The sequence below is a fragment of the Gloeobacter kilaueensis JS1 genome (assembly GCF_000484535.1).
In the GTDB taxonomy this organism is placed as follows: Bacteria; Cyanobacteriota; Cyanobacteriia; order Gloeobacterales; family Gloeobacteraceae; genus Gloeobacter; species Gloeobacter kilaueensis.
On sequence record NC_022600.1, the window covers coordinates 3,736,624 to 4,190,389 of the forward strand.

A 453,766-nucleotide genomic window follows, 5' to 3' on the forward strand; every position below is an offset into this window, starting at 1 on the left:
TCCTGGTAAATCGGCTGCACCGCCGCGATCTCATCCCAGATCTGGCCGTAGGCTTTGGCCCGGACCGGGTCGGCTGCCACCTGATCGCGCAGCTTCTTTTCGTCGGCCACCTTCGAGGCAAAGAAGCGCCTGTCGAGCAGAGCCTGTTGCTGACCGTTCAAGCCTTTGTAGCTGTTCTCGATACCGAAGAGGGTTTCCTGGGCGATCCGGCGGTGCTCGGGGCTTTCTTCGCTGAACTGGCTGAGCACGCCGCGCAGTTCCGCCAGGCGCAAGAGGCGGCTGGGTTGGGCCACGTCGCGCAAAAATTCGAGCTGGGAGACGGTGAGCAGCCGCCGGGTCGAGCCGGGGTTGCCGGAGACGAAGACCAGTTCCTCCGCCTTCGCTCCGCCGGCATTCCAGACAAAATAATCGCTCGTGCGGACGGGGCGATTGTTCTCGTAGATCCGAAAAAACGACACATCCAGGTCGTAGCGCGGAAAAGTAAAGTTATCCGGGTCGCCGCCAAAAAAAGCAATCTTGAATTCCGGGGCGAACACCAGGCGCACGTCCTGGTAGCGCCGGTAGCGATAAAGGTTGAACTGGCCGCCCCGGTAGAGCGAAACCACGTCGCAGCGCACTTTCTCGTCCGCTCCACACGCCTTTTCGATGCGGGCGATCTCGGCTTTTTGAGCGTCGTTGAAGGCACCACCGCTCAATCCCGCCGTGGCTTTCTTGACCCGGTCGGTGACATCCTCGATGCCGGTGAGCTGGACGATCTCGAGGGCCGGACACTTGATCTCGTCTGGTTCCTTGCGCGCCAGATAGCCCGCCGCGCTGTAGTCGCGTTTGGCTGTGGAGAGCTGCTGGATGCACTCGGAGGCGCAGTGGTGGTTGGTCATCACCAGGCCGTTCGGTGAGACGAGCGAGCCGGAGCAGCCCACCGACAGGCGCACCGAGGCGAGCCGGACGCGATCGAGCCAGGCTTGATCCGGGGTAAATCCGTACTTGCTGCCCACCTGCTGGGCCGGAAAATTGTTAAAAGTCCACATCCCCTCATCAGCAGCGGCAGCGAGAGGAAAGAGCGCGGCTGCAAGGGCAGCACCGAGGGCCAGTCGCCTGATCAAAGTCCCGTTCTCCAGCATTGCTTTCTCACCATAATCTGAGCATTCCACCGCCAGCCAGCCGGAGCCTGGCACTGTCCGTCCGCAGGCCCTTGCTGGTAAACTCGCGTTCTGATGCCAGCACGATTTGCAAGTAACCTCGTAGCTCGGTTGTTGGTAGGCTGTGTGATAACGATTCTTGTTTTGACTGCAGGTGCCTATGTCCCGCTGCATGTTGCCCCGCCGTGAATTTCTCTGGCTCCTGGCTGCCTCCGGGGCGGTGCTGGCTCCGGAGCGGTTGCGGGCAGCTGAGATTGCCCAGCCCCTGGTAGCCGATCGCCAGAAAGTGAAGGAGCTGTGCGAAGCGGCCCTCAAGGCCGCCCGCACCGCTGGAGCAGATTTTGCCGATATTCGGCTGATGCGCAACCGGCAGCAGATCCTCTTTGCCCGCAACGATCGGCTCGCCCAACTGGTCGATACCGAGTCCTACGGCTTTGGTATCCGCTGTCTGTACCGGGGGGCATGGGGGTTTGCGTCGTCGAGCATCGTCACTCCGGCTTCGGCCATCGCCACGGCAAAGCGCGCCGTCGAGATCGCCAAAGCGAGTGCCCTCGCCGTGCGCCAACCGGTCAAGCTCGCCCCCGAACCGCCACACCGGGGCGAGTACGTCAGCCCACGCACCACCAATAGCTTCGATATTCCCATTGCTCAAAAAACCGACCTGCTGCTTACGAGCACCGAGCGGATGCGCAAGGTGCAGGAGGTAAAAGTAGCGACGGGCTTTCTCTACTTTCTGGGGATGGACAAGTACTTTGCTTCGAGCGACGGCTCGTTTATCCACATCGACAGCCTGATCTCCAACGGCAGTATCAACGCCCAGGCCGCCGGCAACGGCGACCAGCAATCGCGCGGCTACGAAATTTCGGCCCTGCAGGCCGGTTGGGAGCACATCTTAAAAGGGGATCTCGTCGGTAACGCCGATCGGGTGGCAAACGAAGCGCGGCTCAAGCTCACCGCCGCCGAGGCTCCCACCGGTAAGCGGGATCTGATTCTCGACGGCGAGCACCTGCACCTCACCATCCACGAGAGCATCGGCCACGCCACCGAACTGGACCGGGCGCTGGGCTACGAGGCGGACTATGCCGGTACCACCTTTGCCACGCCGGACAAGCTGGGCAAGCTCAAGTACGGCTCGCGCCACGTCAACGTCGTCGCCGACAACACCCTGCCGGGCGGGCTCGCCTCTATGGGTTACGACGACGAAGGGGTGGCAGCCCAGAAGTGGGACATTATTCGTGAAGGCGTGCTCATGGGCTACTCCTCTAACCGCGAGGTGGCTCCCCAGATCGGTGAGAGCCGGTCCCACGGCTCCTGCCGCTGCGATTCCTGGGAGCACATCCCGATCGTGCGCATCGCCAACGTCGGCATGGACCCGAACGCCGGGAGCGGCTCGCCGGAGGATCTGATCGCCGACACCCGCGACGGCATCTTGATCGAGGGCACCGGCACCTGGTCTATTGACCAGACCCGGCTCAACTTTCAATTTGGCGGCGACCTGTTCTACCGCATCCGCAACGGCAAAAAAGCGGAGATGCTCAAGGATGTCGTCTACCGGGGGATCACCCCCGAATTTTGGGGAGCCTGCGACGGCGTGTGCGGCAAGGAGCACTGGCGGCCCTGGGGGGTACTCACCTGCGGCAAGGGCCAGCCCGGCCAGGCAGGCCGGATGACCCACGGAGCGGCCCCCGCCCGCTTCCGGCAGATCGATGTTGGCTCCGGCAACCAGGCACAGGAGAAGTGATGGCAACTCTCAGTGAATCCCAGGCCCGCAAGGTAGTGGCGAGCGTTCTCAAGTACACCACCGCCAAAGACGTGCTTGTCAGCCTCGACGCCCATACCAGTGCAGTGACGCGCTTTGCCAACAACGCGATCACCCAGAACACCCTCGACGAGGGCAACTTGCTGGAGGTGCGGGTCGCCTTCGACGAGCGGCACGCCACCTCGACGATCAGTTCCTTCGACGAAGAGGCGATCAAAGCCGCCGTTGGGCGGGCGGAGGCTCTGGCGCGGGTAGCGCCGCCGGACCCCGAACATCTGCCGCCCCTGCCGCCTCAGCAGTATCTTGCCGTCGAAGCCTACGATCCGGCTACGGCGAAACTGGACGCGGCGGGCCGGGCCAGACAGGTGCTCACGATCACACAGGCCGCCACCAAAAAAAATTACCGGGCGGCGGGTACTGTCGAGACCGGTGAGACGATCGCGGTGGTCGCCAATTCGGCTGGCCTGTTCGGCTACCACCGGCGCACCGATGTCCAGGTAGGCTGCACCGTGCAGGGGGCCGATTCTTCGGGCTGGGCGCGGGATACCGCCTCGCAAATTGCCCTCATCGATCCGGCGAGCCTGGTGGGCGATGCGATAAGCCAGGTGCAGAAGGGGGCCAGCCCGGTAGCCATGGGTCCGGGCAAGTACACGGTGATCCTCGCTCCCGCCGCCGTCGGCACCCTGCTTACCCACCTGCTCTTTCAGCTCGACGCCCGCGAGACCCTGGACGGGGTGACGTTTCTCTCGGGCAAAATGGGTCAGAAACTGGTGGGCGACAACATCACGCTCTACTCCGACCCGACCAACTCGCGCCTGCCTACCCGGCCTTTTGCCTCCGATGGGCTCGCCCAGCCTAAACTGAACTGGATCGACAAAGGGGCCTTTACCGGCCTGCGCTGGGACCGCTTCACCGCCCAGAAGAACAACCGCTCCCCGGTGCCTTTTCCGGATGGCTTGTTGATGCAGGGCAGCGATAAAGCGATTGCAGATCTGATCGCTTCTGTCGATCGCGGCATCTTCGTCACCCACGTCTGGTACGTGCGCGATGTCAAAGCCGACGAAACGATCGTTACCGGTCTCACCCGCGACGGTACGTTTTTAATCGAAGACGGCAAAATCGCACGGGGCGTCAAAACCCTGCGCTTCAACGAGAGCATCCTTGAGATGTTAAGTAAGACCCTCGATTTGAGCCGTCCCCAAGCCTGTGCCGACACCGAACTGAACCCGAGTCTGCTACCGGCAATCAAGGTGGCAGACTTTAACTTCGTCAGCGGCAGCCCGAACTGAAGGTCAGAATGGTTTTTATTGAAAACCTGGATGGGCGTAACTGGATTCGAACCAGTGACTTCGACCGTGTGAAGATCGCACTCTAGCCGCTGAGTTATACGCCCGCGAAGCTTTATGTTAGGCCACGGGCAGCTGTGGCGTCAATCGAGCAAGGTGCGGATCATCCGGTTGGCCTGCTGGGCGTAGCTGCCGCCGAACAGGTTGTAGTGGTTGAGGACGTGGTAGAGGTTGTAGAGAATTTTGCGCCGCTCGTAGCCCGGCTCCAGGGGCCAGGCCCGCCGGTAGCCCTGATAAAAAGCGTCCCCAAAGCCGCCAAATAATTCGCTCATCGCCAGGTCGGTCTCCCGATCGCCGTAATACGTCGCCGGATCGAAGAGGACCGGTTCGCCTGCCGTCGTAAAATCGGCGTTCCCGGACCACAGATCGCCGTGCAACAGCGACGGCACCGGGGTGTGCTCTCCCAGAATCTCCGGCAGCCGCTCGATAAGTAAGCGGGCAGGCCGCTCCTCGATTGCACCGCCCTGCGCGAGGGCAAGCTGGTGGCCCAGGCGATGGCGACCAAAAAATACCGCCCACTCCGCTGTCCACCCATTGGGCTGGGGAGTGGAGCCGATCGTGTTGTCGCGCTCGAAGCCAAAGCCGTGGGGGCTCGTTATCCGGTGCAGTTGGGCCAGTTGCTCGCCCATCTGCTCCCAACGGCCCCGCCCCCCCAGAGGCAGCCATTCGAGCACCAAAAAAGCGAAGCGATCGACTGTGCCGGTGCAGATTGGCGCAGGGACACGAATAGTAGCGGTGCGCTCAAGAACACCCAGCGCCTCCGCCTCCGCCTCGAACATCGCCAGGCTCCCGAGGGCGTTGAGCTTGACGAAGTAGCGCTGGCCCTGTCCTGAGAGGGTGCAGGTTTGATTGATACTGCCGCCCCCCACCGCCGTGCGGCTTTCGACACAAAAAGCCTCGCCGGTGGCAGCGGCAATCCAGCTAGCGATGGTCGTCCACATGGCCGGCACCGATCGCATCGAGCAGGCCCGAGCACGCGTCGTTCAACAGATCGAGGACGCGCTCGAAACCGGCCTCCCCGCCGTAGTAAGGGTCGGGCACCTCGCGGACAGTGTGGGAGCGGCAGTAATCGCACAATAGCCGGACTTTGGAGCGATGGCGGCCAGTCGGATCGAGGTCGAGAACGTCCTCGTAGTTGGCCCGGTCCATGACGAGAATTCGATCGAAGCGCTCGAAGTCGCCGGGGGTGAACTGGCGGGCGATGCTGGTGAGGGCGATGCCCCGGCGCTGGGCAGCGGCGCGCATCCGCCGGTCCGCCGGCTCACCGGCGTGGTAGCCGATTGTGCCTGCCGAATCGCAGACGATCCGGCCTGTCAGGCCCGCTTCGTCGATGAGTCGGTTCATGATCCCCTCGGCGGCGGGAGAGCGGCAGATATTTCCCATGCAAACGAAGAGAATGTTTTCGCTCACGGGTCGTTCCCGGACGGTGGAGCTATCCTACCCTAGCTGCCCAAAAGCAGCAGGACGAGAAAGGTCGAGCTGTTCCAGAGGGCGTGGAGGAGAATGCACGGGGCGAGGGAACGGGTGTGGTGGTAGAGGGTACCCAGTACCACCCCCAGGGCAAATAGCGGAAAAAATTCGACGGCGCTGAAGTGGGCGATGCCAAAAAGGGCCGCTGAGGCAACGATCGCCGCCGGGGCTCCGAGGCGGCTGGCGAGGGAAGGGAATACGAAGCCGCGAAAGAACGTCTCCTCAAAAAGGGGTGCTGCGACCGCGATGCTGACCAGCAGCAGGAGCTGTACCAGCCAGCTGGCCGAACCTTCGATGCCGCTTAAAAGTGAATTGCCACCGCCACCTTCACCAAAAAGTCGCTGGGCGAGCAGGGAGGTGACGAACACCAGCGGCACCGCCGCAAGCCAGCCGCCGACTCCCCAGCGCCACCAGCCGGGCACGAGGCTGTAGTTAAATAACTTGCGGCTGTTGGGGTACGGCTGCCAGACCAGTAGCGCCAGCAGCGCCAAACCCGAACCGGCGATGAGCCCGTAGGCAAAGAGGGTAAAGAGCGCCTGGGCAAGCGGGCCCGCCTGCTCCAGCCGCTCGCCGCCGATGAAGCTTGCTGCCAGTAGTCCAGAGCTAAAGAAGGCAGCGAACCAGTAGATCACCACCTCCCAGAGTGTGCCCGGCCCCCAGGGCACCTGCCAGTCGGGCGGATCGGCCTGACGGGTGCGCCAGAAGACCCAGAGAGCCAGCACGATCAGACCTGCCAGTAGTCCGACCAGTGGCACGACGTTGAGCAGGCCGAGCTTGATGAGGGTGCCACGCGCCTCGGTCCGCGAGCGCACCTCCAGTTCGCGCAGGGCGTCGGTGCGCTGCTGGAGCTTATACAGGCGGGAGAGGGCAGCGCTGCGGTACCAGCCTTCGAGGCGGCCCGCCAGCACGCTCTGGGCATCGGCAGCGAGAATCGGCGGCATCTGCCAGAGCTGAGAGAGCACCTCGGCGGTGAGCCTTAAAGGCGAACGAGCAGCGATCCGGCTCCAGGTGGCTCGCGCTTCGGCAGGTTTGTTCTGGGCCGCCTGCAGCAAACCGAGTTTGAGCAGCCGGTCGGGTTGGGTCGCCGGATCGAGGCGGGCCTGCTCGTAGGCCTGCACAGATTCTTGCAGGAGCTGCTTGCTGTCGATCCCTTCCAGCGTCTGCTTTAAGTCTGGATCGGCTTTGAGGGTAAGCAGCTGCAACTGTAGATCGGTGCTGTCGAGGGCCAGTTGGGCGCGCGGCTGGGGTTCTTTGATCGTCTGGATAAAGCGGGTGACGCCCAGGAGCAGAACCAGGGCCGTCGTAGCAATCAGCAGCGCTCGGCGAAACACATCGCTTGTCAAAATCGGCTCCCTCCAGCATCGGCGAGGTTGGGCCGTCCGGCAACTTTCTATGGGACTGATACGATCGAGGCGCAACGCACGCCGGAGCGGTGATGGCCCTGCGGGCTATTCTGTTTGACTTCAACGGGGTACTGGTCGCCGACGAGCCCCTGCACCGGCAGCTTCTCCAGCAGGTGCTCAAGGCCACCTTTGGACTGGAGGTGGACCGGGCGGACTACCAGCAGCTCTGCCTGGGCCGCAGCGATTTTGAGGCGCTGCGCGCCGTGCTGCAGGCGCGGGGCCGGGCCGTGTCTCCCCAGGCGATCGAAGCGCTCGTGCGCCAGAAAGAAGCACTCTATCGGCAGAGCGCCGATCCCAAAAAGCTGCTGATTGCCGGTGTCGCGGATCTGCTCGATCGAGCGAGCGCCTCGGGTCTGCGGCTGGCCATCGTCTCGGGGGCGGGGCGGGCTGAGATCGAGTGGATTTTGAATCTGACCGGGCTGGCGGGCCGCTTCGCTGCGGTTGTTGCGGCTGAAGACACTGGCCGGGGCAAGCCCGACCCCGGAGGGTACCACCTCGCCCTGGAGCGCCTCGCCGTCCGGGCAGAAGAAGCCCTCGCCGTCGAGGACAGCTTTTTGGGGATCGAGGCGGCGCGGCGGGCGGGTTTGAGAGTGATTGCCCTCACCACCAGCGTGCCGATGCACCTGCTGCAGCGCCGCGCCGATTGGGTTCTAGACCGCTACGACGATCTGGATCTCGCCCGGATCGAATCCTGCCACCGGCCCCAGAGAGCCGGGTAATTCGCCTACAATAGAGTGTTTGCATTCGGAAAGATCATGTACACAATCGAGCTGATTCTGCGCGGCAATCCGGTCGCCCTCGCCGTGCAGCGCAAGGACCAGATCGCCGCTGGCCAGCTTTATACCCAGGTGCGCGATGCGATCGGTGCGACCACCCCCAGGGTGATCGAGCTGACCTGCGACAAGTTGACCGACAAAAAAGTGGCGGTGATGAGTTCCGACATCGTCGCCGTCCAGCTCAACGCTGCCAAATCCGGCGGCGGTGCCCCGATCGGGGTGAGGGGCACGGGCTTTTTTGCTTCCTCCGACGAAGACGAGTAGCGCCTGTCCCGGCGGGGCCGCAAGGGCCTCTGCCGGGCTATTTTCAAATTGTTAATTTGTTCCGACGATTTTGCCTTGGCCACTCTTGCTGCCGCCTAGTCTAAAAAGAACCCGGCAGCGTTGCACCGATTTCTCGAACGCCAATATTTGGACCTGTGCTATGACATCACAGCTTACCGGAGGATTGCTCGCCAATCCGCTGCGCGAGGGGCTACGGCTGGAGCGCACACCGAGGCCGAGCATTCTCACCATCTTTGGGGCGTCCGGCGATCTGACCGTCAGAAAGCTGATCCCGGCACTCTACGACCTCGCCCGCGATCGGCGTCTGCCCCCTGAATTTACGGTCGTCGCCTTTGCCCGCCGCCCCTACTCCCACGAGCAGTTTCGGGAAATGATGAAAGAAGGGGTAGCAAAGTATTCCCGCAGCAAGCTGGGCAACCTCTGGGAAAGTTTTTCCCAGGGCATCTATTACTTTCAAGGCGACCTTGAAAGCCTCGAAAGCTACAGGGAGCTGGCCGAATTTTTAAGCAAGCTCGATAGTGAGCGGGGCACCCTCGGCAACCGCGCCTTTTATCTGGCTACCGCCCCAAGTTACTTTAAGCCAATCATCGAAAATCTCGGTACCGCCGGTCTTTCAGGCGATCCGCGCAATACCCGGATCGTAATCGAAAAGCCCTTTGGCCGCGACCTGGACTCGGCCCATTCCCTCAACAAAGTCGTCCAGAAGGTCTTTCAAGAAAAGCAGGTCTACCGCATCGACCACTACCTGGGCAAGGAGACGGTTCAAAACATTCTTGTCTTTCGCTTTGCCAACTCGATCTTCGAGCCGCTCTGGAACAACCGCTACATCGACCACGTACAGATCACGGTGGCTGAGACGGTAGGGGTCGAAAATCGCGCCCCCTACTACGACGAGGCGGGCGGGGCGATGCGCGATATGATTCAGAACCACCTGATGCAGCTTCTGGCCCTCACGGCGATGGAGCCGCCGGCGGCCTTTGAAGCCGACACCGTGCGCGACGAAAAAGTCAAGGTGCTGCGCGCCACCCAGCTTGGCCGCAACGACCGGGGCCTGCTCGCGGTGAGAGCCCAGTATCGCAACGGCTGGATTGCCGGGGAACCGGTGAGCGCCTACCGCGACGAGCCACGGGTGACACCGGGGATACAGACCGCCAGCTACATCGCCGCCCGCTTCATGATCAACAACTGGCGCTGGCATGGAGTGCCCTTTTATCTGCGCACCGGCAAGCGGCTTGCCAAGCGCGTCTCCGAGATCGCCCTGCAGTTTCGCGACGTGCCCCACCAGCTCTTTCCTGAGCGCAGCGCCGGCCAGGTCAGCCCAAATCTGCTCGTCCTGCGCATCCAGCCCGACGAGGGCATCTCGCTGCGCTTTGAAGCCAAGCGACCGGTGGCCGACATCGCGATGCGCTCGGTGAACATGGACTTTCACTATGGCAGCACCTTTGAAGTCGCCTCGCCCGAGGCTTACGAGCGACTGTTGCTCGATTGCTTATTGGGCGATCAGACCCTCTTTACCCGCGCCGACGAAGTCGAGGCCGCCTGGCGGATCGTCACTCCCCTCATCGAGCAGTGGGAAAACCAGGCAAGCGACGACCTGCAGTACTACGACGCCGGTTCCTGGGGACCGAGTGCGGCGAGCAAGTTGATGGACACTGGCCGCCGCTGGCGGCGACTCTAGCGCTTTTACTGTGATTCTAGGAACTGTTATGACCGACAATGCCTCCGTTGTAGCGATCGCCGAACCGGCCAGGGTGCAAATCAGCCAGATCGACAAGCAGCTCAAGGGCATCTGGAGTTCTCAGGCCGGGGCGACGCGGGCCTCGACTTTTAATTTGCTCGTCTTCGAGCCGGAGCAGGCCGACCCCAACAGCATCGCCGAGGCGATTGGCACGATCGCCGTCCAGCATCCCTGCCGCGCCATTGCCCTGGTCGGTGCCTCCGAGGCGGCGCAGAATGGTCTTGAAGCTTACATCGCCGCCTACTGTCCGGTGAGCGAAGGCGGCAACCGCGAATCGATCTGCTGCGAGTACATCACCCTGCGCGCCAGCGGCCAGGCTCTGCGCGAGTTGCACACGACCGTCGCTTCACTGTTGCTTCCTGAACTGGAGACGTTTCTCTGGTGGCGGGGTCCCCTCAGCCCCCACATGGAGCTGTTCACCAGCCTGCAGTCGGTGGTCGATCGCACGGTGATCGACTCGCTGCTCTTTGAAGATCCGCTGCAGGGATTAAAAAACTTCGCGACCTTTGCCCTTGCCCAGGAGCGCAACCGCTCCTTCGGCGATCTCAACTGGTCGCGGATCATTCCCTGGCGCGAGGAGACGGCCCTGGCCTTCGACGCTGAGGAGCGCCGCAGTTGCCTGGGAGTCCTCGATCGGATAATCATCGAGTACGGCCAGGGTGCAGAGGAACCGCTCAATCCAGCCCAGGCGTACCTGTTTTTAGGCTGGCTTGCCGGTCGCCTGGGCTGGCAGCCCCTCTCGATTCACACCAGAGAACTCCTCCAGCAAATCATCTTGCGCGACGAGACCGGACGGCCCATCCAGGCCACTATCCGCGCCGTTCCCGGTGCGGCGGCTCTGGCCGGTCAGCTCACCTCCGTCGGCCTGCGCTCCGAAGAAGTTGGGGCGGCCTGCTCGACGGTGCTCTGCGGCACCGACACCTCCAGTTGCCTGCGGATGCAGATGAATATCGGCGAGGCCAACATCTCGCGCGTCTCCGATGTCGAGATGCTGAGCACCGAGCAGCTTTTGAGCGCGGCGCTGCGCACCCCCGACCGCGATCCGATCTACGAGCAGTCGCTGGCCTTTCTCCACGCCCTGCTGCAGTTGAAGTAACGATGCCCGACGTTCGTATCTTCCCAGACCTCGAGGGCGCTTCGCAGGAGGCGGCCCGGCTGTTTGCCGCTGCTGCCTCCGAGGCGATCGCCGATCATTATCGCTTCAGCGTCGCCCTCTCCGGCGGTCCGACGCCCCGGCGGCTCTATCAACTGCTTGCCGCCGAACCCTACCGCTCACAGTTGCCCTGGGGTCAGATTCACTTTTTTTGGGGCGACGAGCGCTACGTTCCGGCCAATCACGCCGAGAGCAACTACCGGATGGCAAAAGAAGCTCTCCTCGATCACATCTCGATCCCGGTTGACAATATTCATCCGATGCCGACCGATGCCCCCGAGATCGAGCAGGCGGCCCGCGTTCATTCAGCCGAGTTGCAGATATTCTTCGACGGTGACATTTGTTTTGATCTGGCATTGATGGGCATCGGCGATGACGGCCATACTGCCTCACTGTTTGCGGACGATCCTGCCCTCACTGTGCGCGACAAGCCCGTAGCGGTCGCTCGGCCCACCTCACAACCGACCGACCGCCTCACCCTCACCTATCCCATCTTCAATCGGACCCGGCGAGTGCTCTTTTTGGTGAGTGGTCAGGAAAAAGCGCTGGTAGTGGCCAGGGTGCTCGCAGGGGATGCCGCCTATCCGTGTACGGGCATTCAGCCAACCGGCGAACTGATCTGGCTACTGGATCAGGCGGCTGCCGCCAGTCTGGGCGAAGTCAAGTAGCAGACAGATTTACTCTGGTTACAGCGCGTCGGGGTCGATGCCCAGCGCTCTTAGCCGTTCTGCCATCGCCTGGGCACGCCGTCGTTCTTCTGCTATTATCCGCTCCGCCTGCTCAGCGCGCAGCCGCTCTTCTTGAGCGATTCGCTCCGCCTGCTCAGCGCGCTGTCGTTCCAGTTCGGTTTTTTCGGCCTCACAGGGAATCCAGCGCCCCTCGATGTCGTACCAGCGCAGCCACTGGCGGGTAAAACCCTCGAACGTTCCCTGCCACAAGCTCAAACCGATGCCCAGTTCTTCCAGCCAGAGCCGATCCTCGGACTGAAGCTGGTAACGCCCCGCTTGCAGCCGGTAAATCTGCAGGCTGTTGCCCGTGCGGTCGAACAGGACGTAGTTGGGTATCCGCAGAATGCTTTCGTACACTTCCCACTTAGAAGGCGGCTGTCTATCCCGCAGCGTCAGTCCCTGGTCTTCTTCGATCGTGTTGGGCGACAGCAGTTCGACGACGACGATCGGCACCTGTTGCTCCTGCCAGATCACATAGCTGAGGCGGCCCCTATCGACGATGCGCGGGACATCGACGACGGCGAACCAGTCCGGACGCTTGTAGTACCGGGGTCTTTGGGGATCGTAGTAGAGGTTGAGGTCCGTCGCCGTAAATATTCTGTCGGGAGGAAACGCCAGTGGCCTGAAAGTCTGGCTCAATAGTTGCGGCTGAAAATCGTGAAACTCGTCGGGCAAGCCGGGTTCCTCCGGGTGCTTCCCACTCGGCAGATCGTACATCGTGGGCAAAGCGGGATTGGCCACAGGAAGCGGTGCCGGAGGCATAAAGGCGCTCATCGCTGCTGCCTATCGGATCGTCTACCAGTGTATCTCTGGTCGTTTGCCGCCCTATCTATTGCCCAGAGCCTCGGCGACCACCCGCTCAATCCGCTCCGCTTTTAGATCCGCTATGCCGTTCATCCCGAGCCACAGCCAGTACTCGTGATTGCCGGCAGGACCGGTAAGCGGCGAAGGGATGAGACCCCGCACGCCCCAACCCTGCACCTGAGCGGCCTGCCAGACTGTCGCGATCACCTGTTTATGCACACCCGGATCGCGGACGACGCCGTTTTTGCCCACATGGGCGCGACCGGCCTCGAACTGCGGTTTGACCAATAGCAGCGCCTCGCGGGGCGGGACGAGCAACTGCCAGAGGGCTCCGACTACCAGCGTGAGTGAGATAAACGAGACATCCGCTGTCGCAAAATCCGCCCAGTTCTCACCCGGTCCATACAGTTCAGCGGGCGTCAGGTAGCGGAGGTTGGTGCGTTCTTTTAAGACAACTCGCGCATCGGTGCGCAACTTCCAGGCCACCTGGCCGTAGCCCACGTCGATGCCGTAGACCCGCGCTGCACCGTGCTGCAATAGACAGTCGGTAAAGCCGCCGGTCGAGATGCCGCCATCCAGACAGATACGGCCATTGACATCCATTTGCAGCCGCTCGAACGCCCCCTGCAACTTCTCGCCGCCCCGCGAGACAAAAGGCGGCGCAGCGCTCACCGTCAGCGGCGCGTCTAGAGAACAGAGCCATCCAGGTTTATCGATGCGCTCGCTGCCCACAAGCACCGCTCCCGTCCGGATCAGCGCCTGGGCCTGGGTACGGCTTGCCGCCAGGCCCCGCTCGACCAGCAACTGATCGAGGCGCAGAGCGCGCGCTGCCACTAATCCCCCTCCAGCGGCAACCCGGCGCGCACCTCGCCCTGGGCAAATTGCTGGCCGAACTGCAGCAGGTAAACTTCGTCCTCGGCCTGCAGTTCGACTTTTAGATCCGAGCGCGGGTAGCTGACACAGAGCAGGGCGTAGCCAAGAGCTTTCAGTTGGGCAGACAATCCCATCGCCTCGGGCTGCTCCAGATCGCCCGAAAGAACCCTGACAGCACAGCTGGTGCAGGCACCGTTGCGGCAGGAGAAGGGCAGATTCACGCCCTGGGCCTCCGCCTGCTGCAGCACGTATTCTCGTGCTCCGGCTCGGATGTGATACGTTTCACCGGCAACAGGATCGTAGATCTCAACCGAGTAGCGGGCAGGCATAGGTACAGGCAATTCAGCAGCTAAATAGAAAAAAACCGCACAAAGCACCCACGGCGATGGGATATTCTGGTCTGATGTGACAGCTTTATTCTGTCACGGTTCATTTTGAAGCTTCGATTTTTGTCGCCGTTTTAGGAGCACTAAATGACAGCAGTAACGACCCCTGTCCAGAATCGCTACGAAGTCCGCAGTCTGGAACTGGCAGCCGAGGGAAGACAGCGCATCGAATGGGCGGCGCGTGAGATGCCGGTCATCCGCCAGTTGCGGCAGCGTTTCTCCCAGGAGCGTCCCCTCGCTGGCATTCGCATCTCCGCCTGCTGCCACGTCACAACCGAGACGGCTAACCTGGCCATCACCCTCAAGGCAGCCGGTGCCGACGCTCTGCTTATCGCAAGCAATCCCCTTTCGACCCAGGACGACGTCGCTGCCTCACTGGTGGTCGATCACGGCATTCCGGTCTTTGCCCTCAAGGGCGAAGATACGGCGACCTACCTGCGTCACGTGCGCATCGCCCTCGAACACCGGCCCCAGATCATCATCGACGACGGCTCCGATGTCGTGGCAACCCTGATCAAAGATCGCCCCGACCTGCTGTCCGAGGTGATCGGCACCACCGAGGAGACGACCACCGGCATCGTCCGCCTCAAGGCGATGCTCGCCGCCGGTGTGCTCACCTTCCCGGCGATGGCGGTCAACGACGCCGAGACCAAGCACTTTTTTGACAACCGCTACGGCACGGGCCAATCGACTTTAGATGGCATCATCCGCGCCACCAACATCCTGCTTGCGGGCAAGACCGTCGTCGTGGCCGGTTACGGCTGGTGCGGCAAGGGGGTGGCCCTGCGCGCCCGTGGCCTCGGAGCCAACGTCGTCGTCACCGAAATCAACCCCGTGCGCGCCATCGAGGCGGCGATGGACGGCTTTCGAGTGCTGCCGATGGCCGACGCCGCCCGCCAGGGGGATCTGTTCATCACCGTCACCGGCAACAAGCACGTCATCCGCCGCGAGCACTTCGAGGCGATGAAGGACGGAGCGATCGTCTGCAACTCCGGCCACTTCGACATCGAGATCGATCTGGTCGGTCTTGGCGAACTGTCGAGCGGCAAGCGCACTGTCCGCCCCTTCACCGAAGAGTACACCCTCAAGGCAGGAGGCAAGAGCGTGATTGTGCTCGGCGAAGGCCGCCTGGTCAACCTGGCCGCCGCCGAGGGCCATCCGGCCTCGGTGATGGACATGAGCTTTGCCAACCAGGCGCTCGCCGTCGAGTACCTGGTCAAAAACCAGGGCAAACTTACCCCCGGCATCTACAACATCCCCGACGAACTCGATCAGCAGATTGCCGCCCTCAAGCTTGCCGCGATGGGCATCGCCATCGACGTGCTCACCCCCGAGCAACTGCGCTACCAGGCATCCTGGGACGAGGGCACCGAGTAGAGCCGACCATCTTGCAAGTGCTACCATCGGGTAGCACTTGGGCATGTAGCTCAGCGGATAGAGCGTTCGCCTCCGGAGCGAAAGGTCGTGGGTTCGATCCCCGCCATGCCCGCTATCTTTTTCGGTCCATCCAGCTTCTGAGTTTTTCGCTGGTGGTCCGCCGGACAGGATCGGGGTTCTCTGGGTTATAGACAGACGCTTCAGGTAGCCGCCTCGACTTTTTGCGAGTAGAAGGAAGCCTCCTCCTGACCGGCGGCGCACTGGCGGGCAAAGGTGATCAGGTGATGGCCCACCAGGGCAATGTGAATCAGTTCCTCGATGCGTCCGGACTGGAGGGCAGGCAGCGCCATCTTCCAGAAGGTCTCGCGGTAGTCGCCAAGGATGCCAATCTTGAGCAGGATATTGCTAAGAATAGTAATGCCTTTAAGAATATTGTCCCAGCTGGTGCGCTGGGGGCTGTTGGGCAGGGCAATCCGGTTGGGGTAGGTGTGTTCGCAGTTGTAGGCGAAGCGCTCGTAGAGGTATTCGGGGGAGTAGACGGTGGTGATGCAGCGCCGCCACATCGCCATCACCTCGTCGTAGGGCATCTTAAAATCGACGTTCGACTCGCGTCCATCGAGATCGACGATGCGGCCTTCTTGTGCGAGGCGGTTCCAGAGGGGCGTGCGGGGCAGGGCGTGCAGCAGGTTGATCGTGAGCATCGGCAACTGCGAGAGGCGAATAAATTCGAGCAGCCGCTCGGCAGTCTGGGGGGTGTCGGTGTCGAAGCCAAGGATGATGCCCGAGACCACTTCCATGCCGTAGCTGTTGAGGACGCGGATCGCCTCAAGAATCGGCATACTCAGGTTGTGGGTCTTGGAGATCGATTTGAGCGCCTCCGGTTCGGGAGTCTCGATGCCGCAAAAGACGGTGCAGAAGTAAGCCTCGCGCATCATCTCAAGCAGTTTCGGGCTCTGGGCGATGTTGAGGGTGGCCTCGCAGGCGAACTGGATCGGGTAGCCGTTGCGCTTTTGCCAGTCGATGAGGTGGGGCAGCAGTTCAGCGACGGCCCGGCGGTTGCCGATAAAGTTGTCATCGACGAAGTAGACCGCGCCGGGGTTGCCGGAGCGCAGCATCGTGTCGAGTTCGGCCAGTACCTGCTCAGGAGTCTTGAGGCGCGGGTTGCGACCGTAGAGGGCCGGAATGTCGCAGAACTCGCAGGCGTAGGGACAGCCGCTCGAAAATTGCACGGTGCCCATCATGTAGTGGTTGAGGTCGATCTGCTCGTAGGCAGGAATCGGAAAGCGCTCCAGGGGCAGCCGCTCCTTTGTTTCAAGACGGATCTGAGCAGCGGGCCGCTCGCTGTGCAGGTCGATATATTCGATGAGCTGGTCAGTCGCGTCGCCCAGTTCGCCGATGTGAATCAGATCAAAGTCGGGGTAGTACTCCGGGCAACCGGAGACGGAGGGGCCGCCCACGGCGGTGATCTTGCCCCAGCGGTGGGCCAGGTCGCCAATCTGGTTAATCTGGCGGCGCTGAATGTGCATACCGCTTGCAATCACCGCGTCTGCCCACTGGTAGTCGCTCATCCGGGCCGGACGGATATTTTCGTCGATAAAGCGCACCTCCCAACTGGCAGGCATGTAGGCGGCGACGAGCAAAATGCCCTGGGGCGGCATGAAGGCGCGCACCCCCATCAGGGGAAAGGCGTGCTCGAAGGTGCCAAAAGAAGGGCTGTAGGCCGGAAAGACACAGAGGATCCGTTTTTTGTTGCGGGGTAGATAGGCGGTCCGGCGGCTTGGGGCGGCAATGGCAGCGTGGCTCATGGCGATCTATCCTGATGGGTTGGGGTGCCGCAGGCCACCTGGGGCCACTGGCAATCATCAGGGAAGGTAGCGCAAAAGTGCTGCCTTGCCAAGCCTGGAAGGGCTGAAAGTGCTCGCTAAGCCTCGTCGAGGGCAGCCACTCCCGGCAGGATCTTGCCTTCGAGAAACTCCAGCGACGCACCGCCGCCGGTGCTGACGTGGCTCAGCTGATCGACGATGCCCGCCTTCTCGGCTGCCGAGGCGCTGTCGCCGCCGCCTACGATCGACAGGTTGTCAGATTCGGCCAGCGCCTGGGCGACAGCGAAGGTGCCGTGGCTGAAGCCCGGCAACTCGAAGACGCCCATCGGTCCGTTCCAGATCACGGTACGTGCTTTTTTGACTTCGGCGACGTAGAGTGCTTCGGTCTTGGGACCGATGTCGAGGGCCATCTGGCCTTCGGGGATGTTGGCGTCGGGGGTGACGTTGGGGGTGTCACTGTCGGCGAACTTGTCGTTGGTGCGGTGATCTACCGGCAACAGGAAAGTTACCCCCCGCTCCTTCGCTTCGGCGAGCAGGTCGAGGGCGAGCTTGAGCAGGTCGATCGTCGTGCCGTCTTTTTTGGTGGTGCTCGTCTCGCAGCGGGAGGCACCGGTGGCGATACCCTGGGCCTTGAGGAAGGTGTAGGCCATTGCCCCGCCGATTACGATCGAATCGACCTTGGTGAGCATGTTCTGGATGAGCTGGATCTTGTCGCTCACCTTGGCACCGCCCATGATCGCAAGCACCGGACGTTCGGGGCTTTCGAGGGCTTTACCCAGATATTCGAGTTCTTTTTGCAGCAGCAGTCCTGCCACGGCGGGCCGCAGATAACGCGCCACCCCTTCGGTGGAGGCGTGGGCCCGGTGGGCGGTGCCGAAGGCGTCGTTGACGTAGAGATCGGCGAGGCTCGCCAGCTTCTGGGCAAATTCGGGATTGTTCTTTTCTTCTTCTGGATAGAAGCGGACGTTTTCGAGAAGCAGCACATCGCCGTCCTGGAGCTTTTTGACTGCCTCTTCGACTTCGGGACCGATCACGTCGTCCACCTTGGCAACCGGTTTAGAGAGCAGCTCCCCCAGCCGCTTTGCCACCGGAGACAGGCGCAACTGGTCGTCGAAGCCCTTGGGCCGCCCCAGGTGACTGACCAGAATCACCCGCGCCCCGCCATCGATCAGCTGCCGGATCGTGGGCAGAGCCGCCCGGATGCGCGTGTCGTCCGTGATCTGAGCGCTTTCATCGAGGGGAACATTAAAATCGACGCGCACCAGCGCCCGCTTGCCCCTTAGCTCTGCCGCTCCCAGGGCGTCAACTGTTTTTTTAGCCACCGTCAGTCCTCCCAACATCCTCCGCGATTATTGTCCGGCACAGGCTACCCCGCCGTCAAAGACCCGGTTTCAGTTTTGGGAAGTGATCGTCTCAGCAGTAAAAAAACAGCTGAAGATCCAGTTGTTCAGCAGCATCTGGGGCTTTTGCTCGAATAATAGTGGCCGGTAGGCGAGGGCCGTCGCCTGCACGTCCAGGCTGCGGGCGATCAACTGCCGGCGCACGGTATCGCTCAGTGGATGGCAACCCTGCCGGTCCTGAACAAAGCTGCAGCGCTCGATAACCACTTCGACCTCGCCGCGCCCAAGGGCCAGTACCTGGCGGCCCCGGCGGCGAAAGCAGATTAAAAAAGGATCGATCAGCGCCTCACCGGCCACGCGGTACTGCTGCAGCCAGTCGTGGGCGGGCAGATGGTTGCGGATGGCCGCTTCGCTGAAGGCGTCGCTCAAGCTGTCAGGTTGGGGACCAGGGTGGCAGAGCACGCCGAGCCTGAGGGCGTGCTGCAGTGGGTCGATCTCGCCCTGGAACCAGCCGACATGACGGGTGGAGGGGGGCAGCGAATCTATCTGACTTAAATCGAAGAGGGTGCCATCGGTAAACAGCTCACGGATGACCAGCCCACTGCCCGGATGGACGCGGCGCAACGCCTCGCTGTGCCAGGGCTGACCGAGCGCTCGCCCAATCGCAGCGATTAACCCCTCGGTGTCCCAACGGTGGGGGTCATAGCTCAAGTAGAGGTTGCCGTTCGCCGGCGAAGTCAAAACCGTATATAGCCCAGGTAATTTGCGCAGCGCCTGTTCCAGGCGGCCTGCCCAGGCCGGATCGGCCTCCAGACCCCGCAACGCCAGTTGCAGACGTCCTGGTATGCGGTGGCTCATCGGCTGGATCGCAATGGACAGACTCATGAATGCCTGCAGCTTCCAGACTCGTAAGAGCCTGGGTGGGATCGAAGTGTCTTTTCAGTATCGACGCGGGGATCGCCCTTTACGTCTCGATTTGGGATTTTTTTAATGATTGCTTGCTGCTCGCACGATAGCGCCGCACCTGATCAAAAATTTTCCGAACCTGAATAAACCAAACATCAAGAAATATTCAAATTTGCGCCGCATCTACTCACGAATTGTTGCAAAGCGCAACGGAAGATGGGTCTTTGTGCGGTCGGGCCATCGCAAAAAAGGATATAGCGCTTGTGCAGACTAAAAAACCCGCCCATCCGGAGGCCGTGGGCGAGTCTACAGGGGACCAGCGTCAAAAAGGGGATCAGCTAGCGCTGTTAGCGTGTTTGGCTACGTACTGAACGGCGTCGCCGACGGTCGTAATCTTTTCGGCCTCTTCGTCCGGGATCTCGGTGCCGAACGCCTGTTCGAGGGCCATCACCAGTTCTACTTGATCGAGGGAGTCCGCTCCAAGGTCGTTGGCAAAGCTCGATTCGGGGGTAATTTCTGATTCTTCGACCGAAAGTTGTTCGACGACGATCTTCTTGACGCGCTGATAGATTTCTTCTTCGTTCATCGTTGCCTCCAGAGATGGGCTGTAGGGACCGACTGTGTCTGAGTCCGATCGCTGATAGTACACTGCTTCGCGATTGGCTGCCAGTCCCCGACGTGCGATCCGGCTGATGGACAAGCGATACGGGATGCTGGACAGGCCCGGTGCTACAATTGCCGTACCTCGGGTCCAATCTTGTGCGCAACCGATGATTGCTGGGTTTTTACTGATCCTGGCCGTGCTCGTCGTGGGTGGGGCAATCGCCTACGGGGGCGATCACGTGGCGACCAAAATCGGCAGGAAAAAACTGAGCCTGTTCAATCTCCGGCCCAAAGATACAGCCAAGCTGGTAGCGGTCTTCACCGGGGTGATGGCGGCGGCGGCCTCGATGGCACTGGTCACCCTTTTCTCGGAGCGGGTGCGGGTCGTCCTCTTCGAGTACGACACGATCCAGGCCAGGCTCAACAGCGCTTCTAAACAAAAGGAAGCCGCCGAAAAAGAACTGCAGGCGGCCCAGGTCCAGCGCGCCGAAGTGCACGAGAAATTGCAGGCGGCTCTGACCGAGCGCCGGCAGACAGAGACCAGGCTGACGCGCCTGCGGGGGCTATTGAGTCAGGTGCTCGTCCAGCAGGCGCAAAACGAGCGCAAGCTGGCCGAAAGCCAGAGGTTGCTCACAAGCCTCGAAGGCCAGAAGCAGGTGCTGCGCCGCGACGCGCTGGCGCTCTTGCAGGAGACCCAGGCGCTCAGGCAGGAGCGCCGGGTGCTCGAAGCGAGGTTGACGCGCTACCGCAGCGACATTGCCCAGCTGGACCGCCAGAAAAGACAGCTGCAGATCGCCAATATCAGGCTCAACAACATCGCCAACGACCTCGAAACCAAGAATATCTCCCTGCGCTCGGGAGACGTGGTCTATCGCATCGGCGAGATCGTGGGCAAAGCCAAGATTCCCGGCTCCAGGGGTATGGCCGAAACCCAGCAGATCTTCAACGCCTTTTTAAGCCAGCTCGAACAAAAAGCGATCAGCGACGGGGCGCGCCCGGTGGCCGGCACGCGCTGCCGCTACGCCGTCTGCATCACCGAAAAGGAAGCGCGGGCGCTGGTGCAAAAACTCACCGCACCGGGCGAGCACGTTCTGCAGCTGCGGGCCGTCGATAGTTCCTTAAAAGATGAACCGGTCTGGGTCGCAGGCGACGTGCGCCCCAACAAGGTGCTGTTCCAGGAGGGGCAGATCGTCGCCACCAGCGAGATCGACGGCAGCGTTCTAGGCGAGGACGACAAGCTTAGAGCTTCACTCACCCAGCTATTTAGCGACGCCCGCAGCCAGGCGCTCAAACTGGGCATCTCCCTCAGCCCCGGCAGCGACAAGGGGGTGGGCGAGTTCTCCCGCGTCGATCTCGAACAGATGATCAGCGAACTGAAAAAACAGCCGAGCCTCGGCTCGATCACGCTGCAGGCGGTGGCCAAAAAAGACGTAGACACCTACGGCCCGCTCAAGCTGACGCTGATTGCCGTGCAAAATGGCCGGATCATCAGCAAGGCTGGTTAGCGATGATCCTGGGCATCGATCCGGGCCGCTCGAAGTGCGGGCTGGCCGTCGTCGGCCTCGACCGCAAACTCTATTACCGCTCGGTCGTGTCAGGGGACGAGTTGCTGGCCCAGGTGGGACGGCTGTTGGGCGAGCTTCCCATCTCGACGCTCGTCATTGGCGATCAGACCACTTCTACGTACTGGCAGGAGCAGATCAAAAGGGCGTTTCCAGAGGTCCGGCTGGTTGCCGTCGCCGAGCGCTACTCCAGCGAGGAGGCAAGAAAGCGTTACTGGGATCTGCACCCGCCCAAGGGGCTGTTGCGCCTGGTGCCCCGCGATTTTCGCCTGCCTCCGGAAGCCTACGACGATGTAGTGGCGATGATCCTCATCGAGCGCTATCTGGCGGGATTGTTGGACGCGGATCGGCGCTAAATGGCGGAATGGAACGTAAAATTAACTTAACAATGCGAGTGATGAGCACCCCAAATGACTGTCACCTACCCGCGCAAGCTCCGCGACCAGTTCGGTGCCCGCGAGATTCTCGAATTTGTCGTGCGCGATCCTGAAATTCACTACCTCACGCTCAATCGCTATCGTTATTCCGAGCAGCGCGCCTGCAAGGACCTGACCATTTTGATCGAGCGGCTCGATGGCAAGAACCGGGAACTGATCCGCGATCTGTCGCGCCACATCCACGACGAGGCGCGCCACGCCCAGTGGCTGACGGACCTGCTCTACGAACTGGGGGCAGAGTTGAACACGCCCCCTGGCCCGTCTTATATCGATGAATTTGAGCGGTTGCTCGACGACAACGGCGGCAGGCCCGGCCACGAACTGGACCTCGAAGAATTTTTAATCGATACTCTGGCGGCGATCAACGTCACCGAGAAGCGGGGCTGCCTGTACTTTTCTGCCCACATCCACGCCCTCAAGCAGGTACCCGAGACACGCGAAAACACGCTGGTCCACGAGTGCATCGAGCGCATTCTGCCGGAGGAAGCGGCCCACGTGCGCTGGGGCAACCGCTGGCTTGCCCAGATGGCCCGCACCTCGGCCAAAAACGCTGCCCGCGTCGAGGAGGCGAAGCGCCGCTACGCGGCGATCGAGCACGCCGCCTTCGAGGTGAGCATGGATGTCACCCTCGGGGCAGAGTGGCGGCGCACCCAGCGGCTGTTTGAGATCGCGGAGACCCTGCCGGTGTGGGAGCGGCCCGGCTACCTGATGGAGCACCTGCCCCGGATTGTGCCCGAGACGCAGCTCGCCCGCCTCACCTTTGCCCAGATGGCCTTCCAGCGCGACCCGGTACGCTTTGTTCAGCGCTTCTTGCCGGCCCTCCTGGGCTTCGAGCGCACAGATGAAATCCAGCGCAAGGCTTCTTAAGCCCGGCTGTAGGCAATCTGGGGAATCTTTGCCGGATCGAATGCCTCGATATTCTCCTCGCCGAGTTGCTGGAGGATTTCGAGGCATTCGGCACTCTGCTCTAGGAGCGATTCGACATCGACGCCTAGGTACTCCGGAACGAAGTATTCGAGCCGCTCGATGCCTGTAGAAAGCAAGATCACGCAGCCGCGCCAGTTGCGGTTGCCGAGGTGGTAGAAGGCGACGGCAAGCTGGAGGATGCCCTGATAAAACTGACGCAAGGGATTGATCGCCTCGTGCCAGATCGCTTCGAGCGTGTCGTGGCAGGCGTAGAACTGGCGAGCGTTGAATTCTTCAAGGCCGCGCCAGAACGTTTCGGGAATGCCCGGAGGATCAGCCAGCGGCGTTGACCTGAACGCGGACGGTGGCAAAGACATCCTGATAGACGCGCACCCGCACCGGGTAGACGCCCGTGCGCTTGATCGCTTCGTCGATCTGGATCTCGCGGCGGTCGATGGCCACACCGGTCTTGGACTGGATCACCTCGGCCACGTCCTGGTTGGTGACGGTGCCAAAAAGCTGGTTGCCGTCCTCGCCCACCTGGACGAAGACCTCGTAAAAACCGACGCCCTCAAGCAGTTTTTTGGTCTCGAGCGCCTCGGCCCTGAGTTTTGCCTGGATCTCGCGCTGCTTGGCCTGCCGTTGTTCGGCTTCTTTAATAAGACCCGGCGTCGCCCGCACGGCGAAACCCTGGGGAATCAGGTAGTTGCGCGCATAACCGGCTGCCACCTCGACGAGGGTGCCCGCTTTGCCCAGCGTGTCTACGTCTTTTTTGAGAACGATCTTGGTGCCCATCTTGCGCTCCTGCGCCCATAGGTTGTCGCACGATCGGCCATTATAAAGCAAACGGCAACGACATGTCTGCAGGAAGACCCAACAGGTGCGGGCCAGTGCCGAAAATAACGATCAATCAGGTGCTTCACTTCCATGCAGATTCTGGTTCTCAATGCCGGCTCCAGCAGCCAGAAGTGCGCTCTGTTCGATCTGACGGAGCCGCTGCCTGAAGCGGCTTCTGCTCCCCTCTGGCGGGCAGCCATCGACTGGACGAATCCGGACGGTGCCCAACTGAGCGTCAAAGGCGGCGACGGCGAGTCTACGAGTACTCCACTGCAAGTCGGCTCTCACCTCGAAGCGCTCGAGCACCTCCTCGCCCAACTCTGGCAGGGAGAGCACCGGATCATCGATTCACCGGAGGCAATTGCAGCGGTGGGTCACAGGGTAGTCCACGGTGGCCCGCACTACCGCGAGGCGACGGTAATCGATGGGCAGGTCAAGCGCACGATCGAGGCGATGGCGGCCTTTGCACCGGTCCACAATCCCGCCGCCCTCGAAGGCATTCGGGCAGTCGAGCAGTTGTTGGGCCCAGTGCCTCAGGTGGCCCTCTTCGATACAGCCTTTCACCGGGATCTGCCCGATCGTGCCGCCGTCTATCCCGGCCCCTACGAATGGCTCGACGCGGACATCCGCCGCTACGGCTTTCACGGCATCAGCTACGCCTACTGCACCGAGCGGGCTGCGCGCTTTCTGGAGCGCGAACTTTCGAGCTTGCGCCTCATCGTCTGCCATCTGGGCAACGGCTGCTCGGCGGCAGCGATTGCCCGTGGCAAGAGCGTCGATACGACGATGGGCTTCACGCCTCTAGAAGGGCTGATGATGGGCAGCCGCTCCGGCTCCGTCGATCCGAGCATTCTTATTTATCTCCTTCGCCAGATGACCCAACAGGGCCAGCCTCCCGAAAAAATTGCCGATTACCTCGACGACACCCTCAACAAAGCGTCGGGCTTGAAGGGCATATCCGGCCTCACCAGTGACATGCGCCAGATCACTGCTGCTCTAAATACAGGCAACGCCCGCGCCGGGCTCGCCTTCGACATCTACATCCACCGGCTCGTGAGCGCCATCGCGGCGCTGCGCACGAGCCTGGACGGCCTCGACGCGCTGGTGTTCACCGCCGGAGTGGGCGAGAACAGCGCCGAGGTCCGCGCCCACACCTGCGAGCGGCTCGCCTTTTTGGGTCTGCAACTGGACGGGGCAAAAAACCAGGCTCCCGGCGGCAGCGAGCGCGATATTGCTACGCCCGATTCAGCCGTGCGCATTCTCGTCATCCCGACCCAGGAAGACTGGGCCATCGCCCGCGAGTGCTATCGACTCCTCAGCGCGTCAGCCGCCGACAAAAGACAAAGATAAATAAGGCCACCGTGAAACTGCCCAGAAGGGCCTCGATCGCCGCAAAAAAGCGGGCGGTCCCCACCGGGTGAATGTCGCCGTAACCGGTGGTCGTGAAGGTGATCGTACTGAAATAGAAGGCGCGGGCCAGATCGAAGCGCACCGGAGCGCTGTTATCCACCAGAGTCAGGCCGCTGTAGATCAGGGCAAAGAAACCGATGAGCAGGATAGCAAACACCACCGTCCGCTCCGGTCGCTCGCCATAGCCGCAGGTGAGCCAGAGGGTGGTGAGCTTCCAGTACTCCGCTCCTTTGACCCGGCGGCGGCGCATCTCCATCTCCCGCTCGTAAAAGTGACCGGAGTGGTCGTGCTCGCCCTCGAGCTTGTAAATTTCTTTGAGCTGGCGGTAAACGTACTCGGCTTTGGTCCACTCGCTGCTCGCCTCGTAGCAGAGCTGCTCACCCAGGACTTCCGGCGGCGGTGGCAGAACAGTCTTCATGATCGCCTGGTACAGGCGTACCCCGCGCATACTGCGCACTTGGCGCAGATCGACCTCCGCAAACACTGCGTCCTCGCAGTCGGCGCGATCGAGCAGGGCTCCCTCCAGACTCGACTGGTGAAAAAAAGCGCGTTGCAGATTGGCCTCGCGCAGATCGCTGCGGCTCAGGCGCTGGCGCTGGAACGTGATGCCCCGCAGGTCCGCCGCGCGCAGGTACAGATCTTCGAGCAGCCAGACTTCCTGACGCCCGAGGCTCTCGAAGCACCTCCGCAGCTGGTCGTTGGCCTTGCCATCCCTGTTGAGGCGCAAGTAGCAACTGCCTGAACCGTCGAATCGATGCAGCGGACAATCTGCACAAACGTACTGCTCCAAAGCAGCTCCTCATTGAATATCCAGTCCGGCTTCAGTATAGAAGGCTCTCCAGCCTACCCGCCTCCATAGCAACCGACAGCGTGTCTGGAAAACAAACCCAGGACCGGACAAAAAATGTAACATATACAACGCTATTCCAAAGTCTGTCGTCTGGTATACGATTTTTGGAATAAGGCCATGAAGATCTGAAATATCCCCTGACGGCACTCCGGCTAACGATCAATTGTTGCGACACCCAGAAAGAGCAGAGCCATGCCTGATTCCTCGCGTCTCGCCCGCGTCACCATTACACTCTCCATGGCCATTCCCGAGGGCCAGACTCCGGCTGGAGCAGCGGAGTATATCCGCCATCTTTTTCCCCTGGTGCCCGACCACAACATTCTGGTCGTCGGCAGTTGGGAAGGCAGCCCTCTGCTGGAGCGCCTGTACCACCAGGCGGCTCCGTGGGAGGGTGGAACCAGCGATATACAATCGAGTAGATAAAGACAATTGGCCCCAATCAGCCCGAGCGCGGCAAAGCGGCGTACTCCGTCTCGTTGCATAAAAAGCGCTCGGCACTATCTGGGCGGACGCGCCAGAGCCGTACCCGCACCCCGGCCCGGCCCGGTTGGGGATGGCCCCTTTCGAGGCGCGGCGGCAGTTGGCTGCTCACCAGTTCGCGAACCAGCTGGTAGTGGACTGTTGGCGAACTGTCGCTCTCGGCCACCAGGCGGCAGAGGAGCCGGTCCGCCTCAATCCGGCATTCGATCGTGACTGGATAGTTGAAGGGATTGTGCAGGCGCAGGTCCGCCAGGTTAAAGGCGACCGCCGCATCCATCCCGGCTGGGATGTAGGAGGGGGCGACCTCGTGGGGATGGCGCTCGATCACCTCCAGACCAGCGAGTAGCGCCGCGCAGTAGAGGGTGGTCGAGACCTGGCAGACGCCGCCTCCCCAGGAAGGCACGAGGATACCGCCGTAGCTTACCGGGGCGCGCAGCACGCCCTCGTTGCGGGTCCAGGGGCCGAGGCGATGGTTATAAGAAAACGAGCCGTTTTGAGCGATCACTGCTCCATCGAGGCGGCGGGCTGCCCAGCGGGCATTGTGGCGCTGGGCTGGGGAGCGACCGGCGAGGGAAGTCGAAAATTCGGCCCGCACCTTTTTTGCCGGTGCAGCAGACCACCAGGAAGCTACTGCTGTGCCACCGGCAGCCACCGCCACCGGCGCAGCCAGAAGGGCCAGGGCGCGCCTGCGGCTGACTACCACGGCCACCACCAGGCTTTGCCCTCGGGAGTGACTTTGACGCGCATCTCGCGCCCGGTGAGCTGCCAGTCGGCGTACATGCTCCAGAGGCGGGCGGGCAGGACGTGGTATTCGCCCGGTACCTCGGCGCGCAGCAGGTAGTCAAATTCGAGGGTCTTGCCGTAGATCTGGCGGTAGTAGCCGATTGTCCGGTCGTCGCGCACCTCGGTGGTGTAGTCGGAACTGCTCTGGTCGCTATTGTCCTCGTCCTCGGCGCTGGGCAGGTTGCCCTCGGTGGTCCGAAAACCGCCGGGCAGCGGGTCTTCGACGATGAGGTGGCTGATGTCGCTTTCGCTACGCGCATCCCAGCCGCTCACCCGGACGTGGACGCGGATCAGGCTGCCGGTGGTGACGCTGGCTCCATCCGCCAGCGGCGTCTCCTCGAAGGCGGGGTTGCCGTCCCTGTCGGTACCGCTGCGCAGAAGGGCGTAGGTGCGTTCGAGCTTGAGCGGACCTGCCGCCTGGGGCAGGGCATCCTCCGCCAGTTGCACCGCCTGCTCGAAGCGCACGCTCGCGTAGAGAAACGACCCCTGGTCCACGCCCTCGACCGCGATCCGGAGCTGATTGTCCCCGACTTTTAGCTGCCCGACCGGCAACGAGATCGGTACCTCCGGAAACCAGGTCGAAAGGCTGTCAAAGCGGACCTCGGCGGCCTGCTTGCCACCCAGCAGGACGTGGAGGGTGGCGGGGACGTCCAGGGGCCGCTCGTAGCGCCCGGCGTAAGCCACCAGCGCTTCGAGGGCGGCGGCTGAATCTTTCGTCGATTCCCAGCCCCAGCCACCCCGGCGGTGGGCGATGAGCCAGTTGACAATCGATTGCAGGTCGCCCTCGCCCAGAACAGGCGTCTCGCCGTGGTGCAGCACCGCGTTCAAGACCCAGGCGGTCGTCTCCGCTTCGTTGAGCCAGTTGTGGCCGTACCAGTCGTCTTTTTTGGGCGGCTGATTCGCCACCAGCGGCAGCCAGTAGAGGCCCGCTGCGTCGCGTTGGGCGAGAGTCAGCGTTTGCTCCAGGATCCCGCCAGCGGCGGCGGATTCACCCCAGCGATCGAGGGCCAGGACCAGCACCGCCTGACCGTAGGGGGTCAGTTGGGGGGCGAAGCCCGCGAGGTCCGCTACCCGGTTCGGCAACTTACCGCCCGATTCAGCCAGGGCAAACAGAGCAAAAGCGTAGGTGTCGCGGGCGAAGCGCTCTTTTTTCTTGGCGAAGCCTTCTTTCCAGACAGTGCGTACCTGAGCGTCCAGCGACTCGCGCCCGAGGTTAAAGACCTCTTCGTTGACGGCGACGCCCGCCTGCCGGGCGGCTGTGAGGCCGTGCATGACGTAGGCGCTCATAAAGAGATCGTCGCTGTCGTTCTCCCACCAGCCCCAGCCGCCCTCGCTGTGCTGGAAGCGGTAGAGGCGCGTCAGGCCCGAGCGGACCACGCCTGGGGTGCGCTTTTCCAGCTCGGGAACATGAATATTCTTCTGGGCGAGCACCTGCTGGACCAGTAAACCCGGCAAAAATCGGCTCATCGTCTGCTCGGTGCAGCCGTAAGGGTAAGCGACCAGATAATCGAGCGTGCCCAAAAGTTGCGAGAAGATCGACGGCGCAAGGCGGACCACGAGGCGGCTTGCGTCGGGCCGAAAGCCCGCAGGCACCTGAAAGCCGTAGACTGTCTCGCCGCTTGCAAGGGTGACATTTTTGGTGAGCGTCGTCCGCTGCACATGCGGGAGGACGGTTACTGTCCGCTCCTCGCCGTCCTGCCTGCCGTCGGCGCTCTTTGCTGCGACGCTGAGAGGAATGCGACCGCTGCGCTTCGCCTGCCAGTTCCATTCGACCGTCTGGGACTGACCGGCGGGGATCTGGAGCGCCCTGCTGTCGCCCAGAAATTGGACGCTGCCGGTGCGGGCGGCTTCGCCGTTGTTGCTCACCACAGCGCTCACCGTCACCTCATCGCCCTCGGTGAGTACAGCAGGGACCGACAGGCGCACGGCGAAACTTTTAGCACTGGTAAAGCGCGTCACCGCCGAGCCGACATCGAGGTCGCCCGTCGTGCCCATTGCCGTCACCCGCCACTCGGTCAGGTTGTCCGGCAGCCGAAAGCGCACAGTGGCCACACCGTTGCGGTCTGTGACCAGTTGCGGTAGCCAGAAGGCGGTGTCCGGGAAGTTGCGGCGCACCGTCTCACCGCTTCCTTTGTCGCCCTGCAGGGCGATCCAGGGAAAGGAATAGCTGGTATCGACCTGATTGGGGCGGCGGGCGTAGAAGGTATCGAAGAGGGCCGTCGGGTTGTCGGGGCGAATTGCATAAAGCGACTCGTCCACCACCGCAAGCGATAGCTCGCTCTGGATGGGTTTGCCGTCCGCTGTCCGCGAGCGCACCCGAAGTTGCACCTCGCCCCGTGGCTCGTAGCGCTGCTGGTCCGCCTGAATGTCGATCTTGAGCTGCCGCGCCTCGGTGCCGATGCGCAGAGGGACGCTCTGTTGCACCAGGCTCTTGTTGCTCACCAGGGCCGCCGCGATGTAGGCGGTGGGCACGTAACCTGGACGGACCGGTACCAGGGCACTGCCTGCGCCATTTTTAAGCCGCACCAGTTGTACCTGCTGAATCGCATCGCCCTCGACGGTAAGCAGGACCGTCGCCTCCTGGGCCCGGCTGCGCAGGGCGACGCGGGCCGTCTCGCCCACCTGGTAGGCGCGCTTATCGGTCAATACCTGCAAAGGCGGTGCGTTCGGAGCCTGCGGTCCACTTCCAGCCAGTGCCGAAATCCAGATGCTCTGGCGCTCGACGATCGTATTGCCCTGGCCGTCGCGGGTCTGCAGTTCCACTACCCAGTCCCCGGCCTTGGAAGGCGTAAATTGCCAACCGCCTTTCCCGTCAGCGCCGGTGGTTCCCTGACCGCTTGCCCCCTGCCAGTCGATAGTGAGCCGGTCGCCCCGCCAGTCGCTCGTACCGGTGCGCCAGGTATAGGATGCTCCAGCCGGTTGGCCCGTCGTCCGGTCGCGCAGGTTCACCCGCACCCGCACCGGCTGGTTGGGCTGGGCGAAGGCAGGTTCGGTCTCAAGGTCCACCCGATAGTTGCCCTGGACGACGAGAAAGTTGGCCTCGCCCTCGGCGTACTCGTTCCCGGCGGCCTGGAGGGTGACCGAGACAGCGTAGCGGTAGTTGTTCGCGGCGGCGAGCGACCAGGGATCGCTTTTGGCGGGCAGATCCTGGGCCTGAAAGGCGATGAGCGCGTGACCACTCCCATCGGTGCGGGTGGTGCCGTCCATCACGTATTCGCCGTACTCGCCGGAGCTGCCCTCCGCTTCAGCTCCCTCGTCCAGTGCCTCGCCCGACTCGTAGAGGGGCAAACGGTAGACCCGGTAGCGCACCGTCGATTCACCCACCGGCATCCCGAAGTAGTAGCGCGCCTGCAACTGCAGCCGCACCTGCTCGCTCGGAGTAAAGAACTTCTGCTCGGGGGTGAGGCTTATTTGAAAGGTCGGCTTGCGGTAGGCAGCCACCTCGAAGCTGCCCTCGATGTCGCCTGCCGATGTCTGGGCGGTGACGGTGTAGGTGCCGGTCTTCGCTTCTGCATCGAGGGTGAGGTCGCTCTTGAAGGTGTCAAACGTGCTCAGCCGCGTCTGGCGGCGCACCAGCAGGTTGTTGTCCGGGTCGCGCACGAGAACAGTGATCGCTTCACCCGCTGCCAGCCGCCGGTAGCCCTCTGGCCCGTGCAGGCGCAGCACGCCTTTGAGAAAAACTTTGTTGCCGGGCCGGTAGATGGGCCGCTCGGAGTAGAGGTAGCCCGTCAGACCTGTCGTCTCAGCGCTGCCTACGTACTGGCCCACCCAGGCCAGGGGCTGGCGCGTAGCCGCCGACTGAGCGACCACCCAGACCCGCTCCACCCCTTCCAGTGACCTGCCAAGGCGCAGGCGGGCAAGACCATCTGCCCCCGTACGGGCTGTGGCGAGCCGCTCAGAGTAGGTCCGTCCCCCGAGCCGCCGGTCGCCCCAGGCTTCGATGAGGAGATTCGGCTGCACGGAGCCATTTTTGAGGTGACTGGTCCAGGCGAGCCATTCGCGGCTACCGGTACTTTTGAGCACCAGGCCGGTTTCGGTGATCACCACCAGCGCCACCTGCTCGACCGCCGCTGCCCGCAGCCGCACCAGGTAGGTGCCGGGGGTGTGGATGTCGAAGGGAATGTACTGCAAAAAGACGCCCTCCACATCCCGCCCGGCAACGGGGACCATTTTGCTCTGGACGGGCAGCAGCACACGCTTAAAAGCCGAAAGCTGGCCTGTGAGTTCATTTTGGCCGCGCCACCAGCCCAGCCGGATGCTGTCGAGCAGGCCAAACAGGTCGCTCGTCGGCACGCTCGCCGCCTCATCCAATTGCAAGCGAAGCACGTCCATGCGCAGAGCATCGCTCTGGACGAAGCCGCGCAGGCCGATTTTGACCGGTTCGCTGGGCAAAAACACCGGTTGCGGGTGGATCAGTTCTAAAAAAGGCGGCGTCGGCGGCAGGGCGAGGGTGAGGGACTTTTGTTCGCCCTCCGCCAGTAAAAACGTTTTTTTCTCCAGCCGGTGGGCGCGGCTGTCGGCGGTGGCCCGGTAGGTACCCGCAGGCATCGAGGCCAGCTCGAAGCTGCCGTCCTTGCCGGTGGTATAAGTCCAGGTACGATCTCCCTGATAAAAGTAGATGCGGGCATTGGGCAGCGCTGCTCCCGTCTCGGTGGCGACCACCTTCACCGAAAGCCGACCGTGGGGCGTCTCCCCCTCGATCAGCACGGCGAGGGCGAACCCGAGCCAGCCCAACAACACCAGCGCGACGAGAGCTTCGCGCCAGCCGGGCCGGGTGGGTTGCTGCGGCAGATTGGCCTGGATCATACCTCGAATGCCTCGCAGTGGGGGTAAGGGGGATTTATTTGACAGGAATCTCAGGCGCGGAAGCCTGCGGGCGGGAGAAAAGCCACTCGACCCCCAGGCTGAGCACGGCCACAGTACCGATGACAACCAGCACCCAGAGGCGCTGGGCGCGGGGCGCGTCCGAGAGCGGATCGACCAGGGTGACGAGCGGCAAGATAGCGGCGACGCCGGCAAAGACCAGCGGCAGCGCGTTCTGCCAGGGTTTTCTGGCCAGACCCAACTCGTCGCCCCCGATGGCGTAGAGAACCAGCAGGGCGGCGAGCGCCCCTCCCAGCCATCCCGCCGCCGAACGCACTCCCCAGATCGCTGCAAGCGCCACGGGTGCTGCCGCCGCCCAGAACCCGGCCAGCAGCGTCGGTACCAGCGCCAGTTTGCTTGTGCGGGCCAGGTTGACCAGAAGGGCAATCGCTGCCAGCAGGCCAATGAAGGTGTAGTGGGTATAAAGATCGGCGCGCGGCGTGCGCAGCGGATAGGTCTCGACGAAGAGCCGAAAGAGTGCCACCAGTGTCAGCAGCGCCGTACCGCCTGCAAAAGCTTCGAGGCGGGCGATGAGCGCGCCGGGCTGAACGGATTCGTAGACGGCGACAGCGACGGTGTAATAGCTCAACACCAGAGCGGCGATGGCCGTGCCGTAGCCGTAATCGGCGCTGAAGACCAGAGCGAAGGCACCAATCCAGGCAAAGAGCGCGAGGCTTGAGCGGGGCGCGTCCGCTGCAATAAAGCCCACCAGCGTCGTGGCGACGAGCACCGCGAGCACCGGCTGCCAGAGAATCTGGTGGCTCACAGCCCAACTGACTGCAACCGCCAACCCGAAACAGAACCAGACCGCCAGGTGTACGCCGAGCCAGCCGCTGCGCTCCAGTCCCTTCCGGCCCAACAGGGGTACCAGGGCCGCCAGATAGCCCGCCAGGGCAAACCAGAGTGGCCCGAGGTGCCACGCACTGCCTGCCCCTTTTGGAGCAGCGCCCTCGAAGACCAGTCCAAGGGCGGCTGCGAAAGCAAATTGTGCCATCACCAGAGGCGGCATCAAAGGCCAGCTACGGCCCAGGCAGCACCAGAAGAGGGCAGCGGCGACGAGCACCCCAAAAAGAATCGGCAGCGGTCCCTGGGGTACGAGCAACAGTGCCAGAGCCGGAACGGCAGCAGGAAGAAGAGGAACCAGCCAGCCCAGCCGCTCGTTCGTCCCAAGCCAGAAGGCTACCAGCCAGGCACCGGTGCTCAGGCAGATTCCAAGGCCAAGTTGACCGCCGGCGGTAAAAGGCGGGCTGGGGGTGGCAGGCAGGGTAGTGAGGAAGGCGCAGCCGGCGATGAGCACGACCGCGAGCGCCTGCCGACGGGCCACAGCGAGGGCAGCGAAGGAACCGGCGGCCAGGGAAATAGCTGCCAGCGCCCATTCGATCGCACCCATAAGATACACTCCTCCCTTCGAGGCGTGGGACAGCTACCAGCCTGGGCGTCCGCTATGCTATCCCACACGCACCAGTGCGACCCACTCTAGGCACCGCCGCACAGCAGTTAACCTTCTGGTCTCCGGATGGCAGCGGCCTGTGAGCCGGTGTGTAATATTTTTCCAACACGGCGATTACCTCGATAGTTTGTAGCCATTTTTCGGAGGAGACCGGCTGCGAGCGGCGCAAACGTTCCGCCGACGCTTCCAATCGCCGGTAGAGCGTCCGCTGCAGGCCGATCTGCTCCTGCAGTTTCACCAGATGCAATTCGATAGGGGGTGAAGGCCATTCTTGAATCTGGACAGGCGACCACCTCACAATTTTCGTAAAATCGGTGGAGGCGGATCGCGAGGTAAACCGATGTCCACAACTGTTCCGGCTGCGGTTCAAGAGCGCGTCCAGGCGCTGCACGCGCTGTTGCACCGCTGGGGCCACGCCTACTACGTTCTGGACGATCCGCTGGTAGAAGATGCCATTTACGACCAGCACTACCAGGAACTAAAAGACCTCGAAGCGCGCTATCCGGAACTGATAAGCCCCGACTCGCCCACGCAGCGGGTGGGCGACCGCCCGGCTTCAGGCTTTGTTACCGTCACCCATCGCGTGCCGATGTTTTCGCTTGAGAACGCCTTCGGCTACGACGATCTCAAAAAGTGGGGCGAGCGATTGTTGCGCGACATCGGGCACGATCTGGAGTTTGTCTGCGAGCTGAAGATCGACGGCTCCGCCACCGCCCTCAGCTATACAGGCGGTGCGCTCGAGCGGGGAGCGACGCGCGGCGACGGCATCGAGGGCGAGGAGATTACCCAGAATCTGCGCACGATCCGCGCCATCCCGCTGCGGCTTGCGGGCGAGAACGTTCCCGAACAACTGGAGGTGCGCGGCGAGGCGTTTTTGCCCCGCGACGAATTTATGCGCATCAACAAGGAGCGCCAGGCGGCGGGTGAAAAGCTCTTTGCCAACCCGCGCAACGCCTGCGCCGGAACGCTGCGCCAGCTCGATTCGCGCATCGTCGCCGGACGCCGCCTCGGCTTTTTTGCCTATACCCTGCACAATGGCCATGCCCAGAGCCAGTGGGAAGCGCTCAGCGAACTGGAGTCCTACGGCTTTCAGGTCAACCCGAATCGGGCGCTGTGCCGCAACCTCGAAGAAGTCTTTGCCTTCTGCAGCCACTGGGAAAAAGAACGCCTCGCCCTGCCCTACGACACCGACGGCGTGGTGGTCAAGGTCAATTCCTTCGCCGCCCAGCGCGAAGTGGGTTTTACGAGCAAATTTCCGCGCTGGGCGATTGCCTTCAAGTACCCCGCCGAAGAAAAAAGCACCGTCGTCGAGGCGATCAATGTCCAGGTGGGCCGCACCGGAGCGCTCACACCGGTGGCGGAGTTGCAGCCGGTGCTGGTAGCCGGCACAACCGTGAGCCGGGCCACCCTCCACAACCAGGACCGCATCCAGGCGCTCGACGTGCGGGCGGGCGACACGGTCGTCATTCGCAAGGCAGGCGAGATCATCCCCGAGGTGGTCCGGGTGATCGGTGAACTGCGACCGGCGACGGCGGTGCCCTACGTCTTCCCCACCCACTGTCCGGAGTGCGGTACGGCGGTGGTTCGCCTCGCCGGAGAAGCCGTCACCCGCTGCCCGAACGAGCAGTGCCCGGCCACGATCCGGGGCCGCCTCGCTCACTGGTGCAACGCCCTTGAGATCGACGGTATCGGCGAAAAGCTCATCTCCCAGCTGGTGAGCAAGGGCAGGGTGGGCTCGATCGCGGACCTGTACACCCTCAGCGTCGAAGAACTGAGCCAGTTCGAGCGCATGGGCACCCGCTCCGCCACCAAGATTGTCGAGCAGCTGGAGGGCTCCCGCAGCCGCCCCTGGAGCCGGGTCCTCTTTGGCCTCGGTATTCGCCATGTCGGAGCGAGCATCTCGGTGGAGTTGGCCCGCGCTTTCCTGAGTGCCGATGCCCTGGCTGCGGCCAGAGTCGAGGATATCGACGCGCTCTACGGCTTTGGTCTGGAGCAGGCCCAGGCGATCACGAGCTGGTTTGCCGTCGAGGCCAATCGCCAGTTGATCGAACAGCTCAAAAGCCACGGCTTGCAGTTGGCCGGAAATGGCGAGAACGAGCGCGGCACCGCCCTGGCCGGACTTACCTTCGTGATCACAGGCACGCTACCGACGCTCTCGCGCGAACAATGCACCGCCTTGATCGAGAACAACGGCGGCAAAGTCACGTCTTCTGTAAGCAGCCGCACCAGCTATCTGGTCGCAGGCGACAATGCCGGTTCCAAACTCGCCAGAGCCGAACAACTGAAGGTGCCGATCTTGACGGAGGAAGAATTGCAAGCACTTATCCAGGCCAAAAAGTTGCTGTGAGAAACCTTGTAGCATCGGAAATTTTGGTACAGTACCGCCCTGGCCTTACCATGGGCGCAGACTGGGAACCTGCAGATGAATAAAGGAGCCAACGGAAAACTCGACCTCGCTCCCGCCGCAACCGCTGGAGCGGTCCCGCTCCTCGATCCGGCCCGCGCTCCGGCCATCTCTGCCCTTGAGGGGCTGAGCGACGAGCAGCTCATCGAGGGTATCCACCGGCAACCGGCGGAGGCGAGCTATCTGGTCGCCTTTTACTGCCGCTATCAGAAGCTGGTGGGCGAGTTGCTGCAAAACGAGTCGAACCCGGCAGCCCTGGCACAGCGCTGCTGGTTTGCGGCCTTCGACGTCCTGATCCGCCAGAAGCGCAGCGAGCGGCTACCGGCAGCGGCCTGGCTGGGGCGGCTGATCGCTCAGACAATCATCCATCGAGGCAGTGACAGTGATCTGACAGGCAGCTGTCTGCCTGCTCCTCTGGCCTGGTATGTGATGCAGTCGCTCGATGCGATGATCCCGATGGCGCGGATTGCCCTGGTGCTTCTGGAGGCCGAAAGCTATAGCGAGGAGCAACTAACGCGCTTCTATTACGAGCGCGGGCTCGACTTGAGTGCCGAGGCGATCCGCGAACTGTGCCGCGACGCCCAGAAGCAGTTGATAACTGGTATTCCAGCGACCGCCCTGGTGCTTTTTTTTGGCAGCGCCGAAGAGGCTGCTGCACCGCTTGCGGCCTTGCCCCAACTCGGGCTCAGCCGCATTCAAGAAACCCGCCGCTTCGAGCGCTGGCAGACCCTGCAAACCGCCTACCGCCAGGAGCTGGCTGAGACAAAACCTGCAGTTCTGCCCGAGGAACAACTTTATAAATCCCCCGTAGCACCAGAGGCAGCACCGGTTCCCCGCCAGAGACTGCAGCCCCTGCTGGGCCTTGTCCTGGTTGCCCTTGGCTTTGCCGGCCTGGGCGCACTGCTTTATCAAGTCTGGTGGCAGGCCACCAATCATCCCCAATCGCCTCCAGTCGAAACTTCGGTAGCAAGCGAGCCGATGCTGGAAACCGATCCTGTCCTGGCCCCAGCGGCTCCCATCCCGCCAAAAACAGCTCCTGCCGAATCCACCATCTCCCAAGGTTCCGCAGCTCCAGTCGCGCAGGGGCGCAGCTCCACTTCCCTCCCGTTTGTGGCAGGGGATCGCCCCAATCCTTACAGTCATTACATCTACGTCGTCGTCGCCGATCCTGGCCGCCAGAATTTAGCAAAGCTGCAGCGGCTGCAGCGCGATGCCTTCTATCGGGTGATCGCCGGAGAGAACTATGTCCAGTTCGGTGCCTATGGCACGATCCAGCAGGCCCAGTACGCCCTCAGCCAGCTTAAAAATGCCGGTTTTAACGGTGAGTTGGCGCGCTCTTGAAAGGCAACAGCCTGGCTTCAGCTATCAGTGCTGAGCTAAGCAGACGAAGCTAAATAAGCAGCAGGTTTTGGGGTGGAGTTTTGAGTACTTCTAAAACCGTCCCCCACCCCTCCACACCCCCCCCTGCCCCCCGCTCTCCTCCCCTGCCCCCGCTGGGCAGGGAAGAAGAGGGGGGGTTCACTGTAACTTGGCTGCAGGGGGGATAAGCGAGGACAATCACGGAGTCTGGCAGGAGCAGCGGCAGGCGGGATGGGTGAGGTCAGTTGCAGGCTCATCTTATTTTTCTTCTGCTGTCCTCCAATGTTCGCAGCTGAGCCTGGATGAGCTGCACGCCTTTTCTGGTGAGTTAGAAGTTGAAGACCGTGCGCAGGGTGTAGACAGCGAGTCCATTGCTGTTGACAGAATTGACCGGCTGAAGAATCCACTGCACGTCCGGTGTAATCGTGAGGCGATCGCTGAGGCGAATACGATAGAAGATCTCGATTTCGCCTTCTCGGCCCGTGGGTACCAGACTGGTTGTCACCCCAGGGGCGGTCAGCCCCACTACTGAGCCGGAATTGACCCGCAGGGCAGCACCGTAGGCAAAGCCAAAAGCGTTGCCGATGCCGAAAAGATCCGGCAGCGTGAAGCCAACCCGGTAGATGTCGGAATTGATGTTTGAAAAGCTGACGGGGCTTCCAGCAAGAGTATGAACGTTGGTGGTGCCATAGCCGTAGCGACCGAACAGCGCGAACTGCGGAACGATTGCCCACTCGACGTTGGCGGCGAAGACATCGGTGTAGCTGTTGCTGATGATGCCGGGCAGGGCTGTACCCAAAGCCGCTCCCTGCTCGCCGAAGCGGGAGTAGATAAAGCGCACCGAAGCCTTGCCAAAGTCGAATTCCAGCTGGGTTGCGACCGTATTCGAGCCACCGAACAGGCCACCGGAGCCGAAGGCTGAGGCCGCTCCTCCACTCGCGGCCAGATACAGCGCCCGCCAGTTGATCGTGGGGGTAATGTCCCAGTCGAAGCCACCGCCGGAGCCGAAGGGGACGAAGTTCACCAGGGGACTGACGATGAAGCGACCGCTGGAGAAGTCCGACTCATCGTTGTTGGCAAAGCTGTTGTTGTCGATAAACTCGAACATCTCAATGCGCGGTCCGCCGAAAAGGCGGAAATTGGGGGCCAAGCGTTTGATGTAGCGCACCTTGTCGAAGGTGACACTTGCGGTGCCATCGGTTCTTACTACCGCTGTCGAGCCGTCGAACGATCCACCGGCACTACCGCCGTAGAACAACGTCCCGAAACCGGAGGCGATGCCGGGGTACACCGCATCGATGGCCTGGCCTGTGACACCGCGCAACCGGATGAGCAACTCGTCGTCGCCTGTGATCGTGGCCCGCAGATTTAAGGTTGTGCGAGCAACAAAAGAGACATTCGCGGCTGTCCCGGAAATGGCCCGCGCCCCCAGCGCGTCGCCGTAGGCGCTCCCTACGCCCAGGGCGGCTCCAGAAAAGATCGTACTGCCGTTGGATCCGCCGCCGCCCGTCACTGCCATGACCACCGAGCCATCCAGCTTTGCAGTGGTGGAGAAAAGTTTTGATTCGATGTCTCTGGTTTTTGCTTCCAGCGCATCGACCCGGCCCCGCAGAGCCGTCAATTCGTTGCGGAATTCTTCCTGCAGTTGCTTCAAGTTGGCAAGGTCTTCTTTGCTCACCTTGTCCGCAGTCGCCGCTGCGATCAGTTCGTTGACCTTCTCAAGACAGGCGTTGAGACCGGCGGCAAACTCGTAGCGCGACAGAGGCCGACTCCCCAGATAGGTCTTGTTGGGATAGCCTTCCAGACAACCGTAGCGCTCAACCACACTCTTGAGCGCCTGAAACGCCCAGGAATTGGGATCGACGTCGGACAGTTCTGAAACAGAATTCACCTGCGCGTGAGAACCCTGCATATAAGCGTCCACAATCTCGATATCCGATTGCGGCGCTGCAAAGACGGGACACACCAGCCCAACGACCAGACCAAGTGCCCATGCCAGTTCACTCCGATGCACACCCATAGCTCACTCCCTGTACTGCTTTGGCTCAAAAATTGGCAGCAAACAGTTCCGGCAGACGGTATCAGGAGGCTTCGGCAACAACTGCCACATCGCCTTTTCAATACTTGTCTACCGCTGAGGTCAGGCTCTCTCAGTGCCTGCCTACCGCTAGCCCCGATTATATGGAAGAAAAGACATAATGAAAAATTGATTCAGACGGTTAAAATCATAGATTTAAGACTATGTTTTGGTGGACCTGTTTTCGCGTCTGACACCGATGTGCAGACAGCATCACCCCCTCGTCCAACTACTTTTACAGAGGCAAGTAGACGAATCGCACGAGAACCTGTCATGCCGTCAAAACAGCGCAGCGACTAAGATAGAAGGGTGGTCATCGTGAGGGGTGAGATGTTTCTCACAACAGGAGGTACCGCTGATGGCCGCTGCAGAGAAAATTTTTGCCGGTGTGCTGAGCGTCGCACTGTTCGGACTGACAGGCGGCAACGTCCTGGCGCAAAGTGAAATTGCCAGCGCCACTGTGCCTGCCGACAACGGAGCCTACAGTCAGCTTCTGGCCTCCGGCACCGCCTATGTGATTCGAGACAAAGATTACAATCCCCAGCAGCCGCAGTCCGGCTTCTTTACTACCTGGATCTACAATGCCCGCGCGGCAGCCCCGCTGCAGGTGCGCGCCAACTTCTGCGTTCCTGAAAAATCGATCGCCGATGCGCCCCCGGCCCAACTTGAAAATATCGATCTCCTCGACAGCGGCAAGTTGCTTGTGCGGATAGATAAAAGCCTCGCAGCGACACCGGCGAATGTCCGGGTCGTTCAACCTGGCTACTACACGGGCGGCAGCCGAATTGGCCCTGTTTACGACGGCTTTGCCTATTGGGGAGGCCGCCCCTACTGGCGCTCGCCCTACTGGGGAGGCTACGCCTACGACTACACGCCGCCTCTTTATCACCCGCCGGTGAGCTGTGCTACCGGCAGCGCTGCCTTCGATCTGCAGTCAGAAATACCGGCGCTCACGAAGCTGCCTGAGAAGACCCTCGCCGTGCGCCTGCAATTTAGCGACGGTGAGACGAGCAACTGGCATCTGGGAGCTGACACCGTGCGCGAGTTGAAGCGGCTTATCGCCATTCGCACCCAGCTTCCGAGAGCCGGGGCAACTGGTCTTTAGGTCATCTGCAGGCATTGCAACGCCAGGGTACGGTCGGCAGTAGAGCAAAACTTCCGGTCCGATGGAGAGGGGCTACAGGGATTGCGGGCGCTACGATATTCCAGGCCAACGTCTGGAGCCTTCACTTTGCCCCGAGTTCTTGTCTTTGCTCTTGTTTTTATCGGGTTCGCCCTGCCTGCCCTTGCCCAGCCCCAAGACGATCTGGAGCGGTTGCGCCGGGCTGCCCTCACCAGCGACTACGCCTACCGCCAGGTGGCTCACCTGTGCAACAACATCGGCCTACGCCTGAGCGGGTCGGCCCAGGCCGCTGGAGCGGTCCAGTACGTGGCGGAGCAACTGCGGCAACTGGGCCTTGAGGTGCGACTGGAGAAAGTGAGCGTGCCCCACTGGGTCCGGGGCGTCGAGGCGGGAACACTGACGCGCTACGCGGGCCAGGTGCCGGGGACGAGCCAGAAACTGGCTCTCACCGCCCTGGGCGGCAGCGTCGCCACCCCGGCTGCCGGTCTGGAGGCAGAGGTCGTGGTCGTCCAGAGCTTCGACGCGCTTGTGGCCCTGGGACGGGAGAAAGTTGCAGGCAAGATCGTGCTTTTTAACCGCCCCTTCGATCGCCAGATGGCGGCCCAGGGTCAGGCCGGTGAAGCTTACGGCCAGGCAGTGATCTACCGGGGTGGCGGGGCGAGTGCAGCGGCCAGATTGGGAGCGGTGGCCGCCCTGGTGCGCTCGGCGGGCGGGGCCAATTATCGCCTGCCCCATACCGGCGCTCTGCGCTACGCGAGCGACGCGCCTCAGATTCCTGCCGCCGCCGTCGCCGGTGAGGACGCCGATCTGATCGCCGCCCTCGCGGCCCAGGGACCGGTGCGGCTGCGCCTCACCCTCACCCCCCAGAGTCTGCCGGATATAGAAAGCTACAACGTCGTCGCCGACCTCAAAGGCAGCGTTCACCCCGAGCAGGTGGTGATCGTCTCGGGCCACCTCGACTCGTGGGATCTGGGCACCGGGGCAATCGACGACGCGGCAGGAGTAGCGATGGCGATGCAGACCGCTCAGCTGCTTAAACAGTTGCAGCTGGTGCCAGAGCGCACGATCCGCGTCATCGCCTGGATGAACGAGGAGAACGGCCTGCGGGGCGGTCGGGCTTACTTTGAGGCCCATAAAGGCGAACTTGCCAACCACGTCGCCGCCATCGAGAGCGATTTTGGGGCGGGCCATCCGCTCGGCATCTACGCAAAGGCGAATGCAAAGGCGCTCGAACGGCTCGCCCCCGCCGCCGCCGTCCTCGATCGCCAGGGGGCCGGTCTGATTCAACCTGCCCAGGAAGTCGGCGCGGATATCGGGCCGCTCACGAGTGCCGGTGTGCCGGGTTTTGGCCTGTTGCAGGACGGGCGGACCTACTTTGACTACCACCACACAGCTGCCGACACCCTCGATAAGATCGTGCCCGCAGAACTGGCGGAGAACGCAGCGGTGATGGCAGTACTGGCCTACAGCATTGCCAACTTAAGCGAAGCGCTGCCGCGCTGAGAGTTACGGGTTAAAGGGCGAATAGTCGAGCAATTGCCAGTCAAACAGACCGGGCAGATCCGAGGCGAGCCAGCCCTCGACGCCGAAGCGCCAGTAGCGCCGGGTACCGCCGGTGGTGTCGGTCGCTGCGTCTTGATCCCAGAGGATCTCGCTTTTGCCGATAAGCTGCAGGGTGCGATGGTGCTGGAAGTCCGGAAAAAGAAGACCGGCTTCGGGGTGGACAACGAAGTTGCCCAGCGTGTTGAACATGCTGTTGCCGGGATAGTCGGGAATCCGCAACGTCCGCTCGTCGATCACCTCGACGAAGCCGGGATTGCCGCCTCTGTGGGAAGTATCGACGCCGCGCTCCGGGTGGGCGCTGGCGACAAAGAACGTGTCGGCGGAGCGGATGAACGCCCGCAGATCCTCCGGCAGCTCGCTTCCGCTGCGCACCCCACCCGGCTCTGGGCTGGAAGCTTCGCCGAGCGCCACCCGCCGCCTCTGGATGTACTTGGGGCAGTTGGGATAGGACTCTTCGACTTGAATCTGCAACCGGGCAGGCTCGATCCGCTCGATGCGGCCATTGATCCGCAAGCGCCTGCGGGTGGGTAACTCGATCAGTAAAAGTCCTACCTGGGACTGGTGGGCGATATTCTCCCAGAGCGGATCGGCCTGGTTGCCTGCCGCTGCTTCGAGGTCGATCTCGACGTGGGTTGGGTCTATCGCCCGCACGAAGCCGGGTGGACCCACCAGCAGCGACGCCCAGGGATACAGCTTACTATCGAGGCTGCCCACCACGACCATCGGCTGCTGGGCAACAAAGGCAAGCGCCCCCGGAGGAATCGCACCGGCCAGCATCCGGCCATTTCCCAGGGCCGATTCCAGCTCACCGGAGCGCTGCTGCACGAACAACTCGCCTTCATGAAAGGGACTGCGCCTGCTCATCGCCTGTCTCCTGGGTACCCGAACGCTTCAAAAAGTAAGAATCTGGTAGCCCTCGGCCATCAGGCCCGCGAGGCTCGCCACACCGCTGGTGCCGGGAACGGGATTTTCTGCCAGCAACGTTACTCCATTTTTTTGAACGGTTTCAGTCGCTCCAAAGACATTCGCACACTCGCAGGAGGCTCCTCTTACTTTTTCTCGAACCGCCTGGTATAGGCTCGCCAGCGGATGATCCGGCTGGTTCAATTCGCCAATCCAGCGCACACCCGCTCCCTGAAACAGCACGCTCACCTCCTCGCCGCGCTGCTTAAAGTCATAGGCCGCCGCCAGGGCGTTGATCAGACGGGCGCGGGATTCCTCACCGCCGTGTACTGGATCTGAGAGGACGACGATCGCTGCTTTCATCGCTGGGCTCCTCGCTCATTGCACTGCTACTGTACCGAATGTTCGGTACAAAAACAAGTGCTGTGGTGGCCGAGATAAAAAAGGAGGCTACTTGCTTCAAGCCAGCAGCTCAGCCTGCAGGCGCGCCAGAACCCGGCGAAAGGGCGTCGGATCTCCCAGCCCACCGGCGAGGACCAGGGCACCGTGGATGCGCAGCACTGCATCTTCGGCGCGGGCGTGGGCCATCTCTGGAGCCTGTCCCGCTTCGACAAGGAGCTTCGCGAGGGCGGCGATCCAGGTTAAGAATGCCCGCCGGAGGGACTCTTGAAAAAGGGGCAGACCGCCGCTCAATACCAGCGTGCCCAAAAGACACGCTTCCTCGCCCCCGGCGTAGAGCCTATCGATAGCGGCAAGCATCCGCGCCAGGCGTTCTGCCGGAGTGCCGTCGCCGTCGAGGGGCTGAACGATATTCTGCTCGACCCACTGCCCGACTTGATCGATCGCCGCAAGGGCCATGTCCTGCTTGCCGCCCGGAAAGTAATGGTAAAGGCTTGAGCGACCGAGGCCAGTGGCAGCGGATAGATCCGCGAGCGACGCCCCGTCATAGCCTTTCTGGCGAAAGACACCCACGATCCGGTCGATCACTTCTTCTTTGGAGAGCAAAGGGGCGGGCACGGCTCTAAACTCCCTGGGGCATCCATTGGACTGAACAGTTCAATGCTAGCGATTGGGACGTGGGATTTTTGGGAGTCGCAGAGGCGATTTTATGCGTGAATGGAACATCGCTTCCCCCCAGGGTAAAAAACATGATCTTCGCCAATTTTTTGGGTTCGGCGCGCTCGTCCTTGTTCGCAATCGCTATTTTCGGTACGGCGTTACTTTTTACGCCACCGCCAGCAACAGCCCAGAGCCAGTCCACCCTCTGTGAACAGCAGAAGATCGAGTGCGCGGTCTACGTCAAGATCGGCAACGGTACGCCGGTGCGGGCCCAGAGCGTCGTCGATATGGAATTCGACCAGGTCAATGGCCTCTATCCAGCCAACAACCGCATCACCTGGAGCAGTACCAAAGGCGCACTCTACACCGGCTCGATCGCCCTCAATGCCGGAATCGCCGGTCTGGTGGACGGAGATTTTGTTGCCAGTCAAATCGCCACCGGAAACGCGCCCAAGGCGGTGCCGCCGGGAGATTTTGGCAATGGGCCGGAGTGGACTGTCCCGGCAGGGCAGGGAGACGGACAGAAGCCATCGACGATCGTCTACACGGTGGCAAGTCAGACCACCAACGGCAACATCACCCAGTACGCCCTGGCGCGGGCAGCCTTCAACGGCACAGCCTGGCGGGTGGGCTACGAAAAACCAGCCGCAGGCGATCCCAACCATTACGGCCCGCTCGGCAGTGCCCTCACCGGTACCTCCGCCTTTATCTCCTATCTGGTCTGCAGCGCCGATCCGGGGCCGAGTCCTTCCGAGTGCAACACCTCCGCCCAGATGCGCTGGCGGGACATTACCGCCGGGATCACGGGCGGCACCGACCAGAGCCTGCCCTGTCAGATTCCGTGGACGCGCTGGGTCTGGCTGGAACCGGCAGTAGTCTGCACCAACCCGAGCGGCCAGCTCATCCACTACAACGTCTCGACGGCGAGCACCGAGGTGATCCGCTCCTCGGCCTCCGCTGTCGTCGATTCCTTCGGTTGGCCGGCACCGGAGTACGGTCGTCAGCTCGCGGTAACAGCCCAAAATAGCAGCCGCACGGTCGTCGAAATTTACCAGAAGCTCGATACCGGCTGGGTAGCCGTTCCTGCCGCCAACGTCAGCGCCGCCCAGCTCCAGGCCGCTGGTTCGACAATTGTCGGCAACCTCTACCTGCTCTCGCCGGAGCCTTTTGTCTACCACAACCAGTCCTACTTGATCGCCACCGCCTCCAGTACCACCAATCCGGGCAGCCTCACTGCCAAGACCGAGATCTGGGTGACGAAGCTGGCGCTGCAGGCAGGAGCCCAGGCCGTCTACTGCAAAGTGAGCGACTCCGATACCACTACCACGGCGGCCCGCCGCGATCCGGAAGTCTTTGTCGCAGGCAGCGACCGGCTATTTATCTACTACCAGATCCAGGCGGGCAAATTTGGCATCTACCGCTCCGAGTTGCCCGCCGCCTGCCAGTAGCCGCTAAAGACCCGTCTTCGCCCGCCAGAGCGAGAACTGGTTGTTCTTCTCGATGTGGTTGAAGAAGACGTAAGCGCCCTTGGGTGTGGCGATCCACTCCGGTTCGCTGCGCACCACGTTTGGCTGGGCCGGGTCGCTTATCTGGCGCACCAGGGGAGCAGCCGGATCGACCGCTGCGATCCAGATCTCCGAAGGGTCGTACTTGGCGGTGGAAAGCTGCAGTGAGATGTAGGATCTGCCCTTGTAGACGAAGGGTTCGGGGGAAAAAATCTTGGGCTTGGCTGAAAACGTGGACGGGTCGATCGCGTTGATCGCCGTCCAGAGGCCACCGATCCGACGGTAAATCCGGATCGTTTTTTCATCGACGACCGCAAAGAAGATGCTCTCGCCGTTAAATTCCGGTGCCTGCCACATCCAGACTTCGTCCTTGTCGCCTGCGTCGGCGGTCAGAAATTCGGTTCGTCCACTGTCGATCCAGTAGCGCACAGCCTGGACGATGCCGCCCGCGTCACTCAAGGCAGTGGTGATCGCCCGCTGGCCCGAGACCCAGCGCGGTGCTCCGCCGGTGCTCTGGGTGATGCTGGCGGGGAAGGCCGCTTCGCTCGTCGCCTGCGTCGATTCGCGCCAGGCCAGATCGTACCCGCCTTCTTCCAGTAATCGGGCATACAAGATTCGCGGTTGGGTATCGTTCACATCGACACTCGCGAGGGGCAGCGCCCGGTTCTGGCCCATCGCGAGCAACTGGTGCTTCCAGCTGCCGTCAAAAAAGGCACGCGCCAGCCAGTTCTGCTCGTCAGGCCCAACGGAGGTATAAAAGATCTCCAATCCGCGCTCGCTTCTGGCCCACTCTGGCCCATTTTTGAGTGGAAAGCCCTCTAGAGAGAGCACTGCCTCGGGAGCGACAACTGGCCCTTTGCAGGAGGGCGGGGCGATCGTGCCGTTGGCGGTCACAGTCGCTACCCGGATCAGGTTCTGGGTCTGATCGAAGTAGGTCATCTGCGAACTGGTACTGTCAAATTCGGGATCGACGACGCCGGAAGAAGCCGGACAGACGTTGATTTCCTCAGGCACGAAGCTTTGGGCAAGCGCAGCCTGGCTTATCCAGAAACTGCAAAACATTGGCAGACTCAGCCTCCAGGCTGCTGCTCGAATCGTACAAAAAAACATAGCTATAAATACTGAGAGTGAATAGAGAGGGCGCAGAGCAATTCCTGCTGCACTCTACCATAGGACGGCCCTGGATGGTTTATACCGATCCAGTCTCGATGGCCTACACGGCGCGACTTTCCAGCCTGCTTTCGGATCAGCGGGGCAAAAATTTCCGTAGGCAGCCACCACGTCCACTTAAACCAAAAGAGGGCCGTCCATAGTAACCGTCGCGAGAGCAAGAAAGCTAAAAAAACCGGCTTTGACTTTTGCTCCGCTCGGTTCCCGGTTTTTCCAGTTGGCCTCTGTTTCTCACGCTTCTTGAAAAATTGCTTTTCAAGAAATGGCTGCCGCTGTCTGGAAGTCCCGATTCGCCTTTGTCTTGATCGATTTCGATTCTTAATGCCAGGAGAAATCAGAAAATGCCAGAAGAAAACGACCAGCAGATCAAAGCTCCCGAGCAGTTTATCGCCGACGCCGGGGAACTGGGTGGTCAAGCAGTCTCCGATTTTTTTGCAGCGAACAATCCGCTTTCGCTGGGCGAAGAAGGCGGTGCCCTCGGTCAGTTCGCCCAAAATATCTTCGATGGTCCTCTGCCGGATCTGGCCGGGGCTGCCATCGACCCACTGGGAGCGATCGCCGATGGTGCCGAGGCGGTGGGCAACTTCCTGCCGGATCTGTTCGGCGGCGAGCAGTCAGAGGAGGGCGACTTGACTGGAACGGGTGCCGGGATCGGCGATGTCTTCGGCGGTATCGGCGAGGAAGCAGCGCAATTCATCGGCGGTGCGGACGAGGATCAGGGCGACGGTGACGGCTCGGCCTTCGGTTCCCTGGGTGATCTGGTCGGTCAGGCAGCAGGATTTGCCGGCGATCTGGCAGATGGGATCGCAGGTCTCGGTGAGGACGGCGGTGCCTCCCTCGCCGACCTGGCGGGCGAAGGCGCAGGCGGTGTCCTGGACGCCCTTGGAGGCGAGAAGGACAGTGAACCGGAAAACTACACCGAGATGCGCGCCTCAGGCGAGATGTCGGACAAAGAATGGGCCGATGCCATGCTCAATGACGCCCGTGCGGACATGGGCATGGACCCGATTCCTGGGAGTGCCGACGACGAGAAGTCCGATTCGGACGGTCTGAATGGCCTCTTAGGCGGTGCCGAAGGAGCCCTCGATGGTTTTCAAGAAGGTGGCGTCGAAGGCGGCCTCGACGGTTTCGGCGAGGGCGAAGGCATCCTGGGCGGTGGTCTTGAAGGAGCCCTCGATGGTTTCGGAGAGGATGGTCTTGAGGGTGCCCTCGATGGTTTTCAAGAAGGTGGTTTTGCGGGAATCCTCGGAGGGTCCGAAGAAGGCGATCCAGACGGCGACGATCAGAGCTTTGGCCTGGGTGAAGGGGTTCTGGGCGGCGAAGACGGCGGCTACCTCGATCCGGGTTTCCTGGCTGATGGCGAAGAAGGTGGCTTCGATGGAAACTCCGAAGGCGACAGCGATGCCGGTGGCGGTTACCTCGATCCGGGCTTTCTCGCCGACGGTGGAGAAGGTGGCTTCGACGGCGACGATCCGGGCGACGGCGGCTGGCAGAACTTTCTCGGTGGGGACGAGGAGGCAACCGACGATGGCGGAGTCTGGAGCGAAGAAGGAGCCGACAGCAACTACGAAGTAGCAGAAGAACCCGACTACTCGGGGGATATCGATGCTGGGGGCGACTACCCCGTCGAATAAGTACTATTCCCGAAGCAACACCTCAAGTTTGTGTGGAGCTGGCTGGCCCGGAAGTACCTCCAGGCCAGCTTTCTTTTCGGCTCAAAGCGGTTCAGCGAGGATGGTTCCACTGCGGGGCGGCAGTTCCAGCTGGAGTTGCGGCCCATCGCAGCTCGCTGTCCCTGGCCCAAAGACGACGGAAGCAGGAGTACCTGGCGGAGCATCGAGGACGGCGCGGGCAGGTTCGGTACCGGCGTTGACGGCCACCAGCACCGTCTCGTCGTCCAGGCGGCGCTCGAAGACGTAGCTCTGGCCTGAGGCATGGAGGCTTTTGTAGCTGCCGGTGCGCAGCGCCCGGTAGCGGTGCCGCAGGGCAATCAGCTCGCGGTGGTAGGCGAGCAATTTGCGGTCCCACTGCGTCTCCAGCGGAAAGCCCTGGCGCGAGTCGGGGTCGATGCCGCCGGGCAGGCCCACCTCGTCGCCGTAGTAGATGCTCGGTGCGCCCGGAAAGGTCAGTAAGAGCAAGGTGGCGATCTCGACGCTTTCGCGGTCCCCTCCGGCGATCGTCATCAGGCGGGCGGTGTCGTGGCTGGCGAGCAAGTTTAGCTGGGTGAGCTGAAGCTGCCAGTCATAAAGTGATAGCAATCTCTCGATCGTGGCAGCATATTCGACGGCAAAAAGGGCCGGATAGGGCTTGTAAGAGCGGTCCTGAACGTACTCCATCTGAACGCGATCACCGGCGGCAAAGGCAATTGTCGGTGCGGCAAATAGATAGTTCATCACTCCGTCAAACTGCGTGCCGTCGAGCCACTGGCTGGCATCGGTCCAGATCTCGCCTACGATGTAAGCTTCGGGATTGATCGCCTTGACCCGCTCGCGAAATTCCTGCCAGAAACCCTCGGCGGTGACGCACTCGGGCACATCCAGCCGCCAGCCGTCGATACCGGCCCGGATCCAGTACTCGGCCACCTCCATGATGTACTCGCGCACCACCGGATTGTCGTGGTTGAACTGGGGCAGGGCGCGGTTGTTGTCCCAGCAGGCGTAGTTGGCCGGCTGCTCGACGTTGTAGGGCGACAGCGGCCAGGCGTCAATCTTGAACCAGTCGAGCCAGGGGGAGAGGCGGCCATTTTCAAGAATGTCGTGAAAGAAGAAAAAGCCCCGGCTCGCGTGATTGAAGACACCGTCTAAGACGACTTTGATATGGCGGCTATGGGCAGCTTCTAAGAGGGCAGCAAAAGCTTCGTTGCCCCCTAAGAGCGGATCGACTTTGTAGTAGTCGTGGGTGTGATAGCGGTGGTTGCTCGCCGACTGAAAGATCGGGGTAAAGTAGATGGCCGTGATCCCCAGTTCCGTCAGATAATCGAGTCTTTCGATCACCCCCCATAGATCCCCTCCCTTGTAACCATAGAGCGTCGGCGTCGAAGCCCAGTCCTCGAAGGCGACCGCCGAGAGGAGCTTCTGCTTGAGCTGCTGGCTGCGGGAGAAGCGGTCGGGGAAGATCTGGTAGAAGACAGCGTGCTTTACCCAGTCGGGTGTGTGAATCTGCATCGATGGTTCCCTTTAGAACTTCGTCATCTCAAAAAAGGCTGGCCGGTCTTTCGGGATGCTAGAACCGTGTGTTATGAATCGATAGATAACGTCGAATGTGTGTACATGGCTTATTCGCGACGGTATTTTCAGTTTTACTCCCACGTCCTGCAGCGGGATCTCGATGTACTGCATTTCGGAAATTGGGGCTACCCGATGCTCGTCTTTCCTACCAGTCGCGGACGCTTTTTTGACGCCGAGGACCGGGGTTTGATTGCCAGTTTGCACCGGCACATCGATCAAGGATATCTCCAGGTATTCTGTGTCGAAACTCTCGATTGGGAGTTGCTGCTGGCTTGCGGGGTGAGCTTCGCCGAGCGCCGCGAGCGCTGGCTTGCCCTCGAGCGCCACTGGACGGACGAATTCATTCCTTACGTTCGCCACAAGGCCCAAAACGACTTTCTGGTGGCGGCGGGCTGTTCGCTAGGAGCGACCCACGCGATCAACCTCACCCTGCGCCATCCCGATCTGGTGCGGCGCGTACTGGCAATGGGCGGTCCCTACGACCTCGACAACATCGCTTCGCTCTTTGGCAAGGGCGGGCCAGAACTGAGCAGGCAGCTGTACTTTATCAACCCGATGGCCTACATGGCCAACATGAGTTACCAGTACTGGCTGCAAATGGGCGGCGGCCACACCCAGATTAATCTGTTGAGCGCCCACCACGATTTTTGCTTAGACGATCATCTCCGTCTGGCCGGTCTGTTGGGTCGCAACGGCATCGATCACCACCTCGAAGTCTGGGACGGTGGCCACGACTGGCCGGTGTGGTGCGCTCAAATTGCCGCTTTCGCGTAAGGAAAAAAGACAACCGTGACCATCCACGATTTTTGGGTCGGTAGCCTGCATTTCAGCGAAGCGTTTGGCGACGATACAGTTGCCCGCCTCAACGCCCTGGCACCGATTACCGCCTGCGACGGCAGGCAGTACAAGATCCGCGCCGAGCACATGGCGATCCACGAGGTGCCGCTCTCCTTTCAGACCAAATATGGTCTCATCATCGATCGCTACAGCTACCTCTATCCCCAAGCAATCGGCGTATTCATGGGCTACGCCTTTCGCGGCATCTACTTGATCAACAACCCCTTCGGCTTTTACTACTACCTCAACAACAAGGACGCCGCCTACATCGTGGCGCGCGAACTGGGGATTTCGATTCCCAGAACTTATATCCTGCCGCCTAAAGAAGCGCCCGCCCTCAATCAAAATGACTTTCGCTACCACCGCCACTTCGATTGGCAGGGGATGACCGAGGAGTTGGGCTGGCCCCTGGTGATCAAGCCCGCTGACGGCAAGGAGGCGATCGGCTTTAATATTGCCCACAGCATGGACGAATTGCTCTACTACTACAACCAGTCCGGCTCGAAGGTGATGCTGTTGCAGCAGAAGGTGCGCACGCCCTTTGCCTGGCAGATCCGCTGTCTTTGTATCGGGCGCAGGGTCATTCCGATCAAATACATCTTCCGCAAGCAGGACGCGAGCGAATATCTCTACGACCCGCAATTTTTGGGGCCAGAGCTGGGCCAGCGCGTCATCGACACCTGCAAGATCATCAATCGCCTGCTGGGCTACGAGATGAACTCTGTCGAATTTTTTATCGACGAAGACGGCACCCTGCAGGCGATCGACTTCAACAACCCGGTCCCGGACGGACGGCTGAGCGCCCTGGGGACGATCTTCTACGAGGACTATCAAAAGGCTCTGGTCGAACTGGTGAGCGAGGTCGTCGCCCACCAGCGCTCGATGGACTTTATCCCCGCCGAGATCAACACCTTTGCTCAGATTGCCCGGCGCAAGGATCTCACCACCGAGCAAAAGTTTCAAGAAGCCCTCAAGCTCGCCAACCGCTACTACGAACCCGCCGAAAAGCTCCTCCAGCCCTCCAGTGTCTGACTCGACACTCAACCCAGCCGCGTCGTCTGGGCCGCCGTCCGCTGCGTAGATCGGCTGATTTTTGCCCGTTGCCGAACAGGTAAGCTGATGGAGCAGGCGCGTTGATGTGCTGGCACACGCCATTACAGACAAAACGCATTACACCCACTGATCAGACTTTCAAATGAGCGACAAAGGTTTAACCCACGTGGCGCTGGCGGTGAGCAATCTCGATGCCAGCATCGCCTTTTATGGACGCTACGCCCAGATGCAGGTGGTGCATCGCCGCAAAGATCCGGTAAATGGCACTCCAGTGGCCTGGATTACCGATCAGACCCGGCCTTTTGTGATCGTGCTGATCGAACAGCCACCGGTCAAACATCCGCTGTTGCCCCCTTCACACCTGGGGGTGGCCTGCGGTAGCCGCGAGGAAGTCAGACACCTCTGCGATCAGGCCCGCGAGGAAGGCTGTCTGAAGGCCGGGCCCGACGATTATGGACCACCGGTGGGCTACTGGGCCTTTCTAAGCGACCCGGACGGGCACATCCTCGAACTCAGCCACGGCCAGGAGGTGGCTTACACCGTCGAGCAGTCCCAGACGGCCAGCCACTCGTAAAAAATTAGACTTTGCCGAAGCGGCGCTGGCGGCCCTGGTAGGACTTGAGGGCAGCGTGAAAGGCGGGTCGATCGAAGTCGGGCCACATCAAGTCGGCGACGTAGATCTCGGTGTAGGCCATCTGCCAGAGCAAAAAGTTGCTCAGGCGCGACTCGCCGCTGGTCCGGATGAGCAGGTCCGGGTCGGGCAGCTCGTGGGTGTAGAGGTGCTGGGCGATGAGCTTTTCGTCTACTTCTTCGGGCTGCAACTGGCCGAGGCGGGCCTGCTCGACGAGCCTACGGCACGCCTGGACGATCTCCTCGCGCGCTCCGTAGTTGGTGCCGACGGTAAACTGGACGCCCGTGTTGGTCGCTGTCACTGCCATCGCTTCGCGGATGATCTGCTGCAGCGCTTCGGGTAGCAGGTAGAGGGCCCCGACAAAGCGAATGCGCACCCCCTCCTCGACCAGCTCGGACAGTTCGCGGTGCAGCACCTTCTCGAACAGGGTCATCAAAAATTCGACCTCGTAGCGGGGACGGCCCCAGTTTTCGGTCGAGAAAGCAAATACCGTGAGGGCTCCGATCCCCCAGTCCTTGCAGCAGCGCAGCAATTCTTTGAGGGCATCGACCCCCGCCTGGTGGCCTTTGACTCTGGGCAGGTGGCGCTGGGCTGCCCAACGGCCATTGCCGTCCATGATCGCAGCGACGTGGTGCGGAAGGCGGTTGGGGTCAAGATCGGCGGGCAGGCTGCGCAGGAGCGTATGCGGCGTGGTCATCGATTTATTCGCTGTTGCCCGATTGGCTGGAGGAGGCAGGAAAGAACTTGCGAGTCCAGTCGCCGAGCGCTGGAATCTGGAACACAGAGGTCGTCTCCGCACGGCGGTAGCGGCGATGGAGAGTCTCGGCCAGTTGCTCGACGGAGAGGGGGCGCTGCAACTTGCCGCGCTCGGCCAGCGAGATCGAACCGGTCTCTTCGGAGACGACGACGCACAGCGCGTCGGTCTGCTCGGTGATCCCCATGGCGGCGCGGTGGCGGGTGCCCAACTGCCGCGCCGGGATCTGGGTAGACATCGGCAAAATTACGCTCGCCGCCTCGACGCGCCAGTTGCGGATGAGTACCGCCCCGTCGTGCAGGCGCGTCTTAGGATAAAAGATTGTCAAGAGCAGACTCTTGGAGAGCACCGCGTCCATCGTATCGCCCGGATCCTGCAGCAGGCGCTCATCGATCGGACTTTTCTCAAGCACGATCAAAGCGCCGATGCGCTCTTCGGAGAGGTCGCGCACCGCCTCAAGGAGCTGATCGAGGGCGGTCTGCTCAAAATCGGGGGAGCGATCGGGCCTGAGCAGCGAAAAGATTTCCCCCCGGCCCAACTGTTCAAGAAAGCGCCTCAGCTCGGGCTGAAAGATCACCGGAATCGCCACCGCCACCCCGATCAAGATCTTGTCGAGGATGAAGTTGAGGGTGGTCAGACCCAGGAGGTTGCTCAAGAAAAAAGCGCCCGAGAGGATCAAAAACCCCCGGATGAGCCAGACGGTGCGCGTCTGGCGGACCAGCTGAAAGGCAAGATACAGCAGCAGGCCAACTGCGGCCCAATCGAGAATCGAGATGATGAGTGGCCGCAGCGCCAGTTCGCCTGTCAGTTGTTCCAGAGGGCTGTTCATGTTCTCAGTCGTAGCGGTAGACAGTCGCAGCGCAACAGGTCGTCAAGGTCTTCGCGCCTGAGGATCAAGCTGGAATCGCCCCCGCCTACCACCACCGCCGCCGGACGGCCAAGGCGATTGTAGTTCGAGGCCATACTACAGTTGTAAGCACCGGTGCCGAAGATCACCAGGCAATCTCCCTTTTCGGGTGGAGGCAGATCCACATCCCGCAGGAGCACATCGCCGGACTCGCAGTGCTTGCCAGCTACGGTCACCGTCGCGCTGCGCTCGTCGTTCATGCGGTTGGCCAGCGCAGCGGAGTAGCGGGCTCCGTAGGTAATGGGCCGGGGATTGTCGGACATGCCGCCGTCGATGGCAATGTAGGTGCGCACCCCCGGCACGGTCTTGGTCGAGCCGACGGTGTAGGCGGTGATGCAGGCGGGGCCCACGAGGGAACGGCCCGGCTCGCACAACAATTTGGGTAAAGGCAACCGCTGCGCCTCACACGCCTGTACGACCGCCTCACAGATGGTCTGCACCCACTGCTCGATGGACGGCGGGTCGTCAGCTTCGATGTAGCGAATCCCCAGGCCACCCCCGACGTTCAGCTCGTTAAAGTCGGCCAGTCCCAGGGCAGCGGCCTTGGCAAACCACTCCAAGAGCAGCTTTGCCACATCGGCGTGGGGAGCCAGCTCGAAGCTCTGAGAACCGATGTGGGCGTGCAGGCCGACCGCAACCAGTTGCGGGGTGGCCGCTAAAAAGGCGAGGACGTCGCCTAGATCTTCGAGGTTAAAGCCAAACTTGCTATCGACGTGGCCGGTACGAATGTAATCGTGCGTATGAATGTCGATGCCGGGGGTGACGCGCACCATCACCCGCACCGGTTCATCGGAGGCAGCCGCCTGGAGGGTCTGGAGGTCGAGCCAGTTGTCGGCCACGACGGTTGCGCGCACCGTAGCTGCCCGGCGAATTTCGGCTTCGGACTTGTTGTTGCCGTGCAGGTAGATCTGCTGGCCAGGCACACCGGCCAGCAGCGCCGTCTGCAATTCTCCTTCGGAGACCGCATCGATGCCCAGGCCGCACAGATGCACCAGCGCGCAGATGGCGAGGTTGCTCCAGGCTTTGCTGGCGTAGAGCACCTGGGAGGGGCCCGGATAGTAGCGCTCCAGCGCCTCGACGTACTGGCGGCAGCCCTCCCGCAGCGTCAGCTCATCGACGATATAAAGCGGTGTGCCGAAGCGCCGGGCAAGTTCGACGACGTCGCAGCCGCCTACCACCAGGTGGCCCTGCCCATCGATCAGGGCACTCAGCGGTGTAAGAGATTGATTCGGAGAACGAGCGGCAACCATATTCCGGTAACAGTCGGGCATTTCTAACAGTTTACCTGGAAGCACCCTCCGGCAGGACTGGCGTTTTGGCCTACTTTTGGCTGGTCCAAAAAGTGAGAAAGACTGGACGATCGGATTGACAGCGGCAGAGCCCCTCCCTACGATTGCGAATGTCAGCATGTCGAAGCTCGACATGTAAGGAGAGCCGACGATGGCCGACGCGCTTCCGGATCCCAGCAGTTATTTGCCGCTCACCGCTGCGATGTTTCACATTTTGCTTGCCCTGAGCGAAGGGGAGCGCCACGGCTACGCGATCATGCGCTCGGTCGAGCAGCGCAGCGCCGGTAAGATCCGTCTGGGTTCCGGTACGCTCTATCCTTCGATCAAGCGGATGCTCGCCGACGGCTGGATCGAGGAGGTCGGTTCGCGCTACGACCCGGACCTGGGAGGCGAGCAGCGCCGCTACTACCGGCTCACGTCCCTGGGGCGGCAGGTGGCACGGGCGGAGGCGGAGCGGCTTATGGATTTAGTCGATGCGGCCCGCGAGCGCCAGATCTTGCCTGCAGAGGGGACAGATAGCCTTGGCTCCTTGTTTGGCAACTGAAGGCAATGGCAGGTGCTGTCCGCCGCTACGAACTCGACTGGCTGAAGGTCATCGTTACCCTGCTGGTGCTCTGCTTTCACACCGCCCGCGTCTTCGACAGCGAAGATTGGAACATCAAAAACGACCCGCTCTTAGAGCGCCGCGCTCCTATCGAGGCGCTGATAAAGGCGGGCAAGCACCAGGAGCCGCCTTTGATTGCCCCCGAGCGGGTGCGAGCCTTCCTCGCCTCCCGGCCCTTCGAGCGGACGGACCAGGAGGCTTTTGCGCGGATCACCACCAGCACCGATCAGATTGTCCGCCTCGCAGGCGAACTGCAGACGGGCGTCGTCTACCAGTACTCGGCCCTTGCCGTGCTGCGCGCCGTGCGCGATCTGGCCGGTCCTGCCGGTGGACGGCTTTTGGCACTGGTACCGTCGGGCCGTCACTGGGCGCAGCAGATGGAGCGGGGTACGGGGATCGCTGCTATGGATCTCGAAAGCTTCCTGGCGCTGCCCCAGACCCGCCTGCCGCGCCACGTCTTTTTGATCGTCGATTATGCGGCGTTCGCGGGCGGCGAACAGCTCGAAGCATTGTTAGAGCGCGTTCGAGCTACCGACAGTCGGGCGCTGCTGGTCGGGCAGCCGGTGTTTCTGGGGGCGGATCTGCTGGTTTCTTTTCTCAACCAGTGGTTCATGCCGCTGTTTTTTTTGATCGCCGGGAGCGGTAGCTGGTTTGCGCTGGGGCGGCGCTCGGGCAGGCAGTACATCGTCGAGCGCACTGGGCGGCTCTTTGTGCCTTTTTTATTCGGGACTCTCGTCATCGTTCCACCCCAGGCGTACTGCCAGTGGCTCACTGCTGCCACCGAGCCGGTAGCTTACCTGCAGTTTTATCCCCGGTTTTTAGGGCTGACGTTTTTTAGGGGAGCGCCGGAGTGGGGGCATCTCTGGTTTGTGATCTATCTATTTGTCTTCTCGCTGGTGGCGCTGCCGCTGTTTCTCTGGCTGCGCCGCCCGGCGGGGCAAAGGCTGCTGGAGCGGCTGGGTAGCTGGTGCGAAAAACCAGCGGTGATTTTGCTGGCAGGGGTGCCGGTGGCCGTAGTGGAAGCAGCACTGCGGGGCCGCTGGGGCTTTGGCCACTACAACTTGATCGATGACTGGTCGGATGTCTGCTACTACCTGCTCTTTTTTGTCTACGGCTACTTGCTGGCGGCGGACGAGCGCTTTGGCCGGGCGATCGACAGACTCTGGCCACTCGCGCTTGGGCTGGCCGGTATTCTCATGGTCGGGATGTTCAGCCTGAGCTATCTGGATCTGGCTCCCGATCGCGGCTATTCCCCGGCCTACCTGACAGTGATCTCGCTGCACGGCCTGCGCGCCTGGCTGTGGTTGGTGGGCATCCTCGGCCTGGCGCGGCGCGCCCTCAACTTCGAGAATCCCTTTTTGCGCTACGCCGGCGAAGCGGCCTACCCGTTCTACATCCTGCACCAGACCGTGATCATCGTCGTCGGCTTTTTTGTCGTGCGCTGGAGCCTCACAGCACCGCTCAAATTTGGAGCGATTGCCCTGGCCTCGCTGATCCTCACCCTCGCCCTCTACGAACTGGGGGTGCGCCGCCTGGCCCTCACCCGCCTGCTTTTTGGCCTCAAGAGACACCGCCCCAGGCTGTCCCAGGCACAAACCGCTTCTGCCACCCTCAAATAGGACCGCCCTGTCTGGGAAATTGCACAGCTCCGTCTAACTAAAATGGACTTAAATAGCTTGGGTAGTCCAGTTTGAATGTATCTGACATCCGACACAGATACTGTAAGCTGTACAGCAGTATCCCGCACCAGCACCTCGGTGCTGGCTTCCTTCCTTGAGGCTTTTCATGAGCGAACTCATTCCTATCCTCGGTACTCGCGCTCCCGACCGTCGCGGCGATGTCGTCTTCATCCATGGGCTGAACGGTGATCCCCGCGCTACCTGGCAGCCAGAGGAGCAACCCGACCGCTTCTGGCCCAACTGGCTCGGTGAGGACATCGCCAGTATCGGAGTCTGGTCTTTGGGCTACTCGGTAAGTTCCTTCGGTTGGAAGGGAAGCACCATGCCTCTGGCCGATCGCGCTGTCAATGCTCTGGTGCTGCTGGAGACAAATAGCATAGGCACTGAGAAGCCGGTAGTCTTCATTGCCCACTCACTGGGCGGACTGCTAGTCAAAGAGATGCTTAGAAAAGCTACCTATGGTAGTGTCCCGGAGGGTGAAGCCTTAGCAGAGCACACGCGGGGAGTGGTCTTTCTATCTACGCCCCATTCAGGCTCTAACCTGGCGAATTTTGTGAGCTACCTGAAATTTCTACTGCCGACGGTGAGTATCAGTGAATTGAATACGCAGGAACCGCGCTTGCGGGAACTCAACAGCTGGTACCGCAATAACGTCCAGAAGCTAAGCATCAAGACACAGGTGTACTGCGAACGCAAACCTACTCCAGCCGGGAGAAACTGGCTTGGCCAACTTGTGAGCACGATAGTAGTAGATGCGAGTAGTGCCGATCCCGGCTTGGCAGGAGTGACGGCGGTGCCGATGGATGACGACCACATCACCATCAGCCGTCCAGAACGCGGTGGGATGCTCTATAAGCGCATCCGGGGCTTTGTCGAGGAGCAATTCGACCAGCCATTACCTTCCACCCAGAATGCCGCAGCTTCCAGAAGAGACGAGCCTCCTACTAGCAGCGAGGGGGACGTGGCGATTGGAGGCAACGTGGTAGGCGGGGTAATCGTTACTGGCGATGGCAATGTAATTCATATGGGAGAAGCACCGCCGGATCAGCAGGGACATCCAGGAAGGGATGTCCTACCGGACCTGCAGACACTGGTCAACACACTCAACCGCCTGCTGCCTGTGCAGCTTAGCCAGTTGTTCCTGATCCTGCAGGTGCCTCCTGAAATAATGCCTGGCACCGGTGCTCTCCACGGCGAGCGCGTCATTGCCCTGATCCAGTGGTCGCAGAGTTCGACAGGAGCTGGATTGGCTCGAATTCAAGAAGAGCTAGATAAGATTCTCCGTTCCCAATAACTCTTCCACTATCACTGGGTCCGTTGCGGAGCGTGCCTCACACGGAAGATCAGAGCTGCTCCAGAACCCACACAATAGCTTCTAGTCCGCAACCGCCCGTGCCTTCGGCCCAACTCACCAGTGCATAAGTCCTGTCTCCGTGGGGCGCACCTGATCCAGGAAGCACTCCAGGCGGCACTTTCAGCGCGAATATCAGCAAGTTCAACTGTGGAGGTGCCAGTTTGTTGAGCCGCTGAATGAATAGCAATCGTTCTTCTACGGTGTGGAGTCGGGAATTGGGGATCCCGGTGTGCCTGGAGGCTGGTTCGGTGTTCGTGTGGGATCGGAGAAGTCTCCGGCAGCCTGTACTCGGACGTGGCTTGCGATGATTTCTGTTGCCTCGCCTGGGGTGATGATTCCTTGCTCTAACAAGGTGCGGGTCAGTTCAACCTGGCACTTGAGTCGAGAGATAAGATTTTCCGGGTCGGGAGGACTCATAAAGAAAGCGCGACCTTGGAAAACTTCAGGTGTCAGTGCTGCCGGGCGTATTTGCTTCTGGCCTCGGCGCTCGAGCTCGATCTGCACCCGTGTCTTTGCTTTGGATCACATCCTGTTGAATATGGGCAAGGTTGTCCAGGACACGCTTCACCTCGGGATGCTCAGGCCCAAGAGCATATTCGAGGATGCTTACTGCGCGTTCCAATAGCGAGAGTGCTTCGCCTCTATTACCCTTGAGTTGCCAAATCTGGGCGAGGTTGTTCAATACGATGCCCACGCGCGGATGTTCAGGGCCGAGCTGGCGAACAGTAATATCGAGAGCCCGCATAAGCAGATTTTCAGAAGTGTTCAGTTCACCCTGCTGCAAATACGCCTCGCCCAGGTTATTGACCAAAAGGGCAACATCTGGGTGATCTGGCCCCAAAAGGCGTTCTTTGGCTCTCAATACCGCTTCAAAGTTCTGAATAGCAGCAGAAGTCTCCCCAGCCTCTAGCTGCAAAGTGATCAGATTACTGAGTGTGGCAAGGGTACTGGGATGTTCTGGGCCCAATATTGTTTGCTGGTATTCAAGAGCATCTGTGAGGTGCTTTCCTGCTGCGTCGAAGTTCTCTTGCCGCTGGCGGAGCACAGCGAGTTCTCCAAGTGCCATTGCGTATTCGATATTTGATCCTGGAGAAGTAGTTGAAGCCTCACCGAGATAGGCTGCACGCTGCAGAAAATCCTCCGATTCGGCATACCTGCCTTGTTCGGATAACAACCCGGCAAATGATCTGCTATACCCTTGCACCTAAGGCAGGCATTGCGTCAGAGTTATCCTCTAAGATCTCGAGAATTTCGCTGTACAGGCTTTCGGCTTCCCCATAGAGGCCCTGAGCCTGGCGAGTGTGGGCCAGTTCTAGCAACACCTGTGCCAGAAGCGGAGCAGGCCATTCTCTGGGTCTGGGAACGAGCAACTGGACAAGCAGGGCTGCAGCCCTCTCATACTGCCCTCTCAGGTTGTGGAGCGCCGCCAGGTTGGCGTAAAGCCGGGGGGCAACTGGATCCGAGGAGGGCAGAGTTTCCAGTAACTGCTGGAGTAAGACCTCCGCTTTTTCGTACAGCCCCTGAGTGGTATAAAAAGTCGCGAGATATTCGCGGCAATCCAGGTTCTGGGTACGCAAAATCGACCCGATACTTTCGATCAGATCACGATCGAGGGCGAGTTCCCGGACAAGTTGATTGGCAGCGGCGCGCTCTTTGAGATCTACAAAATTGTGCCCTGAAGCTTTAATCAAGATTTCAAAGGCATCATCTAGATCCGCTCTCCTGTGCCCCACAGCTGCTTCATAAAAGCCATAGCTAGAAGTCTGGAGTGAACCCCTCAGATGAGACAGTCTTCTGGCCTTCTTAAGTGGGTTGGCTTGTCAGACTTGTCTCACGAGCAATGCTTGCCTCGAACTCTACAGGCGGCAAGTACCCAAGCGATGAGTGCAATCGCTTCTGATTATAAACCTCCTCGATAAATCGAGCAATATTCTCTTTGACCTCCCGATAGCTTGTGTACTCGTTCAGTAGCACCTCCTCATACTTCAACGTCTTCATGAATGACTCGACGAAGGCATTATCATAGGGATTCGCTCGACGGCTCATACTGATGGTAATTCTACTTGCCTGAAGCAATTCCACATACGCTTTGGCTGCATACTGGACCCCCCGGTCAGAATGATGCACCAACCCTTCCGCTACACTTCGCTTCTCAAGGGCCATCCGTAAAGCAGAGAGCGTCAGCTCCCCATCAATATTTCGACTCAAGGCCCAACCAATCACGCGCCGACTATAGCGGTCAAGAATTACCGCCAAGTACACAAACTCCTCCAAAAGACGAATGTACGTTATGTCGGATATCCACAACTGATTCAAACCCGTCAACACCATGTCCTTAGCCAAATTCGGATACACTGGAAGCCCGTGTTCTGAATCTGTTGTACGAACAAAAGCCTTGCGACGCACACATAGCAGGTTATCTGACCGCATCAATCGCAAGACACGCTTGTGGCCTGCCCCCCGAATGGGGGGTTAACACACCAACCTTTCCGCTGTAAGGCCGTTGTGACTCTCCTATAGCCATAGCCTGGAAATTCCAGACAAATCAGCTGCATCTGATGCCGCAGTTCGATGTCGTCAGCATCTTCAGTTGCCTCGAATCGCTCTCCTTGTCGATAAAAGCTACTGCGAGGAACACCGGCCCACTTACACATCGTAGCAACCGATTGTTCTGCTGAACACTCTGCAATCACTCGGTAGATGATGGTGGTGACCTCCGTTCTTTGGTCAGCTTCTCTAAGCGCTCCAAGACTTTTTTAAAACTGATTTTCCATGGTAAGCTTACCGACCATTTGTTCCAGTTCGGCGATGCGCTGCTGCTCCCGTTTTTGGGTCGTACTGTTTCGCAGGAATGCCTATTGGGGATTGTTGCGGTATTGCGTGCACCAATGGGTAACAAGATTGGGATGGAGAGCGTGGAATCTGGCGACCTGGGCGACAGTGCTACCAGCCTCTACTTCTCGAACAATCTGTAGTTTGAACTCAGGATTGAAAGAACGACGGGTTTTGGACATGTGTTACTTCTCCGTGGTTTGACCCACTGAAGAAGGCTGAGAAAACTGTCTCACTATAAGGGTTCAGTCCAGTCACTAGAATTACTCCCGCGCCCGGTGGCACTGCTGTTCAACGTTGCCAGCAGCCCCGTCTCTTGAGTGCTTTTCCCAAGCAAGGACTTGCTGCGTGTCACCCAAGTATAACTTCGCGTTTAGATCCTGCACCCGGCAGCAAGTGTGAGTGGAACTACTCCTGGTGAGCCGCCTTCAGCCTGGATCGCAACTTATCTTTCAACCTTTGGCTGGAACGGGAACGGTTATCAGCGGGGAAAAGTGCATGAGAAGATGATTTCGAGCGTAGGATAACAGCGAAAGCCTGATTTGCTGACGCCCTTGGACGCTGAACTCCTCAACCGGCTCAACCGCTTGCTCCCTCAACAACTCGACCAGTTGCTCCTGCGATTGGAAATCCCTAACCACGTAATGCCACGAAATACTGCTACGCATGGTGACCGGGTCACTGCATTGGTGGAATGGGCCAGAAGTTCAGGAGGGTGTGACCTGGAGCAGGTAGCGAAAAAACTTGACACGCTCGAGAGCAGCTTCGAGGATGCGGTTACTCCTCAAGCCGGAAGTGTGAAGGCCAATGGAGACGTTACAAATTCGGTCATCATCACGGGCAACGACAAAATCGTGAACTTGCTGGTACGCGGCATCGACCGGCTGCCCACCGACTACTCGACGCCCATCGGTAATTTCTTGAAAGCTTACCTGGGCACACCACAGGAACCTGTTCCCTTCGGAGGCAGACAACACGACCTCGACTATCTCGATCACTGGCTGGCGGAAACGCAAAACACTCCTCCTTACCTGTTGCTGGCTGCCCCAGCCGGTCGAGGCAAGTCGGCACTGCTGGTCCACTGGTGTGCTCGGCTGGCGAAACGGCGGGATGTGGCGGTGGTGTTTGTGCCCGTGAGCATCCGTTACGGCACCAACCGTTCCGAGGTCTTCTTCGCCGCCGCCGCCGCCCGGCTAGCCGTTCTGCATGGAGAGGACGTGCCCACCACCAGTAACTCAGTGCCGGTGTGGAAGAGCCTGATGGCAGACTATCTGCGCAGGCCATTGCCAGATGGACGACAACTGCTGCTGGTTCTGGATGGTTTAGACGAAGCGGCGAACCTGGAGGTGGATTGGGGCTTGTTCTCTACCTCTCCTAAAAAAGGTGTGCGGGTGATCGTATCTGCCCGGTTCATGGCGGGAGACACCAATACAAGAGGGTGGTTGACACGGCTGGGATGGACCTCGCCCCAACTAGCACGGGGTAAAGAAGTGGAACCCCTGGACGAATCAGGAATCAAGGATGTGTTATCCAAAATGGGCTGCCCGCTCGATGTCGTGGGCAGTCGGGTGGACATCGTTCGGCAGTTGTACCGGCTGAGCGAGGGGGATCCACTGCTTGTGCGGCTGTATGTAGATGAGATATGGAAGCGGGGCGAGGCGGCATCGCACTTGCAACCAGAGGATCTGGAGCATATACCACCGGGTCTAAAAGGCTATTTCGAGCGCTGGTGGCAAGACCAGCGCAGTTTATGGGGTAAAGAGGCACCCCTTAAAGAGCTAGGGGTACGAACGTTGCTCAATCTGTTTGCCTGTGCTTTCGGTCCCCTCATGCGCAGAGATCTCTTCCGGCTCCTACCGGATAACTGTGATCTGGACGAATGGACACTCGATGGATCACTAGAACCCCTAGCGCGCTTTGTGGTCGGTGATGGAGAGGTACAGGGATACGTCTTTAACCACTCGAGACTAGGTTATCACTTCCGGGACAAATTGCAGAAATCAAAACGACGGGAAGGGAGCGAGAGATTTGTGGAGTGGGGGAACATAACATTAAAAGAGTTGAAGACTAGAGAGTTAGAGCCGAGGGATACTCCTGTGTACTTAGTGCAGTATTTTGGCGTGCATTTGGAAGAACAGGGAGCATCCCCGCAGGACTTTCTAAAACTTATCTGTGACGAGTGGAGAAAAGCAAGTCTGGCAGTGGAGGGCAGCTACTCGGGATTCCTTGGCGATGTGCAGCGTGCCTGGAACAAGTTTGGCCAGGTAGGAGAAACAGAGGTAGCACAAGGACTACGCATTTCGCATCTTAGTCAAGAGATACTATGTGCTTTATGTGTGTCGAGTATCAGTACGCTATCTAGTAGAATTCCAGGCGAACTAATCGCACTATTAGTTAATCATAAGTTATTAACAGTTATGCAAGGAATCGCCTACGCTCGCCAAAAAAATGAATCTAGCGACCAAACAAATGCGCTCGTGCAGATGAGTCTGCTTAATTCAGTGTCAAAGCACGAAACATATTTGGTCACAACTGCTGCACTACAAGCTGCTCAAATGACTTGGCCCCGAATAATGATCCGCTGAGAATGTGAGTTTCCAGCTTGGTTTTCCTTATCGTACAGGTGGATGCCGTTGCGGCGACAGCGGAGCCGCGATGGCATTCACCTGTTGCAAAAACTCCATCGGCGTTGCTCCTGCCAGGGCACTGTGCGGACGGTAGTGATTGTAATCCAGCCGCCAAGCCTCGACGATTCGTCTGGCATCCGGCACGCTCAAGAAGTAGTGGGCATTAAGACATTCATCCCGAAATTTCCCATTAAAGCTCTCGATGTGCGGCTTGTCCGTTGGCTTGCCCGGACGAGTGAAGGCGATGAGCACCCCACGCCGCGTTGCCCACTCCGCCAGTGCTCGACAGACGAACTCCGGCCCATTATCAACCAGCAATCGTTCCGGCAACTGCCGCTGGGCCGCCAGGGTTTCCAGCACCCGCACCACCCGCGCTGAGGGCAGGGAGGTATCGACTTCAATTTGTGGGCACTCCCGGCTGTAGACATCGATGATCGTCAAGGTCCGCAGTTTGCGTCCGTCGGCCAGGGCATCCTCGACAAAGTCCAGGCTCCATAGCTGGTTAGGGCGTTCTAAAGCCGGTGCTTCCGGCCTCCCAGACGGTCGGAAGCGGGGTTTACGCTTTTTTGGGCGCACCAGCAATCCCTCCTTGGTGCACAGTCGGTAGATTTTCTTGGCGTTGACCAGCCTGCCTTCCCTTCTCAGCAGCAGTGTCAGCCGTCGATAGCCATAACGCGGACGTTCGGCAGCCAACTGCTTCAGCCGTGCTAGCAACACGGGATCTTCAGTGCGATGACCGACTAACCGGGCGGTGGAGCGGTGCAACCCCAGCAACCGACAGGCTCGCCTCTGGGAAACCTGCAGGTCGGCTTGCAGGTAGGCGGCAGCCTGGCGTTTGGCTGCTGGGGTTAGAATTTTTTTGACAGCACCGCCTTGAGGGCATGAAGGTCGAGAGCTTGGTCGGCGACGATCTGCTTGAGTTTGCGGTTTTCTGCTTCGAGATCCTTCAGGCGCTGAGCTTCAGAGATTTCCATTCCACCGTACTTGGCCTTCCAGCGATAGTAGGTCTGCTCGCTGATACCGTGTCTGCGGCATAGCTCTGCCACGTTAGCACCGGCCTGCCCCTCACCCAGGATGGCAATGATCTGTTCAGTCGTGAAACGGCTTTTCTTCATGGTCTTCCTCGTCAGTGGTGTCGGCTGGAAGACTCACATTCTACGCGGTTCACTTTAGCGGTTGCACGTCAAGTTGAGCCGCACGGTGCAGTAATTCTGGGTTATCGTGCTCACGTACATAGAGTTGAGTGATGTCAGCAACGGTAATGTTGTTGTCATCCCGGCTCACTGGCTCAAGGATGTCTCCAGTTCCGACTTCGCCCTCCTGCAGCACGCGGAAATAGAATCCGGTGCGACGACTGGCAAGAAAGCGTTTTACCATATCTGCTTGCCCAAACCGAATTCCCAGTTTGTAGCAGGGCAGGCGCGGCTGTGTCACCATCAACTCTACAGTCCCGATCTGGAAACGATCGCCAATGTTCAGTTCATCTTCTTTTAGTCCAGTGGTCGTGAAATTTTCGCCAAACATGCCCAACGTCAACTCTATATCGGGCAATTCACTGCGCCAGTAATCATAATGTTCAAACGGATAAACATAAACCGCTTTGTCTAATCCTCCATGAACAGTGAGATCGGCCTGTCCATCGCCATCTAAGTTGAGCGCTCGCACCATCACTCGATTGCCGACTGGTTCTTTGAAAATTCCAGTGCTGATGATTTTTCCTTTCCACTCTACTTCACGTGGCAATCCAACGTTGACAGAGATAAGTTTCATACTCGGCCCTAAAGTTTCGAGCGCTTAAAAGACATACAAATCACCAACACTGGTCATGCAGAGGGTAGCGTTCCAGGAGGACCTAAAAGCTCGTCACCGATCTCAGCAGCGATGCGTCCAACCAACTCCAGATCTACTGGTCCTGTCTCATCCACCGTACCAGTTGCTGCAATCAACCGAGCAAAAGCGCTGGGTGCAGCAACGACCAATGCACGCGCTGGTTTATCGCTCAACACGCCAACAGCGTGAGGAATGCCAGGAGAGATCAGAAAGCTTTCACCAGGGGTAAGTAGCACCTTGTTCTGAGCAGCCCAGACTGTGAGCTCCCCTTCTAGCACGTATAACTGTTCGGAATAGCGCGTGTGACGATGGAGGGGTGTTAGTATGCCCGCAGGGTTGTAGCCTTCGATCAGGTCGTACTGACCGCCGGTTGTCGTGTGATCAGCAAGAATAGTGAGACGACTGCCCAGAAACCAGAGAGTTTGCGGCATGGTATTACTCCAACTGATGAATTAGCTGTTGTGACTGAGGAAGAAGGGTTTGTCGGGTGCTGCAATTTGCCTTAATTAAATCCGCTGCCTTTTCACCAATCATGACGGTTGGTGCATCAATCTACAAACATCCAAACGACTCATGCACTCTACCATCTTTAATTCTACATGTCTAGACATATGTACTTATAGTATCCCAGACTAAAGGGCATAGACCTACAGTGGCCTTCGGCGCGGAGCAGGGGTATAAGAAGGATTTGGAACTTTGCCAGGATGAGATAAAGACGTCAACGAGATCATCGGGCTCCAAAAATCCCGGTAAGTCTCTGCAGGCGTAGCGTGAGCATCGTTTAAGCTCTCCTCGTGCTGCGGCCTAGGCTACTTCGGAGTAGTTAAACAGGTAAAATCCTTACTGTGCCTGTGTTAGAGCGAATTTAGCATTTCCTGAAATTACACATTCGGGAAATAGCAGCTGAAACAGGCTGCCAGAGCGGGTTTTGGAAACAGGGGCGATTTCTGATATCCTGAAACTGCGAAAAATAGCAAAAAGAGGAAATCTTGAAGATCAATCGCCACGGCCAGGCCAAAGTGTTCACCGAAAAGGAGATCCAGCTGCTGCTCAAAAAAGGACTCACCGACTCCCGCTATCAGGCGATTTTTCTGACGATGCTCTACACTGGCTGCCGGGTGAGCGAAGCCTGCTCGCTGCGCACCGCCGACGTTTATGCTCTAGGCGACGATGGCCAGGTGCGCACCAGCGGCAAAAAAAGCCGGGTGCGCTACGCTGTGCAGGAGGTGATCACCTTCCGGCGGGCGAGCACCAAAGGCGGCATCTCGACGCGCTCGATTCCTGTGCATCCTGTATTGCGAGCCAGCCTCGAAAGCTTTGCCCCAGGCGGCGTCTACGTCTTTGAGAGCAGCATGCCCGGTACCGCCATGCTCCGGCGGACCGTCGATTATGCCTTCCGCAGCGCCTTTCGCACCTGCCGCATCCAGGGGGCGAGCACCCACAGTCTCCGGCGCACTGCGATTACCCGGTTGCACGCGATGGGCGTCGGCCTGCGGACAATCCAGCGCATCTCCGGCCATCGCAGCCTCGCTGCCCTGCAGCGCTACATCGAAGTGAGCGACGAGCAGGTGACGGCGGCCATCCAGCTGCTCTAGACTCAGATTGCACATAATGAATGGGTAACGCAATTTTAGGAGATGCAGGTAGTTTGCACATAATATTTTTAATGCGCGACTACGGGTCAGGGAGCTTGTCTGTCCGCACATAATCTAAAGTCCGCGCAAAATTTACTGCGCCAAGGGAAGCTACCCGAACCGCTACAGGAGCCAACCTGTCCCAATTGCGGTTGCCCAATCTCCGCAAATTACTTTTGACGGTCTTAGAAACTTTAATTTTGTCGCTCAGGCTACATGAGAATGCTCTTATAAAGTGATAAAAGATAGCCATCCTCCCCGATAGCAGAAGAATCGACGCGCTCGAGCCAGTTTGATGCTCGTTCGATTGTTTGTTCTTTTCTATCTGTCTTTGATTTTTGTCAGCTTGTATCTGGCAAGTTGCCTCAGCTATCAGCTCTCCAAATCAGGTTGAGCTGGGGCCTGCAGGTCATCGAGCCAGTTTAGCAAGTCCTGAAAAATGGCTCTGCTGGCGTCAGCTCCTAGCTGATATTCAGTTTGTGTGCTCTGACAATTGAAGTGTCCTGGTGGTGGCCAGCCTTTGCTGCAGCGACAGTGGGTTGCTGCGCAGCGAATTCAGTCTGTTGTCCCCCTGAATTTGATGTTTGGAGAAAAAAGACATGCGCAGGTTATTGACAGCAATAGTGAGTGCGATCTTGACGACCGTTGCGGTTCAGAGTGCATCGGCCCGTCCTGCTTTGAGAGCTTCTGCAAAAGTGAGCGCTGCCGCCCCAGCCGGTGCGAGTATCGGTTTTATCAATGGCCGCAGTGCTCTTGGAGCCAACGATTCGGTCGATTGGTCGATCGTTGGGCCACCGTTTACGGCTGTTCCCTACGATTTTTCGGTCGTCTCCCCTGGGGGGACGGCGCTGAGTGTGAGCATCTTCAAGGTGTCGGACACACCTCCCTACGTCTTTCAGACGGGACCGGAGCCTCTGCCTGCGACCGCCTTTGCCGACGGAGACTTTATTTTGTTTACCGGCGGCGAGAACCCGGCTTTTCCGGGGCTCGAAAACCCGAGCCCGATCACGATCACCTTCGCACAACCCGTCTACGGCGTCGGTGCCCAGCTGCAACCCGACGACGAGTGCCCGAGCACCTGCCCCTACACGGGTACCTTCCAGGTCTTCGACAAGCGCAACCGGCTTCTGGGAACCCTGACATCGCCAGGGACAAGCTCGCGGGCTCTCGACAACTCCGCGACGTTTTTTGGCGTCCTCTCCAAAAAAGCCCAGATTGCCAAGATCGTCTTCGACATCGATCCCAAAGTCAGCGGCCTGCATCCGATTTCGATCAACGCCTTGAGCCTGACGACTACCAAACCCAGGATTGCCGGTGCGGTCTACGCCCTCACCAACGAGGCATCCGGCAACTATATCGCTGCCTATGACCGGACGGACACGGGCGCGTTGATTCCCGCCGGCAGCTTTGCCACCGGCGGCCTGGGTATCGGCGACGGCACCGACGGCGAAGGGCTCGGTTCGCAGGGAGCGCTGCAGTTGAGCCCCGACAAAAAGTACCTCTACGCGGTCAACGCCGGCAGCAACGATATTTCTGTCCTCAAAGTCGGCAGGCGCGGTCTTTCGCTCATCCAGCGCATCAGCTCCGGCGGCACCAGCCCGATCAGCCTCACCCTGCGTGGCAAACTGCTCTACGTGCTCAACTACCAGCGCGAGGAAGGCGGCGGGGGCGAAGGTGAGGGAGACGATTGTGGCGGGATTACCGGCTTCACGGTCTTCCCGGACGGCCACCTGTCGCCTTTGCTCAACTCCTCCCGTCCCCTCAGCGCCTGCGGGTCCAACCCCGGCCAGGTAGGATTCAATCCCAGTGGCACACTGCTCGCCGTCACCGAGAAGGCAACCAGCGTCATCACCTCCTATACCGTCGGCAGCAACGGCCTGCCCAGCGCGCCCATCGTCTCTCCGGCGATCAGCGGCACCTTTCCCTTCTCGCTGGCCTTCAACAGCAAGGGACTGCTGCTGGTCACCGACGACTTCAACGACGCCAGCAAGGCGGGGGGTGCTTCTTCGTTCAAGGCGTCGCCCGACGGTCACTTTACCCTGGTGAGCGGCTCGATCCCGACCTTGAACACGGCCACCTGCTGGGTGGTAATCACTGGCGACGACCGGTACGCCTACGTCACCAACACCAACGACGGCAACATCTCAGGCTACAGCCTCAGTAGCGACGGCGTGCTCGCCCTGCTCAACCCGAGCGACGGCATCACCGCCGTTACCGGTCCCAGCACCAAGCCTCGGGATCTGGCCTTCAGCAGCGACTACCACTACCTCTATACGCTCAACTCCCTGAGCGGCACGATCTTCGGCTACGCGGTCAACGCCGACGGCAGCCTCAGCCAGATTAGCCAGGTGGGTGGCCTGCCCCTGCCCGGCCTCAATGGCCTCGCCGCCTACTAACTGCGCCCTGAAGCACACACCTGCCCGCCAGAGGAATACGACCGTGCAGAATATCGTCTTCGATCTCAAGCCCACCGTCGCGGGCGAGGTGCTCAGCCTCGACGCCGACCTTGAAGCGGTCAGCCGCGACTTTGGCGGCATCGTCCACCGGCTGCCCCGCGTCCGCGTCCGCCCCCTGGATAGCGCCGACATCGCCCAGGTGGTCCGCTATGCCCGCGAGCAGCAGCTCACGATCACCTGCCGGGCTCAGGGCCACTCCCTGGGCGGCCAGTGCCTGAACCAGGATGGCATTCTGCTCGATATGAGCCAGTACAATACGCTGCAAAAGATTGAGCAAAAAAATGGACTATTCTTTACAGCTGCTGCCGGGACAACCTGGCGGCAGGTGTTGAACGCTGCCCTTCCCCAGCAACTCTGCCCGCCGGTGGTCACCAACTACGCCGATGTCTCGGTCGGTGGCACCCACTCCACCGGCGGCATGGGAGCCTCTTCCTTCCGTTTCGGCAGCCAGGCAGACAACTGTACGGGCCTGGAGGTGGTCACCGGTGAAGGCGAGATCGTCCGCTGCTCGCACGCCGAAAATCGCGAACTGTTCGAGCACGTCCTGGGCGGCTTTGGCCACTTCGGGATCATCAGCCAGGTGCAGCATCGCCTGAGAAAGTGCCCTCCCCAGACGCGCACCTACACGCTGCTCTACGACGACCTCGATGCGCTGGTGGCCGACATGAAGACGCTCACCAGCGAAGAGCGCGTCGATTATCTGGTGGCCGTGCCCGCCGTCAATATCCAGGGGCTGGCGCGCTCGGGCGGCCTGCGCCCGCTGGTGGGCTGGTTTTATTCTCTGCAGATCACCGTCGAGTACGAGAACCTCGACGCCCTCGACGATGGGCAATTGCTCGCGGGCCTGCACTTCTACCGCCGGGTCTGGACAGAAGATCTGCCCTTCGAGGAGTTCATTTTGCCCGCCATCCCCTTCGACACCTCGCCGGGTACCGCCAATCCCTGGATGGACATGTTTCTGAGTGCAAATCCTGCAACGCAGTACATCAAACTGGCTTTGGAGCAGATTACAACTTTTTTGGACTTTACCAGAACGCCGATGGGGGCTTTCTGCCTTCAAAAAAGCCGCATCTCCCTGCCCCTGATTCGCCTTCCAGAAGAAGAATTCGTCGTCGGTTTCGGTGTCTATCCGACAATCCCGGCTGCCCATCTCGATTTTGTCTTAAAAGGGCTGAATCAAATCAGCAATGCGGGCCTTGAGCTGGGCGGCAGGCGCTACTTGATTGGCCAGCTGCAGTTTGACAGCGCCCAATGGCACCATCACTTCGGCGAATACTGGCAGACGATCAAAGCCCTCAAGCAAAAATATGATCCCTTTTCGGTGCTGCAGTCGCCCTTCTCAACTTTCTAAAGGTTTATGGGAATAGAGATGATAGAGGTTTCTTGAGAGGGCAACTTCTTCGGTTCGCTGCACGTGCTCAAGAAAGCGCAGGTGCTCACTGTCTTTGCCGGCGATGCCCGAGAGATCGGCGATCAGTTTGCGGGCTTGCAAAACCATCACCAGTTGCACTTCGGCCACATAAGCCTGGAGGGTTCCAGCCTTGTAATCGCGGTGGTCGAGGCGAAGCTGGCCGCGCCGGTGGTTGTCGCCGATCAGTTCGATCGCGCTTGTCAGGCAACCCGCCGGCTGTGTACTGGCTGAAGACTCCTGTTCACCCATCGCCTTTCCCTCGTCGATTGGCCGCAAAGGATTTTTGAACTTTTCTGATTTGTATTGTTATCTCGCTTGCCAAAATTCCATCGGAAGATGCTGAAAATTAGTTTTGGAGAAGCTTCTCAAGTTTTCTTGCCCAGTCTGGCAGCAAAAACGTTGATGCCGATCTTAATAAATTTTGGCAATATCTTGAGCAGATCCTGCAGGCGCGTGCGCTGGACCGATGGGCGGGCAACCCTCACCGCCGCCGGTCTTTCGTATTTGAAGACGCACACGCAGTCGCCCTTCGCCTTGCTGCTTAAGATTGCCGCCTTCATCTGCGGATAAGCGCGCCGGACGGCTTCCTGTTCCATCTCGCAGAGCACCAGGCAGGGGCTGCTCAGGCCGTAATCGCGGTAGATAGAGAGAACCGGGCAGACGTGCTGAATCTCAAGAACGGCGTCCGTGTCACCCTGGGAGACATCTAAGACGTCCATCTCAAAACCCATCAGCCGAAATACGGGTTTTGCCTCGTTGAATCCGGCGGCCATCGTTGTGTGATCGATGAACGCTCCCATGAACGCTTTTTGCTGCTCCGGATAACCCTGCATCATCTTCTCGAAGGCAGCGTCTTCACCGATCTTGTCCGCCAGAGTCCGAAAAGCTTTGAAGCGGTTTTTGAACATGGCGAGTGCCTTAGAATCGGTCATATTCATCAGATCGGACATCTGGATGTCCCCGATGCCCACGCACTCGCTCTCTCCCATATTCATCTCGTGTTCTCCCCTGAATCTGGTAATCGGTTCAACGGGTCTATACTCTCAAACCAACTTGCCATTCGCCTTCATCTTTTGATGTATTACTGATCGCATAAGCCGAATTTTGAAGCGATCTTGATCGCGTTCACTGGCTAGTTAAAGAAGTAGATCAGCGATTATGATTGCTCGTCAACTTATCACAGGCTTCTTCTTTCAAGATGTATACAGCACGACCAATATTTGTTGGACTTTCTTCTGCAGTTATGTGTACTGTATTACCATAAATTAAAAGACAAGTGCGCTAGGGTTGTCTCGATCTTTCACGCCTGCGAGGAAATATGGTGGTGCATGAGTTGAGAGCAAGACCGGTAGTGCAGGCCACGACGCAGCGCGGGCGCGTCGAGGAGGTGCTGCGCACGATGTTCGATCGCACCTGCGAGGCGATCGAGCGGATCGATGGCAGGCGCTTCGACGAATTTGTCTGGTCCCGCGACCATAGCGGCGGCTGGCTTGCCGGTGACGAGGGAGAGGGCGTCTACACCGACCGGACGCTTTTAGAGGGCAACGTCTTCGAAAAAGTCGGGGTCAACTACGCAGCCCTCGAAGTGGTTTTACCGCCTGGCATGACCTTCAGGGGGGCCGATGTCGTCCCCCAATCGCAGCCGTCTGCACCGGCAGCGGAGGGCGAGCAACAGCGCTTTTATGCCGTCAGCACCAGTTTTGTCATGCATCCGCGCAACCCGATGGTACCCACCGCCCACGTCAACTACCGTTACTTCGAGATGGGTGACGGGTCAGAACCTGGCTCCTGGTGGTTCGGTGGCGGCGGCGATCTGACCCCGGCCTATCTATTCGAAGAAGATGCAGTTCACTTCCACAAGGTCCACAAGGACGTCTGCGACCGCTACGATCCGAGCTATTACCCGCGCTTCAAAAAGTGGTGCGACGAGTACTTTTATCTCCCCCATCGCGGCGAGTGCCGGGGGGTGGGAGGCATCTTCTTCGACTACCTCAAAGACCGCAGCTGGGAAGAGCTGTTTGCCTTCGTGCGCGAGTGCTCCGAAGCGTTCGTCCCTGCCTATCTGCCCATCGTCGAGCGGCGCAAGGACACGCCCTACACCGACGAACAAAAGTACTGGCACCGCCTGCACCGGGGCCGCTACGTCGAATTTATCGTGGGCATCGATCGCGGCACCCGCTTTGGCCTGCAGACCGGACTGGTCCGCCCCCACAGCGTTCTTAACTGTATGCCCGCCGCCGCCAACTGGCAGTACGACGACGAACCCGCTCCGGGTAGCCAGGAGGCCGCCCTGCGCAGCACACTTCGTTCTCCCCGCAACTGGGTCTGACCGGTCAGGATCTGGAGGTTCTATTTCTAGCAATCTGTTCACCTCCATGGTGCGTATTTCAGTTGAATGCGCTGCAAGGGAGAAAAAAAGATGCAACCACTTTCTCGTCGGAAGATTCTGGAGGGGGGGCTTTTGGGGGCAGCCGCAGGGGCGGGGCTACTGGCGCTCGCGGGCCGGGCGCTGGCGCTGGATAACGGCAAACCGCTGCCCGAATTTCAGGGTATCGAGACCTGGCTGGGCGGGGAAGCGACCACGGTGGAGGCGCAGCGCGGCAGAGTGGTCGCCGTGCATATCTGGACTTTTGCCTGCATCAACTGCCAGCGCACCCTGCCCTCGGTGATCGACCTGCACCGCAAGTACGCCGCCCAGGGCTTGACGATTATCGGTGTCCACACGCCCGAATTTGCCTACGAGCACGACATCGGCAACATTCGCGCCGCGATTGCCAGACACGGCATTCCCTACCGGGTGGCCGTCGATAACGAGTACAAGACCTGGCGGGCTTACGACAACGAGTACTGGCCGCACCTGTTCATCGCCGATCGTGGGGGCCGCCTGCGCTACGACCACATCGGCGAGGGTGCTTACGAGCGCAACGAACAGGTCGTCCGGCAACTGTTGGCCGAAAAAGCATGAGCCCTTCTCTGCTGGGACTGGCCTTTGTCGCCGGAATCGCTACGGTTCTCTCGCCGTGCATCCTGCCCATCCTGCCGATTCTGGTGGGCCGCTCGCTGCGCAGCCATCGCCTCGGACCGCTGGCGCTGGTCACTGGACTGGCGCTGGTCTTTGCCCTGACGGGCAGTCTATTGAGCCTCACAGGGCCACTGCTCGGGCCGCTCAGCAGTGGTTTGCGCCTGTTTGCCCTGCTCGCTTTGCTGCTTTTAGGGCTCGCCTCCGCCTTTCCGGCCTTTGGCCATCGGCTCTTTGGCTGGGCGAGCAGCCTGCGCCTGCCGGGCTGGTTCGAGAGGTTGACCGAAAATGACAGCCTCAGCGCCGAATTTCTGGTGGGTTCTCAGCTGGGCCTTGTCTGGGTTCCCTGCGCTGGGCCCATCTTAGGCTCGATTCTCGCCCTTTCGATAACCGGGCAGGCTGCTTCTGCGTTTCTCGCCCTCCTCGTCTACGCCCTCGGGGCAGCTGTGCCGATGCTCGCCTTCGCCTACGGCTCGAAGGGCCTGGTGGAGCGCCTGCAACTGCTCAAAGGGCACACCGAAAAGTTGCAGCGCATCGGCGGCACCTGCATCGCCCTAGCGGCGATAGCGATCTTGCTCGGCTGGGACAACCAGTTGCAACTGTGGCTCGCCCCCCTGTTTCCCGGCTCGCCTCTGTAGTTTTATTTGATAAAGACCTTGTAGGTGCGGTAAGCGGCACCGCGCCAGGCCAGACGGATCATGCTCTGCTTACCGAGGCCGGAGCGCCTGGTGGCCTGATCGACCGTAGCCCCGCGCTGCATGAGCACGACCAGATTCTGGGCCTGCTTGTAGACCGCGTCGGAGGGTTTGAGCAATTTGCGCTGGACGCTCAATTTGACCCCGAGCAGCAGATCGTCGGTGGTGGCGTCATAGCCTGCAATTTTGCCCAGCGAGTAGACGCCGGGCGGCAATTCTGTCGGTGCCTGGGTGGCCAGGAGCCTTTGCGGATCGAGCTTTTCGCCAGGGGTGGAACTGGAGGCGATCGGTGTGCCGGCTGTCGCCGGGGGGGCAGGGGAGGCAGCGGGCGGCGGGTTCGTCGTCTGGGCGGCGGGGGTCGAGGTGGCAGGCGGCGGGGTCTGGGGCGGATTGCTCGCGACGACAGGAGGCTGGTTGGGACCAATTTTCTTGCGCAGAGCCGCGACCGTCTGGCGGACCTGGGGCAGATTTGGATCGTCGATGGGTGCCAGGCTAATGTACTTTTCGTAATCCTTGAGGGCAGGTTCGTACTCCTTGAGGGAGTTCAAGATTGCCCCGCGATTGTAATAAGCGTCCGCGTAGTCGTCCTTGCGCGCGATGGCGGCGCTCAGATCATCGACCGCACCGCGCAGGTCGTTGAGAAAATAGCGGGTGAGCGCCCGGTTGACGTAGGCGGCGGCTTCGTTGGGATACTGGGCGAGCAGTTGGTCCCAGATCTGGAGCGCTTTGGGATAGTTCTTTTTATTTTGCTGTTCGTAAGCGTCCTTAAAAAGCTGCTGCAGGGGCGGCGTCTGGGCCAGAAGCAGGCCGGAGGGATAAGTGGTCAGCAACAGAGCAGCGAGGCTGATGCCGAGCGGCAGGGAACGGGTCATCTTGCGGGGTCTCCATAAGGATAGGTAACCGGCAATCTCGCTTTCCCACCCAGGAAAAACTTGCCGGAAGGTGTCCTTCAAAAAAGGGTACCGCGAATTGTTCGCTTTGTACCGGCAGCGGAACAGGAAATTCAGGCTGCGCTACGAACACACCTATTGTGCCTCACGCCTCGACAATCACCCGCAAATTCCCGCGCTTGTTGGTGATCCGGCAACTGGTCGATCCGCCGGAAACTTCAAAGCGCAGATCGAGGACGGAGGTGCCGACCCGCAGGTTCTTCAGCTCCAGTGAACTGAGCCAGGAAGGCAGTACCGGCTCGATAATTCTCAGACAGTTGCCGGGCGCATCGGGCACGAGGTTGACCATCGCCTGGAGAATCTGAAAGAGGCTGCCGGCGGCCCACGCCTGGGGGGAGCAGGCGACCGGATAGCTTGCCAGAAGCGAATCTTGAGCGTCGCGGGTAAAACCGCAAAATAGCTCCGGCAGGCGGTAGAGCGGCTGGTTCTGGGCCACCTCGAAGAGCACCGAGCCAATTTCGAGCATCTGGGAGACGGCTCCGACCGAGCGCAGGCCGAGGGCGACCAGCGAGTTGTCGTGGGGCCAGACCGAGCCCGTGTGATAGCCGATCGGATTGAAGGCGGGCGAGAGACTGTGCAGTGTCCGGATGCCCCAGCCAGAAAATAGATCCGGTGCGGTCAGCCGCTCGGCCACCGCCTGGCGGTGGTCCCGCGAGAGAATGCCCGTCAGCAGGCAGTGGCCGGGGTTGGAGGAGATGCCTTCGACGAGCCGCCCTTCGCCGTCGAGGGCGAGGGCGCAGTAGTCCTGTTCGTTCAGCCAGAAGTCGCGGTTGAAGCGCTCCTTGAGATCTTGCGCCTGCTTGTACCAGACTTCTGCCAGTTCCTCGTCGCCAAATAGCGGTGCCAACTGCGCCAGCCGCACCTTGCTCGCGTAGACGTAACCTTGCACCTCGCACAGGGCAATCGCCCCAGTAGCGCGCCGTCCATCGGCGTGAACGATGCAGTCGTCGGAGTCCTTCCAGCCCTGGTTCGCCAGACCGCGCTCGGACTGGCGGCGGTAGGCAAGGTAGCCCCGCAAAGGTCCAGGCTGTTCGTCGCACTGCCGGTCGATCCAGGCCATCGCCGCCAGCGCGTTCGGCCACAGCTCGCGCAACAGGCCGATATCCGCCGTCCAGGCGTAGTACTCGGCAAGCAGCATCAGCCACAGGGGCGTCGCATCCACCGTGCCGTAGTAGGGAGTGTGGGGCACCTCCTGGCAGCGGGCCAGCTCGCCTCGACGAATCTCGTGCAGAATCTTGCCCGGCTGCTCGTCGCGCCAGGGGTTGTCCGCCTTGCCCTGAAAGTGGGCGAGCAGTTTGAGCGTCTCGCGGGCGATCGCCGGTTCGAGCAGCAGCGTCTGCGAAGCAGTAATGATTGAGTCGCGGCCAAACAGGGTGGCAAACCAGGGCACCCCCGCTGCGACGGAGTGGCCCTCCGGCAGCAGAATGCGCAGCAAGAACAGATCCCGCGTCGAGCGTTCGAGGGCCTGGTTAAACAGGTCGTTGTTGGAATGGATCTGGGTGACGCTCTGCCGCCAGGCTTGCTGAGCACTCTGGGCGGTGGCGCGGGCCTGCTCGAAGGTGGCCGGTGCCGGTGTGTAGGAGGCCGATTCGCCCTCGCGCAACAGCAGCATCCGATACTCCACCTGCACCTGCTGGTGGGGCTTGAGCAAAAAATTCCAGCTCGCACTCGTCCCGTCGATGCGATCAGGAAGCTGGTTAAAGTGGATGCGCGTCTCCATTACCTGTTCGTCCAGCCCCCGGTAGGCGAGCACGATCGTGTCGGCGGGCAACTCGCCCCCCGGACGGAGGGACTGGCCCCGCCGGGCGCGGTGAAAGCCCCGCACCTCGAATAGATCCGCAAAGTCGGCCCCAAAGCTGAGACTGAGGGAGATATCGACCGGATGCGATGAGTAGTTGGTCAGCTCGATGTGCTCGAACACGCCGCCGCAGAGGACGATGCTGCGGCTGATGCCGACGCTGTCGGGTTGCAGGCCGCCTTCCTCGAAGCTGTTGGTCATCCGCATCGTCGCCGCGTAACCGGCATCGGCGGTGCCCGAGAGCAAAACCGGCGGCTGGCCATTGAGGCGCAGTTCCATGCGCGAGAGATAGCGCGTATCGGCGCAAAAAAGGCCCATGCTCGTCGTCCGGCAGTTGCCCGGAATGTTGCCCAGGGCGTCGCACACTAAAAATATATCGTTTTCTTTGAGGGTGCGCAGGGGTGTGAGGGCGTCCGTGTAGTTGCAGGACCAGCCTTCCAGCGGCTGCTCGTTCAGTACGAAGCTTTCCATTGAGGTGTTGAATGACTGTCGATGGTGCGGTCCTGGGTAGTTTTTGGACCATTCACCACGATAGCCAACCCGGCAGGCGATCCGCCGGGTCGGCGGGCCAGAATCCCGAGATTTTGGTTATTTCTGGCCCATCAGGGCGGCCTTTGCCCTGGCGGTGAGCGAACCGTTGCGGCTGGCGAGCACCTGCAGGTAAGCCGCCTCGTAGCCGTCGGTCATCCGTTCGACCGTAAAGGTGCTCATCACGTGGTCGCGGCACGCCTGACGGCTGATCGTCCGGATCTGGCCCAGCCGCTCGGCCATCTCATCGACGCTATTTACCAGATAGCCCGTCACCCCGTCGCGGATTACCTCCGGCGCTGCACCGAGAGCCATGCCGATGACCGGCGTTCCGCAGGCCATCGACTCGATCATCACCAGGCCAAAGGGCTCGCGCCAGGTAATCGGAAACAGCGTCGCCACCGCCCCACCCAGAAGCTCCGCCTTCTGGTGGTGGCTCACTTCTCCCAGGTACTGGATCTGAACGCCGTCGATGAGCGGCTCTACCTGCTCGCTATAAAAGCGGCGGTCCACCGGATCGACTTTGCCGGCCATCTTGAGCGTCCAGCCGGTGCGGCGCGCCACCTCGATGGCCTGCAGCGGTCCTTTTTCAGGCGAGATCCGCCCGACAAAGGCAAGGTACGGTTCCTGCGCCGACTCAGCCCGAAACTGGTAGAGCTGCGAGTCGATGCCGTTGTAGACGGTGCTGCAGTAGTTGAGGCCGAGACCCGGTTCACGCTGGGCGTCGCTGATGCTCACAAACGGTTGCTGGGCACACTGGCGATAGATCCGGCTGTTGTCTGGGGTGAAGATGCCGTGCAGGGTATGGACTGTCGGTGTCTTGACCAGCCCCGAATAGGAAAGCGCAACACAGCCGACGTGAGAATGGATGATGTCGAACTGGTCGGCCCGCTGGTAGACGCGGCTCATCTGCATCATCTCGTAGATGCCGTGCTCGCGGACATGAGGATCGAGGCGCAAAGCCCGCTCATGGACAGCGTTGAGCCGGGCCAGCGTCTCGGAATCTCCCGAGGCGAACAGGGTCACTTCGTGTCCCCGCCGCACCAGTTCGTCGGTCAACAGTCCTACCACCAGCTCGATGCCGCCGTAACCTGGAGGGGGAACGCGCTCATAGAGCGGAGCAACCTGGGCAATTCGCATCGTCACTCTCCTTACTACTGCGCCTGTAGAGGCAGCACTGTCCTGATAGTTTAGATATATTTACGCATCGTTACAGTCACTTCCACATCCACCCTGGGAATGAGCTGCTGTGTCCAGGTAGGCTGGTGGTGCTAGAAAAAGCTTTGGCTTTACTGCAGCTACTTCCCCAGCTTCGAGTGCTAGAATCGCCCGGCAGAGCCTCGATCAACCAGTACATGCCGTTCTCTATCTACCAGGAGCATTGCGAAAATGATGTTCAAGCGGTTTTTCTGGATCGTTCCTGTTTTGTTTGCCCTTGCCGTCCCGATGGCCGCCCAGGCATTGCCGGTGGAACCGGCGGCTCTCGCTGAGCAACTGGTCGATCAACTGGTCAAGCAGGACTTCGTCGCCGCCAGTGCCAACTTCGACGATGCCGTCAAAAAGGCTCTCCCCCCCGACAAACTCGCCCAGGTCTGGAAACAGATTATCGATCAGGCCGGACCTTTTCAAAAGCGGCTCAAGACGACGGTTGCCAGAACCGGCGAGTACGACGGCGTCACCGTTACCTGTGCCTTCGAGAAGACCAACCTCGACATCAAGGTTGGATACAACTCCCAAAAGCGCGTGTCAGGATTATTCTTTGCTCCGGCTGCCACTTCCAGCCTGGAGGCACCCAATCCTGCCCAACCTGCCGCCTACCGCGAAGAACCGATCGAGCTTCCCGGCAGCGGCGGTTCTTTGCCTGGCACTCTGACGCTACCGACCGGCAAGCGTCCCTTCCCGGCGGTCGTCCTCCTGCAGGGTTCCGGCCCCGCCGACCGCGACGAGACGGTAGGAGCCAACAAACCCTTCCGCGACCTCGCCCACGGCCTGGCGGCGCACCAGATCGCCGTGTTGCGCTACGACAGGCGGACCCGCGTCTTCCCGGAGCAGTTTCAAAAGAGCACGAGCGTCACCGTGCGCGAGGAAGTGCTCGACGATGCCCGCAGTGCCCTCGCCCTGCTGCGCCGCCGAACTGACATCGATAGCAGCCGATTATTTGTTCTGGGCCACAGTCTGGGGGGAACGCTCCTGCCCAGACTGGCCCTCGAAGAGAAGGCTGTCGCAGGCTGGATCATTCTGGCCGGTTCCACCCGCCCCCTCGCCGATCTGCTTATCGAGCAACTCACCTACCTGAGCAGCATTTCCGAGAGCGAAGCCGAAAAAGCGCAACTTGCCGGCCTCAAGCAAAAAGCCGAACGCCTCAAAGATCCGGCCCTTTCTCCTGCCACACCGGCGAGCGAACTGCCGCCGGGGGCTCCGGCCAGCTACTGGCTCGACCTGCGCGGCTATCAGCCTGCCGCCGTCGCCGCGACGATCGATAAGCCCTTTTTGATCCTGCAGGGCGGGCGGGACTATCAGGTGACGACAGCCGACTTCGAGGGCTGGAAGCAGGCTCTGGCCCGTCGTCCCAACGTTCGCCTCAAGCTCTACCCCAGGCTCAATCACCTGTTCATCGCCGGTGAGGGCAAAAGCGTGCCCTCCGAATACCTCACCCCCGGTCACGTTTCAGAAGAAGTGGTTTCTGACATTGCAGGCTGGATTGCTGCTACCCGCTAAGTGCGCCAGGCCAGGCCGACCGCCTGCTCCAGCTGTGTAAGCCCGGCTTCTGCCAGCCTTTTACTCAACTCTTTGAGAATGCCGCGCACCAGCCAGGGTCCCTCGTAGATCCAGCCGGTGTAGATCTGCACGAGGCTTGCTCCGTGGACAATCTTCTCCCAGGCCGCCTCGCCGCTCGCGATCCCGCCCACGCCGATAACCGGCAACTGCCCGCCGCTGCGCCGCCAGATACGACCGACGACCTCGGTGGAGCGGTTGCGCAGTGGTGCGCCGCTCAGGCCGCCCGCTTCCTGCGCTGCCGTCTTGAGACCTGTTCTGCCGATCGTCGTGTTGGTGGCGATGATGCCTGCCAGACGATATTCCCCGCACAGGTCGATCACTTCGTCAATCGCTCCCCACTCCAGATCCGGAGCAATCTTGACCAGTAGCGGCTTCTGGCCCTGGTTTGCCGCCTGCAACCTGCCTAAAATCTCCCCGAGCCGGTCGGCCTGCTGCAACTGCCTGAGTCCTGGCGTGTTGGGGGAGCTGACGTTGACGACAAAGTAATCGCCCAGGCTATAAAGTCGCTCGAAGCTGTAGAGGTAGTCGTCGCTCGCCTGTTCTAGAGGCGTTATCTTCGATTTGCCCAGGTTGATACCCACGGGAATAGCAGTTTTTTGCCCGCTCAGCCTCCCGGCCAGACTGTCGGCTCCCTCGTTGTTGAAGCCCATGCGGTTGATCGCCGCCTGGTCGGCGGGCAGACGAAAGAGGCGGGGGCGGGGATTGCCCGGCTGGGCGTGGCGGGTGACCGTGCCCACCTCCGCAAAGCCAAAGCCCAGGTGTTCCCAGGCGGCGATTGCCTCGCCGTTTTTATCGAATCCAGCCGCCACCCCGATCGGATTGGCGAACGAGAGCCCCCAGAGCGACATTTCCAGAGCCGGATCGGTGTGGCTGAACCAGCGATCCAGCTGTCCCGCCCAGGGCTGCTTCGCCATCCAGCTCAAAGTGGCAAGTGCCCGGCGGTGAGCGTCTTCGGGGTCGAGGCGAAAAAGAACGGGCCTTAAAATATTGCGGTAGACATCCACGGCTCAGACCCGTGCGGCGAGCGGTACGACCGGATCGCCTACGTCAATCCGGCCAGGATCGAGGTGAACGTAGTTCTGGCCAAAGATCGGGCCACCCTCGATTCGCCGATAGCTCATCAGGGTGCGCAAGGGTTCCGGTCCCTGTTCTACAGCCGTGTGCTGCTCGATCGTCGTGATCTTGCAGCGCACACAGGGCTTCGCCGCCTGCAGGGCAACTTCACCGATGCGAATTTGATGCCAGCTATCCTCGGCGTAGGGCGCTGTACCGCTCAAGACCAGATTGGGCCGAAAGCGCTCCATCGGCAGAGAAGCAGCCAGGCGGCTATTGAGATCCGCAAGCGACGCCTCCGAAACAACCAGCAGCGGATAGCCGTCGGCAAAGCCCACCTGGGAACCGGCGGGCGCATACTTTGGGTTGACAGGCCGCACCCACTCGGGAGCCATGCGCACCAGTCGGCAATTTTGTGCCAGTAAGTCGCTGAAGGCTTCCGCTGCCATTTTGCCCTGGTCGATGGCCTGGCAGTACGATCCCCAGACCTCGACCGTGAGCGTCGGTCCCGGCTGCGCTTCGAGGGAAAATGCGAGCGCACTTGTGTCTGGAAACTTCAGGTGCAACTGCGCATCGCTGAGGGCCGTTTCGACCAGGGCGAGGCGGGAGTGGGTGCGCTGAGTAATGAATTTGCCCTCGTCGTCTACGACCATCCACTGGCGGTCGAAGCAAATGCCCCGTGCGTCCAGCTCCGCCGTCTGGAGGGCAATGCCCCGGCAGGATTTGACCGGATAGACGTTCAGGCCGCTGACGACGATGTTGCTCATCACTGTCACCGCACCTCCTCCGGATCGATGCCCAGAGCGCGCAACCGCTCAGCCAGAAGCTCGGCCCGCCGCTCGGCCTGCTGCGCACGCCTTGCTAGATCTTCGTAGCTCTCGAAAGCTACCCCGTCTGGCCGCCGGATCTCTAATTCTCCAGTGGGCCGCAGGCCCAGGCGAATACCGAGGCGGGGGCTCAACCAGTCCTGGACCGTATCCAGCCCTTCGAGGTTATCGCCCCGGCGGACAAAGCCATCTAATATTTGCCGATCCGGGTCGTAGAGATAATACTCTTCGACGCCGTAGCGCTCGTAGAACTGGAACTTGCGGGTCATCTCAGGCAGAGTATTACCGGGGGAAAGCACCTCGAAGACCACCTGGGGCGGGATATTGTCCTCCAGCCACTGCTTGTAGCTGCCCCGACGGCCCTTCGGGCGACCGAACGCCACTAAGACATCGGGAGCCTGACGGAGTTTGTTGGCCCCCTCGATCGGGTACCAGAGCAGATCCCCGGCAACGAAGACATCCGGAAGGTCCGCAAACAGCCATTCCAGACCTTCTTTGATGTAGACGATCCAGCGAAACTGCTCGGTATTGTCCGACATTGGTCTGCCGTCGGAGTCGGGGTAGATGATCGATTCTTTGGAGACGACCACGGGCTTACTCCTCCTCTGCTTCCTCCTCGGGGGCACAGGCAATCGCTGTACTTTCTTCTGATTCGGGCACGACGGCGACGCCCACGATCGTGTCGTCCTCGTCGAGCCGCTGCACCCTGACGCCGGTGGCCGCCCGCGACTGCTGCGAAATTTCGTCGCCGTGCTGGCGGATGATTACCCCGCGTGCGGTAACGATCATCAGTTCTTCTTCGCAGCCGACGACGCGCAGCGCCGCCAGCTCATCGCCCTCGTCGCGGAACTTGGTGGCGATCACTCCCATGCCACCCCGGTTCTGGGCGCGAAACTCGCTGAAGGGCACCCGCTTACCGAAGCCACCGGCGGTGACGACAAGCACCCACGGGCCGCAGTCGCCGTTGGCCTCGGCCCGCTCGCGCTGCTCGCAACTCAAGATATCCATGCTCACCAGCTCGTCGTTCTTGCGCAATTCCATCGACTTGACGCCGCGCGCGGTGCGGCCCAGGGCGCGCAACTGGTCTTCGTCGGCCCGGAAGCGAATCGCCATACCGGCGCGTGAGCCTACGAGAATGTCGTCCTGGGCACGGGCGCGGCGCACCCAGCGCAGTTCGTCGCCCTCTTCAAGGCCAATGGCGATAAGACCGTTGGCCCTGAGGTTGGCGAAGGCGGCGAGGGCGGTCTTTTTGATGTAACCGGCGCGGGTGAGCATCACCAGGTAGTCGTCGCTCGCAAAGTCCTGTACCGGCACGATCGAGGTCACCTTTTCTTCGATCGGAATCGGCAACAACTGCACGATGGGCGTTCCTTTGGCCGTGCGCGAGCCCGCCGGGATCTGGTAGCCCCTGAGGCCATAAACCACGCCCCGGTTGGTGAAAAAGAGCACCGTGTCGTGGTTGCAGCAGGTGATGAAGTAATCGACCACATCGTCCTCGCGCATCCGCGCACCGGATTTGCCCCGCGTCGCCCGCCGCTGGCGATCGAAGGTATCGACCGGCAGGCGCTTGATGTAGCCCTGCTGGGTCAGGAGGACGACCATCTCCTGGTTGGCGATCAAGTCGGCATCGTCGATCTCGCCGTCGGCCTTGACGATCACGGTGCGGCGGGTGTCGCCGAAGCGCTGGCGGGCCTGGGTCAGCTCGGTGCGGATGATCTCGTTGATCCGCTCGCGGCGGTTGAGCACGTCGGTCAGATCGGCGATCTTGATGAGCAACTCCTGGTGCTCCGCCTCGATGCGACTCGCCTCCAGTCCCGTGAGCCGCCTGAGCTGCAGCTGCAAGATCGCCTCAGCCTGGGTCTCAGAGAGGGCAAAGCGCTCGACCAGCTGGAGGCGGGCCGTCGCTGTGTCATCGGCAGCCCGAATGAGAGCGATCACTTCTTCGAGGTTGGCGAGGGCAATCAGCTGGCCCTGCAGGAGGTGATCGCGCTCCTGCGCCTTGCGCAACTCGAAGCGGGTGCGCCGGGTGATCACCTCGATCCGAAAATCAAGAAACGTCTGCAAGAACTCTTTGAGATCGAGCAGGCGCGGCTCGCCGTCCACCAGGGCGAGCATGTTGCAGCCAAAGTTGGTCTGCAGCGGTGTGAGCTTGTAGAGGTTGTTGAGCACTACCCTCGGGTAGGCGTCGCGCTTCAATTCGATCACCACCCGCAAACCGTCGCGGTCGGACTCGTCGCGGATGTCGCTGATGCCGTCGATGCGCTTGTCGTTGACCAGTTCGGCGATCTTTTCGATCAGCGCTGCCTTGCACACCTGGTAGGGCAACTCGGTGATCACGATCGCCTCGCGCTCGGGCCGCCCGCGCAACTGAATCGTCTCGATGTTGGCCACCCCGCGCATCGTGATCGAGCCCCGGCCAGTGGTGTAAGCTTCGCGGATGCCCGACTGGCCCAAAATCGTGCCGCCTGTGGGAAAGTCCGGTCCTGTGACGTAGCGCGTCAGTTCGAGCACGCTCAGATCCGGATTGGCAATCAGCGCACCCAGCCCATCGACCAGTTCGCCCAGGTTGTGGGGCGGAATGTTCGTCGCCATGCCGACGGCGATCCCGGCGCTGCCGTTTAGCAGCAGTTGCGGCAACCGCGCCGGTAGAACGATCGGCTCCTGCTGGGAGCCGTCGAAGTTGTCGATAAAATCGACCGTCTCCGCCTCAAGGTCCGCAAGCAGCGTGTCGCGGGCGAGCGCCGTGAGCCGACACTCGGTATAGCGCATCGCCGCCGGCGGATCGTTATCGACCGAACCAAAGTTGCCGTGGCCATCGATCAGCAGATACCGGGTCGAAAAATCTTGCGCCAGCCGCACCAGCGCGTCGTAGACTGCCGTATCGCCGTGGGGATGATACTTGCCCAGCACGTCGCCCACGACGCGGGCACACTTGCGGTAGGGCCGGTCGGGGCTCATGCCCAACTCGTGCATCCCAAATAAAATACGGCGATGAACGGGTTTGAGACCGTCGCGCACGTCGGGCAGAGCGCGCCCAACAATGACACTCATCGCGTACTCGAGGTACGAGCGCTGCATCTCGTTGCGCAGGTTGGTCGGGATGATCGTCATAGGCCCCTTAACGTCCTTGCATGAGAATGCCGCCTGGATCTTCTGAGGGAGAACATCAGAAAATTGGGCGGCAATCGTACATCAAAATGTTCAATGGTGCTCAAGTCCTATCGGAGTCACCGGATAAGACATACCCTAGCATTTTTGGCCATCCAACTGCCGGGATCAGGGCTTGAGGGCGAGGCTGACGTAGGAGCGGCTGGTGCCGTCGGCGTCTTTGAGATGGACGGCGATCAGACCGGTGGGCAGGTTCTCCTCGGTCTTTTCATCGATCGGGTTCATTACCAGCCGCCCGGCCTGCCGCTCCTGATCGAGGTGCTTGCTCAACTCGGGAAGGCCCAGAGCGAGAGCCTCGGCCACCGCCTTCAGCGAAACGAATGGGTAGCCGAACTGGCCCTCGCGGGCGGCAGCGAGCGCCTTGAGGCGCTTTTGAAATTCGCCGTGGTTCACGCTTGACTCTCTATTAGAGGGTGGGGACGCCGAGGGCGACCTGCTTGTTGTCGCCGCAGATCGAGCGCACCAGTTCGCAGGCCACCGTGAGGGACAACTGTTCGGCAGCCCAGACGATGCTGTCAAAGACCGTCGCCCCAGAGCGCACGACGCAGCCGTTGCCGATGCAACTGTAGCCCAGCACGACCGCTCCTTTTTCGATGTGGCAGTTGTCGCCGATGAGGGCGTGGCTTGAGACGATTGCCCCCGGCTCGATCACCGTACCTTCGCCGATGCGCTGCTTAAGGTGGGGATGGGTGAGCAGATCCCAGTGGGTATAAAGGTACTGACCGAGGGTGCCGACATCGGACCAGTACGCGCCGGTGCGCATCGAATAGACCGGCGCACCGGCTGCCACTAGAGCCGGGAACAGGTCTTTGCCAAAGTCATATACCTGATCTTTTGGAATCCAGTCGAAAACTTCGGGCTCGAAAATATAGATGCCGGTATTGGCCAGATTAGATTTTTCGGTGCCGGGAGCGGGCTTTTCCTGGAAAGATTGAATGCGGCCAGATTCATCGGTGACGACGATACCGAAGCGGCTCGGATCGCCTACTTCTTTGGTCGCCATCGTCGCAATCGCTCCGCTCTGGCGATGGAATTCGACCAGGCGCGTCAGGTCAATGTCGGTGACAACGTCGCCTGAAATCACCAAAAATGTCTGGTCTGAAAGAAAGTCTGCCTGACGGCGCACACCGCCCGCCGTACCCATCAGATCTTTCTCCCAGGAGTACTGCAGCTGCACGCCGAACTGGGAACCGTCACCAAAAAGGTGACTGATTTTATCCCCTTTGTAGTGGAGGTTGGCAACAGCCTGGTCTATCCCGTGGGTGCGGCACAACTCAAGAATGCGGGCCATCACGGGCTTATTGAGTACGGGCACCAGCGGCTTGGGAATGTCATCGGTAAAGGGGCGCAGACGAGTTCCCTTGCCGGCGGCGAGCACGAAAGCCTTCATGGATATTTCCTCACACGAAAGAACTCACAAAGGAAGCAGAACACAGGCACTTATTCATTCTAAGATAACCGGAGGGCTGACTCTGTGACCGTCATCTGCGAACATTGTAAAGGCTAGATTTTGCTAAGCTCTATACCAAAAGGGTGAAGACTTCGTTGGACAGCAGCAGCCCGTCGGGGACGCTCAGGCGCAATCGCCCTTCGTCGTACAACAGCCAACCGGCAGCGAAGGCCGGCTGTAGCACAGCACACAGATTTTCGACAGCCGCCGAGCCGAAGCGCTGCTGGAGCGCAGACAGTTCTACACCGGCGAGCAGGCGCAGCCCCAGCAGCAAAGTATCTGACAATTCTTCGTCAGAACCCATCGCTTCAGCAATTGTGAACTGTCCTGCTTCTACCCATAAGAAGTAATCATGCATCCGCCGGGGCCGCTCGACTCGCGCCCCCCAGACATAGCCGGTGGCTCCGTTGCCGATGCCGTAGTAGGGCCGGTTGTGCCAGTAGACCTGATTGTGGCGGCACTGACGGCCGGGCCGGGCAAAGTTGGATATCTCGTAGTGCTCATAGCCCGCCGCGATGAGCCGCTCGCGCGTTCTCAGGTACATCTGCACCGTCTGCTCTTCGTCCGGTAGCGGAGCCTGGCCGCTCCTGTACCGGCGGCCAAAGGGAGTCTGCTCTTCGAGGATCAGATCGTACAGGGAGATGTGCGCCGGTTGGGCGGCGAGCGCCTGGGTGAGCGAGTGCTCCCAGTCCTCGGGGCTCTGGTGCGGCAGTCCGAAGATCAGATCGAGGTTGAAGTTCGCAAAACCGGCGCGCTGGATCTGCTCGATCGCGTCGAAGACGTCTCTAAGGTCGTGGGAGCGGCCACAGAGTTTCAGCAGATGGGGCTGGAATGCCTGCACCCCCAGGCTCAGCCGATTGACACCGGCCCTTTGAAAGGCTTTGAGCTTGACCAGATCAAATGTGCCGGGGTTGGCCTCCAGCGAAATTTCTGCGTCGGGAGCAATCCCAAAGCGGGCGGCGAGCGCCCCCAGAATGCGCTCAAGCTGCTCAGCGGTGAGCAGCGACGGTGTGCCGCCCCCGAGATAGATCGTCTGCAGCGGATAATGGGCCGCCGGGGTAAAGGCGATCTCGCGCAGCAGGTAATCGACGTACTTGCCCATCAGCGCCTCTGTGCCGACGGTCACCGCAAAGTCGCAATAACTGCAGCGCGTCCGACAAAACGGAATGTGAATATACGCCGCGTCGGGCAGACGGCGGGCAACTTCGGGGCAAACTTGAGGAAGTGTTGCGCTTCGGGAAGCGGGGACGGTGGAGGCTATAATCTGTTTGATTGCCTCGTCCTGTCGTTCCATTACTGAGCGGAATGAGTCCGGATGTTTGATGCTGCGATTATTTGCTTGTTCATCCTAGCAGGCGCGGGGATCGGTTTTCACATCGTCGCTTTCCTGCCCACTTCCTGGACAGCAAATGTCGATGTCAGCGGCCTGCGCTGGGTAACCCTCGGTTTTGGTTTCGTCTTCGGAGCAGCCCTCGGAGCGCTGGTGCGCTCGGGCTATCGCCGCCTTGAGCGCAACATCCGCGAGATGCCGAGTGACGCGCTCCTTACCCGCTCGATTGGGCTGGTAGGCGGGTTGCTGCTCGCCAATTTTTTGCTCGGACCGATTTTTCTATTTCCGTTTCCGGATCAGCTCGCCTTTATCAAGTTTTTGGCATCGATTCTGGCGAGCCTCGTATTTGCCTATCTTGGGATGACCCTCGCCGACGTCCACGGCCAGGCTTTCCTGCGCCGCCTGAACATTGCCACCATCAAGGGCGGCACCGAACCTGGCCAGTTCCAGAGCATGTCTCTGGCAAAGATCGTAGATACTAGCTGCATCATCGATGGCCGCCTCGAAGAGTTGTTCGCCACCGCTTTTCTCGAAGGGTTTCTCGTCGTACCCCGCTTCGTCCTCGACGAGTTGCAACTGCTCGCCGACAGCGCCGACGCCGAAAAGCGGGCCCGAGGACGGCGTGGCCTCGACATCTTGAGCCAGTTGCAGTCGCGCTTCAACGACCGGCTCATCCTACACGAACTGGACTATCCAAAGCTCACCACCGTCGATGCCAAGCTCGTGCGCCTCGCCCAGGATCTCGAAGGGGCGCTCGTCACCAACGACTACAACCTCAACAAGGTAGCGAGCCTCCAGGGCCTCAAGGTGCTCAACATCAACGAACTGGCGAACGTTCTCAAGCCCCGCTTTTTGCCCGGCGACCTGTTGCAGGTAAAGATCCTGCGCGAAGGCAAGGAACCCCATCAGGGCGTGGCTTACCTCGACGACGGCACGATGGTCGTCGTCGAAGAAGGCAGCGGGCATATCGGCGAACAGGCGAGCGTGTCAGTAACTTCTGCCCTGCAGACGAGTGCCGGACGGATGATCTTTGCCCGCCTGCAGAGTCGGCCCGCGCCTAAGCTCTAGGCCGGATGCGGCGGCGGTCACTGTTGGCCCTCGTAATGGGTGAACTGTTAGTTGGCCCACCGCCTGCCCACGCTCTGCCGGTCGAGGAGCATTCTATCGGCAACCCCGCCGACGGTCTTCGCCTGGCCATCCGCGACAGTGGCCGCCCTGGTCCGCTTTATTTTGTTCCCCACGACAACGAGAACATTGCCGTCAGGGCTGTCGAGCGCCTCTGGCGGACGGAGCGACCAGTCGGGGTGCTCGTCGAAGTTCGCCAGATTGGCAATCGCTATATCTATCAACGCTTCGCCGGTCGCCGGTTCTACGCCGATCCGAACCGCCTCTACGACGGGCGCGCCGTAGTAAAAGCCCAGATTGAGGCACTGCCGCCTGTCTGGGCCTGCGGAACCGTTCTTAACCAGAGGCTGGGGGATGGGGAACTGGCCGACGCTGCTGCTCGTTTCGAGCGCATCGGAAAACAGATTCTAAGGGAGCTGTCGCACTGGCTGCGCCGGGGCTACGGGCCGCTGGTAGCAGTCCACAACAATACCGAGGGCGAATTTGCCGTAGACAACGCTGAAGGGACGGCAGGCCGGATTCACCGGGCTGCCGGAGTGGATACGGACGATTTTTTTCTGGTCACCCACGGGCACGACTTTGAGGCGCTGGGGCGATTGGGCTACAACGTCGCTCTGCAGCCGCCGCATCCGACCGCCGATGGCTCGCTCTCCGTCTGGGCAGCGCGCCACCGCTTGCGCTACATCAACGTCGAGGCCCAGCACCGCGACTGCCTCGATTACACTCGATCTGAGGGCCACCTGGACTACCAGTTCCAGATGCTGCGCGCCCTGTACTCGCTACGATGACGACGATTTTTGCGATCGAAACCAGCTGCGATGAGAGTGCTGCCGCGATTGTCCGGGGCCGCGAGGTCGTAGCATCGATCATTGCCTCGCAGGTAGACGTGCATCGGCGCACGGGCGGAGTCGTCCCGGAAGTTGCCTCCCGCGAGCACCTGCAGGCTCTTGGCGGCGTGGTGGAAGCCTGCTTTGCCGATAGTGGCCTCGGCTGGCAGGACATCGACGCTATTGCCTTTACCGCCGCCCCCGGCCTGGTGGGCTCTTTGTTGATGGGTTCGATGGCAGCGAAGACCCTGGCTCTCGTTCACGCCAGACCGCTCATCGGCATTCACCACCACGAAGGCCACATCTATTCGGCCTACCTGAGCGAAGCTGCCCTCGAACCGCCCTTTCTCTGCCTGCTCGTCTCCGGTGGCCATACCAGCCTGGTGGACGTGGCTGCCCACGGCAAATATCGCATTCTGGGTCAAACTCGCGACGACGCGGTGGGTGAAGCCTACGACAAGGTGGCCCGGCTGTTGCAGTTGGGCTATCCCGGCGGCCCGGCGATCGACAAGCTCGCCCTCACGGGCAACCCCCGCGCCTTCAACCTGCCCGCAGGCCGGGTCGAATCGCCCTACGACACCAGCTTCAGCGGCCTCAAGACCGCCGTCCTGCGCCTGGCCGAAAAGCACGCCCTCCAGAATCTGCCCCTCGATCCCGCCGATCTGGCTGCCAGCTTCCAGCGCACGATTGTCGAAGCGCTGGCGGTGCGCGTCGAGCGGGCGCTGGTGGATCTGGGGTACCGCACCGTCGTCGTCGCCGGGGGCGTCTCCGCCAACCGGGGGCTGCGCGAGCGGCTGGGCGCGCTGGCTGAGCAAAATGGCTGGCGGGCGATCTTTCCGCCGATGCGCTATTGCACCGACAACGCCGCGATGATCGCCTGTGCCGGTGTCGCCCGCTTCGAGGGCGGCTACCGCTCTCCCCTCACTCTGGCTGTGCAATCGCGGTTGGGGCTGGAGCAGTGCGGCGCACTCTACGCAGCCGACGATCTCTAAGCGCGATATGGGACAATTGAGCGGTCCTGAGCGTCCGAGTGGGGAGAGGGCGGGTGTTTGCACTGGTAGAAATTCTCGATGAACCCTGGGCGCGGGCGGCCCTTTCTGAGCAGTTCAATGTCTGGCGCGGCACTGAGGGCGAGTGGCAGTTATATTTGCCGGGACCGTGGCCAGTTCACTCCTGGCAGCAAGCGCCTACCAGCGAACTGGTGGTCGAGGGCACCGAGACGATCCGCGCTCTCATTGGCGGCGAGGACTGGCGGGCCTTCACCGCCCAGACCGCTCCCCTTTTTGCCCTGATCCAGAACTTTCCAAAGCTTGGCCACTGGGACGAAGAAGAGGAGATCGAGCCGTTTGTGCCCCTGTTACAAGCGGGCATTGAGCTATTGCACCTCACACCGGAGCACTTCGAGATCGATGCGGCGGGAACCATGCAGTTTCGGCCAGTGGGCCTGGTCGAACTACCGGACCCGCAGGTGCAGCAGTTTCTTGAAAAGCGTCCCCGCACCTGGAAGGCGCGTCCGCCGCGCGGCAGTGGCTGGAGTGCAAGCTGGCAGGTGCTCTGGAGCTGGATCGAGGCGGCCCGCTCCTTCTGGGGCACCCATTTCGTCAACCCCGTCGCCTCCCTTGCCCAGCCCTATGCGGGGCTGCCGGTGCAGCAACTTCCTGCACAACCGGCTGTGACCCATACGGTTACGACTGGTCCCCTGCCCCTCAAAGCCTTTCTCGATCGCTGCAGCGGGCAGCAACTGAGAGGCCAGCTCCGCCTGCACCTGGAAGCGGGCACCTGGCAGGCGCAACTGGTCGTGCAGTACCCGGCAGGACAGATCGAGCCTGCCCAGCCGATCGAGCGGGTGGTGCAGCTGGCTCGCGAGGTCGGTCTGGAGGAAGGGCACTGGCAGGGCGGCTGGACCCTGGAGCGCACGGCCACCGGCGGCGAAGGCTGGTTCTACGAGGTTCGCTCCGCCCCGCTCCCGGTACCGGCTTTGAGCCATGCGCTGCAGCTTGAACTATGAAGGCCGTCCTCTTCGACGCTGTGGGCACGCTGTTCGCTGTCCGGGGATCGGTGGGAGCCATCTACAGTGAGCAGGCCCGCCCCTTCGGTATCGAAGTGGACCCCCTCACGATCGAAAAGCGCTTTCGGCAGGCTTTTGCCGCTCGGCGTGCCCCCGCTGCCGATGCCCGGCAGTGGTGGCACCAGTTGCTTGTCCAGATTTTTGCTGACACCAATTTTCCTGAGTTTGAGCGCTACTTCGAGCAGGTCTGGCATTACTTTGCCACCGCCGCTGCCTGGCAGCTTTTTCCAGAAACCGCCCATGTCTTAAAGGTGCTACGTGAGCGTCACCTGCGACTGGCGGTCGTCTCTAACTTCGACGAGCGACTCTATCCGGTGCTGCGCGCCCTCGATCTCGCTTCTTACTTTGAGGCAGTCGCCATCTCCACCGAAGTCGGCTTTGCCAAGCCCGATCCGCGCTTGTTTGTCTATGCCCTGCAGCAGTTGGGTTGCACCGCCGATGAAGCCGTACACGTCGGCGATTCGCCTGAGGATGTGATTGGCGCTGAAGCCGCCGGAATCCGGGCTTTCAAGGTTGTCCGCGACGCAGAACCAGAAGCCGATGCGATCAGCTCCCTCACCCAGTTGATGGAGAGATTCTAAGAATCTGATTGCCTGCTGCCGCGATGCCAAGCCGGACACTGCCGCGCGTTCTCCAGCAGCGGGAAGCAACAGCTTGCACCGAAACCACTCAGCCTCCGCCGGACCATCCCGATGCAACCCTCCCTATCCCGCCAGATAGTTAATAGTGTTAATATTTTTCTCTCAGCTATCTGCACTTTGCTGGCGCTTCTTGCTCCGGTCCCAAGTTGGGCGATCGCTGGGAGCAGCGTCGATCGGCCCCTCATCTGGATTGTTTGTTTTAGCGTTCGGCGCACACTGCTGATAGCGGGAGTAGCAGGACTGACCATAAGCCGGGCCCAAGACGGCATCACCGTGGCCCGTCCCACCCACACCTTAGACCTGGCGCTTGCTGCCGTGCTCACCGCCCACCTTGAAAAACAGCGCTTCATCTGGGAGGACTTTATCTCGATGGTGCTCATCATTTTGCCGTGGCGGTGCTCTCGGAAACCTGCATGACAGTGCAGAACTCGCTGATGGGCCGGATCGCCCTCGCGGAAATCTGGTTCCACCACAAGTGGGTCGCCCTCGGTTCTGCCCTGATTAGCAGCCTATAAGCACCCTTGGCCTATCTGCCCCTGAGCTGGTGGTTGCGCGATCAGCCAAGAGATCTGCCCTAAATTACCTCATACGGAGTTCGAGCAGGTAATAATGAGCCATTCATTAACATGTTTAAAATTGTAACGGAAAGGGCTAATTCTGCATAATACTCGTGCGCCAGCACTAACTGTAAGCACGAATAGATTCTTCAAGAAAGCAAAAAATGAATTAGCGGTTCTGATGAAGAACTAGCTACGTCTACAGTGGGAGTTTGTTAGAAGATATAGGCTCTCTCACAAAGAGCCTATAAACATTATAAGGGCAGGCAGGCAGCCTGCTTGCTGAGAGAATTCACGCGTCTTCATTAAGGTCTTCGCGACTTATCAGGAGGATATCTTGCCAAACAATTCATGGACCCCAGCACAAATTACCGCAATTGTGTTTCTTACTGGATTCGCTGTACAGCAAGTGCTCCAAATCTTCGATCCGCTTGTTATTTGCTTAGTAAGCAAGCTTAAAGAAAAATTTTTTCAAGGACAGTCGGATAATGACCTCAAAAAATCAACGATGTCACTTCTGTCATTTGCATTGGGCATAGTGATTGTTTTGTTTAGCGATATTCGCTTGTTAAAGTTCATAAGCACGGAGCTAGCAGGTTGGATAGATTTGATCGTCAGCGCTTTGGTCGTCGGTGCAGGTACTGAGGCTGTAAACACGCTACAGAAGTTTTTTGGCTATGTGAAGGACGCACAAAAGCTCACACCTGTACCAGGAGTATTACTTGTTCCAAACGCTATCAAGGTGAAACAGGGTACAACATTTCATTTTAGAGCAAATACTACAGATATAGATGCGGAGGTAAAATAGGCTATCTTGCAGAGCGACGGCGGAACAATTGACCCAAATGGACTGTATACAGCACCTGCTACACCAGGAACCTATCAAGTATTGGCTATTGTCGCAGCAGACAAGACGAGATCCGCGATTGCAACGGTGACAGTGACGCAATAAATATACTCAATCTACGGGCTACATGGCGCGCGGCTCTATGACAGGGTTAGTGGGAGTGTATCCTTTCATCCTGCCCGGCTTTGTTCAGGAAGCAGGATGAGCTGGGTGCCCGCCGAGATTTCAGGTCAAAGTAGCCTACTGGAGGCTGCCTGGCAGGCGTAGAGTAGATCTATTGAGATCGCAGGTTTTGAGATCCGCTGTGCAAAGCTTTGTAGAGGATCTGCGGCGTCAGATCGAGGGTGAAGTCCGCTTTGGCGAGTTCGATCGCGTGCTCTACAGCACCGACGCCAGTTTTTATCGGATTAAACCGATCGGGGTGGTGATTCCGCGCACCGAGGCGGATGTGGTGGCGACGGTGGAGCAGACGCGCCGGGCAAAACTGCCGGTGCTTGCCAGGGGCGGCGGCACGAGTGTGTCGGGCCAGGCGGTGGGCGAGGCGGTCGTGCTCGATTTTTCCAAGTACATGCACCGGGTTCTGGAGCTGAATCTGGAGGAAGGCTGGGCCTGGGTCGAGCCGGGGCTTGTGCAGGATGCCTTCAAAAAGCAGTTGCGCCCCTATGCTCTGCAGTTTGGTCCTGAGACCGCGACCGCCAGCCGCGCCACCCTGGGTGGGATGGCTGCCAACAATTCGGCTGGAGCGCGCTCGGTGGTCTACGGCAAGGCGATCGACCACATTCTGGCCTGCCGGGCAGTGCTGGCGGACGGCTCGCTCGTCACCTTCGGCTCTGTCTCCGAAGCGGAGCGGCGGCAAAAAGCCGAAGGCAGCAGCCTCGAAGCCCAGCTCTACCGGCAGATCCCGCGCATCGTCGAGCGGCACAAAGAAGCAATTCTGGAGCGCTACCCGCGCGTACTCAGGCGGGTGAGCGGCTACAACCTCGACGCGCTGGTGAGCGAATTTGCCGACCTTTCGCCGATGGCCGACCCGGATCGCCGCTTCAACCTGGCGAAGCTGCTGGTCGGTTCGGAGGGTACGCTCGGGGTGCTCACGGCAATTAAAGTGCGGCTCATCCCGCTACCTGCCGCAACGGCCCTGGGCGTCGTCCACTTCGACAATCTCAACGCGGCGGTGGATGCGGTGAGCCCGATTCTCGAACTGGGGCCCTCGGCGGTGGAACTGGTCGATCACCAGATTCTCGGCCCGGCGATGCGCTCGCGCCAGTTCCAGGACCGGGTGGGCTTTGTCCAGGGCGATCCGGCGGCACTGCTCATTGTCGAATTTCAGGGCGAAAAGCAGCAGGAACTGGCTGGCCGGCTGGAGGCGCTGCGCCAGCGGCTGGGACGGGAACGCCTCGGCTACGCCCTGACGGATGTGTTTGGCGAGCAGGAGCAGGCGGAGGTCTGGAACCTGCGCAAGGCGGGACTGGGAATGCTGATGAGCGTGCGCGACGAGCGCAAACCGGTGGCCTTCGTCGAAGACCCGGCGGTGCCCGTCGAGCGGATGCCCGAATTTGTCCGCGCCTTTCAAAAGATCGTCGCCGAACATGGAGTGCGGGCGGGTTACTACGGCCATGCCTCGGTGGGTTGCCTGCACATCCGTCCGGCCCTCAACCTCAAGGACACCGCCGACATCGAGCGGATGAACGCTATTTTCGCGCAGGTGAGCGATCTGACGCGTGAATTGGGCGGTTCGATGAGCGGCGAGCACGGCGACGGTCTGGCCAGAAGCTGGCTCAACGAAAAGATGTTCGGCGGCGAGCTGTACGGTGCCTTTCAGCAGGTCAAGCGCGCCTTCGACTTCGAGAATCGCCTCAACCCCGGCAAAGTCGTCGATGCACCGCCGCCGGATCGCAACCTGCGCTACGGGCCGGACTACCGGACGGTGGAGCCTGCCACCACCTTCGACTTCAGCCGCGAATTCGGCATCGCCCGCGCCGTCGAGATGTGCAACGGCAACGGCAACTGCCGCAAGCAGGACGTGGGAACGATGTGCCCCTCCTACCAGGGCACCCGCGACGAGATGCACTCCACCCGTGGCCGCGCCAACGCCCTGCGCGCCGTGCTCGCCGGTCAGGCCGGAGCAGAAACTTTCACTGGCCGTGGCCTCTACGAGGTGATGGACCTGTGCCTTTCGTGCAAGTCCTGCCAGACCGAGTGCCCCTCCAGCATCAACATGGCCAAGCTCAAGGCCGAATTTTTGAGCCACTACCACCGCGAGCACGGCACGCCCCTCAGAGATCGCGTGATCGGTAACATTGCCCTGGTCAACCGGATCGGCAGCGCCACCGCTCCCTTCTCCAACTGGCTTTTGCACAGCGGGCTCGGCACGGTCGGTAAGCGAATGCTGGGTTTTGCTCCTGCCCGAGAGTTTCCGGCCTTTGCCTCCCAGCCTTTCAGCCGCTGGTTCCGGCGTCACCGTCCCTGGAGTGGGACCAGCCGGGGCAAGGTGGTGCTCTTCCACGACACCTACATGGAGTACAACGACCCAACGATCGGAATGGCGGCCACGGAGCTGCTCGAACGCCTCGGTTACGAGGTGATTCTGCCGGAGCGCCGCTGCTGCGGCAGGCCGATGATCTCGAAGGGTCTACTCAAAGAAGCCCAGGTAAATGCCCGCTTCAACGTCGAGCAGCTGACCCCCTATGCCCAGGCGGGAATCCCTGTTGTCGGCTGTGAGCCCAGTTGCATCCTCACCCTGCGCGACGAATACCTCGATCTGGTGCCCGGCGGAGCGGCCAAGGATGTCGCGTCCCACAGCCAGACGATCGACGAATTTCTCCACGACCGATTGCGCGCAGGAGAACTTGCCCTACCCTTCAAGAGCGACCGGCCACCGGCCCTGGTACATGGGCACTGCCACCAGAAGGCAATCACCGGCACCCGGCCCACCCTCGAAGTCTTGAAGCTGGCCTACGACGTACGCGAGATAGCTTCAGGCTGCTGTGGCATGGCCGGTTCCTTTGGCTACGAGCGAGAACATTACGACCTCTCGCTCACGATCGGTTCCCAGCGCCTTTTCCCGGCGATCGAACAGGCCACCGCCCAGACGGTCCTGATTGCCGACGGCATCTCCTGCCGCCAGCAGATCCAGCACGGCACCCGCCGCACCGCCCAGCATCTGGTCCAGGCGCTGGCAGCCGCCCTGCGCTAGAATACAACCCGCCCATGTAACTGCAACAGTCATACTGGCTCTGTCCCGCTTTGGTTGCAGGAAAGACCAGAGCAGCACCTTTTAGAGGCGGAGCGTTGACTTAACATCTTCTCTCCAGGCTATCGCGGCAATTCCCTGTCTTGAAAGGAGAACAGATCGTTCTCGCGTAATTACAACTTTCATAAAGGAGAATACACAATGGCCGAACAAGAAAAAGTACCCATCGATCAGAAGCTTGAGGTCGTGGTGTTCGGTGTTTCTGACGTTGACCGGGCGAAAGCATTTTATGAAAATCTCGGCTGGCGGCTCGACATCGATGCGGTGAAGGACGACTTCCGGGTTATACAATTCACGCCGCACAATTCGGAAACCTCGATCATCTTTGGCAAGGGAGTCACCTCGGCCAGCTCCGGTCCGGCGTACAATCTGGTTCTCGTTGTGGACGACCTCGATACTGTCCGAGCCGACCTGATCGCCCGCCGCATCGAGGTGAGTGAGATTTTCCACTATGCCGGCGGCCCCTTCAACAACACCGTTGAGAACCCACGCATCGACGGTCGCGACCCACAGGGCCGTTCCTACTCCTCATTTGCTTCGTTCAAGGATCCGGACGGCAACGAGTGGCTGCTCCAGGAGATTACCGAACGGCTTCCCGGTCGTGAGTGGACGTTGACGCAGGCACCGGCCCCAGACGTGCCAGCTCTTGCAGATTTGCTGCGTGAGACGGCAGAGCACCACGACCACTACGAGAAGACGCACGGTGAGCACCACTGGTGGGACTGGTACGCGCCCTACCTGGGTGCGCGTCAGACGGGCAGTAGCCCGGAGGTGGCAGCAACGGCAGCAGATCGCTACCTGGAAGCAATCCTCCAGGTACGTTCCCAATGACAATGCAAGGGCATAGATTATATACGTCGCTTTTGACGTACGTTACTTTTGACGTACAATAAAAATGACGTACGTTACTTTTGCCTGATGAGAGCCAATCCTGGTGGTCAAATTGCCCCTGCACAGGTCGTTGGTCGTGACGCACTGATCAAGAGGCTTTGGCGCGTGTTGGAGCGCCAGAGTCTAGTTCTCAGTGCTGAGCGTCGCATGGGCAAGACAACCATCATCCGCAAGATGGAAGCTGAGGTGTCGCAGAAGGGTGTGCTGGCCTTTTACAGAGATCTTGAGAACGTTCGCACTCCCATCGAATTTGTCGAAGTCATCCGTGAGGACGTTCAAAGTGCCTTGAGTTTACGGCAACGGACGGCTCAGGGCTTTCTAAAGCTGCTTTCCACTCTGGGTGGGGGTGAGGCAGCCGGAGTCAAACTTCCCGAGATTGCCGCTCCCAGTTGGAAAAGATTGCTGGAGGTGCTGATTACAGATCTGATGCGAGAGCCGGCTCAAACAGTAGTCTTCTTCTGGGACGAATTGCCGTTGATGATTTACAACATCCGCAACAGCAGCGGTGAGCAGACAGCTATGGAAGTCCTGGACACATTACGTGCTCTGCGGCAGATGCACGGCTCGCACCTGCGGATGGTTTTCACCGGTTCGATTGGACTGCACAACGTCCTCACGTCCCTAAAGCGAGCCGGATACGCCAACGATCCCACCAACGACATGCTGCAGGAGGACGTGCCGCCTCTAGATCCCGGCTCGGCACAGGAACTGGCGTCGCAACTGATTGAGGGAGAACAACTGAATACCCCGGATCCGCAGCACCTCGCCCGAGCGATTGCTACAGCTGGCAACGGTATGCCCTTCTACATTCAGCATGTCGTCGATCGTCTGACAGCCATCGGCAGCGCCATCGGTGCAGGACAGGTAGAGGAGGTGGTGCAACAATTTCTGTGCGATCCGCAGGATGTTCTCCACCTGCGGTATTACCGGGAGCGCATTGCTACTTACTACACTTCTGCAGAGCAGCCACTTGCCCTGGCTGTACTCGATGTCCTTGCGGCTACCAGCCCCGCCATCGGCTTTAGTGAGATACACAGCGGCATTCAGGCAAACCCAAAGACTGCAGATTCAGAGGATGAAGCCGTGCGCGAGATACTAACTTTATTGCAAAAAGACCACTATATTACCAGAGACAGTCAGGGTAATTATGCATTCCGCTCTTCATTCATCCAGCGCTACTGGCGATTTGCTCGGGGAGTGTTGTGATGCGCAGGAAATTTCTCTCACGGTTCACTCCCAGCTTGATGGCTGCCGAAGATTTGGAAGCTATCTTCGTGCAGCGCCAGAAACTGGTCGAGCGGTTTACGGACTTGATTCGCACCAGTGCCCTAACCCAGGCCAAGCATCACACACTGCTGATCGGGCCGCGTGGTATTGGCAAAACTCACTTCGTCTCACTGGTATATCACCGACTAAAAAAGCAAGAAGAACTCAAAGAAGCCCTACGCATTGCCTGGCTTCATGAGGAAGAATGGGGAGTCTCTTCATTGCTCGATCTGCTGATTCGTATTCTGCAGGCTCTAGTGAAGGAATACAACGATCAGGAGCTAGAGGAAAAAATCGAAAGCCTCTACGAGTCCTCAGCGGCTGAGGCAGAATCAAGAGCGAGAAAGATACTGAAAGACTGGCTCGGCCAGCGCACGCTTCTGTTAATTGTCGAAAACCTGGATGATGTCTTTCATGGTCTGAAAGAGCAAGGTCAGCAAAAACTGCGCTCCTATCTACAGGAGAACCCTTTCTGCACAATTCTGGCTACTTCCCAAAGTCTCTTCAACGGCATTTCGCTACAAACTTCGCCATTTTATGGATTCTTTCGGATACAGACACTGAAAGGATTGAGCCTAGAGGAAGTTCGAGAACTGCTTATCAGGCTCGCTCAACAAGACAGCAACCGGGATCTAGAAACTTTCTTGGCAACAGAAGTAGCTTTGAACAGAATTAAAGCTATCCATCATCTGGCCGGTGGATGCCATAGGATCTATATCATTTTTTATCAATTTCTAACCAGAGAAAGCCTCGATGAGTTGTCTAGTTCCTTCCTTGAAACTCTTGATGAGCTGACACCTTACTATCAATCGAGAATGGCTTCACTTTCAATGCAACAAAGAAAAATAGTTGAATTTCTCTGTACTCAAGGTGGAGGAGTAACGGTCAAAGAAATTGCCAGGAAGTGCTTTATTACCCATCAAACAGCTTCAAGCCAACTAAAAGACCTCTCAGAGAAAGGATATGTCCAGTCGATGTTTGAGGGTCGAGAATCTTTCTATGAAATTCGAGAACCCTTGATGCGCTTATGTGTCGAAATTAAGCAGAGTCGTGGAAGGCCAATTCGTCTATTCGTTGAGTTTCTGAAGAACTGGTATTCTCGAAGGGAATTAGAGGAACTTCACTCAAAATTCCTAAACTCTGGCTCGATAGAGATAACGCACTTGCAAATGGCAATAGAAGAGCACGATTCTTCAAGGAATACACTCGATCTCTTAGGAACTCTTTCCAAGCAGATACACCATTTCCGAGAGCAATGGGAAAGTTTTGAGCAGTTGGACGAGTCGAAGCGAGCGTATTGCCACGTCATCGTCCAGTTGGCCAAGCTAATGCCTCAAACACCCACGAGCGAAGACCTTGAAAAGTTTGCTCCCCTTTTGCCATACTTGGAGGAGACGGCGACTGAATTGGTGCGCTGGATCGAAGATGATGGATTGATCTGGGTTTTCTCAAGTGTTGCCAGATATTACGAGAGGCAGGAGGCATACCATATGGCAGAGTCTTGGTACCGACGCTGCTTGCAGGTGTGCCAGGAGCGATGGGGTCAAGAGCATCCTTCCGTAGCTACAAGTCTTAATAACCTAGCCTTACTCTACTTATACCAAAGTTCGTATAAGGAGGCCGAGCCGCTGTTTATTCAAGCTCTCGAGATGAATAAAAAGTTGTTAGGCCAGCAGCATCCTTCCGTAGCCAGAAGTTTCAATAACTTGGGCTTGCTTTATAATCTTCAAGGCCAGTATGAAGAAGCTGAATTGATGTATGTTCGGGCTCTCGAGCTGCGACAGAAGCTTTTGGATCAGGAGTATCCTTACATAGCTCTCGTTCTCGACAACCTAGCTGGACTCTACCGTTCTCAGGGCCGGTATGAGAAGGCTGAGTTACTGTATACTCAAGCTCTCGAGCTGCGACAGAAGCTTTTGGATCAGGAGCATTTAGATATAGCTAGGAGTCTCAATAACCTGGCTATCCTATATACGATGCAGTCTCGGTGGTTAGAAGCTTTTGAGAGTTATCGGAAGAGCTTTCATATTCTTGAAAAAACTGGTAACAAGTTTAGAGAGATAGGAGTTCTTTCTCATCTGATCGATGCTTGCATCGGTGCTGAAAAATGGAAAGAGACTCTGAAATATATTCAGCTTCTCCTTCATGAACACGCCGTTCATAATTACGAGCTACCCGATGATTACTGGTCATACTCACTAGCAGGCAGGATGACCACTAGCCTACGCGCCCTTTCGGCTGTAAAAGCGGAGTTCAGAGAGCTAAAAGAGTGGTTTGAATTGTGGAAGCCATTGATTGAGCGTTATTCGGAGCTTCAAGTGCCAGGTCGCCTGCTCGCAAGCTGGGTGCAATACCAGGAGAAGCAGGGCGATCCGCGCGTATTGCTGGCCCTCCCAATTGAACAGCGGCGCATTCTGGAAGAATTGATCAATCCCCGTCCATCAACTGCAGGTTCTGAAACAGTACATTAGCGACGCTGGATCTCGACTGTGCCATTGCTGTAGGCGGTGAGGGCGTTGGACTGCAGGTAAGCTCTTGCCCGGCTGTCGCCTTTGAGATAAGCGTCCCAGAAAGCGACCGTAGCAATCTTGATGTCGTCCCAGATGGCCGATTGGGTCCCTACTTCGTCTCGAAGCTGGTTGAACAGTTTTCCCCCGCCCCCTTCGCCGGGGCCGCCCAGAGCAGCGTGGTTCGCCCCTTCGATGATGAGGCCGTACTTGTTGCCGGGGGCGGAAAGTTTGAAGGCATCTAATTTTTGCTGGGCATCCTGGCCGGTGATCCCCCGGTCGAGGGAGCCAGTAATCACCATGAGGGGCAGTCTGATGCCACTCCAGGAATTGTCAGTAAGGCCCTGCTGGCCGCTGCCCTGGCCGGAGAGCATCAGTACCGCCTGCACGCGGTTGTCAGCAAAGCTGGTGCTGCCCCGGCCCGGAATGTTCACCCGCGCTCCGGCGATCAGTTGGGCAGTGTAGGCTCCCAGGGAATGGCCGCCGACGCCGATGCGAGCAGGGTCGATCTTGCCCCTGAGTTCGGGAATCTGGTTTTCGAGGCTGCCCAGCGAATCGATGACAAGGGAGATGTCCTGGGCGCGGTTGATCCAGGTATTGGGATCGTCGTTGATCCGGCGGATTCTGCCCAGCATACCCATGCCGCCCCCGCCGCCGAAACCGCCACGACCAAAACCGCCACCGCCACCAAAACCACCGCGCCGGTTTTGCTGGGGGTTCTCGCCCTGCCCACCAAAAGAATCGGCGTGGGTCGGGTTGATCACGACGTAGCCGTGGGAAGCCCAGAACTGGGCAAAGGGGGCTTTGCGCTCGCCTGAGCCACCGGTGCCGTGGGAGAAGATGATGACTGGAAATGGTCCTTTTGCGTCTGGGTAGGCGATGTAGAGCGGCAACTGCTTGCCGCGCCGCTGGTCTGTGAGGCCAATTTGAGAAGCTTCTTGAACGCGGTAGGTGCCGTCTGTAGCGTAGGCATTGCTGGTGGCGTCGGCTCTGGCATCGATCTGCGGGGGCCGCTGGGCATCGGCGGGCCAGAAGGCGAAGACAGCGCCCAGAATAAACGCCAGCGCCGCACCGACGATCAGGAGCGGACTGCGCCGGTTTCGAGGGAACATCCTGTCCTCCCGCGAAAATACATCGACTTGTAAGGCAAAAGTCCGGGTGCGCCGGACCCCCCGCCAATGTAACAGACGACCAGCCGGTAGTGGCTTTACTTCACCGGCGCGACATCCGAGGTGCAGAAGGCGCAGCGCTTCGCTTCGATTGGAATCTCACTCAGGCACTCGGGGCACTTGCGCGTCGTCGGATCAGCTGGAGCGGGCGAGTTGCGGGTGCGGGCGATCAAGGCGTTGACGGGCAGAACCACCAGAAAATAGATAACCGCTGCGATGATCAAAAACGAAATGATCGCGTTGATCAATTCACCGTAGAGAAATTTGCTGTTGTTGATCGTGAAATAGAGATTCGAGAAATCCGGCTGGCCGCCGATCGCAGCGATCAGAGGCGTCACCAATCCTTTTACGAATGTGTCTACTATTTTGCCAAATGCCGCACCGATGACGACGCCGACAGCCAGATCGACGACGTTGCCCCTCAACAAAAATTGCTGGAAACCTGAAAGCATATTGAACACTCCTGCGACAAAAAGGGATTGAACACCGCAAGATTATCTCATCTTGAATCAGGGGATTTCAGTAGCGATTGGCAACTTGAAAACAAAGATTTCCAGACGAAGCAGGGGCAAAGCGTCAGTTTCCCAGTTGCGACGGCAGCCCGCCCGAAGGATAGTGCTCCTGTCTGCGGCTGCTCTGCAGGTGCTGGCTGATTCCCAGCCCGCCTACGTAGCCGTAACCTGAGACGTACAGGAGCAAAAAAGGCAGCACCCCCCAGGCGTGAGCGGCGATAGCGAGAACCAGCGCCCAGAGCGCGTAAGCCCCCAGGCCCAGTTCCGCAAAGCTCAGCGGATCGAGGGGCAACTGGTAGCGCTTGGACTGCCAGCGGTCGCCGGGGGCGACGACGGCAAATTTGGGGGTACGGCGAAAGGAACCGCCGCGATCGACCAGACCCGCCAGCACCGCCCGGCTGTTGGCGAGGGACAGGCCCGTGCCGAGGACAGCGAGAAGCACAATGCGGGGCAGGGCGCGCCACCAGTGGCTAGGATGCAGTTCGCGCTGGGCGGCCAGATAAAGAACCGGTGGACCGAAGGTCGCCGGGACCATCAGCACTCCCCAGAGGCGGCTGAGGGGGTGATCGCCCACCCAGGGGGTAAGTAGCAGCGGCACAGAAGCCAGCACGATGAAGAGCATCAAGGGATGGACGGCGTAGCCCGTCAGATGGAGCGTCGCCTGCAGCTTCTGCGCAGCGCCGAGGGGAGCGGCCCAGACCGGCCCCAGCAATTTACGGGCGCACTGGATGCTGCCTTTGGCCCAGCGCGCCTGCTGCAGTTTGTAGGCGACCATCGTCACCGGCAGCTCGGCTGGGGCGACGATCCGGTTGTCGTAGAGCGCCCGCCAACCGGCAAGCTGGCTGCGATAGCTGAGGTCGAGATCTTCAGCCAGAGTGTCAGCCTGCCAGCCGCCGCCGCCCGTGATCGCCGCCTTGCGCCAGATCCCGGCGGTGCCGTTGAAGTTGAGCAGGTAGTGATTGCCGTAGCGCGCCTGCTGCTCGATGGCGAAGTGGCCATCGATACCCAGCGCCTGCAGGCGGGTGAGGAGCGAATAGTCGGCGTTGGTGTGAGCCCAGCGGGTCTGCACCAGCCCGACCTCTGGATCGCCAAAGTGGACGAGGGTGCGCTTGAGCCAGTCGGCGGGCGGCAAAAAATCGGCGTCAAAGATGGCGATAAATTCGCCCTGCGCCTCCGGCAGGGCGGCGGCGAGGGCACCGGCCTTAAAACCCCGCCGGTCGCGGCGCGCAAGATAGTCGATCCGATAGCCGCGCTCGCGGTACTCGGCGACGGCAGCCGCAAGGATGGATCCTGTCTCGTCGGTCGAATCGTCGAGCACCTGGATCTGCAGCGCTCCGGCAGGATAATCGAGGGCACAGACGGCGGCGAGCAACCGGCGGCAGACGTACAGTTCGTTATAAATCGGCAACTGCACCGTGACCACCGGCCAGTCCACCGGAGGCGCAAACGAACCGGCAGTGTTGCCGCCGCGATGCCGCCTGAAGGTGAGCCAGTAGGCGTTGATGCCATAGCAAAAAAGCCACAGGGCCGCCAGGCTGTTGAGAGCCAGCAACCCAAAAGCACAACCGTTCTGGAATTCAACCAGCGTGCTGTTCAGAAGTCCTCTGGGGCGCAACGATCCGGTTGTTGGCATCGACGTGGACCACCAGCGGCTGGTGGTGACGCAACTCGTCGCTGCTCGCCTGGCCGTAGGCAAGAATGATCACCTGATCGCCCGCGACCGCGAGCCGAGCGGCGGCTCCGTTGAGGACGACGGCTCCAGAACCCGCCGTCGCCTCGATCGCGTAGGTGACCAGTCGCGCTCCGTTGTTGAGGTTGACGACGTGGACCTGCTCGTAGGGCAAAATACCGGCAGCATCGAGCAGGTCAGCATCGACGCTCACTGAACCGACGTACTCCAGGCAGGCACCGGTGACGGTGGCGCGGTGAATCTTACCCAGCAAAACGGTGCGCAGCATCGCCTTTTTCTCTCTAGCGGTAGGCCGCGATAGACTTGTCAATTAACGCCTGGGCGACGGCCACACCCTGCCAGCCGGTGATCTCGGTCACTTTTTTTTCTAGCCGCTTGTAGGTGGCAAAAAATTCGGCGATCTCGTCGAGCCGGTGCTGCTCGAGGTCGCCAATGTCTTTGATCCCGGCGTAGCGCGGATCTTTGGCCGGCACACAGAGAATCTTCTCATCGCCGTCGCCGCCGTCGATCATCCCCAGCACCCCGATGGGCCGGGCCGCAATAAGACAACCGGGGAAGGTCGGCTCGTCCATCAGCACCAGCCCGTCGAGCGGATCGCCGTCGTCTGCCAGCGTATTGGGGACAAAGCCGTAATCGCCCGGATAGTACGTCGCTGAGTAGAGTACGCGATCGAGGGCAAAGACCCCCAGTTCCTTGTCGAACTCGAACTTGTTGTGCGAACGGCTGGGAATCTCTACCAGCACGTTGAGCAGCCCCTCTTTTGGCCGCGCCGGAATCTTGCTCAGGTCGATCACAGTGTCCTCGTCTACTACCGGTCTTCGATGGCTATTTTACGGTAGCGCAACTCATCAATCGAATTCAATGAAAGAAAAATAGCGATAATTATTCGGGTTTTCTTATTTATAAAAAAGGCTCATAAATACTAGGATTTACTGCTATTTCTACTTGAAATGGCGGGATATTTGCTCCGTGGCCAAAAATACGCTCGGTCATCAATTGCTGATATAGCAGGCTTTTAGATTAGTGCTTAAGAGTGGCAGACTTGCATGCTCCTGTCAAAATGTGGTAGCTATGCTCTTGAGAATCGCAAGCTTGCTCGTGGTCGCACATTCCTTCCTTCGTCTCAATTTAAAACCTTCGTGCGAAATGCCAGTTGTTGGATTGTTGTCGATGTGTAGAAGGCTACAGCTAGCTGACGATGGGGATGATTCGATTGTGTCGGCGAATACCTTACCACACCTGGAAGGATTTCTCGCCGCCTGCTGCTGACGAGTCTGGCTTGTTGACCTTCTGTCAGATTTCGGTCGCTATATGTGTGTAAGTCTAGCTCGTTAATGGTCTGCGCTTCCCCCATTACTCCGTGCTGCCCTCGATGCCTACCAAGAACTCTGCCACACCAATGAACTTTACCTGCTTATCGATTAGTCCTATTCAAAATCTCTATCCAGGTATCGCAATTGCCACTGTGCGCGGTGGCGGCATCGGCATCCTCGATAGAGAATTTTGCCCGGTAGACGAGCTACCGGTAGCCCGGACGGCGCTCGAACAGTTGTGCCAGGCCGCCCGCGCCGTAGCGGGCAGCTGCGGTCTGCGCCTGCGGGCTTCTCAGGTGGCGACCAGTTATCCATTGCTCGAACCGCTGGCGGGGCAGCCGCACTGGCTCATCCTCTGCGGCTGGGATACCCAGACCCTCGCCCAGGCTCTCGCCAGCCTGCCGGAGGGGGCAGAGCGGCGGGTTCTCGTCGAGGTCACCGACCTCGACCAGGCAGAACTCATTGTCCAGGCGCAGTTACCGGTAGACGGCCTGGTGGTGCGCGGCCACGAGTGCGGCGGTTGGGTCGGCGAAGATTCGGCCTTTGTGCTTGCCCAGAAGCTCTTGCGCCTGGAGGGAACGACTTCCATTTACGTTCAAGGCGGTATTGGCATCCATACCGCCGGAGCCTGCCGGGTAGCGGGGGTGGCTGGGGTGATCCTCGACGACCAGCTATGGTTGATGCCCGAATCGCCCCTGAGTGCCGAGCAGCAGAGCTACCTCAACGAATTGAACGGGCAGGAAGCAATCCCCATCGGTGAACGGCTCGACGCCCCCCTGCGGGTGCTTGCCCGGCCTGGTTTCGCTGTGATTGCCCGGTTGCAGGCACTCGCCGAGCAGATCGACCTCATCGAGGACCGCACCGAAGCGCTTCGGCAGTGGCAGCAGCAGGCGGACGCCCTCATCGGCTGGGGAGAAGCGGGGGTAACGGCCTGGCCGATCGGCCAGGCGATGGGCCTGGCGGCAGTCTTCCGCGAGCGCTACCGCACCACTGGCCGTCTGGTGCAGGCCATCCTCAAAGAAAGTGCTCGCCACATCGAGCTGGCCCAGCAATGTCAGCCCCTCAAGCCGGGCTCAGCTCTGGCAGCTTCCCACCGCACCGAGTACCCGATCGTCCAGGGACCGATGACGCGGGTGAGCGACACGAGCGAATTTGCCGACGCCGTCGCCGGGGGGGGTGGTCTACCGCTACTGGCCTTGGCGCTGATGCGCGGCGAGCAGGTGCGCTCACTTTTAGTCAAGACCCAGGCACTGATGCAGGGCCGCAGCTGGGGGGTGGGCATTCTCGGTTTTGCCTCCCACGCCCTGCGCGAAGAGCAGATGAAGGCCGTGCGCGAGGTGAAGCCGCCCTTTGCCCTGATCGCCGGTGGCCGCCCCGACCAGGCGGCACAGCTCGAAGAAATCGGCATCGCCACCTACATCCATGTGCCGGTGCCCCGCCTGCTCAAGATGTTCCTCGAACAGGGTGCCCATCGCTTTGTCTTTGAGGGGCGCGAGTGCGGCGGCCACGTCGGTCCGCTAAGCAGCTTCCTGCTCTGGGAGAGCATGGTGGACACGCTGCTTGCCGAGGTACCCGCTCAAAGGGCGGCCTCGATGCACATTCTCTTTGCCGGTGGCATTCACGATGCGACCTCGGCGGCGATGGTCGCCACCCTCGCCGCTCCCCTGACTGAACGGGGGATGAAGGTAGGCGTGCTCATGGGCAGCGCCTATCTTTTTACCGAAGAAGCCGTAAGTTGCGGAGCGATCGTCAGGCAGTTTCAGGAGCAGGCGATCGCCTGTCGGCGCACGATCAACCTCGAGACTGGCCCCGGCCATGCCAGCCGCTGTGCGGTCACCCCCTTTGCCTACGAGTTCTACCAGACTCGCCGCCGGATGGTCGCCGCCGGTCACTCGCCCGAAGAAGTCAAAAACACCCTCGAAGATCTCACCCTCGGACGGCTGCGCACCGCCTCCAAGGGCATGGTGCGTGGGCCCGAGGGCATCAAGGCCGTCGATGAGCCGACCCAGATCAAGGACGGCATGTACATGATTGGCCAGGTGGCGACGATGCGCGACCGGGTCTGTTCCGTGCGCGAGTTGCACGCCGGTGTCTCAGAAGGCAGCGCGGCGCGGCTGGTCGAACAGAGTGCAGCCATCGAAGATCAAGAGGCAGCTCCCACGCCTTCGGATATCGCCGTGATCGGCATCGGCACGCTGCTGCCCAGTGCCCTCGACGCCGAGTCGTACTGGGAGACGATTATCAAGCAGGTAAGCACGATCGCCGAAATCCCTGCCGAGCGCTGGGACTGGCGGCTGTACTTCGACAGCGACCGCAACAAGCGCGACAAGATCTACTCCCGGTGGGGCAGCTTCCTGGAGGATGTGCCCTTCGACCCGGTGCGCTTTGGCATCCCGCCCAGGTCGCTGCGCTCGATCGAGCCGATGCAGCTTCTCGCCCTCGAAGCGGTGCGCCAGGCGATCGCCGACGCCGGTTACGAGGGGAGCGACTTCGATCGCGAGCACACCTCCGTGATCTTCGGTATCGGGGGCAGCGTCGGCGATCTGGGTCAGCAGTACGCTGCCCGCTCCGAAATTCCCCGCATCGTCGGCCAGACCGACCCGGAGGTCTTCGATCGCCTGCCGGAGTGGACAGAAGAATCGTTTCCGGGCCTGCTTGCCAATGTCGTCGCCGGACGGGTGGCCAACCGCTTCAACCTGGGCGGCTCCAACTTTACGGTCGATGCGGCCTGCGCCTCCTCGCTCGCGGCGATTCACCTGGCGGTGCGCGAACTAGAAAGCGGCAACAGCTCGCTTGCAATCGCGGGCGGCGTCGATACGAGCCAGGGTCCGTTTCCGTATTTTTGTTTCAGCAAGACCCAGGCGCTCACGCCAAGGGGCACACCCCGGCCCTTCGACAAGTCCGCCGACGGCATCGTGATCGGCGAAGGTCTGGCGATGGTCGTCCTCAAGCGCCTCGCCGACGCCGAGCGCGACGGCGATCGGATCTACGCGGTGATTAAGGCGACCGCCGGTTCCAGCGACGGCAAAGCCCTCGGAATGACCGCCCCCCTGCCCGCCGGTCAGAAGCGGGCGGTGCGCCGCGCCTATCAAAAAGCCGGTTTCTCCCCCAGGACGCTCAGTCTCTACGAGGCCCACGGCACCGGCACTGCCCTGGGCGACAGTTCGGAGCTGACGACGCTCACCGAGACGCTTGCCGCCGAAAAGGCTGCCCCCAAATCCTGCGCCATCGGCTCCGTCAAGTTGCTCATCGGCCACACCAAGAGCACCGCCGGCGTCGCCGCTTTGATCAAGGCGTCGCTCGCCCTGCACTGGCGGGTGCTGCCCGGCCACCCCATCCCCGATCCGCTCGATCCGATCGTCGATCCGGATAGTCCGGTCTACCTGCTCTCCCAGCCCCGGCCCTGGTTTGCCGGTGCGGCCCATCCCCGCCGCGCCGGGGTGAGTGCCTTCGGCTTTGGCGGCACCAACTTCCACGCCATCCTCGAAGAATATCGCGGCAGTGTGCGCGAGACAGCTCCCGGTGCGGCGCGCTGGCCGCAGGAGCTGTTTGTCTGGCAGGCGGCGAGCAAAGATGCGCTGATAAAAGACCTGCGCACCCTGCGCAAGGCGGCTGTCGCCGGCACCAGACATTCGCTTCGGGATCTGGCCTATACCTGTGCCCGTCAGGCGATGAACCGCCAGGGCCAGGCGGTGCGCCTGGGCATCGTCGCCGCCAGTCATAGCGAACTGGCCGACGCCCTCGATCAGGCGATCGCTGCCCTCGAAGCGCCCCAGGTACCGGTTCTGCCCGAAAATATCCGCATCGGCATCGGCCCGGCCATTCAGCCCGCCGAGATTGCCTTTGTCTTTCCTGGCCAGGGATCGCAGTATCCGGATATGGCGCGGGAGGCGGTGCTGTACTTCGAGGAGCTGCGCCGCGCCATCGAGCAGGCGGATGGGCTGCTCGCCCAGCATCTGCCCCTGCCCCTCAGCCATTACATCTACCCGCCCGCCGCCCACAGCGAAGCGGACGAAGCCCAGCAGCGCCGCGATCTGACCCGCACCCAGGTGGCCCAACCGGCCCTCGGTGCGCTGGAGGCGGGCTACCTCGATCTGGCTCATCGCCTGGGCCTTAAAGCGGCGATGGTCTGTGGCCATAGCTTCAGCGAATACACCGCCCTGCACGCTGCCGGGGTACTGAGCCGCACCGACTTTTTGCGCCTTTCCCAGCGGCGCGGCCAGGTAATGGCCGAAGCAAGCCGGGGCGGCGACGGGGCGATGGCGGCGATCAAGGCCGAGCGCGCCCAGTTGGAGGCGTTGCTCGCCAAACTCGACCCCACCGGCAGTGTGATCGTCGCCAACCACAACGCTCCCTTGCAGTCGGTGCTCTCCGGCGACCGCGAGACCCTGGCCCGGGTCGTCCAGCAATTCAATGACCAGGGCATCGACGCCACCCTGCTCAATGTCGCCGGTGCCTTCCATTCGCCCCGCATCGCCGCCGCCGAAGCACCGATGCGGGCCGCGATCGAAGAAGCGGCTCTCCAGCCGCCCGTTCTGCCCGTCTACTCGAACACGACCGCCCGGCCCTACCCGAGTGCGCCCGAGGCAATTGCCCAGCAAATCACCGGTCATCTGTTGCACTCGGTCGAGTTCGTCGAGCAGATCCGCACCATGTACGCCGACGGTGCGCGGCTTTTTGTCGAACTCGGGCCCAAGATGGTGCTCACCCGCCTGATTGGCCAGATCCTCGAAGGGCAGGCCCACACCGCCCTTGCGCTCGATGGCCAGGGCGGTGGCCTGCGCGGTCTTTTGACAGCCTTTGCCGGTCTGGCGGCCTGCGGCGTTCCTCTGCGCTGGACAGCCCTTTTTGATGGCCGCGAGGCGGTCGCCCTGAGCACGGGCCAGCTCACGGCTCCGGCTCCGGCTCTGAGTGCTACCGCCTGGCTTGTCAACGGTGGCGTTGCCCGGCCTGCGCGCGAACCTGTCGCCTACACGGGCAACAAGCCGCCTCTGACCCTCGAAACCTTCAACCAGACTCGTCCGGCTCTACCGGCCCCGGTAGCAGCCAGTCCACCGGTCCCTACCCCCATCGCTGTGCCCAAACCTGCCGTAGCCGGCAACGGCAACGGCAACGGTAATGGCAAGCACCCTACCGCTCCTGCAAGCAACGGCCACAAACCGACCCTGCATCCACCCACTGTCAGTCCCGTCCCATCCAGCCGCCCGCCGGTCCAACCGCAGGTGATGCCGGTCCAGTCCCACACCATCCAGCAGCCAGCCAGCCCCATGTCGAATGATCTCGCCTTGCAAGCCTACGTGGCTCACCAACAGACGATGCGCCAGTTCCTGGCGACTGAGGAGCAGGTGATGCGCCACTTCCTGCAATTTGCCGCAGGAAGGCCGCTCAGCGCCCCGCTTCCCCAATCAGCGGCCCCGCCGCTCATCGCCCCGCCGGTAGCGGTCCCCGCCGCTGCCCTGCCCGCACCAGCAGCCCCGGCTCCGGCCATGCAGCCCCTACCGGCTCCGGTCGTCCAACCCGCCCCGGTGACGATTGCACCTCCAGTCCTCCCTGTGGCTGCTGCGCCGCCCCCGCCCCCACCGCCGCCCCCTGCCATCAAAGCGGCTCCTGTCCCTGCCCCTGCGACAGCGATGGGCCGCGAGCAGGTGACGCGGACGATTCTGGAACTGGTGAGCGAGCGGACCGGTTATCCGGTCGAGGTGCTCGGACTCGATCAAGATGTCGAAGCCGAGTTGGGCATCGACTCGATCAAGCGCGTCGAGATTATGGGTGCCCTGCAAAAGGCGCTGCCCGCCGAGTGGACAGCCCAGGTGCAGAGCAAGATGGAAACGCTCACCCGCGCCAAGACCCTCAACCACCTCATCGACCAGGTACTGACCCTCGCTTCCTCCACGGCCACCGAGGAGGGCCAGGGCCCAAAAAAATCCTGGTCCGCAGTTGAGGCCGCACCGCGCTTCGTGATGGAAGCGCAGGTGCAGCCTCTGCTGCGGAGCGAGCGGACAGCGCTCGAAGGATTGTTTTTGCTCACCGAAGACAGCCTGGGAGTCGCGAGCCATCTGGCCAGTGCGCTCCAGGCTGCCGGTGCGCGCACGGTCACGGTTCCAGCGGCGCTTCTGGCCTCGCCCGAACCATTGAACGCTCACCTGGAGCAGTTGCGTACAAGCCACGGGCCGGTGACGGGCATCGTCCACCTCGCCCCCCTCGACAGGTTGGCGCTGCCTGGGGATCTCTCAGGCTGGCGCAACTGCACCCAGATCCAGGCCAAGAGCTTCTTCCAGATTCTTAAAGCCTGCAGCGCCGATCTCACAGCCGCCGGGGCAAAGGCCCACGTGCTCGCTGCCTCCGCTCTGGGCGGTTACCTGGGCCGCAAGGACACCGTTGGACCAGGATTGGCGGCGGGGGGCGGCGTCTTTGGCATCGTCAAGACGGTCGCCCAGGAGTGGTCCGACGCCCACGCCAAAGCTCTCGACTTCGACGGGAGTCTCGACGCCCGGCAGATGAGCGAATGCCTGCTTGCCGAAATTTTTGCCGCCGACAGCCGCCAGGAGGTGGGCTACCCGGCGGGTCAGCGCACCGTCTTTCAGGCGGTCCCGGCCCCGCTTGCTGCCGGAGGCACGCCCCGCCTGCGCCCCGACAGCGACTGGGTAACGCTCGTCATCGGCGGAGCGCGAGGCATCACCGCAGAGATCGCCGCCGATCTGGCCGAGACGGGCATGACGCTCATCGTCGCCGCCCGCTCGCCGGTGCCCACCCCCGAATCGGCGGAGACCGAGGGCATCGAGAACCTTGGCACCCTGCGCAAGCTCTTTCTCGCTCGCCTGCAGGCAGCGGGCAAAAAGCCAACGCCCGCGCTCATTGAGCAGCAGGTTCAGAACCTGTTAAAAGAACGGGCGATCGCCCGCAACCTGGCCCGCTTTGAAAAGCTCGGTGCCCGCGTCGGCTACTACAGTGTGCGCGACGAGCAGCAACTCGCGAGCTTGATCGAAGAAATTTATGGGCGCTACGGGCGGCTGGATGCGGTGGTCAACGGTGCCGGGATTATCGAGGACAAGCTTATCGCCGACAAGAGCTTTGAGTCGTTCAGCCGGGTCTTCGATACAAAAGTCGATATCGCCTTTACCCTGGCGCGCACCCTCAGGCCCGAGACGCTCAAGTTGCTGGTGTTCTTCAGTTCAGTGGCGGGCCGCTTTGGCAACCGGGGCCAGGTCGATTACGCCGCCGCCAACGAGACCATGAATCGCCTTGCCTGGCAGATGGACCACCAGTGGCCCCAGACGCGGGTGATCTCGCTCAACTGGGGTCCCTGGGAATCGGGCATGGCCTCCGAGGCCGTCAAAGAACAGTTCCGCAAGCGCAACGTGATCCCGATCCCGCTTGAATCGGGCCGCAAGGCTTTTATCGAAGAGTTGTTCTTTGGTCCCAAAGGGGCGGTCGAGATCGTCCACGGCGAGGGGCCGTGGGAGACCGCAGAGCTGACGCGGGGCAACTTCAAGCCCGAGGCAGCCGTTCAGGTCAGTTCTGGACCGCCGGTGCGCCCCTTTGCCCTGATTCGTTCTCCCTTTGTGCTGCAGCCCAATTCGACCGTCACCCTCGATCACACCTTCACGACGGCGAGTGACCCGTACTTGATCGACCACAGCATGGACGGCAACCCGGTGCTCCCTGCTACCGTCGCCCTCGAATGGCTGGCGGAGTTCGTCCAGGACGCCTGGCCCGATCTTGTAGTTACCGAAGTGCGCGACCTGCGCGTGCTGCGCGGCGTGGTCTTGAACGCTCCCCAGGGCCGGCGGGTCACCCTGAGCGCCCGCGCCTCGGTCCACGCCGACGCCGACGCCCTCGAGGTGAGCGCCGAGGTCTTCGATCCCGACAAAAAAGCGCCCTTCTACCGGGCGCTGGTGGTGATGCGGCCCCGCCTTGAGGAGGAACCCACCGACCTCCCGGAACCCCTGCGCACAACCGGTAGCGTCCTCGATGCGGCCACCGCCTACCGCGACCACACTTTCCACGGACCGCAGTTCCAGCTTTTGAGCGCCATCGAGCGCCTCGACGAGCACGGCATCGATGCAGTTGTCCAGCCCAGCCGACCGGCACAGTTTCTGGCCACCGGCGAGTCGCTGCCGGACTGGCTGTTCGATCCGGGCCTGCTCGATACACTGCCGCAGCTGGCGCTTTTTTGGGCGCGCATCAACCAGGGTTCCTTTGCCCTGCCGAGCCGGTTGGGCCGGGTGATCCGCTACGGCAGCGGACCGCTCGCAGGACCGCTGCGGATCGCTTTTCGGGTGACGAGCGCCAACGAGCACCAGCTGAGCTACGACGCCCACATCATCGACAGGGACGGCCACGTGCGCCTGGTGCTCATCCACGGCGAGAGCAACAGCTCCCGCGCGCTCAACCGGCTGGCGAGGGTGCCATGAACCTGCCCATCGAACCGGTTGCGATCATCGGCGTTGCAGCACTGTTTCCGAAGGCAAAAGATGCGGCCTCCTTCTGGCAGAACATTCTCGACAAAGTCGATGCGGTGAGCGAAGCGCCCCCCTCCTGGGCGCGGCACTACTTCGATCCCGACTCCAAAGAACAGGACCGGATCTACACGACCAAGGGCGGTTTCTTGGGCGAGCTGGCCGAGTTCGATCCGACCGAATTTGGGATCATGCCCAATACGATCGACGCTGCCGAGCCGGATCACTTTATTGCCCTCAAGCTGGCCCGCGACGCGCTGGCTGACGCCGGCTACCTCGATCGGCCCTTCAACCGCAAAAAAGCGGGGATCATCTTGGGCCACGGCGTCTACGTCAACCGTGGCCACATGGCGATGCTCCAGCAGACGCTGGTGCTCGATCAGACGATCGACACCCTCCGGCGGGTCTGCCCAGATATGGACGATGCCTCGATCGAGGCGGTGCGCCGGGCGCTGCGGGCCAACACTCCGGCATTCAACGCCGAGGTGGTGCCGGGGATGGTGCCAAACGTGATCACAGGCCGGATCGCCAACCGCCTCGACCTGATGGGCACCAACTATCTCATCGACGCCGCCTGCGCCTCGGGGCTGGTGGCGGTCGAGCTGGCGATGAAGGAACTGGCGAGCGGCAGATGCGACCTGATGCTCGCAGGCGGCGTCCAGGCGTCGCTGCCGCCGCAGTACAACATGGCCTTCTGCCAGCTCGGTGCCCTCTCCCACACCAGTATCCGGCCCTTCGACAAAGCCGCCGACGGCAACGTCATGGGCGAAGGCTGCGGCATATTGGTGCTCAAGCGCCTCAAAGACGCCGAGCGCGACGGCGATCGGATCTACGCCGTCGTCAAAGGCGTCGGCAGTTCCAGCAACGGCAAGGCGCTCGGGATGCTCGCTCCCCGCCTCGAAGGGGAGGTGCTCGCCCTCGAAGAAGCCTACGCCCAGACAGGCATCGATCCGGCGAGCGTCGATCTGGTCGAAGCCCACGGCACCGGCATTCCGGTGGGCGACCGCACCGAGATGGAAGCCCTCGCCCAGGTCTACGGCGCGCGCTCAGGCGAGTTGCCTCGGGTCGGCATGGGTTCGGTCAAGTCGATGATTGGCCACTGCATCCCCGCTTCGGGGGCGGCGAGCTTTATCAAGATTGCCCTGGCCCTCTATCACAAAGTCCTGCCGCCCACCCTGCTCGATGCGGTCAACCCGGATCTGGGGGTCGAGCGGACGCCCTTTTATCTCAACAACCAGACCCGCCCCTGGGTGAGCGCCAATCAGCGGCCCCGTCGAGCCGGGATCAATGCCTTCGGCTTCGGTGGAATCAACGCCCACGCCCTCTTAGAAGAGTACCGCCCAAGCGGTCCTGAGCAGATCCTGCACCGGCACTGGCCCTCGGAGTTGTTCGTCTTTGCTGCCGCCGACCGGGCGGGCCTGATAAGCCAGATCGAGGCGGCCCTGGCGCTGGCCGATCGGACCTCCCTCGCTCAGCTCGCCTGCAACCTCGCTGCTGCAGCCGGTGAGGGGCGCTGTCGTCTGGCCCTGATTGCCCGCAACGGCGAAGAACTCACAAACAAGCTCAATCAAGCCATCGAAAAGCTCAAAGATTCTGGCCGCGTTCGCTTTCGGGGCGGGCTTTTTTACAACGAAGTCGCTCCAGACGCTGCCGGTGCAAAGACGGCGATGATCTTTCCGGGCGAGGGCTGCCAGTATCCGAATATGCTCGCGGATCTCTGCCTGTACTTTCCGGTGGTGCGCGAGTGGTTCGATTTTCTTGACTCGGCCCTGGGCGAAGGACGGCCCCACCCGCCCAGCCGCTATATCTTCCCGCCGCCCACAGCCATCGATGACGCGGTGATCGAGCGCACGCACCGGACGCTCTACCAGATGGAACTGGCCGTCGCCTCGGTCGCCACCGCCAGCATGGCCCTCTACGAGCTGTTGCGCGAGTTCGAGGTCAGGCCCGATGTGATGGTGGGCCACAGCACCGGCGAACTTACCAGTCTGGTCGCCTCGGGTGTGGTCCGCCTCGCCGATCGCTCCGAGATGATGAGCAAGCTGCTCCTCATGAATACGCTCTACCAGCAGCTCGAAGAGACCAACCTCATCCCGCGTGGCGTACTGCTCACCGTCGGCGCACTGCGCAGCGAGGTGCTCGCCAAGCTGTTAGACGAATTTCCGGACCGGCTGCACCTGGCGATGGACAACTGCCCGAATCAGGTGGTGCTCTTTGGCGACGAAGGGGCGATTGCCGAGGCGGCGGATCGGCTGCAGACGAGCGGGGCGATCTGCCAGCGCCTGCCCTTTGACCGCGCCTACCACACGCCCCTCTTTGAAGCGCCCGCCCAGGTGCTGCGCGCCTTCTACGACGCCCTCGACGTTGGCCCGGCCCAGACGCCGCTCTACAGTTGCGCTACAGTCGATCGCTTTCCGGACGAGCCGGAGGCGATCCGCGAACTGGGTGTGCGGCAGTGGCCTTCGCGGGTGCGCTTTCGCGAGACGATCAGCCAACTCCACGACGAAGGGGTGCGCTTTTTTATCGAAGTCGGTCCGAGCGGCAACCTGACAGGCTTTGTAGACGACATTCTTAAAGGCCGCGACTACCGGGCGGTGCCGGTCAACAGCCAGCGCAAGAGCGGCCTCGAGCAGTTGCAATTTTTGATTGGCCAGTTGTTCGTCGCCGGTCAGCCTGTCAGTTTTGACCCGTTTTTCAAGCGGCGCGGGCTCGTGCCCGAAGCGCCGGAGGCGGCACCTACCAAAAAGCGCCGGGGCCGGATCCTCGATCTGACCCTGCCGCACATGGAATTGCCGGAGAACTTTGCCCTGCCCAGTCTCAACGGCAAGGTTACTGCTCCGTCTGCTCCCGCCCCTGCTCCACCCGTCCCCGCCCCGCCCCCGCCCGCAGCGAACAACGGTCACGCTGCGCTGAGCGCCATCCCGGTCGCCCCCGATCCGCAACCGGTCGTCATCGGCGACGCCGGGGCGGCGATCGTCCACGATCACTTCACCCTGATGCAAGAATTTCTAGCCAGCCAGGACCGGCTCTTTGCGAGCCTCGTCTCCGCTGCCCCCGCCCAGGCAGGATCGACTCACGCGCCTGTACAGGCCGATCCCTGGCCGTACCTGGGAGAGATTCTCGCCTGCAGCGACGGAATGCTCCACTGCCGCCGCCGCTACGCACCCGAAACAGACACTTTCCTCGAAGATCACACCCTGGGGGGCAACCCCTCCGCCCTGCAGCCGGAACTCTTGCCGCTGCCGATTCTGCCTTTTACGACCAGCATGGAGATGATCGCCCAGGCGGCTCTCTACCTGGCGGGTGGCAGCGGAGTGGTAAGCGGTATGAGCGACGTGCGCGGCTACCGCTGGCTCGCCCTCGATCGCGGGGCGCTGACGCTCGAAGTCGTCGCCCGGTTGCTGCCCGGCGGATCGGGTGAACCCCTCCGCGTCCAGGCGCAGCTTTTTCAGCTCAGCGAGGACGATCCCGAGCAGCGGATTCTCGGTTTTGAAGCGACGGTGCTGATTGCCGAAAATTATGCCCCGGCTCCGGCTCCCCGCGACCTCGATCCAGGTACCCTCTGGCAGATGAGCGAGGAGCTGGCGGACGACCGGCTCTACCTCACCGGCATGTTCCACGGGCCGCGCTTCCAGAGCCTGCGCCACATCCGCTGCTGCGGCGAAAAAGGGATCGAGGCGGACCTGTACGTCTATGGCAACAGCGACTACTTCGCCGATGGCCGCCAGGGCGTCTTTCAGATCGATCAGAGCATCATCGATGCCGCCGGACAGCTCTCGGCTTTCTGGCTCTCTCAGGACATCGACAGTCCCGAATTCAGCATGTTTCCGTTCCAGGTGGGCCGCTTCGAGCAGTTCGGACCGCCCGCACCCGCCGGGACGATCTTGCTCTGCCGCTGCCGCTCGCGCTACCTGAGCGAGTCGGTCACCGAATCGGACCTCGATTATTTCACTCCCGACGGGCAGCTCGTCTATCGCCTCACCGGCTGGCTGAACCGCTTCTTTCTCTCGCCCCCCCACTATCAAGATTTTCGGATCGCTCCCCAGCACAACTATCTTTCTGAACCCTGGCTGCAGGAGCAAACGGGGCTCATCTGCCGCCGCTACGCCAATCCGGGCAATTATCTCGAAGAAAGCTGGGAAATCTGGAAGCGGGTCACCGCCCACCTGATCCTGGGCGAGGGCGAGCGGGCTTTCTGGTACGGCCTGCCCGAGCAGGGCACCCGCCGCCGCGACTGGCTTTTGGGCCGTCTCGCCGCCAAAGAAGCCCTCCGGCAGTGGGCGGGAACCTATCTGGGCGTCGCCCTCGCTCCGGCAGATTTTGAAATCTGGGGCAACGAGTTGGGCCGTCCGGAAGTCCACTGCCCGGCTCTGGCCCAGCTGGGCTGGATGCCTGCGGTGTCGATTGCCCACAGCGACGGGTGCGCTGTCGCCGCTGTGGCTGCCGACGGCTACACCCTGGGCATCGACCTGCAGCGGCGGCTGCCTTTGCGTACCGCCGACTGGGTGAATGTCGCCTTTGAATCCACGGAGCTGGCGCTGCTGCCCGACGCGACGGACGAACTGGCGCTGTTGGGCCTCTGGTGCGCCAAGGAGGCGGCGGCCAAGGCCCACGGCACGGGGCTTGCCGGTGCTCCCCGCCAATGGCAGGTGGTCGCCCGCAGCCCGGATGGCTCTGCCCTCACCGTCCACCACGCAGGGCTGTTCTTTGGCGTGCAGCTCTGGGCTTCGTCAGAAGAAGTCTTTGCCGTCTGCCGCGCAGTGCCGACGGCCTGAATCTGTCCCCTGTCATCAGGAAATTACCCATGACCGTCACCCTTCAAAAAGTAGAAACCGAAATCATCGAAATTCTGGACGATATGACCCAGGACTGGGATCTGGAAGTCGAGGAGATTACCCCCAAGACCAGCCTGGTCAACGAACTCGAATTTGCCTCGATCGACTACGTGCAGCTGGTGGTGGCGATCGAGGAGCACTTCGGGCGCAAGCTCGACTTTAGCGAACTGATCTTAAACGACGGCAAGTACGTCAGCGATATCTCCGTCGCAGAACTGGTCAACTTCGTTACCCGCAAACTCAATCAGGATTAACCATGACAAGAACACTCGCGATCGGCATGGATGGTGCCACCTTCACGATCCTCGATCAGATGGTCGAGGAATTGCCGGGCCTCGGCCTCGCCATGCCCTTCATGAAAAAGATCTTCGAGGGGGGCGCTCGCTCGCGGCTGCTCTCGACGCCCAACCCGCTCACACCGCCCGCCTGGGTGTCGTTTATGACCGGTCGCACCCCCGGCAACCACGGCGTCTACGACTTTATCCGCATGGAAGAAAAGGGCGACGACGTTTTCTATACGCTCTACGACGCCCGCGATGTCCAGACCGAGATGATCTGGTCGATCGCCACGCGCTCGGGCAAAAAAGTGGTCGCCCTCAACTATCCGTTTACGGCTCCGCCCCGGCCCAACACCGGCTCGCTGGTGCCCGGTTTTACCCACTGGAAGCACCTGCGCCGCAGCACCTCGCCGCCCGAACTCTACGAGCGCCTCAAGGAGATGCCCGACTTCAGCCCCAAGAACCTCGCCTGGGACTTCGAGCACGAAAAGCAGATCATGGAAGCGCTGGGCCAGGGTGAGCTGGCAGACTGGATTCGCTATCACATCCGCCGCGACGAGCACTGGCTGGCGGTCGCCGAAAAGCTCTTGGTCGAGGACCAGCCGGATCTGATGGCGGTGCTCTTCGACGGCACCGACAAGCTCCAGCACCAGATCTACTACTACCTCGATCCGAACCTCACCCCCGAGGAGCCGAGCGACGCCTACCTCGAACTGCGCGCCCTCTCCTTCGAGTACTTCCGCAAGTTAGATAGCTGGATCGAAAGGCTGGTCGAGCTGGCCGGTCCCGACACCCAGGTGTTTCTCAACTCCGATCACGGCTTTACCGCCTCCTTCGAGGTGGTGCGCATCAACGCCTACTTGGCCGATCGGGGCTACCTGGTGCTCAAGGCGGGCGACGGCCTGGAGGATGGCCGTCCGACTTCGACCTGGTTTGCCAACGTCGATTTTACGAAGACCCGCGCCTACTGCCCGACGCCCTCCAGCAACGGCATCGTCATCCGCGTCGCGAGCAAGCCCGGTGAGCCGGGGATCGCTCCGGAGGAATACGAAGCGTTCCGCGATCAGCTGATCGCCGATCTCTACGACTTGCGCGATGCGGTTACGGGCGAGCAAATTATCAAGGCGGTGCGCAAGCGCGAGGAGATCTACAACGGTCCCGCCCTGGCCGACGCGCCGGATCTGACCCTCACCCTGCGCGATCACGGCTTCGTGTCGATCCGCGACGTGCGCCCGGTGGTCGAAAAGCGGCCCGAACCGCTCGGCACCCACCACCCCGAAGGCGTCTTTCTCGCCTACGGTCCCGGCATCCGGCCCGGTTATCTGGGTCCGCTCCACCAGATCGCCGATGTGCCCGCCACTCTGCTCTACAGCCTCGGCCTGCCCATCCCCGACAACTTCGAGGGCAAAGTCGCCCAGGACTTCTTCAACGACGAGTACCTGATGGTCAACCCGGTGCGCACCGGCTCGGCGGCGCTCACCGGCAAGGGGGCGAGCGAGGAGAACGCGATGGACGAAGCGGAGAAGGCAAAGCTGCTCGAACAGTTGCAGATGCTAGGCTACGTGGAGTAAGTAAAAAACCGCTTATGGGCAATCCTGAACCGTGGCCTGGCCTGCGGCTCGCGGATCTGCGCAAAACCTGCCTCAACGGTCTGGGAGACGGCTTCAACAGCTACGCCCACGCGATGGGCTGGTTCAAGGGCCGTCTCTACGTCGGCACCACCCGCGCCGTCCTGCAGAAGCTCAAGACGATGATCCCGCTGCAGACCGAGTTCTGGCCTGTCGATGCGGCCTGCCTCGACGATCCAGATTTTGAAGAGCGGGTCGCCCCGGCGGAGATCTGGCGCTACGACCCGGCCACGGACCACTGGGAGCGGCTTTTTCGCTCGCCTTTGATCCTCGGTTCCCACGGCCAGTCCATTGCCCGCGAGATGGGCTTTCGCTCGATGGTCGTCTTCCAGGGCAAGTCCGATCCGGAACCGGCCCTGTACCTGGGCAACTTCTCCCGCGCCCAGGGACCGGGCTCCCAGGTGGTGCGCTCGATCGACGGCGTTCACTTCGAGGCGTGCTCCGAAGGGGGCCTGATGGGCCTGGCTTTTACCAGCCTGCGGCTGTTGGTGCCCTTCAAGGGCAAGCTCTTCACCGCTCCCACCGGCGCAAAGGGCGGCAATCAAAATGCCAGCGGCGTCTGCCTGGTCTTCGAGAGCGACGACCCGGCAAAGGGCGTCTGGCGGCAGGTCAATACCCCCGGCTTCGGCGATCCGGGCAACCTGACCGTCTTCATCATGAATACCTTTGAAGATCACCTCTACGCCGGGACGTTCAACAACAGGGGCTTCCAGCTCTGGCGCACCGCCGCCGAGGGAGAGCCCCCCTACGAGTGGGAGTGCGTGATCAAGGACGGAGCCGGGCGCGGCCCGCTCAACCAGGTGGCCGTCAGCTTGATCCCCCACAAGGGTGCCCTGTACCTGGGCACCGGCATCCAGAACGGCGGCTGCGATCTTAAAAACAACATCGGTCCGGCGGGAGCAGAGATCATCCGGGTCTTTCCCGATAAGACCTGGGAAGTCTGCGTGGGCGATCCCCGCGACGGGCACTTTCCTTTGAGCGGCCTGGCGGGCGGCTTCAACAACGTGCGCAACGGCTATATCTGGCGGATGGGCACCCACGACGGCTGGATCTACGCCGGGACGATGAACTGGAGCACGATCTTGCTCTACATGAGCATGGATCTGGCAAGCAGCGACAAGGTGCGCTACATCATCGACCAGATGGGGCTTGAGTCGCTGGTAGCCGACGAGGGCGGGGGCGAGCTGTGGCGCAGCTGCGACGGCGAGAACTGGCTGCCGGTGGACCGCCGGGGCTTTGGCAACATGTACAACTACGGCATCCGCAACATCGTCTCCACCCCCGCCGGACTCTTTATCGGCACCGCCAACCCCTTCGGTCCCCGCGTCGCCGTCAAAGAAAACGGCCAGTGGACCTACACCGACAATCCCCTGGGCGGCCTCGAAGTCTGGCTGGGCAACCGCGACCTGCGGGTGCCGAGCTGGGGCAAGGCGGACCCCAGCTTGATCGAGCGGCGCTAAGGGCACAATCAAGCCGCGTCACTCCTCCCAGATGTCGCGCCACTTGGCGATCGTGCCGTTGGGCGCAAAGCGGCGGCGGCTGGTGCGGTTCTCGTAGATGGGCTGGCCCTGCTCGCGCAGGACGACGTACTTGTAGGAGATGATCTTGTCGGCGCTCTGTTTGATGGCAACCTCGCCCAGCCAGGTGTTCTCGTTGATGTATTCGAGGGCCACCGCCTGATCGCGGTCCCAGTTACCGAGTTCCGGACAGTCGCCGACGATCGCTACGATCTCTCCCGGTCGCGTGCGAATGCCGTTGAGCTGGATACGCGCCACCTGGCGGCCACGCACCGGCTTGCCGGTGACGCTCAAGACGACGACCTGCCGGGGGGCCAGTTCCAGCTTTTCGAGGCGGCCTGCTTTGATCGTGTAGTCCTCGCCGCTCAGCACGCAGCGGTGGGTGCCGTCCGGCAATTCGGTGAGCACATCCTCGACGAGCACCGTCTCGATGCTGCGGTTAAGGGCGACGAAGCAGCGCGCGTCGCGGTACTTGCGCACAAAAGCGTAGATGTCCGGGTTGATATAGCGCGTCCACTGTCCGCCCCACTTGACCGCCGGGTTGCGCCGCCGCACCGCCGAGAGCCGGTGCAGGTCGCGGAAGAGCGGCGTCCGTTCGTCCCAGAGCGCCATCATCGGTCGGTTATACGGGTCGTTGCCGCCGTCGGTGTCGTCGTGGAGGTACTGCTCGGTGCCGTAGTACAGGCAGGGAATGCCCCGGCTGAGCATGATCAGGTCCACCGCCAGGCGCAGCGTCTCGTCGTCCGCGCCGAGCGACTGGAAGCGGGGCATGTCGTGGTTGTCGATGAAGGTGACAAGCTCGGTTGCCCCCCGGTAGCGCCAGTCCTCGCGAAAGACGTCCTCGATCAGATGAAAGCCGCTCGGGTCAGCCTGGGCGAGAGCCTGGCGGATGGCGATGCACAGGCCAAAATCGAGCATCGACATGCCTGAGAAGTTGGCAAATTCGACCGAGCGCTCGCTCAGCGGATGCGAGTAGATCCACTCGCCAAAGACAAAGACATCCGGCTTGTGGGCCTGGATGTCGGAGTTGAACTCCTGCCAGAACCAGATGGGCATGTGCTTGACCGTATCGACGCGCAGCGCGTCCACGCCCTTGTCGAGCCAGAGCTTGATCGCCCCTTTGATGTAGTTGCGGTAGTGGATGTTGTTTTCGTTGAAGGTTGCCAGCCCCGCCAGTTCACAGTTTTGGACCTGCCACTCGTCGTTCCAGTCGCTCACCTCGCCGTAGTGGTGGTACCAGAAGTCCTTGTCGTCGTTAAAATCGGCGATCAGCTTGCCGTCGTCGAACAACTGGCCCTTGATCCCGGCGGCGTCGGGGGAGCTGTGGTTGCAGACAACGTCGAGGATGAGCTTCATCCCGCGCTCGTGCAGCGCTTTAATCAGCCGATCGAAGGTGGTGTCGTTGCGCTCGAAGAGGCGCACCTCCTCGGGACCGGATACCCAGCGGGCGTTGATGCGCTTGAAGTCGCGGGTCCAGTAGCCGTGGATGGGAGCCGCCTCCCACGACATCGCCTCGATCTGCTCGAACAGCGGCGTCACCCAGATCGCCGTCACACCCAGCTTTTGCAGGTAATCGAGTTTGGCGATGATCCCCTCAAGATCGCCGCCCCAGTACTTTCCCCAGTCCCGCCGCTCCGGGTCGTACAAACTCGGGTCCGGTCCCTCGTCGTTGCCCGGATCGCCGTTGAAGAAGCGATCGACCACGATAAAGTAAATCGTCTCTCCCCGAAACTCGATGTCGCTCAGCTGCAGCAGATTGATGAACTCTTCTTCCTGCTCGGCAGCTGCCTTCGCAGCGTCAGTGTCCGGTGGGATCTGGGATTGAGAAATCATCGGTTACTTCCTGGTACGGATGGATGAATCGCTGCGCGTGAACGCGCCGGAGCGGGCCGTTAGAATGTTAGCGTAGATACTAATCAGCAGGGAAGTCCCCTTGAACACACAGCCGCCGCACAAAAGCCAGGCCATCCTGGCAGAGCTGGTATCGAAGGCAGGTTACAGGAGTGTCACGGGTTTTTGTCGGGCAGCGGGAATTGGCCGTTCCACGGCCCGGCGGCTGCAGCAGGGACAGATTACAGCGATCCGGCTGGAGAGCCTGCAGCGGATTGCAGGAGTACTGGCCCTCGATCTGCCCGCCCTCATCGAGCAGTTTCTGCCCACCGGCAGGGGTGCGGCCACCGACTGGCGCTTCGAGTACGAGCGCCTGCGGGAGCAGACCAAATCCAGAGAAGCCCAGTGGCGCGAGGCGTGGGATCTGAACTTTTATCGCAGCGTCGAACTGTTGCTGCTGCAGTTGCCGACGATCAGGCGCGCAGCGGACGAGCGGTCAGATCTTACGGCGCGCTCGGTACTCGACTTATTGTTGCCCTTCGATGAATTTGTAGCCGAGGCCGGTTTTGAGCCGGTCGGCGCGCCCGGAGAAGTTATCCGCTTCGATCCGCAACAGCACCAGGGAGCGGGGCTGGCTCCCGGTACTGCGGCGCGCATCAAGACCGTCGGCTACCGCTATCGGGGCCAGTTGCTCACTCGCGCCAGGGTGGTGGCGCTCTAATCTGGATACCAGAACATGCCCCGGATACCCTCGGGATCGGGGATGAAGCCGAGGCGGCGATAAAAATCGACGACGTGGGGATCGGCGAAGAGGGTAATGTTGCTGATGTCGGCGGCGCGCAGCTCAGCGATAATCCGGTCCATCAGGGCGCGTCCCAGCCCCTTGCCCTGGTACTCCGGATGCACCACCACATCCCAGATCGTCGCGTTGAAGGCGTGGTCGGAGGTGGCGCGGGCAAAACCGATCAGCTGCTTGAATTCACCCCGCTGCTCGTACATCGAGATCACACAGAAGCTGTGGTCGATCGCTTTTTTGACCTTGCGCAGGGGACGGCGCGACCAGCCAACCGCATCGCACAATTCTTCGAGCGCGTACAGGTCGATCTCGCGATCGCTCGTGAAGAAAATGTTGTTGTAGGTTTCGCTGACGCTGGCGCTGTCGGAACCGGTAAACAGGCGTTTCCAGAAACTCATTAGGACGCGACGAGTTTGTGAGTGAGGACGGTGGTGCTATCTTATTAAACCTAAAACTTCTCCGAATCTGCTGCCGGAGGGGGCATTTCCTCTGCTAAAACGCGGTCGAGAATAAAAACTTCGATCGCCTCGCCGGTGCGGGTGCTGATGTCGTGGTGGGAACTGGTCACCCGTGCGCCGGTGATATTCTCGATCGACTGCTGCATCTGGAGGCTGAACTGCTCGCGCAGGTAAGCGCGCACCTGCTTGAGCAGCCGCCGCCCCTCCAACTCGCGGGCGAGGAACTGCTCCTCGCGGGTGAGGGTGCCCTTGAGGCGCACGATCACCATGTCCTGAAAGACGTGGGCGACCGCCTCGGTCGGTCCCCGGCCCGTCATCTCCTTGAGGATGCGGACCATCGCCCCCGCCACATCGACTTCGATCTGTCTGCGGCGGTCCAAGATGCTGATTCCTCCGGTGTTACGACGAACGGCTGGCCTGCGATCGCTTCCAGGCGCTCCAACCGATATAGATCAAAAACAGGGTGGCAAGGGCGGTGTAGGTGCCTCCGGCGGGCATTCCGGAGATGGCAAGCGCAATGCTGCCGGCCCAGAGGGTCAGCGCATAGACGACGAGGGCTGCCCAGCGCTGGGAGAGACCGGCGTCGAGCAACTTGTGGTGCAGGTGGCGCTTGTCGGGCTTGAAGGGGGAGACGCCGTTGCGCAGGCGCTGGATAATCACCGAGGCTGTGTCGAAGATCGGCACCGCCAGGATGCAAAAGGGAATAACCAGGGCGACGGTAGTCACCACCTTGACCACGCCGATGACTGAGAGCCCCCCCAACAAAAACCCCAGAAAGTAGGCTCCGCCGTCGCCCATAAAGATCTGGGCCGGGTGGAAGTTGTAGCGCAAAAAGCCCAGGGTGCCGCCGACCACCGCCGCTGAAATCAAGGCGGCCTGCCACTGGCCGGTGAAGACGGTGACGACGAAGGTGACGACGGCGGCGATCCCGCACACGCCCGCCGCCAGACCGTCGAGGCCGTCGATAAAGTTGATCGCGTTGACCACCCCCACCAGCCAGAGGATGGTGATGGGCAGACTCAACCACCAGACCAGCTTGACCAGACCGATGCCAGGCAGCGAGAGGGCGGCGACATCGACCCCAACACTCCAGGCAGCGGTGGCGATGGCGAGCTGGATAAACAACCGGGGTTGCCACTTGAGCTGCAAAAAGTCGTCCGACAGGCCCAAAAAGAAAAACAGCACCGCCCCGATCGTCACCCCCCAGACCTCGTACTCTTTCTGGTGAGGCAAAATGCCGAAGCTACCCAGCCCCCAGACCAGCAACAGTGCGAAGGTGACGCCCAGAAATATAGAGATGCCTCCAACCCGCACCGTCGGTCGGGTATGAATCCGACGGCCACCGGGCGTATCGACTCCCAGGCCGCTTTTGAGGCCACCGGCCCGCACCAGGGGAGTAACGACCAGCACCGTCAGGATGGCGACAGCAAAGGCGACCCCACAGCTGAGCAGATCCCCCGGCGGCAAGGGGCTCAAATCGATGCCCGCCGCCTGAGCAGCCGGTACCAGTCCCAGCAGGGCGCTGGCCATTGTTACGAATGTGATCAGGAAGGGCATCTACCCGCCACAAGTTGCAGCCACTTGAGTGTATCGCCTGTTGGTCCTCCTGGGCACTATATGAATCGGTGAATTAGAGAGTTTGCGCCAGGGTCCGGTGGGCGCTGTAATATAGTGCCGAAAACTGGCCTGCGATCACTCTACAAACAGATGAAAAGAAGAGAATTTGCGGCAGGTGCGGCGCTGCTCACCCTGCTGGGAGCCTGTAGCAGCGCCGACAAAGTGTATATTGCTGTAGCAGCCCCTCTCTCCGGCGATCAAGCGGTCCAGGGAGAGTATATGCTCAAAGCCGTTCAACTCGCCGTCGATGAAGTCAACAAAAAAGGAGGCATCAAGGGCAAGACTGTCGAGATCGTCACCGGCGACGACCAGGCCAAACCCCTCGATGCGACCAGCGTCGCCCGCAAACTGGCCTCCACCGACGGCGTATACGGTGTCATCGGTCACTTCAACTCCGGCTGCTCGATTCCGGCCTCATCGATCTACAGCCAGAGCAATCTGGTGATGATCACCCCCGGCAGCACCAACCCGACCCTCACCGAGCAGGGACTCAAAAACATCTACCGGATCGTCGGTCGCGACGACCAGCAGGGCAGCGTCGATGGTGACTTTGCCCTCAAAAAGCTCAAAGCTCTGCGCATCGCCATCCTGCACGACAAGACGCCCTACGGCCAGGGGCTGGCTGCCTTCTTCCGCGATACGGTCGAAAAGGGCGGTGCGGAGGTGGTTTTCTTTGAGGGGATTACCCGTGGAGACAAGGATTTTCGAGCGGTGCTCACCAAGATCAAGACGATCGACCCCGACCTGCTCTTTTATGGGGGCGTCTTCGTCGAGGCCGGATTGGTGGTGAGCCAGGCGCGTGAACTGGGGATCGATGCGCGCTTTATGAGCGGCGACGGCACAAAAGACCAGAGCTTCGTCGAACTGGTGGGCAAGACGACTGGCGACATCTACGTGAGCGGCCCCGCCCAGATCAACAACAAGGCGTTCGTCGATGCCTACCGCACCAAGTTCAACAACGAAGCCCCCGGTCCCTTTGGGCCCTACGCCTACGACGCCGCCCGGATCTTGCTTGCAGCGATGGAAAAGGCACCCAAACTCACCCGCGAGGCCGTCGCGGAGGAAGTGCGTAAGATCAAGGTCTTTCCGGGGCTGGCAGGTCCAATCGCCTTCGACGACAAGGGCGATGTGGTCAAAGCGCCCTTCGACATCTACGTGATCAAAGGCGGGGTGTTCGTGCCCTACCGGGCCTGAGCGATGAACCGTCCGAAGCTGGTTGCAATTGTCACCGGTATCCTGGCGCTTGCCCTGGGGATCGGCTATCTCATCCTCGTGCAGCTGCTGGACTTTCGCGATCTCAAACCCCTTCCCCCTCTGCCCGCCGGCTCCTCGACGCCTTAACTTTGCCTGGGCTTTGGCCGCTGCCACTGTTTTTGGGCAGCGTTCCAGAACATCACCAGATCCGGGCAGCGCTCGCACTTGAGAAAGTAGCCCCGCTTGACTTTTTTGGAAGGAACCTTAACAAGGGGCTGCCGACACTCAGGACACGAGAAGCGGGCTTTCTCCCGTGGCCGGGCCGGGCGGGCAGAGGCTGGAAATTCAGCTGAAATCAGCGCCTTTGCCTGGGCCACCGCCGGCAGCAGGTAGCTATTGTTCCAGCCGATGAGGTAGGGCTCCCAGGACTGTTTGCTCGCTGCAATCGCATCGAGGCTCGCCTCCATCTGGGCGGTAAAGTGGCTATCGACCAGGTCCGGCAGGGCGCGGGCAAGAAGCGCGTCGGTGGCGAGCCCCAGCTCCGTCGGCACCAGGGCTTTATTTTGAGCCTCGACGTAGGTGCGTTCTTTGAGGGTCTTGATCGTCGAAGCGTAGGTGGAGGGCCGCCCCACTCCCCGACGCTCCATAAGCTGCACCAGCCGGGGTTCGCTGTAGCGCGGCGGGGGCTGGGTACGTTTTTTTTCGTAGGACGCCTCTACCAGCACCAGCGGCTGGCCCACTGCGAGATCCGGCAGCAGCAGGGCGGCGTCGAGGTCGTTCCAGTAGCGGCTGTAACCGGCAAATAGAACGCTCATCCCCTTTGCCTGCCACTGGAGGGGACCGGAGCGGGTGCGGACGGTCGTGCGCTCGATCTGTACTGCCGCGCACTGCGAGGCGATCGCCCGCCGCCAGATGAGGTCGTAGAGCCTGAGCTGCGGTTCGCTCAGCTGTGAGCGGATCGTGCGGGGGGTGAAGCTGACCGACGACGGTCGGATCGCCTCGTGGGCCTGCTGGGCGGTGGCGCGGGAGCGGTGGCGGGTGGCCCGCTCGCTCAGGTTGGCCGGGTCGTTGGTTTCGAGGTACTGGCGGGCCTGAACGCAAAATTCAGGAGCGAGTTCGACGCTGTCGGTGCGCATGTAGGTGATGAGCCCCCGGCGGCCACCGTCTAGATCCACGCCCTCGTAGAGTTGCTGGGCCACCTGCATCGTGAACTCGGGGCTGTAGCCCAGCAGGGCACCGGCAGCCTGCTGCAGCGAACTGGTGATAAAAGGTGGCGGGGCCGATTTGCTGACGGTGCGCTGCTCTTTATGGACGACGCTGTGGGGGTGTTGGCGGGCGAGGTTCACCAGCCGCTCTGCCTCCGCCTCACTTATCACCCTGGTCGATTCAAAAGACTTCGCTGCTTTGCGATCGACGGCGTCGTCGCCCTCGCCCGGCCCTTCCCCTTCTTCTTGCTGGTCGCCGCGCCAGTAATACGCCCGCCAGCCGCCCGCGTACTCTGCCCACACCGACCAGTAATCGACCGGCTGAAATTGCCGGATCTCCCGCTCGCGCTCGCAGAGAAAATGGAGCGTTGCACTCTGCACCCGTCCGGCACTGCGCCCGCCGGTCGCTCTCCAGAGCAACGGCGAGACCTTGTAGCCTACGAGCTTGTCGAGGCACTGGCGGGCGCGCTGGGCGCTCACCAGATCCAGATCGAGACTGCGGGGAGTGCCCAGGGCCGCCTGCACCGCCGAGGCCGTAATCTGCGTAAAGCTCACCCGCCGGGGCGACTTGAGGCGCAACTCCCGCGCCAGGTGCCAGGCAATCGCCTCCCCTTCGCGGTCGGGGTCGGTCGCCAGATACACTGCCTCGGCCCCCTTTACGGCTGCTTTGAGCTTTTTGAGCGTCGCCGCCGCCCGCTCGCCTCTGGGCACATAGCGGCAGTTCACCGTTTCGCTACCCAGATCGAATCCGAGATGATCCGCTCCGTCGTCTGCCAGTTCCATCACATGGCCGATCGACGCCTGCACCTCCCAGCCGGAGCCGAGAATGCTCTTGAAGGTCTTGATCTTGCCGGGGCTCTCGCAAATCAGGAGCCGCATCGCTTCTTCGGTGAACGCTCGACCTCAAGCTTAAGCCAGAGCGCTGCTCCCGGTCCAGATTCTTCCCCATCCGGCTTGAGCTGTACGGCAGGAGAGGCAAGCCAGCGGTATTCCATAAAAAAACGGGCTGCTTCCGACCGAGCCGCTTCACCCAGGCGTAGACATTCCTGGCGAGAATGCGCCTGTCGGTGCCCAGCAAGTTCCAGGCAATGCACCCAGGCTGGCCAAATTTGGAATAGGACAGCGCAAACCTTTAGAGAGACTGCACACAAATTACTTTTAAAATCAATCATACTTGACCACTGTAACCGTTGCTAGTCATCACACAGAATTCCTCAGTATGTTTGTGATGAAAGAGTTAGTATCTCTTTCGGTGGATGCAGGGATATACTCTCTTTTTTATGCTGCTAGGAGTCAAACGTTCACTCCCTATTTCGAGCTGGCCGTACATCTCAATAGACAGGGTGAGACAGTTTTAACGGAATTCAAGCATTATGAACAATCCCGCAATTCGGCCCCTGGCCGTTGTCACCGGTGCCTCCAGCGGCATCGGATTTGAACTGGCAAAACAGTTTGCCCAGCACGATTTTGATCTACTGGTTACAGCAAAAGGTTCAGATATTGACCAGGCCGCCCAAGCTTTTCGAGGACTGGGAGCCGCAGTGCAGACAGTACAGGCCAACCTGGCAGACTACGATGGCGTCGAGGCGCTTTATAAAGCGATCAAAGCAGCAGGCAGGCCCGTAGAAGCCATTGCGATCAACGCCGGTGTGGGTGTGGGAGGTGAATTTGCCCGTGAAACCGATCTAAAAGACGAATTGAATCTAATCAACCTGAACGTTGTCTCTACGGTCCATCTTGCCAAGCGGATAGTAAAGGACATGCTCGAACGCCATCAGGGCCGGATTCTTTTTACCTCATCGATTGCCGCTTTAATGCCCGGACCCTACGAAGCAGTCTATTCTGCCTCCAAGGCGTTTATCCAATCGTTCGCCAAGGCATTGCGCAACGAGCTAAAAGATACCGGTGTCAGTGTCACCGCCCTGCTGCCGGGAGCAACCGAAACCAACTTCTTTCACCGCGCCGAGATGGACGATACGAAAGTTGGTTCAGACAAAAAAGACGATCCAGCCGACGTAGCGCAGGAGGGATTTGAGGCACTGATGGCAGGCAAAGAAGAAGTGATCGCAGGCTCGCTCAAGACCAAGCTTCAGGCCAACCTGACCAAGGTTCTTCCTGATTCTGTGAATGCCGAGCAGCATCGCCAGATGTCCGAGCCGGGATCCCAGGCAAAGAAATAGCGTTTAAAACAAGCAGCCACAGCAATACAGGGGAGTTGTTTACTCCTTGTCAACGAGCAAAGCAAGGACCAGAGCCTGGAGGAATGTCGCAAAGAAGCAGGCGAAAGGTTAACCACAGATACCGGCGTGCCCCTCAGCGATACCGATAATTCTCTTAAAGCCGGTGTGCGCGGCCCCACCTTGCTCCAGGATTTCCATTTTCAACAAAAGCTCACCCGATTCGATCGAGAGCGCATCCCCGAGCGCGTCGTTCATGCCCGTGGTGCCGCCTACGGAGATCGAAGGGCAGCACACCTTCCTGACGGCGGCTTCGGTGATGTTCGATGCGGTCTAGGGCCGGGTGGTCTGCAGAGCGTCGAAACTTTGCAGAAGAACGAAGAAGCGCTGAGCTTCTTCAAGGAGGCGTTCAAGCACTACAAGCCGCTCGCTGCCTCCGGTGAGGGTGTCGAATTGTTGGAGCAAGCAGGACTGAGGGGCATCGACCTGAGCCGGACCGATGGCCGGACGAGGGTTCAACTGGGGGTTGTCACCAGCCGGAATACCCTGCAGATCAAGGAGTTTGCCGGTGCCTTCGTCGATGCCATAAAAGAGCACCGCTTCTGGATGCGCTCCCAGTGCCGGCGAGCAAAATCCCTCAGCACAAGATGGCCTGAATCGCAGTTCTCGGGTTAGAAGCCACTCCTCAATTGCCCGCCTCAGTAGGAAGCACTCGCTTCCCGCCGAGGCGGGTTCTTTTTGGGCAGAAGCCCTATGACCTCAGAGGCATTTCCAAAACATCCAGGCTCTCTATCATGAAGCTTATTCAGACGACTGGCTATCCAGTGCAGCAGGAGGAAGCCGTGTTCGCAAGAGCAACCATCTGGTCCGTCGGCTTGGGACTTCTCTTATCGGTGGCCGCTGAGGCCAAACCCATCGAAATAGCCTTCAAAGATGTGCGGGTCGAGCCTTGCCCCGAGGCTCAAAACACCAAAGAACCGGTTGTCAGCACCAACGACCGGCCCAACCAGCCTTCTAAGTGCTATCGGCTTACAGGTACCGCCGTCAACTCCGACACAGCGGATGCCAGGGATGTCGATGTTTTTGGTCGAGTCACCGACGCCAACGGCACACCGGCTCTTACCCGCCGCCGTATCGGTTCGATCGATCTGGTCCCTGCAGGCACCCATCCAGTACAGCTCGATTTCTTCGTGCCCGAGAGCGCCAAAGTGCCCCTGACCATCAGCATCACCCGCGCCGGTGGTTTCTCACACGACAGCCGCCCGCACCGTTAGCCTCTCTGGTTTCCGCGCCCTTTGATGTAAAGAGGTTTAACTGTTTTGGTTATAAAAACTCTTGCTTGTGCAATACTTGCCTGACCAGTTCAAATTCACGATTGTTGATGTCAACATCCCTGTCATAAGTACATGCATACTTCCATTTGCTGGTGAGCTGGTCATACTTTATAGAAATCTCTATTGGATCCGCTGCCCCAACAGCTTGATGTGCGGCAAGTATGTTTAATTTGATCTGGTTTGCTCGGTTATTCGTAGGAGTCATGTTTGTGTAATTGTTTGTTTTGAACAAACTATACATCAGAATCCTCAGAACCCTCTGTTCCGAAGTGGTTAAAAGTTGATCCACGGTAGTCAGAGGAAGCCGAAGGACACAGACCAGGCAGTGATTCCTGTTGTTCCCCGACAAGCTGGTCCTCTGCCCTCACTACCGTTCGGTATCTATCCTTTCGCCAACGGCATCGGACGCCACGCTCGTCTGGCTGCAGATGTGCTGATCGTGCAGCTAGGCAGGAAGCCGATCAGGGCCGCATCGAAGCCCTGGTGCGCTTTGCGCGTTCCGGTGCTGGCGAAACCTAACCCACCACGAGGTTGATCAGCCGCTTGGGCACGACGATCACCTTTTTGATCTGCTTGCCGTCGATGTGCCGCTGGACAGCCTCGCTGGGATCTGACCCAGGCTATTACTTGTTCAGTATAAAAAGGGTTATTTGCTACTATATTTAAGTTATTGGTTGAGCATAAAGTCATAATACGAAGGTTATCAATGCAGAACCTGGAGTTAGCGCGGGAGCGGCTAGATGCGCGATTTGGGCAGATGAGGCCGGTGGAGCGGTTTGCCCGACCGACGCGCGGGTGGGTGCGGGCGATCCGTGAAGCGCTTGGCATGTCCTCACCTCAATTGGCAAAACGCCTCGGTGTCTCCCAGCCGCGAGTGGTGGCTTTGGAGAAGGGGGAAGTGGAAGGCACCCTTACATTGAAGTCATTGCAGAAGGCGGCAGAGGCTCTTGATTGCACCCTGATTTATGCTCTGGTGCCTAACCAGCCGCTGGAGGCGACAGTGCGCGTTCGAGCGGAGCGGCTGGCCACAGAACGTATGGAGCTGGTCGAGCGAACAATGCGCCTGGAGGATCAGGCGATCGGCGTGTCCGAGAGCAGCCGCCAGAAGGAGCGCCTGATCGAAAAGATTATTCAAAGCGAGACGCGCCGGTTGTGGGAGCGGAGGTGAACGATCTATTCGGAGCTGACGATGCTTCCACGCCCCTGACACCAGAAGAACAGCGAGACTTGCTACCCAGCTACATCGCTACCCGCGCTGAACTCAACGAGGCAGAACAGCAAAACATCCTGGCCGCCCAAAGCTGGGCATACGGGCTGCGCCGCCCCGACCCTTTCGATGAGAAGTGGCTCAAGCGACTGCACCGTCGGATGTTCGAGCAAGTCTGGTCCTGGGCGGGCCGCTATCGCACTACCCCCCGCAATATAGGTGTGGACCCCTGGCAGATTGCGCCTCAAATGCGCATCTTTCTCGACGATGCTCGCTTTTGGGTAAAGCACGCCACCTATTCCCCGGACGAACTGGCTATCCGCTTTCACCACCGCCTGGTGTACATCCACCCTTTCGCCAACGGTAACGGACGCCACGCTCGCCTGGCTGCAGATGTGCTGATCGTGCAGTTAGGCGGGGAGCGCTTCGACTGGGGGCAGGCCACACTGGTAGACGCAGGCGAGGCGCGTAGTCGCTACATCCAGGCTTTGCAGGAAGCCGATCGGGGCCGCATCGAAGCCCTGGTGCGCTTTGCGCGTTCCGGTGCTGGCGAAACCTAACCCACCACGAGGTTGATCAGCCGCTTGGGCACGACGATCACCTTTTTGATCTGCTTGCCGTCGATGTGCCGCTGGACAGCCTCGCTGGTACGGGCATAGGCTTCGAGTTGCTCGGCAGTCGCGTCGGCGGGGACGAGGATGTCGTCGCGCTTTTTGCCGTTGACCTGGATGACGAGGGTGATCGTGTCCTCGGCGAGGGCTGATTCGTCGAGGCTGGGCCAGTCAGCGGCGTGGACATCCCCGTCGCCCAGGTTCTGCCACAATTCGGCGCTGATGTGGGGGGCGAAGGGAGCGAGCAATTTGACGAGGGCGTAGACGCCTTCTTTGTAGACGGGGGAACCGCTGGCAGGATAGTCGCCCAGGGCGTTGCTGAGCTTCATCAAGGCGGCGATGGCGGTGTTGAATTTGTACTGTTCGATGTCCTCGCTCACCGCCTGGATCGCCCGGTGGATCTCGCGGCGCAGGCTGCGCTCCTGCTCGGCGCTCGCTTCTTTGGCAGTTTTTTCGCCAGAGACAAATTCGTAGACCAGCCGCCAGACCCGGTTCAAGAAACGGAACTGCCCTTCTACGTCGGCGTCGGACCACTCCAGTTCTTTTTCGGGCGGCGCTTTGAAGAGGACGAACATGCGGGCGGTGTCTGCGCCAAATTGCTCCACGACGCTCTCGGGGGCGACACCGTTGCCCTTGGACTTGGACATGGTGGCAAAGCCCACTTTGAGCGCTTCACCGGTGCGCGGATCGACGGGGTTGGCCGGGTTTGCCACATCGGCCACCGGAATATATTCGCCGGTGGTCGGATTCTGGTAGGAGAGCGCCTGGACCATGCCCTGGGTGAGCAGGCGCTTGAAGGGCTCATCGAAGCTGAGCATTCCCCGGTCCCGCAGCACCTTTGTAAAAAAGCGCGAGTACAAGAGGTGCAGGATGGCGTGCTCGATGCCGCCCACGTACTGGTCCACCGGCAGCCAGTAGTCGGCGGCGGCCTTTGAGAAGGGTTGTTCGCTGTCGCGGGCGTCGGCAAAGCGCAAGAAGTACCAGGACGAGTCGATGAAGGTGTCCATCGTGTCGGTCTCGCGCCGGGCCGGTGCGCCGCAGCTCGGGCAGGGAACGTGGAGCCAGCTTTCGAGGCGGGCGAGGGGCGAAGGACCACGGCCCAAAAATTCGACGTCCTCCGGCAACCGCACCGGCAGGTCCGCCTCCGGCACCGGCACGATGCCACAGTCGGGACAGTAGACCACCGGAATCGGGCAGCCCCAGTAGCGCTGGCGGGAGATGAGCCAGTCGCGCAGGCGGTACTGGACGCGGCCTTTGCCCCAGCCCTGGCTCTCGGCGTAGGCGACGATCTTTATCTTGGCGGCGGGCGAATCGAGCCCGTCGAAGGGACCGGAATTGACCAGGCTGCCCGCATCGACGTAGGCGGCACTCAAGGGCTCACTAAGCGTCTTTTGCGGGTTCTGGACGACCAGGCGCACCGGCAGCCCGTAGCGGTGGGCGAAAACGAAGTCGCGCTCGTCGTGGCCCGGCACACCCATTACCGCGCCGGTGCCGTACTCGTAGAGCACGTAGTCGGCGATCCAGATCGGGATTGCTTCGCCCGTAAAAGAATTGATCGCCGAAGCGCCGGTCCAGACGCCCTGCTTGGGCCGCTCCTCGCTGGTGCGCTCGATCTCGCTTTCGCTTTGCACTTTGGCGACGAACTCGCCCACGGCGGCCAGTTGTTCGGCTGTGGCAATCTGCTCGACAAGAGGATGTTCGGGGGCGAGCACGATGTAGGTGACACCGTAGACCGTATCCGGCCTGGTCGTAAAGACATGAACGTGGGCGCTCTCACCGACGATCGGGAAGATCAGCTCTGCCCCTACAGATTTGCCGATCCAGTTTTCCTGCATTACCCGCACCCGCTCCGGCCATTCGTCCAGCCGGGCCAGATCCGCCAGCAGTTCTTCGGCGTAGTCGGTAATGCGCAGGTACCACTGTTCTAAGGGCCGCTTTTCGACCAGTGCCCCCGAGCGCCAGGAGCGCCCCTCCGCATCGACCTGCTCGTTGGCGAGCACCGTCTGGTCCACGGGATCCCAGTTGACGATGCCATCTTTGCGGTAGGCGAGCCCGGCTGCAAAAAATTCTAAAAACAGCTTCTGCGTCCAGCGGTAATAGTCGGGCGAACAGGTCGCCACCTCCCGCTCCCAGGCGTAGGCAAAGCCCAGGCGGTGCAGCTGGCTTTTCATGTGGGCAATGTTCTGGTAGGTCCACTCGGCAGGATGCACGCCGCGCTTGATCGCCGCGTTCTCAGCCGGTAGCCCGAAGGCGTCCCAGCCGATCGGATGGAGGACGTTGAAGCCGCGCATCCGCTTGTAGCGGCTGATCACATCGGTGATCGAGTAGTTGCGCACATGACCCATGTGCAGCGCCCCACTCGGATAGGGAAACATCGAGAGCGCATAAAACTTGGGCCTGCCGTCCATCGCAAGCGGCGGCATCGCCTCCCAGTGCTTCTGCCATTTGGGTTCGATAGCGCCGGGGTTGTAGCGCATCTCCATCGGTATCCGGGCCTCCCTTACCATGCTGTTTTTCAATTAAAGGCGAAATTGTCCGCCGCTGAGGGCTACCCCCGGACATCGAAGCGCGTTGCGCCGACTCGATGCAGCGGCGCAGAAAAAGACCGCAAAGACCAGTAAGTTGATCAACTTAGTGTAGACTGGCCAAAAAATCCTGTTCCCCGCTCCAGCGATGACTGTCAAAAAAATTTCCTGGACCAATGCGATAGCGCTTGCGGCGGTTGTTCTGGCGATTACGGCGGTCGTAGTCAAAAACGTCGAAGGCAACACCGGCAGGCAACTGCTGAACGTCTCCTACGATCCGACCCGCGAACTCTACCGCGACATCGATCAGCAATTCGTCGCAAAGTACGAAAAAGAAACCCACCGGCAAATCAAGATCAAACAGTCCCACGGCGGTTCCTCCCGCCAGAGTCGGGCGGTCATAGACGGCAGTGCTCCCGCCGATGTCGTCACCCTGGGTCTGTACTCGGACGTGGACGCGCTGCGCAAGCAGGGTCTCATCGCCGAAGGCTGGTCGAAGCGCCTGCCCAACAATTCCCAGCCCTACGCCTCGACGATCGTCTTTGTCGTGCGCAGGGGCAACCCCGAAAAGATTCACGACTGGCCCGATCTGCTTCGTCCCGGCGTCGAGATCATTACTCCGGATCCAAAAAGTTCCGGCAACGGCAAGCTCAGCGCCCTCGCCGCCTGGGGCTCAGTCATCAAGCGCGGCGGCACCCAGGAGCAGGCCCGCGCTTTTCTCAAGGCGTTCTACGAACATACGACCGTGCTGGATACCGGTGCCCGCGCCTCCGCGACAACCTTCGCCGTCGAGAAAGTGGGCGATGTGCATCTGACCTGGGAGAACGAGGCGATCCGGGAGGTGGCTGAATCGAAGGGCGACCTCGAAATCGTCTATCCGCCGGTGAGCATCCTCGCCCAGCCCTACGTCGCCTGGGTGGATGCGAACACTACTCGCCACAGGAGCGAAGCGGATGCGCGGGCTTACCTGCAATTTCTTTTTAGCGACGAGGGGCAGGAAACGATCGCCAGATCCGGCTACCGGCCCATCAACCCCCAGATCGCCAGAAAATACAGCACCCAGTTTCCAAAGATCGAACTTTTTCCGATCACCTTGATTGCCAGAGACTGGGACGACGCAAGACAAAAGTTCTTTGCCGAAAACGGGATCATCGACCTGGTCTACAAGCCAAAGCCGCAGTGATCACCTCCACCCGAGAAAAATCTAAGGATAACGATGAACATTAGCTACACCTGGGAAAAAGCGCGGGCCGACGTCATCGCGAGCCTGACGGTGGCAGCGATCGCCGTGCCCCAGAGCATGGCCTACGCGCTGATTGCCGGGGTCGATCCGCGCTTTGGCCTGTACTCGGCCATCTTTGTCACGGCGATTGCCTCGGTTCTGGGCTCCTCCTCGCATCTGATCAATGGGCCGACCAGCGCCATCTCCCTCGTCGTCTTCAGTACCCTCGCGTTTATCGAACCGGACGCCCGGCCCGACGCCTACGAGGCGATGTTTTTACTGGGGGTGATGGTCGGCTGCATCCAGATTCTGATCGCAGTCTTCAAGCTGGGGGATCTGACGCGCTACATCTCGGAGTCGGTGATTCTGGGCTTTATGACCGGCGCTGCCATCTTGCTGGGCATCGGTCAGATCGGCAATTCCCTCGGACTGCGGGAGAAAGGAACAGCCCACGATCAAATTTTCTATCGGCTCTGGCTCACGGTCACCTCCGGCAGCCCCAACTTTCGTGCCATCACGATTACTGCCATCACGGTCATCCTTGGCCTCGCCCTGCGGCCTCTAGTGCGCAAGTACCGCTGGCCCCAGATGGACATGCTCGTGGTCCTCATCGTTGCGGCGGTGGCGGCGTACCTGTTGGGCTGGACGATACCCCCGGCTGATGGGGGCAAGACGGCGATTGCGGTGGCCGGTGCGATCCCGGCCAGCTTGCCATTGCCCCACATTCCAGAAATCAAGTTTGGCTGGGTGACCCAGATGTCGAGCGGGGCGCTCGCGATCGCTTTTCTAGGTCTACTGGAGGCGCTGGCGATTGCGAAAGCGATCGCTGCCCAGACCGGCCAGACCCTCGACTACAACCGCCAGTGCCTGGCGGAGGGCGCTGCCAACCTGGGGGGCGGCTTTTTGCAGTGCCTGCCGGGATCCGGCTCGCTGTCGCGCTCGGCCATCAACTACCAGTCCGGAGCCCTGACCCGCTTTTCGGGGGTGCTCGCGGCCCTGGTCGTCGCTGCTGCCCTGCTGGTTCTGGCACCACTCACCAAGTTCATCCCCAAGGCTGCCCTGGCAGGTTTGTTGTTTCTCACCGCCGCCCGGCTCATCGACCTCAAGCGGTTGCGCTACACCTTCCGCGCCTCGCTCTTCGACGCAGGGTTGGTGCTGGTGACACTCTTTACGGCTCTGTTCATCGGTATCGAGTACTCGATCTTGACCGGCGTCGCCCTCTCGATCTTGCTCTTCGTGCCGCGAGCAGCAAAACTCAAAGCTTCCGAACTGGTGGTGAGCAACGAGGGCATCGTGCGCGACCGCTGGCCCTCCGATCCACCCTGCACCTCGGTGATCCTCTTTGATCTCGAAGGAGAGATCTTCTTTGGGGCAGCACCGGATCTGGACCGCTACCTCGACGGCCTCATCGCCCAGGCAAAAGCAGCGTCGATCCGCTACATCGTCCTGCGGGTCAAGCGCGTGCGCAACCCGGACGTGGTCTGTGTCGAGCGACTGGAGCACTTCTTGCACAGCGCCCAGAAGCAGGGCATCACCGTCCTGCTCGCCGGAGTGCGCCCGGATCTGGCCCGCCCTTTCAGCAAGTTGGGCTTTGGCGACTGGTTCCCGGCGGACCATCTGTTTTTTGAGGCGGCGGAGGACGACAGCGATTCTGCCACCCTCAAAGCCGTCCGCCTCGCCTACGAGCTTCTTGGCGACGAGGCCAACGCCTGCGGGCACTGCGCTGCCCTCCAGGACAAGGAGACCCAGAAGGCAGCGCTCTACTATCGAGTCTGAGCGACCCGCAGATCACTCGTACAGTTGCTCGTCCAGGGGCGGGGTGTATTCCTCGCTGCTGCCCTCGGAGGTTTCGTAGCTGCTGTCGTCCTGATAGCTGTAGGAAGCGCTGTCCGTATCCACCGGTGGCTCGCAACTGCCGCCATCGTCCGGTACGGCGTAAGAAGTAGGATCGGCTCCTGCGCCACCGTCGGCACCGTAGCCCGCAACTTCTTGCTCTTGCTCCTGGAGGCGGGCGTCGCGCTCCTGCTGCCAGTGGGGATCGTCGTTGTCGTCGTAGACCTCGACGCCGTTGGGGCTGGCCTGGTAGTACGAATCGACGTTCTGGGTAAAGGCACTGTCGGCGTCCGCTTCGCTGTCGTCGCGGTGGTCGTAGTAGTTTTTGAGCATCTCTGCCGACGCCTGGGCGGCGGCCTGGTCCGAGCTGCGCTCAAGCTGGCCCTGATCGTCTACTGGAACTTCGTCGAACACTTTTACATGGGTTTCGGCGTCCTCACCCAAAAGCGCCTCTGCCCCACCGGCCACCAGTCCGCCGATAACTCCCCCGACGACCGCCCCGAGGGGACCGAATTCGAGCCCAGCCACTGCCCCAGCAGCAGCCCCAGCGAGAGCTGCACCGCCCGTCTCTTCGTCGAGGGGATTGAAGACATTGATGCCCTGGACCGCCGCGTGCGGATCGGATGGGTCGCTTGTGTCACGGAACATGTGGGCGTTGCTGTAGCTATCTTCGAGGGCGTGGGTGGCCGCTCCCAGTTCGCGCATCTCCTGGGCCTGCAGGTCAGCTTTGGAAACGCCCTTCAAGTCATCGATGCTCTCATCGTCGTGCAGGTCTTCGATCGAATCTTGATTCTGGCCCAGATAGCTGGCTGCCCGGCCATCGATGGTGCCGCTCTTGACGCCCTGATCCACTTCGTCGTGCGATAGAAAACCGTCGTGGTCGCGATCGAGGCCGTCGAATTTTGTGGTGGCGTCGTGGGCCGCCTTGGCTGATTCCAGGCCGCCGGCGACGAAGTTACGGATATCGCTCAGGTTTTGCTCGCCGCTTTTACTCGGGTCCGCCATGCTGTGCTCGCGCTGGGCGTCGGGAGCCATCCAGTAGGGCTTCCAGGTATCGCCGCCGACGATCCGATCGGCGTGCTCCTGTCCTTCGTCGAGCTTTTCGTAATAGGTCTCTTTGTCCATGCCGTCGATCTCGCTCTTGCCATCGAAGAGCTGATCGGTGGCTTTTTGGGTAATGGCGTGATGGCCTTTGCCTTTTTCCTGGTCCATGATTGGGTCTCCTGAGTGTTCTGGATCTCCCCCGCTAGTTGTTCATGTAGACCGGTTAACCAGATAGTTATGCACGGCTCCACCCCGATGCGAACTGCCAGGTAGGCGAAGTTAGATGAGCAGGAGGTTTTGGCAACCTGAGAAAGGCTGCAGGGTCACGGATGGACTGGACGGGAGGACGACTCTTTGCGAGTCATCTCGAAGAGATTTTTGGCCTGGGGGCCGAGGAAACCATCGAAGCGTTCCCGGCGACCGGGGGCCACCTCGATCGTGCCCCGCTCGGCAATCTCGTAGTAAGCGTAGGTCCAGGGGATTTCGACCGGTCTACCTCCATCGTCGAGTACCGTTACCGGTTCGCTCACCGCTCTGGTCGCCGTTTGCCTGAGACCACTGCCCCAATCGCCTTCGATCACCGATTTCATCGGTACGCCGCGCTCGGCCAGCCCCTGAGCCGTACTCTCGATGTCGAAGTAGCGTTCGGTGTTCTGGCGGTTGACGTAGCCGGTGAAGTGATTGACAGCGTAGCCGTGTAGCAGCACCCAGGCACCGTACTGGCTGGCTGAGTTGACCACCTCGATTGCCGAGCGCCTGGGCGGCTGCCAGGGGCGGGAGAAGACAGCTTCGTACTCTTCGAGGGTGCGGGCAGTCTGGACCAGCGTCGCCCCCTCGACAGCAGCGCGAATGGCGAGGGCCGCCGGTTCGCTCAGATCGTCTACGAGCAGTTCACTGACAAAAAGTTTCGGCAGCTCCAGCGCCTCCTGTTCGGGGTGCTGGTAGTGGCGAGCGCAGAGGTGCTGGCCGCTAAAGACGTACTCCCCAGCAGCAACGTAGCCGAGCGGCTCGATGAAGCGCTCAAGATAACCGATCCCAAAGTCCTGTCCGCCGCTACTCAGGCGCAACGAGCGAAAGGCGATGTGGTCGTTTGCAACCGTGCCGCCCGCCTGTTCGATCATCTCCTGGTAGACGCGGGCGTAGCTCACGCGCTGCTGATAGCGCTTCCAGAGCCGTTCCCAGAGAGCGCGGGCAAAAGTGCCGTTCATCAGAAAACCTCCTCGGCCAGCTGGCGCAACAGGTCGAGGGCAGTGCGGATCTGGTCGGCATCGATGACCAGAGGCGGGCAGAAGCGAATCGCCGCCTTGCCGCAGCCCAGAAGCAACAGCCCCTTATAAAAGGCGCAATCGACGAGGTGATCGCGCAGCTCGCGGTCGGGTTGACCGTTCTTATCGAGCAGATCGACGGCGACCATCAGACCTTTGCCGCGCGGGGGCGAAATGCGGGCAAAGCGCACCGCCAGTTCGGCGAGTCCCGCCTGCAACAGGCTGCCCATGCGCTGGGCATTCTCGATGAGCCCCGCTTCGAGCAGAACGAGGGTAGCGTTGGCAGCCGCACAGGCCACCGGGTTACCGCCGAAGGTGGTGGCGTGAGAACCGGGCGGCCAGCTCATCAGGTGCGGTCGGGCAAGAATCGCCCCCAGAGGCAGACCGCTCGCGATCCCCTTGGCGAGGGTAATGATGTCAGGTTCGACGCCCCAGTGCTCGATGGCAAACAGGCGACCGGTGCGGCCCATACCGGCCTGCACTTCATCGACCACCATCAAGATGCCGTGGCGATCGCAGATCTGACGGATGCGGGCGTGGAAGCCGTCCTCCGGCACGATATAGCCGCCTTCGCCCTGAATCGGTTCGACGACGATCGCCGCCACCTCCTCCGGGGGCAGCACCGTCGCAAACAGGCGCTGTTCGAGGTGGTCGAGGGCGGCGTGGGTGCCGTAGGGTATATGGCTGATCCCCGGCACCAGCGGGCCAAAACCTTTGCGCTGAACAGCCTTGGAGCCGGTCAGCGACATCGCCCCAAAGGTACGGCCATGAAAGGCACCCAAAAAGGCGACCACCTGCTGCCGACCGGTGTAGTAGCGGGCCAGCTTGAGCGCTCCTTCGTTGGACTCCGCTCCAGAGTTGCTAAAAAAGACGCGGGCGCGGGGAGCACCGGCCACCACTGGAAACGGCGCGCGCGCTGCCAGGCTCTCGGCCAGATCCGCCATCGGTTCATAATAAAAGTCCGTTCCCGACATATGGAGCAGTCGGGCCGCCTGCTCCTGGATTGCCTGCACCACCTGCGGGTGGGCGTGGCCGGTGGCGGTGACGGCGATACCGGCTGTCAGGTCTAAAAAGACATTGCCATCGACATCTTCGAGCATACAGCCCTCGCCACGGGCGGCCACCAGCGGGTAGCCACGGGTGTAGGAGGGCGAGGTAACAGCCCTGTCGCGCTCGATCACCGTCCGAGCGCGGGGGCCAGGCAGCGCCGTGGTGAGTCTGGGCACACGGGGCAGGGAACGGTCGGTAGACAGACTGAGCATCGGGTGTTCCTCTTGAATGAAAGATGGTCGCCGCCGCAGATGTACGGATGTTCCCAGGCAAACGGCTCACCGGGCAGTCTCTTAGATATTGAGCCCTGTCCCGGACAATTCTAGGACAAACAAGTCCATCGCTGCCTTCACAGATCTTTGTGATGGCCCTTGCTCCATGGCATGCCCATCAGGTTGCTTAGAATATGCTGAAAGTGCTGCTTAAGCATCTATTTTTTAAGAAGTACAGGATGGTCAGCTGTTCTTACTAAAGCTGATGAGTGCTCTGAAACAGTAAACCAGGCAAAAAGAGGGATGTACAACAATAGTGCTCCCTTACTGTACCCTGTTTATTAAGATTATTGATTCAAAGGTCTCTCCTGGCTTGAAAAGGCGAAAAATCGAGGTTTCCCATGTTGACGCGGCTCAAAGTATCGGGTTTTAAAAATTTAGTTGATGTAGATATTCGCTTTGGATCATTCACCTGTATCGCAGGGGCAAATGGAGTTGGAAAATCCAATTTGTTCGATGCTATTTTGTTTCTCTCTGCTTTGACAGATCGTCCCTTGATTGACGCGGCGCTTTCTGTTCGAGAAGAAGGAGGTCGTTCAGCAGATCTGCGCAGCTTATTCCATAGATTTGGTGGTTCACATTACACCAATGAAATGTGTTTCGTTGCCGAGATGATCGTTCCACGCGAAGGTCAGGACGATCTAGGCCAAACTGGTAAAGCAAGTATCACCTTTCTACAATATTCTCTTAATTTAGCCTACAGAACAGATAGTGCTTTGCGTTCACTGGGCTCTCTTGAGATCACCAAAGAAGAACTAACGCACATCACACTTGGCGATGCTTCAAAGCACTTGCTCTTCCCTCATAGCGCCAAACTCTGGCGGCGCTCCGTCATCACTGGTAAACGCCATAGTCCTTATTTTATATCTACAGAAGGAGAAGGCGATTATCGGGTGATCAAGTTACACCAAGACGGCGGCAGTAGTGGTAGACCTCTGTCTCGTTCCGCTATCAACTTGCCCAGGACAGTCCTTTCAGTGACGAATGCAGCCGAAAGTCCAACAGCACTTCTTGCTCGAAGAGAAATGCAGTCCTGGCGATTATTACAGCTTGAACCAAGCGCGCTGCGTAAGCCAGACGAGTTCACTGCCCCTCAGGGACTGGGCGCAGATGGTTCTCATCTACCAGCAACCCTTTACCGCCTGGCACAAACACAGCAAGATTCAAACACTGATCCTCGAATCCAAGAAGCAAGCATTTATGCCAGAGTGGCTAATCGTCTATCTGAACTCATCGACGATGTCCGTAACGTTACTATCGATCGAGATGAAAAACGCGAACTACTTTCTCTGCTCGTCTCTGGCAAGGATCAGATTCCCTATGCAGCGCGGGCTTTGTCGGATGGAACCCTACGCTTTCTTGCACTAGCAGTACTGGAACTGGACTCAGAGGCCCAGGGGGTTCTCTGCCTCGAAGAACCGGAGAACGGCATTCATCCGGAGCGGATTCCTGCCATACTCAGGTTACTAAAGGACATCGCTGTGGATGTTGATGAAACAATGGATGAGAACAATTCTCTCCGGCAGGTGATCATCAATACTCATTCTCCTGCAGTTGTTGCTCAGGTTCCTGACGATAGCCTGGTAGTTGCGGAGCTCAAGGAATCGATGAAAGACGGTTTTCGTTTTCGGCGTGCAAGTTTCAGTTGCCTGGAGAACACTTGGCGAGCACGAGCCGGTATGCCGACTGTTGCCAGGGGAAAACTTCTGTCATATCTGAATCCCATCCAATCTGACGAGGCAATAAGAGGCACTGAAAGTCGAGGAAACGGTAAGACCAAAACGCGAAGAGTGATAGATAGACCAGACTTACAATTGCTGTTACCAATTCCTAATGCAGAAGTATGATCGAGGCTCGATTTACTTTTGTTGCCGATGGAAGCTCCGATCGAGCGTTGATGCCTGTTTTAGAATGGTTGCTGCGATTCCATTGTCAGAAATGCGTTTTTGAGCCTCAATGGGCAGACCTGACGATGGTTCCAAAAAGAAAGAGGCCGGGGACACTTGCTGAAAAACTTCTTCTCAGTGTCGAGCTATTCCCCTGCGAATTGTTATTTGTTCACAGGGATGCAGAACGGGAGATTCCGCAGAAAAGATATCAAGAGATCGACCAGGCAGTGCAGACAGCTGGCCTGGCTTCTCTACCTGTTGTCTGTGTTGTACCCGTGCGCATGCAGGAAGCATGGCTACTCTTTGACGAAGTGGCTCTTCGGAGAGCTGCCAGTAATCCCAACGGCTAGCATCGAGTGAATTTGCCTCGCTTACGCGATGTGGAAAATCTACCGGATCCAAAGCAAATCCTGCAGGACTGTCTGAAGGCAGCAAGTGGACTGAGGGGCAGACGGCGAAAAGATCTTGACGCAGTTCGTGCCGCCGCGTTTATGACCAGCTTGATCGATGATTTTGCGCCCTTGCGCGAGCTATCTGCCTTCAGACAACTTGAGCATCATGTAAAGACCGCAGCAAGTTCGAGAGGCTGGTGAGGAACGGCTAGGGCCTGTCAAAAAGCGGTAATCTAGATGGGTTGTTCACCGTCAGGTTATGCCCGCGCCGCGCCCCCAACCCGTTTTGATCAATGGCAAGAACCGCGTCGCCGACGCTCTGCGCCAGGAGATCGAAGACTCGCCCTTACTCATCGCCTCAGAAGCGGAACAGGCGGCCCTCAGCGTCGAAGTGCAAGATGGCCGCTTCGTGTTCATCCTCGATGGCCGTCCTCTGGGAGCGGCGCGTTTTTCTGGCCTGCGCCCCAGCAGGATTGCCCTGCGCGCCCTCGAACATCTGGCGGGCTACCTGAATGTGCGATCGCTCGCCAATCCGTATACCAAACTCAAGGACACCATCGCCGTCGAACTCAAGCGCCTCAGCCGTCCGGCAACGAAAGATCAGCCCGGTGAGGCGGAGCCGCTGACGGGCGAAGGAGAAGCGGTGCTTATCGCCAGTGGCCGCTCACTGGTGATCGAGGTGACCAACAAGGCGAGCCTGCCTCTCTATTTTTACGTACTCGATCTCGACCAGGACATTCGCCTTGCGCCTCTGTACCCGCTCTCGGGCTTTGGCAAATCGACCCGGCCAGGTGAGACGCTCGCGATTGGCTACGGTCCAGAGGTGACGATCACCCTCAGCGCTCCTAAAAACCAGAGCGAGGGCTACGACCACCTGGTGATCGTGGGCTCGGTGAGCACCGCCGATCTCAGTACGATTTCCTTGCCCGCTCTGGGGGAGAAGGTGCCCCCCCAGGGCGATCTGTTCGGTACCGGTTCGCGCTTCGATCGCGCTCTGCGCACGGCTCTCACCGGCCAGGTACCCGACGCCGCCACCGCCGTCGATCCAAAGGACGACTGGACGGTGGTGCATCGGACGGTGATTGTCAGGAAGGCAGGTGAGCGAGCGGGCTGAAGGCAAGCGGTGCCCCCGCGCGGCCTGCTAGATCGAGCGGGAAGTTGTGGGCGTTGCGCTCATGCATCACCTCGATGCCGAGGCTGGCGCGGTTGACGACATCGGCCCAGGTGTAGATGGGCCGCCCCTGGGTGTCGATGATGCTCGAATTGAAGTTGAAGCCGTTGAGGTTGAAGGCCATGACGCTGATGCCCAGCGAGGTACACCAGATGCCGATGACCGGCCAGGCGGCCAGGAAAAAGTGCAGCGAACGGCTGTTGGTAAAGCTGGCGTACTGAAAGATCAGGCGACCAAAGTAGCCGTGGGCGGCGACGATGTTGTAGGTCTCCTCTTCCTGGCCGAACTTGTAGCCGTAGTTCTGCGATTCCTCGTAGGTGGTCGCCTTGACGATCGACGAGGTGACAAGAGAACCGTGCATCGCACAGAAGAGCGAACCGCCGAACACGCCTGCTACTCCGAGCATGTGCAGGGGATGGTTGAGGATGTTGTGCTCCGCCTGGAAGATGAACATGAAGTTAAAGGTGCCCGAGATGCCCAGGGCCATGCCGTCGCTAAAGGACCCCTGGCCAATCGGATAGATCAAAAAGACGGCGGTGGCTGCTGAGACCGGCGCGCTGTAGGCGATGCAGATCCAGGGGCGCAGGCCCAGGCGATACGAAAACTCCCACTGCCTGCCCAGGTACGCAAAGATCCCGATGAGAAAATGAAACACGATCAACTGGTAAGGCCCGCCGTTGTAGAGCCATTCGTCCATCGAGGCCGCCTCCCAGACGGGATAAAAGTGCAGGCCGATGGCGTTGGAACTGGAGATGACGTTGGCGGTGATCAAGTTGTTGCCGTAGAGCAAAGAGCCACTGATCGGCTCGCGAATACCGTCCATGTCCACCGGCGGGGCGGCGATAAAGGCGATGATGAAGCAGATCGTCGCCGTCAGCAGCGTCGGGATCATCAGCACACCGAACCAACCGATGTAGAAGCGGTTGTTGGTCGAGGTGATCCAGTCGGCAAAACTCTCCCAGGGACTTTGTCGGGAGCGCTGGGTGATTGTCGCACTCATATCTTAAGCTCCTGATAAAAAAGTCAAAGCGTGCCCTCTACGGCAGCACCCGGCTCCGCTTGCTACATCTATCTCAAGAGAGATTTACGGTAGATAGAGTTGACTAGTCGGGCCTGCCGGTGAGCCGCTTCAGCCAGAGCTTGAGGCGGGCGAGCAGCGACGGCGGTTCGCTCGCTTCGAGGGCGTGGCTGAGCTGAGCCAGTAATTGCGCTTCCTCAGGTGCCAGACGGCCATCGACGTAGACGATCAATTTCAAAGATTCGGTCAGCTCCCGGCTTTCGGTCGGATCGAGCCGGGCCGCCTGCACTTCCTGTAGCCAGATTTGTGCCGTATCGACGGCGGGGCGGATCTGCAGGTATTCGAGCAGGTGTTGTTGTTCCTCGAAAGGCAGGTTTAAGCGGGGCAGGTACTGGGCCAGCAGCAGCGCTTCGGACGGATGCAACTGTCCGTCGGACCAGGCGGCGGCGACCAGTAGACGAAAGGCGATAGCGGCGTTGTTCACAAGATGCGAGGATCGGGCACGGTTCGATTGGCAGTGTAGCCGAAGCACAATTGATCCAGTAACTGGCGACTAATAACTCGATGGATCCCCAACAATTGCTCGAACTGGCCCAGGCAGCCGGGGCCGAGGCCGCCGAAGTCTATCAATCCAGCGGTTTTGGGCGGTCGGCCAACTTTGAAGCCAACCGCCTCAAGCAGATCGAATCCGGCGACGAGCAGGGCGTTGCTCTACGGGTCTGGCGAGCAGGAAAACCGGGTCTGGCGGTGGCGCGGGGTCCGGTAGACGGCGCGCTTCTGGTCGAAAAAGCGCTCGCCCTGAGTGCCTTCGGCCTGCCGGAGGAGCCGGCTCTGACGACAGAAGCGGTGGCTGTGACCGACGCGGTTTCGGAGGCGGTGCCCATCGAGCGACTGATCGCCTGGGGCTGTGAGGCGATCGACCAGATTCGCACGGCTTTCCCGGAGGTTCTCTGCAGCTGCACGATGAGCGACGAGACTGGCTCGGTGCGGCTCATCAACACGGGAGGACTCGACCTCCACTACGCCAGTTCCAGCCGCAGTGGCTTTGTTGGGGCGGAGTGGGTACGCGGCGAAGATTTTTTGCAGGTCTACGACGGTCAGACGGTGCTCGGGGAACCCGAACCGGCGGCGATCGCCGAACCTGTGCGGCGGCGGCTGGAGTGGGCGCGCAAAAATAGCGCTACCCTCAAGCGGGCCGTGCCGGTGTTATTTACCGCCAAGGCGGCGAGCGTGCTTCTAGGCTCTGTGATAGCGGCACTGAGTGGCCGCCAGGTCTATCAGCAGGCGTCACCCTGGACCCAGCGCCGGGGAGAGGTTGTGCTCTCGCCCCTGTTGAACCTGCATCAAGATCCCCATCTCGCTCCCTACATCACCCCCTTCGACGACGAGGGCACCGCCACCCGTGCCCTGAACTTTGTGCAGGGGGGCAGGCTCGAAACTTTTTATGCCGACCGGCGCACCGCTCACCGACTCGGTCTATCGCCTGCGGGCAACGGCCTGCGCCCGGATCTGGGCAGCTATCCCCAGCCGGGACTGTTCAACTTGATCGTCGAGCCGGGTTCTGGCTCCTGGCAGGACCTCGTGGGCTCGCTCAAAGACGGGATCATCGTCGATCAGGTTCTGGGGGGCGGAGCCGGACTGTCGGGAGAATTTTCGGTCAACATCGACCTTGGCTTTCGCGTCCGTCGGGGCGAAATTACAGGCCGCATCAAGGACACGATGGTGGCAGGCAACGCCTACGCACTGCTCAACCGCCTCGCAGCCCTGGGTAGCGAGCGCTCCTGGGAAGGCAATCTGCTCACCCCGGCCCTGTTGGTCGAGTCGCTGGCGGTTACCGGCAGGGGCGACTAGGGCTTGGGAGGCGGGGTTGGGGCCGACTTCGGCTGCGGCTGGCCCTTGGTGGTGGGCAAGATCTCGACTTTGGTGGTCGTCTGCGGCGTCGAGCCCGTCTGGGGGAGGGTCTTGACCAGAGCGGTGAGCGGGCTGTCGCGCTCCCAGCGCTTTTGATATTCCTCGGCCTGGCGGGTGATCTGGACGGCGTAGAGCTGGTCGGTCTCGGCCTTGTTGAGATTGCCGTCCTGGCGCTCGGAGCGCCCCGCATCGGCCAGGGTGCGGATATCGACGCGGTTGTCTTTGATCTGCCAGAGTTCGACCCGGCTGTGGGTATTGAGCTGGGTGGCGTCGCCCTCGTTGCGGGTGAGCAGATCGACGCGGGAGACCACCAGCGCCGACAAACCCAGGTAATCAAAGAAATCCTTGACGAGGGCAACATTTGGCCGGTCGTGATCGAGGATCTCAAAGAGCGGATGGTCGAGCTTGCGCACGGCGGGCATCACCTCGTCGCGCTTGATAAAGGCGAGGGGGCCGCCCTGGGGAAAGGCACCGGTGCGGACCAGATCTTCGGCGAGCCGCTGAGCGAGGGTGTCGGTGGCCGGTAGCGAACCCACCCCGATGAGGCCGACGCGGCTGGGCGGCTGTCGGGTGACGGGGCGAACCAGAGCGAGCGAGAGATTCGTCTTTAGCCCTTCTACCAGCCAGATGCGGGTCGTCTTCTCGGTGTAGGCGTTGTGCTGAACCTTGACCTCCCAGCGACCGGGGGTAAGATTTTCGATCACGTAGCTGCCGCTCGCGTCGGTGCGGGCAAATTTTTTGCCGAGGCTGACCGTTGCGCCTGCAACCGGGTTGCCCTGCTCGTCGCGGATCTGGCCGAGCAGCAGAGCCAGGCTGGGGCTCACCACCGTCGCATCGAGCTTTGTCTGGATGGGCTTGCCGGTCCTGGTGACAGGTTCGGGCCGGACCGGCGACGGCGCACCTTTGAGTGGGTGCGCAGCGACCGGGGCGGGCGACGGCTTGCGCCTGACCGGGGCCGGGGCTGCAAGGGGCTTCGCTGTAAAAGCGGTTCCGGGTGCCACCTTCACCGGTACGACGAAGGCCGGTGCCGTCTTGACCACCGCAAAAGTGACGGTCGGCTTATTTTTGGGCACCAGCAGAGGTTTGTTCGGGGCCGAGGCCGCTTTGGGGGGCGGGGACTTCACCTGTGGGCCAACCGATTGCTGGGGCGCAATCTTTGGCCTGGGAGCGGCCACAGCCGCCGCTGGCTTTTTTGCTTCTGGTTGGGGGCGCGAAGCGGGGACGGTGGTTTCGGGAGCGCTCCAGGCTGCCAGGGGAGCGGCGTAGGCTACCAGACAAAGCCAGAGAAGGGAGCCGCGCATGAGAAAGCTCTTAAAACTGGACTGATGCTAGCTTACTGTTCGCCTGCGCGCTTCCCTCAGGCAAGCACGATCGAAGCGAGGCCCAAAAAGCGGACCGTTTCGGGGGTGATCTCGAAGCGGTAAGGCAGCACCTGCAGGCCGCGTTCGATACCGATGCGCAACAGCTCGCCGTACAGCGGATCGAACTCGTCGCAGGGGCTGAAGGCCGTGCAGTCGGAGCGGTTGATGAAGTAGAGGATGGCAGCCCGGCTGCCCTGTTCGCACAGGCGGGTCAGTTCGCGCAGGTGCTTCTGGCCACGGGTGGTGACCGTGTCCGGAAAAAGCGCCAGACGCCCCCGGTGGAGCGTCGTGCTCTTGATCTCAAGGTACAAAGGCGCGCTGCCATCCAGCAAAAAATCGACGCGGCTATTTTCGCTGCCGTAGGGCACCTCCCGCCGGATCGCCGTGTAGTCGCCCAGTTCCGAGAAGAGGCACCGGCGCAGCCCCTCATAGACGATCCGGTTGGGCATCGCCGTATTTACCCCAACCCAGACGCCCTCCACATCGATCATCTCCCAGGTGTAGGCGAGCTTGCGGGCCACCGCTGTGGCTCGCGACAGGTAAACTCGGCTTCCGGGAGTGCTGATCACCCGCATGGGACCAGTATTCGGACAGTGGGCGGTGACAAGCTGCCCATCGGCGAGTTCGACCTCGGCAAAAAAGCGCTTGTAGCGGCGGCGCAGGATGCCCGCCACCAGCGGCGGATACTCAAACAGAACGGTGCTCACGCTCATCGACGACGATCGTTGACTGGCCGCGCAGCAGACCAACGGCGGCCCCCGGACAGACGTGGCGGTAATTTAGCGGCCCCAGCCGCTCGGCACTCGCGAGCTGCCGGGGCCAGTGAAAGGTTTTTGCCGTCTGCACCGGCCCCACGTTGCCCCGCCCATCCGGCAGCAGATGCCGCCCACTGAAGAGCACCCCGCCGTGGGCCTGCCACAACAGGCAACTGGAGCCGGGCGAGTGCCCCGGCGTCCAGAGGGCGGTAAGACCCGTGTCCAGCTGGGTCCTTTCAGCAAAAGTGTGGACTGTCAACTCGCGCGCCAGCAGCAAGTAGGCTTCCTGCTCCTGGATCCAGGCAGCCACCTGAAAGTGCCGACAGAACGCTTCTAATTCACCGATCGCACCGCGATGGGTGACAAAGACCGCACCGATGCCGCCCGCCTGCTCGATCTGCAGGCGGTTCACCTCGCTCCAGGCCGGACAATCGACCAGCCAGTTGCAGCCAAGGCCATTGGCCGCTGTGGCGACAAGCAGATAGCTGGTGCCGCCCAGGGTGTGGCGGTTCGGCTTGAAGCTCAGCAGGTCGCCAAAGATTTCTCGCGTGGTCATGGCGATCCAGCCTAGCCTATCGGTCAGTAAGACAGCTATCAGCCCAGATTGATCGATGCGCCGTCAGACAAACAGCGCATCCATTCAACTTTTTGATACAGCCACCAGGACAGAATTGACCACTAATTCCACCTAATCACACCGCCATATCGTGATTTGAAAGTGCAGATGAGCAGGGCGACGGGTACGACAAAATGGGCCACCACGAACAGAAACTGACGACTGCTCCTGCCTATCATGGGCACAGCCCAGTGTTGTCAACCAACCCATGACCGCACTTAAAGCGTCAGCAGCATGACGGAATGAAACACGAACTTCTGCTATGATCGTCACCAATTCGCCCAGTAAAGATCGCGCGCGCATCTCTGTTGTCCACCGCTCCTGCACAGGTTTTCATCGATGACTTCTACTCTCGAACAGTACCGCAAGCAACTCATCGAGCTTCAACTCGATATCGAAAAAGTACAGGCTTATGTATTAAAATGCACCGCCCATCCCATTCAGGCTGAAAGCAGCACCGTTCCCGCGATCCCGCTGGCGGAGAACGAGACCAAGACGACCTGAAGACGTTTGGCTATTTTGCAGCAGGGCCGGCGAACAACTGGCGCTCTCTATGGCGTCACGGGCGGAACCGCTATGCTGGAACGCATGAGAAGAGTCGCCCCTTGAATATTCACCTGCGCCCGGCCCGGCAAGCGGATGTGCCCCTTATCTTTGCCCTGATCGCTGAGCTGGCCGATTACGAAAAATTGTCCCACGCCCTGATAGGCAGCGAGCAGCTTCTAGCAGCGCACCTGTTTGGCCCGACGCCCTTTGCCCGCGTCATCCTCGCTGAAGTCGAAGCGCAGACCGCTGGTTTTGCCCTGTACTTTTTTAACTACTCGACATTTTTGACCCGGCCTGGGATCTACCTCGAAGATCTCTATGTGCGGGCGGACTGGCGCGGGTGCGGCGTCGGCACAGCCCTTCTAAGGCACCTGGCCCACGAGGCGGTCGCCGCCGGGTGTGGCCGCATCGAGTGGAGTGTGCTCGATTGGAACGCAACTGCCATCCGCTTTTATCAAAAAATCGGAGCAGTGATTCTCGATGATTGGCGTCAGTGCCGCCTGAGCGGCGAGGCGCTCCTGCAGCTGGCAGAAGTGGAGATCCGTTAGCGCTCCTTGCGGATACCGGGAAACTGGGGCAGCGGACAATCGCTGTGGCGCTGCTTGAGGATATAGGCGATCGCCAGTTGCTCCCGCCGGGTTCGCCAGTTGCTCAACTCAGCCGCCATCAGCCTGATCTGCTCCTCCGGAACACTCGGATCGGCGAGCATGCGTTCGATCTTCTCCTGGCGCTCGCGGATGCGAAAGTTGATCTCGCGCAACTGGCGGCTGAAATTCTGCTCAAGCTCGGGATTGTTGCAGGCGGCCTGGGCCAAAAGCGGTCCAGCCCTCACCCCCACGAGCAAAACGATGAGACCAGCCAACCAGGCGAGCCTCCCCAGTCTGGCAATCGGGTAGAGCGGGTTCATCAGCGACCGGCAGGCGACGGCCACTCGTCGCGTTCTAAAAGAATGTTGTAGGCATCCTCGGAAGTCCGGTCCTCGAGGACGTAGCTGCGCGCCGTCGCCGCGATGAATTGGGCTCTGGGAATGCCGCCGGTCGGTACCGCGACATCGGGGGCAACCGCCACTTCGAGGTCGGGCCCGGACGGGCCTGGCAGCTCAGCCGTATGCCACCAGTAGCCCACTGCCGCCACCAGCACCGCCGCAACTGTCGCGAGCGAACCGCCAAAAAGTCGGTTCTGCGCGTCTATCTTGCTGAAGACCTGATCGTGGAGCAGCGGCGGCGGCTCGGCCAGCCTGGATGCATCGCTGGGGACGCGCAGCCTTTGCAGACCGTTCAGGTACCGGCGCGCATCTGGATCGTTGTCGAGCCACTGTTCTAACTGCCGTCTTTGTTCGCCCGGCAGCTCGCCATCTAGATAGGCACTCAGTAATTCGTCGCGTTGCGGGTCCATAGGTTCACGAGGGGACAGGCAGCTAGAGATACGCGCCCAACTGCGTTTGCAGGCGGCGGCGGGCGCGGGCGATGCGGGATTTGACAGTACCGACCGAGATGCCCAGAGTTTCGGCGATCTCCTCGTAGGCCATCCCTTCGATCTCGCGCAGCACGATTGTGGTGCGAAAAGTCTCCGGCAGCTCGGTAATCGCCCGGCGCAGCTGGTCGTAGAATTCACACGTTACCAGATTCTCATCCGGTCCTGGAGATGGGGCAGCCAACTCCCAGTCCAGTTCACCGTCGTGGGTCTGGATCGGTGCATCGAGCGATAGAGGAGCGGCACCGCGCCGCCGTCGCCGCAATTCGTCGTAGAACAGGTTGGTGGCGATCCGGCCCGCCCAGGAGCGGAATTTTTCGGGTTCTTTGAGGCGCTTGACGTAGCGATAGATCCGAATCCAGACTTCTTGAGCGAGATCTGAGCGGTCCTGCCAGTCAGGAGCGAGGTGATAGAGGAGCCGGTCGATGTGGGGCTGATGGCGGCGCATCAGTTCGGCAAAGGCGGTGCGATCGGGGCTAAAGCCCTGCTGACAGCGCACGACCAGTTCTTGATTGCTGAGCCTGGCAGGCGGAAGCGGCGGTTCCTTGGCGGCGGAGACGAGTGGCCAGGAGAGTGGCAGACTGTTATCCATCGGCGGTAGGTACCGGGTGGGTGTGCGGACAACGCCAGTGACGGCTTTTTATCCACCCTGGTTCCTCAATTATCCGCAAAGGAGCTGCGAGCCCACTTGCGCTCAAGCGTAAGATTGAGAAGTTGCACAACCAAACACCATGGGCAGAAAAAGCCGCACCAAGCGGGAGGCGGCCCTCGCAGGCAAGACACCTGCACCGGTTACCCCCCTTATCAAAAATACGGGCACAGGCAAGGACAAGCTGATCATCCCGAAGGAGATCAACGGTCGGTTTCTGGCCCGCATCTTGATGTTCTCGGGCCTGCCTTTTGCCCTCGCGCTGCTTACCGAGGTCATCGGAGCGACCTTGATCCGCTCCGGTCTGCCGGTGCCAAACGTCGTGGTCTTGCTGGTCAATCTGCTCTTTTTTGGCATCAGCGTGCTGGGGATCACCTACGCTATCCTCTCCACCTCCTGGGATCCAGCCGTCAAGGGCAGTCTGCTCGGCATCAAAGAATTCAAACAAAACGGCAAGCGCATCCTCTCTGCCCTGCAGGATGAAGGCCAGAAGCGTCGCATGGAGCAAAAATCTTGATTGTCGTCCTCAAACCCGGTGCCCCCCAGGGCGTCGTCGATGTCCTGGTCGGTGAGCTGCAGGGCTGGAGCCTGCAGACCCAGACGATCGTTGGCCGCGAAAACGTGGTGATCGGCCTGATCGGCGATACCAGCAGCCTCTCCGAGGACCGCGTGCAGGAGCTGAGTCCTTATATCGACCGGGTGCTGCGGGTCAAAAAGCGCTTCAAGCGCGCCTCTTGCGAATTTCACCCTGAGCGGACGGTCGTGCGCGTGCCGACCGCCAACGGCCCGGTTGCGATCGGAGGCGATGGGCCGATCGCGGTGATGGCTGGCCCCTGCTCGGTCGAAAGCGAAGCGATGATCCTCGAAACTGCCCGGCGGGTCAAGGCCGCCGGAGCCCAGATCCTGCGCGGCGGTGCGTATAAACCGCGCACCTCGCCCTACGACTTTCAAGGCTACGGTGAACCGGCCCTGGAGTTGCTCGCTGCGGCTCGCGCCGCGACGGGTCTCGCTATCGTCACCGAAGTGATGGACAGCACCGACCTCGAAGCGATCGCCGAGGTAGCCGACATCGTTCAGATCGGGGCGCGCAACATGCAAAATTACGCCCTGCTCAAAAAAGTCGGCCAGCAGCCCAAGCCGGTACTGCTCAAGCGCGCCTTCTCGGCGACGATCGACGAGTGGCTGCTGGCGGCAGAATACATCCTCGCTGCCGGTAACCCAAATGTGATTCTCTGCGAGCGGGGCATCCGCACCTTCGATCGCACCTACACCCGCAATACCCTCGATCTGGTCGCTGTACCCGTCCTGCGCTCCCTCACCCACCTGCCCGTGATCGTCGATCCGAGCCACGGCACGGGTCTTTCGCAGTTCGTCGATACCTGCAGCAAGGCAGCGGTCGCCATCGGTACCGACGGCCTGATGATCGAGGTCCACCCCGATCCGTCCCGCGCCCTCTCCGACGGTCCCCAGTGCCTCACCCCCGACGAATTCGAGGCAGTGATGGCAAACCTGGCTCCGATCGCCCGCTCGGTCGGTCGGCCCCTTGCATCTCAGCTTGCCGGCGGACCACTGCCGCACTAGCTAATGATTTCGGCACTTTGAGACCAACTTCTCCCTAGTCGGGGTACTGGTGTACTCCTGCGGTGCGATGGAAGCGAGGACCGAGAGCAGCGTCTGTCCAAAGTGCGGCTACGACCGCAATCCGGCGAATGCTTTTCGCTGTGAAATTTGTGCTCAACCGCTGCGGCCCGCCGGGGTACCGCTGGCCGTCTGGGCCGTTGTCGTTGCGATTTTGCTGGTTCTTGGCGGCAGCTATTATTTTTGGAAGCGCCAGAGTAGCTTTGCGGCCTTTGGCGAGGATGAACCCTACGGACTGGTGAGCAGCACGGCTTCCCCGCCCACCAGCAAGGACGCTGAGGGCCTCGAATTTGTGCGCACCTTCGCCGAGGTGCCGACGGTTCCCAGAGGGCTGTTCAACTACGGCGGCTCGACCACCTTTGCTCCGCTGCGCTCGCCAAACGTTTTGCAGGCGATTGTAAAAGCCCATCCAGGCTTCCGATTGCGCTACACCGAACCGCTCAGCGGCAAACCCGGTTCCGGTACCGGCATCGCGATGCTGATTTCCGGGCAAATCAGTCTGGCCCAATCGAGCCGACCGCTCAAGCGCGAAGAACTGCAGAGCGCCAAAGACCGGGGTATTGCCCTGGAGCAGATTCCGGTCGCCACCGACGGTGTCGCCTTCTTCGTCAACCCCAGCCTGCCTCTAAGCGGCCTGAACACCGCCCAACTGCGCGACATCTACACCGGCAAGCTCGTCAACTGGCAACAACTGGGCGGCCCGAACCTGCCGATCGCTCCCATCAGCCGCGACCTCAAGGCTGGGGGCACCGTCGATTTTGTCTTCAGCGACATCTTCGGCAAAAAAAAGCCCGGCAAAAACGTCGAGATCGTCCGCGATACCACCGAGGCGATCCGCAAGGTAGCGACCCTGCGCGGAGCAATCGGCTTTGCTACCGTCGCCGAAGTCTACAACCAGCGCTCGATCAAGCTTTTGGGCCTGGCGGGGCCGGGGGGACGCAACTTTGAATTGCCCCTGGGCCAGGATCTGGGGATCGTCAACAACCAGGCTTTCCAGTACAAGACCTACCCGGCTACCCGGCGACTGTTTGTCATCGTCCGCCGCGACGGCACCCTCGACGAGCAGGCGGGCGTCGCCTACGCCAATTTGCTCCTTTCCGATCAAGGCCAGCAGCTGATCCGCCAGGCAGGCTTTGTCTCGCTGCGCTAGGGGCTACCGGCAGCCGCAGCCCGCTGGGGATCGACGTTGAGAAAGACAGTCGATTTATCGCTGCCCTCGACGCGGATCACCCGAATGGGCATCTCACCGCCCTGACTGCGCGCCGCCTCGATGCGATCCTGAAGCTTTTCATAAAAAAGCAGGTCGGCCAGTTTGGCGTTCTTGGCCGCCGCCTGGCCCTGCAGTTCGATCGCCTTGCGGTTGGCCGCCGCCAGAATCAGCCGCCGGGTGGTCTCCTTCTGCTGGATCTGGGCTTTGACGGCGGCGGTCTGGGCGGTGATCGAGGCCACCTGCTTTTGTTCGAGCGAAGCTTTGAGACCTTCGGGAAACTGGGCAGTTCCCAGATAGACATCTTCGATTACAATCAGGGGCACCTTCTGCTGTTGTAGTTGACCGGTGGGCATCTCGCTGCTGATGAGAGCCGTCATTTTCTTTTCCATCTCGGCGCGGCGCTCTTTTTTGTAAAAGTCCGCCGAGCTGAAACTGGCCGCCACGTCGCGCACTTTTGAGCGCACGGTCGGGACGATGATGTTTTCCATGTAGCGGGGGCCAATGGTGGCGTGCAATTGATCGAGCACCGCCGCGTTGGGCTTGAGGGCGACAAAGACATCGGTAAAGAACGCCTGACCATCGGCGGTGTTGATGCTGATCGCGTTGCCGGCTCGGTTCGGTGAGCGCTCATCGTTGGTGAACTGGAAGACGCGGGTGCGGACGATATAGGTCGTGGGACCGTCGATCCCCGGCAGGACGAACGTCGCGCCGGAGCGCTCGACGCGGCCCTTCTCGATGCCAGAAAAGACATTGAACATCACCGTCGCGTTGCCCGGCTCGGTGACGTAGACAAAAGGATGAAAGAGCAGCAAGATAACGGCAACGATGCCGGTACCGAGCAGGCCACCGGCGAGCAGGCGCAGGGGCAGTTGTTTGTCTGGCGCGGCCATAGAGGCTCCACCACATCACTGACACTCTAGCAACTGTGGACTCCTTGCCAGCGTTCCCCTGGCGCGGGACAATACTGGGCAGTCAGGAGTAAATGTTTGTGAAGCAAATCAGCTTGCTGGGCTCCACCGGCTCCATCGGCACCCAGACCCTCGACATCGCAGCGGAGTACCCGGAGCGCTTCGCGGTCACGGGCCTCACCGCCCACGCCAACATGGAACTATTGGCTGAGCAGGTTCGCCGCTTCCGGCCCCAGGTGGTAGCCGTGGGCGACGAGCAAAGACGGCGCGAACTGCTTACCCGGCTCAGCGATTTTGCTGCCCTGCCCGAAATTCTGGTGGGCGAGAGCGGCTATTGCACGGTGGCAGCCCAGGCACCGGCGGAGGTGGTCGTTACCGGCATCGTCGGCTGCGCGGGTCTGTTGCCCACTCTGGCCGCGATCGATGCGGGCCGGGATCTGGCCCTCGCCAACAAGGAGACCCTGGTCGCAGGCGGGGCGGTGGTGATGCCCCGCATCCAGGCCAAAGGCGTGAAGCTTCTGCCGGTCGATTCGGAGCATTCGGCCATCTTTCAGTGCCTGCAGGGGGTGCCGGAGCGGGGCCTCGGGCGCATCGTGCTCACCGCTTCCGGCGGTGCCTTTCGCGACTGGCCTGCCGAGCGGCTCGCCCAGGCCACCCCGGCGGACGCCCTCAAGCATCCCAACTGGGTGATGGGTGCCAAGATCACCGTCGATTCGGCAACCCTGATGAACAAGGGATTGGAGGTGATCGAGGCCCACTGGCTCTTTGGCCTCGACTACGACCAGATTCAGATCGTCATTCACCCCCAGAGCATCGTCCACTCGCTCATCGAACTGGTGGACACCTCGGTGATTGCCCAATTGGGTTGGCCTGACATGCGCCTACCGATTCTCTATGCGCTGAGTTGGCCGGAGCGCTTTGCCACTCCCTGGCGGCCCCTCGATCTGACCCAGGTGGGCACCCTCACCTTCAAAGAGCCCGATCACGAGCGCTACCCCGGAATGCGGCTGGCCTACCGGGTGGGCCGGGCCGGGGGCACCTATCCGGCGGTGCTCAACGCCGCCAACGAGGAGGCTGTCGCCCAGTTCTTGCAGGACAAAGTCCGCTTTCTCGATATGCCCCGGCTCTTAGAAGCCACCCTCGACGCCCATGAGACGACCTCTGTCCCGACCCTCGATGACATTCTGGCTGCCGATCGCTGGGCGCGGCAGTACGTGCGCTTTTTGGTCGATAGATTGGGGGCGAGTGTGCTGATCTAGCGCTTTGCCCGGTCGCGAGTGTCCTCTTCGGCAAGGCGCTTCTGCAAAAAGGCGAGCACCGCCCGTTCCTCCGGGCGCAACCCGACAGCTCCCGGCGCGTTCAGTTCTGCCTCGGTGCGCTGGCGCAGGGTATCGAGCAGCGTGCCCTCCAGATACGCATCGATGATCGCTGGATGGATGTAGCACTTGCGGCAGACGGTCGGGGTGTTGCCGAGCCGCCTCGCGACATCGCCGATCGCCTGGACGATATTTTTTTTGGCCTGGCTCTCAGAATCGCACGCATCGAATTCCTGAAGGGCCAGAGCGGCGAGCACCGTGCCCGCCCAAGTGCGGAAGTCCTTGGCGGTGAATTCTTCACCGGCGATCTCGCGCAGGTAAGCGTTCACGTCCGCCGAGTCGATCGTCTGGCGCTCACCGTCGGCATCGATGTACTGAAAAAGCTCCTGGCCCGGCACATCCTGGCAACGCTTGACAACGCGGGCAAGGCGGCGATCGGTAAGCGAAATTGTATGATCCTTGCCGCTCTTGCCCCGAAACTGGAAGCGAATCGTCGAGCCTTTGACTTCGACGTGCTCGTCGCGCAGCGTCGTCAGGCCGTAAGAATCGTTCTGGCGGGCATACTCCTCGTTGCCGACGCGAATCAGTGTGCTCTCCAGCAGCCGGACGACGGCGGCGAGGACTTTTTCTCTGGGCAATCCGGGCCGGGCCAGATCCTGCTCGGTGCGCCCGCGAATCGCCGGAAGCACAGTGCCAAAGGCGAGGGTGCGTCCGTACTTGGTCTCGTCGCGCACGGCCCGCCAGCGCAGGTGATAGCGGTACTGCTTGCGGCCCCGCCCATCGCGTCCGGTGGCCTGCAGGTGGCCGTTGGCGTGGGGGCAGATCCAGACATCGGTGTAGGCGGGCGGGATCGCCAGCTTGCGGATGCGTTCGAGGGTCTGCTCGTCTCGAATCGGCTTGCCGTCTGGACCGATATAGCTAAAGTGCTTGCCCCGGCGGTGGCGACGAATACCGGCGGACCTGTCGCTCACGTAGCGCAACCCGGCTGCACGGGCGGAAACAAGCGGGTCGGGGGCCAGTTCGGCGATCATCGCAGCGGGCCATTTTTTGTGACTACCCTCTTAGTCTTGCTGAGGGAAGATGTCCTGAAACCTTCCCCAGGGCCGAATCCTGGGAGGATCGGGCTCTGTCTTAAAAATCGCGGACGGTGGGATAGCCTTTTAGTTTCCAGGCGACGATCCCGCCTTTGAGGTCGTAGACGCGGTAGCCCAGCTTAGCGAGGCGATAGGCCGCCACCAGACTGCGGCCCCCGATCCAGCTCACACAGACGATGGGCACGCGCTTGTTGGGATTGTCGGCCTCGAAGCGGCGCGCATCAAAGGCGATCGACCCGACGATCGCCATCACCCGCCGCTCGGAGCTGCCCCGACAATCGACCAGCCGCACGCGGTTACCGGCGGCAAGCACCGCAGCCGGTTCGAGGCGGATCACCTGATTGGGACCAACCGCCGGCAGGTCCAGAGGAGGCTGCTTGGGAGAAGGAGATCGCTTGTTTTTGGCCATGCCCCCATCATGCCCAAACTGCTCTCTGCTGGATCACCCACCGGGATCGCCGACGATTTTCTTCAGGACAGCCATTCAAGAAAAACATATCATATACTCACAGTCATGCCAGCCTCAAAAAGTGGCCAATCCTCCCCAGATTAGCGATAATAAGAATAGATGTGTGCTGGAATTTTCAGGGTTGCCACCCGCGCCCAGAGCGCACTGAAAGATTCTCCCAAGAGCGTTTGAAACGCGAATCGGCAGCATTGATTTTATCTCTACAGGTATCTAGCAATGGCAAAAGAAGAAATGCCTGAAGTCCACGATGTCTCCGTCAGCGAAAGCAGTGACATCTTGCAATCCAGCCGCAAGCCCAGCAAAAAGCAACAAATCCTCCAACTCTACGGTTCAGGCATCACCGACCCGGTGGAGTTGGCCGCCCACACCGATGCACGGCCCTCCTACGTTGCCCAGGTGCTCACCCAGGCTGGATTGCTCGAAGGGTACTTCGACCTCTACACCACCACTGCCAGGGACCAGAATACCTACTCGCGCTACTTTCGGGGCGTGCTCTCCTTCAAAGATGTGCAATCTGCCCGCGCCTCGGTAGCGAGGATCGACGAGCTATACCGCCACTTTGAAGAGATTGGCGACCGCGCCGGCCAGCACCAGGCGATGGTGATTGCCCTTACCGGTCAGAATCGGGCGCGCTGGATAGGCAAGCAGCGCGAGGCGGCGATCTTTCACGCCTGGTTGTGTACCCATTAGACCTCACCCCCCAATCCCCTTCCCTCCAAGGAAGACAAGTCTGCCACTGACTTCACCTGGCCACTCTGCAGCCCAGTTACAGTGAACCCCCCCTCGTATATTGCTATTGGTTCCAAGGTAGCGGTGAGGACTGTGCCCCCCCTTGCGGCTTTGACCGCGTGGAAGAGATTGTCCCCCGCTATCAAGGACCGGCAAAGCTGAACCGTATCGAGTGGCACTGACCACGTATCACGAGGCTAGACTTTTGCCGTCCTGCGGAACTTGCCTACCTCCTCTGAAGCTTCAACTGGAGACACTCATGCAGCGAGACGGTTCACAAAACGACTATCAGCTATTTGTCGGTATTGATGTGGCGGCACTCACTGTCACTGCCGCCTGGCTGCTCACCCACGCAAAGCCTACCGCTGCCATCACACTGCCCCAAACCCCCGAAGGACACTGCCAATTGGCCGAACGCTTACTCGCCGTCTGTCCCACCGCCGCTGAGGTGTTAGTGGTCATCGAAGCCACAGGCTCCTACTGGATGCGACTGGCCACATTTCTGGCGCTCAAAGGTTTTGCCGTCAGTGTGGTCAACCCCGCTCAGTCTCATTACTTTGCCAGGGCACTGCTCAAGCGTTCCAAAAGCGATGCGCTTGATGCCCAGACGCTTGCCCAACTCGCTGCCGCCCTGCAACCTGGTCTTTGGCAGCCGCCGCCTGAGATTTATTACCAACTCCAACAGCGCCTGCAGCATCGCGATGCCTTGCTGCAGCAACGCCAACAACTGCACAACCAGTTGCACGCTCTGCGGCAATTTCCGTTGGTGGTGGCGGCGGTACAAGCGAGTCTGGAGCAGTTGAGCCACACCTTCGATGAGCAGATTGCGCAGATGGAAGCTCAGCTAGAAGCGCTGCTCGCCCAAGACTCGCTTTGGCATCAAGCTGCAACCAAGCTGCGCACTATCAAAGGCATTGGGTCTGTCACCGCTGGGTGGGTGTTGGTGAGTACCCTCAACTTCGGCTGCTGTGCAACGGTGGAAGCGGCGGTGGCCTACGCGGGTCTCGCTCCCCGCTCCCACCGTAGCGGCACCAGCCTTCATAGACCAGAGCGCATCGGCCATGCAGGCAATGCCCGCTTACGCACGGCGCTGTATATGGCGAGCTTGAGTGCGATCCGCTGCAATCAGCAGATTAAAAGCTTTTACCAGCGGCTACGAGCAGCCGGTAAACCGGCAAAGGTAGCGCTTTGCGCTGCGGCTCGCAAACTCTTACACATTGCCTGGGCGGTTGTGAAAACAGACACGCCTTTCGATGCAGAGCACGGCAGGTTGGTTTGCTTGCAGTAGGGCGGAGGAAGAGAAGAAAGGAGGAGGCTGCTTGACTCTCAATACCGTATCTCTTCTCCTCTGCCCGGCGGGGCAGCCCCCCATTCGGGGGGCAGGAGGAGGAGAGGGGGGGCAGGGGGGGTGTGGAGGGGTGGGGGACGGTTTTAGCAAATACCCAAAAATTCGCTTCCCCCACCCCAGCCCAAACCCGATGCTTTTTTCGCTTCGTCTACTCAGCACAAAGATTTCCCAGTCCCCACGTCACTCCTACCCTCAAGGAAAGGGGCAGGAGCGAATCTCAAATTCACCTTACTTTTCCCACGACGGGAGGCAACTAGGGCAAAAGTCCGAACACGCCGACGCTGTCGGTCGTACCCACATAAACTTTGCCGTTGGCCACCGTCGGCACGATAAATTTGTTGCCGGTACCGAACTGATCGCGGCCATTGGGAGCCTGGTTGCTGTTGTAGAGTTCGCGGCTCAGGTTGGTGGCATCGTAGGCGTGCAGGGTGGCGCTGGTGGTGTTTTCTGCTGCCCAGAGGATGGCATCGGCGGTGCCGTTGGCTGAAATGCTGGGGGTCGTACCGGGATAGACGAAGGTGTTGGCACTCCGGGAGACGGGCGTGGTGCTCAGCCGGGCGTCGGTGATCGAGAATGCCTTGATGACATCGTTGATTGCACCAAAGTAGACAGTGCCCTTGAAATAGGCAGGCGTGCCAAATTCGGCGTCTGCCAGAGCGAGGGGCAGTTCCTGATAGATGTTGCTGTTGTCGGTCGGATTGAACTTGCCCAGGTTGTCGCGATCGACGACGTAGATGTTCTGGTCTTTGCCTGCTCCGAGGGCCAGACGCCGGGTGCTCCCTTGAGCGTCGGTAAAGTCCGGCAGCACGAGGATGCCCCCAGAACCGAGATCCTGGTCGATGCGCGATTCGGCGACGGTGTTGTACATCGTGAAGTAGTCGGCCACCTTCAGCCGCCGACTGCCCGCCGACAGTTTGAGGATGGCATTGCCGAAGTTGTTGTCGATCGGAAAACCCCTGCCATTCAAGGTGGTGTCGAAGGTGCCGTTGCCCGTCATGACGTAGATGTTGCTGCCGTCGGTGGCCGGGGCACCGCCGCTGGCCCAGATCGCTCCATCCTCTCCGTTCGGCGTCAGATTGAGGGTGCTGACTTTAGCCAGAGTCTTGCCGCTGTAGCCAATCACCCAGCCCGTGTAGGGCGAGATGTCACAGTGGGAAGCCCAGCTCGTGTAGACGACACCGCCCAGCAGCAGCAGGCCGGCTCGTTCCTTGTACTGCTTGGGATCGAAGGGCACCGTGCCATCGGTGCTACCCGCCCCGGTGCCCGGATAGCTGGCAGCGATCGTCTGGGGTCCGCCGAACAATTCTTTGCCGGTAGTGATATCGAGGGCGTGGAGGCGCTGGTAATAATTGCCCGCCCCATCCTTGCTCATTGCCACCGCATAAAGCGCGCCGCGAGGCCCGGCGGCCAGATCGATGACCGGGGTGGAAGTCACACCGATTTCGGGGGTGACCTGATCGCAGCGGCGCGGATCGGAGGGCACCTCACCACTTTTAAGCAGGCTCACCTGCCAGAGTTGGGTGCCGGTGTCGGCGTCAAAGGCGTAGACACTGTCGTGCTCGGTGGCAACAAACAGAACGTTGCGGGTGCCTTTGCCTGGAATCGCCAGGGCAGATTTGTAGAGGGGCTGAGCATCGACCTTTCCATCGACGGGGATCGTGAAGAGCTTGCCGAAAGTGGCAAAATTGACGTTCGCTGGTGTCAGGATCGTTTCGCTCAGATTCTGGCCAGTGCGAGCGTTGTCGTTGTGATAGGTCAACACATCCACCTGAGCAACGGCGGAACCTGCAGATAGAAACACACTGGCAACTGTGAGTCCAAATATCTGAAAAAAGCAACTCTGATCAGTCTGGAAACTGTCAGTCAGGATGCCCTCAAATCTTGAGAATAGCTTCATGATTCTCCCCCGGTGTTATGTGGCCCGACACACAGCATTTTAGGGGCCGCTGGGGGTGAGACCTTCCTCGTCTCCCCTGCAGAGGGCAGGATCAAAAAAGCACACCCTGGAAGAGGCCAGTAACGGTTTTTTTGCGGCGACCGGAGCGGACCGGCTCGAAGCGGAAGAGGGTCTGGACAGTATCGAGCGGCCCGTGATCGCTGAAGGCGGAGGGATGGAGGTTTTCGAGCTTCAATTCGCCCCGGATGAACTGCGAGAGCTGGTGGATCAGATCGCCGTCGATGCCATCCTCCTCGAAACCATTCATGGTGAGTTCGCCGCGTACCCGGTTGTCGTAGGCGAGCTTCGCGCCGACCAGTTTGAGGGCGGCAAGCTGGAAGCTGTCGCGGTAGACGAAGGCATGGACTTCTACCGGTTGGGTCTGGCCGGGCCGCCAGGAGCGCGCACCGCTCTGACGAAAGTTGGTCGCCCCGAAGGGCACCTCCAGATAAACGATTGTCGGAAATTCCCGCAGGTTGAGGCCCGTCTCGACGCAGCGGCTGTTGATAATCACAGCGTCGGTGTCGGCGAGTACGGCCAGCAGCTTGCGGCGGCGGTCGTGGGGAGCACTGTCGAGGACGTACTGGCGGTTGGTGGGCGGGAGCGGTTCGCCCGGCTGGTAGGGCCGACAGTGGTGCGGGGCAGTAGCGTAAAAGCCTGCAATGCGCAGGTTCTGCCCTTCGCGCCGGTTAAAGTAGTCGCTCGCGCCAAGAAAGCGGTCGATATAGTCGTAGCGGCCCGTGTGGCAGACGTAGATGAGCGTCTTGCGGCCCAGGGCTTTTTGCCGCAGCAGGAGCTTGAAGACGGCTTCTTCTTTGGGGAGCAGGCGCAGGCAACTGCCGTCCGGAGCCGCCAGACCGGCGAGCGGCTCGAAGCGGGCAATGGCAGTGCCGTTGCTGTCGGTGAGCACCAGATCCTCGGCAGCAAAGCACAGATCTGGGCAGACCAGTTGCTTTTGCAACGCTGCGGCACTCAACCGCCAATCGCCATCTTCCAGCGCTTGAGCGATGGCGCTGTTGAAAGCATGGACCCGCTCCGCCTGCTCGGGCTCCATCGCGACGAGATGCTGGTACTGCAACAGCGGCGGCATCTTGAGATCCGCCAGATCGCTCAGCAGCAGGGGAATACCCAGTTCGAGCAGGTAGTGCTTGAGAATGTTCGGGTGGATGCCGGGGCGCTCGCGCAGGCGGACAATTTTTTTGCCGCTGTCGCTGTCGGTGACAATCGAGCGCTGCCAGAGGCCGTAGGTGCGGGCAAAGCGGCCCGCTTCGCTGAATTTGAAGTCGCGGCGGTAGCGACCAGAAAGGGCGTGCAATAGGTAGTGCAGGCTGCTGGCGTAACCGTCGCTGGGCGAAGCGGTCATCGCCAGGGTGTAGCGGGCCTGACAGACCAGAGCACGGAAGGCACCGGCCTGGCTGGTGTCGCGGGCCTTGTACATGTGCGCCTCGTCGGCGAGCAACAGATCGATAGGCAGGTCGCTGTGCTTGAGCCAGAGGGGCAGGGGCCACTGGCTGCGGCGGGGGCTGTCGGCGAGTTGGTGGGCGTAGCTGAAGAGCGGTTCACTGCAATGACAGAAATCTGCTGCAGCGCTCAAAGGCTCCCCCGGCTGGAGAATGCGCTCGAAGCAGCGCGGGCAGTAGGCTGCCTGCGAGAGGCTCACCTCGCGGCGCACCAGCGCCAGACGGGCCTGCCAGAGCTTTGCAAAGCCACCTTCCCGGCTACCGGACACTTTCTCGCGGATGAACTGGGCAATGGCACTGTGGCTCGGAAACTGGGGGGCGGCGCTGAGCCATTCCAGGCAGAGGCGGGGGCTGATGGCAGTGAGGGCAGCGAGTTTGTCGCGCTGGTTGTTTGCCCAGAGCCGCCGCAGGGTGGTGAGCAGGTTGGCCTGCGCCCAGGGAGGAGAAAGGTGAGAACGAACAGGAGGCAGCGCTGGACCGGGCAGGCGCGGTGTGCCGTCGCTCAGATGCCAGACGGTAGCGGTGCCCAGGACGCGGCGGCGCAGTACAGCCGGATAGCGCTGGCGGCTGCCGCGCAGGATGTGGGGCGTGACCAGAAAAAAGACCAGCTCCTCGCTCACCGCTCCGGTGCGCCACTGGCGGCGGTACTCGCCGAGAGTAGCCAGGCTCTGTACCGGCACGATCCGGCGGCTGGTGTCCCTGGGCAGGGCCGCCTCGATCTCCTCGCGCCACTGGCTGCTATTCTGTTCGTCCTCCTGCACCAGATGGGCCGGGGCAAGGACGACGATATGAAACGGGCGGTGCTTTTGTTCTTTTTTTGCTAGACAGGCGGCGGTCGCCACTCCCATCAGCGATTTGCCGGTGCCGGTCTGGGCGATGAGGGCGGCGGTGCGCCACCCGGCGGCAAAGCGGCTGACCAGGGCGTTGATCGCATCGCGCTGGCCATGAAACGGGGCGCGGGCCAGCGTCAGATCCCGGCAGTGATCCTCCCCCTGCCAGAGCGGCTCCGGCAGGCGCACCTGCGGTCTCAGCGTCTGGATATATTCGCCGACGTCGCCGATCTTGGGGGGACGTCGCTCGTAGCGCTCGATCCAGCGGGGTGTGCGCTCGGGCTGTTCGGGAGGCGAAGCTGGGGCTGGAGCCTGGGTGGAACCGTCAGCTCCTGGCCGCAATTCGACGAGGGTGCCGTCGAAGTAGAGTAGCCGGGTGCCGGCACTGAAGCGCTCGCAGGCGATCTGGGTCGTCTGGTGCCTCTGGGGGTCATACTCTTCGGCCACCAGGTGGTAGGACTTGCCCGCCACCGTCCGCGCCAGAAAGTCGTACCCCTCCGGCAGCGGCAGACGGCCCTGCTTGAGCGCCTGCACCAGAAAGCGGGCGAAAGGACTGGTGTGGCCCGCGTCCGGCAGTTGTACCCGCAGGACGGCCTGGCCCAGATCCCGCAGGTAGCGCCGATCGAGGGCAAATTGATAGAGCTGGGGAGCCCAGATAGGAAGAAACGGCACCGGCTCGACCGCCTTGAGCAGGCGGGCAAATTTCCACAGGGGCTGGCGGCCCACCAGATAAAACTGCCTCAGTCCCTGCTGCTCGACGTTGCGCAAAAGCGCGTGCGGATGGACCCAGAGGCGATGCTCGAGATCGAGGGCCACCGATTGCTGCAACTGCAGGTACGGCTCGGTATCGAGGGCCAGACAGAGCGGTTCGGCCTGGACAGTCGCAGGTGCAGCGAGCACCGGTTCGCGACGATCGAGCACCCCGGCGATTGCCCCGATCTGCTGGGGCTTGCCAAACAGGGACAGCCCGACGACCCGGCCCTCGTCGCCTACCAGCCAGTCGGCCCAGGCACTGCACTGCTCGTCGAGGCTCACCTGCCACAGAGTGCCGTTGCCCAGGTGATGGGTAGCGGCGGGCGCACCGGCGGGCCAGGACAGGTAGACCTCGGGCGGCACGCGGGGCAACTCCGCCACAGGCCGGGCCGGGTCGAAGGCGAGCAACGTGTCGAAGGCTCCTGCCGCCAGCAGCGTCGCCGTGTTGTTGACGCTCAAGGCCGTGAGCAGAGGAAAATGGTCGCCCTCCGGCACCGCCGGATAGAGTACCTGCTCGTGCAACGCGGCACTGGTGACCCAGAGGCCAGACTGGCTAATCAGTTTGACCTGCTCGGGCCTGGGCAGGGCTGTACGACCGGGCCGGAAAGAAGAATCCGCAAAAAACATGGCTTCTGACTAGACACCGGGCGACCACACAGATAGTGTACGCCATCTTTTGCTTTCCTAGATATGGAGTCCAGATGAGAAGTCAGAATGTTACTCGCGGGGTCCACGAGTACTCAGGATCGGGCCTTTTGCCGCCGGTAGCCCTGGAGTGCCAGCAGCAGAGCTGAGATCGCCAGGCCGCCGCCGATAGCCGGTTCTGGGGCAATAGACGCTCCACTGAGGTTAATAAAGTAGGGCGTTGTTTGGTTTGGATCAGGGAGGCCCACTGTACTTATAGCTACAGGCGACCAGTTTGCCAGGGGACCGGTACCACTATTTGGCCCAACCTGCCCTGAGCCCAAAAAAGCGGGAAAAATACTCTGCATAGCGGCATCCAACGGCGCTGGTGCATAGGACACGGCCAGATAATAGGTACCAGGAGCAAGGCCGGACGCTTCGAGGACCGGATTTGTAGTGGTGTTGGCATTTGCCAGTAGACCGTTGCCCTGGGCATTGAACAGGTAGAGTGCTGGACCGAAGCCAGTGCCACTGACAGGCTGAGAGCTACCGCGTGGTGTAGGAGGAGTAACAATAATAACCGGCCCCTCACTGGAGGAGTATGCAGAAAAAGTGCCGCTGTTGATCTCGATTTGATAGAGGTCGATGAGATCGACGGGCGTAGTATCCGATCCGAGTGACAGGTTGCCCGAGATTCCGATAATTGGCTGGCCTTCAACTTGCGGATTCCCAGTTCGATAAGCAGTATCGAGTAGCTGCCCTGCATCTCCAGTCTCTGTGAGGAGGATAGCCTCTTCTTGCGTGTCCACCGAGAGGGCATAGGCAGGAAGGGAGAGGAGAGCTAGCAGTCCGGGTAGAGCAAGAGAAATGGTGAGCAGTTGTCGAATCGGTCCACAACGCATCGGTATACTCCGTGTTACTTGAGGAAGAAAGTTGGACTGGTAGACATTTCTACTCAGGTAACCATACCACTTCAGATTTGTTCAAAACACAGGTATTTGACATTTTGGCAGGTTACTACTGATATATTTTCCCTGCACTGCCGACGCTGGTTGTGAGATTTGTGGCCAGTACTCAGGATCGGGCCTTTTGTTGCCGGTAGCCCTGGAAGGCCAGTAATAGAGCACAGATCGCCATACCGCCACTAATCGAGGGTTCTGGGACAGCCTCCGCTCCCCCGAGATTGATGGTGTAGGAGAGTGTTTGGTTTGGAGCATCGGGAATTTCTACAGACGACCAGCCCGATAGAGGACCGGCACCGCTATTCGGGCCAACCTGTCCTGCGCCGGGAAGGACTGGAAAGATTGTCTTTAGCGTGTCATCTAGCGGCAACGGGGCATAGGACGCAGCCACATAATAGATGCCGGGAGCAAGGCCAGATGCTTCTAGAGTTGGACCTGCACTAATATCGGCGTTTGCCAGTAGACCATTGCCCTGGGCGTCGAACAGATAAAGGGCTGGCCTGAAATTGGAATTGCCTGCACTCGGACCGATACTGGTGTCTGCAGAAAAGGTACCGTTGTTGATTTCGATCTGGTAAAGATCTACTAGATCAGAAGGGGTGCCGTCTGATTTGAGCGACAGGCTGCCAAAGATAGCACCGATCGGCGAACCTTCAATCTGTGGGTTTCCGTATCGGTAGGCAGTATTGAGCAACTGTCCTGCATCTCCATCTTCTGAAATGAAGCTGACGCCCTGGGTTTCCATTGTAAAGGCATAGGCAGGAAGGGAAAGAAAACCCAGCAGTCCGGGTAGGGCGAGAGAACTGGCGAGCAGTTGTCGAATCGGTCCACAACGCATCGATACGCTCCGGATTACTTTGAGTTAGTAGACATTTCTATCAAAATAACCATACCACTTCAGGTGAAGAACGTCCCACTGATTTTGCTGTAGGATGCCGGGGACAGAGCGATCAGGCGCGCCAGGATGGTTTTTGTCTCGATCATCACCCCGGCCACGGGCAACCCACTGCTCAAGCAGGCGGTCGAGAGCGTCCAGAAGCAGGATTACGAGTTTCTGGAACATTTCATTGTCATCGACGGCCAGCCGCGCGAGGCGCAGGTACTGGAGGTTCTAGCAGGGCTCTCGTTTCGTAAGCAGGCGTCGCTGATGTGTCTGCCCTACCCCACCGGCACCGGTCGCTACAACGGCCATCGAATCTACGGGGCCGCCGGTTTTCTGGTGCGGGGCGATTATTTGATTTGTCTGGACGAAGACAACTGGCTGGAACCGGAGCACGTCTCGTCGCTGGTGCGTTCGGTGGGGGAGCGGGGGCTGGAATGGGGCTACGCTCTGCGCAATATCGTCGATCCGGCAGGCCGCTTCGTGATCAAAGACGACTGCGAGAGCCTGGGGAAGTGGCCTTCCTATCTGGATGACAGCGACTTTCACATCGATGTCAACTGCTATTTTCTCAGAAAAAACGTCGCCATCTCGATTGCTCCCCTCTGGTACCGACGGGCGAAGGAGCCGGGTGTACAGAGCGTCGATCGGGCAATCTGTGGGCATTTGCTGGAATATTTTCCGCACTTTCAGACCACCGGTCGCTATACAGTCAATTACCGGACAGGATCGACGGAGCAATCGGTGCAGCCAGAATTTTTTATACGCGGCAACCAGGTCATGCAGGAGCGTTATCCGCAGGGCTTTCCCTGGTTGCAGGCTGAATAAATATTGGGGTTCTTGCCTGCTGCTGTTGCAGGGCTTGGTGATGCCGGCTCAGATAGTCGATCGCCGCCTTAAAAGAGTGGCCATCATCCGAATCGAAGAGGATACCTTTTGCATTCTGGCGGGCGAGCACCGTCTGAAGATGCAGCCGGTAATCTGCATCTTCGATCAGCCGGACAGCCAGGCGGACGTACTGCTCAGGGTGACGGGCAACCAGTTCTGCGAGGCTCACCTCCCGGAGCATCTGGGAGCCGATCCGGTTGTACCAGTGATCACCTTCGAGGGTGACGATCGGCTTTTGCAGGTGCAGGCAATCGGCGACGACGTTCGAGCCACCGAAGTGATAGCTGTCGAGGCAAAAATCGCCCTGCTCCATCTGCTCCATGTATTCGTCGTAGGGCAGTGCCGGGACCACCTCCACCTGCTCCGCACCGAGAATGCGCTTGAGGTCTCGGGCGAAGGGCAGGTAATCGTTTTTCTTGAGCAGCGCACCGCCCGAGAAGAAGCGAAAGCGAACGGTTTTTGCTGTGCTACCGACGATCTCAAGCAATAGTTTCAGGTGCGCGTGGTTCACTTTCTGGGCATACCAGGGGCAGTTGATTACGATCCGACTATCGATTCGGGGCGGATGCTTGAGCGAGTAGCGCGGCAGGTTGTGGACGGCACCGAGGCCCGGCAGCAGCACGAGCCGCTCCGTATAATGGCGTTCGGCAAGTTGGGCTTCGACCGCTGCGCCGCTGATGAAGTAGTCGATCTGGGCTCCGCAGGTGCTGAGGGGATGACCGGTGCCGCAGATCTGGACAGGGGCGATGCGCAGGTTAGAGAGCAGGATGCTTTCCGCGTTCATGCCGATGTCTGGAAAGTAGAGCACCGAAAAGTCGTTGCGGGCGATCGAGGAGAGGTCGAGCTGGCCACCTTCGATCTGAATGTGATGTACGGCGGCAAAGGGCTTCAGTTCCAGATCGTTGCGCCAGTCCCCCAGGTGCAGCAGGGTCAGTTCGTACTCGCCTTCCAGGGCCTCGACGAACTTTGAGAGCGTGCGGTAGACGGAGTGACGAGCGAACCAGAAGCCGGTGGCGACGGCCAGTTTGCGAGGATTGGGGGTGTTCTCGCAGCGGACGCCCGTGGCGGCGAAGCCTGTCTGGATGCTCAGGTTGATCCACTGTTTGATCGCCCTGTCGGCCTCACCGTCGATGTAGGTGGCACCGAAGAAGATGTCGCTGAAGTTGTGCAGAGTATTTAGTCTTTCGCCCATCGATCGCAGGTGTGCTTTGAGGTTCACCTGGGCCTCGGGGTTGACGAGGGCAGAGCGGTAGGTCTCCAGATACGCCCCGTACCAGAGCGAGGCGAGGGCTGGCTCGGCTTGAAAAAACAGAGCACTCTCGAAGCGGGAGCGGTTTCTGGCCGAGTAAAGAATCAGGATGCGGGCGAAGTTGCGGGGCCGGTGGCGCAGAATTTCAAGAAACGGATCGGTCGTCTCGAAGCTGGAGAGGGCGACCAGATTTGAGATGACCGGGTTGAGCCGGAGGAAGCGCGGGATGAAGGGCTCCGATAAAACGTAGTCGTCCTGGCTAAAGACGTACAAAAAGTGGGCGACGAAGAGATCGACGCCGTGGGCTAGCTCCGGCGACATCTCGACATAGGTGTTCTGCTCGAAGTGTGCGAGCAGTCCGAGCAACAGCTCCGAGAGCTGGTCGTATTCGCGCTGAAAATAGAGCCGGGGGATGCGCAGCAACTCATCGGCTTCCAGACTCTGCATAGTGCGTGCCTACTGGGGCTGGTAGCTGAGGCTGAAGTAAAAGCCGTTGTCCTGGAGGTTGCTGCCCCGATCGGGCAAAAAGACGAAGGGAATGCCGTAATCGACCCGCAGGTTCAACCCCGGCAGCGCCTGCCAGAGAAAGCCGAGCCCGGCGGTGATGAGAAAGCGCTTATCCGGCAGCAGGTTGGGGTTGCCGCCCGCGTTCCAGACGCCGCCGCCCTCGACGAAGGGGGCAAGTTGAAAGACCGGCTGACCGGCGTCGTTTCGCACCACCGGGAAGCGGCCCTCCACCGAGAGCCGAAAGCCGTTGTCGCCCTGGCGGGCATTCTGCCGGTAGCCACGCACCGACTGCACACCGCCCAGGATGTACTGCTGAGCCGCCAATAGCGGGTCAAAAGAAAGCTGCAGGTCGCCTTGAAAGATGAGGGCGTTGCCTGAACCCAGAAGCTGCAGGCGCGAGAACTGGCCCAGCCAGCTTACGAAGCGGCTGTCGGGAATCGAGTCGCCGTTAATCGTCGCCCCAAAGATGCCCGTGCCAAAGCTGAACTGCGAGCGGACCAGCCAGGCTCCTACTTCGTCGCGGCTCAGATAGTCCTGGCCAAACTTGAAGACGCTCGTGCGGCTCACGCCGTTGGCATCCGGGCCGATGCCGAAGGGGGTGGGCAGGTTGCTGAAGATCACCGTCTGGCCGCTCTGGTAGGTGAAACCCAGGGAGAGGGCAAATTCTTCGCTGAAGGAGCGAAACAAAGGCTGACGGTAGCTGATCTCCGCCAGCTCGGAGGTACCGGCGATCCCGACGGTGTTAAAGGGCGGCTCGGTGATCTTGGTGTTGGTGGCGGCGAAGCGCAGCGCCAGGGTGCCGTCCATCGGATTGAGCGGCACGCGGTAGTTGACATCGTAGATGTTGGCCGCTCCAGTCGAGACGGAGTAGCCGAAGGCGAGGGTGTCGCCGATACCGGTGAGGTTGCGGTAGGCGAGGGAGGCGATGCCGCGCTCGGAACCGACCGCCGGGGGCGAGTAGTTGTCGAAGCTCAGGCTGGTGGCGAGGGCCGGTGCTTCGCTCACCCGGACGATGAGCACACTCTGATCGCTCGCTTCGCCCCGACGCAGGGTCGCCTCGACGTTGGCAAGCAGCGGGTCGGTGCGCAGCAGGCGCAGCTGATCTTCGAGGCGGGAGGTGTTGAGGGGTTTGCTCACCGCCAGGGCAACCCGGTCGCGCACGTAGCTGGTATTCAGCCGCTGGGTGCCCTCGACCTCGATGCGGGAGATCGTGCCTTCGAGAATGCGCACGCGCACTGCACCATCCTCGACACTCGCCAGCTCGGCGCGGGAGGTGAGATAGCCGCGATCGATGTAGAGGCTCGTAAGCGGGATGACGACGCTACTTAGAATCTGCTCGCGGGTAAGCGTCTGCCCTTCGACGGGGCGGGTGATGACCGCAATCTGCTCGGCGCTCAAGATCGTGCTGCCTGTCACCTCCACCCGGCCCACCGCTACGGTCTGGTTGCCCGCTGCTGGGGCTGGGGCCGGAGTGGGCAGCGGCAGCGGCGTCGCCGGTTCCGGCGGCAGAGGAGCGAGGGGAGCCGGTTGGGGCTGGGGAAAGCGGTCCTGGTTCGGGTTGGCCGGTGGCGTCGTCGCTGGTGTGCCGGGCAGGGGTTGCTGGGGCAGTGCCTGGGCCAACAGGGCCGGTGCCTGGAACAGTAAACCCGGCAACACAAATAAAAGCAGGCGGATGGTGGGCATGGCTGAGAGCGTCGAGGGTTTACCAGGGACTGCCGATCATCGTGAATCCGGACCAGTAGTAAGGGTGCGACAGGTTGACTGGGCCGGTGCCGCGCAGATCTGCAGGGAGCGGAATGCTCTGTTTGTCGGTGCGCAACTGGTCGCCTTCGAGCCGCACCTGACCGCGCAGCAGGGCGATCTGGGCGGCGCGCAGGGCGTCGGCCTTGGTGGGCAGAGCTTTGAGATCGCCGTAGAAGGCGGTCATCAGCCCAAAGGTGCCGATATCCGACGAGCGCCAGAGGGTGGCGACCGCCGTCTTTACCCCCGCCCCCACCGCCAGACCGGCAAAACCGAGTTCGGTGTCGGTGTCGCCGAAGGCCGTGCGGCAGGCGCTCAGTACCAGCAGTTCGATATTTTGCTGATTCCAGCCCAGGCTGCGCAGCTGATCGAGGCCCAGGCGCGTGTCGCTCAACTGGATATAGGAGCGATCGGCTGCTCCCCGATTAAAGTCAGCGTGGGTGGCGATGTGAAGGATGCCGAAGCGGGAGGACTGGGCCTTGAGGTTGCCCAGGGTAAAGTCCTGGTTGAGAAAGACCGAGCCGCCCGCCTCCTGGGTGACGGTCCTCAGCTCCACCGGCACCGCCGGCAGGGGCACGTCGTCCTTGAAGCTCGACGCTCCCATCGCCAGCACCCGCGATTCGCGCACCCGCACCGGGTCGTACTCGGTGTTGAGCAGGTTAATGCTCGGGATCAGACTGAAGGCGTACTTTTCGGGCAAAAATTGCTTGCCGTCGTTGAGGGCGGCCAGGGGCAACAACCTGAGACCACTGTCGAGCTGGAAGGCGATCGTGTCGATTTTTTGGGCCTGCAGATCCGGCTCCAAGGGAGCGATGATCCAGTTGTAGAGCTGCCGGGAGGTGGCGAGGTAGCGGTTGGAGGTGGTGTTGCTCGGATCGTCGATTTCGCGGCGCAACTCGTCCGATCGGTTGCGCAGGGCAGTACTGCTCACCCCCAGCGGGATGCTCACGATCGTGCGGTTGTCGGGGGTAATCAAAGTCAGCAGGTTGGTCTGCAGATCGACGATGATAATCGCCGGTTGCTTGCCGGTAGCCGTCGCTACCTTGCGCAAATTCTCCTGCATCTCCGGCAGCGAGAGGGGCCGGGCGTTGAACGGCAGTCCGTAGTAGCGGGCGACATCGTTCGCTGCCGTCGCCGTTCCCGGTAGAGCCGTATTGAGCGAAGCGAGCGGGTTCTGGGGAATCGAGGCGTTGCGGCTTGCGAGGGGCGTCTGGGCAACGTTGCTCACGACGTTCTGGGGATTAATTGGCGAAGCACTGCTGGCGAGAATCTGCTGAACCGGTGAAGGCGGTGGCGTTTCGACCACGGGGGGCGGTGGGGGTGGTTCCACGACCGGAGGTGGCGGTGGTGGCGGTGGGGGGGGTGGTGGAGGTGTAACGGCGGGGCCGTTGATTGCAATGTCACCCTGGCTGAAACTACCGGAGAGGGTGCCACTCTGCACGCTGTTATTCGCATTGCTTGTGATGGAACCGGTGGAGCCGCTGGTAAAGCTACCCGCTGCACCGTTGACGACGAACTGTGGTCCCTGGTAGGCGATCGAGATTGGCGCACCGCCGGTGGCGGAACTGGAATTGAGACTGCCGGTGGCTACCGCTCCGCCCGTACTCGTGAGAGTAATGGCTCCACCGTTGGTGGCGATGTTGCCCGTGCCAATATTTCCGGTGGCAGAGAAATTCGCAGGACCGGTTCCTGTGACGTTGCCGGTCGTGATTGTCGAAGCACCGCTAATCGCTAGACCACCGCCGCTGCTATCGAAAGTGACCGGTCCCTGCAGACTCACCGCCCCACCAGTGCCCACATTGCCGTCACCCGCGAATGAGCCAGGGTTGATAGATGACGAGACAGTAATGCCATTGCTGGCAGTGAGCGAGATGTTGCCGCCGTTACCAGCGACGGCACCCGTCGAGAACGAATCCAGGACATTCGTAACGATCGTGCCGTTGTTGGCTATCAGGGTAATCGCGCCACCATTGCCTGCAGTAGCGTTGCCGCTCACCGAGAGCGATTCCACGACACTGGTGGTGATGTTGCCGCGATTGGAAGTGAAAGTAATTGCCCCACCGTTTCCCACAGCAGCATTCCCGGAGGCAAAGCTATCTACCTCAGCAGCAGCGATATTGCCGTTTGCACTGACAAGAATGCTGCCACCGTTGCCGGCAGCACCGTTGAAACCGCTTGAGTACGATTGGAGGAAGCTTGAGGTGACAGTGCCGTTGTTGGCTGTGAGGGCAATTGCTCCACCGTTACCGGCACTGCCATTACCGCCAATCGAGAAGGACTCGATTGAACCCGTGGCGATGTTGCCGTTGCTGGAGGTGACGGTAACAGCACTACCGTTGGCCGCAGTATTGAAGTCGCTCCAGGAGAAAGATTGCAGATCTCCGGTGATGATATCTCCACGGGCGGTAAGGGTAATTGCCCCGCCGTTGCTCGTATTGCCGTTGGTAAGCGATGAAGGGCTGCCGGAGGCAGAGTTGATCGAAGCGGTCGCAATGTTTCCGTTACCGGCACTGAAGGCGACGCTTCCGCCACGTCCCTGGATGCCGTTGAAGGCAAAGGCAGAGGAATCGATGGCACCGACGACGATATTTCCGTTACCGGAAGTCAGGGTGATGCTGCCACCGTTGCCCGCAGCAGTGTTGCCAAAAGAACTGCTGCTCAGGTTGCCAGGGGAGAGATCGCCGTTGGCGCTGACAACGATATTGCCGCCGTTGCCTGCCTGGCCAATTGTGCTCGACGAAGCGGAGACGAGGCCAGCCGCAGTGATCGTTCCTTGATTGGCCGTCAGGGTGATCGCCCCGCCGTTGCCTGAACTGTTGTCGCCAGAAGTGGAGGCGTCGAGGGTTCCGGCGGCAATCGTTCCTTGATTGGAAGTCAGGCTGATCGCCCCGCCGCTGCCGAACAGGGTGCTGTTGCCCGCAGGTGAAGTGTTCGAGGAACTGGTCAGAATGTCGCCGGTGCGGATATCGCCGCTGGCAGTCAGGGTGATCGCTCCGCCGCTGCCACTCGGAAGGTTGCCGAAGGACGAAGCGTTCAGTGTGCCGGTGGTGATCGTGCCGCTACTGGCGGTGAGTCGGATCGGACCCACGTCGCCCTGATCGCTCGATGTGGTGATGTTGCCGGTGAGGACGCTGCCCCCAGCCTGGAGGATCACCGCCCGGCTGACGCTCAAGGTGGCAGAGTCGGGATCGTTCGCGGGCAGGTTGCCGGTGGTGTCGGGGCCAGTGATCACGATATCCGCCGGGGCCGCCGTGTTGCCGAAGCTGATGTTGCCCCCGGCGACGACTTTGATCGAGGCACCGGTGTAGGCTCCCTGGCTGAAGTCGCCCCGGACGTTGAAGATCGGGTCGTGCAGGCTGTGCAGGGTGGCTGGGGTGCCATCGAACTTCTCAACCGAAAAGTTGCGATCGCTTGCAAAGTGGGCGTCCGCCGAGATCGTACCGTCGCTCACCAGGCGCGTGTTGCCGCCGCTGGTAAAGGGGGTGCCCGGATGGCCCAGGGCCAGGATGTCGATGCCCGCCCTGCCCTGGATGGTCAGCTCGTTCCCGGCCTCGAAGCGCACCGGCGGCGTCCCACTGTCGCGGATCGTGACGGTATTTCCGGCTTCAAGAGTGAGATCGCGGGCGGTGCGCAGTTGGCTTTCGCGCAGCACGAGGTTGCGATCGGCGGACAGGAGCGCTGAATCCGCTTCGAGCTGACGCGCGCTTACATCGCCAGAGCCGACGACGAGCTGCGAACCGGCAAGACGGACCTGGCCATCCGCTCCCACTGTTAAACCAGTGCCGGTGCCGGTAAGCAATTCTGGCAGCGAAAGGATGGGCAGGTTCCAGTTGGTGGGCAGTTCGCCGCCGCTCACGGGCACTTCGATGCTGAGGGGGCTGCCCGCCTGACCGAGGCGGACGTAGTGTTCGCCCGGTACCGCCGCGACTGTCACCTGTCCTCCGCTCAGGTGGCCTGTGCTGAGGACGGTGCCGCCGATGAGCGAGAGCGCCTGACCGGGGCCGACGCTCAGGTTACCGGCGTTGATAATCGCTCCTGGCCTCGTCATGGTAAAAGCGAGGGTACCGGGTGGACCGTTCAAAGCGGCGTAGTTGTTGGGGCCGCTGGCGTTGAACCAGTGGGAGCCGAAGGCAATGCCGTTGGCGCTCGTCGCCGTAAAAGCAGCCGGTACGTTCAAGCTGGCGTGCGGACCAAAGACGATACCGGCGGGATTGAGCAAGAACAGGTTGGCGTTGCTGCCCGTCACCCGCAAGAGGCCATCGATGAACGAGGCACTGCCGCCGGTCACCCGGCCCAGGATGTTCTGGATGCTGGGGTTGGCAAGAAAGTTGGCGATCTGCCCCTGGCTGAGGCCAAAACTACTGAAGCTGTGAAAGAGGTTGGCCCCGTTGCCGGAGGTGGTGCCGCCGGTGATGGTGTAGAGGTTGCCGTTCGGTGCAACCAGGGTGCCGGTGCCGTCGGCAGCGCTCTGGATGTGGGTCGGCGGTTGGGCTTTGAGGGCACTCTGGAGGCTCAGGCTGAGGGCCAGGGCGGCGAGGGTGGATACGAGGCGCAGGCGCAGCTTAGCGTTCGGGTAGTTGGGCATTGTCGGGAGTGTGGGTGGGAGCAGGGGAAACGGTGGCGCAGGTGCCCTGGGTTTGGGCCGGATCCTGGCGGCAGGTGAGCGGCTGTTTTGCAACGTCGCCCAGCTGGACTTGATCGAGCAGCGCCGCCCAGTCGTCGTCGAGGGAGGCGTCGGAGACCTTGCGGCGCAGGGCAGAAAGATACTTTAGAGCGTCGAACCACAGTCCGGCTCTGGCGTAGAGGGCCGGGTAATCGACCAGATTCGCCTTTTCAAGTTCGGCGGCCAGTTGGGGCGAAGCTTCGACCCGGCGAATCCAGCCTTTGACGTACTCGTTGCCGTCCGGGTCGTCCGGGTCACAGAGGATGCTGAGGGTCCAGCGCAGGTTCTCTCCGGTCGGAATCGCCACCGGCAGGGTGAGGCTTGCGATGCCGGGGGGGCCGCTGTCGAACTCGCTCTGGTAGAGGGGTGGGTCGATGTCGAGGCCCTGGCTATCGACCGCCGTGAGCCGGAAGCGCGTGCGCAACGCTCGGCTCTGCCACTCCGGCTTCAGTGCGGGCATCCGCCAGAAAAAGGTGGGCTGGTCGGAGACGGTCTGGCCAAGGTTGGTATCCGGCAGCAGGGCGACGAGCTTCTGACCGGCAGCGGCACAGGAACCGCGCTTGGCCGCTCCGAGGCGGTTGCCTGCCAGTTGCTGCACCGGTAGGCTACCCAGGATCGAGCGGCGGTGGCGCGCCAGCACATCCCTCGCCAGACTGCTCAAGTAGGCGCGGGGATCGGCGCTCTGGGGTTGGGTGACTGTCGGCGGTTTGACAGTGGGTGGTTTCTGAGCAGGCTTTTTGCTGCCGGTTTTGCGGCTGGCCACCCTCGGCGCGGGTGGCTTCGTAGCGGTGATCTCCGGCCTGTGCGGTGCGAGGCGGAGGATCTGGCCGACCCGGATCAGATCGGGATCGGCTACCTGATCGCGGTTGAGGGCGATGAGATTGCCCAGCGGCAGGCCAAAGCGGCGGGAGATACCCCAGAGCGTGTCGCCCAGCACGACGGTATAAGTGGCGGATACCTGGGCGAGATGAAAGGACGGCGAGGCGGCAGCGATTCCCGGTACGGCCAGAACGAGAGCGAGGCCCAGACTCGCTGTGAGCGCAGACAGTCTCATCGCTGGGCCTCCCCGGCTGAACCGAGCCCCGGAAAGGCGGCAAGCAGCGCCCGCTGCAGCTGCTCGACCGTAGCAAAGCGCTCGGCGGGTTGCTTGGCCAGACAGCGCAGCACGATCGCCTCGAGGGCGGCGGGAACGCCCTGGCATTCGGGGCGGGTGCGCAGTGGGGCCGGTTCCTTGCGCAGGTGGCCCTCGTACCAGAGCAGCAGTTCTGTACCGGTTTCCGCTTCACCGGCGATGCCGAAGGGGTTGTCGCCGCTCAGCATCTCGTAGCCGATCATCCCGAGGCTGTAGATGTCGGAGCGCTGATCGAGGTCGGCGGCGTTGCGCCACTGCTCCGGGGAGGCGTAGCGGGAGGAACCCAAAAAACCACCCCGCGTCAGGCTGCTGTCGGGCGCGTCCTCCGCTTCGGCAAGCAACAGTTTGGCGATGCCAAAATCGAGAATCTTGACCATGTCGTTCGCCCCCAGCAAGAAAATGTTTTCGGGCTTGAGGTCGCGGTGGACGACGCGCACCACCTCCTGAACACCGCCGTCGGTGCTGAGGCGCACACCTTCGTGGGCGGGCTTGAGACCCTCGCAGATCTGCAAAAGAATCCGGACCGTCCGCTCGACCGGCAGCCGCTTCTCGCGTTTGAGCACCTGGGCGAGGCTGATTCCCCTGAGGTATTCCATTACATAGAAAGGGGCACCTTCGACCGTAATGCCAAAGTCGCTGACCTGGACGATGTGCGTACTTTCGAGGGCGGCTGAGATGCGTACCTCCCGCAAAAAGCGCTGTTTCAAGCCATAGGCGTCGGTGCTCGCCAGATAAGATTTGAGAATCTTCAGCGCCACTTCGCGGCCAATGCGGTTGTCGGTGGCAAGGAACACTTCGCCCATGCCGCCGCCCCCCAGGTGCTGCCGCAGCGTGTAGCGCCCCTGGATGCCGACGCTGCGCCCGATCCAGTCGGCGGGCCGCCGCGCCGGTTCGACAGCCGCCCGATCGATGTTGGCCACCACCGTCTTCTGCCGCTCGGCAGCATCTGGAAAAGGCGGGATTGCTAATAAGCGGCGGGCCGCTGCTGCGAGTGCTGCCACCAGCCCAGCGCTCATAACTACCGCCAGAGCTGCCGGTACGAGCGGTACCCAGCCGCGCAGACCAAACAAGATAACTGCTGTGCCACTCAGGAGGGTCAGGACAGCTACGACCGCAATCCCCGCCCAGGGTAGCGATGGCCATCGCCAGACGAGAATGGCGGTTCCCAGGCTCCAGATGACGATCCAGAGCCATTCGAGCGGCGCGTTCCAGTACCAGATCTGCGGACGCGCATCGAGAACGGCGCTCAAAAGTTCGCTGACCACCTGGGCGTGGAGGGTAAAGCCTGGTACCGCCTCCTCGGTGTAGGGCACCGCAAAGTAGTCGCCGAAGCTCTTGCCCTGGTAGCCCACCAGGACGACCCGCCCGCGCAGCAGTTTTGGATCGATGCTGCCATTCAGCACCTGGGAGGCGGTGACGCTGGTTGCAACCTTCGGTCCCCGGTAGTTGATGAGCAGGTTGTAGCTGCGGGCAAATTCGAGATGGTTCTGGTAACCACCGGCGTTGGGAGCGAGTTTGTCGAGCACCACCAGCGGCTGTTGTGTGTTTGCCCGTAACTTCGAGAGCGCTACCTCTCCGTCCGCCGCCGGGGCGAGGGTGATCTGCCGCGCTTCGAGGTACTTCAAGGCGAGCACCGCCCCAAAAGAGAGCACATTGCCGCTTTTGAGGGTCGTATAGAAAAACCCCCGGCGCACCTTCTGGCCCGATTCATCGATCGGCACGTCCGCAAAGCCGAAGCGCTCGGCAGCCAGTCCAGGTGGAGGTGGAATCTCGAAGCCGTCACTTTTGGCGTTGACCTTGGCGATGCCCACCAGGCGCGAATTGCGCTCAAAAAGTGCCGCCAGTTCACCCGTCGGTTTTGGCCGGTAGATATCGAAACCGATCACCTGGGGCCTGTAGGAGTCGATTTTGGCCAGCAGCCGGGCCAGGGCAGCGTCCGGGATCGCCTCGCCAAAAGCGTTGCGATCGCTCTCGGTAATCTCGACCAGCACCAGGCGCGCATCGGTAGCTTCGGCGGGCCGCCACTGCATCAGCCGGTCGTAGGCCGCCAGCTCCCCCGCTTCGAGCCAGCCAACCGAGCGCACCCCGACGATCGCCGCCGCCACCAGCAGACCACCGAGAAGGGCGGCAGTCAGGCTGCCTGCGAGGCGAGCGGGGTTGGAGGCGGCAAACATCTTCATCGGCTGGCGGCTCATTGAGCGAACGCATGGACCGCAACGGACTCACCCAGAAGTTGCCGGCTCTGGCGCACCGTCCCCCGGCCCTCCTGCAATCTGGTACTGTACCATCTCGGGCAATCAGGGGCGCGCAATGGGGCGACAGCAAGCATAAAACGTTGCACCAGCGGTGGACACACTAGGGATTACTAGCATTGTCCGTCTCCAAATATGCCGGGTCCGACTTTTAACGGTTTTTGACGATCGCCCCTTCTAGCGGGAGGCCACCTGGCTCGCCTCGGTCTCAAGCTGGCCGTCGCGCAACCGGATGAGCCGGTGGGCGCGATCGCCCACTTCCTGGTCGTGGGTGATCACAACCAGGGTCAGACCTTCGGCGTTCAACTCTTCAAAAAGGCGCAGCACCTCGTCGCCGGTGCGGGTGTCGAGGGCACCGGTGGGTTCGTCCGCCAGCAGGATGCTCGGGCGGTTCATCAGGGCGCGGGCAATCGCCACCCGCTGCTGCTGGCCGCCGGAGAGCTGGCCGGGGCGCTGGTAGATCCGATCGGCTAAGCCGACGCGCTCCAAAAGGGCGCTGGCACGGGCTTTGCGCTCTTTTGCGCTTATCCCGGCGTAGATGGCGGGCAGGGCGACGTTTTCGAGGGCGTCGGAGCGGGCCATCAGATTAAATTGCTGAAAGACAAAGCCGATCTCGCGGTTGCGCACCTGGGCCAGAGCCCTGCGATCGAGGGTGGCGATGTTGCGGCCATTGAGGTAGTACTGCCCGGAGGTGGGCCGATCGAGGCAGCCGATGATGTTCATCAGGGTGGATTTGCCCGAACCGGAGGGGCCCATGATCGCCACGTACTCACCCTGGTCGATGCTGAGGTCGATGCCTTTGAGAATATCGACTTCGTTCGCTCCCAGCTTGTAGGACTTGCGGATGTTCTCGAGGCGAATCAGCATGGCTTGGCTTACTCCGTGCGAAGAGCGACGATCGGGTCAAGGCGGGCGGCCTGGCGGGCCGGGAAGACACCAAAAAATAGCCCAACGCCGGTGGCGACGGCGACGGCGATGGCGACGGCCACCGGCGTGACCTCGGGCTTGAGGGGTGTGGCGACACCGACGAGGGCAGCGGCGGCCCAACCAAAGGCGATCCCGACCGCTCCCCCGACGATCGAAATCAAAATCGCCTCGATCACAAACTGGATGAGGATCACCTCTTCACTTGCCCCGACCGCCTTGCGCAGGCCGATTTCGCGGGTGCGCTCCTTTACCGAGACGAGCATGATGTTCATGATGTTGATGCCCCCCACCAGCAGCGAGATCGCGGCGATAAAGCCGAGCATCACCGTCAGGGCAGCGGCGATCGTGTTGAAGACGTTGAGAATCTCCTGGGCATTGGCGACAAAAAAATCGTCCTCGGCGGTGATCTGGTGGCGGGCGCGCAGCAGGTTGATCACCTGAAAGGTTACCGCCTCGATCGTCTCTCCCGGCTTGGTCTGCAGAAAAATCAGCCCGATACTCTTGCCGAAGGGCGTGTCGTTGGTGATGAGCGATTCCTGCACGACCGTGAGCGGGATCATCGTGCCGCGCTCGACGTACTGGAGATAGCCCTTAAAGGCGGTCTGCCTGCCAGTCACCCCGATCACGGTCATCGGCTGGTGGTTGACCAGGATCTGCTTGCCCACCGGATCTTCGTAGCCGAACAGCTCCTGGGCCAGGTCAGTGCCGACAACGGTGACGTGGGCGCGCTCGCGCACCTCGCGGTCGGTAAAAAAGCGGCCCTTCTCCATCTGCCAGTTGAGAATAGAGGCCAGCTCCGGCTGGAGGCCGTAGATGCGGCAGTCAGCGTCCTTGTTGCCCCAGATGGCCCGCCCGGTCTGGGCGAGCATTCCCGAGACCCGGTCCACCGAGCCAATCTGCGTGCGCATCGCCTCCATGTCGGCCATCGTCAGGGGCCGGGCACTCTTACTAAAGCGGTCCTCCCCGACGATGACGACGTTGGTGCCAAAGCCCCGGAACTGGTCCTTGACAAATTTTTGGGCACCGACGCCGATGGCGACGATCAAGATCACCGAGCTGACGCCGATAATCAGCCCCAACATCGTGAGCACCGAGCGCAACCGGTTTGCCCAGAGCGCCACCGCCGCCACCCGCAAGTTCTCGTACCAGGGCATAGTTCTACTCCGTGCGCAGAGCGACGATCGGATCGAGGCGGGCGGCCCGCCGGGCCGGAAAGACGCCAAAAAACAACCCCGTTCCTGCCGAGACGACCACCGCCAGCAGAATCGACCAGGTAGTGACCTCGGGCTTGAGGGGCGAGATATTGGCGATGCCCAGTGCCGCCGCGATTCCCCAGGCCATGCCGATCACGCCCCCCACCAGCGACAGCAGCACCGCCTCGATCACAAACTGGGTGAGGATCACCTCTTCGGTCGCCCCGAGGGCCTTGCGCAGGCCGATTTCGCGGGTCCGCTCGGTCACCGAGACGAGCATGATGTTCATGATTCCGATGCCGCTCACCACCAGCGAGATCGCGGCGGTGAGGCCAAGCACCACCGTCACCCCGAGGGCGACGCCGTTGAAGAGATTCACCACATCCTGGGCGTTGGCAATCAGAAAGTCCTCGCGGTCGGTGACGTTGTGCCGCAGGCGCAGAAGGTTGCGCACCTCGAAGGTCATCTCGGCGGAGCTGACGCCCGGCTTCGATTCGACGATAAAGCCGTCCACTTTTTTACCGAAGGGCGAATCGCTCGCCACCAGGCTTTCGAGGGCCACCGAAAGGGGCACCAGCATTCCTCGATCGAGGTCGATCCAGCTGCCGAAGAAACTGCGCTTGGTGACACCGACCACGGTCATCTGGTTGTCGTTGATCATCACCGTCTTACCAACCGGATTTTCGTAACCGAAGAGCTTGCGGCTCAGCAATTCGCCCAGGATGACGACGCGCTTGCGATTGTCGATCTCTGCCGGTGTAAAGAAGCGGCCCTGAGAAAAGTTGATCCGGATGATCTGGGAGATGTTGAACGGCACTCCCTGGAGCTGGCCCTGGGACTTGTGATCGCCCCAGTTGATCTTGCCCTGACCGACAGCGATCGGAGCGACGCGGCGGACGGAAGATGCCTGGGTGCGGACGGCTTCGATGTCGGCCAGGGTGAGCGGCTGGCGGCCCCTGGTGCGCGGTCCGGCGTTGAAGATGCCGATCACGTTGGTGCCCAGCCCGGCAAACTGGTCGCTTACGAAGCGTTGCGCCCCAACACCCAGAGCGACCACCAGGATCACCGCCCCGATGCCGATCACCAGGCCAATCATCGTGAGCACCGAGCGCAACCGGTTCGCCCAGAGCGCCCCTGCCGCCAGCTTCAGATTCTCCAGCCAGTTCACCGTCGTTCCTTAATTGGTCAGATCGTTACTCTTGCCCAGCAGCTCTTCGATGTTGACATCGGGCGGCAGCTTGGCAAAGAGCTTTTCGCCCGGTTTGAGGCCACTCAGGATCTGGGTTTTATCGCCCAGGCTCTGGCCGACCGTCACCTGCCGGTAGGTCGGTCCTTTTTTAAGATCCGGCACGAGCACGCCGGTCTTGCCGTCGCGGGTGATGAGCGCCGTCGTCGGCACGACCAGCACGTCGCTCAGGTGCCCGGCAATAAAGTTGACCGTGACATTCAGGCGCGATTTGAGGGTGCGGGCGGCCTCGTCGTCGAGGCGAATGCGCACCTGGAACTGGGTAATGTCCTTGTCGGTCACTGCCTCCGGGGCCACCAGCCGGACGGTGCCTTTGAAAACTTTACCGGGATAGGCGGAGGTGGTGATCTGCACCGGCTGACCGACGTGGATGCGGGCGATGTCCGATTCGGCGACGGTGGCCAGCACCTCCAGCCGGTCGATCATCAGCAAGATCGTGCTCGAGTTGGCCGAGTCGCCCTGGGTGTTGGAGGTGGGCGAGACGAAGGCTCCCGCCTGGGCGTAGCGCTGGGAGACGATGCCGGTAAAGGGGGCGCGAATATTGAGATCTGCCAGGCGCGTCTTGGCATTGGCGTACTGGGCCTGCGCTTCGTCGAGGGTGGCCTTGGCCGCCTGAATTTCTTCGTAGCGGGTTCCGACTTTGTAGAGGTTGAGCTTGGCTTCGGCACCCTTGAGCGATTCGCGGGCCCGATCGAGATCGAGGCGGCGGGAGTTGAGGTCTACGTCGGTAATCGCCCCAACTTTGTGGATTTGCTCGAAGCGCTTGTAGTTATTCTGGGCGATCTCAAAGTTGACGCGGGCGGAGCGCATGTCAGCTTCTGCCTGGGTAATCTCCTGGGTGCGAAAACCGTTGCGCGCCTGCAGGTACTTGGCCCGCGCCAGATCGGCGGCGGCCTTCCACTGGGCGACCTCGCTCACCAGGCGGCTATCGTCCATGCGCGCCAGGATCTGCCCCTCGCGCACCGCATCGCCTTGATCGACGTACAGCCGGGCGAGAATGCCCGCCTCCTTGGGACCGACGTTGACCTTGCGGTTGGGAGCGACCTGACCGGCGGTGGTGATCCGAACGTCGGTGTCGATGCGCTCTGCCGTCGTCAAAAACTTTGCGTACTTCGCACCAGCCTCGGTGCGCGGAAAGGCGAAGGTAAAAACCAGTGCCCCGACGCCAATAATTCCGAGCGCCGCCAGCAGCCAGCGCCAGGGAATCCGAAACTTTGACTCGACACTCACCTGGGACACAGCCATCCTGGTCTGCTCCTCTGTATAGCCACGCTGGATACAAACTAGCAGTGCCTGGGCTATTGCCGCCACCGGCACATTCACCTACCGGCCAGAGTGAGCAAAAAATGAGCAGTTTTTGGTCTGTAGCCTTCCCCAAAGTGTGTGTTAACCCTGGAAGATATCGGCAACTCCCTCCTGTCCTGTCCTCGTTCGCCCTTGCAGGATGTCTTTCCGGCGAACCCAAAACCCGCACCTTCCGTCGTCTGCACCAACTGCGGCATCCTGCTCATCATTTGCTCCCTGAACAGCTGGACACCGGCCACCGGCTGGGCTTTGAATAAGCCCATGACGCAACGAATCGCTTTTTTGTCTATAGGCTGCCTGCTGGCCGGCTGTGCCCTGCAGACCGACGTGCGCCTGCGCAGGATGCCCGACAGCGGTATGGAGCCCACGATCCACAACCAGCAGGTCGTGCGCGAGAACTTCGACTGGCAGCGCACCAGACCGCTTGCCCGCTTCGATCTGGTCGTCGTCAAAGAGCCTGGCCCAAAAGCACAGACGACGATCCGCCGGATCATCGCCCTACCCGGTGAGACGGTGCAGGTGAACGGCTATCTTGCCCGCGTCAATGGCCAGCCCCTCGCCGAACCGTTTGTCCAGAGACCGCCCACCCGCTGTAAACAGGCTCCCTGCGCGCCTGAGCGCTTTGGTCCGCTGCGCGTCCCGGCGGGGGAGTACTTTTTGCTGGCGGACAACCGCAGCACCGGCACCGACAGCCGCCTCTGGAAGACGCCGACGGTGAGCGCTCAGCATATTCTCGCTCTGGTGCAGCGCTAGGGCTTGACGAACTTGAGCGTCATCCGGTCGCTCTCGCCGATCGCCAGGTACTTGTCGCGGTTCTTCTCACCCAGGGTCAAAGTCGGAGGCAGCGACCAGACGCCCCCCGGATAATCTTTGGTGTCCTTGGGATTGGCGTTGATCTCGGATTTGGCCACGAACTTGAAACCGGCTGCCTCGACTTTTTTGATCACGTAGTCCTCGGGCATATAGCCGGATCTCACGCTCGCCGCCTCCGGAACGCCGGCTCTGGCCCGGTGTTCCTCGACCCCGAAGATGCCGCCGCTTTTGAGCACTTTGAAGGCAGCGGCAAAAACTTTGTCGTCGTAGTTCTCCGCCGCCCAGTTGTGGATGTTGCGGAAGGTGAGCACCATGTCCGCCGAGCTGTCCGCTCCGAGGGTAAGGTTGGTGGGAGGAGCGATAACCACCGTCTGGACCCTGCCGAAGGTCTTCGGATCGGAGGCGAGCTTTGTGTTCAAACTGCGGGCCATCGCCGTCAACTCCGAATCTTTCGGACCATTTGGATCGAAGCTCGTCACGATAAGCTTGCCCCGCTCGGCGAGCACCGGAGCCAGAAGCGCAGTGTACCAGCCCCCGCCCGGCCACAGTTCGATGACGGTCATCTCGGGGCGCAGACCCAAAAACGTCAGCGTCTCCAGCGGATGGCGGTAGCGATCGCGATCGCGGGCCTTCTCAGAACGGTTTGGACTGGCTATCGCTGCGCGCAGCAGTTGCTCGGTACTGGCGGAAGCCACCTGCTCGGCCCGGGCGGACGGGGCAATCTGGACCGCACCGGCCAGCAGGACAACAGCCAGGGCACAACCGGCCAATGGACGACACTTCGACGAACCCATAGATTTCCTCCCAAAAGGCGATCGTCTTCTCCCGCCAGCGATTATAACGGCCCGTTTCCCGGACCAGCCTTCAGGCAACCTTTTTGTATTATGCATGTAGCACAACACCGGTAGCTGAGTTAGAATGGCTCCACGCCCGGCGCTCCTCTCTCTGGAGCGCGGCCTGTGTGTACCACTGTCGAATGGTGTGCTGAGCGCTATGGGATGGAATCGCGGTTCAAACGATGGAGATCCGCTAGCCAGGGGCTTACTTGGCGCAGGCTGGCGGCCAATGAGCCGGGATCTCGACTGGGATTATCTTGTCCATCTCGTCTTCAACGACGGCACCAAGTTTGGCCAGAAGAGCCTCGATGTCGCGAGCGACCTGGCGGACGCCCTCAGCCGCAGCGATTATCCCTGGTGGGCGAACGCGCTCAATATCTTCTCAGAGTCGATGCAGTACGAACTGGGCGAGTACTGGGACTACATCACGCCCGATCCGGCCCTACCGGACTACCGTCACAAGGATGTGCTGAGCGTCGATCGGCCCGTGGTGCAGGCGGTAGGGCGCGGCAATATTCCCCTCGACTACGTGCTGAACCGGCTGCAGGAGATCGTTATCCAGCGCATCCTGGGTCTGTTGGGCCGCCCCGACACGATCAGCCAGTACTACCTCGACCGCTACTTTTACTACCCGACGGAGAAGTTCGTCAACTGGGAACGGATGCTGGTGCCGGGGACCCTGTTTGCCCACTGGCAGGCGCAGCAGGTCTGGCTCAAGATCTGCCCGTCGCCCCAGCCCGGCAAGCAACAGTACAACCTGCTCGCCATCGATCTGCTGCCGCTTGTGACCAAGAGCGTCTACAACCTGGCGATTATTCTAAGCGGCTACCAGAGTCGCATCGGCCAGTTGCAGTCCCGCTATCCGATCCGCTCGTTTCCAGAATCGGTCCAGGCGTTTACCGACGTTGTGCAGCAGGCGGTGCTCGACGAAGAACAGCTCGCGGTGCTGGTACACGGTGAACCGGGCACCGGCAAGACGGCCTGGGCCCAGGCGGTAGCCAAAGAGATCCTCCAGCCTCTGGGCTTTGTGATCTTCACCCTCGATCACGATGCGGTCGAGAACTTTGTGCCGCCCGCCTACCTCGAACGCATCTGTCTTTTGATCAACGAGGCCGACAACCTGGCCCAGAACCGGGCGAGCGAAGCGGCTCAGACCAACAACAAGACCGAGCACGTCCTCAGCCTCCTCGACGGCACCCTCTACCGCAGCGTCATCGACGAGTCGGGCATCCACGCCCAGCAAAAGCTGGTGGTTCTGCTCACCTGCAACACCACCGAGCGGCTCGACCCGGCCCTGCTGCGCCGGGGGCGCGTCAACCTCGTCGCCGAATTTACCCACCGCTTCGTCTAGCCCTCCCTATCAAAAAGATGCTCCCAAGCTGGCTCTCCTCCGCCATCGCCCCCCGTTTCTGGCGGCTGGCGCTCGTCAACATCCTGTCGAATGTGATGGTGCCTGTGGCCGGGCTGGTGGATGTTGCCTTTTTGGGCCACCTCACAGAAGTCAGGCACCTGGCGGGCGTCGCCCTCGCCACGGTGCTCTTTGACTTTTTGTACTGGTCGTTTGGCTTTTTGCGGATGAGCACGACCGGGCTCACGGCCCAGGCATCCGGGCGGGCAGATGCCGAGCGCGTCGTGCTCATCGGTGTGCGCCACTGGCTGGTCGCCCTCGGTCTCGGGGTTGCCCTGGTACTGTTGCAGTGGCCCTTGCGCGAGGTCGGCTTTGCCCTGATGAGTGCCACGCCCGCCGTCAAAGAAGCGGGCCGCCAGTTCTTCGATGTGCTCATCTGGGCCGCCCCGGCGACACTCATCAACTTTGTCTTGGTAGGCTGGTTTCTCGGGCGCGAGCAGAGTGGCCGGGTGCTGGCTCTCACCGCCGTCAACGGCCTCGCGAACATCGTCTTTGACTATCTATTTATTGTCCAGTGGCACTGGCAGAGCGCCGGGGCAGGAGCGGCCACCGCCACCAGCCAGTACCTGGCTCTCGCCGTGGGCATGGTCTTTGCCCTTGGCCAGGTGGGACCAAAGGAGTTGCGCCGGGCTGCGCCCTTTCTTTTTGATGCTAAGGAATTGAAAGCAATCTTTCAGCTCAACCGCGATTTATTTATTCGCACCTTTGCGCTGGTGAGCGCCTTTGCCCTGTTTACCAATCTGGGAGCGGCTCTGGGCACCGATATCGTGGCGGCCAACGCCGTCCTGCTGCAGGTGGTGACGGTGGGAGCCTACTTTGTCGATGGCTTTGCCCTCGCCACCGAGAGCCTGGCCGGTTACTTCAAGGGCGAGGGCAATCCCGGCAAACTGCGCGAACTGTTGTGGCTCTCCGGAACAGCCTCCTTCACGAGCGGCCTCGGTTTTGCCCTCGTCTTTGTCGTTCTGCCAGGACCGCTATTCGCTCTTTTAAGCAACCAACCCGCAGTGCTCGATCAGCTGGGGAGCTTCGTGCCCTGGCTGCTGCCGGTAATGGCCATCGGTTCGATCGCCTGGATGCTCGATGGCTATTTTCTGGGCCTCACCGAAAGCCGGGTCCTGCGCACCACCACGCTGGTAGCTGTCGTCTGCTTCTTACCCTTCGCCTGGTTTGCCTGGCACTACCATTCGCCACACCTGCTCTGGCTGGCGCTCGCTGCTTTTATGGCCGGGCGGGCGATCCCGCTTGCGCTGTGTGTGTCTGCAACCCTTACCCGTTCTCAGCCGACCTGAGCGGCAAGCAGTTCTGCCTGACGGATCTGGCCTTCGATAAAGCTTCTGGCGTCGGCGGCTGCCTGGTCTTCTGTCTGGAAGCAGAAGGGGCTCGTGTGCATCAACCCCTCCGGGCTCACGCAGTCGGCTGCGATGCCGTTCCATTCTCGGCGGATTAGAATCTTCCAACCCCTGTAGTCCATGACCAACCCTTGATGTGGATAACTAATAGCGTAGAACCGAACCTGTGTCTGTCGATACGGCAAGCGAAATAAGCCGATCGGCAGAGAGTTAGATGCTGTCGGTGACGCTGCTGAACTGGAAGGAACTCGCCCGCACCGCAGGGACGACCAGCGCGCCGTGCCGCTCAACCTCTCCCAGTGCCTCGATGGTGCGCAGCAATTGGGGCAGGCTCTGGTTGAAGCGTAGATTTTTGATCGGGTAAGCGATCCGGCCATCCTCGATCCAGAAAGTACCGTCGCGGGTCATACCGGTGACACTCAGTTCCCGCTGGTTGATCGAACGAACGTACCAGGCGCGATGGATGAGCACGCCGCGCTCCATCCCGGCGACCAGCGCCTCCAGACTTGCTTGCCCGCCTGCCATCGCCAGAGGAGTAAACGCACCGGTGGCCGGGACACCCTGCTTTTGCGCCCAGTAGCGGCTGTAGCTCAGAGTCTGGGGGATGCCGTCTTTCACGATCTCAAGGCAAGTGTTGGGCAGCCCGTCCGCTTGAAAGGGCGGCGCGCACAACAGCGGATGGGCCGGGTCGCGCACCAGCTGCACCAGCGGGCTGAAGAGGGTTTCGCCGATGCGGTTGCCGCCTGCTGGCCCCGATAAAAACGAGCGGCCCTCGTCGGCGGCGCGGGCATCGAAGTTTCCGCCCACCCAGCTCAGCAACTCGGCGAAGGCCGCCGGGTGCAGAACAACCGGGTAGGTGCCGGGTGCAATCGATCGCGGATTGCGGCTATGGGCGGCCCGCTCGATCAGTTCACCGGCCAGTTCCGCACAGCGCAACCCATCGAACTGCCAGCCGGTGCGCTCCCCCCAGCTCGAACCGTCTTCTATCCGGGCAGTCAGGCCAAAGCGGGCAGTGGTCGTCCGGGCTGCTGCCCTGAGGCCAAGCGAGTTGCCCACTGCTCTCAGGCGGCTCTCGCTGCCAAGGGTGCCCGCGACCGTTACCTTTGCTGCCTCCGCCTGGGCACAGAGTCCCTGAATAATTTCACTCCTCACCAGCGGCGAGGTGTGCGCCGTCGCCTCATCGAAACCAGCCTGACGGGCGTCGTAGCTCTGGGGTGCCAATAAAGCGACGGCCTCCGGGTCCGCCGGAGCGATCCGCGCCAGCGCTTCGGAGCAGCGCACCGTCGCCTCGATCGCCTCAAGATCGGTTTCAGAAGTCGAGGCAGTGGCATGGCCGGCTCCAAAGTAGCTTGTGATCGCAAGCGCGAAGCGGCTCTGGTTGACGTTCTGGGTAATCTGGTTGCCTGCAAAGCGGCTGAGGGCTTCCTCGCCCCCCTCGATGCTCACAAAGACGCCATCGGCCTGGGAAGCGGCGACTACCCGATCGATCAGTTCCAGCGCCTGCTCCACTGCAAGTTTTTCAACAACAGTCATCATCAGGTTAAAACAGGTTGATGGTTGCCATTGTCCAATAATTCATTCCCAGCTTGGCAGCTTATTGCTGTAAAGTTTCACAGACCTCTCAGAGGGATACTCATGACGAATTGGTACATCTATCCTTCTAAATCAGCAGGAGCTACAGAGCATTTTCTAACAAGATCTGAATGTCTTTCTGAATATTTTTTCTCTCGATTGTGATCAATAAAGTTTCACCCGGCGGTTTCCGGGATTTTTGATACAGCTCTTTCGGGCCCAGCTCACCTAGAGGAACACCATCAATGGCCGTAATTTTATCTCCAACTCGGATTCCCGCCTGCCCGGCAGGGCTCTCCAGCGGTGCGTAAGTAACAACGCCTTTAGGAAGCTGAAATTTTAACTGCAAATCTACATAATTAAATGGCTTATCAAAAGAATTGTTTTTGACGAAACTCATTCGCTGGCACTGGTAGTCAAAGGTGACTGAGAAGCGAGACAAAACAGCGTTGCCAATATTTCCCGAAATACTTCTGGAACTAGTATCTTTTTTTCCCTGTGTAGCCAGATAGATAAGAGGTTTGCTTACTTCAATATTGCCAAATTTAAGCTTCTGAGCCCGCACCATCTGTTCAATTTCTATTCCATTCACGCCCTCTACTTTTTGTTCTATTTTACGAGGATATCGGGCAAGGAGATTCTGAGTTTCAACAAAAAAGGGATACAGTTCCAGTGACAGAAAGGATCCCGTGTCTATTTCAAGCTGCGCTGGTATTCCATCAATTTCAGCTGAGATAGAAGGTTTTCTTTTATCTAAAAAGAAGATAGGCATACCAACAGGATCAACTGCTTGAGTACAGTCTCTAGATTGAAAGAAGGTGATCTTCTGACTCTCGTAATCGATTTGAAAGACAGATCTTTGAAGCAAATCATTGCCCAGAATGCCGTCTATTCTTGATAAAGTACTGGAAAAGGAATGAGAAGAGACAGGTAAGATATAGAGATCAACATTTTTGAGAGATGCTTTACCAATTTCCAGTTTTTTTACTTGAGCTTTTCGCCTGATCTGTACGATATTTTTACCTGCTCCGTTAACTATAAGAGGCTTTATCCCTGACTCGGAAAGAGGTAGCCTGAGCTTTTGTGCAATCTCCTCATAAACAACTGTTCTCTCAGCACCGGTATCCAGAAGAAAGTTGAATGGTCCTTCGCCATTTATACTCACTTGGATTTCTACTGAGCCTTTTGGGGCACCGTCGAAGGGTATAGAAAAGGGAGATGAAAAATCTCCTGCTACCTCCTTATCAGCTTGTGTAAGTTCAGCAGGTTCTGCCTTCAGAGGTAAAATAAGCTGCTGCAACATACCTGCAGACAAAGCGAGACTGTAGAGGCATCGAGCAACTTTCTCTATGGGGCTAGTCATGCTTCGGAAGCTCGTTCCAGATTGCGTGGAGGCTTGACAGTCAGTTGCCCTACCGTGCCAAAAATTTCTCCCGTCGAGAGGTAAAACCTTACTCTTGACAGTTATTTTGTCCTGTAGGTGCCCCGCCATATTTATGCTTGTAATGAATTTCACCTCCCACTTGTCCGCGCTCATTTATATCCAACTGAGCGCTTACAGAGGTACTTCCACCTTTCTCGCTCTGACAATACTCGCCAGAAAAGCTGCCTCCCCCTTCAGGATTCTGCCGAACTTTTATATCAACTGAGCCACTTTCTGTCTCTGGATTTCTGGGCGTTCCATTGTTTGTTGGTGAGTTGGTTGGCTTTACCGGGCCACCGAGTGCTCCCGCCCCATTGCCAGGAGTTGTCGGGTCGGAACCACCCATCGCCAGTGCGCCTGGCGGTAGTGTCCCGTAGCCGTCTAGTTCAGCATTGAAGAAGCCATTGACGCCTTCTGGCATCCCGTAGCCCTCGGGCATGTAGGTGCCAGAATAGGCGTCTACACCGTTTTGAGCGGCTGACGTCTGCCCATCGTCGTTGCCGTAGCTGTCGCTATCTTGCAAGCCAAAATCCAGATCACCGAAACCCTGGGCGACTCCACCCAGCAGCGCGGGATCTGTGACCAAATCCTGCCCGTAGCCAGACAGGAATCCGCCCGATGGGTTTTCCCAGTCGTCCTGTCCACCGCCCTGGGCGTAAGGATCGAAGCTGCCATTGTTGCTGTAACCGTCGGTCGTCTCAGGCCAGGAAGTATTCTGCAAGTCCTGGAAGTCCACTCCGTAACCGTTGCTATCGTCGCCCTGGTCGTAGCCGCTAAAGCTCTGCCAGTCGGTATCCTGTCCTGAGTTGTAGCTCGCATCGTAGCTATCGCCCAGGTTCTCAAAATCCGTACCCTGTCCCAACTCATAGCGATCGTCGTCGCTGAAGCCTGACTGGTCTATGAATGCCTGCTCGCCGTACCCATCGGCTTCGCTATAGAACTGCTCAAACGGCTGAACGGATGGGTCGTCCTCGTAGGACGCTTCCCCAGTTTCTGTTTGCTCGCCCTCGAAATCATCGGCAATCTCATACTGCTGTTCGTCCTACTCGTCGCCAAAGTCGCCAGCAACGGCGTCTTGCTCGTCGTCGAAGGCAAATTCTTGCTCGTCCATGCTGTACCTGCACGAAAGGGGCTGCACTTTAGAAAGTACAGCAGCAAATCAGGAGCGTCAAGTCATCTTCAGGGGGAAATCGTTGCCCCCAGCGCAGCCGGGCCTGCTGTGCCAGAGTACAGACCATTGAAGAGAAATTTGAAGGTGCCGTGGGGCTGGGCGCGATTGACGATCTCAGGACCGAACAGGAGCAATTTGCCCCGACCAACTGGCGCTTCGATAATCGCCACTGTGTCTTTGAGATACTGCTGTCCCCAGGCCCAACCGCTGCGCAGGGGTTGGGCACTTGTATAGCGGGCTACCGGCAGAAGGGAGCCACTCGCGCCCGGTTTGAGGCGAAAGGCCGGGCTGTTGTTGAAGAAGACGTCCACCTGCTGGGGCAGACCCTGGGCGATGGGCAGGCTGTTATCGACCGTCGCCTGCAGGATCGACCCTGGAAGGTAGAACTTGCTCGTCGGAAGCGGTTTTGGGCTGCCGTCCCCTTTTTGCTCGACCAGGGCATTTTCGATCGGCAGCCCCAGGTGGTATCCGAGGTTTGTCGAGCTGCCGATAGTTAGAATAGTGCCGCCTTTTTCTAGAAAGTCGCGCAACTGGGGCACGGTTTTGGCGACGGTGAGCCTGCCCAGGGTGGGCCGGTACTCCTCCGGCACCTCCTCAGCCGGTGGCTGGCGCAGGTAGCGGCTCTCCAGATCGCCTTCGCCCTTGTCCGCCATCGGGATCGCTCCGTCCGGAAAAACCAGCACGTCGTACTTGCCCCTCAGATTGCCCGCATCCAGCTCCTGAGCGTAGACCCGCTGGTAGGGAAATTTGTACTGCTCAAAGATCCAGCGAATCCAGCCGGAACTCATCGAGCCGCCGTAGCGGTCCCAGAGGCCGATGCGCAGAGGTTTGAGCCTGAAAGTGGCAGGCGGCGGTTCAACCTGAATCCCCTCGAAGGACACCCCCACCCGCCGGGCCAGATCCTGCAGCCGGGCGCGGGTCGCTATCCCCCCTGCAACGTAGAAGCTGCCTGCCGGATAGAGCTTCTCGCCTATCTGCCAGGGCCCTTTAAGCCAGTAGACCGCTTCGCCCGCCGCCAGCAGTTCGTTAATCGCGACGAAGGAATCGTTCAGCTGGTGGCTGAAGACGAATCCAGTGGCCTCCACCGGACCACTCACCTTCCCAGCCGGGGGCGGTAACAGATCGTTCACCTTTACAAATGGACCGTCAAAGCCTTCGAGTACGCGATCGTACTGGATGCCCATCTGGTAGGCGAGCGTCCATCCGGCGTTGTCGTAGGGCGGCTTGGGTGGGCCGCCTGGATAGAGAAAGTCGTTCGGGTGGTCCTGCGGCTCGAACATGTCGAGTACGTGGGGCCGAAACGCCTGGGCAGTCTTGATCACATAGGAACCCGCCGGATAGCTCCGGCTGCCGACGCTGAAGGGGGCGGTGGCCTGGTGGACCGTGATCCCGGTTTTGATCAGGGCGTTGACGAACTTGGTGGCGGTGAGAAAGTCCGGCTGATCGGCGCTCAGGATGTAGCCCCGTGGGTCGCGCCACTCGGGTTTGTGGAGCATCTCGTAGTACTTGAGCGGATAGCCCTTGCTGAAGTAGCCTGCTCCCACCCCGCTCAGTTCCTCCGACGGTGGCGGTGGCAGGTCGCGGGCAATCGCCGCTTTCACCTGATCAAGGCGGCCCGGATAGGTGGTCCAGCTATCGGTGTTGCCCTTCGCAATCGCATTGCGGCCCATCTGGTAGATGTTGTACAAAAACATCTCCCGATAGCGCGAGGCGATGTCGAGTACAGCCCGATTGGCGGTCATCTCGTAGTCGATCGTCTGGCGGAAGTGCCACTTCTGGGGCGGCACCGGGTAGGGCAGGGTAGCGTTGGGCAACTGGCGATCGGGTACAAATGCGATCTCGCCCGGCGTCGGACTGCCGCCGATCTCGGTGAGCAGGCCAATCATGTTGTGAAAGTACGTCGTCGTGCGCAGCCCGCCGTTGAACCAGGTCGAAAACCCGGCACCCTCGGTCATCGTCGCCCCCGGTTTGCCCTCCGAAGCGAAGCGGGTGTGCATCGCCCCGCCCACCAGATCGAGGCTGAGGGGAATGAGCGGATCGTAGACGTAGTTGAACGGGTCGCGAAAAGGGGGCGCAAAGAGCACCGTTCCTGCCGGGCCGGTCTGGTGGTGGTTGTACATGATCTGCGGATACCACTCCCGAAAGAGCACCCGGCTCATGTTGGCAGTCTCCGGCAGGTTGTTCATAAACGAGTCGCGGTTGTTGTCGTGGCCCGCGTACTTTTCGTACAGGCGCGGCAGGTCGTTGTAGGCGCGTCTGGTCTCATCGCTCTTGCGCATGTACCAGTCGGCGACCAGTTCCTGGCCGTCGGGGTTGGCCTGGACGGCAAGTAAGATCACATCGTTCAGGATGCGCCGCGTCTCCGGATCCTCCCCGCTCACCATCTGGTAGATAAGTTCGATGAGCTGGTGCGAACCGGAGACTTCATTCGCGTGCAGGCCACCGTCGATCCAGACCACCGCCTTGCCCTCCGCCGCCAGCGCCTTTGCCTGGGCATCGCTCAGGTTCTCCGCCAGTGCCAGTCGGCGGGCAATATCCTTATACTTTTGCAGCTTGCGCTGGTTCTCGGGCGAAGTGATGATCGCCATCCACTGCTCGCGGCCCTCGGCGCTCTTACCGATCGACACCAGCTTCATCCGGTCCGACTCGCCATCGAGCTTGCGCCAGTACGCATCCGCCTGGGTGTAGTTGGCCAGAAAATAATCGTCGCCGATGTTGTGACCAAAAAATGCCTTCGGGCTCGTCACCTTTGGGCCCACTGCCAGCGCCAGCGGCTGTGCCCCTGCCGCCGAGCCGATGAGCAACAGACTCGCCGTGAACCCACCAGCCCCAATTTTTTTGAACCAACCTACCATCGCTTTGCTCCCTGTCGGTTGCCCTGTCGCATCCTACCGGCAACGCTGGCTCGTTGGTAGTCCACTAGAACCATTTACTGTGCCCGCAGCCAGTTCCGCAGACGGCTCTCGGCGGTCACTTCATCCAGCAGGGCGGTTTCCAAAAATTCGTACAGGTCCGACTTTGCCACCAGCGCAAATGTGGGAGAACGCTCCTGTTCCTGGTACTGGCCGTCCACCAGCACCAGAATTTGCCACTGCTGGCCGTTGAAGCGCCAGAACTCGGGTACACCCAGGCCAGCGTAAAGTTCGTTCTTGTTGAGGTCGGTGGGGGTGATGTCCACTTCCACCACTAGATCCGGAGCCGGGTCCACAGCCAGATCGATGTTGTGATCGAACACCTGGGCGTAGTTCTGGATGTAGTAGCCGTTGTCAGGTTCGGCACTTCTGAGCAGAATCCTCCCGGTCCAGGGTGATTGAGCCCATGGTCTTGATCTTCAGACCCAGTTCTACCACCAGAATCACGATAAATCGCTCGATCAGTCGGGCGAACCGTTCGTGGGTTTCCAGAGGCATCGTAATTTCCAGGACCCCCTTGCAGTAGCTGAACCGGGCACGAGCCTTCTGAGCGAGCAGCGTCTGTACCTGCTTGAAGCTGGGCCAATCGAGGTTGCGGAACGTCAGTCGCTTTTCGCCAGTTTGTCTTAGAGGTGGCTGGATCAGCACGTTGCATCACAGTACCTGGAATAGCCTTATTCTACTGAGCCATGCACCTGCCACCGAGGGGTCCGCACCCGAAGATGGAGTAGAAGGACGGAAGCTACAGATCAATTGGGATGAAATTCAATTTGGTTGCACAACTTCACGCAAGCGCCAAATGGCCAGAATTGGCGCTATCGTGAGCCTGGTATACGAGGCAACACATTGGATTTGCAAAGTTCCCCTTCGCAGAGCAGCCCCGTCGCCGTCTTGATTCTGGCGGGTGGTCAGAGTTCGCGCATGGGCCAGGACAAGGCTCTGATCGATGTCGAGGGCACACCGATGATCCGGCGAGTGCGGGATGCGGCCCGTGCAGCCCTGGGGGCGGCGGTGCCTGTCTGGGGAATAGCGCCCCTGCCGGAGCGGTACCGCGAGTCACTGTCTGAGTGTCGCTGGATCGAAGATCACTACGCGGAGGGGCCATTCGTCGCCTTCTTGCAGGCGCTGCCCCACATTCAATCGGAGTGGCTGCTGCTTTTAGCCTGCGATCTGCCTGCTCTGCAACCGGCGGTGCTCAACCGGTGGTACCGTTCGCTCGCGCAATTGCCCCACTCGACCCTGGCGGCGCTGCCCAGATCGGATAAAGGATGGGAGGCGCTGTGCGGTTTTTATCACAAGCGCTGCTTTACCTCGGCGGTACAGTTTTTGGGCCAGGGAGGCCGCTCGTTTCAAGGTTGGCTTGAGCAGGTGCCGGTTTTTGAGCTGGTGTGCTCCGAGCAGGAAATGCTCCTCAACTGCAATACCCCCGAGGATCTGGCCAGGGTCACAAAGACGAGTGAAGAACACGCCCTGTCCTGATGAGCGAGCGCAGCGAGATTTTGCGGATCTTTAATGCAATTGCGCCGGTGTACGACCGGCTCAATGACCAGATGAGCTTTGGCCTGCACCGGGTCTGGAAGAAGATGGCGGTGGCCTGGACGGAGTGTCCCGCAGGCGGTACGGCCCTCGATCTGTGCTGCGGCACCGGGGATCTGGCACTGCTTCTGGCCCGCCGGGTTGGCCCAAAAGGCCAGGTGTACGGCGTCGATTTTGCCGCTGCCCAACTGGAGCAGGCCCGTCGCCGGGACCGGCAGGGCCGCGTGCAGTGGATGGAGGCGGACGCGCTCGCTCTGCCCTTTGCGGGCGGCAGCTTCGATGCGATTACCCAGAGCTTTGGACTGCGCAACGTCGTCGATATTCCTGCCTGCCTGCAGCAGATGCGCCGGGTGCTCAAAGCCGGTGGGCGGGCAGTCATCCTCGATCTGCACCGGCCTGCAGACGAGCGGTGGCGCGCATTTCAGCAGTGGTACCTCAGCGAGCGCGTCACAGACCTCGGTCGGGAAATGGGACTGACGGCGGAGTACGCCTACATCGCCCCCAGCCTCGAACGCTTCGTGAGTGGCGAAGAGCAGGAGGCGCTGGCCCTTGCCGCTGGTTTCAAACAGGCTCGCCACTATCCACTCGTCGGTGGAGCGGTCGGCGTCCTGGTTGCCGGCTAACTGTTAACATGGGCACAATTTTTGCTGCGACAGTGAGGTTGCTCTTGAACTGGCGTCCGCGTCCACTGTTGAACGCCCTGCTGAGTTTGCTGGTGGCCCTGCCGGTGGCTGCCGCCCTGCCCGCCCCGCCCGAGACGCCCAGGCGGCCTGTCACCGACGAGTACCAGGGGGTGCGCGTCGAGGACAATTATCGCTGGCTCGAAGACAGCAGCGATCCAGCCGTGCGGGCCTGGAGCGATGCCCAGAACCGTTACGCCCGCACCTTTCTTGATGGCCTGCCCGAGCGTCAGAAGCTCTACAAGCGCCTGCAGGAACTTTTAAGTACCCCCTCGCCCGACTACCGCAACCTCGAATACAAAGACGGCAAACTCTTTGCCCTGCTCACCCAGCCGCCCAAAGAACAGCCGCTACTGATTGCTCTTACTTCTGCTGACGCACCCGCTACCGCCCGCTCGATCATCGATCCAAATACTCTCAATACCGGCGGCACGACAGCGATCGACTTTTTTGTGCCTTCGCGCGATGGGCGGCTGGTCGCCGTTTCGCTCTCACAAAATGGCAGCGAGGACGGCACGCTGCACGTCTACGAGACCGAAACCGGCAAGGAGTTGCCCGATCGCATTCCCCGCGCCCAGTACCCGACCGGCGGCGGCAGCGTCGCCTGGAACAGCGACAGCACCGGCTTCTGGTACACCCGCTATCCCCAGGGCGACGAGCGGCCCAAAGAAGACGTCAACTTCTACCAGCAGATTTACTTTCACAAACTCGGCACCCCGGCCAGTGCCGATACCTACGCCCTCGGCAAAGCGTTTCCCCGCATCGCCGAGACGGCACTGACGACAAGTGACGATGGCCGTTACGTGCTCGCCTCGGTAGCGAATGGCGACGGCGGCGAATTTGCCCACTACCTGCTCGGCCCCAGCGGCGATTGGCAGCAGGTGAGCCGCTTCGAAGAGCAGGTTGTCCAGGCGGCGATTGGCCGCGACGGTGGCCTCTGGCTGCTCTCCCACAAGGATGCTCCCACCGGCAGGGTGCTGCGGGTGCCCCTCGACAAGCCGCAACTTGCCGGTGCCCAAGCGGTGATCCCGGCCTCGGAGGCGGTGATCGAGCGGGTGGTGCCGACGGCGGGCAGGCTCTATACCCTCGATCTGTTGGGCGGCCCCTCCCAGGTGCGCACATTCGATCTGAGCGGCAAATTTATCGCGAAGTTGCCCCTGCCACCCGTGAGCGCCGTCGATCAGGTGGTGCCCACCGGCGGCGACGAATTGCTGCTGCGCAACCAGTCCTTCACCCGTCCGCCCGCCTGGTACCGCTATCGTCCCCAGACAAATCTGCTGGTACGTACAGCGCTGGTCAAGACTTCTCCGGCCAGCTTCAACGACATCGAGGTGGTGCGCGAATTTGCCACCTCCAAAGACGGCACAAAGGTGCCCGTCAACATCCTCCGCCGCAAGGGCACACCCTTAGACGGCAACAACCCGGCCATTCTCTACGGCTACGGCGGCTACGCCATTAGCCTCAGACCCAACTTCGACGCTTCCCGGCGGGTCTGGTTCGACCGGGGCGGCATCTACGTCGTCGCCAACCTGCGCGGCGGCGGCGAGTACGGCGAAGAGTGGCACCAGGCGGGCAACCTGACCCGCAAGCAAAACGTCTTCGACGATTTTTATGCCGCCGCCCGCTACCTCGTCACCAGCCGCTACACCCAGCCTTTTCGGCTGGCGATTCGAGGCGGCAGTAACGGCGGCCTGCTGATGGGAGCGGCCCTCACCCAGCATCCGGAACTGTTCCGGGCGGTAATCTCTTCGGTGGGCATCTACGACATGCTCCGAGTTGAGCGCGATCCAAACGGCGCTTTTAACGTCACCGAATTTGGCAGCGTCAAAGACCCCGAGCAGTTCAAAGCCCTCTACGCCTACTCGCCCTATCACCACGTCGTCGATAGCTCAGCCTATCCGGCGGCGCTGTTTTTGACCGGCGACAACGATGGACGGGTCAACCCGGCCAATTCCCGCAAGATGACCGCCAGACTGCAGGCGGCGAGCGGCTCGGGCTATCCGGTGCTCCTGAGAACCAGCGCCAGCAGCGGCCACGGCCAGGGGACTGCCCTGAGCGAGCAGATTGCCCAGCAGGCCGACATCTACGCCTTTTTGTTCGACCAGCTCTACATCACCCCAAAACCGGTGCCGATCGTTCGACCGCCCGCCAAGCCCTGAGCAGATAGCGAGAAGATGTCTACTGTTGAAAGCTGCCGGCTCTGCGCGTCCATCCTGTAGCTGCTATCAGGCACAACAGCCCCAAAATTGCTACTGCCAATCCGGTCCACAGCCACAGTGCAACTTCATCGCTACCGTTGCTGATACCTTCCATATAAGTTTCATAGTCGCCGACGTATAGAAAACGGGCAATCAGGTGAGGCTTGCCCTGTCCGTCCTCCTGTGGCGTTCCGATAAGCAGCACTGTCTGCCCTCGCCCGATCCCTTCGCTTACACCCGCTGCGTTTTCAGGCTCGATAGGCCCCCCTGTATCCAGGTTGGTACGGTAGTCGCTGTTGCCCATGCTGACAGTGCCACCCTGCAGGTGAACAGCGAGGTGCTGCAAAGCATGGCGTTCTCTAGAGGTAGAAATACCTTTACTTTGCCACCAGATGACGAGCGGCTGCCGCTCAGGTGTTCTGTACCTGGTAGACCCATTACTTTCTGTGTCAAGTCGTCCCTCGACGAATGCCCGCTGCCCAGGAGCCAGAACCTGCCAGTCTGCGAGGGAGCGGACCAGCGGCGTGTGTCGGGCCTGGTATTCGCCCCAAACCCTCGACAGGTGTCGAGAAGCAATCCAGCCCCCGGTTGCAAGAGCAGTAAGCCCGGCAGAAACAAGCAGTACTCTGGCTATCGGACGGCGCAGGATGCGCATAGGAGCGTCCTCAACTCGTTCGACTATTGTAGATGCTCGTTGGGCTTACTAAGGAACTGGAAGATCTAATCCCCCAACCCCCTTCCCAACAGTGAAGGGAAGTCAGACAAGTCTGAAACTAACTTCACCCATCCCCCCTGCAGCCCAGTTACAGTGAACCCCCCCTCTTCTTCCCTGCCCAGCGGGGGCAGGGGAGGAGAGCGGGGGGCAGGGGGGGTGTGGAGGGGTGGGGGACATTTGTTAGAAGTACCCAAAAAGGCGATTGAAGCTCTTGAATAGAATGAGCAGCACCAGAAAGTCTGCTCGCAACACTCCAGCCCAGAGCCTTATGCTTTTTTAGCCAAGATATTAACGAGAATAAAGTTTAAGACGCTTCTAGCAATAGTGTGTCCGTGTCATCGTGCAGAAGCACTCTGGGAAGAGGGCGACGGGCTGTAGCGCTTGATAAACGCAGCGATGCGCGTATAAGTGTCTACGACATTCTCGACTCGAGTCGTCTGATGCCCTTCGTTCTCATACACCTTCCACTCGATAGGCAACCGTAATTTCCTTCCTGCTGCAACCACCTGTCGCAGTTCGCCGACAGGGGCACGGGGATCCTTGCCGCCAGAAATCAGCAGCAGGGGAGCTTTCATTCTGCTCAGGAAGTTGATGGGCGATCTATCGCTCCACAGATTCCGATTGCGCACGGGGTCGCCCATCTTCAGAGCAAAGTACTCCCAAATTGCCGGATCGGTGCCCTTCTTGAACGAAAACCAGTTGACAAAGGGAACTTCTGCCACGCCGGCTGCCCAAAGATTGGGATATTTGGTCAGGCCCATCATCGTCAGATACCCGCCGTAGCTACCGCCCATCAGTACCAGTTTTTTGGGATTGACGTAGCCTGTCTGGGATATCCACTGGGCAGCGGAGACGACATCGCGCAGATCACCGCCGCCCAGATCGAAGCGATTCGCGTCGTGAAAGCGGCTACCGTAACCCGTCGAGCCACGGTAGTTCGGAACGATCAGAACATACCCCTGATTCACCAAATACTGCACCGTGCGTCCGAACTGGTTGCGGTACTGATAGTTAGGACCACCGTGAACATAGACAATCGCAGGATGGGTGCGATCGCGCTGGAGGTTATGGGGAACGTAAACGTAGGCCGACAGTTTCCACTTGCCATCTGCGCTGGGAAAATGAACAAGCGTGGGCTCCACCATGTCCTCTGAGCGCACAGCCCCAACTAGAGAATAGGTAAGCTGGCTTGCTCGCTGGTGCTCCAGATCGTACACCCACACATTCTCTGGGGATTGCGGACCATTGTGGTAGAACATGAGATACTCTCCGTCGGGGGAGAAAGCCGAGGCGGTAACGTCAGTCCACTTCGATCCCGGTAGATCATTCACCCCAGGCGGCAGGGGAAGTTTGTCCAATTTTTTGGAGCGCAGGTCGTACAGATAACCATCACCGCTGCCATCTTCGTTGATGGTCAGCGCGACGAACTGCCCATCCGGTGAAAAACCTCCCGCCAGCGCATCCCAGTCTTGCCGGGTCAACCATTGTAACTGCCCATCATCCACGCCAAGGAGAGCCACATTGTTGTATCCATTCAGGGCGTTGGAGGTGATCGAAAGTTGTTTACCATCCGGCGACCAGCCACCGATCTGGTAGACGCATTCAGCGCAAGGGGGGGTGAGTCTTTTACGCTGGCCCGTTGCGACATCGGAGACGTAAATAGCAGTAAACTTCGTACCGGTATAATCGCCCACAGCGTAGGCAATAAATTGACCGTTGGGCGACCAGTAAGGTCTGAAGACAACTTGATTCGCAGGCGTGCCGCTGGTGAGATGACGAGTTTTGCGGCTAGTGCAGATGGGCTGAAAAGAGCTGGTAGTTCATACCTGCAAAGGCTTGCCCTGGTGGGTCCACTTGAACGGCTTCGCCCATTCCAGGTTGTAATACTCAATAAAGGCCCACACCCGCTCGCGCAACTCCTCAACTGAGCGGAACGAGCTACGCCTGAGCACTTTGCGTGCCAAGATCGATAGCCACATCTCGACTTGATTGAGCCAGGAGGCATGTTTGGGTGTGTAGTGCAAAACAACTCGGTGCTTCGGATCGCTCAGGTATGCCTGTCGGCTGGCCATCGACTTGAGGATGCCGCTTTTGCCTTTGCGCCCCAACTTCTCAGAGCTACCCTCCACAGCAGCGACTAACCGCACCAGCAACTCAGACTGATGAATGTTGAGATTGTCCACCACAAAGTGCCAGCGCACAGCCTCAGGACGGGTGCCCATCGCCAGCACCAAAGAAAGAGCGAAGTCTTCTTCTGCACGGGTGGGAGCGGCAAACGGCGCGACAAGTTGGCCACTGGCCACCTCCCGATGAATAATCAGAGACAGCGTGCCGTGACGAATGTACTCAAACTCCTGCTTCTCAGGCGCTCCTGGCCGCATTGGCTTGTCTGGATGCAGACGCTCCAGTGCTTGCACTGCGGTCATTTCATCACTGCTGAAAACTACTTCTCCCGCCGCTTGCAGGGCGGGTGCCTGTTGGTAAAGTGCGCAGATGTGCTGCACTTTAGGTTCAAAGTTCTCGTCTTTTAGCGCGGTGAGCCAGCCCCGGACGCGGTGGGGTTGGAGATCCCCTTTTTGAGTAGGCGCAAGGCATGACGCGGCGAAATTGAAGGCAGGATGCCACGGGCCACGATTTCTTTGGCGATTTCGCTGCCAGACCACTGAGTAATCGGGCGGCCTGATTTTTCTGGCGCTTCACACGCTAGAGCGACAATCTGACAAAACTGCTCCGGGCTAATAGCAGACTTCTTGCCTGCTCTGGGGGCATCGGCCAGTCGCTCCTCAATGCTGAGATCTGGCAGTGGGATGGCCGCAACAGCCAGCCAGCGGCTGCGCCAAAAGCGCACGGCATCGGGGTCCGTGTCGTGAGCGTGTGCCACCTGGGAGTTATTGAGGCCGTCGGCGCAACCAAGAATGAGTTTGGCTCTCCAGGCTAGCTGTTGGGGGGTGCTGTGTTTGGTTGAGAATTTCTGCAGAGCTGAGCGGACATCTTCAGCAAGCACCAGAGCGGGTGGTTTGGGTCCAGGCATGAGTGGTTACCGAAATCCTGCCTACAAACTACCAGACTGACTCAGCCCACCTGCACTAGATACATCCATCAAATCGATTTCGTAGGTGGAAGAGGTCTTCGGTTTGACGTTGTAGGCGATAGTTCTTCCATCCGGCGACCAGATCGCCGTCTCCTCCGAGATGCCAGGTGTAGCAGTCAAATTGATGGCCTGTCCCGTTGAAATCGAATACAGGAACAGATCGAATACTTCGTCGCCATCCCGGTCGGAGGCGTACACGATGAAGTTACGATCCGGTGACCAGGCGGGGCTGGTCTGGCGCTGGTCGGACACGGTTAACTGCTGTGGCCAGCCACCTGCGATCCCGACTGTCCACAGATTTTCTCTGCCTGAAATATTGGTAATAAAAGCAACCGAGCGGCCATCCGGCGACCAGACAGCTTCGCCTAGATAGCGACTCAAGTACAACTGCGCGAGGTTGAAGAAACGTTGGTCTGGTTTGGTCTGACTTACAACCGAGGAAGGATCGCTGGGCGTCCATGTCCCTGCAGTTTGGGCAGCGACCGAAAAAGGGCTATTCCCAACCCTTACCAGAATCAGGGACAACAGTAGAAAGGCAAATCGCTTCAACGAAGGCATAGCAGTACCAGCCCAGTGCTAGCGGGTGGTGAGATAGCGCAGGGCAATAACGATTAAAAAGATGCCGAAGGCGCGCTTGACGACGATATCGGGCAAAGCCAGGGTGAGGCGGGCACCGAAGAAGCTGCCCACCGTCAGCCCCACTACCAGGAGCAGAGCCGCCGGGATATTGACCTGGCCATTTTTGTAGTACTCGAGCACGCCAAAAAGACCGAAGGGGAGCAGCAGAGCCGCAAGAGACGTGCCGGTGGCCATCTTGGTGCCAAAGCCGACGATGAACATCATCGCCGGGACCATGATCGCCCCACCGCCGATGCCGAACATGCCCGCCAGCACCCCGGCCACCAGCCCCAGCCCGGCGAGGGAGACTATCTGCAGACTGCTCAAAGTTTCACCCACTTTGTACATGCGCAATTAATTATGCACTGCGCTGGCGGTGCGAGAGGCGTAAAATAGCGTCATGGCGATATTGCACGGTAACTGGGTACACCAGCCCCCCCGCGCTGGGTTTTTCCTATGGGCAGAAACCTGGCGGCAGGTACCCAGGCGGCGCAAGCGCGACGAGCAACCGGCCATTCATCCCTACGCCCTCGATCTGGCCGAGTTGTTGCAACATCTGAGCGAACAGTTTCCGGTCCTGCAGTTGCGGACAAGCAAGCCTGCCAGCCAGACCCTCGTGCTGCCCTCGACCCTCGAAAATGTGCTCTACTCGGCAAGCCCACCGCCGGAGACAGGCAAGGTGGCTCTGGAAGTGTGGGTGGTGGAGGGGCTTTGGCTCGATGCGCCCCAGGCGTTCGAGTTGCTCTTGAACGTGCCTCTGGGGAGTACAGATACTTCGATCGGCAACGACCTGCGCTTCTGGTCGCAGTGCGCCCGCTGGGTGCTCGATCTGATGGTGCGCGCCAAGTACCTGCCCAGTCTTGAGGTGCATAACGGCGATGGAGCCGTGGCCCGCTGGCGGCCCCTGCTCGACAGCGCCGGCGATCAGGCGCGCCTCAAAGATTTTGCGGCTCGCCTGCCGGATGCCTGCCGCTCGGCGACGCCGGAGGTGGCCCCGGTCGATCTGGTGCGGTCATTTCTGGAAGCTGTCCTCGATGCGCGGGTGCGCGCATTGCTCTCAAGCGAGCCGCCCGATCCGCGCACGCTGCCGGGGGGGGCGGTCCGTCCCTGGCTGCAGGCGCTCGCAAGCCCCCAGCCGCAGCTAAGAGCCTGCGACGCGGCGACGGTGGAGCTATCGGAGATTCTAAGCAGCTGGGAAGCGCCCCTGCGCTACCAGGGCCGGGTGCGCACGGGCTTTGTGCTCGAACCGCCCGAGGGCGCTGAGCGCTCCTGGGCGCTGAATTTTAAGTTGCGGTTGGGAGACGATCCGGCGGCTCCCCTGCTCGATGCGGTTCAAGTCTGGGCGCTGCCGGGGGACGAGCAGGAGACGTTTTTAGCGGGACTCGGCCTCGCCTCGCGCATCTTCGCTCCGATCGAGCGCGGATTACTGGTGCCCCAGCCGGAGCGCTGCACCCTCAGCACCCCCGAGGCGTTTCAATTTCTCAAGGCTGCGACCTGGCGGCTGCGCGAGAGCGGCTTCGACGTGCTGTTACCCGACAGCCTCTCGGAGATGGGCGCGCTGCGCAACCGCCTCGGCCTCAAGCTCGAAGCGGTCTCAGGCCGCAACGCCAATGTCAGCCCCGGCCTCGGGATGCAGAGCCTGCTCAATTTTCGCTGGGAGCTGTCGCTGGGGGGCCAGCCCATCAGCCGCGAGCAATTCGAGCGGCTGGCCGCCACCGCCGAACCTCTGGTCAAGGTCGATAGTGCCTGGGTCGAACTGCGCCCCCAGGACGTGCGCGCTGCCCGCAAATTTTTTGAGACGCGACAAGATCAAGTCGGATTGTCGCTGGAGCACGTCCTGCGCCTGGGCTTCGGCGATGCCCAGACGATCGCGGGACTACCTATCGTCAACTTCGACAGTTCCGGCCCGATCCAGCAACTGCTGGAGACGCTCACAGACCAGCGCAAGCTCAAGCCCATCGACGAACCGCCTGGTTTTCGCGGCACCCTGCGCCCCTATCAAAAACTGGGCGTCGGCTGGCTCAGCTTCCTGCAGCAGTGGGGCCTGGGAGCCTGTCTGGCCGATGACATGGGCCTGGGTAAGACGATCGAGATGATCGCGATGCTGTTGCACCTCAAGGCCAGGCAAGAACTGGATGGGCCGGTGCTGCTCATCTGTCCCACCTCGGTGATGGGCAACTGGGAGCGGGAGGTGAGAAAATTTGCCCCCGAGCTAAAAGTGCATGTCCATCACGGGGCGCGGCGGCCCAAGGGCCGCAACTTCGTCGAAATGGCTGCCAGGACCAACGTCGTCGTAAGTAGCTACGCCCTGGTGCAGCGCGACAGCCGCGACCTCAAGCGCGTCGAGTGGCTGGGGCTGGTCCTCGATGAAGCGCAAAATATCAAAAATCCCGAGGCCAAGCAGACCCAGGCGATCCGCGAACTCACCGCTAGATTTCGGATCGCCCTCACCGGCACGCCGGTCGAAAATCGCCTTGCAGAACTGTGGTCGATCCTCGATTTCCTCAACCCCGGCTATCTGGGAGCGCGCAACTTCTTCCAGCGCCGCTTCGCGGTGCCCATCGAAAAGTACGGCGATCGCGCCTCCGCGAACGCCCTGCGCGCTCTGGTCCAGCCTTTTATCCTGCGGCGGCTCAAATCCGACCCGCAAATTATTCAAGATCTGCCCGAAAAGCAGGAGACGAACGTCTTCTGTCCGCTCACTGCCGAGCAGGCCGCCCTCTACGAGCGGGTAGTCAACGAGTCGCTCACCAAGATCGAAAGTAGCACCGGCATCCAGCGGCGGGGGGCTGTGCTCGCCACCCTGGTCAAGCTCAAGCAGGTCTGCAACCACCCGAGCCATTACCTGGGCGACGCCGAACCGCTCGGCGAGCGCTCCGGCAAACTGCGGCGATTGGAGGAGATGCTCGAAGAGGTCTTAGCCGACGAGGAGCGGGCCTTGATCTTTACGCAGTTCGCCGAGTGGGGCCACCTGCTGCAGGCGCATCTGAGCCGCCAGTTGGGTTCTGAGGTCTTTTTTCTGTTTGGCGGGACGAGCAAAAACCAGCGCGAGGCGATGATCGACCGCTTCCAGCGCGATCCCCAGGCACCGCGCATCTTTATTCTGTCTTTGAAGGCGGGGGGCGTCGGCCTCAACCTCACCCGCGCCAACCACGTCTTCCACTTCGATCGCTGGTGGAACCCGGCGGTCGAAAACCAGGCTACCGACCGCGTCTTTCGTATCGGTCAGACCAAAAATGTCCAGGTCTACAAGTTCGTCTGCACGGGCACGCTTGAGGAGCGGATCAGCGCCCTCATCGAGAGCAAAAAAGCCCTTGCCGAGCAGGTGGTGAGCGCCGGTGAAAACTGGCTCTCTGAGATGAGCACCGACCAGTTGCGGCAGTTGCTGGTGCTCGATCGATCAGAAATTGTCGATACCGACGAGGGAGAATAATGAGCGATCTGGTCAAGCCGGGGCAGGAAGCGGCTCCCAAAGTTTTCGCCAGCCAGTGGTGGGCGCAACGGTGGATCGATGTGCTCGAATCGTTTGGCTGGACGCAGCGGCTGGCGCGGGGGCGCAACTATGCGCGGGGCGGCAACGTGCTTGCGATGGAATTTCAAGGCTCGAAGGTCAAGGCAAAGGTCCAGGGCACCGCCCCCGCCCCCTACGACGTGACGCTCTTTCTCGATCGCTTCAGCGACGAGCAGTGGAACGAGGTGATCGAGACGCTGGCGGGCCAGGCCATCTTTGCGGCCAAGTTGCTCGCAGGCGAGATGCCCCAGAATATCGAAGAAGCCTTTATCGCAAGCGGCCTCAGTCTGTTTCCCTTCAACAAGTGGGACATCCACAGCAACTGCTCCTGCCCGGATTCGGCCAACCCCTGCAAGCACATCGCTGCGGTCTACTACCTGATGGGCGAGCGCTTCGATCAAGATCCCTTCGTACTCTTTGCTCTAAGGGGCCGCAGCCGCCCGCAGATTCTCCAGCGCCTGCGCGAATTGCGCGGCAGCAAGAGTCCCGACAACAAAGAATCCCTCGCCCCAGTGGCAGAGCAACCGGCGGTCCCGCCCCTTGAGAGTGCGCACTTCTGGGAGTTGAGGGGCGACCTCGATCCGTCGCTGGTGGCGATCGTGCCGCCGCCTTCGCAGGAGACAGTCCTCGACGTGCTCGGTCCACCGCCCATCGAAGGGGCGGAGCCGACGGTCAACTTCTTAAAAGGCGCTTATACCCAGGCACGCGACTGGGCGATGGGGGCGGCTCTGGGCGGTAGCTAAGATCACTCTTCGCTTTGCATCACCTGTGAGAGGTGGTCGCTCGTGGCCTGTACCGAGGCGATCGCCCGGTCGTAGGGCAGTCGGGTCGGACCGAGCACGCCCACCGAACCGACCGGCGTCTCGTTGCGGTAGTAGGTGCTGCTCACCAGCGAGCAGAACTGCATCGGCTCCAGCGGGTTGTCCGCCCCGATGCGCACGACGATCTGGCGGCCCTGGTGCTGCTCTGGGGTAATCAGCGACCCGATGCGCTCGCGCTCGACTTCAAGGAGCTGCACGATTGCCTGGATGCGCTCCGGCTCGGCAAACTCCGGCTGCTTGAGAATTTCGCCGACGCCGCTTACAAATAGCTGCCCGGTCGGCGGCTGCAGGACCCGCTGTAAAAGCGCGATGAGGCCGCGCAAAAATTCGGCGTACCAGTGGTATTCGCCGCCCATCGCCCCGACCACCGCCGGGTCCAGCTCGCCCACCATCCGGTTCTGTAGCTGGATATTCAGGTAATTGTTGAGCGCTTCGAGCTGCTCAGCCATCTCCGGCTGGGGCAGATCGAGCAAAAACGAGCGCGTCTGGAGGGCGTCGGTGACGACGATCACCAGTGCCCGCCCTTCGCCGATATGAACGATCTGCAGGTGCCGCACACAGACGAGCGCGCTCTGGGGAGCGGTAATGAGGGCCACACAGCCGCTCAAGGTGGCAAGCAATCGCGTCGCCCCCTGCAACAGACTCTCAAGGTCGCGCCGCTCGGCAAGATTTTCAGCCAGCGCCGAGCGCATCCGCTGCACCAGTTCGGTCGGCGGTGCGATCAGCTCGTCTACGTACACCCGGTAGCCAGAGTCAGACGGAATGCGTCCGGCACTGGTATGGGGCTGGAAGAGAAGACCCCAGCTCTCGAGTACCGACATTGCGTTGCGGATCGTCGCCGAACTCAGTCCAAAATTGTATTGTTGGGTGATCATCTTCGAGCCCACCGGCTCGGCGGTGTCGATGTAGCACTTGACCGTCGCGTGCAAAATCTGCTTATAGCGATCGCTCAGTGTAAGTTTCGAGTGCAACGAATAAAAGGAGTGGCTGTTCACGCTATCTACCTGCAGATCTCACCTGATAGGACTAATTTTAGCGGCCTGTCAAGGAATGTTACTCCGATCTTGCTACACTGTTGCCCAACCTTCGTTGCAATATTCCATCGGTGCCGCCGTTCGTACGTGTGCATCCTGTCCCTGGCCTGGGGGGTAAATAATTAACTGTATATTTTGATAATGGATGGCGAAGATACTGGTAATCGAAGATGAACCGGTGAGCCGCAAACTCCTGCGGATGGTCTTATCCCTAGCCGCTCATGAAGTGCTCGAAGCGCAAGACGGTCTGAGTGGTATGGATTTAGCGGCCCGCAATCAGCCTGATCTGATCGTACTGGATCTGACGTTGCCCCATCTGGACGGCTGGGCAGTACTGGCCCGCCTGCGGGAGCAGGGGGTGACAGCGCCGGTGGTGGCCGTCACGGGCCACGCTCTGGTAGGCGATCGCGAGCGGATTCTGGCGGCTGGTTTCGATGGATACATGAGCAAACCGATCGACGTGAGAACCTTTAATCAAGCGCTGGAGGCTTATCTGCCATGCTAAAGACCGCCGTCAAATCCGCCTCGACGCGGGATCTGCGCCACGACATCGGCGAACCTCTGCTGGCGATTCGGCTCTATGCCCAGGTTCTGCGCTCCGGCGACGCGCTCGATCCGCGCCTGTCCGAGACGTTGCTTGAGGCGATCGAAGAGCAGGCGGTTACGCTTCAGCGACGCCTAGAGGAGGTACTAGGCGATGCCCTGTCAAATCCTTATCGTTGAGGACAACCCGCACCTGCGTTCGCTGCTCAACTGGCAGCTGGTGCAGAGCGGCTACGCGGCGCACGCCGTCGGCACCCTGGCGGAGGGACGCGAGTGGTTCAACAGCAACCTCCTCGATCTGGTGGTGCTCGATCTGCAGTTGCCCGACGGCGACGGTCTCGATTTTTGCCGCTGGCTGCGCGCCCAGTCGGACGCCTATGTGTTGATTCTGTCGTTTCGCGGTTCAGAGTCCGAAAAAGTCGAAGGGCTCAAGGCGGGGGCGGACGATTATCTGGTCAAACCCTTTGGAATGCAGGAATTCCTGGCGCGCATCGAGGCGCTCGTCCGGCGGTTGCGCGCCCGGACGCCGTCTACCGCTCTGCAGTTTGGGGCGCTGCAGATCGACCCGGTACAGCGGCGCGTCGTGCTGGGCGATCAGGCGGTCGAACTCACGCCGCAGGAGTTCAGTCTGCTCTACGTGCTCGCCCAGCGGCCCGGATTGCCGCTCACCCGCGAGGATCTGCTCAAACTCGCCTGGCCTGCCGGGATCGACAATCCCCGCACCGTCGATACCCACGTGCTGACGCTGCGCAAGAAGATCGAATCGGACCCGAGGCATCCGCGCTTTATTCAGACCGTGCGCTCGATCGGCTATCAATTTTTGATCGAGCCTGCGACGTACTCTTAAGTGCGCCCGAAACCTTAAAATTTGAAAGGAGAGGTTGAGGCGCAGCATGGAGCTGTTGACCAAGGGTTTTGAAGTCGAAATGTACACTGGCACGCCCGAGGGCGATGTCGTGGGCCTCTCGCACCAGATCACCCGCGATCTGCCGAGCTTTATGCGCGAACCGGACCAGCGCAACGTCGAGTACGCCACCGAACCGCTCAAAGATTACGACGCGCTTTTGTGCGCGCTCTTGCATCCGCGCTGTCGATTGCGCCGCTACTTGAACGACCTGGGGGGCTACACGCTCCTGCCGGGCAGCACCCTCGCCCTCGAACACGACACCAGCCGCTTTTTACGTTCCGACCCCAATAATCCTTATCACGCCCGCATCGAGCAACTCTACGGCACGCGGGTCGTTACATCGAGTATTCACATCAACTTTGGTATCGACGAACCCGAGGAGATTATCAAAGCCTGCCGCCTGCTCCGGCTCGAAGCGCCGGTGGTGCTGGCCCTGAGCGCCTCCTCGCCCTTTTTTAACGGCGAGCCCACCGGTGCCCACTCGACGCGCTGGCTGCGCTTTCCCCACACGCCGGAGTACGTGCCGCTTTTTTTGAGCCACGGCCACTACATCGATTGGGTCGAAGAACAATTGCGGCTGGGGACGATGTTCAACGTGCGCCATCTGTGGAGTTCGGTGCGTCCCAACGGCGCGGATCGCCCTTACGCGATCAACCGCGCCGAGTTGCGCATCGCCGATCTCATCGCCTCGCCGGTGGTACTTCTGGGGATTACAGCGCTTGTCGAGACCCGGCTTCTGGCCCTGCTGGCCGGTGAGATTCCTGACCCGCTCACCAGCCAGTTCACCCCCCAGGAACTGGTCGAGATCACAATCCTCAACGAGAAGGCAGCGGCAAAAGACAGCCTCGCCGCCCGGCTCATCGACTGGCAGACGGGCCGCGAATCGAGCGTGTACGAGTGGACCGAGCGCTGGCTGGTGCGCGCTATGACCGTGGCTGCTGAGCGGGGCTTTGAGCGCTATCTGCCGGCGGTCGAGGCGGTACTTGCCGGCGGCAACGAGGCGATGCGCTGGCTGGAGCAGTACCATGTCGGCTGTAGCATCCGAAGGATCTTAGAGCAGGAAGCCCTCGCCCTTGAGCAGATGGAGGCCGAACTGCGCGCCAGACTGTGTACAGGTTCGGCCCTGCCCTGCTAGAGCCTGAACACATCGCTCCGGGGGAAGTTCTGCTTCGCGGTACTTGGGGCTACATTGGAGGGTGGTTCTCCGCAGGAACAAGAACGATGAAAACAGTGCATGTAGCGATTGCCGCCGGGTTGATTGCGCTGCTGAGCGCCTGTGGCGGCGGTTCCTCCACCAGTACGACAAGCAGTACGACGACCACGACGACAGCCTCCACCCCGGAAGCGACGACTTCTGCTCCGACGACGACCGCCTCCGCCCCAGCCAGTACGACCACGAGTGGCGGCAACGTAATCAAGATGGGCAGCGACACGGGCCAGCTGGTGTTTGTGCCGGCCAAGCTCACGGTCAAACCCGGAGACAAGATTGTCTGGGAGATGAACAAGGCCGGTCCCCACAACGCCGTCTTTGACGGCACCGAGCCGGACGCCGCCACCGCCAAGGCGATCGCTGAACCGAAGCTCCTCAACAAGCCCGGCGACAAAATCGAAGTCACTGTCCCGGCCAACGCCAAGCCCGGCGACTACTCCTACCACTGTGTGCCCCACAAGTCGGCAGGAATGGTCGGTGTAATCACCGTGGCCAAGTAAGCAGCTTATCCAGCTGTGCGGGTGGTCCGGTGCTATTCTGTCACCGGACATCTGAATCACCGGTATTCGCCGTGGCCCTGCTCGTTGTCGAAAATCTCACCAAGCGCTTTGGCGGCCTGCTCGCGGTCAACAGTGTCTCCTTCGGCGTTGAAACCGCTGAGATCTTGAGTGTGATTGGCCCCAACGGCGCGGGCAAGACGACGCTCTTTAACATGCTCACCGGCATCTACGCGCCCACTACCGGCAGCGCCAGCCTCGCAGGCAGGCCGCTCGTGGGTGCAAAGCCGCACCAGATCGTCGCGGCGGGTCTGGCGCGCACTTTTCAAAATATTCGCCTCTTTGGCAGTATGAGTGCGCTCGAAAACGTGATGGTGGGCCGCCACAGCCGTACGAAGGGCGGCTTCTGGACAGCGTTGCTGCCCGGCAAGGCAGGGGTGGCCGAAGAAAAACAAATCGCTCAGCGCGCGAGCGAAGAACTCGATTTTGTCGGCCTGGGCCACTGTGCCGCCCAGACCGCCTCCTGCCTCTGCTACGGCGACCAGCGCCGCCTGGAGGTGGCCCGCGCCCTCGCCACCGATCCGCAGCTGGTGTTGCTCGACGAACCGGCTGCCGGTATGAATCCCCAGGAGACGCGCTCGCTCATCGCCCTTATCCGCCGCATCCAGAAGCGCGGCATCACCGTCGTCCTCATCGAGCACGACATGAACCTGGTGATGAACCTCTCCGATCGGGTCGTGGTGATGAACTTTGGCCAGAAGATCGCCGATGGCGCACCAGCTCAGGTGCGCTCCGACCCCCAGGTAATCGCCGCCTACCTGGGCAGCGGGGCGGCATGAGCGCTGCCTAGCTTCCCAGGCGCTCCGGAACGAGGCGGCCTGTTACCTCCCCTTCGCGGACTTCTTCTTGATATTGGGCATCGGCGTTGACCGCCCAGAGATTGTAGCGGCCCTCGGTGGCGATGTTGCGGGCTGCCAACAGTCCCGTCATCATCGCGTGGTCCTGGTTGTTGTAGCGGTGCATCCCGTTGCGGCCAATCAGTTGCAGATTCGGCAATTCGCGCTCGATAAACGCCCGGATCACCTCGACGTTTTCGCGGTAATGATCGTCGTAGACCGGATAGGCTTTGTCCTGGCGGACGACGGTGCCATCGACGACCTGCTGGGGGTCCACCAGCCCCAACTGGGCCAGTTCGCGGCGGCCCAGGGCAATCAGATCGGCGTCGGAGGCGCTCCAGAGTCCATCCCCTTCAAAACAAAAGTACTCCAGCCCCAGGCAGGTATAGCGCCCATCGGGGACCATCTCCGGACTCCAGTTCTTAAAATTCTGGATCCGTCCCATCTTGACACTCGGATCGTGGATGTAGATCCAGTTGTCCGGGAAGACTTCGGCCTGATCGATGACGAGCGCCACGGTGAGAAAGTCGCGGTAACCGAGCGCCCCAGCCGCTCGCTGCACTGCTGTCGGAGCCGGTGGGTCGAGGGCAAGAACAAGTTCCCGCAGGGGCATCGTCGAAAGAAAGTCCGTCCCGGCAAAGGAGCGCCCATCGGCGGTCCAGACGCGCAACAGCCGCGTATCAGAGCGCTCCAGGCGAGTGACGGGCGCGTCGAAGACAAGCGGGTGCCCGGCGTCCTTGAGCGCTGCCGCCACCGCCTCCCACATCTCGCCCGGCCCCCGGCCCGGATAGCGGAAGCGGTCGATGAGCGTCTTGATCACCGCCCCTCGTCCTTTCGGTTGGGGCCAGAACATCGAACGGAGGAGCGAGGCCATCGACAAGCCCTTGATCCGCTGGGCCGCCCAGTCAGCGGAAATTTCCGAGCAGGGCATCCCCCAGACTTTTTCGGTATAGGTCTTAAAAAAGATCTCGTACAGCCTGCGCCCGAAGGCGCGCACGGTCCAGTCCTCGAAGGAGCGCATTCCTTTGGGCGGCAATACGCGGGCTTTAAGGTAGCTGGCGACGCAGAGGGCGGCGGTGGTGGGGCCGAGGTTGACCAGGGCGTTGAGAGGCCGAATCGGGTAGTCGAAGTAGCGGTTGCGATAAAAGATGCGCGAGAGCCGACCGCGTTCGAGCAGGCGGTCCTTGAGCACCGCACTCCAGAACTGCTCGATCTCTTCAGACTTTGAAAAAAAGCGGTGCCCACCGATGTCGAAGCGAAAACCCTTGTAGTTCACGGTGCGGCTGATGCCGCCGATGTGGCCGCTGCGTTCGAGGATCGTTGAAGCGATACCCAGACGATCCAATTCGAAGGCTGCACTCAAACCGGCTGGTCCTGCCCCGATGACGACGACGTGTCTGTCTGCCATCAGACGCGGGTAAGCAGGGGCGACTGGACTTTCAAAAATTCGGTATTGACCCCCGACTCGCGGATCAAAGCGATCTTGCCGGTGCGGGCGATCTCTTTGATGCCAAATTTGGTGAGCATCTGGATAATCGCGACCATCTTGCCCGGATCGCCTGTCACCTCGACGGTGACCGACTCCTCGGCCACATCGACGATCCGGGCGCGAAAGACGGTGGCAAGCTCGATGATCTCGCTGCGGGTGACGGTGGTGGCGCTCACTTTGATGAGCATCAACTCGCGCTCGACGCAGGGAACGGTCGTGATGTCCTGCACTTTGAGGACGCTCACCAGTTTGTGCAACTGCTTGGTCACCTGCTCGACCGCCTGCGCGTCGCCACCCACCACCATCGTGATCCGCGTCGTGCCCATCTGCTCGGCGGAACCCACCGCCAGACTCTCGATATTAAAACTGCGCCGGGCAAACATGCCGGTGATCCGCGCCAGCGCCCCGGACTCATCCTGCACCAGTACTGAGAGAGTATGCTTCACCGCGCTGTGCCATCAAATCGCCCCTCAGTATATCGCTCAGGAGTTCTTAGCGGCCAGAAATGCTTTGATGAGCCCGAGATTTTTGGCCTCGATCGTGCGGCCAGTGTAGGGTTTGCGGCAATCTTCGGCGGCGGCGGAACCCGGTATCGCCCGTTCGCACTCGCCTGCTGCTGCAAAAATGTCCGATCTGAGGCGAATCTTGACGGCGACGCTCTGTTGGGCCTGCTCGATGCGCTTCAATCCCGGTTCGAGCAGGGTGAAGTTGACGCGGACGGTGTGGGTTTTGCCCCTATCGATGCTCTGGATAACGCTGTCGAAGTCCTCGCCGTCGCGCAGGGGGCGGCCATCCACCTCCAGAAAGACCGCCGGGCGGTCGTCGCTGATGTTGTGGGTGGAGTCGGCAAAGGGCAACTCCGCCACCAGACTGGACCGCTTGCCGGTGGCAGTGCCCACGCTCACCGCCGCCAGATCGAGCCGGGAGCGGTACGGCTCGACGGCGATTTCACCCTTGTAGCGGTTGCGGGCATCACGGAAGGGCGTGCCGTCCGCCTTCAACAAAAAGATGTCCCGTGGGCCACTTACCGGCAGAGTGAGGGTCCGCTTCTCGCCTTTGGGGGCAGCAGCAGGCGGCTTTGAGACTGCTACCGTCTGAGTTGTACAGCCGCTCAACAATAGCGCCACCAGCCAGCCTGTGCGCTTCATGTAACGAGTTGTCAAGATCGCCATTATTGTATTAGAGCATGACCGTCAGCAGCAGCTGATTGCTGTCCCCGGCAGGCGACTGGACCCAGAGGCGACGATCGCCGGGGTAGGCATCGAAGTCAATCGCCACCGTCAGCGTCAGCCGATCGGGACCGGACTCCACCGGTTTGTTGCGCCGTCCCAGCGGATCGCCCAACATCGCCCGCACGCCGCGAGCGGGCTTGATTTGTACTCCCTCGACATCGCCAAGATGGCGGCCACGCACATCCACCACCAGCACATCGCCGACGAATGCCGCATCCGGAAAGCTGAGCGGATCGATCGCAGGTAACATCAGAGGTTTCGTTCGGGGGGACCGCTGGAGGGACTGTTGTTGAACTGCCGCTCGAGCATTGCGATAATTTCTTCGCGGGTCTGGGGGATTCCCGGACGCTGAGTGGGCGTATAGCGCTGTGCTTTTCTTAAAGAAGTGCGCGTCTGATTATAAAAATGGGTAATCCCCGCCAGAATGGCCGTCGCCACGACGGTTGCGCATAGAAGCACAAGACAAGACATGTTCTGTTCCCTGGACGCTGATGGTCGCCTACAGTCTAGCGGCTCGCAGACGGGCAGTGACGAGTCGGCAAGGAAAAACAACATTGCTTGTTGCGGCCTGGCAAAGCCCTTTACTTGCTGGGCTGGGTAGCAACAACCAGCTTTTCGAGACCGGCCTGACGGGCGGCATCCATCACCTTGACGACATTTTTCTGGCGGGCATCGGCGTCGGCCTGGACGATCAGCACCTTCTGGCCGGTCACCTCCGCTTCGCGGCGAATCGTCGGCAACAGGTTGTCTTCGGGGACAACTGCACCGTTGACAGAGAATTTGCCATCTTTATCGACGCCCACCAGCAGGCTCTTTTTTTGCTCGGGCTTGTCGCCGGTGGCGGAGCTGGGCAGGTCTACTTTGAGGCCGCTGTTTTGAATCAGAGGAGCAGTAATCAGTAGGATAATCACCAGCACCAGGAAAACGTCGGTGAGGGGAGTGATGTTGATCTCGTTAAAGCCGGCTCGGCTGCGGCGGCCACGGCGGCCCGCACTTTGAATGGCCATCGGTGCCTCCTGTGACTACTGCTGGGAGATGGTTTCTTCGACCGGCTCGGCTTCGAGTTCGGCGACGTCGGTAAAGTTGAGAAACAGCAGCTTGAGGAGCTGAAAATCGTCCTCGAACTGGGCGACGATATTTTGAAAGGCGTTGTAGGCGACGACCGAGGCGATAGCGACGATGAGGCCGGCGGCGGTGGCAATAAGGGCGAAACCGATTTCGGCGGCCAGTTTGTTGCTGGTCGCTCCCTCACCTGCGAAAGTCTGAAACGAGCGCAAAATACCGACGACGGTGCCCAACAGGCCCAAAAAGGGAGCCACGGCACCGATCGTGCCGAGGACGCTCAGATGCTTTTCAAACTTGCGCATCCCGAGGTTGATCGTGATGTCGAACGCCTGTTCGAAGTTGACGCGGGGCACCGACAACAGCCGCACGCCATCTTCGGCCACCTCCCCGAGCACACCACCCACCTGTTCGGAGAGATTGCGCGCTCCGGAGAGATTACTGCGCTCGAGTTCACGCTGAAGCCGGACAATAAAGCGATCAACGTCGCGCTTGTTGCGGTTGATGTAGAGCCAGCGCTCGATGACGACAGCAATAGTCAGTACCGAGCACAGCAGCAAAGGAACAGCAATCCACCAATCGTTGACAACAAAGCGGTAAATATCGGAGAGAAAATTGTTGGGCATAGCGGATGTAACCAGCACTCCCTAAGTTGGGTTCATTGTAGCGGGGACGGCGCTGCTGGACAGATAGTTCCTACAATTTGGCAGTATGAGGGTGCCGCCCGTCTGCACCAAGATAGCCTAACGCAAAAAAGGCAGTGGGTTGACCGCCCGGCCCCCCTGGTGGATCTCAAAGTGCAGGTGGGGTCCAGTGCAGCGCCCGGTGCAGCCCCGTGCTCCGAGGGTCTGGCCAGCCTCGATCGATTGACCGGGTTGGGCTGTCACCCGCGAAAGATGGGCGTAGCGGCTGACGATGCCATCTTCGTGGCGGATATCGACGGCGTTGCCAAACCCACCGGACATCCAGCCGGCGTAGACGACGACCCCGGTGCGGGCAGCGACGACGGGCGAACCCATGGGGCCAACGATGTCGATGCCCTCGTGCATCCGCCCCCCCCGCCAGCCGTAGGGAGAACCGACGTAGCCCTGTACTGGCCAGGTGTAGCCGTGCCCGTTGGTCGGATGGGAGGGCCGGACCAGACTGAGGGCTGCGAGGGTGGCAGCGGGCGCAGCTGACACACTGGCTCCGTCGGCGCGTCTGGTCAGAGCGGTCGCTTCGCCAGGAATCACCAGCAACTGGCCGGGACTGATAAAATCCTGCAGACTCGGACCGGTCGCCTTCGCGATCGCGGTTGCGGGAACAGCAAAGCGTTCGGCAATCGCCGCGAGGGTATCGCGTCCTTCGACTCTGTAGACCAGACCATCGACGGGCGGAATCAACAGCCTGTGGCCTACTGCCAGCGGCTGGGTCAAATCAAGACTGTTAGAAAGCGCAATCGAGCTGGGTCTCAAGCCATAGCTGCGGGCGAGGGTATCGAGGGTATCGTCGGCGGCAACCGTGTGGGTGACCACCGAGCGGCGACCATCGAGCCAGTGCTCGCTGTCGCTGACGACGACCAGGGCGGCGACGTACTTTGCCTGGGTATTCTGCTGCAGGACGGCCACCAGATTGGCATCGGCCACCGGCTCTATCGGCGCACTCAGCCGGGCGACTACAATTGCGCCGCTTACCAGTGCAACTGCCGCCGCCGTATACCAGCCAATCCGAAACTTTCGGCGGGCGATCCGGGAGGGCAGGGGAGTTTTTGCCTGTGAGACTGTCTGGACCGCCGATTTCACCATGTACTCCCCCACCTGATGCGCTACTGGCACACACCCCCTCAAAGAAGGCGTGCGCTTCGGTTTCAAATAAGATACCCCGAAAGAGTACCGGATTCGATCCTGCTCAAATAGTTCGTGGTTGACAAATAGTCAGTTGACATAGATGGACCGATCCCCTGGCTTGACGGCCATCCGCACCGCGCCCTAAACTCACGATGAATATCGAATCACAATAAAAACGCGGCACTGCCTGCCGGCTCCAGCGAGCGGGAGCAGTCACCAGAAGATCGATTGAGAGTTTGCCGGGTGCTCCACGAGTGGACGCGAGCTGCAGATACTGCCGGGCGGGCTGGGATAGCCTGCGGCCCTGCTTTCCTTTATTGTCTTGAGAGGAATTTTGCGATGAGAATCCGTAGTCTGGCGCTGCTCGTTGCCTTCAGTTCTGCCCTGACGCCGGTCTATGCCCAGACGACCGGCTCCTCCCCAGCTGACGTTTCGCGAACAGCGGCAGCAGCGAATACGACGGCAAGCGACCTTACCCCCAGCACCGCTTCTGCCGCTCTAGACACGCCGATTCGCAAACCGGATATGCCGACGATTCCGGCCCAGCCTCTGCAACTGCGGATCCAGGCCACCCGGCCCCTCAAGTTGCAGGATGCCGTGAGCCTCGTTCTCGATCGCAATCCCCAACTGCTCACAGCCCGCTACGCGGTCGATCGCGCCGAGGCGGTCAAGCGCCAGGCGGAGGCGGCACTGTTTCCGACCGTCTCCTTGAATGTCAACTACACCTACAGCCAGTCGCCCCAATCGGCGATCTCGCGGGCACTTATCTCCGGTGAGTCCTCCTCGACCACCGGTCCCTCTACCCTCGCCCAGGGCATACAATTTTTGAACACCGCCGGTTTCACGCCTGCCGAGTCGTCCGCACTTTCCAGCCTGCTTTTCAGCTCCTCCGGTTCCGGCATCAACAACGCCTTTCTCTCTGAGAGCGCCACGATCACTGGCACCGCCGCCATCAACTGGACGATCTTCTCCAGCGGTCTGGTGGGCAGCAACATCCTCGCTGCCGAGGAGAGTCTTAAGGCGACTCGCCTGCAGTACGAGACCACCCGCCAGGATCTGATCAATACGGTGATCGGCGCTTACTACGACCTGCAGACCGCCGATGGCAACGTGCAGATAGGTGACGCGGCTGTCAAAAGCAACCAGGCGAGTGTGCGCGACGCCCGTGCCCAGGAGCAGGCGGGTACCGGCACCCGCTTCGCCGTGCTTCAGGCAGAAGTCAACCTCGCCAACGCTGTCCAGCAAAAATTAAGTGCCGACAACCAGCGCGAAATCAGCCAGCGCAACCTCGCCCGCCTGCTCAACTACGCCACACCGACGGCGGTCGAAGCGGTCGATCCGATCGAAGAGGCCGGTACCTGGAATCTGGGATTAGAAGAGACGATCATGCGCGCCCTCAACCAGCGCACCGAACTGGCGTACCAGGACTCCCTGCGCCGCTCCGCCAAAGCCACCCAGGCGGCGGCCTACGCCTCGATCTCCCCCCAGGTGAATGTCTTTTTGAACGGCCAGTTCTTCGACAACCTGATCGACCGCTCGGTGGGCATCTTTACCGGCTACACCATCGGGGCTCAGATCCAGTGGAACGCCTTCGACGGTGGAGCCGCCGTTGCCCAGGCGGATCAGGCGATCGCCACCGCCCGCACCGCTGAGGCCAACTTTATCGATACGTTCAACACCGTCCGCTACAGCGTCGAGTCCTCGATTTCGAGTTTGACGACCGCCCGCCAGCAGATCGACACCGCCACCACCGCCGTCGCCAGCGCCGAAGAGGCTCTGCGCCTCGCTCGCCTGCGCTTTCAAGCGGGAGTCGGTACCCAGACCGATGTGCTGATTGCCGACACCTCCCTCACCCAGGCGCGGGTCAACCGTCTGACGGCGGTGATCAGCTATAACCGGGCTCTCGCCTCGATTCGCCGCTCGGTGGGCATTCTGTAAAACATTGCGCTCAAGCGCAACCCGCCCTGCGCTCCGCGAGCGCGACACGCCCGCGATTCGGACCTACTCTGGAGCGAGCGTGTTTGCGAAGCAAAAAGCGATGAGCAGCAAATTTCTTGCAATGGCACTGGCAGCCGGATGCCTTTTGAGCCTGGGCCTGAACCATCCACCCGCTGAGGCAAAAGATGTCAACAAGCTCTGCAACAAGTTGACGCAGCGTATTCTCAAAAAGCAGTACCGGGGCCAATCGGTCAACTCCAACCAGCTTGCCCGCTACCAGTACTACTGCAGCGGCTACGGCTCCTCCGACGGCTACGGTTACTCCCAGAGCTACGGCGATCCCTACTCGGGCAACTACGGCTACTCCCAGAGCTACAGCTACCAGTCTCCCGGCAGCTACTCCCAGGGTTACGGCTATCCTTACTCCGGTAGCTACGGTCCTTCGGCCACGATCGCAACACCCAATTCCCAGGTCCAGATTCAAGGCGGCGGGATGGTGATTCAGACACCGACAACCGGTATCCGCGTCGGTTATTAGGCTGTCACGATTCCAAATGCGTATCGCCAGATTCGACCTGGGATAGAGGGGAAAAGACGGTACCCGTGCAACGATAGGTGATAGGTAGTTTACCTTAAAGCGATTATCTAAATCGCGGGAGGAAAGCATGAGTATCGAGAAGCGTGCTGAGGCTACAGCCAAGGACGTGCAGGGCAAAATCCAGGAAGCCTGGGGCGATTTGACCGACGATCCACAACAGGAACTGGAAGGCAAAGCCAAGCAGGTTGAGGCGAGCGCCGAGCACAAAAAAGAAGATCTAAAAGACGCAGCCAAGCGCACGATCGACAACGTCTAAAGCCTCAAAATGGTCGTCCACTGATCGTCACTTTCTCAGGACGATCCGACTTGTCAGTAGCAGGGTTTCAGATTAGAAGCCCTGCTATTTTGTGGGCGCTCGCTGCTCGACGGGAGATTTTTACCCAAAAGTCGGCCTTGACCCTGGAAGCTGTCGCACCCAGCCAGGAGGCTGTACTATGCTGGCTTGAGGAACTGAAACAGCCTGGCAGAATGCGAAGGCCGGCGCTGTCAGGCTGCAGATTGTTGGGGAACCGCCATGGAAAAATCGTTTACCCGGCGCTGGCAACTTAAAGACTATGTCTTCGCTGCCCTGATGACCGTCGGACTGGCGGTCACTGCCAAGATTACCCAGCCCCTCGCTTCGACCATCCCGCTGCCGGGGGCGACGACGATCGCCTGGGCTCCTTTTGCCGCTATCTTTCTGACGCTGGGGATGGCCCGTCTGCGCCGTCCCGGTGCCCTTGCCCTGATTTGCGGCGTGCTCGCCCTGCTGTTGGGTCTTATCTCCTGGACGATCTCCGCCTTTTTGGTCGTCGCTCTGGTGGCCGGGGAGCTGGCTGCCCTGCTGGCGGGCGGTTTCGGCAGTCGCAGCGGGCGGCTGGTGGCCAACGTCACATTTTTTGCGACCACCTGTCTGGTGGGCTGGACGATCGCCGTTGGTTTTTTACGGGGCACGCCCGTCGGCGATCTGGCTGCCCGCTGGCTCACCCAGCCCTGGGTGTTGCTACCGGCGGTGGTGGCGAGTGCGGCGGCGGGGGCGGTGGGCTGGTGGCTCGGTGAACAGATCGTCGGGCAGTTGCAGCGCGCCGGCAAATTGGACGATGGCTGAGCGAACCGGTTTTTTAAGCACGATCAACCCCCTCCTGAAGATCGGGCTGAGCATTGTTCTGACGGCTCTGGCCTTCGTCTTCAAAGCTGTCTGGGCCAATCTGCTCCTCGTCGCCGTGCTGCTGGTCCTCACCTTCACCTCCCTGCGCGTCCGCCCATCGCAGGTGCTGGGCTTTGCCGCTTTTTTGATCTTCTTTACGGTGCTGTCGGGTCTGCTCTCCGGAAATTGGGGGTACGCGAGTCTGGGGGGGGTTCGGCTTCTGGTGCTGCTGCTGCCGGCACCGCTGCTCGCTGCCACCACCCCGCCCGCCGACCTGGTGCGCGCCTTTCAGGCGGTGCGCCTGCCCGCCTTTCTGGTGCTGAGCCTGATGCTGAGCTGGCGCTTTTTGCCGCTCATCCAGCAGGAGGCCCAGCGCATCGTCGAGGCCAACGCCCTCAGGGGCGTCGATCTGGCCCGACAGCCGCAGCGGTGGTTTTCGGGCCTGTTTACACCGCTCATCTTCCGGATGGTCAGTTTTGCCGACGAGGTGAGCATCGGCCTTGAGACGCGAGGCTACGATCCTGATGCGCCCCGCAGCACCAGCCGACCGCTCCGCTGGCGGAGGGGCGACAGTCTTTTTGTCTGTGGAACGCTGCTCTGGCTTGCTGCGGTGGGGTACCTCGAGTGGACAGCCTGATTAGGGTTGCGGATCTGGGTTTTCGCCCCCCCGGTCAGTCGGACTGGGTCATACAGGGCGTCCAGCTGCAACTGGCTGCCGGTGAGATCGTTCTGGTGGCCGGTCCCACCGGCAGCGGCAAAAGCACACTGCTGGGAGCAATTGCTGGAATCGTCCCTGCCCACACCGGCGGCACCCTCACCGGCGAGATCCAGCTTGATGGCCAGTCGCTGGGATCGCTCAGTGTGCGCGAGCGCAGCCGCTCGATCGGCACCGTCCTGCAAAACGTCGAGGTGCAGATCTTCACCGATCGCGTCTGGGAGGAGCTGGCCTTTGGCCTTGAGAATCTGAACGTGCCGCCCGATCTGATCGCAGTGCAGATCGAGGGTGCCCTCAAGGATTTTGCCCTCACATCACAGTCGGACTGGCCCGTTGCCCGCCTCTCCGCCGGGCAGAAGCAAAGACTGGTGCTCGCCAGTGTGCTGGCGATGAACCAGCCGGTTCTGTTGCTCGACGAACCCTTCGCCTACCTCGATCGTTCGGGCAGCGCGTTTTTATTGGAACTGCTCGCTGAACGCGCCCGCGCCGGTCAGGCGATTTTGCTGGTGGAGCATCGCTTGGAGCTGGTGCGCTCACTGGCACAGCGCAGCTACCACTTCGCGGGCGGTGCGCTGCTCGCTGGCCTGCCACCGCCCGAGACTGCCGCTGCGGCGGCTGTCCCTACCGGGTCCGTCGGCCCGGTGGTGCTCGAAAGCGCCAGGCTCAGCTACGGCGGCTATCCGCCGCTGCCGGATCTACAGGTCCGTGCCGGGGAGAGGGTTCTGCTCCAGGGAGGCAACGGCTGCGGCAAGACGACGTTGCTCAAACTCTTGAGCGGCCTGCTCACCCCTGCTTCCGGCACGCTCACGATCCTGGGGGTGGACGCCCTGCGGCAGCCTGTGACCCGCCGCGCCCGCCAGGTCGGCTTTGTGCTCCAGAATCCCAACCACCAGCTCTTTGCCGACACCGCCCAGGGCGAGCTTGCCCAGCCCGGCGTAGGCGCTGCCCTCGTCGAGCAGCTTCTGGAGCAACTGGATCTGACGGCTGAAGGTTCCCGCCATCCCCAGTCACTCTCCCAGGGACAGAAGCGCCGTCTGGCTCTGGGGGCGGTCCTCGCCCGCCAGCCGCGCATTCTGCTGCTCGATGAGATCACTGTCGGTCAAGATCCGCGCTCCCTGGCGCTGATGCTCGCTGCTCTCGAACGCTTCAGCGCCGGAGGCGGTGCCCTCATCCTCACCAGCCACGATCCGGCGGCGGCCCGGCTGGCCAGCCAGGTCGTCGCCCTGTAACGCCTTAAAAATAAAAGATCTTGCGGTCGCGCTTGGGCGGCCTGCCCTGGTTGTTGGGGCGCTGCGGGGGACTGGGGTTGCGGCCAAACTGGGGCGGTGGGCCATTGAACTGGGGCGGCGGAGCGTTAAAGGGCGGACGCGGCCCGCCGGGGGGCACAAAGGGCGGTCCACCGGGCCTGCCCCGGCCTCGATCCTGGGCGACGAGCACTGCCGGAGCGATGCCGGAGGAAGCCACCGGAGCATCAGCAATGGGCTGGCCCTGGATGGTCAGTAGCGCTGCCAGACTCGTACCGTACAGGAAAATAGACATTGAACCGGCCCCAGGGGGCTATTACTTGCAATCCTTCTCAGGCTAGCGAATGCGCTGCGCTGCTGTCAGGTTTGCCGAACGCAGAGGCAGTTGCGCTCAAGCGCACTGCCCAGTCCTAACTGGATAGGGGCCGGGGCCGCCGCACAAAGATAGCAACCGCCACCGCCGCCAGCACAAGTGCTGTCCCGACACTCAGCCAGCGGGCCGTTCCCACCGACTGCCAGGCTCCAACGCCCAGCACCGCTGCCAGCACCAGCAGCCAGAAACTGCTGAGCACCGCCGGTCCAGCCGGTAGTAGGGCCGCCCGCTGTCCGTCGCCTCCGTCGGTGTTTCGGTCTGCTCCCAGTCGGGTCAGATAGCGCTCCCAGCCAAAGACGAACGCCACAAGCAGCACGACTGCCGCCCCACAGAGAATAGAGCCGTTCGTCCATTGCGCCACATAAAAGTTGGACAGGCCCAAGACACCACAGGCGATGGCGACGGCCCCCAACAGGGCGATAGCAAGTCCGACAAAGATGATCACAGGCGATTTTCCCTGCCCCGGCGGCTGTCGCGGTCGATCCAGAAAGCGGCAAGCGCCAGCGTGACGTTGCCTACCAGGGTCATCGCCGCCTGCACCGTACCCAGGTAAGCCAGTTCAGCCCCGTTGTCGAAGTAGTGCCAACTCAATACCGCCATCGCTCCGATGAGCGCCGGTAACATGCCCCAGCAGAGCACCCGAAAGGCTCCCGCACCCCGGTGGGTGCTGTAACGGGCGATGAGGACAATCGCCAGCGTCCACTCAAGAACGCTCGCGACATGAATGATCCAGGTGGGCAGCGACAGGGCGTGCATGGGCTCAGGGTAGCACCTCGATCGCACCCGGCAGTGCGTAGCAGAGACGACAAAAAGTTGAATCTTTTCTGAGGAACAGCCGGTTTGTCGCTGCCTTCTGATACAACAGCCTTGGTCTTGCGATGGTTAATCTGCATGGCACTGCTGGTCATGGTCCGCCACGGACAATCCCTCTGGAACCTCGAGAACCGCTTCACAGGCTGGACGGACGTGCCGCTCACCGAAAAAGGCAAGGAGGAGGCGCGCACCTGCGGTGAACTCCTCCACTGTGTGCGCTTTGACATCGCCTTTACCTCCAAGCTCAGCCGCGCCCAGCAGACGCTGCAGCTGTTGCTGGCCGCCGCCGGTCAATCCGACGTGCCGGTGATCGAGGACGAAGCGCTCAACGAGCGCCACTACGGCGAACTGCAGGGCCTCAACAAGGCCGAGACCGCCGCCAAATTTGGCGCAGAAACGGTCCAGCGCTGGCGGCGCGGCTTCGAGGACCGCCCTCCCGGCGGCGAGAGTCTCAAAGATACAGCTGTGCGCTCATTGCGCTACTTTTACAGTGCCATTGTTCCAGAACTGGCAACTGGCAAGAACGTGATTGTCAGCGCCCACGGCAACACCATCCGGGCGATCTTGATGGAACTTGACCACCTCAGCCCCGCGCAGGTCGAAAAAGTCGAGATCGAATACTGCGTGCCGATCGCCTTCGAGGCCCGATCGGACGGCAGCTTTGCCCAGGTGCTGCTGCCCCGCTGCGACCTCGTAAGCGCGCCCCAGCCCCCGGCCCGCCGGATCGGCAGTTCCTAGCGGATGCGATCGAGGCGCGAGATCACCGTCAGGGCAGCGGCACCGATGGCAACGACCGCACCACCCCAGAAGATGCTCCACAAAAAGTTGCTCAGCGTCGGCGTCACGTCCAGTTCTCCTTTCTGTAGTGTCGATTGTACCCGTTTGTTGCCCAATGTGACGAAGTCGCAAAAAATCCGGGAGCGCAGTAATTTGGAAGAACCGCGACCGGGACGACGATGGGCACTGAGGAGCAGCTGATCCGCGTTGCCGAGGACGAGTTGACCGAGTACAGCACGGACCTGCGCAAGATCGAAAAGCTGCGGCCAAAGGTGGCCCTGCGCCTCACCCCGGCTGAGCGGACCGCCCTCGCAGCCCGGTTGCGAGCCGAATTAGACGCCAGTGCGCCCTTTGGCCCGCTCGTCGAAAAGCAGCGTCAGGCCGTCGCTCTACCACTGTGGGGTCTTGGGGGTCTGGGGATGCTGGTGGGCTTTCTGGCGGGCTGGTGGGGCTGGGGGCTGGCTATCTTCGGTTGCACGGCTGCCTTTTTGCTCCAGCGCTGGGGCTGGCAGTTGCAGGCGCGCCGTCTACTGCTCGCTGTGATCGAAGACATCGAGCGGCGGGCGATCGTGTAGCGCCACCCGTCGTATAATCCCCCCGGAACCTGACGACGAGGAATTTTTAGATGAAAAAGCTGCATCTGGTCGCGCTGGTGGCGGTGCTGGTGACTTTGAGCCTGTCCGCCTGCGCAAAGCAACCCTCCGTGGACGAAGCTGCCAAGCCCGGCAACGGCAACACTCCCCTTTCTGCCCCCGCCGGTACGACCGAATCTGCGCCTGCCGGTACGACTTCGACTCCCTAAGAAGCGGCGTTCAATCGTCGGAGCTGGCGGTTGAAGATCGGCAGTCTGAGGCGGTAGCGGCCTCGCCGGTCGCGGCGGCGACCGAGGCTCAGCGGATACCAGAGGGGCCGCCGCTCTGCTTCCGGCAAAACCGCGATCCAGTCGTAGCGGAGCTGGGCCGCATCCGCCCCCACCTCCAGCCGGAAGTGGCGAAAGGCGTTGGGTGGTCCCCCGAGCGAAGGGGCGCTGAAGTAGGGCCGCCGCCGGTAACTCCAGCGCCGGGGCAGGTGCAGGTGCCCGCTGAGCACGGCGACGACGTTCGGCGAGGCGGCAATCAACTCAGCAAGCTGGATGCCGTCGTTGGGATTGAGCCTGAAATCGCGGAAGTAAGGGGAGGCCACCGGCGGGTGGTGCATGGCGATAACCAATTTTTCGTCGCGGTGGACGAGCAGCTGCCAGCGCAGCCAGTCCATCTGCTCGGCCATGAGCCGCCCCTGGGCGTGGGGGAACAATTCTGGCACCGTGTCGAGTACGACGAGCCGATAACCTGGCTTGACCGCGACACTGTAGAACAGTTTTTCGGGCAGCCCCAGCTTTTCGGCGAACGTCTGCTTGGTGAGCCGACCCGGCCAGGGTTTGCCGACGACATCGTGGTTGCCGACGCAGACGTAGTACGGACAGGGCAGCTCCCGGACGATCGCCTGGAACTGATCGAGCGCTGCCGCCTCCGCCTTGTCGAATAGATCGCCTGTAAAGACCACAAAGTCTACCGCTCCCAGCGTCCAGACCCTCTCGACCGCCATCTGCAACAGCGCCTCGGGCCGCTCGGAGAGCCACCAGCCCGAACGGCCATCGGTGGGCCGCAGGTGGACATCGGAGATCTGCACAAAATTCAGTTGGGGCTCGACCTTCACCGGGAACCTCTCCATCTGGCACAAGCGGGGAACACAGCTTTGAGCGTAACCTGCCTTCTGTAAATCGTCGCTTCTGGTTGCCTGAGCGGTGCCTCAGTTGAAACGTACCAGATACAGCGATCGAAAATCAATGAAATATTCGGTTACGTTCTGTATTTCTTCGTTACAATCGATCTAGAAAACAGCGCAGGACAGGCCGATGGATGTTTCTGACCGCTCCGGGGAGCGCTTCAAACTGTTTTTACCTTATCTGTCGTCGGCGACGGTTACTTTTTTGGTCCTTGCCCTGGTGACGGGCGTACTGCTCGGAGCCCACTTCGTGCCGACGATGGAGGCTTACGATTCGACCCGGAGCATCACCGGCGAGCTCAACTTTGGCTGGGCGATCCGGGGTCTGCACTGGTGGTCGAGCAGCCTCACCCTCATCTGCAGCCTGACTTTCACGAGCCTGGCCTTCTGGTACGGTTATTTTCGTGGCCCGGCAAAGTGGCTCTGGCTGAGCGGTCTTGCCCTGGGTCTGTTGCTTTTGGGCGCGAATGTCACAGGCTACTACTTGCCGCTCGATCAAAACGCCTACTGGCGGCTCGTGATCGAGGCAAATTTGTTTGCCGACGTGCCCGTGCTCGGTTCGGCGATCAAATATTTTTTGCTGGGCGGCTCCGCCGTCAGCACCGCGAGCATCGTCCGCATCAACTGGTTGCACAGCGTTGTCTTGCCCGTGTTTACCCTGATTGCCCTGGTGTGCCATGTATACGCAGCAAGAAAAGCAAAGCTTATCTAGAGAGCGTGCCCCTGGCCGCCTCCTCAACCCGCGCTTCTTCGATGTCGGGGTTGTGATCATCGCCTGCATCGGGATTGCCCTGGTGCTCACCGTCTTCGAGCCACCGAGGCTGGTGGATGCCTACGATGTCTTTGCCACGCCGGAAGTGCTGCCGGAGTGGTATTTGCTTCCGGCCTTTGCGATCATCAAGTCGCTCCCGGCCAAGATCATTGGCCTTGTCGGTCTGGGAGCGCTAGTAGCAGGTCTATTTGCCCTGCCCTTCTTGCCGGATCTCAGCAAGCGCGTACCTGGCGGTCCCTGGCTGGGACGGGCTGCTTTTATCGCCATTCACCTGAGCGTCGTCCTCCTCGGTTTTCTCACCCTGCGCTAAAGCGCCACTTCCGGATGGAAATGGCGCTCCTGTCCCCCTCGTGAACGTTTAAGCTGCCAGGCGCTTACTCAGCATCAGCTGGGTCAGAGCCCCAGTTGCTCGATGAATCAAAGCCCCAACCGCCAGTCGAATCGGTGCTGGTGGAGCTAAGATCCCAGCTACCGGTCGAGCTACTATCGGTCGAACCGCCGTCCCAGTCGGCTGTCGAACTGTCGTCAGTGGAACCGAAATCCCAACCGTCTGTTGTATCAGCATCGCCATCTTGCGCGAAGGAAGATTGGTAATCGCTGTCAAAGGAACTGTTGCCCTGGGTACTTGGGGTCTCGCCGTCGGCAGCGTAATCGGCTCCTGTATCCTGCCCCTGCCAGGGATCGTAGGCATCGACGGCCTGAGAGGGCTCAAAACCGTCCTGTCCGGCAAAGGAATCGCTGGGCTCCTCGCTGTCGCCGCTGTTCCAGAAGTCGTAGCTATCCTGGGCAGCCCCAGGCTGGGCCTGCACGGTTGGATGGTAGCCGTCACCGGCACTGGTGGGCTGAATCGGGTTCTCGTCGTGATTCATCACCTCATCGTCGAGCACGCCGTCGTCATTCACGTCGCTCTGGTGCCTGTCTACCCAGCCGTCGCCGTCGAAGTCATTTTTGACATCGACGATGGTGCCTGCAGCGTCGTTGCTCGTCTCGATCGCCGACTGGTTGGTGAGGTGGCCTTCGCGATCGAAGGTCTGGTTGATCGAAGTATCGATGTAACCGTTGCCGTCGTAATCGACGCTGCCCATATGATCGGAGCCTCTGGCGCTCATCGTGCCGACATCGACGCCGACGTAGCGCTCGCCGTCGTAGAAGCTCACCTGATGGGTATCGCCGTAGGTGTGCGGATCGTAGTTCGATCGCCAATCCACCGTGCCGTTGCCGTCCGCGTCGATGTCCCACTCGCCTTTTGCCTGCCAGCCGAAGTGGTCTGCGGCCCCCTTGCCGTGGCCCAGGGTGTAGGTCTCGGTGGAGCCATTCACCTGCTGGCTCTGCTGGTCGATCGTTCCGTCGCCGTCTTTGTCGTAGCGGCCAGTCAGAAAGCCGCCATCTTTGTCGTAGGTTTCTTCGCTCATCGAGGTGACGCGGCCATTTTTATCCATCTGGGCGTCGCGCCAGGTGCTCGTACCATCGGCGTTTTGGTAGCGCGCACCGCGAGCGCTGCTGCCGTCCTGGTGCCGGTCGGCGTACTCGTAGCTGTCGTTCTGACCGGTCGAGGAGATGTCCGCGCCGACTTCGTGCCGCTGGGTATAACTGCCGGGGGTGTCCTCTGCGATCGTCTCCTGGGTCGTTTTCATGTAGGGGCTGTCTTTGGAGTTCGCCGGGTTGGTGTAGGAATACTCATCCACACTGGGGAACAGTGAACGGGCCATGACTGACTTTCTCCTTGTTCGGGGTGTCGCGAGTGGTGGAGCGCGACTCGCTCTACTTCTGACCGTAGAGAGCAATCGGGAGGAATTAGAGAAGATCAAAAGCCGGTTCTTTTTTCAAGATTCGACGGCAACCGCCGGTGGCTGCACTGCCAGATCGATTACAAGCCAGAGGCTCACTAGCCCCGGCTGAAGACCAATGCAAAGACCGTCGGCACTACTGTTTGCAAAGCTTTACAGCAGTGTGCCGCAGGATAAATGTAGGATTTGTACCAGACAATCTACTCTATAGCTGAGCTTCAGAATGTAATTGCTCATTGCTCATCAGAACAACAGTCCGTGTAGCTTCTCGATGTTGTAGGAGTGAATTTTATGCGTAAGAATAGTTGGTGCTTCCCTGTTGCATGTTTGTTTGGAATATTCGGCCAAACTTCCGCTTTATATGCGTGTCTGCCTCCAATGAGAATTGACTCCTTTACGCCTACAAATGGCCCCCCGGAACAACTGTGATCCTTATGGCAATTTCCCGTATTTCAAATCTATTACTTTCAACGGGAAGCCATTCCAAACTCTCTATTACATACAGGCCACTTCATTGCACTATGGAATAGTTTCGAATGCAGGAGGAAGCACCCACACTCCTGGGATTAGCTTTCTTTATGGGAACTTATCTGCTAGTGCGGCTGGACAAGCTCAGTGGGTTCAGCTTGCAGGCGTAAATATACAAAAATCAGATCAAATGGTAAGAATGTTGTGAATTTTGTGGCTTCTGGATTAGACACCAGTTATCCTTACCCTGCAACTAGCTCAAGTACGACTGAAGATTCTCCAGCATCAGTGTTTAACCTAGATCCCATGACCTGTGGCTCTATACTCACAAATTTCTGTCAATGATTCATTTGATATGTATTTGATGTGGAAACGGAGTATAAACAATAGCATATAGGTACCTCTGACAAAAATTCATTGGGGATGGAGTGGCACTTGTGAAGAGGCTAGCGCGAGTAATAGTTTTACATTTACCTCATCTGGAATCAATAAGATTTCTCCTACAGTTAGTCCTATAGAAGCCTATCCAGTTTGGTCTAGATCAGTTACTGCACCATGAGGTGAATCAATGAAACTCGCCATTACTCTGATTAGTCTAGGCTCCATATTTTTAGGCAATGGTATCCTGCTTGCTCAGGAACCAGCTATCAAACAGGATAGTTCTACTTCCACAGCAAAACCCTATATCATCAATAAAGACGAGTATCGGCAACAGTATTTGGATAAGAGACAAGCTGTACTAAACGGACCAAAGCTTCAAAATATTCCAGTAGATTATATGGGTGCATCCTATAAGGGCTTTAAGCTTCAAGTGTCACCAAGCCTAGTTAATTACCAAGGGAATGAACCAATTATTCTACGTGCAGTTGTGAAAAATGCATCAAAAAGACAACTAAAGTTTGTTGGATACATAGGCTATCCTACTTCTGGGCATCCCCTTTCTTGCACCTTTGTCATATTGATTACTGATAGCCAGGGGCAAAGTATACAAGATAAGTACTTTGAAGCGGGTGAAGAGCACTATTGCCCGGCAATGGTGCCACCAGCGACGGTGAGTCTTGGTGCTGGCGAAATGGAGTCTTTTGAAGTAACTTTGAATGACCTCTACAATCTAAAGAAAGGTGATACCTATACTGTGGTGTTTATCTATCCCACTATAGATGAAAATCAGCCCTCTTCAAGCCAGGCTCCTTATGGTCTAGTCTCTAATAAGGTGTTCATTAACATTCCTTGAGTGCAATACATTCATGAAAAGACGAGAAACTCTTGATGTTGCACGGAATTCTTTAGCGTCATTAATGATTGGTCTACCTCTATGTATATGGAACACTGAGTTTGCATGTGCTGTTCAATCGCTTACCTGGCCTGAGTTTATTACTAGATTAACCAAGCTTGTATCCAGTCAGTTTTCTTCTGACTGGAATCAGGATTCCTACGTTGACTCTGTCTGCAGGAAAATTGCACTGCTAGATTTAGATGGGTTGCCGTTATCGCCTATAAAGCAAGGGCGAATTGAGTTTCAATCTTTATATAAAGTGAATTCTTTTGAAGTTACTCAGATTGCTTTTGATCAAGGATGCAGAATACCACCACATAATCATCCAGGAATGACAGGCGTGCTCACCTGCCTGAGTGGTAAGTTGAGAGTGATCAATTATGAATTAACTTCAGAGGGACAGCTCAAACAGGTTGCGGATGTCGTTCTAAGGCAATCTGAGGTTAGCGTACTAACTGCCAACAAGCACAATATTCATCAAGTAATTGCTGTTACTCCCTGCGTCGTCATGGATATCTTCACGCCACCTTATAACACTGAGAGAGAACGCAAAACGAAGTGGTATGGGAATTGAGGGCCGAATGCGGCAGTGCTCCACGATAAAGTCCTACCTCCAAGTGGAAATGCTGTGACTGTTTCCTGTAAAGCTTTTTCACTACTGGTACATCTGCGTTGCTCGTCGAGTCAAAGCTCCGGCTTGAGAAAGACTACCCATCGCTGTTACTGGAACTTAAGATTCGACGGCGGCCACGGTTGGCTGTACCGCCAGGTCGATCACAAGCCAGAGGCTCACCAGCCCCGGCTGGAGGCCCAGACTGAGCAGGGCGGCGGCCCACCAGTGTACCTGCACCAGCAAGACGAGGGCTGCCAGTACCACAAGCGAGCAAGCGAGGCCACCCAGCCGCACCAGCCAGGGGTGGCCGCCTCTCACCGTCGCCGCTCCGAGCGCCAGAAGCAGGGTGCGGCGCTGCTGATCGATCGCGGCCAGAATCCGGTCGAGGGCCAGAAGCGCGCACGTTCCCACCGGCACGAGCACCAGGAGCCACCACCAGAGGGCACGGGCGACGCGCAGGGGCGTATCCGCCTTCGTCTCGATCTGAAAGTGCAGTGCGAAGGTCAGCCAGCAGATGGCGGCGATACTCAGGCCAATCGTCCAGAGCCCCGCCAGCAGGCTGCTGCTTAGAAGAGACCAGAATTGATCGAAGTAGACCCGGAGCGCGGCGACGAGCAGGCGTCCGGGCTTTGCATCGATCAAAGCGGACGTTTCGCGATGAATCAGGCCGCCCTGCAGCAGGCCAGCGCGGGCGAAGGAGCGCACCTGGGCATCCGGCGAACCCAGTAGCTGCGAGCAGGTCTGCAGGTGCACCTCCGGCTGACCGGCCACCAGACTGCAGCGGGCAATCCACATCAGCACCCGGTCGCGCTCGCTCGTCGAGCGTATCCCGCTCAGCGCCTGCTGGAAGTAATGGAGCGCTTCGACGTACTGTTCAGCCTGAAAAGCTTCCAGCCCCTGCTCGATCAACAACACGGCTTTTCTCCCACCTGGGCGAAATTCTAGCAGATATAGACCGGAACCCCTGCACGTTTCTCGTGCTGTTGCGCTATAACGTTTCAGGCTATTCATCCGGAGCCTCCTGTGCGCCGCATCTTTTTCAGTCTGGCCACCCTTGCGCTGGCGAGCGCTGTTCTCAGTACGCCGCTGGCCGCCCAGCCGAGTATTCCTCTGCCGCCGGTGCGCTTCAGCGACCGTACCCTCGCCAACGGCCTGAGAGTGCTTCTAGTCGAAGATCACAGTTCGCCCACCGTCGCCATCCAGGTCGGTTACGGTGTGGGCGGCAAAGACGATCCGCCGGGGCGCTCCGGGTTCGCCCACCTCTTCGAGCACCTGATGTTCAAGGGCACCGCCAACACCAAACCTGAGACCTTCGACCGGCTCACCGAGGATGTGGGCGGCTTTAACAACGCCTTTACCACCGAGGACATCACCAACTACTACGAGGTGGTGCCTTCTAACTATCTTGAAACGTTGCTCTGGGCCGAGGCCGATCGGCTGCGCTCGCTCAACGTCGATGAGGCCAACTTTCAGACCGAGCGCAAGGTGGTGATCGGCGAGTACGACCAGCGGATACTGGCGAGTCCCTACGGAATGCTCTTTGAACTCATCGATGAGCGCTCCTACACCAGGCACCCCTACCGGCGCGGTGTGATCGGCAACCCTACCCAGCTCAACGCCGCCAGCTTGGATGACGTGCGCCAGTTCCACCGGACGTACTACCAGCCCAACAACGCCCTGCTCGTGGTCGTAGGAGACTTTGATCCGATTCAGGCCAACCCCTGGATCGATAAGTACTTCGGCAGCGTTCCTAAAGACAGCCGGCCCATCCCACGGGTGACGACCGTCGAACCGCCGCAAAAATCGGAACAGCGCACCACCTACTACGGTGCCAATGTGCCCCTACCGGCGGTGGCCCAGGTCTACCACGTCCCGGCCCGTTCCAGCCCGGATGCGCCCGCCCTGCAGGTTCTCGAAAATCTGCTTGCAGAGGGCGAAAGTTCGCGCCTCTACCGGACCCTGGTCTACGACCGCCAGGTGGCCTCAGCCGTCTCCGCCAACGCTGACCTGCGCCAGCAGCCGGGACTGTTTGTGGTCTATGCCATCTTGAACGCCGCAAAGTCGCCCAGCGAGGCCCAGGCGCTTCTTACCGGCGAAATCAGCAAGTTGCAGAATACGCCCGTAGCAGCGGCGGAACTGGAAAAGGCGAAGACGCAGCTCATCTCCGAACTGGTGCGGGGACGGGAGCAAGCGAATGACCGCGCCCTCGAACTGGTGCAGGCCACCTGGATCGAAGGGGATCCAAACCGGGTCAACACCGCCCTTTCAGACATCGAGAAGGTGAGTGCCGCCGATGTGCAGCGGGTCGCCCGCCAGTACCTCGTCTCGACCAACGCCACCTTGATCGACTATCTGCCCAAAGCGCTGCAGCCGGGCACCGGCAAGGAGAAAAAAACCAAATGAAAAAGTTCTGGTCCGTTCTGCTCCTGGCGCTTGCGATCATGCCCCCGGCGGTTGCCCTGGAGACACCGCCGCCCCCCGGTCCCCCGCCCACCGTCACCTACCCGACGCCGGTGGAGCGCACCCTCACCAACGGCCTGCGGGTAATCGCCATCCAGCGCACGGGTGTACCGCTCATCTCCGCCCAGCTCATCGTCAAAAGCGGCAGTGAAGCCGATCCGGCTGCCCTGCCGGGGGTGGCATCGCTCACCGCAGACGTGCTCACCCAGGGCACAGCCACCCGCTCCGCCACCGAAATTGCCCAGGCCACCGACGCCCTCGGTGCCCAACTGACTGCCGACGCCGGTTTTGATTCGAGCCGCGTGCGCGTCAACGCCACCGCGCCCAGGTTTGCCGCCGCCTTCGAGATCTTTGCCGATGTCGTGCGCCGCCCGGTTTTTGCTCCCGAAGAAGTCGAGCGTGCCCGCACCCAGGCTCTGAGCAGCCTGCAGCTGACCTACAGCAATCCCTCCTCCCTCGCCCCCCTGGTGGCGGAGCGGGCCGTCTACGGCGACGCTCCCTACGGCCACCCTGCCGACGGCACCCCCAAGTCGGTGAGCACCATTGCCCGCGCCCAACTGCAGCAGTTCCACCAGACCTACTATCGCCCCGACAACGCCGTGCTCCTGATCGGCGGTGACATTGCCCCGGAGGCAGCCTTTGCCCTGGCGGAGCGCGTCTTTGGCGACTGGCAAAAACCGGCCACAGCCCTGCCTGCGCCCCAGGCTTCCCCTGTTACTGCACCCACCGCCCGCGTCGTCGTCATCGATCAACCCGAGGCGGGCCGCACCGCGATCGTCGTGAGCCGCATCGGCATCGAGCGGGCCGATCCCTCCTACTTCGCCGGCATTGTCTCCAACGCCGTGCTCTCCGGTTATTCCGGACGGCTCAACAGCGAAGTGCGCATCAAGCGCGGCCTTTCCTACGGTGCTTCTGCCAGCCTCGAAGCCCGGCGCGAACCGGGACCCTTTACTGCCGGCACCCTCGTCGATCACACCAGAGCGGCAGAAGGTGCCCAGGTCATGCTCGCCACGATCGCAAGCCTCGCAGCCCAGCCTGTGGGAGCAGGCGAACTCAAGCCGCGCAAGGCGGTCGTCACCGGCGGCTTTGCCCGCTCGCTTGAGACGATCGATGGCCTGGTGGCCCAGGTGGGCAGACTGGCCCTCTACGGCCTGCCACTCGAAGACATCAACCGCTACATCCCCAGCACCGAAGCTGTCAGCCCAGAGCAGATCCAGCAGTTTGCCACCGCCCATCTCAAGGACAACCTCTCGCTGGTGCTGGTCGGCAACGCGAAGCTTTTTCTGCCCCAACTACAAAAGCAGTTTCCAGCACTCGAAGTGATTCCCTTCGCCAAACTCGACCTGGGCCAGGCCAATTTAGGGCGCACGGCAAAAGTGGCTGACAAATAGGAGGCAGCTGCTGCTACCTCCGTAGCCACCCAAAAATCAGGGCGGGGGTAAGAGCGAGGGGCGCTCCCAGTTCTGGCACAGGCAGCTCTTGCGTCTCGTCGCCGAAGAGCAGCGGTTGCTTACCAGCCGGAAATATCAGCAGCGAGCGCTCGTCAGGATCGATCAACCAGCCTGAACGGGTACCGTGGGCGAGACAGTGCAGCAGGTTACCCGTTACCCTGGTCTGGCTTTGATCCGGCGACAGAATTTCAATCGCCCAGTCAGGAGCCAGAACGAACCCGTTTGCGACCTCACCTCTAGCATCTAGCGGAATGCGTTCGCGGACGAATACGGCAATATCTGGAACGATAGATCGTCCTCCGAAGGTACAGCGCAACTCTGGAAAAGCGTCAGCGCCGCCAGTGGCCTCAAAGGCTGTGGTCAGGTAATGTACCAGTCTGGCCTGCAGTCGGCTGTGCTTTCCCTGGGGCATCGGTTTTTGGATCACCTGACCATCGACAAATTCACTGGCAGGTTCTGTTTCGGGCAATTGGAGAAAGTCATCGAGAGTGAGCGGCCTGTCGGGTATGCGTACCATGTTCGGCTACCTGCATTGCTCCTTTTTGAGTAACTGTCAGACAGGAAATCTTGCATGTTCAAAGTCAAAATAATACCGGTTCTGTTCCGGCAAGTAATGCACCGGCACATGTACATCCCGCAGGTGGAAATGCTGCTGCAACAAGCCTGCCAGCGCGAGGGCCAGCCCCTCTGGTTGATAGTCGGTTTCGTTGAAGTTTAAATCCTCAACAGTTACAACAATATTTTGCTGCGGTGGAAGTTGGTCAGAAACAAGCTCCAGCCCCTTTTGCAAATACTGCTGCTCTTCCCCACTCAGGTAGAGCAAATGTTCGGTGAGCCTAACTTCTCTAACAGGAGCAGACCTCAACCTTGGCATGTCATTTAGATCATCTATTGATAGGAACCTCCATACCCGTGAATCACCATTAGAAGGGTTGCGCACAGCTGAGACTTCAATACTGGCGCGTATTTCGATAGAAATACCCCAAGATTTCTGGATTAGTTGATAGCGATAAGTGCTCATCCTGAAAAGTTAGAACTGAAGTTTTTCAAAGACCGCAGCAGCAAAGTAATGCTCTTTTCCAAATTTCGTGCCTCTCCTCACATACTCCAGTGTAGTATCCAGAACCCCGCCGTAAAGTAGGCTGTGGGCATTCATCCAGCTTGTTGGATCAAGCTGGGCATCTACATCGATCTGCTGAAATGCCTGCAGTATAGATGTATCTACTTAAAATTCAATGACCTGAAGTGAAGGAAACCTTCTTTGCCTTTCCTGGAGGCAATTATCAGCCTCCTCCCGTGTCTCCCAGGCATAGACCCCTGGTCCAAGATGTGCTCGGTTTCTCTCGGTAGGCCAGGGTGTACCAGATGTCCAAAGTCGCTGTGTATCTTCGGCTCCCTGCACCGTATAGAAAGTTTTGTTGGCAGACAAAGCCTTCCCTTATAACTTTCAGAGCTACTTCTTATGTTCCCATGTCCAAATATCGCTTGAGGCCGTGCCGCCAGAACCAGCACTTCAGTCCAACAGCACGATTTACGGCGCGTCCGGCTCGATTCCCAGTTCTCGCAACCGTTCGCTCAGCGATCTGACTTTTTGCTCTGCCTGTTCCGCCCGCAACCGCTCCTGCTCCGCTCGTAAGCGCTCCTGTTCCGCCCGCAAGCGCTCCTGTTCCGCTCGTAAGCGCTCCTGTTCTGCCCGCAGCCGCTCCCGTTCGGTAGCTTCCTGCTCGCGCTCCACATCCGTCGCTATCCAGTTGCGCTGTCTGTCGTACCAGCGCAGCCATAGACGCTCCACATCCGCAAATTTTCCCTGCCACAGCCCCAGTCCCAATTGCAACTCTTCAATCCACAGTTCCTGATAGTCGGGCAGTTCCTGATAGCTTGCCCCCTCCAGCCGAAAGCGCCGGTAGCTATTGCCCATCCTGTCAAACAGGACGTAGTACGGCACCCGCAGAATGCTCTCGTAGACTTCCCACTTGGAGGGCGGCTCGCCACCGCGCAGCGTTTCGCCCTGATCTTCTTCTACAGTCGAGGGTGAGAGCAGTTCCACCACGACCATCGGAGCGCGGCCTTCCCGCCAGATCACGTAACTCAACCGGCCTACGTCCACCAGTCGCGGCACATCCACGACGCCGAACCAGTCCGGTCGCTTGTAGCGGCGAGTGTGCAGCGAATCGTAGTAGAGATTGAGGTCAGCGGCGGCAAAAACCCGATCGAGTGGGTACGCCGGAGGCCGAAAAGTCTGGATGAGCAGTTGGGGTTGCCAGTAGTGGAATTCATCAGGCAAGCCCGGCTCCGCAGCGCTCTCACTTGGTAAATCATACATCGATGGCAAGGGCGGCACGGGTACGGGAGTGAAAACGGGCTCGTAGCTCGTCATAGCAGTTTCTGGCTGTGGCTGGTTGCTCTTATGGTAAGCGACGGTCGTTGGGGGTCAGGCTCTCAGCCCGCCAACCGACTGTCGATCTGCTCTTGCAGTTGGTGGATCTCGATTCCAAGCGCTATAAAAATCTTCGACAGGAATAGTCCGGGTTCTGATTAATATTTCTGGGTATCAATGAGCGCCTGAACCAGTTTCGGGTAGATGGCGCAGTATCGCCCGATGCGGTCAGCGTCCTTCTGGGTGGGTGACTCGATCCGAAACAGATCCAGGTTGTCGTGCATGTCGGCAATCTTGACCCGCAGGGCAACCGGATTGGCTATAACGCGCTGGTAGTAGGCTTCTACTTCCTCGCCGTCCCTCTTTGTCAGTGCATCGACGGCAGCAACGACGGGGGACGAAAAACCCGCTTCTACAAGCACTTCCAGACTTACCTGCGTGTCTTCGACTACATCGTGCAGGACGGCTGCCATCTTCTCTTCAGGCGAGGTGAGATGGGCCATAACTCGCCTGGGATGGTCGATATAGGGTTTGCCTGCTTTGTCCACCATGCCCGCGTGGGCAATGGTCGCGATTTCGATCGCTCTGTCGAGGAGTTGTTGAGGGTTCATCATCCTGCATCTACAATCGGGGCTATTTCAAGTATTGCAGCTGCAAGAAGGCATCCGGAGGAACCAGAAACTCCGCCAGCCTTCTCAACTCCTACGCTCAGGAGTGCGTGCGCATCTGGCGTATCTGCCATTGACCGGAATCGTTGCGTTCCCAGCTTGCCTCAAATTGCCCGGACGCTTCGATCAGTTTGCCATCCGGGTCGCGGACGTGCTGGAAGTAGCTGCCGCTTTGAAGGGCAGTGTTTCCATGAACAACAAGTTCCGATGGGTGGATGTCGTATACGAGTATTTCATATCGAGCGAAACCGGAGAGAAAGCCAGCGATCACTTTTTTACCGCGCACAGGATCGCTGCCTGGATTGAGGATTTCTCCGTCTGGGGCAAAAAGTGCCGCGACCGCCTCGTAGTCCCTGGCAACGATCAGGTTTGTATAGCGATTGAGCAAGCCAGTGATCTGCGTGCGCGCCTCCGCGTCTCCATCCGCCTCAAGGGCGTGGGCGTTTTTCGCCCTGGTAAGAACGAGAGTCAGGCTTGCACCAATGAACAGTCGTCGTCTCAGCATCGAATCAGCCTCCTGAACGAACTGTAGAACACAAGCAAGATCAGGGCAGGATTCTGACTCACTAACCGCCGATGTGGTCGGTAGAATCTTCTTTATCGACGCGATCGAGCAGAAAGTTCTCGAACCCTTCGGGATCGCCCAGGCTTTCGATGTATTCGAGCAACAGCCGGATCTGGGTCTGGAAGGACCAGCCCTGTTCACCTGCGATCTGCTGGAAGCTTTTCAATGCTCTAGCCCACCCACTGCGCCAATCGTACCATCGACTTTTGGTGGAAATACCTGACCCTGGCTCTGGGAGCGCAGGATAGCACCGGCGGGCCAGCTCTGCCAGAGTAGCGCTCCAGCTTCGGCGGTGCCCCAGCATGGGACTGTCCGACTGCAAGAAGGGAGTGTGCGACCGCTGACCAGAACGCCCTGCAGACCGCCCAGGGTGAATAGCGAACTGTCGATGCGCCCGTCGCCCATCCAGATCCACCCCACACCGGCAAGCTGCGGTCGGTAGCGCTGCAGGAGCCATTGCTGGGCTTTGGGATGGAGCGCTCCTAAAAGCAGCAAGCGGGTAGAACTGGATTCGAGAACCAGCACGGCGGGTTCAGCGGCGATCACCCTGAGCCGGACGCGATCTGTGAGCGGCAGTACCTGGCCTGCTCGAAGGGGGGAGCGGACAGTTGCAGGCACCTGCGCCAGCATCTGTCGCCAGGTAATGGACCAGGGAGGCGCTGTGCCGTCGTAGAGTACCGGAATGTCCGTTGCCGCAAGCAGCGCTCCTAATCCGCCGCTCTGCCAGGGAAGGGCAGCGGTGACGATCGCCCCGTCCAGGCCCAGGCGACCGCGCTGCTCCAGGTAGGGGAGGAGGACGCGCTGGACAGCAGCATCGGTGCCGCCTCCGAAGACGAGAGTGCGGCGGCCCGCCTCGATCACCGCAACCTGGGAGCGACCGGCGGCGAGGACGGCGAGGTTCACTTCCGGTTGGGGCAGCCAGCCGGGAGCGATCAAAACAGCGATCGCCGCGAGCGGCAGGAACCCGTTCGCGTAGCGGGTGTGAGCAGCGATCAGCAGGGCGTAGAGGGCGATCATCTGGACGGGCAGCAGCAATCCTGGGGTGAGCAGGCTGATGGGCCAGCTACCCACCAGGCGCACGGCCCAGTCGAGCAGTGCAACCAGCCAGCCCAGGGGGAGATCGAGCGGCAGAGCGAGAGCCGGATGGATCAAAGCGAGGAGGCTGGCGGCCATGCCGCCCAGGGTAAGCGCTTCGACGATCGGTACGGCCAGAACGTTGAGCGGCAGCGAAAAAGCGCTCCACTGGCCAAAGACCAGCAGTTGCAGGGGCAGCGTCCAGAGACCGGCAGCGAGGCTGGTGGCGGTGGCGGCGGCGAGGGGAGCCGGGAGCGCTTCGAGGGCAGGGGTGAGCCGGGGGGCGGTGACGATGAGCCCCAGGGTGGCAAGAAAGCTAAAGGCAAAGCCCAGATCCCAGATCCAGAGCGGATTGACAAGAAGGAGCAGGCAGGCGGCGAGGAGCAGCGCACTGAAAGCTTCGGCCTTTTCATCGAGGGCGAGGGCGACGAGGGCCACCCCTCCCATTGCCGCCGCCCGCAAGATCGAAGGGCTGGCTCCCGCCAGGCCGACGAAGAGCACGAGCAGGCTGCCCCCGACGATGATCTGCGCTGGCGGTGGACGGCGGCGCAGGAGCGCCAGGGCACTTCCCAGGATCAGCGAAACCTGGGTGCCGGAGGCGGCGAGCAGATGGGCCATTCCGACGTTGCGGTAGCGATCCTGCAGCTCCCTGGGTAGATCGACGGCGCTGCTGCCGACGATGAGCGAGCTGAAAAGCGCTCCCGCCTCTGCGCCCAGATAATGCTGGTGGGTGTGGAGGATGCGTCCTCGCACCCAGTCGAAGGGGTTGAAGGCAGCGGGGGCAATCGGGGTAAGAGCGGTGGCAGCAAGGACGCTGAAGGCTCCCTGCTGGGCTAAGAACGCCCGCTCATCGAAGCTGTGGGGATTGGTGGGCTGAGCCGGACGGCGCAGATCGCCCGTTACCCGCACGCGCGCTCCTTCCCCGATTACAGGCTGAACGGGAGCGCGCACCGCGACCCGACCGTGCTCGGGGGCATCCAGTTCCAGCAAGAAGCGCTGGGCGGCTGGATTCTGGCGGGATGCCCCCACTACCCGGCCTACCAGGACAATACCCCGGCGCGGGGCGGTGTTGCTGATGTCGTTGGCGGCTGGATGGGGTGTGCGCAGGTAGAGGTAGGGGCTTGCTCCCACCGCCAGGACCGTAGCCAGCACCCAGACCCGCCAGGGAGGCAGGGCGAAGTGGCGCAGAGCAGCGGTCGCTCCGATGAGCCCTACTACTCCCAGCCCCAGCCAGCCCCAGGGCCAGGGCGAAAAGAGCAGTCCGGCAAGAAAGGCTCCCGCGAGCAGGTAGAAGCTGTTGCGCTCCAAGGCCAGATCCGATAGTGACCTGCCAATGCTCAAAAGTTCTGTCCCCGAGACGCAAGCAAATGGCCGGGATCGCTCCCGCGCCTGTCCGGCCCCGTCGGGCGACCCGGCTAGGTGCCGGCAGAAGGAGCAAGATTTGCGGCTGGGGCAGCAAGCGGGGCGATCGGCAGACGAACGGCGAAGGTCGAACCGGCGGGTGAACTCTCGGCAAGTTCGAGGCTGCCGCCGTGGGCCAGCACAATCGCCCGGCAGATGGCAAGGCCCAGACCATTGCCGCCCACCGCCCGGCTGCGGGCCGTATCGACCCGATAAAAGCGCTCGAAGATATGGGCCTGGTGCTCCGGCGGGATGCCGATGCCGGTGTCGCGGACGGTGACGAGCGCCTGGCGCGGACTGGCCTGCTGCAGCTCGATATCGACCCGGCCTCCGCTCGGGGTGTACTTGATCGCGTTGGTGATCAAGTTGGTAAAAAGCCGGTAGATCTGGTCGCTGTCGGCCATCAGTCCTACCTGGGTCTCGCCCGGCGGGCGGTAGTACAGGCCGACCCCAGCGGCGAGGGCAACCGGAGCCAGCTCTTCGCTTAGATCCGCCAGGATTTCACCCAGGCCGCAGAACGGTTGCGGGCTACCCCCGGACTGGCGATGGTCGGAGCGGGCCAGAAACAACAAATCGGTGACCAGCGTCCCCAGGCGTTCACCAGCGCGGTCGATCGCCCGCAATCGCTCCTCCGTGCGCAGCGGATCGGCGGCGACGCCCTGCTTGAGCGCTGCCTGAGCATTCGCTCTTATCGCGGCGAGCGGTGTGCGCAACTCGTGACCGGCGTCGGCAGTAAACTGCTGCAGCCGCGTATAGGACTGCTCGATCGGCACGATCGCAAGCCCCGCCAGCCACCAGCCCACCAGCCCGACGGTGGCAAGGGTGAGGGGCACGCCCACCAGCAGCGTCACCCCGACTCGGTGGAGGCGCTGCTGGGCCGGGGCGAGGGAGAGGCCGACCTGCAGGTAGCCCATCGTCGTCGCTTCGACCACCAGTGGAACGGTGCGCTCGCGGTAATCCGGCCTGCCGCTCACGGTGCGCAGATTCTGGGTGAGGACAGGAGCCGGGGGATGGCCGGGAGTCTGGCCAAAGGACAGCCGCAGCCTGCCCTCGAAGTCGTACCAGCGCACGTAACCAGCTGGAAAATCACCGCTCTGCGCTTCGGCGGCAAACGGGGCGCGCTCGAAGCGGCGGCGCATCACCAGCAGATCGTCCGCGTCGCCGTCGCCCACTTCGAGGCTGCTGGCAAGAGTCTGGGAGAGATTTTCGAGATCGCGGTCCACCTCGCTTAGCTGTTGCTCGCCGAAGAACAGATAAAAGCCGCAGGCCGCCGCCAGGACGATCGCCCCCATCGCCCCGGTGTACCAGAGCGCCAGCCGCAGGCGCGTCCGCTCGAAGAGCGTCTTTTCAGCAGTGGGTGAGCCGATAGCCGATGCCATAGACCGTCTGGATGAGGGGGATCGAAGAACCTTCATCGATTTTGCGCCGCAAAAGGCGCACCTGGGCAGCGACGACGTTGCTCTCCGGCTCTGCCCCCGCCTCCCAGAGATGTTCGAGGATCTGTTCGCGGCTGAGCACCTGCTCGCTGTGGCGCATCAGCAGTTCGAGCAACTGAAATTCTTTGCGCAGAAGCGGAATCTCGCGCCCGGCGCGGTAGGCGGTGAGGGTGCGCGTGTCGAGTTCGAGGTCTGCGTAGCGCAGCCTTTCGCCCGTAAAGCGCGGTACCCGGCGACGCAGCGCCCGGATGCGCGCCAGCAGTTCTTCGAGGTCGAAGGGCTTGCCCAGGTAGTCGTCTGCCCCACTGTCGAGGCCGGCCACTTTGTCCTTGGGCGTGTCGCGGGCGGTGAGCATCAGTACCGGCAGCGATTCGCCGCCTGAGCGCAGCTTGCGGCAAAATTCGACCCCCGATAGCCCCGGCACCATCCAGTCGAGCACGATCAGGTCATAAGAAAAAGCTTTATGCATCTGCCAGCCTTCCTGGCCGTCGGCCACCCAATCGACGGTGTAGCCCTCGCCCTCCAGCACCCCCTTGAGGGGCAGGGCCAGTTCTGCTTCGTCCTCGACCAGCAAGAGTTTCATGCTCCCATCCTAGCGACCGTTGCCGGTCACAAAAATTTCTCGTCCGGCGCGCTTCACGCCGATTTCATCTTTGGTTTGTTTACTTGAGGTAAACGCTGTTGGTCTTTATGGGCACCTACTTTCGTACTTGTGCTGCGCTGATGGTTGTGGCGCTGTTGCTCGGCAGTTGTGCCGCTTCCAAACCCGAATCGAGCGCCCCGGCAGGCGGTGAGCAGGCGGCAGCGGCCACCGCGCCCGGTACGATTGCCCTTACCGAACAGATGGAAAAGCGGGCCGGTATCCAGGTGACAACCGCTCAGAAGCGCCCGCTCGTCAACCGCTCGCTCTTCTCCTCGACGATCGAAGCACCCACCGATCGCTCCGGCGTCGTCACCGCTTCGGTGCAGGGGGTCGTCACCCGCGTGCTCGCCGACGTGGGCCAGACGGTCGCGCGGGGTCAGACTCTCGCCTACATCAGTACCCCGATGCTGGCGGAGGCTCAGGCAGGCTACTTTTCGGCGGTGGCCAAAGTCCAGGAGGCCCACGCCCAGGTGCAGCTCACCGACAGCCGGGTGCAACTGGCCCGCGCCGATTACGAGCGCGAGAGCGCTCTCTACAAAAAAGGGATCAGTGCGCAGCGCGAGCAGCAGGCGGCCTTGGCCAGGCTCGACGGCACCCTCTCAGAACTGGCGGCGGCAAAATCGACCGAGGCGGCGGCCCGTTCCAGCCTGCAGGCGGCCCGCGCGCGTTTGAACGCCCTGCGCCAGGCCACCGGCAGCAGCATCACCGACGAACTTGCCCTTAAAAGTCCGGTCAGCGGCATCGTCGTCTCCCGGATGATCCAGCCAGGCCAGGTGGTCAACCCGGCCACCGCCGGAACCAGCAACGCCGAGGACCATCTGTTTACGATTACAAGCCTCGCCGAAGTCTGGGCAATGCTCGAAGTGCCCCAATCGGAGGTGGCGGGCCTCAAGCTCGGCGCGCCGGTGCAATTTACGAGCGAAGTCGCCCCCGGCGAAGCGTTCAAAGGCCGGATCATCCGGCTGGGTGAAACCTTCGATCCCCAGGCGCGTACGGCCAGTGTCCGCGTCGCCATCGCCAACCCGCACGGTACTCTCAAGCCGGGAATGCTCGTGCTCGCCCAGGCGATCTCCGGCGGCAGTGCCCGGCCAGTGCTGGCGGTGCCCACCGCCGCCATCCAGCAGATAGACGGCAAGGACGTGGTCTTTGTGCGCACCGCACCCCACCGCTACCGCCAGCAACCGGTGGTGCTGGGCGAGCGCAACGCTCAGCTTACCCAGATCGTCTCCGGTCTTACGGCGGGTACCGAAGTGGTGAGCGACGGCTCCTTCGTCCTCAAATCGGAAGCCCTCAAGGCCACCCTGGAGGGCGAGTAATGACCAGAGCCCTCGATCGCGAGAATGCGCGCCTCACCCAGCCACCGGCCCCTTCGGGCCTGCTGGAACGGCTGGTGATCGGGGCGCTCAAATTTCGCGTCCTGGTCCTCGCTGCCACGCTGCTTGCGGTGCTGGGCGGCGTCTACGCCTTTCTAAACCTGCGGGTCGATGCGGTGCCCGACATCTCCAACATCCAGGTGACGGTCACCACCAACGCCCGTGGCCTCGCTCCCCAGGAGACCGAACAGTACATTACCTATCCGATCGAGCTGGCGCTGCAGGGGATGCCGCACCTGACGCGGCTGCGATCGATCTCCAAGTACGCCCTCTCGCAGGTAACGGCGGTCTTCGAGGACGGCACCGACATCTACTGGGCCAGACAACAGGTCTCCGAGCGCCTGAAGACGGCAGAAAGTGCAATTCCTAAAAGTATCGACGCCCAGATCGCCCTCGGTCCCATCGCCACCGGCCTCGGCGAGGTCTACCAGTTCGAGGTGCGCGGCTCCGGCTACAGTCTGATGCAGCTAAGGGACATCCTCGACTGGCAGATCATTCCGGCCCTGAAGAGCGTGCCGGGGGTGGACGAAGTCGAGGCGATGGGCGGGGCGGCAAAAGAGTATCAAGTCTGGCTGGAGCCGGAGAAGCTCCACGGCTACCACATCATGCCCACCGAGGTGATGCGGGCGCTGGAGAACAACAACGCCAACGCCGGAGGCGGCTACGCGGTCGATAACAACAACCAGGTGCTGCTCAGGGGCGAGGCGCTGTTGCGCAACGTGGGCGACATCGGCAACGTCATGGTCCACCGCGACGCGAAGGGCGTGGTGCGCGTGCGCGATTTGGGCCGGGTGGTGGAGGGCAAAAAGCTCTCCCAGAGCATCGTCACCCAGAACGGCGAGGGCGAGACGGTGATCGGCATCGTCCTGATGCGCAAGGGCGAAAATTCGGAGCAGGTCGTCCGCCGGGTGCAGGCCAAACTCGACGCCCTCGCTCCGACCCTGCCCCCCAACGTCCGGGTCGTCACCTTCTACAATCGCGGCACGCTCATCGACCGGACGATCGACACGGTCTGGCACAACCTGGCAGTCGGTGCCCTGCTGGTGGTCGTCGTCCTCTTCGTCGTCCTGGGCAACCTGCGCGGCGGCCTCATCGCTGCCCTCGCGATTCCGATCGCCCTGCTGGGAGCGATCGCCTTTCTTGTCATCACCAACACCTCCGGCAACCTGCTCAGCCTCGGGGCGATCGACTTTGGGATTTTAATCGACGGTTCGGTGGTGATGGTCGAGAACATCCTGCGGCGGCTTAGCGAGGCCAAACCGCGCGATGCGGCAGAACAACTGGCCGTCGTCGAGCGGGCGAGCGCGGAGGTGGCGCGGCCCATCTTCTTTGCGGTGCTCATCATCACCGTCGTCTACGTGCCGATTTTGTTTTTGACCGGCGTGGCGGGCAAGACCTTTCAGCCGATGGCCCTTACCGTCGTCTTCGGTCTGCTCGCAGCTCTTGTCATTGCCCTGTTTGTCACCCCGGCCCTTGCCTCTTTGCTGTTGGGCGAGCACCCCAAAGAAGAAGAAACCTTTTTGCTGCGCGCCCTCAGGCCCATTTACACCCGTGCCCTCGACTGGTGCCTTGGCCGTCCCTGGCCGACGGCTCTGGTTGCGGTGGGGTTATTTGCCGCGAGCCTCACCCTGATTCCGGGTCTGGGTACCGAATTTATTCCCACCCTCAAAGAAGGCTCGATCGTTCTCACGGTCGATCGCCCCGTATCCGGCTCGCTCTCGGCGGCGGCGGCCCAGACGACGCTCATGGAAAAAGTCGTGCGCACCTTCCCGGATGTCGAGACGGTCGTCGCGAGGAGCGGCCACCCGGAGCAGGCGTTCGATCCGATGGGTCCGGAGGAGACGGACTTTTTTATCATCCTCAAGCCCCAGGAACAGTGGACCACCGCTCGCACCCAGCAGGAGATCGAGGAGGCGATCGCCAAAAAACTTGACCAGGAGGTGCCCGGCGCAGCGATCGCCTTCGGTCAGCCCATCGAGCAGCGGATGAACGAACTGGTCTCCGGGGCCAAGGGCGACGTGGCCATCCGCATCTTTGGGCCGGATCTGGATATCCTGCGCAAGCTCGGCCTGCAGATAGCGGGAGCGGTGGGCCGCGTGGCGGGGGCGAGCGATGTCAAAGTCGAGCAGGTGGCGGGCCTGCCGGTGGTGAGCGCCCAGATCAAGCAGGCTGCCCTCTCCGCCTACGGCGTCACCGCTCAAGACGCCCTCGATACGATCTCCGCCGCCGTAGACGGCAAGATCGTGGGTACGATCTTTCAGGGCAAACCGCGCTACGACCTCACGGTGCGCTTCGCCCCGGACGCCCTCAGTCGGCCCGAAGACCTGGGTACCCTGCCGGTGGCGATGTCCGAAGGCGACCTGGTTCCGCTTTCCCAGGTGGCGAACATCCGCCGCGTCGAGAGCGCCGCCGAAATTGCCCACCTCGAAGGCGACCGCAACCTGACCGTTCAGCTGAACGTCAATGGCCGCGACCTGGGCGGCTTTGTAGCAGCAGCCCAGCAGGCCGTGCGCGACAAAGTGGCCCTGCCCGCCGGTTATCGGCTGGAGTGGGGCGGCCAGTTCGAGAATCTCCAGGAGGCAGAATCCCGCCTGTTTATCCTCGTGCCCCTCTCCCTTGCCCTGATATTCATTCTTCTCTACGCCTCCTTCGGCAGCCTGCAGCCTGGCATATTGATCTTCCTCAACATCCCCCTTGCCCTCACAGGCGGCCTGCTCGCCCTCGCCCTCAGAGGCATGTCTTTGTCTGTCACCGCCGGCGTCGGCTTTATTGCCCTGTTTGGGGTGGCGGTGCTCAACGGCGTCGTGCTCGTCTCCACCATCCGCCGCATCGAGGCCGAGCAGCACCTCGAACCATTAGAGGCCGCCCGTGCCGGAGCCGAGTTGCGCCTCAGGCCCGTCTTGATGACCGCCCTGGTCGCCTCGCTGGGTTTCATTCCGATGGCTGTCGCCACCTCCGTCGGTGCCGAAGTGCAGCGCCCCCTCGCCACCGTCGTCATCGGCGGCCTGATCACCGCCACCCTCCTCACCCTGCTGGTATTGCCCAGCCTCTACCCGGTGATCTGTGGCCGGCGCAGTTCGAAGCGAGCCTGAAGTCAGCTATGAATTGTTCCGTCGGGCAAAATCGTACCTGTTAGCTTCGCTTCTTCGGTGAGATTGCCATCCCATACCGCACCGGTCAAATCCGCTTCTCTTAGATCGGCGTAGCTGAAGTCGCAGGCAGTGAGGTTGGCTCGGCGCAAATTTGTGCGGTACAAGATAGCGCCCATCAAATCCGATCCACTCAAATCCGCTTCGCTGAGATTGGCTGATTCCAGACGACATCCTCGCATATCCGACTGCCGTAACAGCGCCCGGTTGAAATTTGCACCACCGGCCAGTGTCTCCAGCAGACGCGCCCGATCAAGACAGGCTCCCTGCAAATCTGCTTCTCTTAAATCTGTATTGTCGAGATTTGCTTCGGTCAAATCCGCGCCAACAAGCAGGGCTCCCCGCAGATCGGCAGTGCCAAGATCCATAAATCGCAACGAACGGTTCTGTTCTGGCTGGTTCACTATTTCCCAAACCAGATGCCAGCGGGCATCCATGCGCGTGTTTTCGTCGATGAGAACTCCACGGAGGTTGACAGCACCAAGATACGTCCTGGAAAGGTTGGTTCCGCGTAAATCAGCGCGGTCGATACGGGCACCACCAAGATTCGCATCGCTGAGATCCAGACCGCGTAAATCCGGTGAATCCATCGACACATGGACTTGGTGCCAATACCCTTTCAGCCATCGTCCAATAGTGTATGCTTGCAGTAGTTCTTCTACAGTACGAATTGTTTTCATGCCAATAAGACTACGTAGGAAATCTACAGTACATCTTTAAATTCAAGAATGATGTTGAGCAGCTTATTCCTCCTTTTTACAATTAGGTGTACTTTGTTGTTTGGCAGCTGTTGGAGTTTATCTACAATCTCTTTGTGCGTCAATTTTCCATACGGTACTCCATCAATATTTAGGATCTGATCCCCTGAGCGTATGTCAGCGTGCTCAGCTAATCCTTTTCTTTCAATAGCTGTTACTTTCCCACTAGAAATATCAACGCTCATGCCAACAGCAACATAGTGAAAAGCTTCACCAAAACGCACACTTTTTCGCAAGGCAATTTGTCTATGTCTTACATCGAATATCACAAAAAAACGAGAGAGTATATCATTACCTATAACGCCAGCCGTGTCAGTAACTTCCGTTGACTTACTCGATTTCGATATTAATCCTATCAGAGGCTTTATAATCTCAAATTGCCCCAGCTTAAGCGCTGTCGCCCGTACTCTGTAGAGAACGTCTGTACCTCCAAGACCCTCTGTAGAGTACTTTCTTATGTTGGGGTAGCGCCTGTAAAGGTTGTTTCTTTCGACAAATGGTTGGTACAACGTTAATGAGGTTGAAGAGCCAGTATCTATATCGAACCGAGCTGAAATGCCATCAATTTTTCCTTCAATGGCTGGCATTCCTAGCGAACTAACGACAAAGGGGAAGACGACGTTCTCGCAGTTGGGAGCTACTTTTTGTGAGTTATTGAAGTAAGCCTTCAAATTAATATAATCAAGTTGAATAAGGAAATTTTGAAAGAAATCTAATCCGAGAATAGCATCAATTTTTGAAAGTGCTGAAGAGTCAGGCATTACTGCCGAAGGAAGCACACGTAGAATAGTTTTACTCAACTTCAAGTTACCAATCTCAAGATTTTCTACTGTTGTTTCTTGAGATGTTTGTACAGGAGAACTTCCATTGCTCCCAATAAACTCAGGACGCATGAGAGAGCGGGTCGGCAATCTAAGTTTTTGCGCAACTCTTTCAGATATGAAGTTAATGGTGGCCCCTGAGTCAAGGATAAGATTAAACGGTCCCTGACCATTTATGTACGCATCGAATGCAATGAGCCCAGGAGGAGGAGAAGAACGAAAAGGAACAACAATTTCAGACTCAATTTGCTTCGCCTGGTAACTGTCAGCTTTACAAGCCGTAGAGCTATAGATTTCTGCAAGTGCAGGAGTCGTCAAAAATGGCAGAATGAAAACCGCTTTTAAAGCAGTCTGTAGAAGAACAGAAGCAGAGCTACTGCTCACAGTTGCTTTTATCTGTTCGTGCTCCACCCCACGAGTTGAAGACTCCGCCAGAAAATTCTGGACTACCGTCTTTATCGACTCCAGCCGAAATACTCACTGTAGTCTTTCCACCGGGATGACTCTGGCATGTATCGACATTCACATGCGCGCCATCTTTGTTGATTTTAGTTTTAATATCCGTATATCCACCATCCACCTCTGGGTTGCTTGTACCAGTATTAGCAGGAGTAGTGGGTTTGGAAATAGGGCCACCTAAATCACCGGCTTTAGTGCTGAGCTTGTTTCCAACGCCTGTATCGTTGCCCGCTAGCAGAGTTGGGGTAGAGCCATTCTGTGTATCTGCCTTCTCTGGTAAACCTGTATAGGTCTCGCTGGAAGCAGTAACAAAGTTGCTTACTCCTGAAGGCATTCCATCGCAACCTTCAGCTATACCTGCTCTATTGTCAGCCGCAGTAGGATAGCTGACTTCTCCAGTTCTGACTTTGTCCTGATTGACTATTTGCAAGTTGAAATTCTCAAAGCCGTTGTCTAGGCCATATTCAAAACCGTTACTGTAGTAGCCTTGCTCGCCTGCAGCAACGAGCAGTGCGGGATCAACCGGCAGGCTCTGCTCGCCTTGAGAAACATTCCACTCGTCCCAACTATTATCCGGCAAGTCAAAGCCTGTATCGTTGCTGTCGTTGTCTACCTGTCCGTAATTGCCGATCTCCTGCTCCCGGAGCGAGCCATAGGACTCCTCACCACTTAAGGCAGACTCTCCGTCAGCATCCTCGTACTGGTTGTAGCTGCTGGAAAAACTCGCGAATCCTGTGTTTTGTTCTTCATCAAACGGATTAAAGCCGTATGCATCTTGCTGCTGGCTATACCCATAATTGTCAGCACTCTCGAAGTCTGTTTCTGGCTGCTGGTCAGAGGGGAAGTTGATGTTGTCCCAAATATCGCTATTGGGAAAGCCGAGGGCAGCATTGCCTATGAAAGCGCCCTGCTCACCGTACTGTGTATCTGTAGAGAAGTCGTAGTCAGTACCGTCACTTTCTAAGTACTGTTGCCCATAGCTGTTGTTGTCATCCACAAGATAGGACTGCTCGCCATCGCCAGCCTCTGTGTGCCCTTCCTCGTCAGTGCCGTTGCCAGACTCTGAATACTCTTGTTCGTCGCCTTCGCTTGCCGAATACTCTCGCTCGTTTTCGTTCCCGAAGCCATCGCCGGCAAAATTCTGCTGTTGTTCGCCAAAAAGGTTTTCCTCGTCCATGACGCACCTGCAGAAAGGGGTTGCTTCTGTGCAATGTAAGCCATTAATTTGGAGTCGTCAAGAACTATTCGGGGGAAATACAGTGTCTGGGGCAACCTGCTCAAGTTCGTTTTCGATGCCTCTACCCGGTGATCTGTGGGCAGCGCGAGAAAAGAGAGCCTGAAGTCAGCTATAGACCTCTTGCATGCATGTCCAGGAGCGGTGTCCGACGATGTGGTGGGCAAAACCTTTGTAAGAGCAAGTCGAGACGATGAATTTCTCGAACCGAGAAGTTAAACTTCCAAACAGTTGATCGAACAGTATGCGATGATGCTAACTCCGCGAGTTCTCGAACAAGCCCTGGAAATTCTTGGAGAGTTACTTGCTGAGCGTGGGTCACCCTATGGGCTTGCTGTCATCGGGGGTGGAGGACTGGCTTTATTGGGACTGATAGACCGCGCTACGCGAGACATCGACGTGGTTGCCCGCGTAGAAGGTGCAGGGTACATCTCGGCTGAGCCCCTGCCGCCTGTGCTCAAAGAAGCGGTTGAGCAAACGGCTCTGCTGCTCGATCTGGATCGTAGCTGGCTGAATGGAGCCCCAACGGACCTCCTGCGGTTTGGCCTGCCCCAAGGTTTTCGAGAAAGAGCGCTGGTACGCCGATACAGTGCGCTGACCCTGCAACTTGCTAGTCGCTACGACCAGATTCACTTCAAATTATTCGCAGCGGTGGATCAAGGAGCAAAGAGTAAACACTTCGCGGATCTCAAGCGACTACAGCCATCGACGGAGGAGTTGCTGGCAGCCGCTCGCTGGTGTCTGATTCAGGCCGGTGGGATCGAGGGTGATCTGCGTGCGGCTCTAAGCGCACTGGGGGTACCGGGCGATGTCGAGCTTTAGAGAACAGTTGTCGGAGTACACTTTGCTGCTGCTCTGGAGTTTGTGGACAGAGTTAGGAGTAGCTGGGCTTCATCGATACCACACCGATTGCCTGGTTGATCCGGAAGCACTGGTCCTGCTCACTGGCTGGCTGGGCCAGTCAGATCCGAGGTTGCAGGAGGAAGTGTTTTCCGATTGGTGCCGCCGCTACGGAAATCTCCTGTCACTACAGCGCGTTTATGGCCTGGCAAAATCTTTTGATTATTTAGATCTCAAAGACTCATTTGATTTGATTGCGCAATCGCTGGATAAGAAACCTCCCAGGCATCTAACTCAGCAGATGCACAGTGGTTCCAGCGGAAAGTCCCGGCTACCATCCTTGACTCAGCCTTCGCTACTGTTGCTGCGCCTGGCAGCTATTTTTGGGGTTGGCAACCGGACCGTAACGATTGCCGCTTTACTGGCTGAACCGAATGGTCTGAGCGCGTCGGATATTGCTTTTATCTGCGGTTATAGCAAGCGCAATGTGGCGAATACGCTGGAAGCGCTGCACCTGGGAGGCTTGCTTCACAAACTAGAAGTCAAAAACAGGCTCCAATACCATCTGACCAAGTCCAAGCAACTGCTGAGCCTGATTGGTCCACTGCCTGAGAACATGACCGGCTGGCTCTTTGTATTCAGTTTTATAGCGCTCTGGACCCACTATTCCCAGCAGAACGACGGAGCTTCCACGCTGAGGCGGGCAGTATCTGCCGTGAAATTGATGAAGGGGATGCATTCTGTTCTTACCCTGATCGGCTGTTCGCCGCCGATCCTGGAAGGCGAGCCAGAGAAAGATCTGGAGCAAATCGAGGTGTGGGTTCTACGGACAAATGCTGAAATTGCAAAGGGTACCTCGGTTCTACTGAAACACTCCTTTCTGTTGCCGCCCCTAACTGCGGACTTCTTTATAAGAGACATTCAACCTTCACGGTAAGAGAGTGTTTGCAAGCCAGATTCTAAGCAGACGAAGGCGATTAAACGTCAGCTCCAAGCAGCCCTATGTCCCTTGCAGCAGAAGAAAAATAAGACGAGTCTGCAACTGACTCCACCCATCCCGCCTGCAGCCCAGTTACAGTGAACCCCCCCTCTTCTCCTCTGCCCGGCGGGGCAGCCCCCCATTCGGGGGGCAGGAGGAGGAGAGCGGGGGGCAGGGGGGGTGTGGAGGGGTGGGGACCGTTTTAGCAAGCACCCAAAACCGCAAGCAACACGAGCGCCGAAGCGGATCAAGCTGCTCACACTTCAGCGTCTAATTAGACAAAGGAGGATGACAGGCAGCTGCTCAGAAGGCTGGCAAAAACATGATGTAAAAACACCCTCTCAGCCAGGTTCAAGGGTGATGTCCATCTGATAGAACTTGAAGGTATTCTCCTCGCTCGGTTGGTCGCAGGCCACCAGACGATAGCGATCGAGCACGTCGGCTATAAAATCTGGCTTCTCGTGCTCCGGCAGACACCATGTCCAGGCAACGAAGGTGACCTGACCGAAGGCGAAGAATGCCTCGCGGGAACCGAAATCCCAGGCTTTGTCCGCCGTGCGCAGGTGCAGGATTTTCAGGCCGTTTTGCTCGGCTCTGGCTGCATACTGCTCCGGTGTCAGGTGCAGATAAGGATCGCGGAAATCTTGAAAGGAGGTGGACCAGCGGGGCGATTGTCGCGTCTGCTCAAGCACGTCTTCGAGGCTCGGGCGCTCGCCTTTGGGGACGAGGCGGAGTTGGGCCCGGCCATGGGGACGCAGGGCAGTGTGAATGGAATGTAAAGCAGCATCCTGCTCGGGTATCCAGTGGAGGGCGTTGAAGGAGACGATGAGATCGAATTCGCTCTTGAAGGGCAGGTGGCGGGCATCGGCCACCTCAAAGCGCAGCCGGGGCCAGTCGGCGGGGGCAAAGTGTGACGAGGCGAAGCTAATCATCTGCTCGGAGCTATCGATGCCCAAGACCGCTCCTGCAGGAACGCGCTCAGCGATCTGCGCGGTAATCTTGCCGTTGCCGCAGCCGATATCGAGCACTTGCTCTGTACCGTCGAGTTTCAGCAAAGCCAGCACCTCGTCGGCCATCGCGCGCTGCAGTGCCGATATCTGGGTGTACTGGGCGGCGTTCCATTCGACCACAGGCTGCTCCTTTGCCTCAAGAATTGCACACAGGCGGGGCGGCCCGCTATGGCAGAAGAAGGCTGTGAGGGAGTTACCGACAGCTTTTGAACGAGGCGAAGGACAACCGGCTTATAAAGTGTTCGAGGCATTGCGGGCAGAGCGTGACACACCGCGTTGAGGTTGCGTCCTTGGATTCGGCAGCGCTCACCTGAAATAGCACAAGCCCGGTACAACGGCCTTGCACTTGCAATCGAAGCGCTGGAGCCATTCAGCCCTTATGGTAAAAACAGAGCACGAAAGTTATTAATAGTGGCATGATCCATCTTTTCAAAAGGCAGCACCCTGCTGGCTGGAGGCCGGTCCAGAGGCAGAATATCCATAGCCGATAAGATACCGAAATAGGCATTCATTCTCATGTGCGGCTCTTCTTCAGCGTTCATGACCGTCTCATACAGAGTTTTCGCCATCTCGTATCTGAGGTCAGGTTCGATAACATCCGGCAGCACCTCTCCCAGGCCGACCAGTGCAATGCCGCGCACCATCATATCCGGATCGTTGATAGCAAGTTCCAGACCAGCCCGCGCGTATTCCGCGAATCTAAATCTTGTCAGAAGCGCTCCGACCGCATTCCACCGCACCATAACATCGGTTGAATCGAGCGTAGTGGCGATTACAGGCGCAGTGGAAAACGCGGCGCAATCGGTTGCTACGGTTATGGCTGTAAAGGGATCGGGGCCAGCGATGAGCAACTTTAGAAATGCTGTAGAAGCACGAGAGATCCGGCCATTTCGCTCATATTCGTCGTATATGTCCTCGAAGTTCATGTGCATCTTTGACCTGCATCAGGTAAAGCAAGCCTCCAGAACGGTCGAACAGCCAGGTTCAATTTGTCAGGTTGCAACCGGCTGCTGTTCGAGCATGAGCTTGGTACGGCGGATGCGGTCGGGAATGGCGATCGGATAGTTGCCGGTAAAGCAGGCGGTGCAGAAGTTGTTGCCGCTGGTGCCGGTGGCTTCGAGCATTCCGTCGATGCTCAAGTAGGCGAGGCTATCGACGCCGATATGGCGGGCAATTTCTTCGACGCTCTTGGTGGCGGCAATCAGCTGATCTTGCGAGTCGGTGTCGATGCCGTAAAAGCAGGGATGGGTGACGGGCGGCGAGGAGATGCGCATGTGAACTTCGGCGGCTCCACTGTCGCGCAGAGCCTGGACGATCTTGCGGCTGGTGGTGCCGCGCACGATCGAATCATCGACCATGACGACGCGCTTGCCCTCGATCACGTCGGGTAGAGGATTGAGCTTCATCTTGATGCCCGCCTCGCGCATCGATTGGGTGGGCTGGATGAAGGTGCGACCGACGTAGTGGTTTTTGATCAGCCCCTGCTGAAAAGGAATGCCCAGGCGGCGGGCAAAGCCGATGGCTGCCGGGGTGCCGGAGTCGGGAATCGGGATGACGATATCGGCTTCTACAGGTGATTCGGCGGCGAGAATTTCGCCCAGGCGCTCGCGGTAGGTATAGAGGCTCTCGGCGTTCATCCGCGAGTCGGGCCGGGCAAAGTAGATCATCTCGAAGATGCACAGTTTGGGATCGGGGGTGGCCCAGCGGTGGGAAGTGAGGCCCGCCTCGGTGATTTCGACCAGCTCTCCCGGTTCGACGTCGCGCTCGTACCTGGCACCGATGATGCTCAGGGCACAGGTTTCGCTCGCAAGCACGTAGCGGCCATCGAGCCTGCCGATGACCAAGGGACGGACGCCGTTCGGATCGCGGGTGCCCAACAGGGCTCCGGGAACACCGATGACCAGGCTGAAAGCGCCGCTGCAGCGCTTGAGGGCGCGAATCGTGCCAGAAATCCAGTCATCGCCGTCATCGACCGCCTCGCCGATCGCGTGGACGATCTCCTCGGAGTCGGTGGTGGCAAGCAGGGTGTGTTCGCGGGCGAGCAACTCCTCGCGCAATTGATCGGCGTTGACCAGATTGCCGTTGTGGGCGAGGACCACCGATCCCAGGCGCGTGCGGGAGACCACAGGCTGGGCGTTGACCTGGCGGCTGGAGCCGGTAGTCGAGTAGCGGGTGTGGCCGACGGCGAGCTGGCCCTGCAACTGCTCCAGCAACTTTTCGCCAAAGACCTGGGAGACCAGCCCCATCTCTTTATGGAGGGTGTGCTTTTCGCCATTGAGCACAGCGATTCCGGCAGATTCCTGGCCGCGATGCTGGAGGGCAAATAACCCGAAGTAGGTCAGCTTGGCGACATCCTCGCCGGGGGCGAGGATACCGAAGACGCCGCAAGCCTCCTCGGGTTTGTCGGCGGCGAAGGATGATGCGCTGGTCATTGTGGCGGTGCCTCGGTGACAGGTGTGTAGGCCATGCGGCGCGGGATCGCTTGCTCCCAGGTTGTCTGCAGTTGGGAGGAGGGGGTCTGGATGGCGATATTGGTGCCTTGCAGGGCAACGGCAAAGTCTGCCGCTGCGACGGTGCCCAGAAACTGCCAGTGGGAGCCCAGGGCAGCGGCGAACCATTCTTCGCAGGCGGTCCGATGGGCCGGATCGACGCTCACGACGATCGCCGCCGCCCTCTCGCCAAAAAGCACTACGTCCGGACGATGGCCCGCAGCGTCCAGGATGGTGGCCTCCAGGCCAAGATTGCCCGCAATGCAGCATTCGGCCAGCGCAACGGCGAGCCCGCCCTCCGACAGGTCGTGGGCCGACTTGAACAGACCGCGCTCGATGCCCGCCCGACAGACAGACTGGACCTGGCATTCGAGGGCGAGGGGCAACAGCGGCGGTGAACCGGCTACCAGGCCATGCGCCCGGTAGAGGTACTCGGAGCCACCCAACGTCGGTGGCCCGCCACCCAGCAGATATACCAGATCTCCTGCGGCCTTGAAGCCCTGGGAGCAGACGCGGCGAACGTCCTCGACAAGGCCCACCATGCCGATCGTGGGCGTCGGGTAAATCGCCTGCACGCTGCCGTCGCGGGTGGTCTCGTTGTAGAGCGAGACGTTGCCGCCGGTGACAGGCGTCTTGAAGGCCCGGCAGGCGTCGGCGATGCCCCGGCAGGCCATCGCGAGCTGCCAGTAATTGTCGGGCTTTTCGGGAGAACCAAAGTTGAGGTTGTCGGTGACAGCGAGCGGTTCTGCGCCCACACAGCTCAGGTTGCGCGCCGCCTCGGCGACGGCGAGCATCGCCCCCCGGTAGGGATCGAGCCAGACGTAGCGGCTGTTGCAGTCGATTGTGGCGGCGATACCCCGCTCACCGGCAGGCACAGCCGTCACCTCGCCGACGCCAAAAGTCTGGGGGCGTACCCGGATCACCGCCGCGTCGGCAGCCCCCGGTACGATCGCGGTGTTGTTCTGCACCTGATGGTCGTACTGGCGGTAGACCCAGCGCTTGGAGGCGATGTTGGGACTGTCGAGCAACTGCAGCAGCGCCGCTGTGTAATCGGCAGGCAGCGGCAGCGTGCTCCCGTCGAACGCCTGCAATTCGCGCAGCCAGAGGGGCGGCTCGGAGAGCACCTCGCGCTCGTAGAGGGGCGCGTCGTCGGTGAGGGCACCGGCAGGCAGCTCGGCCACCACCTCGCCCCGGTGGCGGATACGGACGATCGGATCGGCCACTACCTCGCCCACGACGACCGCGTGCAGCCCCCAGCGCTCAAAAAGGGCAATCAGCTCTCCTTCGCGGCCCTTGTGGGCGACAAAGAGCATCCGCTCCTGCGATTCGGAGAGCAAAAATTCGTAGGGGACCATGCCCGTCTCGCGCACGGGCACCCGGTCGAGGTCCAGGTCGATGCCGACGCCGCCCTTGGCGGCCATCTCCGAGGAGGAGCAGGTGAGGCCCGCTGCGCCCATGTCCTGGGCAGCGACCACCGCCCCGGTGCGAAAGGCTTCGAGGCACGCCTCGATAAGCGACTTTTCGGTGAACGGATCGCCCACCTGCACGGCGGGTCGGTCCTTTTGCGACTCCTCAGAAAGTTCTGCCGAGGCGAAACTGGCCCCGCCCATGCCGTCGCGCCCGGTGGTCGAGCCGACGTAGAGCACCGGGTTGCCGATCCCTGCCGCGCCGGAGCGGACAATCTCGGGGGTTTCGAGGACGCCGATGGCCATCGCGTTGACCAGCGGATTGCCGGAGTAGGTCTCATCGAAGTAGACCTCGCCCCCCACGGTGGGAATGCCGGTGCAGTTGCCGTAGTGGCCGATGCCCTGGACGACGCCATTAAAAAGCGCCCGGTTCCGGGCGTCTTCGAGCGGTCCAAAGCGCAGCGAATTGAGGACAGCGATCGGGCGCGCCCCCATCGTAAAGATGTCGCGCAGAATGCCCCCGACGCCGGTGGCTGCCCCCTGGAAAGGCTCGACCGCACTCGGGTGGTTGTGGGATTCGACTTTGAAGGCCACGCGCAACCCGTCGCCCACATCGATGACGCCAGCATTTTCGCCGGGGCCGACCAGCACTCTTGGGCCAGTGGTCGGAAAACCTTTAAGCAGGGCTCGGGAATTTTTGTAACAGCAGTGCTCCGACCACATGACGCTGAACATGCCCAACTCGTTGAGGTTGGGGTGGCGTCCGATGAGGTCGGTGATGCGCCGGTATTCTTGAGCACTCAGGCGGTGACGGGCCAGATCGGCAGGACTAAATGGCGAAGATTCGGTCGGCGCAATCATCTCGGCCAGACAATACACCTGCCGATTATAACCTCCACACCCCCCCTACTTGCCGGTCTTTTTGACCGTGTTGGCGGTGGGGGTAAAGTTCGAGTAGCGGGCCAACTGCTCCAGCGACTGCTCACCCATATAGCGCTGACCGGCGATGTCCCAGGTGGGGAAGCTCTCGATACTCGCATCGGCGCAGGCTTTGGTCAGGCCCGAGCCCGGCTGGCCGTTGGGAGAACATTCGACGTAGGGCACAAAGCGCAGCGCCTCCGGGCCGAAGAACGATTTTTGGGCCTTGCAGTGCGGGCACCAGGAAGCGCCGTAAAATTTGGCACCGCTGGCGCGCAGGTGCTTGGCCAGAGCAACGGAATAATCGACCGGCCCGGCGGCGGCACTCTGGACGTTGTAGATGCCGTAGATCGCTGCCATGCCCACCAGCACGATGCCGAGGCCACCCAGCACGAGATTGTCCGGCTTTTGCCAGCGGTGACCGACGAGTGTGAGCACAAAGATTGCCGTCATCGTCAGCGCCGAGGCGATGCAATAAAGGCAGACCGCCACGATCTCGAAGGCGAGCAGATAGACAAGGTAAGCCGTAAAAGTCACCCCGCCCAGGGAGAGGGCAAACAGTGCCCCCCAGCGCCAGCGGTCGATGCCCGGCACCAGGGCGATAAGCAGCAAAGCCAGGTAGAGCGCCAGACCAAAGCTCGACAGCGGCAGACCAAAAAGCGAAGCGTAGGGCGTCTGCAAGACCAGATCGCAGCCCGCCCCCTGGGTGCAGAAGGCTGTCTGCGCCGCCGTCAGCTTTGTCCAACTCAGATACGCCGTCAGAGCGCTACCAAAAGCGGCGAGAGCCGCGATCGTCCAGCGCGGCCAGCTCGCTTCCTGCAGGGAGGAGACCTTCATAACCTCAAAAAAGATGGCTGCACTCTTGTTGTATCACACCGACTCGACTACCCCTCAAGGAACGGCTGCCGCCGACAAAACTCCCTCTTTAGAGAGTTTTTGTAGCGAAAAATACATTACAAAAGATTTTTTCGTATCTTTTGCTACTCTTCCAAGCTAGAATAAAAAAGAAGGCGAAGAGTAGTATGTCTATTCTTTTCAGGAGGCGCACCATGATCCAGACCGATGTCGAGCGCAAGGCGCGCAATCTCGTGCAGCGCCAGCGCTTGAATAACCGCAACCGGCAGGCGTCGTTGCTTGAAAGATGTGTCGATCGCGTCGTCGGTCGTCACCTCGAGACGCTTCATTAGTCCGGGCGAGCAAGATTAAAGGCGGGGTGCCCAAGCGCATCCCGCTTTTAGTCTGGAGACGCTCCGCGCTTTGCCGGATTCTAGACTCGAAGGTAGAACGGGCGAGCGTGCGGAGAATCGGGCGATGGTCCAGAGCTGGTCCCCTGTCCTGACAGCGGACGGATCGTTTACTTTCTATAGCGCCGAATTTGAGCAGGCTTTTCACAGCACCAGCGGTGCCCGTCAAGAAGCCCTGCACAAGTTCGTCTTGCCCAGTGGCCTGCTGGATCGGCCTGCTCCGATCCGCGTACTCGATATTTGCTACGGTCTGGGCTACAACAGCGCCGCCCTGCTCGATGCGCTCTGGCAGGTGCGACCGGCGGTGCGGGTCGAAATTCTGGCCCTCGAGCGCGATCTGACCATCCCTCGGGCTGCCTGGGGCAAGGGCTGGCTCGCCGGTTGGCCCCGCGCAGAGATGCTTTTGGGCCACCTGGCCCAGACGGGAGCGGTCGAGACAGAACCACTAGCAGCCCGGCTCATCGTCGGCGATGCCCGGCAGACGATCCAGCAGGTGCCCCCGGCCTGGGCGGACGGCATCTTCCTCGATCCGTTCTCGCCGGAGCGCTGCCCGATGCTCTGGTCGGTAGAATTTTTGCGCCTGGTGGCCCGGCGTCTGCAGCCGGACGGGACGCTGGTGAGTTACGCCTGCGGGGCGGCGGCCCGCCGGGCTTTGCAACTGGGTGGCCTTTTTGTCGGCTCGACGAAGCCGGTGGGCCGCCGCAGCCCCGGCACGGTTGCCAACCACCGGGGCGGCCTGCCGCCTCTATCGCGGCGCGAAGAAGAGCATCTTCTGACCAGGGCCGCCGTGCCCTACCGCGATCCGGACTTGAACGCCGACGCTGTCACCCTGCAGCAGAGGCGGGCTGCCGAGCAGGCAGGTAGTGCCCTGGAGCCCACCTCCCGCTGGAAGCGGCGCTGGGCCCTCAGGAAAAACGCTGCTGTGGAGGCAGGTCGTGCCCGCCAAAGAGCAGACAGCTCCCCGACGCCGTAGCCGTCGGCAACTCGCCCCAGCGGGTACTCCAGCGAGGCGAGCAGAACCGGGAGCGGCCCCGCCAGGACTGCCGGGTGCCCTCGACGGCAAAGCGCACGCTGCCTGGGCCGTGCCTGGCGTTGAGGGCGTCGAGGGTAGACATCAACCGGCGGTCCTCTTCCACTTCTACGTCCCCAAACAGGCTGAGTTGCACGGTGTTTTGATCGTGCAAGTTGCTCAGCACCACACCAGCTTTCACAAATTCCACCCCCTCGCGCCAGAGGGTTTCGATCAGGGCAAGCGCCTGCCGCTGCAGGAGTCGCGTGTCGTTGGCGGCGCACGTCAGGCTACAGCTTATCGAATTGGTATAAAAGTTGGGCTCGAAGCGGTCGGACTGGACAAATACGCCCAGTTCCCCGGCTACCAGTTGCTCGCGCCGCAGCTTGCCCGCCGCTCTGGCAGCGAAGGTGGCCACCGCCTCCTGCAATAGCTCAAGGTCGGTGAGGGGCAGAGCGAACGAGCGGCTGACGACGATCGACTTTCTGGCCGCCGGTCTGGTAGAGAGCGGCAGACAGCTCTCACCCCGCAGTTCGAGCACTGTTCTTAGAGCAACGACGCTCATCCGGGCGCGCACCCAGCCGTCGGGCAATTCGCTCAGCTGCAGGGCCGTCGGGCACCCCCGCTCGGCGAGCAGCCTCGCCCAGCGCGGACCGATGCCCCAGACTTTACCCACCGGCAGACGCTCCAGCAGTTGCTTTTCTGCTCTCTCCTCCAGTAGCGCCAGAACGCCGACATCGATTAGATCCTGCTTGATGAGCCAGTTTGCCGCCTTTGCCAGCGTCTTGGTCCGGCCTGCGCCGATGCTCACCTCGATGCCTGTCCAGCGGGCAATTGTCCGCCGGATGAGTGAGAGCAGGGCGGTGAGCTTTTCGGGCTCGACCTCCAGCCTGAGGAACACTTCGTCGATCGAGTACACCTCGATCGCGCTGGAGAACTGGCGCAAGCAGGCGACAACCCGGCGGGACATGTCGCCGTACAGCTCGAAGTTGGAGGAGCGCACCTGCAAGCCGGCGGTCCGGATGAGTTTGCGAATCCGAAAAAAGGGCACCCCCCGGACGATGCCCAGTTGCTTTGCTGCCGCATTGAGGGCGATCACACAGCCGTCGTTGTTGCTGAGCACCACCAGCGGCACCGTCGCCAAGCGCGGCTCGAAGACCGCTTCGCAGGCGGCGTAAAAACTGTTGCAATCGACGAGGGCGAACGTGCGGAGCATCACAACTTTTTCAAAGAGCGTGGATGACGTGGGTGACGACGCCCCAGATTGCCAGGTCACTTTCTGCCCGCACCTCCAGGGGCGCGTAGGCGGCATTTTCCGGCACCAGCCACACCTGCCGGTCCTGCAGGCGGAGGCGCTTGAGCGTCAGTTCGCCGTCGATGATGGCGACGACGATACTGTGATCGGCAGGTTCGAGGCTGCGATCGACGATGAGCAAGTCCCCCGGATGGATGCCCGCCCCGGTCATGCTCGTGCCGCTCGCCCGCAGATAAAACGTCGCCGCCGGGTGGCGGACCAGATGCTCGTTGAGATCGAGCCACTCGTCTATGCAGGCGTCCTCCGCCGGACTCGGAAAACCCGCCGGCACCGGCTGGCTAAATAAAGGCAGCGCCCAGCGCACCCCAAAAACCGCTCCCAGCCCATCGCCCATCCTCTACCTCCCGGCTGTACCTATAGGCCAGATTACCGAAGGCATGGACTTTTGTCCATAAAAGCAGGCAGCGCCCTGTATTATACAAAATACAACCATAATACAAGCTAATCTTCCGGAGGCCGCCGTGGCGATTCGCATTGCGCCGATTGCCCTCGAACACATCGGTAGTTACCGCCGGACCCTCGACGCGGTGGCCCGCGAGCGGCGCTACCTGTTGCTCCTTGAAGCGCCTGCCCTGCCGGATGTCGAAGCCTGGATTCGCTCCGGTATCGAAAGGGGTGCGCCGTGCTTTATCGCCCTCGACGGCGACGAGGAAGTGGTGGGCTGGTGCGCCATTCATCCTGGATCGTGGCCGGGAACTGAGCACGTCGGTCATCTGGGGATCGGTGTGCTGGCGAGCCATCGGGGACAGGGCATCGGTCGGCAGCTTATCGAAACCACCGTCACAGCCGCCTTTGCCGCTAACCTGGAGCGGATCGAACTGGAGGTATTTGCTTCCAACGGGGGAGCGATCGGCTTTTACGAGGCGTTCGGCTTTCGGTACGAAGGCTGCCGACGCAAGGCGCGCTATCTCGACGGCCTTTACGACGATCTGCTGCTGATGGCTCTATTGCGCGACGAGCAGTGCCCCTCTGCTCCCTCGGCTCCAGTGGAAAAAAAGTCCCAGGCCATTATTGAGCGCATCGAGCGCGAGAGCGGTGTACTGGGGCTTGTCGGATTGCTCACCGAGCATCTATCAGCGGATGAGCTGCAGGTGCTGCTCCTGGAAGCCTTCCGGCAGAAGGGTGAGCGGAGTACGCGGACGGCTCAGTAGCGAGCGCGCCGTTCACTTACTGCTGTTTCAACTTCCCAGCCCCTGTCTCCAGTGGGAAGAAGTGAGCGCAAGACAAGCCTGAAACTGACTTCACCTGGCCCATTGGCAGCCCAGTTACGGTGAACCCCCCTCCTTTCTCCTCGCCCCGGCGGGGGCAGGAGAGAGGAGGGGGGCAGGGGGGTGGAGAGAGGTGGGGGAAATGCTCACCTGATCCTCCCAACTATTTACCGATCAACTTCGCACTCAAAACCGCGCAAGTATTGAGTGCATTGGTATCAAATATCGGCTCAAAGTAGCCGGGAAAAGTCTGTTTCAACTTCCCAGCCAGCGACTTTGTGTTTTCCCTCACCCCCAGTGGGGAGATCAGGAGGCTGCCCTGGGTACTCGCATCGTGCCGATGGGATAGCGAAGCCAGTCATTCTTTTTGCGACGCAATCTAGAAACAGTAGCGTCGTGAGGGGCGCTGCCTGTAGGATCAACGAGTTTCGTCCGCCAAAATCGCCGAACCCACAGGATGCAGCCATGACGACAAGCCTTGTCCGCTTTCCGATCGACCTCACCCGCTACAAACCATTGGCGCTCGACCCGAGTCGGCCCACTCTCACGGACGCAGAGCGCGAGACGCTCCGGGGCAATATTCAGTTTTGCCGGGATGCGATTGTGTTTTTTACCGCCACCGGGGCGGCCCACGGCGTCGGCGGCCACACCGGAGGGCCCTACGATACGGTGCCCGAGGTGATGATCCTCGAAGCTTTCTTCAAAGGTGCGCCCGATCGCTTCGTGCCGATCTGCTTCGACGAGGCGGGCCACCGCGTCGCGACCCAGTACCTGCTTGCCGCTCTACACGGAGATCTGCCCTGGGAGCAGTTGCTCCATTACCGGGAGGCGGGTTCTCACCTGCCCGGCCATCCGGAGTTGGGGCTGACGCCGGGAGTCAAGTTCAGTTCCGGTCGTCTGGGCCACCTGTGGCCCTACGTCAACGGCGTGGCCCTGGCCAACCCCGATAAGGTCGTCATCTGCCTGGGTTCGGACGGCTCTCAGCAAGAAGGCGATGACGCGGAGGCAGCCCGCCTCGCGGTCAAGCTGGGCCTCAACGTCAAACTGGTCATCGACGACAACGATGTGACGATCGCCGGGCACCCTTCGGAGTACCTGCCGGGCTACAGCGTCGGCAAGACCCTGAGCGGCCATGGCCTCGCAGTCGAAGCGGGGGACGGCGAGGATCTCGACCAGTTGTACACCCGGCTGTGCGCGGCAGTTAACACCCATGGGCCGGTGGCGGTCATCAACAAGCGCAAGATGGCGGTGGGCATCGATGGCCTCGAAGGCTCGACCCACGGCCACGATGTCATCCCCGTCGATAAGGCGGTGGCCTACCTCGAAAAGCGCGGCCAGGACGAAGCAGCCCGCTACCTCAAGCAGTTGCAAAAGCCCAAGGACACCTACACCTACCTGGGTTCGGGCAACAAACTGGGCTCCAACCGCACCGTCTTCGGCGAGGCGGTGGTAGAAGTACTGTCCAGGCTCGACGAGCCGACCCGCAAGCGGACGGTGATGTGCATCGACAGCGACCTGGAAGGCTCCACCGGCCTCAAGGTGATTCGCGAGCGCTTCCCGGATATCTACGTCAGTTCGGGAATCATGGAGCGGGGCAACTTTTCCGCTGCCGCCGGTTTCGGGATGGCCGAGGGCAAGCAGGGCATCTTCAGCACCTTCAGCGCCTTTCTTGAGATGTGCATCTCAGAAATTACGATGGCCCGTCTGAATCGCTCGAACGTGCTCAGCCACTACTCCCACGCGGGCATCGACGATATGGCCGACAACACCTGCCACTTCGGCATCAACAACCTGTTTGCCGACAACGGCCTCGACGACGGCTACGAGACGCGGCTATATTTCCCGGCGGACGCCGCCCAGATGCGCGCCTGTGTGGAGGCGGTCTTCCCCCAGCCGGGTTTGCGCTTTATCTTCTCGACCCGTTCAAAGACACCGAACATTCTCACCGCCGAGGGCAGCGACTTTTATGGGCCGGGCTACAGCTTCACCCCCGGCAAGGACGAGGTGATCCGCGAGGGCAGCGCCGGTACGATCGTGAGCTTCGGCGAAGCGCTGTACCGCTGCCTCGATGCGGTCGAACGCCTCAAGCAGGAGGGCATCGATGTCGGCTTGATCAACAAACCGACCCTCAACGTGATCGACGAGCAGAGCCTGGCACGGGCCGGCGCTTCGCCCTTCGTGCTGGTGGTCGAAGGTTTCAACCGGCGCACCGGACTGGGCAGCCGCTTTGGCTCGTGGCTTCTGGAGCGGGGCTTTGCCCCCAGATTCGCTCACCTCGGTACCCACAAGGAAGGCTGCGGTGGTCTCTGGGAGCAGTACCCCTACCAGGGCCTCGACCCGGTGAGCATCATTGCCAAAGTCAAGGAACTGGTGGGCTGAGGTGGCTTAGAGCCGGTCGCGGTTTTTGGTCCGCACCCGCTCGTAGAGCTGCTCCATCACCGCGATAAACGAATTGTCCCGGTGCCAGAAAGCCGGGTAGTCTCCCTGGGTCTTGACCAGAAGCGCTGCGACGGCGGTGGGCCTGGGGCTCTGGGGGGGCGGCAGGTGTTTTTCTCCGTGCCAGAAGCGCTTGAGGTCGATGAGTTCTGGAAGGGGAACCGTGCCGGGCCGCGTGTAATAAGTATCAATCGCTACCGGGTCCAGGGGCGTCGCTTCGAGCTGACTGGCGAGGGCGCGCCCCAGGGGAGATTTGAGCAGTTCGGCCTGCAGAGCCTCGCGGCTCAGCCCCCGCAACTCGAAGAGCAAAAAGGGATTGGCGTCCAACTCGGCTGCCAGGCGATAGCAGACACCAGCCACGTGCTTGCAGGGGTTCGCCCAGTCCGGACAGGAACAGCTGGTCTGAAAATCCCAACTGCCGACGGGCAAAAGCCGCTCGTCTGAGCGCTTAAAACTCGCCTCGATGTCGTCGGGCATCTGGTTCATCAACAGTTGCGCCACACTGCTCGCCTGGGTGGATAGGTGCCGGATGATCCGCTCCCAGGCAGGGGCAGGAATGTTCGTCAGCGCAATCGTCGTCTGGTAGCGGGGTTCCTTGTAGACCCCGTAGTAAGGGTTGACGTTGCCCCGCACCGTCGCCCGGATCGTCGCACCGTCGATCTCAAAGTGCAGCAGACGATCCGGCCCCGAGTAGGCGTTGCCCCGGCTGAGGCGCGCCCCATCGCAAAAGAGCCGCAGCGCATCGAGAAAGCGCTTTCCCCACCAGGTACGGCTGTGCTGGACCATCGGCTGTCTCCTATTCGAGTAGAGCGCTCTCGCTCAGGGCAATCAGTTCTTTGAAGCGCTCGTTGTCCAGTTCGCTCAGCCACGACTCGTCCGCGCCGACGATGGCGGAGGCGACCTGTTTTTTGTGTTCGATCATCTGGTCGATGCGCTCTTCGAGGGTACCCATGACCACAAATTTGTGGACAAAGACATTTTTGATCTGCCCGATGCGAAAGGCGCGGTCGGTGGCCTGGTCTTCGACCGCCGGATTCCACCAGCGGTCGAAGTGAAAGACGTGGTTGGCGCGGGTGAGGGTGATGCCGACCCCACCCGCCTTCAAAGAGAGAATAAAGACCGAAGGGCCGGTGTCGGGGTCTTGAAATTCGCTGATCTGCCGCTCGCGCTTTTCGCGGCTGACGCCGCCGTGCAAAAAATAGGTGTTGTAGTGTCGCTGGCGCAGGTGCCGCTCCAGGGCGGCCCCGATTTCACGAAACTGGCTGAAGACGAGCAGGCTCTCGCCCTCGGCGATCACCTCCTCGATCATCTCGCCCAGGCGGCTGAGCTTGTGGGAGCGCTCCGGGCTGAAGGGGCTGTTGTCTTGCAGAAACTGCATCGGGTGGTTGCAGATTTGCTTGAGTCGGGTGAGGGTGGCGAGGATCAATCCCTTGCGGGCGATGCCCTCCACCTGCTCGATCTGCGCTTCGACGTCCTTGAGCACCGCCGCATAGAGCGACGCCTGCTCCCGCGTCAACTGGCAGTAGAGCTTTTGCTCGATCTTGTCGGGCAGGTCGCGGATGATGTTGGGATCGCTCTTGACCCGCCGCAGGACCAGCGGTTCGATGAGCCGCTTGAGCCGGGCGGCTTGCTCGCGGTCGTTTTCTTTTTGAATCGGCAGCTCGAAGCGCTTGCGAAACTGGCTCTCGTTGCCCAGGTAGCCGGGGTTGAGAAACTGGAAAATAGACCACAGATCGAGCAGGCGGTTCTCGATCGGTGTTCCGGTGAGGGCGAGGCGGGAGCGGGCGGGCAATTTCTGGATCGCCCGCGTCTGGCCGGCCTTTGGATTTTTGATGTTCTGGGCCTCGTCGATCACCAGCCGCTGCCACTCGAGCGCGCCAAAGAGCCGCTCGTCCTTGCGCACCAGAGTGTACGAGCTGAGCACGACATCGTGGGTACGGCAGGCAGCCTGGAACGCTTCCGATGTCTGGGGACGACCAGAGCCGTGATGGACGTGGACTTTGAGTTGGGGCGCGAACTTTTCAATTTCCTTGCGCCAGTTACCCAGCACCGAGGTCGGAGCAATCAGCAGGGTCGGAGCCGCTGCGGGCGATTCGGCCTTTTCGTGGAGGAGTCGGGCAATCACCTGCAGGCTCTTGCCCAGGCCCATGTCGTCGGCCAGACAGCCGCCCAAGCCCAGCTGTTCGAGGTAGGTGAGCCAGGAGAGCCCCCGCTGCTGGTAGGGGCGCAGCCTGCCCACCAATCCGGGCGGATCGGCGAGGGCGATCAGCCGGCTCTGGTCGCTGAGCCGGTCCAGCATCGAGCGCAGAGCGGCATCGCATTCAAATTCCAGATCGCTTTCGGAGGCACTCAACTTCATCCACTCCAGCAGCGACAGCGCCGGTCGTTCCTCGCGGTGCCTGCGCCAGAACTCGAGCATCTGCTGCATCCGTTCCGCTTCGAGCACCAGCCACTGGCCGCGCAGCTGCACCAGGGGCAACTTGGCTGCGATCAACTTCTGCCACTCCGACTCGCTCAGGCTCTGATCGCCGATGCTCAGCTCGTACTGGTAGTCGATGAGCGTCTGCAGGTTCAATAGTCCCTGGCCCGCAGAAGCCGCCTGGCGGGCAGTTGCCTTCAGCCGAATACGGGCGCGACGGCGGCCCTCGGGGGTCCACCAAGCGGGCACCAGCACCCGAAAACCAGCCTCCTCCAGTACCCAGGCGCTGTCCTGCAAAAAGGCGAAGGCTTCCTCCACCTCCAGATCCAGCCCGACCGGATGGGAGGTGCGCAGCCCCGCCCAGAGGAGCGGGCACATCCGCGCCGCGTAGCCAAGGGCTAAAAGCAGGTTCGCCTCAAAATCGCTGCCCAGCCAGTGCTGCTGCCACTGCTGCCGTTCGGCCTCGGGCGCACTCCAGTAATCGAACAGCGACAACCGCCAGGACGGATCGCGGCGCGAGGCCACCAGAAAGCTCAATTGCCAGAGCGTCTGGTGCTCGTCCTCTTCCTCCGGTGCCTCCAGTTGCAGGCAGAGCACGAAGGCGGTGCTGCTCCACAGGTGGGTGAGTTTTTGCTGCCAGGATTGCCACTGCCGGTAATCGTCCAGAGCACCCGGACGATCCGCCGACCAGTAACTCTGAGCACCCGACAAACAGTCTGCCACCAGTGAGCCGCTCAGTTGCTGGTCGAAGGCCGCCGTCAGCGGCGTATGGGTGACGACGGCGTTCAGGACCACTTCACAGAAGTGGCGCAGCAGATCTTCTGCAACCAGCGGAGAACTGGGAGGCTGTAGGCCGACGCTGCCCAGGGTGCAGACCAGGGGCATCGCTTCGGCGTACTGCCTGAGGCCCGCCTCGTACTGCTCGCCGACGCACTGCCAGCCCGGATAGATCTGGGCGGGGGGCGCTTTCTTTTTGCCCTTCTCAGGGGGCAGCTTTCGGTATCTGAGCGCCGGGATGTAGTGGTCCTTGTAGATGACGGCTTTGAGAAACTGACTGCAATGGTGCCAGAACAGCAGATCGCCCCCCAGTTGAATCTCGCCCCGGTTCTGCTGAATAAGAAAGTGCAGGTCGTGCAGAAAGCGGACAAGTCCGCCCGCCGGAAGCCTGTAGCAATCGATCGGCTGGGGCTGCCACTGCCAGTCAGTGGGCAGTTCTAATTCCAGAAATCGCGCCAGCTCCGGCGAAGGCAGGGAGCGACCACTGGCGGCAGGCAGCAAAAAGCTGCAGCGGACGATCTGCCGCCGGACCTGGGCGGGAGGACCGAGGGGCAAGGACAGATCCTCGCAGAGCAGTTTCTGCAGCGTTGGTCCGCTCAAATAGCCGGGATGGCCGCCGCCTGCTGTCTCCGCCCACAGATAAAACGCGCCATCCTGAATAAAAGGATCGTCCGTTGGATCTAAAAGCCAGGTGCCGTGCAGGATCTGCATGACTGCTCTGTATCAGCAGGTTTTCTGTGGCCCGCAAGCAATCCTTCGGGCTGCCTCACAGTTTAGCGATTTTTAGCTGAGCCAGCCCTCGCGCAGGGCGCGGACCGCCGCCTGGACGCGGTCGTTGACGCCAAGTTTGGCGATGATGTTGCTCACATGCACCCGCACCGTGCCCGCCGAGATGTAGAGCTGGCGGCCAATCTCCGGATTGGTGAGGCCATCGGCCACCAGTTTGAGCACGTCCATTTCACGATCGGAGAGAGGATTGACAGCGGTGGTCTGGGCGATGCGGCCCAGATCCCGCAGCACGCGGTCGGCTACCTCCGGATCGAGCCAGGCCGCTCCGTCGCGCACCGAGGCGACCGCTGCGAGAAGGCGGCTCGCGACGCTGGCGGTGGCCTTGAGGCAGTAGCCGTCCGCCCCGGCAGCGAGCGCTCCAAAGACGCTCTCATCCTCGTCGTGGGAGGTGAGGGCGAGAACGCGCAGTTCCGGAAATTCGCGCTTGAGGGTGCGGGTCACCTCGATGCCGCTCACCACCGGCAACCCCAGATCCATCAGCACCAGATCCGGTCCCAGCGAGCGGGCCAGGGCCAGCGCTTCCTCGCCATCGCGCGCCTCGCCCACCACCTGATAACCGGGTGCCTGGGAGAGCACCTGGCGCAGGCCCAGGCGCATCAGCGTGTGATCCTCGACGATCAAAACGGTGGTCATCGTAGCGTCCGGTGGGACGGGCTTTTTCTTATCATCGCCTGTTGCCGGAACGCAGAAAGCTTAGTCCGGCCTTAACCAGTTGATCCAATTTTGTCACCAGGGCTGCTTACAATCCGCCTGTCTGAACGGGGAGAGGCTGCCACCGGGATTCTAGTACACCTGCCGGGGCAATGGGGAAGACCGCTCAGCCCTTGACACATTTGCGGGAGGGGAAGGGGATGAAAGACAACGGCAGGCAGACTCAGCGGTGGCGCTGGCCTTTTTCGCGTCCGGTAACTATCGGGGCGATCGTTGCGGGACTGGTGGGCGGCACGGCGCTGGTCGCCACTTCGATCGGCTCGCTGTCGGTCTATTACAGCGCTCCGGCGGGCAATCTCCAGACGACGCGCCAGTACACGGTGGGCGGCTATCAGGGGGCGGTCCTGCCCAACGGACGGCTGATTACGCCCATCGGGATCGAGGTGAGTACGAGTGCTCCTAAGCCCTTTGGTACCGCCCTTTCACCGGACGGCAACACGCTTTTGACCGTCAACAGCGGTACGACGCCCTTTTCGGTGACGCTGGTGCGCTATCTCAAAAGCGCCACCCCCGAGGCGACGCTGATCAACCTCGACGCCACTTTTATGGGGGCCGCCTTCTCGCCCGACAGCAGCCGCTTCTACGTGGCCGGGGGCGAGAACGGCAATATCTGGGTGGGCGATGTGGCGACGGCCAAAATTATCGGTTCGGTCAACTTGAACGGCAGCAGCCATGCCTTCGATAGCCCCCTCGATCCGGCCCAACCGCCCTCGCCGGGGTTCAAGGGCACTTTTCCGGGCAATCTGGTGGTAAGTGGCGACGGCAAGTACCTCTACGTCGTCGATCAAGGCAGCTTCCAGGTTTTCGTCATCGACACCAGCTTGATCGCCACCGGCACCGACGCCGAGGGGTTGATTACCGAACCGAACAACTTTGCTGCCGTCGTGCGCTCGGTAAAAGTCGGGCGCTATCCGTTCGGCATCGGCCTCTCGCCCGACAATAAGACCCTTTTTGTCGCCAACGTCGGCGTCTTCCAGTACACGAGCCTGACACCAGCCAGCCCCACGGGCGATCCGAATACGGATTTTCCGCTGTGCTACCCCGGCACGGGCTATCCCCAGGAAGTAACCCGCAGTAAGCAGATCCAGATCACCAAAGTCGATCCGCGCAACCTGCCTGTCACCCAGCGCGACCCACGGGGCATCCGCTGCGGTTACATCCCCACAAGCCAGAGCTTTGTGATCCCGGCTCTGGGGAGCCCGAACGTGCCGGAATCTTCGTCGGTCTACGTCCTCGATGTCAGCTCCCCGACTGCGCCCGTGCTCAAAAAGATCGTCAAGACCGGACCACGGGTGGGCGAAACCGAAGAAGGGATCGAAACCTACAGCGGCAGCCACCCGAACGCGGTGGCGATTGCCCCGACGGCAATCTACGTCTCCAACGGCAACAACGACAGCATCTCGGTGCTCGATCCGACGAACCTGCGCGAACTGGGCCGCATCCGCCTTGGTTTTTTGCGCGGCCTCGATCGCCGCCTCAAGGGTCTGCAGCCGGTGTCGCTGGCTCTCAGCCCCGACTACCGCACCCTCTACGTCGCCCAGGCCGGTATCAACGCCGTTGCCGTCATTCGTCTCGAAGGCAGCGGCGGTACGGTAGTAGGCCAGATCCCGACCGGCTGGTGGCCCAGCAGCGTGCGGGTGAGCAGCGACGGCAAAACCCTCTACGTCGCCAACGCCAATGGCCGGGGGGCCGGTCCCAACAACGACTTTCCGCCCGACGATCTCGGCTCGCCCAAATCGAGCACGATCGGCACGATCAACATCTTTGCCGTTCCTGCCGACGCCCAACTGGCGCGCTACACCGCCCGCGTCCTCGCCAACAACGGCTTTACCCCCTCTCCGGTAGCCGAACAGAACAATCCGATTCCAGCCCGCAACGGTATCCCCAGTCAGCAGATCAAGCACATCATCTTCATCAACAAAGAAAACGCTACCTACGACCTGCTTTTAGGAGACATTGCCCAGACGCGCACCGGTATTCCCGCCAACGGTGAACCGCGCTATTCGCTGGGTGAGGCGGCAAGTCCCAACCACCACGAACTGGCGCTCAGCTTCGCCTTCAGCGACAACTTCTACCTTGAACCGAACGTCTCCTCCGACGGCCACCGCTGGCTGACCAACACCTACACCACCGAGTTCGAGCAGACCCACTGGCCCGCCTCCTACGGTGGGCGGCGCAACGACGCCGGTACCGATCCGAACGTTTTTATTCCCTATCCGGGTCGATTGGGATTCACCGACGCGGACGGTTCGCCCGATCCCCACGACTACAACCAGCACGGCGGCATCTACCTGCACTTGGAGCGCAACGGCAAGAGCTTCGTCAACTTCGGCAACGGCTACGAATTTGCGATCGTCCAGGAGGACGGCGGCACCGAGCCCACCGGCATCCGCGAGACGGTGAACGTGCCGATGGAAAAAGTCGTGCGCGACAACAGCGATCACCTGTTTGCCGAATTCAACACCCATATCCCCGACGCGCCCCTGCAGGAAGATCCGACCCGCTACAGCCGCTATAGCCGCTTCAAGCAGGTCTTCGAGTCCCAGTACGTCGATCGCAAGAACAAGACCTGCAAGTTGCCCAACTACGTCGATCTGTACTATCCCAACGACCACGGCGGCGGCGCGAACGACATCTTCCCAGACGGTCCGAGCTGGGACTTTACCCGCTACGTCCAGGACAACGACGCTGCTTTGGGCCTCACCGTGGACCTCATCTCCCACAGCCCCTGCTGGAAGGACACGGCGATCTTCGTCGTCGAGGACGACACCCAGGACGGCTTCGATCACGTCGATGGCACCCGCTCGCTGTTTCTTGCCATCAGCCCCTGGGTAAAGCGCCAGTACCTGGGCAAGGCCCACTACAGCCTGGCGAGCATCTTCAAAACCGTCGATCTGGTGCTCGGCATCCCGCCCCTGAACCAGTACGACGCGGCGGCCACCGACCTGCGGGATCTCTTTACCAGCACCCCCGACTTTACCCCCTACACCTACGTACCGCCCCAGTTCGTGAGCCGCGCCAACCCGAGTTGGAGCCGCCTCACCAGGGGCATCGACTTTACCAGACCGGACGCGGACGAACTGCAGCTGCGCCGGGCCATCATGCTCTCGGAGAACCTGCCGCGCAAGAAGCAGCCGGTAGCGAAGATCAAGTCTGCCGGGCAGGTCAGCAAGTGAGGAGCGAATAGGGAGTTGCCTCAGCGGACGAGGGCGGAGGGTGTGGTCGCCGCTTCGACCTTCAGCTCACCTATCAAGTCGCTCACCTGCCAGCGGGTCCGCTCGTCCTCGCGCCAGCAGGTGAGCGTACAACTGGCGGTGCCGACTTTGAGGTTGCGCAGTTGCACTCTGTTTAGCCAGTCCGGCAGAACGGGGCGCACCAGCAGGCGGTGATGGCTCGCTTCGGCTCTGAGGCCCAACAGCGTGCGGATCAACAATAAAATCGCTCCTGCCGCCCACGCCTGGGGCACGTTCGCCTCCGGATAGGGCACAGGAAAACCGTCCGCCCGGCGCTCGATACCCGCGAACAGTTCCGGCATCCGCCCGGCCTCGAAGTAACCGGCGGCGGCAAAGATGCCCTCCGCGATCCGGGCTACCTCGGCATCGAAGCCGTAGCGCTTGAGCCCGGCGGCGATGATCGCGTTGTCGTGGGGCCAGACGCTGCCGCGCTGGTAGCTGATTGGGTTGTAGGCGACATGTTCGCTGCTGAGGGTGCGGATGCCCCAGCCGGACCACAGATCCGCTGCGAACAGACGGCTGACCACCCGGCCTGCGCGCTCGGGCGGGACGATGCTGCTCACGAGCAACTGGCCAGGGTTAGAAGTGATAGAGCGGATCGGTTGCTTGTCGCGGTCAAGGCCCAGGCAGTAAAAGCCTTCTTCTTCCATCCAGAAGCGCTCGTTGAACGCTTCAAAGAGGGCGTCGGCCCGGCTGCGCAACTTTCGGGCCCGATCGGCTTCTCCCCAGACTTCAAAAAGCTGGGCCGCCCGCCGCCAGGCGTCGTAGACGTAGCCTTGCACCTCGCAGAGGGCGATGGGCGGTTCGACCAGTTGACCGTCCGGGTAGACGATCGCATCGCCGGAGTCCTTCCAGCCCTGGTTGCGCAGGCCCTGCTGCGAGTGGGTGAGATATTCGACAAAGCCGTCGCCGTCGAAGTCGCCGTACCTGTCGATCCAGGCGAGGGCGCGCTCGAGGGCAGGACGGCACAGATCGAGCATCTGCCGGTCGGCGAGCCAGTCGTAGGATTCGGCGAGGGTCACCGCCCAGAGGGGCGTCGCATCGACGGTGCCGTAGTAGGGCGTATAGGGCAACTCGCCCAGTTCGGTGAGTTCGCCGCTGCGCAACTCGTGCAGGATCTTGCCCGGCTGGGCGTCGTGCCAGTCGTCCACCGCCTCGGCCTGCAGCATCGCAAGGCGCAACAGGGTGCCGCTTGCCAGCTCCGGATGGACCGCCATCGTCTGCAAGCTGGCGATGATCGAGTCGCGGCCAAAGACGGCGACGAACCAGGGAATACCCGCCGCCGGCATCCAGTAGTGGCGATCGTTGTCCTTGACGGCGATGCGCAGCGCCCCCATGTCCTCCAGCGCCTGACGGTACAGGGCGTTCACCTCGGCGTTGGAGGAATGCAGGTGGGTGGAGTGGGCCACGAAGTCGTCGCGCAGCTGGTTGGCTTCGGTGCGGTGCTGCTGGCTGCAGGAGCGGGCCGGGACCAGTTGCTCGCTGTCGGCCACCGCCGTAAAGTCGATGCAGGTGTGCCAGCTTCGGCCCGCCTCCAGCTGAATGTCGAAGATGAGCCGTCCGTTGGCGTAGCGGGGAGGGGCATCCGAGCTGCAGGGCAGGACGATGATCCCCCGCCGGAAGCTGCCGTTGCTGTAGGTGGTGGTGAGGGTGGTCTCATCCCAGGTGGTCGTTGTCTGGCCGCGCACCAGCAGTTGCCGGGACTTGACTTGAAAGATATCGGCAAAGTCGGAGCGGATGGCAAGCATCAGCTGAAAGCGCACGCTGCCGCTGGCGTGGTTGGCAATGTCGATGTCCTCGTGCATTCCGACGGCGACATCGCGCCGCACACTGATGATCAGTTGACCAGCCTTCACAGGACCGCCGACGCTGGGCATCTCGGGGTTGGTGAACTGGTAGAGGGCGCTGTGGTGGTTGATCGTGCTGGAGGCGAGCAGCGACAGGCGGCAGCGGTTGAGGGTGATCTCGTAATAAGAAATCAGCCGCGTGTCGCGCACGAAGAACCCCTGGGCCAGATTCTCATCGATCGAGCCGTCGGAGGCGGTGACAAGAAAGGTCGAACCGTCGTTGATCACGACCTGTCCAGGGTTCACCGTCACCTTGACCGGCATGATCTTTCCCTCAACGCTTCTTCCAGGCTCGCACCCTGCGCCGTTCCCCGGCCTCGATCCCCGGATAGAGCACTTCAAGAAGCGTCAGCGGCGAGCTTGACCCCCAGCACCTGGGAGTGACCGGCGCGGGCGAGGGTGACGCCGATGGCGCGGTCGGCCCGCTCGATCATCGGTCGCCGGAGCGAGACGACGAGAAACTGGGTCAGATCCGCCTGCTTGCGGACCATCCGGGCCAGGCGCTCGACGTTGGCTCCGTCGAGGAACATGTCCACCTCGTCGAAGGCGTAGAAGGGCGAGGGCCGGTAGCGCTGCAGGGCAAAGATAAAGCTCAACGCCGTCAGCGATTTTTCGCCCCCCGACATCGCCTCCAGCCGCCGCACCTGCTTGCCGCGTGGATGGGCAACCAGGGTGAGGCCACCGGCAAAGGGGTTGTCGGGATCTTCGAGGGCAAGGTGGCCGTCGCCGTCGGAGAGTTCGGCAAAGAGTGACTGAAAGTGGGCATTGACGGCATCGAACGCCTGCATAAAGGCGTTGCGCTTGAGGGTGCCGCAGTCCTCGATGCGCAGCAGCAGCTCGCTGCGCTCGCGCTGGAGGGTGCCCAGTTTTTCGCTCAATTCTGCTTCGCGCTCGGCGGTGCGCTCGTACTCTTCGATGGCGAGCATGTTGACCGGTTCGAGCGCTTCGAGGCGGCGCTGCTTGCGCAGGCGCAGGGGCTGCAACTGCTCAAGGGTGAGATCGGCGGGGAGGGGCAGGATATCCTCGCCTTCGAGGGTGCCCAGCTCGGCCCGGCGCTGCTGAGCAGCACTCAGGCTTTCGTGGCGCTGGGCCTGGTGCAACAGCTCCTGCTCGCGCTCAAGAACCAGCCCTGCTTTTTGTTGCTGCAGCTGGCGGACCTGCTGTTCGAGGGCGTCGCGCTCGCGCTTGACATCGACGAGGCGGGCCTCGACCACCTCCAACTGGCTGCGCACCTGGGCAGCGATCCGGTCGCTGTCGGCCAGCCGCTCCTGAAATTCGGCTCGGCGCTGGGCAAATTCGGCTTTTTGATCGTCCCAGTCGAGGCGGCGCGAGAGCAGATTCTGGCGCTTTTCTTGGACCAGTTGCTCGTCGAGCTGCAATTTTTGGAGGTCCGCTTCGGCGTGGCGCAGCTGCACCTCGGCGCGGCGCACCTCGGTTTCGAGTTCGCGCACCTGCTGCTGGCATTGCTGCCAGCGGTGGTGGCCGTCGGCTTGCTCAAGGCCCGCCAGTTGTTCGCGAATCGCCGCAATCTGACTGCGCAGGGGCACCAGCTGCGCTTCCAGTTCAGCCTGCTCCTGGCGCTGGGCCTCCTCGCCCACCCGGCCACTCTCAACAAAGACCCGCAGCTGGGCCATGCGCGATTTTTGAGCAGTGAGTTCGCGATCGAGTTGTTCGGCGCGATTTTCAAAGACGACCAGGGCGCGCTGAGCAGTGTCAGCGGCGCTCTGCAACTCAAGAAGCCGCCGCTCGCGCCCGTCGATGCGCTCGCCCAATACCCGCAACAGCTCGTCGAGGTCGGCGAGCCGCTTCTGGATGATCGCGATTTCCGGCGGTTCGCTCAGAGCAAAGCCGCTGCCGCGCCGCCCATCGAGGCTGCCGCCGGTCATCGCCCCGGATTTTTCGAGCAGCTCTCCGGCCAGGGTGACGATCCGGTAGCGCCCCAGCGCCCGCCGGGCCTGATCGAGGGTGCGAAAGACCACCGTATCGCCGAAGACCTGGCTGAAGGCCGCCTCGTAGCGCCGGTCAAATTCGACGAGGTCGATGGCGTAGCCCAGAGCGCCCTCCTCGCGGGGCGACTCGTAGTAGCGCTGGGCGCGCAGCTTGTTGAGGGGCAAAAACGTCGCCCGCCCGGCGCGCCGCGACTTGAGTAGCTCGATTGCCTGGGCGGCTGTGGCATCATCGTCCACGACGACGTTGTTGAGGCGATTGCCGGCTGCCACCTCCAGGGCGGTGCGGTACTGCGCCTCCACCCGGCCCAACTGGCTGATGAGCCCGTGGACGCCCTTAAGACCGGCCTGGAGCACTTCTTGCGTGGCCCGGCTGCCCTCCGCCTCGCGCCAGACCTGCTGCTGGGTCTCCAGCCGGTCCAGCTCGCGGGCTTTCTCAGCGCGTTCTTTTTCGAGGCGGCGCTGGGTGGTGCGGTCGGCCAGCTGCTGCTCGCGCTCGCTTTCAAGTTCACAGCGGGTCGTTTCCAGTGCGCTGCGCGCGCCGGTGAGGCGCGTCTGGGCCGCCTCGCAGTCAGCCGCCAGTTGGGCGTGGTTGGCCTCAAGGGTGGCCAGCTCTTTGCCCTGGCGCTCGCTCTGGTCTTCTGCCTGCTGCAGGTGATCGCCCAGGCGGTCGAGGCGGCGCTGCAGCGGATCGTGCTCGCGCTGCAGCGCGTCAATCTGGCGGCGCAACCCGGCCTGCTCCTCCACCCAGCGGGCGGAAGCGGCGCTCAACTGCTCAAATTCGGCGCGGGCCGCTTCGAGCCCCCGCCGGTCCGCTCCCAGGCGAGCGGTCCACTGCTCGATGAGACTCGCCTGTTCCTGCTGCTTGCGGCCAGTGGCCGTTACTTGCAATGCCAGATCATCGAGGTCTAGCTCCAGCTGCGCCCGGCGGTTCTGGGCCTGCTGTTGCTGGTGATCGAGGTCGGCGATCGCCGCCTGGATCTGCTCGCGCCCGGCGAGAATACTTGCCAGTTGCGTGCGCAGGGCCACCTGTTCGTTCTCGCCCATCGCTTTGACGCGGGTGTTGGCGGTGTCGAGGTCGTCTTCTGCCTGCTCGATCGTCTCGCCCATCGCTTCGACTGCGGCCACCAGCCGCGCAATCGTCGCTTCACCGGCCTGCCACTGCTGGTGCCACTCGGCTATCTGCCGGTCGAGTTCGGCTGCAAGCAGCATCTGCTCCCAGGCGGCGAGCCGGGTCAGTTCGACGCGCAACTGGCGGTATTCTTCGGCTCTGGCCCGTTCTCTCGCCAGGCGTTCTTTTTGCTCCTGCAGTTCGTGGACGACGACCTGGATGCGGTCGGAACGATTTTCGACCTCGCCCAGTTCGCGCCTGGCTGCCTCGATCTTGCGGTCGAACTCGGCCACCCCGGCCAGTTCATCGATGATCTCGCGCCGCTCGCGGGCGGGCATGGTGATGATGCCGGTCACGTCCCCCTGGAGCACGACGTTGTACCCTTCCGGGTAGATGCGGTGGCGGGCCAGCTCGTCGTGCAGTTCGGCCAGGGTGCAGGAGTTGCCGTTGAGAAAATAGCTGCTGGTGGAACTGGCGCTGCTGACTTTGAGGCGGCGGCAGATGGTGAGATCGCCGCCCCCTGCCTCGCTGTCGAGGGCAAAGGTGACCGTGACCGCCAGCTCACCTTTGGCGACACCCTGATGGAGCAGATCGGAAAGTTTTTCGGCGCGCATTCCCCGACTGGTCGAAAGCCCGAGGGCAAACAACAGCGCGTCGATGATGTTGGATTTGCCCGAGCCGTTGGGTCCGGAGACGACGGTAAACCCTTCGAGCAATGGGATGCGGGTATAGGGGCCGAAGGACTTGAAGCGTTCGATCTCAAGACACTTCAAATGCATGGGGGACTCGTGGGCAAATGTCCCAGTCTGGTTTTAGTAATCCTACATTTAGTGTCTCCAAACCGCAAGACCCCCCACAAAATCCACCACGTTTTGAGGAGCCGCCGGAGCCGGAAAAGCAGCTTCGCAGGGATGGAGCGCATTATTGCTGTTAGCTGCGGCTATAAAATAACAGCCAACAAAACAATGCCGATGGCTGCTCTGGAAGCGAACTGAGGCGCATCCGCAGCCAGATTGGACTTTGTTGCCCTTCAAGATTAAAAAGGCGGTACGCAGAAGATGGCCACCGATTACATCGTCTTTGTCCACGGAGTGAATACCCGCGAAAAGCGCGAGCAGCCTGGCTACGCCGATACGTTATTTTCGCGCATCGAAGACAACCTGCCAGAACCCGGACAGATTCAGCTAAAGAAAGTGCCTCTCTATTGGGGGGATGTCAATATCGAAGAAGAAGACAGGTTGCTGAGCGCCCTGGAGGGGTCCAGTACCTGGAAGCAGCTCTGGTTTCAAGAATTTCGCTCCAAACAGTTACTGCAGTTTGCCGGTGACGCTGCCCTTTATATCAGCCGTGCCGTCGGTGCAAAAGTGGTGGACAGGCTCCTGGAGCAGGCAAAAGCGGGTTTGAGTAACTTTAAAGAACAGGACCGGCTGCATCTTGTCACCCACAGTTGGGGAACGGTGATTCTTTTCGACGTGCTGTTTGCCGCGCGCTGGGATCCTGAAAATACCCCCGGCTATAAGAGCGTTCAAGAGATCCGAAAAATTCTGTATGGCCTGGAACCTGATGCCGGTTCGGGGCTGCGCCTCACGAGCATTCACACGATGGGCTCACCGATTGCGATTTTCAGTTTGCTCGATATCGATGAGATTACAGAAGTCAAGCCCAGCCACGACATCACCCCCCAATTGCAACAGTTCCTCGAAAACATCCATCGGGTGCTGGGCAGTGCCCTGCCCTGGAACAACTTCATCCATCCCGGCGATCCGGTCGCTTACCCGCTGGAGGTGCTCCTGCCCCAGCTGGTGGACGGCGAGAGCAAGTTTCTCGATGTGCAGGACATCGTCACCCACAACGCGAACCTGGGCGACTACATCACCAACGCCTTCAGCCAGTCGATCCTTGCCCTGCTCCACGGTGGAGACGCCCACAGCAGCTACTGGCAGAGCGAAGAGGTGGCCAAAAAGATCGCCGAGCAGATCGCCAGAGTTGCCAGGAGAAACGGGCAGGGCTGACAGCCCAGGCTGGCCGGTCTATTGCTGATACAAGTCAACACTTCATTTGATCTTCATGCCGGATCGATCCATAGCAGCATAGTCTGAGATCAGGAGGGGAATGTGTGACTTGTCGTTTCCCTTAACACATCGCCTCCGGCAAATTCTATATTTGCTTTCCGCCCGCCGTTGCCCCCAACGGCGGGTTTTTATACCTATCAGCCCGGTTCGCTTCTGAGCATCTGCAGGTAGTGCTCGGTAAAGTCGCTGAGCGCGCTCAACCGGTCGGGATAGCGCTTGCCCACACTGGCTAAAAAAGCTTCGCGGGCGCGCTGTTCGTCGGGGTTGTTGGCCACCACCGCCAGCGAGCGAAAGCCCGGATAGTAGCGCACCGGGATGAGCAGACCGCCGTCGTCGATGAGCCAGCGGGAGAAGACTTCGCGGCTGTTGGGAAAAAACTGGGCCGAGGCGTTGCGCGCCAGACTGGAGGCGCTGTAGCCGAACAGGCGCACGAACGAAGGCAGGGCACTCGGTTCGATGCGTCCAATCAGGCGGGTGCGCAGGTTCTGGAAGATCTTGGAGCTGTTGGGCGCTTTTTCGATCGTGTCCGGGTCCTGGGCGGAGATGACGACGCGCACCCCGGCTTTGGCCCCGTTGGCGCAGAGCCTGCCCACCAGACTGGCAATTTCGGCGCACTCGAATAAGATCGGCGCTTCATCGAGAATAAAGAGCGAAGCGGGGGTAGCGAGGGCGCGGCGCAGGGCGGCGGCGTAGTTGGCGAGGGCCAGGACGGCCATATCTTCGATGTTGCTCACGTTGCGCAGGGCGAATACCAGTAGGGCGGCGTCGGAGCGGATCGTCGAAGGGGCACTCAACCTCTGGCCGACGCGGGAGTTGAGCCAGTAGGCCAGGCGCAGGCGGATGTGCTCGAAGGCAGGCCGCAGGCTGCTATCGTCTGAATCGACGCCGAGGCGCTCGGGCAACAAAAACGGCACCAGATCTTTTAGACACGGATACTCCTGCCAGGCGGTCGTCCCGAAACCGGCGCGGCTCGCCCGCTCGTAGCGCCGCTGAATCGTCGGGTCGCGCCAGAAGGCGACGACGCCCAGTTGCAGGAGCGAGCGCACCGTCTGGGTGAGCAGCGGATCGACCTGCTCGCGTCCGAGCACCATCACCATCAAGGCGGAGACGAGAAATTCTTGAAATTCTTCGAGGCGTTCAGCCTGGACCTCAGCGCTCCAGCCGCTCAGATCCGGTAGCTCGAAGAGGTTGAGGGTGTGGCGGCCCACATCGAAGTAACTGCCTCCGACAAAATCCGTAAAATCTGAAAAAGTCGAGGAGCCGTCGGGCTTGGGAAAGTCCATCGCGACCACCGGAATCTGGCGGACCAGGGCGTGGCGCATCAACACTTCAAGAAGAACCGATTTTCCAGACCGAGTCGTGCCAAAGAGCGCCAGGTTGCGGTGGCGTCGGTAGAGATCGAGCCAGACAGGACTCTGGCCCTCCTCGCTGATAAATTCGATGCCGGTGCGATCGGCGCTCTGGACGCGGACCAGCGGCAAAAAGCCGGGCGCTTCTTCATCGAGCAATTCCAACCGGCGGTCGAAGGGAGCGACGAGCAGCCCGTCCCAGACGAAGGGCAGGCACTGAAAAAAGAGCTTCCAGGCGTAGGAGACCTCGCGCACCAATCGGGCCGGGCGGTTAAAAAAGTTCGAGATAAACCGGCACCCGTCTGCCAATCGCAGCGGCTCGTCGCGCCAGACGAGCACGCAGACGGCGACGTACAGGGGCCGGGCACCCTCGATAAACGACTTTTCCAGTTCGGCTGCTTCCTCCAGCTTCATCTGCTGGGCGACATCGACAATCTTGCCCTGGCGCTGGCTTAGCTTCAGGCCCGCCGACGCCTGGCGCTGCAGGCGGACGGCGTTCTCGCGGCTGGTGCGCTCGTTGAGGGTCGAAAGTTCGACGACGATCTCGGTGTCGATCACCTCCTGGCGGGCGATCAGGTTCCACAGATAGCGCAACTGCTGAACCGGGTCGCTGAAGCCTGCTGGTTTTTCGTCCCAGACCAGTACCGCACAGTGCTTCCAGCGGCCATCGGCCCTGGCGATGCTCACCCGGTCCGCGCCGAGGCGGGGCGGCGTCTCAAACAGGGCACTGGCAAAGCTCAACTCGCCCTGGGCCGTCTCCTTGAGTTCGTTGCCGGCGAGCTGATAGAGCCGGGGGGGAGCCGCCGGGGGCGGGCTGGGGTTGACCTGCTTCCAGGCCCAGCCCAGCAACTCCTCGCTGCTTAGAGGCACCACCGGCAGGCGCGCTCCCAGGTTGAGCAGATGCACCCACTCGCGGCAGTGGGCGTGGGCGGCGCTCACCAGCCGATGCATCTGGGTGTGCAGGTCCGCTTCGCTCTCCCCCAGATAGCTCAACCACCACTCCTGCGCCCCCAGGGCAACCCGGTCGATCCAGTCGCGGGCGTAGGCTTGGGCGGACCACTCCGCCCAGGAAGGAAACAGCCACAGTTCGATCTGTTTGCGGCGGCCATCGGCGGCCAGGCGCTGCAGCCGCTCCAGTTCACCGGCCATCAGCCAGTCGAGGGATTCGCCTGGAGACCCGGTGCGCAGGGTTTCCAGTTCCTCCAGGCGATCGGCGCAGGCGACGAAGCTCGACAGCCGAAGCTGCAGCCGTCCACCGGCAGGTAGGTCGCGGCAGAGGGTCACCAGACCCGCACAGGCATCGACGAGCGCCTCCTGCGACTGGCAGGCGTGGATGCCCGGCGTGCGCAGGCCAAACACGCAGCGGTAGGCGTGCTTGCGGCGGAGGATATAAAACCCGCAGCTCAACTCCGGATGATTGACCTGGCCGACAGCGACGATATCGACCAGTTGTTCGACCGGCGTGAAGCCCTCCTTCTTGCGCAGCCGCTCAGAGGATCGCTGGGGCTTTTTCATTGCCTGAGCCGGGTGCGGGCCAGTTTTGGCGCAGCGATCATCTGGCCAAAAAAGCGGTGCGGGCGCTTACCGGCCAGAAGCAGCCAGAGCGTGCAGCCCCAGATGATGATCGTGGCGGTCCAGATCCAGTTGAGGCCCAGCACACCGCCCAGCACGAAGTAGCCGCCGATCACCGTGAGGAGCCAGGGAAAGACCAGATCGCCGGGGATCAGGTTCAAAAAATCGGCTTTTTGTCCGAGCCTGCGGTTGAGTTTGCGCATTGCTGTCCCCTCAACCGGCAGGAATAATCAGGCTCGTGATCACGTCGCCGACGACGACGCTGATCGTGGCGAGGATCGGCACGCGGGCGGTGGTCTGCCAGTCCTCGTCGTTGCGCGCTGCCTGCACTGTCCTCACGATACCCAGGGCGATCCAGACGAGGAGCACGGCGCGCAGCACGTTGATCGTCATATCGACGCCAAAGACGGCAGTCGTGTTGCCGGTGCTTAAAAATAGCGTGTCAAGCCACACACGGGCGTTCTCAAAAAAGACGGCCTGGGCGGCTTTTGGGTGCAGGTAGCTGTCGGCGAGGGGCAAAAGGGTGGCAAACAACAGCCGCGCTCCACCGCCGGCGTGTCTGGACAGCGCGGCGCGGACGGCAAGAAGTTGAACAGGCCGAAAGGACATGACTTTTTCTCCTAAAGGGTTGGCATGGTAAGGCCGATAGCGCTCTGCAGCAGGTAGAGGCTGACTGGTGTGCCAAATTGCTGGCGCTGGTAGGTGTAGGCGGTCTGGCGGGCGGCAGCGTATTGCTGGGTGCCCACCAGCGACATCAGCCCAGGCACGAGGGTGCTCAGGTAGGGCTGCAGGGAGAAGAAGCTGGGTGGCGGAAAATAAGAAGTCATCCAGTTACCTCAAATCTAGAGCGCGGGGGCGGCCTGCACTTGCGGTGCCTCCGGCAGTTGGGCCGCCGGAGAAGCTTCTTTGATCGACGAGCGGTTGCGCGCGTAGGCTCTCTGGCGGGCAAGGGTGAGCGGGTCACCGGCGGCCAGATCGAGCAGGACCGGCAGAGCGCTGAGCGAATCGAGGGAAAGGCGCTGGTAGAGCTTTGTGTAGCGCAGCAGGTTCTCGGCGTACTCGGGGTTGTAGGTGCGCCAGTTGCCGCCGTTGTGGGCCGCTGCCACCTTTTCGGGGTCGCCCGAGCGCATCGCAGCAAGCAGCCCCCCGTGCAGGCCCCGCGCGTCCTCGCCGTGGCGGATGAAATCGGCGAGCACCTGCAGCTGCGTTCTGGGGTCCGGCGACTGGATGGCGGTGAGAAGTTCGCTGCCACTTTTGCCGCTGCGCTGCTGCCAGCGATAATCGAGGGTCTGGTAGCCCGCGATCTGGCCGTAGCCGTAGGTCGTCGCCAGTTCTCGCAGCTGGCCGGGCGTAAAGTCGGCGAAGCTGCGCATCGCCTGCAATTTTGCTTCTGTGGTTGGACGGGGACCGGTCATACTGGCGAGCAGTCCCGGCAGGCTGACCGCCTGGGCGTTTGCCCGTGCAAACAATTCATCGATCGCCTGTTTGTCATTGCCGGGATCGAAGTGTTCCAGTTGGGGGCGCTGGGCATTGAGCTGACGGTGGACCGCGCCGAGGGATCTAGCAAAGCTCGCCTCCCAGCGCGGCAGGCTGTGCTTGCCGCCGCTACTTTCTTGTTGCATGAGAGCGTAGAACCAGTCCGCCGGAATGTGCTGCGGGCCATCGCCCCCGGCAACCGCCTCCAGCTGCGCCCGGTAGTCCACCCCCAGGTGCGTATGGCGATCGAGCCTGCCGTCTAGAATCGCGAGCTGCTGTTTGAAGCTGCTGGAGCCGAGGTGAGTGGCGCGGGCAGCCACCGCCTCGCCCAGGGCCTGAGCGGTGGTACCGTCGAAGGAACCCACCGGCAGATGATGCTCCTGCTGAAAGTTCTGAATCGCCCGCTGGGTGCCGGAGCCGAGCAGGCCGTCGATCGTTGCCGCTGAGGAGGAACCAGCGCCGGCGGTGTAGCCCAAAAAGACCAGTTGCCGCTGTAAACTCTTGACCGCCTCCGGGTCGCGGGCAAAGGCCGCACGGCTGTCTTCGCCTGTATCGAGGTTCTGCCAGAGGGTCTTTAGCTGATTGGCCCGCTCCCTGGTCCCATTGCCCAGCGCCACAGCGCGCGTTGCCGGATTGCGAAAAAGGTCCATCGCTCGCACTCCTTAAAGGCTGTAGTGTCTCTGGGCCAGTTCGTCGCTGAGAGCCTGGTGAATCGCCTGAAAGATCGCCTCGTAACCGCGCTTGTCGGTCTGCAGCTCCAGATTAAGAAGCGAGCGGGTCACGATCTCGAGGTTGTCGAGGCGGGCCGCCAGGTAGGCTCCCTGGTTGATCTGCTCGGCTAAAAGCAGATTGCGCGCCTCGATAAGCTTGGCTTCGAGCGATTCTGCATCCGGCTCCGGCTGGTTGCCGAGTGGGTCGAGATTTTGCCTCACACTCCAATCGAGGGCCGCGAGGGCGTACTCGATCGGCGTGCATTCGAGCTGTTCGCTCAGCGCCTGCAGCTGGTGGGCCAGCGCCTCTGAAATTTCAAGCGTGATCGCCATCGTTTGCTCCTTTGCTTACGCGACGTTCAATTGCAGCGGCACAACCTGCTCGTGCTCCCGGCCACCTTCTTGCCAACAAAGCCGGATGTGGCGCACACCCAGGTAATCAGCGGCGATCTGCCAGAAAAGCCGGGTCGAGCGGTGGCGCAGACAGCCCAGGGCGAAGTCGGCCTGGTAGGCGTCGCTGCAGTGGAGGTGCCATTCTCCTTGCTGGACGGTGCTTGCCAGTTGCCCGAGAAAGTCCCGGTACGGCTGGGGCGGATTGACTTCGCTAAAAAGACGCCGCCAGAAGGGTCTGAGCGTCGCCGCTTTGCCCTGCCGCCCGCGCGCCAGTTGCGCACTCAGGTAGCTTTGATCGCTGTTGTAGTGCCAGTCGCGGCCAGTGAGCATCTTCTCCAGCGCCGTGCAGGCAGAACCCACCTGAGCAAAGCGCTCCCGTCGGGTACTGTCGCGGCGGCACAGATCCAGATAAAAGACGGCGCGCTCCCACGCCTCCAGCGGCTGGCGCAGGCGCTGCAACATCGCCGTTACCTTCGACGGATCCGCTCCCAATAGCTGCTCGAGCGCCTCGATGTGGGTGGTGAGGGCAACCCACCGCTGCGGCACGCCCCGGCGGCTATCGGGCCAGAACGCCGGCAGCGTTGTCGGTGAATTCGTCTGGCCAGTGTCGCTTTTTTGCAGCAGACCCTGCAGTCGCGAGAGATTCTGACCAAATTGTTTTTCAAGAAGCAAATTCAGCACCTGCTCGCGGGCCGGCCCGCTCCAGCGCTCAATGAGTTGCACGGCACTGACGTCCGATTCAAAGATATCGATTCCAGCCCGCTGCGCCCCTGTACGGCCCTGCAGGCGCACGACATGCCGTCGCAGGGTCCGCACCGAGACTTTATCGACGCTGCCCGCCGCGATGCCCTCCTTGAGAATCCGGGTGGCTTCCTCCGGTTCGAGGCGCATCAGTTCGGTGAGCCGTCCAACCCCCAACCCCAGCGCGCCGTGCAGCTCTGTCCGCTCCGCCAGGCGCATCGCGTGTCGGCTCACAGTATGGCCAAATGGACATCTTTCGGAGTCGAGAAAACTCTCAAAGCGAGCAAAGCCCATCTGGAGATAGAGCCGCTGCTGCTTGATGGCCAGAAGTGCCCTGCCAAGTTCCAGCCGCTGTCCAGCGTCCGGATCGCCGCTGTGGCGCAATTCATCGAGAATCTGTAATTGGGAGATCATTGGAGAAATCCTGCAACGTTCTTCGCTTGCAGGCATCATATCTAATCTGATTAATTCCCACAACTGGGATGATAAGAAGAATTTTGTGTGGCCGGTGCCGGACAGTGGGGTGATGCCGTCCCCCTACGCCGCCGATGCCTGGTGGTACATTAGGGAGAGATGGAGAGGTGGTAGAGCGGTTGATTGCGCCGGTCTTGAAAACCGGAGAAGGGAAACCTTCCGTGGGTTCGAATCCCACCCTCTCCGCTTACATTTCAGCCTCAAACCTTTACGGGATGGGACTTTTTAGTGTTCGCGCTCTTCCCAGGCGACAGGGACAGACGTGTACAGAGTGGTACAGAGAGCTATAGAATTTAGTGACGCTGGTAGTGACGCATCATTTTGACGCCCAGCCGTCGCTAAATTTCCGCCCCGTGGGGGCGCTCGACATGCGGCCTGAGACCCTGGAAAGCCTGCTTGATAAAGCGAATGGCCGCCTGAAGGCCGGTAGGGTCGGCGTCACTATTTTCTGGCGAGCTGGGAGGAACAAGCTGCACCTGCGGGGAATGTTTCCACCCAGACCAGGGAGTGAGCGGACAACCCCCTATCAGCACAGGGGCATTTCATTCTAAAGAGAATTTTGAGGGTTGACAGGCCAAACATACAGCGTCTCTGCGCCTGAGCACGGTTCTCCATCAACAGCGAACGCTACAGGTTCAACGCAAAGCTTCGCGCCACTGTCCACACTTGCACTAAAGGCAGGGTTCGGATGCGACTACGGTCCTCGCCGAAGGTCACGTCCTTTGGATAATGAACTTTATTCTCGATTCCCCAATGACCACGTATCCGCTCAGCAAATTCCCTCGCACTCGCTTCGATGCTCGACAGGTACCAGTGCGTCTTTATCGTTATACTCCCCCGCAACTCTCGATACCGCTCCAGGCAAATTAGCGTTTTTACTCCAAGCCAATCTGCAAAGCACTCTTCCTCTACCTTACAAATACTCACCTGCCGTTTTTCTAAACGGTGGTGACCTTGCTCTTCACTCTCCCACTGCTCTTCCACCTCAAAGTTTTTGCGCACTCGCTCCAACAGTTTTGGCTGGTTGCCTTTGACGATGGCAATGTAGTGGTTTCCGCTTTCTATAATGCTTTGACAGTTTTTTTTGGGTATTTATAGCATCAAAAGTAAACACGACACCTTTGAGTGCTAACTGCTCGATGAGTGCTGGTAAGGCTTTAATTTCGTTACTTTTTTGAGCGACTTGCTGATGAGCAACAATCCAATCACGTTCGACGAGATAGGCATGAACGATTTGAATAGCAGGATGGGGTTCGCTGTGGGGGTTATTGTGCTGCACACAGTAAGAACCCTTCAGTACTTTCCCATCGAGGGCAATCGTCTCCCCAGCCAAAGGTTCAACCTTCAAGAACTGCGCAATGCAGGCGGCGTACTGCTGATAGTCGATTTGTAAGAGGACACGGCGGATTGTACTGTAGGAGGGCAGGCGTTGCTTTTCAATATCAAACAGTTCGATGAGAGCTTCTGAGTTGGCTTTGATCCAGTCGTCGATAGCGAGGAAGCCCCGATTACCGGCAACAACAGCTATGGTAAAAATAGTCAAGCACAAAGACAAAGAGTGTCTGCGTCCTTCCCCTCGGCGTTGGTCCGTCAGATTCTCAAAAGCATGAAGGATGGCGAAGTCGCGCACTGGAAAACCTGCTACGCCTGTTCTCCAGCTAGTCTAACCTATAGAATGAAACAACCCTGGTATTTGGCAGAGAAAAAAGAGGCGTATCGCCCTTCAAAGGGTGGTCAACTTGACCACCTTACGGAACCACAAAGGACAGCCGAAAAACTCCGTCAGCTTGAGGGAGTTAAAGGAGAAACCGCTGAGCGCCCCTGCCGCTACTGCTGGCCGTTCTGCTCGCCGCGCTGCTGGAGAATGTCGAGTATCCGCCGGTTCTCTGTCTGCAATCCCCGGATGTAACCGGAGTTCTCATCGACTCGCACTACTAAGGCATCGAAACGCTCGATAAGGTCGTCGGCCACATCGACCAGGCCAGCAATGGCATTGACTGCCATATTGTTTGCCTCAGCTACTTGAACCGTCAGATCCGCAATAGCCCGGCTGTTGGCATCTACCTGCTGCTGCGTGACAGCCTGCTGCCGAATGAGCACTTCGAGGGCGGTCTCGATGCGATCAAGACGGCTGCCAGAGCCAGAATCGCGCTGGCCGTTACCAGTGGTCATCCCTGCTCTCCTTTGCCCTTGTCGTCGGGGACGTACTTCAATAGGTTGCCAAGCTCACACTCAAAGGTGCGGTGGTGAGTGCGCTGGGGCCGCCTCGCTCCAGCCGATAAGCCTATGAACCGGTACTCTTTCCCTCTGCCGGCAATGGCGGGATCGACATCCAGTAGTCAGGCAGCATGGAAACTTCAACAAATGTATACCCATTGGAATGGTACCAGCGGCCATTTTTGAACTCCACCAACTGGAAGTTCATCCCGCCAAAGACTGGGTGATTCAAACATGCCAAAACGTGCTCGCCCTCTGGAGGCATCTCGTCATTTGGGGACTTCCAGGACGATTGCTGTTTACTCACGAATTTAACCTCTTGCTGTTTGAAGTGTAGCCCGGCAAGGGCCGGGCACTTCCGCAAAGGCTCTGCAATGCGACCGTAGGAGCTTACGATGCTGCCCTTAATTTTCGTCGCCGCCTGGCTTTTCGGGGACGTACTTCAGCACATCGCCGGGCGTGCAAGTCAACGCTGCGCAAATCGCGTCTACGACATGTTTATCGGGATACACGCTGCCGTCATTGTTGATGCGGTAAAGCGTGTTCGTCGGCACCCCCGTCATTTTTGAGAGCCGGTAGACGGTGATGCCGTGCTGCTTGAGGAGGTCTTTGAGCCTGTTGGTCACGGTCACAGATTTACTCTACCAGTTCAAAATAACACATACTGCCATAGAACGACGATATTATGGGATGCAGTTGTAATGTTACATGCTACTATGTAATAATTAGAGCATAAAGAGAGCGGTCCCGCCTGGCAGCAAAGTCCGCTCTCCAACCCCGAAAGGAGTCCCCATCATGATTGCACAGTCCAACAGTCCTTACACGATCGCCGCTGCCGCCCGCATCCTGGGCGTAGCTGCTACCGCTATCCGCGAGGTGCGCGGTGCTTTCAACTGCCTGCTGGTGGTCTTTCGTCACGCTCGCGCCCGGTTCGTCTCGGCTGCTGCATTCTAGGAAGACTACGCGGCGCTACCGGCCACGGGCGCTCTTGCCCTTACTGGTGAGGTCCATCATCAGGGCGGCGGCTGCTACCTCGTCCGGGGAAGCTCGGGCGACCTCCACGCCGTCGATGTGCCCTTCGAGGGTTGCGACTGCCCAGACCACAAATTCCGGGCTCGGCGGTGCAAACACCTCGTTCTGGCCGCTGCTGCCGAGGCGCTGCGCACTGCCGTAGCCCCGACTCCGCTCACTGCTGCCAACGTCGGTTAGGGGAGGGACGACATCATGCAGACACCTCAGGGGCGTTGCCCCAACGCCCCCAAGTTCATCAAGCTGGGCGAGCGCATCCTGGGCCTCGCCCACGTCGTCAGCATCGACTTCTACGTCAGCAAGGCCAACAGCCTGGAGGCCCGCGTCACCCTCACCGGCCAGTTTGACGATGGCAACGGGAGCGAGCCGCGCTCGATGACCTTCGGAGGCAAGTGGGCGGAGGCTCTGGCCGACTACTTCAACACCGATGTGGCCCCGCGCAGCTTCCGGCGGTTTATCGCTAATGCCCATCTGTATTATTCAAGAAGGAACTCAAATCATGCCTGAACTTTCACCAACAATGGAACTCCGCTGTCTTGCCCAAACCCTCGCCAATCAGGCCGAACGGGCAATCAATTTTTCCTGTGCGCTCCGCATCCTTGCAGAGGGTGCTTCCAGAGCCGATTCAGGCGATTTGCAGCGGGCTCTGCAGTTTATGGGCTCGATTGCAGACAACGAATTCTGTGACATCAGCGATAACGCGCTCAAGCTCAAGAGTCTTCTGGGGCTCAACTAACAGCCGCCTACCACGAACGCAGCCCTCAGCCTTCTGGGGACTTTCTATTGTCCATTCATCCACCCACACTACGCGCACAATCACCATGAACCTCGTACAACCGCTCGCCATCCCTCCCCGCCTGCAGACGCCCAGGATGACCGACATCCTCGAACTCGGTCAGATGCTCGGGCCTGCCATCTGGAACCTGCGGCAGTTGCCCTCAGTGGAGTAGACATAGCCTTTCTGCGGCTCTGAGCGGTGATCATTGCCTCCCGCACCCATCCGGCTCCTCCGGTTCCCCTGGCGATCGAGCGGCCTGCCTTCTGTACAAAGGGGGCAAGACGCGAAAGCGGTAAACTTGGGAGCCTGTAGAGGGTTTGCCCGCGAGCTTTCTGTGAGGAGCCTGGCCAGTCATGTTGCTTCCCAACCACGAACGAGCCACGATCGACGTCGAGGGCAAGCTCAGAGGCTACTGCCTCAATCCCGACCACCCAATAAGGAAAGCACAAGGCCCGCGTGTTCAAAGCTGCTCTCGGTTTTAGCGCCGACGACGCAGAGGCTCTAGCGGACCTCATTCGCCAAGCCATCGCCATTCACGATGCCATTTTGTTAGGAGACAATGAGGTGGGAACGGGCACCCGCTACCGGGTGGACTTCGATGTTCCAGGCCAGGAGCGCATCGTCACCATCCGCACTGGGTGGAACGTAGACCAGGGCAGTGAAACCGTTCGTCTGACCACCTGTTTCGTCCTCGAAGGGTAAAGCTATGGATACGGATATCAACCTGCATGACGTGGTTGAGTTGCTGGTAGACCTGAATGAGCCGCACCTGCGGCAGGGTAGCACCGGCACCGTCGTAGACCGGTGGGCGAGCGGCGAGTACGAGGTCGAGTTCAGCGACGAGACGGGCCGGGCTCTGGCGATGGTGGCTCTCACACCCGCTCAGTTCCGGGTGGTCTGGAAGCTACCCAGCGGTGGGAAGATCCGCACATGAACCGGCCCGACTTCTCCGCTATGACCCTCGCTGAACTGAAAGCCCACATGCTCGCCCATCGGGAAGATGCCGAGGCTTTCTACGCTTACATGGACCGTTCCGACGCCGAGCGCCCTGTGCTCGCCATCTTTGAATCGGGTGAACCTCTGACTCAGGGAGCGCTCGATCGCATCCGTCGGGAGCGGCACAAGCAGAGTAAAAGCTGAGGAGCGTTGGTGCCGTCCAGGCTGCGGGCCGTTGTCCCAACGGCCCCGAGGCACGTCCGGCAACACCCCTGAAAATTAGTGACGCTAGTAGTGACGGATTGCTGGAAATACTGTCCAGAGCTTATCAGCGCCGGTCTTAAAAACCGGAGAAGGGAAACCTTCCGTGGGTTCGAATCCCACCCTCTCCGCTTACATTTCAGCCCCAAACCCTTTTGGAATGGGGCTTTTTAGTGTTCGCGCTCTTCCCAGGCGACAGGGACAGACGTGTACAGAGTGGTATGGAAAGGGATAGAATTTAGCCACGCTCTGAGAGCTTGTTTATAAAGTCGCTTCAGATTTTGGTGGGTGCAAGCGCTTGAGCATCAGTCGGATCATCGACACGTACACCATCGCTTCATGCGTCTCCGGCCATTGCTCATAATCTTTACTCAAACGACGACAGCGACCTAGCCAACCAAACGTTCGTTCCACCACCCATCGTTGGCGCTGCACCACAAAACCCTTGCCCTGCTTTTCGACGATTTGTACCTTCCAGCCACAGACCCGCTCGATTGCCTCACCTAAAGGTCCCTGATAACCCTGGTCAGCCATCACCGTCAAAAGGCGCGGTTGCTGGTCTTTCATGCCCATCAGCACCCCCACTGCTCCCTGGCTGTCATGGATGTTGGCCGCATGCACAAAGACAAACAGGAGCAAGCCAAGGCTGTCTACGGCGATATGGCGCTTGCGGCCCTTGAGCTTTTTGTTGCCGTCGTAGCCCGTCTCGAAGCCCCTTTTTCTGTGCTCTTGACTGACTGGCTGTCGAGTAAGGCCAAGCTGGGGTCCGCCTCCCGCCCGGCCTGCAGGCGCACCCGCTGCCTGAGAGTGCGGTTGATCGCCTCCCAGACGCCTTTATTTCTCCAGCGGGCAAAGTAAGCGTAGACCGTCTGCCAGGCCGGGAACTCACTGGGCAACATCCGCCATTGGCAACCGGTGCGGTTGAGGTAGAAGATGGCGTTGAGCACCTCGCGCAAGTCGGTCGTGCGCGGGTGGCCGCCAAACTTCGCGGCTGGCAACAGCGGAGCAATGCAGTTCCACTCTTGGTCAGTGAGATCGGTTGGATAGGGCTTGCGAGACATCGGCACAGGGTAATTATCTGCGTAGACTATAGCTCCTTCCTATCTTTATAAACAAGCTCTGATTGGTCATCTCCACCAGCATCCCCAGGTTCTGAAGTTCGCTGGTAGTGTTCACAGTTAGCCCGCTATGAGTAACCATAGAGGGGTAAGCAGGGCTCACCGGGTATGAAGTATACGGACTATCTGGAGTTTTTGAGTCCCGAAGAGATCCGCATTCGGGGACGACGCATCGGCCTGGAGAACATCCTGTGGCGGTATCTGGCCCTTAAGCAGACGCCGGAGCAGATAGCGGCAGAGTACCTGGACCTGGCCATAGAGGCGGTAGAGGCCGCCATCGCCTACTACCGCGACCATCAAATAGAGATGAACGCCTACCTGGATGCCTGGCTTGCGCAGTCCAATCAATTGATAGAAGCTCAGGAACGCAACCCCTCGCCGGGAATAGCGCGGCTCACAGCCTTCAAAGCTGATGGGCGGGCGCGGCAGAAGACCGTGTGAGCCTGCAGTTCCTCATCGACGAAAACCTGTCAAATCAGTACTGCATACAACTGTTGCGCCGCTCTCCGCAGCTGGTAGTTCATGCAATTGGGCAGGAGGGAGTGCCAGGGTATGGTGCTCCGGATCCTGAAATCTTGCGGTGGTGCGAGGACAACGATTTTGTACTGGTGACGGAAGATCGCCGCTCAATGCCTGGCCATCTCGAAGCCCACCTGGCGGCAGGGGGGCACGTTCCTGGTATCTTGACCCTCAGACCCTGGGCAAGCATGGGAGAGGTGATCGAGGAACTCCTGCTGCTGGCGGATGTAGCCGTTCCCGACGACCTGCGCGATCAGCTCGTCTTCATCCCTGTCTGATGAAAATTAACCACTCTCGTAACGACAAATTTCTGTAAATTCCTCCAGTTGTGCATCAGAGCCGGTCTTGCAAACCGGAGAAGGGAAACTTTCCGTGGGTTCGAATCCCACCCTCTCCGCTTACATTTCAGCCTCAAACCTTTACGGGATGGGACTTTTTAGTCATTTCCCTTCTGTCAGTTTATGCAGAATCTGGCCGGGCAGGCACTAGCTCAGATTCGAGCGCTCCGGCGCGTGACCGTCGCGCTCCAGCTCGGCGAGGGCCGCCCGACCAGCGGCGGTGAGCCGCACATTATCGACATCGACCGCCCCGACGATCGGCACGTTGTCGCGCGGATCGGGGGCCGCCTCGACGCGGGGCCGCTCCCGCTCGGGGATCGGCGCGGGGGGCAGTTTGTCAGGCTCCTCTGCTTCTCCTACCTGCTTTGCCTCGTTATAGCCGCCCCTTTCGAGCCTGCGGTCGCCGTAGGAGCCGGGCTCGAAATCTCCCACGAGCATTCCTTTTTGATAGATGTAATCGATGTGGCCGATAATCTCAGCGGGAGTGGCATCGAGGTGGGTAAAGTCCCGCTCGGATAGAGCAGGTACCGGCTGCACCTCCTCCTCTTCGAGCGCCTGTACGTGGGACAAAATAGCGTACAGCAAATCCCGACGAATCTTGACTGGCATGGCATTCTCCTGACTGTGTCTTGAGTGTACCAGTACAGACATTCGCGGTTGATCAGCCCTGCGATAGAGCCTGTGGGGCTCCGCTGCCCTTCTGTCTTTGCTGACAATGGCTGCGCAGTATATCTATCTTTAGAGGTATGATGGCGGTGGTCCACTTGTTCAACTCCCGCTTCCTCCGGCGGGCGGCCTCCAGGAAAAACGCTCGTGCCAGTTGCAAAACTTTTTTGTACAGCCTTCGGAACGGTCCTCTTTCTTTATCAGGGTGAACGTTCTTTCAATCAAACGCCCTGCCACTGCTGGCAGGTAGCCGTCCAGCCTTCGAGCCGTACTCTATTTATCTCCCAGCAGGCCATCCCCTGCGAAGCGGAGCGCGAGCCGGGGCTTGAGGATGCCGAGGCGATTGCGATGATGCTCGCCCGCCGGGCCGGTTACCGCTAAGCTCCGCTCACCCACCTGGCGTCGAACTGGTAGAAGGGACCGGCGGCGGGGCTGGGGGCGTGAGTTGGGAGCGCACGTCGTTGAGGGCCTGCTCGACGGCAACGGCATCGAGATAATGGGCCTTTACTTCGCCATTGGTATCGAGTAAAAAGACGTGCAGGTGGTTGTCGAGGCTCTCGCGCTCCTTCTGCTCCGGGCTTTTATAGCGGCTGGTGGTGCGCCGGGGGGGTTCTTTAAACAGGGCGTATTCGGGGCGGGGACTGGCAGCGAGTAGGGCCTGGCGCAGCCGGCCTTCCCAATCGAGGACGAAGAAGGTGTCCGCCACCGGTGGCTGGTAGGTTCTGCCTGCCGCTGTATATTCAGCCTTGATCCGGTCCATCTCGGCTGCGTCGCGCTCTTTGATCGTGTCGATCACGATATCTTCGGCGAAGCTGGGCACACCGACCAGGTTGACGACCCGGATGAGCTGGAAGCGGGGGTTGTCGCCAAAGGCGGATAGCAGAGCCTGATCGACCACTGCCCCGACATCTTTGGTGTCGTTGCTGCTTGCAATCACGACCGTCACCCTGTCCTTGAGCCGATCGAGGCTTATGGGTTTGCCCTGCCAATCGACGCCCGGTCCCTGGGTGAGGGGCGAGGCAGCGAGGAGCGGCGAGGCCCAGGCCATCCCCAGCGCCAGGGTGAGGGCGACGATCGCGATCTTGCACGGCTGCGGCACCGACATTCCTCCAGAGATGGCCCGTCCGCACCATCATGGCGGACGGGCTGTGCCTTTATTTTCTGCCCCCAGGTAGACTCAACGCTCAAGCAGCACTTCTTTGTCTGGGGCAGCCTGTCTGCGCGCCCGCCAGAGCGAGGCGACGACCGCAACGGCGAGGATAAGTGCGATCACCCCCAGCGACAGGGCGATCGGGATCTTGTAGATATCCACCAGCAGCATCTTGGCACCGACGAAGGTGAGGACTGCCGCGAGCCCCTGCTTGAGGTAGTAGAACTTGTCGATCACCCCGGCGAGCACAAAGTAGAGCGAGCGCAACCCGAGGATGGCAAAGACGTTCGAGGTGTAGACGATGAACGGGTCGGTGGTGACCGCAAAGATCGCCGGGATCGAATCGACGGCGAAGATCAAGTCGGTCGTCTCGACCAAGAGCAGCACCAGAAACAAGGGCGTCACCACCCACTGCCCGGCCCGCTTCAGCAAAAAGCGATCTTCGACAAAATCGTCGGTGACCGGCAGCAACCGGCGGGCAAGCTTGAGGACCGGGTTGTCGGTGATGTCCTTTTCTTTTTTGGCGGGCAGGGCCATCTTGATGCCAGTGAAAATCAAGAAGGCACCGAATAGATAAATGATCCAGTGAAAGTGCTCCAGCAGGGCCGCCCCGGCAATAATCAATATCGCCCGCATGACTAGCGCCCCGAGTACTCCCCAGAACAGGACGCGGTGCTGGTAGATGGCCGGGACGCTGAAGGCCGAAAAGATGAGCACAAAGACAAAGATGTTATCGACGCTCAGCGATTTTTCGATGAGATAACCGGTCAAAAACTGCAGCGCCGGTTCCGGTCCCATCCAAAAGTACAGCCCGGCGTTGAAGGCGAGCGCCAGTCCAATCCAGACGCCACTCCAGCCCAGTGCCTCCTTGAAGGAGACGGCGTGCGCCTTGCGATGAAATACCCCCAGATCGAGGGCGAGCATCGCCAGTACGAAGAGGTTAAAGCCTACCCAAATCCAGATCGAATCCACAGTTGACCTCCAGCAGGAGCCGCAGGAACGGTGCTTCGCAGCAAAACCCCACGGCAAGTTCTTGTCGTGGTGGTCTCGCCAGTCGTGCCTGGGCACTTGCTACCGACCGGAGGTAAACAACCCCGGGCTGACGGCCGGTCGCCCTGCAGATGCAGGTGGCTACTCCCCATCCATCTTCAAAGTAACAGATGAATGTACAGTCGAGTCGATTTTCAGACACTAATTTTTGGAACCGCCGGCAATTCAGGGTATGGTCTGCCAGGGCGGCGGCAGGGGCGTCCAATCGGGGAACTGCCGCTTCGGGTGTTTGTGGCGGTAGAGCATGTCCGCCACCGGCCTGCCCGCGACAAGGTGTTCTCTGACCAGTTGGGGCACCTCCTCCGGTCGCACCCGGTCGTACCAGACTTCCTGGTGGGTGGCAGGCTGAACGACGATGAGCATCGGGCCGTTGCCGCACTGGCCGAGGCAGCCGGTCTGCTCGATCTGGACGCGTTCGGCGAGCCCCTGGTGGATAATCTCCGCTTCGAGGGCAGCGAGTACCCGGTCGCCACCGTCGCGGCGGCAGGTGCGGTTCTGACAGGCAAAAATCTGGATTGGCAGGGACACGACAGAGTCGGCAGTGATCGCCTGCCCAGTCTAGCGCTGCCGAATACCAGTCGGCTTTTTATCCGCTCAAGTCTCTGGCCGTTCGCGAAACAAAATGGCCAGCAGGCCGTCCCGGCTCGTCATCACCGAGAGGGTAAGCCGGTGTTCATCGATCGACACATTCTGAATCGCTACAGGATCGTGGCTGGACAGCCGCTCGATGACTTCCATAGCCGCTACAAGCTTCTCGATATCAGCAGTATCCATCGTCGGCTGTTGGTAAACAGAAAGCAGGACAATCGTCGGACAAAATGAACAACAGGTCAATACATAAGTGTGATGGTTCCTTGACGTGGATCTGTATTCCTACAAGATCTGCCCTGGACACCCAGCCGTCCTAGCTGCTGCCAGGAAGCTTTTGTTGCAACTGCTGGAGAGTTTGCTGGGCCTTGGCGTTGTCCGGGTTGAGTTCGACGGCCAGCTTGAGGGCGTCGAGGGCTTCTTCGTTGCGGCTGAGGGCGAGGTACGAAAAACCGATGAGGGAGGCGGCGAAGGATTTGTCTGTTGAATCTTCGGTCAATCGAAAAGCCTGCTGGGCCTCCTGGATCGCTCCGTCGTACCAGTTGTCGCCGTAGTAAGCCTGAGCGAGGCTCAGGTGCGCCCGTGCCCAGTGGGGCTGCAACTGGGCGGCCTGGCGCAGGGCTTTTTGACCGGCGGGTGTTTGAGAAGCGGCTTCTCCGTTCATCAGGTAATATTCGGCGAGCATCTGGGTGCTGAAGCGGCCAAAGGCGGCAAAGCCCCCCAGGAAGGTGAAGATCGCTCCCAGCACCAGCAATTTGATGATCTGCCACTGCCGGTAGGAAGCATTGGCCAGCCAGAAGAGCACCCCTTTAGCCATCGCCCTTGTCCTGGAAGGCGCTGCGCTCCGCTGCTTCGAGAGCCTCACCGCGCAGGACGCGCAGGATGTCGTCGCCGTAGAGTGATTCGCGCTCCAGCAGGGCCGCTGTCAGCCGGGCGTGCTCCTCGCTGTGCTCTTGCAAGATTGAGCGGGTTTGTTCTTTTGCCTCGCGCAGCAGCGCTTCGACCGCCCGATCGAGCCGTTGTTTGGTCTGCTCGGAGATCATCCGGCCACTGGCCGCCTCCAGGGCAACCTGGTCGTAATCCGCCAGAAAATCGTCGCTCATCCCCAACTGCCAGACGTAGCGGTGGGCGAGGCTGGCGGCGCGCTGCAGGTCCGCCCCGGCTCCGGTGGTGATCGTGCCGTAAAACAGTTCTTCGGCGACCCGCCCACCAAAGAGCACCTGCAATTCGGCGCGGATGCTCTCGCGGGTCTCAAAAGAAAGCTGCTCCTCGTCGCTCACCGACCAGCTATAACCGGCGGTCCCTTCGAGGTTGGGGATGATCGTGAGCTTGTGCAGGATGCGCAAGGGCCGGGCGTGGTGCTCGACGACGGCATGGCCCGCCTCGTGGATCGCCACCAGGCGGCGATCTTCGGCGTTTACCTTGCGCCGCGAGTTCATGCCGAAGGCGACCCGCTCGATGCCCTGGTTGAGGTCGAACTGGGTAATCTGCTCGTGGCCGTCGCGCAGGGCGATAAAGCTCGCCTCGTTGACGCTGGCGGCGATCTCAGCTCCTGAAAGATTCCACGAGGCGCGGGCAAGCTGGCGGCACTGGATGCCGGGGGCCGCCTGGACGTTGCGCAGGTAGTAGGCAAAAAGCTGCTCGCGCGCGTCGAGGTCAGGCAGAGGAACGGTCACGGTGCGGTCGAGCCGTCCGGGTCTCAGCACTGCCGGATCGAGGCTGTCGAGGCGGTTGGTCGCTCCGATCGTGAGCACGTTGGAGCGGCCAAAGCCGTCGAGTTCGACCAGAAACTGGTTGAGGGTGCGGTCGGCTTCGCCGCTCATGTCGAGGCCGCGCCGGGCAGCGAGGGCGTCGATTTCATCGATGAACACGATCGCCGCCTTGTGCTTGCGTGCCTGGCGGTAGACCTGGCGGACGCGGGCGGCCCCGAGCCCCACCCAGACTTCGGTAAAATCGGCTCCCGAGAGCGAGTAGAAGGGCACGCCCGCCTCGTTGGCGATCGCCTTGGCAAGCAGGGTCTTGCCGGTACCCGGCGGCCCGACGAACAAAAAACCGCGCGGCACCTTGGCACCGATGCGGCGGTAGCGATCCGGCGAGCGCAGAAAGTCGATGTATTCTTGCACCTCGCCCTTCGCTTCGTCACAGCCGATCACATCGCCCATGCGCACGCTCAGATCGCCGGAGCGGCTCATGACGAAAGTGCCGGAGCGCCGCTCAAGGGTAGCGGACACTTTGTCGATGGCAGCGGCCAGATCGGCGTTGTCGAGCTGTGCATGGCCGGCCCTCACCGCCAGCAAAGCAGCCTCGTTGACCGCCCGGCGGATCTCGGCGGGGGTAAAATTTACCGCCAGCTTCGCCGCAGCGAGCGGGTCGGCGCTGCTCTGGGTGAGCGCGAGGTAAGTGCGAAAGAGCTTTTCGCGGTCCGCCTCGGCGGGCGGGCCGATATAAATTTGCCAGTCGAGGCGACCGGGGCGCATCACCGCTGCGTCCACCTGATCTTCGAGGTTGGTGGCCCCGATCGTGATCACGGAGCTATTGACCTCGAAGCCGTCCAGTTCGTTCAAAAAAGCGTTGAGGGTATTGCTGTCGCCCTCGAAGGTGCCGAGATTGGTGCCCCGCGCTTTTGCAAGAACTTCTATCTCGTCGATGAAGACGATCGCCCGTGGATGGCGGCGGGCCTTGCGGTAGATCTGGCGGATGCGCTGGGAGCCTACTCCCAGAAACATGTTGGCAAAATCCGCCGCTGCCAGACTAAAAAACGGCACCCCGGCCTCGTTGGCGATGGCGCGGGCAATCATCGTCTTACCGGTGCCCGGCGGCCCGACTAGCAGCACGCCCCGAGGCGTCTCCGCACCGATGGCGCGGTAGGGGGCGGGGCGCTTGAGAATATCGACCAGTTGTTCGAGTTCGAGCTTGGCTTCTTCGAGGCCGATGATGTCAGCAAAGCGCACCTCGCGCTCGCGCTCGCGCTCTCGGAACCTGGCCAGCAACCAGCTACCGCGCTTACGGCGGGCGCTTGCATTCTTGCCCAGGCCCGTGCCGCCCACAAAGATGAGCAGGTAGGCGAAGGCAAAGACCATCCCCTGGATGAGGACGAACAGCAGCGTGCCCAGGAGGCCGATGATACCCTGCAGGATCTCGAAGGCGAGCATAGGGACAGCCCGGAAGTTCTTCTTATCTTAGACTTCGCCCCGGCTGCCTGCCTAAGAACGGCCATTCAATACGGTGAGGCGGTCTGCTGGCCCGATCGCCCTGCAGGAGAACACTCGAAGAACAGTCGCTTTGATTTCAATCACTCCCGTGTCGCCAAAAACTTCTACAAGACAGCCGGACAGGGTAAACGCGGCGTAGTAGACACCGCGTTCAGGATCATTGTTCTTTTTTCTGCTGTTACCGGCTCGATGATGATCGAACCTTGCTATCGACCCGAAATATCTGAATGTGAGAGCCTGAGTGTTGTGCCGTGTCGGGTCGTAGATACGCTGTAATCTCTGTCCTTCGGGCAATTCCACATATATCGGATTGGGGGTCTGAGCAGGTGGGGGCGGATTAATTTTGACCATACCCTGCCGCTTCAGCCTCTTGAAGGACAGCTTCGTAATCTCCTTGCTTCAATGCCTCTTTTGGAGTGCGTCCATCAAGAAACGGGTTGGGACGCACAAACCAACTCAGCTTTGCAAAATCCGAAAACTGCAGAGCTTTTAGAACGGCTGGAAAGCCCCGAAGCACTCCGTCGGGGCCTTCTGGATCGAACTGCCAGAGAGGAAAGCGCAAGGCTCCGTTGTCCTGAACAGCCAGAAGTGTCTGAGCCTTGACCCGGTCGTGGGGCGTCTGACGAGAAGTACCCAATATCTCAGCCACGCGGGAAGCCGTAATGGTGTCGCTCAAGAGCCTGCGACGATACTCAAATGCCTGCGCCAGCGTTTCAAACTCCAGTTCCAAGCGCTCTTTCGGACTGAAGCTGCGCTCAAGCAGCCGGTCTGCCCGCTCATCCATTTTTTGATCCTGTAAGCCGGAATATTTAGTAAGTATGTCCATAAGCTTCTGTTGCTCTTCTTCGTCAAGTGACTTGAGAAGACGGAGCTTTTCTTCGTCTTGCACAGTAAAGCGGGCCATTGCTGATGAGCCTCCTGCGGCTTTAGGCTATAGGCCAAGCTTGACATTCATGTAAGAGATGTCAAGTTGGCTCAGAGAGCTGCGTCGTCTTGCCGGTGCCAAACGGGCCAACCAGCAACACCCCCGAGGCATCTCTGCAGAGACAAAGGCTTGAATCGCCGCTGCTGGGGCCGGAACAATTTTCTGAAATTCTCACCACAGCGACAATCGGGGGATTCAGGAGGATTTAAGAAGGCGCTACTGCAGTGCCGGTGGGAAGGTGGAGCTGAGCGCTTCGTAGGCCAGGCGGGCTGCCGCCTGCTGGGCAAGTTTTTTGGAAGCACCCTCGCCGCTGCCCCAGCACTGGCCCAGTGCCCAGACTTCGTAGCGGAAGGGAGGAGGTGTGCCCACCGGACGGTACTCCGGCAGCTCGCCGTTTGCCAGTCTCTGGGTCAGCTCCTGCAGGGCCGATTTGTGGTTGCCGCGCACCGGATCGGCGAGCACATCCCTGCTCAGGCGCTCAAGGTGCGGCAGCAGCCAGGGTCGCACCAGGCTTAGATCGCTCGTGCTCAGATACAGCGCCCCGATCACCGCCTCGAAGCTGTCGGCCAGCCGGGTCGTCTGGCCCCGCTCGTCTCCGTCCGCTGAACGACCGACGAGCAGGTAGGCACCGAGGCCGTAGTGTTCGGCGAGGCGGGCCAGTTCGCTGTCGCTCACCAGCACCGAGCGCACCGCCGACAGCTCGCCCACCGCCAGATTGGGGTAGGTGCGGTAGAGAAAATCCGACGCAAACCAGCGCAGAACCTCGTCGCCCAAAAATTCGAGCCGGTCGTTGTCTGGACCCCCCTCCTGATCCGCCCAACTCGGGTGGATAAGAGCGAGCTGCAAAAGCTGCCAGTTCACCCGCTCCAGTTCCAGACCAGAAAAACCGGCTGCAAACTGCCGCAGTTGCAGGAGCCGCTCGTCCCCTAGATTGCTAGACATTGCTATCCAGGTAAAAGACGTACTCGTAGCGGTTGTCGCCGCTGGGGCCGGTGCGCTCAAAGCCCAGGTGTTCGTAAAAGCGGATGGCGACAGTGTTGGTGTTGAGCACCGTGAGCGTGCAGCGCTGCACACCCTGGGCCTCCAGTTCTCCCCGTACCAGTTGCCAGAGGGCTGTGCCGAGCCCGAGCCCCTGGCACTCGGGAGCGACGTACAGCCGCGACAGGTGCGCCCTGTCCGCCGCGATCACCGCCTGGGTAAAGCCAATCAAGCCCCCAGCAGGATCTTCTGCCACCCAGAAGCGACCGTCCGCCCGCTCAGCGGCGTAGGCGATGGTTTCAAGATTGTAGGTGTAGCGAATAAATGACTCGATCGCCTCGTCGCTCAACAGACCCCGATAGGTTTGCCACCAGCAACGGGTAGCGAGCGCCTGCAGCGCATCGAAGTCTTCCCGCACCAGGGGGCGCAGATCGACTGGACCAAGGGGGCACAGAACGAGCGCCCGGCGGGTGTAGCGCCCGACGCCCTGCTCGTCGCAGTTGCGCCGCAACTGCACGAGCCGCTTGAGCGTGAGTGGATGCTGCCAGTCCGGTGCCACCTCCGCCAGCGGCACCAGCACGAAGGCCCGCTCCTCCAGGCGCGGATGGGGCAACGTCAGCTCCGGGCTCGCCAGCACGCAGTCGTCGTACCAGAGCAGATCGAGATCGAGGGTACGCGCTCCCCAATGCACCGTCCGTACCCGGCCCGCCTCTACTTCGCGCTGCTGCAGTTCAGCCAGCAATCGCAGCGGCGAGAGGCTGGTCTCGAGCACCAGGCAGCCGTTGATGTAGAGCGGCTGCGGTGGACCGACAGGTTCGGTCTCATACCAGCTTGAAATCGCCTTCACCTCCAGGCCGATCGCTGGTCGGTGCAGCGATCGCACAGCTCTGGTGAGCACGGCAAAGCGCTCCCCCAGATTGGCCCCCAGTGCGATTGCCGCTCTTGCCACGGCGGTTGCCCTCTCTTTTCCCCCAGGATATATTTCGAGAGGGTCTTTCTTCAGCGGTGCTGAAGGTTCAACAAGCGTGTGTCTCTCCTACTAGAGCTGTTTTCTACACCAAAACCGATCGTCGGTGTCGTTCACCTGCTGCCACTGCCGACCTCGCCGCGCTGGTCGGGTTCCCTCGACGCTGTGATTGCCCGCGCCGAGCAGGAGGCGACGGCCCTCGCCACCGGCGGCGTCGATGGGCTCATTGTTGAAAATTATTACGATGCGCCGTTCGTACCGGGCCGCGTCGATCCGGCGGTGGTGGCGGCGATGAGCCTGATCGTCAAGCGCATTTTGCACCTGGTATCGGTGCCGGTGGGTATAAACGTCCTGCGCAACGACGCCCACGCAGCCCTCGCTATCAGTGCCTGCACCGGTGCCCAGTTCATTCGCGTCAACGTCCTGGTGGGCACGATGGCCACCGACCAGGGTCTGATTCAAGGAGAAGCCCACTCGGTCCTGCGCTACCGCCGCGAGCTTGGCACCCGGACGCGCATCTTTGCCGATGTGCTGGTCAAACACGCTTCGCCTCTAGGAAGTACCGATCTCTTTCAGGTGGCCCGCGACACCGTGGAGCGCGGCCTGGCCGACGGCATCATCGTCTCCGGCACCGCCACCGGCAGGCCACCCGACCTTGCCGACCTCGAAACCGCCCGCGCCGCCGTGCCGGAGGTACCGATCTTGATCGGTTCCGGCGCGACGCCCGACAACATTGCCCAACTGCTCGATCTGGCCGACGGTGCAATCGTCGCGAGTGCCCTCAAGCGCTTCGGCAAGCCGGACCAGCCCATCGATCCGCACCGCACCCGCCAGTTCGTCGATGCCAGTCACTATCCCACCAACGGCACGGGCATCAATCCGGGCCTGGTGGCTGACCTCGAAGAAGTCGAGAGCCTGTTTTGAGGCAGGGCAGCTACGAATGACTCAGCTTATACAGTTTTCATGAATCGTCCCTTCGATTTTTCTGCCCAGGCCCGCGAAGAGCGCGCCACCGATCCGGCTTTGCTCGCCTCGGCTCTGGCCCTGATGTACGACCGGGCGATACGCACCGGCTGGGAGCTGGACATGCCCTGCCGGCAGGAGCACGGCGGGGCGTTTCTAGCACGCATTGCAGAGCTGCTGCAGGCCCTCAAGCAACAACCCACCCCAGAAGAAATCTCTAGCTGGGAGCAGTCCCTCACGACTTACCTGGCCGAAGGAGCGCAGCGCGATCCTGCCCCTCGCCTGGCTGTCGCCCTGGAGCTGGCCGACGAGATGTCGGGTCTGGCGGGCGGATTCGTGCTCCAGTTCTCGTTTATCCCCGAAGAAAATCCTGCTGCCCTCCTGGACAGTGGGGCAGCGCCCGACCAACTGCTGCAGGTGCGGGGGGTATTGCGCCTGCCCTGTCTGCCGTCGTTTCTGGGCGAGCAGGTCCGGCTTTTGGGGAACATCCTGCGCGCTCTGGGCCAGCGCCACCTGGGCGCAGAGGATCTGGAGGGCTGGCGCGCCAGCTTTGCACCCCTGCTGCCGGAATGGTTTGCCCAGAGCGCGAATGCCTGTCTGCAGGTCCAGTTTGCTTCCCTCGATCCGGCAATCGGACTTGCGGGCGGCATCGACCTCGAGGTGAGCCGCATCTTTGCATCGATCGAGAGCCACTACCAGCGCTGGAGCCGGACGCGGGAGGGTCCGCTCTTCGGCGAGCATCCAGACGCGATGGCGCTGAACGTGGCCGCTTGCCTGGGCGAAGCTGCCGCTGCCCCTGTGCTCGACGTTGGAGCCGGTACAGGCCGCAACAGCCTCGCTCTTGCCCGCCTGGGCCATCCGGTCGATGCGCTGGAGCTGACGGTCGTGCTCACCGAACAGCTAGACGCCGCAGTAGAAGCCGAAGGACTGCCGGTGCGCGTCCTGCAGGGGGACATCTTCGACGCTGAACTGGCTTTGCCCCCTTCCAGCTACCGGCTCGTGCTGCTCTCGGAGGTGATTGCCTCGCACTTCCGCTCGGTAGACGAGCTGCGGCGGCTACTCATCCGCGCCTGCGAACTGCTCGCACCGGGCGGCATGCTGCTGTTCGACGTTTTTCTGGCCGATCCGGACTTTGAACCTTCTGCTGCGGCCCGCGAGATGTCGCAGCTGTACTGGTGCTGGCTGCTCACCCCCACAGAACTGCAACAAGCACTGGCGGGCCTCCCCCTGGTCCTGGTGGCGGACGAAGCGGTACTCGACTACGAGCGCACCCACCTGCCCCCCGAACTCTGGCCACCGACGCGCTGGTACGTGCAGTGGACGAGCGGGCGCAACCTCTTTCCGGTAGTCGGCAGACCGCCCGTGGAGCGCCACTGGCTGCTCTGCCGCAGGTAGGCGGGGGCAGGATACCCGTTCCAGCTCGATAGCCAGACAACCTCGGTTTCTCAGCCGAAAGCCGCCGGGCTGGTGTCACAATTGGCGATAGAGCCTGAAACTGTGACACCGACAAAATGCCTGCCAGCAAAAGGTTATGAGCGATTCACGTCAAATAAACTGTGACAGTGTTGTGCTCAGGAGCGAGCTTCTGAAAGAACTCGGGGGCTTGCCTGAAATTTCCGTTTCCAATCAAGAATGGATGTACATGCTCGAAGAGGAAACGCGCAATTCCCTGTCCATCGAGGGAATCTTCACCAGCGAGCAGAACCTGCAGGCGGTACTCAGTGGGCGCAAGAGCGCTCCCGAAGTTCTCAACTACTACCGCACCGCCGAATCCGTGTACGATCAGGCGCTGCAGTACTACCGCGAAGAGGATTTCCGGCTGGATACGGCTCTGGTACGGCACATCCATAGCAGCCTGTTCAAGGAAGTAACCGATCGGCGCGGTGAATTTCGGCACGGTGCGATCCGCATCCAGGGAGCCCAGGTGCAGCCTCCTGACCGAGACATCGACCAGTACGTGCGCGTCTATCTTGAATTGTGCCGGTCATCTCTTAAAAAGCAGCCGCTTCTTGCTGCCCTTGCCCGCTCGCACATCCTGTTCGAGAGCATTCACCCGTTCGACGACGGCAACGGGCGGGTGGGACGCATTCTGCTCAACTATCTGGCCATCTCTGGGGGCTGTCCACCCATTGTGATCAAGGGCATCACCGCCGAAGAGCGCACCAGCTACTACAGAGCCCTCGAAGCGGCGGACACAGGCTTCCATAGCGGATTTCCAGCGCCTGAAGTTGCAGAACTTGAGATGCGCCTGGAGCAGGGAAACTTCGGGCCAATCGAAGCCTTGCTGTGCAGCGGCTTGCTTCCAAGGTTGGACAGGCTGATCGCCATTGCCTTCGAGCGGCAGTCAGCACTTCAACCGCTGCGGGAAGTTGCAGAGCACTTTGCTGTCAAAGAAGCGACGCTCAGAAAATGGATCGAGCGCGGCAAGCTGATCGCCCTCAAGCGCGACAACAAGCTTCTCAGCCATCCCAGGTTGTACCTGAGCGACGATTGACTGCGGGGATCGAGGGGCTTTCACTCAGGATTGAGAATACGTTCAGTGCTGAGGTGCAGGTCCGGAAAAGTCGGTGAGACAATCTCCTGCCCAGCTTGAAAAATCGCCTCCTCGTAGAATCCTTCTTCCCAGACGAGCACACTCACCTTCTGCTCGATCGGATCGACAATCCAGTACTCCGGCACGCCAAATCCCGCGTATTCAGAACGTTTGAAGCGGTAGTCGCGCTTTACCGATTCAGGGCTGACCACTTCGATCACCAAAGGCGGCGGTGTCTGGAGCACAGCAGCAGTATTTTCGATGTCGTCCACCTGCTGTGCAGTCAGGATGCACAGATCGGGAATCCGTACCCGCCGCAGCGCAGTCTGGACTCCCGTCTCGCTCTGCCGTACCTGCCAGTTTCTTGCCAGACGATCGACTTCTTCCTGCAGACAAAACAGAAGAAACCGCACAATCCGGCCATGCTTGCCGGTGGCCGGGGTCATCCGCTCCAGAACTCCATCGACCAGTTCGTGGCGGTAATCGGTACCATCGTCGTAGTGCAGGTACTCTTCGTAGGTGAGCAGACGACCAGCGGGAGCTTCCATCAAAGACTGCCGAGGACAGGTTGCCACCAGGATAGCTTCGTAAATCAGTATCTGATGGACGAAGTGTACCTGGGCAACGGTTGAACGTACATGGCTAAGGAGACGAAGGTCATTCAACGTTAGACCAAAGCAGCCCTACGTCCCTTGTGGCAGATGAAAAACGAGACGAGCCTGCAACTGACTTCACCCATCCCGCCTGCAGCCCAGTTACAGTGAACCCCCCCTCTTCTTCCCTGCCCGGCGGGGGCAGGGGAGGAGAGCGGGGGGCAGGGGGGGGTGTGGAGGGGTGGGGGACGGTTTTAGAAATGCTCAAAACTCCAGCCCAAAACCTGCTGCTTATTTAGCTTCGTCTACTTAAGTACGGTTTCAATTCCCAGGGCTGCAGAGCCAGGAGTAAAAGATAGAGCAGGTTGTCGTCGATGCTGAGGGTCGCATTTTGCTGCCTGCCAACCTGCGACAGCAGATGGGGCTGCATTCAGAGTCCGTTTTGACTGTGCGTCTGGAAGGCGATCAATTGATCTTACAAAGAGCGGACATATTGTCTCCAGACAAAGAACCGGCTGTGGAAGAGATTGGGGGCTTCCTGATGGTGGACGCCGAGATTTCAGGAGACCCACGCACTGTGGTCGAGCGAATGCGCCAGGAACGCCCCGATCGTCTAGCCAACTTGTAATACATTCCGCTGCCTAAGGTCAGTGTCTTTAGTCTGAACTATCAGGTTTGAATTAAATAGCAGCAGCACCGACCTGGCCGGTGCGGATGCGCAGGGCTTCTTCGACGGCAAGGACGAAGATTTTGCCGTCGCCGGACTGGCCAGTGTGGGCGAGGCGCTGGATGGTGCTCACGATCGTTTCGACGGCAGTTTCTTCGACGACGATCTCAATGCGCACTTTGTGGGAAAGGTAATCGGCGGCGTCCTGGACGAAGTGGGCCTGGGTCGCTTCGATGCCGAAGCCGCGCACATCCCAGCAGGTAAGACCGTGGACTTTGCCCCGCAGGCCGCGCAGCACCCGATCGAGCATAAAAGGCTGGATGATGGCCACGATCATCTTCATTGGATCCCTCCGGCGGCTTTCAGGGCTTCGCCCTGTAGGGCCAGAGTACCGCCTGTCACCACCGGCTCACCCGCTTTGAGACCACTTTTAATCTGGACGTAGGTGCCGTCGTCGAGGCCGGTCTCGACCCGGCGCTCCTGGTAGCGGTGGTTGCCCAGGGGCACGTAGGCAAAGCTGTAGTCGCCGGAGCGCTGCAGGGCGTTTTTGGGCACCGAGAGCGTGTGGGCGTCGCCTACCTGGACTTCGATGCGGGCGAACATCTCGGGCTTGAGGGTGAGGGTCGGATTGGGCACATCGACGTAGATGGGCAGGGTGCGCGTCTGGGGATCGAGGGCGTTCGCGACGTAGCGGATGCGGCCAGGGAAGGAGAGCCCGAGGCTGTCGAGGGTGAGCTTGACCGGCTGACCCAGGTGAATTTTGGGGATGTCCTTTTCGTAGATGTCGGCGACGAGCTTGACGCGGCTGAGGTCGGCGACGGTAAAGAGTTCTTTGCTCGGATCGGCCAGTTCACCGATGTTGATGCTGCGGGTGAGAAGAATGCCCGCACGCGGCGAGATGATGTCGATGAACGGATCGATGCGCCGGTTGCGCACGACCTGGGCGGCGGCACCGGACTCGACGCCGTAGAGCGACAGCCGCTCCTGGACGGTGGCAATCGATGCTTCGCGCTTGGTAAGCAGCGCCTCGTAGGTCGTCTGGTCCTTTTCGTACTGGGTGCGGGCGGCCTCCAGGTCCGCCTGGGCAGAGATGCGGTCGTTGAAGAGCTTTTGCTCGCGCTGGAAGGCGGCCTTTGAGAAGGCGAGCTGCACCTTCGCCTGGCGGATATCGGCGTCGGACTGGAGAATCGTCTGCAACAAATCCGCCTCGATCTGGCCCACATCGTCGGATTTGAGGGTGGCGAGCACCTGGCCGGGAGAGACGCGCTGGCCCAGTTTGACGCTCACAGTCACGATCCGGCCTGTGACCGGAGTGGAGATGTGGGCGATGTGGTCGGCGGCGGGTTTGACCTGGCCGGTGGACTGCACCGTTACCGGGAAGGGCCGGACGGTAGCAATGTCGGTGCGCAGGCCAATCTGCTGCTCCTGGGCGGGGGTGAGCGTCAGGTCGCTCGGGCCTTTGGGGGCGATGGCGGCCTCAGCGGGCACTTCCGGGATCTTGACCTCGCTGGAACAGGAGGCGAGGGTCAGGCTAAAGGCAGCGAGGGCAAAAGGAAGAATGTAGCGCTTCATCGGTAGAGCTTCCACTGAGTGTTTACAGTTCGGCGTTGAGCAATTTTTTGTCTTCGAGCAAGCCGTAGAGTACCGGCACGACGAAGACCGTGAGCAAGGTGGCGGTGAGCAGTCCGCCAATAATCACGATCGCAAAAGGTTTCTGGCTCTGGGAGCCGATGCCGTTGGAGAGGGCCGCCGGAATCAAGCCGAGAATGGCGACGGTACCCGCCATCAAGACGGGCCGCAGGCGGGTCTGCGCCCCTTCAAAGACCGCCTTCATCGTTGGGAAGCCTTCCTGGCGCAGTTGCCGGATATAGGTGAGGATAATCACGCTGTTTTGAACCGACACACCGGCGGCGGCGATAAAGCCCACACCGGCGGAGACCGAGAAGTAGGTGTGGGTGAGCCAGAGGCCGCTGACACCGCCGATGGCGGCGAGCGGAATGGCGGTCATGGCGATGAGGGCGTCGCGGACCGTGCCGAAGGAACTGTAGAGGATCAAGAAGATCACCCCGAGCGTGATCGGGATGGCGATCGACAGCCGGGCGTTGGCCCGCTGCTGGTTCTCGAACTGGCCGCCCCAGACGAGGTGATAGCCCTCGGGCAACTTGACCTGGGCGTTCACTTTTTGCTGGGCCTCAGCCACCGCTCCCCCCAGGTCGCGGTTGCGCACGTTCGCCTTGACCAGAATCAAGCGCGAGTTTTCGGAGCGACCGATCATCGTCGCCCCGACCGTGGTCTCGACTTTTGCCACCGCCGCCAGCGGCACCGTCCGGCCATTGGGGGCGGTGATCAAGATGTTGGCGAGGGCGTCGGGGCTGGAGCGGAAGGGCCGATCGAAGCGCACCAGCACGTTGAACTTGCGCTCGCCCTCGACCAGTTGGGTAGCGACGGTGCCGCCTACCGCCGTCTCGATTACCTGTTCGATATCTTCGACGTTGACGCCGTAGCGATCCGCTGAGCGGCGGTCCACCTGGATCTGGTACTGGGGCTGGCCGAGCATCTTGTCGTCGGCGACATCGACCATGCCCGGAATTTTGGTCATGATCGCTGCTATCTGATCGCCGTATTTTTGCAGGACGCTCAGATCCGGCCCGTAGAGCTTGACGGCCACTTCGCCTTTGGCTCCGGCAATCGCCTCATCGACGTTGTCTTGGATGTACTGGCTGAAGGTGGTGAGGATGCCGGGGACGTTCTGGAGGTTCCTGTCCATCGCCTCGACCAGCTCTTCTTTGTTCTGGTGCCACTTTGGATTCCACTGCTCGGCGGGCTTGAGATCGACCAAAAATTCGATGTTGCTCGGGTTGTTGGCGTCGGTGCCGTCGTCGGGGGAGCCGACCTGGGAGACGACGTTTTTGACCTCGCCGAAGCGGATGAGCCTGAGGCGAATCGCCTGCGCCACCTTCACCGACTGCTCCAGCGAGACGCTGGTGGGTAGGACCGTTACCCGAAGCCAGATGTTGCCCTCGTCGAGGTTGGGCAAAAATTCGGAGCCGACGCTGCCAAAAAGAAGCACCGCTGCGCCAAAGGCCGCCGCACAACCGCCCAACAGCGCCCAGGGCGCACGCACGGCGGCGGTGAGCAGGGGCCGGTAGATTTTTTCTGCCAGATAAAGAATCGGGCTCTCGCGCTCGATAAGGGGCTTGCGGGTGAGGACGAACGAGCAGAGCACCGGGATCACCGTGAGCGAGACGAGCACCGCCCCGAGCAGGGCAAAGTTCATCGTAAAGGCGAGGGGCCGGAAGAGCTTGCCTGCCACCCCGTCGAAGGCAAAGATCGGCAAAAAGGCGGTGACGATGATCGTCGTCGCAAAGAGGATGGGCTTGCCGACATCTTTGGCCGCCTCCAGCGTCAACTGCACCCGGTCGATGGGCTGCAGGTCGTGGCCCTCGTGGGCGAGGCGGCGGTAGATGTTCTCGACCATCACCACCGTGCCGTCCACGATGATCCCAAAATCGACCGCCCCGAGGGAGAGCAAGTTGGCCGGGATCCGAAAGACGTTGAGGAGCACGAAGGCAAAGAGCAGCGCAAGCGGGATCACCGTGGCGGCGATGAGGGCCGATCGCACCTCAAAAAGAAACAACAACAGCACCACCACCACCAGCACGATCCCCTCGGCGACGTTGTGGCCGATCGTATCGAGGGTGCGGCGGATCAGTTCGGTGCGGTCGTAGAGCGGCACCAGCTTGATGCCGTGGGGGAGGGCTGCCTGGATGTCGGGAAATTTTTCGTAGAGCCTTTCGATGACCGCCGAGGGATCCTCGCCCCGGCGCATGAGCACGATGCCCTGGACCACGTCGTCGTCGCGGTTTTTGCCCACCTGGCCGAGGCGCACGCCGGGACCGACGTCGATGTGGGAAACGTCGCGCACGCGGATCGGTGTGCCGTCGTCGGCGGCACTCACCACCACATCCCCCAGGTCGTCGGCATTTTTGAGCAGCCCCAGTCCCCGGACGATGTACGCCTGGCCGTTGTTTTCGATGTAGTTGCCGCCGGTAGTGGCGTTGGAGCGCGAGATCGCCTCGTAGACCTGGGTGACGCTCAGGTTGTACGCCTTGAGGCGGCCTGGATCGACGTTGACTCTGTAGGTCTTGGTCGGCCCGCCGAAGCTCGTCACGTCGATCACACCGGGGATCTGGCGAAAGAGTTTTTCGAGTTGCCAGTCCTGGGTAGCCTTGAGGGTGAGCGGATCGTAGTAGTCCGACTCAAGGGTGTAGCGGTAAATTTCGCCGATCGCCGAAGCGTCCGGGTCGAGTTCGGGTTTGGCAGAATCGGGCAGATCCGCCTGGGCAACCCGCTCCAGCACCTGCTGGCGGGCGAGCTGGCTCGGGGTGCCGTCGGCGAAGGTGATGATCACCACCGAAAGACCAAAGATCGACTGCGAGCGCAGGTTCGTCTCACCGGGGATGCCGTTGAGTTCTTTTTCGAGGGGAATCGTCACCAACCGCTCGACTTCTTCGGCCCCTTTGCCCGGCAGGAGGGTGATTACCCGCACCCGTGGATCGGTAAAGTCAGGGTACGCCTCAAGGGAAAGGGTCTTGAAGGCGACAAAACCACCGGCGAGCAATAGCAGAGCAAGGGCCACCACGATGTAGCGCCGCTTCAGTGCCAGGGTGATCAGCCGGTCGATCGAAAAATTCATCACACCTCACTGTCGGGTCAGGCCATCCAGCCTGAGCCTAGTACGGTCGTGTGACGGCAGGCTGGAGTTGCTGTGGATTTACGTAACATTGCGCACCGAATCACAGCGACAGGGGCGATCCGACCGCTGTCTCCAGATCGGCCCAGGCGCTCTGGTAAGCCACGACCGCATCGAGATAGCCGCTGCGGATCTGCTGGTTGGCCTGCTGGGCAAAGATGGCACTGGTGAGGCCCGTCTTGCCCACCTGGTAGCTCTCCTGGGCGAGCTGCAGCACGTTCTGGGAAGCCGGCAAAAGCTGCTCCTGATATTTGCGGATGTTCTCGCGCGAAATACTCAGAGCCTGGTAGGCGCTGCGCACCTCGGCGGCGATCTGGGCGCGCAGGGCCGCCTGCTGCAGCCCAGATTGCTCGATCGTCACCTGGGCTCTTGCCACCTCGCCCTGCTGGTTGTAGAAGATGGGCACGGTGACACCCGCTCCTAAAAAGACACCGTTGGCCTGGGGCTGACCGTTGGCGAGGCTGGTAAACAGATACCCGGCACTCAGCTGCAGATCTGGGACGCGCTGGGACTGGGCGAGGCCCAGTTGGGAGCGGGCCACCTGGGACTGCTGCTGGACAGCGAGCAGGTCGAGCCGCTGGGTGTAGGCGCGCCCCAAAAGCGTCTCCACCTGCGGCAGCTCGCTGTTGGGTACAGGAGCCAGTTCAGAGCGCTGCACCGAGAGTTTGAACAGACCCGTATCGCTGATCGACACGTCCTGCTTGGGATCGGCTTCGCCCAGCAGGCTCGCCAGGGCGATGCGCGCCTGGCGCAGGCGGCCCTCCGCCAGAGTGCGCTGGGTGTCGATCTGCGAGCGGGACAATTGCGCCTGCAACAATTCTGCCTCCGGAGCCGCACCGGCCTCGAAGCGCTTGGCGGCGATATCGACCAGCCGCTGGACCAGGGCGGTCTGGGCTTCGACCGAGGCAGCGTTCGCAGCGGCGGCGGCCAGCTCGGCGTAAGCTTTGCGCACCTGGGAGCGGATCTGCCAGCGCTGGGCATCCAGCTGGAGCTGGGAGAGCCGGTAGTTGGCGTCGGCCACCGCCAGTCGGGCGGAGCGCTTGCCCCCCAGTTCAACCGTCTGGCTCACCCCCACCTGCTGGGGGTTGGCCTGGTCGGTGTAGACGCTGCCAAAGCCGTACTGGGCTGCGATCTGCGGATTGGGAACCGCCCCTGCGATCGTGATGTCGGCCTGGGCGAGGTTGAGGTTGCGACGGGAGACGACCAGTTGCGGATTAAAGCGGTCAGCCCGCTCGAACGCTTCGCTCAGACTCAGATCGAACTGGCTGGGAGGCTGGGTGAGCGGGGCGCTATTTTGGAGAGCAGGCGGCGGGGCGGAGGGTAGAGCCGGGGGGGCAGGCGGGGGTGCCGCCGGTACAGCGAGGGGACCGACGGGCGGGGGAGCGGCGAGTGCCGCGCCAGCGACAAAAAAACACGTGAGAATAGCGAGTGGAATCGAATAGCGCATGGTAGGTCGCAACAATCAGCAATCTTTACTTTGCCGGAAGACAGGCGATCTGGCCAGGAGTTCCCGACGCCGGCCCGGCATAAAAAACCCCGGCGGGGAGGCCGGGGCCGAACACTCAGTGTGGTGTGAGTTAGTCACCTTGACACTTGCAGAATGCCCCACCGATGTGGCGGCGGTGCTGAGCTGTTATGGCTTCGCTGTGACAGCGCACACTAAGATGCTGGTATTCGCGCACGAGAAAGGTGAGCCTGCGATGGGAACTCGCGTACTGGTTGTCGAGGACGACGACGAGATTGCCCAACTCATCGAGCTGTACTGCCGACAAGAAGGTTTTGAACCGCGCCGGGTCAACAATGGCCTTGCTGCCCTGCGCATCGTCGAGAGCGACTGCCCGGAGGTGATTATTCTCGATTGGATGCTGCCGGGGCTCGATGGCCTGGAAGTCTGCCAGCGCATCCGGGCCTTACCGGCGGGCAAAGACCCCTATATCCTGATGCTCACCGCCAGGGGTGAAGAGATCGACCGGATCGTCGGGCTTTCGACCGGGGCCGACGATTACGTCGTCAAGCCTTTTAGCCCGATGGAGTTGATGGCCCGCATCCGGGCGCTGTTGCGCCGCTCCCAGCGCCAGAACAGTGGCGAGGTGTCCACCAGCAAGCTGCAGTCGCCGCACTTTTTGCTCGACTGCGACCGGCGCATCGCCAGCCGCGAAGACCAGCCCCTTGAACTGACGACCCTCGAATTCGATCTGCTCGTCGCTCTTATTGCCCAGCCGGGCCGGGTCTGGACGCGCAACCAGCTTATCAGCCGCCTGTGGGGAGATGATTTTTTTGGCGACGAGCGGGTGGTCGATACCCACATCGCCCGGCTGCGCAAAAAGATCGAACCCGATCCGGCCCGGCCCCAGCACCTCAAGACGGTGATCGGCGTCGGTTACAAGTTTGAGGACCATGAATAGCCGACGGCGGCCTTTGAACCTGCAAAGACGGCTTTTGCTCGCCTTTCTCATCGTTCTGGCGGCCTGTCTGCTGGTGTTGTTTATCGTCGGTTGGGTGGCCGCTCCCCAGTTTTTTAATGCCCACCTCGACAGACTGGCGCGCACGGGAGCGGATCTGAGCGTGCTGCGCGACGATCTGGAGGCGGGCTTCGAGTTTGCCTGGGTGATGGGTACGATCTGCGCCCTTCTGGTCGGTTGCCTGGTGGCGGCCACCCTCAGCCTCTACGTCAGCCGCCGCGTCTTTCAGCCCCTCGCTGAACTGAGCAGCGTCGCCGAGCGCTTTGGCCGGGGCCAGTGGCACGAGCGGGCTCCCTGCGTGGGCGTCACCGAGATCGACCGGCTCGCCAACAGCTTCAACGTCATGGCCGGGCGTCTTGAGAGTATCGAGCGCCGCCGGCTGGATCTGATCGCCGATCTGACCCACGAGCTGCGCACGCCGCTCACGATCGTGGGTGGCTACCTTGAGGGGTTGACCGATGGTTCGGTCGAGGCCGATCCGGAGCTGTTTGCTCGCCTCAGCCGCGAGACCCACCGCGTCCGGCGGCTGGTGAACGACCTGCAGGAATTGTCGCGGGTCGAAGCGGGCAACGTGCCGATGCACCGCCAACCGGTAGCGATGCACCGGCTGGTCGAAGAAGTCTTTGCCAAATTTCGCTACCAGCTGCCCGAAGAAGGACCGGCTCTGCTCAACGATGTGCCGCTCTACCTGCCAACCGTCTGGGCCGATCCGGATCGCATCGAGCAGGTTCTGATCAATCTGGTGGGCAACGCTATCCGCTACACTCCTCCGGAGGGCAAAATTACCGTGAGCGCGACGGCAGGCGCGGCGGCGGTGCGCTTTGAAGTGCGCGATACCGGCATCGGCATCGCCCCCGAAGATCTGCCCCACGTCTTTGAGCGCTTCTGGCGGGCAGACCGCTCCCGCTCGCGCCTCTCCGGCGGCAGCGGCATCGGCCTGACGATCGTCAAGCGCCTCGTCGAACTGCACAGCGGCAGTGTCGCGGTGACGAGCAGTCCCGGTCAGGGCAGCTGCTTCAGCTTTACGCTGCCAATGTTTGCGAACCACACTTTTTCTTCTAAGAGTGACATCTCAACTTCATAGCTTTGTCGTCTTCCTTACGTATGCTGGCAGAACACTGAGATGTTCTCATGGATCCGTTCAGTTGGTTCTGGCTTGCTGTCGCAGTTTTGTCGGCCACCGGCATTGCTCTGGTGGCGCTCAATTTGCTGTTGCCCGCTCGGGGCAGCGATTTTCCTGACAAGTCGCTCGCCGAACCACCCAGCGCGTCCGATAGCGCCGATCGCTCCCGGCTGCTCTAAAAGTAGGGCCGCAACTGATTGTCCAGATCGGCCCGGCTCCCCCCAGCTTCCGACCAGTACAGACAGGGCTGCTCCAGGGCAGGCAGATCAGGATACGGCAGGCAGACCACGATCAAATCGGGGGCAAACGGTTCGACAGCCGCCGCCGTGAGCGGGCCATACATCGGTAGAACGTCGGCGCTCCAGGCCAGGCAAAAGCGGCTCACCTTCTGTACCGTTGCGACCTCATTGCCAATTACCAGAATGCGTGGTGCCATATGCCTTTCCTGCTTGCTCCAAGAGCATAATCGGGCCGCCGGCCACCGCTGCACCACGCTCAGGCGGTTAATCATCCGGCCAGATTGGCGACCGATGCCACCCTGCAAATGCGGACAGGCCCGTGACACTACTTTCAGTGTCACGGGCCTGCGATGCACCGAATGGTGAGTCCGGCGGCTAGCTCAGTGGGAAGAACAGCGGATAGTGGGCCAGTTGATTGGCAAAGATCAAGACGACCAGGCTACCGACGATAAAGAGCAGACCGGCGATCGGGGACCAGAGTTTCATGGTGTCAGCTCCTTAGCGCGGGGAGATGGTGACGCGTTCTTCGGGCAGGCGGATCTTGCCGCTAATGAGTTCCGGAATCGCCTGGACGGGCCAGATAAGCCCAAGGAGCAGGCACTGGACCGCCTTGGGCAGGTCGATGATGATCTCATCTTCTGGACCTTTGGACCTGGCAAGGTAGAGGCGGCCAGCCCAGCCCAGGGCACCGGCGAGCCAGAGAAACAACAGACTCGGAATCAAAAAGTCTCCGGCGCGGTCGAGCCGCCCATCGACGAGCAGATGCGGATGGCCGTCATCGCTGCACTGGGCGGTGTCGTAGCGGCCAAACTTGTTGTCGAGGGCTGCCTTGTCAAAGGTGAGCTGCACGTTGGCTGCCGCCGCTTTTTCGGCTGCATCGTAACGGGCTTTCTTTAACTCCTGGTAGGCCGGAACATCCTTGCACGGCTTGAGCGGATTTTTGACCTGCGTCTGGGCGAAGGCACCGGTCTGAACGAACAGCACCAGTGCGAGGATACCCAGCAAGGCAACCGCAAAAGGGATTCGTGAATGCTTACGCGACATGGCGCAATTCCTTGCTATAAGCAGATAGGACATGATTGCTGGCCACATTTTAGCGGTGAACTTTCACACCTAAGTTTAAACATTTGTTGCTAAAGTCACCGGCCTAGAGCTGAAATTCGTCGCCCAGGTAGTACTGGCGCACGAGCGGATCGCCGGCAAGTTCATCGGGAGTCCCGGAGGCAAAGACTTTGCCCTGGTTCATGATGTAGGCGCGGTCGGTGGTAGTGAGCGTGGCGCGCACGTTGTGGTCGGTAATCAAGATGCCGATGCCCCGGTCGCGCAGGCGGGTAATCATCCGCTGGATGTCAGAGACGGCGATCGGGTCGATACCGGCAAACGGTTCGTCGAGCAACAAAAATTGCGGCCCTTCGAGGCCGACGGCGAGAGCGCGGGCGATCTCGACCCGGCGCGACTCGCCGCCGGAAACCTGAATGCCTTTGCTCCTGCGAATCGTGGCAATTCCGAATTCTTCGAGCAACTCTTCGAGTTTTTTGCGCCAGTATCGGCGGGGCACGCCTGTCTGCTCAAGCACCAGCAAAATATTTTGCTCGACACTCAGATGACGAAAGATGCTCTGCTGCTGGGGCAGATAGCCGATGCCCATGCGGGCGCGCAGGTGCATCGGCGTCGTCGTAATATCGCGCCGGTCGAGGCAGATGCGGCCACTGTCGGGCTTTTCGAGGCCCGTGATCATATAAAAAGTCGTCGTCTTACCGGCACCGTTGGGACCCAGTAGACCGACCACCTCCCCCTGTTCGAGACCAAGGCTGACCGTATCGACGACGGCCCGCTTGCTGTACTGTTTGGAGATGCGATCGAGGGTGATCTTCACTTTTGCTTCTGGGTCGGCGTAGCGTCGGAGGTCTGTTGCTCGTCAGGGGGAACGGTGTAGATGGAGCGCACTTGCTTGCCTTTTTCTTTAGGCTCGGCCTTGAAGACGCCTTCTTTGATCAAGTACGTGACGATCTCAGCATCGATCCGGTTGTCTCCCTGAACGGCGCGCACGTTGCCCTGGAGAATAATTTTCTTCTCCTTGGTCAGGTACGTCGCCTGCTCGGCGTCGGCAATCACCTTGCGCGCCGGATACTCGATGTGAACGTTGCCCCTGGCAATAATTTCACCCGTCTTCGTGTTGGCTTCTTGAGTGTCGGAATTGATGCTCAACTGCCCACCGTCGCGGCCAGGAGTCTGGGCGGCGGCCTGGGCCAGTATACTCACTGCTGCCAGCCCACAGATAGCCCACGGTGCTGTTCGATTCATCCGACCGCCCTCACTTTTTCCTATGATGCCATGCTGCTTTGCCGTACCCGGTACTATAACTTTGGGATTTTCAGGGCCACCGCCGATGTCGATCGAACGCCTCGAGCGCCAGCTTGTGCATACTGGAAGCCGCCTGCAGCTGTTTCAAGACCGCGTGCGCCTCGAAAATGGCCTGGAGCGCCGCTGGGAGGTGCTCGAGCAGCCGGAGGTGGTCGTGGTCTTGCCCTTTGAAGTGACGGCAGAGGGGATGCGGCTGTTGCTGGTGCGGCAGTACCGCTACGCCATTGGCCAGGATCTGCTCGAATTTCCGGCGGGCACCGTCGAGGCGGGCGAGGCACCGGAGGCGACCGCCCGGCGGGAGCTGGCCGAGGAGACGGGCTACGCGGCGAGCCGGTGGATCGCTCTGCCGCCGGTCTTCCGGATGCCTGGCACCAGCAACGAGCGCACATATTTTTTTGTTGCGACGCAACTGACAGCCGCCAGTGGCTACAGCGCCGACCCGGAGGAAGCGATTGCCCTGGTGTGGCTCGCTGCCGCTGAATTTGAAGAGCGGATCCGCTCCGGAGCGATCGAAGACGGCAAAAGCTTGATCCTCTGGCTGTTGGCCCAGCCCCACCTGCCCCTGATTCCCAGATAGAAAAACTCGCCACGCAAGGCCGATTTTTCACCGCTTACTGGGCGATGGCCTAGCTTGAATGAGCAGCGTCAAAGATAAACTCCCCTTGGCAGCGATTGCGCCCCTGCCCGAGGCTACCGTGCGTCTTCTGGCCGCCGGTGAGGTGATCGACTCACCGGCGGCGGTGGTGCGCGAACTGGTCGAAAACAGCCTCGACGCCGGGGCGGACCGCATCCGCGTGGGCTTATGGCCCGAGCTGTGGCGGGTGCAAATCCAGGACAACGGCTTTGGCATCGAGGCGAGCGAGCTGGCGATGGCCGCCCACGCCCACGCCACCAGCAAGCTGCGCACCCTCAGCGACCTCTGGCAGTTGCGCACCCTGGGCTTTCGAGGCGAGGGCCTGCACAGTATCGCCGTCGTAGCCCAACTGGAGATCGTGAGTGCGACCGGGGCGAGTCCAACCGCCCTCCGCGCCCGCTACGACCACACAGGCGCTCTGCAGTCGCTCGAAGCTGTGGCCGGTGCGCCGGGGACGGTGGTGACGGCCAGCGAGCTATTTGACGAGCAACCGGTGCGCCGCCGCTTCCTTGCGGACCATAAAGCCCAGGCGCGGCTTGTGGCCCAACTGTTGCAGCGCTACGCCCTGGCCCATCCTGGTCATCTGTTTGAGCTTGCCCACGATGGCCGGAAGGTTCTGCAATTGCCGCCTGCTGCCAATCTCAAACAGCGGATACTCCAGATCCTCACCCAGTACGACGAGCACGACCTGCGCGAAGTAACGCTCGCCCATCAAAGCCGGAGCGTGCGGCTGGTGATGGGCCTGCCGGATCGCTGCTCGCGCGCCAGGGCCGACTGGTTGCAGATTTACGTCAATCGCCGCTTTGTCCGCCACAGCGAACTGGAGCAGGCCGTGCGCACCGGTTTTGAGCGCACGCTGCGCCGGGGCCGCCATCCGCTCTGCATCGTTCAGCTGGAATTGCCCGCTGAGGAAGTGGACTGGAACCGCCATCCGGCCAAGCTCGAAGTGCAGCTGGCGGCCACGCCTCAGGTAGCGGCGCTGGTGATTGCCGCAATCGCCGAGGGGCTGCGCCACTTTGCCCCAAAGCCCAGCGAGGGACTGTTGAGCGCTGCGGAGGACTGGCTGCCTTACCGCACGGGTGATCAAGAAAGCGGCCTGCTGCTGCGCGCCCTGATCCAGATGCAGCGGACCTACATCGTCGCCGAGTATCCGGGCGGCATTTGCCTGGTCGAGCAGCATGTCGCCCACGAGCGGGTGCTCTTTGAGCAACTGGAGACAAGCTGGGAACTGGTAGCCGTCGATCCGCCGATTGCAATCGATTTGAGCGAAAGGCAGGCTGCCAACCTGCGCGAGCAGGGCCTCGCGATCGAACCGTTCGGAGCCCGCAACTGGCTGGTGCGCTCGATTCCAGCCGCCCTCGTCGAGCGCTCCGATTGTCTTGAGGCTCTGGTGGAACTGTCCCGGCAGGAGGATAGCCACGAGATGCGCGCCGCTCTCTCCTGCCGCACGGCGATCCGCAACGGTACCGTTCTCACCCCCGCCCAGATGCAGGAATTGCTCGAGCGCTGGCAGCGGACCAAAAATCCCCACACCTGCCCCCACGGTCGGCCCATCTACATGCCCCTTACCGACGGCGAACTGGCGCGCTTTTTTCGCCGCCGCTGGCACATCTGTGGTTCGTAGCGAGGTTGGGTTTCACAGAAGATTTTGCCGCTGCGCTTCCTGCCAGACGAAGGGAGAATGTTTTTGCAGCCATTTCACTGAAATCTCGTCATTTATGTACGCATTGAAGTAGCGCGTCCGCAGTTCGCGGCAATCGGGATCGTCGAGTTTAAGCCTGAGGATTGTAGCTTGAGCTGCTTGCACATCTGCCGAAGAGAGCGAACGAGATGGATAGATTCGGCCCGAAAAAAGCTCAAGTTCAAAAGTATTGGAACCAAGGCTAAAAGGATCGAGCACGTCGTCGTATTTGTTTTTCCTTGCATTCATCCTCTGGCAGGCAAGCCGATAGTTACTCCATTCGTAAGCCTTGTTCAAATCACCAGATTTTGGAACAAAGTGATCGGCAGAAGGAGTGCCTGTGACCCGCTCGATATAAACACAGACATAGGCGCAAATTCCGTCGTAGGCACTGTGAAGTTCTTCAAGACAATCTTGCCAGAATGGTTCGAGTGTGACACCCTGCGGTTTTGGCTTGCTCAGATCCAGTCCCTGCTCGTTCATCCATTGCAGGCCCGGTTGCCTCACCCTGATGTCGAAATTGGACGGTTCCGGCTGAGGAGTAACTGGGATCACCTGAGCAGGCCACGCTTATCAGTGATGTACCGCCAGCGAATCCAGAAAGGGTCTGTATCGCTAAGATAGTTTCTCAGCTCTGAATCGATAGTCAGAAACTGCTCCCTGGTTGTTTGCTCACTTTGAAGGGCAGCAGATGCTCGATCCACAACTTGCTCGATCTCTTTTGCTCGCGGCAACTTCAGGTCAAAGGCTTCGCTCGTTAGCCAACTGGAGATATCCCCCCGCCGTCTCCAGGCTATCTGCTCAAGTTGAGCATGAGAACCGCGATCATTTGATTGCAGGTTAATGTCAAACCAGGTATCAAAAGCTGGATCAAACAGCGGTTCCAAAGATGCAAGAATCAGTGGAGAGTGAGTCGCAGCAATGATTTGAACACCTGCTTTGTCGTCACTGGCGAATTGTTTGACTGTCCTGAGTAAAGCCCCCATAATTGTCCGCTGCCATCGCGGATGCAGGTGAGACTCTATTTCGTCGATAAGTAAAATAATTTGATTTGTTTTTTGTTGTTTCAGAAGTTTGCTTGCCTGAATATGTTCCTGCCAGGCCCAGACAAGTAAGTAGGCTAATGCGAGTATACGTCGGATCCCAGCAGACGCAAAAAGTACAGGTACATCCTGCTGGTATGGCATCCGAATTGTTGGAATATCGCGGACATCGTCCAGGCTGATTCTTGTTAGCTCTCCTGGTCGTATTTCCTCATCAGAATCAGGAGATAATGTAAGTAAGGCGGTCTTTAACAGTTCAAATGCTTCGCCTTTTTCCTTTTGCCATAATGCCCAATCGAGCAGCAAACCATTGCATAGTACGTTCGAGTCATCTTCCAGGCCATTCCAGACTTCTTGAGCAGTAAAGACATAGGCTGGCTGTCTCTCCTGGATGTCGATGTTTCCTCTCTTTCGCCAGTAGTTGCGGGCAGGATCCCAAAGGGAATAGCTGCCGTCAACTTGCGCATAGATAACAAGGCCAGGATTCGATGGTCGGCCTGATTTACCTGTCCAACTTTGCTCAAGCGGCTCGAATGTGCTCGTGTAACTTTCTTCTTTGCTTTTTCCAGTAAATGCAAAGGAAATGGTCGATTTTGTTGAAGGAGTGCCTGAACCTTCGCTCTCGATGGAAGCGGGCCGTGCCATGTACCCGGACGTTAACTGCGGATTGACCTCGGCAGGCCACTTCCGCGTCAGGCACCACCAGGCGATATCGAGCAGAAAACTCTTTCCCAGGCCATTATCGCCGGTCACGATATTGAGCCGGGGAGCAAACTCAATATCGAGTGCTGAAAATGGTCCGATGCCCTTTGTCTTTAAGGATTTGAGCATGGCTCGCTCCGGTGAAGATAGTCAAAAAATAGCCTCCGGCTTGACAGCTTGGATACTGATGGAGGAGATGCTTAGACTTTACAACCTGTCGCCGGTGAGCCGCAAAAAGACATCTTCGAGGTTGGCCCGGCGGCGGGTGAGCCGGGTGGGAGCAAGATCGACGATCGCCTGCCAGAGGGTGTCCCCATCGCTCGGGAGCACGACGAGGGTGCCGCCACCAAAAGGGCGCGTCCAGCTTCCCGCCTGGTTAGCGAGATGAACGAGCTGTGCTGGATCGATCCCTTCGACCTCGGCCACCTCCCGGCCCACCTCGCGGGCGATCACCGCCTCCGGTTCACCCTCGCCCACAACCTCGCCATTTTTCATCAACAGCAACCGGTCGCACAGGCGCTCGGCCTCGTCCATGTAGTGGGTGGTGAGCACCACGCCCCGCCCGGCGGCGCGCAGTTCTGCCACCAGCCGCCAGAAGTCCTGGCGGGCATCCGGGTCGAGGCCGGTGGTGGGCTCGTCGAGAAAGACGACGCTCGGATCGCTAATCAAAGCCCGCGCCAGCACCAATCGCCGCTTCATTCCCCCTGAAAGCGCCTCGGTCGAATCTTTTGAGCGCTCTAAAAGCCCCACCTGGGCGAGAAGCTTCTCGGCGCGCAACCGGGCTTCGTGCCCTTCCAGCCGGTAGTAGCGGGCAAAGGTGAGCAGGTTGCCCAGCACGTTAAAGTCAGGATCGAGGTTATTCTCCTGGGAGACCACGCCCATGTGCTGGCGGGCCTCCCGGCCCTGGGAGCGCACGTCGTAGGGGCCGAGGCGGACGGTGCCCGCCGTCGGGATCACCAGGCCATAGAGCATTCCGACCGTGGTGCTCTTGCCCGCACCGTTGGGACCGAGCAGGCCGACAATTTCGCCCGGATGCAGGGTGAAACTCACGCCGCGCACCACTTCGCGCTCGCTGTAGCGCTTTTCTAGTTGCTGAGCGACCAGATCCACTGCCGGAGCCAAATGCGGTCCGTCCAGACTAACACCGCTGAGGTTCTGTCCGGGGAAAGATTTGTGCTTTGCTGTCTCCCAGTAGGGTAGAGGAGGAATTGTTATGGGACTTGTAAGGATGGAACACGCCGAACCGCCCAAGCCGGAGCAGAAGGAAGTCACCGGCGCTTACGAAGAATTCCAGTCAAAGGGCGAAGACTTTGGCTATGGATTGACGCCGCCTGCCCTCGACACCGAACCGACACCCACCGACCTGCTGCAGGCATCGGCGGCCTACGCCCTCGCCGCCCTTGGTTCTGGTACAGAGGTGCAAAATTTCCGCAAAGTTTCTGACGAACCGGAAACCTGGCAAGCGCGGGTCGTCAACGGGGATCAGTCGGGTATTCTGACAGCCAGGCGCGTCCCCGGCGGCTACGACCTGAAGGTCAAAAGCAACACCGTACAGGGTATCTACGATTAAAAATCGTTCACGCCTGCAGCAGAAAGCCTGACGCGGGCAGGCTTTCTGCTCCTGGTGGCATCACTTGAGCGGGCAGGTAATCCGGCAGGCGGGCCGCTGCGGCCAGTCGGTGGTGGCATCGGGTAGATCGGCGCTGAAAGCCTCGAAGCCGTATCTGGGAAATTCGTCGCGCAGCGGATTGAAGACCTGGCCAATTGCTTCAAAAACATACTGAGCAACCTGCACGATCCAGCGCATAATTTCCCTCCTTGCCACGTAAGCGGGCGCGAGACTTATTAATTAGCATCGCCTCTAGAATTTGCCGCAGATCCGCGACTAAAATACACATTGTTTCGTTCGCGACATGTTTATCAGCTTCGAGGGCGGCGAAGGCTGCGGCAAGACGACCCAGATTGCCCTGTTGCACGACTGGCTGACGTCGCTTGGCCACCCGGTTATCCAGACGCGGGAGCCGGGGGGCACCGCCCTGGGTCAGGCGCTGCGCACCCTGCTGCTCGATCCGCGCTCGGAGCTGGGTTCGACCAGCGAGCTGTTGCTGTACGCCGCTGATCGCGCCGAGCACGTCGAGCGGGTCGTCCGGCCTGCCCTCACCGCTGGGCGGATCGTGCTTTGCGATCGCTTTAGCGATTCGACGGTCGCCTACCAGGGTTACGGTCGCCGCCTCGATCTGGCCCTCATCGAACGGCTCAATCGCATCGCCACCGGTGGCCTGACGCCGGACCTCACCTTCTGGCTCAAGCTCGATGCCCGGACCGGGCTGGAGCGCCGCCGCGACCCCGACCGCTTCGAAGCAGAAAGCCTCGCCTTTCACAGACGCATCGAAGCAGGCTTTGCTGAACTGGCCCTGCGCCATCCTGAACGCATCCGGCTGATCGACGCCAGCTTGAGTGTCGAGCAGACCGCCCGGCAGATCCGTGATATCGTAGATAAATTCCTGAATAAGAATCAGTCTAAACTGAGAGAGTAAGAGAGTCAGAGAGTCAGAGAGTAACGGAGGGGCAAGGGGCGAAGCGATGGTCAAAATTATCGGCTTATGTGGAAGTCTACGGGCCAGTTCTTATTCTGAAAAGGCGCTGTTGTTGGCTCTGGCTGCTGCTGAGCGCGCTGGGGCCGAGGTCGAATATCTCGACTTTAAGAAGATGGACCTGCCTTTTTGTGACGGGGGCGACAGCTACCCGGACCATCCGGACGTGCAGGTGCTCAAAAGCAAGGTCAAGGCGGCGGCGGGCCTTATCATCTCGACGCCGGAGTACCACGGCAGCTTCAGCGGCGTGATCAAAAACGCCCTCGATCTGATGAGCTTTGAAGAGTTCACCGACAAAGTCTGGGGGGTAATCAGCGTTTTAGGCGGCGGTCAGAACTCCAACGCCCTCAACGACCTGCGCACCGTCGCCCGCTGGGTGCATTCGTGGGTGGTGCGCGAGCAGGTGGCGATCGGTCAAGCCTGGAAGCAGTTCGATACGGAGGGCAAGCTCGTCGATCCAAAGTTGCAGGAGCGGCTCGACAAGCTCGCCCAGGAGGTGGTGCGCTCAGCGAGGCTGTTTCGGGTTGCCGACTGACTGAGGAGGTGAAGCTAAAACCGTCCCCCACCTCCCCATACCCCCCTGCCCCCCTCTCCCCTCCTTCCCCCGCCGGGGAAGGAGAGAAGAAGGGGGTTCACTGTAACTGGGCTGCAGAGGGGACTGGTGAAGTCGGTTTCAGATTTGTCATCCTCCCCTTGTGGGAGAGGGGCTATTTAATAGCCGCAGACCTGCCCGTCCTTGCGCATCTCCGAAGCGCCGCGAAAGACGCGATTCAGCCTGTCCCACTGGATGGCCTGGTAGCCGCCGTACAGGCCGGGGGCCGCCATCTGGACCCGGTGGCCGCGCCGGGCCAGTTCTGCTCTTACCGGTGGCGCGATGCCCCCTTCGAGGTTGAGCCTGCCCCCGTCCACCATCGTCGTCCCGTCTGGATCGTTGTCGTTCGTGTGGTAGTAACGGGCCGCGTCGCCCGCCTGCTGGACGTCCATGCCAAAGTCGATGAGATTGCAGAGAATCTGAACGTGGCCCTGGGGCTGCATGTCGCCGCCCATCACCCCAAAGCTTAAGAAGGGTTCCCCCTCCTTGAGCACGAAGGCCGGGATGATCGTGTGGAAGGGCCGCTTGCCAGGAGCGTAGACGTTGGCTGCGTCGGGTCTGAGGCTGAACTGTGCGCCGCGATCCTGGAGCATGAAGCCCAGCCCATCCGGCACCAGGCCGCTGCCCATGCCGACGTAGTTGCTCTGGATGAGCGAGACGATGAGCCCGTCGCGGTCGGCGGTGGTCAGATAAACGGTGTCAGCGGCGGAAGGATAGCCGGCGGCGAGGCGATCTTGGGCCCGTTCGGGGTCGATGTGTTTTCGGCGAGTAGCGGCGTAGGCTTTGTCGAGCAGGCCGGTCACGGGTGTTGTAACCTTCGGATCCGCGATGTAACGGGCGCGATCGGCGTAGGCGAGTTTTTTGGCCTCCACCTGCAGGTGCAGATAATCGGCGCTGTTGTGTCCGAGGTTTGGGAGATCGAAGCCTTCAAGGAGGTTGAGCATGATCAGTGCCGCGATCCCCTGGGTGTTGGGCGGCAACTCGTAGACGGCGTAGCCCCGGTAGGTGGTGCCGATGGGTTCCACCCAGAGGCCGGTGTGGCGCTCAAGGTCCGCCAGGCGCAGGAAACCGCCGATGCGCCCCATGTAGGCGTCGATGCGGCGGGCGATTTCACCTGTATAAAACACCGCCCGACCACCGGTTGCGACCTGTTCGAGCGTATCCGCCAGATCCGGGTTGGAGAAGACCATCCCTTCGGTCGGGGGCTTTGCTGCGATCAAGTACGTGCGCCGAAAATTGTCCAACTCGGCAATCTGGGGCGCTGCCGCCTCAAAGCGCTGGGCGTTGGCGCTCCAGGCGGTGGCAATCACCTGGGGCAGGGGCACCCCGGCGCGGGCGTAGCGGATGGCAGGGGCGAGCACTTCGCCCATGGGCAAGCGGCCAAAGCGCTCGTGGAGCATATACCAGCCGTCCACCGCCCCCGGCACGGTGACAGGCAGCGCGCCGCAGAGGGGGATCTGTCTATCCTCCCCTACCAGGGTGCGCAGGTGGTCGTAGCTCAGAGCCAATGGGGCGGCCCCGCTGGCGTTCAAGCCGACCAGTCTGCGGGTGCGCGGATCCCAGACGAGGGCGAACAGGTCGCCGCCGATGCCGCTGCCGGTGGGCTCCATCAGACCGAGGGCGGCGTTGGCGGCAATTGCTGCATCGACCGCACTGCCACCGGCTTTGAGCACATCGAGCGCAATCTGGCTTGCGAGGGGGTGGCTGGTGGCTGCCATGCCGTTGCAGGCAAGGACCGGGCTGCGGCTGGAGAAGAACGCGCCCTCGCGCTCGCCCCCCTGGCGAATAAACGTGGTGGTGTCGGACATCGCTGAATCTGGGTAGGTGTAAAGTAAAGTTTTGTCCGGGCTGGTTTTGCTGTTATCTCCTTTACTCAACAGCCGATGCTCCTGGCGGTAGGCTGAGGAGTGGAAACACGGCCTCTTGGGAGAATTTTATGAGTGAGACGAGTTTCTCGAAGGCAACGGCAGAGGTGGCGACCGACGCCATCCTCACCAGCACCCTCAAAGAACAAGCCGAAAAAGGACCGGATCTGCGCCACGACCACAGCAAAAGCCACGGTCTGGTCTGGGGGGAACTCACCGTCGCACCGGATATTCCCGAGGCGCTCAGGGCAGGCATCTTCGCTGTGGCCCGTACCTATCCGGTCTGGTTGCGCTTCTCCAACGGTTCCGGTGTGCCCAAGCGCGGGCACCTCACCCCGGACACCCAGCCGGACCTGCGGGGCCTGGCGCTCAAAGTGCTCGATGTGCCGGGCGAGAAGTTGCAGCCGGACGAGCAATCGACCCAGGACTTTATTCTGCTCAACCACCCCGTGTTCATCGTCCACAACGTCCAGGGCTTTGCCAACCTGGGCATCCTGGGCAGCGGCCAGGCGGGACCGGAGCTGCTGCAGGAGATGGCCCCGACCCTCGCCGTGCTCAAGGAAGCGACGAGCAAGACAGTCTATAACCCGATTCTCGTTCAGTACTGGAGCACGACGCCCTACAAACTTGGCTCCCAGGCGATCAAGTTCTCCCTCAAGCCGCAGCAGGCGGACACAGCCCCTACTACCCCGCCCACTTCCGAAAATTATCTGCGCGAGGCGCTCGTGCGCTACCTCACCGACGAAGGCAAGGAGGCCGTCTTTGACTTTCTGGTGCAGGTGTTCGTGAGCGAAGAAAAAACGCCGATCGAAGATCCGATGCAGGAATGGAAGGCCGAGGACGCCCCCTTTATCAAGGTGGCCACCGTCCGCGTTCCGCCCCAAAAGTTCGACTTTGACGAGCGCAAGCGCCTGGACGAAGGGCTGTCTTTTGCTCCCTGGCACAGCCTGCCCGCCCACGAGCCACTGGGCGGCATCAACCTGGCGCGCAAGAAAATCTATCCGGAGACCGTCCGTTCGCGGCACGATTACACCCTCGAGCGCCTCAAAGAACCCCTCTCCCACACCCAGAGAACCGACGATCCGGCCTGATACCAACGCGCATCAATATCACAACTTGGTGGGACCTCACCCATCCCGCCTGCAGCCCAGTTACAGTGAACCCCCCCTCGTATATTGCTATTGGTTCCAAGGTAGCGGTGAGGACTGTGCCCCCCCTTGCGGCTTTGACCGCGTGGAAGAGATTGTCCCCCGCTATCAAGGACCGGCAAAGCTGAACCGTATCGAGTGGCACTGACCACGTATCACGAGGCTAGACTTTTGCCGTCCTGCGGAACTTGCCTACCTCCTCTGAAGCTTCAACTGGAGACACTCATGCAGCGAGACGGTTCACAAAACGACTATCAGCTATTTGTCGGTATTGATGTGGCGGCACTCACTGTCACTGCCGCCTGGCTGCTCACCCACGCAAAGCCTACCGCTGCCATCACACTGCCCCAAACCCCCGAAGGACACTGCCAATTGGCCGAACGCTTACTCGCCGTCTGTCCCACCGCCGCTGAGGTGTTAGTGGTCATCGAAGCCACAGGCTCCTACTGGATGCGACTGGCCACATTTCTGGCGCTCAAAGGTTTTGCCGTCAGTGTGGTCAACCCCGCTCAGTCTCATTACTTTGCCAGGGCACTGCTCAAGCGTTCCAAAAGCGATGCGCTTGATGCCCAGACGCTTGCCCAACTCGCTGCCGCCCTGCAACCTGGTCTTTGGCAGCCGCCGCCTGAGATTTATTACCAACTCCAACAGCGCCTGCAGCATCGCGATGCCTTGCTGCAGCAACGCCAACAACTGCACAACCAGTTGCACGCTCTGCGGCAATTTCCGTTGGTGGTGGCGGCGGTACAAGCGAGTCTGGAGCAGTTGAGCCACACCTTCGATGAGCAGATTGCGCAGATGGAAGCTCAGCTAGAAGCGCTGCTCGCCCAAGACTCGCTTTGGCATCAAGCTGCAACCAAGCTGCGCACTATCAAAGGCATTGGGTCTGTCACCGCTGGGTGGGTGTTGGTGAGTACCCTCAACTTCGGCTGCTGTGCAACGGTGGAAGCGGCGGTGGCCTACGCGGGTCTCGCTCCCCGCTCCCACCGTAGCGGCACCAGCCTTCATAGACCAGAGCGCATCGGCCATGCAGGCAATGCCCGCTTACGCACGGCGCTGTATATGGCGAGCTTGAGTGCGATCCGCTGCAATCAGCAGATTAAAAGCTTTTACCAGCGGCTACGAGCAGCCGGTAAACCGGCAAAGGTAGCGCTTTGCGCTGCGGCTCGCAAACTCTTACACATTGCCTGGGCGGTTGTGAAAACAGACACGCCTTTCGATGCAGAGCACGGCAGGTTGGTTTGCTTGCAGTAGGGCGGAGGAAGAGAAGAAAGGAGGAGGCTGCTTGACTCTCAATACCGTATCTCTTCTCCTCTGCCCGGCGGGGCAGGGGAGGAGAGGGGGGGCAGGGGGGGTGTGGAGGGGTGGGGGAAAAGCTCACCTGACCCTCCCAGCAATTTACCGATCAACTTCGCACTCAAAACTGCGCAAGTATTGAGTGCATGGGTATGAGAGAGTCAGCTCACTTTCTGCCGTTCTAACTGCCGGGCCAGGCGAGCCGGGCGCTTGCAGACCAGCGGGTAGAGCGTCGGCAGGACCAGGAGCGTGAGCACAGTCGAAGTGATGAGGCCGCCAATCACGACCGTAGCGAGGGGCCGCTGGACTTCGGCACCGACGGAGGTGGCAAGCGCCATCGGTACAAAGCCGAGCGAGGCGACCAGGGCCGTCATCAGCACTGGTCGCAATCGCTGGCGGGCTCCTTCTGCCGCCGCCGCCGCCGGGGAGAGGCAATCGACCTGCTCCAGGCGGCGAATCGTGGAGACGAGCACGACGCCGTTGAGGACCGCCACCCCAAAAAGGGCGATAAAACCGACCCCGGCGGTGACCGAGAGCGGCATCCCGCGCAGGGCAAGGGCGAACAGCCCGCCGGAGAGGGCCAGAGGAATGTTCAGAAAAATCAGCGCGCCGGGCCGGAAGCTGCCAAAGGAGGTGTACAGCAGCAAAAAGATGAGCGCCAGCGCCACCGGCACCAGCACCGTAAGCCGGGCCTGGGCCTGCTGGAGGTTCTCGAACTGGCCGCCCCACTCCAGGCGGTAGCCGGTGGGCAATACCACCTGGGTGTTCACAGCCTCCTGGGCGGCAGCGACAAAGCTGCCCAGGTCGCGGCCATGGACGTTGAGCTGTACCGTCAGGTTGCGGTCGCCTTCGAGGTGAGAAATCTGAGCGGCTCCCTCGTAACGGCGCACCGTCGCCAGTTGCGCGAGGGGCACCAGTTCACCCGTCAGGCTGCCCACCGGCAGCGAGGCGAGGCTCTCGGGCCGCCCGAGGCTGTCGGGGGCGAAGCGCACCACCAGATCGTAGCGGGGCTTGCCCTGGAAGATCGTGCCCACCGTCTTGCCATCGACGGCGGCGAGCACGGTGTCCATCGCCTCGTCGGCGTCCACGCCGTAGGCGAGCATCGCTCTGCGGTTGAGCCGGGCGCTCACCACCGGCAGTCCTCCGACCTGCTGCACCTTGATATCGCTTGCCCCAGGCACCTTTGCGACGACCGCCGCCACCCGATTACCGAGTTTTGCCAGTTGGGTCAGATCCGGTCCAAAGATGCGAATGCCGACATCGCCCTTGACACCCGCCACCAGTTCGTTCATCCGCTGCTCGATCGGCTGCGAAAAGGCGATCGTCGCGCCGGGAACCGCCTGGGCAAGTCTGGCGGCGATCGCATCTTCCAGCTCCGCCTGGGTGTGAAATCTCTTCCACGTGTCCTGGGGGTGGTAGACGATAAACACGTCCGTCTCGTCCGGACCCATCGGATCGAACGCCTGCTCGGAATGTCCCGTGCGCGAGACGACGGTCCTCACTTCGGCAAAGGAGCGCACCACCTGCTCGATGAGCGTCGTCTGGCGGGCCGCCTCCGGCAGCGAGGCGGAGATTGCCCGGTTGACCGTGAGGACGGTGGAACCTTCTTTGAGAGTGGGAATGAATTCTGAACCTAAAAAAGGCAGGCACAGCAGGCTCGCCCCAAAAAGGGCGAAGGCGGCAGAACCGACAGTCCTGGGCCGGGCCGTACACCAGCTGAGCAAGACGTTGTACAGGCGGCGCAGGGCGGCCATGGGCCGGGTTTCTTTTTCTTCGGGAATCTTAGTGATGAGAAAGTAAGCGGTCGCCGGGGTGATGAATAAAGCGATAAATAGAGCCGTGAGCAGTCCGAAGACGACGGTGAGGGCCATCGGCTGGAAGGTCTTGCCCGCCACGCCGGTGAGCAGGAGGATGGGCAGATAGACGACAGTAATAATCAAGACGGCAAACAGCACCGGCCTCGCCACCTCGACGCTGGCGGCGGCGACCACCTTGAGGCGCTGAGCGGGTTTGGGCTTTTCTTCGCCCAGGCGGCGCAGGATGTTCTCGACCATCACCACCGAGCCATCGATGAGGATGCCAAAGTCGAGCGCCCCCAGGCTGAGCAGGTTGCCGGAGGTGTTGGTCCAGCTTAAAAAAGTCACCGCGCCCAACAGCGAAAGCGGAATTGCCAGCGCAGCGATGGCACCGCCGCGCCAGTTACCGAGCAGCACGAAGAGCACCACCAGCACCAGCACTGCTCCTTCTGCCAGGTTGTGCCAGACCGTGTCGATCGTCCGCTCGATGAGGACGGAGCGGTCGTAGAAGGCGATCACCTCGATATTTGGCGGCAGGGAAGGCTTGAGCGCCTCAAGTCGGCGTTTGACGCGCTCGACCACCTGGGCGGAGTTCTCGCCCTTGCGCATGACGACGATACCGATCACCGTCTCACCCTGGCCGTTTTGGGTGACGATGCTCTGGGCGAGCTTCTTGCCGATCACCACAGTACCCAGATCCTGCACGCGCACAGACCCCTTCGCAGTGCGGCGGACGATCACGTTGCCGATGTCTGTGGGTGAGCGCAATAGCCCTTCGGCCCGCAGCAGAATCTGGTTGCCGTTTTCGATCGCGTAGCCGCCCCCGGCGTTGGCGTTGTTTCGTTCGAGAGCCGCCATTACGGCGCTGGGAGAGAGGTTGTAGCCGTGCAGCTTCTCCGCTTCGAGCCAGACTTGATACTCCCTGGCATCGCCGCCCATCGACTGCACCGCATCGACGCCCGGAACGCTCCTGAGAGCCGGGATGATCTGCCAGTCGAGGATGTCGCGCAGTTGCATCGGGCTGTAGCCGGACCCGCGCAGCTCGAACTGATAGATTTCCCCGAGACCGGTGGCGATTGGGCCGAGTTCGACTTTGATCTCCCCTTTGGGCATCTGGTCTTGGGCACCTTTGAGGCGTTCGGAGACCTGTTGTCTGGCCCAGTAGATGTCGGTGCCGTCCTCGAAGACGGCGGTCACCTGCGAAAGGGCGTACTTGGAGATCGATCGCAGTTGGGTGAGCCGGGGCATCCCCTGCAGCGACAGCTCGACGGGATAGGTGACGTACTGCTCGACTTCTTGGGGAGCGAGGCCATAGGCGTTGGTGCTCACCGTCACCTGAATGTTGGAGATGTCAGGAACCGCATCGACCCGCAGGTTGAGGAACGAATAGAGGCCCACCAGACAGGCCAGAGCCGCCCCAGCCAGAACCACGATCCGGGCGTTGAGTGCCCCGCGTACCGCCTTTTCTAACCACCCTTCCCGCTGGGCCGAAGCGGCACCCTCTCGATCGTCGTCATCCTGCCAGTCCGTTGCCATTTCCTGCTAACCACTTCTCAAATCAACTCGATCATAGCTAGCGATTGTGAAACAAATGAGAAATCGAGTTTGTCAAAAAGGGGAATCTAGAAAAATCTAGAAAAGAGAAGCACGCTACCGCTAGAAGGAGCAATTATGAAAAGAATACGAAATAGTCGAAGCCATATCATGAAAATCTTGTGATTATGAAAAGATGCTGAAAACGAAGCCTGAAAGTAATCCTGTCCTTGTGTATAGAAATATTATTCAGATCGAATAGGACCGATCTGATCGAAGCCCATGGGTGAGCGATCTGTGTGGAGAACATGAGAAACCGATAAGTTTCTGTTGCTTCGATCTTTCAAAGTACAGGAACGCGAAATATTTCAGGCTCTAGATGATGCGTCTTTGATCGCGCAGCAAAAGTTGCTTTTAAGGGCACCTTTAAGACTGACTCTCCCCAGCCGGTAGATAGCCCAGGTGCCATGATTTCCCTCGATGCACAAAACTCACAGGTCTTTTGCACTGCGCCTACCCAGGGCGGCGCGCCATCAGCGGCAGCAGATCGAATTCCCGGCGGATCTCGACGAGCGATCGATCCAGAAGCGGCTCGAAGGCAAGAAACGGCACGAAGCGCCCGCGCCCCCGATTGCGCCACCAGAGTCGTATCAACTCCGGCACCAACTTCGGCAGGACGAGCAGCATCGAGCTGTAGAGCCAGAGACTGCCGTGCTCTTTGATCAGATCGTCGTACATGATCTTTACGGCAGGACCGATGGCCGGATCGCGCAGTGTGCGCAGGTGATCGCTGAAGTGATAGTCGCTCGTCCACCAGGTCAGCGGTAGCAGCTTCAGCTCGTCGTACATGCCGGTATCGCAGCCGTAGATGACGTGGGAGGCATCGTGGGCGAGGATGATCCGGGCAAAGGCGGCGTCGAGCTGCCGGGGATCGGTGAGATTTGGGTGGGCTGCGTAGTACTCCTCCAGACCTTCGCGCAGGGTCTGGGAGCTGTCGCTTTTTAGATAATCCAACCGGATCCGCCTGGGCACGGCACCCCCGCTCTGGTCAATAAAGATACGAAACAGCATCGTAACTAAAATTGAGCGAGTCAAGTTTTCGCGGGCGTCCGGGGGCTATGCTTTTTGAAGTGAAGGGCGAGAAGGAACCGACGAAGAACCTGCCGGGGCGTCCCCGCAGTTCCCGAGCCAACCGGGCAATCTTGCAGGCGGCGGTCGAACTTCTGGCGGCGGTGGGCTATCAGGCGATGAGCATCGAGGCGGTGGCGCTGCGGGCGGGGGTGAGCAAGCCGACGATCTACCGCCGCTACGCCTCGAAGGAAGAACTGGTGGCCGATGCGATTGAAACTTTGCGCCAGGAGGTGCCGATTCCAGATACCGGTAGCCTGGCGGCGGACATCGACGCGCTCCTGCACGACGCGAGTGCGATGGTGCAGACGCCGCTGGCCCGCCAGACGATGGCGATGATCATCACTTCAGCGACGAGCAGCCCCCAGTTTGCAGCGATCTACGGCTCCAGGTACCTGATGCCCCGGCGCGAAGCGTTTGGCCTGGTGCTGGAGCGCGCCCGCACCCGAGGCGAGATCCGCGAAGGCATCGACAGCGGCCTGATTTTTGATCTGGTGAGCGGCCTGATGTTTCACGCGCTGCTGTTCGAGCCGGAAGGGGAATCCTACGAAGCTTACATCCGGCGGGGAGTACGGTTGCTGTTGGACGGCCTTGCCTCAGGCTCGTAATTGCCGCAGCGCCTCGTAGAGGACGACGGCGACAGCGTTGGATAGATTCAAGCTGCGCACCGCCGGTTGGGCAATCGGGATCGTCACCGTCGGTCGATCGCTCTGAGAGAGGAGCCAGTCCGGCAGCCCCCGGCTCTCGGAGCCAAACACCAGCCAGTCGCCCGCGAAAAATTCAAAATCCCAGAGGCAAATGCCCCGGCGGGCGCTGGTGAGGACGAATCGCTCGTTGCTGTGGGCAGCGAGCAGTTCTTTTAGATCGGGATGGTAGTGCAGCTGGACGTGCTCCCAGTAGTCGAGTCCGGCGCGCTTGAGGTACCTGTCTGTCAGTTGAAAACCGAGGGTACCGACTAAGTGCAGTTCGATGCTGGTCGCCCCACAGGTGCGGGCGATGTTGCCAGTGTTGGGCGGAATCTCAGGATCGACCAGGACGACGCGGGGCCGCTTATGGCTCATGTTCAGCAAGGGGCGGGCGGGGGCGGGCAGCAGCGGTGCGCTCGAAGCCGCGCACTTCTTTGAGGATGTACAGGGGCCGGTTTTTGATTTCCTCGTAGATCCGGCCCACGTACTCGCCCAAAATGCCCACCGTCACCAGTTGCACCGCTCCGATAAAAAAGACCGCCGCCGCCAGTGCCCCGAAGCCATTCAGCGGTGAGCGGGTAAAAAAGCGCCAGTAGATGACCAGCCCGACCATGACAAAAGCCAGAAGCCCGGTAAAAAAGCCCATCCAGGTAGCAAGGCGCAGGGGCAGGCGGGAGAAGGAAACCAGTCCATCGAGGGCAAGGGCGAAGGATTTGGCAAAGTTGTACTTTGCCACCCCCGCCAGCCGGGGTGGCCGCTCGAAGGGCACCTCCGTCTGGGCAAAGCCCACCCAGGAGCGCAGGCCCCGCAGATAGCGGTTGCGCTCGGGCATCGTATTGAGCAGGTCAACCACCTGGCGGTCCATCAGACAAAAGTCCCCCGTATCGACGGGGATCTGCACTTCGGCCAGCCGCTGCAATACGCGGTAGTAGACGAAGGCAAAGAGCTGCTTAGAAAGACTCTCTCGGGTGCGGGAGACGCGCCGGGCGTAGACGACCTGGTAGCCCTCGCGCCACTTTTCCAATAGCTGCGGCAACAGTTCCGGCGGATCTTGCAGGTCGCCGTCCATCACCACCGCCACCGTACCGCTCGCAAAGTTGAGGCCGGCGGTGACGGCCACCTGATGGCCAAAGTTGCGCGAAAAGCTCAAAAGCTTTATCCGCGCATCCTTTGAGGCCAGTTCGCGGACGATGGCAGGGGTGCGGTCGCGGCTGGCATCATCGACAAAAATCAGTTCCGCCGGGCAACCCAGCGCGTCGAGCACAGCGGCCAGACGGCGGTACAGCTCCGGCAGGTTGTCCTGCTCGTTAAAAAGAGGTACCACGACTGAAAGCAGCTCGGTCATGATTTTGAGCGTCTGCTGTCCGTAAAAAGCTCCTCTAAGCTTACCCCGATTCAGCCCGTCTCAAGGCGGGTAGCACCGCCGCGAGCGATCGCATAGCGCAACAGTGGTGGAGCGAGGAAGGTGGTGACGATGACGACGATCACGATGGCCGTGAGCAGGGCCGGATTGAGCCCCGGTACCCCGACTCCCTGGCCCACGAAGATGAGGCCCACTTCCCCGCGCGGGATCATGCCAAAACCGATGGCCATGCGGTTGACGGGCTTCGCCGGTCGTAGGACGTAGCCGCTCGCCACCTTGCCCACGATCGCCGCTACCAGCAAAAACAGGGTGATGGGCAACCCCTGCTGGGTCTGGGGATTGAAGGGATTGAGCACACTTAGATCAGTGGTCGCTCCGACGTTGACAAAGAAGACCGGCACAAAGACATCGGCCACGGGCTTGAGCCGCCGCTCAAGATCGTCGCGCTTTTCGGTCTCCGCCAGCACCAGCCCGGCGGCAAAAGAACCCAAGATCGCCTCGGAGCCCAGCGCCTGGGCCAGGTAGGCGAGGGTGAAGGCAAACACCAGGGCGCTCACGATCAGATCGCCCCGGGTGCGCAGGCGGTTGACGACTTTGACGAAGAAGGGGGCAAAAAGCCGCCCCAAAAAGATCGCTGCCACCAGAAAGCCGGTGGCGACGAAGGTGGTGTAGGCCAGCCCCAGGGGACTTACCGCCCCGTCGCGGGTCACCCCCAGCACTACCGCCAGGATGATGATCCCCAGGATGTCGTCGAGGATGGCCGCCCCGATAATCACCTGGCCTTCGGTGGTGTTCACCTTGCCCAGATCCCCCAGGATGCGGGCGGTGATGCCGATGCTGGTGGCGGTGAGGGCGGCCCCGGCAAAGACCGCCGGTAGAACGGGAACTCCGAAAAGCCAGATCAGACCAGCGGTGCCCAGCAAAAAAGGCATGGCCACCCCGACGGTGGCCACCAGCGAAGCGAGGGGTCCCACCCGGAGCAGTTCTTTAAGATCGGATTCCAGTCCGATTTCAAACAGCAACAAGATCACCCCCAGCTCAGCCAGAACCGAGATCACCTCGTTGCCGCTGCCCAGAAGCCGCAGCCCCGAGACACCGACGAGCACACCAAAGATCAGCTCCCCCAGCACCGCCGGTAGTTGCAGGCGAACCGCCAGCTCTCCCCCCAGTTTGCTCGCCAGATAGACGACCACCAGGGCAACAAGCGTCGTGAGCAGAGGACTGGCGGTGGGGGAAGTCGCTGCCAGCAGCGGAAAAAATAGACTCACAGCGTCAGCTCGGTTACTTTTGATTGGATTCCAGGAAGACAACCCCCCGGATCCAACGAAGAATAGACTGATCTGGCCACAGTAAACTGTCCAAATGAGCAAAGTTGCAATTGTCCTGGGTACCCGCCCGGAGGCGGTCAAACTGGCACCGGTGATCTTGCGCTTTCGGGCCTGCCCGCGCATCGAGACGCGGGTGATCCTCACCGGACAGCACCGGGAGATGCTGCACCAGACGCTGGCCTGGTTCGACATCGAGGCGGACAGTGATCTGCAGATTATGACGCCCCGCCAGAGCCTTGCCCAGATCACCTGCCGGGCGCTCACGGGGCTGGAAGACGTTTTTCAACAGGAGCGGCCCGAACTGGTGATCGTGCAGGGCGACACGACCACCACCTTCGCCGCTGCCTTAGCGGCCTTCTATCAAAAAATTCCCCTGGGCCACGTCGAGGCGGGCCTGCGCACCGGGGTGGCGGACGACCCGTTTCCGGAGGAGATGAACCGCCGCCTCACCTCCCGCCTCAGCGCACTGCACTTTGCGCCGACGACGCGGGCGCTCGAAAATCTCCGGCGCGAGGGCATCCACGAGCGGGTCTACCTCACCGGCAACACAGTGATCGACGCCCTTCAGACGATCGCCCACCGCCAGCCGGAGTGCCCGGTGCCGGGCCTCGACTGGCAGCGCTACCGGGTGCTTTTGGTGACGGTCCATCGCCGCGAGAACTGGGGCCGGCCCCTCGCCGACATCGCCCAGGCTCTCGTCGATATTCTGGAAGCCCACGCCGATACAGCCGTGCTCCTGCCGCTGCACAAAAATCCGACCGTGCGCGAGCCGCTGCAGCAAATCTTAGGTTCGCACCCCCGCGCCTTTCTCACCGAACCCCTCGATTATCCGGAACTGGTCGGAGCGATGCAGCGGGCAACACTGGTGCTCACCGACTCCGGCGGCCTGCAGGAAGAAGCGCCCGCCCTCGCCAAACCGGTGCTCGTCCTGCGCGAGACCACCGAGCGGCCCGAGGCGATCGAGGCGGGGGTCGCCCTTCAAGTCGGAACGGACCGCCGGGCAATCGTGCAGGCGACCGGCGCACTGCTCACCGATACAGAACTTTATAAAAAGATGGCCCAGGCGGTCAATCCCTTCGGCGATGGCCGCGCCAGTGGCCGCATTCTTGAGGCCATCCTCGCCTATCTGGGGTTCGACTCACAATCCTCCGACACCTGACTCACTCCCATAGATCCTCCGCCGGTCTAGATATGTGGTGTCTTATCGGGCCAAAGCGGGATTTTTTCGTCCCCTTCCCCCAGATATAGAGTTTTTTTTGGCTGAATCTACCACTTTTCAATTTTTTTTTGGTACAGTTTGACTGACCCAAATTCTCGTTTTGCGAGAATCTATTGAACCGATGAAGTGAGAGAATCGCCCGAAGATTGTGGGAGTTCCTGAGCAGATCCACTGGCTTCGAGAACAGCTACCACCTTCCGTAAGGCTGGTCGCTGTCACCAAACAGGTGAGCGTCGAGCGCATCCGCGAAGCCTACGACTGCGGCATTCGGGACTTTGGTGAGAACCGGGTTCAGGAGGCCGAACAGAAAATCCTGCAGTTGACGGACCTTCAAGGAGTGTCCTGGCATTTGATTGGCAGTCTGCAGCGCAACAAAGTTCGTCCGGCCCTCGAGCTATTTGACTGGATCCATTCAGTCGATAGTCTGCGTCTGGCAGAACGGCTCAGTGCGCTCATCGCTTCGGTAGGCCGCAGGCCGCAGCTGTTGCTGCAGGTCAAACTGGCCGCCGATCCGGGCAAGGCCGGCTGGTCAAAAGCCGAGCTGGACGAGGCGCTGCCGGCGCTCGCGGCTTTGCCGCACCTCGACATTCGGGGGCTGATGGCGATTGCGCCCAGCGGGCTGAGCGCTCCGGACACCCAGGATCTGTTCAGTCAGGTGGCTTCCTACGCCCGCGAGATCGCCGGGCGGGCCGAGGGCAATCGCTGGCAGAGCCTTCGCATGGAGGAGCTGTCGATGGGCATGTCGGGAGATTACCCGCAGGCGATTGCTGCCGGGGCGACGATCGTGCGCCTGGGACAGATCCTCTTCGGTTCACGTCTACCGCTACGGAGGAATGCTGATGAGTAGCTTCTGGTCGAAGTTCAAGAACTTCGTCGGGTTCGGCGATGAGTTCGACTACGAGGAGGAGGGCGAGGACTACGAGCAGGTCTACCGCGACGAGAACAAGCGCGACGAGGCTCGCCGGGCCGCCACCGGTGGCAGCGCTGCCGCTGCGACGCCCTCGGCCACAGCAGCCGCTACCGAGGGCCAGCCGGCTCCCGGTTCAGTGCGCAAGCGCGTGCGCGCCGGAAACGTGATCGGGATGCCGGGCAACGGCGTCAACGAAGTGCTCGTCATCGAACCGCGCTCCTTTGAAGAAGCGCCGCAGATCGTCCAGCACCTGCGCGATCGCAAGTCGGTCATCCTCAACCTGACGCTCATGGATAGCGACCAGGCCCAGCGCAGCGTCGATTTCGTCGCCGGTGCCACCTTCGCCATCGACGGCCACCAGGAGCGGGTAGGCGATGGGATCTTCCTGTTTACCCCGAGCACCGTCATGATCAGCACCGAAATGCCCTCCCAACTGCGGCAGGCCGGTCAGGGCTTCGGCGGCAATTTCCGCCTCAGCCAGGACGCACCGCCGCGCCGCGCCCAGGGCTAAGCTAAACGGACAGCGCTCCAAATTCTATGAAGCTGGGTATCATCGGCGGTGGTGCGATGGCCGAAGCGATTGTCGCCGGTCTGGTCGCCAGCGCAGCTTACGCACCCTCGGACATTCTGGTGAGCGATCCTGTGGCTGAGCGGGGCGACTGGCTCACCGGGCGTTACGGTGTGGCGAGCACGACCGACAATCTGGCCGTCGTCGGTGCCGAAACGTTGCTGCTTGCGATCAAGCCCCAGGTCTTCCCGGCGGTGTGCGAGCAGATCGCGGCTCAACTCCAGGCTGGCCTTGTCCTCTCGATCCTTGCCGGTATCTCCCTGTCGGCGCTAAACGGTGCTTTTCCTGGCCGGGCTGTGATCCGGGCGATGCCCAATACCCCGGCTCTGGTGCGCTTCGGAATCACTGCCCTCAGCCGCTCCGGTGCCGTTTCAGAATCGCATTTTCAGCTCGCCCGCACCCTTTTTGGAGCGATAGGCGAGGTGGTCGAGGTGCCCGAGGCGGCGATGGATGCGGTCACTGGCCTCTCCGGCTCCGGGCCGGGCTACTTTGCCCTGGTGGTCGAGGCGCTCATCGACGGCGGCGTGAGTGCCGGTCTGCCCCGTCCCACCGCGACCCGGTTGGTGCTCGCCACCCTGCGCGGCAGTGCTGAACTGATGTTGCAAGAAAATTTGCACCCGGCCCTGCTCAAGGACCGGGTAGCGAGTCCTGGGGGCACCACCGCTGCCGGTCTGGGGGAACTGGAGACGCGCGCCGTGCGCGGCGCTTTTATCGAAGCGGTCAAAGCTGCCGCCCGCCGCGCCCGCGAACTGTCAGGTTAAAAGCAAGATAGAAAGTTATCCTGGCAGTGCGCACTACAATCTCATCCCATGCAGCCCAGCCGACGCGAGTGACCCCTGGATGCGCTCAAAACTTTTCTTTCTACTCCTCTCGATAATCTCCTCGACGAGAGGAACGAAGCAGATATTCTGCGCCTTTTCGAGCGCGTCGTTACCACCGTTCCCGCCTAGCGCGCTTTTTTAGACGAGCAGGGCATCGATCCGGCCCAGATCCGCACTGCAACGGATATCCAGCAGCTGCCCTAATGACCAAGCCTGCTCCTGCTGCATCCCATCCTGCAATGCTGGCTTGTGTTCCACACTCATTCGGCAGTTTTTCAATTTCTTCCTTGCTAACCCGTCATTCTTCAGCAGCGATAGTATTGTGTCGGCGCATCGTAAAGTGACCTGGATTGTTGAGAATAGCTTGTTTTACAGCTTCAAGCCTCTTTTTGTTCATTTCTCGCGCTTGATATTGAGTAAGCAATAAATATATTCAGTCACTTCACGGCTATTTATGCTGTTCCAGCAATAGCTCGATACTGCTGGCTCTACTCCATTTCGGGGGAGGGGTTATTCTCCTCCTGCCACCCACAGTTGCAGGGCGGTGACGACGAGCACGCCCACCAGCAAGACTGTGGCAGCGGCGGCGGAGATGCCAAAGCTAAACAGGCCAAACGCTTGCTCCCAGACGTAGTAGACAAGAATGTCAGTCGTGCCCAGGGGGCCGCCGCCGGTCATCACAAAGACCGGCTCGAAGCTGCGGAAAGTAAAGATGACGGTGGTGATGAGCGCAAAGATGAGCGTGGGCCGGATGCCGGGCAGGGTGATGTGCCAGAACTGCTGAAAGGCGTTCGCTCCATCGAGTTCGGCGGCCTCGTAGCGGCTTGTGGGGACAGCCCCAAGTCCAGCGATAAAGATGACCAGGTTAAAACCGATTTGCTTCCAGGTGGCGACGAGGATGAGCACCGGCATCGCCCAGAAGGGGCTCGAAAGCCAGCTTATCGGTGCGATCCCTGCCAGGGAAGTAAGGGCGTTCACCCAGCCCTGGGGATGGAAGAGCCAGCGGAAGGAGACCCCCGCTGCCACCAGCGAGATGATCGTGGGCAAAAAGTAGGCCGAGCGCAAAAGGCCGCGCAGCGGCACGGTGCGGCTCAGGACCACCGCTGCGAGAAGGGCGAGGCCGACGCTCGGAATCACCGATCCGGCGGTAAAGAGGGCGGTGTTGAATAGCACCTGCCGGAAGCTCTCGCTCGTAAACAGGCGTTCGTAATTGGCGGTACCGACAAAAAGCGGGTCGCGCAGCGACCCGTCGGTAAAACTGAGGCCCACCAGATACGCCATCGGCCAGACGACGAACAGGCCCAAAAGGACGAGGGCCGGTGCAAGAAACAGCCAGGCGCTCCAGTCGCGCTCAGCCGTCTTTGGCATCTTCGATCTGCTGGCTGGTCTTCCACTCGATAAAGCTCTTGGCGGCGAGGGTGACCAGGGCCAACAGGGCCAAAAGCGAGGCGACGGCGAAGGCAGCGGTGTAGTTGTACTCGTTGTAGAGAATTTCGATGTGCAGTGGGATGGTGTTGGTGAGGCCGCGCACGTGGCCTGAGACGACCGAGACCGCACCGAATTCGCCCATGGCGCGGGCGTTGCAGAGGATGACGCCGTAGAGCAACCCCCACTTGACGTTGGGAATCGTCACCCGCCAGAAGGTCTGCCAGCCATTGGCACCGAGGGAGATGGCGGTTTCTTCTTCTTCGGGCCCTTGATCTTCCATGAGCGGAATCAGTTCGCGGGCGACGAAGGGGAAGGTGACGAAGGTGGTGGCGAGCACGATCCCAGGTACAGCAAAGATGATCTTGATGTCGTGGCTTGAAAGCCAGGGACCGAGCACGCCCTGGGCACCAAAAAGGAGCACGTAGATCAGGCCCGAAATGACCGGCGAGACGGCAAAGGGCAGATCGATGAGGGTGATGAGCAGGCTGCGCCCGGTAAATTGAAACTTGGCAATCGCCCAGGCGGCGGCGAGGCCAAAGACAAGGTTCAAAGGTACGGCGATCCCGGCGGTAAGCAGTGTCAGCTTGATCGCCGAGAGGGCGTCCGGCTCGACGAGGGCCGCGAAGTAGACTCCCAGCCCCTTTTCGAGGGCGAGGGAGAAGACGGCGGCCAGAGGTACGAACAGGAACAAACTCAAAAACAGCAGAGCCACGGTAATCAATGTCCAGCGCACGAGCGCCGGTTCACTGGGGGCGGCCTTGGGCTTTCCACCGCCAAGGCGGGCGACAAGGGAGGAACCTTCCATTGGTGATATCCGGGTGGGGTCAGGTACTGGCGATCTGGCGGCTACGGGTCCACCACTGCAGCAGGTTGATGATCAAAAGCAAAACAAAAGAAGCGACGAGCATGACAACCGCGATAGCTGTGGCACCGGCGTAGTTGTACTGTTCGAGCTTGGTGATGATGATGAGCGGCACGATCTCAGTCTTGAGCGGCAGGTTGCCCGAGATAAAGACGACCGAGCCGTACTCGCCCAGGGCGCGGGCGAAGGCGAGGGCAAAACCGGTGAGCAAAGCCGGAAAGATGCCCGGAAAGATAACGCGGGTAAACGTCTGCCAGCGATTGGCCCCGAGACTGGCGGCGGCCTCCTCGATCTGCACGTCCAGTTCAAGCAAGACCGGTTGCAGGGTCCGGACGACGAAGGGCAGCCCGATAAAGGTGAGGGCGACGGCCACACCCAGCCAGGTGTAGGTGACTTTGATGCCCAGCGGTTCGAGGTACTGGCCGATCCAGCCGTTGGAGGCGTAGATGGTCGTCAGTGAAATGCCCGCGACGGCGGTGGGCAGGGCAAAGGGCAGATCGACGAATGCGTCGATGAGCTTTTTGCCTGGAAATTCGTAGCGCACCAGCACCCAGGCGACCAGAAAGCCGAAGGCAGCGTTGATGCAGGCGGCGAGCAGCGACGCGCCAAACGAGAGCCGGTAGGAGGCGAGCACGCGCGGTTCGCTGATCGTCTGCCAGAAGGTATCCCAGCCGAGGGTGGCCGTCTTGAAGAAGGTGGCCGAGAGCGGAATGAGCACGATCAAGCTCAGATACAAGAGCGTGTAGCCGAGGCTGAGGCCAAAGCCGGGCAGGATGCTGTGCTTTTTAAAGGTAATCGTCATAGTGGGGAAGCCAGATGGGCGGCGGATTGGACACAAACACCGCAAATTTTACTCTTTCTGGCTGCGAAAGTCGTCTATGGTGAACACTGGCTCAAATCGGTAGCCCCGCTCGGCGTACAACTCGCCGCCGCCCTGGCGGCGATCGACGAGGGCCAGGATCGCAGCAACTTTCAGTCCAGCTGCTTCGGCTTTTTCGGCGGCCAGAAGCCCGCTTGCCCCCGTCGTCACCACGTCATCGACGATGGCGACCGTGCTTCCGGCGGCGATGGGCGGTCCTTCCAGCCACTGCTGGGAGCCGTGTTTTTTGACTTCTTTTCGGACGATAAAGGCGGCAAAGTCGCGACCGGGGTCTTTTAGCGCCGCTACCACCGCCACCGCCGTCACAATCGGGTCGGCTCCTAGAGTCAGCCCACCGATCGCCTGCACCGCCTCCGGCAGCCGATCGTAAAGCACCAGGCCCACCAGGAGTGCCCCGAGCGGGTGCAGGGTCGCCTTTTTGCTGTCGATATAATAGGTGCTCGTCTGGCCTGAGGAGAGTTTGAAATCGCCCTCGCGGTAGCAAAGTTCGCGCATCAGCGCCAGCAGTTCGCGTTGCCGGCGGGCAGAATCCCAATCGAGGGGCGAGGGCATCGAAGTTCTGTACGGGATGGAGCGGATCTAGCGTACCAGCAGTTGACGGTTGGTCGTTAAGTATCTTATATTAGATATCCAGCTTTTCTTAAGTAGAAGGGAACGTATGCCCTGTCTGTTCGGTTGTCCTTCGCCTTTCTTCTGCTCTACCCTCAGCGAGTTCAAGTATACACCGGTCAAGGGCAGGCTCCGGAGGCTCCGGCGACAGATTTCCCGTTCCGCTATTTGTTCATAGGTTCTGAGAGGTAGCCTCGGGGAACAATTCTCGGTGATTGCCGGGCTTTTTTCTCTGGCTGCCCATTTTGAATGGGAGTAAAAGCTCATGCCCAGGATGGAACAGCGTTTTGACTACATCAAGATCTCGCTCGCTTCACCGGAACGGGTGATGGCCTGGGGGCAGCGCACGTTGCCCAACGGCCAGGTCGTAGGTGAGGTGACCAAGCCCGAGACGATCAACTACCGCACCCTCAAGCCCGAGATGGACGGTCTATTTTGCGAGCGCATCTTTGGGCCTTCCAAAGACTGGGAGTGTTACTGCGGCAAGTATAAGCGGGTGCGGCACCGGGGCATCGTCTGCGAGCGCTGCGGCGTCGAGGTGACCGAATCGAAGGTGCGCCGCCACCGCATGGGTTACATCAAGCTCGCCGCCCCCGTCACCCACGTCTGGTATCTCAAGGGCATTCCTTCTTATATTTCGACGCTGCTCGATATGCCCCTGCGCGATGTCGAGCAGGTGGTCTACTTCAACGCCTACGTCGTGCTCAATCCCGGCAACGCCGAGAACCTCTACTACAAGCAGCTGCTCACCGAGGACCAGTACATCGAGGTCGAGGACCAGCTCTACGCCGAAGGTTCGACCCTCGAACTCCCCGAAGGCTGGGCGAAGATGGGCGCTGAGGCGATCCACGAACTGCTCGCTGCGATCGAGATGGAATCTGACGCTGAGCGGCTGCGCGAGGAGCTGGGCGAATCGAAGGGCCAGAAGCGCACCAAGCTCATCAAGCGCCTGCGGGTGCTCGACAACTTTATTGCCACCGGCTCAAGGCCCGAGTGGATGGTGCTTACTGCCATTCCGGTGATCCCGCCGGATCTAAGGCCGATGGTGCAGCTCGACGGTGGCCGCTTTGCCACCAGCGACCTCAACGACCTCTACCGCCGGGTGATCAACCGCAACAACCGTCTGGCGCGGCTGCAGGAGATTCTTGCCCCTGAGATTATCGTGCGCAACGAAAAGCGCATGTTGCAGGAGGCGGTGGACGCCCTGATCGACAACGGTCGGCGCGGGCGGACGGTGGTCGGAGCCAACAACCGGCCCCTCAAGTCGCTCTCCGACATCATCGAAGGCAAGCAGGGCCGCTTCCGGCAGAACCTGCTCGGCAAGCGCGTCGATTACTCGGGCCGCTCGGTGATCGTCGTCGGCCCCAAGCTCAAGCTCCACCAGTGCGGGCTTCCTAAAGAGATGGCCATCGAGCTGTTTCAGCCGTTTGTCATCCACAAGCTCATCCAGCGCGGCCTGGTCAACAACATCAAGGCCGCCAAAAAGATGATCCAGCGCAACGATGCGCGCATCTGGGGCGTGCTCGACGAGGTGATTACGGGCCATCCGGTGCTACTGAACCGCGCTCCGACCCTGCATCGCCTGGGCATCCAGGCCTTCGAGCCGATCCTCGTCTCCGGACGGGCGATCCAGCTCCATCCGCTCGTCTGCACCGCCTTCAACGCCGACTTCGATGGCGACCAGATGGCCGTTCACGTGCCCCTGTCGCTCGAATCCCAGGCAGAGGCCAGGCTCCTGATGCTCGCCTCCAACAACGTGCTCTCACCCGCCACGGGGCGACCGATCATCACCCCCACCCAGGACATGGTGCTCGGTTGCTACTACCTGACCGTCGATAATCCTGACGCCCAGAAGGGTGCTGGCAAATTCTTCGCCAGCGCCGACGATGCGATCATCGCCTACAACCAGGGGATGATCGACCTGCACGCCAAGATCTGGCTGCGCTTTGAGGGCGAGGTCGAAACCGACGGTGGGCCAGACGATCTGCGGGTGCGCCGCGACGCGGAGGGCAACGTGCTTTCTCAGTACGTCCGCACCACCGTCGGACGGGTCATCTTCAACCAGGTTGTTCAAGAAACGCTTGTCGCCAGCTAGGGGAAACGCCATGACGCAGACGCAAGAACCAAAACCCAAGTTCATCAACCGCAAAATCGACAAAAAAGGTCTGGGCAAGCTCATCTCCTGGGCCTTCTCCCACTACGGCACGGCGCGCACGGCGCTACTCGCCGACAACCTCAAAAACCTTGGCTTCCGCTACGCTACTCGCGGCGCTGTCTCGATCTCCGTCGAAGATCTGCAGGTGCCCGAGAGCAAGGTCGATATTCTCGAATCGGCTGAGCGCGAGATCCAGCGGGCCGAGGAGCGCTACACCAGGGGTGAAATTACCGAAGTCGAGCGCTTTCAAAAAGTGATCGACACCTGGGCCGGGGCCACCCAGGAGCTGACCGAGGGGGTCAAACAAAACTTTCAAGAACTCAACCCCCTCAACTCGGTGGGCATGATGGCCTTCTCCGGCGCGCGCGGCAACCTCTCCCAGGTGCGGCAGCTAGTGGGGATGCGCGGTCTGATGGCCGATCCGCAAGGGGAGATTATCGACCTGCCGATCAAGGCCAACTTCCGCGAAGGGCTCAACGTCACCGAGTACATCATCTCCTCCTACGGAGCGCGCAAGGGATTAGTCGATACGGCGCTGCGCACCGCCGACTCGGGCTACCTCACCCGCCGCCTGGTGGATGTCTCCCAGGATGTGATCGTCCGCGAAGAAGACTGTACTACCCAGCGCGGCATCTTCTTAAGTAGCCTGCGCGACGGCGACAAGATGATCGTCTCGCTGGAGGAGCGACTGGTGGGCCGCGTCGCCGCCCGCAACGTGCTCCATCCGGTCACAGGCGAGGTGCTCGCCCCGCGCAACACCCAGCTCGACTACGACCTGGCAGCCCGGATCGCCCGCGCCGGGGTGGATGCGGTGATGGTGCGCTCGCCCCTTACCTGCGAGGCCAACCGCTCGGTCTGCCGGATGTGCTACGGCTGGTCGCTCGCCCACTCCCAACTGGTCGATATCGGCGAAGCCGTCGGCATCATCGCTGCCCAGTCGATCGGCGAGCCGGGCACGCAGCTGACGATGCGCACCTTCCACACTGGCGGTGTCTTTACGGGCGAAGTGGCCAAGCCCCTCAAGGCTCCCTACAAGGCCAAAGTCAAATTCGCAAGCACCCTCAAAGTCCGTCCGATGCGTACCCGCCACGGCGACGAGGCGTTCCAGGTAGACCAGGCCGGTGCCCTTACCCTCGAAGGCGAGGGCGGCAAAAAAGAGACGGTCACCCTCACCCAGGGTTCGACGCTGATGGTCAAAGACGGCCAGCAGATCGAGGCGGGTACCTTCTATGCCGAGCTGGCGATGCTCAGCAAGACCGCCCGCAAGAGCACCGAGAAGGCCCAAAAAGAAGTCTTCTCCGATCTGGCGGGCGAGGTCAAATTTGCCGACCTGACGCCGGAGGTCAAGACCGACCGCCAGGGCAACGAGACGGCCTATGCCAGCCGGTTGGGCCTGTTGTGGGTACTTTCGGGCGAAGTCTACAACCTGCCGCCGGGGGCGGAGAGCACCCTTGAGCGGGGCGACAAAGTCGAGCAGGGCGGGGTGATCGCCGAGACGCGGCTCATCACCGAGCACGGCGGCGTCGTGCGCCTCAAAGAACAGGATGTCAAGGGCGGGCGCGAGGTCGAGATCATCACTGCCTCGGTGTTGCTCGACAAGGCGACCGTCCACGAAGAAAAAACCCAGGGCCGCGAGAGCTATACCCTCGCCACCGACAACGGCCAGGTCTTTGCGCTTAAAGTCTCGCCCGGCACCAAGGTGAGCAACGGCCAGGTGGTGGCTGAGCGGGTCAACGACCGCTACATGACCCGCTCCGGTGGCCTCATCCGCTACTCCGAAGGTGTAGAGGTAGCCAAGGCCAAGGGCAAGCAGGGCTACGAGGTGCTCAAGGGCGGCACGCTGCTCTGGATCCCTGAGGAGACCCACGAGGTCAACAAGGACATCTCGCTCCTGGAGGTCGAGGACGGCCAGTACGTCGAGGCGGGCACGCAGGTGGTCAAAGACATCTACTGCCTTTCTTCGGGCGTCGTCGCGATTACTCAGCGCAACGACATCCTGCGCGAGGTGGTGATTAAACCCGGCGAACTGCACCTGCTCGACGCGCCGGGCGATCTCAAAGTCGGCAACGAAACCTTCGCTTATCCGGGTACCGAGGTGCTCCCCGGCGTCATCGCCTCCGATCTGCGCTACGTCGAGCAGGTAGAGACGCCCGAAGGACCGGCGATTTTGCTGAGGCCCGTCGAAGAATTCACCGTTCCCGACGAGCCGGACGCCCCCAGCCAGGAGGCTTCCCAGCAGGCCGGCAGCTCGATTCGCCTGCGCGGCGTGCAGCGTATCCCGTACCGCGACGGCGACCGGGTGAAGGCAATCGACGGCGTCGAGCTGCTCAAGACCCAGCTGGTGCTGGAGATCACCGATCAGGCGGCTCAGCTTGCCGCCGACATCGAGTTTGTCAGCGACGAAGCGGATAGCGCCCTCGTCCGGTTGCAACTGGTCATCCTCGAAACGCTCCTGATTCGCCGCGACGTGTCCGCCGACTTGTTGCACGGTTCGACCTCGACCCACATTCTGGTCAAAGACGGCGACCGCATCGGCCCCGGCGCAGTGATTGCCCGCACCGAGATCCTGGCCAAGCAGGCGGGCACGGTGCGCGGCATCTCCCGCATCGGTTCTACCGTGCGCCGCATCCTGCTTGTCACCGCAAGCGATCTGGTCCACACCCCGATCGAAGGTACGCCCACCGTCAAGCCGGGCGATCTGGTCCGGGCGGGCGATCCGCTCAGTGCCTCGACCGTTGCCGCCGATTCGGCCCAGGTGCTTACGGCAGAGCCGGGACGGGTCGTACTGCGCATCGGACGGCCCTACCTGGTCTCAGGAGGGGCAATCTTGCTGGTTCAAGACGGCGATCTCATCCAGCGCGGCGACAACCTGGCGCTGCTGGTCTTCGAGCGCGCCAAGACCGGCGACATCATCCAGGGTCTGCCCCGCGTCGAGGAACTGCTCGAAGGCCGCAAACCCAAGGAGATGTGCGTGCTGGTCGAGCGGCCCGGCACCGTGCAGATCACCCAGTTACCCGACGAATCGGTGCAGGTGAGCATCATCGAGGACGACGGCGGGGTGACCAACTACTCGGTAGGTGGCCAGAGCCTCATCGTCGTAGACGGCCAGCAACTGCAGACTGGCGAAGCGCTCACCGATGGCCCGGCCAACCCCCACGACATCCTGCGCATCTTCTCCGAGCGCGAGGGTCTACAAAAGGGCATCGAGTCGGTCCAACGCTACCTGGTCAACGAAGTCCAGCAGGTCTACCGCTCCCAGGGCGTCGAAATCCACGACAAGCACATCGAGATCATCGTCCGCCAGATGAGTTCTAAAGTGCGCGTCGAGGACGGCGGCGACACCACCTTCTTGCCGGGCGAGCTGGTCGAACTCAGGCAAATCGAGCAGGTCAACGAGGCGATGTCGGTCACCGGCGGTGCGCCGGCCCGCTGCACACCGGTGCTTTTAGGCATCACCAAGGCGTCGCTCAACACCGACTCGTTCATCTCGGCGGCCTCCTTCCAGGAGACGACCCGCGTTCTCACCGAAGCGGCCATCGAAGGCAAGTCCGACTGGCTGCGGGGCCTCAAAGAAAACGTGATCATCGGTCGGCTCATCCCGGCGGGCACCGGCTTCAACGCCTACGAAGAAGCCGAAGAAGTGCTCGAAGACGACGAGCTGATCGACGACACCCTTGGTCTTCGGACCGTCGGCGTCACCTTTGCCGGCGACGACGACTTCGTCGAGGACGACGACGAGGATTAAGAGGACCCACCCCCCCGACCCCTCACCCCTCACCCCCAGCCCCTCTCCCACAAGGGGAGAGGGGAGTAAGACAGGCCAGCTCCGCAGGGAGGAAGACAAGCCTTAGACTGACTTCACCCTGCCCGTCTGCAGCCCAGTTACAGTGAACCCCCCCTCTCCTCCTCCTGCCCGGCGGGGGCAGGGGAGGAGAGGGGGGGTGTGGAGGGGTGGGGGACGGTTTTAGAAGTACGCAAAAACCTGCTTCCCGCACTCCAGCTAAGAACCCACGCATATTTGGCTTCGTCTCCTTAGACTGGAAACTGGCTGCCAGGAGCGTCAAAATTTTCTTATGTCGCAAACCTCCATGCTATCTATTCAACAGCGGCTGGCAAGCCGGATTTATGAAGCGCTCAAGGCAGCCTTTGCCGCCGGCAAGCTCGGCGCACTCGCTGAGTTGCCTGCCCCCGCTGCCATCGTCGTCGAGAAGCCAAAGCGGCCCGAGCTGGGCGATTATGCGACGCCGGTGGCGATGAGTCTGGCTAAGCCCAGCCGCCTCGCTCCGCTTGCCATCGCCGAAGCCGTTGCAGCGGAGCTGACCGAGGCAGATCTCATAGCCAGTGTGGCAAAACCGGGTTTTATCAATATTCAGCTGGCGGATCGCTTCTTGATGGCCGAGGTGGGCCAGATCCTCGCCTTGGGAGCGGAGTATGGCCAAACCATCCCCGAAAAAGCAGAACGCATCCTGCTTGAATTTGTCTCAGCCAATCCGACTGGCCCCCTGCACATCGGTCATGGCCGCTGGGCAGCGGTGGGTTCGGCCCTGGCCCAGATCTTGCGCTTCGCGGGCCACACCGTCAGCACCGAATTTTATATCAACGACGCCGGCAACCAGATGCAGCTACTGGGCCAGTCCTTCCGTGCCCGCTACCTAGAGGCGATTGGCGAACCGGCAGAATTTCCAACCAGGGGGTACGCGGGCATCTACCTCAAAGAACTCGCCCAGACCCTGGCCCACCAACAGGGCAAAGCCCTGCACCACGAGCCAGTGGAGTGGTTCACCGCTTACGCCGAGGAGCAGTTGCTTGCCCAGCAGCGCTCCACCCTTGCCACCTTCCAAACCACTTTTGATCGCTGGTACTCCGAGCGCTCGCTGCACGCCGCCGGGGCGGTCGAAGCGGCACTAAAAGATTTGAGCGAGCGGGGAATGCTCTACGAAGCCACCCAATCGCGCCAGGAGCAGACAGGTGAACTCACTGGTCGCTCCAGCAAGGTCAAGGCCAACGCGATCTTCGACGAAGAAGCGGACGGCAACGGCAGCGAGGCCGTGTACTTCAAGGCCGCCGATTTTGGCGACGAGATGGACCGGGTGGTGCGCCGGGCCGATGGCCGCACGACCTACCTTGCCGCCGACATCGCCTACCACTGGGACAAGTACCGGCGGGGCTACGACCGGCTCATCAACGTCTGGGGAGCCGATCACCACGGCTACGTACCGCGATTAAAAGCGGCTGTCCAGGCTCTGGGCCACCCGGCAGACTCGCTGGAAATTTTGCTGGGCCAGCTGGTGCGGTTGTTTCGCACCGACCCGGCTACGGGTGAAAAAGTCGAGATCCGTATGTCCAAGCGCACCGGCGAACTGGTAAGTGTGGATGATCTGATCGCGGAAGTGGGCGTCGATGCCGGGCGCTGGTTCTTGCTCAGCCAGTCGATGGGCACGACGATCAGCTTCGACCTCGATCTGGCCGCCTCCGAAAAATTCGACAACCCGGTGTTTTACGTTCAGTACAACCACGCCCGCTGCTGCAGCATCCTGCGCAAGGCACCCGAGCGGGGTGTGCCGGTGCCGGAACACTTCGATCTCGATCAGCCGGACGGCTCCCCCTGGCTCACCACTGCCCCTCAGGAGCGCTCGCTGATGCTGCGACTCATCGCTGCCCCCGACGAATTTCGCTTTGCCGCCGCTTTCCGCGAACCCCAGAGGCTCACCCAGTACGCCTACGACCTGGCAAGCGACCTGAGCCAGTTCTACGAACACTGCCCAATCCTGCCCCCTCTGGCGGCAGATCTGCCCGACGGACTGCGCCTCGCCCGGTTGGGTCTGGTGAGCGCCACCCGCCAGGTGCTCGCGACGACCCTGGGCTTGCTCGGGATCGAGCCGCGCGAATCGATGTGATGTCAAAGACATCGGCAAAGAGCAGATAAGCCCAGCCCCTCAGCTCCAATTGTGCGGGCCAAGATCGCTAGAAAAGAGGCCACTCACTCTGGTCACCCGGCACAGTTCACACTTGCGTCGGGACCGGCTTCTTAGCTCAGTTTCTTTTTAAGGACGCTACCCACCAGCAAAAAGGCGACGACATCGAAGCCAAAGAGCACCAGCACGCAGCCCAGCAGGTTCACTGTTCCCCAGGGAGCAGCGAGCACCGCATCGCCGAGGGACCACTGGGCGTGAATAAACAGGTGGCGAATTGGTTCGATCGCGTAGGTAAGCGGGTTGAGGCTCGCAACCACCTGCAGCCAGAGGGGCATAAAGTGCATCGGAGCGAGGGCGGTGCTCGCAAAGATGAGGGGCAGGTTGATCACAAAGACAGCCGCCAGCATCTCGATGTGGCCGGGCAGGACAAAGGCGAGGCCCATGCTCAAAGCGGCGATGCCGAAGACGAGCAAGGTGACGACCAGGGCGACGATGAGTCCTCCTTCGAGGCCACCGGCGAAGTGGGCACCCATCAAAAAGCTGACCCCGCCGATGATCGCCGCCTGCACCAGGGTCGTACTCACAATAAAAAGAGCTGAGGCGACGACGATCGAGGTGCGCGAGACCAGGGGTGCCACCAGGAGGCGATTGAGAAAGCCGAACTCGCGATCGAAGATGAGAGGTACCCCGGCGTTGAGGGCACCGCCGAAGGCGGCGAAGACGATGATCCCGGCGGCTAAAAATTCGATATAGCCTCCCTCGATGCCAAAGGTGCTCTTGGGAGCCTGGGCAAAGAGGGCGCTAAATAAGAGCAGCCACAGCAAGGACTGGATGACGCTGCCCACGAAGGCCGAGGGCCGACGGCCCAACTGGATAAAAAGCCGTCGCGTCAGGGCAAAAGTCTCCTGGCGAAACTGGGAAAGTGCGCTGGCACCGCCACTTGTCCCATCGAGGGTAAGCGAGGCGGAATTGCCAGGATTGAGAGAATTAGCCATCGGAGCGACCGTGATAGAGAGCTGTCAAGGGACTCTCACTTTTTTTTCTTTTTGCCGGTGGGAGCGGCTGCCAGATCGGCGTCTTGAAAGGTCTGGCCCGTCGCCGCCAGAAACACATCGTCGAGGCTGGGGCGCGACTGGGCGATGCCAAAGACCGGCAGACCCTGACGGGTAAGTGCCTCGCGCAGGGTGGGCACCGTCGAGAGCGGGTCGGGGGCGCTCACCACCAGATAGAGGGCGTTGCCCTGGGCTTCATTAATGATAACTTCCTTTACAAAGGGAAGCGCACGCAGCGCAGCGGCTGCCTGCTGGGCCTCCTCGGCGGGCGAAAATTCGCGGATGCGCAGGGTGACCCGTTCACCGCCTACGGCCCGCTTCAATTCGTCGGGGCTGCCGCAGGCGATGAGCTTCCCCCGATCGATGATCGCGACGCGGCTGGCGAGCATGTCGATTTCTTCGAGGTAGTGGCTGGTGAGCAAGATCGTCACCCCCCGGCGGCGAAGTTCGCGCAAAAAAGCCCAGACGCCCAGACGGCTCTGGATATCGAGGCCGACGGTGGGCTCGTCGAGCACCAGCACGCGGGGGTTGTGCAGCAGGCCCGCCGCCAGATCCAATCGCTTCATCATGCCGCCCGAGTAGGTCTTGATCTTGTCGTCGGCCCGATCTTCGAGGCTCAACAGTTCAAGGGCCAGCTCGATTTGCTTTTTGGCCACCGCCGGGGCGAGGTGATAGATGTCCGCCTGCAGTTGCAACAGCTCGCGGCCAGTGAGCATCTTGTCGAGGGCGACTTCCTGGGCAACGTAGCCCAGTTGCCTGCGGGCAGCGCGGGGGTCGGCTGTCACCGAGACGCCCGCTACTTCTAATTCGCCCCTATCCGGGCGCTCGAGCGTACAAAGACAGCGCAGGGTGGTCGTCTTGCCCGCTCCGTTGGGGCCAAGAAGACCGAAGATCTGTCCGGCGGGCACCTCAAGCGACAGACCATCGACGGCCTTGATCGGCCCGTAGGACTTGTAGAGTTCTCGAATGCGGACGGCTGCCTCGGCCACGCTCGTCTCTCCCTCAGCGCAACAGGATGCTATCGATGCCCATCGCGACGAACAGCAGCATCAGATAGAAGATCGAGCGCTTGAAGAGGGCACGGGCTTCCTTGCGCTCGTGGGGCACTCTTAGAAGACGCGCCGCACCGGCTAGAAACCACGCACCAAGACCACTCGCCGCGACAAGATAGATCCAACCCATTGTACCCAGCGGATAGAGGGCGAGGGTAACGGGCAAAAGAGCCAGGGTGTACCAGAAGATCCAGCGCGCCGTCTTCTCGTCGCCTACGACTACCGGCAGCATCGGCACCCCTGCCTTGCGGTAGTCCTCTCGGATCATCATCGCGAGCGCCCAGAAGTGGGGCGGCGTCCACAAAAAGATGATGCCAAAGAGCATCCAGGCGGACCAGTCGAGGCTACCGGTGACGGCGGCCCAGCCCACCAGGGGCGGAATTGCCCCAGCGGCACCGCCAATCACGATGTTTTGGGTGGTCGTGCGCTTGAGCCAGAGGGTATAGACCACCACGTAAAAGCCGATGCCTGTGATAGCGAGTAAGGCAGCGAAGAGATTGGCAAAAAGAGCCAGGACAACGAAGGAAGCCGCTCCCAGGGCCAGGGCAAAGAGTGTCGCCTGAAGGGGCTGGATGCGGCCAGCCGGGATCGGACGGCGACGGGTGCGCTCCATCAATAAATCGATGTCGCGGTCGATAAGACAGTTGAAGACGTTCGCCGAGCTGGCAGCGAGGGTGCCACCGAGCAGCGTCACCAGTAGCAGCACCGGCTCGACGTGTCCTTTGCTTGCGATCCACATCGCTCCGGCGGTGGTGATGAGCAGCAGAACCTGGATGCGGGGCTTGGTAAGCTCGTAATAATCTTTGAGGACGGCACTCAGGCGCGGAGCGCCGGCATGGGGGCGATCGAGGACAGTTTCTTGCACGATGTCATTCCTGAGACGGTCGGGACTAAACGGAGCGGTAGCGCTCCCGCAGGCTGAGGACGGCCAGCACGACCAGACTGCCTAAAAGGGCAGCGCCAATGGCGAGGTGCGCCACCGTCAGCGCCGGTACACTCAGCTGTAACCAGAAAGTGGCAACCCCAAGACCAATCTGAGCCAGCAACAGACCCAACAGCGCCAGCGCCAGCGGGCGCAGGGGCTTCCAGGCAAACCCGATCGAAGCGAGCGTCGCCAGGGTAGCGGGCACCACTCCTACCAGATGGTTGTTCATCACATTGCACAACAGCGACCCGGCCAGGCACTGGTGCAGCGCCCACTGGGAAGCGACCAGTCCCCCCAGGATGATCTGGGCATAGACGATGAGCGCACCCGCACTCGCCACCCAGGGTAAAAATCGCGACTGGGAGCGGATAGCAGGTGCAGGGGTGAGCAGCGTCAAAGCCACCAGCAACGTCGCAAAGTAGAGCATCGCTGTGCCCAGGTGGGCGGTCACGATGTCAAAGCGCAGGTACTGGGTGACGGTGAGCGCCCCCAAAATACCCTGCACCAGCACCAGCGCCAGCGCCAGTGCCGCCAGGGGCACCAGCCAGCCTGGCAACCGGCGGCGCTGCCACCAGACGAGGGCGCACAGGCCAACGGTAAGCAGGCCGACCAGTTGGGCCACCTGGCGGTGGAACCACTCCAGAAAGATGTACGGGTCGAGATGGGGCAGCACCTGTCCGTAGCAGAGGGGCCAGTCCGGACAGGACAGCCCGGCTCCCATCACCCGCGTCAGGCTGCCCAGGGCCATCAGACCAAAGGTAAGCGCACAGAGCAGCCCAACCAATCGTCGGACCCCTATTGCCGGATCGGCGGTTGTCGCCGGTGGATTCGCTAAAAGCTTCACCCGTAAATTTGCCATCGGATCGCTTGCTCCCTGCCCCGACTGCGCGGTGTGAGCGACTTCTCAATCTCCACAGTAGTAAGGCGCGGTTGCCCGCTACAGAAGCTTTAGCCATTTTTTTAGAATCTTTGTTGCAGAGTATTGAGGGTTTCTCACACGGACGGCAGTTGAATTCGTGAAGAAAAACCAAAAGCCTCCTGATCCCTCAGACGGGACAGATAGCCTTGTGATGGCGCAGTCGAGAGTACTGCAAGTATTTTGAGGAATCGTACGACTGTGAGAATTCCAAGAATCAACCAGAACTGGAGTTATATCGTCAGCTGTGGAGCCCTACTCGCCCTAGCAGGCGGCTGGTTCGCGCTCACAAGCGGCTGGCTGATGCCGGTCGAAGCGTCCAAGGAGTCGGTCCAGATCGATGATCTTTTTCGCTGGATGCTTGGTTTTGCCGCTGTCATCTTCTTAGGGGTGCAGGGCGTTCTCATCTATGCCGCCTTCGCCTTCCGGCGCGTCAAAGGCGACAACGGTGACGGTCCCCACATACACGGCGACATCAAGCTCGAAATTTTCTGGACGCTCATCCCGACGGTGCTGGTTCTCTACCTGGCTATCTATAGCTTCGATGTCTTCCAGCAGCTGGGGGCCGGTTCACCGATGTGGGGCGGCCACGACCACGGCGATGCGGGGCTGCCTCGAATCGTGGCTCCTATCGACAAGAGTGCCGTACCGCCGCTCAAGATCGAAGTGCAGGCGATGCAGTTCGCCTGGATCTTTGCTTATCCGAGCAAAAAGGTCGAAGGAATGGCCGAGTTGCACCTGCCGGTGGGCCAGCCTGTCGTGCTCGAGATGAAGTCCAACGACGTGATCCACGCTTTTTGGGTACCGGAATTTCGTCTCAAGCAGGACGTGATTCCGGGCCGCACCACCAACCTCTCCTTTACACCGACGCGCCCCGGCAAATACCAGTTGCGCTGTGCGGAGCTGTGCGGTCCCTACCACGGCGGCATGGTCGTCGATGTGTACGTCGAGGATCAAAAAAGCTTCGACAAGTGGCTCACCAGCCAGGCAGCGGTACCGAGTGCGACCCGCCTTGCCCAGCTTCCCGATCTCGCGACCACCGCCGGTTATCCGGTTCCTGCCGCCACCACCCCCGTCCTGCGGTCTGACCAGACCCTTGCCGTCGTCCGGCACCTGCGCTCACAAGGACAGTAAGCATGGTTGAGATTAGCGAACGCATCCACCACCAAAATCCAGAGCCGCTCAACGACTGGCGGCGCTACTTCAGCTTCTGCATCGATCACAAGGTGATCGGCATCCAGTATCTGGTGACGACCTTCTTCTTTTATCTGTTAGGCGGCGCTCTGGCGATGATGATCCGCGCCGAGTTGCTCACCCCCGACTCCGATGTTCTCGATCGGCAGTTCTACAACAGCACCTTCACCATCCACGCCTCGATCATGATCTTCTTGTGGGTGATCCCGGCGCTGGTGGGCTTCGGCAACTACCTGGTGCCTCTCATGATTGGAGCGCGGGATATGGCCTTTCCGCGCCTCAACGCCCTGAGCTTCTGGATGATTCCACCGGCTGGGATCGCACTCATCTCCAGCTTCTTTATCCGGGGCGGAGCCGCCAGCTCTGGCTGGACCTCCTACCCGCCTTTGAGTGTGCAGCAGGTGCAGGTGGGCGACATCACCGTTCCCCACGTCGGCCAGCTCATCTGGTGCATCGGGGTGATTATCCTCGGCACCTCGTCGATTCTGGCGGCGATCAACTTTATCGTCACGATCGTCGCGATGCGCGCTCCGGGGATGATCCTGTTTCGGATGCCCCTTTTTATCTGGGCCACCCTCGCTGCCTCCTGCATTGCGATGATGGGCACGCCGGTATTGGCCGGAGCGCTCATCTTGCTTTCGCTCGATCTCACCCAGGGAACGGTCTTCTTTAACCCGACCGGCGGCGGCGATCCGGTGGTCTACCAGCACATGTTCTGGTTTTATTCCCATCCGGCGGTCTACATCATGATCCTGCCCGCGATGGGGATCATCTCCGAGGTGCTGCCGGTCTTTGCGCGCAAACCGATCTTTGGCTACAAGGCGATCGCCATTTCGAGCATGGGCATCGCCGTGCTGGGCTTTATGGTCTGGGCGCACCACATGTTCACCAGCGGTACGCCGGACTGGATGCGCATGTTCTTTATGGTCGCCTCGTTTCTCATCGCCGTTCCCACCGGCATCAAAGTCTTCAGCTGGCTGGGCACGATCTGGGGCGGCAAGCTCGAACTCAACTCGGCAATGCTCTTTGCGATGGGCTTCGTCTCGATGTTTGTCATCGGCGGCCTCTCCGGGATCATCCTCGCCTCGGTGCCGGTCGATATCCACGTCCACGACACCTACTTTGTCGTCGCCCACCTGCACTATGTCCTCTTTGGGGGGAGTGTGTTCGCCATCTATGCGGGGCTATACTTCTGGTTCCCGAAGATGACCGGACGGATGCTCAACGAGACCTGGGGCAAGATTCACTTTGCCCTGACCTTTATCGGTTTCAACCTGTGCTTTTTGCCGATGCACCAGCTGGGCCTGCAGGGGATGCCGCGCCGCGTCGCCCAGTACGCCCCCCAGTTTCAGGAACTGAACGTGGTGGTGAGTATCGGCGGCTTTTTGCTGGGCATCTCGACGCTGCCGTTTTTGTTCAACGCCATCTACAGCTGGATCTGGGGAACCCGCGCCGGTGCCAACCCCTGGCGTGCCCTCGGTCTTGAGTGGACGGTTCCCTCGCCGCCCCCGGTCGAAAACTTTGAAGAAATCCCGGTCGTGACCGCCGGTTCTTACGAGTACGGCCTGGTAGAGCCACCGTCAGCGGATAGTCCGCGCGCGGCTCTTCCTACCAAGTCCTGAGTACTAGGAAGACACCATGCAATCATCTTCTTCTACCAGTTCCAACGATCCAGCAGCGATATCCCCGGTGGCGGCCCACGGTGCCGACCACCACGAGGAGCATCCCGACCACCGCATGTTGGGCTTCACGCTCTTCCTCATCTCCGAGGGCATGTTGTTCGTCGGTCTATTTGTCGCCTACCTCACCTTTCGGGCGGCAGCGCCTGCCTGGCCGCCGCCGGGCACACCCGAACTGGCCAAGCTCTGGCCGACGATCTTCACGGTCATCCTCGTCTCCAGTTCCGGCACGATCATCCTGGCAGAGCACTTTCTCAAGCACGGCGACCAGAACAAGTTTCGCCTTTTCTGGCTCATCACCTTCGTGATGGGTGCCATCTTCATCGCCGGTCAGGCATTCGAGTGGAACACCCTCATCAACCACGAGCACCTGACCCTCAAAAGCGGCCTCTACGGCGGCACGTTCTTTTTGCTCACCGGCTTCCACGGTATGCACGTGATTGTCGGTCTACTGTTGCAGTTGATCGTCTTTTTGCGCGCCTTCAAAAAGGGCCGCTACACCCCTGAGAAGCACTTTGGAGTGGGAGCGAGTTCTCTGTACTGGCACTTCGTCGATATCGTCTGGATCTTCCTGTTCGGTCTGCTCTACGTCGTCTAACTTTTTAGACTCTACAAACCTCCGCCATTTTCGAGAAAGTGCTCGAAGGGCGGAGGTTTTAGCTTGAATCAAGCGAGCTTTTGCAGTTCGCGTCGATTCTGGAAGCTGACTGTCTCCTGTGCTTCGCCCTTCCAGGCTTGCCAGTAGCCGTGCAGCCGCCTGCGATAAGCTCTTGGCGTCTCGGCGTAGAGTTTGAGGCCCAGAGGTCTTGCGAGCTGCTGCAATGTCTGGCGCTGCTTTTCGATCGTTTCAAGCAGCAGTGCCCCCTTGCCGGTGGTGATCTCGGGGGTAAAAGTTTGCAAGGTTTCTAAGAGCACACTCAGATCGTGCTCGTCGCCCAGGTAGTCCGCCAGCCGATGGGCCTCGTCGGCCAATGGCTTGAGCACCGGCGGCCAGAGGGGCGTGAGCAGTTCTAATTGATGCCAGAGATCTTTGACCCGCTTGCGCCAGGTATGAAAGTGCTCGGCGGAGGGCTGGTCGTAGGCACAGGCAAAAGCCCGCCGGCCCTGGCGGTAGACCCAGAGCGCTCCTGCCTCGATGAGCGGCCAGCCTTCGTGCCGGAGGGGCCAGTCTTCGAGGCGCTGCTGCAGACCGACGAGGCTCACTACGACCCCAGCGATTACCTCGCGGTCGAGGGGGACAGCAGCTGAGCGCTCCTCCAGCCGGGCTTGCAGCGAAGCGATGAGCCCGTCGTCGGAGAGATCCAGCTCTCTGGCGAGTTTTGTAAGCGTCTTGACCAGAACGTGGGCGTCCCGCGCTTGCGAAAGGGTGCGGCCCGCCTCCTGCAACAGACGGTCTTCCTGGCGGTAGCAGGCAGATCCCAGTTCGCAACGAATAAGCCGCAACAGCGCCCGCAGGCGCTTGAACTGCTTGCGCGCAGCGTGGACGGCTGCATCGGGATCGCGGTCAAATTCGTCCGCAAGGTGGGTGAGCGCTTCGTCCACCTGTTCGAGCACGATTCGCCGGATCTCAGAGCGCACCTGCTGCGCGTCAGCCAACTCGAACGCCATCTACCTGTTCCTGTAAACCGTCGCTTCTCAAGCTAGCGCGGCCTGCCCCCAACAGCCACCTAGCCGATGCGCCCGATCCCCCAAAAAATCGCACTCAAAAGCACACTGAGCAGGATGCTGGTCATCAGGGGCAGGTAAAACGTGAAGCTCTCCCGGCGGATGACGATATCGCCAGGGAGCCGACCGAGGGGATAGAGCCTGAACCCTCCGTCGCTTACCAGCAGTGCGCTGCCTAGAGCGACGACTGCAACTGCGAACACAATCAAAAATCCACCAAACTCGAAGGTCATAACCGAAGCCGGAGCGCGTCCCAGGCCAGCGCATGCGCCGCCTGTCTCTCTAACTAACGTGCAAAATCCGTTCGATTAATCTTTCCTGGGACGCAATTGCCTTTCTTCTTAGGACAGAAGAACCAATCTCGGGCAGCCGGTCGGTTGTCTTTTGCTATGCTTTTATTCGCGGCTTTCGCCCCGCACCTTCAAGATGCCAAAGCCCAGGGCCATTGCCACCAGCGTCAACACGAACACCAGGCCCGCCACAAAAAAGATCTCACCGGTCATCGCTTCCTCGTCCGATCGCTTCTCCTGCCTCAAGATGACAAATGTTTGCGACATCGCCCCCGGATGCAAACAAATCTTCACAATCTGCGGAGCGGCTTCGGTGCGCGGGGACGTTGGTGGTAGGCTGAAGTCGGATTTGTTTGCGACATGTTATGGGCAGTACCTTACAAGTGATGGACAGTAGAGCACAGCAGCTGATCGCTCCCCACGGCGGCACCCTGATCAACCGGGTCGCCACTCCTGAGCAACAGCAAAAGTATGTAGAATCATCTTCTCATCTCAGGCGCATCCGCCTCAGCGAGCGGTCCTTCTCCGATCTGGAACTCATCGCCGTCGGCGGCTTTTCGCCCCTCACGGGCTTCATGGGCAGCGACGACTACCATGGGGTGGTCGAGACGATGCGTCTGAAAAACGGGCTGGTCTGGTCGATCCCGATCACACTGCCGGTGAGTGCTGAGCTGGCTGATACGCTCGAAATCGGCGAGACGATTGGCCTCGAAGACGCGGATGGCACACTGGTGGGCATCCTCGATCTAGAAGAAAAGTATAGCTACGATAAACGGCGTGAAGTCGAGCAGGTGTACCGCACGAGCGACGAAAAGCATCCTGGTGTGCGGGTGATCTACGAGCAGGGCGACGTTTATCTGGCCGGGCCGGTGCTGTTGCTGGAGCGCCGTCCCCATCCGCTCTTTGCCTCCCGCCAGCTCGATCCGGCCCAGTCGCGCCGGGCGTTCGCCGAAAAAGGCTGGCGGACGGTCGTCGGCTTTCAGACGCGCAATCCGATCCACCGCGCCCACGAGTACATCCAGAAGTGCGCCCTCGAGATCGTCGATGGCCTCTTTTTGCACCCGCTCGTCGGAGCGACCAAGAGCGACGATGTGCCCGCCGACGTGCGGATGCACTGCTACGAGGTTTTGATCGAGAAGTACTATCCGCTCGATCGGGTCATCCTCGCCATCAATCCGGCGGCGATGCGCTACGCCGGTCCTCGCGAGGCGATCTTTCACGCTCTGCTGCGCAAGAATTACGGCTGCACCCACTTTATTGTCGGGCGCGACCACGCCGGGGTGGGCGACTACTACGGCACCTACGACGCCCAGTACATCTTCTACGAGTTTGACCCCGCCGATCTTGGGATCACGCCTCTAATGTTCGAGCACGCCTTTTTTTGTAAGCGCATCGGCGGGATGGCGACCACCAAGACCAGCCCTTCCGGCCCGGAGGATCGCATTCATCTTTCTGGCACCAAGGTGCGGGCAATGCTGCGCGAGGGCGTTCAGCCACCGCCAGAATTTACCCGTCCGGAGGTGGCTGAGATCTTGATTGCCGCCATGCGCCAACCGTCTGGCTGAGCGGTGGTTCCAGACAATCAAATACCTGAGAACGGCCAGGCATCCAGTGCTGGCAGGGGCTTGCTGTGTATCGATAGTTGCAAACATTGGGACAGGACGCGAGGTGCCGTGAGCATCGATAGGTGGGAGAGAGGAATTGCGCATATTGTCTACGGACTCCAAGCAGGGAATTAGAAGCAACCGTAGCGAAGGCCACCGTTTTCGCTACTTTGAATTTTTTACGATTTGGTTCGCTGTTGTGTAGGGGAGGACCGATGAAGGGCAAATGGGGACGGTGGGCCTGGGTGGCAGGTTTATTGCTGGCAGTCGCAGGCAGCAAGCCGGGGCTGGCCGGCAGCAACGGGGCGAGTTGCCCGGCGGGTTTTGCGGTGCAGGAAGTGACGGTGGCGCAGTTGCAGGAGGCGCTTGCGGCGGGACAGGTGACTTCGCGCTGTCTCACGCAGATCTATCTGGCGCGGATCGCCCGCTACGATAAGCAGGGACCGGCCATCAACTCCGTTCTCGAATTGAATCCGGACGCGCTTGCGATCGCAGACAAGCTCGACAGAGAAAGACAGGCCGGTCAGGTGCGCGGCCCCCTGCACGGCATTCCGATTCTTATCAAGGGCAACATCGCCACCCACGATCGGATGACGACGACGGCAGGTTCGGTGGCGCTCGCCGGATCGATTCCTGAAAACGACGCTTTTATCGTCGAGCGACTCAGGGCGGCGGGAGCAGTGATCCTGGGCAAGGCGAACCTGACGGAATTTGCCAACTTCATGTCCTACCACATGCCGAGCGGCTACAGCTCCGAGGGCGGCCAGACGCTCAATCCCTACCGGCCAAAGCTCGCCGGCAATGGGCTACCGAGCCTCACCCCCTGCGGTTCGAGTGCCGGTTCAGGGGCAGCGACGGCGGCCAACCTGACGGCAATTTCGGTCGGGACGGAGACTTCCGGCTCGATTCTCTGTCCGTCGAGCTTCAATTCACTGGTGGGTATCAAGCCGACGCTGGGCCTGGTGAGTCGCAGCGGCATCATTCCGATTGCCCACAGCCAGGATACCGCTGGGCCGATGACCCGCAGCGTGGCCGATGCGGCGGCGCTGCTGAACGCGCTGGCTGGTCCTGATCCGGCGGACCCGATTACACTCACCAGCATCGGCAAGACCCCGGCGGATTATACGGAATTCTTGAATGCCGACAGTCTGGCTGGGGCGCGCATCGGTATAGCCCGGCAGTACTTTGGCGGGCTCGCTCCCCAGACCCTTGCCCTGATCCAGCAGGCGATCGCTGTCCTCAAAAGCAAAGGGGCGATCGTCGAGCCGGTGGATATTCCGACCTTTCAGCAGCTGGTGACCGATAACTCGAAGGTGCTGCTTTATGAGTTCAAGCAGGATCTCAACAAGTACCTGTCTACGGTCGGACCGACTTCGCCGGTCAAAAACCTCACGCAAATCATCTTGTTCAACAACCGCAACCGCTCCGTCGCCCTCAAGTACGGGCAGGGGCTCCTCATCAACTCCAACGTCCAGAGCGGCAATCGGATCACCGAGGCGGAAGCAGCAGCAGATCGCTCGCTGGATTTGAGCCTGGCGCGAGGAGGTCTGGATACGGTTTTTGCCGAACACCAGCTCGACGCTTTGATCTTTCCAACGTACTTTGGGGCCGATATCGGGGCAAAGGCGGGCTATCCGACGATTGTTGTTCCGGCGGGCTACGAGCCGGGCGGGGCTCCGGTAGGGATCTCGTTTTTAGGTCAGGCTTTCAGTGAACCCCGGTTGATTGGCCTGGGTTATGCCTACGAGCAGGCGAGCAAGCTGCGCCGTCCGCCCAGGGCGACGCCCTGAGAAAACAGAACCACCGGGGGCAGGAAGGGGAAAGCAACGGTCGCTTACCATAACAGGATTCAGGAGGTCCTGCTGAACCTTTGAAGCTTTAGAAGGCCGGTGGCGCTTGCTCAAATTACCAACAGGAGAAGGGAGATGGACGCGATGGGACTGGATGTCATCCTGGCCAGTTTGCATCATCTGGCGGCTTTCAGCCTAGTTGGCTTGCTGGCTGTCGAAGCTGCACTGCTATTTCGTCCCGATAAGAGCGTACCTGTAGCGCGGATGGCGCGCATCGATCTGTACTTTGGTCTGGCGGCCCTGCTACTCCTTGTAATTGGCGTCCTGCGGGTGATCTACGGCATCAAAGGTTCAGCCTTCTACGTCCAGAATCCTGTTTTCTGGACGAAGATGGTTCTCTTTGGCACCGTGGGAATCATCTCGATCTGGCCCACCGTTCAGTACCTGCGCTGGCAGTCGAAGTTGCGCCGCGACACCGGTTTCTGGCCCGATGCAGCGGCCTTCAGGTGGGTACGCCTGGCCCTGGTGGCCGAAATCGCCTTTACCGTTGCTATACCCGTCACCGCTGCCATGATGGCTCGCGGCATTGGGCTGTAGCGGTTCTCGATCGATCTGGTGTCGTAAAGTTCTTGACTTCCTGAGTCTCCATTAGTTCAACTTCCTAGATTGGAAGCACCGCTTCATCGCCTCGATGATGCAGACGGTCTGGCCGATGTTTCCATTAGTCCCGAATATTCCTACAGAATATGGTCTAAGCCAGTTCTATCCACAGGTTCTGTGGCAATTTGCGCGAGACCCAGGCGTTGTCCCGCAGGGCAAAGCGCCAGGGCAGTTCTCGTCCGCGCTTGAGGCCGATGCGGACGGTCTGGATCACGGCTTCATCTGGAATGGGTTCGGCAGGTTCGATCCAGAAATGGGCAAGGGGCAGTTGTTGGCCTTCCCAGGCGGGATCGATGGCGAGGGCTTCCACCAGGCGGGCGGGGCCGTTAGTGAGATGGCGCGAACCGTGGCGCAACAGGCGCATCTGGCCCTGGCCACTGGTGGGCTCGATCGCCCGGATGAGCACGCAGCCGGGGGAGCCAGGCTGGTCGCAGGTGATGTTGAGGAGGGCAAATTTGTAGGAGCGGTGCAGGTAGACAGCACCTGCTGTATTAGAGAGCAACTGCCAGATGCGTTTGTCGCGGGCGATCAGGTAGCAGGCCGGATCGCGCAGGCCGCCGTAAGCTTCGACCTCGACGATCCGGCCACTGAGATAATTGCCCTCATAGAGGCGGACGATCCGGCAACCGAGCAGCCGGCGCGCTACCCCTAGTGGGGGAAAGTTAAAGAAATCTGTAGGTAGCGCTTCGAGCATCTATTTTATGGTATCGGTGTTGTACTTCGATGCGGCCACTGCGATGATTTCTGCCCAGAGCCCTGACCGGTACCTTCAGCAATTTATCCGCAAGAACCACGATCTGATCGTGAAGTGGTATCAAAACGATCACCTGAGCTGGGCGGTGATCGCCGCCCGGCTCAACCAGTGCCGCCGGGGCGGCGGGATCACCGCCTCGATGCTCCAGGCTGCTCTGCCCTATCTCACCCGCAACCGGCAACCGGCCCTGGAGGTCGTCGCCGAAAATGCCGCCAGCTCCCAGCGGGCGACGCTCGCCGCCCTCGAAGAACACATTCAAAAGCAAGACGACCTGCTGCGGCTACAGAGTGGCCGGGTGCAGGAGATCGCCTCGCGCTGGGCCCGCCTCGAAGAACTCGTCAACCAGCTCGTTCCTCTGGTGGGCGAAGCGCGCAGCGCCTCCGAGCGGCTGCCGCGCAACAATCCTGCAGCCCGCCAGGTTTTAGAGAGCCTCCAGCAACTTTCGGCTGTTTTGCACAGAAGCACCCTCGAAAGCCTCGACGAGCGCGACATCGAAGCGCTGGCGATGGCGATTGCGGGCCTGGGACCGCTGCAGGCGGACTGAGGGCCCTACTCGTTGAAGGTGTCGTAGAGTTTGGCAAACGCCTGATCGAGGGCAGCCTTGAGCTTTTCGGGCTGCTTGCCGCCGGCTTGGGCGATGTTGGGCCGACCACCGCCGCCGCCGCCGGCGATCTGGGCGATGGGCCCGATAAATTTACCGGCGTCGAGGCCCATGCCGATCGCTCGGGGGCTGAAGGCTGCTACCAGCGAGACTTTGTCGGCGGCGGGCGCAGAACCGAGGACGACCGCTCCCTCGCCCAACCTGGTCAGCAGATGCTCAGCTGCCGCTTTGAGCGGTTCGGGTTCGGTGTCTCCCATGTGGCCCACGAGCACCCGAAATTCGCCGTACTGCTCGACTTCGCTCATCAGCGCCTCGGAGCGGGCCGTGGCAAGGGCCGATTTGAGGCTATCGACCTGCTTGATCGCCTGCTTCGCTTCGCCGACGATCGCCGCGACGCGCTGGGGGATCTGTTCGACGGGCACCTTGAACTCGCTACTGAGGGCGTTGGTCACCTGTTCGCGGGTGCGCATGTAGCCTAAGAGCGCCACCCCGGCCACCGCCTCGATCCGCCGCACACCGGCGGCGATGCCGGACTCGGAGACGATCTTAAAAGGACCGATTTCGATCGTGTTGCTGGCGTGGGTGCCGCCGCAAAACTCGATGCTCACCCCCGGCACACCGATCACCCGTACCTGCTCGCCGTACTTGTCGCCAAAGAAGGCCAGCGCCCCGAGTTCTTTGGCCTTGGCGATGGGCATCACCTCCGCGCCCACCGGACGGCCCTCCATCACCCAGGTGTTGACCATCTGCTCGATCTGAGCGATGTCCTGGGGGGTGAGGGCTCTGGGCGAGTTGAAATCAAAGCGCAGGCGGTCGTAGGCGACGAGCGATCCCTGCTGCTGCACCTCTTCTCCGAGCACCTTGCGCAGGGCGGCGTGCAGGAGGTGGGTGGCGGTGTGATGGGCCTGCAGCAAGCGGCGGCTCACCAGATCGACGCGGCAGATCACCACCTCGCCCGCCTTGAGTTGCCCCTGCTGAATCTTGCCCTTGTGCAGGAAGATCTCGCCCTGCTTTTGCACGTCCTCGATGATTACAAACAGATCCTGCGCCTCGTTGGTGAGGTAGCCCCGGTCGCTCACCTGACCGCCCCCTTCGGCGTAGAAGGGGCTGTGGGTGAGCAAGATCAGCACCTCCGCTCCGGCGTTGGCCGAACCGTAGGCTTTGCCGTCGTTGAGAATGCCCAGGACCCGCGCCTGGGCGGTCAGTCCCTGGTAGCCGACAAATTCGGTGGCCGGTACACCGGTCAGATCGACGCCGCCCGTCAGATCGGTGGTCTTGGCCGCACGTTTGGCCCGTTCGCGTTGCTCTTGCATCTTCGCCTCGTATTCTTTGAGATCGACAGCCAATCCCCTCTCCGCAGCCGCCTCGATCGTCAGTTCCAATGGAAAACCATAGGTATCAAACAGCGTAAAAGCATCTTCTCCGGAGACCGTGCCCCGGCTGCGCCCCAGAATGTCTGCAAGCAGCTTCTCGCCGTTTTCGAGGGTGCGCAGGAAGGCCGCCTCCTCGTTGCCGAGCATCGTCATGATCGCGCTGCGCCGCTCGATCAGATTTGGATAGGCTCCTCCCATCAAGTCGATCGCTACCGCCGCCGTCTTCTGGGTAAAAGCTCCCGCGATGCCCGCCTGCCTGCCCCGGCGCACCAACCGGCGCACCAGCCGCCGGAGGACGTACTCGCGGCCCTCGTTGCCGGGCTTGACCCCGTCAGCGATGAGGTGGACGACGGCGCGAGTGTGGTCGCCCACAATCTTAAAGGAAACTTTGTCCGCCTCGCTCAGCTGGAAATAATCTTTACCGGCCAGCTCCGCCGCCCTTGCGATAATCGGCAACAGCAGGTCGGTCTCGTAGTTGTTGGGCACCCCCTGCAGCACCTGGGCCATGCGCTCCAGCCCCAGCCCCGTATCGATATTTTTGCGCGGCAATTCGCTCAGGTTGCCCTGGCTGTCGCGGTTGAGCTGCATGAAGACGAGGTTATAGATTTCAAGAAAGCGGCTGTCGTCGTCGAGGTCGATCTCAACTTCGCCCCGCTCGGGATGAAAGTCGTAGTAGATCTCGGAGCACGGCCCGCAGGGACCGGTGGGACCGGACTCCCAGAAGTTCGATTCTGCCCCCATCTTGCGGATGCGGTGGGGCGGTAGACCCGCCACCTCCTGCCAGAGGCCAAACGCCTCGCCGTCGTCCTCGTAGACGCTCACCCAGAGGCGGTCGGCAGGCAGAGCGTAGACCACTGTCACCAGTTCCCAGGCCCAGGCGATCGCCTCGCGCTTGAAGTAGTCGCCGAACGAAAAGTTGCCGAGCATCTCAAAGAAGGTGTGGTGGCGGGCTGTGCGCCCCACATTTTCGATGTCGTTGGTGCGCACGCACTTTTGGGAGGTGGTGGCGCGCGGGGCAGGGGCGGCCTGTTTGCCCATGAACACCGGCTTGAAAGGCAACATACCGGCGATCGTGAGCAGAACCGTCGGGTCTTCGGGGATCAGCGAGGCACTCGGCAGGCGCTTGTGTCCCTTGCTCTCAAAAAATTGCAAGAATTTCTCGCGGATCTGGTTTCCACTCAGGGCAACTGGCATGGTTGTTCAAACGGGTGCGCTACGTTCCTTATTCTGGCATCCCGCCCGGTGCCCTACTCCTGGACGGTGATTGTTTCTTCGAGTTTGGGGGTGCGAAAGAACAGAAAATAAACCACCAGCCCAATCCCCATAAACCCGAGGGCAAACCACGCCTGGGGCGTCGTGCTCAGGGCGTTGACGATCAAAAAACTCGCGACCAGCAAAAACAAAATCGGAATGAGCGGATAGGGCCGCACCCTGTAGGGCCGGGGCAGATCCGGTGCCTGGACGCGCAGGACGATAAGACCAATCACCGTCAGCGCATAAAAGAGCCAGGCAGCAAAACCAAAATAATCGACCAGCGTCCCGAAGTCGCCAGGGAGCACCAGCAGCACCGCCCAGGCTCCCTGGGCAACGAGGGCGACAGTCGGCACCGCCTGGGGACTTACGTAGCTGAAGGGGCGGGGAAACTGGCCGTCGCGGGCCGCCGCATAAAAGATCCGCGCTCCGGTAATGAGCGAGCCGTTGGTGGTGCCAAAGGTCGAAAAGGCGACGGCAAGCGGAACGAGCACCCCGCCTACAGGACCGATGATCCGCACGGCGAGGGCGGTGGCCGCTGCCCGCGAGGAAGCCATCTCCGCCGGGGTGAGCACCGCCAGGTAGGCAATGTTGGCGAGGATATACACGACCATCACCCCCAGGGTGCCGAGGATGATCGCGCGGGGAATGTTGCGCTCCGGCTCGCGCAGTTCTTCGCCTACGGCGTTGAGGTTGCTCCAGCCGTCGTAGGCCCAGAGGCTTGTAATCATCGCCCCGCCGAAGGCACTGGGCAGGGCGATCGAACCGGCGAAGGGCTGGACAAAGTGCGTCCAGCCACCCTGGGTGAGGCCCACAAAGCCCAGGACGATGATCCCGGCCAGGCCCACCAGTTTGAGGGCGGTAAAGACGAGCTGGACGACTGCTCCCTGGCGCACCCCGAGGCAGTTGATCGCGGTGAGGACCACCAGGGCACTGACGGCAATCGCCTTAATCCGCCAGTCACCGTCCACCCCCGCCCCCCTCGGGTCGAGCCCAAAGAGAATGCTGCCTAAGTAACTGGCAAACACGATGCTCACGATCGCCTGGGCACCGGTCTTCATCACAAAAAACTGGGTCCAGGTAAACATAAAGCCCAGCGGGCGGCCCAGGGAGCGGCTGAGGTAGGCGTATTCTCCTCCTGCTACCGGCAATGCCGCCCCCAGTTCGGCGTAGCAGAGGGCACCGGCTAGAGACAGCAATCCCCCGACGACCCAGACTGCCATCGCCATCCCCACCGAGCCCACCTGGGCCACCACCCGGCCTGGGCTGGCAAAGATGCCGGAGCCGATCGTTATGCCGATCACAATCGCCGCACCGTCGATGAGGCCAAGCGAGCGGCGCAGGCTGCCCCTGGAGGTCGTCACATTAAAATCCGAAAAAATCCTTCTCAGTCTAAGGGACGAACCTGTTTTGCAGCAAAATCTTGAAGCTGAAGTCCATGAAGATCTGCAGCGGCAGCGTGCTGCGGTTCACCTTCATCTGGGCGAGTGCCCCTTCCCAGCTGTTGATTAAAAAGGCCGCAAGGTTGTGGGCGTCGAGGTGCAGCGGGATCTCCCCCGCCTGCTGGGCTCTGACCAGGCAACGGGCAATATCGCTCTCCCAGTCGGCAAAGAAGCGCTCGATGCGCACCCGGAACGTCTCGTTCTGCTCGGCCAACTCCTGGGCGAGTTTGCCCACCAGGCAACCCTCGCGGTGCCGGCGCGCTTGAAAGTACTGGCACTTCATCTCGAAGTAGCGCCTGAGACGCACCAGAGGCGTGTAGTGCTCGTCTTCGAGATAACTGTCGAGTTCCTGCTTGTGCTGGGCAGCGTCGTAATCGATGATCGCGAGGCCAAAATCTTCTTTGCTCGCAAAGAAGTGATAAAAAGAGCCCTTCGGTACGTTGCAGGACTGCAAAACTTCCTGCAGGCCGGTGCCGCTGTAGCCTTTTTCGCGCAAGATCCGGTGGCCGGTCCGGATGAGTAGCTGCTTTGTGCTCTCCCGGCTGCTGGTAGCGCTACCCTCGGCGACGGCAGCTTTTGCAGGATCTTCTTCCATGATCGTGAAGGGAAAGTGAACCTCTGCACACTTTTCTATATTAGACTGGTCGTCTCTTGCTTTCAAGGCAGTCCGTGGCTCCGGTGTCGGACCCGTCTTTGAGATGAAAGACGGGTCCACTTTAGAAGTTCAGGCCGATTGGACCTTCTCTAAAAACGGGTAATCGGTGTAGCCCTTCTCGTCGCCGCCGTAGAAGGTATCGCGGTCGTAGGGGTTGAGGGGAGCACCCTGACGGAAGCGCTCGGGCAGGTCCGGATTGGCGATATACAGGCGGCCATAGGCGATCAGGTCCGCTGTTCCTTCGGCGAGCATGGCGTTGCCGCTGTCTTTGTCGTGGCCACCGGCGGAGATAATCGTGCCCCGATAGATCTCACGGAAGACGGGGGTCGGGATGCCTGCGGGTTCATCGAGGGTGACGTTGCCGTCTATGCGCGGCTCGACCAGGTGCAGGTAGGCCAGATCGAAGGAATTGAGGGCAGCGACGACGTGGGTAAAGAGTGCTTGCGGGTCCGAATCGCTCATCCCACCGAAGCTGCCGCTGGGCGAGAGGCGCACCCCCACCCGCTTCGACTCCCAAAGCGGAAGCACCGCCTCGATCACTTCCAGCAAGAGCCGGGCGCGGTTTTCGATCGAGCCGCCGTAGCGGTCGGTGCGCTGGTTGGAGCCATCGTGCAGGAACTGATCGAGCAGGTAGCCGTTGGCGGAGTGGATCTCCACACCGTCGAAACCAGCTTTTTGGGCGTTGATCGCCCCCTGGCGGTACTGCTCGACAATCGCAGGGATCTCGTCCGTTTCGAGGGCGCGGGGCACCACGAGCGGCTTCGGGCCTTCCTGGGTGATCGCGACACCCTCGTGAACGATCGCGGAGGGAGCTACCGGCAGCCCGCCGCCCGGCTGCAGGAGCGGGTGGGACTGCCGCCCGACGTGCCACAGTTGCAAAAAGATCCGCCCGCCCCGCTCGTGAACGGCGTCGGTGACGAGCCGCCAGCCTGCTATCTGTTCCTCGCTGTAGATACCGGGGGTGTTGACGTAGCCCTGGCCCTGCTGGGAGATCTGGGTCGCTTCTGAGACGATGAGGCCCGCTCCGGCCCGCTGGGCGTAGTAAGTGGCATTTAAGGGCACCGGGGCCAGACCGGCTCCCGCCCGCATCCGGGTCAGAGGAGCAAGCACGATGCGGTTGGGTAAGCTGAGACTTCCCAGCGAAAACGGGGAGAACAGGTTGACAGTCATCTATTTGCCTCCAGTAGGTGGTAAGTGGAATCGCCTGAGATTTACATACACAGATGGAACCTGACCGTGCCTCGCTGCGTTGACGCGCTGAGACGACTGGTCTATTCTAAGACTGTTTGAGACGACTGGTCTACTCTTTCTATACCCAATCGTCAAAGATTCCGTCAGGCTCCACTTCACCATCCACACCCGACTCGGAGAACATCCATGCAAAATTTTACGTTCCACAATCCAGTCAAGATTCTCTTTGGCCAGGGGCAGATCCGCGCTCTGGCGACAGAGATTCCACCTGCCGCCCGGATCTTGCTTACCTACGGCGGCGGCAGCATCCGCTCCAACGGCGTCTATGACCAGATCCAGCAGGCGCTCAAAGGCCGGGTGCTCTTTGAATTTGGCGGTATCGAACCCAACCCGACGCTGGAGACGCTGAACAGGGCTGTAGCCCTCGCCCGCGCCGAGGGTATCGACTTTTTACTCGCCGTCGGCGGCGGCTCGGTTCTCGACGGCACCAAGTTCATCGCCGCCGCCATTCCCTTCGCGGGCGATTCCTGGCAGATCGTGGCAAGCCATGCGCCAGTTACCCAGGCGATCCCGATGGGCACCGTGCTCACTTTGCCTGCCACGGGTTCTGAGATGAACGGAACAGCGGTGATCACCCGTGGGGCCACCCGCGAAAAGCTGTACTTCAGTAGCCCTCTGGTCATGCCCCGCTTCTCGATTCTCGATCCAGAAACGACCTTCTCCCTCTCCGAGCGCCAGGTGGGCAACGGCGTCGCCGACGCTTTCACCCACGTCGTCGAGCAGTACCTCACCTACCCGGTGAACGCTCCGCTGCAGGACCGCATGGCCGAAGCGATCTTGCTGACGCTCATCGAAGAAGGCCCAAAGACCCTTGCTCAGCCGGAGGACTACGACGCACGGGCCAACTTGATGTGGTGTGCGACGCTTGCCCTCAACGGCCTGATCGGGGCGGGTGTGCCCCAGGACTGGACTACCCATGCCATCGGCCACGAGCTGACGGCCCTGCACGGCATCGATCATGGCCGCACCCTCGCCATCGTCCTGCCCGCCGTGCTCCAGCACCAGCGCAAGCGCAAGCGCGCCAAGCTGCTGCAGTACGCCGAGCGGATCTGGGGCCTGAGGGCGGGCGACGAGGAGTCCCGCATCGATGGGGCGATCGAGAAGACCCGCGCCTTTTTTGAATCGGTCGGGGTACCGACGCGGCTCGCCGACTACAGCGTTTCAGCCGAAACGATCCCGGTGGTCGTCGAGCGGCTCGCAGGCCGGGGTCCGGTGGCCTTAGGCGAGCACCAGGACATCGACGCGGCGGCGGTGGGCCGCATCCTGGCCCTCAGCTTATAGGCGGAAGTGTTCCTTCAAGACTCGCCGCGACCGAGGCGCTGGAAGAGGGCGTCGGTGAGCCACTCCGCCGTCGCCTTGAAGTTGTGGGCAGGAGCGGGCAGCAGCTCAAGGTAGCGCGCCTGGCGCACCAGATGCCCCGGTCTGCCCTTGATTTCGTAGCGGTCGAACAGCTCCGCCGCCGCTTCCCCGAGGCCCAGCTTCATCAGGGTGCCCCGCAGGTGAACCTGGGCAGGCTGAGTGGGCTGGCCCTCCGCCAGCGCCTTGAGGTTGCGGGCGATGGCAAAACCCTGCTGGTAGGCTACCTGGGCGATGGCGGGCAGTGCCTCCTGCGCAAGTACCGTACAGTCCCCACCGGCAAAGACCTCCGGGTACTCGGGCAGTTGCAACGTCGGGGTGACCACCAGACGACCGCGCCGGTCGCGGTGCTCGGGGGAGACGGCGAGGGCGCGCAGCAGGGGGTGGACGGCGGTGCCTGCGGTCCAGACACAGGTGGCGGTGGGAATCGTCCGGGAGCCGTCGCGCAGAGTCAGCTGCACCGCTTCTGGCCCAATCGTCATCACCTCGGCTTCGAGCACCAGTTCGACCGGTACCCGCCGCCTCGGCAGAGCCATCCGCACCGTCCGGCGCAGATTTTCGTTCATGTCCCCCTGAAGAATTTCGCCGCTGCGGTGGATGAGCACCACCCGGATTTCTCCCGGCTCCCCTCCCAGCTCGGCGTAGCGTCCAGGCAGCCAGTCCGCCAGCGTCGCCGCCAGCTCAAGCCCGGTGGGACCCGCCCCGGCGACGACGATCGTGAGCAGCCGCCGGCGCTCCTCGGATTCATCAGTCTGGCTTGCCCGCTGCAGCGTGCGGCGCAGATGGCGCTTCAGCTGCATCACCTCCTCGGCGGTGCGAAAGCCGAAGCTGTGCTCGGCGGCCCCCTCGGCTTTTGCGTCGTAGCTGCCGACGCTGCCCACGGCAAGCACCAGCCGGTCGTAGTGGTAGCGCAGGCCGGAGGTGAGGCTCACCTGTCGCCCGTTCAGGTCGATCGCTTCAACGCTGTCGTGGACGAAGGTGATCGTCGTCCCCGCCAACAGCTCCTCGAAGCGCGGGATCACCTGATGGGGGTCCATCTCGCCGGAGAGCAGTTCGTAGAGCAGGGGCTTGAAGGCGAACTGCTCCTCCCTGTCGATCAGCACCGCCTGCTGCGGATAGCGCAACTGGTGCAGGCGCAGAGCGGTGAATAGACCCGTAAAACCACCGCCGACGATCACCGTCGGCATCGTCAGGTTTCGCATCTTGGGCGTCCCTTGAGAATCAACCGCCGAGTCTGGCGTAGGCGAGGGTGACATCGAATTTCTTGCACCAGATGGCGATCGAGCGGATGCCCGTCAGATCGACCCCCGATGGGATGGCGTAGCGCTGTGCGCCCTTGCGGTTTTTGAGGGCACCGAGGTTGACGTACTGACCGGCGACGTAACCTTTGTGGGGCGGCTCGGCGCTCTTGTAGAGCAACACGTAGGGGGCTGGAGCATCGCCCAGGCTAAAGTCCTTGCTCAGCTCGACGTAGGCTCTGCCGCCGGCAGCGGTGAGGATGCGGGCGGTGCCGGTAGCCTTGGCATCGACGCTCGTAAAGCTCGGAGTGCCGCCGGTGGAGGCGGTCGCAGTCGCAGCCGGAGGAGCACTCATCGCCTCCTGGGCACCGACGACAGAGGGCGAGCCCATAAGGGCGAGGGCGAGGGCAAGGGCAAAAGGCTTCTTCATGGAGACCATCCCGAATCGTTGCTGTTGGAAAGACACAAAAAGAAGCACGGCAGAGATGTCAAAAAACCCACCGCTTTGTTGCTTCCAACAGGTTTACGGATAAGAAAGCGCGAATGGATGAGCGCCCACCGGCGTAGCTGTTTTCCGGCAGTTAGAATAATCTCGTTACGGGCGCTGGGGAGAAAGTTTGTGCAGCCGGCAGCGAGCGGACCGGTGCGCTGGACGACGAGCGATCTCGAGTGTCTGCCCCAAAGCAGCAACCGCTACGAGATCATCGCTGGAGAACTGTTCGTGGCCCGCGCTCCCCACTGGAAACATCAGCAGGTGAGTGGCCGGATCTTTGCCCGCTTAGACAGCTGGGCCAGTGAGAGCGGCTGTGGCCAGGCGGCGATCGTACCGGGAATTCTCTTTGGTGATACCGATAACGTTGTTCCAGACGTGGTCTGGGCGAGTGGTGAGCGCCTGAACGCTCTGCTCGATGCGGCAGGCCACCTGAACGGTGCTCCGGAACTGGTGGTAGAAGTGCTTTCGCCGGGAGAACAAAATGAACGGCGCGACCGTGAGTTCAAGCTCAAGCTCTACTCGACCCAAGGCGTGCAGGAGTACTGGATCGTCGATTGGCAGCTGCAGCAGCTTGAAATTTATCGGCGCGAGCAGGCCGTCCTCAGGCTGGTAGCTACCCTCCTGAGCGGTGACACTTTAGAAAGCCCACTGCTGCCAGGGTTTAGCTGCCCCATTGGGCCACTTTTTACCTGAATCGTCTCTTATCGCTCAGGGTCTGGGTGTGCGGCTGTACTTGCCGTCAGACTTGGAGAACGTGCCTTTGAAGGGCTTATTAAAATTCTTTGGAGCCTTGTCGTACTTGCGGCCCTCGGGATCTTCGTAGATCTTCTTGCCGTTGGGGCCGTCGTATTCCTTCCAGCCGTTCAAGCCCTGGGTGACGGTTTGCTTGCCGCCGGGCAGGGGCCGGGTGTCCTGGGCGAGAACACTGCCCGCTGGTAAGACAAGGCCGCCGAGAACGAGCACTGCCCATAACCCACGCTTTGTCATCGTCTTGCTCCTGGAATGATCTGTCTTACCGGGTGCAGCCGCACCCCAGGCATTCACTTTACCGGTGCGTTCCAGTGGACCGGCTCCGTCCCGAGAACCAGGTTCGCTTCCGTCGATGGGCAGAAAAATCGCTTTTGCCTCAAGAAAGCTGATAGGCCGCCTTGATCTTGTCGAGCAGCGCCTGCTCCTCGGTGCTGGTCTGGCCGTCCAGACTCGCTATTTCACTGGCGTAGCGGTAAACAGCGGAGCGCACCTCCGGCGAGGTGATTTCAGCCAGCAGTTGCTCAAGAGAATCTTCCTCGACGACCAGCGTTTCGAGGTCGAGTTGGCCGGGTAGCTCGATCGCTTTTGCCGCTTCGGCGATAGCGATGCGCTCGCTGTCTTTTAGATAGCCATCGGCCAGAGCAACCCGTGTGAGAACTTTCGCGCAGGCAAGTGCCTCCGGATTGACGCCCCTCACTTCACAATTTCCTGTCTATTATGCGTACCAATCCAACGATGCCCTCTGTTTCTTGTCGGGAAACCTCTCCTGAGATGGGTCTTGATAGGCTACGCTCTCACGGCAGGCTGTCTGGATCGACGCCCTGCTCCCGCAGGTAAGTAGCCAGCCGCTCGGCCCGCGCCCGTTCTCGCTCCGCCCGCTCGTACTCCTGCTCCGCCCGCGCCCGTTCCTGTTCGGCCCGCACCTGTTGCAATTCCTCAGCCAGCAGAACCAGCTGTCCTTCGGGTGTGAAGAAGCGCAATCGCCCTTCATGGACGCCCAGATAAAGTTCTAGCTGCCGGCTCCAGAGCCAGCCGCGCTCGTCCGGCTGCAGGAGCTGGTACTGGCCATCGACGAGGTGGAACCCCTGGAATTCGTCGCCCGCCGGGTCGAACCAGAAGTAATCTGGGGTGCGAAAGGTATTTTGATAGATCTGCTTTTTAAGGCTCCGGTCGGTGGCGGCGGTCGATGGTGACAGCAATTCGACGATGACGTTCGGGTACCTGCCGTCCTCGTGCCAGACGATCCAGCTGCGGCGCTCCCGGCGCTCGGCCCCGAGGACGACGAAAAAATCGGGCCCACGAAAATCTTCGGACCGGTCCTGGGTGGGACTGAAATAGATGGTTAGATTGCCCGTGACATAAAAATCCTGGCGCTCCTGCCACCACGATTCGAGCGAGCGGATGAGCAGTTCCATCTGTTTGCGGTGCAGATCGCTCTCTATCGGTGGCTCGTTGCTCTCGAGATCGGCGGGCGGAAGGACAACATCCGGCGGGAAGTCAGCCGGGAGGGCAGGGCTTGCGGTGATCGGTTCGGACATGGCGATGACCTGCTGATGCCCCTTTATCTTAGGGGCGACGACTATTTGTGTGCAAATGACCCCAAAAATGCGGTGCGGTGCCGGACACTTCAGCGGTCCGGTCGTCCCATCAGGCAGAGCGGCAGCTCCAGACCGTGGGTCTCAAGCAGCACCCGGTCGCTCAGGATCTGTTCGCTCGGCCCTTCGGCCACGAGGCGGCCCTGCTCGACGATGAGGGTGCGCGAGCAGATCTCAAGGGCCAGATCGAGGTCGTGGGTGGCGACAAGTTGGGTCTGGGGCAAGTCTTTGAGCAGGCGAATCAAGCGGCGGCGGCTGCGCGGGTCGAGGCCCGCCGAGGGTTCGTCGAGCACGAGCACCTCCGGCTCCATCGCCAGCACTCCGGCGAGGGCGACGCGCTTTTTTTCGCCGATCGACAGGTTGAAGCTCTGGCGCTCCAAGAAGCGGGCCGGTTCAAGACCAACTTGATCGAGGACGGATCGCACCCGCTCGCGCAGCTTCTCGCCTGCGAGGCCAAGATTTTGCGGCCCGAAGGCGACATCTTCGCCGACGGTGGGCATAAAGAGCTGGTCCTCCGGGTTCTGGAAGACCAGGCCCACGTAGCGGCGGGCAAACGCCTGGTGGGCGGCGTCGAGGGGTTTGCCGCCGACGGCAATCCGGCCCCGGCTGGGACGCAACAAACCGTTGAGGTGCAACAGCAGGGTCGATTTGCCGGAACCGTTTGGACCGGCCAGGGCGACGCTCTCGCCTGGCATCAGCTTGAAAGAAAGACCGCGCAGGGCGGCGGTGCCGTCGGGATAGTTGTAATAAAGTTCTTCGACCGTCAGCGCCTCGCTCACGATGGCCACCAACTGACGCTCAGGCTGATCGCGACGAAACTGGCGGTAGCAGCGGTGATGAGCCGCTCCTGCCAGCGCCAGCGGCCAGCGGTCGGATCTTCCAGGAACTGACCGGTAAAGCCCCGCGCCTGCATCGCCAGGTAGGTGCGCTCGCCGCGCCCATAGGTTCTCAAAAACATCGCCCCCAGCACGTTGCCCAATGTCTGCCAGCGCAACAGACGCCTGGTGCCCGCCCGCGCCTGGGCGGCCCGCTGCATCGAACCCAGTTCGTCAAGAAAGACCGCCACATAGCGCAGCATCGACTCGATCACCCGCACCAACAGCGGCGGACAGCCAAAACCCGCCAGCGCCTGCAGCAGATTGGGGGCCGGGGTGGTGAGGGTAAGCACGTTCAACAGCCACAGCGAGAGCACGGCTCTGACCAGCACACTCAAAAACGTCGTCAAAGACGCAGCCGCGATCGTGAGTGGCCCCCACTGCACGAGCACCGCTCCCCGGCCCGAGAACAAGATCGTCAAAAGCAGCACGCCTACGAAGAGCAGTTCGACCGCCAGACGGCGCACCAGCGTCCCAGGGGAGATGCCGCTCACGAGCACCAGCACCAGCAGCCCGGCGGCATACACCCCCCAGAATGTCCAGCTCGCCTCCGGCAAAAGCACGACCCCCAGCACCCAAAGTAGCGTGCAGGCAAGGCGCACCCCAGGCTGCAGGCGGTGCCAGAAGCTATCGCCCTGGGCGCAGGCGGCGAGGCTGAATGTCGGCACGTGCAACCAGATCACAGGCGGCGGTCTCCTGGTCTGCGGGAGCGCAACAGCAGGCCCGCTCCCCAGGCGAGGGCAAAGACGACGAGGGTACCGGCGATCCCGGCAGCGATCCGAGAGAGGGCCGGATCCCCCAGGCCGCGCAGGCCATAGCCGTCGAAGAGGCGGGCGAAGGGCAACCGGGCCGCCCAGGAGGGCAGGGCGCGCCCCCCAAAACCGTGCTCCGCCGCTACTCGCTGCAGCCCGTCTGGATCGGCGCTACTCAGAGGCGACAGCAGGGCGACCAGCAAGGCGAGAGCCAGACCCGCCAGAATCCAGGCTCCTTTAAGGCGCATGGCTGGTATCCCCCTCACGAGGTTCGTAGAGCAGATCGGGACGGGTACGCAACAGAAAACCAATCACTCCCACCGTGAGCACCGCCTCGCCGACGCCGATAAGGACATGGACGCCGAGCATCGCCGGCAGCACCGCCACAAGCGGAGTCGTGCCCGAGAGGGCCAGCTCAAAAGCAGCGGCAGCGGCAGCGACGACGACGCTCACCCAGCTGGAGACCGCCGTAGCCGCCAGGATCGCTACAGTGCCCTTGTTGCCCAGCAGGGTGCGCACGGCGCGGTAGAGATGATAGCCCAGGAAGGTGCCGATAAAACCCATGTTGAACATGTTCGCCCCGAGGGCGAGGATACCACCGTCTTGAAACAAAAACGCCTGCACCAGAAAGACGACCATCACGGAGAGCGTACCGGCCCAGGGACCGAGCAAAACGGCGGCGAGGGTGCCCCCCAGCAGGTGACCGCTCGTACCGCCCAGCACCGGGAAGTTGATCATCTGGGCCGCAAAGATAAAGGCGGCGCTGACGCCCATCAGGGGGACCGTCCGCTCGTCGAAGCGGCGCTCGACCTGTTTGAGCACGATCGCGAGGACAGCGAGGGCGAGCAGCCCCATCACAGCACAGACGGGCGCACTCAAGAACCCGTCCGGAATGTGCATGGCAACGAGTGCTGGCAACCTGTTCATCCTCTCTCGGGGATCTGCCGGTAAGACTCTCCTTAAAATAGCCTTACCGCCCGCCGGAGCCGCTCACCCCCAGAGTGTTTTTACGATTGGTGGCTGTTTTTAGATGGGCAGGTCGGAGTGGTCATCCCATTGCACGCCCTCGACGAGCGCCCGGCGCAGGTCCGTCTGGGTCAGATCCGCGCCCGCCAGGTTGGCACCGGTAAGGTTGGCATCGCTCAAGATCGCCCGCGACAGATCCGCCGAACCCAGGTTGGCACCGCTCAGGACTGCCGCGCCACCCAGCGCGTCGATAAGGTGCGCCCCCCGCAAGTCTGCACCGGCAAGATAAGCGCCCTGGAGGTTGCTGTCGATAAGAACGCTGCCCTCCAGTCGGGCTCGCCTCAGGTTCGCTCCGCGCAGGTCGGCCCGCTCCAGATTACAGCCGGTCAAAATCGCCTCCGTCAGATTTGCCCCCTGGAGGTTGGCGGCCTCAAGATTCGCTTCGCGCAGATCGGCGCGCGCCAGGTCCGCTCCCTGCAGGTTCGCTCCGCGCAGGTCGGCGCGGCGCAGGTTGGCTTTTGCCAGTAGGGCCTCCTCCAGCACCGCCTCCTGCAGATTTGTCTCCTCCAGTTGCGCCAGCCTCAGATCGGCGCGCCGAAAACAGGCTTTGTGCAGCTCAGCGCACTGCAGCCGGGCGTTCGATAGATCCGTCAGCGCAAAATCCGCGTGCGACAGATCCAGCCCACCGGAAAGATCGATGCCGGACAAGTTGAGGCCGCGCAGGCGCAGGGACGAACCAGCGGGCGTGTGAATCAGGCTCAAAACAATTTGTTCTCTTGCCAGTTCGGACATGGTGTACCTCCTTCCAGTTCGTCCCCCTGCAATTCGATTTGAAGGATATCGGCCTTGACGTTCTCGCGCACCCCTCCAGACCTGGATACTCTTCCCGGCACGCTTGTTTTGCAGTCTGCGTGCCGCAGCAGTGCTTCTGATATGGAATTGGTTTCAGCAACGCTCAGACGTAGCCACTCAAAAGAACACAACAGCAATCGACAGGCGAACAACGACAGAACAAAGCAGAAGTGTGGACTGTCCGCCAGCGAGCTTCGATGCTGCAGCATCCCAATTTTGATTGCGTCCAATAAAAGGATCACCGAAGCTGTAAAAAACTTAACCCCGCACCCCGGAGCCTTCTTTGCTCAACTGCCAGACCAGCCGCTCCAGCCCCTGGGCATAATGACCGGCGCGATCGCTCCAGCCACGAAAGTCGATGACGTTGCGGCTGCTGTAAAGCTGCGCAGGCCAGCCCATCGCCGTCTGGGTCATGTCGTCGTCGATGCGCAGGGCGTGGATAAGAAGCTGGTGCTCCTCGCCCTCGCGCAAAAAGATCGCCTCGATCTCCTGTTCGATCCAGCTACTTCTGAGGGAATGTTCTGAGAGCACCACCACCAGCCGCTCTCCCCAGCGCAGGGGTTGATCGACGCCGATGCGCCACTTACTGGCGGAATCGGCGTCCTCGCAGGCAAGCCAGCAGCGCACCCCCATCGTCTGCAGGTCGCTGTAGAGGCGGTTGACAAAGATCTGATCGCGGCTGGAGTAGCTGATAAAGCAGCTGGGCGGCAGTTGCTGACCGGCCAGAGCGATCGCAAAGGTGACCACCGGTTCGCTGAGGCCGCAGCCGCGCAAAAACACCAGCGGCAGACCACAGGATCGCTCCAGCGTGCGGTGATCGAGAATGCTGGGTCCAAAGTGCAGACAGCTTTCGAGGCCCAGGGCCGTGCTTAGATCCACATCCGCCAGCACCGTATCAAATAGCTGCGCAAAGCTCAGATCCGCCCCTGCCAGATCCGCCGCCGTCAGATTGGCCAGGCGCAGGTTGGCTGAGTGCAGGTCCGCGCCGTTTAAGATCGCCTCCTGCAGCTGGGCTCTACCCAGATCCGCGCCCGAGAGCACGGTATTTTGCAAGTTGGCCCAGCTCAGATCGGCGTCGTGCAGATCGGCGGTGCTCAGATCGAGCCAGGCGAGATCCGCCCCGACAAAATCGGGACGGATCGGATTATTTTGCCGCCACTGATTCCAGGCGGCAATACTCTGCTTGAGGCGGGCAAGGTGCTGATCGTTCGCCATGGATCAATTCTGGCCGATGCATTGTATTCTCCTGCATCGCAGCCCCATAATAAGGCGGAATCCTTCACTGTCGCTTTTCCATGCAATTTCAGTCGGAGCGCCCCATCCCCGGCATTCGAGCCACCCTTGGCCTGCCGTTGCCGCGCCGCCGCTGGCTGCCCTTGCCGACGATCGTCGAACTCATCTGGGCAGTCGTGGGGCTGGTGCTCACCGTGGGCGGCACCCTCTGCCACCTGCAGTTGCCCGACCGCTTTCCGCAGATGATCGATCTGGCCCACTGGCCCCCTGCGCTGGTCTGGCACTTCGAGCCGGGCTATCCTTTCTCGCTGCAGGTGGCAGCAGTACTCCTTTCTGGCTTGATCGGCGGACCTGTCGCCGCCGGGCTTGCCCAGAGCGCCTACCTCACCCTCGGCTTCGCCGGCTTCCCGGTCTTTGCCGGTGGGGGCGGCATCGAATACCTTGCCCATCCCCAGTCGGGCTACCTGCTCGCCTTCGTCCCCGCCGCCGTCCTCTGCGGTGCCCTCGCCTTTCGCTGCCGCTCAAGCCTCAACTGGCTTGCCACCAGTGCGCTGGCGGGTCTTGCCGTCATTCACCTAGGCGGCATCGTCGGTTTGCTCGTCCATCTGCCGCCCGGTGCGCAGCTGGGAGGTGCCCTGGTGCAGTATTCGCTGCTGCCGCTGCTTGGGCAGGCGATCGGCGTCTTGCTGGTTGCAAGCGGTGGCTGGGTGATTCGCCGTCTGCTGCTGTCTTAGTATGGATGCATGGCCAATCAGGACTTTTTTAAGACCGTCGCCAAGTACCCGACTTTTCTGGCCGGTGCCCTGCTGGGTGTCTTCTTCTCCGCCTTTGGCTGGCTGAGACCCCTGTTTCGCAACCGCTGGAGTGGTACGCTTACCGTTGTCGGGTTGCTCGGGCTGGTAGCCTTCGTCGTGTTCACCGTCCGGGCGATGCTGATGCTGGGCTAACCCTCGGCGCGGTGGGGACAGGCGGCGCAGAGCGAACCGCTCGAACCCAGGCGCATCGCATCCTGGTGACCCATCGCGTAGGCGATCCGGACCAGGCTCTGGACCACCTGCAAAAGTTTCAGGCTGATGAACTGATCTAGAGGTTCTGTAATGTCCAGGAAGGTCTTCTCAACGGCGTACTCAAGCATGTCTGGCGTGCGAATTGGTTCTTGCACTAGGAGTTACCTGCGTAGAAATACCTAATTGCCACTCTAACGCCCTGTTCTTAATCATTTGTCATATTTGTTACAGTTCATGGATACGGCGATGAAAACCCACAGACCAGCGAGGGTAGGCGAACTGATCAAGCGCGAGGTGAGCGACATGCTCATCAAGCAGCAGATCAAGGATCTGCGCATCGGAGCGGGCATGGTGAGCGTCACCGATGTCGAGGTGAGCGGCGATCTGCGCCAGGCAAAAATTTATGTGAGTATCTTCGGCACCCCGGAGGTCCAGAAGCTGACGATGGCGGCCCTGGGGGATGTGACAGGCTTTGTGCGCCAGGAAATCGGCCATCGCATCCGCCTGCGCTACACGCCTGAGATCAGCTTTGTTCAGGATCATTCCCTTGAGCGCGGGGCGCGCATCAGCCAGCTTATCGACCAGATCCGCGCCGAAGAAGAGGCCAGAGCCGAACAGCGGGAGGACGAACCTTGAGACGGCGGTTGCTTCTGGCGGTTGTCGGTGGGCTTTTTTTGCCGGTGGCGGTGAGCGGCCAGGGCTTTTCGCAGCGCATCGACGCCACCTGTGCCCCCGACGATCCGTTTATCGGTCAGTTTCTGCCCGCCCGTGGCTCAAGGCGGATCTCGGCTATCGTCAACTCCGAGGTCAAGGCGACGGCCTACCTCGATGTCACCACCGACGTTCTCAACGAAGATAGCGTCGTCATGGGTGCAGTCGCTGCCGAACTGCAACCAAAGCAGGCTCAGATTCTGGCGCTGCCCGCCTCGTTCATCGACATCCAGGGCGTGCGCCTGCGCGTCGTCAACCGCGACCGCACCTTTGGCCGGGTGACAGCGACGCTGAACGTCTCGCGCTAGTCCTGTATGCGTCTGGGGTCGGATGCTGGTATCGGCTGGGTCCTTTAGCATCGGTAGCAAACCAACCTGCACGCTCAGGAGATATTTAGATGCCCGATGCCAACCGTCCTTCAAACGCCACCAATCTCAAAGACGCCAACCACATCGGTGCAATCCCGACCGAAACGGACGATCCCAACTTGAGAGCTGACGAGGCTGCCGTCGAAGGCCCAACCCAGCCGGTCCAATCCCAAAAAGCCGGCACGCACAAAAAAGGCGAGCAGGCCGACCGGCAGCGGGCGAGTAACCGGGAAATGGTTGAAACCTCCATCGCCCACGGCGAGCCTAAGGGCGAGTCAGACGACCGCTGAGGCTTGCTCAGTCAAGTTCACTTTTGGGGAAATGCTCGTAAAATCCCGGCTCCCTCCAGCCAGAGGGTACTGCCCGCAGCGATCAAGGCGGGGCGGTCGGTGGGATCTGCCAGGTGGGGCAGGGTGCCGAGCACCGGCAGATGGCAAAGGTTTTCGATGAGGGCGGTGTTCGCCCAGACAGAATGCTGCTCGGGCGGGAGGGGTGAGGTTTCGGAGAGGACGATGGCGCGCAGGTCGAGTTTGAGGGCACGGGCAAAGCCGGTATGGGCCACCAGTTGACCGATGACCCCCAGCCGCACAGGAGCGGCGAGCAGGACCGGCAACCGCCAGTCGCGGGCCAGATCCGCCACGCTGTAATCCCAGCCCAGCGGACAGCCGAGGCCGCCCACGCCCTCCACCAGCACCAGGTCGTGGGCGTCGCCCGCCTCGCGGTAGGTCTGCCACAACAGCCCGATATCGACGCTCCGGCCCTCCTGGGCGGCGGCTAACGGCGGGGCAAGGGGTGCTTGGAACGACTGCGGATTGAGGACGCTCAGATCATTGCCGAAGACGGCGCGGTAGTACTCGCAGTCGCCTGGTCCGCACTGGACGAGCTTGAGGATGGCAACCGGGGTGCGGCGATGGGCGAGCCACCAGGCAGCGATAGCGGCGGTAAGCAGTGTCTTGCCCGCCCCGGTGTCGGTGGCGCTCACCAGCCAGCCTGCCATCAGACCTGGGGCAGGACGATGCGCTGCTCCTGAGACTGGTATTTGCCAGGGCCACCTTTGCGGGTGGCGTAGGTGACTTCGGGCACCTGATCGGTGGTGAAGAACAGCACCTGGGCAATCCCTTCGTTGGGGTAGACCATCACATCGCAGGGGGTGGGATTGGCGATCTCAAGGGTGAGCACGCCCGTCCAGCCCGGCTCCAGAATCGTAATCGGGATATTGACGCCGGAACGGATATAGGTGCTCTTGCAGGTGGTGACGCCCACGACGTTGTCGGGCATCCGGAAGTGCTCGACCGAGTGGGCGAGGGCGAGGGAGTTGGCAGGCAGGATGAAGTAGTCGCCCTCCGGCCCACTCATGAGCGGCATGTCTTCGAGGCAGCTGCTGTCGAAGCGCTTGGGGTTGATGGGCCGCGCCCCCGGCACCCGGCGGAAGACCTTGAATTCGCCCGCCGACAGTCGGATGTCGTAGCCCGCCGAGGACAGCCCGTAGCTGAGTACCCGGTGCCAGTGGCCGCCCTCGTGGACGCTGCGCACCAGCTCAGCTTCAAAAGGAGCGATCATCCCCTCGGCAGCGCGCTGTTTGATCCAGCTATCACTGTTGAGCATCGGCCAAATCTGTCCCTGCAGCGATTGTACTAAGGCTGGGGCTGGTTTTTGCGCAGCTCGGTCACCTGATCGGCAAGCAGCGTGAGCGCAGCGGGCATCTCAGGGCCAGTCAAAATGATATCCATGTAGGAGGGGCGCTGCTGCAACAACTCGACCACTTCACTTTCGGGGATGAGGCCGAAGCGGATTGCCAGGCTCAGCTCGTCGAGCACCACCAGGCCAAAGCGCCCGCTATTGATCGCCCGCCGGGTGTACTTCCACAGCTCGTGCATCGCCTTTTGCTCTTCGACTTCGAGATGGGGCGTGTCGAGGCAGCGGCCCACGTCGCAGCGCACCCAGCGCAATCCCTGGCAGAGATACATGGGGTTGTCCGGACCCTGGCCGATGCCACCTTTGAGAAATTGAACGACAAGCGCCGGTGTACCCTGCCCGGCTATCCGGAGCGCCTGGGCGATCACCGCCGCGTTGAAGCGCCGATCGGGACCGGTGACGATCTGAATGGTGCCCTGCAGTGCGAGCGAGGGAATGACGGCCTTGGACATGGAGTTCGTGGAATCCACTTGCGCTACCATTCGAGGGCTCCATCTATATGGTGGTTCTAGTGGTTATGAAACACTAGATGCGGTAGCGCGTCAAGCGACCCGGACGCTTTCTCCCCCAGGGAGAAACCTTCAAGAACGATCAGGGCACAAGTGGGAGGAGATCGTAGAATAAGAAGAATGAGAACGCTGGATTACTATCGGGTGCTGGGAGTGCCGCCGGGTGCGAGTGAGCGCGACATTCGCCAGGCTTATCGTCTGCTGTCAAAGCAGTACCATCCGGATATTTCCCCCCTCGCACCCGAGGAAGCCCTCGAAAAGTTCAAGCAGATCAACGAGGCTTACGCTACCCTCACCCATCCGATCAAGCGCTCGCACTACGACCAGAGCCTCGGGTTGACCCGCACCGCCACCGCCGTCTACCAGCAGCGGCCCGTCTCCTCCTCCGTCCCGACCCGCAGGCGACCGGTGCGCGCCGAGATCACCGAGCGGCCCCTTTCGCCCACCGAGATCTTTGCTCTGTTTATTCTCGGTCTGGCCTTCGTCGCCTCGCTGGTGCTGGTCTTCGTCGTCGATTGGCTGCAGGGTTAAATTTTTTATCCGGTACTATCTATGCACTCGCTGCCCTCGGCTGATACGCCGCTTTATAATCATCCACTGCACCAGATCGAAAACTGGCTGCGCGGACAGAACTGTGTGCGCGACGAGGAGGAGCAGCACTGCTGGCACCTGCAGCGCCCCCACTGGAAGGCGACGCTGTGCTTAGAAGAGACGGTGCTCAAGGTCGATTACGAGTTTGCCCCCAGCCAGAACAAGACGCTTTCTTTTCCCTATTCGCTGTCGCGCCAGGACGTGGAGCAGGCAATCTTTGCCTTCGAGCCGCCCCAGAACTAGCGGCTGGGCCTGCTGGTTTGCTATAGTGATATTTGCCTTAGCGCGGAACTGGCGGAATTGGTAGACGCGCATGATTCAGGTTCATGTGCCGCGAGGCGTGGAGGTTCAAGTCCTCTGTTCCGCAGCGTTGACCGGGTAGGTTCTTTGAACCGCCCGGTTTTTTGGTACTTGTCCTCAAATCGCGGGTAGATACACAATAGCTCACACTTTACACTGCTTAAAGAACGGTGCAGTGTGAGTGCGATGGGTGAACGGGAGCCTTTGATTATTTTCTTACACATCCCGAAGACCGGCGGGACGACCCTCGAAAGCATCCTCAAAAAGCAGTACGGCGAAGAAAACGGGTTACGAGTCGATCTTGCCCGGATCAATGACGCTGCAGGAGCAGTACGGGCCAGAGAAATCCTTCGCTCCTCTCCAGAGTGCCGGTTCGTCAGCGGCCACTTCACCATGGGTCTTGCCCCGCACACCCAGGTTTTGACTCCCAGTTGCTATATCACGCTGTTGCGCGAACCGGTAGAGCGGGTGGTCTCCGACTATTTTTTTATCTTGCAAACACCCGAGCATCCCCTTCACGAACTGGTCACCCAGCAGAGGCTGAGCTTGAAGGACTATCTTCTGCACGATCTTTGTGTTGGAACCGATAATTACCAGACCCGCACCCTGTGCAACCGGTCGCCCGATAGTCAGTATGGAGACTGGACCTGCACCCAGCAGATGTACGAGGAGGCAAAGGAAAATCTCGAAAAATGGTTTCCGGTCGTGGGGTTGTTGGAGCGATTTGACGAATCGCTTTTGCTCTGGCGGTCTCTTTTTGGCTGGAAGCTGCCGCTGTATGTGCGCAGGAACGCCAATTCCAGGCGCAAGTCAGTCCGTGAGATTTCAAGTGAAGTGCGGGCAATTGTCGAACAGGTAAACCGGTACGACACCCAGCTCTACGCCCACGCCTGTTTGCTTTTTGAGCAACACATCCAAAGAATTGGCACTGTACCCTTCGCACAACAACTGCTGTGTTTTCGGCTGTTCAATCGCTGGTATGGCTACAACTGCGCCAAAAGCGCTCGTCCCACCCCGGCCAGCCGCTGGCAGGCTCTGTTTTTAGAAAAAGTAAGAGAAACCCTGTGACATACTCCCAGCCCTAACCGCATAGCGGTATAGGGTGGGCTTCTCGCTTCACAGTCCAGCTAGTGCTTCGGACTCCACGAGCTTTAAGAACGGGATGACCCTCCGCCCTTTTCCACATGTTCCGACCTGAGTTTTCATCTCTATCCAACTCCAAGCCACAGTGCGGGCAACAATGCCGTCTATCGCTTAGAGTTTTGGCAACATGAGCATCGCAATCGGAACACATTTGCGTTGTACCAGATGGATTCACTCCAATCGTTAAGCACCCAGCTTTTTCAGCTTTGTTTGCCAAGATTGTAATGAATGTTCCCCAACCAGCATCATGCACTGATTTGGCAAGATGAGTTCTTGCCAAACCTTTGATATTTAAGTTCTCATGAGCAATAACCTCGTATTTTCGCAATAGTAAAACTGCTGTCTTGTGATGGAAGTCTTTGCGTTGATTTGCGACTTTGGCATGAAGTTTTGCAACTTTGCAAACTCGCTTAGCCCTGCGCTTACTCGCCTTATTCTTTTTGCGAGCAAGCTTGCGTTCTTCCTTTGCCAAGCGCTTTTCGGCTTTCCTGTAGTACTGGGGAATGGGAACATGTAAGCCATCGCCGGTGACTAGAAAATCTTTTAAGCCAAGGTCAATACCTACACCTTTCTTTACATCAATATCAGGATTAATCGTTGGTACAGATTCATCAAGCAGACTGAAAGTAATGTACCAACCGTCTGCTTTCTTGCTGATACAAGCCGTCTTAACATCGAAACCTTCAGGCAAAGGACGATGTTGAATCAGTTTGATACTGCCAAGCTTGGGCAAGTTTACCAAATTTCCAACAATCCAATCATTATCAGCTTGTGTGTAAGTGAATGAATGGTAGCGACCTTTTCCTTTGAATCTCGGTTTACCACTACGCTTGCCTTTACTATCACCCTTCAAGTAACGGTCAAAAGCAAGTCCCACGCGTTTGACCATATCTTGAAGCACTTGGGAGTGAATCTCTTTGTACCCAGAACGTTCTTTTTTAAGCGTCACGAGAGAACGTTTCTGACTGTAGTAATCAGGCTGTTCTTTGGGTGGGGCGATGCTTGAAGTGAGAGGGCAGGCATTAACTGGGCAACGATTAAGTTCCCACCAATCAAAGCGTTCGGCAAGTAGCCAGTTGTACTGAGAGCGCAACATATCAAGCCAACGATTCAAGTCTTGAACCTGGCTAGCCCTGGGGCGCAATCGGTACTGGTAGGCTAATCTCATGTTACGATGATAATGTATAGCGCCGTAGGTGTCAAATGCCTTACGACTCCCACTCCAGAGCAGTTTCAGACCTCAACGCTCACATAGTGCTTACCACAAAATACCGTCGCAAGGTCGTCAGTCCTTGAACTTTTGGCAAGGATGACCGAGATTATGGCATCGGTCTGTGAAAAGTGGGGAGTTGAAATACTTGAGTTTAATGGCGAGGCTGACCACGTTCATCTACTCATGCGTTATTACCCGCAATTGCAACTCAGTAAGTTTGTCAACAATGTGAAGACAGTGACAAGCCGGATGCTCAGGAAAGAGTTCATGCCCCATATCAAGAAGTTTTACTGGGGTACGGAGGCTTTCTGGAATAGCTCTTATTTCGTTGCTTCTTGCGGAGGTGTGACTGTGGAGACCCTGAGAAAGTACGTTGAGAGTCAATCTGAGATACCCAATGAAGGTGATTCATCCCCACGCTGAGCTTGCGCTACAGCGTGGGGCTTCTCGCCAAAACCTGCTAAACGTCGCCTAAAAGCGATAAGCGGAGGCGAGAAGCGGTTCATGTGCAACCAAAATCATTGCCTCAGCAAGCAGCTAGCCCGTCAACCTCAGTTCACGACTTTTGTACTTGAAGACCTCTCTGGTATTCGTGCGAAGCGTCGGGGCAAGAAGTTGAATAAGTGGTTATCAAGTTGGACGTTCCGCCAATTTGAAATGTTCTTAGGCTATAAAGCTGAGGCACTGGGTAAGCGAGTCGTCTTCGTAGACCCTCGTTACACCAGCCAGAAATGCAACCGATGCGGCCACACAGCAAAGGCTAACCGTTGCAAGGCTCGATTCCACTGCAAAGCGTGTGGCTTCAAAGCTCATGCTGATACCAATGCAGCGATGAACATTCGGGATAACTACATTCTCTCTTGCGCCTTTGGGTCGCAAGGGCAGGGCACAGTCAATTGCCCGTATGTCTCCGAGATAGCATCGAGAGACAAGCCTCTAGGCTTGCGCTAGAGGTGTTGACTGAACGAAGGTTATTAAACGTCAGCTCCAAGCAGCCCTACGTCCCAGAAGAAAAACAAGACGAGCCTGCAACTGACTCCACCCATCCCGCCTGCAGCCCAGCGACAGTGAACCTCCCCTCTTCTCCTCTGCCCGGCGGGGCAGCCCCCCATTCGGGGGGCAGGAGGAGGAGAGGGGGGGCAGGGGGGGTGTGGAGGGGTGGGGACCGTTTTAGCAAATACCCAAAAGAGCAAAAAACCGACCAGCTCCCCACTCCAGCCCAAAACCTGACACTTATTTAGCTTCGTCTACTGAGCGTTTCTCGAAGAGCAGATAACAGTTGGCAAAGGGCACCTGCACCGGCAGCATCGGCAGCTGGTTAGGAAAATCGTTGCCCTGCAGGTGCAGATGCAAAGGGGCGTCCTGCTCGATCAACTGCGCCAGAACAGAGGCAGTATGGGCACCGATCGGGATCGGCTTGAGGCCCAGCAGGCGCAGCAGTTGACGGCCTGGTTGGGAGTCGCTTCGTGCGGATGGAGCGGGAGCGACGCTGGTGGTGAGCAAAAAAAGTCCCCCCGGCACGAGCACCCGCGCCACTTCGACGAAGTAGGCTTCGAGCACCGGCCTGGGCAGGTGGGGTACAAGGTCGATGGCGATGCAGTGGCTGAAACTTGCCTCTGGCCAGGGTAGACGGCTGTTTTCCAATAGCACCGGCTGGACCGGGAGATCTCGAAGATGGGTACGGGCTTTTGCCAGCATCTCGGGGGAGATCTCAGCGAGCGTGTACTGGTCCACTCGGGAAGCGAGGTAGCGGGCGATGCGGCCAATGCCGCCGCCTAGATCGAGCAGGCGGCTAGCCGTAGATAGCTCCAGGCGGCGGTGCAAAAATCCGGCGATGCGCTCGCCGTTTTGCTCGAACACCTCCGCAAAGCCGCCGCAGAAAAAATCGCAGCTCGTCAGGGGGTTGTGCCGGGCGTTTGCGTCCCAGAGTTGCCGCATCTGATCGAACTGGGCCGCCTCACCGGCGACGTCGTCGATGGCAAAGAGCGGATCTTCGAAGCTAAACAGGTTCCAGGGTAGTTGGACCATGCCAGGCGTTGCTTGCTGCTTTTTCACTGTATCGGCGAAAGGCGACCGGTCAAACCCACCATAGACGGGTCGGCAGTGGAGCAGTGTATAGTGTCCGGCAGGTGTCAGGGAGTGGTCTGTGGTCAAGAGCAAGCGATGGTGGGGATGGTTGGTGGCGATTGTGGCCAGTGTGCCGACCGCCGCATCGGCAGCGCCGGGAGTGGTCGCGATCCGGGCCGGGCGGCTGGTGGACGTGGTGAACGCCCAGGTGTTGAGCGATCAGACGATCGTGATCGAGGGCGAGCGCATCCGCTCGGTCGGGCCGAGCGCGGGGGCGAGCGGCCCTGTCGGCGCACAGGTAATCGACCTCAGCCGCGCCACGGTGCTGCCGGGGCTTATCGACGCCCACACCCACCTCACCAGTGACCCGCAGTTGGGCGGCTACCGCAGTCTGGGGGTCTCGGCGGTGCGCGAGGCACTCTACGGCGCACGGGCAGCCCGGATGACCCTGCAGGCCGGTTTTACGACCGTGCGCAACGTCGGCGCTTCCGCCTACGGCGATGTCGCCCTGCGCGATGCAATTAACGACGGCGACATTCCCGGTCCCCGGATGCTCGTCTCCGGACCTGCCCTCGGGATCAAAGGCGGCCACTGCGACAACAACCTGCTTGCCCCCGACTACAACTACACCGGCGAGGGGGTGGCCGACGGTCCCTGGGCCGCCCGCGCGAAGGTGCGCGAGGTGGTGAAATACGGAGCGGACTTGATCAAAATTTGTGCCACCGGCGGTGTGCTCTCCAAAGGCGATGAGCCGGGGGCCGAACAGTACAGCCTCGAAGAGATGCAGGCGATCGTCGAAGAAGCGCACAAGCTCGGGCGCAAGGTAGCCGCCCACGCCCACGGCACCGCCGGGATTAAAGACGCGATCGTGGCCGGGGTCGATTCGGTCGAGCACGCCAGCTTGATCGACACAGAAGGCATCCGCCTCGCTCGCCAGAAGGGCACCTGGCTGGTGATGGACATCTACAACGACGACTTTATTCTCCAGGAGGGCGAGAAGGCGGGCATCCTCCCCGAGTCGATCGAAAAGGAGCGCAAGATCGGCAAACTGCAGCGCGAGAACTTCGAGCGCGCCGTCAAAGGCGGCGACCGGATCGCCTTCGGCACCGACGCCGGGGTGTATCCCCACGGCGACAACGCGAAGCAGTTTTTTTACATGGTCAAGTACGGCATGACCCCGATGCAGGCCATCGAGGCGGCAACGGTGAACGCCGCTCAACTGCTTGGACTGCAAGAACAGGTAGGCGCGATAGCACCGGGCCGCTACGCCGATATCGTCGCCGTCGATGGCGATCCACTGCAGGATATAACGGCACTCACAAAGGTCCGCTTCGTGATGAAGGGCGGACAGGTGTACAAAGCGCCTTAGCGCTGCCGGCCTGTCACCAGGCGCTCCGCTCGGCGGTCAGTCGCTTCACCGCTCACCAGTTCGCTCACGTCCATGCCGTTGCCGATCACCCCCGGAACGCTCGGATAACCGGCGCTCGCACCGACTAAAAACAGATTTGCCAGCTCGGTGCGGTAACCGAGGCGGCCCAAGCCCACCTGGCGGGGGATGAGTTTGGCTCCGTAGATGTTGCCCTGGGGCTGGCCCAGGTAGTAGGCGCTCGTGGTCGGTGTGCCAAAGATCTTCATGCGGATATAGCGGTCGATGTCCGGGATCAAGTCGCGCACACTCGCCATCAACTGCCGGTAGACTTCCCGCTTGCGGGCCCGGTAGGCGCTCAGATCGTTGTGGTGCAGGTGGGCGAAGGGCTCGTAGGCGCAGACGGTGGCGATCTCAAGCACGTGGTTGCCTGGGGGGGCCATCCCTGGCTCCGGCGATTTGCTGGTCGGGCACGACAAAAAGATCCAGGGCCGTTCGAGGTTATCGGCCAACTGCCGGCGGTAGGCGCGGTTGAGGTCGCCGTCGGGATAGTACCAGATGTTCCAGTTGCCGATGCCGTAGCGCTCGGGCACAAAGGCCCGGTCCAGCCCCAGATAGATGTTGTAAGCGCTGGCGGAATACTCGTAGTCGCTCATCCGCCGCCGCTCACCCTCGCTGATCAGGTGGGGTTTGTCCATCAACTGCACGGTCAGCTTTGGATCGAGGTCGCTGATGTAGGCCCGGCCCCGATACAGTCTGCCTCCGGCCACCACACCGGTGATCCCGTGGCGCTCAAGCTGAATCTGCTCGACGGGCGTACGGTAGTGGATGACGCCGCCCCGTGCCGTAATCGCCTGGGCAATCGTGTTGACGAAGTGATGAAAGTGCCGCCTTGGATAATAAGCGCCCTCCGCGTAGTCGCTCACCAGCGAGGTGTGGGTGATGAGGGCAATCTCCTCGGGCGGCAGGGCGTAATCGCCGCTCTGCCCCGCCAGAATCGCCTGCAGAACGGGCGGCAGTCCGACGGCGTCGTAGAGATCCTGCAGGGTCCAGTTGCGGTGCTGAAACAGATACCAGTACTTTGGCAACTTCAGCCAGTCCGACCATTTTTGATCGTACCAGCGCACCTGCCGCTGCAGTTCGCAAGTCTGCTCGTGCAGGCGCTCGATCGCCCAGCAGTAGCGCCGAATTGGCTCTGCATGTTCTGGAAAAGTTTGCAATAGCCGCTCGCGCAGCCTGGACCAACCAAGGGGAATCTTAAAGTTAGCCTCCGGTGTAATGACCCGGTCGATACAGTCAGAATCGAGCGAGACAAAATCGACTTCGTGCTCGATATAGCGCAAAAAGCGTCCGATCGTTCCTTGCGGCTGGCATTGAGAAATATAGTGGACGTCGGCGCAGAAGCGATAGTCGCCGTACTCAAATGTATGGCAGCAACCGCCCGGCAGATAATGTTTTTCGAGTACAACTACCCGATGGCCCTGGCGGGCAAGACAGGCAGCCGCCGAAAGCCCACCCAATCCTGCTCCCAGAACAACATAGTCAAAGTCTTCCATCGCCGCCTCCCGTGCTCGTGCGTGCAGCAACTGGTGAATAACTCGACACTGGTCGATGAGATTTGAAGGCCGTGGTTTCGATTCTAATCAGTCAGGCTCCTCGCGCTGCAGGCTGCACAAATTTGTTTACCAAAATCGCCCAATGCGCCAGAATGACCGGGTGGATCTGTGCGTCGAAAACGTTCGCCTCATAGCGGCTCCGACGAGCGTCACAATTGCCGGGGGGGTATTTGCGCATATTGGTTCACCGCCGCCGCGCACCGGGATATACATCGATGGCGGCGGATGCTGGCTTTTGCCGGGGCTGGTGAACGCCCACGATCACCTGGGCCTCGATCTGTTGCCCCGGCTCGGCGCACCGCCCTATCCCAATAGCATTGCCTGGGGCGAGGCGGTCTACCGGCCCAGAGACTCTCCCCTGCGCGAGGTGCTCGGGCTCTCCTACAGCGAGCGGCTTTTCTGGGGCGCTTACCGCAATTTGCTTGCCGGGGTGACGACCGTCCAGCACCACGACCGGAGCCACTGGTGCTTGGGACGGTTGCCGGTGCGGGTGCCCGCCTACCGCTGGCTGCACCGGCCCGCAGGCTCACTGGGCGGCAGCTATGGCCGGGGCGGGCCGCTATTTGTCCACTGCGCCGAAGGAATAGATACCGCCAGTTTTACGGAAGTGCAGGCTCTACAGGCGCGGGGATTGTTGGGACCGGCGAGCGTGCTTATCCATGGGATCGCCATCGGCGACGCGGACATCGATCTACTGGCTCGAACGGGCACCGCCGTCGTCTGCTGCCCGACAAGCAACCTGTTTTTGTTTGGGCGCACCGCCCCGATCGAAAAATTGCAGCAGGCGGGGGTGCCCCTTGCTCTGGGCACCGACTCGACCGCAAGCGGCAGCCTGAATCTGCTGGAGGAGTTGCGTGCAGCCTCCGCCCTGGTGGAGGCCGCCCCACTGGTGGGGATGGTCACTGCCGACGCTGCCCGGATCCTGGGCGTGCCGCAACTGGGACGAATCGCCCCGGCAGCTCCCGGCGATTGCATCTTGATCGATAATCCCCAGGCCCGGACGGCGGAAGAGGCACTGCTCAACGCCCGACCAGAACAGCTGCGCCTGGTGCTGGTGGGCGGTGTACCCCGGCTGGTGCGCGAGCCTTTTATGGCACTGCGCGGACGCCTGCAGGCCATCGCCGTAGACGGTGAACCAACCTGGCTGGCGGGACCGATTGGCCTGCTGCTGCGCCGGTTGCGGTCGCGATTGGGCGATGGCCCTTACTTTGGCCGGAGGCTCGCTCCACTGGGCAGGCTATAGCAGCGCCTGCTGCAGTTGGGCAATGGGCACGATGACTTTGAGATCCCTGGGCACGCACTCGACCGTAAGCGGCGTCTGGGCAATCACCTCGCCATCGATCGCTACTGCCTGCGCCGGTTGGGTGCTCACGCGCACCCAGGGGGTGAGCAGATGGCCGATGTCGGGCCGCCCGCTCGCCTCCGAGCGCAGGGCCGAGTAATACAGCGTAAAAGCAGCGGTGAGCGCTTCTAGAGCCGAGTTCGGAATGAGAATCGTCAGATCGAGCAGGCCGTCGTCGTAGACGCACTCGCCGCTACCCTGGGCGAGCACCGAGGTGGGCGGGGCGGCGTTGGCGATCGTGATCGCCGTCGCCTCGGCTCGCAGCAGCAGATCCGGCGTCTCGATCTCGACAAGAAACGGCTGCATCTCGCCCAACTGCTGCAGGCCGGCCCAGATATAGGCGAGGGTGCCGAACCAGCTTTTTGCCTCGCGGCTGGTGCGCGCCACCGCCTCCGCCTCCAGCCCGATGCCCGCCAGAAGCACCATCGGCAAACCGTTGCAGCGCGCCGTGTCCACCATGCGCGTCACCCCGTCGAGGATCGCCTCGCAGGCCAGCTCGATCGCCAGCGGCAAGCCGAGGGCGCTGGCAAAGGCGTTCGCCGTCCCCCGCGAGATCACCCCCAGGGGAATGCCGGTGCCCACCAGCGCCTCCGCCACCCCCGAGAGCGTCCCATCGCCCCCCGAGGCGATCACCACCTCTGCCCCGCGCTCCACCGCCTCGTGGGCAAGCTGGTTGGCTCCGATTTCAAGGGAGGTCAAGCGAATATCGAGGTCGAAGGCCGGTTCTAAAAACGAACGAATAAGATCCAGGTCCGCCTGGGCATCGCCCTGACCGGCGACCGGGTTGTAGATGAGACAGGCCGTCTGCTGTGGGCTGAAGTCAGGCATGTTCTTGTTCTAGCAATCAGGCCACAGCTACTACCTGTTTCAGCCCCGGTCCAGGTTCTCCCATCGCTATACAGGTTTAGACTTCCTGGATGAGCTTTTCCCAGCCTAGAGACTTGAGGTTGTTGTTGCGGTCGAGGGGTTTGCGCACCATCTTGAGCAGGTCGTGGGCGTTGGTAAAGCCGTGGATCATCGCGAAGGTAAATTCGACCGACCACTTGGTGGTGATCCCCCGCGCCTCAAGGGGGTTGGCGTGGGCCATGCCGGTGATGACCAGGTCCGGCTGCAGCTCGTAGATGCGCTGGATCTGGTTGTAGTTGTCGGGCTTCTCGACGATGCGCACCGACGGATGGCCCATCTCGTTGCAGGTCTTCTCCAACAGCTCCAGCTCCGCCTGCTGGTAGCGCTTGTCCATATAGGGAATGCCGACTTCGAGCACCTTCATGCCGCAGCGGATGAGAAAGCGGGCCATCGAAACTTCGAGCAGGTTGTCGCCCATAAAGAAGATCGAGCGGCCCGCCAGAAAGTCCACGTCCTCCTTGAGGGCGGCCCAGACCTGCGCTTCGCGCTCCTCCAGACCCTTTGGGGTGACGCCCAGAGTCTTACAGATGGCCTCGATCCAGCCGCGCGTGCCGTCCGGGCCAATCGGAAAGGGAGTGTTCACCAGATTGCAGCGCATCCGCCGCTGCAGGGCCGAAGCGGTGCGGCTCAAAAACGGGTTGACGCCCGCCACGCAGGTGACGCCCTGCTCGACGATCGGTAATTCGGTGTAGCGCGGCGCGGGCAGCCAGCCGCTCACCTTGATGCCCTGTTTTTTAAGTTCGAGGGTGAGCTGGTTGACGACCGGGTCGGTGAGCGAGCCAAAGAGCACCAGCGGCCTGTGATCGGCGTAGACAGGAGTAGAAGCCTGCTGCTCGCTTTTTTTGTCCTCTTTTTTGCCCATGCTGAAAAGCGAGCGCAGACCGAGGGTGCGCTCTTTTTTTTCTTCTTCGGAGCGCACCTGCTGGGGCTCCGGGCAGCGGGCGGCCATCGCAGCGAGTACGGTGTCTTCGCCCTGGGTAAAAGCGTAGTCGAGGCCGTTGGCGCGGGCGACGACGATCGGGATGCCGATTTCTTCTTCGAGCCGGGGAGCGATACCTTCGAGGTCCATCTTGATGATCTCGGTGGTGCAGGTACCGATCCAGACGATCACCGAAGGGTTGCGGTCCTTTTTGACCTGCAGGCAGAGGCGGCGCAACTCGTCGTAGGCGTTGAGCTTGGCGTTGACATCCCCTTCTTCGAGTTCGGCCATCGCGTAGCGGGGCTCAGCGAAGATCATCACGCCCATGGCATTTTGCAAAAAATAACCGCAGGTCTTGGTGCCAATCACCAGAAAGAAGCTGTCTTCGATCTTCTGGTAAAGCCAGGCGACGCAGGAGATCGGGCAAAAAGTGTGGTAGTTGCCCGTCTCACACTCAAATTGAGGCCCGCCGATTGTCGTCGGTTGCGAAACCATCTTGTGCTGTGCTCCTCGAAACTAGACGGTAACGGGGGTACGACTGTAAAAGTCAGAAAGCAATTCAAAGAGGGCGCGATCGGGGGTCTCCTTGGGCACGACCCCTTCCGGACCCGCCAGCAGGTGATCGGCGATGTTGAGGTAGTACTGGCAGACCGGTTCGAGGGAAGGGTCGGACTCGGCCATCTCGAAGATGGTCTTTCCCTTGACGCGCGAAATGCGAATGTCTTCGATGAGGGGCAAAATTTCGAGCACCGGCATCGGCACCGATTCGACGTACTTGTCAATCAGATCGCGCTTGTTGGTGCGGTTGCCAACCAGACCGGCCAGCTTCAGCGGATGGGTGCGCGCTTTTTCGCGCACCGAGGCGGCGATCCGGTTGGCGGCAAACAGGGCGTCAAAGCCGTTGTCGGTGATGATCAAGCAATAATCGGCGTAGTTGAGCGGGGCGGCAAAACCACCGCAGACCACATCGCCCAGGACGTCGAAGAGAATCACATCGTGCTCGTCGAAGGCGCGCAATTCTTTGAGCAACTTCATCGTCTCGCCCACGACGTAGCCACCGCAGCCTGCGCCCGCCGGTGGGCCGCCCGCCTCGACGCAATGCACGCCGCCGTAGCCTTCGTAGATCACGTCCTCGGCGTAGACATCTTCGTAGTGATAATCTTTTTCTTCGAGGGTATCGATGATCGTCGGAATCAAAAACCCCGTCAGCGTAAAGGTGCTGTCGTGCTTGGGATCACAACCGATTTGCAACACGCGCCTGCCGCGCCGGGCAAGAGCAACCGAGATGTTACAGCTGGTTGTCGATTTGCCGATTCCGCCTTTGCCGTAAACAGCCAGTTTCACAAGCGAAACTCCTTTAGAACGGGCAACGAAGACCATCGCCGTCGATGGGATCACTGTACACCACAATGCCCGCAGTTCAAGTAAAAGCACTACTTTGCAACTTTCTGTAAAGTACTTGCCAGCCCCAGGATTGACAACCGGAGAGATTCTGTTAAAATCCGTGAAGTTTTTCCGCCGCATTCGCGTGGAGGAGTGGGGTCATGTCCAGAGGTGCCATCCCGGCGGACCGGCGCGGTCGCCACCTGCTCAAGCAGGTTCCCCAGTTTCGAATCAGCTGCTGTGAAGACAAGCCGGTGACGGCAGCCCGCCGCTTTGTCCAGGAAAACCAGATCGTGCCTCCGGCGGTGATCTCGGTGCAGCGCAACCAGCAGGCGGCTGAACGTTTTTTCTGGTCCACGCGGGGACTGTTTGGAGCGCGCTACGCGGAGGATCATTATTTTCTTTTCCCGTCACTGGTGGCGCTGGTGTATCAATCGGCGGCTCCGGACGCCCAGAAAGTTTCGTAACAAAGTTATCTTGAAGGAAGAAAAGACCACCCACCACAGGGGTTCACCGCCATGTCGATGATTGAGACCCGCGCAGATCGCATGGTCATCAATCTCGGGCCGCACCACCCGTCGATGCACGGCGTGCTGCGCCTGATTGTGACTCTCAACGGCGAAAACATCGAAGACTGCGTGCCGGTGCTGGGCTATCTGCACCGCGCCATGGAAAAGATCGCCGAGAACCGTTCGGTCATTCAGTATCTGCCCTACGTCACCCGCTGGGATTACCTGGCGACGATGTTTACCGAGGCAATCACCTGCAACGCCCCCGAGCAACTCGCCGGTGTCGAGGTACCGCGCCGCGCCCGCCACATCCGCGTAATCATGCTGGAGCTGTCGCGGATCGCGAGCCACCTGCTCTGGATCGGCCCCTTCTTGCAGGATCTGGGGGCGACAACGCCCTTCTTTTATATTTTCCGCGAGCGGGAGCTGATCTACGACCTGTTCGAGGCGGCCACCGGGATGCGGATGATGCACAACTACTTCCGCGTCGGCGGTGTGGCGGTCGATCTGCCCTACGGCTGGGTAGACAAGTGCCGCGACTTTTGCGACTATCTGCCGCCCAAGATCGACGAGTACGAGCGGCTCATCACCAACAACCCGATCTTCCGCCGCCGCGTCGAAGGGCTGGGGGTGATTGGCCGCGAGGAGGCGATCAACTGGGGGCTATCTGGCCCGATGCTGCGCGCCTCGGGGGTCAACTGGGATCTGCGCCGGGTCGATCACTACGAGGTCTACGACGACTTTGACTTCGAGGTGGCCTGGGACACGGGCGGCGACTGCCTGGCCCGCTACAACGTCCGCATCAAGGAGATGCGCGAGTCGGTCAAGATCATTCGCCAGGCTCTCGACGCGCTGCCCGGCGGTCCCTACGAGAACCTCGAAGCCCGTCGCCTCGCCGAAGGACCCAAATCCGAGTGGAACGGCTTCGATTACCAGTTCATCGGCAAAAAATCCTCGCCGACTTTCCGGATACCCAAAGGCGAACATTACGTGCGCGTCGAGGCTCCCAAGGGTGAACTGGGCGTTTACTTGATCGGCGACGACACGACCAACCCCTGGCGCTGGAAGATCCGTCCACCCGGATTCATCAATCTGGCCGTCTTGCCCAAGATCGTCCAGGGCACCAAGCTGGCGGACTTGATGGCGATTCTCGGCTCGATCGACATCATCATGGGCGAGGTCGATCGCTAGCTCCAGCAGGCGGGATCAAAAGTTGAGCGGGGGCTTCAAAGAAGTCCCCGTTCCTGGTACGCTCTTTACATAACTTCAGAGTGATGCCCGTCCTCGGACTGCCGCCTGCGTGGCCTTCCTTTGACAGGCGGCGACAGGCATAGGCCGGGCAGATTCCTGCAAACTGGAACCGTAACGGGGTTTGTCGATTTTGCACTCGAAAGTGGGGCTCGCCGACGGTGGCAGAGTCTGATTTTTTGGCGCGCATTCCATCTGACTCTCAAGGAGTAAACGTTGATCGACCAGGTGCAAACTGCGACGGATATCCGTGCGCGCAACGAACAGCTATTAGACCGTCTGGAGCGGCTCAGCTACAGCGAGGTGCTCAAAGCGATACCCAGGTACTGCTTTCAAAGAAATACCGCCCTCGGGCTGTGGTTTGTCGCGAGACATCTTGCCATTTTGCTCGTTTCCTATGGGTTGTTTGCCTGGGCACCGCTCTGGCTCGCTCCCCTGTTCTGGGTCTGGATCGGCACGGTGCTCTGGGGCAACTTTGTGCTTGCCCACGACTGCGGCCATCAATCGTTCAGTCCCTCGCGCCCGCTCAACGCCTTTGTTGGCCATCTACTTTTGTTTGCGACGCTCTACCCTTTTCATAGCTGGCGGATCATGCACGATCGCCACCACGCCTGGACCAACCACCAGGACAACGACAACAGCTGGCGCACCCTGCGGCCTGGCGAGTATGCCAAGGGGGAGGCGATCGACCGGTTGATTTATCGCCTCGCCCATGGCCGGGGCTGGTGGTTCGCCTCGGTTATTCATCTATTCGTCATGCACTACGACCTGCGAAAATTCACCGACCGGGAGCGCGCTTCTGCCCGCTTTTCGATCGTCGTCACCATCTGTCTGGCGCTCGGGTGTCTATCGGCTCTCTTTGTATTCAGCGGCTGGTGGGGCGTCATCAACTACTGGCTTCTGCCCTGGCTGGTCTTTCATTTCTGGCTGAGCACCTTCACCCTCATCCACCACAACCATCCGGACATCCCCTACTATCCGAAGGACGAGTGGACGCCGCTTAAAGCCCAGCTCTTTGCCACGGTCCACTGCGAGTATCCCTGGTGGGTGGAGCTGGTCGCCTACCGCATCGGCGTCCACATCCCCCATCACCTCTCGACGGCGATTCCCTTCTATCACCTCGACGCCGCCCACGCCGCGATCAAGGCCCGCTGGCCGGAACTGGTGCATGAGGCGCGCTTTAGCTGGCCGTACTTGCGAACGATCGTCGATGCGTGCCACCTGAGCGCCCCGGACGGCTATCACATGCCCTTCAAGTAAGCCGCGTGTAAGTTACTCGGCGCAGCAGCTCCAGTACCCTGCCCTGCAGGGGTCTGCCATACCAGATGGTCGATTGGGAGCGGCTTTTGAGCGTCTGGCTGTCGGGTGTCCAGCTTTGATCGGGATCAAAAAGCACGTAGCTTTGTGGGGCGTTTTCGAGCGCCAGGATCGATCGAGGAGCACTGCTGAGGGCCGCCCAGGCCCGCAGAGGATCTAAGCTGCCGCCGCGCACCAGCGTCCAAAGAAGCGGCAGCGTCAGCTCCAGGGCAATCGCACCGGCAGGAGCAAGGGCAAAGGGCAGGGTCTTTTCTTCGTAGGTCCAGGGGGTGTGATCGGAGGCGACCGCATCGATGGTGCCGTCGGCCAAAGCAGCGATGAGCGCCGCTCTGTCTTCAGGGTTGCCCAGGGGCGGATCGAAGCGCAGGCGCGGATCGAATCCGGTGAGTTCTGGGCTCGCGTGGCTCAGGTGATAGATCGTCGTGCTGGCGGTGATGGGCAAGCCCTCCGCCTTTGCCTGCCGGACAAGTTCGACGGCGCGGGCAGTCGAAAGGCGCATCAGGTGAATCGGTCGGCCCGTGAGGCGCACCAGTTCTAAAAGCCCAGTCAGAGCAATCGTCTCAGCCTGGACCGGGCGGGCAGAAAGGCCCAGGCGGACGGCCCAGGTTCCTTCGAGGGCCACCCCCGTTGCGAGGGCTGCCAGGCAGGGCCAGACCAGCACCGGCTTCTCGAACACCGCTGCGTAATCGAGGAATCGTCGCAGCAAAGCCCAGTTGGTGATGGGTCGAGCGTCGGTAAAACCAGCCACCCCCGCCTCGCTCAGATCGGCCAGGTCCGCGAGGGATTCGCCTTTTAAGCTGCGGGTCATCGCGCCCAGCACCAGCGCTTCGATGCCAAATAAGGGCAGCTTGCGGCGCAAAGAATCGACCTGGGCGGCCTCGTCCACCGGTGGATCGGTGTCGGGCAACAGGGCCACCTGGCTGTAACCGCCCGCCAGAGCTGCCGCCGCGAGAGAACGCAGATCCTCGCGCTCTTCGTGGCCCGGCTCCCCGGAGTGGGCGTAGAGATCGCAGAGGCTGGGGCCAACGATCAGCCGCCCCTCGCCGTCGATCGTGCGCTCAGGGACAGCAGGCGGTCCATCGGCGCGGCTCATCTGGCCGGTAGCCGCATCCCACAACCAGTCATCGACGCTATCGAGCCCAGCCGCCGGATCGAGCCTGCGGACCTGCCTGAGAAGAACAACTGCCACTAGTGGGCAGAACCGTTGCCGTGGTAGCGATCGGTGTTGTAAAAGCCGTTTTTGGTGCCAAAGAACAGTGCCAGCGGCACGAAGGCGATCGCGATACCGAGAATAATCAGCTTGATCATCGAAACAGATCCAGACGCTTTTTTCCCAGGATACTGTCCGGTGGTAGCGGCCCCGCGAGTCTTTAGCTTTGCTTTACTACCGTGTTGGTGAGCGTACCGATGCCCGCGATCGTCACCCTCACCTCGTCGCCGGGCTGCATCGGGCCAATACCTGCCGGGGTGCCGGTGAGAACAATATCGCCCGGTTCGAGGGTCATCACGGCGCTGATGTAGGCGAGCAGAATCGACGGCGAGAAGACCATCTGATCGATCGTCGTCGATTGGACAAGTTTGCCGTTGAGGGTGGTCTGCAGGCTGGCGTCGGCTGGGAGTTCCGCGACGATCCGAGGACCGAGGGGACAGAAACTGTCGAAGCCCTTGGCGCGGGTCCACTGCTTGTCCCTGCCCTGCAGGTCGCGGGCGGTGACATCGTTGGCGATCGTGTAGCCAAAAAGATGGTCCAGCGCCGCCTCGGTGCTTACCCGCCGACAGGTGCGGCCTATTACCAGGGCCAGTTCACCCTCATAATCGACCCGCTCCGATTGGGGCGGATAGTAAATTTCAGCACCGGGAGCAGTGAGGGCCGAAGGGGGCTTCAAAAATAGCAGCGGCTCCGCCGGCACACCGCCGTCGCCCCGCAGTTGGGTCATCTCGGCGGCGTGGTCGCGGTAATTCTTGCCCACACAGACGATCTTGCCCGGCGTGCAGGGGGTGAGCAGTTTTACTTCTGCAAGGGCAACCGTCTCATCGGTCGGTTCTCCACCCAGCCAGGGGGGGCCGCTGAGGATGGCAATCTTACCGTCTGGCTCATCGAGCTGACCGTAGCGCGGGATAGCAGACCCGGAGCGACAAAAGCGAACAACGGACATCTTTTAACAACGGACAGGCACGGGGGCTATTCTCGCACGCGCCGGTGACCAGCAAAGCCACCCCCTAGCTTCCGACCAGTTCGATGCCGGACTGAATCGCCTTGAGTACGGCCTGGGTGCGGTTGGTGGCGCTCAATTTGAACATGATCCGCGTCATGTGGTGCTTGACGGTGTGGACGCTCAAAAACAGCGAGGCGGCAATTTGCTGGTTGGAGTAGCCCTGGCGGATGAGGGTCAGGATCTGCAGTTCGCGGTAGGAGAGGAGAGAGGCAGAACCGGTTCTCGCCACCTGGGCTGCCGAGAGGGTGCTCTTAGATGAGCGGGGCGATTCGGAGGCTTCTAAACAGGCCGGATCGATCCAGCGCCTGCCCTCGATCGTCTGGTGGATAGCCTGCAACAGGACCGACAGGGTCGAGCTGGTCGTCCAGACCGAGGCAGCACCCGCCGCAACCAGCGCTTTTACAGACTGGGCGTCGATCGAGCGCAGCAAAACCAGAATTCGGCCACCGGGCAGCCACTCGCGCAACCGCCGCACCAGATTCTGCTCGCGTTCACCGGCGGCACTCACCTCCAGGACGATCAGCCGGGCGAGCGGTGGCTCCGACAAAGGCTCAAGTTCGCTGCTGGTGAGCTGAGCTGCCACCCGCAGGGAGGTGTGATCTTTGATCAGTCTTTTGAAAGCGTAGCGGGTCAGGGGGTGATCGCTGATAAGGACCACGCCGCTCTCAGCACCGCCAGTTATCGAAGATGGGCACAGCATAGTAACGAAGCTCTCCGTGTATCAGTCGAAGCAACAGACCGCAGGGATGCCCTGTGCAACCTCATCGCGTTCAGCGCAGCGTAGCCGAGAAACTGAACCCGTTTTCCCCTTCATCGATACAGGCGAAAAAGCGCGGCGAAATGGTCCATCGTCGGCCAAAATACTTCTCGGGTGCGCGGAGAGTTTTTCGAGCAGATGTATGCTTGTTTGATATCCTTCGCAGGCGGCAAATCTGTGTCCACAGCAGATGTGACCGAGATGTTGGGGGAGTGGCAGGCAGGCAACCGCGCCGCTCTCGATCAACTCACGCCATTGATCTACGAGGAGTTGCGCTCGCTCGCCCGCTATTACATGCACTCCGAGCGCGGGGACCATACCCTGCAGGCAACAGCCCTGGTCAACGAAGCGTACCTGCGCCTCATCGATCTCAGTCGAATGTCCTGGCGCAGCCGTGCCCACTTCTTTGCTGTCGCCGCCCAGCTCATCCGCCACATCCTGGTCGATCACGCCCGCTCCCGTCAGGCGCTCAAGCGCGGCGGCAACCTGCAAAAACTCTCCCTCGATCAGTCCCTGGAAGTGAGCGCCGCTGAGCAGGATGTGGACCTCGTCGCCCTCGATGACGCCCTCGAAGCACTGGCCCAACTCAACCCACAGCAAAGCCGGGTCGTCGAGTTGCGTTACTTTGCGGGCCTCAGCATCGAGGAAACGGCTGAAGTCCTGGGTGTATCGGTAAGTACGATCAAGCGGCAGTGGGCGCTTGCCCGTAGCTGGTTGCACACCCGGCTGAGCGACTAGATGTCTGCTCGGTGGACCCGCCGTCACCTGCTGCACACCGGTCTATCGGGCCTGACCCTGGCGGGCTGTGGCCGGGTCAGCTCCGCCTACTTCGGTAACACCCTGCCGCCTGAGCGCGACATCCTGCGCGTCGGCAACGCCGCCGAACCGCGCTCCCTCGACCCGCACAAAGTCGAGGGAGCCCTGGGCGAATTGAATCTGTGCATGGCCCTCTTCGATGGCCTGAGCGAATATCATCCCCGTACCCTCGTTCCCCAGCCTGCCCTGGCCCTGGGCTGGTACCCCGAAAATCAGGCCCGCCGCTGGATCTTCAAACTGCGGCCCGGCGTGCGCTGGAACGACGGTACAGCCTGTAGCGCCCAGGATTTTGTCTACAGCTGGCGGCGCGCCCTCGATCCGGCCACCGGCTGCCCCTACGCGAATTTGCTTTATTATCTCAAAAATGGCCGGGCGATCAACGAGGGCAAACTGCCCACCGCTGCCCTCGGCGTCTCCGCTCCGGATCCGCTCACCCTGCGCGTCGAGATGGAAGGACCGGTCGCTTTCTTTCCACTTATCACCTCGTTTTTTATCTTCCGACCGGTGCCGGAGCAGGCAATCGTGGCCCACGGCGATGAGTGGACCCGACCGGGCAAGCTCGTCACCAACGGAGCCTTTACCCTTGCTCACCACCGCCCCTACGACGAGATCCGGCTCCTGCGCTCTCCAACTTACTGGGACCGCTCGAATGTCCGCCTTGCCGAGGCGGTCCTCCTGCCAATCGTCGAGGGTGCCCAAAACGTCAATCTGTATCTGACGGGCGAGCTGGACGTAACCGTGGGCGGGGTGCTGCCCCGGCCTCTGCTGCCGGAGTTGCGCCGCTACCGCGACTTTCGCGCCGACGGACGCTTTATCACCTATTACCTGAGCTTTAACTGCAGCCGCTCTCCCTTCGACCGCTCAGCCGTGCGAACCCTCTTAGGAAGCGCCATTGAACGGGACGAATTGGCCCGCCGCTACCTTAAAGGCGATGCCGTCGCCGCCACGAGCTTCATCCCGCCTGGCATTCCGGGCTACACCAGTCCCGGCTCTGCCCCTGCTTCTCCTCCGCGAAGATCTTTTCTGGAGCGCTTCACCATCCACTGCGCCAACCGCGAACCGGACCGGACAGTGGCTGCCGTTCTGCAGAGCCGCTGGAAGCAGCAGCTCGGGGCGGCTCCCCAGGTCAGTACCGAGGAACTGCAGACGTTTCTTGCCCGCATTCGCCGCCATGACTACGACGTGGCCGTCACCCGCTGGGGGGGCGACTACCTCGACCCGACCACCTTTTTAGACCTCTACGACGGTCTCGCCCCCAAGAACTACCCCGGCTGGGACGATTCGCTCTACCGGCAGCTTCTGGCGGTCGCGCGCCGCGAAGGCGATCCCCAGCAGCGCTACCACCTGCTTGCCCGCGCCGAAGCGCGGCTACTGGCCGAAGCTCCAATCTGGCCCCTGTTTCACACCGGCCTCGAATATCTGCAAAAGCCCTGGCTCACAGGCTGGGAACCCAACCTCCAGGATCTGCACCCCCTCAAGTACGTGGCGATCGATCGCAGCTGGCACTCTCCGTTCAACGCCAGTTCGGGATAAGAAAAGGCAGCCCCCAGGGGACTCGAAGTATTCAGTGACGCTCTCTGGCAGTCGTCGGCAGGTTCAACCCACTGCGAGATAGACTAAAGTAAGGATTCCTTACTTCACTACTGTAGAAGTTCACCATGCTTGCCAAACTCACGGCTAAGAACCAGTTGACCCTGCCCAAGGCGATAACCCAGGCTGTCGGTCCAGCCGAATACTTCGAGGTAGAAGTCAAAGACGGCCAGATCATCCTCACGCCTGTCCGCATCCAGCGGGCGGATGCCCTGCGGGCCAAGCTCGCCGAACTGGCGATCGAAGAGCAGGACATTGCTGATGCTGTAGCCTGGGCACGCCAGACACCACCCACGTCGCACAAATGACTCCGGTGCCTCGGGTGGTGCTGGAGACAAACGTTGTTCTCTCCGCCCTGATATTCGTCCAGGGCCGGCGTGCTCCGTTCCGCTATCAGTGGCAAGAGGAGCGCTTTCGACCGCTCCTCTCTCCCTTCACCGCAGCAGAGCTGATCCGTGCCCTCGGGTATCCTAAGTTCAAGCTTTCGATCGCGGATCAGCACGAGTTGCTGGCCGACCATCTGCCATACTGTGTCACCGTGAAGATACCTGACCAGCCGCCTGTGACTCCGCCCTGTCGCGATCCTCTCGATATTCCTTTTCTTGAACTGGCGATCGCAGGTGAAGCCGATTTCTTCGTCACCGGCGACAAGGATCTGCTGAGCCTCGCTGACACTTTTGCAGTGCCAATCGTCACACCTGAACACTTCCTCGCGCTGTTGACCGGCAATTAAGCCTATGAATACCATCTCCCGCAACAGCGATGAAAAGTTGTGTTTGGGGCTCCTTTAGGGGCTCAAAATGCTGACACCTAGTTCGTGCAAGCGCTTTAATGCCGGTCAGACGTAAAAATTACTGCCCAGAGTTAGTCTCGGCGTCTTCGTCGGTATCAGGGGCTTCGTCTGTGCTCTGTGCGTCGCTGTCGTCGCTCATCTGGATGTTCGGATCGACAGAAATACGGCTGCTCGTCACTGTCACGCTGCCGTTGCTTTCGATGCGCACACTCTGGTAGGGCGCGGCCTCGACGCTCTCCTCGCAGTTGTACTCGGTGACAGAAATATCCGGTTCGTGGGGGTTGAGCAGGTTGAGAAAGTGGCCTGCCATCGATACGTTCATCGCCTGTACAGGAACGGCCAGGAGCAAAAAGGCAGCGCGCTTGAGCATCGAAGCATCCTCCACTCGGCAAGACAGGGCGAGCTTTTTCCGTTGTAGCACGGGGCCACAAAAAAAGCCCCGGCAGGGCCAGGGCTTTTTAAGAAGAGGTCAGGGGTAGTTAGTCGAAGTCGGGCATCCCACCGCCGGGGCCACCGGCGGTCGCTTTGTCCTCCTCGGGCTTATCGACGACGATGCACTCGGTGGTGAGCACCATCGCCGCGATCGAGGCGGCGTTCTGCAGCGCCGAACGGGTCACCTTCACCGGGTCGATGATACCGGCGGCGACCAGATCTTCGTACTCGTTGGTGATCGCGTTGAAGCCGAAGTTGAATTCGAGGTTGCGCACCTTCTCGGCAATGACCGAGCCTTCGAGACCAGCGTTCTCGGCGATCTGGCGCAGCGGACCTTCGAGGGCCTTCTGGATGATGCGCGCCCCGATCTTCTCTTCGCCGCTCAGGGTGCCGATGAAGCTGTCGAGCTTACCAGCCAGGTGCAATAGCGCGGTGCCACCGCCGGGGACGATGCCCTCTTCGATCGCGGCCTTGGTGGCGTTGACGGCATCCTCGATGCGCAGCTTGCGGTCCTTGAGTTCGGTCTCGGTGGCCGCACCCACTTTGATCACGGCGACGCCGCCTGCGAGCTTGGCGAGGCGCTCCTGGAGCTTCTCGCGGTCGTACTCGGAGTCGGTCTCGTCGATCTGCTGGCGGATCTGGCCGATGCGCGCCTTGACGGCGGCCTCGTTGCCCTCGGCGACGATAGTGGTGTTGTCCTTGGTGATCGTCAATTTGCGGGCCTTGCCGAGCTGATCGATGGCGACGTTTTCGAGCTTGAGGCCGGTGTCTTCGGAGATCACTTCACCGTCGGTGAGGATGGCGATATCCTGCAGCAGAGCCTTGCGCCGATCGCCAAAGCCAGGAGCCTTGACGGCGGCGACGTTAAGCACGCCGCGCAGCTTGTTGACCACCAGGGTGGCGAGGGCTTCTTTTTCGATGTCCTCGGCGATGATGACGAGGGGACGGCCCGCGCGGGCTACCTTCTCAAGGATCGGCACCAGGTCGGTGATGATCGAGATCTTTTTGTCGGTGATGAGCAAGAAGGGCTCGTCGAAGACCGCTTCCATGCGCTCTTGATCGGTGACCAGGTAGGGCGAGACGTAACCGCGATCGAACTGCATCCCCTCGGTCACCTCCAATTCGGTGGTGAGCGACTTGGACTCCTCGACGGTGATTACACCTTCTTTGCCGACTTTTTCCATCGCCGAGGCGATCATCTGGCCAATCTCCTCGTCGTTGCCGGCGGAGACAGCGGCCACCTGGGCAATTGCCTGGCTGCCCTCGACGGGCTTGGCGACCTTCTCCAGTTCACCCACCAGATAGCGCACGGTCTTCTCGATGCCGCGCTTGAGGGTCATCGGGTTAGAACCGGCGGCGACGTTTTTGAGACCCTCTTTGACCAGCGACTGGGCCAGCACGCAGGCGGTGGTGGTGCCGTCACCGGCGACATCGTTGGTCTTGGAGGCGACTTCTTTGATGAGCTGGGCACCAGCGTTCTCGAGCTTGTTCTCCAGTTCGATCTCTTTTGCGATCGTCACACCGTCGTTGATGATCTGGGGTGCGCCGAATTTCTTTTCGAGCACGACGTTGCGGCCCTTGGGACCAAGGGTGACGCGCACCGCGTTTGCCAGTGCATCGATGCCGCGCTCGAGCGAACGCCGGGCGGCCTCATCGAATACAACTTGCTTTGCCATGACTCCACTTTCTCCTTGACTAAGCAACTACAGCCAGAATGTCCTTCTCTGCCACCAGCACGTACTCGGTATCGCCGAGCTTGAGGTCCGTGCCGCTGTACTTGCCGTACAGAACGGTATCGCCCACCTTGACTTCCGGGCTGACCCGCGTGCCGTCATCTTTGACCCGGCCAGGCCCGACCGCGACCACTTCGCCGGTCTGGGGCTTTTCTTTGGCCGTATCCGGCAGCAGGATGCCACCGGCGGTGCGCTCTTCTTTTTCTACGACTTTGACCAGGACGCGATCGCCCAAAGGACGCAGCGTCGTTGCAGCCAACGCAATCGTTGCCATGCCAAACCTCTCACAACTCGCTTAAAACTGGGGCCGGGAGGTAACGCTCCCTTCCAACAACTGAGTTTAGCACTAAAGGCCCGAGAGTGCTAACCCTCAAATTCAAAGAGTGCCAATTTTAGGAGTGCGGGGGTGGCTGCGCATCAGCGCCTGCACCTGTTCGGCGTGGTAGGAGCTGCGGGTAAGGGGAGAGGAGACCACCTGCAGAAAGCCCATCTGCTCCCCGGCGAGCCGCCAGCGCTCGAAGGTTTCGGGGGGAACAAAGCTCTCGACTTTGAGATGTTTGGGGGTAGGCTGCAGGTACTGGCCAATCGTAAGGATGTCGCAGTGGACGGCGCGCAGGTCGGCCATCGTTTCGAGGACTTCCGCTTCGCTTTCGCCGAGGCCGACCATGATCCCGGACTTGGTGTAGAGGTGGGGGGCGCTGCGGCGGACCCGTTCGAGGAGCCTCAGCGTGCGCTGGTAGTCCCCCTGGGGCCGCACCCGCCGGTAGAGGCGGGGGACGGTCTCGGTGTTGTGATTGATCACCTCCGGCCCGGCTGCGATCACGATCGAAAGGGCGTCTTCTGAGCCGCAAAAATCGGGGATCAAGACCTCGATCGTGGTCTCGGGCATGAGTGCACGCACCTGGGCGATGCAGCAGGCGAACTGGGTGGCTCCGCCCTCCGGCAGGTCGTCGCGGTTGACGGAGGTGATGACGACGTGGCGCAGGCCGAGGCGGCGGACTGCCTCCGCAAGGCGGGTTGGTTCTGTGGGATCGAGCGGCTGGGGATGCTTTTCAAAGTCGATGTCGCAGTAGGGGCAGGCGCGGGTGCAGGCCGGACCCATGATGAGAAACGTCGCCGTTCCGGCTTTGAAACACTCGCCAATATTCGGGCAGGAAGCTTCTTCGCAGACGGTGTTGAGGCTCAGATCCCGCAGGATCGACTGGACTGCGCCGACGCGCTCGCGCTGGGGCGCTTTTACCCTGAGCCAGTCCGGTTTGGCTGTCATAGATCGTCATAACGGGTCTAAGCCAGTCTATCCCTCAGCCACTGAGGCGGTAGAGCAGCCAGCCCGCAAATTCCCGCAGGATGAGCAGGCGCTTGTGCTGCTCCGATAGCTGGGGCGGGATCGGGCTCATCGCAGGGACAACGGCAAAACCGGCTTTTTGAAAGATGTCGAGCGAGCGCTTCATGTGGGGGGCGTCGGTGATGAGCACGATCCGCCGCACCCCCTCCGGCTTGAGGCGAAGGGCGGTAAACTGGGCGTTTTCTTCGGTGGTGCGCGAGCACTCCTCCGCCTGCAGGTCCGAGGCCGGGACGCCTTTTGCCCGCAGAGCGGCAAGCATCGAGTCGGCGTCACCGCGACCGCTTGTGAAGATGCGCGGGGCGCGGCCAGCCTGCCAGAGCTGGGCTGCGAGATCGACGCGGGTGGCCTGAAATTCGATGCCCCGACCCAGGACGACGATCGCATCGGCAGGGATGGCGGTGCCTGCCGCCTCAAAGTGCATCAAGCGGCGATTGGCAAAGGCCAAAAGCGGCGGTGCCGTGCAGCCGATGTAGGCGAGCAGTACGACCGCAGGCACAGCACTCAGCCACCGCTTGAAGGGCAGCGGACGGATGAACCAGGGAAGGGCGATGAGCAGGGCGAGGGGCAGAACGACCAGAAGCGGCTCGCTCAACCACTGCATCAGCGCCGATGTCAGCACCGTCCACAATTCCGGCGGACGCAGACAAAGCGACGGGTCGCTCACGAGATTTCCAAACAAAAGGCTGCATCGAGTCTAGCTCTGTCGCTTCCTCCCCTGGGGTGCGCTACTGCACCACTTCAGGGGAACAGGGCCGCTACCGTCAGGGAAACGGCTGGAAAGTTGAGGGGGATCACCGTCTCCTGGAGGGTAAGAACAGATTCCTGCCGGTAGCCGGCGGCATCCGCTTCGCGCAGGACGATGAGCCGCTCGCCAGGAATATCCACGATCCAGTACTCGCCGATGCCAGAGCGAGCGTAGATCCGCGCCTTTTGCCCACGGTCATAATCTAAAGTCGAATCGGAGACTTCAACGAGGAGCAAGATGTCGGCGGGACCGGGATGGCCTGCGAGGTAGTAGCGGCTGTCGGGGCGAACGACGGCGATGTCCGGCTCCGGTTCTGAGTCGGGGAGGAGGGTGACGGGCAACTGCAACCGCACCTGGATGGCCCCTCCCAGTTGTTCGCGCAGAGAGTCGGCAGCCCGGCTGAGGGTGGCAGCGTGGAGCGATTTTTGCGGAGCCATCTGGACGATCTGTCCTGCGAGCAGTTCAACGGTGTCTGCGCCTGTAAGAATGCCGGCGTCGATCATTCGGTGATACTCCTCGACGGTCCAGATTCTCAGCTGCGCCTTCGTCATCGCCAGGTTCCGAGGCAACTTTGCCTTCAGTCTAGTGCCGGAGCGGCCCGACCCGGATCGCGCAGGCCCGTGGCATCCGTCGCGAGGGCCGGACTGTAAACATCCGGCATGGCGGCTTTTTCAGCGTTCTTCGACTTCAAGCCTGCCCAATACAATCAGGCTTTCAAGATCTTCTGCCGCATCTGCAAGGTACGTGCCCACAACCGCCCGGATCTCATCGAGAGCCTGATCGTCGGCTTGCCCAAGCATCCGGCTCAAGTCGCCAATGTCCACACCCCGGCTGGATAGCAGTTTCATCAACACCAGATACGGAAGTGCGATGACCGGCAGACCATCCGGACTCACATTCGGGGTACTGAGGGCCGGAGGAACCCACGGTTCATCAGAGACGAGCACATCGAGACTGGTACCATCTTCCAAGCGCCAACTGCTGCCGCCTATACTCAGCTCGCCAAGCCTCCGGGCTCCAGCTTGTTCGAGTCGCTGATAAATTTCGGGCGCATCCTTCGTCAAAATCAATATGTCCAGATCCAGGGTCATGCGCTCGGGCATGTAGAGTCGAGTGGCCACACCTCCCACAACAACAAAGTCGCTATTGGACAAGATGTTGCGAAGATCAGCCACAGGAAAAGTCCAACTTCTCGTCTGTAAAAATGTCAGGGAACTACCGCTACCAGCCCGCACCCGTCTAAGAGCGATCTCAATGTACTGTTTTCGTCTTGAGGCGTTCGTATTCGACCTTGCGGCATCGAGTTGGCTGTCCACGGAGGTACCTCAAACAGTGAGAGCCTTTGCCTCTCGTCCAGCTGTGCGGAAGATGCTCGCCGGCGCACACCCCGCCTTCAGTCTAGTGCCGGAGCGGCCCGACCCGGATCGCGCAGGCCCAGGGCAATCTGCGAGTGCTGTTCGACCTGGGCAAGCACGGTGCGGGCGCGGGAGATCACAGCCGGGGGCAAGCCCGCCAGCCGTCCGACCTCGATGCCGTAGGAGCGATCCGCGCCGCCGGGGCTGACCCGGTGCAAAAAGACGATTCGATCGGCCAGTTCCTGGACGGTGACCTGGTAGTTGGCGACGTTGGCGAGCACTGTGGCCAGTTCGTTCAGCTCGTGGTAGTGGGTGGCAAAGATCGTCCGGCAGTGGATCTGGTCTGCCAGGTACTCGGCTACGGCCCAGGCGATGGCGAGGCCGTCGAAGGTGGCCGTTCCCCGGCCAATCTCGTCGAGCAGTACCAGCGAGCGGGCGGTGGCGTGGTTCAAGATATTGGCCGTTTCGGTCATCTCGACCATAAACGTCGATTGACCGGTGGCCAGGTCGTCTACGGCCCCGACCCTGGTAAAGATGCGGTCGCTCACCCCCAGTCGGGCGCTGCTTGCCGGGACGAAGGAACCCACCTGCGCCAGCAGCTGAATCAGGGCCACCTGGCGGATATAGCTCGATTTGCCGGACATGTTGGGACCGGTGAGAATTACCAGTTCCGGCGCTTCGAGGCCGCCCAGGTGGGTGTCGTTGGGTACAAAAAAACCCGCCGGGATCACCTGCTCGATCACCGGATGGCGGCCACCGACGATCGCGATCTCGTGGTCCTTGCTCAGCTGCGGACGGCAGTAGTCGCAGTAGACCGCCACCTCGGCCAGGCTTGCGAGGGCGTCGAGGGCAGCCACCCGGCGGGCGGTAAGCCGCAGGCTATCGACGTGGCAGCCCGCCTCCTGGCGCAACTGGTTGAAGATGTCGTATTCGAGCTGGTTGTTCTGCTGCTGGGCGTTGAGGATGCGGTTCTCGCGCTCCTTGAGTTCGGGGGTGATGTAGCGCTCTTCACCGGTGAGGGTCTGCTTGCGCTGGTAATCGGCGGGAGCGAGATCGGCTTTGCCCCGCGAGATCGAAAGGTAATAGCCAAAGGCTTTGTTGAAGCCGACTTTGAGGGTCTGGATGCCGGTGCGGGCCCGCTCGCGCGCTTCGAGATCGACGAGCCACTGGCGATCGGCGCTGAGCTGGCGGCGCAGGGCTTCGAGATCGTCGTCTACCCCCTCGCGGATGAGCCCGCCCTCGCTCAAGATAAGAGGCGGATTGTCCACGATCGTCCGGCGCAACTTGCTGCCCAACTGCTCCAGCTGGGCGGGCAGGTTCTGCAATGCCTTGAGATAGGGGCTGGTGGCCTCGGCCACCGCCTCAGCCAGAGCCGGCAGCTTGAGCAGCGACTCGCCCAGAGCGACCAGATCGCGGGCGTTGGCAGTCCCCGAGCCGCAGCGGCCCGCCAGCCGCTCCAGGTCGTAGATCGATTCGAGAAGGCGCTGCAACCGCTCGCGCAGCAAAGTATTGTCCACCAGCTCAGCGATCGAATCCTGGCGGCGGCAGATGCGCTGGAGGTCCAATAGCGGCTGCAACAACCAGCGCCTGAGGGTTCGTGCTCCCATCGCCGTGCGGGTGCGATCCAGCGCCCACAGTAGCGATCCGTGCAGCATTCCGTCGCGCACGGTCTGGGTGAGTTCGAGGTTGCGGCGCGTCTGGTGATCGAGGATGAGGTACTGGCTCAGAGCGTAGGTGCGGATGCGATCGAGGGGAATGGTGACGCCTTTTTGGGTCTCCTGCAGGTGCTGCACCAGGCCGCCCGCTGCCCGAATCGCGAGGGGCAACTGCTCGCAGCCAAAGCCTTCGAGGGAGCGCACCCGAAAGGTTTCAAGGAGCAACCGCCGCGCCTCGTCGAAGTCGAAGTGGCGGCGGGGCCTGAGCGTATAGCAGAACTGGGAAGGCAGATAGTCGGGCCGCTCGCTGCTGGCCTCGCCCGGACGCAGCAGCACGAGCGGATCCGGCGCGTCGGCGCTCAGGAGCACCTCGGCGGGCTGCAGGCGCAACAGCTCCTGCACCAGCGGCTCGACGCCCTCCAGTTGCGTCACCTGAAATTCACCGGTCGAGACGTCCGCAAAGGCCAGCCCCCAGCTATCGGCTGCCTGCACCAGCGCCACGAGATAGTTGTTTTTTTTGCTCACCAGCAACTGCTCTTCGAGTACCGTACCGGGGGTGAGCACACGGGTGACGGCCCGGCGGACCAGCCCACTTTCGTCGGTGGCACTCTGGCCTTCCTCCCCGCCTTCCAGTTCCAGAGGCAACAGCAGCGCACCGGCGTCCGCCTTCGAGCGGCGGTTGGTCACCTTTGCCTGTCTGGCGCGCTCCTTCGCCTCCTCGGGAGATTCCATCTGATCGCAGATGACGACGGCGAAGCCTCTGTCGATGAGTTCGGCGCAGTAGCGCTCTAGGGCGTGGTGCGGAATGCCGGCCATCGGCACCCGGCCAATCGTCTCACCGGCGTGGCGGCTGGTGAGCACAATCTCCAGCTCCCGCGCCACCACCTCCGCATCCGCCAAAAAAGTTTCATAAAAATCGCCCATCCGGTACAGCAGCAGGCAGTGGGGGTACTGCGCCTTGACATCTATGTACTGCTGGAGCATCGGTGTGAGCCGACTGCGCTCCAGGCGGCGAAAGTCCCACTGAGAAAGGCTATCGGTCGATATGGCCATCGCAGGTACAGGCAAAAAACGTGCCCCGAATGTAACCTATCGGCTGCTGGGGCCGCGATTCTGGGGATAATAGATGCGCCGCCGGACGCTTTGCCTTTGAACATTCCACACGACACTCCGGCGGGGTAGCTATGTTGGTGCCCTTGACGCCCGAACTGCTGCTGCAAGCCTACAGCCGGGGATTTTTTCCGATGGCCGAGGGACAGGGGCAGCGCATCTACTGGTACGAACCCGATCCACGGGCGATCTTTGAACTCGACAAAATTCACTTTTCAAAGCGGCTGCTGCGCCTGGTGCGCCAGGAGCGCTTCGAGATTCGCTACAGCAGCGCCTTTGAGGCTGTGATCCGCGCCTGCGCCGACCGGCCCTCCACCTGGATTTCAGAAGAAATTATCCGCGCCTACATCAGGCTCTACCGCAACGGCTACGGCCAGAGTGTCGAGACCTGGCAGGGGGGCGAACTGGTAGGTGGTCTGTACGGAGTCAGCCTGGGGGGCGCTTTTTTTGGCGAGTCGATGTTCAGCCGGGTAAGCGACGCCTCGAAGGTCGCCTTTTATCATTTAATCGAGCGGTTAAAAGCGCGGGGCTTCAGTTTGCTGGATACCCAGTTCACCAATAGCCACCTCGAACAGTTCAACGTCGTCGAGATCCCGCGCCGGGCGTATCGCCAGCGGCTCAAGGACGCCCTCTCTACCGAGTGCAAGTTTCGCTAGAGGCTACCACTCGACGATATCGACGATTGTCACCGCATCGGGCTGGTCGCCGTACAGGGTGGCCTCGTTGTTGCCGCGAACGCGCTGAACCGGTGAGGCGGAGCGGCGCAAAAGCCAGCGACTGTTGGCAGGAGCCTGCCGGTAGCGGCTCTCCTCGGCGTTGAGATCCTGTGCGTAGGACTTGCTGCCGGTAACCAGGCTGGCAGGCGAATTGAGCGTACGGGCGGGAACCGTCGTCAACTGGCTTGCATCGTCTTTGGAGGTCTGAGCTACCGCTGGCAGGGCGCTGAGCAGGCAGAGAGCGACCATTGCGATCCCAGTTTTTGAAATAGACATGAGTGAGGAGTCCTGGCGAACTTCTTTCAGCTTAGCCCAAGGTTGGCAAGGAAAAATACCGACCTGTGCATAGCTCTTCAGATCGAGACCTCACCGTCGAGGGAGGGTTTTTGTGCCTCGATCACACTCTCGATCTTCCACAGACCCCGCTCGCGCACCAATAGATAGACATAAAGCACCCGATCGCCGGTTCCTTCGACCAGAACGTGGGCCACCGCCTGCTCGCTGTCGTCGAGGATCGCCCCGAACTGGGCGGTCCGTGAGCGGGCAATTGCCGGATAGGCGCTGCGGACCATCTCGGCAAACGCCGCCGCTGCGAAGCGCCTGCGAATGCCAACCGAAGCATAGGTGTAGGCTTTTTGATAGTTTCCGCTCCGAAAAGCCGCCAGTTGTGCCTGGATAACGCTCTGAATCTGTTTTTTGACCGGTGCCTTGCTCTGGGTAAAACCGGTCTCTTCGCCGCGAGCGGTGGCCGGAGGTCCGACAATCGTCGGACCCGCCGCCAGGATAAGCAGCAATATAGCGGCGCTGAGCACTGTTCTCATAGATAGTACAGGTGCAATGAATGCCTACCAAAATACAGCCTGATGGAAGTAACGGCTTACTCCCGGCCCTGCAACCGCTCCAGCTCCTCCCAGAAGCGCGGGTAGGAGACTGCGGCGCACTGGCCGTCCGCCAGTTGCGTCCGGCCCTGGGCCACCAGAGCCGCAATCGCCAGACTCATCGCGACGCGGTGATCGCCGTGGCTTTCGACATCGGCTCCCTGTAGAGGGTGCCCGCCTTCGATCGTAAGACCGTCGGGCTGCTCCTCGATCCGGGCTCCGAGCCGCCTCAGTTCGCGGGCCATCGTCGTCAGCCGGTCGCTTTCTTTGACGCGCAGTTCCGCCGCATCGCGGATGACGGTCCTGCCCGCAGCACAGCAGGCAGCCACCGCCAGAATCGGGATTTCGTCGATGAGCCTGGGGATCAATTCGCCGCCGATCGTGCAGGCTTGCAGAGCGGCAGTGCGCACGCGCAGGTCGGCCACCGGTTCCCCGCCACTCAGGCGCGCATCTTCGATCGCGATATCCGCTCCCATCTCAGCCAGCACATCGAGGATGCCCGTGCGCGTCGGGTTGATGCCGACGTTGAGAAGTAACAGCTCCGAATCGGGCACGATGCTCGCCGCTACCAGCCAGAAAGCAGCCGAGCTGATGTCGCCGGGTACCCGCAGCGACTGGCCGCTGAGCCGGACCGGACCGCGCACGCTCGCGGTCGTCCCTTCTACCTGCACCTCCGCCCCAAAGGCGGCGAGCATCCGCTCGGTGTGATCCCGCGATCGTACCGGCTCGGTCACGCTCGTCCAGCCTTCGCAAAAAAGCCCAGCCAGCAGCACCGCCGATTTGACCTGGGCGGAGGCGACCGGCGACGCGTAGTGGATGGGCTGCAACGGTTGGCCCACCAGGGCGAGGGGCGCTTTGCTCCCGCCCTCGCGACCCCAGATCAAAGCGCCCATCTGCCTCAAGGGAGCCGCCACCCGCTGCATGGGCCGCGATCGAAGCGAAGCGTCGCCTGTAAGCGCACAAAATAGCCCCGGCTGCGCCGCCAAAATGCCCAGCATCAGCCGCATCGTCGTGCCGGAATTGCCCATGTCGAGCACCTGCTGCGGCTCGCAAAAAGACCCCGAAGCGGTGCCCTGCACCCGGACTCCAGATTCTTTGATCTCGCTGACTTCTGCGCCCAGAGCCCGCAGACAGTGGGCAGTGCTCTGGGGATCTTCGCCGGGTAACAGGCCCTCGATCCGTGTCTGCCCGGCGGCCAATCCTCCCAGCATCAAGGCGCGGTGGGAGATCGATTTGTCCCCGGCAACGGTAATTTTGCCCCGCAAACCACTGCCCGGTGAAATCGTGTACGATCCGTCCATCTTGTTGCCCATGCTGGCCGGACATGATTGTACGCCAGCCTTGCGGAAGCTTGTCCAACTCTGTCTCTCTGGGATAGCCTGATAGAGCAGAGCCCTAGTCCCGTAGAGCGCCATCTATATGAGTGAACCGAACCCGTACCATATTCTCGGTATCGCTGAAAACGCTCCTTTCGAGGAAGTCCAGGAGGCTCGTGTCCGCCTGCTCTCGGAGTTCGCCCTCGACGAAAAGCGCCAGCGCTCGATCGAGATCGCCTACGACGCGATCTTGATGCAGCGACTCAAGCTCCGCCAGGACGGCAAGATCAAAGTCAAAGACGGCATCCGCTACGCCGATCGCACCGTCGTCACCCGTCCGGCCCAGACGCTGCCCACCCGCCCGGCCCGCCAGTGGTGGCGCGGTCTGTCGGTGGCGGCTCCCGAGGCGAGTATCTCCGCCCTCGTCTTCAGCGCCATCTGGCTTCTGTATCTGGCCCTCTCCTCCTCCACGCCCGGCAACGACGGCAGCTACGCCATCGCCCTTGGCCTCTTCGCTACCCTTTATTTTCTCTATCGGCGCATTCGCGTCTTCTGGAAAGCGGGCCTCTACGCACTCGGGGCGGTGGTCCTCGCTATTCTGGCTTCTTCCTCGCTCGCATCGATCTGGCCAGGCCAGGCGGTGCCCGCCGGTGTCACAGGCTTTGTGCTCATCGCCATCCTCTGGCTGGTGACGCTTCTGGCCCGCTGAGAGTTTGGTAAGTTTGTTTGCCAGGGGCTGAGCAACGACTTACACTAGGTACATGCACCTAGCTACGCTCTCGGTCGTTGCCCTTGCCGGCCTTGCCGTGTTCTCCGTCGGCAACGCTACGGTCCGTCTGGGCAAGACCTTACCAAAAGCCTGCTTCGAGCTGGCGGTGCTGGCGGTGCTGACGGTTTTCTGGTTTGCCCTGTTCCACGTGCTCAACTCGTGACAGCCACCGCCTCAAAGTTGACGATCCGCGCAAAGCTCTGCACCTCAAGGCTGGCACCGCCGACGAGCACACCGTCGATTTTGTCCTGGGCCATGATCGCGTCGATGTTGCCGGGGTTGCAGGAGCCGCCGTAAAGAACAGGCAGGTTGGCTTGGCCGACGTGTTCGCGGATAAGGCCGATGATCCGGTTGGCCTCGACGGGCGCACAGGTCTTGCCCGTGCCGATCGCCCAGATTGGCTCGTAGGCGACGATGAGCCGATCAAGGTCGATGTCTTTGAGATCGTGATCCAGTTGAAAGCGAATGTGGGATTCGGTCTGCCCGGCGAGCCTCAGCGCTTCGCTTTCGCCGACGCAGAGAATCGGGGTAAGGTCGTGGGCCTGGGCTGCCTTTAGCCGCCGGTTGACCGTCGCGTCGGTTTCGTTGAAGTACTGGCGGCGCTCGGAGTGGCCGACAATCGCGTAGAGCACCCCCAGTTCGGTGAGCATAACGGGGGCAATTTCGCCGGTGTAGGCACCGCTATTTTCCCAATGGACGTTCTGGGCTCCCACAGCGTAAGGCCCGGCGTTGGCGCTCAAGATGTCCAGGCAGGTATAGGGGCCGCACAAAATCACCAGCCGATCCGCTGCTAGGGGCTCGATCAGCGGCAAGAACGCTTCGACGAAGGCGCGGGCCTCACCGCGCGTCTTGTGCATCTTCCAGTTGCCCGCCAGAACCTTGCGTGCCAAGACAGTCCTCCTCCCGGATTTCAATTCTCCTCAGTGTACCAGCCAGTGACGGCGCGATACAGTGGACGAGGCAGTAGCGGATGGGAGGACGGCCTTGGCGACGATCGAATTTATCAGCGGCATTCAAGAAGAGGTGAGCGAAATCAAGCTGCGCCGGGGCAAGAGCAGCGGCAACGTGATCGTTGTCTTCATCTTTGAGAAGGTCAACGCAATGGCAAACCTCAGCAGCTTCTCCTCGGGCGGTGCCCAGTACATGCGCCTGAGCGACGAGGAGGGCGACATTCAGGTGACGCCGCGCAACCTCGAATTTTTTTACAAGAACGACGACAACCTCGAGCGGCTGGTCTGCACCTTCGAACTCATCAACGATGTGCAGCGCCAGCGCCTTGAGCGATTTATGAACCGCTACGCGGAGCGCAATGGCATGGGCTACGAGGACAGGGACCAGCCCGCTTCTGAGACAATAAAGCAGTAGATTGTTACGGCGAGCACAATGACCACCTTTGAAGGGCATTTTCAGGACACGGCGGATCTGAAGTTTGCGATCGTGATCGCCCGCTTCAACGATCTGGTGACGGGCAAACTCTTGAGCGCCTGCGAGGATGCCCTCACTCGCCACGGGATTACCGTCGGACCCGCTTCCTCCCAGGTCGATTACGCCTGGGTGCCGGGCAGCTTCGAGATCCCGATGGTCGCCCGCCTGCTCGCCCTTTCTGGGCGCTACGACGCGATCATTTGTCTGGGGGCGGTTATTCGGGGCCAGACCAGCCACTACGACCACGTCGCCTCCGAAGTGGCCAAAGGCATCCAGACCCTTGCCTACCAGACCGGCGTGCCGATTACCTTTGGCGTCCTCACCACCGATACGCTGCAGCAGGCGCTCGAACGGGCCGGTATCAAGAACAACCTCGGTTGGGAGTACGGCATGAACGCGATCGAAATGGCCAATCTCACCCGCAAGTTGCGCCATCTGGCACTGCCGGAGCAGTCCGCTCCCAACCTGCTCAAATAACTCTGCCGATGCGCCGCAGCCTGCTGCTGTTGTTTATTTTGTTGTTGCCCACTCCGCTTCTGGCCCAAAATTCCCTGCGCTTCGATCTCGACGGCGATGGCCGCAGCGAGGCAGTCGCCCTGGTCGGTAGCGAGTTGAGCGTCCGCAAGGGCGATCGGGCCACTGCCCGGCTGCCCATCGAGCCCAAAGAAGCCCAGAGCCTTGAGATGGTCGCCCTCGCGCCCCACCTGACGCTGGTGGGCGTCACCAGCCGCATCGCCGGTGGACGGTGCTACCGCTTTTATCGCTTTTATGAAGGGCAGCTCCTGGTGGTGCCCGTCGAGGTGGCCGAGGACGACTTTGCGGACAGTCGCATCTGCACCGCCCCTGCCACCGCCGTGCGCACCGGCGATCTGACCGGCGACGGGGTGGCGGAGCTGATCGTCGAAGAGCGCCTGGCTGCTGGCCGCAACTTGATCCGCCGCCGCGTCTACCGCTACTTTCAAGGTGCCTGGAGTGCGCTGCCCCTGTTATCGGGGCTGACGGTCGATGGGGTGCCCATCCTGCCCCAACTGGCCGGCACCTACTACCGCGCTGAGGCATTTTCCGCTCTGCAGGATCTGCAGGATCTGCAAATTCTGCGCACCAGCCCGGCCCTCGTGGTCACGCTGCCCGCCGGTGCGGGTCTCTACCAGCTCGTCCTGCGCACACCGACCAGCCAGTTGAATCTGCGCCTGGGCAGTGCCCGCCGCAGCGTCGATCTGCAAGATGGCGAACAGCGGCTGGCCTTGAATGTCTCCGCTTCCGGGCGCAAGGGCCGCCTCACCTACGACTCGGCAGCCGATTTTACCGACGCGCCGATCGAGGTAAGTGGCCTGGGACCTGAACTGGACGGCACCTACCGTCCGGCTCCCTACGATCCGCGCTGGAGCAGCCTCGACGCTTACATTGGCCAGGGCGTGCTGGTCGGCACCTGGAACCCGATCGGCAACGTCGGCCTTGTCCTGCGCGACAACCTGCGCGTCGATCCAGGGCCAATCGCCGGTGCGCTTGTGCTCTCCTCGCGGCCCGCAGCGGTCTACAGCGTCGATCTAGCTGCCACCGTTGCTTCGCCCTACGACTTTGTGCTCACGGCGGTCGGTGCCCCGCCCCTGATCGTCGATCTGCGCGGAGCGGACACGATGGCAGTTGCTCCGGCGCGCTGCAGCCGGGAGGCAAAGCAACTGAGCTGCCTCCCGACCGGTAGCCCGATACTCTACCACCGCCGGGAGGCACCCACTTGAACCTGCGCCTGGTAACATAGGGAGCGCACAGAATGCAGAAAGCCATGGCGACTTCCAGCAGGACAAAGACCCTTGAGGACTGGACACCACAGGACGTTGCTGAACTCGCCCGCCGCCTGGAAGAGGACAGCTACGAGCACGCCTTCGACGCCCTCGCCGACTGGCAGGTACTCAAGGCGCTGCAGTACCGCCGCCCCCATCTGGTCGATGCCTACGTTCATCTTCTGGAATTAGAAGAAGACGAGTCATAGTCGCTCCTCCCGATAAAAGATTTTGGGCTGGTAGCCCGACTAACAGATCGCGGCCAGTAGCGGAGGGTTTTCTGATAGCTGAGCAATCGCCTGAACCAGCAGAGCGTCTCCCTGCTCGACTGTCTCGATGCGCGTCAACTGGGCACGGATCGTGGCGGCTCCGGCAAAGTCGCGCACGTACCAGCCCATGTGCTTGCGGGCGCGGCGCACCCCCTGCTCGCCCAGGTAGCGGTGCAACAGTTCCAGGTGCAGCCGGGCCAGTTTGAGCCGCTCGGCAGCAGAAGGTTCCGGCAGCCGCTCGCCGGTGCGCAGGTAATGGTCGATCTGGCCCACCAGATGGGGAGAACCCATCGTGCCGCGAGAGCACATCAGCCCATCCGCACCGGTTACCTCAAGGCAGCGGATCGCTGCGTCGATCGAGAAGATGTCGCCGTTGGCAATCACCGGGATGGTCAACTGCTCTTTGACGCGGCCAATCCACTCCCAGCGGGCAGAACCCTCAAAGCCCTGGGCGCGGGTGCGGGCATGGATGGTAATCAGCGCTGCGCCACTTTCTTGCATCAGGCGCGCAAAGTCCAGAATGTTGATTTCGGCGTCGTTCCAGCCCAGGCGGGTCTTGACCGTGACCGGCAATGGCACCGCCGCCGCTACCGCCTCGACGATCCGCGCCGCCGTCTGGGGCTCGCGCAACAGCGACGAGCCGCCGCCGTTTTTGGTGATCTTGTTGACTGGACAGCCCATATTGATGTCGATCACATCGGCCCCCTGATCGGCGGCAATCCGGGCCGCCTCCACCAGAAAGTCGGGCCGACAGTCAAAAAGCTGGATGCCGATGGGCGTCTCGCCCTCGTCGATATCCATGATCCGAGGAACGGTACGGCTGTAGTGCAGCCCCGAGGCACTCACCATCTCCGTAAACAGCAGTGAGCCGGGAGCGTAGTGGCGCACCAGCTGCCGAAAGGCCCGGTCCGTCACCCCCGCCAGGGGCGACTGCAGCACGCGGCTGGTAAACTGGCGCGGGCCAATCACCAGGGGCGGGCGCAGCCGCGCCCGCTGGGCAGCAGAAAGTTCCACCTTCAAACTACAGCAACGTCTGCAGATACGTCTGCACGATCGTCTCGAGCTTGCCCATGATCTCCTGCTGCTCTTTTGGATTGAGGCCGGTGTTGCGCAATTCGAGGATCAACTCGCCCTTGCGCTTGGGCAGGCCGACAAAGCCCTTCTGGCCGTTGCGAAAATCGGAGGCGGCAAATTCGCCCGCGATTCCCGCCAGATTGAACAATTCCGCCTCGCCGTAATCGGGCACCAGATGGGCCGATTGCTTGCAGATCTGGCGCAGTTGCTCGACCTCTTGTTTGCTTACGAGCAGCTTTTCGAGCTTGGCTAGCCGCCCGTGCCAGTGACGTTCGTTTTCGCCTTCTTCGCGGACCATGCGCTCTTTGATCGCACGGTTGTAATTTTCGAATAGGGTGGGGACGACACTGCTTTCCCAGCCTTTGACGCGGCTGAAGACAGTGTGGATACTGCGAACAATCTTAGGCGTCGGGTTGTAGGCGACCGCCTGACGGTTCGGACCGTGGGGATTGTAGCCCAGCATGATCCGCCTGAGGGTGTTTTGGGTGATGTTGCGTTCGCCGGTAAATTGATCGACCGATAGCAAACAGAAATCTGTTTGCGTCATCCGGGCTTCGTTGAGGAAATTCTCCAGCAATTGCCCGAGGGGGAACTGTCGTTTAGGGAGTGCACCATTCATCGCCGTGTGCGCGTATACGGTGTTACTATGTTATCCCATCGGCGACAAACCACCGGCCCCAGCAGCAAAAGCCCCCAGCTCAAGGGATGCCGGTAGTGGCCGCTACACTTCATAAAAATTAAGGTGCCTCCCCTGGGAAAATGCGCTTTTTTGCGCAATTGCCCTTTGAAATCTGGGTGGGAGGGGTGTACTATTTCTCACAGTCCCTTGGCCTACTACTACTATGTCAGGAACCGATACATTTACAAATGCGCTTGAAGTCCTGCAGTGCCTTCCGATGAGCGACCCGCGCGTACTCGATGCCTGCCGCAAGCTCGGTGAGATTACCAACGACCTGCAGACGGCGATGGCAGCCGAAACCTCTCCAGAAGAGACCTATAGCCTCGTCGAACAGGGTGCGCGCGACAGCGCCCGCAAGGCGGCGAGTTTTCTCATCGAGGTGCTGCGTCTGGCTCACAACCTCTAAACCGGTTGGAGCACACAGTCTCTGACTCTCCTCTCACCAGCGCGGCAAAATCCCCCATCGCCTCAAAAAAATTGCCGCACATCCCCACTGCAAGCATTCGCGACTGGCCGTAGTTTTTTAGCTCTCCTACCTTGGGGCTGGCTGCCGGTACCGCAACCGGGGCAGCACCTCCAGTCCACCGTAGGATGAGGGGGTCTTCTGTACAGGTTCTGGGTTGATGGTCGGGCCCGTCGCCTGCGTCAGTGAGGGAAGCGAACGTTACTACCGGGTCGGAGAACACCTCTATCCTGGTGTGACGACGATTCTGGCAGCCACTCGGCCACCGGAGGCAATTGAAGCGCTCGAGCGTTGGCGCAATCGGGTCGGCGTCGAGCAGGCTCAGGCCATTCAGGTTGCCGCCAGTGGTCGTGGCAACCGGTTGCATGCGCTCGTCGAGCAGTACCTGCGCGGCGAGCCGGTCGATACTGACCAGGCAGCGGCGCTGCAGCCCTGGTGGGGCAGCGTTCAGCCCGCCCTGCGCCAGATCGCCGACGTGCGTCTGGTCGAAGCGCCCCTGTTTCACCCAGTGGGTTGCTATGGCGGCACAATCGATGCGCTCTGCCGCTTCCAGGGCGAGCTGGTGGCGCTTGACTGGAAGAGTGCTGAGCGGCCCAAGCGACGCGCCTGGCTCGGAGACTATCCCCTGCAACTAGCGGCCTACCTGGGAGCGGTCAACCGCCTCTACGACCTGCGGGTCGCAAGCGGCATCATCGTGCTCGCCCACCGGCAGGGCGCTGCCCGCATCTACCGATTCAGTGGCCCGGAACTCCGCCGGTACTGGTTCGCGTGGCTGAAGCGGCTCGTCCAGTTCTGGTCAACCAACGACAGCGATCCGCGCTCTGCCCAGATCGTCGAGCAGATCCGAACAGCCTATCCGGCTGTTGGAACCCAGATTTAGGCGTCGGCCTCACCAAAAGCCTGCCCTTCAATGCCCTGCCACCACCTGCCCAGGCCCATCAATTGCTGGTGCAGCGCTGTCAGCTCGCTCGTGTACTCTTGATCACTCATACTCGAGCGCCGTTCTTCGAGGAGTTTGAGGCGCAACTGCACGAGCAGCCACGGCTTGGAGATGCCATCTATCTGCTCGATGTAGCGGGCAAGGATTTTGCTGTCCATGTTACTTATCTTAACGCACCCTGCCGGTCCGCTTACTCCAGCTCTTCGCTCTCTCCGGTCGGCTTGACAAAAGGGGCAAATTGCTGGAGTGCCCGACTTTGAGCGTAGTGCTGCAGTGCCCAGCGCACCGAAGGAAAGGCCAGTTGCTCCCAGGGCAGGGCGTTCCACTCGAATAGATGCACCTCAAGACTTTCGGGGCCGGGACTGACATCGCCGCTCAGCAGGCGGGCGCGGTAGACCAGTTGGACCTGGCTGATCGTCAGCACACTGTAGACCGCGAGGAGCGCCTCGATCTCGATTTGTGCCCTGGCTTCTTCCCACGCCTCGCGCATCGCGCCCTGCTCGGTGCTCTCGTGCAACTCCAGGTAACCGGCGGGCATCGTCCAGTAGCCTCGCCTCGGTTCGATTGCCCGGCGACAGAGCAGGATCCGCTGCTGCCAGTGACAGACGGCACCGACGACGATGAGCGGATTTTGATACTGGATGAAGCCGCAGTCCGGACAGAGGAGCCGCTCGCGGTTATCTCCCTCCGGAACGACGACCACCGATGGTCCCCGAGGCTGAGCGTGGGCAGACATGGCTGAATTCTAGCCCGCCCGCCGCTGCGGTTCGCCCTCGCCGGTGGTTGCGTATAGGATAGGGCGAAGAGAAAATCTATCTTCAGGCAGAGGCGAGTTCGTGAATCCAAGACTAGCCCAGGCAGGACCATGCACCATCTTCTACCGCTACCTCGGGCGTGGCCGGGTGTACCGCAGCCCCTGCTACATCTGGGAAATCTGGTGTCTGGGCCCGGATGGCAGGTTGGCGACGACTTCCAGCTGCTTTCCGGTGCGCTACGGCTTTCGCCGTTCCGAGCGCGAGGCGCTGCGCGACGGCAACCAGTTTGCCCGCACCCGCATCGAGACAAATGGAGCTTAAGAGGCGTAGCCCAGGCGCTTCATAAAGCGGTAGAAGCGGTCCCAGGCCGCTTCTGAGATCATCTCGTGGCTGATTTCGAGGCCGATGAATTTGCCGTTGAGGTGTTTGCTGCGAATGTCGCGGCAGGTGATCTCGCCTTCTTCGTCGCGCATCCGAAAGCTCATCACCTGATTGAGGTCAGCCTTTGGCTTGGAAATATAGATCAAGGCAGTCTTGCGGGCGTTGTCGTATTTAGAAGCCATCACCCGAATATCGGTAATCTCCTCGCTCACCCCGTCGAGAAACTGCGCCACTGCCATAGATCGACTCTCCTGAACCTGAGCAAATTTTCTTTATTTTACATTCCCTCAACAAATGCGAAGCAATCGTTACCCCGGCGGCCAGCCGAAGGGGCGGCCACCGAGCAGGTGCAGGTGCAGGTGGTAGACGGTCTGGCCGCCGTCAGGACCGTTGTTGATAAGCAGGCGATAGCCGGTGCCCAGTCCTTCGCGGCGGGCGATCTCGGTGGCGACAAAGAACAGGTGGCCCACGAGCCCCTCGTCCTGGGCGCTCATCTGTTCGATCTGAGGGAGGGGCTTTTTGGGGATGATCAGAATATGCACCGGAGCCTGGGGATTGACGTCGCGAAAAGCGAGGCACTGCTCGTCTTCAAAGACGATCTGGGCCGGGATCTCCTTGCGCAGAATTTTGCCGAAGATAGTGTCGGTGCTCATGGCGGTGGTTGCGGCAGTTGTAAGCGGACTTATATCCTGAAGGAGACTCTATCGCGTTCGAGGCGGGGACTGCTAGCGGATGAGCACTGTTTGCCTGCGCCGAATTTCTACTTACGATCCGGCCATACTCGCTCCGGGGCTTGTGGAGTTGCTTGCCCCCTTGGGCGGGATCGCTGCCTTCGTCCGCCCCGGCGACCGCGTCCTGCTCAAACCGAATTTGCTGACCGGGGCCAGGCCGGCCAAAGCTTGCACCACCGAGCCTGAACTGGTGCGCCAGGTCGCTTTGCTGGTGCGCGCCGCCGGCGGCGAACCTTTTTTGGGCGACAGCCCCGCCTTTGGCACCAGCCGGGGTGTGGCGGTGGCCAACGGTCTGCTGCCCATCTGCGAGGAACTGGGTCTGCCGATTGTCGAATTTTCTTCGCGCCGCTACCGCTCGGTGGGCCAGACCTTCGATCACCTGCGCCTAGGCAAGGAGGCGATGGAGGCGGACGTGCTCATCAACCTGCCAAAGGTCAAGTCCCACGCCCAGCTCACCCTCACCCTCGCCGTCAAAAATCTCTTTGGCTGCGTGCCGGGCAAGCTCAAAGCCTGGTGGCACATGGAGGCGGGCAAAGATAGCCTGCGCTTTGGCAAGATGCTCGTCGAGACCGCCGCCACCCTCCAGCCGGATCTGACGATCATCGACGGCATCGTCGGCCACGAGGGCAACGGCCCCTCCGGCGGTGAACCGCGTTTTTTGGGGCTGTTGGGGGCTTCGAGCGATGTCTTTGCCCTCGATTGGGTATTCGCCGATCTATTGGGGGTGGCACCGGAGCAGTTGCCCGTGCTCAGAGCGGCGCTGGCGCTGGGCATCGGCCCATCTGGATTCGCCGATATCGTCATCGACGGTCCACCGGTGGCGGAGCTGCGCTGTCCTGACTGGAAGCTGCCCCAGACGATGGCCCCGATCGACTTTGGCCTGCCGCGAGTGGTGCGCTCGACCCTGCGCGACCTGCTCATTCGCCTCATCCGCGAGCCCCTCGTCGGCAGCACCGCAGGCGGGCGGAGAGCACTGCGTTGAAGAGCCTGATCGAGATGAGAGCGAGTATTGCCCGCAGGTTGCCCTTCTCGCTGCCCGGCACGACGATCATGGATCGCTATCTGGTCAGCGAACTGCTGTTGCCTTTTTTGTTCGGCGTCGCCGCCTTTGCCTCGATCGGCATGGCGATCGGTTCGCTGTTTGAACTGGTGCGGCTCATCACCGAAAGCGGCCTGCCGATCTTGACCGCTCTGCAGGTTTTTGCGCTGCGCCTGCCGCAGATCATCACTTACACTTTTCCGATGTCGATGCTGCTCGCCACCTTGATCGCCTTTGGGCGGCTCTCGGGGGACGAAGAGATCACCGTCTTGCAGGCGAGCGGCGTGAGCATCTACCGGATCGTCGCGCCGACTCTGGTGCTGAGCGTAGTCGTGAGCGTGATTACCTTTGTCTTTAACGAAGTGGTGGTGCCGACGGCCAACCAGGAAGCCAATATCACCCTTGCCCGCGCCGTGGGCGGCGGCGAGAAGCCCAAATTTAGCAAGGACAATATTCTCTACCCTGAGTACAGCTGGGTGACGCACCAGGATGGCCGCCGCGAATTTGGCCTCAATCGCCTCTTTTATGCCCGCCGCTTCAGCGACGGGGTGATGTACGGCCTCACCATCCTCGACTACAGCCAGGCGGATCTCAATCAGGTGATCACCGCCGACTCGGCCACCTACGACCCGGCGAGCAAAAGCTGGCGCTTCCACGACGGCACCAGCTACGTCATCGACCCCGGCGGCAACTACCGCAACATCCTGCGCTTTCAGGAGCAGCAGGTCAAAATTGACAGTACCCCGCTGCAGTTCGCTCAAGAAGCGCGCCGGCCCGAGGAGATGACCACCGGCGAACTGCGCCGCTACATTCATCTGGCCGAAAATGCCAGGCAGGATGTCAAGGGATTGCTCGTGAGCCTCTACCAGAAGTACGCCATCCCGAGCGTCTGCTTTGCCTTTGCGCTCATCGGCGCGCCCTTGGGCCTGAGGCGACAGCGCACCAGCAACGCCCTCGGCCTCGGCTTGAGCGTGCTCATCATCTTTACTTATTACATCTTTTTGTTCGTCGCCCAGGCTCTGGGCCAGACCGGCACCCTGCCGCCCTGGCTCGGTGCCTGGCTACCGGCTCTGGTGACGATGGCGATCGGTGCCTGGCTTTTGTGGCGCGTCAACCAGTAAAAAATAGGGCTGGTCGCCGCTTCCGCCTGGCCGGATAATCATGAAGGCACGTTGCGGGGAACTGCGGTGAAGGTACTGTTTGTGTCGGCGGAGTGTACGCCCCTGGCCAAGGTGGGAGGGCTCGCGGATGTGGTGGGCTCGCTGCCCCTGGCTCTCGCAAAGCTGGGGGTAGATGTGCGCATTGCTCTACCGTACTACGGCTTTTTAGGACAGCTCCCCAAGTCGGAAGAGCCCGTCTGGACTGGCAGTGCGATGTTCCAGCGCCTGGAAATCTACGAGTCGCACCTGCCGGAAAGCGACATTCCGCTGTATCTGGTGGGCCATCCGGCCTTTGCCAACGACCGCATCTACGGCTCGGAGGACGAGGCGTGGCGCTTTACGCTCTTCTCGCGCACGGTGGCCGAATTTATCTGGCGGGGCGGCTGGGATCCGCAGGTGCTGCACTGCCACGACTGGCACACGGCGCTGTTGCCCCTGTGGATGCGGGCGATGCCTGTAATGACCGTCTATACTATTCATAATCTTGCCTACCAGGGGCCGCCCCTCGCCGGCTTCCGGTCCTTCGTCGATGTTCCCTACGACACCGGTGCCTGGAATCCAATGGCTGCAGGCATCATCCACAGCGACGCGATCACCACCGTCTCGCCCACCTACGCACGCGAAATTTGCTCCCCCGAATACGGCGAGCGCCTCGACGGCCTGTTGCGCGCCCAGGGGGGGCGGCTCACGGGCATCCTCAACGGCATCAACACCGACGCCCTGGACCCTGCCACCGACAAATATTTACCCGTCAACTTCGACGCTGCCAGCCTGGAGTTGCGCGTCGAGAACAAGCTCGCCCTCCAGCGCGAACTGGGGCTTGAGGTCAATCCCTACCGGATGCTGGTGGGCATCGTCTCCCGCCTGGTCGATCAAAAGGGCTTCGATCTGTTAGCTCCGCTGTGGGATATCTGGATGAACAACAGCGCCGCCCAGGTGGTCGTACTCGGGAGCGGCGATCCGTTTTATGAGTTTCTGTTTCGGGGTGCGGCGGAGCGCTATCCGGAGCGGGTGCGCGCCTTTTTGCGCTACGACGGGGCGCTCTCCCAGCGCATCTACGGCGGGGCGGATCTGTTTTTGATGCCATCGCGCTTTGAACCCTGCGGCATCGGCCAGATGATCGCCCTGCGCTACGGAGCGGTGCCGCTGGTGCGCAAGACAGGCGGGCTCGCCGATACGGTCCACTTTCACAACCCGATCGACGAAGAAGGGAACGGCTTTCTTTTTGACCGCTATGAGCCTCAGAGTTTGCTCGCGATGCTCTTTCGTTCGGAGGAAGCGTTTCGCTACCGCGATTACTGGCAGCGGCTGCAACTGAGGGGAATGCAGGCGGACTTGAGCTGGAAGGTCTCCGCTGGGCGCTACCTGGACCTTTATGGGCAACTGGTGGCCCGCATCGGGTGAGATGTCCCTCCTGGGGGGTAGGCCCGGCCTGCAACCACTGATTCTAATAAAGAAGGGGGTGCGGGTTCTCGCGTTGACCTCGGAGGACTTGCGATGAAGACAGGCAGTATCGCCGCCGCGCTGGCAATGGTTTTAACGGGTTTAGCTGCCCCTGGGGTTCTGGCGGCAAGTGCGGTCCAGCCAACTTTGAGCACCGCCCAGGTACTCGACGCTTTTTACCGCTGCACCGAAAAAAGACCCCAGAGTTTTTGTCGCGACTGGCTGTACACCCACTTTGAACAGGTCGCCGAGGGCCAGTGGGTGGCGCGCGGGATTTCGGCTGGGCGGCCAGACATTTCAGGCTTTGATTGGCAGCAGCACATCCGCAAGAATCCGTAGCTGGGGGCGGGTGCCCAGACAAAAGAGCATGTCCCCAGAAGCGAGAATCGTCTCGCCGTTGGGGTTGCCGATGAGCGAGCCGTCGGCGCGGCGGATGGCGACGATGAGGGCACCGCTCTTGTTGCGCAGGTCCGTCTGGTTGAGGGGCAGGCCGACGAACGGGCACTGGGGGCGATCGATCTGAAATTCTTCGATAAAAAGGGAGCGGTTGCTGCCGCTGATGGCCGTCTCGATAAAGTCCACGACGCCGGGACGCAGAGCAATCGCCGCCATCCGCCGCGCCCCGGTGGTATAGGGGGAGACGACTTCATCCGCCCCGCCCCGGCGCAACTTGACCGCAGCTTCTTCGCTGCTGGCGCGGGTGATCGTGCGCACTCCCGCGTTGAGGTTGCGCGCCGAGAGAACGATGAACAGATTGTCCGCGTCGGAGGGCAGAGCGCAGATGACGCAGCGCGAGCGCTCGATACCGGCGGCGATCAAGGTTTCGTCGTCGCTGGCATCGCCCTCGACGAGCAGGTACTCCTTTGCTCTGGCCTGGCTCGCCGCCTTTGGATCGGCTTCGACGACGACGAAGGGGGCATGATCGTGGGCAAGTTCCTCGCAGATCCGGCTGCCCATCCGGCCATAACCGCAGACGATAAAGTGATCTTGAAGTCGGCTGAGCATCCGTTGGCCGCGAGTGAACTGCAATCCCTCTTGAAGATAGCCCTCGCCCAGCGCCTGAACAACTTGATTGATCAAAAAGCCGAGGGCAGTGACACCGAGGAGAATCAAAAATATCGTAAATATCTTACCTGGGGCCGTGAGCGTACCGGCGTCGCTGTCGCTGATGCCTGAGAGGGTGCTCACGGTCATATAAAGCGCGTCCAGGGGCGACCAGTGCTCGATCGCGACGTACCCGGTCACGCCGATCAGGTACAGAGCGACGACGATGCCCAGAATGTTGAGGAGGCGGCGGCGAAACTGGCGCAGCCGCTCGGCGGCGGTGCCGTTCACAGGTCGTCCAGCCGCACGGGCCGGGAGCGATGGGCAGGCCAGAAGAGCAGATCGTCGCCGTCGCTGGCTGTGGGCCAGCCGACCGTTAGACCCAGGGCGCGGCGCGGGGCGACAGCAGCCATCGAGAGCGCACTGCCGCGATCGAGATCGCCCTGTTCGATCAGGCGCACCAGCACGTCCGTCAGGCTGAGGGCACTGCCGGCGAGCCGTCCGTCCGCGAGCGTCACCTGGCCCGCTTGGACGGTGATCCTCAGGCCGTGCCAGTCGTACTCGCCATCGGCGATCCCCAGGGGAGCGACTGCGTCGCTCACCGGGATCAGAGCATCTGTCCCTTTTAAGGCCAGCAGCAACCGGACGGTGGCCGGGTGGAGGTGGATGCCGTCGGGGATGCACAGGCACTGCACGCGCCGATCGAGCAGGGCAGCGCCCACCACCCCCGGTTCGCGGTGATGAAAGGGGCGCTGGGCGTTGAAGATGTGCGTGACCAGCCGCGCCCCCCGATCGAAGGCGCGCCCGGCCTGCTCGAAGGTGGCGGCGGTGTGGCCCAGGCTCACGGCGATGCCCCGCTCCACCAGCCAGGGAATCACGCGCTCGTCCGGGTCCAGCTCCGGAGCGAGGGTGATGAGCCTGACCAGGGCGCTGTGATCCCCCAGGACCGCCTTGGCATCCTCGATCGTGAGCGGCAGCAGATACTGGCGCATGTGCGCCCCTTCGTACTCCGGATTGAGGAAGGGGCCTTCTAAGTGAACGCCCAAAATGCGGGCGCGGCCTGCTTTGGGCTGAAACCGGGCAATAATCTCCATCGCCTGGTGCAACTTGCCCACCGGCACGCTGATAAGCGTCGGCAGCCAGGCGGCGATCCCGATCGACCACAGATACGCAGCGATCCGCTCTAACTGCTCCAGGCCCGCCTCGGGAGAAAGTTCTGAAAATTCGACGCCCAGAGCGCCGTTGAGCTGCAGATCGACCAGTCCCGGACTCACCCAGCCACCCGCCAGATCGATCGTCCGTCCGGCTTCACTCCAGCTGCCGCCCCCCGGTTTTACCTGCAGCAGGCGTCCCCCATCGACCAGTAAGCTATAGGTACCGCCGTCTCCCACCCAGCGAGCGTTGTGGATCTGCTGCATTGCGTCTGTCCTTTGCTGCCTTGAGTGTAACCAATGCGAAAGCGCGTCATTTTGACCTTTCCGCCCGCCGTCGTCCATATGCCGGTCACCTATCGGCTTGCCAAGGACTACAACATCGCAAGCAACATCCTGCGCGCCCACGTCGCCCCCGACGAGGTGGGCAAACTGGCAGTCGAACTCTCGGGCGACATCGATCAGATCGAAGCAGCGGTCCACTGGATGCGCGATCAGGGCATCGATGTTTCGCTGATGGGGGGCGAGATCGTCATCGACGAGGCGCTGTGCGTCCACTGTGGCCTGTGTACCGGCGTTTGCCCGACCGCAGCCCTCACCCTCCAGAGCGAGACTTTTTTGCTGCAGTTTCGCCGTTCGCGCTGCATCGTCTGCGAGCAGTGCATCCCGGTCTGCCCGACGGCGGCGATCTCCACCAACCTCTAACGGCCCGGCAGCGCGGTGAAAATTCTCCAGATAATCCACTCCGCCCATCCCGCCGGGGGTGGCCCGATCGAGGTGATCCGCCAGCTGGGCAGCGCTCTTGTCGAGCGCGGTCATTCTGTCGAGGTGCTCTGCCTGGACGCGCCCACAGCTCCCTGGCTCAAGGATTTTCCGCTTTCTGTTAACGCCCTCGGTCCCGGCCACACCGGCTACGGTTACACGCCGCGCCTCGTGCCCTGGCTACGCGCCCACCGCCACCGCTACGACCACGTGCTCGTCAATGGCCTCTGGCAGTTTACGAGCCTCGGCACCTGGCTCGCTCTGCGCGGCACGTCCACCCCCTACAGCCTGTTCGTCCACGGGATGCTCGACCCGTACTTCAACCGCGCCTACCCGCTCAAGCGCCTCAAAAAGCAGCTCTACTGGCCCTGGGGCGAGTACAGGGTCCTGCGCGATGCCCAGGCGGTGCTCTTTACCTGCAAGCAGGAAGAAGACCTCGCTGCCGAATCGTTCTGGCCCTACCGCTGCCAGACGGCGATCGTTTCTCTGGGCATTCGGGCCGAAGCCGCCGGTCCTGCCCTTTTTTATCGCCACTTTCCCCACCTGCAGGGCGGGCGGCTGGTGCTTTTTCTGGGCCGCCTCCATCCTAAAAAAGGCTGCGACCTGCTCATCGAAGCCTTTGCCCGCGTCGCCAAAACCGACGAGGCTTTGCAGCTGGTGATCGCTGGACCGGACCCGCTGGGCTGGCAGGATAGTCTCCGGCAGCTCGCTGTGCGCCTGGAGATCGCCTCCCGCGTCCACTGGTGCGGTCCACTCGCCGGACCCCTCAAGTGGGCGGCTCTGGCCGCCGCTGAGATCTTTGTTCTCCCTTCGCACCAGGAAAATTTTGGCCTCAGCATCGTCGAAGCCCTCGCCTCTGGCCTGCCGGTCCTGATCACCGATAAGGTGAATATCTGGCAGGAGGTAAAAGAAGACGGAGCGGCCCTGGTAGCCGCCGACACGCTCGCGGGGGCCACACAACTGCTCGAAGGCTGGCTTGGCCTCTCCCTCGAACAACGGGAGCAGATGCGTTCGCGGGCCAGAGAATGCTTTGCCCGGCGCTTTACGATCGCGCAATCCGTCGCTGCGCTGCTCGACGCCCTCGCCCCCAGTCCCCGTCTCCCACGGCTATAGGTTGGACAGGCTACCCTGATACCTGGCTCGACAGACTCCTATCCCATCTCTTAATCTGCTGCGAGGAGCAAGAACGATGTTGGTGCAGGCAATCGAACAGTTCGGCGGTCCGGAACAATTCAAGCTGCAGCAATGGCCAAAGCCAGAACCAGGGCCGGGTTCTGTCCTGGTGCGCGTCCGGGCCACAAGCGTCAACCCCGCCGACTACAAGATCCGCCGCTACGGGCCGCCCTTTGCCCCAGCCCTACCGGCTGTGCTGGGCATGGACGTAGCCGGAGTGATCGAAGCGGTCGGTTCAGGGGTGAGCGCTTTCAAGCCGGGCGATGAAGTGTACGGCTGTGCCGGTGGCGTCAAAGGACTGGGCGGCACCCTTGCCCAGTACCTGCTCACCGATCCGGCGCTGCTCGCCCTCAAACCTGAATCTCTGGGCTTTCAAGAGGCAGCGGCGCTGCCTCTGGTGACGATCACCGCCTGGGAAGCCCTCTTCGATCGCGCCCAGATCGCACCGGGACAGAATGTGCTCATTCACGCCGGTACCGGCGGTGTCGGGCACATCGGCGTGCAACTGGCCCGCTGGAGGGGCGCAAAAGTCTTTACCACGATCTCCTCCCTCGCAAAAGCGGAGATCGCGAGGAGCCTCGGAGCCGATGTCGCGATCAACTACCGCGAGCAGAGCGTCGAGGAGTACGTCGCCCAGCACACCGGTGGCCGGGGCTTCGATGTTGTCTTTGACACCATCGGCGGCGACAACCTCGATCGCTCGTTTGCGGCGGCCCGCCTCAACGGCACAGTCGTCTCGATCTCGACCAACCGCAGCCACGATCTAAGTCCCATGCACGCCAAAGGGCTCACCCTCCACGCCGTCTTTATGCTCATCCAGATGATCCACAACCTCAACCGGCAGCACCACGGCGAGATTCTCACCCAGGTAGCCGCCCTGGTGGACGCGGGCAAATTGCGGCCCCTCATCGACGCTCAGCGCTTCTCACTCGCTGAGATCGCTCTCGCCCACAGTTATCTTGAAAGCGGCAGGGCGACGGGCAAGGTCGTCGTCGCTGTTCCTTGAAACTTTGATCGCACGGCTGAACGCTGTGGATGACGCCATCGAAAGACCCGTCCTATGAAAAGACGCAGGCTGCTGGGGGCAGCAACTTTGATCGCAGCGACGAACAACCGGGCCGCTGCCCAGTCCACCCGATCCCGCCCGCTCGCGAGAGTCCAGGTCTCCTTCGAGCGGATCGTCCGCACCGTCGTCGGCCTCAGGCCCTACCGCCCGACCGGCTTTGTCCTCCGCTCAGAGGTCTACGGCGACAAGGTGATCGTTCATAACTACGGCCACGGCGGCGGCGGGGTCTCTCTAAGTTGGGGAACAGCCCAACTGGCAACCGATCTGGCAGCAGCTACCGGCAGGGACCGCTACGCCGTCCTGGGTTGCGGCGCAGTCGGCCTTGCCACCGCCCGCCTGCTACAGGACCGGGGCTTTGCCGTCACGATCTACGCTGCCGAGTTGCCTCCCCAGACAACCTCCAACATCGCCGGAGCCCAGTGGTCGCCCGTCAGCGTCTTCGAGCCTGAAAAGATTTCCCCAGCTTTCAGTGAGCAGTTTGTTCTCGCTTCCCAGCTGAGCTACCGCTACTTTCAAAATCTAGTGGGCGATCACTACGGCGTGCGCTGGATCGAGAACTATTACCTGGGCGAGCAGCCGGATCGGAGCTTTATCGACTACGTGCGCCGCGAGGGGATTGTCTCCCTCTATCCCGATATTGTCTCGCTACAGCCGGGAGACCATGCTTTTGCCGCCCGCTACGTCACCCGCTTTATGACGATGCTCATCGAGCCGCCCGTCTACCTCAACGCCGTGCTGCGCGACTTTCTGTTGCGCGGTGGGACAGTGCGGGTGCAGCGATTCGCCGACCGCAAGCAGATACTTGCCCTGGAGGAAGCGACGATCGTCAACTGTACCGGCCTCGGGGCTAAGTCCCTCTTTGTAGACGACGAATTGATACCGATCAAAGGCCAGCTCTCGGTGCTGCTGCCCCAACCGGAGATCGACTACCTGACCCTCGCACCGGATGCACTCTACATGTTTCCGCGCCGCGACGGCATCCTGCTGGGCGGCACCTTCGAGCGCGGCGTCGGTTCGCCCGAGGTGAACGAGCCGGCCCGCACCCGGATCGTGGGTGCCCATGCCCAAATCTTTGCCCAGATGCATGAAAGATTGCCAGATTGCCGTGCAGGGCTGTTTCAGCCTAAAGGTGCGGCACACCCGGAATCTGGACGCCTTTGAGAATCTGGCAGCCCTTGCCGCAGCGCTTGGCGCAGACATAGCCTGCCTCTATGCTTGACTGGTGCAAAGACGATAGGTGTTTGGCCCGGCGGTCCACAAAATCCCTTGCAAGCGAAATTGCCCTGCTGCCGGCGGGCTGCCCTCTCATCAGGCGCGCTGCAGACACAGCGGACCGTCGTTGGCGGGATTGTTGACAGCGGTACTCACCGGGTATATCTCTATTTGCCCTGCAGAATACGGCACCAGCAAAGGTAGCAACACCTGGGGCTTCTGAACGCTCGTATCCAGCCATAGCTCGTAGCTTTGCGATTCTAAAATCACAGGCATCCGGTCGTGGATCGCTTTTGTCTGCTGGTTGGCAGCCGTGGTCAAGATCGTGCAGGTCTCCAGTTCGCTGCCTCCCGGCTCCTGCCAGTGTTCCCACAACCCGGCAAAGGCAAAGGGTCTGTCGCCATGAGGGTGAATATAAAAAGGCTGCTTTTTATTGCCTGTCCGTTGCCACTCGTAAAAGCCGCTGGCCGGGATCAAGCAGCGACGATACTTGAAGGCAGAGCGAAAGGCAGGCTTTTCGGCAATCGTTTCGGCCCTGGCGTTGATGAGCCGATTGCCGATCGTCGGATCTTTGGCCCAGGCAGGAATAAGACCCCACCGCAGAAACACAGCCCGGCGCTCACCGGAGGCATCGCTGCGGATCGCCACTACCGGCTGCGTTGGAGCGATATTGTAGCGAGCTGCAACCGGCGGCAACTCGCTGAGGGCAAACGCCTCGGCAAGCTCCTCGGCAGAAGAATAAAGCGCAAAACGACCGCACATGGCTCTATTTTATCAGTTCGTGGACTGCTGTCCACCGCCACTACTGGCTTGAGCGGTGTGCAAAGACAATCTGCCCGACTTAAGGGCGGAACTTGCGCAGGACGAGGGTGACGTTGTGGCCGCCGAAGCCGAAGGAATTGGAAAGTGCCACCTCGACCGGCATCGAGCGGGCCTGATTGGGCACGTAGTCGAGGTCGCAGGTCGGATCGGGGTTTTGGAGGTTGATCGTGGGCGGTGCGGTGTCGTGGTAGATGGCGAGGGCCGTCGCGATCGCCTCGATGCCGCCGGAACCGCCCAGAAGATGGCCGGTCATCGACTTGGTGGAGCTGATGGCGGTGCGGCGGGCCGCCTCCTCACCCAGGGCGCTCTTGATCGCCTGGGTCTCGGTGGAGTCGTTGAGGGGGGTGCTCGTGCCGTGGGCGTTGATGTAGCTCACCTGCTCGGGAAATACACTCGCGTCCTTGAGGGCGAGGCGAATGGCGCGGGCGGCACCCTCGCCTGCCGGAGTCGGCGAAGTCATGTGGTAGGCGTCGCAGGTCATGCCGTAGCCGACGATCTCTGCGTAGATGCGTGCCCCCCGCGCCAGGGCACACTGGAGTTCTTCGAGCAGGAGAATGCCCGCTCCTTCGCCAATTACAAAGCCGTCGCGCTCGCTGTCGAAGGGCCGACTTGCGTGAGCCGGATCGTCGTTGCGGGTGGACATGGCGCGGGCGGTGGCAAAACCGGCCACCACCAGGGGGGTGATCGCCGCTTCGGTGCCGCCGCAGATCATTGCCTGGGCCTCACCGTACTGGATGAGCCGAAAGGCGTCGCCGATCGCGTTTGAGCCGGAGGCGCAGGCGGTCACGGTGCAGGAGTTGGGTCCTTTGGCCCCCAGTTGGATAGCGGTGAGACCGGCGGCCATGTTTGGAATAAAAAGCGGCACCATAAAAGGCGAGACCCGCCCCGGTCCCTGTTCGCGCAGGATGCCATCTTGCAGTTCGAGCCAGTCCATGCCGCCGGTGCCGGTGCCGATGATCACGCCGACCTGCTCGCTGTTGAGTTCATCGATCGTAAAGTTGGCGTCGGCAATCGCCTGCTTGCTGGCGGCGATCGCCATCTGCGAGAAGCGCACGGTCCGCTTCACTTCTTTGGGCGTCAGGTACAGGAGCGGATCGAAATTTTTGACCTCGGCGGCGATCTG

General features: G+C 60.9%; 425 protein-coding genes, 5 tRNA genes and 6 pseudogenes (2 of these 436 running past the window's edge). 194 read left to right on the top strand and 242 right to left on the bottom strand.

Features of this window, described 5'->3' with window-relative positions:
- Nucleotides 1-1,103: the 5' portion of a S46 family peptidase gene (locus tag GKIL_RS17345; RefSeq protein WP_245595861.1), read on the bottom strand. 961 nt of this gene lie to the left of the window's left edge; only the first 1,103 of its 2,064 coding nucleotides appear in the window; its start codon is at nt 1,101-1,103; its stop codon lies off the left edge, out of view.
- 196 nt (nt 1,104-1,299) lie between these two features.
- Here GKIL_RS17345 and GKIL_RS17350 point away from each other — a divergent pair, with 196 nt between their 5' ends.
- Together GKIL_RS17350 and GKIL_RS17355 are read left to right on the top strand one after the other, a co-directional pair.
- On the top strand, nt 1,300-2,880 hold the full coding sequence (locus GKIL_RS17350) for a TldD/PmbA family protein (protein WP_023175110.1): 1,581 nt from the start codon (nt 1,300-1,302) through the stop codon (nt 2,878-2,880).
- Nucleotides 2,880-4,187, top strand: coding sequence for a TldD/PmbA family protein (locus GKIL_RS17355; RefSeq protein WP_023175111.1), 1,308 nt, complete (start codon nt 2,880-2,882; stop codon nt 4,185-4,187). The genes GKIL_RS17350 and GKIL_RS17355 overlap by 1 nt, the downstream gene beginning before the upstream one ends.
- A 31-nt stretch (nt 4,188-4,218) precedes the next feature.
- Here GKIL_RS17355 and GKIL_RS17360 read toward each other — a convergent pair.
- The 4 genes from GKIL_RS17360 to GKIL_RS17375 all read right to left on the bottom strand — a co-directional run bounded on the left by GKIL_RS17360 (nt 4,219) and on the right by GKIL_RS17375 (nt 7,057).
- Nucleotides 4,219-4,291 (bottom strand) — tRNA-Val (locus GKIL_RS17360).
- Nucleotides 4,292-4,327: 36 nt separating this feature from the next.
- The gene (locus GKIL_RS17365) at nt 4,328-5,185 is read right to left on the bottom strand and encodes a fructosamine kinase family protein (RefSeq protein ID WP_041244967.1); all 858 of its coding nucleotides are present in this window, start codon (nt 5,183-5,185) and stop codon (nt 4,328-4,330) included.
- Complete coding sequence (locus GKIL_RS17370) at nt 5,166-5,654, bottom strand: low molecular weight protein-tyrosine-phosphatase (protein WP_023175113.1); 489 nt, start codon at nt 5,652-5,654, stop codon at nt 5,166-5,168. Before GKIL_RS17370 ends, GKIL_RS17365 begins: the two co-directional genes overlap by 20 nt.
- A 32-nt stretch (nt 5,655-5,686) precedes the next feature.
- The gene (locus tag GKIL_RS17375; protein ID WP_023175114.1) at nt 5,687-7,057 is read right to left on the bottom strand and encodes a CPBP family intramembrane glutamic endopeptidase; all 1,371 of its coding nucleotides are present in this window, start codon (nt 7,055-7,057) and stop codon (nt 5,687-5,689) included.
- A 92-nt stretch (nt 7,058-7,149) separates the two neighbouring features.
- On the opposite strand from GKIL_RS17375, the gene GKIL_RS17380 reads away from it, so the two are divergent.
- From GKIL_RS17380 to pgl, 5 genes are all read left to right on the top strand, one after another.
- The gene (locus GKIL_RS17380) at nt 7,150-7,836 is read left to right on the top strand and encodes an HAD family hydrolase (RefSeq protein ID WP_023175115.1); all 687 of its coding nucleotides are present in this window, start codon (nt 7,150-7,152) and stop codon (nt 7,834-7,836) included.
- 36 nt (nt 7,837-7,872) lie between these two features.
- Nucleotides 7,873-8,157, top strand: a complete 285-nt coding sequence (locus tag GKIL_RS17385; RefSeq protein ID WP_023175116.1) for a UPF0367 protein family — start codon at nt 7,873-7,875, stop codon at nt 8,155-8,157.
- Between the two features lie 160 nt (nt 8,158-8,317).
- Nucleotides 8,318-9,856, top strand: a complete 1,539-nt coding sequence (gene zwf, locus GKIL_RS17390; protein WP_023175117.1) for a glucose-6-phosphate dehydrogenase — start codon at nt 8,318-8,320, stop codon at nt 9,854-9,856.
- Between the two features lie 28 nt (nt 9,857-9,884).
- Nucleotides 9,885-11,012: a glucose-6-phosphate dehydrogenase assembly protein OpcA gene (locus GKIL_RS17395; protein WP_023175118.1), complete on the top strand. Its 1,128-nt coding sequence runs from the start codon at nt 9,885-9,887 to the stop codon at nt 11,010-11,012.
- A gap of 2 nt (nt 11,013-11,014) precedes the next feature.
- Nucleotides 11,015-11,737: a 6-phosphogluconolactonase gene (pgl, locus tag GKIL_RS17400; protein ID WP_023175119.1), complete on the top strand. Its 723-nt coding sequence runs from the start codon at nt 11,015-11,017 to the stop codon at nt 11,735-11,737.
- Nucleotides 11,738-11,755: 18 nt separating this feature from the next.
- On the opposite strand, the gene GKIL_RS17405 is transcribed toward pgl, so the two are convergent.
- From GKIL_RS17405 to GKIL_RS17415, 3 genes are read right to left on the bottom strand one after another with little or no spacing between them, the layout of a single operon-like run.
- Nucleotides 11,756-12,571, bottom strand: a complete 816-nt coding sequence (locus tag GKIL_RS17405) for a Uma2 family endonuclease (protein WP_023175120.1) — start codon at nt 12,569-12,571, stop codon at nt 11,756-11,758.
- Nucleotides 12,572-12,622: 51 nt separating this feature from the next.
- Entirely contained in the window at nt 12,623-13,435 is an 813-nt protein-coding gene (locus GKIL_RS17410; RefSeq protein WP_023175121.1) for a TlyA family RNA methyltransferase, read from the bottom strand.
- Nucleotides 13,435-13,803 carry a 2Fe-2S iron-sulfur cluster-binding protein gene (locus GKIL_RS17415; RefSeq protein ID WP_023175122.1) on the bottom strand — a complete coding sequence of 123 codons (369 nt, stop codon included), beginning with the start codon at nt 13,801-13,803 and terminating at the stop codon, nt 13,435-13,437. Before GKIL_RS17415 ends, GKIL_RS17410 begins: the two co-directional genes overlap by 1 nt.
- Nucleotides 13,804-13,947: 144 nt before the next feature.
- Between GKIL_RS17415 and ahcY the strand changes: the two genes are divergently transcribed.
- Together ahcY and GKIL_RS17425 are read left to right on the top strand one after the other, a co-directional pair.
- Nucleotides 13,948-15,237 (top strand): adenosylhomocysteinase, encoded by a 1,290-nt coding sequence (gene ahcY / locus GKIL_RS17420; RefSeq protein ID WP_023175123.1) that lies wholly within the window; start codon nt 13,948-13,950, stop codon nt 15,235-15,237.
- 39 nt (nt 15,238-15,276) lie between these two features.
- Nucleotides 15,277-15,349, top strand: a tRNA-Arg gene (locus GKIL_RS17425).
- Nucleotides 15,350-15,437: 88 nt separating this feature from the next.
- Here GKIL_RS17425 and GKIL_RS17430 read toward each other — a convergent pair.
- From GKIL_RS17430 to acpP, 4 genes are all read right to left on the bottom strand, one after another.
- Nucleotides 15,438-17,042: a B12-binding domain-containing radical SAM protein gene (locus GKIL_RS17430; RefSeq protein ID WP_023175124.1), complete on the bottom strand. Its 1,605-nt coding sequence runs from the start codon at nt 17,040-17,042 to the stop codon at nt 15,438-15,440.
- Nucleotides 17,043-17,158: 116 nt separating this feature from the next.
- Nucleotides 17,159-18,382 (bottom strand): phosphoglycerate kinase, encoded by a 1,224-nt coding sequence (locus tag GKIL_RS17435; protein ID WP_023175125.1) that lies wholly within the window; start codon nt 18,380-18,382, stop codon nt 17,159-17,161.
- 69 nt (nt 18,383-18,451) lie between these two features.
- The gene (locus GKIL_RS17440) at nt 18,452-19,285 is read right to left on the bottom strand and encodes a hypothetical protein (RefSeq protein ID WP_023175126.1); all 834 of its coding nucleotides are present in this window, start codon (nt 19,283-19,285) and stop codon (nt 18,452-18,454) included.
- A 355-nt stretch (nt 19,286-19,640) separates the two neighbouring features.
- Nucleotides 19,641-19,892 (bottom strand): acyl carrier protein, encoded by a 252-nt coding sequence (acpP, locus tag GKIL_RS17445; protein WP_023175127.1) that lies wholly within the window; start codon nt 19,890-19,892, stop codon nt 19,641-19,643.
- Between the two features lie 184 nt (nt 19,893-20,076).
- On the opposite strand from acpP, the gene GKIL_RS17450 reads away from it, so the two are divergent.
- The 3 genes from GKIL_RS17450 to GKIL_RS17460 are packed head-to-tail and all read left to right on the top strand — an operon-like array spanning nt 20,077 to nt 22,775.
- Entirely contained in the window at nt 20,077-21,414 is a 1,338-nt protein-coding gene (locus tag GKIL_RS17450) for a DUF3084 domain-containing protein (protein WP_023175128.1), read from the top strand.
- A 2-nt stretch (nt 21,415-21,416) separates the two neighbouring features.
- A complete protein-coding gene (locus GKIL_RS17455; protein ID WP_023175129.1) occupies nt 21,417-21,827 on the top strand; it encodes a RuvC family protein in 411 nt (136 codons plus the stop codon).
- A 54-nt stretch (nt 21,828-21,881) separates the two neighbouring features.
- Nucleotides 21,882-22,775, top strand: coding sequence for a ferritin-like domain-containing protein (locus GKIL_RS17460; RefSeq protein ID WP_023175130.1), 894 nt, complete (start codon nt 21,882-21,884; stop codon nt 22,773-22,775).
- On the opposite strand, the gene GKIL_RS17465 is transcribed toward GKIL_RS17460, so the two are convergent.
- The gene (locus tag GKIL_RS17465) at nt 22,772-23,185 is read right to left on the bottom strand and encodes a DUF309 domain-containing protein (RefSeq protein ID WP_223173780.1); all 414 of its coding nucleotides are present in this window, start codon (nt 23,183-23,185) and stop codon (nt 22,772-22,774) included. The two genes, GKIL_RS17460 and GKIL_RS17465, sit on opposite strands and share 4 nt — an antisense overlap.
- A complete protein-coding gene (rplI, locus tag GKIL_RS17470) occupies nt 23,148-23,609 on the bottom strand; it encodes a 50S ribosomal protein L9 (protein WP_023175132.1) in 462 nt (153 codons plus the stop codon). Before rplI ends, GKIL_RS17465 begins: the two co-directional genes overlap by 38 nt.
- Before the next feature lie 132 nt (nt 23,610-23,741).
- Here rplI and GKIL_RS17475 point away from each other — a divergent pair, with 132 nt between their 5' ends.
- Entirely contained in the window at nt 23,742-25,001 is a 1,260-nt protein-coding gene (locus GKIL_RS17475) for an acetate/propionate family kinase (protein WP_023175133.1), read from the top strand.
- On the opposite strand, the gene GKIL_RS17480 is transcribed toward GKIL_RS17475, so the two are convergent.
- On the bottom strand, nt 24,967-25,788 hold the full coding sequence (locus tag GKIL_RS17480; protein ID WP_041244032.1) for an ion channel: 822 nt from the start codon (nt 25,786-25,788) through the stop codon (nt 24,967-24,969). The genes GKIL_RS17475 and GKIL_RS17480 overlap by 35 nt on opposite strands.
- A gap of 315 nt (nt 25,789-26,103) precedes the next feature.
- Here GKIL_RS17480 and GKIL_RS17485 point away from each other — a divergent pair, with 315 nt between their 5' ends.
- Nucleotides 26,104-26,334: a hypothetical protein gene (locus tag GKIL_RS17485; RefSeq protein ID WP_023175135.1), complete on the top strand. Its 231-nt coding sequence runs from the start codon at nt 26,104-26,106 to the stop codon at nt 26,332-26,334.
- 16 nt (nt 26,335-26,350) lie between these two features.
- Here the strand turns inward: GKIL_RS17485 and GKIL_RS22960 are convergent, their stop codons facing one another.
- Genes GKIL_RS22960 through GKIL_RS17500 form a run of 3 tightly spaced genes read right to left on the bottom strand, consistent with a single transcriptional unit; the run spans nt 26,351 to nt 33,427 of the window.
- Nucleotides 26,351-27,103 (bottom strand): VanW family protein, encoded by a 753-nt coding sequence (locus GKIL_RS22960; protein ID WP_023175136.1) that lies wholly within the window; start codon nt 27,101-27,103, stop codon nt 26,351-26,353.
- Nucleotides 27,088-31,980 carry an alpha-2-macroglobulin family protein gene (locus GKIL_RS17495; RefSeq protein ID WP_023175137.1) on the bottom strand — a complete coding sequence of 1,631 codons (4,893 nt, stop codon included), beginning with the start codon at nt 31,978-31,980 and terminating at the stop codon, nt 27,088-27,090. Before GKIL_RS17495 ends, GKIL_RS22960 begins: the two co-directional genes overlap by 16 nt.
- Before the next feature lie 34 nt (nt 31,981-32,014).
- Nucleotides 32,015-33,427 carry a hypothetical protein gene (locus GKIL_RS17500; RefSeq protein WP_023175138.1) on the bottom strand — a complete coding sequence of 471 codons (1,413 nt, stop codon included), beginning with the start codon at nt 33,425-33,427 and terminating at the stop codon, nt 32,015-32,017.
- Nucleotides 33,428-33,827: 400 nt separating this feature from the next.
- Here GKIL_RS17500 and ligA point away from each other — a divergent pair, with 400 nt between their 5' ends.
- Entirely contained in the window at nt 33,828-35,834 is a 2,007-nt protein-coding gene (gene ligA / locus GKIL_RS17505) for an NAD-dependent DNA ligase LigA (RefSeq protein WP_023175139.1), read from the top strand.
- Nucleotides 35,835-35,909: 75 nt separating this feature from the next.
- Nucleotides 35,910-37,232 (top strand): hypothetical protein, encoded by a 1,323-nt coding sequence (locus GKIL_RS22965; RefSeq protein WP_023175140.1) that lies wholly within the window; start codon nt 35,910-35,912, stop codon nt 37,230-37,232.
- Between the two features lie 346 nt (nt 37,233-37,578).
- Here GKIL_RS22965 and GKIL_RS17525 read toward each other — a convergent pair whose 3' ends face one another.
- On the bottom strand, nt 37,579-39,270 hold the full coding sequence (locus GKIL_RS17525; RefSeq protein WP_023175141.1) for an iron uptake porin: 1,692 nt from the start codon (nt 39,268-39,270) through the stop codon (nt 37,579-37,581).
- A gap of 415 nt (nt 39,271-39,685) precedes the next feature.
- Between GKIL_RS17525 and GKIL_RS17530 the strand changes: the two genes are divergently transcribed.
- Both GKIL_RS17530 and GKIL_RS17535 read left to right on the top strand, forming a co-directional pair.
- Nucleotides 39,686-40,432: a hypothetical protein gene (locus GKIL_RS17530; protein ID WP_023175142.1), complete on the top strand. Its 747-nt coding sequence runs from the start codon at nt 39,686-39,688 to the stop codon at nt 40,430-40,432.
- Between the two features lie 126 nt (nt 40,433-40,558).
- Nucleotides 40,559-41,953: a M20/M25/M40 family metallo-hydrolase gene (locus GKIL_RS17535; protein ID WP_023175144.1), complete on the top strand. Its 1,395-nt coding sequence runs from the start codon at nt 40,559-40,561 to the stop codon at nt 41,951-41,953.
- 3 nt (nt 41,954-41,956) lie between these two features.
- Here GKIL_RS17535 and GKIL_RS17540 read toward each other — a convergent pair whose 3' ends face one another.
- From GKIL_RS17540 to GKIL_RS17550, 3 genes are all read right to left on the bottom strand, one after another.
- Complete coding sequence (locus GKIL_RS17540; protein WP_023175145.1) at nt 41,957-42,877, bottom strand: pyridoxamine 5'-phosphate oxidase family protein; 921 nt, start codon at nt 42,875-42,877, stop codon at nt 41,957-41,959.
- Between the two features lie 27 nt (nt 42,878-42,904).
- Nucleotides 42,905-43,279 carry a DsrE family protein gene (locus tag GKIL_RS17545; protein WP_023175146.1) on the bottom strand — a complete coding sequence of 125 codons (375 nt, stop codon included), beginning with the start codon at nt 43,277-43,279 and terminating at the stop codon, nt 42,905-42,907.
- A gap of 96 nt (nt 43,280-43,375) precedes the next feature.
- Complete coding sequence (locus GKIL_RS17550) at nt 43,376-43,933, bottom strand: TetR/AcrR family transcriptional regulator (RefSeq protein ID WP_023175147.1); 558 nt, start codon at nt 43,931-43,933, stop codon at nt 43,376-43,378.
- A 131-nt stretch (nt 43,934-44,064) separates the two neighbouring features.
- Here GKIL_RS17550 and GKIL_RS17555 point away from each other — a divergent pair, with 131 nt between their 5' ends.
- Nucleotides 44,065-45,423 (top strand): hypothetical protein, encoded by a 1,359-nt coding sequence (locus tag GKIL_RS17555; protein ID WP_023175148.1) that lies wholly within the window; start codon nt 44,065-44,067, stop codon nt 45,421-45,423.
- A gap of 3 nt (nt 45,424-45,426) precedes the next feature.
- On the opposite strand, the gene GKIL_RS17560 is transcribed toward GKIL_RS17555, so the two are convergent.
- The gene (locus GKIL_RS17560; RefSeq protein ID WP_187293836.1) at nt 45,427-46,494 is read right to left on the bottom strand and encodes a hypothetical protein; all 1,068 of its coding nucleotides are present in this window, start codon (nt 46,492-46,494) and stop codon (nt 45,427-45,429) included.
- Nucleotides 46,495-46,991: 497 nt separating this feature from the next.
- On the opposite strand from GKIL_RS17560, the gene GKIL_RS17565 reads away from it, so the two are divergent.
- The gene (locus tag GKIL_RS17565; RefSeq protein ID WP_023175150.1) at nt 46,992-48,284 is read left to right on the top strand and encodes a hypothetical protein; all 1,293 of its coding nucleotides are present in this window, start codon (nt 46,992-46,994) and stop codon (nt 48,282-48,284) included.
- 81 nt (nt 48,285-48,365) lie between these two features.
- Here the strand turns inward: GKIL_RS17565 and GKIL_RS17570 are convergent, their stop codons facing one another.
- Complete coding sequence (locus tag GKIL_RS17570; RefSeq protein WP_023175151.1) at nt 48,366-49,814, bottom strand: glycoside hydrolase family 13 protein; 1,449 nt, start codon at nt 49,812-49,814, stop codon at nt 48,366-48,368.
- Between the two features lie 195 nt (nt 49,815-50,009).
- Here GKIL_RS17570 and GKIL_RS17575 point away from each other — a divergent pair, with 195 nt between their 5' ends.
- The 3 genes from GKIL_RS17575 (at nt 50,010) to GKIL_RS17585 (ending at nt 52,341) form a co-directional block, all read left to right on the top strand.
- On the top strand, nt 50,010-50,651 hold the full coding sequence (locus GKIL_RS17575) for an alpha/beta hydrolase-fold protein (RefSeq protein WP_223173781.1): 642 nt from the start codon (nt 50,010-50,012) through the stop codon (nt 50,649-50,651).
- Between the two features lie 15 nt (nt 50,652-50,666).
- Entirely contained in the window at nt 50,667-51,746 is a 1,080-nt protein-coding gene (locus tag GKIL_RS17580; protein ID WP_023175153.1) for an ATP-grasp domain-containing protein, read from the top strand.
- A 163-nt stretch (nt 51,747-51,909) separates the two neighbouring features.
- Complete coding sequence (locus GKIL_RS17585) at nt 51,910-52,341, top strand: VOC family protein (protein ID WP_023175154.1); 432 nt, start codon at nt 51,910-51,912, stop codon at nt 52,339-52,341.
- A gap of 4 nt (nt 52,342-52,345) precedes the next feature.
- Here the strand turns inward: GKIL_RS17585 and GKIL_RS17590 are convergent, their stop codons facing one another.
- From GKIL_RS17590 to lysA, 3 genes are read right to left on the bottom strand one after another with little or no spacing between them, the layout of a single operon-like run.
- A complete protein-coding gene (locus GKIL_RS17590; protein ID WP_023175156.1) occupies nt 52,346-53,095 on the bottom strand; it encodes an isoprenyl transferase in 750 nt (249 codons plus the stop codon).
- Nucleotides 53,096-53,099: 4 nt separating this feature from the next.
- Entirely contained in the window at nt 53,100-53,981 is an 882-nt protein-coding gene (gene cdaA, locus GKIL_RS17595; RefSeq protein ID WP_023175157.1) for a diadenylate cyclase CdaA, read from the bottom strand.
- On the bottom strand, nt 53,978-55,309 hold the full coding sequence (lysA, locus tag GKIL_RS17600) for a diaminopimelate decarboxylase (RefSeq protein ID WP_023175159.1): 1,332 nt from the start codon (nt 55,307-55,309) through the stop codon (nt 53,978-53,980). The genes cdaA and lysA overlap by 4 nt, the downstream gene beginning before the upstream one ends.
- A gap of 190 nt (nt 55,310-55,499) precedes the next feature.
- Here lysA and GKIL_RS17605 point away from each other — a divergent pair, with 190 nt between their 5' ends.
- The 3 genes from GKIL_RS17605 (at nt 55,500) to GKIL_RS24960 (ending at nt 58,925) form a co-directional block, all read left to right on the top strand.
- On the top strand, nt 55,500-55,892 hold the full coding sequence (locus GKIL_RS17605) for a PadR family transcriptional regulator (RefSeq protein WP_023175160.1): 393 nt from the start codon (nt 55,500-55,502) through the stop codon (nt 55,890-55,892).
- Nucleotides 55,893-55,897: 5 nt separating this feature from the next.
- On the top strand, nt 55,898-57,571 hold the full coding sequence (locus GKIL_RS17610; protein ID WP_023175161.1) for an acyltransferase family protein: 1,674 nt from the start codon (nt 55,898-55,900) through the stop codon (nt 57,569-57,571).
- 166 nt (nt 57,572-57,737) lie between these two features.
- Complete coding sequence (locus GKIL_RS24960; protein WP_023175163.1) at nt 57,738-58,925, top strand: esterase/lipase family protein; 1,188 nt, start codon at nt 57,738-57,740, stop codon at nt 58,923-58,925.
- 502 nt (nt 58,926-59,427) lie between these two features.
- Here the strand turns inward: GKIL_RS24960 and GKIL_RS17620 are convergent.
- From GKIL_RS17620 to GKIL_RS25950, 4 genes are all read right to left on the bottom strand, one after another.
- On the bottom strand, nt 59,428-60,159 hold the full coding sequence (locus GKIL_RS17620; protein ID WP_071824831.1) for a tetratricopeptide repeat protein: 732 nt from the start codon (nt 60,157-60,159) through the stop codon (nt 59,428-59,430).
- Nucleotides 60,160-60,175: 16 nt separating this feature from the next.
- Entirely contained in the window at nt 60,176-60,718 is a 543-nt protein-coding gene (locus GKIL_RS17625; RefSeq protein ID WP_023175165.1) for a tetratricopeptide repeat protein, read from the bottom strand.
- A 70-nt stretch (nt 60,719-60,788) separates the two neighbouring features.
- Complete coding sequence (locus GKIL_RS25945) at nt 60,789-61,391, bottom strand: IS3 family transposase (protein WP_420841373.1); 603 nt, start codon at nt 61,389-61,391, stop codon at nt 60,789-60,791.
- A gap of 449 nt (nt 61,392-61,840) precedes the next feature.
- Nucleotides 61,841-61,999: a transposase gene (locus GKIL_RS25950; RefSeq protein WP_420841374.1), complete on the bottom strand. Its 159-nt coding sequence runs from the start codon at nt 61,997-61,999 to the stop codon at nt 61,841-61,843.
- Nucleotides 62,000-62,371: 372 nt separating this feature from the next.
- Here GKIL_RS25950 and GKIL_RS17640 point away from each other — a divergent pair, with 372 nt between their 5' ends.
- On the top strand, nt 62,372-64,402 hold the full coding sequence (locus GKIL_RS17640; protein ID WP_041244041.1) for an ATP-binding protein: 2,031 nt from the start codon (nt 62,372-62,374) through the stop codon (nt 64,400-64,402).
- 27 nt (nt 64,403-64,429) lie between these two features.
- On the opposite strand, the gene GKIL_RS17645 is transcribed toward GKIL_RS17640, so the two are convergent.
- The 3 genes from GKIL_RS17645 to GKIL_RS23835 all read right to left on the bottom strand — a co-directional run bounded on the left by GKIL_RS17645 (nt 64,430) and on the right by GKIL_RS23835 (nt 66,705).
- A protein-coding gene (locus GKIL_RS17645) for an IS3 family transposase (RefSeq protein ID WP_144080304.1) occupies nt 64,430-65,559 on the bottom strand; the annotation gives its coding sequence in 2 pieces (ribosomal slippage) (nt 64,430-65,307 and nt 65,307-65,559; 1,131 coding nt in all).
- A gap of 49 nt (nt 65,560-65,608) precedes the next feature.
- Nucleotides 65,609-66,214 (bottom strand): MOSC domain-containing protein, encoded by a 606-nt coding sequence (locus GKIL_RS17655; RefSeq protein ID WP_023175168.1) that lies wholly within the window; start codon nt 66,212-66,214, stop codon nt 65,609-65,611.
- A 53-nt stretch (nt 66,215-66,267) separates the two neighbouring features.
- Complete coding sequence (locus GKIL_RS23835; protein WP_023175169.1) at nt 66,268-66,705, bottom strand: cupin domain-containing protein; 438 nt, start codon at nt 66,703-66,705, stop codon at nt 66,268-66,270.
- A 558-nt stretch (nt 66,706-67,263) separates the two neighbouring features.
- Between GKIL_RS23835 and GKIL_RS17660 the strand changes: the two genes are divergently transcribed.
- The 3 genes from GKIL_RS17660 (at nt 67,264) to GKIL_RS17670 (ending at nt 71,715) form a co-directional block, all read left to right on the top strand.
- Nucleotides 67,264-67,869, top strand: a complete 606-nt coding sequence (locus tag GKIL_RS17660) for a tyrosine-type recombinase/integrase (RefSeq protein ID WP_023175170.1) — start codon at nt 67,264-67,266, stop codon at nt 67,867-67,869.
- A gap of 674 nt (nt 67,870-68,543) precedes the next feature.
- On the top strand, nt 68,544-70,304 hold the full coding sequence (locus GKIL_RS17665) for a lactonase family protein (protein WP_187293837.1): 1,761 nt from the start codon (nt 68,544-68,546) through the stop codon (nt 70,302-70,304).
- Between the two features lie 43 nt (nt 70,305-70,347).
- On the top strand, nt 70,348-71,715 hold the full coding sequence (locus tag GKIL_RS17670) for an FAD-binding protein (RefSeq protein ID WP_051382855.1): 1,368 nt from the start codon (nt 70,348-70,350) through the stop codon (nt 71,713-71,715).
- Here GKIL_RS17670 and GKIL_RS17675 read toward each other — a convergent pair.
- Both GKIL_RS17675 and GKIL_RS17680 read right to left on the bottom strand, forming a co-directional pair.
- Nucleotides 71,704-72,024 (bottom strand): hypothetical protein, encoded by a 321-nt coding sequence (locus GKIL_RS17675; protein WP_023175173.1) that lies wholly within the window; start codon nt 72,022-72,024, stop codon nt 71,704-71,706. The genes GKIL_RS17670 and GKIL_RS17675 overlap by 12 nt on opposite strands.
- 116 nt (nt 72,025-72,140) lie before the next feature.
- Nucleotides 72,141-72,770, bottom strand: a complete 630-nt coding sequence (locus tag GKIL_RS17680; RefSeq protein WP_023175174.1) for a helix-turn-helix domain-containing protein — start codon at nt 72,768-72,770, stop codon at nt 72,141-72,143.
- A gap of 356 nt (nt 72,771-73,126) precedes the next feature.
- Here GKIL_RS17680 and hemF point away from each other — a divergent pair, with 356 nt between their 5' ends.
- From hemF to GKIL_RS17695, 3 genes are all read left to right on the top strand, one after another.
- The gene (gene hemF, locus GKIL_RS17685) at nt 73,127-74,104 is read left to right on the top strand and encodes an oxygen-dependent coproporphyrinogen oxidase (RefSeq protein ID WP_245595862.1); all 978 of its coding nucleotides are present in this window, start codon (nt 73,127-73,129) and stop codon (nt 74,102-74,104) included.
- 90 nt (nt 74,105-74,194) lie between these two features.
- Nucleotides 74,195-74,740 carry a redoxin family protein gene (locus tag GKIL_RS17690; RefSeq protein WP_023175176.1) on the top strand — a complete coding sequence of 182 codons (546 nt, stop codon included), beginning with the start codon at nt 74,195-74,197 and terminating at the stop codon, nt 74,738-74,740.
- On the top strand, nt 74,737-75,432 hold the full coding sequence (locus GKIL_RS17695; RefSeq protein ID WP_023175177.1) for a cytochrome c biogenesis CcdA family protein: 696 nt from the start codon (nt 74,737-74,739) through the stop codon (nt 75,430-75,432). The genes GKIL_RS17690 and GKIL_RS17695 overlap by 4 nt, the downstream gene beginning before the upstream one ends.
- A gap of 2 nt (nt 75,433-75,434) precedes the next feature.
- On the opposite strand, the gene GKIL_RS17700 is transcribed toward GKIL_RS17695, so the two are convergent.
- From GKIL_RS17700 to GKIL_RS17710, 3 genes are all read right to left on the bottom strand, one after another.
- Entirely contained in the window at nt 75,435-76,361 is a 927-nt protein-coding gene (locus tag GKIL_RS17700; protein WP_023175178.1) for a tetratricopeptide repeat protein, read from the bottom strand.
- Between the two features lie 163 nt (nt 76,362-76,524).
- Complete coding sequence (locus tag GKIL_RS17705) at nt 76,525-78,708, bottom strand: amylo-alpha-1,6-glucosidase (protein WP_023175179.1); 2,184 nt, start codon at nt 78,706-78,708, stop codon at nt 76,525-76,527.
- 117 nt (nt 78,709-78,825) lie between these two features.
- Entirely contained in the window at nt 78,826-79,905 is a 1,080-nt protein-coding gene (locus tag GKIL_RS17710) for a glycosyltransferase family 4 protein (protein ID WP_023175180.1), read from the bottom strand.
- Nucleotides 79,906-80,154: 249 nt separating this feature from the next.
- Here GKIL_RS17710 and GKIL_RS17715 point away from each other — a divergent pair, with 249 nt between their 5' ends.
- Nucleotides 80,155-81,483 carry an alpha/beta hydrolase gene (locus tag GKIL_RS17715; protein ID WP_023175182.1) on the top strand — a complete coding sequence of 443 codons (1,329 nt, stop codon included), beginning with the start codon at nt 80,155-80,157 and terminating at the stop codon, nt 81,481-81,483.
- Here GKIL_RS17715 and GKIL_RS17720 read toward each other — a convergent pair.
- From GKIL_RS17720 to hemW, 7 genes are all read right to left on the bottom strand, one after another.
- The gene (locus tag GKIL_RS17720) at nt 81,480-82,547 is read right to left on the bottom strand and encodes a quinone-dependent dihydroorotate dehydrogenase (protein ID WP_023175183.1); all 1,068 of its coding nucleotides are present in this window, start codon (nt 82,545-82,547) and stop codon (nt 81,480-81,482) included. The two genes, GKIL_RS17715 and GKIL_RS17720, sit on opposite strands and share 4 nt — an antisense overlap.
- A gap of 3 nt (nt 82,548-82,550) precedes the next feature.
- Nucleotides 82,551-83,363 (bottom strand): MOSC domain-containing protein, encoded by an 813-nt coding sequence (locus tag GKIL_RS17725; protein ID WP_041244044.1) that lies wholly within the window; start codon nt 83,361-83,363, stop codon nt 82,551-82,553.
- A 5-nt stretch (nt 83,364-83,368) separates the two neighbouring features.
- Complete coding sequence (locus GKIL_RS17730) at nt 83,369-84,013, bottom strand: Uma2 family endonuclease (RefSeq protein ID WP_023175186.1); 645 nt, start codon at nt 84,011-84,013, stop codon at nt 83,369-83,371.
- 4 nt (nt 84,014-84,017) lie between these two features.
- Nucleotides 84,018-86,534, bottom strand: a complete 2,517-nt coding sequence (gene gyrA, locus GKIL_RS17735) for a DNA gyrase subunit A (RefSeq protein ID WP_023175187.1) — start codon at nt 86,532-86,534, stop codon at nt 84,018-84,020.
- Between the two features lie 165 nt (nt 86,535-86,699).
- Nucleotides 86,700-86,984: a hypothetical protein gene (locus tag GKIL_RS17740; RefSeq protein WP_023175188.1), complete on the bottom strand. Its 285-nt coding sequence runs from the start codon at nt 86,982-86,984 to the stop codon at nt 86,700-86,702.
- A 13-nt stretch (nt 86,985-86,997) separates the two neighbouring features.
- Nucleotides 86,998-87,981: a nucleotidyltransferase family protein gene (locus GKIL_RS17745; protein WP_023175189.1), complete on the bottom strand. Its 984-nt coding sequence runs from the start codon at nt 87,979-87,981 to the stop codon at nt 86,998-87,000.
- 130 nt (nt 87,982-88,111) lie between these two features.
- Nucleotides 88,112-89,167, bottom strand: a complete 1,056-nt coding sequence (gene hemW, locus GKIL_RS17750) for a radical SAM family heme chaperone HemW (protein WP_245595863.1) — start codon at nt 89,165-89,167, stop codon at nt 88,112-88,114.
- A gap of 189 nt (nt 89,168-89,356) precedes the next feature.
- Here hemW and GKIL_RS17755 point away from each other — a divergent pair, with 189 nt between their 5' ends.
- The 11 genes from GKIL_RS17755 to GKIL_RS22975 all read left to right on the top strand — a co-directional run bounded on the left by GKIL_RS17755 (nt 89,357) and on the right by GKIL_RS22975 (nt 103,314).
- Complete coding sequence (locus GKIL_RS17755; RefSeq protein WP_023175191.1) at nt 89,357-90,439, top strand: PIN/TRAM domain-containing protein; 1,083 nt, start codon at nt 89,357-89,359, stop codon at nt 90,437-90,439.
- Between the two features lie 5 nt (nt 90,440-90,444).
- Nucleotides 90,445-91,284 carry a hypothetical protein gene (locus GKIL_RS17760; protein WP_023175192.1) on the top strand — a complete coding sequence of 280 codons (840 nt, stop codon included), beginning with the start codon at nt 90,445-90,447 and terminating at the stop codon, nt 91,282-91,284.
- Nucleotides 91,281-92,315, top strand: a complete 1,035-nt coding sequence (tsaD, locus tag GKIL_RS17765) for a tRNA (adenosine(37)-N6)-threonylcarbamoyltransferase complex transferase subunit TsaD (RefSeq protein WP_023175193.1) — start codon at nt 91,281-91,283, stop codon at nt 92,313-92,315. Before GKIL_RS17760 ends, tsaD begins: the two co-directional genes overlap by 4 nt.
- 53 nt (nt 92,316-92,368) lie before the next feature.
- Nucleotides 92,369-93,331 (top strand): hypothetical protein, encoded by a 963-nt coding sequence (locus GKIL_RS17770; protein ID WP_023175194.1) that lies wholly within the window; start codon nt 92,369-92,371, stop codon nt 93,329-93,331.
- A complete protein-coding gene (locus tag GKIL_RS17775) occupies nt 93,328-93,972 on the top strand; it encodes an HAD-IA family hydrolase (protein ID WP_023175195.1) in 645 nt (214 codons plus the stop codon). Before GKIL_RS17770 ends, GKIL_RS17775 begins: the two co-directional genes overlap by 4 nt.
- 177 nt (nt 93,973-94,149) lie before the next feature.
- Complete coding sequence (mreD, locus tag GKIL_RS25535; RefSeq protein WP_223173782.1) at nt 94,150-94,449, top strand: rod shape-determining protein MreD; 300 nt, start codon at nt 94,150-94,152, stop codon at nt 94,447-94,449.
- A 477-nt stretch (nt 94,450-94,926) separates the two neighbouring features.
- The gene (locus GKIL_RS17785) at nt 94,927-95,397 is read left to right on the top strand and encodes a hypothetical protein (RefSeq protein WP_023175198.1); all 471 of its coding nucleotides are present in this window, start codon (nt 94,927-94,929) and stop codon (nt 95,395-95,397) included.
- 343 nt (nt 95,398-95,740) lie between these two features.
- Nucleotides 95,741-98,629 (top strand): FAD-binding and (Fe-S)-binding domain-containing protein, encoded by a 2,889-nt coding sequence (locus tag GKIL_RS17790; protein WP_023175199.1) that lies wholly within the window; start codon nt 95,741-95,743, stop codon nt 98,627-98,629.
- Between the two features lie 198 nt (nt 98,630-98,827).
- Nucleotides 98,828-99,517, top strand: coding sequence for a VOC family protein (locus GKIL_RS17795; RefSeq protein WP_023175200.1), 690 nt, complete (start codon nt 98,828-98,830; stop codon nt 99,515-99,517).
- A gap of 207 nt (nt 99,518-99,724) precedes the next feature.
- Entirely contained in the window at nt 99,725-100,783 is a 1,059-nt protein-coding gene (locus tag GKIL_RS17800) for a hypothetical protein (protein WP_223173783.1), read from the top strand.
- Entirely contained in the window at nt 100,783-103,314 is a 2,532-nt protein-coding gene (locus GKIL_RS22975) for a tetratricopeptide repeat protein (protein WP_023175202.1), read from the top strand. Before GKIL_RS17800 ends, GKIL_RS22975 begins: the two co-directional genes overlap by 1 nt.
- Here the strand turns inward: GKIL_RS22975 and GKIL_RS17810 are convergent.
- From GKIL_RS17810 to GKIL_RS17830, 5 genes are all read right to left on the bottom strand, one after another.
- On the bottom strand, nt 103,311-104,462 hold the full coding sequence (locus GKIL_RS17810; RefSeq protein ID WP_023175203.1) for an alpha/beta hydrolase family protein: 1,152 nt from the start codon (nt 104,460-104,462) through the stop codon (nt 103,311-103,313). The two genes, GKIL_RS22975 and GKIL_RS17810, sit on opposite strands and share 4 nt — an antisense overlap.
- A gap of 95 nt (nt 104,463-104,557) precedes the next feature.
- Complete coding sequence (mscL, locus tag GKIL_RS17815) at nt 104,558-104,971, bottom strand: large conductance mechanosensitive channel protein MscL (RefSeq protein ID WP_023175204.1); 414 nt, start codon at nt 104,969-104,971, stop codon at nt 104,558-104,560.
- A gap of 124 nt (nt 104,972-105,095) precedes the next feature.
- Nucleotides 105,096-106,664: a cellulose synthase family protein gene (locus tag GKIL_RS17820; RefSeq protein ID WP_023175205.1), complete on the bottom strand. Its 1,569-nt coding sequence runs from the start codon at nt 106,662-106,664 to the stop codon at nt 105,096-105,098.
- Nucleotides 106,609-106,989 (bottom strand): aspartate 1-decarboxylase, encoded by a 381-nt coding sequence (panD, locus tag GKIL_RS17825; RefSeq protein WP_023175206.1) that lies wholly within the window; start codon nt 106,987-106,989, stop codon nt 106,609-106,611. The genes GKIL_RS17820 and panD overlap by 56 nt, the downstream gene beginning before the upstream one ends.
- Before the next feature lie 13 nt (nt 106,990-107,002).
- The gene (locus GKIL_RS17830) at nt 107,003-107,512 is read right to left on the bottom strand and encodes an inorganic diphosphatase (RefSeq protein WP_041244981.1); all 510 of its coding nucleotides are present in this window, start codon (nt 107,510-107,512) and stop codon (nt 107,003-107,005) included.
- 581 nt (nt 107,513-108,093) lie between these two features.
- Here GKIL_RS17830 and GKIL_RS17835 point away from each other — a divergent pair.
- The 5 genes from GKIL_RS17835 to GKIL_RS17855 are packed head-to-tail and all read left to right on the top strand — an operon-like array spanning nt 108,094 to nt 124,694.
- A complete protein-coding gene (locus GKIL_RS17835) occupies nt 108,094-116,448 on the top strand; it encodes a type I polyketide synthase (RefSeq protein WP_023175208.1) in 8,355 nt (2,784 codons plus the stop codon).
- Nucleotides 116,445-121,268, top strand: a complete 4,824-nt coding sequence (locus GKIL_RS17840) for a type I polyketide synthase (protein WP_023175209.1) — start codon at nt 116,445-116,447, stop codon at nt 121,266-121,268. Before GKIL_RS17835 ends, GKIL_RS17840 begins: the two co-directional genes overlap by 4 nt.
- 29 nt (nt 121,269-121,297) lie before the next feature.
- Nucleotides 121,298-121,582 (top strand): acyl carrier protein, encoded by a 285-nt coding sequence (locus GKIL_RS17845; RefSeq protein WP_023175210.1) that lies wholly within the window; start codon nt 121,298-121,300, stop codon nt 121,580-121,582.
- 2 nt (nt 121,583-121,584) lie between these two features.
- Nucleotides 121,585-123,177, top strand: a complete 1,593-nt coding sequence (locus GKIL_RS17850; RefSeq protein ID WP_023175212.1) for an alkaline phosphatase family protein — start codon at nt 121,585-121,587, stop codon at nt 123,175-123,177.
- Nucleotides 123,178-123,191: 14 nt separating this feature from the next.
- Complete coding sequence (locus GKIL_RS17855) at nt 123,192-124,694, top strand: hypothetical protein (RefSeq protein ID WP_023175213.1); 1,503 nt, start codon at nt 123,192-123,194, stop codon at nt 124,692-124,694.
- A gap of 18 nt (nt 124,695-124,712) precedes the next feature.
- On the opposite strand, the gene GKIL_RS17860 is transcribed toward GKIL_RS17855, so the two are convergent.
- Nucleotides 124,713-126,584 carry an alpha-amylase family glycosyl hydrolase gene (locus tag GKIL_RS17860; protein ID WP_023175214.1) on the bottom strand — a complete coding sequence of 624 codons (1,872 nt, stop codon included), beginning with the start codon at nt 126,582-126,584 and terminating at the stop codon, nt 124,713-124,715.
- A gap of 100 nt (nt 126,585-126,684) precedes the next feature.
- On the opposite strand from GKIL_RS17860, the gene GKIL_RS17865 reads away from it, so the two are divergent.
- Complete coding sequence (locus tag GKIL_RS17865) at nt 126,685-127,302, top strand: helix-turn-helix domain-containing protein (protein ID WP_023175215.1); 618 nt, start codon at nt 126,685-126,687, stop codon at nt 127,300-127,302.
- Here the strand turns inward: GKIL_RS17865 and GKIL_RS17870 are convergent.
- The 3 genes from GKIL_RS17870 to GKIL_RS17880 are packed head-to-tail and all read right to left on the bottom strand — an operon-like array spanning nt 127,299 to nt 129,392.
- Nucleotides 127,299-127,775, bottom strand: a complete 477-nt coding sequence (locus tag GKIL_RS17870; RefSeq protein ID WP_023175216.1) for a GNAT family N-acetyltransferase — start codon at nt 127,773-127,775, stop codon at nt 127,299-127,301. The two genes, GKIL_RS17865 and GKIL_RS17870, sit on opposite strands and share 4 nt — an antisense overlap.
- 50 nt (nt 127,776-127,825) lie before the next feature.
- Nucleotides 127,826-128,215 carry a Na-translocating system protein MpsC family protein gene (locus tag GKIL_RS17875; RefSeq protein WP_023175217.1) on the bottom strand — a complete coding sequence of 130 codons (390 nt, stop codon included), beginning with the start codon at nt 128,213-128,215 and terminating at the stop codon, nt 127,826-127,828.
- 19 nt (nt 128,216-128,234) lie between these two features.
- The gene (locus tag GKIL_RS17880; RefSeq protein WP_023175219.1) at nt 128,235-129,392 is read right to left on the bottom strand and encodes an MraY family glycosyltransferase; all 1,158 of its coding nucleotides are present in this window, start codon (nt 129,390-129,392) and stop codon (nt 128,235-128,237) included.
- 150 nt (nt 129,393-129,542) lie between these two features.
- On the opposite strand from GKIL_RS17880, the gene GKIL_RS17885 reads away from it, so the two are divergent.
- Together GKIL_RS17885 and GKIL_RS25385 are read left to right on the top strand one after the other, a co-directional pair.
- Nucleotides 129,543-130,646 (top strand): branched-chain amino acid ABC transporter substrate-binding protein, encoded by a 1,104-nt coding sequence (locus GKIL_RS17885; RefSeq protein WP_023175220.1) that lies wholly within the window; start codon nt 129,543-129,545, stop codon nt 130,644-130,646.
- Nucleotides 130,647-130,649: 3 nt separating this feature from the next.
- Nucleotides 130,650-130,793, top strand: coding sequence for a hypothetical protein (locus tag GKIL_RS25385; RefSeq protein WP_023175221.1), 144 nt, complete (start codon nt 130,650-130,652; stop codon nt 130,791-130,793).
- Here GKIL_RS25385 and topA read toward each other — a convergent pair.
- Nucleotides 130,790-132,730: a type I DNA topoisomerase gene (topA, locus tag GKIL_RS17890; RefSeq protein ID WP_023175222.1), complete on the bottom strand. Its 1,941-nt coding sequence runs from the start codon at nt 132,728-132,730 to the stop codon at nt 130,790-130,792. The two genes, GKIL_RS25385 and topA, sit on opposite strands and share 4 nt — an antisense overlap.
- A gap of 494 nt (nt 132,731-133,224) precedes the next feature.
- Between topA and GKIL_RS17895 the strand changes: the two genes are divergently transcribed.
- From GKIL_RS17895 to GKIL_RS17920, 6 genes and pseudogenes are all read left to right on the top strand, one after another.
- The gene (locus tag GKIL_RS17895) at nt 133,225-134,031 is read left to right on the top strand and encodes an SDR family NAD(P)-dependent oxidoreductase (RefSeq protein WP_023175223.1); all 807 of its coding nucleotides are present in this window, start codon (nt 133,225-133,227) and stop codon (nt 134,029-134,031) included.
- Between the two features lie 24 nt (nt 134,032-134,055).
- Nucleotides 134,056-134,298: pseudogene (locus GKIL_RS25390) on the top strand (catalase); the annotation flags it as partial.
- 147 nt (nt 134,299-134,445) lie between these two features.
- Nucleotides 134,446-134,703 (top strand): annotated as a pseudogene (locus GKIL_RS25690) (hypothetical protein); the annotation flags it as partial.
- Nucleotides 134,704-134,822: 119 nt separating this feature from the next.
- Nucleotides 134,823-135,302 carry a hypothetical protein gene (locus GKIL_RS22980; protein WP_023175227.1) on the top strand — a complete coding sequence of 160 codons (480 nt, stop codon included), beginning with the start codon at nt 134,823-134,825 and terminating at the stop codon, nt 135,300-135,302.
- A 766-nt stretch (nt 135,303-136,068) separates the two neighbouring features.
- Nucleotides 136,069-136,530, top strand: coding sequence for a mobile mystery protein A (locus GKIL_RS17915; protein ID WP_023175229.1), 462 nt, complete (start codon nt 136,069-136,071; stop codon nt 136,528-136,530).
- Nucleotides 136,527-137,129, top strand: a complete 603-nt coding sequence (locus GKIL_RS17920) for a mobile mystery protein B (protein ID WP_023175230.1) — start codon at nt 136,527-136,529, stop codon at nt 137,127-137,129. Before GKIL_RS17915 ends, GKIL_RS17920 begins: the two co-directional genes overlap by 4 nt.
- Here GKIL_RS17920 and leuS read toward each other — a convergent pair.
- Nucleotides 137,126-139,663, bottom strand: coding sequence for a leucine--tRNA ligase (gene leuS / locus GKIL_RS17925; RefSeq protein WP_023175231.1), 2,538 nt, complete (start codon nt 139,661-139,663; stop codon nt 137,126-137,128). The genes GKIL_RS17920 and leuS overlap by 4 nt on opposite strands.
- 190 nt (nt 139,664-139,853) lie before the next feature.
- On the opposite strand from leuS, the gene GKIL_RS17930 reads away from it, so the two are divergent.
- Together GKIL_RS17930 and GKIL_RS17935 are read left to right on the top strand one after the other, a co-directional pair.
- Nucleotides 139,854-140,888, top strand: a complete 1,035-nt coding sequence (locus GKIL_RS17930) for a sulfate ABC transporter substrate-binding protein (protein WP_023175232.1) — start codon at nt 139,854-139,856, stop codon at nt 140,886-140,888.
- A gap of 33 nt (nt 140,889-140,921) precedes the next feature.
- Entirely contained in the window at nt 140,922-142,703 is a 1,782-nt protein-coding gene (locus GKIL_RS17935) for a SulP family inorganic anion transporter (RefSeq protein WP_023175233.1), read from the top strand.
- A 12-nt stretch (nt 142,704-142,715) separates the two neighbouring features.
- Here the strand turns inward: GKIL_RS17935 and GKIL_RS22985 are convergent, their stop codons facing one another.
- The 3 genes from GKIL_RS22985 to GKIL_RS17950 all read right to left on the bottom strand — a co-directional run bounded on the left by GKIL_RS22985 (nt 142,716) and on the right by GKIL_RS17950 (nt 146,331).
- On the bottom strand, nt 142,716-143,972 hold the full coding sequence (locus tag GKIL_RS22985) for a hypothetical protein (protein WP_023175234.1): 1,257 nt from the start codon (nt 143,970-143,972) through the stop codon (nt 142,716-142,718).
- A gap of 155 nt (nt 143,973-144,127) precedes the next feature.
- A complete protein-coding gene (locus GKIL_RS17945) occupies nt 144,128-145,012 on the bottom strand; it encodes a DUF1338 domain-containing protein (protein ID WP_023175235.1) in 885 nt (294 codons plus the stop codon).
- Nucleotides 145,012-146,331: an acetyl ornithine aminotransferase family protein gene (locus GKIL_RS17950; protein WP_023175236.1), complete on the bottom strand. Its 1,320-nt coding sequence runs from the start codon at nt 146,329-146,331 to the stop codon at nt 145,012-145,014. Before GKIL_RS17950 ends, GKIL_RS17945 begins: the two co-directional genes overlap by 1 nt.
- A gap of 401 nt (nt 146,332-146,732) precedes the next feature.
- Here GKIL_RS17950 and GKIL_RS23845 point away from each other — a divergent pair, with 401 nt between their 5' ends.
- The 3 genes from GKIL_RS23845 to GKIL_RS17960 all read left to right on the top strand — a co-directional run bounded on the left by GKIL_RS23845 (nt 146,733) and on the right by GKIL_RS17960 (nt 149,786).
- Complete coding sequence (locus tag GKIL_RS23845) at nt 146,733-148,238, top strand: AAA family ATPase (protein WP_023175237.1); 1,506 nt, start codon at nt 146,733-146,735, stop codon at nt 148,236-148,238.
- A complete protein-coding gene (locus GKIL_RS25540; protein WP_223173784.1) occupies nt 148,235-148,630 on the top strand; it encodes a hypothetical protein in 396 nt (131 codons plus the stop codon). The genes GKIL_RS23845 and GKIL_RS25540 overlap by 4 nt, the downstream gene beginning before the upstream one ends.
- Nucleotides 148,631-148,931: 301 nt before the next feature.
- Complete coding sequence (locus GKIL_RS17960) at nt 148,932-149,786, top strand: hypothetical protein (protein ID WP_023175238.1); 855 nt, start codon at nt 148,932-148,934, stop codon at nt 149,784-149,786.
- On the opposite strand, the gene psbA is transcribed toward GKIL_RS17960, so the two are convergent.
- Together psbA and GKIL_RS17970 are read right to left on the bottom strand one after the other, a co-directional pair.
- On the bottom strand, nt 149,758-150,843 hold the full coding sequence (gene psbA / locus GKIL_RS17965) for a photosystem II q(b) protein (protein WP_023175239.1): 1,086 nt from the start codon (nt 150,841-150,843) through the stop codon (nt 149,758-149,760). The two genes, GKIL_RS17960 and psbA, sit on opposite strands and share 29 nt — an antisense overlap.
- 103 nt (nt 150,844-150,946) lie before the next feature.
- Entirely contained in the window at nt 150,947-151,345 is a 399-nt protein-coding gene (locus GKIL_RS17970) for a tellurite resistance TerB family protein (protein WP_023175240.1), read from the bottom strand.
- Between the two features lie 80 nt (nt 151,346-151,425).
- Between GKIL_RS17970 and GKIL_RS17975 the strand changes: the two genes are divergently transcribed.
- Nucleotides 151,426-152,712 carry a TldD/PmbA family protein gene (locus tag GKIL_RS17975; RefSeq protein ID WP_023175241.1) on the top strand — a complete coding sequence of 429 codons (1,287 nt, stop codon included), beginning with the start codon at nt 151,426-151,428 and terminating at the stop codon, nt 152,710-152,712.
- On the opposite strand, the gene GKIL_RS17980 is transcribed toward GKIL_RS17975, so the two are convergent.
- From GKIL_RS17980 to GKIL_RS17990, 3 genes are read right to left on the bottom strand one after another with little or no spacing between them, the layout of a single operon-like run.
- Nucleotides 152,709-154,073: a carboxypeptidase-like regulatory domain-containing protein gene (locus GKIL_RS17980; RefSeq protein ID WP_023175242.1), complete on the bottom strand. Its 1,365-nt coding sequence runs from the start codon at nt 154,071-154,073 to the stop codon at nt 152,709-152,711. The genes GKIL_RS17975 and GKIL_RS17980 overlap by 4 nt on opposite strands.
- Nucleotides 154,074-154,129: 56 nt before the next feature.
- Nucleotides 154,130-154,846: a DNA/RNA nuclease SfsA gene (gene sfsA / locus GKIL_RS17985; protein WP_023175243.1), complete on the bottom strand. Its 717-nt coding sequence runs from the start codon at nt 154,844-154,846 to the stop codon at nt 154,130-154,132.
- The gene (locus tag GKIL_RS17990) at nt 154,821-155,444 is read right to left on the bottom strand and encodes an MBL fold metallo-hydrolase (protein WP_023175244.1); all 624 of its coding nucleotides are present in this window, start codon (nt 155,442-155,444) and stop codon (nt 154,821-154,823) included. Before GKIL_RS17990 ends, sfsA begins: the two co-directional genes overlap by 26 nt.
- A gap of 399 nt (nt 155,445-155,843) precedes the next feature.
- Here GKIL_RS17990 and GKIL_RS25395 point away from each other — a divergent pair, with 399 nt between their 5' ends.
- Together GKIL_RS25395 and GKIL_RS17995 are read left to right on the top strand one after the other, a co-directional pair.
- Nucleotides 155,844-156,008 (top strand): hypothetical protein, encoded by a 165-nt coding sequence (locus tag GKIL_RS25395; protein WP_023175245.1) that lies wholly within the window; start codon nt 155,844-155,846, stop codon nt 156,006-156,008.
- Between the two features lie 101 nt (nt 156,009-156,109).
- Complete coding sequence (locus GKIL_RS17995) at nt 156,110-156,598, top strand: GNAT family N-acetyltransferase (RefSeq protein ID WP_023175246.1); 489 nt, start codon at nt 156,110-156,112, stop codon at nt 156,596-156,598.
- Here GKIL_RS17995 and GKIL_RS18000 read toward each other — a convergent pair.
- The 3 genes from GKIL_RS18000 to GKIL_RS18010 are packed head-to-tail and all read right to left on the bottom strand — an operon-like array spanning nt 156,595 to nt 158,115.
- Nucleotides 156,595-156,957: a hypothetical protein gene (locus GKIL_RS18000; RefSeq protein WP_023175247.1), complete on the bottom strand. Its 363-nt coding sequence runs from the start codon at nt 156,955-156,957 to the stop codon at nt 156,595-156,597. The two genes, GKIL_RS17995 and GKIL_RS18000, sit on opposite strands and share 4 nt — an antisense overlap.
- Nucleotides 156,957-157,445 carry an anti-sigma factor family protein gene (locus GKIL_RS22990; protein ID WP_023175249.1) on the bottom strand — a complete coding sequence of 163 codons (489 nt, stop codon included), beginning with the start codon at nt 157,443-157,445 and terminating at the stop codon, nt 156,957-156,959. The genes GKIL_RS18000 and GKIL_RS22990 overlap by 1 nt, the downstream gene beginning before the upstream one ends.
- 22 nt (nt 157,446-157,467) lie before the next feature.
- Nucleotides 157,468-158,115, bottom strand: coding sequence for a sigma-70 family RNA polymerase sigma factor (locus tag GKIL_RS18010; protein WP_023175250.1), 648 nt, complete (start codon nt 158,113-158,115; stop codon nt 157,468-157,470).
- A 139-nt stretch (nt 158,116-158,254) separates the two neighbouring features.
- Between GKIL_RS18010 and GKIL_RS18015 the strand changes: the two genes are divergently transcribed.
- The 3 genes from GKIL_RS18015 (at nt 158,255) to GKIL_RS18025 (ending at nt 160,960) form a co-directional block, all read left to right on the top strand.
- Nucleotides 158,255-158,689 carry a PAM68 family protein gene (locus GKIL_RS18015; protein WP_023175251.1) on the top strand — a complete coding sequence of 145 codons (435 nt, stop codon included), beginning with the start codon at nt 158,255-158,257 and terminating at the stop codon, nt 158,687-158,689.
- Nucleotides 158,686-159,753 carry a 3-deoxy-7-phosphoheptulonate synthase gene (gene aroF, locus GKIL_RS18020; protein WP_023175252.1) on the top strand — a complete coding sequence of 356 codons (1,068 nt, stop codon included), beginning with the start codon at nt 158,686-158,688 and terminating at the stop codon, nt 159,751-159,753. Before GKIL_RS18015 ends, aroF begins: the two co-directional genes overlap by 4 nt.
- A 67-nt stretch (nt 159,754-159,820) precedes the next feature.
- The gene (locus GKIL_RS18025; protein ID WP_023175253.1) at nt 159,821-160,960 is read left to right on the top strand and encodes a PstS family phosphate ABC transporter substrate-binding protein; all 1,140 of its coding nucleotides are present in this window, start codon (nt 159,821-159,823) and stop codon (nt 160,958-160,960) included.
- Here GKIL_RS18025 and GKIL_RS18030 read toward each other — a convergent pair.
- Complete coding sequence (locus GKIL_RS18030; protein ID WP_023175254.1) at nt 160,957-161,910, bottom strand: prohibitin family protein; 954 nt, start codon at nt 161,908-161,910, stop codon at nt 160,957-160,959. The genes GKIL_RS18025 and GKIL_RS18030 overlap by 4 nt on opposite strands.
- Before the next feature lie 98 nt (nt 161,911-162,008).
- On the opposite strand from GKIL_RS18030, the gene GKIL_RS18035 reads away from it, so the two are divergent.
- The gene (locus GKIL_RS18035; protein ID WP_023175255.1) at nt 162,009-163,187 is read left to right on the top strand and encodes a 1-deoxy-D-xylulose-5-phosphate reductoisomerase; all 1,179 of its coding nucleotides are present in this window, start codon (nt 162,009-162,011) and stop codon (nt 163,185-163,187) included.
- On the opposite strand, the gene GKIL_RS18040 is transcribed toward GKIL_RS18035, so the two are convergent.
- Nucleotides 163,184-164,275 (bottom strand): DNA topoisomerase IB, encoded by a 1,092-nt coding sequence (locus GKIL_RS18040; protein ID WP_023175256.1) that lies wholly within the window; start codon nt 164,273-164,275, stop codon nt 163,184-163,186. The genes GKIL_RS18035 and GKIL_RS18040 overlap by 4 nt on opposite strands.
- A 100-nt stretch (nt 164,276-164,375) precedes the next feature.
- Nucleotides 164,376-164,747, bottom strand: a complete 372-nt coding sequence (locus GKIL_RS18045; RefSeq protein ID WP_023175257.1) for a rhodanese-like domain-containing protein — start codon at nt 164,745-164,747, stop codon at nt 164,376-164,378.
- Nucleotides 164,748-165,023: 276 nt separating this feature from the next.
- Here GKIL_RS18045 and GKIL_RS18050 point away from each other — a divergent pair, with 276 nt between their 5' ends.
- On the top strand, nt 165,024-165,497 hold the full coding sequence (locus GKIL_RS18050; protein ID WP_023175258.1) for a hypothetical protein: 474 nt from the start codon (nt 165,024-165,026) through the stop codon (nt 165,495-165,497).
- A gap of 298 nt (nt 165,498-165,795) precedes the next feature.
- Nucleotides 165,796-166,824, top strand: coding sequence for an IS110 family RNA-guided transposase (locus tag GKIL_RS18060; protein WP_023171280.1), 1,029 nt, complete (start codon nt 165,796-165,798; stop codon nt 166,822-166,824).
- Nucleotides 166,825-167,137: 313 nt separating this feature from the next.
- On the opposite strand, the gene GKIL_RS18065 is transcribed toward GKIL_RS18060, so the two are convergent.
- From GKIL_RS18065 to GKIL_RS18075, 4 genes are all read right to left on the bottom strand, one after another.
- Complete coding sequence (locus GKIL_RS18065; protein ID WP_223173785.1) at nt 167,138-168,685, bottom strand: outer membrane protein assembly factor BamB family protein; 1,548 nt, start codon at nt 168,683-168,685, stop codon at nt 167,138-167,140.
- A gap of 187 nt (nt 168,686-168,872) precedes the next feature.
- The gene (locus GKIL_RS18070; protein ID WP_023175260.1) at nt 168,873-172,490 is read right to left on the bottom strand and encodes a DEAD/DEAH box helicase family protein; all 3,618 of its coding nucleotides are present in this window, start codon (nt 172,488-172,490) and stop codon (nt 168,873-168,875) included.
- A 113-nt stretch (nt 172,491-172,603) separates the two neighbouring features.
- Nucleotides 172,604-173,389 (bottom strand): hypothetical protein, encoded by a 786-nt coding sequence (locus tag GKIL_RS24975; protein WP_023175261.1) that lies wholly within the window; start codon nt 173,387-173,389, stop codon nt 172,604-172,606.
- A gap of 172 nt (nt 173,390-173,561) precedes the next feature.
- Entirely contained in the window at nt 173,562-174,287 is a 726-nt protein-coding gene (locus tag GKIL_RS18075; RefSeq protein ID WP_023175262.1) for a hypothetical protein, read from the bottom strand.
- Nucleotides 174,288-174,413: 126 nt separating this feature from the next.
- On the opposite strand from GKIL_RS18075, the gene GKIL_RS18080 reads away from it, so the two are divergent.
- Complete coding sequence (locus tag GKIL_RS18080; protein WP_023175263.1) at nt 174,414-175,157, top strand: glycosyltransferase family A protein; 744 nt, start codon at nt 174,414-174,416, stop codon at nt 175,155-175,157.
- Here the strand turns inward: GKIL_RS18080 and GKIL_RS18085 are convergent.
- From GKIL_RS18085 to GKIL_RS18125, 9 genes are all read right to left on the bottom strand, one after another.
- Nucleotides 175,108-176,913, bottom strand: coding sequence for an O-linked N-acetylglucosamine transferase family protein (locus GKIL_RS18085; protein ID WP_023175264.1), 1,806 nt, complete (start codon nt 176,911-176,913; stop codon nt 175,108-175,110). The two genes, GKIL_RS18080 and GKIL_RS18085, sit on opposite strands and share 50 nt — an antisense overlap.
- Nucleotides 176,914-176,922: 9 nt before the next feature.
- Nucleotides 176,923-178,656, bottom strand: coding sequence for a ShlB/FhaC/HecB family hemolysin secretion/activation protein (locus GKIL_RS18090; RefSeq protein WP_023175265.1), 1,734 nt, complete (start codon nt 178,654-178,656; stop codon nt 176,923-176,925).
- Nucleotides 178,657-178,675: 19 nt separating this feature from the next.
- Complete coding sequence (locus GKIL_RS18095) at nt 178,676-183,298, bottom strand: CHAT domain-containing protein (RefSeq protein ID WP_023175266.1); 4,623 nt, start codon at nt 183,296-183,298, stop codon at nt 178,676-178,678.
- On the bottom strand, nt 183,276-184,430 hold the full coding sequence (locus tag GKIL_RS22995; RefSeq protein ID WP_023175267.1) for a DUF928 domain-containing protein: 1,155 nt from the start codon (nt 184,428-184,430) through the stop codon (nt 183,276-183,278). The genes GKIL_RS18095 and GKIL_RS22995 overlap by 23 nt, the downstream gene beginning before the upstream one ends.
- Nucleotides 184,427-186,688, bottom strand: a complete 2,262-nt coding sequence (locus GKIL_RS23000) for a CHASE2 domain-containing serine/threonine-protein kinase (RefSeq protein ID WP_023175268.1) — start codon at nt 186,686-186,688, stop codon at nt 184,427-184,429. Before GKIL_RS23000 ends, GKIL_RS22995 begins: the two co-directional genes overlap by 4 nt.
- 249 nt (nt 186,689-186,937) lie before the next feature.
- Nucleotides 186,938-187,627 carry an ABC transporter ATP-binding protein gene (locus GKIL_RS18110; RefSeq protein WP_023175269.1) on the bottom strand — a complete coding sequence of 230 codons (690 nt, stop codon included), beginning with the start codon at nt 187,625-187,627 and terminating at the stop codon, nt 186,938-186,940.
- 8 nt (nt 187,628-187,635) lie between these two features.
- On the bottom strand, nt 187,636-188,841 hold the full coding sequence (locus GKIL_RS18115; protein WP_023175270.1) for an ABC transporter permease: 1,206 nt from the start codon (nt 188,839-188,841) through the stop codon (nt 187,636-187,638).
- Nucleotides 188,842-188,845: 4 nt separating this feature from the next.
- Nucleotides 188,846-190,048 (bottom strand): ABC transporter permease, encoded by a 1,203-nt coding sequence (locus GKIL_RS18120; RefSeq protein WP_023175271.1) that lies wholly within the window; start codon nt 190,046-190,048, stop codon nt 188,846-188,848.
- Nucleotides 190,049-190,057: 9 nt separating this feature from the next.
- Nucleotides 190,058-191,371 (bottom strand): efflux RND transporter periplasmic adaptor subunit, encoded by a 1,314-nt coding sequence (locus tag GKIL_RS18125; RefSeq protein ID WP_023175272.1) that lies wholly within the window; start codon nt 191,369-191,371, stop codon nt 190,058-190,060.
- 321 nt (nt 191,372-191,692) lie between these two features.
- On the opposite strand from GKIL_RS18125, the gene lepB reads away from it, so the two are divergent.
- Nucleotides 191,693-192,184: a signal peptidase I gene (gene lepB, locus GKIL_RS23005; protein WP_051382856.1), complete on the top strand. Its 492-nt coding sequence runs from the start codon at nt 191,693-191,695 to the stop codon at nt 192,182-192,184.
- On the opposite strand, the gene GKIL_RS18140 is transcribed toward lepB, so the two are convergent.
- The gene (locus GKIL_RS18140) at nt 192,181-193,038 is read right to left on the bottom strand and encodes a class I SAM-dependent methyltransferase (RefSeq protein WP_023175274.1); all 858 of its coding nucleotides are present in this window, start codon (nt 193,036-193,038) and stop codon (nt 192,181-192,183) included. The two genes, lepB and GKIL_RS18140, sit on opposite strands and share 4 nt — an antisense overlap.
- Nucleotides 193,039-193,237: 199 nt before the next feature.
- Here GKIL_RS18140 and GKIL_RS18145 point away from each other — a divergent pair, with 199 nt between their 5' ends.
- Together GKIL_RS18145 and GKIL_RS18150 are read left to right on the top strand one after the other, a co-directional pair.
- A complete protein-coding gene (locus tag GKIL_RS18145) occupies nt 193,238-194,431 on the top strand; it encodes an AAA family ATPase (protein ID WP_041244054.1) in 1,194 nt (397 codons plus the stop codon).
- A 17-nt stretch (nt 194,432-194,448) separates the two neighbouring features.
- Nucleotides 194,449-195,777, top strand: a complete 1,329-nt coding sequence (locus GKIL_RS18150; RefSeq protein ID WP_023175276.1) for an MATE family efflux transporter — start codon at nt 194,449-194,451, stop codon at nt 195,775-195,777.
- On the opposite strand, the gene GKIL_RS18155 is transcribed toward GKIL_RS18150, so the two are convergent.
- From GKIL_RS18155 to GKIL_RS25955, 6 genes and pseudogenes are all read right to left on the bottom strand, one after another.
- Entirely contained in the window at nt 195,765-195,959 is a 195-nt protein-coding gene (locus GKIL_RS18155; RefSeq protein ID WP_023175277.1) for a hypothetical protein, read from the bottom strand. The two genes, GKIL_RS18150 and GKIL_RS18155, sit on opposite strands and share 13 nt — an antisense overlap.
- 88 nt (nt 195,960-196,047) lie before the next feature.
- Nucleotides 196,048-197,373, bottom strand: coding sequence for a TldD/PmbA family protein (locus GKIL_RS18160; protein ID WP_023175278.1), 1,326 nt, complete (start codon nt 197,371-197,373; stop codon nt 196,048-196,050).
- Nucleotides 197,374-197,512: 139 nt separating this feature from the next.
- Nucleotides 197,513-198,712: an aspartyl protease family protein gene (locus GKIL_RS23855; protein ID WP_071824833.1), complete on the bottom strand. Its 1,200-nt coding sequence runs from the start codon at nt 198,710-198,712 to the stop codon at nt 197,513-197,515.
- 148 nt (nt 198,713-198,860) lie between these two features.
- Nucleotides 198,861-199,694, bottom strand: a complete 834-nt coding sequence (locus GKIL_RS24980) for a hypothetical protein (RefSeq protein WP_023175281.1) — start codon at nt 199,692-199,694, stop codon at nt 198,861-198,863.
- A gap of 317 nt (nt 199,695-200,011) precedes the next feature.
- Nucleotides 200,012-202,858: a M14 family metallopeptidase gene (locus GKIL_RS18175; RefSeq protein ID WP_023175282.1), complete on the bottom strand. Its 2,847-nt coding sequence runs from the start codon at nt 202,856-202,858 to the stop codon at nt 200,012-200,014.
- A gap of 74 nt (nt 202,859-202,932) precedes the next feature.
- Nucleotides 202,933-203,563, bottom strand: a pseudogene (locus GKIL_RS25955) (Uma2 family endonuclease).
- A 204-nt stretch (nt 203,564-203,767) separates the two neighbouring features.
- Here GKIL_RS25955 and GKIL_RS18185 point away from each other — a divergent pair.
- Genes GKIL_RS18185 through GKIL_RS18195 form a run of 3 tightly spaced genes read left to right on the top strand, consistent with a single transcriptional unit; the run spans nt 203,768 to nt 207,290 of the window.
- Complete coding sequence (locus GKIL_RS18185; RefSeq protein ID WP_041245002.1) at nt 203,768-204,394, top strand: molybdenum cofactor guanylyltransferase; 627 nt, start codon at nt 203,768-203,770, stop codon at nt 204,392-204,394.
- Nucleotides 204,394-205,074 (top strand): bifunctional demethylmenaquinone methyltransferase/2-methoxy-6-polyprenyl-1,4-benzoquinol methylase UbiE, encoded by a 681-nt coding sequence (ubiE, locus tag GKIL_RS18190; protein ID WP_023175284.1) that lies wholly within the window; start codon nt 204,394-204,396, stop codon nt 205,072-205,074. Before GKIL_RS18185 ends, ubiE begins: the two co-directional genes overlap by 1 nt.
- Before the next feature lie 44 nt (nt 205,075-205,118).
- Nucleotides 205,119-207,290, top strand: coding sequence for a prolyl oligopeptidase family serine peptidase (locus GKIL_RS18195; RefSeq protein WP_223173787.1), 2,172 nt, complete (start codon nt 205,119-205,121; stop codon nt 207,288-207,290).
- Between the two features lie 19 nt (nt 207,291-207,309).
- On the opposite strand, the gene GKIL_RS24985 is transcribed toward GKIL_RS18195, so the two are convergent.
- The 6 genes from GKIL_RS24985 to GKIL_RS18225 form a co-directional block, all read right to left on the bottom strand.
- Nucleotides 207,310-207,984: a hypothetical protein gene (locus GKIL_RS24985; RefSeq protein WP_023175286.1), complete on the bottom strand. Its 675-nt coding sequence runs from the start codon at nt 207,982-207,984 to the stop codon at nt 207,310-207,312.
- A gap of 395 nt (nt 207,985-208,379) precedes the next feature.
- Nucleotides 208,380-209,738: a S9 family peptidase gene (locus GKIL_RS18205; protein WP_023175288.1), complete on the bottom strand. Its 1,359-nt coding sequence runs from the start codon at nt 209,736-209,738 to the stop codon at nt 208,380-208,382.
- A 126-nt stretch (nt 209,739-209,864) separates the two neighbouring features.
- Complete coding sequence (locus GKIL_RS18210; protein ID WP_223173771.1) at nt 209,865-210,548, bottom strand: transposase; 684 nt, start codon at nt 210,546-210,548, stop codon at nt 209,865-209,867.
- A 23-nt stretch (nt 210,549-210,571) separates the two neighbouring features.
- Complete coding sequence (locus GKIL_RS18215) at nt 210,572-211,075, bottom strand: helix-turn-helix domain-containing protein (protein ID WP_023173029.1); 504 nt, start codon at nt 211,073-211,075, stop codon at nt 210,572-210,574.
- Nucleotides 211,076-211,096: 21 nt separating this feature from the next.
- A complete protein-coding gene (locus GKIL_RS23860) occupies nt 211,097-211,684 on the bottom strand; it encodes a TolB family protein (RefSeq protein ID WP_187293838.1) in 588 nt (195 codons plus the stop codon).
- Nucleotides 211,685-211,711: 27 nt separating this feature from the next.
- A complete protein-coding gene (locus GKIL_RS18225) occupies nt 211,712-212,101 on the bottom strand; it encodes a sulfite exporter TauE/SafE family protein (protein ID WP_023175290.1) in 390 nt (129 codons plus the stop codon).
- A 52-nt stretch (nt 212,102-212,153) separates the two neighbouring features.
- Here GKIL_RS18225 and GKIL_RS18230 point away from each other — a divergent pair, with 52 nt between their 5' ends.
- Nucleotides 212,154-215,186, top strand: coding sequence for a DEAD/DEAH box helicase (locus tag GKIL_RS18230; RefSeq protein ID WP_023175291.1), 3,033 nt, complete (start codon nt 212,154-212,156; stop codon nt 215,184-215,186).
- Nucleotides 215,186-216,007, top strand: a complete 822-nt coding sequence (locus GKIL_RS18235) for an SWIM zinc finger family protein (protein WP_023175292.1) — start codon at nt 215,186-215,188, stop codon at nt 216,005-216,007. The genes GKIL_RS18230 and GKIL_RS18235 overlap by 1 nt, the downstream gene beginning before the upstream one ends.
- 2 nt (nt 216,008-216,009) lie before the next feature.
- Here GKIL_RS18235 and hrcA read toward each other — a convergent pair whose 3' ends face one another.
- The gene (gene hrcA / locus GKIL_RS18240; protein WP_023175293.1) at nt 216,010-217,080 is read right to left on the bottom strand and encodes a heat-inducible transcriptional repressor HrcA; all 1,071 of its coding nucleotides are present in this window, start codon (nt 217,078-217,080) and stop codon (nt 216,010-216,012) included.
- A gap of 184 nt (nt 217,081-217,264) precedes the next feature.
- On the opposite strand from hrcA, the gene GKIL_RS18245 reads away from it, so the two are divergent.
- The 6 genes from GKIL_RS18245 (at nt 217,265) to GKIL_RS18270 (ending at nt 221,115) form a co-directional block, all read left to right on the top strand.
- Nucleotides 217,265-217,624: a response regulator gene (locus GKIL_RS18245; protein WP_023175294.1), complete on the top strand. Its 360-nt coding sequence runs from the start codon at nt 217,265-217,267 to the stop codon at nt 217,622-217,624.
- Nucleotides 217,618-217,842, top strand: coding sequence for a histidine kinase dimerization/phospho-acceptor domain-containing protein (locus tag GKIL_RS18250; RefSeq protein WP_023175295.1), 225 nt, complete (start codon nt 217,618-217,620; stop codon nt 217,840-217,842). Before GKIL_RS18245 ends, GKIL_RS18250 begins: the two co-directional genes overlap by 7 nt.
- Entirely contained in the window at nt 217,817-218,509 is a 693-nt protein-coding gene (locus GKIL_RS18255; RefSeq protein WP_023175296.1) for a response regulator transcription factor, read from the top strand. Before GKIL_RS18250 ends, GKIL_RS18255 begins: the two co-directional genes overlap by 26 nt.
- A gap of 46 nt (nt 218,510-218,555) precedes the next feature.
- Nucleotides 218,556-219,704 carry a glutamate--cysteine ligase gene (gene gshA, locus GKIL_RS18260; protein ID WP_023175297.1) on the top strand — a complete coding sequence of 383 codons (1,149 nt, stop codon included), beginning with the start codon at nt 218,556-218,558 and terminating at the stop codon, nt 219,702-219,704.
- A gap of 86 nt (nt 219,705-219,790) precedes the next feature.
- The gene (gene petE, locus GKIL_RS25695; protein ID WP_023175298.1) at nt 219,791-220,279 is read left to right on the top strand and encodes a plastocyanin; all 489 of its coding nucleotides are present in this window, start codon (nt 219,791-219,793) and stop codon (nt 220,277-220,279) included.
- Between the two features lie 71 nt (nt 220,280-220,350).
- A complete protein-coding gene (locus tag GKIL_RS18270) occupies nt 220,351-221,115 on the top strand; it encodes an ABC transporter ATP-binding protein (RefSeq protein ID WP_023175299.1) in 765 nt (254 codons plus the stop codon).
- A gap of 7 nt (nt 221,116-221,122) precedes the next feature.
- On the opposite strand, the gene GKIL_RS18275 is transcribed toward GKIL_RS18270, so the two are convergent.
- The 8 genes from GKIL_RS18275 to GKIL_RS18305 all read right to left on the bottom strand — a co-directional run bounded on the left by GKIL_RS18275 (nt 221,123) and on the right by GKIL_RS18305 (nt 226,769).
- Nucleotides 221,123-222,580, bottom strand: a complete 1,458-nt coding sequence (locus GKIL_RS18275) for an NAD(P)/FAD-dependent oxidoreductase (protein WP_023175300.1) — start codon at nt 222,578-222,580, stop codon at nt 221,123-221,125.
- Nucleotides 222,580-223,107, bottom strand: coding sequence for an acetolactate synthase small subunit (gene ilvN, locus GKIL_RS18280; protein ID WP_023175301.1), 528 nt, complete (start codon nt 223,105-223,107; stop codon nt 222,580-222,582). Before ilvN ends, GKIL_RS18275 begins: the two co-directional genes overlap by 1 nt.
- Nucleotides 223,108-223,143: 36 nt before the next feature.
- Nucleotides 223,144-223,833, bottom strand: a complete 690-nt coding sequence (locus tag GKIL_RS18285; RefSeq protein WP_187293839.1) for a hypothetical protein — start codon at nt 223,831-223,833, stop codon at nt 223,144-223,146.
- Between the two features lie 7 nt (nt 223,834-223,840).
- On the bottom strand, nt 223,841-224,143 hold the full coding sequence (locus GKIL_RS18290; RefSeq protein ID WP_023175303.1) for a hypothetical protein: 303 nt from the start codon (nt 224,141-224,143) through the stop codon (nt 223,841-223,843).
- Nucleotides 224,143-224,364, bottom strand: coding sequence for a hypothetical protein (locus GKIL_RS24990; protein WP_023175304.1), 222 nt, complete (start codon nt 224,362-224,364; stop codon nt 224,143-224,145). Before GKIL_RS24990 ends, GKIL_RS18290 begins: the two co-directional genes overlap by 1 nt.
- Before the next feature lie 110 nt (nt 224,365-224,474).
- Nucleotides 224,475-224,900, bottom strand: a complete 426-nt coding sequence (locus GKIL_RS18295; RefSeq protein WP_023175305.1) for an ExbD/TolR family protein — start codon at nt 224,898-224,900, stop codon at nt 224,475-224,477.
- A 15-nt stretch (nt 224,901-224,915) separates the two neighbouring features.
- Complete coding sequence (locus GKIL_RS18300; RefSeq protein WP_023175306.1) at nt 224,916-225,581, bottom strand: MotA/TolQ/ExbB proton channel family protein; 666 nt, start codon at nt 225,579-225,581, stop codon at nt 224,916-224,918.
- A gap of 117 nt (nt 225,582-225,698) precedes the next feature.
- Nucleotides 225,699-226,769 carry a peptidoglycan DD-metalloendopeptidase family protein gene (locus tag GKIL_RS18305; RefSeq protein WP_023175307.1) on the bottom strand — a complete coding sequence of 357 codons (1,071 nt, stop codon included), beginning with the start codon at nt 226,767-226,769 and terminating at the stop codon, nt 225,699-225,701.
- 351 nt (nt 226,770-227,120) lie between these two features.
- On the opposite strand from GKIL_RS18305, the gene GKIL_RS18310 reads away from it, so the two are divergent.
- From GKIL_RS18310 to GKIL_RS18335, 6 genes are all read left to right on the top strand, one after another.
- Entirely contained in the window at nt 227,121-228,719 is a 1,599-nt protein-coding gene (locus tag GKIL_RS18310; RefSeq protein WP_023175308.1) for a TolC family protein, read from the top strand.
- Nucleotides 228,720-228,819: 100 nt separating this feature from the next.
- Nucleotides 228,820-229,257, top strand: a complete 438-nt coding sequence (locus tag GKIL_RS18315) for a hypothetical protein (protein ID WP_023175309.1) — start codon at nt 228,820-228,822, stop codon at nt 229,255-229,257.
- A gap of 127 nt (nt 229,258-229,384) precedes the next feature.
- Nucleotides 229,385-229,573 (top strand): CsbD family protein, encoded by a 189-nt coding sequence (locus tag GKIL_RS18320; protein WP_023175310.1) that lies wholly within the window; start codon nt 229,385-229,387, stop codon nt 229,571-229,573.
- A 258-nt stretch (nt 229,574-229,831) separates the two neighbouring features.
- The gene (locus GKIL_RS18325) at nt 229,832-230,404 is read left to right on the top strand and encodes a hypothetical protein (protein WP_023175311.1); all 573 of its coding nucleotides are present in this window, start codon (nt 229,832-229,834) and stop codon (nt 230,402-230,404) included.
- Nucleotides 230,397-231,080 carry an energy-coupling factor transporter transmembrane component T family protein gene (locus tag GKIL_RS18330; RefSeq protein WP_023175313.1) on the top strand — a complete coding sequence of 228 codons (684 nt, stop codon included), beginning with the start codon at nt 230,397-230,399 and terminating at the stop codon, nt 231,078-231,080. Before GKIL_RS18325 ends, GKIL_RS18330 begins: the two co-directional genes overlap by 8 nt.
- A complete protein-coding gene (locus GKIL_RS18335; protein WP_023175314.1) occupies nt 231,068-232,387 on the top strand; it encodes an ABC transporter ATP-binding protein in 1,320 nt (439 codons plus the stop codon). Before GKIL_RS18330 ends, GKIL_RS18335 begins: the two co-directional genes overlap by 13 nt.
- Before the next feature lie 4 nt (nt 232,388-232,391).
- Here GKIL_RS18335 and GKIL_RS18340 read toward each other — a convergent pair whose 3' ends face one another.
- The 3 genes from GKIL_RS18340 to GKIL_RS18350 form a co-directional block, all read right to left on the bottom strand.
- Complete coding sequence (locus GKIL_RS18340) at nt 232,392-232,697, bottom strand: hypothetical protein (protein ID WP_023175315.1); 306 nt, start codon at nt 232,695-232,697, stop codon at nt 232,392-232,394.
- A gap of 115 nt (nt 232,698-232,812) precedes the next feature.
- Complete coding sequence (locus GKIL_RS18345) at nt 232,813-233,220, bottom strand: hypothetical protein (protein ID WP_023175316.1); 408 nt, start codon at nt 233,218-233,220, stop codon at nt 232,813-232,815.
- Nucleotides 233,217-233,531, bottom strand: a complete 315-nt coding sequence (locus GKIL_RS18350) for a DUF2499 domain-containing protein (RefSeq protein WP_023175317.1) — start codon at nt 233,529-233,531, stop codon at nt 233,217-233,219. Before GKIL_RS18350 ends, GKIL_RS18345 begins: the two co-directional genes overlap by 4 nt.
- Nucleotides 233,532-233,666: 135 nt before the next feature.
- Here GKIL_RS18350 and GKIL_RS18355 point away from each other — a divergent pair, with 135 nt between their 5' ends.
- A complete protein-coding gene (locus GKIL_RS18355) occupies nt 233,667-234,326 on the top strand; it encodes a 2,3-bisphosphoglycerate-dependent phosphoglycerate mutase (RefSeq protein WP_023175318.1) in 660 nt (219 codons plus the stop codon).
- Here GKIL_RS18355 and GKIL_RS24995 read toward each other — a convergent pair.
- A complete protein-coding gene (locus GKIL_RS24995; protein ID WP_023175320.1) occupies nt 234,323-234,433 on the bottom strand; it encodes a photosystem II reaction center X protein in 111 nt (36 codons plus the stop codon). The genes GKIL_RS18355 and GKIL_RS24995 overlap by 4 nt on opposite strands.
- A 111-nt stretch (nt 234,434-234,544) precedes the next feature.
- On the opposite strand from GKIL_RS24995, the gene GKIL_RS18365 reads away from it, so the two are divergent.
- Nucleotides 234,545-234,940, top strand: coding sequence for a hypothetical protein (locus GKIL_RS18365; protein ID WP_023175321.1), 396 nt, complete (start codon nt 234,545-234,547; stop codon nt 234,938-234,940).
- Nucleotides 234,941-234,990: 50 nt separating this feature from the next.
- A complete protein-coding gene (locus tag GKIL_RS25400) occupies nt 234,991-235,167 on the top strand; it encodes a hypothetical protein (RefSeq protein WP_023175322.1) in 177 nt (58 codons plus the stop codon).
- Here GKIL_RS25400 and GKIL_RS18370 read toward each other — a convergent pair.
- A complete protein-coding gene (locus GKIL_RS18370; RefSeq protein ID WP_051382858.1) occupies nt 235,164-236,060 on the bottom strand; it encodes a phosphodiesterase in 897 nt (298 codons plus the stop codon). The two genes, GKIL_RS25400 and GKIL_RS18370, sit on opposite strands and share 4 nt — an antisense overlap.
- A gap of 199 nt (nt 236,061-236,259) precedes the next feature.
- On the opposite strand from GKIL_RS18370, the gene GKIL_RS18375 reads away from it, so the two are divergent.
- On the top strand, nt 236,260-236,841 hold the full coding sequence (locus tag GKIL_RS18375; protein ID WP_023175324.1) for a cytochrome b N-terminal domain-containing protein: 582 nt from the start codon (nt 236,260-236,262) through the stop codon (nt 236,839-236,841).
- Nucleotides 236,807-237,211: a cytochrome b6/f complex subunit IV gene (locus tag GKIL_RS18380; RefSeq protein ID WP_023175325.1), complete on the top strand. Its 405-nt coding sequence runs from the start codon at nt 236,807-236,809 to the stop codon at nt 237,209-237,211. The genes GKIL_RS18375 and GKIL_RS18380 overlap by 35 nt, the downstream gene beginning before the upstream one ends.
- A gap of 64 nt (nt 237,212-237,275) precedes the next feature.
- Here the strand turns inward: GKIL_RS18380 and GKIL_RS18385 are convergent, their stop codons facing one another.
- Nucleotides 237,276-238,610: a hypothetical protein gene (locus tag GKIL_RS18385; RefSeq protein ID WP_023175326.1), complete on the bottom strand. Its 1,335-nt coding sequence runs from the start codon at nt 238,608-238,610 to the stop codon at nt 237,276-237,278.
- Nucleotides 238,611-239,724: 1,114 nt separating this feature from the next.
- On the opposite strand from GKIL_RS18385, the gene GKIL_RS25000 reads away from it, so the two are divergent.
- Nucleotides 239,725-240,390, top strand: coding sequence for a hypothetical protein (locus GKIL_RS25000; protein WP_023175328.1), 666 nt, complete (start codon nt 239,725-239,727; stop codon nt 240,388-240,390).
- Between the two features lie 13 nt (nt 240,391-240,403).
- Nucleotides 240,404-241,006: a 2-aminoethanethiol dioxygenase gene (locus tag GKIL_RS24325; RefSeq protein WP_023175329.1), complete on the top strand. Its 603-nt coding sequence runs from the start codon at nt 240,404-240,406 to the stop codon at nt 241,004-241,006.
- A gap of 156 nt (nt 241,007-241,162) precedes the next feature.
- Here the strand turns inward: GKIL_RS24325 and GKIL_RS18390 are convergent, their stop codons facing one another.
- Nucleotides 241,163-241,960 carry a hypothetical protein gene (locus GKIL_RS18390; RefSeq protein WP_041244063.1) on the bottom strand — a complete coding sequence of 266 codons (798 nt, stop codon included), beginning with the start codon at nt 241,958-241,960 and terminating at the stop codon, nt 241,163-241,165.
- 108 nt (nt 241,961-242,068) lie between these two features.
- On the opposite strand from GKIL_RS18390, the gene GKIL_RS18395 reads away from it, so the two are divergent.
- A complete protein-coding gene (locus GKIL_RS18395; protein WP_023175331.1) occupies nt 242,069-243,448 on the top strand; it encodes a M16 family metallopeptidase in 1,380 nt (459 codons plus the stop codon).
- Entirely contained in the window at nt 243,445-244,896 is a 1,452-nt protein-coding gene (locus GKIL_RS18400) for a M16 family metallopeptidase (protein WP_023175332.1), read from the top strand. Before GKIL_RS18395 ends, GKIL_RS18400 begins: the two co-directional genes overlap by 4 nt.
- A gap of 13 nt (nt 244,897-244,909) precedes the next feature.
- Here the strand turns inward: GKIL_RS18400 and GKIL_RS18405 are convergent, their stop codons facing one another.
- The 9 genes from GKIL_RS18405 to rppA all read right to left on the bottom strand — a co-directional run bounded on the left by GKIL_RS18405 (nt 244,910) and on the right by rppA (nt 253,060).
- Nucleotides 244,910-245,473, bottom strand: a complete 564-nt coding sequence (locus tag GKIL_RS18405; protein ID WP_023175333.1) for a Uma2 family endonuclease — start codon at nt 245,471-245,473, stop codon at nt 244,910-244,912.
- A gap of 36 nt (nt 245,474-245,509) precedes the next feature.
- Nucleotides 245,510-245,977, bottom strand: coding sequence for a hypothetical protein (locus GKIL_RS25005; protein WP_144080426.1), 468 nt, complete (start codon nt 245,975-245,977; stop codon nt 245,510-245,512).
- Between the two features lie 510 nt (nt 245,978-246,487).
- Nucleotides 246,488-247,333, bottom strand: a complete 846-nt coding sequence (locus tag GKIL_RS18410) for a Uma2 family endonuclease (protein ID WP_023175335.1) — start codon at nt 247,331-247,333, stop codon at nt 246,488-246,490.
- A gap of 158 nt (nt 247,334-247,491) precedes the next feature.
- Entirely contained in the window at nt 247,492-247,947 is a 456-nt protein-coding gene (locus GKIL_RS18415; RefSeq protein WP_144080427.1) for an HD domain-containing protein, read from the bottom strand.
- A gap of 94 nt (nt 247,948-248,041) precedes the next feature.
- Nucleotides 248,042-248,506, bottom strand: a complete 465-nt coding sequence (locus GKIL_RS23870) for a YybH family protein (RefSeq protein WP_023175337.1) — start codon at nt 248,504-248,506, stop codon at nt 248,042-248,044.
- 61 nt (nt 248,507-248,567) lie between these two features.
- Nucleotides 248,568-248,732, bottom strand: coding sequence for a hypothetical protein (locus tag GKIL_RS25405; protein WP_023175338.1), 165 nt, complete (start codon nt 248,730-248,732; stop codon nt 248,568-248,570).
- Nucleotides 248,729-250,981 carry a ComEC/Rec2 family competence protein gene (locus GKIL_RS18425; protein WP_081705304.1) on the bottom strand — a complete coding sequence of 751 codons (2,253 nt, stop codon included), beginning with the start codon at nt 250,979-250,981 and terminating at the stop codon, nt 248,729-248,731. Before GKIL_RS18425 ends, GKIL_RS25405 begins: the two co-directional genes overlap by 4 nt.
- Before the next feature lie 74 nt (nt 250,982-251,055).
- On the bottom strand, nt 251,056-252,420 hold the full coding sequence (locus GKIL_RS18430) for a sensor histidine kinase (RefSeq protein WP_023175341.1): 1,365 nt from the start codon (nt 252,418-252,420) through the stop codon (nt 251,056-251,058).
- Complete coding sequence (gene rppA, locus GKIL_RS18435; RefSeq protein WP_023175342.1) at nt 252,389-253,060, bottom strand: two-component system response regulator RppA; 672 nt, start codon at nt 253,058-253,060, stop codon at nt 252,389-252,391. The genes GKIL_RS18430 and rppA overlap by 32 nt, the downstream gene beginning before the upstream one ends.
- A 140-nt stretch (nt 253,061-253,200) precedes the next feature.
- Here rppA and GKIL_RS18440 point away from each other — a divergent pair, with 140 nt between their 5' ends.
- Nucleotides 253,201-254,436, top strand: coding sequence for an efflux RND transporter periplasmic adaptor subunit (locus GKIL_RS18440; RefSeq protein ID WP_187293840.1), 1,236 nt, complete (start codon nt 253,201-253,203; stop codon nt 254,434-254,436).
- Nucleotides 254,436-257,585 carry an efflux RND transporter permease subunit gene (locus GKIL_RS18445; protein ID WP_023175344.1) on the top strand — a complete coding sequence of 1,050 codons (3,150 nt, stop codon included), beginning with the start codon at nt 254,436-254,438 and terminating at the stop codon, nt 257,583-257,585. The genes GKIL_RS18440 and GKIL_RS18445 overlap by 1 nt, the downstream gene beginning before the upstream one ends.
- Nucleotides 257,586-257,587: 2 nt before the next feature.
- On the opposite strand, the gene GKIL_RS23010 is transcribed toward GKIL_RS18445, so the two are convergent.
- From GKIL_RS23010 to GKIL_RS18455, 3 genes are read right to left on the bottom strand one after another with little or no spacing between them, the layout of a single operon-like run.
- The gene (locus GKIL_RS23010; RefSeq protein ID WP_081705306.1) at nt 257,588-258,322 is read right to left on the bottom strand and encodes a pentapeptide repeat-containing protein; all 735 of its coding nucleotides are present in this window, start codon (nt 258,320-258,322) and stop codon (nt 257,588-257,590) included.
- 23 nt (nt 258,323-258,345) lie between these two features.
- Entirely contained in the window at nt 258,346-259,632 is a 1,287-nt protein-coding gene (locus GKIL_RS23875; protein WP_144080428.1) for an aspartyl protease family protein, read from the bottom strand.
- A complete protein-coding gene (locus GKIL_RS18455) occupies nt 259,595-260,857 on the bottom strand; it encodes a hypothetical protein (protein WP_023175347.1) in 1,263 nt (420 codons plus the stop codon). Before GKIL_RS18455 ends, GKIL_RS23875 begins: the two co-directional genes overlap by 38 nt.
- Nucleotides 260,858-261,163: 306 nt before the next feature.
- Between GKIL_RS18455 and GKIL_RS18460 the strand changes: the two genes are divergently transcribed.
- The gene (locus GKIL_RS18460; protein ID WP_023175348.1) at nt 261,164-261,736 is read left to right on the top strand and encodes a hypothetical protein; all 573 of its coding nucleotides are present in this window, start codon (nt 261,164-261,166) and stop codon (nt 261,734-261,736) included.
- On the top strand, nt 261,723-262,691 hold the full coding sequence (locus GKIL_RS18465) for a hypothetical protein (RefSeq protein WP_023175349.1): 969 nt from the start codon (nt 261,723-261,725) through the stop codon (nt 262,689-262,691). The genes GKIL_RS18460 and GKIL_RS18465 overlap by 14 nt, the downstream gene beginning before the upstream one ends.
- 383 nt (nt 262,692-263,074) lie before the next feature.
- Here the strand turns inward: GKIL_RS18465 and GKIL_RS18470 are convergent, their stop codons facing one another.
- The 5 genes from GKIL_RS18470 to GKIL_RS18490 form a co-directional block, all read right to left on the bottom strand.
- Entirely contained in the window at nt 263,075-263,863 is a 789-nt protein-coding gene (locus GKIL_RS18470) for a class I SAM-dependent methyltransferase (protein ID WP_023175350.1), read from the bottom strand.
- A gap of 257 nt (nt 263,864-264,120) precedes the next feature.
- Nucleotides 264,121-264,675 (bottom strand): hypothetical protein, encoded by a 555-nt coding sequence (locus tag GKIL_RS18475; RefSeq protein WP_023175351.1) that lies wholly within the window; start codon nt 264,673-264,675, stop codon nt 264,121-264,123.
- Nucleotides 264,676-264,735: 60 nt separating this feature from the next.
- A complete protein-coding gene (gene purF, locus GKIL_RS18480; RefSeq protein ID WP_023175352.1) occupies nt 264,736-266,175 on the bottom strand; it encodes an amidophosphoribosyltransferase in 1,440 nt (479 codons plus the stop codon).
- Nucleotides 266,172-268,499, bottom strand: a complete 2,328-nt coding sequence (gene purL / locus GKIL_RS18485; RefSeq protein WP_023175353.1) for a phosphoribosylformylglycinamidine synthase subunit PurL — start codon at nt 268,497-268,499, stop codon at nt 266,172-266,174. Before purL ends, purF begins: the two co-directional genes overlap by 4 nt.
- Nucleotides 268,500-268,544: 45 nt before the next feature.
- Nucleotides 268,545-269,393 (bottom strand): vitamin K epoxide reductase family protein, encoded by an 849-nt coding sequence (locus GKIL_RS18490; protein WP_023175354.1) that lies wholly within the window; start codon nt 269,391-269,393, stop codon nt 268,545-268,547.
- Between the two features lie 212 nt (nt 269,394-269,605).
- On the opposite strand from GKIL_RS18490, the gene GKIL_RS25410 reads away from it, so the two are divergent.
- Together GKIL_RS25410 and GKIL_RS18495 are read left to right on the top strand one after the other, a co-directional pair.
- Nucleotides 269,606-269,743 (top strand): hypothetical protein, encoded by a 138-nt coding sequence (locus GKIL_RS25410; RefSeq protein ID WP_023175355.1) that lies wholly within the window; start codon nt 269,606-269,608, stop codon nt 269,741-269,743.
- Nucleotides 269,744-269,867: 124 nt separating this feature from the next.
- Nucleotides 269,868-270,773 carry a tRNA (5-methylaminomethyl-2-thiouridine)(34)-methyltransferase MnmD gene (locus GKIL_RS18495; RefSeq protein ID WP_023175356.1) on the top strand — a complete coding sequence of 302 codons (906 nt, stop codon included), beginning with the start codon at nt 269,868-269,870 and terminating at the stop codon, nt 270,771-270,773.
- Here GKIL_RS18495 and GKIL_RS18500 read toward each other — a convergent pair.
- Both GKIL_RS18500 and GKIL_RS18505 read right to left on the bottom strand, forming a co-directional pair.
- Nucleotides 270,706-272,025, bottom strand: coding sequence for a Y-family DNA polymerase (locus GKIL_RS18500; protein ID WP_023175357.1), 1,320 nt, complete (start codon nt 272,023-272,025; stop codon nt 270,706-270,708). The genes GKIL_RS18495 and GKIL_RS18500 overlap by 68 nt on opposite strands.
- A gap of 10 nt (nt 272,026-272,035) precedes the next feature.
- Complete coding sequence (locus GKIL_RS18505) at nt 272,036-272,458, bottom strand: LexA family protein (RefSeq protein ID WP_023175358.1); 423 nt, start codon at nt 272,456-272,458, stop codon at nt 272,036-272,038.
- 127 nt (nt 272,459-272,585) lie between these two features.
- On the opposite strand from GKIL_RS18505, the gene GKIL_RS18510 reads away from it, so the two are divergent.
- Nucleotides 272,586-273,275 (top strand): GNAT family N-acetyltransferase, encoded by a 690-nt coding sequence (locus GKIL_RS18510; RefSeq protein WP_023175359.1) that lies wholly within the window; start codon nt 272,586-272,588, stop codon nt 273,273-273,275.
- Between the two features lie 522 nt (nt 273,276-273,797).
- Nucleotides 273,798-275,711, top strand: coding sequence for a transketolase C-terminal domain-containing protein (locus GKIL_RS18515; protein ID WP_023175360.1), 1,914 nt, complete (start codon nt 273,798-273,800; stop codon nt 275,709-275,711).
- Between the two features lie 6 nt (nt 275,712-275,717).
- On the opposite strand, the gene GKIL_RS18520 is transcribed toward GKIL_RS18515, so the two are convergent.
- The 3 genes from GKIL_RS18520 to GKIL_RS18530 form a co-directional block, all read right to left on the bottom strand.
- Complete coding sequence (locus tag GKIL_RS18520) at nt 275,718-276,554, bottom strand: SWIM zinc finger family protein (RefSeq protein ID WP_023175361.1); 837 nt, start codon at nt 276,552-276,554, stop codon at nt 275,718-275,720.
- 10 nt (nt 276,555-276,564) lie between these two features.
- Complete coding sequence (locus GKIL_RS18525; RefSeq protein ID WP_023175362.1) at nt 276,565-279,675, bottom strand: DEAD/DEAH box helicase; 3,111 nt, start codon at nt 279,673-279,675, stop codon at nt 276,565-276,567.
- 72 nt (nt 279,676-279,747) lie between these two features.
- Nucleotides 279,748-280,386, bottom strand: coding sequence for a response regulator (locus tag GKIL_RS18530; protein WP_023175363.1), 639 nt, complete (start codon nt 280,384-280,386; stop codon nt 279,748-279,750).
- 218 nt (nt 280,387-280,604) lie between these two features.
- Between GKIL_RS18530 and GKIL_RS18535 the strand changes: the two genes are divergently transcribed.
- Nucleotides 280,605-283,640, top strand: a complete 3,036-nt coding sequence (locus tag GKIL_RS18535) for a bifunctional YncE family protein/alkaline phosphatase family protein (protein ID WP_023175364.1) — start codon at nt 280,605-280,607, stop codon at nt 283,638-283,640.
- A 20-nt stretch (nt 283,641-283,660) separates the two neighbouring features.
- On the opposite strand, the gene GKIL_RS18540 is transcribed toward GKIL_RS18535, so the two are convergent.
- Nucleotides 283,661-285,808, bottom strand: coding sequence for an amylo-alpha-1,6-glucosidase (locus tag GKIL_RS18540; RefSeq protein ID WP_023175365.1), 2,148 nt, complete (start codon nt 285,806-285,808; stop codon nt 283,661-283,663).
- Between the two features lie 74 nt (nt 285,809-285,882).
- Nucleotides 285,883-289,380 (bottom strand): chromosome segregation protein SMC, encoded by a 3,498-nt coding sequence (gene smc / locus GKIL_RS18545; protein ID WP_023175366.1) that lies wholly within the window; start codon nt 289,378-289,380, stop codon nt 285,883-285,885.
- A 279-nt stretch (nt 289,381-289,659) separates the two neighbouring features.
- Here smc and GKIL_RS18550 point away from each other — a divergent pair, with 279 nt between their 5' ends.
- The gene (locus tag GKIL_RS18550; protein WP_023175367.1) at nt 289,660-290,613 is read left to right on the top strand and encodes a DDHD family phospholipase; all 954 of its coding nucleotides are present in this window, start codon (nt 289,660-289,662) and stop codon (nt 290,611-290,613) included.
- A 197-nt stretch (nt 290,614-290,810) separates the two neighbouring features.
- Here the strand turns inward: GKIL_RS18550 and GKIL_RS18555 are convergent, their stop codons facing one another.
- From GKIL_RS18555 to GKIL_RS18585, 7 genes are read right to left on the bottom strand one after another with little or no spacing between them, the layout of a single operon-like run.
- Nucleotides 290,811-293,537 (bottom strand): type IV secretory pathway, VirB4 component, encoded by a 2,727-nt coding sequence (locus GKIL_RS18555; RefSeq protein WP_023175368.1) that lies wholly within the window; start codon nt 293,535-293,537, stop codon nt 290,811-290,813.
- Nucleotides 293,534-293,797, bottom strand: coding sequence for a hypothetical protein (locus GKIL_RS18560; RefSeq protein WP_023175369.1), 264 nt, complete (start codon nt 293,795-293,797; stop codon nt 293,534-293,536). The genes GKIL_RS18555 and GKIL_RS18560 overlap by 4 nt, the downstream gene beginning before the upstream one ends.
- Before the next feature lie 10 nt (nt 293,798-293,807).
- Complete coding sequence (locus GKIL_RS18565; RefSeq protein ID WP_023175370.1) at nt 293,808-294,203, bottom strand: hypothetical protein; 396 nt, start codon at nt 294,201-294,203, stop codon at nt 293,808-293,810.
- 11 nt (nt 294,204-294,214) lie between these two features.
- A complete protein-coding gene (locus GKIL_RS18570; RefSeq protein ID WP_023175371.1) occupies nt 294,215-294,421 on the bottom strand; it encodes a hypothetical protein in 207 nt (68 codons plus the stop codon).
- Between the two features lie 15 nt (nt 294,422-294,436).
- On the bottom strand, nt 294,437-295,720 hold the full coding sequence (locus tag GKIL_RS18575; RefSeq protein WP_023175372.1) for a peptidoglycan-binding domain-containing protein: 1,284 nt from the start codon (nt 295,718-295,720) through the stop codon (nt 294,437-294,439).
- 12 nt (nt 295,721-295,732) lie between these two features.
- Nucleotides 295,733-296,113, bottom strand: a complete 381-nt coding sequence (locus GKIL_RS18580) for a hypothetical protein (RefSeq protein WP_023175373.1) — start codon at nt 296,111-296,113, stop codon at nt 295,733-295,735.
- 15 nt (nt 296,114-296,128) lie between these two features.
- Nucleotides 296,129-297,328, bottom strand: a complete 1,200-nt coding sequence (locus tag GKIL_RS18585; RefSeq protein ID WP_023175374.1) for a hypothetical protein — start codon at nt 297,326-297,328, stop codon at nt 296,129-296,131.
- Nucleotides 297,329-297,489: 161 nt separating this feature from the next.
- Between GKIL_RS18585 and GKIL_RS18590 the strand changes: the two genes are divergently transcribed.
- Nucleotides 297,490-297,574: transfer RNA gene (locus tag GKIL_RS18590), tRNA-Ser, on the top strand.
- A 441-nt stretch (nt 297,575-298,015) separates the two neighbouring features.
- On the opposite strand, the pseudogene GKIL_RS25960 reads toward GKIL_RS18590, so the two are convergent.
- The 3 genes and pseudogenes from GKIL_RS25960 to GKIL_RS18610 form a co-directional block, all read right to left on the bottom strand.
- Nucleotides 298,016-299,018 (bottom strand): annotated as a pseudogene (locus GKIL_RS25960) (ISAs1 family transposase).
- 197 nt (nt 299,019-299,215) lie between these two features.
- A complete protein-coding gene (locus tag GKIL_RS18605) occupies nt 299,216-299,560 on the bottom strand; it encodes a hypothetical protein (protein WP_023175376.1) in 345 nt (114 codons plus the stop codon).
- A 449-nt stretch (nt 299,561-300,009) separates the two neighbouring features.
- On the bottom strand, nt 300,010-300,237 hold the full coding sequence (locus GKIL_RS18610) for a helix-turn-helix domain-containing protein (RefSeq protein ID WP_023175378.1): 228 nt from the start codon (nt 300,235-300,237) through the stop codon (nt 300,010-300,012).
- Between the two features lie 163 nt (nt 300,238-300,400).
- On the opposite strand from GKIL_RS18610, the gene GKIL_RS25415 reads away from it, so the two are divergent.
- The gene (locus GKIL_RS25415; protein ID WP_023175379.1) at nt 300,401-300,559 is read left to right on the top strand and encodes a hypothetical protein; all 159 of its coding nucleotides are present in this window, start codon (nt 300,401-300,403) and stop codon (nt 300,557-300,559) included.
- A gap of 15 nt (nt 300,560-300,574) precedes the next feature.
- On the opposite strand, the gene GKIL_RS25420 is transcribed toward GKIL_RS25415, so the two are convergent.
- A complete protein-coding gene (locus tag GKIL_RS25420; RefSeq protein ID WP_187293841.1) occupies nt 300,575-300,736 on the bottom strand; it encodes a hypothetical protein in 162 nt (53 codons plus the stop codon).
- Between the two features lie 93 nt (nt 300,737-300,829).
- On the opposite strand from GKIL_RS25420, the gene GKIL_RS18615 reads away from it, so the two are divergent.
- The 7 genes from GKIL_RS18615 (at nt 300,830) to GKIL_RS25080 (ending at nt 302,740) form a co-directional block, all read left to right on the top strand.
- Nucleotides 300,830-301,141 carry a hypothetical protein gene (locus GKIL_RS18615; RefSeq protein ID WP_023175381.1) on the top strand — a complete coding sequence of 104 codons (312 nt, stop codon included), beginning with the start codon at nt 300,830-300,832 and terminating at the stop codon, nt 301,139-301,141.
- A complete protein-coding gene (locus GKIL_RS18620) occupies nt 301,134-301,370 on the top strand; it encodes a hypothetical protein (RefSeq protein WP_023175382.1) in 237 nt (78 codons plus the stop codon). The genes GKIL_RS18615 and GKIL_RS18620 overlap by 8 nt, the downstream gene beginning before the upstream one ends.
- A gap of 85 nt (nt 301,371-301,455) precedes the next feature.
- Nucleotides 301,456-301,584: a hypothetical protein gene (locus GKIL_RS25770; protein ID WP_023175384.1), complete on the top strand. Its 129-nt coding sequence runs from the start codon at nt 301,456-301,458 to the stop codon at nt 301,582-301,584.
- Between the two features lie 284 nt (nt 301,585-301,868).
- Complete coding sequence (locus GKIL_RS18625) at nt 301,869-302,114, top strand: DUF6883 domain-containing protein (RefSeq protein WP_023175385.1); 246 nt, start codon at nt 301,869-301,871, stop codon at nt 302,112-302,114.
- Nucleotides 302,115-302,118: 4 nt separating this feature from the next.
- Nucleotides 302,119-302,346 carry a DUF4926 domain-containing protein gene (locus GKIL_RS18630; protein WP_023175386.1) on the top strand — a complete coding sequence of 76 codons (228 nt, stop codon included), beginning with the start codon at nt 302,119-302,121 and terminating at the stop codon, nt 302,344-302,346.
- A complete protein-coding gene (locus GKIL_RS18635) occupies nt 302,343-302,552 on the top strand; it encodes a DUF6887 family protein (RefSeq protein ID WP_023175388.1) in 210 nt (69 codons plus the stop codon). Before GKIL_RS18630 ends, GKIL_RS18635 begins: the two co-directional genes overlap by 4 nt.
- A gap of 95 nt (nt 302,553-302,647) precedes the next feature.
- A tRNA-Leu gene (locus tag GKIL_RS25080) sits at nt 302,648-302,740 on the top strand.
- A gap of 130 nt (nt 302,741-302,870) precedes the next feature.
- Here GKIL_RS25080 and GKIL_RS23880 read toward each other — a convergent pair.
- Nucleotides 302,871-303,670: pseudogene (locus GKIL_RS23880) on the bottom strand (IS5 family transposase).
- Nucleotides 303,671-303,835: 165 nt separating this feature from the next.
- Between GKIL_RS23880 and GKIL_RS18650 the strand changes: the two are divergent.
- Together GKIL_RS18650 and GKIL_RS18655 are read left to right on the top strand one after the other, a co-directional pair.
- Entirely contained in the window at nt 303,836-304,168 is a 333-nt protein-coding gene (locus GKIL_RS18650) for a DUF433 domain-containing protein (protein ID WP_023175390.1), read from the top strand.
- A complete protein-coding gene (locus tag GKIL_RS18655; RefSeq protein ID WP_023175391.1) occupies nt 304,165-304,524 on the top strand; it encodes a DUF5615 family PIN-like protein in 360 nt (119 codons plus the stop codon). The genes GKIL_RS18650 and GKIL_RS18655 overlap by 4 nt, the downstream gene beginning before the upstream one ends.
- Before the next feature lie 207 nt (nt 304,525-304,731).
- On the opposite strand, the gene GKIL_RS18660 is transcribed toward GKIL_RS18655, so the two are convergent.
- Nucleotides 304,732-305,193, bottom strand: coding sequence for a hypothetical protein (locus GKIL_RS18660; protein WP_023175392.1), 462 nt, complete (start codon nt 305,191-305,193; stop codon nt 304,732-304,734).
- Between the two features lie 204 nt (nt 305,194-305,397).
- Between GKIL_RS18660 and GKIL_RS18665 the strand changes: the two genes are divergently transcribed.
- Nucleotides 305,398-305,631, top strand: coding sequence for a hypothetical protein (locus GKIL_RS18665; RefSeq protein ID WP_023175393.1), 234 nt, complete (start codon nt 305,398-305,400; stop codon nt 305,629-305,631).
- 7 nt (nt 305,632-305,638) lie between these two features.
- Here the strand turns inward: GKIL_RS18665 and GKIL_RS18670 are convergent, their stop codons facing one another.
- The 10 genes from GKIL_RS18670 to folK form a co-directional block, all read right to left on the bottom strand.
- Nucleotides 305,639-306,349, bottom strand: coding sequence for a hypothetical protein (locus tag GKIL_RS18670; protein WP_023175394.1), 711 nt, complete (start codon nt 306,347-306,349; stop codon nt 305,639-305,641).
- Nucleotides 306,350-306,427: 78 nt separating this feature from the next.
- A complete protein-coding gene (locus tag GKIL_RS18675; RefSeq protein ID WP_051382965.1) occupies nt 306,428-307,324 on the bottom strand; it encodes a TerC family protein in 897 nt (298 codons plus the stop codon).
- A gap of 291 nt (nt 307,325-307,615) precedes the next feature.
- On the bottom strand, nt 307,616-307,978 hold the full coding sequence (locus tag GKIL_RS18680) for a (2Fe-2S) ferredoxin domain-containing protein (RefSeq protein ID WP_023175396.1): 363 nt from the start codon (nt 307,976-307,978) through the stop codon (nt 307,616-307,618).
- A 66-nt stretch (nt 307,979-308,044) separates the two neighbouring features.
- The gene (locus GKIL_RS18685; protein ID WP_023175397.1) at nt 308,045-308,224 is read right to left on the bottom strand and encodes a hypothetical protein; all 180 of its coding nucleotides are present in this window, start codon (nt 308,222-308,224) and stop codon (nt 308,045-308,047) included.
- Between the two features lie 130 nt (nt 308,225-308,354).
- Complete coding sequence (locus GKIL_RS18690; RefSeq protein WP_023175398.1) at nt 308,355-308,855, bottom strand: hypothetical protein; 501 nt, start codon at nt 308,853-308,855, stop codon at nt 308,355-308,357.
- Nucleotides 308,848-311,190 carry an AAA family ATPase gene (locus GKIL_RS23015; RefSeq protein ID WP_023175399.1) on the bottom strand — a complete coding sequence of 781 codons (2,343 nt, stop codon included), beginning with the start codon at nt 311,188-311,190 and terminating at the stop codon, nt 308,848-308,850. The genes GKIL_RS18690 and GKIL_RS23015 overlap by 8 nt, the downstream gene beginning before the upstream one ends.
- A 51-nt stretch (nt 311,191-311,241) precedes the next feature.
- Nucleotides 311,242-311,601 carry an RES family NAD+ phosphorylase gene (locus GKIL_RS25010; protein WP_023175400.1) on the bottom strand — a complete coding sequence of 120 codons (360 nt, stop codon included), beginning with the start codon at nt 311,599-311,601 and terminating at the stop codon, nt 311,242-311,244.
- The gene (locus GKIL_RS18705) at nt 311,588-312,154 is read right to left on the bottom strand and encodes a hypothetical protein (protein WP_023175401.1); all 567 of its coding nucleotides are present in this window, start codon (nt 312,152-312,154) and stop codon (nt 311,588-311,590) included. Before GKIL_RS18705 ends, GKIL_RS25010 begins: the two co-directional genes overlap by 14 nt.
- A 237-nt stretch (nt 312,155-312,391) precedes the next feature.
- Nucleotides 312,392-313,117, bottom strand: a complete 726-nt coding sequence (rnc, locus tag GKIL_RS18710; protein ID WP_023175402.1) for a ribonuclease III — start codon at nt 313,115-313,117, stop codon at nt 312,392-312,394.
- Nucleotides 313,110-314,102, bottom strand: a complete 993-nt coding sequence (folK, locus tag GKIL_RS23890) for a 2-amino-4-hydroxy-6-hydroxymethyldihydropteridine diphosphokinase (protein ID WP_023175403.1) — start codon at nt 314,100-314,102, stop codon at nt 313,110-313,112. The genes rnc and folK overlap by 8 nt, the downstream gene beginning before the upstream one ends.
- Before the next feature lie 78 nt (nt 314,103-314,180).
- Here folK and btpA point away from each other — a divergent pair, with 78 nt between their 5' ends.
- The 3 genes from btpA (at nt 314,181) to GKIL_RS18730 (ending at nt 317,577) form a co-directional block, all read left to right on the top strand.
- Nucleotides 314,181-315,044 (top strand): photosystem I biogenesis protein BtpA, encoded by an 864-nt coding sequence (gene btpA / locus GKIL_RS18720; RefSeq protein ID WP_023175404.1) that lies wholly within the window; start codon nt 314,181-314,183, stop codon nt 315,042-315,044.
- Nucleotides 315,045-315,083: 39 nt separating this feature from the next.
- Nucleotides 315,084-316,478: a class I SAM-dependent methyltransferase gene (locus GKIL_RS18725; protein WP_023175405.1), complete on the top strand. Its 1,395-nt coding sequence runs from the start codon at nt 315,084-315,086 to the stop codon at nt 316,476-316,478.
- Nucleotides 316,479-316,725: 247 nt separating this feature from the next.
- The gene (locus tag GKIL_RS18730; protein WP_187293842.1) at nt 316,726-317,577 is read left to right on the top strand and encodes a Fic family protein; all 852 of its coding nucleotides are present in this window, start codon (nt 316,726-316,728) and stop codon (nt 317,575-317,577) included.
- Between the two features lie 20 nt (nt 317,578-317,597).
- Here the strand turns inward: GKIL_RS18730 and GKIL_RS18735 are convergent, their stop codons facing one another.
- Entirely contained in the window at nt 317,598-318,164 is a 567-nt protein-coding gene (locus tag GKIL_RS18735) for a Uma2 family endonuclease (RefSeq protein WP_023175407.1), read from the bottom strand.
- 436 nt (nt 318,165-318,600) lie between these two features.
- Between GKIL_RS18735 and GKIL_RS25965 the strand changes: the two genes are divergently transcribed.
- Nucleotides 318,601-318,837, top strand: a complete 237-nt coding sequence (locus GKIL_RS25965) for a hypothetical protein (protein ID WP_041244069.1) — start codon at nt 318,601-318,603, stop codon at nt 318,835-318,837.
- A gap of 52 nt (nt 318,838-318,889) precedes the next feature.
- On the opposite strand, the gene GKIL_RS18745 is transcribed toward GKIL_RS25965, so the two are convergent.
- The 4 genes from GKIL_RS18745 to GKIL_RS18760 form a co-directional block, all read right to left on the bottom strand.
- On the bottom strand, nt 318,890-319,219 hold the full coding sequence (locus tag GKIL_RS18745; protein ID WP_023175410.1) for a P-II family nitrogen regulator: 330 nt from the start codon (nt 319,217-319,219) through the stop codon (nt 318,890-318,892).
- Nucleotides 319,216-320,448, bottom strand: coding sequence for an efflux RND transporter periplasmic adaptor subunit (locus tag GKIL_RS18750; protein WP_023175411.1), 1,233 nt, complete (start codon nt 320,446-320,448; stop codon nt 319,216-319,218). The genes GKIL_RS18745 and GKIL_RS18750 overlap by 4 nt, the downstream gene beginning before the upstream one ends.
- Nucleotides 320,449-320,470: 22 nt before the next feature.
- Nucleotides 320,471-323,572 (bottom strand): efflux RND transporter permease subunit, encoded by a 3,102-nt coding sequence (locus GKIL_RS18755; protein WP_023175412.1) that lies wholly within the window; start codon nt 323,570-323,572, stop codon nt 320,471-320,473.
- A 100-nt stretch (nt 323,573-323,672) separates the two neighbouring features.
- Nucleotides 323,673-325,076: a TolC family protein gene (locus GKIL_RS18760; protein WP_023175413.1), complete on the bottom strand. Its 1,404-nt coding sequence runs from the start codon at nt 325,074-325,076 to the stop codon at nt 323,673-323,675.
- A 253-nt stretch (nt 325,077-325,329) separates the two neighbouring features.
- On the opposite strand from GKIL_RS18760, the gene GKIL_RS18765 reads away from it, so the two are divergent.
- The 3 genes from GKIL_RS18765 to GKIL_RS25425 are packed head-to-tail and all read left to right on the top strand — an operon-like array spanning nt 325,330 to nt 327,393.
- Entirely contained in the window at nt 325,330-326,034 is a 705-nt protein-coding gene (locus GKIL_RS18765; protein ID WP_023175414.1) for a winged helix-turn-helix domain-containing protein, read from the top strand.
- Entirely contained in the window at nt 326,027-327,175 is a 1,149-nt protein-coding gene (locus GKIL_RS18770; RefSeq protein ID WP_023175415.1) for a sensor histidine kinase, read from the top strand. Before GKIL_RS18765 ends, GKIL_RS18770 begins: the two co-directional genes overlap by 8 nt.
- 47 nt (nt 327,176-327,222) lie before the next feature.
- Complete coding sequence (locus GKIL_RS25425; RefSeq protein ID WP_023175416.1) at nt 327,223-327,393, top strand: hypothetical protein; 171 nt, start codon at nt 327,223-327,225, stop codon at nt 327,391-327,393.
- On the opposite strand, the gene GKIL_RS18775 is transcribed toward GKIL_RS25425, so the two are convergent.
- From GKIL_RS18775 to GKIL_RS18790, 4 genes are all read right to left on the bottom strand, one after another.
- Entirely contained in the window at nt 327,390-327,650 is a 261-nt protein-coding gene (locus tag GKIL_RS18775; protein WP_023175417.1) for a hypothetical protein, read from the bottom strand. The two genes, GKIL_RS25425 and GKIL_RS18775, sit on opposite strands and share 4 nt — an antisense overlap.
- 301 nt (nt 327,651-327,951) lie before the next feature.
- The gene (locus GKIL_RS18780; protein WP_023175420.1) at nt 327,952-328,497 is read right to left on the bottom strand and encodes a photosystem I reaction center subunit III; all 546 of its coding nucleotides are present in this window, start codon (nt 328,495-328,497) and stop codon (nt 327,952-327,954) included.
- A 103-nt stretch (nt 328,498-328,600) separates the two neighbouring features.
- Nucleotides 328,601-329,329 carry an LPS export ABC transporter ATP-binding protein gene (gene lptB / locus GKIL_RS18785; protein WP_023175421.1) on the bottom strand — a complete coding sequence of 243 codons (729 nt, stop codon included), beginning with the start codon at nt 329,327-329,329 and terminating at the stop codon, nt 328,601-328,603.
- A complete protein-coding gene (locus GKIL_RS18790; protein WP_023175422.1) occupies nt 329,326-329,757 on the bottom strand; it encodes an LptA/OstA family protein in 432 nt (143 codons plus the stop codon). The genes lptB and GKIL_RS18790 overlap by 4 nt, the downstream gene beginning before the upstream one ends.
- Nucleotides 329,758-329,842: 85 nt before the next feature.
- On the opposite strand from GKIL_RS18790, the gene GKIL_RS18795 reads away from it, so the two are divergent.
- Both GKIL_RS18795 and mutL read left to right on the top strand, forming a co-directional pair.
- Nucleotides 329,843-330,394, top strand: a complete 552-nt coding sequence (locus tag GKIL_RS18795) for an NUDIX domain-containing protein (protein ID WP_023175423.1) — start codon at nt 329,843-329,845, stop codon at nt 330,392-330,394.
- An 85-nt stretch (nt 330,395-330,479) separates the two neighbouring features.
- The gene (gene mutL / locus GKIL_RS18800) at nt 330,480-332,075 is read left to right on the top strand and encodes a DNA mismatch repair endonuclease MutL (RefSeq protein ID WP_187293843.1); all 1,596 of its coding nucleotides are present in this window, start codon (nt 330,480-330,482) and stop codon (nt 332,073-332,075) included.
- A gap of 12 nt (nt 332,076-332,087) precedes the next feature.
- On the opposite strand, the gene GKIL_RS18805 is transcribed toward mutL, so the two are convergent.
- From GKIL_RS18805 to GKIL_RS18815, 3 genes are all read right to left on the bottom strand, one after another.
- Entirely contained in the window at nt 332,088-332,687 is a 600-nt protein-coding gene (locus GKIL_RS18805) for an HNH endonuclease family protein (RefSeq protein ID WP_041244070.1), read from the bottom strand.
- Complete coding sequence (locus GKIL_RS18810) at nt 332,684-334,006, bottom strand: ATP-binding protein (protein ID WP_023175426.1); 1,323 nt, start codon at nt 334,004-334,006, stop codon at nt 332,684-332,686. Before GKIL_RS18810 ends, GKIL_RS18805 begins: the two co-directional genes overlap by 4 nt.
- Before the next feature lie 78 nt (nt 334,007-334,084).
- A complete protein-coding gene (locus GKIL_RS18815; RefSeq protein ID WP_041244071.1) occupies nt 334,085-334,999 on the bottom strand; it encodes an ABC transporter ATP-binding protein in 915 nt (304 codons plus the stop codon).
- A 91-nt stretch (nt 335,000-335,090) separates the two neighbouring features.
- On the opposite strand from GKIL_RS18815, the gene GKIL_RS18820 reads away from it, so the two are divergent.
- Nucleotides 335,091-335,447 carry a hypothetical protein gene (locus GKIL_RS18820; protein WP_023175428.1) on the top strand — a complete coding sequence of 119 codons (357 nt, stop codon included), beginning with the start codon at nt 335,091-335,093 and terminating at the stop codon, nt 335,445-335,447.
- Nucleotides 335,448-335,507: 60 nt separating this feature from the next.
- Here GKIL_RS18820 and GKIL_RS25430 read toward each other — a convergent pair whose 3' ends face one another.
- Complete coding sequence (locus GKIL_RS25430; protein WP_023175429.1) at nt 335,508-335,684, bottom strand: hypothetical protein; 177 nt, start codon at nt 335,682-335,684, stop codon at nt 335,508-335,510.
- 106 nt (nt 335,685-335,790) lie between these two features.
- Here GKIL_RS25430 and tmk point away from each other — a divergent pair, with 106 nt between their 5' ends.
- Nucleotides 335,791-336,414: a dTMP kinase gene (tmk, locus tag GKIL_RS18825; RefSeq protein WP_023175430.1), complete on the top strand. Its 624-nt coding sequence runs from the start codon at nt 335,791-335,793 to the stop codon at nt 336,412-336,414.
- Nucleotides 336,415-336,460: 46 nt separating this feature from the next.
- Nucleotides 336,461-337,006, top strand: a complete 546-nt coding sequence (locus tag GKIL_RS18830) for an NADPH-dependent FMN reductase (protein ID WP_023175431.1) — start codon at nt 336,461-336,463, stop codon at nt 337,004-337,006.
- A gap of 176 nt (nt 337,007-337,182) precedes the next feature.
- Here GKIL_RS18830 and GKIL_RS18835 read toward each other — a convergent pair whose 3' ends face one another.
- On the bottom strand, nt 337,183-338,871 hold the full coding sequence (locus GKIL_RS18835; protein WP_023175432.1) for a gamma-glutamyltransferase family protein: 1,689 nt from the start codon (nt 338,869-338,871) through the stop codon (nt 337,183-337,185).
- A gap of 128 nt (nt 338,872-338,999) precedes the next feature.
- On the opposite strand from GKIL_RS18835, the gene GKIL_RS18840 reads away from it, so the two are divergent.
- Together GKIL_RS18840 and GKIL_RS18845 are read left to right on the top strand one after the other, a co-directional pair.
- Nucleotides 339,000-340,019, top strand: coding sequence for a catalase family protein (locus GKIL_RS18840; protein WP_023175433.1), 1,020 nt, complete (start codon nt 339,000-339,002; stop codon nt 340,017-340,019).
- Nucleotides 340,020-340,301: 282 nt separating this feature from the next.
- On the top strand, nt 340,302-341,330 hold the full coding sequence (locus GKIL_RS18845) for an IS110 family RNA-guided transposase (RefSeq protein ID WP_023171280.1): 1,029 nt from the start codon (nt 340,302-340,304) through the stop codon (nt 341,328-341,330).
- A gap of 203 nt (nt 341,331-341,533) precedes the next feature.
- On the opposite strand, the gene GKIL_RS18850 is transcribed toward GKIL_RS18845, so the two are convergent.
- Complete coding sequence (locus GKIL_RS18850; protein WP_023175434.1) at nt 341,534-344,704, bottom strand: efflux RND transporter permease subunit; 3,171 nt, start codon at nt 344,702-344,704, stop codon at nt 341,534-341,536.
- A 510-nt stretch (nt 344,705-345,214) separates the two neighbouring features.
- Nucleotides 345,215-345,733 carry a hypothetical protein gene (locus GKIL_RS18855; protein WP_051382966.1) on the bottom strand — a complete coding sequence of 173 codons (519 nt, stop codon included), beginning with the start codon at nt 345,731-345,733 and terminating at the stop codon, nt 345,215-345,217.
- Between the two features lie 86 nt (nt 345,734-345,819).
- On the opposite strand from GKIL_RS18855, the gene GKIL_RS18860 reads away from it, so the two are divergent.
- The gene (locus GKIL_RS18860) at nt 345,820-346,437 is read left to right on the top strand and encodes a TetR/AcrR family transcriptional regulator (protein ID WP_023175436.1); all 618 of its coding nucleotides are present in this window, start codon (nt 345,820-345,822) and stop codon (nt 346,435-346,437) included.
- Here the strand turns inward: GKIL_RS18860 and GKIL_RS18865 are convergent.
- The 3 genes from GKIL_RS18865 to GKIL_RS18875 are packed head-to-tail and all read right to left on the bottom strand — an operon-like array spanning nt 346,426 to nt 349,146.
- A complete protein-coding gene (locus GKIL_RS18865; RefSeq protein WP_023175437.1) occupies nt 346,426-346,890 on the bottom strand; it encodes a tRNA (cytidine(34)-2'-O)-methyltransferase in 465 nt (154 codons plus the stop codon). The genes GKIL_RS18860 and GKIL_RS18865 overlap by 12 nt on opposite strands.
- Nucleotides 346,880-347,860, bottom strand: a complete 981-nt coding sequence (locus tag GKIL_RS18870; RefSeq protein ID WP_023175438.1) for a glycosyltransferase family 2 protein — start codon at nt 347,858-347,860, stop codon at nt 346,880-346,882. The genes GKIL_RS18865 and GKIL_RS18870 overlap by 11 nt, the downstream gene beginning before the upstream one ends.
- Before the next feature lie 50 nt (nt 347,861-347,910).
- Nucleotides 347,911-349,146 carry a cation:proton antiporter gene (locus GKIL_RS18875; protein WP_023175439.1) on the bottom strand — a complete coding sequence of 412 codons (1,236 nt, stop codon included), beginning with the start codon at nt 349,144-349,146 and terminating at the stop codon, nt 347,911-347,913.
- 94 nt (nt 349,147-349,240) lie between these two features.
- On the opposite strand from GKIL_RS18875, the gene wecB reads away from it, so the two are divergent.
- The 4 genes from wecB (at nt 349,241) to proC (ending at nt 352,664) form a co-directional block, all read left to right on the top strand.
- A complete protein-coding gene (gene wecB / locus GKIL_RS18880; RefSeq protein ID WP_023175440.1) occupies nt 349,241-350,365 on the top strand; it encodes a non-hydrolyzing UDP-N-acetylglucosamine 2-epimerase in 1,125 nt (374 codons plus the stop codon).
- A gap of 208 nt (nt 350,366-350,573) precedes the next feature.
- Entirely contained in the window at nt 350,574-351,272 is a 699-nt protein-coding gene (locus GKIL_RS18885) for a YggS family pyridoxal phosphate-dependent enzyme (RefSeq protein WP_023175441.1), read from the top strand.
- Nucleotides 351,265-351,846 carry a cell division protein SepF gene (locus tag GKIL_RS18890; protein WP_023175442.1) on the top strand — a complete coding sequence of 194 codons (582 nt, stop codon included), beginning with the start codon at nt 351,265-351,267 and terminating at the stop codon, nt 351,844-351,846. Before GKIL_RS18885 ends, GKIL_RS18890 begins: the two co-directional genes overlap by 8 nt.
- Before the next feature lie 26 nt (nt 351,847-351,872).
- A complete protein-coding gene (gene proC / locus GKIL_RS18895) occupies nt 351,873-352,664 on the top strand; it encodes a pyrroline-5-carboxylate reductase (RefSeq protein ID WP_023175443.1) in 792 nt (263 codons plus the stop codon).
- A 198-nt stretch (nt 352,665-352,862) separates the two neighbouring features.
- On the opposite strand, the gene GKIL_RS25775 is transcribed toward proC, so the two are convergent.
- The 5 genes from GKIL_RS25775 to pyrE form a co-directional block, all read right to left on the bottom strand.
- The gene (locus GKIL_RS25775) at nt 352,863-352,988 is read right to left on the bottom strand and encodes a hypothetical protein (protein ID WP_275450539.1); all 126 of its coding nucleotides are present in this window, start codon (nt 352,986-352,988) and stop codon (nt 352,863-352,865) included.
- Between the two features lie 246 nt (nt 352,989-353,234).
- Nucleotides 353,235-354,092, bottom strand: coding sequence for a carbohydrate ABC transporter permease (locus GKIL_RS18900; protein WP_023175445.1), 858 nt, complete (start codon nt 354,090-354,092; stop codon nt 353,235-353,237).
- Nucleotides 354,076-354,957: a sulfate ABC transporter permease subunit CysW gene (cysW, locus tag GKIL_RS18905; protein ID WP_023175446.1), complete on the bottom strand. Its 882-nt coding sequence runs from the start codon at nt 354,955-354,957 to the stop codon at nt 354,076-354,078. The genes GKIL_RS18900 and cysW overlap by 17 nt, the downstream gene beginning before the upstream one ends.
- 19 nt (nt 354,958-354,976) lie before the next feature.
- Entirely contained in the window at nt 354,977-355,816 is an 840-nt protein-coding gene (cysT, locus tag GKIL_RS18910) for a sulfate ABC transporter permease subunit CysT (RefSeq protein WP_023175447.1), read from the bottom strand.
- Nucleotides 355,817-355,864: 48 nt separating this feature from the next.
- Nucleotides 355,865-356,446 (bottom strand): orotate phosphoribosyltransferase, encoded by a 582-nt coding sequence (gene pyrE, locus GKIL_RS18915; RefSeq protein ID WP_023175449.1) that lies wholly within the window; start codon nt 356,444-356,446, stop codon nt 355,865-355,867.
- A gap of 322 nt (nt 356,447-356,768) precedes the next feature.
- On the opposite strand from pyrE, the gene rpoC1 reads away from it, so the two are divergent.
- The 3 genes from rpoC1 to GKIL_RS18930 all read left to right on the top strand — a co-directional run bounded on the left by rpoC1 (nt 356,769) and on the right by GKIL_RS18930 (nt 364,555).
- Nucleotides 356,769-358,598, top strand: coding sequence for a DNA-directed RNA polymerase subunit gamma (rpoC1, locus tag GKIL_RS18920; RefSeq protein ID WP_023175450.1), 1,830 nt, complete (start codon nt 356,769-356,771; stop codon nt 358,596-358,598).
- 10 nt (nt 358,599-358,608) lie between these two features.
- A complete protein-coding gene (locus tag GKIL_RS18925; protein ID WP_023175451.1) occupies nt 358,609-362,403 on the top strand; it encodes a DNA-directed RNA polymerase subunit beta' in 3,795 nt (1,264 codons plus the stop codon).
- 343 nt (nt 362,404-362,746) lie between these two features.
- Nucleotides 362,747-364,555, top strand: coding sequence for an arginine--tRNA ligase (locus GKIL_RS18930; protein WP_041244074.1), 1,809 nt, complete (start codon nt 362,747-362,749; stop codon nt 364,553-364,555).
- A 131-nt stretch (nt 364,556-364,686) separates the two neighbouring features.
- Here GKIL_RS18930 and GKIL_RS18935 read toward each other — a convergent pair whose 3' ends face one another.
- Genes GKIL_RS18935 through GKIL_RS18950 form a run of 4 tightly spaced genes read right to left on the bottom strand, consistent with a single transcriptional unit; the run spans nt 364,687 to nt 368,461 of the window.
- Nucleotides 364,687-365,568 carry an ABC transporter permease gene (locus GKIL_RS18935; RefSeq protein ID WP_023175454.1) on the bottom strand — a complete coding sequence of 294 codons (882 nt, stop codon included), beginning with the start codon at nt 365,566-365,568 and terminating at the stop codon, nt 364,687-364,689.
- A 35-nt stretch (nt 365,569-365,603) separates the two neighbouring features.
- The gene (locus tag GKIL_RS18940; protein ID WP_023175456.1) at nt 365,604-366,614 is read right to left on the bottom strand and encodes an ABC transporter ATP-binding protein; all 1,011 of its coding nucleotides are present in this window, start codon (nt 366,612-366,614) and stop codon (nt 365,604-365,606) included.
- A gap of 13 nt (nt 366,615-366,627) precedes the next feature.
- Nucleotides 366,628-367,542, bottom strand: coding sequence for a heme o synthase (locus tag GKIL_RS18945; RefSeq protein ID WP_023175457.1), 915 nt, complete (start codon nt 367,540-367,542; stop codon nt 366,628-366,630).
- Between the two features lie 25 nt (nt 367,543-367,567).
- Nucleotides 367,568-368,461, bottom strand: coding sequence for a COX15/CtaA family protein (locus GKIL_RS18950; protein WP_023175458.1), 894 nt, complete (start codon nt 368,459-368,461; stop codon nt 367,568-367,570).
- Between the two features lie 258 nt (nt 368,462-368,719).
- Between GKIL_RS18950 and coxB the strand changes: the two genes are divergently transcribed.
- Genes coxB through GKIL_RS18965 form a run of 3 tightly spaced genes read left to right on the top strand, consistent with a single transcriptional unit; the run spans nt 368,720 to nt 371,989 of the window.
- Entirely contained in the window at nt 368,720-369,652 is a 933-nt protein-coding gene (gene coxB / locus GKIL_RS18955; protein ID WP_023175459.1) for a cytochrome c oxidase subunit II, read from the top strand.
- Between the two features lie 2 nt (nt 369,653-369,654).
- A complete protein-coding gene (ctaD, locus tag GKIL_RS18960) occupies nt 369,655-371,334 on the top strand; it encodes a cytochrome c oxidase subunit I (protein WP_023175460.1) in 1,680 nt (559 codons plus the stop codon).
- 16 nt (nt 371,335-371,350) lie between these two features.
- Entirely contained in the window at nt 371,351-371,989 is a 639-nt protein-coding gene (locus GKIL_RS18965; RefSeq protein WP_023175461.1) for a cytochrome c oxidase subunit 3, read from the top strand.
- A gap of 68 nt (nt 371,990-372,057) precedes the next feature.
- On the opposite strand, the gene GKIL_RS18970 is transcribed toward GKIL_RS18965, so the two are convergent.
- The 3 genes from GKIL_RS18970 to petM form a co-directional block, all read right to left on the bottom strand.
- Nucleotides 372,058-372,999 carry a CHAD domain-containing protein gene (locus GKIL_RS18970; protein WP_023175463.1) on the bottom strand — a complete coding sequence of 314 codons (942 nt, stop codon included), beginning with the start codon at nt 372,997-372,999 and terminating at the stop codon, nt 372,058-372,060.
- Between the two features lie 59 nt (nt 373,000-373,058).
- The gene (locus tag GKIL_RS18975) at nt 373,059-373,259 is read right to left on the bottom strand and encodes a DUF2905 domain-containing protein (protein WP_223173788.1); all 201 of its coding nucleotides are present in this window, start codon (nt 373,257-373,259) and stop codon (nt 373,059-373,061) included.
- A gap of 192 nt (nt 373,260-373,451) precedes the next feature.
- Nucleotides 373,452-373,613 (bottom strand): cytochrome b6-f complex subunit PetM, encoded by a 162-nt coding sequence (gene petM / locus GKIL_RS18980; protein ID WP_081705313.1) that lies wholly within the window; start codon nt 373,611-373,613, stop codon nt 373,452-373,454.
- 119 nt (nt 373,614-373,732) lie between these two features.
- Here petM and sat point away from each other — a divergent pair, with 119 nt between their 5' ends.
- From sat to GKIL_RS18995, 3 genes are all read left to right on the top strand, one after another.
- The gene (gene sat / locus GKIL_RS18985; protein ID WP_041244075.1) at nt 373,733-374,911 is read left to right on the top strand and encodes a sulfate adenylyltransferase; all 1,179 of its coding nucleotides are present in this window, start codon (nt 373,733-373,735) and stop codon (nt 374,909-374,911) included.
- Nucleotides 374,912-375,165: 254 nt separating this feature from the next.
- On the top strand, nt 375,166-376,740 hold the full coding sequence (locus tag GKIL_RS18990) for an amidase (protein ID WP_023175467.1): 1,575 nt from the start codon (nt 375,166-375,168) through the stop codon (nt 376,738-376,740).
- A gap of 135 nt (nt 376,741-376,875) precedes the next feature.
- Complete coding sequence (locus tag GKIL_RS18995; protein ID WP_023175468.1) at nt 376,876-377,337, top strand: DUF2214 family protein; 462 nt, start codon at nt 376,876-376,878, stop codon at nt 377,335-377,337.
- 154 nt (nt 377,338-377,491) lie between these two features.
- On the opposite strand, the gene GKIL_RS19000 is transcribed toward GKIL_RS18995, so the two are convergent.
- Nucleotides 377,492-378,094 (bottom strand): DNA-3-methyladenine glycosylase, encoded by a 603-nt coding sequence (locus GKIL_RS19000; RefSeq protein ID WP_023175469.1) that lies wholly within the window; start codon nt 378,092-378,094, stop codon nt 377,492-377,494.
- A 7-nt stretch (nt 378,095-378,101) separates the two neighbouring features.
- Here GKIL_RS19000 and GKIL_RS19005 point away from each other — a divergent pair, with 7 nt between their 5' ends.
- Complete coding sequence (locus GKIL_RS19005) at nt 378,102-378,698, top strand: hypothetical protein (protein WP_023175470.1); 597 nt, start codon at nt 378,102-378,104, stop codon at nt 378,696-378,698.
- A gap of 5 nt (nt 378,699-378,703) precedes the next feature.
- Here the strand turns inward: GKIL_RS19005 and alaS are convergent, their stop codons facing one another.
- The 4 genes from alaS to GKIL_RS19025 form a co-directional block, all read right to left on the bottom strand.
- On the bottom strand, nt 378,704-381,322 hold the full coding sequence (alaS, locus tag GKIL_RS19010) for an alanine--tRNA ligase (RefSeq protein WP_023175471.1): 2,619 nt from the start codon (nt 381,320-381,322) through the stop codon (nt 378,704-378,706).
- Nucleotides 381,323-381,375: 53 nt separating this feature from the next.
- Nucleotides 381,376-382,743, bottom strand: a complete 1,368-nt coding sequence (locus GKIL_RS19015) for an amino acid permease (protein ID WP_023175472.1) — start codon at nt 382,741-382,743, stop codon at nt 381,376-381,378.
- Between the two features lie 28 nt (nt 382,744-382,771).
- The gene (locus GKIL_RS19020) at nt 382,772-383,416 is read right to left on the bottom strand and encodes a TetR/AcrR family transcriptional regulator (RefSeq protein ID WP_023175473.1); all 645 of its coding nucleotides are present in this window, start codon (nt 383,414-383,416) and stop codon (nt 382,772-382,774) included.
- A gap of 129 nt (nt 383,417-383,545) precedes the next feature.
- Nucleotides 383,546-384,646 (bottom strand): alkene reductase, encoded by a 1,101-nt coding sequence (locus tag GKIL_RS19025; protein ID WP_023175474.1) that lies wholly within the window; start codon nt 384,644-384,646, stop codon nt 383,546-383,548.
- Nucleotides 384,647-384,853: 207 nt separating this feature from the next.
- Here GKIL_RS19025 and GKIL_RS19030 point away from each other — a divergent pair, with 207 nt between their 5' ends.
- A complete protein-coding gene (locus GKIL_RS19030; protein ID WP_023175475.1) occupies nt 384,854-386,008 on the top strand; it encodes an iron-containing alcohol dehydrogenase in 1,155 nt (384 codons plus the stop codon).
- A gap of 14 nt (nt 386,009-386,022) precedes the next feature.
- On the opposite strand, the gene GKIL_RS19035 is transcribed toward GKIL_RS19030, so the two are convergent.
- Nucleotides 386,023-387,285 carry an NAD(P)/FAD-dependent oxidoreductase gene (locus tag GKIL_RS19035; protein WP_023175476.1) on the bottom strand — a complete coding sequence of 421 codons (1,263 nt, stop codon included), beginning with the start codon at nt 387,283-387,285 and terminating at the stop codon, nt 386,023-386,025.
- A 19-nt stretch (nt 387,286-387,304) separates the two neighbouring features.
- A complete protein-coding gene (locus GKIL_RS19040) occupies nt 387,305-387,751 on the bottom strand; it encodes a DM13 domain-containing protein (protein ID WP_023175477.1) in 447 nt (148 codons plus the stop codon).
- Between the two features lie 189 nt (nt 387,752-387,940).
- Between GKIL_RS19040 and GKIL_RS19045 the strand changes: the two genes are divergently transcribed.
- Complete coding sequence (locus GKIL_RS19045) at nt 387,941-388,507, top strand: Uma2 family endonuclease (RefSeq protein WP_023175479.1); 567 nt, start codon at nt 387,941-387,943, stop codon at nt 388,505-388,507.
- Nucleotides 388,508-388,522: 15 nt separating this feature from the next.
- Here GKIL_RS19045 and GKIL_RS19050 read toward each other — a convergent pair whose 3' ends face one another.
- The 9 genes from GKIL_RS19050 to GKIL_RS23020 form a co-directional block, all read right to left on the bottom strand.
- Complete coding sequence (locus GKIL_RS19050) at nt 388,523-388,801, bottom strand: hypothetical protein (RefSeq protein WP_023175480.1); 279 nt, start codon at nt 388,799-388,801, stop codon at nt 388,523-388,525.
- A gap of 139 nt (nt 388,802-388,940) precedes the next feature.
- Nucleotides 388,941-389,261, bottom strand: coding sequence for a tellurite resistance TerB family protein (locus GKIL_RS19055; protein ID WP_023175481.1), 321 nt, complete (start codon nt 389,259-389,261; stop codon nt 388,941-388,943).
- Between the two features lie 97 nt (nt 389,262-389,358).
- The gene (locus tag GKIL_RS19060) at nt 389,359-390,102 is read right to left on the bottom strand and encodes a Uma2 family endonuclease (protein WP_023175482.1); all 744 of its coding nucleotides are present in this window, start codon (nt 390,100-390,102) and stop codon (nt 389,359-389,361) included.
- An 89-nt stretch (nt 390,103-390,191) separates the two neighbouring features.
- Nucleotides 390,192-390,938: an energy-coupling factor ABC transporter ATP-binding protein gene (locus GKIL_RS19065; protein WP_041245045.1), complete on the bottom strand. Its 747-nt coding sequence runs from the start codon at nt 390,936-390,938 to the stop codon at nt 390,192-390,194.
- Nucleotides 390,935-391,717, bottom strand: a complete 783-nt coding sequence (cbiQ, locus tag GKIL_RS19070; protein ID WP_023175484.1) for a cobalt ECF transporter T component CbiQ — start codon at nt 391,715-391,717, stop codon at nt 390,935-390,937. Before cbiQ ends, GKIL_RS19065 begins: the two co-directional genes overlap by 4 nt.
- Nucleotides 391,714-392,034 carry a PDGLE domain-containing protein gene (locus GKIL_RS19075; protein ID WP_023175486.1) on the bottom strand — a complete coding sequence of 107 codons (321 nt, stop codon included), beginning with the start codon at nt 392,032-392,034 and terminating at the stop codon, nt 391,714-391,716. Before GKIL_RS19075 ends, cbiQ begins: the two co-directional genes overlap by 4 nt.
- Nucleotides 392,024-392,713: an energy-coupling factor ABC transporter permease gene (locus tag GKIL_RS19080; protein ID WP_023175487.1), complete on the bottom strand. Its 690-nt coding sequence runs from the start codon at nt 392,711-392,713 to the stop codon at nt 392,024-392,026. Before GKIL_RS19080 ends, GKIL_RS19075 begins: the two co-directional genes overlap by 11 nt.
- Before the next feature lie 99 nt (nt 392,714-392,812).
- Nucleotides 392,813-393,544, bottom strand: coding sequence for a pentapeptide repeat-containing protein (locus GKIL_RS19085; RefSeq protein WP_023175488.1), 732 nt, complete (start codon nt 393,542-393,544; stop codon nt 392,813-392,815).
- Between the two features lie 318 nt (nt 393,545-393,862).
- Nucleotides 393,863-394,819: a toll/interleukin-1 receptor domain-containing protein gene (locus GKIL_RS23020; RefSeq protein ID WP_023175489.1), complete on the bottom strand. Its 957-nt coding sequence runs from the start codon at nt 394,817-394,819 to the stop codon at nt 393,863-393,865.
- An 80-nt stretch (nt 394,820-394,899) separates the two neighbouring features.
- On the opposite strand from GKIL_RS23020, the gene GKIL_RS19100 reads away from it, so the two are divergent.
- Together GKIL_RS19100 and GKIL_RS19105 are read left to right on the top strand one after the other, a co-directional pair.
- The gene (locus GKIL_RS19100; protein WP_023175490.1) at nt 394,900-395,571 is read left to right on the top strand and encodes a biotin transporter BioY; all 672 of its coding nucleotides are present in this window, start codon (nt 394,900-394,902) and stop codon (nt 395,569-395,571) included.
- A 9-nt stretch (nt 395,572-395,580) separates the two neighbouring features.
- Complete coding sequence (locus GKIL_RS19105; RefSeq protein WP_023175491.1) at nt 395,581-395,784, top strand: DUF751 family protein; 204 nt, start codon at nt 395,581-395,583, stop codon at nt 395,782-395,784.
- Here GKIL_RS19105 and GKIL_RS19110 read toward each other — a convergent pair.
- A complete protein-coding gene (locus GKIL_RS19110; protein WP_023175492.1) occupies nt 395,781-395,999 on the bottom strand; it encodes a hypothetical protein in 219 nt (72 codons plus the stop codon). The two genes, GKIL_RS19105 and GKIL_RS19110, sit on opposite strands and share 4 nt — an antisense overlap.
- Nucleotides 396,000-396,090: 91 nt before the next feature.
- Between GKIL_RS19110 and rbfA the strand changes: the two genes are divergently transcribed.
- The 3 genes from rbfA to GKIL_RS19125 all read left to right on the top strand — a co-directional run bounded on the left by rbfA (nt 396,091) and on the right by GKIL_RS19125 (nt 397,213).
- Nucleotides 396,091-396,480 (top strand): 30S ribosome-binding factor RbfA, encoded by a 390-nt coding sequence (rbfA, locus tag GKIL_RS19115; protein WP_023175493.1) that lies wholly within the window; start codon nt 396,091-396,093, stop codon nt 396,478-396,480.
- Nucleotides 396,477-396,863 carry a hypothetical protein gene (locus tag GKIL_RS19120; protein WP_023175494.1) on the top strand — a complete coding sequence of 129 codons (387 nt, stop codon included), beginning with the start codon at nt 396,477-396,479 and terminating at the stop codon, nt 396,861-396,863. The genes rbfA and GKIL_RS19120 overlap by 4 nt, the downstream gene beginning before the upstream one ends.
- Nucleotides 396,864-396,952: 89 nt before the next feature.
- Nucleotides 396,953-397,213, top strand: a complete 261-nt coding sequence (locus GKIL_RS19125) for a hypothetical protein (protein ID WP_023175495.1) — start codon at nt 396,953-396,955, stop codon at nt 397,211-397,213.
- Nucleotides 397,214-397,230: 17 nt separating this feature from the next.
- Here the strand turns inward: GKIL_RS19125 and bioD are convergent, their stop codons facing one another.
- From bioD to GKIL_RS19140, 3 genes are read right to left on the bottom strand one after another with little or no spacing between them, the layout of a single operon-like run.
- A complete protein-coding gene (gene bioD, locus GKIL_RS19130) occupies nt 397,231-397,920 on the bottom strand; it encodes a dethiobiotin synthase (protein WP_023175496.1) in 690 nt (229 codons plus the stop codon).
- On the bottom strand, nt 397,920-398,528 hold the full coding sequence (gene dcd, locus GKIL_RS19135; protein ID WP_023175497.1) for a dCTP deaminase: 609 nt from the start codon (nt 398,526-398,528) through the stop codon (nt 397,920-397,922). Before dcd ends, bioD begins: the two co-directional genes overlap by 1 nt.
- Before the next feature lie 29 nt (nt 398,529-398,557).
- On the bottom strand, nt 398,558-399,100 hold the full coding sequence (locus GKIL_RS19140) for a P-loop NTPase family protein (RefSeq protein WP_023175498.1): 543 nt from the start codon (nt 399,098-399,100) through the stop codon (nt 398,558-398,560).
- Between the two features lie 147 nt (nt 399,101-399,247).
- Between GKIL_RS19140 and GKIL_RS19145 the strand changes: the two genes are divergently transcribed.
- The 4 genes from GKIL_RS19145 (at nt 399,248) to GKIL_RS19160 (ending at nt 401,086) form a co-directional block, all read left to right on the top strand.
- Nucleotides 399,248-399,658 (top strand): J domain-containing protein, encoded by a 411-nt coding sequence (locus GKIL_RS19145; protein ID WP_023175499.1) that lies wholly within the window; start codon nt 399,248-399,250, stop codon nt 399,656-399,658.
- Nucleotides 399,659-399,679: 21 nt separating this feature from the next.
- Nucleotides 399,680-399,961, top strand: coding sequence for a DUF3143 domain-containing protein (locus tag GKIL_RS19150; protein ID WP_023175500.1), 282 nt, complete (start codon nt 399,680-399,682; stop codon nt 399,959-399,961).
- A gap of 42 nt (nt 399,962-400,003) precedes the next feature.
- Nucleotides 400,004-400,085: transfer RNA gene (locus tag GKIL_RS19155), tRNA-Leu, on the top strand.
- Between the two features lie 119 nt (nt 400,086-400,204).
- Nucleotides 400,205-401,086: a sulfotransferase family 2 domain-containing protein gene (locus GKIL_RS19160; RefSeq protein ID WP_023175501.1), complete on the top strand. Its 882-nt coding sequence runs from the start codon at nt 400,205-400,207 to the stop codon at nt 401,084-401,086.
- A 13-nt stretch (nt 401,087-401,099) separates the two neighbouring features.
- Here GKIL_RS19160 and GKIL_RS23895 read toward each other — a convergent pair whose 3' ends face one another.
- A complete protein-coding gene (locus tag GKIL_RS23895) occupies nt 401,100-402,275 on the bottom strand; it encodes an RNA-guided endonuclease InsQ/TnpB family protein (RefSeq protein WP_245595868.1) in 1,176 nt (391 codons plus the stop codon).
- An 89-nt stretch (nt 402,276-402,364) separates the two neighbouring features.
- Between GKIL_RS23895 and tnpA the strand changes: the two are divergent.
- Nucleotides 402,365-402,797: pseudogene (tnpA, locus tag GKIL_RS19170) on the top strand (IS200/IS605 family transposase).
- A gap of 81 nt (nt 402,798-402,878) precedes the next feature.
- A complete protein-coding gene (locus tag GKIL_RS25970) occupies nt 402,879-403,325 on the top strand; it encodes an RNA-guided endonuclease InsQ/TnpB family protein (protein ID WP_071824841.1) in 447 nt (148 codons plus the stop codon).
- A gap of 282 nt (nt 403,326-403,607) precedes the next feature.
- Here the strand turns inward: GKIL_RS25970 and GKIL_RS23025 are convergent, their stop codons facing one another.
- Nucleotides 403,608-404,402 carry a class I SAM-dependent methyltransferase gene (locus GKIL_RS23025; protein WP_023175503.1) on the bottom strand — a complete coding sequence of 265 codons (795 nt, stop codon included), beginning with the start codon at nt 404,400-404,402 and terminating at the stop codon, nt 403,608-403,610.
- A gap of 148 nt (nt 404,403-404,550) precedes the next feature.
- Between GKIL_RS23025 and GKIL_RS19180 the strand changes: the two genes are divergently transcribed.
- Nucleotides 404,551-405,810 carry a Xaa-Pro dipeptidase gene (locus GKIL_RS19180; RefSeq protein ID WP_041244079.1) on the top strand — a complete coding sequence of 420 codons (1,260 nt, stop codon included), beginning with the start codon at nt 404,551-404,553 and terminating at the stop codon, nt 405,808-405,810.
- On the opposite strand, the gene GKIL_RS19185 is transcribed toward GKIL_RS19180, so the two are convergent.
- Nucleotides 405,807-407,363, bottom strand: a complete 1,557-nt coding sequence (locus GKIL_RS19185) for a phytoene desaturase family protein (protein WP_023175505.1) — start codon at nt 407,361-407,363, stop codon at nt 405,807-405,809. The two genes, GKIL_RS19180 and GKIL_RS19185, sit on opposite strands and share 4 nt — an antisense overlap.
- Nucleotides 407,364-407,505: 142 nt before the next feature.
- Here GKIL_RS19185 and GKIL_RS19190 point away from each other — a divergent pair, with 142 nt between their 5' ends.
- Complete coding sequence (locus GKIL_RS19190) at nt 407,506-408,666, top strand: amidohydrolase family protein (RefSeq protein ID WP_023175506.1); 1,161 nt, start codon at nt 407,506-407,508, stop codon at nt 408,664-408,666.
- Here the strand turns inward: GKIL_RS19190 and GKIL_RS19195 are convergent.
- The 3 genes from GKIL_RS19195 to bchL all read right to left on the bottom strand — a co-directional run bounded on the left by GKIL_RS19195 (nt 408,661) and on the right by bchL (nt 411,934).
- Complete coding sequence (locus tag GKIL_RS19195; RefSeq protein ID WP_023175507.1) at nt 408,661-409,593, bottom strand: YegS/Rv2252/BmrU family lipid kinase; 933 nt, start codon at nt 409,591-409,593, stop codon at nt 408,661-408,663. The genes GKIL_RS19190 and GKIL_RS19195 overlap by 6 nt on opposite strands.
- 76 nt (nt 409,594-409,669) lie before the next feature.
- Nucleotides 409,670-411,085, bottom strand: coding sequence for a ferredoxin:protochlorophyllide reductase (ATP-dependent) subunit N (locus GKIL_RS19200; RefSeq protein WP_023175508.1), 1,416 nt, complete (start codon nt 411,083-411,085; stop codon nt 409,670-409,672).
- Between the two features lie 21 nt (nt 411,086-411,106).
- Nucleotides 411,107-411,934 (bottom strand): ferredoxin:protochlorophyllide reductase (ATP-dependent) iron-sulfur ATP-binding protein, encoded by an 828-nt coding sequence (gene bchL, locus GKIL_RS19205; protein WP_023175510.1) that lies wholly within the window; start codon nt 411,932-411,934, stop codon nt 411,107-411,109.
- A 200-nt stretch (nt 411,935-412,134) separates the two neighbouring features.
- Here bchL and GKIL_RS19210 point away from each other — a divergent pair, with 200 nt between their 5' ends.
- From GKIL_RS19210 to GKIL_RS19220, 3 genes are all read left to right on the top strand, one after another.
- Nucleotides 412,135-412,440, top strand: a complete 306-nt coding sequence (locus GKIL_RS19210; RefSeq protein WP_023175511.1) for a DUF3155 domain-containing protein — start codon at nt 412,135-412,137, stop codon at nt 412,438-412,440.
- Nucleotides 412,441-412,491: 51 nt separating this feature from the next.
- The gene (locus GKIL_RS19215) at nt 412,492-413,673 is read left to right on the top strand and encodes an NAD(P)H-quinone oxidoreductase subunit H (RefSeq protein WP_023175512.1); all 1,182 of its coding nucleotides are present in this window, start codon (nt 412,492-412,494) and stop codon (nt 413,671-413,673) included.
- 273 nt (nt 413,674-413,946) lie between these two features.
- Nucleotides 413,947-414,990, top strand: coding sequence for a fatty acid desaturase (locus tag GKIL_RS19220; RefSeq protein ID WP_023175513.1), 1,044 nt, complete (start codon nt 413,947-413,949; stop codon nt 414,988-414,990).
- On the opposite strand, the gene GKIL_RS19225 is transcribed toward GKIL_RS19220, so the two are convergent.
- From GKIL_RS19225 to GKIL_RS23030, 3 genes are all read right to left on the bottom strand, one after another.
- Nucleotides 414,983-416,236, bottom strand: a complete 1,254-nt coding sequence (locus GKIL_RS19225; protein ID WP_023175514.1) for a dihydroorotase — start codon at nt 416,234-416,236, stop codon at nt 414,983-414,985. The genes GKIL_RS19220 and GKIL_RS19225 overlap by 8 nt on opposite strands.
- Nucleotides 416,237-416,417: 181 nt before the next feature.
- Entirely contained in the window at nt 416,418-417,203 is a 786-nt protein-coding gene (locus tag GKIL_RS19235; protein WP_023175516.1) for a fumarylacetoacetate hydrolase family protein, read from the bottom strand.
- Between the two features lie 64 nt (nt 417,204-417,267).
- A complete protein-coding gene (locus GKIL_RS23030) occupies nt 417,268-417,921 on the bottom strand; it encodes a response regulator transcription factor (RefSeq protein WP_051382867.1) in 654 nt (217 codons plus the stop codon).
- Between the two features lie 276 nt (nt 417,922-418,197).
- Between GKIL_RS23030 and GKIL_RS19245 the strand changes: the two genes are divergently transcribed.
- The 4 genes from GKIL_RS19245 to GKIL_RS19260 all read left to right on the top strand — a co-directional run bounded on the left by GKIL_RS19245 (nt 418,198) and on the right by GKIL_RS19260 (nt 421,159).
- Complete coding sequence (locus GKIL_RS19245) at nt 418,198-418,758, top strand: sigma-70 family RNA polymerase sigma factor (RefSeq protein WP_023175518.1); 561 nt, start codon at nt 418,198-418,200, stop codon at nt 418,756-418,758.
- A complete protein-coding gene (locus tag GKIL_RS19250) occupies nt 418,759-420,369 on the top strand; it encodes a peptide ABC transporter substrate-binding protein (protein WP_023175519.1) in 1,611 nt (536 codons plus the stop codon).
- A gap of 125 nt (nt 420,370-420,494) precedes the next feature.
- Complete coding sequence (locus GKIL_RS19255; protein WP_023175520.1) at nt 420,495-420,734, top strand: AbrB/MazE/SpoVT family DNA-binding domain-containing protein; 240 nt, start codon at nt 420,495-420,497, stop codon at nt 420,732-420,734.
- A 14-nt stretch (nt 420,735-420,748) separates the two neighbouring features.
- Nucleotides 420,749-421,159, top strand: coding sequence for a putative toxin-antitoxin system toxin component, PIN family (locus GKIL_RS19260; protein ID WP_245595869.1), 411 nt, complete (start codon nt 420,749-420,751; stop codon nt 421,157-421,159).
- Between the two features lie 118 nt (nt 421,160-421,277).
- Here GKIL_RS19260 and GKIL_RS19265 read toward each other — a convergent pair whose 3' ends face one another.
- The 8 genes from GKIL_RS19265 to mutS form a co-directional block, all read right to left on the bottom strand.
- Complete coding sequence (locus GKIL_RS19265; protein WP_023175524.1) at nt 421,278-421,589, bottom strand: hypothetical protein; 312 nt, start codon at nt 421,587-421,589, stop codon at nt 421,278-421,280.
- A gap of 109 nt (nt 421,590-421,698) precedes the next feature.
- The gene (groL, locus tag GKIL_RS19270) at nt 421,699-423,327 is read right to left on the bottom strand and encodes a chaperonin GroEL (RefSeq protein WP_023175525.1); all 1,629 of its coding nucleotides are present in this window, start codon (nt 423,325-423,327) and stop codon (nt 421,699-421,701) included.
- 19 nt (nt 423,328-423,346) lie between these two features.
- On the bottom strand, nt 423,347-423,658 hold the full coding sequence (gene groES / locus GKIL_RS19275) for a co-chaperone GroES (protein ID WP_023175526.1): 312 nt from the start codon (nt 423,656-423,658) through the stop codon (nt 423,347-423,349).
- 102 nt (nt 423,659-423,760) lie between these two features.
- Nucleotides 423,761-424,651, bottom strand: coding sequence for a lipoyl synthase (gene lipA, locus GKIL_RS19280; RefSeq protein WP_023175527.1), 891 nt, complete (start codon nt 424,649-424,651; stop codon nt 423,761-423,763).
- A 34-nt stretch (nt 424,652-424,685) separates the two neighbouring features.
- Nucleotides 424,686-425,393 (bottom strand): YdcF family protein, encoded by a 708-nt coding sequence (locus tag GKIL_RS19285; protein WP_023175528.1) that lies wholly within the window; start codon nt 425,391-425,393, stop codon nt 424,686-424,688.
- Nucleotides 425,394-425,467: 74 nt separating this feature from the next.
- A complete protein-coding gene (locus GKIL_RS19290) occupies nt 425,468-426,025 on the bottom strand; it encodes a Uma2 family endonuclease (RefSeq protein WP_041244080.1) in 558 nt (185 codons plus the stop codon).
- A gap of 120 nt (nt 426,026-426,145) precedes the next feature.
- Nucleotides 426,146-426,649 carry a hypothetical protein gene (locus GKIL_RS19295; RefSeq protein ID WP_023175530.1) on the bottom strand — a complete coding sequence of 168 codons (504 nt, stop codon included), beginning with the start codon at nt 426,647-426,649 and terminating at the stop codon, nt 426,146-426,148.
- A 218-nt stretch (nt 426,650-426,867) separates the two neighbouring features.
- Entirely contained in the window at nt 426,868-429,537 is a 2,670-nt protein-coding gene (gene mutS / locus GKIL_RS19300; protein WP_023175531.1) for a DNA mismatch repair protein MutS, read from the bottom strand.
- Between the two features lie 131 nt (nt 429,538-429,668).
- Here mutS and aat point away from each other — a divergent pair, with 131 nt between their 5' ends.
- Entirely contained in the window at nt 429,669-430,250 is a 582-nt protein-coding gene (gene aat, locus GKIL_RS19305; RefSeq protein ID WP_023175532.1) for a leucyl/phenylalanyl-tRNA--protein transferase, read from the top strand.
- Nucleotides 430,251-430,253: 3 nt separating this feature from the next.
- Here aat and GKIL_RS19310 read toward each other — a convergent pair whose 3' ends face one another.
- The 3 genes from GKIL_RS19310 to aroA all read right to left on the bottom strand — a co-directional run bounded on the left by GKIL_RS19310 (nt 430,254) and on the right by aroA (nt 432,489).
- Nucleotides 430,254-430,586, bottom strand: a complete 333-nt coding sequence (locus tag GKIL_RS19310; RefSeq protein WP_023175534.1) for a hypothetical protein — start codon at nt 430,584-430,586, stop codon at nt 430,254-430,256.
- 77 nt (nt 430,587-430,663) lie between these two features.
- On the bottom strand, nt 430,664-431,131 hold the full coding sequence (locus GKIL_RS19315; protein ID WP_023175535.1) for a DUF4864 domain-containing protein: 468 nt from the start codon (nt 431,129-431,131) through the stop codon (nt 430,664-430,666).
- Nucleotides 431,132-431,187: 56 nt separating this feature from the next.
- A complete protein-coding gene (aroA, locus tag GKIL_RS19320; protein WP_041245056.1) occupies nt 431,188-432,489 on the bottom strand; it encodes a 3-phosphoshikimate 1-carboxyvinyltransferase in 1,302 nt (433 codons plus the stop codon).
- Nucleotides 432,490-432,607: 118 nt separating this feature from the next.
- Here aroA and GKIL_RS19325 point away from each other — a divergent pair, with 118 nt between their 5' ends.
- Both GKIL_RS19325 and GKIL_RS25435 read left to right on the top strand, forming a co-directional pair.
- Nucleotides 432,608-433,213, top strand: coding sequence for a CPP1-like family protein (locus GKIL_RS19325; RefSeq protein ID WP_023175538.1), 606 nt, complete (start codon nt 432,608-432,610; stop codon nt 433,211-433,213).
- A 52-nt stretch (nt 433,214-433,265) separates the two neighbouring features.
- The gene (locus tag GKIL_RS25435) at nt 433,266-433,436 is read left to right on the top strand and encodes a hypothetical protein (RefSeq protein WP_023175539.1); all 171 of its coding nucleotides are present in this window, start codon (nt 433,266-433,268) and stop codon (nt 433,434-433,436) included.
- Here the strand turns inward: GKIL_RS25435 and tpiA are convergent.
- Nucleotides 433,426-434,163, bottom strand: a complete 738-nt coding sequence (gene tpiA / locus GKIL_RS19330) for a triose-phosphate isomerase (protein ID WP_023175540.1) — start codon at nt 434,161-434,163, stop codon at nt 433,426-433,428. The two genes, GKIL_RS25435 and tpiA, sit on opposite strands and share 11 nt — an antisense overlap.
- Nucleotides 434,164-434,257: 94 nt before the next feature.
- Between tpiA and psb28 (GKIL_RS19335) the strand changes: the two genes are divergently transcribed.
- The 4 genes from psb28 (GKIL_RS19335) to GKIL_RS19350 are packed head-to-tail and all read left to right on the top strand — an operon-like array spanning nt 434,258 to nt 436,688.
- A complete protein-coding gene (psb28, locus tag GKIL_RS19335) occupies nt 434,258-434,638 on the top strand; it encodes a photosystem II reaction center protein Psb28 (protein WP_023175541.1) in 381 nt (126 codons plus the stop codon).
- 18 nt (nt 434,639-434,656) lie between these two features.
- Nucleotides 434,657-435,175: a 6,7-dimethyl-8-ribityllumazine synthase gene (gene ribH / locus GKIL_RS19340; protein WP_023175542.1), complete on the top strand. Its 519-nt coding sequence runs from the start codon at nt 434,657-434,659 to the stop codon at nt 435,173-435,175.
- An 8-nt stretch (nt 435,176-435,183) separates the two neighbouring features.
- A complete protein-coding gene (locus GKIL_RS19345) occupies nt 435,184-436,437 on the top strand; it encodes a hypothetical protein (RefSeq protein WP_023175543.1) in 1,254 nt (417 codons plus the stop codon).
- Nucleotides 436,438-436,481: 44 nt separating this feature from the next.
- Nucleotides 436,482-436,688, top strand: coding sequence for a DUF2555 domain-containing protein (locus tag GKIL_RS19350; protein WP_041244084.1), 207 nt, complete (start codon nt 436,482-436,484; stop codon nt 436,686-436,688).
- 39 nt (nt 436,689-436,727) lie between these two features.
- On the opposite strand, the gene dusB is transcribed toward GKIL_RS19350, so the two are convergent.
- Nucleotides 436,728-437,762: a tRNA dihydrouridine synthase DusB gene (gene dusB, locus GKIL_RS19355; RefSeq protein WP_023175545.1), complete on the bottom strand. Its 1,035-nt coding sequence runs from the start codon at nt 437,760-437,762 to the stop codon at nt 436,728-436,730.
- A gap of 7 nt (nt 437,763-437,769) precedes the next feature.
- Complete coding sequence (locus tag GKIL_RS19360; RefSeq protein ID WP_041244085.1) at nt 437,770-438,369, bottom strand: hypothetical protein; 600 nt, start codon at nt 438,367-438,369, stop codon at nt 437,770-437,772.
- Nucleotides 438,370-438,718: 349 nt separating this feature from the next.
- Here GKIL_RS19360 and GKIL_RS19365 point away from each other — a divergent pair, with 349 nt between their 5' ends.
- Together GKIL_RS19365 and GKIL_RS19370 are read left to right on the top strand one after the other, a co-directional pair.
- Entirely contained in the window at nt 438,719-438,907 is a 189-nt protein-coding gene (locus tag GKIL_RS19365; protein WP_041244086.1) for a hypothetical protein, read from the top strand.
- A gap of 217 nt (nt 438,908-439,124) precedes the next feature.
- Nucleotides 439,125-439,844: a PD-(D/E)XK nuclease family protein gene (locus GKIL_RS19370; protein ID WP_023175548.1), complete on the top strand. Its 720-nt coding sequence runs from the start codon at nt 439,125-439,127 to the stop codon at nt 439,842-439,844.
- Here the strand turns inward: GKIL_RS19370 and GKIL_RS19375 are convergent.
- Both GKIL_RS19375 and GKIL_RS19380 read right to left on the bottom strand, forming a co-directional pair.
- Nucleotides 439,841-440,062: a hypothetical protein gene (locus tag GKIL_RS19375; RefSeq protein ID WP_023175549.1), complete on the bottom strand. Its 222-nt coding sequence runs from the start codon at nt 440,060-440,062 to the stop codon at nt 439,841-439,843. The two genes, GKIL_RS19370 and GKIL_RS19375, sit on opposite strands and share 4 nt — an antisense overlap.
- Before the next feature lie 32 nt (nt 440,063-440,094).
- Nucleotides 440,095-440,640: an NUDIX hydrolase gene (locus GKIL_RS19380; RefSeq protein ID WP_051382870.1), complete on the bottom strand. Its 546-nt coding sequence runs from the start codon at nt 440,638-440,640 to the stop codon at nt 440,095-440,097.
- Nucleotides 440,641-440,740: 100 nt separating this feature from the next.
- Between GKIL_RS19380 and GKIL_RS19385 the strand changes: the two genes are divergently transcribed.
- Nucleotides 440,741-440,980 (top strand): hypothetical protein, encoded by a 240-nt coding sequence (locus GKIL_RS19385; RefSeq protein WP_023175552.1) that lies wholly within the window; start codon nt 440,741-440,743, stop codon nt 440,978-440,980.
- On the opposite strand, the gene psb28 (GKIL_RS19390) is transcribed toward GKIL_RS19385, so the two are convergent.
- Both psb28 (GKIL_RS19390) and GKIL_RS19395 read right to left on the bottom strand, forming a co-directional pair.
- On the bottom strand, nt 440,977-441,279 hold the full coding sequence (gene psb28, locus GKIL_RS19390) for a photosystem II reaction center protein Psb28 (RefSeq protein ID WP_023175553.1): 303 nt from the start codon (nt 441,277-441,279) through the stop codon (nt 440,977-440,979). The genes GKIL_RS19385 and psb28 (GKIL_RS19390) overlap by 4 nt on opposite strands.
- Nucleotides 441,280-441,348: 69 nt before the next feature.
- On the bottom strand, nt 441,349-441,693 hold the full coding sequence (locus GKIL_RS19395; RefSeq protein ID WP_023175554.1) for a histidine triad nucleotide-binding protein: 345 nt from the start codon (nt 441,691-441,693) through the stop codon (nt 441,349-441,351).
- Between the two features lie 79 nt (nt 441,694-441,772).
- On the opposite strand from GKIL_RS19395, the gene GKIL_RS19400 reads away from it, so the two are divergent.
- The 4 genes from GKIL_RS19400 to GKIL_RS19415 all read left to right on the top strand — a co-directional run bounded on the left by GKIL_RS19400 (nt 441,773) and on the right by GKIL_RS19415 (nt 445,752).
- Complete coding sequence (locus GKIL_RS19400) at nt 441,773-442,753, top strand: Npun_F2552 family protein (RefSeq protein WP_023175555.1); 981 nt, start codon at nt 441,773-441,775, stop codon at nt 442,751-442,753.
- A 14-nt stretch (nt 442,754-442,767) separates the two neighbouring features.
- Nucleotides 442,768-443,931: an LptF/LptG family permease gene (locus GKIL_RS19405; protein WP_041245059.1), complete on the top strand. Its 1,164-nt coding sequence runs from the start codon at nt 442,768-442,770 to the stop codon at nt 443,929-443,931.
- A gap of 66 nt (nt 443,932-443,997) precedes the next feature.
- Nucleotides 443,998-445,374 (top strand): glycogen synthase GlgA, encoded by a 1,377-nt coding sequence (gene glgA / locus GKIL_RS19410; protein ID WP_023175557.1) that lies wholly within the window; start codon nt 443,998-444,000, stop codon nt 445,372-445,374.
- A 93-nt stretch (nt 445,375-445,467) separates the two neighbouring features.
- Nucleotides 445,468-445,752 (top strand): hypothetical protein, encoded by a 285-nt coding sequence (locus GKIL_RS19415; RefSeq protein WP_023175558.1) that lies wholly within the window; start codon nt 445,468-445,470, stop codon nt 445,750-445,752.
- On the opposite strand, the gene GKIL_RS19420 is transcribed toward GKIL_RS19415, so the two are convergent.
- Together GKIL_RS19420 and nagA are read right to left on the bottom strand one after the other, a co-directional pair.
- The gene (locus tag GKIL_RS19420; protein ID WP_023175559.1) at nt 445,711-446,748 is read right to left on the bottom strand and encodes a potassium channel family protein; all 1,038 of its coding nucleotides are present in this window, start codon (nt 446,746-446,748) and stop codon (nt 445,711-445,713) included. The genes GKIL_RS19415 and GKIL_RS19420 overlap by 42 nt on opposite strands.
- Nucleotides 446,745-447,875, bottom strand: coding sequence for an N-acetylglucosamine-6-phosphate deacetylase (gene nagA, locus GKIL_RS19425; protein ID WP_023175560.1), 1,131 nt, complete (start codon nt 447,873-447,875; stop codon nt 446,745-446,747). Before nagA ends, GKIL_RS19420 begins: the two co-directional genes overlap by 4 nt.
- 33 nt (nt 447,876-447,908) lie before the next feature.
- Here nagA and GKIL_RS19430 point away from each other — a divergent pair, with 33 nt between their 5' ends.
- From GKIL_RS19430 to GKIL_RS19445, 4 genes are all read left to right on the top strand, one after another.
- On the top strand, nt 447,909-448,313 hold the full coding sequence (locus tag GKIL_RS19430) for an NIL domain-containing protein (RefSeq protein ID WP_023175561.1): 405 nt from the start codon (nt 447,909-447,911) through the stop codon (nt 448,311-448,313).
- Between the two features lie 15 nt (nt 448,314-448,328).
- On the top strand, nt 448,329-449,483 hold the full coding sequence (locus tag GKIL_RS19435) for a glycosyltransferase (RefSeq protein ID WP_023175562.1): 1,155 nt from the start codon (nt 448,329-448,331) through the stop codon (nt 449,481-449,483).
- A 76-nt stretch (nt 449,484-449,559) separates the two neighbouring features.
- Nucleotides 449,560-450,549, top strand: a complete 990-nt coding sequence (locus tag GKIL_RS19440; RefSeq protein ID WP_023175563.1) for a zinc-dependent alcohol dehydrogenase family protein — start codon at nt 449,560-449,562, stop codon at nt 450,547-450,549.
- A gap of 54 nt (nt 450,550-450,603) precedes the next feature.
- The gene (locus tag GKIL_RS19445) at nt 450,604-451,770 is read left to right on the top strand and encodes an FAD-dependent oxidoreductase (RefSeq protein ID WP_023175564.1); all 1,167 of its coding nucleotides are present in this window, start codon (nt 450,604-450,606) and stop codon (nt 451,768-451,770) included.
- 147 nt (nt 451,771-451,917) lie between these two features.
- Here the strand turns inward: GKIL_RS19445 and GKIL_RS19450 are convergent, their stop codons facing one another.
- Together GKIL_RS19450 and fabF are read right to left on the bottom strand one after the other, a co-directional pair.
- The gene (locus tag GKIL_RS19450; RefSeq protein WP_023175566.1) at nt 451,918-452,583 is read right to left on the bottom strand and encodes an SOS response-associated peptidase; all 666 of its coding nucleotides are present in this window, start codon (nt 452,581-452,583) and stop codon (nt 451,918-451,920) included.
- A gap of 79 nt (nt 452,584-452,662) precedes the next feature.
- Nucleotides 452,663-453,766: the 3' portion of a beta-ketoacyl-ACP synthase II gene (gene fabF, locus GKIL_RS19455; protein ID WP_023175567.1), read on the bottom strand. The gene runs 144 nt beyond the window's last position; only the last 1,104 of its 1,248 coding nucleotides appear in the window; its start codon lies beyond the right edge, outside the window; its stop codon occupies nt 452,663-452,665.

Excerpts from the sequence above, each read along its gene's own strand:
- GKIL_RS18540 (WP_023175365.1), bottom strand. The coding sequence starts at position 285,808 with ATGCCGGTCAAGGTGACGGTGAACCCTGGACAGGTCGTGATCAACGAC.
- GKIL_RS17380 (WP_023175115.1), top strand. The coding sequence starts at position 7,150 with ATGGCCCTGCGGGCTATTCTGTTTGACTTCAACGGGGTACTGGTCGCC.
- GKIL_RS18615 (WP_023175381.1), top strand. The coding sequence starts at position 300,830 with ATGCAGACACCTCAGGGGCGTTGCCCCAACGCCCCCAAGTTCATCAAG.
- GKIL_RS18410 (WP_023175335.1), bottom strand. The coding sequence starts at position 247,333 with ATGACGAGCTACGAGCCCGTTTTCACTCCCGTACCCGTGCCGCCCTTG.
- ligA (WP_023175139.1), top strand. The coding sequence starts at position 33,828 with ATGTCCACAACTGTTCCGGCTGCGGTTCAAGAGCGCGTCCAGGCGCTG.
- GKIL_RS17960 (WP_023175238.1), top strand. The coding sequence starts at position 148,932 with ATGCCCGCGCCGCGCCCCCAACCCGTTTTGATCAATGGCAAGAACCGC.
- GKIL_RS19040 (WP_023175477.1), bottom strand. The coding sequence starts at position 387,751 with ATGAAGAAGCCTTTTGCCCTTGCCCTCGCCCTCGCCCTTATGGGCTCG.
- GKIL_RS18350 (WP_023175317.1), bottom strand. The coding sequence starts at position 233,531 with ATGCACGCCCTGTCGCTGCCCACCTGGATCATTCATGTCGCGAGCGTT.
- GKIL_RS17530 (WP_023175142.1), top strand. The coding sequence starts at position 39,686 with ATGGCCGCTGCAGAGAAAATTTTTGCCGGTGTGCTGAGCGTCGCACTG.
- GKIL_RS17415 (WP_023175122.1), bottom strand. The coding sequence starts at position 13,803 with ATGCCTGCCCGCTACTCGGTTGAGATCTACGATCCTGTTGCCGGTGAA.
- GKIL_RS18145 (WP_041244054.1), top strand. The coding sequence starts at position 193,238 with ATGGGATGGAATCGCGGTTCAAACGATGGAGATCCGCTAGCCAGGGGC.
- GKIL_RS18755 (WP_023175412.1), bottom strand. The coding sequence starts at position 323,572 with ATGAATTTTTCGATCGACCGGCTGATCACCCTGGCACTGAAGCGGCGC.
- GKIL_RS18765 (WP_023175414.1), top strand. The coding sequence starts at position 325,330 with ATGGGAACTCGCGTACTGGTTGTCGAGGACGACGACGAGATTGCCCAA.
- GKIL_RS19450 (WP_023175566.1), bottom strand. The coding sequence starts at position 452,583 with ATGTGCGGTCGTTTTGCGCTTTATTCTTCTGCCGAGGAGCTTGCCGAG.
- GKIL_RS18950 (WP_023175458.1), bottom strand. The coding sequence starts at position 368,461 with ATGGCAAATTTACGGGTGAAGCTTTTAGCGAATCCACCGGCGACAACC.
- GKIL_RS19290 (WP_041244080.1), bottom strand. The coding sequence starts at position 426,025 with ATGACGAAGGCGCAGCTGAGAATCTGGACCGTCGAGGAGTATCACCGA.
- GKIL_RS23835 (WP_023175169.1), bottom strand. The coding sequence starts at position 66,705 with ATGCCGCAAACTCTCTGGTTTCTGGGCAGTCGTCTCACTATTCTTGCT.
- GKIL_RS17555 (WP_023175148.1), top strand. The coding sequence starts at position 44,065 with ATGATCTTCGCCAATTTTTTGGGTTCGGCGCGCTCGTCCTTGTTCGCA.
- GKIL_RS18320 (WP_023175310.1), top strand. The coding sequence starts at position 229,385 with ATGAGTATCGAGAAGCGTGCTGAGGCTACAGCCAAGGACGTGCAGGGC.
- GKIL_RS18375 (WP_023175324.1), top strand. The coding sequence starts at position 236,260 with ATGGATGTTTCTGACCGCTCCGGGGAGCGCTTCAAACTGTTTTTACCT.
- GKIL_RS19080 (WP_023175487.1), bottom strand. The coding sequence starts at position 392,713 with ATGAACAGGTTGCCAGCACTCGTTGCCATGCACATTCCGGACGGGTTC.
- GKIL_RS18635 (WP_023175388.1), top strand. The coding sequence starts at position 302,343 with ATGAACCGGCCCGACTTCTCCGCTATGACCCTCGCTGAACTGAAAGCC.
- GKIL_RS18900 (WP_023175445.1), bottom strand. The coding sequence starts at position 354,092 with ATGCCAAAGACGGCTGAGCGCGACTGGAGCGCCTGGCTGTTTCTTGCA.
- GKIL_RS18970 (WP_023175463.1), bottom strand. The coding sequence starts at position 372,999 with ATGGCGTTCGAGTTGGCTGACGCGCAGCAGGTGCGCTCTGAGATCCGG.
- GKIL_RS18075 (WP_023175262.1), bottom strand. The coding sequence starts at position 174,287 with ATGCGTTGTGGACCGATTCGACAACTGCTCGCCAGTTCTCTCGCCCTA.
- GKIL_RS18000 (WP_023175247.1), bottom strand. The coding sequence starts at position 156,957 with ATGAACCCGCTCTACCCGATTGCCAGACTGGGGAGGCTCGCCTGGTTG.
- GKIL_RS17495 (WP_023175137.1), bottom strand. The coding sequence starts at position 31,980 with ATGATCCAGGCCAATCTGCCGCAGCAACCCACCCGGCCCGGCTGGCGC.
- GKIL_RS18400 (WP_023175332.1), top strand. The coding sequence starts at position 243,445 with ATGAAAAAGTTCTGGTCCGTTCTGCTCCTGGCGCTTGCGATCATGCCC.
- GKIL_RS17460 (WP_023175130.1), top strand. The coding sequence starts at position 21,882 with ATGACTGTCACCTACCCGCGCAAGCTCCGCGACCAGTTCGGTGCCCGC.
- GKIL_RS18475 (WP_023175351.1), bottom strand. The coding sequence starts at position 264,675 with ATGCACATGAACTTCGAGGACATATACGACGAATATGAGCGAAATGGC.
- GKIL_RS18840 (WP_023175433.1), top strand. The coding sequence starts at position 339,000 with ATGAGTGAGACGAGTTTCTCGAAGGCAACGGCAGAGGTGGCGACCGAC.
- GKIL_RS25010 (WP_023175400.1), bottom strand. The coding sequence starts at position 311,601 with ATGGTCAAAATTAATCCGCCCCCACCTGCTCAGACCCCCAATCCGATA.
- GKIL_RS19405 (WP_041245059.1), top strand. The coding sequence starts at position 442,768 with ATGAGAGCGAGTATTGCCCGCAGGTTGCCCTTCTCGCTGCCCGGCACG.
- rppA (WP_023175342.1), bottom strand. The coding sequence starts at position 253,060 with ATGAAACTCTTGCTGGTCGAGGACGAAGCAGAACTGGCCCTGCCCCTC.
- GKIL_RS19255 (WP_023175520.1), top strand. The coding sequence starts at position 420,495 with ATGCTTGCCAAACTCACGGCTAAGAACCAGTTGACCCTGCCCAAGGCG.
- GKIL_RS18585 (WP_023175374.1), bottom strand. The coding sequence starts at position 297,328 with ATGATCTCCCAATTACAGATTCTCGATGAATTGCGCCACAGCGGCGAT.
- GKIL_RS19035 (WP_023175476.1), bottom strand. The coding sequence starts at position 387,285 with ATGCGAAACCTGACGATGCCGACGGTGATCGTCGGCGGTGGTTTTACG.
- GKIL_RS18460 (WP_023175348.1), top strand. The coding sequence starts at position 261,164 with ATGATGCTAACTCCGCGAGTTCTCGAACAAGCCCTGGAAATTCTTGGA.
- GKIL_RS17500 (WP_023175138.1), bottom strand. The coding sequence starts at position 33,427 with ATGGGTGCGATCGAATGGGCGCTGGCAGCTATTTCCCTGGCCGCCGGT.
- GKIL_RS19235 (WP_023175516.1), bottom strand. The coding sequence starts at position 417,203 with ATGTCCGTTGTTCGCTTTTGTCGCTCCGGGTCTGCTATCCCGCGCTAC.
- GKIL_RS17745 (WP_023175189.1), bottom strand. The coding sequence starts at position 87,981 with ATGAAGGCTTTCGTGCTCGCCGCCGGCAAGGGAACTCGTCTGCGCCCC.
- GKIL_RS18795 (WP_023175423.1), top strand. The coding sequence starts at position 329,843 with ATGTCGATCGAACGCCTCGAGCGCCAGCTTGTGCATACTGGAAGCCGC.
- GKIL_RS19375 (WP_023175549.1), bottom strand. The coding sequence starts at position 440,062 with ATGGACAGCAAAATCCTTGCCCGCTACATCGAGCAGATAGATGGCATC.
- GKIL_RS18745 (WP_023175410.1), bottom strand. The coding sequence starts at position 319,219 with ATGAAGATGATCGTGGCCATCATCCAGCCTTTTATGCTCGATCGGGTG.
- GKIL_RS19160 (WP_023175501.1), top strand. The coding sequence starts at position 400,205 with ATGGGTGAACGGGAGCCTTTGATTATTTTCTTACACATCCCGAAGACC.
- topA (WP_023175222.1), bottom strand. The coding sequence starts at position 132,730 with ATGCGGCTCCTGATTTGCGAGAGCCCCGGCAAGATCAAGACCTTCAAG.
- GKIL_RS17715 (WP_023175182.1), top strand. The coding sequence starts at position 80,155 with ATGATGTTCAAGCGGTTTTTCTGGATCGTTCCTGTTTTGTTTGCCCTT.
- GKIL_RS19145 (WP_023175499.1), top strand. The coding sequence starts at position 399,248 with ATGAGAACGCTGGATTACTATCGGGTGCTGGGAGTGCCGCCGGGTGCG.
- GKIL_RS17455 (WP_023175129.1), top strand. The coding sequence starts at position 21,417 with ATGATCCTGGGCATCGATCCGGGCCGCTCGAAGTGCGGGCTGGCCGTC.
- GKIL_RS18505 (WP_023175358.1), bottom strand. The coding sequence starts at position 272,458 with ATGGGCGATGGGCTGGGAGCGGTTTTTGGGGTGCGCTGGGCGCTGCCT.
- GKIL_RS18770 (WP_023175415.1), top strand. The coding sequence starts at position 326,027 with ATGAATAGCCGACGGCGGCCTTTGAACCTGCAAAGACGGCTTTTGCTC.
- GKIL_RS18030 (WP_023175254.1), bottom strand. The coding sequence starts at position 161,910 with ATGGCCGCGCCAGACAAACAACTGCCCCTGCGCCTGCTCGCCGGTGGC.
- psb28 (WP_023175553.1), bottom strand. The coding sequence starts at position 441,279 with ATGGCAGTGGCGCAGTTTCTCGACGGGGTGAGCGAGGAGATTACCGAT.
- GKIL_RS17690 (WP_023175176.1), top strand. The coding sequence starts at position 74,195 with ATGCAACCACTTTCTCGTCGGAAGATTCTGGAGGGGGGGCTTTTGGGG.
- GKIL_RS25770 (WP_023175384.1), top strand. The coding sequence starts at position 301,456 with ATGAACCTCGTACAACCGCTCGCCATCCCTCCCCGCCTGCAGACGCCC.
- GKIL_RS17405 (WP_023175120.1), bottom strand. The coding sequence starts at position 12,571 with ATGAGCGCCTTTATGCCTCCGGCACCGCTTCCTGTGGCCAATCCCGCT.
- GKIL_RS18685 (WP_023175397.1), bottom strand. The coding sequence starts at position 308,224 with ATGGATACTGCTGATATCGAGAAGCTTGTAGCGGCTATGGAAGTCATC.
- GKIL_RS18085 (WP_023175264.1), bottom strand. The coding sequence starts at position 176,913 with ATGCAGAGTCTGGAAGCCGATGAGTTGCTGCGCATCCCCCGGCTCTAT.
- GKIL_RS17385 (WP_023175116.1), top strand. The coding sequence starts at position 7,873 with ATGTACACAATCGAGCTGATTCTGCGCGGCAATCCGGTCGCCCTCGCC.
- GKIL_RS17695 (WP_023175177.1), top strand. The coding sequence starts at position 74,737 with ATGAGCCCTTCTCTGCTGGGACTGGCCTTTGTCGCCGGAATCGCTACG.
- GKIL_RS17880 (WP_023175219.1), bottom strand. The coding sequence starts at position 129,392 with ATGCCCTTCCTGATCACATTCGTAACAATGGCCAGCGCCCTGCTGGGA.
- GKIL_RS18175 (WP_023175282.1), bottom strand. The coding sequence starts at position 202,858 with ATGGTAGGTTGGTTCAAAAAAATTGGGGCTGGTGGGTTCACGGCGAGT.
- GKIL_RS18650 (WP_023175390.1), top strand. The coding sequence starts at position 303,836 with ATGAAGTATACGGACTATCTGGAGTTTTTGAGTCCCGAAGAGATCCGC.
- GKIL_RS18385 (WP_023175326.1), bottom strand. The coding sequence starts at position 238,610 with ATGGCCCGTTCACTGTTCCCCAGTGTGGATGAGTATTCCTACACCAAC.
- GKIL_RS17350 (WP_023175110.1), top strand. The coding sequence starts at position 1,300 with ATGTCCCGCTGCATGTTGCCCCGCCGTGAATTTCTCTGGCTCCTGGCT.
- GKIL_RS17710 (WP_023175180.1), bottom strand. The coding sequence starts at position 79,905 with ATGCGAATTGCCCAGGTTGCTCCGCTCTATGAGCGCGTTCCCCCTCCA.
- GKIL_RS19325 (WP_023175538.1), top strand. The coding sequence starts at position 432,608 with ATGAGTGAACCGAACCCGTACCATATTCTCGGTATCGCTGAAAACGCT.
- GKIL_RS18750 (WP_023175411.1), bottom strand. The coding sequence starts at position 320,448 with ATGAAGCGCTACATTCTTCCTTTTGCCCTCGCTGCCTTTAGCCTGACC.
- GKIL_RS18570 (WP_023175371.1), bottom strand. The coding sequence starts at position 294,421 with ATGACTTCTTATTTTCCGCCACCCAGCTTCTTCTCCCTGCAGCCCTAC.
- GKIL_RS23010 (WP_081705306.1), bottom strand. The coding sequence starts at position 258,322 with ATGAAAACAATTCGTACTGTAGAAGAACTACTGCAAGCATACACTATT.
- GKIL_RS17945 (WP_023175235.1), bottom strand. The coding sequence starts at position 145,012 with ATGAACGGCACTTTTGCCCGCGCTCTCTGGGAACGGCTCTGGAAGCGC.
- mscL (WP_023175204.1), bottom strand. The coding sequence starts at position 104,971 with ATGCTTTCAGGTTTCCAGCAATTTTTGTTGAGGGGCAACGTCGTCGAT.
- GKIL_RS19060 (WP_023175482.1), bottom strand. The coding sequence starts at position 390,102 with ATGTCCGAACCGATCACCGCAAGCCCTGCCCTCCCGGCTGACTTCCCG.
- GKIL_RS17705 (WP_023175179.1), bottom strand. The coding sequence starts at position 78,708 with ATGGAAAGCTTCGTACTGAACGAGCAGCCGCTGGAAGGCTGGTCCTGC.
- GKIL_RS17885 (WP_023175220.1), top strand. The coding sequence starts at position 129,543 with ATGAAAAGAAGAGAATTTGCGGCAGGTGCGGCGCTGCTCACCCTGCTG.
- nagA (WP_023175560.1), bottom strand. The coding sequence starts at position 447,875 with ATGCAGCAGATCCACAACGCTCGCTGGGTGGGAGACGGCGGTACCTAT.
- GKIL_RS18760 (WP_023175413.1), bottom strand. The coding sequence starts at position 325,076 with ATGCGCTATTCGATTCCACTCGCTATTCTCACGTGTTTTTTTGTCGCT.
- GKIL_RS17800 (WP_223173783.1), top strand. The coding sequence starts at position 99,725 with ATGGGCAAGACAACCATCATCCGCAAGATGGAAGCTGAGGTGTCGCAG.
- GKIL_RS18355 (WP_023175318.1), top strand. The coding sequence starts at position 233,667 with ATGGCACTGCTGGTCATGGTCCGCCACGGACAATCCCTCTGGAACCTC.
- GKIL_RS19200 (WP_023175508.1), bottom strand. The coding sequence starts at position 411,085 with ATGGTTTCGCAACCGACGACAATCGGCGGGCCTCAATTTGAGTGTGAG.
- GKIL_RS18830 (WP_023175431.1), top strand. The coding sequence starts at position 336,461 with ATGGTCAAAATTATCGGCTTATGTGGAAGTCTACGGGCCAGTTCTTAT.
- GKIL_RS17760 (WP_023175192.1), top strand. The coding sequence starts at position 90,445 with ATGCGGCGGCGGTCACTGTTGGCCCTCGTAATGGGTGAACTGTTAGTT.
- GKIL_RS22995 (WP_023175267.1), bottom strand. The coding sequence starts at position 184,430 with ATGAGACTGTCTGCGCTCACAGCGAGTCTGGGCCTCGCTCTCGTTCTG.
- GKIL_RS18555 (WP_023175368.1), bottom strand. The coding sequence starts at position 293,537 with ATGAAAAAGCCCCAGCGATCCTCTGAGCGGCTGCGCAAGAAGGAGGGC.
- purL (WP_023175353.1), bottom strand. The coding sequence starts at position 268,499 with ATGATTGCGCCGACCGAATCTTCGCCATTTAGTCCTGCCGATCTGGCC.
- GKIL_RS19430 (WP_023175561.1), top strand. The coding sequence starts at position 447,909 with ATGCGAAAGCGCGTCATTTTGACCTTTCCGCCCGCCGTCGTCCATATG.
- GKIL_RS17850 (WP_023175212.1), top strand. The coding sequence starts at position 121,585 with ATGACAAGAACACTCGCGATCGGCATGGATGGTGCCACCTTCACGATC.
- GKIL_RS18025 (WP_023175253.1), top strand. The coding sequence starts at position 159,821 with ATGGAAGCGAGGACCGAGAGCAGCGTCTGTCCAAAGTGCGGCTACGAC.
- GKIL_RS17365 (WP_041244967.1), bottom strand. The coding sequence starts at position 5,185 with ATGTGGACGACCATCGCTAGCTGGATTGCCGCTGCCACCGGCGAGGCT.
- GKIL_RS17845 (WP_023175210.1), top strand. The coding sequence starts at position 121,298 with ATGACCGTCACCCTTCAAAAAGTAGAAACCGAAATCATCGAAATTCTG.
- GKIL_RS18160 (WP_023175278.1), bottom strand. The coding sequence starts at position 197,373 with ATGATGACTGTTGTTGAAAAACTTGCAGTGGAGCAGGCGCTGGAACTG.
- GKIL_RS24985 (WP_023175286.1), bottom strand. The coding sequence starts at position 207,984 with ATGCGCATCCTGCGCCGTCCGATAGCCAGAGTACTGCTTGTTTCTGCC.
- GKIL_RS19085 (WP_023175488.1), bottom strand. The coding sequence starts at position 393,544 with ATGTCCGAACTGGCAAGAGAACAAATTGTTTTGAGCCTGATTCACACG.
- GKIL_RS17475 (WP_023175133.1), top strand. The coding sequence starts at position 23,742 with ATGCAGATTCTGGTTCTCAATGCCGGCTCCAGCAGCCAGAAGTGCGCT.
- GKIL_RS19215 (WP_023175512.1), top strand. The coding sequence starts at position 412,492 with ATGTCGATGATTGAGACCCGCGCAGATCGCATGGTCATCAATCTCGGG.
- GKIL_RS25970 (WP_071824841.1), top strand. The coding sequence starts at position 402,879 with ATGTGCAACCAAAATCATTGCCTCAGCAAGCAGCTAGCCCGTCAACCT.
- GKIL_RS18125 (WP_023175272.1), bottom strand. The coding sequence starts at position 191,371 with ATGGCTGTGTCCCAGGTGAGTGTCGAGTCAAAGTTTCGGATTCCCTGG.
- GKIL_RS18090 (WP_023175265.1), bottom strand. The coding sequence starts at position 178,656 with ATGCCCACCATCCGCCTGCTTTTATTTGTGTTGCCGGGTTTACTGTTC.
- GKIL_RS17440 (WP_023175126.1), bottom strand. The coding sequence starts at position 19,285 with ATGAGTCTGTCCATTGCGATCCAGCCGATGAGCCACCGCATACCAGGA.
- GKIL_RS18010 (WP_023175250.1), bottom strand. The coding sequence starts at position 158,115 with ATGGATAACAGTCTGCCACTCTCCTGGCCACTCGTCTCCGCCGCCAAG.
- GKIL_RS18440 (WP_187293840.1), top strand. The coding sequence starts at position 253,201 with ATGGTTGTGGCGCTGTTGCTCGGCAGTTGTGCCGCTTCCAAACCCGAA.
- groES (WP_023175526.1), bottom strand. The coding sequence starts at position 423,658 with ATGGCAACGATTGCGTTGGCTGCAACGACGCTGCGTCCTTTGGGCGAT.
- GKIL_RS18275 (WP_023175300.1), bottom strand. The coding sequence starts at position 222,580 with ATGGCAGACAGACACGTCGTCGTCATCGGGGCAGGACCAGCCGGTTTG.
- GKIL_RS18150 (WP_023175276.1), top strand. The coding sequence starts at position 194,449 with ATGCTCCCAAGCTGGCTCTCCTCCGCCATCGCCCCCCGTTTCTGGCGG.
- GKIL_RS18445 (WP_023175344.1), top strand. The coding sequence starts at position 254,436 with ATGACCAGAGCCCTCGATCGCGAGAATGCGCGCCTCACCCAGCCACCG.
- GKIL_RS23000 (WP_023175268.1), bottom strand. The coding sequence starts at position 186,688 with ATGAAGATGTTTGCCGCCTCCAACCCCGCTCGCCTCGCAGGCAGCCTG.
- GKIL_RS25950 (WP_420841374.1), bottom strand. The coding sequence starts at position 61,999 with ATGTCCAAAACCCGTCGTTCTTTCAATCCTGAGTTCAAACTACAGATT.
- petM (WP_081705313.1), bottom strand. The coding sequence starts at position 373,613 with ATGTCGCAAACATTTGTCATCTTGAGGCAGGAGAAGCGATCGGACGAG.
- GKIL_RS18110 (WP_023175269.1), bottom strand. The coding sequence starts at position 187,627 with ATGCTGATTCGCCTCGAGAACATCCGCAAGTCCTACAAGCTGGGAGCG.
- GKIL_RS18705 (WP_023175401.1), bottom strand. The coding sequence starts at position 312,154 with ATGGCCCGCTTTACTGTGCAAGACGAAGAAAAGCTCCGTCTTCTCAAG.
- GKIL_RS17675 (WP_023175173.1), bottom strand. The coding sequence starts at position 72,024 with ATGGGTGAACAGGAGTCTTCAGCCAGTACACAGCCGGCGGGTTGCCTG.
- GKIL_RS17700 (WP_023175178.1), bottom strand. The coding sequence starts at position 76,361 with ATGACCCGTTCCCTGCCGCTCGGCATCAGCCTCGCTGCTCTGTTGCTG.
- lysA (WP_023175159.1), bottom strand. The coding sequence starts at position 55,309 with ATGGTTGCCGCTCGTTCTCCGAATCAATCTCTTACACCGCTGAGTGCC.
- GKIL_RS25415 (WP_023175379.1), top strand. The coding sequence starts at position 300,401 with ATGATTGCACAGTCCAACAGTCCTTACACGATCGCCGCTGCCGCCCGC.
- GKIL_RS18225 (WP_023175290.1), bottom strand. The coding sequence starts at position 212,101 with ATGTACAAAGTGGGTGAAACTTTGAGCAGTCTGCAGATAGTCTCCCTC.
- GKIL_RS18115 (WP_023175270.1), bottom strand. The coding sequence starts at position 188,841 with ATGCCCTGGTACGAGAACTTGCGGGTGGCGGCGGTGGCGCTCTGGGCA.
- GKIL_RS17565 (WP_023175150.1), top strand. The coding sequence starts at position 46,992 with ATGCCAGAAGAAAACGACCAGCAGATCAAAGCTCCCGAGCAGTTTATC.
- alaS (WP_023175471.1), bottom strand. The coding sequence starts at position 381,322 with ATGCCAGTTGCCCTGAGTGGAAACCAGATCCGCGAGAAATTCTTGCAA.
- psbA (WP_023175239.1), bottom strand. The coding sequence starts at position 150,843 with ATGAGTGCGACAATCACCCAGCGCTCCCGACAAAGTCCCTGGGAGAGT.
- GKIL_RS18935 (WP_023175454.1), bottom strand. The coding sequence starts at position 365,568 with ATGGCTAATTCTCTCAATCCTGGCAATTCCGCCTCGCTTACCCTCGAT.
- lepB (WP_051382856.1), top strand. The coding sequence starts at position 191,693 with ATGACGCAACGAATCGCTTTTTTGTCTATAGGCTGCCTGCTGGCCGGC.
- GKIL_RS18285 (WP_187293839.1), bottom strand. The coding sequence starts at position 223,833 with ATGGCGATCTTGACAACTCGTTACATGAAGCGCACAGGCTGGCTGGTG.
- GKIL_RS18255 (WP_023175296.1), top strand. The coding sequence starts at position 217,817 with ATGCCCTGTCAAATCCTTATCGTTGAGGACAACCCGCACCTGCGTTCG.
- tmk (WP_023175430.1), top strand. The coding sequence starts at position 335,791 with ATGTTTATCAGCTTCGAGGGCGGCGAAGGCTGCGGCAAGACGACCCAG.
- sfsA (WP_023175243.1), bottom strand. The coding sequence starts at position 154,846 with ATGAGCGTGAGCACCGTTCTGTTTGAGTATCCGCCGCTGGTGGCGGGC.
- GKIL_RS22975 (WP_023175202.1), top strand. The coding sequence starts at position 100,783 with ATGCGCAGGAAATTTCTCTCACGGTTCACTCCCAGCTTGATGGCTGCC.
- GKIL_RS22965 (WP_023175140.1), top strand. The coding sequence starts at position 35,910 with ATGAATAAAGGAGCCAACGGAAAACTCGACCTCGCTCCCGCCGCAACC.
- GKIL_RS19440 (WP_023175563.1), top strand. The coding sequence starts at position 449,560 with ATGTTGGTGCAGGCAATCGAACAGTTCGGCGGTCCGGAACAATTCAAG.
- aroA (WP_041245056.1), bottom strand. The coding sequence starts at position 432,489 with ATGGACGGATCGTACACGATTTCACCGGGCAGTGGTTTGCGGGGCAAA.
- GKIL_RS18080 (WP_023175263.1), top strand. The coding sequence starts at position 174,414 with ATGGTTTTTGTCTCGATCATCACCCCGGCCACGGGCAACCCACTGCTC.
- GKIL_RS18725 (WP_023175405.1), top strand. The coding sequence starts at position 315,084 with ATGAATCGTCCCTTCGATTTTTCTGCCCAGGCCCGCGAAGAGCGCGCC.
- GKIL_RS18775 (WP_023175417.1), bottom strand. The coding sequence starts at position 327,650 with ATGGCACCACGCATTCTGGTAATTGGCAATGAGGTCGCAACGGTACAG.
- GKIL_RS18810 (WP_023175426.1), bottom strand. The coding sequence starts at position 334,006 with ATGCTCAAATCCTTAAAGACAAAGGGCATCGGACCATTTTCAGCACTC.
- GKIL_RS18310 (WP_023175308.1), top strand. The coding sequence starts at position 227,121 with ATGAGAATCCGTAGTCTGGCGCTGCTCGTTGCCTTCAGTTCTGCCCTG.
- GKIL_RS19350 (WP_041244084.1), top strand. The coding sequence starts at position 436,482 with ATGGCGACTTCCAGCAGGACAAAGACCCTTGAGGACTGGACACCACAG.
- GKIL_RS18040 (WP_023175256.1), bottom strand. The coding sequence starts at position 164,275 with ATGATCGCCGAACTGGCCCCCGACCCGCTTGTTTCCGCCCGTGCAGCC.
- pyrE (WP_023175449.1), bottom strand. The coding sequence starts at position 356,446 with ATGCCCTCGCCCCTCGATTGGGATTCTGCCCGCCGGCAACGCGAACTG.
- GKIL_RS18560 (WP_023175369.1), bottom strand. The coding sequence starts at position 293,797 with ATGCGCAAACTCAACCGCAGGCTCGGACAAAAAGCCGATTTTTTGAAC.
- GKIL_RS25430 (WP_023175429.1), bottom strand. The coding sequence starts at position 335,684 with ATGCGCTGGATCGTGCAGGTTGCTCAGTATGTTTTTGAAGCAATTGGC.
- GKIL_RS18245 (WP_023175294.1), top strand. The coding sequence starts at position 217,265 with ATGGCGAAGATACTGGTAATCGAAGATGAACCGGTGAGCCGCAAACTC.
- GKIL_RS18565 (WP_023175370.1), bottom strand. The coding sequence starts at position 294,203 with ATGTCCTTTCGGCCTGTTCAACTTCTTGCCGTCCGCGCCGCGCTGTCC.
- GKIL_RS18660 (WP_023175392.1), bottom strand. The coding sequence starts at position 305,193 with ATGCCAGTCAAGATTCGTCGGGATTTGCTGTACGCTATTTTGTCCCAC.
- GKIL_RS25005 (WP_144080426.1), bottom strand. The coding sequence starts at position 245,977 with ATGAGCACTTATCGCTATCAACTAATCCAGAAATCTTGGGGTATTTCT.
- rbfA (WP_023175493.1), top strand. The coding sequence starts at position 396,091 with ATGAAAACCCACAGACCAGCGAGGGTAGGCGAACTGATCAAGCGCGAG.
- GKIL_RS17895 (WP_023175223.1), top strand. The coding sequence starts at position 133,225 with ATGAACAATCCCGCAATTCGGCCCCTGGCCGTTGTCACCGGTGCCTCC.
- rpoC1 (WP_023175450.1), top strand. The coding sequence starts at position 356,769 with ATGCCCAGGATGGAACAGCGTTTTGACTACATCAAGATCTCGCTCGCT.
- GKIL_RS18325 (WP_023175311.1), top strand. The coding sequence starts at position 229,832 with ATGGAAAAATCGTTTACCCGGCGCTGGCAACTTAAAGACTATGTCTTC.
- GKIL_RS18780 (WP_023175420.1), bottom strand. The coding sequence starts at position 328,497 with ATGTCGCGTAAGCATTCACGAATCCCTTTTGCGGTTGCCTTGCTGGGT.
- GKIL_RS18675 (WP_051382965.1), bottom strand. The coding sequence starts at position 307,324 with ATGCTCGCCCTCGATCTGGGGGTATTTCATCGCAAGGCGCACGCCGTC.
- GKIL_RS17540 (WP_023175145.1), bottom strand. The coding sequence starts at position 42,877 with ATGAGCAGGCGCAGTCCCTTTCATGAAGGCGAGTTGTTCGTGCAGCAG.
- purF (WP_023175352.1), bottom strand. The coding sequence starts at position 266,175 with ATGACCAGCGCATCATCCTTCGCCGCCGACAAACCCGAGGAGGCTTGC.
- GKIL_RS18990 (WP_023175467.1), top strand. The coding sequence starts at position 375,166 with ATGAAGGGCAAATGGGGACGGTGGGCCTGGGTGGCAGGTTTATTGCTG.
- GKIL_RS18845 (WP_023171280.1), top strand. The coding sequence starts at position 340,302 with ATGCAGCGAGACGGTTCACAAAACGACTATCAGCTATTTGTCGGTATT.
- GKIL_RS18620 (WP_023175382.1), top strand. The coding sequence starts at position 301,134 with ATGCCTGAACTTTCACCAACAATGGAACTCCGCTGTCTTGCCCAAACC.
- GKIL_RS18930 (WP_041244074.1), top strand. The coding sequence starts at position 362,747 with ATGCTATCTATTCAACAGCGGCTGGCAAGCCGGATTTATGAAGCGCTC.
- GKIL_RS18995 (WP_023175468.1), top strand. The coding sequence starts at position 376,876 with ATGGACGCGATGGGACTGGATGTCATCCTGGCCAGTTTGCATCATCTG.
- GKIL_RS19310 (WP_023175534.1), bottom strand. The coding sequence starts at position 430,586 with ATGTCTATTTCAAAAACTGGGATCGCAATGGTCGCTCTCTGCCTGCTC.
- rplI (WP_023175132.1), bottom strand. The coding sequence starts at position 23,609 with ATGGGCACCAAGATCGTTCTCAAAAAAGACGTAGACACGCTGGGCAAA.
- GKIL_RS17545 (WP_023175146.1), bottom strand. The coding sequence starts at position 43,279 with ATGAAAGCAGCGATCGTCGTCCTCTCAGATCCAGTACACGGCGGTGAG.
- GKIL_RS17810 (WP_023175203.1), bottom strand. The coding sequence starts at position 104,462 with ATGTTCCCTCGAAACCGGCGCAGTCCGCTCCTGATCGTCGGTGCGGCG.
- GKIL_RS19370 (WP_023175548.1), top strand. The coding sequence starts at position 439,125 with ATGGTCGGGCCCGTCGCCTGCGTCAGTGAGGGAAGCGAACGTTACTAC.
- ribH (WP_023175542.1), top strand. The coding sequence starts at position 434,657 with ATGACCACCTTTGAAGGGCATTTTCAGGACACGGCGGATCTGAAGTTT.
- GKIL_RS19210 (WP_023175511.1), top strand. The coding sequence starts at position 412,135 with ATGTCCAGAGGTGCCATCCCGGCGGACCGGCGCGGTCGCCACCTGCTC.
- GKIL_RS17585 (WP_023175154.1), top strand. The coding sequence starts at position 51,910 with ATGAGCGACAAAGGTTTAACCCACGTGGCGCTGGCGGTGAGCAATCTC.
- GKIL_RS18455 (WP_023175347.1), bottom strand. The coding sequence starts at position 260,857 with ATGGACGAGGAAAACCTTTTTGGCGAACAACAGCAGAATTTTGCCGGC.
- leuS (WP_023175231.1), bottom strand. The coding sequence starts at position 139,663 with ATGGAGATGCGCTACAACCCCGGCGCTATCGAACCCAAATGGCAGAAG.
- GKIL_RS18850 (WP_023175434.1), bottom strand. The coding sequence starts at position 344,704 with ATGGCAACGGACTGGCAGGATGACGACGATCGAGAGGGTGCCGCTTCG.
- GKIL_RS18865 (WP_023175437.1), bottom strand. The coding sequence starts at position 346,890 with ATGAGCCATAAGCGGCCCCGCGTCGTCCTGGTCGATCCTGAGATTCCG.
- GKIL_RS17950 (WP_023175236.1), bottom strand. The coding sequence starts at position 146,331 with ATGCTCAGTCTGTCTACCGACCGTTCCCTGCCCCGTGTGCCCAGACTC.
- GKIL_RS18835 (WP_023175432.1), bottom strand. The coding sequence starts at position 338,871 with ATGTCCGACACCACCACGTTTATTCGCCAGGGGGGCGAGCGCGAGGGC.
- GKIL_RS18575 (WP_023175372.1), bottom strand. The coding sequence starts at position 295,720 with ATGGACCTTTTTCGCAATCCGGCAACGCGCGCTGTGGCGCTGGGCAAT.
- GKIL_RS19190 (WP_023175506.1), top strand. The coding sequence starts at position 407,506 with ATGCGCCAGAATGACCGGGTGGATCTGTGCGTCGAAAACGTTCGCCTC.
- rnc (WP_023175402.1), bottom strand. The coding sequence starts at position 313,117 with ATGTCTAGCAATCTAGGGGACGAGCGGCTCCTGCAACTGCGGCAGTTT.
- GKIL_RS17525 (WP_023175141.1), bottom strand. The coding sequence starts at position 39,270 with ATGGGTGTGCATCGGAGTGAACTGGCATGGGCACTTGGTCTGGTCGTT.
- GKIL_RS17820 (WP_023175205.1), bottom strand. The coding sequence starts at position 106,664 with ATGCCAACAACCGGATCGTTGCGCCCCAGAGGACTTCTGAACAGCACG.
- GKIL_RS19100 (WP_023175490.1), top strand. The coding sequence starts at position 394,900 with ATGCAATTTCAGTCGGAGCGCCCCATCCCCGGCATTCGAGCCACCCTT.
- GKIL_RS17450 (WP_023175128.1), top strand. The coding sequence starts at position 20,077 with ATGATTGCTGGGTTTTTACTGATCCTGGCCGTGCTCGTCGTGGGTGGG.
- GKIL_RS24975 (WP_023175261.1), bottom strand. The coding sequence starts at position 173,389 with ATGCGTTGTGGACCGATTCGACAACTGCTCACCATTTCTCTTGCTCTA.
- GKIL_RS22980 (WP_023175227.1), top strand. The coding sequence starts at position 134,823 with ATGAAGCTTATTCAGACGACTGGCTATCCAGTGCAGCAGGAGGAAGCC.
- GKIL_RS17775 (WP_023175195.1), top strand. The coding sequence starts at position 93,328 with ATGAAGGCCGTCCTCTTCGACGCTGTGGGCACGCTGTTCGCTGTCCGG.
- GKIL_RS19075 (WP_023175486.1), bottom strand. The coding sequence starts at position 392,034 with ATGCGCCTTAAAGGAGCCTGGATTCTGGCGGGTCTGGCTCTCGCCTTG.
- GKIL_RS19020 (WP_023175473.1), bottom strand. The coding sequence starts at position 383,416 with ATGGAAGAAGATCCTGCAAAAGCTGCCGTCGCCGAGGGTAGCGCTACC.
- GKIL_RS18380 (WP_023175325.1), top strand. The coding sequence starts at position 236,807 with ATGTATACGCAGCAAGAAAAGCAAAGCTTATCTAGAGAGCGTGCCCCT.
- GKIL_RS23845 (WP_023175237.1), top strand. The coding sequence starts at position 146,733 with ATGTTGACGCGGCTCAAAGTATCGGGTTTTAAAAATTTAGTTGATGTA.
- GKIL_RS17990 (WP_023175244.1), bottom strand. The coding sequence starts at position 155,444 with ATGACCACGCGAGAAATCTTTGGCGACCTGCTGAGCTTCAAGCCGAAC.
- GKIL_RS17975 (WP_023175241.1), top strand. The coding sequence starts at position 151,426 with ATGGATCCCCAACAATTGCTCGAACTGGCCCAGGCAGCCGGGGCCGAG.
- GKIL_RS18060 (WP_023171280.1), top strand. The coding sequence starts at position 165,796 with ATGCAGCGAGACGGTTCACAAAACGACTATCAGCTATTTGTCGGTATT.
- groL (WP_023175525.1), bottom strand. The coding sequence starts at position 423,327 with ATGGCAAAGCAAGTTGTATTCGATGAGGCCGCCCGGCGTTCGCTCGAG.
- GKIL_RS17610 (WP_023175161.1), top strand. The coding sequence starts at position 55,898 with ATGGCAGGTGCTGTCCGCCGCTACGAACTCGACTGGCTGAAGGTCATC.
- GKIL_RS18580 (WP_023175373.1), bottom strand. The coding sequence starts at position 296,113 with ATGGCGATCACGCTTGAAATTTCAGAGGCGCTGGCCCACCAGCTGCAG.
- GKIL_RS19150 (WP_023175500.1), top strand. The coding sequence starts at position 399,680 with ATGCACTCGCTGCCCTCGGCTGATACGCCGCTTTATAATCATCCACTG.
- sat (WP_041244075.1), top strand. The coding sequence starts at position 373,733 with ATGGACAGTAGAGCACAGCAGCTGATCGCTCCCCACGGCGGCACCCTG.
- GKIL_RS18965 (WP_023175461.1), top strand. The coding sequence starts at position 371,351 with ATGCAATCATCTTCTTCTACCAGTTCCAACGATCCAGCAGCGATATCC.
- GKIL_RS19025 (WP_023175474.1), bottom strand. The coding sequence starts at position 384,646 with ATGACTGTCAACCTGTTCTCCCCGTTTTCGCTGGGAAGTCTCAGCTTA.
- GKIL_RS25775 (WP_275450539.1), bottom strand. The coding sequence starts at position 352,988 with ATGAGTGTGGAACACAAGCCAGCATTGCAGGATGGGATGCAGCAGGAG.
- GKIL_RS23020 (WP_023175489.1), bottom strand. The coding sequence starts at position 394,819 with ATGGCGAACGATCAGCACCTTGCCCGCCTCAAGCAGAGTATTGCCGCC.
- gshA (WP_023175297.1), top strand. The coding sequence starts at position 218,556 with ATGGAGCTGTTGACCAAGGGTTTTGAAGTCGAAATGTACACTGGCACG.
- GKIL_RS18465 (WP_023175349.1), top strand. The coding sequence starts at position 261,723 with ATGTCGAGCTTTAGAGAACAGTTGTCGGAGTACACTTTGCTGCTGCTC.
- GKIL_RS17795 (WP_023175200.1), top strand. The coding sequence starts at position 98,828 with ATGGCCGAACAAGAAAAAGTACCCATCGATCAGAAGCTTGAGGTCGTG.
- panD (WP_023175206.1), bottom strand. The coding sequence starts at position 106,989 with ATGCTGCGCACCGTTTTGCTGGGTAAGATTCACCGCGCCACCGTCACC.
- dcd (WP_023175497.1), bottom strand. The coding sequence starts at position 398,528 with ATGCTCAACAGTGATAGCTGGATCAAACAGCGCGCTGCCGAGGGGATG.
- GKIL_RS18300 (WP_023175306.1), bottom strand. The coding sequence starts at position 225,581 with ATGCCCAACAATTTTCTCTCCGATATTTACCGCTTTGTTGTCAACGAT.
- GKIL_RS17355 (WP_023175111.1), top strand. The coding sequence starts at position 2,880 with ATGGCAACTCTCAGTGAATCCCAGGCCCGCAAGGTAGTGGCGAGCGTT.
- GKIL_RS25410 (WP_023175355.1), top strand. The coding sequence starts at position 269,606 with ATGATCCAGACCGATGTCGAGCGCAAGGCGCGCAATCTCGTGCAGCGC.
- GKIL_RS18605 (WP_023175376.1), bottom strand. The coding sequence starts at position 299,560 with ATGACCACTGGTAACGGCCAGCGCGATTCTGGCTCTGGCAGCCGTCTT.
- GKIL_RS19125 (WP_023175495.1), top strand. The coding sequence starts at position 396,953 with ATGCCCGATGCCAACCGTCCTTCAAACGCCACCAATCTCAAAGACGCC.
- GKIL_RS18515 (WP_023175360.1), top strand. The coding sequence starts at position 273,798 with ATGACGACAAGCCTTGTCCGCTTTCCGATCGACCTCACCCGCTACAAA.
- cysT (WP_023175447.1), bottom strand. The coding sequence starts at position 355,816 with ATGACGATTACCTTTAAAAAGCACAGCATCCTGCCCGGCTTTGGCCTC.
- aat (WP_023175532.1), top strand. The coding sequence starts at position 429,669 with ATGTTGGTGCCCTTGACGCCCGAACTGCTGCTGCAAGCCTACAGCCGG.
- GKIL_RS18820 (WP_023175428.1), top strand. The coding sequence starts at position 335,091 with ATGGGACTTGTAAGGATGGAACACGCCGAACCGCCCAAGCCGGAGCAG.
- GKIL_RS18490 (WP_023175354.1), bottom strand. The coding sequence starts at position 269,393 with ATGAAGGTCTCCTCCCTGCAGGAAGCGAGCTGGCCGCGCTGGACGATC.
- GKIL_RS23870 (WP_023175337.1), bottom strand. The coding sequence starts at position 248,506 with ATGCTGAGACGACGACTGTTCATTGGTGCAAGCCTGACTCTCGTTCTT.
- proC (WP_023175443.1), top strand. The coding sequence starts at position 351,873 with ATGAAGCTGGGTATCATCGGCGGTGGTGCGATGGCCGAAGCGATTGTC.
- GKIL_RS17570 (WP_023175151.1), bottom strand. The coding sequence starts at position 49,814 with ATGCAGATTCACACACCCGACTGGGTAAAGCACGCTGTCTTCTACCAG.
- GKIL_RS19250 (WP_023175519.1), top strand. The coding sequence starts at position 418,759 with ATGTCTGCTCGGTGGACCCGCCGTCACCTGCTGCACACCGGTCTATCG.
- GKIL_RS18525 (WP_023175362.1), bottom strand. The coding sequence starts at position 279,675 with ATGCAGATCCTGCACGGCACCTGGCTTTTAGATCCAACGGACGATCCT.
- GKIL_RS18340 (WP_023175315.1), bottom strand. The coding sequence starts at position 232,697 with ATGTCTATTTTCCTGTACGGTACGAGTCTGGCAGCGCTACTGACCATC.
- GKIL_RS17395 (WP_023175118.1), top strand. The coding sequence starts at position 9,885 with ATGACCGACAATGCCTCCGTTGTAGCGATCGCCGAACCGGCCAGGGTG.
- GKIL_RS18630 (WP_023175386.1), top strand. The coding sequence starts at position 302,119 with ATGGATACGGATATCAACCTGCATGACGTGGTTGAGTTGCTGGTAGAC.
- GKIL_RS18790 (WP_023175422.1), bottom strand. The coding sequence starts at position 329,757 with ATGAATCGAACAGCACCGTGGGCTATCTGTGGGCTGGCAGCAGTGAGT.
- GKIL_RS23015 (WP_023175399.1), bottom strand. The coding sequence starts at position 311,190 with ATGCTCGCCTTCGAGATCCTGCAGGGTATCATCGGCCTCCTGGGCACG.
- GKIL_RS17605 (WP_023175160.1), top strand. The coding sequence starts at position 55,500 with ATGGCCGACGCGCTTCCGGATCCCAGCAGTTATTTGCCGCTCACCGCT.
- GKIL_RS17725 (WP_041244044.1), bottom strand. The coding sequence starts at position 83,363 with ATGAGCAACATCGTCGTCAGCGGCCTGAACGTCTATCCGGTCAAATCC.
- GKIL_RS19185 (WP_023175505.1), bottom strand. The coding sequence starts at position 407,363 with ATGGAAGACTTTGACTATGTTGTTCTGGGAGCAGGATTGGGTGGGCTT.
- GKIL_RS19365 (WP_041244086.1), top strand. The coding sequence starts at position 438,719 with ATGAGCGACCCGCGCGTACTCGATGCCTGCCGCAAGCTCGGTGAGATT.
- ubiE (WP_023175284.1), top strand. The coding sequence starts at position 204,394 with ATGAGCGAGCGCAGCGAGATTTTGCGGATCTTTAATGCAATTGCGCCG.
- GKIL_RS18155 (WP_023175277.1), bottom strand. The coding sequence starts at position 195,959 with ATGGACTACAGGGGTTGGAAGATTCTAATCCGCCGAGAATGGAACGGC.
- ctaD (WP_023175460.1), top strand. The coding sequence starts at position 369,655 with ATGGTTGAGATTAGCGAACGCATCCACCACCAAAATCCAGAGCCGCTC.
- GKIL_RS19000 (WP_023175469.1), bottom strand. The coding sequence starts at position 378,094 with ATGCTCGAAGCGCTACCTACAGATTTCTTTAACTTTCCCCCACTAGGG.
- GKIL_RS17680 (WP_023175174.1), bottom strand. The coding sequence starts at position 72,770 with ATGAATATGGGAGAGAGCGAGTGCGTGGGCATCGGGGACATCCAGATG.
- GKIL_RS17575 (WP_223173781.1), top strand. The coding sequence starts at position 50,010 with ATGCTCGTCTTTCCTACCAGTCGCGGACGCTTTTTTGACGCCGAGGAC.
- cdaA (WP_023175157.1), bottom strand. The coding sequence starts at position 53,981 with ATGAACAGCCCTCTGGAACAACTGACAGGCGAACTGGCGCTGCGGCCA.
- GKIL_RS25400 (WP_023175322.1), top strand. The coding sequence starts at position 234,991 with ATGAAAAAGCTGCATCTGGTCGCGCTGGTGGCGGTGCTGGTGACTTTG.
- GKIL_RS25425 (WP_023175416.1), top strand. The coding sequence starts at position 327,223 with ATGGATCCGTTCAGTTGGTTCTGGCTTGCTGTCGCAGTTTTGTCGGCC.
- GKIL_RS18530 (WP_023175363.1), bottom strand. The coding sequence starts at position 280,386 with ATGACCACCGTTTTGATCGTCGAGGATCACACGCTGATGCGCCTGGGC.
- GKIL_RS18330 (WP_023175313.1), top strand. The coding sequence starts at position 230,397 with ATGGCTGAGCGAACCGGTTTTTTAAGCACGATCAACCCCCTCCTGAAG.
- GKIL_RS17755 (WP_023175191.1), top strand. The coding sequence starts at position 89,357 with ATGTTTGATGCTGCGATTATTTGCTTGTTCATCCTAGCAGGCGCGGGG.
- gyrA (WP_023175187.1), bottom strand. The coding sequence starts at position 86,534 with ATGACGATCATCCCGACCAACCTGCGCAACGAGATGCAGCGCTCGTAC.
- GKIL_RS17915 (WP_023175229.1), top strand. The coding sequence starts at position 136,069 with ATGCAGAACCTGGAGTTAGCGCGGGAGCGGCTAGATGCGCGATTTGGG.
- GKIL_RS18535 (WP_023175364.1), top strand. The coding sequence starts at position 280,605 with ATGAAAGACAACGGCAGGCAGACTCAGCGGTGGCGCTGGCCTTTTTCG.
- GKIL_RS19360 (WP_041244085.1), bottom strand. The coding sequence starts at position 438,369 with ATGACGCAAACAGATTTCTGTTTGCTATCGGTCGATCAATTTACCGGC.
- petE (WP_023175298.1), top strand. The coding sequence starts at position 219,791 with ATGAAAACAGTGCATGTAGCGATTGCCGCCGGGTTGATTGCGCTGCTG.
- mutS (WP_023175531.1), bottom strand. The coding sequence starts at position 429,537 with ATGGCCATATCGACCGATAGCCTTTCTCAGTGGGACTTTCGCCGCCTG.
- GKIL_RS17840 (WP_023175209.1), top strand. The coding sequence starts at position 116,445 with ATGAACCTGCCCATCGAACCGGTTGCGATCATCGGCGTTGCAGCACTG.
- GKIL_RS18520 (WP_023175361.1), bottom strand. The coding sequence starts at position 276,554 with ATGGTCCAGCACAGCCGTACCTGGTGGGGAAAGCGCTTTCTCGATGCG.
- GKIL_RS18690 (WP_023175398.1), bottom strand. The coding sequence starts at position 308,855 with ATGGCTAAAGGGGTGCTCTTCTGGCTGGCCAATGCTTCCTACCGGCAG.
- GKIL_RS25000 (WP_023175328.1), top strand. The coding sequence starts at position 239,725 with ATGAAACTCGCCATTACTCTGATTAGTCTAGGCTCCATATTTTTAGGC.
- GKIL_RS17430 (WP_023175124.1), bottom strand. The coding sequence starts at position 17,042 with ATGAGCCACGCTGCCATTGCCGCCCCAAGCCGCCGGACCGCCTATCTA.
- GKIL_RS18215 (WP_023173029.1), bottom strand. The coding sequence starts at position 211,075 with ATGCCTGGACCCAAACCACCCGCTCTGGTGCTTGCTGAAGATGTCCGC.
- pgl (WP_023175119.1), top strand. The coding sequence starts at position 11,015 with ATGCCCGACGTTCGTATCTTCCCAGACCTCGAGGGCGCTTCGCAGGAG.
- GKIL_RS25385 (WP_023175221.1), top strand. The coding sequence starts at position 130,650 with ATGAACCGTCCGAAGCTGGTTGCAATTGTCACCGGTATCCTGGCGCTT.
- GKIL_RS18045 (WP_023175257.1), bottom strand. The coding sequence starts at position 164,747 with ATGGCCAAAAACAAGCGATCTCCTTCTCCCAAGCAGCCTCCTCTGGAC.
- GKIL_RS18315 (WP_023175309.1), top strand. The coding sequence starts at position 228,820 with ATGAGCAGCAAATTTCTTGCAATGGCACTGGCAGCCGGATGCCTTTTG.
- GKIL_RS19105 (WP_023175491.1), top strand. The coding sequence starts at position 395,581 with ATGGCCAATCAGGACTTTTTTAAGACCGTCGCCAAGTACCCGACTTTT.
- GKIL_RS19005 (WP_023175470.1), top strand. The coding sequence starts at position 378,102 with ATGGTATCGGTGTTGTACTTCGATGCGGCCACTGCGATGATTTCTGCC.
- GKIL_RS23855 (WP_071824833.1), bottom strand. The coding sequence starts at position 198,712 with ATGTTGCAGCAGCTTATTTTACCTCTGAAGGCAGAACCTGCTGAACTT.
- GKIL_RS17930 (WP_023175232.1), top strand. The coding sequence starts at position 139,854 with ATGACTGTCAAAAAAATTTCCTGGACCAATGCGATAGCGCTTGCGGCG.
- GKIL_RS19445 (WP_023175564.1), top strand. The coding sequence starts at position 450,604 with ATGAAAAGACGCAGGCTGCTGGGGGCAGCAACTTTGATCGCAGCGACG.
- GKIL_RS17860 (WP_023175214.1), bottom strand. The coding sequence starts at position 126,584 with ATGATTTCTCAATCCCAGATCCCACCGGACACTGACGCTGCGAAGGCA.
- GKIL_RS25395 (WP_023175245.1), top strand. The coding sequence starts at position 155,844 with ATGACTTCTACTCTCGAACAGTACCGCAAGCAACTCATCGAGCTTCAA.
- acpP (WP_023175127.1), bottom strand. The coding sequence starts at position 19,892 with ATGAACGAAGAAGAAATCTATCAGCGCGTCAAGAAGATCGTCGTCGAA.
- wecB (WP_023175440.1), top strand. The coding sequence starts at position 349,241 with ATGAGCAAAGTTGCAATTGTCCTGGGTACCCGCCCGGAGGCGGTCAAA.
- GKIL_RS18365 (WP_023175321.1), top strand. The coding sequence starts at position 234,545 with ATGGGCACTGAGGAGCAGCTGATCCGCGTTGCCGAGGACGAGTTGACC.
- GKIL_RS23025 (WP_023175503.1), bottom strand. The coding sequence starts at position 404,402 with ATGGTCCAACTACCCTGGAACCTGTTTAGCTTCGAAGATCCGCTCTTT.
- GKIL_RS18405 (WP_023175333.1), bottom strand. The coding sequence starts at position 245,473 with ATGGTACGCATACCCGACAGGCCGCTCACTCTCGATGACTTTCTCCAA.
- GKIL_RS18735 (WP_023175407.1), bottom strand. The coding sequence starts at position 318,164 with ATGGAAGCTCCCGCTGGTCGTCTGCTCACCTACGAAGAGTACCTGCAC.
- GKIL_RS18290 (WP_023175303.1), bottom strand. The coding sequence starts at position 224,143 with ATGTTACCTGCGATCGATCCGCTCAGCTTTCCGGATGCGGCATTCGTC.
- GKIL_RS22985 (WP_023175234.1), bottom strand. The coding sequence starts at position 143,972 with ATGGACCAGGAAAAAGGCAAAGGCCATCACGCCATTACCCAAAAAGCC.
- GKIL_RS17590 (WP_023175156.1), bottom strand. The coding sequence starts at position 53,095 with ATGACCACGCCGCATACGCTCCTGCGCAGCCTGCCCGCCGATCTTGAC.
- GKIL_RS25435 (WP_023175539.1), top strand. The coding sequence starts at position 433,266 with ATGCACCTAGCTACGCTCTCGGTCGTTGCCCTTGCCGGCCTTGCCGTG.
- lipA (WP_023175527.1), bottom strand. The coding sequence starts at position 424,651 with ATGACAGCCAAACCGGACTGGCTCAGGGTAAAAGCGCCCCAGCGCGAG.
- cysW (WP_023175446.1), bottom strand. The coding sequence starts at position 354,957 with ATGGAAGGTTCCTCCCTTGTCGCCCGCCTTGGCGGTGGAAAGCCCAAG.
- GKIL_RS19195 (WP_023175507.1), bottom strand. The coding sequence starts at position 409,593 with ATGCCTGACTTCAGCCCACAGCAGACGGCCTGTCTCATCTACAACCCG.
- GKIL_RS18230 (WP_023175291.1), top strand. The coding sequence starts at position 212,154 with ATGGCGATATTGCACGGTAACTGGGTACACCAGCCCCCCCGCGCTGGG.
- GKIL_RS25540 (WP_223173784.1), top strand. The coding sequence starts at position 148,235 with ATGATCGAGGCTCGATTTACTTTTGTTGCCGATGGAAGCTCCGATCGA.
- GKIL_RS18500 (WP_023175357.1), bottom strand. The coding sequence starts at position 272,025 with ATGCTCCGCACGTTCGCCCTCGTCGATTGCAACAGTTTTTACGCCGCC.
- GKIL_RS18415 (WP_144080427.1), bottom strand. The coding sequence starts at position 247,947 with ATGATGAACCCTCAACAACTCCTCGACAGAGCGATCGAAATCGCGACC.
- GKIL_RS18870 (WP_023175438.1), bottom strand. The coding sequence starts at position 347,860 with ATGACCGAGCTGCTTTCAGTCGTGGTACCTCTTTTTAACGAGCAGGAC.
- GKIL_RS17485 (WP_023175135.1), top strand. The coding sequence starts at position 26,104 with ATGCCTGATTCCTCGCGTCTCGCCCGCGTCACCATTACACTCTCCATG.
- GKIL_RS19265 (WP_023175524.1), bottom strand. The coding sequence starts at position 421,589 with ATGCTCAAGCGCGCTGCCTTTTTGCTCCTGGCCGTTCCTGTACAGGCG.
- GKIL_RS17935 (WP_023175233.1), top strand. The coding sequence starts at position 140,922 with ATGAACATTAGCTACACCTGGGAAAAAGCGCGGGCCGACGTCATCGCG.
- GKIL_RS18140 (WP_023175274.1), bottom strand. The coding sequence starts at position 193,038 with ATGGGTTCGTCGAAGTGTCGTCCATTGGCCGGTTGTGCCCTGGCTGTT.
- GKIL_RS18495 (WP_023175356.1), top strand. The coding sequence starts at position 269,868 with ATGGTCCAGAGCTGGTCCCCTGTCCTGACAGCGGACGGATCGTTTACT.
- GKIL_RS18015 (WP_023175251.1), top strand. The coding sequence starts at position 158,255 with ATGGGCAGAAAAAGCCGCACCAAGCGGGAGGCGGCCCTCGCAGGCAAG.
- GKIL_RS18050 (WP_023175258.1), top strand. The coding sequence starts at position 165,024 with ATGGCAAAAGAAGAAATGCCTGAAGTCCACGATGTCTCCGTCAGCGAA.
- smc (WP_023175366.1), bottom strand. The coding sequence starts at position 289,380 with ATGCATTTGAAGTGTCTTGAGATCGAACGCTTCAAGTCCTTCGGCCCC.
- GKIL_RS18925 (WP_023175451.1), top strand. The coding sequence starts at position 358,609 with ATGACGCAGACGCAAGAACCAAAACCCAAGTTCATCAACCGCAAAATC.
- GKIL_RS19380 (WP_051382870.1), bottom strand. The coding sequence starts at position 440,640 with ATGTCTGCCCACGCTCAGCCTCGGGGACCATCGGTGGTCGTCGTTCCG.
- GKIL_RS19030 (WP_023175475.1), top strand. The coding sequence starts at position 384,854 with ATGCAAAATTTTACGTTCCACAATCCAGTCAAGATTCTCTTTGGCCAG.
- GKIL_RS18235 (WP_023175292.1), top strand. The coding sequence starts at position 215,186 with ATGAGCGATCTGGTCAAGCCGGGGCAGGAAGCGGCTCCCAAAGTTTTC.
- GKIL_RS18250 (WP_023175295.1), top strand. The coding sequence starts at position 217,618 with ATGCTAAAGACCGCCGTCAAATCCGCCTCGACGCGGGATCTGCGCCAC.
- ahcY (WP_023175123.1), top strand. The coding sequence starts at position 13,948 with ATGACAGCAGTAACGACCCCTGTCCAGAATCGCTACGAAGTCCGCAGT.
- GKIL_RS18860 (WP_023175436.1), top strand. The coding sequence starts at position 345,820 with ATGCTTTTTGAAGTGAAGGGCGAGAAGGAACCGACGAAGAACCTGCCG.
- bioD (WP_023175496.1), bottom strand. The coding sequence starts at position 397,920 with ATGGCAGGCTGGCTGGTGAGCGCCACCGACACCGGGGCGGGCAAGACA.
- tsaD (WP_023175193.1), top strand. The coding sequence starts at position 91,281 with ATGACGACGATTTTTGCGATCGAAACCAGCTGCGATGAGAGTGCTGCC.
- GKIL_RS19345 (WP_023175543.1), top strand. The coding sequence starts at position 435,184 with ATGCGCCGCAGCCTGCTGCTGTTGTTTATTTTGTTGTTGCCCACTCCG.
- GKIL_RS19050 (WP_023175480.1), bottom strand. The coding sequence starts at position 388,801 with ATGACAAAGCGTGGGTTATGGGCAGTGCTCGTTCTCGGCGGCCTTGTC.
- GKIL_RS18730 (WP_187293842.1), top strand. The coding sequence starts at position 316,726 with ATGCTCGAAGAGGAAACGCGCAATTCCCTGTCCATCGAGGGAATCTTC.
- GKIL_RS24990 (WP_023175304.1), bottom strand. The coding sequence starts at position 224,364 with ATGTCTTGTCTTGTGCTTCTATGCGCAACCGTCGTGGCGACGGCCATT.
- GKIL_RS19415 (WP_023175558.1), top strand. The coding sequence starts at position 445,468 with ATGAAGACAGGCAGTATCGCCGCCGCGCTGGCAATGGTTTTAACGGGT.
- GKIL_RS17980 (WP_023175242.1), bottom strand. The coding sequence starts at position 154,073 with ATGCGCGGCTCCCTTCTCTGGCTTTGTCTGGTAGCCTACGCCGCTCCC.
- GKIL_RS17855 (WP_023175213.1), top strand. The coding sequence starts at position 123,192 with ATGGGCAATCCTGAACCGTGGCCTGGCCTGCGGCTCGCGGATCTGCGC.
- GKIL_RS17870 (WP_023175216.1), bottom strand. The coding sequence starts at position 127,775 with ATGAGTTTCTGGAAACGCCTGTTTACCGGTTCCGACAGCGCCAGCGTC.
- GKIL_RS17655 (WP_023175168.1), bottom strand. The coding sequence starts at position 66,214 with ATGAAACTTATCTCTGTCAACGTTGGATTGCCACGTGAAGTAGAGTGG.
- GKIL_RS24325 (WP_023175329.1), top strand. The coding sequence starts at position 240,404 with ATGAAAAGACGAGAAACTCTTGATGTTGCACGGAATTCTTTAGCGTCA.
- zwf (WP_023175117.1), top strand. The coding sequence starts at position 8,318 with ATGACATCACAGCTTACCGGAGGATTGCTCGCCAATCCGCTGCGCGAG.
- GKIL_RS17835 (WP_023175208.1), top strand. The coding sequence starts at position 108,094 with ATGCCTACCAAGAACTCTGCCACACCAATGAACTTTACCTGCTTATCG.
- GKIL_RS18550 (WP_023175367.1), top strand. The coding sequence starts at position 289,660 with ATGGCCACCGATTACATCGTCTTTGTCCACGGAGTGAATACCCGCGAA.
- GKIL_RS19140 (WP_023175498.1), bottom strand. The coding sequence starts at position 399,100 with ATGGTAGCGCAAGTGGATTCCACGAACTCCATGTCCAAGGCCGTCATT.
- GKIL_RS18430 (WP_023175341.1), bottom strand. The coding sequence starts at position 252,420 with ATGGCATCGGCTATCGGCTCACCCACTGCTGAAAAGACGCTCTTCGAG.
- GKIL_RS19315 (WP_023175535.1), bottom strand. The coding sequence starts at position 431,131 with ATGAGAACAGTGCTCAGCGCCGCTATATTGCTGCTTATCCTGGCGGCG.
- GKIL_RS22990 (WP_023175249.1), bottom strand. The coding sequence starts at position 157,445 with ATGGACCCGCAACGCGACGAATTACTGAGTGCCTATCTAGATGGCGAG.
- GKIL_RS19395 (WP_023175554.1), bottom strand. The coding sequence starts at position 441,693 with ATGAGCACCGACACTATCTTCGGCAAAATTCTGCGCAAGGAGATCCCG.
- GKIL_RS18890 (WP_023175442.1), top strand. The coding sequence starts at position 351,265 with ATGAGTAGCTTCTGGTCGAAGTTCAAGAACTTCGTCGGGTTCGGCGAT.
- GKIL_RS24960 (WP_023175163.1), top strand. The coding sequence starts at position 57,738 with ATGAGCGAACTCATTCCTATCCTCGGTACTCGCGCTCCCGACCGTCGC.
- GKIL_RS19400 (WP_023175555.1), top strand. The coding sequence starts at position 441,773 with ATGAGCACTGTTTGCCTGCGCCGAATTTCTACTTACGATCCGGCCATA.
- GKIL_RS18070 (WP_023175260.1), bottom strand. The coding sequence starts at position 172,490 with ATGTTTTTTGCGGATTCTTCTTTCCGGCCCGGTCGTACAGCCCTGCCC.
- GKIL_RS18295 (WP_023175305.1), bottom strand. The coding sequence starts at position 224,900 with ATGGCCATTCAAAGTGCGGGCCGCCGTGGCCGCCGCAGCCGAGCCGGC.
- GKIL_RS18095 (WP_023175266.1), bottom strand. The coding sequence starts at position 183,298 with ATGCCCAACTACCCGAACGCTAAGCTGCGCCTGCGCCTCGTATCCACC.